Below are 420,261 nucleotides of genomic sequence, written 5' to 3'. Positions count from 1 at the left end.
CGACCACGTTGATAGGCCGGGTGTGGAAGAGCGGCAACGCTTGAAGCTTACCGGTACTAATAGTTCGATCGGCTTGATCGTTCTCATTCCTAATGCTCATCACCAGCGCTCACGCATGAGCGGCCCCTAAAGGGCCTATGCTCCGCGAGGGCGCCGGATGACCGGCGACGCGCAGTCGCGCTTGCGGGCAATAGCCCGTAACAAAACTGCAATCGCCACAAGCACAAAAACAGCTTCTCATACGTGCGTTTCGCCGACCTGGTGGTTATGGCGGAGCGGCTGCACCCGATCCCATTCCGAACTCGGCCGTGAAACGCTCCAGCGCCAATGGTACTTCGTCTCAAGACGCGGGAGAGTAGGTCGCTGCCAGGTCTGCCAAACGCACGTAACTTCTCTTTATTCTTGTCTTACTGAACCTTGCCTGATCGGTTCGGCCGCTTCAGCATTTCCTCATTAAATGGAAAACCAACGGTTCGCGCACCGCGCGAACGCTTGGCGAGGTGTTTTTCGCGGTCCCGCAGCTTCTCGTAGAACGAGCTCGAGCGTTTCCGAAGCGCCGAGCCTTCTCTTGCCATGTACGCTTCGGTTCAGGCGGTTTGTCGAGGACGATGCGGACCCCCTCGGCTCTTGCAGCACAACGATCGCCTCCACCTGCTTTTCACTTTCCAGCCGCCGGAACATTTCCGCCTTTCGCTGAATCGCGGCACTGCCCTAGCTCCTGTTTGTCGAGCAATCCCGGACGTAAAACCGCTGCGCACTTCTGCCGGAATTGCTCTAGAGTTCCTCGAACGGGATTCGCACAAAGAGCCGATCTTCTCGTACTGGACACTGGCGAAACGATGTATCAGAACTGATATATCTCAGGAAAACATGCAGGATAACGCGACAAGAACAGGGAAGCGCGAACGGGCCGGCAAGGACCATGACGTAAGCGTGGACCTCATCGCCGTTGTCGTGGCCGTGGCCGGCCAGGAGCCCCGTGTCCTAACCATCGGCGAGGCAAACGGCCTGCCTTCAGGCCCTTTTGAACTTGCACACCGATCGCTGCAGTTCGGTCTGAGAACATGGGTGGAGCAGCAGACCGGTCACCGGCTCGGATATATCGAACAGCTTTATACATTTGCCGACCGCGATCGGATCGGTGACGAACGCCAGGAGCGGGTGATCTCCATCAGCTATCTGGCCTTGGCGCGCATGGACCAGGTCGCAGGCTCTCCAGAACGTGCGTGGCGCAGTTGGTACGACTTCTTTCCGTGGGAGGATCGCCGGGCCGGTATCCCTCAGCTGGTGACCGAGATCCTCCAACCGCGACTTTTGGCGTGGGCCAGCGGGGCCGTCGACGCGGCTTTGCGCGGAGAACGGCGTCGCAGGGCAGCGATCGCCTTTGGCATCGACGAACACGATTGGAACGAGGAGTTCTGCCTGCAGCGCTACGAGCTTCTCTATGAAGCCGGGCTGGTGGAAGAGGCGATGCGTGGACGCGATGCGAACGGCGCGCTGATACCCGGTCCGGCGATGATCGCCGACCATCGCCGCATCCTGGCCACGGGAATTGCGCGGCTGCGTTCCAAGATCAAATACCGGCCGGTCGTCTTTGAACTGATGCCGCCGGTCTTCACGCTGCTGCAGCTGCAGCGAACGGTCGAGGCCCTGGCCGGTGTCACCGTCCACAAGCAGAATTTCCGAAGGCTGATCGAACAGCAGGATCTCGTTGAAGAGACCGGCCAGATGTCTTCCGACACCGGTGGACGACCGGCGAAGCTGTTCCGCTTTCGCCACGCCGTGCTCGACGAAAGGCCGTCGGCCGGCACCAAATAACAGATCCGCTCTTGACACCCCTTATGCTCATGGTAAGCATATGTCCTTATTATACTCCACATGAGCATAATAAGGATTGACATGACCGCCACCTCCTCTGCCGCAGCCGCATTGCACAGTCGTGTTGCGAGCTTCATCCCGGCCATCGAATGGCCGGTCTTCTCCGGCGATATCGATGCGATCCTGCGCCTCAAGCGCGAGCGCAATGCCGTCATCCTGGCGCATAATTACCAGACGCCGGAGATCTTCCACTGTGTGGCCGACATCGTCGGCGACAGCCTGGCGCTGGCGCGCAAGGCGATGGATGTCGAGGCCGATGTAATCGTCCTTGCCGGCGTGCACTTTATGGCCGAGACCGCCAAGCTGCTCAATCCGGCAAAGACCGTGCTGATCCCGGACATGGGCGCCGGCTGCTCGCTGGCCGATTCCATCACGCCGGACGATATCCGGCTGATGCGGCAGCGTCATCCGGGTATTCCCGTCGTCACCTATGTCAACACATCGGCAGCGGTGAAGGCCGAGTCCGACATCTGCTGCACTTCGGGCAACGCCAAGGCCGTCGTGGAATCACTCGGCGTGCCGTGCGTCATGATGCTGCCCGACGAATATCTGGCGCAGAACATCGCCAATCAGACCAATGTCGAGATCATTGCCTGGAAAGGCCACTGCGAGGTGCACGAGCGCTTCACGCCGGACGATATTCGCGAACTGCGCGCCGCCCATCCCGGCATTATCGTGCTTGCTCATCCCGAGTGCCCTCCGGAGGTCGTGGCCGAAGCGGATTTCGCCGGCTCGACCGCGGCGATGTCCGACTATGTCGGTCAGGAAAAACCCGCGCGCGTCGTGCTGATGACGGAGTGCTCGATGAGCGACAATGTCGCCATCGACCACCCCGAGGTCGAATTCATCCGTCCCTGCAATCTTTGTCCGCACATGAAGCGCATCACGCTTGCCAATATCCGCACGGCGCTGGAGGAGATGCGTCATCCGGTGACGATCGATCCGGCCGTTGCGGTCCGCGCCCGTCTCGCGGTGGAGCGGATGCTCGCAGTATGAATCCCGATCTCAATCACCTCGCCAACCGGCCCGTTGTCGTCGGTGCGGGCATCGCCGGTCTGATGACGGCACTGGAACTTGCGCCGCAGCCGGTCGTGCTGATGTCTGCCACCGCACTCGGCGCCGAGGCGTCGAGCGCTCTCGCGCAAGGTGGAATGGCGGCCGCGCTCGGCAGCGATGATTCCCCGGCGCTGCATTCGGCCGATACACGCAGGGCCGGCGACGGCATGTGCGATGTCTCCGTCGTGGAGCGCATCCTCGGAAAGGCTCCCAAAATCATTGAAAAGCTGGAACGGCTCGGTGTTGCCTTCGACCGCATGGTGGATGGGGGCCTGGCTCTCGGTCTCGAAGCCGCGCATAGCCGCCGACGCATCGTCCATGCCGGAGGCGACGCCACAGGCCGGGAACTCATTCGGGCGCTGGTTGCAGCCGTGCGTGCCGCGCCTTCCATTGCGGTGCTTGAAAATTTCGCAGCACGCAGGCTTGTCGTCGAGGACGGGACTGTCGCCGGGGTCGTGGCGGCCAGCGAAACCGGCGGCGTGGTGTTTGCAACCAATCGCATCGTGCTCGCCACCGGCGGCATCGGCGGCCTCTACCACGACACGACAAATCCTCTCGGCTGCTTTGGGCAAGGCCTGGCGCTTGCCGCCCGCGCGGGCGCTGAACTCGCCGACCTCGAATTCGTGCAGTTCCACCCTACGGCGTTCGATGGACCGGTGCGCCCGATGCGGCTCGTGAGCGAGGCGGTGCGCGGTGAAGGCGCCGTGCTGATCGATGAGAAAGGCGAGCGCTTCCTTGCAGACCTGCCCGGCGGCGAACTCGCTCCCCGCGATATCGTGGCGCGCGAAGTATCCCGGCATCTTGGCCGCGGGCACAGGGTCTTTCTCGATACGCGCGGTTGTCTCGGCACCCGCTTTGCGGAGCGGTTCCCAGCCATCGCCGCTTTCTGCCGCGAAGCCGGGATCGATCCGTCACGTGAGCCGATCCCGGTACGCCCCGCCGTCCATTACCACATGGGCGGCATAGCGGTGGATGACGAGGGCCGCAGTTCCGTGCCCGGCCTGTGGGCCTGTGGTGAAGTCGCGTCGACCGGGCTGCATGGCGCCAACCGGCTTGCCAGCAATTCGCTGACCGAGGCTGCGGTGTCCGCTGAATGGGTGGCGCACAGCATGGCTTCGGCAACGTCGTCGCGTATCGTCAAGACGTCTTCGACTGCGTTGCCGCCGCCGCCGGACCCTGGAGTCGTCCGCGACATCGTCTCGGACAGCCTTGGTGTCGTGCGAACCGCCGAAGGCCTGGGCAATGCGATCCTCCGTCTGGCGCCTCTGGCGATCGGCGGGAGCGCTTGCGCCGACCCGGCAGCGGTCGCGCTGATGATGACTGTCTCGGCGCTTCGGCGGGAGGAAAGCCGCGGCGCGCATTTTCGCAGCGATTTTCCTGATCAAGCTGCGACAGCCCGCCGCTCGCAGCTGACCCTCGAGAGGGCTCTGGCCGCAGCCGCCGAATTCGATCCTCTACCCTTGGCGCGGAGTGCCTGACCCATGTCGCTGTCCCCTTTGCCCCGACTCATGCTCGAGCCGGTGGTTCGAGCTGCCTTGCTGGAGGATCTCGGCCGTGCCGGCGATATCACCACTCAAGCGATCGTACCGTCGGACGCTTCCGGAAAAATGGTCCTGGCCGCGCGTCAGCAAGGCGTTGTCGCCGGCCTCGACCTGGCAGCCCTCGCCTTCACCTTGATCGATCCCGAAATCGTCGTGAAAGTCGAACGCGCGGATGGAAGCCGACTAGAAGCCGGCGACGTCATCGCAACCCTCGCCGGACCGGCGCGCGGACTTCTGACCGCCGAACGTGTGGCGCTCAACTTCCTGTCGCACCTCAGTGGCATCGCCTCCGCCACGGCCGGCATCGTCGATGCGGTGCGTGGCCACAAGGCAAAGATCGTGTGCACGCGCAAAACCACGCCCGGCCTGCGCGCATTGGAAAAATATGCCGTGCGGGCGGGCGGCGGCTCGAACCACCGCTTCGGCCTCGATGATGCGATGCTGATCAAGGACAACCATATCGCGATCGCGGGTGGTATCCGCCCGGCAATCGAGCGAGCCAGGGCCAATGCCGGCCATCTGGTCAAGATCGAAATCGAGGTGGACACGCTCGCGCAACTGCAGGAAGCGCTCGAGCTTGGCGCGGATGCAGTGCTGCTCGACAACATGGCTCCGGATATGCTGAGGCAGGCCGTACAGCTGGTCGGCGGACGGGCGGTCACCGAGGCTTCGGGCCGGGTCACTCCGGCGACCGCGCCGGCAATCGCCGCGGCCGGTGTCGACATGATCTCCGTGGGCTGGCTGACCCACAGTGCGCCGATCCTCGATATCGGGCTGGATTGTGAATAAGAAGCCGGCTTTCTAGAATTTTCGAGGATCTATCCCTTTGGTTTCAGGCCCGTAAGGACTCGGATAGATTTCGCCGATGCTCATAAGCTCGATTTCGCCGTCGAGTGTCGAACCGATGATCCGGACCTCCGGGTCGTCGCAGCAGAACTCCCAGATCACCTGCCGACACTCGGCGCAAGGCACGCCCGAGTAAGGCCCGTGGCACACGATCGCCTCGATCTGGCGTTCGCCGGCGGCGGCCATCATCATCGCCGCGTTGCGTTCGGCATGAACCGATTGCTGCAGGGTGACGATCTCGACATTGCACGCCGCAAATATCCTGCCTGTTTTGGTGCGGATGGCCGAGCCGACCTTGTGGTTCGAGTAAGGCGTATAGGCTTTTTCACGTGCTTCAGAGGCAGCGGTAACAAGATCCTGGTCAGCCTTCGAAAGTTCATCAAAACGGCATGCGATCATCTGTCTTCTCCTATGCTGTCCGCTGCTTTTTCGGGCGGGCCGCCAGGCCGGCGACAAAGGGGATGGCGGACAGGATAAAGCCCACGAGCGACGCCGGGACGCCACCGGGCTCGCCGGCGAGCACCAACACCGCGGTCGAACCGGCGCCGACGATGATCGTCGTCAGCATCGACCAGACCGGGATGCGCCAGTTGAAAGTGGCGGACAACACCGGCAGCAGCAGCCCCGGTACATAGACAGAGAAGCCGAGCATCAGGATGGTCACCACGCTTGGCACCGTCAAGGCGACGGCAAGGGCGATCAGACCGAGGAGAAGCAGGAGGATGCGGCTGGTCCACAGCCTCTCGCCATCGGACGCATCCGGGCGAAAGCGCGAGATCACGTCGCGCTGCAAGGTCGTCGCGGTGACCAGCAACGTCGTGCTCGCGGTCGACATCGCCACCGCCAGGAAAGCCGCGACCAGAAGGCCGATGAGCCCGGAGGGGAGCAGTTGCCGCATCAGGTCCGGCATGGCGTTCACCGGGTTGGCGTCAGCCGGCAGCAGCGCCTTGGCCGCGATGCCAAGAAACGTCAGGATGACGCCGAAGATCGCCATCAGCACGAAGCCGTTGATCAGTCCCCTGCGCGCGGTCTCGGGCGAGTTGGCGGCAAAGACGCGCTGGAAGCCGATGGTGTCGATGAAACCTGCCGGCAAAAGCAGGAACCACACGAAAAGCGTCGCGGGCGGCACGTTGCCGAACAGGTTGTAGAAATCAGGAATGTTGCGGGTCGCTTCGTAGACGCCTGAGACGCCGGGACCGAAGACGACGATCAGCGGCGCAACGACGCCGATGACGATCAGGAAGATGATGGCCTGCAGCACGTCGGTTGCCACCACGGCAAGGAAGCCGCCGAGCATGGTGTAGACGATGACCACAAGGTAGGCGACGATCGCGCCGGTGGTCGGGTCCATGCCGGAAAACAGCGTGAAAATCATGCTGATGCCGAACACCTGTGCCGCGGCCCAGGCGAGATAATTCCAGCTTGTCACCAGCGAGGCGGCGACGCGTACGGAGTTGGGATAGTCGCTCGCCACGATGTCAGGCGTCGTCACATGCATGCGCTGGCGCACGATCTTGGCAATGAAGATGCCCATCAACAGTAAGCCGATCGGGAAGGTGAACCACCACCACGTCCCTGAAATGCCGTAGCGAACCACCATTTCCGGCGTGCCGAAGAGGCCTGCCAGCCCGGTCCATGAGGCGAAAGCTGAAATGGTCAGCCATAGCGGCCCCATGCGGCGGCCGGCGACGATGTAGTCCTCCTCGGTCTTGATGGTGCGCGCATAAAACAGGCCGATGGCGGTGACGACCGCCAGATAGAGCACGACGATCGCTATATCGAAGCTTCCCATTTCCCACTCCCTGCTTCTCCGGCCGAGCATTCGGGCGGATGGCGGCGCTTCCCACGGCGCCGTTGGACCTCTGGCCACAAATGGCTTGACGGCCAGGCATCAAATTCGTCACATACAAAAATCTTTTTTGCAAGCGCTGAGATTTGGAGGCGAACGATGATGACGACAGGCAGCCAGGACATGACTCAGACAGACCTGCTCGAGCGCGGTCGTTTGCGAACCGAGTGGATACGCTCGCGCATGTCATTGCTTGCCGGTCTGCGATCCGAATTCGAGACGGTGCGACCGTTTGCGGGTCGGCGCATCGGCGTCTCGCTTCACATCGAGCCGAAGACAGCCGTGCTGCTCGAAGTGTTGCACACCGGAGGCGCCGAGATCGTCGGAACAGGCAATCACGGCTCGACCCAGGACGACATCGTTGCCTTCCTGAAAAGCCAGGGCATCGGCATCATCGGCCGTCGTGACGACACGCTGGCCGAACATCATGCCAATCTCGGACGGATACTTGATGCCGCACCCGACATACTGCTCGACAACGGCGCCGACCTTGCCGCCGGAGCGGTGGCCCGCGGGATGGCTGGTTCCATTCTCGGCGGCACCGAGGAAACGACGTCCGGCGGCGACCGCCTGCGCGGCGAACTCGGCGGCAAGATCCCGTTTCCTTCCATCGTCATCAACGACAGTCCGCTCAAGCAGATCGGCGAGAACAAGCACGCCGTAGGCCAGTCGGTGGTCGAGAGCTTCATGCGCATCACCAATCTGATGGTTCCGGGCAGACGCTTCTGCGTCATTGGATACGGCTGGTGCGGGCGCGGCATTGCGCAGTATCTGCGTGCCTTGGGCGGACGGGTCGCGGTCGTGGAGGTCGATGAGATCAAGGCACTCGAAGCCGCGCTCGACGGTTTTCGCGTCGCCGCGCTGGACACGCTGGCTCCCTGGGCCGAGGTCTTCATCACCGCGACCGGCCGCAATGGCGTTCTGCCGGCGCATGTCGCCGGCGCTATGAGGAACGGCGCTGTGCTTGCCAACTCCGGGCATTTCCCATGGGAGATCGACGTCGAAGGGTTGCGCGCGCAGGCGGTCAAGACCACCTCTCTCGACGAGGCGCTTGAACGCCTCGACTTTTCAGACGGGCATCACCTGATCCTTGTGGCCGACGGCCGTATGTTCAACCTGGCCGGCCGCGAACCGAAGGGCAATTCGATCGAGTCGATGGATCTCGGTTTCATGCTGCAGGCGCTTTCGCTCGAGCGCGTCGTCTCGGGGACCGGACTCGTTCCCGGCGCGCAGCCGGTGCCCGACGACATAAACCGGCGCATCGCGAAATTGATGGTCGAGGCGATGGGCTCGGCCGCATGATTGGATCGGTGCCTGTTTCGTGACGCCGCGCTCTATAGTGTGGGACGAAATCCTGATTCGGGCGTCGGCGAGGTAAGGACATGGCCAGGAAGGATAGCGTGGAGACGCCGGATTATTCGGTCCCCGCGCTGGAGAAAGCCTTCGATATCATCGAGTTGCTCGCCAACCAGAAGGACGGTCTGAGCCAGGGCCAGATATCCGAGGCCGTGGGCCGCTCGATCCACCAGATCTACCGCGTGCTGCAGGCATTGGAAGCGCGCGGCTACATCTATCGTGAGCGGCCGGGAGGCCTGTATTTCCTGTCGATGACGATGTTCGAGCTGGCACACCGGCACGAGCCGCTGCGTGGGCTCGTCCAGATCGCGCTGCCGCAGATGCGGCGCCTCTCCGATGAACTCCAGCAATCCTGCAATCTCGGCATTCATTCGGCGGGCCGCGTTCTCATCCTGGCGCAGGTCGAGAGTCCGGCACCGTTCGGCTTCCGCGTTCGCGTCGGGGCCGAATTTCCGTTGTTCGCCACCGCGACCGGCCGGGCGTTGATGGCATTTCAGCCGGAAGCGATCGCCGAGAAATGGCTCGATGGTGAACCGCATGAGCGCGCGGCCGCCAAAGCGACACTCGGGATTATCCGGGAGCGGGGCTTCGAAGAGCAGCCGGACGGGCTCCAGCCCGGGATCACCGATCTCGCCTTTCCCATTCTCGGGCGATATGGCGACTCCGTCGCGGCGCTGACCGTGCCCTATGTGGCAACAACCTACAGCTCCCTCGACCAGGCGACCGTGCGACGCCACGCGGCTTCTGCCGCGCGCGAGATCGGGACGTTGATCGCACCGCGCGGCGAGAACGAATGAACCCGGCATACCTTGCTTCGGGTGCGATCGCTTGACAGGCGGCAGGCCAAACCGAGCCAACCACCTGCGGCTGTTCAATATGCCCCTTCGAAACGCCGACGCTGACAAGCAGCCCGGACATAGTCGATCATCGTGGTGAAATCGAACACCGGAAGTCGGATCCTTTCCTGCAGTGCCTTGGCATAGGGAGGCAGGTTCGAGCATTCGAGCAGCACCGCGCCAATTGCCGGATTTTTCCGCACCAGTTCGCAGCCGGCCTCGACCAGCTCGTGCTCGACCAGCTCCGGGTCGATGGACCCTTCCTCCCTCAGGATGGCCGAACGGAATTCCGGCTGGTTCTCCATACCGCTGACGAAGATGGCCTTGTCCCTGGCCGGGAAGGCTTTCGTCAGCATCTCTTCCGTCAGGCTCTGGGCATTGGCGCAGACAATTCCAATCGCTTGCGATGGCGCCAAAATGGAGGAAATGAAGGGGAGTTGGAGCAGGCTGGACAACATGACCGGTATATTCACCGATTCCCGCACCATCTCCTGGAAGTGCAGCATGTAGCCGCAATCGCTGGTGATGGCTTTCACGCCTTGCGCTTCCAGAAAGCGCGCGGCCTCGATGATGTTCGACCTCAGCGTGAGGTCGCCCTCTTCGACCAGCCTCTGGATCGTGACCTCCGGAACCTTATGATACAGGACCGGATAGTCGTAGGTGTACGCGTTGCCGACGTCACCCGGCACGAACGGATTGAAGCAGTCGATCATCAGGATGCCGATATCGTGGCCGTAGCTGATGGCTCCTGGCCGTCCTGCAAGGCGGGTCATTTCCGGTCTTCCTTCTCGCTTCCCGCAATTCAGGCGGCGACCGTGACGGTCTGGTTCTGGATATGATGAGCCATCTTCTCGGCAATCATCATGGTCGACAGGTTGGTCGTTGCACAGGGGACGGAAGGCATCACGGAAGCATCGACCACGCGAAGGCCGTTTACCCCGTAGACCCTGCCTTCGCTGTCTACGACCGCCGCCGGATCGTTCGGCCTTCCCATCCTGCACGTACCGCATGCGTGCCAGTCGCCCTGTACGCCGGTGCGGATCCAATTCTCGAGGACACGTTCGTCGTTCAGAACCTTTTCGAGGGTAAAGCGGCTGTCGACAGCCTTGCCGAGAACAAAGCTGCGCGCCGCGCCGCCGAAATCGAGAAACGAGGCCGCCACGCGGGTCTTGAGGTCGTTCAGGCGGGTCTTGGCTGCCAGATTTCGGATCGAATCCGCATAGATGCCCGGCCAATGGCTGCGGACGAATTCGCTTGCCGGCGCCTTGCTCAGAATGTCGCTCACCCAGAGGGCGGTGGATTTCATCCGGTCGAGGTCGCGGGGGTCCGACAGGTAGTTGAACGCGACGAAAGGATGCTTGCCCGCACCGGGTTCCCGCAGCTGAAGGTAGCCTTTCGAAAAGGCCTTGTTCGGACCGAAATTGACCATGGCCAGACGCTTGCCCAGCTCGCTCCAAGCGAAGCGGCCGGAAACGGTGAGCTTCATGTCGGTCGAGGGGCAGCCGGCGTGGCCGGAACTCCAGCGCATGTGCATCAGCAGGTTGCTCTTGACGTAGTTCTCCATCATTCCCGTCGGGTGCAGATACACAGCGAAGCCGATCAGCGGGTGATCTTGCAGGTTGTGTCCGACGCCCGGGCGGTCCGCCAGCACCGGTATGCCCATGTCCTGCAAATGATGGCCAGGACCTATACCGGCCCTGAGCAGCATGGCCGGCGAATGGATCGCGCCCGCCGACAGGATGATCTCCTCGCCTTTGAATGTCTGCACCTGGCCATTGCGCCTTACCTTGACGCCTGTCGCGATCTTGCCCTCGAATTCGATGGCTTCGACGAAACTGTCACTCAGGATGGTCAGGTTCCTGCGCGAGCGTGTCGCCTCGTCGAGATAGCCGGCGGCGGACGAGACCCTGTGATCGTAGATGTTGTTGCGGGTGAACGGGAAACAGCTGTCCGTTGGCTCGGCATGGCAGTTGTCGACATAGGGAATGCCTCGCGCCGCGACCGAGTCGCGCATCGCCAGCGCGAACTTGCTCCAGTGCTTCGGGAAGGTTCGCCGGATCGGGATCGGCCCTGGTCGCTGGCCGTTGGTCTCTGGGAAATCGATGTCGTTCTCAAGCCTCTGGAAAAACGGCAGGCAGGCTTCATAGGACCAACCCTCGGCCCCGAGCTTTTCCCATTCGTCATAGTCGGAAGGGATACCGCGAATGGCGACCTGGCCGTTGACTGTGGAACCGCCGCCCATCACGCGCGCCTGCTCGTAACGACGCGGCTTCATCTCGGCCTGGACCTCTTTCGGCGAGCGGTTACCGACGGGATCGGCGAAGGCGGTCAATTCGGTCCAGTAGCGATTGGGCTGGAAATAATCCGGCAGGAAGGAATCGCCGTAGATCGAGCGTGGCACATCTTCCGGCGGGGTGTCGGGACCGGCCTCGATCAGGCAGACAGTATCCTTGCCGGACCGCGTCAGTCGATTTGCAAGAACGCAGCCCGCCGATCCGCCGCCAACAATGATGTATTTGTAGTTCATGCCGATTTTCCGTCAGATCTCTGAAGCACTCGGTGCGTGACCGGAACCGATCCATTTCGAAGGCTAGCCGCCGAAGAAATCGATCAGAATACAAATTTAACTTCGGAGTGTAGCGAAAAGCTTGGAACATCCCGTCCCGGGAGAACAGCGTCGGATCGCGATCCCAATGGAGTTTGGAATGGCGCTCTGGTAGGACTCCGTTCGAAAAGCGTCTACCCGTTCGGGCGTGCGACATGCCGATGCAGCCGGCCTGGCTCTCTTTGGAAGGACCTGGATGAAAGACGTCAGCCTAACCCTGGTTCAAACATTCCATCTGGTTGCCAAGGAAGGCTCCTATTCCGGAGCGGCTCGCAAGCTGAACATATCTTACCAGTCGGTCGCCAACCATATTCGCAGGTTTGAACAGATCCTTGGCGAAAAGCTCGTCATTTCCGAGCAAGGCGCGAAATCGACCATGCTGACGGCACGGGGCAAGACGCTCTACCATCTTCTGGTGCCCGAGCTGGACGCCATGCTCAGCCGCCTCAACACGCTGGTCGACAAGGAGCGACCGGTTATCCGGCTCGGTATGCCGCAGGCGATCTTCTATTATCTGCTGCCGCAGGTGATCAGCGATTTCAACGAAATCCATCCGGACGTCCAGATCGTCTGCTACGAGCGGGATGTGGCGCTTGTCGATCTGATCAAGATCGGCCAGGTCGATGCCTTCATCACCGAGAGACCCTATGTTGGCGACGAGGTCGTGCAGCATACACTCGGCGCCTACAAATTGTTCCTGGTCTACCCATCCGACTGGCCCGCGCCCTCCAGTTTGCCGTCGCTGGCCGACTGGGCGGACGGGCGGCCTTATGTGACGTTCGAACCCGGTCACATGCTGCGCAACATGGCGCTGGACCTGATGCGCCAGGACGGCAAGGCACCGCAGGTCGCGATCTCGGCCTCATCAAGCTCGAGCGTCAAGCGTTGCGTGGAAAAAGGCCTTGGCTTCACGATCCTGCCCGGATGGACGCTCGACGGCATTGGCGACAATCTTTCCACGGTCTTGCTGGACGAGTTGAAGGAAATCCCGGTCTATTTCGGAGAGTCGCGCTATCTAGCGAAGAACCCGTATATTTCGTTGCTACGCGATCTATGCGCCAAAAATTTCTCCCTGTACTTCACGCCCGGCAACACCGTGGTGGAGCAGTAAGCGCCGGGATTTTCATCCGTGACGGCGTGTCACCGGATCAGGCGTCAAGGCCGACCTGGGTGGCGAACTTCACCGCGAGATAGGCATCGACTCCCTCGGTGCCACCTTCGGAACCGAAGCCGCTGTCTTTGACCCCACCAAAGGGATGTTCGGGCAAACCAAGGCCATGGTGATTGATCGAGATCATGCCGGCCTCGATGCGATCGGTGATCTCGGCTGCGGTCCTGGCGGAAGAGGTATAGGCATAGGAAGCCAACCCGTAGGGCAGGCGATTTGCCTCCGCCAGTGCCTCGTCGAAATCGTCGAAGCGGTTGATCAGCGCCAACGGCCCGAATGGTTCGACATTCATGGCCATGGCATCGGTCGGGACGTCGGAGATCACGGTCGGTTCGAAGAAATTGCCCTGATTGCCGATGCGTGCGCCGCCATGGCGCAGATGCGCGCCCTTGGCGACAGAGTCCGCCACCATGGCTTCCATCGCCGCGATGCGGCGGCTGTTGGCGAGCGGCCCCATGACGGTGCCTTTATCCATGCCGTTGCCCACTTTCATCCCGGCCGTGTGACAGACGAAATGATCGGTGAACCGATCGAACAGCCTGCTGTGGACGAGAATGCGTGTCGGCGAGCCGCAGACCTGGCCGGCATTGCGGTATTTCTTGCTGCTGAGAATCGCGGCGGCGCGCTGCCAGTTGGCGTCTTCGAAGACGATCGCCGGGGCATGACCGCCCAGTTCCATCGTGATCTTGGTGAGATGTTGCCCGGCAAGCGATGCCAACTGGCGACCGACGGCCGTCGAGCCCGTGAAGGACAGTTTCTTCACGCGCGGATCGGCGATCAGCCGTTCCGAGATCTCGTTCGGCGCGCCAAAGAGAAGATTGAGCGCGCCAGCAGGCAAGCCTGCCTCGGCGAATGCTTCTGCCATGGCCGCGGGCGCGCTCGGCGTCTCTTCCGCCGCCTTCAGGATCACGGTGCAGCCGGCGGCAAGAGCGGCGGCAACCTTGTGCGCCGCCGTGTTGATCGGAAAGTTCCATGGGCTGAATGCCGCGACCACGCCGACCGGTTCCTTCAAGACCATCTGGCGCACGTCGTGCGCACGGCCCGGTATGATGCGGCCATAGGTGCGACGGCCCTCCTCGGCGCTCCAGTCGATGAGATCGGCGGTGACCGACACCTCCGACAACGCTTCGACGGTCGGCTTGCCCTGCTCGCGCGTGATCATGGCGGCGATATCCTGCGCCCTGTCGCGGATAATGTTGGCAGCCCGGCGCAGGATGGCGGAACGGTCATATGGGCTCGTCAGCCGCCACGTCCTGAAGGCCGTTGCTGCGGCATCGACGGCCCTGTCGATGTCGGCGATCTCGGCTTTGGCAACCTTACCGCAGGCTTCGCCGGTGGCCGGATCATGGACAGGACGCCACTGCCCTGCCTCCCCTTCCTGCCATTGGCCGTCGATCCACAGCATCGTCGTCATGCCTGCCTCCTGCGTGGTTTCAAAGAAGATCCCGGCCTATTTCGAGAAGCGCCTTTCGAGATAAAGCGTGAGATAGGCGAGCGGGATCAGAATGAGCGAAAAGAAGATCGCCAGCGTCGTATAGGCTTCGATCGGCCTGAACTCCTGGTCGGCAACATTCTTCGTGTTGAGGACAAGTTCGCTATAGGCGATCAGCGAGGCGATGGTGGTCAGCTTGATGATCTCCATCGCCTGATTGGCGAAGGGCGGGATCATCTTGCGAACTGCCTGGGGCAAGACCACCAGCCTCAAGGTCTGCCAGCGCGACAGGGCTAGCGACCGCGCCGCCTCGTACTGGCCCTTGGAGATGGAGGCGATGCCTCCCTTGAAGATGCCGGCGATATAGCTGGCGCTGTAGAGTGAAAATGCGATCACCGCCGCGATGAAGGGCGTCAACTGCATGCCGATCAGGACCGGCAGCGCATAGTAGATCCACAACAGTTGCACCATGGAGGGCGTGTTGCGAAAGATGCCGATAAAGCCCTGGGCCGGCAGCCGCACCACTTTCCGGTTCGAGGACAGGGCGATGCCGAGCAGCAGGCCCACCAATGTGCCGAGCACAAGACAGACCGCCGCCAGAATGAGTGTGCCTTCGAAACCTCTCAGCAGATAGGGAGCGTTCTTCCAGATGCTGGAGAAATCCCAGCCGAAATTGTTCATGCGTGGCCTCCCGAAACGGAAAGCCTTCTTTCCAGATAGGCGGCCAGCTGGTTCAGGGTGAAGATGACGACGAAGTAGATGCCGGCGATGATCGTATAGGTTTCAAGCGGACGGTAGGTGGTCGAGGAAATCAGCGACGCCTGATAGGCCAGTTCGCCGTATGCGATACCCGCCGCCAGCGCGGTGCCCTTGACGATCTCGCTGAGCACGTTGACCAACACCGGCACGATCGTGCGCAGGGCCTGCGGTGCGATAACCAGCCAGAACATCTGCCCCAGATGCAGACCAAGCGCCCGCGCCGCCTCCCACTGTCCGACAGCGACGGAGGAAATGCCGGCGCGAAAGACCTCGGCCAGATAGGCGGCATTCTGGAGACCAAGTGCCAGCGCCGCGGCCTGGAATGAGCTGAGACGAATGCCGGTCAGGATCGGGAAAGCGAAGTAAAACCAGATGATCAGGACCAGCAGCGCCGAGGTGCGGAAGAAATCGACAAAACCGCGTGCGATGAAATACGGAAAGCGGTATTTCGACAGCAGCACGATCGATAGAGCAAAGCCGAGCGGGACCGCGATCGCCACCGTGGTCGCCGTCAGCTTCAGGGTCGCGACAAGACCGCTGACCAGCATGTCACTGCTGCGCAGAACGACGCTGAAATCCCAAGTATAGTTCATGCTTTCTCAGATCATCCGTTCGCGCATCAGCGGTACGGTCTTGGAGGGATCGAGGCCTCTCCAACGGGCATAATCCTCATAGGCGTTCTGGATTTCACTGGAATGGTAGAGATAGGCGATCGCGGTGCTGAGATAGTCGCGCAGGCGCGGATTGGTCTCGTAGGGCAGGCCGCCGCCAGAGGGAATGGCGAACAGCGGCTTCGGGATGACGACGGTGCCCATCTTCAGCCTTTCGCGCAACAGATCCATCTCCGGCCCTGCCCCGGTGATGCCCTGGACACGGCCGCCCTGGAAGGCGGCATAGGTCTGCGAAGCTTCCTGAAAGCGGACGATATTGGCCTTGGGCAGCAGCTTGGAGATGAACTGGTCCATCGATGTGCCTAGCATGACCGCTACGGCGAAGTCGGGTTTATCGAGCTCGGACCACTTCGTAACCTTGATGTCATCTGTGACCAGAAGGTTGAAGGGGTTCCAGGCCATCTGAGTGGTCAGGAAGTCGATCGCAAGCGCGCGCAGCGGCGTACCGTCAAGGGATAGCATCACGTCGAATTGGCCTGCTTGCAGGCCAGCCACCGCCGTCGCCCAGGTGGTCTCGACGAGCTGGAGCTTTATGCCCATGGCATCCGCCAGCATCTTGGCTGTAGCGGGTCCGACGCCGCGCCAGATGACGCCGTTGGACTCCACGCCGCCCGGATCGGAGCTGCCGCTGGTATCCTTGAAATACCATGGCTCGCTGTTGGCGGCGCCGAAGCGGATGACGCCGGCCTTCATGATCCGGTCCCAAGCATCTCCGCCCGCCGCCGCATCCTGTGCCCGAGCAGGAGACACGGCGGAGGCCGCCATTGCTGCAGCAACACCCATGACAGGAAGACCAGTCAGAAGATTTCTTCTTGATTCATCCATCTTGATACTCCCATTTTTCTTGAATGAACTCGCCGGTTATCTTGTTTATTTAGTATGGACGACGTTGGCATCGTGACGATATTTTGGCGAGAGACTATACAAAATCGTATGTCCATCCTATCGGCATTCTTGGATCATCGATGCCGCCAGCGACACGGTCAGATACCTGCCACCAAACCACCGTCAACGAGCAGGTTCTGGCCGGTGACGTAGCCTGACTGGTCGGACAGGAAGAACTCGACGACGCCGGCCAGTTCATCGACCGTGCCGTAGCGGCCGGCGGGAATCTTGGCTAGCCAGTCCTGGTCGATGGGACGGTTGTCGATAAAGCCGGGCATGATCGAATTGACCCGCACACCGTCACCCGCATATTCGCGCGCCACCAGCCGGGTGTAGTTGGACAGAGCGGCGCGCAGCGCGCCGGAGACAGCGAATTTCCTGTTGGGTTGGACAGCCGCATGTGAGGATATCGTCACGATCGATCCGCCGCCCGATTTGCGGAACACGGGCAACAGCAGACCCAGCAGGACGGCAAGCGGCATGACGGTCAAATCAAGCCCGGTGTGCCATTCCTGTGACGTCAGGCCGAGCAGTTCGCCCTTTCTCGGATGGCCGGTACTGATCACCGCGCCGTCGATCATGCCGAATTCCTCGACAGCTGTGTCGACCAGATGGCGAAGATCGCTTGCGTTGGTGATGTCGCCACATACGGCGATCCCGTCCAATTCCCGGGCAAGCTCGATCACCTGATCGGAGCGGGCCAAAAGTGCCAGCCGCCAGCCTCTCTTTGCCAAATAACGCGCACATCCCGCGCCGAGCCCCGAACCGGCAGCGGTGATGATGGCCGTTTTTCTCGCCTTGTCGGTCATGACGCCCATCTCGCTAAAAGGCTGCTTGAACGAAGCGGCGCGGTTTCAGGCCGAGTGCGAACCATTCGATGAAGTTCACAACGTCGAAGACCGGAAGCCCGGTGGCCCGCGCGACGGCTGGCGAGTGCGGTGGCATATTGGTGCATTCGCAAACGATCGCGCCGACGTCTGGATTGTCGCCCACCAACTGGGATGCCGCGGCGATTACTTCCGCCTCCAGCACCTGGAGGTCGCCCTTGCCGTGGCGGTCGCCGTAATACCGGCGAAAGAGACTGTTGGCCGGCAGTCCCACCGTCGGCGTGTCTTCCGGCGCGCCGGCGGCGGCGAAATGGCGAGGTCCGAGCGAATCGGAAGAGTAGGTAAGCACCCCGACACGCTTTTCGGCGGGCAGGATCTGTTGGACAAGCGGTATCTGCAGCAGGCTGCTCGTCGCCACCGGAACCGGGAGCGCTGACGAGAGCTCTTCCTGAAAGACGGCCAGAAAACCGCAACTCGTGGCGATGCCGCACACACCGGTCTCGACAAGCTCGTTGGCGGCCGTGATGAATGGCTCAAGCAGGCCTTCTGCACCGCCTTCGACCACGCGTTCGGGCCGGGCATCCTTAACGATCTTGAATTGAACGGGTATCGACCAAGTCATGGCGTTGCCGACATCGCCTCTGAAGCGATGAAAATGCGTGTCGAGCATCAAGATGCCGATCGGGAGATCGGCGACGGTGCCGGCTGCACGGGCGGGCGTCGGGACGATGGGGCTCATGGCTCTTCTCTCAGTCCGGGGTTTCAAGGCGTCTTTGGAAAGGATCTTCTTCGATTTCCGCAGCGCAGAGAGCGGCTACCGAGACCGGACGGATGGGCCATCTCGGATAGCCTCGCCCCCGCCCTTCGAGGCTAACCGGATCGAACCCGGCTAGCCTGGCGACATTGGCGCGGCAGAAGCGACCTTGGCAGGAGCCCATGCAGAAGCGCCCAACCAGACGCGTTTCGAAGGCTGATCTGCCGGTCCCGAGCGCGTCCAGATCGGCTTTTCGCGAACCGTCGCAGCGGCAGAGAATTGTCCGATCCTCGATGGAAGCCGGTTCGGACCCCGTCAGCGTCCCAAGCAGGGCTTGCAGTTTCCGCGCCCGGACAACAGCACGCGGCTCCTTGGAGGCAGTCCTTTCGCCCTTCAGGACGGCATCGAGACGTTCGGCGGCGAAAGCGCCGTCGGCAATTGCCGCGTCGGCACCGAGGACTTCACGGCAGTCTCCCGCTTTCGCAATGGGAAAACCGTCGAGATCGGAGCCTCTCGGCAGGCCGACATCGTTCGGCCGCAGGCCGTTTCCGATGACGAGTGTATCCACCTCGTAGTCACGGATTTTTGCCTGCCCGCCGCGTACTTCGACCGCAAGTCGATTGCCCCGTGCTGTTGCCTTCAAAACCCTGACCCCGGTGCGGTAGCGGACACCGGAGAGAACCAACAAACGGGCGTAGGATAGGGTTTCGAATGCCGCCGCGGGGTTGGCCAGCAGTTGAAGCCCGGCCCACGGGCTGCGCCAGGGCGTGCCCTGCTCGAGCAGCGCGAGCGGAGGCCGGTTGGCTGCCGCAAGTTGAGCCGCAACCGCGAAGGACAGGGGTCCAGAGCCGGCAACCAGCGCGCGGCCGTCCATGAAACGACCTGTTTCCTTCAAAATCATCTGGGCGCCGCCGGCGGAGACGACCCCCGGCAGGTCCCATCCCTCGAAAGGTTCGATATGCTCCATCGCGCCGACGGCGAACAGCAAGGCTCTGGGCCTGACCAGCCGGACATGTCCTGTCGCGCGGTCATCGAGCAGCACCTGGCCGGTATCGTCGATGCCGATGAACACGGTTCGAAAGCAGATCCGCACGCTGGCGGCAACTGCTTCCAGCCGCCGAGTCAAACCCGCCCAGTTGTGTTCATGGCGACGGCTCAACAGAGAGATGCCTGGAGCGGCAGCTTGGCGATAAATTGCACCGCCCAGCCGGTCCCTTTGTTCGACAAGGGTGACGGAATGACCGCGCTCGGCCAGGGCCGCTGCCGCGGAGATGCCTGCCGGTCCACCGCCGACGATGAGGACAGACATCTCAGGCATCTTCTGTTTCCCTGAAGGGTCTCAGGCGCATGCCGGCGCAGGCGATCGTGATACAGGCTTCTAAAGGGGGGCCGTCCTGATCCGAGACGAGGCAGGACTGACAAGCGCCGATGCCGCAGAAATAGCGGGCCCGTGTGTGGCTCGAATACGCGCCGAAGTCGGTGACGCCGGCGAGCATCAGAGCCGAAGCAACTGTCTGGCCGCTGGAGAACGGGATTGCGCGGTCGCGCCAATAGAGCGTTCCGTTCACGCCGCCACTCCGCTCGGCGCCAGCCTTGTGGGGTCGAATGCGGCGATGTCCACCTCATGGTCCCTGCCAAGAAGCAGGTCGGCGACGATGCTACCGGTCAGGGGGCCGAGGCAGATGCCATCGCCCTCGAAACCGGTGGCAATCAAAAGATTGTCGACCTCCGGATGAAAGCCGACGATCGGAATTCCATCGTGTGAGGCGCTGCGCACGCCGGAGAAGGTACGGATAACCCGTCGTGTCATCAGCGGCGGATAGAGCTCGATCGCTTCCCGCAGGATTGCCGAGATGGCGCCGATATCGGTGCCGGTATCGACGCGATTGTCCTCACGTGTGCCTCCGATCAGGAACTGACCGGTCAGCAGAGGGTCGATGACCAGGCCAATGGGCGATGGTGGTGTCTTGGCGCCGCGTCGCTTGGCGGCGATGTATGTGGCGGCCATGACCTGGCCATTGAAGGCCGCTTCTCCCGGTCGAGCGCTGTCGGTGATGATGATCTGACCTTTGCGCGGAAAAATCGCCTTGCTGAAGCCGCACAAACGCCCGGACTCCAGGCCCGCCGCCACCACAACGAAGTCGGCGGCGATCTCGCCTTGAGACGTGACGATGCCGGTTACCTTGTTTTCGGCTCGCACCAGGCGCTGACACGCGCAGTTGCGCAGCACGTCGAGCTCGGCCAGACGCAGCAGGCGTTCGGTTATCTGGTAGCCGAGCGCATGGCCGTCGTTCTGCACGATGACACCGCCATGGACGCATTCTCCGAGATCGAGAATCTGCCCGACAAGTCCCGCACGGTCGGCGATTTCGATCGCTTCCCCCGCCGATCTCAAATCGGAAGCATGGAGTTCGAGCAGCGCCATCTCTTCGGCGGACCTGGCAATGAGGTAGGTCGGGCGGCGCTGATAGAGACCGGCCAGAACGCCCTCGTCGGAAAGACGCGCATAGAGGCCGCGCGCCTGCTGGGCAAAGGCCATCAACATGCCGGGTTGCTTGCTGGCAACAGAGATGGCTCCGTCGGACGAGCCGGTGGCGCCAGCCGATGGCGATGAAGAATCGATCAGGACGGCGCGGATGCCCGCGCGGGCCAGGAAATAGGCGACCGATACGCCGACAATTCCTGCGCCGATGACCACCACCTTGGGCGCTTGCGCCATTTCCGATTTCCGGGCCGATCCATTGAGGTGGCCGCAGTTTTTTTGAAATAGAATGGCAAGTCGATCCTAATGAAAGGGTCGTTCTTGTTCGATTTTTTTTAGGTTGGCTCGAACTCCGTGGAAAACCGGCGGGCAAGACGTGCCGCTACAAAAAAGAAACATTGAAGAGGCCGGATTATTGTATTTCAGCACCTTCGCGATGCTGAAATATTCTGCCCCGTTTCGACGTGAGCCGGCCAATCCCTCAAGGATACTCTGCAGCGATTGAGGTCCTAAAAGATTTTCCGGTCCGGATAGAGTTGTCTTGCTGACGGAGCGGATATGAAGCTGAAAGGCGGGTTCACCAACTACGGGGAAGTCATCGGTGTCATCATGCTGGACACGCGTTTTCCGCGTCCCGCAGGCGATATCGGCAACGCCCGATCCTACGATTTTCCAGTTCGTTACAAGACAGTACAGGGTGCGCTGCCGGTCAGGATCATGGGTGATGATCCCGATCCCGAATTGCTGGAACCGTTTATAGCCGCCGCACGGGAACTCGAGCGTGAGGGCGTCAAGGGGATCACGACGAGCTGCGGTTTCCTGGCGCCATTCCAGAGGAAACTGGCCGAGGCGGTCAACATACCGGTCTTTGCTTCCGCCCTTCTACAGGTTCCTGTTGCCAGCGCGCTCATCGGCAAGAACCGGACCGTCGGCGTGTTCACCGAGCGCAGGCAGCATATGAACGATCGCCACTTCCAGGGTGTCGGCTGGTCGCAGAAGAACCTCCGCATCCATGTCCAGGGCATGAAGCCCGATGCGAAGTTCCCGCAAGTCTATATCGGCAACCAGACGGAGCTGGATTTCGATGTGCTGCGAGCGGAGATGGAAGACATGACGCGCGACTTCCTGCGCGACTGCCCCGATGCCGGTGCCATCGTGCTGGAATGCACCAATATGTGCCCCTTCAGCACTTTCATCGCGAACATCTCCGGTCTGCCTGTGTTCGATATCAACACGATGATCAATCTCTTCATGAATGCGTCGCGGCCGCGTGTGTTCGAACAGGCTTGAACGAGGGGCCGACCAGCGGAAGGCAGGAGCAGGAACGATCATGAACGGTGCAACCGCCCTTGTCGAAATGCTCGTCGGCTACGGTGTGGAGGTGATCTTCGGCGTGCCCGGCGACACCAATGTCGCGCTTTATCAGGCGCTGAAGGCAAACGGTGGACGGCTGCGTCACGTAACCTGCCGCGACGAGCGCTCGGCTGTCTTCATGGCGGACTGCTATGCCCGTCTTATCGGCAAGCCGGGAGTGGCCGAAGTGCCAAGCGGTGCGGGCGCTATGTACGGCCTACCCGGCGTCGCGGAGGCGACGCAATCGTCGGTGCCGCTGATTCTGCTCGTCAACGACATACCGCAACCAGGCATGGGTCGTGGAACGCTGACCGAATTGCCGGTGGCAGAGCTGTTCAAGCCCATCGCCAAGGGAGCGGAGGCGTTGGGCAGCATCCAGAAGCTGCCCGAAGTGGTGCGGCGCGCCTTCCGGTTGGCGACGGGAGGCAGGCCTGGTGCGGTCGTCCTCTCGCTGCCAGAAGACATACTCTACGAGACCCTGCCGGACAGCGCCTCCCTGCATGTCGAGCAGCGCTGCCGGAGCGCCCCTTCCAGCCGGGTACATGCGGCTGCGAGTGACGTCGAGATGGCACTCGAGACACTGCATGGATCGAAGCGCCCGTTGATCGTCGCCGGTGGTGGCGTCAACCGATCGCAAGCGGGTGACATGCTGACCCGGCTGGCCGAAAAACTGATGATCCCGGTGGTGACCACCATCACCGGTCAAGGTGTCATCCCCGATGACCATCGGCTGGCCATCGGCATCATCGGCGACAATGGCTTTCATCCCCATGCGCTTTGGGCGCTTCGGCAGGCCGATCTTGCCATCTATGTCGGCTGCCGCATGGGTTCGGTCGCGACCATGAACTGGAAGTTGCCGACAGACAACTCAACGACCAGGATCATTCAAATCGACATCGATCCCGGCATCATCGCCAACACCTACGACGTTGACCTCGCGATGGTCGGCGACGCTCAGGCGGTCCTGTCCGATCTTTACGCGCGGGCACCTGTGGCTGTGCCCGACGCACGCGAGGAATGGATCGCCGAGATCAATGGTCGCCGCAAGGAATTCTGGCGAGGGACCGAACCCAGGCTGAAAAGCGTGCAAGCGCCGCTCCTGCCGGAGCGGGTCATCGACGCTTTGACTGGGCATCTCAGTGGGCCGTGCAACGTCATTTCCGACGCAGGCACGCCGACGCCCTATTCGACACGTTTCCTGCGTCTCGATCACCCGCGCTCGAAACTGGTGATCCCGCGCTTCTTTGGAGGGCTGGGCTACGCCATTCCGGCGGTCGTCGGCGCGCATTTTGCCTGTCCGGAAATGCGCTCGGTGGCGCTGTTCGGTGACGGTTCGCTCGGCATGTCGGCAGGCGAACTGGAGACGATTGCTCGCCTGAAGGTTCCGGCGGTGCTGATCCATTTCAACAACGCCTGCTTTGGCTGGATCAAGGCGTTGCAAAGAGTGCAGAGCGTTGGCCAGGACAATGAAGGGACCTTCGGCGTCGACTTTAGCAGCCTCGACATGAGCAAACTCGCCCAGGTCTATGGCATACGCAGCTTCCGGGTACAGACGTCGACAGAGCTGGAGCAGGCGCTTGCCGCTGCCTTCGCTTCGGACGAGCCGGTCTTCATCGATGTCGTGGTGGAATCGATCGCCGACCGACTGCCGCCTGTCTTTTCCTGGCTGGAGAAGAGCGGCGTTGATCCGGAAGACGTCGGGATCGGAGCAAGGCATCGCTCAAGTCCGACGCGCTCCGTCGAGACAAGCGAACAGGCTTCCAGACCCTGACTGTCGCAGAGAAATCAACTTGGAGGATCTCGCATGCCGAAGCTCAAGATTTCCGGCTCGTTCGTCGCCCTGGTCACGCCCTTCAACGAGAATGGCGCTGTCGATTTCGGCGCCTTCCGTTCATTGCTCGACTTCCAGCGCAGGCATGGCACGGCCGCTGTGCTGATCATGGGTTCGACCGGCGAAACATCGATGCTTTCGCCGGAGGAGAAGCGAGCCATCATTGTCGAGTGCTCGAAGATGAAGACTGCCGATATGGCGATCTTCTACGGCTGCACCGGCAACAACACCGACACAACCATCGCCAATGTGCGCTTCGCGAGGGACAATGGGGCCGACGGCGCGATCCTTGCCGCGCCGTCCTATATCTGCGCGCCGGAATCTGACATCGAAAGCTTCTTCCTCGAAGTCGCGGACGCAACCGACCTGCCGCTGGGAGTCTACAACAATCCGCCGCGCGTGAAGACCGACCTGCATTGGGAGCAGTTGCTGCGCATCTTCAAGCATCCGAACTATGTCATTCACAAAGAATCGACTGCTCGCGTCGGCCAGGTGGCGCAGGTGCTCGCCGGTCGGCCGGACGTTTCGGTGATGTGTTGCGACAGCCCCAATCTCGGCCTGGTTGTACCCACGATGAGCCTTGGCGGGCACGGCACGGCCAACATGACCGGCAATATCGCGCCGGCGGAACTGGCCGTGATCTCCAGGCCGTGGAACAGCCATGTCGAGGCCGGCGACTTCAAGGAAGCGTATCTGAACCTTCTGCCGCTGTTGCACTACACCTATTCGGCAATCAATCCGGTGGCGGTGAAATCGCTGATGAAGGCGCTGGGCATGCCGGTCGGTGCCCTGCGCAAGCCGCTGACGTCCCTGCAAGGGGAGGCGCTGGTCAAGGGCGTTCGCGTCATCGAGGCGCTCGGGCTCGACAGGAAATACGGCTTTTCGATCGACCGCGCGGCGCTGGCCGCCTGAGCGATATCCGATTGTCACCGATTTTCAGGCGGCGGGCTCATGAAGATAGTCGTGCTTGGTGCCGGTGTGGTTGGGGTCACGCTCGCGCACTTCCTCAGCGAGGACGGGCACGACGTCGAGGTCATCGACCGGCAGCCTGGCCCGGCGCTTGAGGCGAGTTTCGGCAACGCCGGCGGTGTCTGTCCAAGCTTCGCGGGGCCTTGGGCGGCGCCGGGCATGCCATTCAAAGTGCTGAAATGGATGCTGACGAGCAGTGGACCGTTGGTTTTCCGCCCACGGTTCAGCAGCCGGCAGTGGCGCTGGCTGCTGCAATTCGTGCTGAACTGTTCGCCACAGCGCTTCGCGGTCAACAAGCAACGCATGCAGCGCATCGCCCATTACAGCAAAGCCCGGCTTGTCAAACTTCGACAGGACACCGGCATCTCCTACGACGAGCGGACAGGCGGCGTGCTGCAGACTTTCGTCACCCAGCAGGAACTAGAGGGTGGAACGCGGTCGAGTGCTGTGCTGAGTGAACTGGGCATCGACCACCGCCTCGTCGACGCCCGGGAGGCCGCACGGATCGAGCCATGCCTCCTGCACGCGAGAAAGCCTTTTGCCGGCGGACTTTATCTTCCTGACGATGAGGTCGGCGACTGCCACCGCTTCACCAGCACGCTGGCTGGGCGATTGGCTGGACGCGGCGTGCTGTTCCGCTACGGCACGACCATCCGCAATATCAGCGTCTTCGGCGGCAAGGTCGAGAGCGTCGACACTTCGTCCGGCAGTTTCACTGCCGATGCCTATGTCGTGGCGCTGGGCGCGGAGGCGCCGTTGCTGCTTTCGCCGATCGGGGTCAGTCTGCCGGTGTACCCCCTGAAAGGCTATTCCCTGACCGCGCCAATCGTCCGGGACGAGATGGCGCCTGGCTGTGCGATCATGGACGAACACACCAAGATCATGGCAAGCCGGCTCGGCAACCGGCTGCGCGTGGCAGGTATGGCCGAACTGGGCGGCTACGACAGGGGCGTGCCGGCCGGCATGGCGCAGGTCATCCGGGAGATCAGCGAGACACTGTTTCCGTTCGCCGCCGACTATGAAGCGGCGACCTTCTGGTCCGGCCTGCGCCCGATGACACCCGACGGTCCGCCTTTTCTTGGCAGCACACCGATCGCCAATCTCTTCCTCAATGCGGGTCAGGGCTCGAACGGCTGGACGCAGGCCTGCGGTTGTGGGCGCATCGTGGCCGATATCATCGGTCGGCGCTCTCCGGAGATCGATATCTCGGGGCTGACACTGGAGACCAGATGAGCGATCCGCTGTTCCGACAGGTCCGCAGACCTATCGATCCGCCTGCGACATGCTCGCCACCAACTCCTCTGCGTCGGCGTCTGCATGGCGTATGGCCAATTGGAATGCCGTGTCCGCGTCTCCGCTGACGATCGCCGCGATCAGAGGTTCGTGCAGGCCGGGTATCTCGCGCGGATCGTGGTAGAACTGGTCGGTCAGCTGGAGGAACATGCGCGTCTGTCCTTCCAGCTTGTTGTAGATGTCCATCAGCCGACGATGCCCCGAGATATCGATGACGGTGCGATGGAATTCGAAATCGAGTTCCACGAGCTTCTTGCGATTTCCGGCATCCGCAGCGGCCTGCATGGCCTGGAGCAGCTTTTGCAGCGCCTTGCGGCCGTCGTCATTGATCCTCTTGGCGGCGAGCCGTGCACCGAGTGCCTCCAATGAATCGCGCAGCATCGAGATCTCGTAGATGTCGGCCTTCTCCACGGTGATGACGAAATTGCCTCGCCTCGGGCGATATTCGATCAATCCCTGAGCCTGGAGGTCCTTCAATGCGGCGCGAATGGTGCCCTGGCTGACATTGAAGCGCGCTGCAAGGTCGAGTTCTATAAGGCGCGTACCAGGCGCGAACTCTCCCTCGACGACAGCCGAGCGCAATGCCTCCCCGATTTCCCGCTCGAGGCTGGCATGGGTATTGCCAGATATTGCGCCTTCGCGCTTGATCATCGATGAAATTCCATGGTCCCGCGCCAGGGGCAACAGCCCGTAGCCATCAATCGGCACGGTAGCGGCAATCGTCCGCAGATCAAGCTCATCAGGTAAAAATATCATTTATCAATAATCGATATTGACACGACGGGTGCATTCCAAGATGCTTTTGCCATTGGGAGGCTTGGAATTGTCAATGTCGTCGGTCTTTTCGAGGGATTACGCCTCCGAGCTTCCCATGATGGCGCGCGGCAGCGGCGTCTATGTCTATGACGATACCGGCAAGGCTTATCTGGACGGCATGGGCAGCGCCGGAGTGGTCGGCATCGGTCATGGCCGGACCGAGATCTACGATGCGCTGGCGAAGGCCGGCGACACCGTGACATTCGCCTATACAGCCACCTTCTCGCATCCGTGGCAGGAAAAACTCGCCACCTCCATCCTCTCGGTCGCCCCCCAGGGCATCGACTCCGTCTATTTCGTCTCCGGGGGTTCCGAAGCCAACGAGACGGCGCTGAAGCTGGCGCGCCAGTATCACCTCGATCGCGGCGACGCGCAGCGCCACAAGATCATCTCGCGCTGGCAGAGCTATCATGGGGTCACCATTGCAACGCTGTCGCTATCTGGCCGCACCAGCTGGCGCACTCCTTACACGCCTTATCTACTTCCGGTGATCCACATCGCGCCGCCCTATGAGTATCGCTGCGCCTATTGCCGGGACAATGGTGGCTGCACCCTCGATTGCGCCGACGAGCTGGAAAAGGCGATCAATCTGGAAGGGCCGGAGACGGTCGCCGCATTCTTCGCCGAAACGATTGTCGGCACGACGGCAGCCGGGCTGGTGCCGCACAAAGACTACTACAAGCGCGTGCGCGAAATCTGTGATCGCTATGGCGTGCTCTTCATTGCCGACGAGGTACTCGCGGGCTATGGCCGCACCGGCAAGCCCTTCGCCATAAGCGATTGGGACGTGACCCCCGACATGATCACCTGCGGGAAGGCCATCGGCAGCGGCTATGCGCCGCTTGGCGCAGTCCTGGTCAACGAGCGGATCACGGATTTCTTCCGCAGCAATCGCAAGCGCTTCGTTCACGGCTTCACCTACAGTGGGCATCCGGCTTCGTGCTTCATTGGACAGCAGGTCTTCGACATCATGACCCGTGAGGGGCTGTTCGCTCGGCCGGGCGAGATCGGCAAATATCTTTCGAGCCGGCTGCAGGAGCTGCAGCAGCGGCATAGCTGTGTCGGAGACGTGCGGGGCAAGGGGCTGTACGCCGGTGTCGAATTCGTTGCCGACCGCTCGACGAGACAACCGTTCCCTGTCGAAAAAGCATTCACCTCGCGCCTTGTCGCGCTCATGCGCGAGCGTGGCGTCATCGTCGGTGGCGGCGTTCCGGGAGCCAATTTCGGCAAGGGGGGCGATCACATCCAGATCACTCCGCCCTACGTCGTCAGCGAAGAAGAGATCGACATCATCGTCGACACATTGGACGAGGTGATCACGGAGCTGACCTGACGGCAAAAAGAAACCTGTCTCGACGCGAGCACCGGCCGGGATCGGAATCCAAAGAACCATAAGAAAGGGGAACCTGACATGTTGAGATCGATCCTTGCGGCTGTGTTTGCGGCGGCGCTTACAACCGCGTCGGCGCAAGCGGGCGTCACGATCCGTATAGGAGGGGCCGGCTCGCCTGACAGCCCCGACACCAAGGCCATGGAAGTGTTCAAGGAGAAAATGGAGGCCGAGCTTGGGGGCGACGTTTCCATCCAGCTCTTCCCGTCCTCGCAGCTCGGAACGGTCGACGAGATGGTCGAGCAGATCAAGGGTGGCGTGCTCGAATGCATGTATGAAAGCGTGGGCGATCTCGGCTCGTTCCATCCCGCCGCGAATGTCGAAGGCGTCGCCTATCTCTATCACGACGAGGACCATTTCTTTCGCATCTGGCGCGGGCCGGTCGGCAAGGAAATCCTCGATACGATTGCCAAGGATGCCGGCTTTCGGGTGCTCGGGCCTGCCTTCCACGGCTTCCGCCAGTTTCTATTGACCAAGCCGGCCGAAAGCCTGGCCGACATACAAGGTCGAAAGATCCGCGCTCCCGGTATTCCGGCCTATATCGAATCGATCCAGGCGCTCGGCACGAATCCTGCGACGATACCGTTCGAGGAGGTCTATACCGCCATCCAGCAGGGTGTCGTCGACGGCGTCGAACAGCCGCTGGTCGCCATCAAGGACCAGCGTTTCTATGAGGTGGCCAAGCATCTGCTGATGACCAACCACATGGCCGAGACGATGGGGTTCATGTGCGGCGAGCCGTGGTACCAGGGCTTGGACAAGCGTGCGCAGGATGCTTTCGCCAAGAGCGCGGATGCCAGCGCAGATTGGTACCGTCAGTATACCGATGAATCGCAAGCCAAGGTGCTGGAGGATCTTGTTGGCCAGGGCGTGGTCGTGCACAAACCCGATCTCCAGGAATTCATGACCAAGGTTGCCGGTGCGAAATACGACGCCGCGCTGCAGCCCTATATTGAAAAAATTCGGGCCGTTAAGTGAAAGGCGGGCCTGCCGACCAACGCGGCGGCAGGCCGATTTCCAGAGGCAAACGGATGATCCAGTTGTTTGAACGCTTCGGCAACCTCTTGCGCCGCCTGCTGGACTTGGTGGTGGGGGCCGCGCTGTTTGCGATCGTCCTGCTTGTCTGCGTGCAGGTGTTCAGCCGCTACTTCCTCGGGGCACCAACTCCGGGGCTGGCGGAAATTTCCCGGATCCTCTTCATCTGGCTGACTTTTACCGGGTCGGCAGTCCTGATCAGCCGCCGCGAGCTGATCGTCATCGACCTTCTTCACGACCGGCTGGGGAAGCGCAGCATGGGCCGTCTCAACGTCGTGGTCGACATCGCCACGGCCGTGTTCCTGGTTGTCCTTGCCATTTACGCGCGCCAGTTGATGATCATCGTCGGTCAGAAGATCGCGCCTGCAACGGGCATCAGCTTCGACTGGTTCTACGGTGCCTTGCTGGCCTTCTGCTTCCTCGGCCTGCTTTTCATCCTCGAGCGCCTTGTGCGAACGGCTGTCGCTTGCGGATCTGCACCGGAAACCCGCAAAGGCGTGCCCAGTGAGGAGTCTGCCTCATGACGATGCTGCTCGTCCTATCGGCCACCTTTCTCGCCCTCGCTCTGCTGGCGATTCCGGTCGCAATCGCACTTGGCCTTTCCGCGCTTCTGGTCGTCATGATCTGGGGCATGCCCGGTTTCATCCTGGCGCAGAAGATGGTCAATGGCATCGATTCATTCCCGCTGCTCGCAGTGCCGTTCTTCATCCTCGCTGCATCGGTCATGAACAGCGGCGGCATCACCACGCGCGTGGTGGATCTGTTCACATCCTTGCTCGGCCGGGTCCGTGGCAGTTCCGGTGTCGTCAATGTCGGGACCAATGTTTTCCTCGCCGGCATTTCGGGCTCCTCGGTGGCCGATGCTTCCGCCAGCGGTGCACTGCTCATTCCCGAAATGCGCAAGGAAGGTTATTCCGGCGCATTCGCGGCTGCCCTGACGGCCGGAGCCGCCGTCATCGGGCCCATCATTCCGCCCAGCATTCCCCTCGTCATCTATGGCGTCATCGCACAGGTCTCGATCACGCGCCTCTTTGTCGGCGCCTATATTCCCGGCGTGCTGATTGCGGTGGCGCTGATCGTGTATGTGACGAATTATGCTCGCAGGCATGAGCTTCCGGCTCGTGGCCGACCTTCCTGGGGCGTGATCGGCCGCCAATTTCGCGGCAGCGCTTGGGCGCTCTCCATGCCGCTGCTGCTGGTGGTCGGCGCCAAGGGCGGCCTCTTCACCGTCACGGAACTGGGCGCGGTGCTGGTGCTCTATGCGATCTTCATCGGCTGGATCATCCACCATGAATTCCGCTGGAGGATGTTCCCGGCCATGTTGACGGATGCCGGCCTTCAGACAGCAAACATCATGCTGGTGGTGGCGGTATCATCCTTCATCGCCTACCTGGTCGTGGTTCACGGCATTCCGCGCGACATCCAGACCATCCTGCATCAAGCGAACCTTTCGCCGGTCGAGTTCATGCTTCTGGTCAATGTGGTCTTCCTGGTCGCCGGGATGTTCCTCGATTCCACGCCTGCGACCATCATCCTCGTGCCGATCTTCCTGCCCGCTGCAAAGAGCTTCGGCGTCGATCCGACGCATTTCGGGCTGGTGATCGTCCTGAATCTGATGATCGGCCTGATCCACCCGCCGCTGGGCCTGAATCTCCTGATCACCCAGTCCATTTCGAAGGTGCCAATGCGGGATGTCATCTGGGCCAGCTTGCCGATCGTGGGCATCGTGCTGGCGGTCCTGCTCGTCATCACCTTTGTGCCGCAGACGGTACTCTGGCTGCCAACCGTCATGGGGCTGTAGCAGCGGAAGCATCGCATTTTCGTTGGCAGGTCAAATATGTCGTTTCGCCCGGAGCCTCTTTGACAGCAGCTGGCCGCCTGAGATTCGCCGATAGCCGCTTTCCCAAAGCCCTCACGCCGGGAGCAGGCGATCAGACCTCATTGCCATGCTTGCGGATCGGCCGGTCGTCCATGATATATCATCCTGATATATCAGATGGCGATCAAAAGCTTGAAGGCTCGCAACTGCTGATCGCTAAGCTGCCTTGAGCCTATCTCCGGCGGGCGCCAGGCTGACCCAAGCCTTGATCGGCAGATGGTCAGAGGCCAGACGTGCCAAAGGTGTGTCGTGGGCGATGATGGGCGACAGGATTTCCTTGCGATTTGAAATCAAGCGGTCGAGAGCCAACAGTGGAAGTCGCGACGGGAAACTGGGAACCGCAGGAGGCAATTCCCCGAAGGCGGTTTCGAAGATGGTGAGGGCGGAGCGGCCGTTGAGACGCCACTCATTGAGATCACCCATGAGCAATGTCGGCGTCTCTTCGCGGTCATTCATGATATCCAGGATCGCGCGGACCTGCCGGGTCCGCGAGTGGCGAAGAAGGCCGAAATGCGCTGCAACGATCCGGATCGCGCCGCCCGCTTCCAATTCGATCTCCGCGATCACCGCCCCACGCGGCTCCAGTCCCGGAAGCTTGATCTGATGCACGTCGCGGACGCTGCCGCGCCTGAAAAGCACGACATTCCCGTGCCAGCCATGCGCCTTCGCCTGTCCCGAAACCGGTACAGCCGTGAGCCCGGCTTCGCGCTCCAGGCGAGCGAGGTCCAGCAAGCCGTTCCGGTCGCCGAAACGCTTGTCTGCCTCCTGGAGGGCGATGACATCGGCATCGATCTCGCGGATGACGCGTCCGGTACGTTCCGGGTCGAACCTTCCGTCGGTGCCTACGCATTTATGGACATTGTACGAGGCTACGAGCACACCCGGTTGTTCGATGCTCCCCGTCACCGGCTCCGCGTGATCCCGACGCATTCGAATGCGCTCCAGGATGTTTGCGGGAAGACCGCCACCCAGCCTATGCATGATGCTTCTCGTTTCCGTGCTCGTCAGTCCAGGCCAGAGTCACCTCCTCTAACTGGGTAGGGGCGAATATCCCTGCAACTGACGAAAACACCTGCAGGGCACCTTGTCAAAGATAGGGCGATCCAAGCCAAAGGACACGGTCGATCAAGCGTACAAGGAATGGACGTTTGCGCAACTCCGGCAGGGTCACTTCCACCGCCGAGTCGATCGCGGTCTCGATACGCGCTTCGATCTTTCCGGCAAAGCCGGGATCCAGAACTTCGAGGTCGATCTCGAAATTCAGTCGAAGGGACCGCGGATCGAGATTGGAGGAGCCGACGAAGGCCCAGGTGGAATCGACGACTAGCAGTTTCGAATGATCGAAAGAGCCTTGAGCGCGCCAGATCTTGCAGTAGCTTCTAAGAACCTGGTCGAATTGGGCGGTCATCGCCCGATCGACGAGAACAAGATTGTTGGCCGACGGCACCACGATATCGATATCGACCCCTCGCCGCGCGGCAGTGGTCAGTGCGCTGATCAATTCGCGATCAGGGAGGAAATAGGGTGACATGATGCGGATGGAATGGCGAGCGACCGAAAAGGCAGCCATCAGCATCTTGTGATTGGCTTCCAGGCTGGCGTCGGGCCCCGAAGGAAGCGCGCGCATCAGCATCGGCGAGCCGGGCTCTCCGGCTGCGTCAAATGCGATATGCCAGGCCTCGCCCTGGAGCCGCTCGCCGCTGGCGAAATACCAGTCCTCCGCGGCAACCGAGAAGATGTCGGCGACCACGGGGCCATCGATGCGGAAATGCGTGTCGTGCGCCATGGCAGCGCCAGCGAATTCGGCAGTGAAACCCTGCCTTATGTTCATTCCACCCATGAAGGCCACGGCGCCATCCGCAACCAGGATCTTCCGGTGCGTTCTCAGGTTGGCATAAGGCAGGCGAAGCCCCATGATGATGCTGCCGTTGAACACGTCGGTCGGGACACCGCCTTTTTGCAGATAACCGACGATGCTGGGAACCGAGTAGCGGGCACCGACGGCGTCGATCAACACCCGCACGGCAACACCGCGTCGTGCGGCTTCTATCAAGGCGTTCGCGATGCGCAGCCCGATCGGATCGCGATCGAAGATATAGGTTTCCAGGATGACACTGCGTTGCGCGTCGCCGATTGCCGCGATCATCGCAGCATAGGCCTCGTCACCAGTCTCGATCATGGTGACGGCATTCGCGGTCGTCAGAACGTGGTGCGTTATCCTGTCGCCGGCGGTCTTGAGGGCAACGAACCGCGGGCCGAACCGGGCATCGATGGAGCTGTCGGTTGCATCGAAGCGGGGATGCTCCAGCACCGCGCGCCCGGCCACGGCCCGCTCCGCTGCGAGTGAGACACTCCTGATACGGTTTATCCCGGCAATGGCATAAAGTGCTGCGCCGACGAAAGGCGACAGAATAATGACGCCAACCCAGCCGATCGCCGCCCGTACCTCATCCTTGGTCATCGCCGCATGCGCTGCCGCCACCGCCGCGATCACCGTCGAGACGACCGCGAGCATATGAGGCCAGTAGGTGGCGATCAGCGTCCACATGGGGGATATCTATGCAGTTATCCTGAACGCCGTCGATTGGCAGGGGTACGGTGCGACAAGCTTTTTCGCACATCTCTCAGGCAAAGGTGGTCGGAAGAGCAAAAAAAGCGCCCCTGAGGGCGATTTTTTCGCTGACGGCGCGAGCGTTGCTGCTACGCGGGCCTGCTAACTGACCCATATCGCGCGTCCCGCGGCGCATCATGGGCCAGACCGTCAGGCCAGCGCGTAGGTAACGAGCCACAATCCATTGAATACTACGTGCACAACAAGACCGGGCCAGATCGACGCCGTCTTGCGGAACAGGATAGCAGCCAGGATGCCGACCAGGAGCGCGTTGAGAAAAATGACGCTCGGTCCGTGCATAGCGGCAAAAATCAGGGCGCTGCCGACGACACCAACCCACACTCCATAGCGATTCAATGAATTGGCAATGACGCCGCGAAACACTGCTTCCTCGCCGAGTGGTGTAAGAACAGCACCGGTAAACAGCAAGATGAGCAGGGACCAAGCTCCGCCCGTGGCGCCAGCCTGGAAGTCGGCCTGGGTGTTCGCTTCGGTGACGAACAGGAAATAGACGCTCTCCATGACGTGACTGACACCATAAGCGGCTATCCCGATAGCGGCCCCACCCAACCGCCATCGCCATGGAATAGCGCGGAAGCCGAAGACGCCAAGATCGCGGATGCGCAGGGAGCACGCAGCGGCAAGAGCGGCAACGCCTGCGATACCGTTGCCGGCCATGCCGAAGTTGCCACGTAGGACGGCCTGCTCGTCGGGCATCCTCAGTATCACGACAGAGACTATCCCCAGAAACAGCACATAGGTGATCAGCGCGACCGCCACTTCCGGCCATCCAGGCCGCCTAAAGGGCGACCAGTTGATACGGGTTTTGATTCTGGTCATTCCGTGAAGTCGATCATCGTTTCAATAGTAGGTGGCGCCCCAAAACTGCTTTCACCGGCCGTAGACGGGTTGAATTACCGGAACATTACAGGTCCCGGCAGTCATGCACTTATGGCTGATCTTTGCGGAATCTGCCTGCGTGACCGCACAGCTTGCCGTAATCTCTGCGTAACTGTGGCCGGCCATAGGCCTTCTGACGGACCAGCGTTCCGACGGGTGAACGCATGCCGGAAGGTCAATGGACGAAGGACACGACAATGAAGAAAGCAATCGCAGGTGTGCTGGTTTGCCTCACGCTGACTGCGTGCAGCCAGACCGAAAAAGGGGCCGGCATCGGCGCGGCGAGCGGCGCAATCATCGGCGGGCTGGCGAGTGGGTCATGGGAAGGTGCGGCAGTGGGTGCGGCTGCCGGCGGTGTGGGTGGCGCGGTGGTCGGCAATATCAGCGAACGCAACGAGCGGAACCGGCGCGACCGATGGGATCGCAGCGATCGCTGCTATTATCGTGACCGGTACGGGCGCTGTCGCTGACGCAGCGCCGCAGAGCATAAGGGCCAGACGTGCTGGAACTCGTCTGGCCCTTTCGTTTTGAAAGTGAATTTCGCGCTCCGGCTGTACCCCTCAGGACGGTGAAGCGTTTTGTGCTGTGAGGGATACGCGCCCCTCGCGCCATCGAACGGCGAAAGTGCTGCCTGCGCCTGGCGACGATACGAGTTCGACGTAACCTCCATGACGGGTCACGATTTCGTCCACCATGCTCAGACCGAGGCCGGCACCGGCGCCATGCGGGCTCACCCGGTAAAATGGTTCGAAGATGCGTGCGTGTTTGTCGCCGGGAATGCCAGAGCCCTGATCCGACACCAGAACGCTTCCATCGTCCTCGACCTCCACGCAGATTTCACCCGCCTTTCCGCCATACTGGACGGCATTGCGCACCAGATTGGCGAAGGCGCGCTCCAGAGCTTCGGGATCGCCAATGACGAAAGCCTGATCCGCTTTGCTGTCGAACGAGATCTCGTAACCATCTGCGATGGCGAAAGGCGCGAGATCGGCTACCACTTTGGACGCCGTACCATTCAGATCCACCTGGATTTTACGGGACGGTTTCTGCCGATATGCCTCGATGTCGAGCAATTGATTGGCAATCGCCGTCAGCCGCTTGATACCACTCTGCAGAGAGGATTTTTCCGCGCCCGGCGGAATCGTATCGATGCGCACCTGAAGGATCGCGATCGGCGTGCGCAGCTCGTGCGCCGCGTTGACGAAGAAGCGTTCCGTCTTTTCGAATCCGCTGTCGAGACGCTGCAGCGCCATGTTGATGCCGTCGACGACACGCAGCACCTCGCCGGGCAACCCCCGCTCCTCCACGATACCACCACGGGCGTTGAAATCGATCTTGTCGAGCCGCGCGGTGAGATCGTTGAAGGAACGAAGCGCCCACCGGGTGACCAAAGGAACACCAATCAGGGTGATCGCGGCGAGGATAAGCGCAGGCACACCGATTGCGATGTTTCCGAGCATAACCGTCACTCCATACTGAGACATGGAGACCCCGCCTGCAAAAATGGTGGCCTCACCGGCTTCGGTGTCCAGGCGTTCAAGTCGCGCCACGCTTGCCGGATCGTTGACGTAGCCATGCAGTTCGGTGCTGCGGAAGGTACGTAGCACCTCCGCGCTTGCGGCCATGTCTGTGGGCATGTCGCCGTGTGACAGAATATCGCCGTTGGGCAGAGTCACGACGAACCACAGGCTCGGTGATTCCCTCATCATTTTTGTTAGGCTGGGCGTCGGAGAAAGGCCTGGTTTCCCATCCGCGCCAAGATGAACGGAATCGGCGACTTCCTGAGACAGCCAGATCGATGTGATCGCACCGTCGGTCTTGATGCTGGATGCGATGTACAAGACGAGCGCCAGGGAGGCGACGACGGCACATAGCTGAAGGGTGATAAAGCCGAGCGTGAAACGCCAGCGAAGGGACGTGCTCTTCATTTTATTCCGGTTCACGAAGGAAATAGCCAATGCCGCGAATGTTCTTGATGACGATGTTGGCCCCCGCCTCCCCAAGCTTGCGGCGTAGTCGCGACACGTTGGCTTCCAGGGAATTCGACTGGATCTCGTCGTCGAACGAATAAACATTGTCTTCGAGCAAGGACCGCAGGACGGTGTGCCCGCGATTGCGCAAAAGCGTTTCGAGGATCAGAAGCTCGCGCCTAGCCAGAACGAGCCTGACACCGGCTACATGGACGTCGCGCGAGGTCCGGTCATAGGCGACATTCCCCGCCACGAGCGTCGGCGCGCCGGATATTGGAGAACGCCTGAGAACTGCGCTCATTCTAGCAAGCAATTCATCGATTTCGAACGGCTTGGGCAGATAGTCGTCCGCACCCAGGTTGAGCCCCAAAATCCGGTCGGCGGTCGACCCCAAGGCCGAGACGATGATCGAGCGCGTGGGTTTGCCTGATGCCCGCATATCGGCGAGAAGGGCGCTGCCGTCCCCGTCCGGCAGCTGCCGATCCATCAGCAGAATGTCGTAGTCCGCCAAGGCGATCGCCTCGCGAGCCGTCGCCAGATCGGCGACAATGTCGAGGACGATGCCGTGTTGCGAGAGTGCTGCCCTGAGAGCGTCGGCCATTTCCGGATCGTCTTCGATGAGCAGGAGTTTCATAGTGATTGGGGCTGAGAGTTCTGCGGGTTGTTTGCACGGGCGGAATTACGCCAACGTTACGGCCTCGTGTTGTTTGCACCAAGAAGAGGTTCCGTTGAGAGACACGCCAGGTATCTCGCCTGCCCATGATGAATTTGTCTCCGGCGAGGTCAAAGGGTTTGGCCTTGCTGGAGAGTTGATGGGGCAGGAACTACGGCATGTTGCGCTGCAACAGACCCTCCCGTGCTTCCCTGTAGGGGAAAAGGAGGTCGGGGAAGCAAAAAGGCGCCCTAGGGCGCCTTTTTCACGTGCTTGGTTTTCCTGAGGAAAACTGGAGCGGGTGAAGCGATTCGAACGCTCGACCCCAACCTTGGCAAGGTTGTGCTCTACCCCTGAGCTACACCCGCTCACACGGCCTTGGGCCGCAAGCCGGGCCTATATGGCCGAAGACCGCGCCGAATGCAACAGGGAAAAATGCGCTTTTTTCATCGTTGGCAAAAGTGACCAAAACGCCTTGGCTTGCAGGCTCTCTCTGCTCTATGGGTCAAGAGGACACGCATTCATGTGGCCCATGAGAGGTCACGTCGGACGCAAGCGCGGCAACAGGATGGAGCTTCATGGCCAAGACAGAAGACGAGCTTTTCGCTTTCCTGGCTGGACTGGGCATCGAGATTTCGACGCGTCGACATGCGCCGCTCTTCACCGTCGCCGACTCGCAGGCGCTGCGCGGCGAAATCGACGGCGGGCACACGAAGAACCTGTTCCTCAAGGACAAGAAGGACAATTTCTTCCTGGTGACCGTGGATGAAGAAGCGGAAGTCGATCTCAAACAAATTCATCATCTGATCGGCGCCACCAGCCGGGTTTCATTTGGCAAGCCTGAGAAATTGTTGGAACTGCTCGGCGTCGTTCCGGGTGCCGTGACCGTTTTCGGGCTGATCAATGATAGCGACAACCGGGTCAAGATCGTGCTGGACGCGCCGTTGATGGAAAATGCGGTCATCAACGCCCATCCCTTGACCAATGAAGCGACCACGTCGATCGCTTCCCGCGACCTGATCAGATTCATCGAGGCAACCGGCCATGAGCCTGTTATCTTGAAAGTCTCGGCATGATCGCCACATTTGTGGCAAACCAGCCCCTGCAGAACAGGGTCGCCGTTTTTGCGTGGCGACCCGAAAGGACAAGATGATGAGTGACCAAAATCCGTTCGGCGGCACGGGCAACGCGTATACGACAACCGTGCAGTATGGCGGGCAAAATGGTGGAGCTGCACCGGCAAATGGCACGGCGGCCGGCTTGATCAAAGACGCGACCACGGCGACGTTCACCGCCGACGTCATCCAGGAATCGCGACGCCAGCCGGTATTGGTGGATTTCTGGGCGCCATGGTGCGGACCGTGCAAACAGCTGACGCCGCTGCTGGAAAAGGCAGTCAATGCCGCCGGCGGCACGGTGAAGCTCGTCAAGATGAACATCGATGAACATCCCTCGATCGCAGGGCAGCTCGGCATCCAGTCCATTCCGGCCGTGATCGCCTTCAAGGACGGGCAACCGGTCGACGGTTTCATGGGCGCCGTTCCCGAAAGCCAGATCCGCGAGTTCATCGAACGTGTGGGCGGCAAGGGTGGAGGCAAGCCGCAGCTCGCCGAGGCTCTGGCTGCCGCCAACGAGGCTCGCGAGGCAGGCGATGTCCAAACCGCTGCCGATATCTATCAGTCAATCCTGGAGCAGGCGCCGGATACGGTTGAGGCCATCGCTGGTCTTGCCGAAATCCTGTTCGATGGCGGCGATACCGCCGGCGCGGAAGCCGTGCTGGCACAAGTGCCTGAAGGCAAGGCCGATGCGCCCGCCGTCAGCGCCGTGCGGGCGCGGATAGCACTTGCCGCACAGGCGTCCGACCTTGGCAATCCCGCGGAGCTTGAGAAGCGTCTTGCCGAGAACCCGAAGGATCATCAGGCTCGTTTCGACCTTGCCATGATCCAGAACGCCATGGGTGAGCGTGAGAAGGCCGCCGACAACCTGCTGGCGATCGTCAAGGCCGATCGTGCCTGGAACGACGATGGCGCGCGCGCACAGCTGTTGCAGCTGTTCGAAGCCTGGGGGCTGACCGACGAGGTAACCTTGTCGGCGCGCCGCAAGCTGTCGTCGCTGCTGTTTTCTTAAGGGCTCCGAGGTCCAGATCGACCGGCGCGGGGTGGATCGCGGGGAGGATACCGGTTCGTCCTTCTCGCGGAAGAAATTTATGGGACGAGAAAAGGATGCGAGCGGGAAACGCCCGATATCGGCTCGAGACCGATCTGCCCAACACGATCGCGGTTTTTCCGTTGGGTGGAGCTCTGCTGCTGCCCGGCGGACGCCTGCCCTTGAATGTCTTCGAGCCACGCTATCTGCAGATGGTGGATGAGGCGCTGGGCGATTCACGGTTGATCGGCATGATCCAGCCAAGTCTGGATGGCGCACTTCGCGACGATGGCGAGCCGGAGTTGAGCGGCATAGGCTGTATCGGGCGCCTGACCTCGTTCATGGAGACGGGTGATGGGCGCTATGTCGTCTCTCTGCAGGGGATCTGCCGTTTCCGGGTGACGCAGGAGCTCGCTGTACGCACGCCGTTTCGTCAATGCCGCGTGGCGCCCTTTCTGGCGGACCTTCAAGAAGATCCATCGGCATCCGCCGTCGACCGTACCGCGTTGCTGAAGGCATTTCGTGCCTATCTTCAAGCCAACGACCTGGAAGCGGATTGGGAAAGCGTCAGCCGCGCCGACAATGCCATACTGGTCAATGCGTTGTCGATGATGGCGCCTTATGGGCCTGCAGAGAAACAAGCGCTGCTGGAGGCGCAGGATCTGAAGAGCCGGGCCGAGACGCTGATCGCGATCACCGAGATGACGCTGGCGCGTGAGAACGAGGATTTTGGCTCGGGCCTGCAATAAGATTTTGGAAGGCAGACAATGGGTGAGCGGGAAGGCAACAAGGTCGGTGTCGATCCGAAGCTTTTGGAGCTTCTGGCGTGCCCGCTGACCAAGGGACCGCTGACATGGGACGCCGAGCGCGGCGAACTGGTCTCGCGCCTTGCCAAACTAGCCTATCCGGTACGGGATGGAATCCCGATCATGCTGCCTTCCGAAGCGCGATCGATTGCGCCGGGTAAAGGCTGAGCATAGCCGACGCCCGCTGGCAGGGTGTCGGCAAGCCTTGATGATCAGTGGAAGTTGCGGCCTTTTGGCATGACGCGTTGCGCATCATCGGCAAGGGCGCGGAAATCCTGTTCCGATGGTTCCTGCCGCTTCTCGGGCCTGCCGGTATGATTTTGGCCAGCGGGTCCGGTCAGAGGTTTCCTCTCATCTGCCGATTTCGCAAAGCCAGGAGGAACTTGCTCCAGCAGCGACGACAGCCAGGGTGTCAAATCTTCGATCTTGTCGGCGACGATGTGGATGACACCTGACTCGCACTGCAGCTTGCCGGTGACCTGGACGAAACGGGCCCCCATGATCACCGGACGAAAACGCTGGAAGACCCGTTCCCAGAAAATGACATTGGCCACGGTCTTCTCATCTTCCAGAGTGAGAAAAATAGCTTTGCCGTTGCCGGGCCGCTGGCGCACCAGAACAAGGCCGGCAACAGTGACGCGCCTGCCGTCCGGCACGGAAGGCAAGAGGGCATTCGGCGTTACGCCATTGCGGGCCAGCCGTTCGCGCAGGAACGAGACCGGATGCGACTTGAGCGACAGGCCGAGCGAGCGGTAATCATGAATGACGTGCTCGCCCGGACGCATCATCGGCAGTTTCGTCGCCGGCTCCAGATCGGGAAGTCTGATGTCTGGCTGATCGAACAAGGGCAGTCGCTCCGCGGCCTTGCGACCGTCGAGCGCGCGCACCGCCCACAGGGCATCGCGCCGGCTGATACCGAGCGAGCGAAAGGCATCGGCTTCGGCCAGCTTCTCGATCTCGTCGGCGTCGAGGCCGGAGCGCAGCCAGACATCGCGCACGGATTCGTAACCGTCGCCGCGCCGGGCGACGAAGGTGCCCATTCTGTCTTCGGATATCCCCTTGATCTGACGAAAACCTAGCCGGACCGCATGATCGGTCAGAATGACACCCCTCATGTCGGCATGGCGTGCAACGATGCGCCCGGGGTCGAAAGAGGCCTTTTCGAGCGTGCAATCCCAAACGGAGGCATTGATGTCGACATCGCGGACCTCGACGCCGTGGTCGCGGGCATCCCGCACCAGCTGGGCAGGCTGGTAGAAACCCATCGGCTGCGAATTGAGGATCGCGGCGCAGAAAACGTCGGGATAGAAGGTCTTGAACCAGCAGGACGCATAGACGAGCAAGGCGAAGGATGCGGCATGGCTTTCCGGGAAGCCATATTCGCCGAAGCCTTCGATCTGCTTGAAGCAGCGCTCGGCAAATTCCTTGGGGTAACCGCGCTCGACCATGCCGTTGATCATACGGTCGCGGTAATTGCCGATGGTTCCGGTGCGCTTGAATGTCGCCATGGCGCGGCGCAGTTGGTCGGCTTCGCCCGGCGTGAAGCCTCCTGCGTCGATAGCGATCTTCATGGCCTGCTCTTGAAAGAGGGGTACACCGAGTGTTCGTTCCAGAATCTTCTCAAGTTCGACACTCGGATATTCGATCTTTTCCTTTCCCTGTCGGCGTCGGAGGTAGGGATGAACCATGTCACCCTGGATCGGACCAGGGCGCACAATGGCGACCTCGATGACGAGGTCGTAGAATTTTCTGGGCCGCAGACGCGGTAGCATCGACATCTGCGCGCGGGATTCGATCTGAAAAACACCGAGTGTGTCAGCCCGGCAGATCATATCATAAACGCGGGGGTCTTCTTCAGGGATCGTGGCCAAGGCGAGCTTGCGATCATATCGATCTCGAACGCCATAGTGATTTTCAACCAAGTCGAAAGCCCGCTTCAGGCACGACAACATGCCAAGCGCCAACACATCGACCTTCAGCAGGCCGACCGCATCGAGGTCGTCCTTGTCCCATTCGACCATCTTGCGCTCTTCCATCGCCGTCTTGACGATGGGGACGATCTCATCGAGTCGGTCCTTGGTGATGACGAAGCCGCCGACATGCTGGGTAAGATGGCGCGGGAAACCCATGATGTCATTGGCGAAGTCGAGGACATGCCTGGTCAACGGCTCTGTTCGATCGAGGCCGCCAGCTTGAGTTTCCCGTTCGCCGAGCTCAGAAGAATACCAGCCCCAGATCGAGCTCGACAAAGCGCTTCGGACGTCTTCGGACAGTCCCATCGCCTTGGCGACCTCGCGCAGGGCCGAGCGTCCGCGATAGCTGATTACGGCTGCGGCAAGCGCGGTGTGTTTTTCACTGTATTTCTTGTAAATGTAAGCAATGATCTTTTCCCGCTTTTCGTGTTCGAAATCGACATCGATGTCGGGTGGTTCGTCGCGTTCGGTCGAGATGAAACGTTCGAAAAGCACATCCATCAGGCCGGGGTTCACCTCGGTGATGTTGAGGCAATAGCAGATCACCGAATTGGCGGCCGAGCCGCGTCCCTGGCACAAAACGTCCACATCTTCCGAACGGGCGTAGCGGATGATGTCATGGACGGTGAGGAAATAACGCGCGTAATTCTTCTGCTCGACGATCGCCAGCTCATGGCGGATCAGCCTATCGACCTTCTCCGGAATGCCCTCGGGATATCGATTGTGCGCCCCCCGCCATGTCAGCCGTTCCAATTCCGTCTGCGGGTCGACGCCCTCTTCGGTGGTTTCGTCAGGATAGTTGTGTTTCAGCTCACTCAGCGAAAACTGCAGCGTTTCGGCGAAACGCCGCGTCTGCTCCAGCGCCTGCGGATATCTGCGGAAAAGCCGGGCCATTTCCGTAGCCGGTTTCATGTGGCGTTCGGCATTTACCGCCAGTTCGAAGCCGGCTTCGGCAACTGGGACATTGAGGCGGATCGCGGTGACCACATCCTGGAGCGGCCGGCGCTCAGGCGTGTGGTAGAGCACGTCATTGGTCGCCATCAGAGGCAGGTTGGCCGCTGCGGCCAGGGCGGCGGCCTGCTCCAGCCGGAAGCGGTCGTTGCCCTGGTAATCGGGAGCCGCCGCCAGCCAGAGATTGCCTTTGAAGCGATCCTTCAACTGCCGCAGCAAGGCCAATTGCGTTTCACCATTGCCCAGGAGATCAGACAGGACGGCGAGCGACAGGCGATCGCCCCATTGGAGCAGATCGGCCCGTTCGAGCAGCGTCGCGCCTTTTTCCGTCTCGGGGCGCAGATTGGCCTGGGTGAGCATGCGGCACAGATGCCCCCAGCCCTCACGATCCTGCGGATAGGCAAGGATGTCGGGAGTACCATCACTGAAAACCAGCCGGCAGCCGGGATGATAGTCTATGCCTTCGACCTTCGATTGCTGCCAGGCCCGCACGACACCGGCGACCGTGTTGCGGTCGGCCAGGCCGATTGCCGAAAAACCATAGAGCTTCGCGGCAACCATCAATTCCTCGGGGCGGGAGGCGCCGCGCAGGAAGGAAAAGTTCGACTGCACCCCGAATTCGGCATAGGGCGGGTGGGCAATCAGGCTCATGCAAACACTCCATGCATGAACCAGCGCGGGGGCGGTTTCGAAGCGTCGTAAAAGCCCTGGCGATAAAGCCAGTAGCGGCGGCCGTCGGTGTCTTCGATGCGAAAATAGTCGCGTGTCGGTTCTTCCTGGCGCCACCATTCCGCTGCGATGCGTTCCGGCCCTTCCACCTTGGCGACACGGTGGAGCGCTCGCCGCCAACGGAATTGCAGCGGAGGGCCATCCGGAATTTCCGAAGCAGGAACTTCGACGGGTTCAGGCACCTGAAACAGCCGGATCGGACGTTCCGGCTGGAAGGGCACGGCGGAGGGCAACTCTTTTGGTATGGCCGGCTTCCTGGGAGGTGAAACCCGCCGCGGCGTATCTTCCCAATAGGGGATGATTGCGACGGCGCGTTCCGGCAGATGGCTTTCAACAGCGACCGGCTTCAGCACGGCACCATCGCCCAAGCGCGCACGGATGCGATCGGCGAACAAAGCAAGGTTCTCCTCGCCATCCTCGACCTCATCGGCAAGGTCGGCCTGGTGCATGTCGAAAGGAGCGGTCGCCAGTATGGCGAGGCGAACCAGATCGAAGCCGTAGCCGGCGTCGAAATCCTCGGCGATCGCCGTCAGCTTCTCCTGGAACAATCTCAAGATGAGCCGAGGCTCGCGCATAGACCGCGACGTGCCGACGACAAGGCGACTGACCACGCCATCGACCCGGAAGAGCAGGAGGGCAACCGCCCTTGCCCCTTCGCCTCGCCGCTCGAGATCGGTCTTCAATGCCGTTGCAAGCAGAAACACCAAACGTTCGATGTCATCGATCAGGATGACGGGTTCAGCGAGGTGGCGCTCGACCGAAAGCGGGGCGACAGGCAATCGCGGCGAGACGGCTTCATCCTGCCGCCCGAGCGCCTGGTCGATGCGCAGCAGCAAGGCAACGCCGAAACGGCGCACCAATGGCGCGCGCGGTGCTGCCAGAACAGCGCCAACCGTGCGCAAGCCGACGCTCTCCAGACTGCTGCGTATTTCCGGTTCAAGGCGCAGTGCCGCAAGCGGCAGCGGGGCGAGAAGAGCTTCTTCCTCCCCTAATTCGACAATGCAGCGGTCGCGAAACCTGGCGGCAGCCCAGGCTGCCCCCGCGGTCGAGGCGATCCCGGCACGAACGTCGAATCCCTGGTGGAAGAAACGGGCCAGAATTTCGTCCAGCATGGCGTGTTCACCGCCGAACAGATGCGTGCAGCCGGTGATGTCGAGGAACAGACCGTCGATGCCATCGAGCGCAACCAGCGGCGTGTAGCGATCACACCAGTCGGCCAGGCTGTCGAGCAGACGCAAATCGGCCTGCGGATCGGCTTCGACAATATCGATCGACGGATGCATGGCGCGCGCATCGGCAATGCCCATGCCGGGTTTCAGGCGCAGCGCCTCTGCCCGTTCGTCAAGCGCGGCGATGCGCTGGGCGTTGCGGTCGCGATGGCTGATCACCAGCGGGCGATGGCCGGGGGGACGGGAACGCCAGGACCGGCCGTGACGCTGCCGCAGGATCCGTTCCGCTGGAAGATAGGGGAACCACAGCGACATGATCCTTTGCTCGCTTCTGAATGTCCCATGGCCGCTGGTGGATTGCGCCCGCGTGCCTTCGATCCAGGAATGTGCGTTCATCGGGGTTCCACTCCAGTGTGAATTGTCCAGGCTGTGTCGCGCGGCTCTTGCCGATGGTGACGGCGATGCCCGGGCGACCGATCGTGCCGTCCAGGGGGCCGGCCATGGTGTTGCGCGGCGTTGCCGGTGCCGGTGCGACGAGGAGACGGACGGGTGCCGCTGTCGGCTCGGCAAGCGCTGCCTGCCGCAGCAGGAAGACCGGCCGCCCCGCCATCTGTGCGCGACGATGCAGTCGGCGCGTGGCGGTCAGGTCGAGCCGTTCGGGATTGCCGCGCAGTTCCAGCACGACGGCGGAAAGCGCGGTCAAGCCTGCTCCCTCCTCGGCGATCCACAGGGCATCGGTGGTTTTCGGCGCTTCGGCGTAAAGCAGGCTTTCGGGCGCGATACCGAAACCGGCCTCGAGCCCGCGCGCGTAAGGAAAACCAGCTTCCCGAAAGATCTCGGTGGTGCCGACCCACAGAATGGGCGCCGGCGTTTCCGTTTTTTTCAGCAGCAGACAGGCGAGAGCCAGCGCAAAGCCAGCGACGGTGCCGGCATCGCGGGTCTCGGCACCGTGGAGTTCGGTCAGGGCAGCCTTGGGCAGTCCGCCATTCAAGGCAGCGTCGAAGTGATCCGCGCCGGTGGCGAGCAAGCCATGGCTTTCAGCCACGCCGCTGCGGCGCACCAGCATGCGGTCTGCGTCGGAGCCACTGCCAGCCGGCGCTTCGAGGCGTTCCGACAGCGTTCCTTCAATCTTCGCGATCTGGCGGCGCAAGGCAAAAACAGTGTCTCGCGCCACGGCGTCCATCGCCATGTCGGTCAGCGTCCAGTCAATTTGTTCCTGTTATGTTCTTATAGATTCCAGAGGGTGAGATGAGAGTCAAGCGGACTCATGGAGAATTTATTCCTCTCCTGTCAGGGCAAAATACCGTCGATCGGATCGTTATTTGCCGATCTTGCCGCAACAGCCTATATGCCGGGGTCAAAGGACAAAGAATGGCCCGCATCTACAAGACCCGCACCTGGCACAACGAGCTTTCTCCCTCCCTTGATGAGCTCGAGCTGCTGGCGCTGGAAGCCTACGCCCATCTGTCGGAGGAGTTCCGCAAGCTGACGGGCGAGATCGTCGTCCAGGTAGCCGAGTTTCCGACCGATGAGATCATGGACGATCTGTCGCTGGAAACGCCCTTCGACCTGCTCGGCCTGTTCGAGGGGCGCGGCATCGCCGAACGTTGGAATCCAGCGACCGGCGAGGGGCCGAACCGCATCACGCTCTACCGCCGCGCCATCCTCGACTACTGGGCCGAGAACGAAGAGACACTGGGCGACATCGTCACCCATGTGCTGATCCACGAGATCGGCCATCATTTCGGCCTCTCCGACGATGACATGGAGCGTATCGAGGCGTCGGCGGAATAGGCTCTTGCAAATAGGAATTGAGAGCAATTCCAGCAAAAGTGTGCAGCGGTTTTGCGTCCGGAATTGCGTAAAACAAAGAGTTAGAGCGTTTCCGCGATCCGGAGAAAAGCGGAAATGCTCTAGGACGACGGCTACTACCAGTCGCTCAATTTGGTTTCGCCGGGCACGTATTCCTGGCCGTCGACATCCTTCACCACGGCCTGGCCGCAGCGCATGACCTTTTCCTTTTTGTCATAGGCATAGGTCGGCGAGCCATAGAGGTGCCAGCCCTTGTTCAGCGCCGCTGTCACCTTGTGGCAGAAGGTGGCGTCATCGACGGCGGTGAGGAAGCGAAAGAGGCGCATGGTCCTGTCCTTAAAGCTGTTGCTCGATCATGCGCCGATGCTGGCGGCTTTCGCCAGCAATTTCTCAGCCTGGACCAGGTGGAGACGCTCCACCATCCTGCCTTCCAGCGCAATGACACCCTTGCCGACGTTTTCCGGCTTGGCAAAGGCGGTGACAATGGCCTTGGCCTCCGCCAAAGCCTGATCCGAAGGGGTGAAAGCAGCATTGGCAGCCTCGACCTGCGACGGATGGATCAGCGTCTTGCCGTCGAAACCCATGCCGGCGGAATCGGCGCATTCGCGGGCGAAACCGTCCAAGTTGCGGAAATCGTTGAAGACACCGTCGAGCAGGGCGATGCCGCCGGCACGCGCGGCCAACACCATCTGCATCAGCCACGGCACCAGATAGCGCCGGTCCGCAGTGGCCTGAACGCCGGTCTCCTTGATCAGGTCATTGGTGCCGGCAACCAGGCAGGCGAGCCGCGAAGCGGGGTCGCGGCCGAGTTCGGCGATGGCGGCGATGTTGATCAGCGCCTTGGGCGTCTCGATCATCGCCCACAGCTTCACTTCGTCGGGTGCGTCGGCCTCGTCGAGCGCGTCGCCGGCTTCCAGGATGTCGCGCGGCGTATCGATCTTGGGCAGCAGGATGCCGTCCGGCTGGCAAGCGAGCGCCGCGGTAAGATCCTCCGGGCCGCCTTCGCCTCCGAAGCGGTTGATGCGCACCACCATTTCGCAGCGCGGGCGATTGGCGAAGATCGCGCCGAGCCTGTCGCGCGCCGAGGCTTTTTCGCCGGAGGCGACGGCATCTTCCAGGTCGATGATGACAGCGTCGCAGGCAAGTGTCGCGATCTTGGCCAGCGCCCGCTCGTTGGCGGCAGGAATGTAGAGGACGGAACGGCGCGGGCGATAGGGATTTTCAGCCATCTGGTCTTCTTGCCCGCCAAAGCTGGCCCTTGCAAGGGCTTGCAGTGGGGTGGCTGAAGCTGGTTAGAGAGTGAATAGTGAAATAGTGAATAGCGAATAGTGCCGGTTAGGGCACCGTTTGGCCCTCTACCCACTACTCACTATTGACTACTCGCTCATCCAATCCGGAACGGACTTCATGGCGCAATACGACATCGTGATCATCGGCGGGGCCATTGTTGGCGCCTCGGTCGCCTACTATCTGCGCGAGGAAGGCTTCACTGGCTCCATCGCACTGGTCGAGCGCGATCCGCAATTCGCCCATGCTGCAACGACGCTGTCCTGTGCCTCCATCCGCCAGCAGTTCTCCATCCCGGAAAACATCCGTCTGTCGCAGTTCACGCTGAAATTGTTCCGGCGGCTGAAGGAAGAATTCGGCGAGGATGCCGATATCGGCTTCCGCGAAGGCGGCTATCTGATCCTGGCCGGCGAGAACGGCCTGCCGATCCTGAAGGCCAATCACGACGTGCAGGTGGCCGAGGGCGCCGATATCGTGCTGGAGGACGCCGAGGCGCTGACCCGCCGTTTCGCCTGGTTGTCGGCGGAAGGCATCACCGCCGGTGCCTATGGCCGCTCCGGCGAGGGCTGGTTCGATGCGCACGCCTATCTGCAGCTGTTTCGCAAGGCGTTGCGCACCAAGTCGGTCGACCTGATCACCGCTTCCGTCACCGCCATTGCCCGCCAGGGCGATCAGGTCCAGTCGGTGACGCTCGACAATGGCGAGACGCTGCAGGCGGGCATCGTCGTCAACGCCGCCGGCCCCAATGCCGGCAAGGTCTCGGCCATGGCTGGGCTCGAACTGCCGGTCGAGCCGCGCAAGCGCTCGGTGTTCGTGTTCGAGGCGCGCGAGCGCTACGAAGACCTGCCGCTGCTGGTTGACCCCAGCGGCATCTATGTGCGCCCGGAAGGCTCGGTCTACATCACCGGCGGTGCCGAGCCGGAGGAAGGTGAGCTTGCCGCCGACCCGACCGATTTCGAGCCGGACTGGTCGTTGTTCGAAGAAACGATCTGGCCGGTGCTCGCCACCCGCATTCCCGCCTTCGAGGCGATCAAGATGACACGCGCCTGGGCTGGCCACTATGACTACAACACGCTCGACCAGAACGCGGTGATCGGCCCGCATCCGCAGGTGAAGAATTTCATCTTCGCCAACGGCTTCTCGGGCCACGGCCTGCAGCAGGCGCCGGCGGTCGGCAAGGCACTGGCCGAGCTGATCATGCACGGCAGCTATCGCAGCATCGACTGCTCAGCCCTCGGTTATGCCCGCGTGGCGGAAGGCAGGCCGTTCCGCGAGCTCAACGTGATCTGACCGCCACAGGCGGGCCGAACTTCATCGCCAGTCCCTGGCTGCGATTGACTCTTGACGCAATCGGCGTAAAAGCCCGCTCCGAACAGGAACGTCTCCATGCGCGGCCTTATCATGGCTCTTTTCGCATTCGACTTCCCCGGCCATGGCAACATGGTTGCGGGCGGGCGGCAGCGTGCGCTCCTGTCCTCGACCAAAACTACGGCCAAAAAAACCACCGTCACCACGGTCTGATCTCCCTTGGCCTGCTCGCCCTCTCCCCGGGTCCGGCCCGAGGGAGGCGAGACCCGCAGTGGCCGGCGGGTTTCTCCAAGCAAAGCGAGCGGAGAGCGACAGGAGAATTTTTCGATGGGTTTCAAGGTTGCGGTAGTCGGCGCCACGGGCAATGTGGGTCGCGAAATGCTGAACATTCTGGAAGAACGCGGCTTTCCGGTCAGCGAAGTGGTGGCACTCGCTTCGCGGCGCAGCCAGGGCACCGAAGTGTCCTTCGGCGACAAGACGCTGAAGGTGAAGGCGCTGGAGGGCTACGACTTCTCCGACACCGACATCGCCGTCATGTCGGCCGGCGGCAACGTCTCGAAGGAATGGTCGCCCAAGATCGGCAAGCAAGGCTGCGTCGTCATCGATAATTCGTCGGCGTTCCGCTACGATCCGGAAGTGCCGCTGATCGTCCCGGAAGTGAACCCGGACGCGATCGAAGGCTTCTCCAAGAAGAACATCATCGCCAACCCGAACTGTTCGACCGCACAGCTGGTCGTTGCGCTGAAGCCGCTGCATGAGGCGGCGACCATCAAGCGCATCGTGGTGGCGACCTACCAGTCGGTGTCGGGTGCCGGCAAGGAAGGCATGGACGAGCTGTTCACGCAGACCCGCGCCGTCTTCGTCGCCGACCCGGTCGAGGCCAAGAAGTTCACCAAGCGCATCGCCTTCAACGTCATCCCGCATATCGACGTGTTCATGGAAGACGGCTCCACCAAGGAAGAGTGGAAGATGGTGGCCGAGACCAAGAAGATGCTCGACCCCAAGATCAAGCTGACGGCCACCTGCGTGCGCGTGCCTGTTTTCATCGGCCATTCGGAAGCGGTCAATGTCGAGTTCGAGAAGCCGATCACGGCTGACGAAGCGCGCGACATCCTGCGCGAGGCACCCGGTTGCCTGGTCATCGACAAGCGTGAGGACGGCGGCTACATCACGCCGATCGAATCCGCCGGCGAAGACGCCACCTACATCTCGCGCATCCGCGAGGACTCCACCCTCGACAACGCCCTCAACATGTGGATCGTCTCCGACAATCTGCGCAAGGGCGCTGCTCTCAATGCCGTGCAGATCGCCGAACTGCTCATCGAGCGCGGCCTGATCCAGCCGAAGAAGAAGGCGGCTTAGTTTCGTCCTCACGCTGTCGCCGCTTCGCGGCTCGCTCCGGACAGGGCGCGCCACGAGGCGCGACGCACGGTCGTACTTGCGGTCTTTGACCGTTGGTTGCGCTCACGGGCCGTATCGCCGCCCGCTGGGCGGCTGGCCCTCCGCGAGGGCGCCGGACGACCGGCGGCCCGCGGTCGCGGGCTTAAATCGGCGTTTCGCCCTCTCAAAGAACATCCTCTAAAAACAAAGGCCCCCGGCATATTTATGCCGGGGGCCTTTGCGTTCTAGATACTCTTGTCGAGCGCGATTAGTTCCAGTCGCGGATGTCGACGAAGTGGCCGGCGATCGCGGCGGCTGCGGCCATGGCCGGCGACACCAGGTGCGTGCGGCCCTTGAAGCCCTGACGGCCTTCGAAATTGCGGTTCGAAGTCGAGGCGCAGCGCTCATGCGGCTTGAGGCGGTCATCGTTCATGGCCAGGCACATCGAGCAGCCCGGCTCGCGCCAGTCGAAACCGGCCTCGATGAAGATCTTGTCCAGCCCTTCGGCCTCGGCCTGCTCCTTCACAAGGCCGGAACCCGGCACGATCATGGCGTTGACGGTCGCTGCGACTTTCTTGCCCTTGGCGACGGCTGCGACCGCGCGCAGATCCTCGATGCGGCCATTGGTGCAGGAGCCGATGAAGACACGATCGAGCTTGATGTCGGTGATCTTGGTGCCTGGTTCGAGACCCATATATTCGAGCGCACGCTTCTTGGAGTTGCGCTTGTTCTCGTCATCGATCTCGTCGGGGTTTGGCACGACGCCGAGCACCGAGGTCACGTCCTCGGGCGAGGAACCCCAGGTGACGATGGGCGGCAGCTTGCCGGCATCCAGCACCACGACCTTGTCGTAGTGGGCGCCCTCGTCCGAGTGCAGCGTCTTCCAGTAGTCCAGCGCCATGTCCCAGGCTTCGCCCTGCGGCGCGCGCGGCTTGTCCTTTACATAGGCGAAGGTGGTCTCGTCCGGCGCGATCAGGCCGGCACGGGCACCGCCCTCGATCGACATGTTGCAGATGGTCATACGGCCTTCCATCGACAGCGCGCGGATCGCCTCGCCCGCATATTCGATGACATAGCCGGTGCCGCCGGCGGTGCCGATCTCGCCGATGATGGCGAGGATGATGTCCTTGGCGGTGACGCCTTCCGGCAGCTGGCCGTCGACACGCACCAGCATGTTCTTGGCCTTCTTCTGGATCAGCGTCTGGGTGGCGAGCACGTGCTCGACTTCCGAGGTGCCGATGCCATGCGCCAAAGCACCGAAAGCGCCATGGGTGGAGGTGTGGCTGTCGCCGCAGACGATGGTCATGCCCGGCAGGGTGAAGCCCTGCTCGGGGCCGATGATGTGGACGATGCCCTGGCGGCGATCCTTCTCGGAATAATACTCGACACCAAAATCGGCAGCGTTCTTGGCCAGCGCCTCGACCTGGATGCGGCTTTCCTCGTTCTTGATGCCGTTCACGCGGTCCGGCGAGGTCGGCACGTTATGGTCGACAACGGCGAGCGTCTTTTCCGGATGGCGAACCTTGCGGCCGGCCATACGCAGGCCTTCGAAAGCCTGCGGGCTGGTCACTTCATGCACGAGGTGGCGGTCGATCCACAGCAGGCAGGTGCCATCGTCCTGGCGATCGACCACGTGTTCGTCGAAAATCTTGTCGTAGAGGGTGCGCGGTGCGCTCATGTGCGTAAATCCGTCGATATGAAGCAGGGAAGATGACGCGCCGGCTGAATATAGGCGCAGTCGGCCGTCAGCTAAGGCGATGAAATCACCTTAGTCGGCTGGTCAGCGCGCCGGAAATGCGGGCGAAAAAGCGCGCGGGCAGGCGTTTCTTGTCCTGCAGCACGAAGCCCTTGTAGGCCGGATCGCCGAAAAGCTCTTCCATCGCCTCGCTCATACCAATCTTTTGCAGGATCGGCAATTGGCGCCGGTTGGAGCGCCGCGCGTCCGTTCGGACGCGCAAAGGACGCTCTAACACTTTGAAGCTGCGCATCGTGCTTTCCGAAAATCGATTCCGATTTTCGGGCCGATGCGCAGGGCCGCAATTAAGCCTGAAATCTCGATTGCCTTGAGCGGCCAATGAGGAGCCGCCATGGTCGACCGCCGTACCGTCCTGACATCCCTGGCGCTGGCAGCCTGTCCGGTGTTGCTACCGCGTCCGGCGTTGGCCGCAGCTCAATCGCAACCGTGGACCACGCGGCTGGTCGATGCGGCGCTCGACCAGGTTGGCGTGACCGTCATCTACGACCCGGCCTATGTACGGCTCGCCTATCCCGGCGGTGATGTTCCCTCAGAACGTGGCGTGTGCACCGATGTGGTGGTGCGCGCTTATCGGAAGGCGTTCGACGTCGACCTGCAGCGGCTGGTCAACGAGGACATGCGTGCGGCGTTCTCCGCCTATCCAACGATATGGGGCCGGAAGCGGCCGGACCGGAACATCGATCACCGACGTGTTCCCAATCTGGAAACCTTCTTCAGGCGAAAGGGCGCGGCGCTCGATGTCGTCGACGATCCGGCAGCCTATCGGCCGGGTGATCTGGTGACCCAGCGGCTGCCCGGCAACCTGCCGCACATTGCCATCGTCACCGGCCGGATGACGCCTGACGGCCAGCGTCCGCTTGTGGTCCATAACATCGGTGCCGGCGCCAAGGTCGAGGACACGCTGTTCGCCTTCCGCGTGGTCGGCCACTTCCGTTTCTCGCCCGACGCCTAATTCATTCTGGCTGGCCCGTGTGGTGAGCGCTGCCGTTACAGGACCTCGAACACGAAAGTCTTCACCTGCGCGTCCGGCTCGGCGACGGCATAGCAGCGGAACCAAGGGCTTTCTTCGAGCGGCCGCCATTTGCCGGCCTGCTCCAACTCGGTGAAGACGTCCCGGAAGCCACCGGCTTCGAACACCTGGTCGCGCACGGTGAAGATGGCATGGCCGCCGCTTTTCGTAATGCGCACCAGTTCGTGCAGGCCGGAAGCCGGCGCGTGACCGATGGTGAAGACACCCGTAGAGAAAAAAGCGCGGAAATGCCCGTCCGGCCATGGCAGTGGACCACCGAGCATTGCCTTTTTCAGGTCGCCATAGGTCTGTCTGCCTGCGGCGACCTGCAGCATTTCGTCGGACAGGTCGAGCCCGGCAAGGTCGGAATAGCCAAGCGCCTTGATCTGCGGACCGGTTAGGCCGGTGCCGCAGCCGGCATCGAGCAATGGACCCTCGCCAGCCGCAACATAGCGCGTCACCCAGGCCGTAATCAGGAAGGGCAGCAGGTAGCCGAGCGAGGCAGTTTCACTGTCATAGCTTGCCGCCCAGGCGGCATAGGCCGCATCCAGGGCATCGGGCGAACCGGCGCCATAGACGGAATCCAGCGCCGCGTGTGCCTTGTCGGTGTCCATCGTCTCTCTCCCTGCGGCCATCCTTCTGGCCAGCGTGGAAGCGAACGGCATCGGCGTCAACCTAAGAGCGTTTCCGTTTTCACGGAAACGCGGAAACGCCCTGCAGGCTGTCCTACGCAAACCGCTACGCGCTTTTGCTGGAATTGCGCCAAGGACGTCAACCCAGGCGCTGGCTGCGCCGCATACGCTGCTCCAGGGCCCTGAGCGCCAAGGACAGGCTGACGGTGAGGGTCAGGTAGATGTAGGCGACAATGGAATAGGTTTCGAAGAAGCGAAACGAGCCGGAGGCATAGATCTTGCCCATCTGGGTGATGTCGGCGACTCCGAGCACCGAGACCAACGAGGAATCCTTGGTGATCGCGATGAAGTCGTTGCCGAGCGGCGGCAGGATGACCCTGATCGCCTGCGGCATGACGATCAGCCGGAAGCGCTGTCCACGATTCAGGCCGAGTGCCTTGGCAGCCTCGATCTGGCCGATGTCGACCGACTGGATGCCGGCGCGGAAAATCTCGGCGATGAAGGGCGAGTAGCCGAAGGCGAGTGCGATGATGGCGCGCCACAGCAGCGATACCTCGCGCACCAGCAGCGCATCCATGTAGCCGGCTTGTTGCAGAGGCAGGGTAATGAAATTCCAGCCCGCGACAAAGGCGGGTACGCCGGCAAAGGCGATCCAGAACAAAAGCACCAGCACCGGAATGCCGCGCATGATCTCGACGTAAAAGCGCGCAGCCTGCCGCAGCCAGATCGAGCCAGACAGCCCCATCAGCGCGATACCAAGGCCGATCGTCGCCGCCAGCAGAAACGCGACCAGCGCAACGAATATGGTGATACCGATCCCTTGCGCGACCGTGGCGAAGACCTGAGCGTAGATGTCGCTCGTGGCGATCGCAATCGCTGCAACCATCGCCATGGTGGCAGCTACCGCCAACCACCAGGGAAATTCCTTGGCCTGCTTGCCGGACGCGATCGGGGTCAATGTCGCGGCTCGCGAAAGGAGGAAGGAAGCGTCTCGAAGCGATCGAGAATAGCGACGACCTGGCGGCCGCCGTCGGACAGCGCATAGACGACGCCGCGCGGGAAGGTGGAGACCGCATGGCGGTTAATCAATCCACGCTGCATCAGGCCATCGAGCCGCTCCGACAGCACCTTTGCAGTGATGCCGGGCAGAAGGGCTATCAATTCGCCGTGCCGCCTGGCGCCCACGGACAAATGCCACAGCACCAGTGCGTTCCAGCGGTGACCGAGGAAGGCCAGCCAGTCCTCGACCGGGCACAGGTCCGGCCGGCGCGGCGCCGGCGTTTGTAAGCTGGCTTCGGCCATCGCCGGTTCGGTCATGTTGGGTTCCCGTTTGGATAGTTTTGAAACGACATGGTTCTGTTCTCCAAACAGGAGAAAGCCAATGTCAAGAAAAGTCTATCGACCAGCCGAGTTGAATGGAGCCTTCGCGGCCGCCCGCAACGCCGGAAATCTCGATGAGTTGCTTTCGCTCTATGAAGAGGACGCGCAGCTGCTGGTGGATGCGAGCGGGGCGAGCCTCACTGGCAAGGCCGCGATCGCGACAGAACTGAAGAGGCTCATCGAATTGCCCGGCACCATGGTGTCGAACAACACGTTCTGCGTCGAACATGGCGATCTGGCGCTGCTGCGCGCCGATTTCACGCTCACCGACGAAAAAGGCGCCGTCGTCTATTCCGGCTTTACCGCCGAAATCGTCCGCAGGCAGACGGATGGCATATGGCTCTATGTGATCGATCATGCCGGCGCCAGCCGTTATGGCGCCGGCTGATTTCAACCTAGCGCATCGGCCCGAAAATCGGAATCGATTTTCGGAAAGCACGATGCGCAGCTTCAAAGTTTTAGAGCGTCCTTTGCGCGTCCGAATGGACGCGCGGCGCTCTAAGTGGCTGATTACTGGCCAATCTTGTAGTCGAGGAACCACTTCTTGTTCAGCGTCTCGATTGTGCCGTCGGCCTTGAGGGCTGCGATGGCCTCGTTGACCGGCTTCACGATGTCCGAGCCCTTGGCGAAGATGAAGCCGAAATCCTCGGTGCCGAGGGGACCGCCGACAAGCTTCAGCTTGCCTTCGGAGGCGTCGACGTAGCCCTTGCCGGCAGTCGAATCGGTGAGCACAACATCGACGTCGCCTGATTTGAGTGCCTGCACGGTGGCGCCGAAGGTCTCGAACAGCTTGATGCGCGGGTTCTGCTCATTGCCGTCCAGCACGGAATAAACGGCGGTGTAGAAAGGCGAAGTGCCCGGCTGCGCGCCGATCAGACCGTCCTTGAGGGCCGCGAAGCTCTTGGCGTCGTTGAAGCGGCTTTCATCGCCGCGCACCAGCATGAACTGCTCGTTGCGCATGTATGGCTCGGAGAAATCGACCTTGGCCTTGCGCTCGTCATTGATGGTGATGCCGGTCATGCCGATGTCGTATTGCTTGTCGGCCACAGCCTGGATCATCGCATCCCAGGAAGTGTTCTGGTATTCGACCTTGAAGTTCAGCCGCTTGGCGATCTCGTTCATGAAATCATATTCCCAGCCGATCTGCTTGCCCGACTTAGGGTCGACGAACTGCAGCGGCGGGTAGGCGTTTTCCGTCACCACCACGACCTTCTTGCCGGCAAGGTCGGGCAAGGTCTGGGCCGCGGCCGCAATCGGCGCGAGAAGGCAGGCGGCAATCGCGGCCAGCACGAGTTTCGATCTGATCATGAGACTTCCCCCGAAGAACAAGGACCGCGCGGGAATTCCGTCGACGGTCGAAAAAGATCGCCGACATTAGCCTTCCAGCACGGCCTTGCAAGCCGCCACGCTGCAGCTGGAACGAAGAAACTGGAATTCGATACCGGGAAGAGGCCGGATTCGGAACGAATTATCTTTCGCTGCCTTGTTCGACCGCAGTTGCCTCGGTTTCCAAGGCGCGCAACTGACCAACGAGTCCGTTCAGCGTGTCGCGCAGCTTGGCCAACTCGACCGGTTCGAGCGGCAACTGGCAGCCAAGGGCCTCCTGGATACCGCCGGCTGCAGCGCGCAGCGCCTCACCCTCGGCGGTCGGCTGCACCAGCACGCGGCGCTCGTCGGCAGGGTCGCGACGGCGGCTGATGAGCCCGCCCGCCTCCATACGCTTCAGCAGCGGCGTCAGCGTGGCCGGGTCGAGGCCGAGCGTGTCACCCAGCTCGCCAACGGTGCGCGGCGCCTTTTCCCACAACGCCAGCATGGTGAGATATTGGGGATAGGTCAGCCCGAGCGGCGCCAGCAGCGGACGATAGAGCTTCGTCATCAGGCCGCTGGCAGAATAGAGCGCAAAGCAAAGCTGCCGGTCGAGCCGGGGCGTTTGCACCCGGCTCTCGGTGGTCTTTTCAATGTCAGTGCCTGAAAGAGTCATCCCGCCTTCACCGAAAGAGCGACGTCGACATTGCCCCTGAGTGCGTTGGAATAAGGACATACCTTGTGCGCAGCGGCAACCAGCGCCTCGGCTGCAGCCTGATCCAGGCCCTTGGTTTCGGCGGTGAGTGCAGCACCCAACCGGAAACCGCCCTCGCCGTTCGGAAGAAGATCGATCTTCGCCGTCACGGCTGCGTCCGCCAGCGGCAGCTTCTGCTTGCCTGCAATGAAGCGCATGGCGCTTTCGAAACACGCGGAATAGCCGGCCGCGAAGAGCTGTTCGGGGTTGGTGGCGCCACCCTTGCCGCCCAGTTCCTTCGGCATGGCGAGGTCGAGGCTGAGCAGGCCGTCGCTGGACTTCACATGGCCGGCACGGCCGCCAACTGCACGGGCTTCGGTGGAATACAGAGCAGACATCGTTTTCTCCATTAACTTGTACACAAATCATTAGTGTACAAATTAAAAGGAGTCAACACCCTCTGCCCAGCCTCGCCGTCGTCTCGGTGAAACCTTCGATTGTGGGCTGACGGTGGAAAACAAAAAAGGCGGCCGCAGCCGCCTTTTCCAAATCGGTATTATCCGAAAATCTTATTCGGCAGCTGCGGTTTCCGCAGCAGCGGCGGCCTCAGCGGCAGCCTTCTTCTCGGCGGCTTCCTGAGCAGCCTTCTCGGCAGCCAGCGCCTCGGCGGCAGCGATCTTCTCGGCTTCGATCCTGGCCTTCTCGGCGGCGAGCGCTTCGCGCTCCTCGTCGTTCAGCTTGCGGGCGCGCACGCCGGTGTTCTCGGAGATACGAGCCGACTTGCCGCGACGATCGCGCAGGTAATAGAGCTTGGCGCGACGGACCTTACCGCGGCGGACGATCTCGACCGCTTCGAGCATCGGCGAGTAGACCGGGAACACACGCTCCACGCCTTCGCCGTACGAGATCTTGCGGACGGTGAAATTTTCCTGGAAGCCGGAGCCGGAACGGGCGATCACGACGCCCTCATAGGCCTGCACGCGGGTGCGGGTGCCTTCGGTGACGCGCACCTGGACGCGCACGGTGTCGCCGGGCTGGAATTCAGGCAGCTTGCGCTTGGCTTCGATCTTGGCGGCCTGTTCGGCCTCGAGCTGACGGATCAGATCCATCTCAAAAATCCACTTCTTGTTCTTCCGACAGCCAGAGCGCCCTGCACTTGCCTTGCAGTCTCCCAAAAATCACACTCGGGGACCGCTCGGCTATGCCTTCCATCCGAGGATGTCCGGCAGGGGCGACTACACCGCCATTGTTGACGGGTCCGGACGATCTTGTCCGGTTCGGCGCGGCACATAGCGCTATTTCGCGCATTTGTCACCTGTCCAACGGTATTTTTTACCGTGGCCGGTTGGTCGGGCCGTCTCCAGATGCCAGATTGGCGCTCCAAGGGGAGTTGCCCATGACTGGACCTTATCCCATTCGCTTCGCCCGCACAGCCCTGCTCGACATCGCCTATGAGGACCATGGCGAGCCAAATGGCGATCCGATCATCCTCCTGCATGGCTTTCCTTACGATCCGCGCGGCTATGACGAGGTCTGGCCGCTGCTGACAGCACGGGGCCAACGCGTGATCGTGCCTTATCTGCGTGGATACGGCCCAACGCGGTTCCGCTCCGAAGCAACGATGCGCTCGGGCCAGCAGGCGGCGATCGCGCAGGACCTTGTCGATCTGATGGACGCGTTGTCGATCGAAAAGGCGGCACTTGCCGGCTATGACTGGGGTGGCCGCGCTGCCTGCATCGTTGCGGCACTCTGGCCGGAACGCGCGCGCTGCCTGGTGAGCGGCGACGGCTACAACATCCAGAACATCCCGGCTTCGGCTAACCCGGCTTCGCCCGAAGCCGAATACCGCTACTGGTACCAATATTATTTCCATTCCGCCCGCGGCGTGCGCGGGCTGACGGAAAACCGCGAGGAACTCGGCCGGTTGTTGTGGAAGCTGTGGTCGCCGACCTGGGGTTTCAGAGACGACGATTTCGCTCGCAGCGCGGGATCCTTCCATAATCCGGATTTCGTCGAGATCGTCATCCATTCCTATCGCCACCGCTATGGCTATGCGCCGGGCGATCCTGTGCTGCAGGCAGTCGAAGACCGGCTTGCCAGGCAGCCGCTGATTTCCGTGCCGACGATTTCCCTGTGCGGCGCCGACGATGGCGTAGGCCCGCCGGACAAGGAGGATGGCCACCAGTTTTCCGGGCCGTTCGAGCGCCGGATCCTGCCCGGCGTCGGGCACAACATTCCGCAAGAAGCGCCAAAGGCGACGGCGAAAGCCCTGCTGGAACTGATCGGCAAGGGCTGAGATCGCTTGCGCGAAGGCAGTGCGCGCCCTAAACCTCGCTAGAGCAATTCCAGCAAAAGTGTGCAACGGTTTTGCGTCCGGAATTGCGTAAAAACAAAAAGTTAGAGCGTTTCCGCGTCTCCAAGAAAGGGGAAGCGCTCTAGAAGCTGGAGCCTGCCGACGCCTTGACGTTCATCGACGCCGCCATCCTCTTTGTCGCCGGCCTGCTCTCCGGCATCGTCAACGCCGTCGCCGGTGGCGGCACCTTCCTCACTTTCGGGGCGATGAGCGTGCTGGGCATTCCGCCGATCTCGGCCAATGCCACATCCTCGATCACACAATTTCCGGGCTATATCACGTCGACGCTGGCCTATTGGAGCGACATCCGCGCCATCTGGCGCAGTGCCCTGCTGCTTTGCATCGTCTCGGCCATAGGCGCGCTGGGCGGTGCGCTCCTGCTGCTGGCGCTCGACAACCCGTCTTTTCGTGCCATGGTGCCCTGGCTGCTGATCGCAGCAACCGCGCTGTTCGCCGCCGGCCCGTGGCTGAAGCCGAAACCGAAACCCGGCCAGCCAGCCGCCGTCGGCACCGTGCCAGGTGCCGCGATGCAGTTCGCAACCGCCATTTATGGCGGATTCTTCGGTGCCGGCATGGGGGTGATGATGCTGGCGACGCTGGGCCTGACCCAGAGCGGCGACTACCATCGCCTCAATGCGCTGAAGAACATGTTCTCCATCGTCATTGCCGCCGTTGCCATCCTGATCTTCGTGTCCGGCGGCGTGGTGTCCTGGCCGCAGGCGATCGTGATGATCCCGGCTGTCGCGGTCGGCGGTTATGTCGGCGTGTGGATCGCCAAGCGCGTGCCACAGAACGCGGTGCGCGGCTTCGTCATCGCCGTGGGATTGTTCCTGGCGGCGTATTATTTCCTGAAAGCCTAGCCGCTAGGACTTACCCGCAAGCAGGTCCGGTCGTCGTTGCGCAGTCAGCTCTTCCGCCTGTTCTTGCCGCCATGCCGCGATCCTGGCATGGTTTCCTGAAATCAGTACCTCGGGGATAGGTCGTCCCTCGAAGTCCTGTGGCCGCGTGTAATGCGGATGCTCGAGCAGGCCGTTTTCGAAACTCTCCTCCTCGCCGGAACGCTCATTGCCCATGACGCCGGGCAGAAGCCGGACAACCGCGTCGAGCAGGACCAGCGCTGCCGGCTCGCCGCCGGACAGGATGAAATCGCCGATGGAGACCTCTTCCAGGTCGCGCGCCTCGATCACACGCTGGTCGACGCCCTCAAAGCGGCCGCACAGGATGACGACACCTGGTCCCGCCGCCAGTTCACGCACGCGCGCCTGCGTCAGCGGTTTTCCACGCGGACTCATCAGAAGTTTCGGGCGCGGATCGCCTTCGGGCGCGGCGTGATCGATGGCGCGCGCCAGCACGTCGGCGCGCATCACCATGCCGGCACCGCCACCGGCCGGCGTGTCATCGACGGTGCGGTGCTTGTCCAAAGCGAAGTCTCGGATCTGGATCGCCTGCAAGGACCAGTCGCCGCGCTCCATCGCGCGGCCGGCGAGCGAAACGCCGAGCGCGCCCGGAAACATCTCTGGATAGAGCGTGAGGACGGAAGCCGAAAAGCTCACCGGTTGCCCCCGGCGTCCTTCGGACCACGGGGCCGGCGCTTTGCATCGAAGCCGTCATTGTCGGGAGCTGTTTCGCCGTCGGGTTCCCCGTCTTCATCGTCAACCAGGCCGGCCGCCGCCGGGTCGATGCGCACAAAGCCGCCGGCGATCGAAACTTCGGGTACGGCGGCCTGAGTAAAGGGGATAAGCACGCCCTTGCGCGAGCCAAGCGTGATGTCGAGGATGTCACCGCCGCCGAAATTCTGCACCGACACGATCTTGCCGATGGTCGCGCCGGCATCGTCCTTCACCGCAAGGCCCATCAGGTCGGTATGGTAGAATTCGTCCTCGTCGCCATCGTCGGGCAGAGCCGAGCGGTCGACGAAGAGCTCGACATTGGTCAGCGCTTCGGCGGCGTTGCGGTCATTGACGCCTTTGAAACGCACCACGACGACGTTGCCGGCCGGACGGATGTCGATGATCTCGAAGGCACGGCCGTCCTTGCCATAAAGCGGGCCGTAATCGGCAAGCGCCAGCGGATCGCCGGTGAAGGTTTTCACGCGCAGCTCGCCCCTGATGCCATGGGCGGCGCCGATCACGGCCATCTGGACGGGGTTTTTCAGTTTGCTCATCGGGCGCGCTTCATCGCTTGGTAACCTGAAAAGTAAATGCTTACTTATTCAACGGGACCCGCTCTGCCAATGCAGGAATTCCTCATCGCCGCCAAGCCGGACCTCCAGGCCGCCCGTGAAAGCTGGCTGAAGGCGCTGGCCGGTGAGCGCAGGCTGTCGGCATTGACGGTGGAGGCCTATGAGCGTGACACGCGCCAGTTCCTGCAGTTCCTGACCGGCCATGTCGGTGGTCCGGCAGGCATCGCCGATATCGCAGCCTTGCGCCCTGCCGACCTACGCGGCTTTCTCGCCCAACGCCGCAACGAGGGTGCCGGTGCCCGTACGCTGGGGCGCGGGCTTGCCGGCGTGCGCTCGCTGCTGCGTTTCCTGGAAAAGCGAGGATTGGCGAATGCTGCCGGTGCGGCGGCACTGCGAGCGCCGAAACAGCCGAAATCGCTGCCAAAACCGCTGACGGCCGCGGATGCGAGGCGTGTCGTTTCGACAAGCGAGCAACTCGCGGAGGAACCCTGGATCGCGGCACGCAACGCCGCCGTCCTCACCTTGCTGTATGGTTCGGGCCTGCGTATTTCCGAAGCGCTCGGGTTGACTGGTGCTGACCTTGCGCATGCGTCCGAAACGGTCCTGCGTGTGACCGGCAAGGGCGGCAAGGTGAGGCTGGTGCCGGTGCTGCCAGTCGCCTTCCAGGCGATCGCCGAATATCGCCGGCTCTGCCCGTATCATCTCAGCGAGGATGGGCTGCTGTTTCGCGGTGCCCGTGGAGGCCCGCTCAACGCGGCGATCGTGCAGCGGGAGATGGTGAAATTGCGTTCGGCGCTGAACTTGCCCGAGACAGCGACGCCGCATGCGCTGCGCCACTCCTTCGCCACACATCTGCTGGGACGCGGTGGCGACTTGCGCACCATCCAGGAATTGCTCGGCCATGCCAGCCTGTCGACGACCCAGATCTATACCGGTGTCGACACCGCTCGCCTGCTCGACATCTACGAGGCGGCGCACCCCCGGGCATGAGCTCTGTCCACGATCGGGGCGGTGACAATTTTCATCGCCCGATTAACCGTTTCGCCGCCTTTGGCGCCTAGAACAGTCGCCATGAATCTTGCCCCGACCAAGGCCGACCGCATCGCGCTCCTGTCGCTGAAGCTGCTTGCAGCGGTCAATGTGGTTCTGTTCCTGTCGTTCGTGGCGATGGCGCTGCTGGCCTCAAGCCGTGCGCACGCCGCGACGGTGGCCTGCAGCGGGGCCGATATGGTTGCCGGGCTGCAGAAGAGCGACCCGGCTGCCTATGCCGCGATCGAGAAGGAAGCGGCGGTCGTACCCAACGGCAAGGGCCTGCTGTGGAAGCTGGAAAAGCCTGGCGAAAAGCCGTCCTGGCTGTTCGGCACCATGCATATGACGGACCCGCGGGTGGTGACCTTGCCGCAAGCCGCGCAGAAGGCCTTCGATGGTGCCGAGACTGTGATCATCGAAACCACCGACGTGCTCGACCAGAGCAAGATGATGGCGGCGCTGGCCCAGGAGCCGGAGCTGATGATGTTCACCGACGGCAAGACGCTGAGCGCGTTCCTGTCGCCGGATGACGTCAAAGCATTGGACAAGGGCCTGGATGCGCGCGGCATTCCCTCTGCTTCGGTCGCCAAGATGAAACCGTGGATGCTGTCGGCCATAGTTTCACTGCCGGCTTGCGAGATGGCTCGCAAGAGCGAGGGAAAGCCGGTGCTCGACGTCAACCTGGCCGAACAGGCAAAGGCGGCGGGAAAGGACCTGCAGGGGTTGGAGACTGCCGCGGAGCAGTTGCGGGCCATGGCCTCGCTGCCGATGGAACAGCACATCAAAGGACTGATCGAGACGCTGAAGCTGGGCGACAGGATCAACGATGTGTCGGAAACGATGATCGTGCTCTACAGGCGTGGCGATATCGGCATGATCTGGCCGCTGTTTCGGGTGACGCTGCCGGATGCGGCGAAGGACGAGGAAGGCTACGCGGCCTTCGAGGAGGCCATGATCACCAAGCGCAACAAGACTATGGCTGAACGCGCCTTGCCGATCCTGGCCAAGGGAAACGCCTTCGTGGCGGTCGGCGCGCTGCACCTGCCCGGTGTAGATGGGCTGGTCGAGGATTTCCGCAGAGCGGGCTACACCGTCACTGCCGTCAACTGACTGCTCTCACCCGCGACAGCATCGCCGGCACGATGACACGGTGGAATGGCATGACGATTGCCAGATAGGCGCGGCCGAGCAGGTTGTGCGTGGCAACGAATGTCGAAGCGCTGACCGACTGCCGGCCACTGCCGAGCTCATTCACTTCGACCAACAGCCTGAAATCGAGATGCCGGTCATCGAGCCCGAGAACCACGACAGAGGGGCTTTCGTCGATCAAGGGAAACAGTCCGATTCGCTTCTGCCCTGCCGGCATGTCGGCAGGCCCCGTCTTCAGGCCGAATGGACGAACCATGAGATTGCGCAATGCCATCAGCCAGCCGATCCAGGCAGGCCTGCGCAGCATCACGCGTTCCGCAGCGCAGCGCGCATCGAGATGCTGGCCATCGACCTCGATTGAATAGCAGTCGAAGAATTGGGCTGCAGGCAGGATATCGCGAGGCTTGGAGAGATCGTGCATATCAGTCATCTCCGGCCGCGCCGGGTTTCCAGCTGAAACGCGCGGCATTCAATTCTAGCGTCGCTGCAACCATAGAATCAGCTGACCAAATGTCGCTGTCGCGATACCGTGAATTGCATCGACTGCACAATTTTCGATAGTAAAAAGCCGGCTATCAATTTGAATATATCAATTTTGCCCTGTTTCAGGGCAAAAAAGCTGGGTGATTTGCCGATTTTAACGTCACTGTCGTTGTTTTGACGCCTTGCGGCTTCTAGATTCAAAACACAATCACGCGTTGCGCGTCGATTGGCGTTGATTGATAACTTTCTCCCAGGAGGACTTCCATGGCGGATTCATCCAACAGCTCTCCAAGCTCTGGTGGTGGCGGCAGCGGCTGGCTGATCGCTCTCGTTATCGTCGTTCTGGCCGTCGTCGCGTATTTCGTCTTCGGCCGTAGCGGTGGGGAGGCTCCGGCACCTGCCGAAGCTCCGGCGGCCAGCACGCCGGCTCCAGCGCCTGCGCCTTCCGCTGAACCGGCCAAGCCAGCAGAACCAGCGCCTGCCGAGCCCGCGAAGCCTGCAGAACCTGCTCCGGCTCCAGCAAATCCGGCTCCGGCCGCTCCGGCCCAATAACCGGGGATGTCATGAAACGAAAACGGCCCGCCTTCTGGCGGGCCGTTTTCGTTTGATCGGACGGCTGCGGCGCAGCCGCGCCACTCAAAGCAATTCCAGGAAAAGTGTGTAACGGTTTTCCGTCCGGAATTGCGTAAAAACAAAGAGTTAGAGTGTTTCCGCGTTTCCGTGGAAAACGGAAACGCTCTAGAGATGGATCGGCTTGAAGAAGGTGGCGAGTGCTGCTTCCTTGACCGCCTCCGACATGGTCGGATGCGCATGGCAGGTCCGGGCGAGATCTTCCGACGAACCGCCGAATTCCATCAGCACGGTCGCCTCGTGGATCATCTCGCCGGCACCGAAGCCCAGAATGTGCACGCCGAGCACGCGGTCACTCGCCTTGTCCGCCAGGATCTTCACGAAACCGTCGGTGTGCAGCATGGCACGCGCGCGGCCATTGGCCGTGAACGGGAACTTGCCGATCTTGTAGTCGATACCGGCCTTCTTCAGTTCTTCCTCGGTCTTGCCGACGGAGGCCACTTCAGGGCTTGTGTAGACAACGCTCGGAATGACGTCGTAGTTCACATGACCGGCCTGGCCGGCAATGGTCTCAGCCACGGCGACACCCTCGTCCTCGGCCTTGTGCGCCAGCATCGGACCGGCCACCACGTCGCCGATCGCATAGATGCCCGGCACATTGGTGCGCAGATGACCATCGGTCTTGACGCGGCCGCGCTCGTCCACTTCCACGCCGGCCTCCTTGAGGTCGAGCGCATCGGTGTAGGGACGGCGTCCCGTGGCGATCAGCACCGCATCGGCCTCGATGGTTTCGGCAGCGCCACCCTTGACCGGCTCGAAGGTCACCGTCGCGCCCTTCTTGGCCTTGGCGACGGCCGTCACCTTGGCACCGAGCTTGAAGTCGAAACCCTGCTTGGCCAGCATGCGCTGGAACTGCTTGGACACTTCGCCATCCATGCCGCCGAGGATGGTGTCGAGATATTCGACCACGGTGACCTTGGCGCCCAGGCGCCCCCAGACCGAACCGAGCTCCAGGCCGATGACACCGCCGCCGACCACGACAAGATGGCCAGGCACCTTCTCCAGCGACAGCGCGCCGGTGGAGGAGACGATGACCTTCTCGTCGATATCGACCTTCACGCCCGGAATGCCGGCGACGTCGGAGCCGGTGGCGATGACGATGTTCTTCGCCTCGATTTCCTGCACCTTGCCGTCTTCGCCGGTGACGGAGACCTTGCCGGCCGACACCACCTTGCCGGTGCCGCGGAAGGCATCGATCTTGTTCTTCTTGAACAGGAAGGCGACGCCGTTGACGTTGGAGGCGACGGTCGCGTCCTTGTGCGCCAGCATCTTCTTCAGATTGAGCTTCGGGGTGCCGACCTCGACGCCGAGCGTATCGAAGGAATGCTGCGCTTCTGCCAGCATTTCGGAAGCATGCAGCAGCGCCTTGGATGGGATGCAGCCGATGTTGAGGCAGGTGCCGCCGTAGGTCTCGCGCTTCTCGACCACGGCCGTCTTCAGGCCAAGCTGCGCGGCCTTGATGGCGCACACATAGCCTCCAGGGCCAGATCCGATAACGACGACATCATAAGCCATGATCTTATCCTTCCTGCCTGGCGGTCAGCGGCCGCCGCTTACGTTCACAATGGAGCCCGTCGTATATGATGCCGCGTCCGACAAAAGCCAGAGCACGGCATGGGCGACTTCTTCAGCCTTGCCTTCGCGCTTCATCGGCACGGTGTCGCGGATCGCCGCGACCCGTCCCGGCTGACCGCCGGAGGCATGGATTTCAGTATCGATGATGCCCGGCCGCACGGCATTGACGCGTACGCCTTCATTGGCCACTTCGCGGGCGAGGCCGATGGTGAAGGTGTCGATGGCGCCTTTGGAAGCGGCATAGTCGACATATTCGCCAGGTGAGCCGAGCATCGCCGCGGCCGAGGAGAGGTTGACGATCGAACCGCCTTTGCCGCCGCGCAGCGTCGACATGCGCTTGACCGCCTCGCGGGCGCAGAGGATCGACCCGATGACGTTGATGCGCATCATGCGCTCAAGGCGTTCGACGCTCATTTCGTCGACGCGCGCCTTGCGGTCGACCACGCCGGCGTTGTTGACGAAGGCGTCGAGCCTGCCGAAGGTCTTGTCGACGGCTTCGAACATCGCGGTCACGTCGGCTTCGTTGCCGACATCGCCCTTCACGGCAAAAGCCTTGCCGCCACCAGCTTTGATTTCGGCAACCAGTGCCTCGGCTGCGGTTTCATTGGAAGCGTAATTCACCGCCACGCGATAACCGGCCACGGTCGCCAGCCGGCACACCGCAGCGCCGATGCCGCGACTGCCGCCCGTGACAAGCAGGGTTCTTTCGGAAGCGGTCATTCCTGGCATCCTTTCATGGCAAAGACATCCCAGGGCAGTTTGGGCAGCTTGTCGTGAATCGCCGAACGGGCGAGCTGTCCCGCGAGATCGGGAAAGATCAACGTGCCGGGCGCGTCCTTGTGCTCGTTGGGCAGGAGATCGACCGCGCCAGCGGCATCCGCCGTGTAGATCACACCTTCCCAGACGGTGCAGGCCGCAAGTTCCTCGCCGGTGACATCGCCTTCCGGGCACTGGTGCATGAGTGTACCATGCGGGCGGGCGGCATCGCTGCTCCACAACACCACGCCGTCCAGCACGATATCGTTGCCCAGCACCATCTTGAAACTGTTGGTGGTCGTGGCTGAGCCCATGGATGGCCGGAAATCGATCTCGGCCACCTGCTCGCGCTCGCCATAGACGGCAAGCTCGATCGGACACGCCGCCAGCGCCGGAGAGGCGCCAAGCAGAGCCAGAGAAGGGATCAAGGCGGGCAGTCGCATGATGCTCAGTTCGCCTGCTGTGTTGCCAGACGCACGCCGAGGCCGATGAAGATCACGCCGGTGACGCGGTTGAACCAGCGGCCCCAGGCGACAAAGCGCTGCCTGACCGAGGCAACCGTGAAGAAGGTTGAAACGCCGACGAACCACAGGATCAGCGTTGCCGTCATCAGCAGGCCGTAGGCGGCCTGGATCGTGGCTGGCGTGTCATGGCTGACCAGGGCCGTGAACAGCGACAGGAAGAACAGCACCGGCTTGGGATTCAAGGCATTGGTGGCGAAGCCGATCAGGAAGCAGCGCAGGGCCGAAGGCGGCGCGGCCTGCGCGGGCTGTGCAGTCGCCTTTTGATCCGGCATCTCGAACGCGTCAGCGCGCAGCGATTTCCAGCCGAGATAGACCAGGTAGGCGGCACCCGCCCATTTCAGCAGGCCGAACAGGAACAGCGACTGGGCGACGATGATGCCGATGCCAAGGATCGTGTAGCCGATGTGAAACAGAAGCGAGGCACCGATGCCGAAGCTGGTGACGATGGCCGCGCGCCGGCCATGAACCAGACTTTGGCGCACCACCAGCAGGAAGTCGGCGCCGGGCGAAACCACCAGCACCGAAAAGACCGCCATCAGGCCGAGAAACTCATAGACGTAGTGCATCGGTCGGTGCCCTTGTTGCGATCGGCCTAGGCCATCAGCCTGACCACCATCAGCGCAAGGCCAAGGATGGAGACAAACCAGACGAGTGTACGCAGCACCGGAACACCGGCCGCGTAAAGGAATACATACACGATGCGCGCTGCAAACCAGAGCCACGCGCCGGTCGCGCCAAGGCCGCCGGTCTTGCCGGTGACGGCAAGGGCAAGGGCCAGGCCGACAAAGGCCGGATAGGTCTCCAGCAGGTTGCTCAGCGCACGCTTCAGCCGGCCGGGCAGAACATTGTTCGGTTCCTTCGGCTGATCGCGCGGACCAAGCAGATATTTCAGGCCGAGATCGCTCGACAGGTCGAGCGACAGGGCCTGAACCAGAATATGGACCAGCAGGAAGATAACGCTCAGGCCGAGTACTGTAATTTCAGCGGATGCGGCCGCGATTTCCACGTCAGTCTCCCTTGGCTACAGGCGCCCGCACAGCAGGTTCCTGTAGCCGTTGTAGCTTCTCCGCGCGGGATCGGAAATCAGATTACAGATCCAACACCAGGCGTTCCGGATCCTCCAGGCTTTCCTTGACGCGCACCAGGAAGGTCACGGCTTCCTTGCCGTCGACGATGCGGTGATCGTAGGAGAGCGCAAGATACATCATCGGGCGGATGACGATCTGACCGCCGACCACCATCGGACGCTCCTGGATCTTGTGCATGCCGAGGATGCCCGACTGCGGTGCGTTCAGGATCGGCGTCGACATCAGCGAGCCGTAAACGCCACCGTTGGAAATCGTGAAGGTGCCGCCCTGCATGTCGGCGACCGAAAGCTTGCCGTCGCGCGCGGCGATGCCGAGGCGGCCGATTTCCTTCTCGATCTCGGCGATCGACATGGCGTCCGCGTCACGCACCACCGGCACGACGAGGCCCTTGTCGGTGCCGACCGCCACGCCGATATGGGCGTAGTTCTTGTAGATGATGTCGGTGCCGTCGATCTCGGCGTTGACCGCCGGGATTTCCTTCAACGCATGGGTCACTGCCTTGGTGAAGAAGCCCATGAAGCCGAGCTTCACGCCATGCTTCTTCTCGAAGATGTCCTTGTACCTGGCGCGCAGGTCCATCACCGCCTTCATGTCCACCTCGTTGAAGGTGGTGAGCATGGCAGCGGTCGACTGCGCATCCTTCAGGCGCCGTGCGATGGTCTGGCGCAGCTTGGTCATGCGCACGCGTTCCTCGCGCACGGCATCGCCTTCCGCCGACGGCGCGCGCGCTGCGGCAGGCACCTTTGGTGTTTCCACGGGCTGGGACGGCGCGCCCTTGGCGATGGCGTCGAGCACGTCGCCCTTCAGCACCTGGCCGCGCTTGCCGGAACCCGACACCTGGTCGACGGCGATGTTGCTTTCGGCGAGCAGCTTGGCGGCGCTCGGCGCCGGCGGCATGGTGCGCGCTTCGATCGGGCCTTCGCCGGCAATCTTGTCGCTCTGCGCGGCGGCTTCCTTGACCGTCGAGGCGGCGGTTGGCGCGGAAGCCTGAGCGACCGCCTCCGGCTTGGTGGCAGGGGCAGCCGCGCCGGCGCCGATCGTGCCAAGCAGAGCGCCGACGCCGACCGTCTCGCCTTCCTTCACCGTGATCTCTGCCAGCGTGCCGGCCGCGGGAGCGGGCACTTCCACCGTCACCTTGTCGGTTTCCAGTTCAACCAGCGGCTCGTCGACGGCAATGGCATCGCCAACTTTCTTGAACCACTTGCCGATGGTCGCTTCGGTGACCGACTCGCCGAGTGTCGGGACTTTGATTTCGGTAGCCATGTGCCTGTCCGTTGTTGTCGGTTGGGTTCGGTTTCAGCCCGGCTCAGCCGCCGAGCGCGTCTTCGAGAAGAGCAGCCAATTGTGCCAGATGCTTCGACATCAGGCCGGTGGCCGGCGAAGCAGCAGCCGGGCGGCCAGTGTAGCGCACGCGCTGGTGCTTGGCGTCGATATGGGCGAGCACCCATTCCAGATACGGGTCGATGAACGACCAGGCGCCCATGTTCTTGGGCTCCTCCTGGCACCACACCATCTCCGCGTTGCGGAAGCGGGACAGTTCGGTGATCAGCGCCTTGGCCGGGAACGGATAGAGCTGTTCGACGCGCAGCAGGTAGATGTCGTCGATGCCGCGCTTTTCGCGTTCCTCATAAAGGTCGTAATAGACCTTGCCGGTGCACAGAACGACGCGGCGGATCTTCGAATCCTTGACCAGCTTGATCGCCTGGTTCTGCAACAGCTGGGCATCGTCCCACAGGAGACGGTGGAACGAGCTTTCGCCCGACAGTTCGGCGATGGTCGAGACCGCGCGCTTGTGGCGCAGCAGCGACTTCGGCGTCATCAGGATCAGCGGCTTGCGGAAATCGCGCTTCAGCTGCCGGCGCAGGATGTGGAAATAGTTGGCCGGCGTCGTGCAGTTGGCGACTTGCATGTTGTCTTCGGCGCAGAGCTGCAGGAAGCGCTCGAGGCGTGCCGAAGAGTGCTCCGGACCCTGTCCCTCATAGCCGTGCGGCAGCAGGCAGACGAGACCGGACATGCGCAACCACTTGCGCTCGCCCGACGAGATGAACTGGTCGAACACGACCTGGGCACCGTTGGCGAAGTCGCCGAACTGGGCCTCCCACAAGGTCAGCGCCTTCGGCTCGGCCAGCGAATAGCCGTATTCGAAACCAAGCACGGCCTCTTCCGAGAGCATCGAATTGATGACCTCGTAGCCCGCTTGTGCCGGCGACAGGTTGTTCAGCGGAATATAGCGGGTCTCGTCGCGCTGATCGTAGAGCACCGAGTGCCGCTGCGAGAAGGTGCCGCGCTCCGAGTCCTGGCCGGAAAGACGAATCGGGTTGCCGTCGAGCAGGATCGCGCCGAAGGCCAATGCCTCGGCAGTCGACCAGTCGATGCCTTCGCCAGTCTCGATGGCCTGCCGGCGGTTTTCGAGGAAGCGCGCGATGGTCTTGTGTGCTTCGAAGTCCTTCGGCACCTCGGTCAGCTTCTTGCCGATTTCCTTCAGCGTCTTGACCGGCACGGCGGTCTTGCCGCGACGCAGTTCATCCTGCTGGTCCGCCGAACGCAGGCCGGACCAGGCGCCGTCGAGCCAATCGGCCTTGTTCGGCTTGTAGGCCTGGCCGACTTCCCATTCGGTTTCCAGATGCGCTCGCCAGTCGGCCTTCATCTTGTCGAAGTCGGCCTGGGCCATATGGCCTTCGGTAATCAGGCGGTCGGCATAAAGCTGCACAGCAGTCTTCTGCGTGCGGATCTTGCGGTACATGAGAGGCTGCGTGAAGGCCGGCTCGTCACCTTCATTGTGGCCGAAGCGGCGGTAGCAGAACATGTCCACAACCACCGGCTTGTGGAACTTCATGCGGAACTCGGTCGCCACCTTCGCGGCGAACACCACCGCTTCCGGATCGTCGCCGTTGACGTGGAAGATCGGCGCCTCGATCATCTTCGCCACATCGGATGGATAGGGCGACGAGCGCGAGAAACGCGGGTTCGTGGTGAAACCGATCTGGTTGTTGATGATGAAATGCAGCGTGCCGGCAACGCGGTGACCGCGCAGACCCGACAGGCCGAGGATCTCGGCAATCACGCCCTGGCCGGCAAAGGCGGCATCGCCATGCAGCAAGAGCGGCATGACCTTCGCGCGTTCCGACAGCGGCACGATCTCGCCGCGTTCGCGGCCGGCAAACTGGTCCTGTTTGGCGCGGGCCTTGCCCATCACCACCGGGTCGACGATTTCCAGATGCGAAGGGTTGGCCGTCAGCGACAGGTGCACCTTGTTGCCGTCGAATTCGCGGTCCGAAGAAGCACCGAGGTGATACTTCACGTCGCCCGAGCCCTCGACGTCGTCGGGTGCGTAGGAGCCGCCCTTGAACTCGTGGAAGATGGCGCGGTGGGGCTTCGCCATCACCTGTGACAGCACGTTGAGGCGACCGCGGTGGGCCATGCCGAGCACGACCTCCTTGAGGCCAAGCGAGCCGCCGCGCTTGAGGATCTGTTCCAGCGCCGGGATCAGCGACTCGCCGCCGTCGAGGCCGAAACGCTTGGTGCCCTTGTATTTCACGTCGAGGAACTGCTCGAAGCCTTCGGCCTCGACCAGCTTCTGCAGGATGGCCTTCTTGCCCTCGGCAGTGAAGGAGATCTCCTTGTCGGCACCTTCGATGCGGGCCTGGATCCAGGCCTTTTCCTCAGGGTCGGAGATGTGCATGAACTCGACGCCCAGCGTCGAGCAATAGGTGCGCGTCAGGATCTCCAGCATCTGCCGGATGGTGCCGAACTCGAGGCCCAGCACGTTGTCGAGGAAGATCGGCCGATCGTAGTCGGCTTCCGTGAAGCCGTAGTTCTCAGGCGACAGCTCGTTGTAGTCCTCGAGCGGGTTGGCGATGCCGAGCGGGTCGAGATTCGCGTGCAGGTGGCCGCGCATGCGGAAGGCGCGGATCATCATGATGGCGCGTACGGAATCGCGGGTCTGCTGATGGACATCGGCCTCGGAGATGGCGACGCCATTGGTCGCGGCCTTCTCCTTGACCTTCTTCTCGATGGTCTTTTCGACAAGACCCCAATTGCCGTCGAGCGCGGAAACCAGTTCGCCGTTGGCGATCAGCGGCCAGGAAGGACGCGCCCAGGATGCACCCTTGGCGTTCTTCTGCACATCGGCAGCATCATCCTTCAACGCCGCGAAGAAATCCTGCCATTCCGGATCGACCGAGGCCGGATTGTCCTCATAGGCGGCATAAAGCGCGTCGATGTAGTCGGCGTTGCCGCCATAGAGGAACGAGGTGAGGGAAAATTGGTCGTTGGCCTGATCTTGTCGTGCCATCTGCCTTATCGGAGCTCAGCTCCGTCTCCTTTCAAGAGTGAGTGGTGAGTAGTGAATAGTGAGATGGATTTGCGGCTCGGCTTCCCTACTCACTATTCCCTATTCGCTACTCCCTAGCCTTTGATCGCTTCGACCAGCGTCGTGCCGAGACGCGCCGGCGACGGCGACACGCGAATGCCTGCCCCCTCCATCGCTGCGATCTTGTCTTCCGCGCCGCCCTTGCCGCCCGAGATCACCGCGCCGGCGTGACCCATGGTGCGTCCGGCCGGAGCCGTGCGGCCGGCGATGAAACCGGCCATCGGCTTCTTGCGGCCACGCTTGGCTTCGTCCTTGAGGAACTGCGCGGCATCTTCCTCGGCCGAACCGCCGATCTCGCCGATCATGATGATCGATTTGGTCTCGTCGTCGGCCAGGAACATCTCCAGCACGTCGATGAATTCGGTGCCCTTGACGGGATCGCCGCCGATGCCGACGGCAGTGGTCTGGCCGAGGCCAACATTGGAAGTCTGGAACACAGCCTCATACGTAAGCGTTCCCGAGCGCGAAACAACGCCCACAGAGCCCTTCTTGAAGATGTTGCCGGGCATGATGCCGATCTTGCACTGTTCCGGCGTCAGGACGCCGGGGCAGTTCGGGCCGAGCAGCCGCGACCTGGAGTTTTCCAGCCGGGCCTTGACCCGCACCATGTCCAGCACCGGGATACCTTCGGTGATGCAGACGATGAGGGGGATCTCGGCGTCGATCGCCTCGATGATCGCCTCGGCCGCGCCTGCCGGCGGCACATAGACAACGGAAGCAGTAGCGCCTGTTCTTTCCTTGCCTTCGGCTACCGAAGCGAAGATCGGCAGGTTTTCACCTTTGGCACCGGTCCAGGTCTCTCCGCCCTTCTTCGGGTGGATGCCGCCGACCATCTGCGTGCCGTAATAGGCCAGCGCCTGTTCGGTGTGGAAGGTGCCGGTCTTGCCGGTCAGGCCCTGAACCAGGATTTTGGTGTTCTTGTCGACGAGAATGGACATGCCCAACCTTTTTACGAGAGGGTGATGGAGGAAGGTGAAACGCGCCGGTAGACGCCATTCACCATGTCTTGCCAGACGTCACTGCCGGACGCCTTGAATTCCAGGCGCATACGGTAGCTGTCGGCGGTATCGAAATTGTAGGTCGCGCGCGCGGTTCCGCGCGGCGAGGTCTTTACCAGCGCCAGTTCGTTGCCGCTCCAGGTGCCGGTGGCCGGCGCTGCCGGCACGAAGCCCATGGTGTCGAACTGATGCATGGTGCAGGCACCGTTCGGCTGATCGAAACCAAAGACGTTGTGCGAAGCAAAAGACGACTTGCCGTCTCGATTTTGCCGATAGCGCTGCACCACGAACAGGCCGCCGAATTCGGGCTCGGCAACGATCTCCGCGGTTGCCTCGCCGGCCGGTGCCCATTGGGTGGCCGAGACCTCTTCCTCGCCGCGCCACGCGCCGACCAGCGCCTGCAGGCGCTGGTGGTCGGGTGAAAGCGTTGAAGAGGTACTGCTCATTGCCTTACAGCCGCTTCAGATCGGTAACGGTGAGGTCGCTCACGGCGTTGCCGGTGTTCAGCGTGGCTGCAGGTTCGAACATCAGCACCACCGGCTCGTGCGTGAGCGAGCGTGGGCGATGTTCCACGCCGCGCGGCACGACCAGAAAATCGCCCTCGTCGAGTTCGACGGCGCCATCACGGAAATCGAGCGCGATCTTGCCGCGCAGGACAAGAAAGGCCTCATCCTCTTTTTCATGCGCGTGCCAGTCGAACTCGGCGCCGAACTTGGCGACCTTGGCCTGACTGTCATTCACATCACCCGCGACATGCGGATCGAAGACCTTTTCGATCTTCTCGTCCGCCGCGGAAACGAGGTTTATCTTGCGGGGAGGCACGATTTCAGCCCTTCACCGCCGCCACGATCTTCTTGGCAGCGTCGTCGAGATCGTCGGCCGGGGTGACGTTGAGGCCGCTCTCGCGGATGATCTTCTTGCCGAGCTCGACATTGGTGCCTTCGAGGCGCACGACCAGCGGCACTTTCAGGCCCACTTCCTTGACGGCTGCGACGACGCCTTCGGCGATGATATCGCATTTCATGATGCCGCCGAAGATGTTGACGAGGATGCCTTCGACCGCCGGGTCCTTGGTGATGATCTTGAAGGCGGCCGTCACCTTCTCCTTCGAGGCGCCGCCGCCGACGTCGAGGAAGTTGGCGGGCTCGGCGCCGTAGAGCTTGATGATGTCCATCGTCGCCATGGCAAGGCCGGCGCCGTTGACCATGCAGCCGATATTGCCGTCGAGCGCGACATAGGCGAGATCGTATTTCGACGCCTCGATTTCCTTCTCGTCCTCTTCGGTCTCGTCCCGCAGTTCCATCATGTCGGCATGGCGGAACAGCGCATTGTTGTCGAACGAGACTTTGGCGTCGAGCACGCGCAGGCGGCCATCCTTCATGACGATGAGCGGGTTGACCTCGAGCAGGCTCATGTCCTTCTCGGTGAAAGCCTTGTAGAGCAGCGGGAACAGCGTTTCGCCATCCTTGGCCGCATCGCCCGAGAGCTTCAACGCTTCATTGAGCTTGGCGACGTCATCGCCGGTGACGCCCTTTGCGGGATCGATCGCCAGGGTGACGATCTTTTCCGGCGTGTCGTGCGCGACGGTCTCGATGTCCATGCCGCCCTCGGTCGAAACGACGAAGGCGACGCGGCCAACCGAGCGGTCGACCAGGATCGACAGGTAAAGTTCGCGATCGATATCGGCGCCGTCCTCGATATAGAGGCGGTTGACCTGCTTGCCAGCCGGGCCCGTCTGCTTGGTCACCAGCGTGTGGCCGAGCATTTCGTTGACGTTCGAGACCACTTCGGCGATCGACTTGGCCAGCCGCACGCCGCCCTTGGCATCGGCGGACAGTTCCTTGAACTTGCCCTTGCCGCGGCCGCCGGCATGGATCTGGCTCTTCACGACATAGAGCGGTCCGGGCAGGCGCTTGGCGGCCGCTTCCGCGTCACCTGCCTGGAACACCGGTACGCCTTCGGCGACCGGAGCCCCGAAACCCTTGAGAACCTGCTTGGCCTGATATTCGTGGATGTTCATTGGAACCGACCCCGCTTACTTCTGACCGAGTTGCGGCGCGATCGCCACGCAGGCCTCGCACAGGCCCTTCACGGCTTCGACCGACTTCTCGAACATCTTCTCTTCCGTCTTGTTGAAGTCGAGTTCGATGATGCGCTCCACACCGCCCGCACCGATCACCACCGGCACGCCGACATAGGTGTCCTTGAGCCCGTACTGGCCGTTGAGGTGGGCGGCGCAAGGCAGCACACGCTTCTTGTCCTTCAGATAGCTCTCGGCCATGGCAACCGCCGAGGCGGCCGGAGCGTAGTAGGCCGAGCCGGTCTTGAGCAGGCCAACGATCTCGCCGCCACCCTTACGGGTGCGTTCGACGATGGCGTCAAGCTTCTCCTGGCTGGTCCAGCCCATCTTGATGAGGTCCGGCAGCGGAATGCCGGCGACGGTGGAGTAGCGGGTCATCGGCACCATGTCGTCGCCGTGACCGCCGAGCGTCATGGCGCTGACGTCTTCGACCGAAACCTTGAATTCCTCGGCCAGGAAATAACGGAAACGGGCGGAGTCCAGCACGCCGGCCATGCCGACCACATGGCTCTTCGGCATGCCGGAGAACTTCTGCAGCGCCCAGACCATCGCGTCGAGCGGGTTGGTGATGCAGATGACGAAAGCGTTCGGGGCATATTTCTTGATGCCGGCGCCGACCTGCTCCATCACCTTAAGGTTGATGCCGAGCAGATCATCGCGGCTCATGCCGGGCTTGCGCGGCACGCCGGCCGTAACGATGCACACGTCAGCGCCTTCGATGCCGGCATAGTCGTTGACGCCGACATAGCGGGCGTCGAAGCCGTCGACCGGCGAGGATTCTGCGATATCCAGTCCCTTGCCCTGAGGAATGCCTTCCGCGATGTCGAACAGGACGACGTCGCCGAGTTCCTTCAGGCCGATCATGTGAGCGAGCGTGCCGCCAATCATGCCGGAGCCGATGAGCGCTATCTTGTTGCGTGCCATGTGAGGATCAATTCCCTTGTCTAAAGACGGCGCCATTGCGGCGTCGGAGGAGAGGCCGGTAGGATCGGGAAACCCGCGAGATTTCGCCGCACCCAATAGTCCCGTTGTCGAAAAAATTCAAACGATTATTTTGAGGCTAAATATTTCAATCGGTTAGATTGTTTTGGATTTACGTAAACGTCAAAATTCGAACCTGCTTATGAAGGAAACACCCGCGTGACGCCCATAGAGATCAGAAGATTGTTGCCGGGTGATGACGCCTTCCTCGAACGGGTTGCCGAAGAGGTCTTCGACGAGCCGATCGATCCGGCCAGGCTGGCCGCCTATCTGGCGGCACCGGGCCATCTGATGATCGTGGCCCTGGCGGATGGATTGGTCGTCGGCCAATGCGCTGCCGTGATCCATCGGCATCCTGACAAACCGACCGAACTTTACATCGACGAAGTCGGCGTTTCGCCCGCGTTTCAACGCCGGGGCATCGCGCGCAGGATGCTTATGGCGATGTTCGCGCTTGGCCGCGAACTCGGGTGCGAAGAGGCGTGGGTCGGGACCGAGCCGGGCAATATCGCTGCACGCGCGCTCTATGAGAACCTGCCGGAAAGCGGCGAACCGGCGGAGCAATTCGCGATGTATGTCTACAAACTCTAGCCGGCCACGACCTGCTTCGCCTGCTTTTCGGACCAAGCCTCCAGCCAATCCTTGCTCTGCATCTCGATGAGGCGGGAAACGGTGCGGTCGAATTCGAACGCTTCGGTTGTACCGGCACGGCCGGCGTAAAGTTTGTCCGCCGTCGTTTCGGCACTCACCACCACGCGCTTCTTCGTATCGTACAGCGTGTCCACCAGCAGGATGAAACGTTTCGCGGGATTGCGGCGCGTCTGGTCGAGCACCGGCACGTGATCGATGAAGATCGTGTCGAAGCGCCCGGCAATCGCCAGATAATCGCGTGCACCAAGCGGTGCGTCGCACAGGTCCGCGAAGGAGAAGCGCGCGCAGGAGCCGACCGCAAGGGGAACCGTCACATGTCGGCCCTTGAGCGGAATCTCCAGAGAAGAGGCGAAATGGCCGCGGGTGACGGCATGCCAGGCTTCGTCCATCCTGCGGTCGGCGTCCTCGTCCAGCGGGGACATGTAGACCGGCAGCCGGTTGAGTTTTTCCAGCCGGTAGTCGGTGTCGGAATCCAGGGTCACCACATCGGCATGGCGTTCCAGGATCGCAATGAAGGGCAGGAAAAGCTGGCGGTTGAGGCCGTCGCGGTAGAGATCGCGGGGCGCCACATTGGAGGTGGCCACCAGCACCACACCATTGGCGAACAGCGCGGAAAACAGCCGCGAGAGGATCATGGCGTCGGCAATATCGGTGACCGTGAATTCGTCGAAACACAGCACCCATGATTCTTCGGCCAGAGCCTTGGCGACCGGCGGGATCGGATCGTCTTCCTTGACTGTGCCTTCCTTGCGGGCCTGCCGGTGCTTCTGGATGCGGTCCTGCACGTCGGTCATGAAGTCGTTGAAATGGACACGTCGCTTGCGCCTGACCGGCACGAGTTCGAAGAAGAGGTCCATCAGCATGGTCTTACCGCGGCCGACGCCGCCATAGACATAGAGACCCTTCACGACGGCAGGGGTGCGGGGTCGCTTTGCAAACAACCAGCCCAGGGCGCTGGATTTCTGAGCCAGCCGCTTGTCGGCGATCTCATCGATGAGGCGGTCGAACCGCCCCACGATACGTTCCTGTATGGGATCGCGCGTAATAGCACCGGTCTCGACCAGATGATCGTAGCGCTGCCTGACGGTTACGTGGGTCTGGAGGCCGTCACGCACATGCATGATGTTCTGGTCACCGGATAGGGATAGGAGATGCCTATCCCCGGTCTTATCTGGAAAGCGAGATCGGCTGGCCGTTCGAGGTCTGGCCGTCGAATTTGGTCGGGCTCGAAGAATAGAGCCTGGCCAGCGTGCCGCCGTCCTGATCGTAAAGGGTCAGCTGCTTGCCTGCGACGTTCCACGACTTGACGTTGTCGATCGGCGGCGGGCAGCGCAGCGGACCGGCGCGGTAGCCCTGGCCGAACTTGGTCTGTGGCGTCGCCACCTTGCAGCCCTGGCCGGCGACCGAAGCGCTCCACACGCCGGCAATGGCCGAAGCGGTGAGATCGGGTGCGTTGGCTGGCGGGGTGGTGCCGCCGCCGGGCGGCAGCGAGGCGACCTGGCTATTGCCCGGCGCCGTCGGGAATTTGGAGGCGTCGGTCGGAGCCGGAGTGGCCGGGGGAGGCAGCTGGCTGGAAGAAACGGTGCCGGAAGGCTGCGGTTCGAGCGGAGCGGGCTGGGGCTCCTCCGAGCCAAAGCGCGTGCTGGTACAGCCGCTGGCAACAAGTGCGGCAAGCGATACGGCAACAAGACCGGATCTCGACAGGATCATGGCAACCTCCGCGGCCCGAAACGGGCGCCGTCCAAAGAAAATGCGCCTTCAACCAAAACGGCGAAGGCGGCAGAATTTCAACCCGATATGGTTAAAATAGGGTTTGTGTCGACGTCTGTTGCATTTTTATCGCAACCGGAAGCAGTGACGAAACCACGGATTGCAGCGCTTCCAACCCCTCACCCGCCCGCCATTTCTGGGAACCCGGCATTCGAAGCAGCGTTTGACCAAGGTCGGTTCATCGATTGCAAGGGTAACGAAATGATCAAATGGATTCTCATCCTGCTCATTGTCGCCGCTGCGGCGAGCTTGCTCGGCATGCCGGCATTGGCTGGTGCCGCGGCGACAGGCGCGCGCATCCTGATCGCCATCGTGCTGGTCCTGTTCCTGCTCATCCTTCTCGGCGTCTTTGCCGTCACTTGACGCAGCCGTTCCGCAGGCGGACTGGTAATTTCCGGCTGTTTCCGCCATATAGCGCCGAACAGACGTGTAATTCAGGACCACTATGGCTGGCGCGGCTCCCTTCGCCAAGATGAACGGCATCGGCAACGAGATCATCGTTGCCGACATGCGTGGTCGCGCCGATCGCGTGACGGCTGCAGCGGCGCTTGCCCTGAATGCCGACCCCGCGACGCGTTTCGACCAGATCATGGCGATCTACGATGCCAAGACTCCCGGCACGGCCTATTTCGTCGAAATCCTGAATTCGGATGGATCGTTGGCGCAGGCCTGCGGCAACGGCATGCGCTGTGTGGTGCAGGCGCTGGCTGCCGAAACCGGCGAGACGATGTTCACCTTCGAGACCGTCGCAGGCATACTCAACGCCAAGCAACATGCCGACGGGCTGATCTCGGTCGACATGGGCAAGCCGCGTTTCGGCTGGCAGGACATTCCGCTGGCGGAGGAATTTCGCGATACCCGCATGATCGAACTGCAGATCGGGCCGATCGATGCGCCGGTGCTGCATTCGCCCTCGGCCGTTTCGATGGGCAATCCGCATGCGATCTTCTGGGTCGATAACGACGTCTGGAGCTACGAACTCGAGCGTTTCGGCCCGATGCTGGAAAACCATCCGATGTTCCCGGAGCGTGCCAACATCAGCATTGCCCAGGTGACGTCTCCCGACAGCATGATCATTCGCACCTGGGAGCGCGGCGCGGGTCTGACCAAGGCCTGCGGCTCCGCCGCCTGCGCCGCGGCGGTTGCCGGGGCGCGCACCAAGCGCACCGGGCGCAGCATCAATCTCACCGCGCCGGGCGGCCAACTGCATGTCGAATGGCGCGACGATGACAATGTCGTCCTGACTGGGCCGGCCGAATGGGAATTCTCCGGTACTTTCGATCCGGCCAACGGCGCCTGGACGCGCGACACCGAGAGCGCCGCCTGATGCCTGCAACACCCGCCAAGGGGATCGAGGTCGTCACCTTCGGTTGCCGGCTCAATACCTATGAATCCGAAGTGATGCGCCGCGAAGCGGAGAGCGCCGGCCTTGGCGCCCTGAAGGGTGGCGCCATCATCTTCAACACATGCGCCGTCACCGGCGAAGCGGTGCGCCAGGCCAAGCAGTCGATTCGCAAAGCACGGCGCGAGAACCCTGAGGCCCGCATCATCGTTACCGGCTGCGCCGCCCAGACCAAGCCGCAGGATTTTTCGGCCATGGGCGAGGTCGATCTCGTGCTCGGCAACGAGGAGAAGCTCAAGGCGCATAACTACCGCGCCTTGCCGGACTTCGGCGTCAATGATTTCGAAAAGGCCCGCGTCAACGACATCATGTCGGTGAAGGAAACGGCCTCGCATATGGTCGATGCCATCGAGGGTCGCGCGCGCGCCTTCGTGCAGGTGCAGAATGGCTGCGATCACCGCTGCACCTTCTGCATCATCCCTTACGGACGCGGCAATTCGCGCTCGGTGCCGATGGGTGCCGTGGTGGAACAGATCAAGCGGCTGGCCGGCAACGGTTACGCTGAAATCGTGCTTTCCGGCGTCGACATGACCAGCTACGGCGCTGATCTGCCGGGCGCGCCGAGGTTGGGCAAGCTCGTGAAAACCATCCTGCGCCAGGTGCCGGAAGTGAAGCGGCTGCGCCTGTCGTCCATCGATTCCATCGAAGCGGACGACGATCTTCTGGAGGCTATCGCCACAGAAAGCCGGCTGATGCCGCACCTGCACCTGTCGTTGCAATCGGGCGACGACATGATCCTCAAGCGCATGAAGCGGCGCCACCTGCGCGACCAGTCGATCCAGTTCTGCGAGGATGTGCGAAAGCTGCGGCCAGGGATCGTCTTCGGCGCCGACATCATCGCCGGCTTCCCGACCGAAACGGACGAGATGTTCGAGAATTCGATCGCGATCGTCGAGGAATGCGGCCTGACCCATCTGCACGTCTTTCCGTTCAGCCCGCGCGAAGGCACGCCAGCGGCGCGGATGCCGCAGGTGCGGCGCGAGGTGGTGAAGGGCCGTGCGGCCCGGCTGCGTGCAGTGGGTGATGCGGCTTACGCCAGGCACCTGGCATCCCTGGGTGGTACCACGCAGTCGATCCTCATCGAGCGCGAAGGTCTCGGCCGCACCGAGGGCTTTACGTTGGCGGCGATTGCGGCCGGTCAGCCCGGCGAAATCATCGAGGCGGTGGTGACTGGCCATGACGGCGCCCGGCTCGACGCCGCGCCGTTGACTGCACGCGCAGCCTGAAACGAGCGGAACGCATGGCATTCGGGTTCATCAAGAAAGTCTTTTCCTTCGGCAGGAAGGAAGTGGTGGAGGAAAAGGTCGACGAGACCGCCCCGCTCCCGCCGCTCAATCTGGATGCGCTGGAAGCACTCAAGCCCGCCGCCGAACAGGAAGTCCCCGATTTCCTGAAACGCGAAGAGCAAGCCGAAGCCATACCGGCTCCGGAACCGGTCGCGCCTGAGCCAGAAAAAATCGAACCAGCGGCGTCTGAAGCCAAGGCGCCTGACGAAGAACCGATCGAGACTGCCGCCGAGCAGGAAGCCCCTGATTTCCTGAAGCGTGAAGAGCATGCTGAAGCCGTACCGGCTCCGGCACCGGTCACGCCCGAGCCTGAAGAGATCGAACCAGCGACGCCTGCAGCCAAGGCGCCTGTCGAAGAATCGATCGAGACTGCTGCTGAACCGCCGGCAGTTGTCGAGGCCGCGCCTGAGCCGGTCGAGGAAGAAGCGCCGACGGAATCCACGGCAGAACCTGAGCAGGAATCGGAGCTACCCGAGCCGGCAACGGAAGAGCCCGAAGAGGTTCCCGCCGCTCAAACCGAAGTTGAGCAGGCGGAGGCAGTAGCCGAGTCCGCTGCGCCTGTTGTGGAACCGGAACCTGTCGCCGAAATCGAGGCAAAGCCCGAACCGGAAGCGGATACCGCAGTCGAGCCAATTTCCGCAGCGCCGGAAAGCGAGCCGGAGGTCGAACGGGCCGAGCCGGAAAAGCAGCCCGAGACACAACAAGCTGAGGAAGAACCTGCGACGGCGGTCGAGCCTGAGAGTGTCGTCGAGGAGGTGCCGCAGGCGGAAACCGAGGCGGCGGTAGAAACGGCTGAGATCGAGCCGGCATCCGAAGCAGTTGCGCCCGAAGCGGTGGAAACACCCAAGGTCGAAGCGCCCGAGCCGCCGGTCTCCGTTGCGGAGCAGGCCGCAGCCCGTTCAACCGCCGGCAAGGTTACCGTCAGCAAGAAGGTCGAGCAGAAGGCTGAGCCCGCGAAGGCCCCGGAACCGGTGGCGAAGCGCTCGTGGTTCCAGCGCATGCGCGAGGGGCTGGCCCGTTCTTCGCGTGAGTTGAGCGGCAATATTGCCGGCGTCTTCACCAAGCGAAAGCTGGATGAGGAGACGCTGCAGGATCTGGAAGACGTGCTGATCCGCGCCGACCTTGGTGTAGAAACAGCGCTGCGGGTCACCGACTCGCTGGCCTCCAGCCGCTACGGTAAGGACGTTTCCGACACGGAAGTGCGCGCGGTGATGGCCGCCGAGGTGGAAAAGGTGCTGGGGCCGGTGGCAAAGCCCCTGGAACTCGACCTGTCGCACAAGCCGCATGTCATCCTCGTGGTCGGCGTTAACGGTACCGGCAAGACCACCACCATCGGCAAGCTGGCCGCCAAGCTCACCGATGGCGGACTTTCGGTGATGCTGGCCGCCGGCGATACCTTCCGTGCCGCGGCAATCGAACAGCTCAAGATCTGGGGGGAACGCACCAAATCGCCCGTCATTGCCACCAAGCTCGGCGCCGATGCGGCCGGCCTCGCTTACGATGCATTCGAGAAGGCCAAGGAGGCCGGTTCCGACGTCCTGATCATCGACACGGCCGGCCGCCTGCAGAACAAGGCCGAATTGATGGCGGAGCTGGAAAAGATCGTGCGCGTTCTGGGCAAGCTCGATCCGGAAGCGCCGCACACGGTGCTGCAGACGGTGGACGCGACCACAGGCCAGAACGCGCTCAACCAGGTCGAGATCTTCCGCAACATCGCCGGCGTCAACGGGCTGGTGATGACGAAGCTGGACGGCACGGCGCGCGGCGGTATTCTGGTCGCAATTGCCGCTAAACATAAACTGCCGGTCTACTTTATCGGTGTCGGCGAGCAGGTCGACGACCTTGAACCTTTTTCCGCCAGCGATTTCGCCAAAGCGATCGCCGGCGTTGGATAGATGATGAACGAACCCATTCTCGAACAAGACCCATCCGACCCGCGCAAGAAGGCCTTGAATCCCGGCCTGAAGTTTCTCCTGGAACTCGGCCCCGGTCTCGTTTTCTTTTTTGTGACGTTGCGCGGCGAGTGGCTGGCGCAGAAGTTCCCGGTGCTGGCAGAGCTCGGCGAGCCGATCCTGATCGCTACCGCCTTCTTCATGGCAGCGACCGCGATTTCGCTGACCGTTTCCTGGCTTTTGACACGCAGCTTGCCGATCATGCCGCTGGTATCGGCGGTCGTTGTTTTCGTGTTCGGTGCGCTGGCGATCTGGCTGCAGGACAAGACCTTCGCCTTCATGAAGCCGACCATCATCAATTCGCTGTTCGGGGCCGTCCTGCTGGGCGGGCTGTTGTTCGGCAAGTCGCTGCTCGCCTATGTCTTCGATACCGCTTTCAAGCTTGATGCCGAGGGGTGGCGCAAGCTCACTTTCCGATGGGGGCTGTTCTTCTTCTTCCTGGCCGTGGTCAACGAAGTGGTGTGGCGCAACTTCTCCGAGAACACCTGGCTCTATTTCAAGGTGTGGGGCATCATGCCGATCACGCTGGTTTTCACCTTCAGCCAGATGCCGTTGATCATGCGGCATTCTGTTGAAGAACAACCCGAAAAATAGCCCTTCAATCGATTAATTCGGCATTAACCGGCCATGCGCGAGGCGCAATGCTGCATTGCAGCATCTTGTTTTGCAATGCACACGAACTATGTCATGGTGGAATTGAAAAGGGAGGACTAACCGCCGCGTAACAGTGGCCACCAGCGAAGGAATTTCGCCATGATCCTCGACCTCGTTTCCCGTGCCCGTGACAGCATGGCCAAGCGCAAGCGCTACAACCAGCTCGTCAACGAAATCCAGGGCCTCACCGACCGCGACCTTGCCGACTTCAACGGCAATCGCGCCGAGATGCTCTACAACGTCCGCAGGCAGATCTACGGCTAAGCCCGTTCATCCCCGGTCTGGCTGAGAAAGTTCTCGACCGACCACCAGCGGAAATGTCTGGAACCCGAAAGCCGGCCGGCTTTCGGGTTCTTTGCATATCAGGACAAGTGTCGTGCGGCGGCCGGGTCGGTCTGCGCCCGCTTGAGCCAATAGCCGAAGATCGCAGCGGTAACGAAGGCGATGACCCCATAGATTGCTGCCGGCACGGCCATCGTCGCATTGTTAAGTAGAAGCGGGCTGAGCGCGATGGCGATCGCCAGCGTACCGTTGTGGATGCCGATCTCCATGCCGATGGCGGTCGCTTGCCGCCGGTCGATGCCGGTGGCGCGCGGCACGCAATAGCCGACCGCCAGGCTGACAAGGTTGAAGGCGAGCGCGGCCAGACCGACCACCGGACCCCAGGTAACGGCTGTTTCCCACTCCTGGACAAGCGCCACCAGAACCACCGCGAACAGGAACAGCATCGACAGGATCTTCACCGGCTGCGCCATGCGTGCGGCGAATTCCGGGAAGCGGCTGCGCAGCCACATGCCGATCAGGACCGGTCCGAGCACGATGACGAACACCTGGACGACCTTCGCGAACTGCAGCGGGATGGCCTGGTCGCCCGTCATGAAATGCGCGAGCGACCAGTTGACGATCAAGGGCAGCGTGGCGATCGACAGCGCCGAGTTGATCGCCGTCAGCGTGATGTTGAGTGCCACGTCGCCGCCGGCGAGATGGCTGTAGAGATTGGCCGATGTACCGCCGGGGCTGGCCGCCAGCAGCATCATGCCGACAGCCAAGGCGGGTTCCAGCTTGAACAGATAAACGAGAGCAAGGCAGGCCAGCGGAAGGATCAGCGTCTGGCAGAGCAGGGCTACGATCACAGCCTTTGGTTTCTGGAGAACGTTGCGGAAATCCTGGAGCGTCAGCGACAGGCCGAGGCCCAGCATGATGACGCCGAGCGCAAGCGGCAGAAAGATCGTCAGCGCGGAACTATCCTGCATCGAAGTCCCCTCCCCTTTTAAGCTGCGCGCGCCGTTGTGGCGCCCTCCCTTGCAGCCATTGCGGGAAAGGTAATCGAAAAGCTGGTCGCGGCCTATCAGGCAGGCAGCCAAGCAGGCTTACCATGCGTCAAGTTGGTGGATGGGCAGATGCGGGTGTAAAGCGCCTTCGCGCCGAGGCTTAGTCGGCCGCCAGCGCCTTTTCGATTTCGGGCAGAAGCAGTGCCTTGGCGGTCTGAGGGGTCAGCGGCCCGACATATTTGAAGGCGACCTTGCCATCCTTGTCGATCAGGAAGGTTTCAGGCACGCCATAGACACCCCAGTTGATCGCGGCGCGGCCGTTTTCATCGACGCCGATGACATTGAATGGATTGCCGAGTTCGCCGAAGAAGCGGCGGGCATTTTCCGGCTTGTCCTTGTAATTCAGTGCTGCCATCACGAAGCGCTTGTCCTGGGCGAGGCCCATCAGCACCGGATGCTCCTCGCGGCATGGCACACACCATGAGGCGAACACGTTGAGCAGCGTGACCTGGCCTTCGAACTCGGACGAATCCAGGCCTGGCAAGCTGCTTCCCTCCAGTGGCGGCAGGTTCGTCTCCGGCGCGTCCTGACCGATGAGCGCCGAAGGGATGGCGGAGATATCCCGCCCGGACAGCAACTGGGACAGGAACAGGCCAGCGAGTCCGAGGAAGATCGCCAGCGGCAACAGCAGAATCGGTTTGAAACGACGGCGCGCGGGCGCCTCTGTCTGGTCGCTCACAACAGCACCGCTTTCATGATCTGCCCGTCTTGTCCGAACGGCGGCGAACGCCGGCTGCTTCCAGTTCAGCGAGTTCCCGATTGCGGGCCCGCTGGTCGAGCAGGATCCAGCCGATCAGTCCGGCCAAAGCAATGACGGTGATGCCGTAGGCGGCGGTTACATAAAGAGCGTGTGCACTCATACGAGGCCTCGTGCGCAACGGCTGGCGCGCCAGCTTTCTTTGCCTTTGGCAATCATGCCTACCCTTAGCCCCCGCTCCCGGACAGCGCAATCTGCCGCCGCGCCGCACCCTGAAGGGTCGTCAATCGCCGCTGTGGCGCAATGCCAGGGCGGCCGCGACCGGTCCAACCACCGCCAGAAACAACGTCAGCGCGGCGAGAATGAGGAAAGGCTGAAAAAAAGGATCGGGGTCGTTGATGGCGCCGTAGCTGGCCGAGACGCCAAAGATCAGCACCGGAATGGTGATCGGCAGAACCAGTACCGAAATCAGCAGGCCGCCGCGCGGCAGTGCCACTGCCACCGCCGCCCCAGCCGCGCCAATGAAGGTGATGGCAGGGGTGCCGACCAGCAGGGTCAATGCGGTGGCGCCGATGCCGGTCGGGTTTATGTTCATGAACAGGCCGAGCAGGGGCGAGGCCACGACCAGCGGCAGCACGCTGACTGTCCAGTGCGCCAGGCATTTGACGAAGACGGTGAAGGCCAGCATGTGGCGATCGCGGTTGAGCACGAGCAGGTCGAGCGAGCCGTCCTCGCGTTCGGCCTGGAACAAGCGATCAAGGCCAAGCAAGGAGGCGAGCAGAGCGCCGATCCAAAGGATGGCCGGACCGATGCGGGCGAGCAGGTTGAGGTCTGGGCCGACGCCGAAGGGAATGGTGGCGATGACGGCGAGAAAGAAGATGACACCGGTCAGCGCACCGCCGCCGGCGCGGATGCCCAATCTGAGGTCGCGGAGATAGAGGGCGAGCATCAGGATTGCCTCCCCATCTCCAAGGTCTTTGCCCTTTCAAGTCCCAGAGGCAGGTGGGTCGCGGCCATGACGATACCGCCGGCCGCACAATGCGTGCCCATCAGGCCGGTGAACCGTTGTTCCGATGCCTTGTCCAGACCCGCGGTCGGTTCGTCCAGAAGCCAGAGCGGTCGATGCGAGACAAGCAGCTTGGCGATGGCGGCACGCCGGCGCTGGCCGGTGGAGAGATAACCGAAAGGCAAATGGCCGATACCGTCCAACCCGACCGCGTCGAGGGCTTCGCCGATGTCGAGCCGGCCCTTCCCGCAGAATTGCTGCCAGAAGACGAGATTCTCCGTCACCGTCAGCGCCGTTTTCATCGCGTTCTGGTGACCGAGATAGTGGCAGGCGGAAGCGATGCTTGGAAATGTCTCGTCTACCTCGGCGATCCGCACGCTGCCGCGGGCGGCTGGCAGGAAGCCGGCAACGACGCGCAGCAGTGTCGACTTGCCCGAACCGTTGGGGCCGGTGATTACAAGGCTCTCGCCGTCTTCGACGAAAAAGTCGATATCTTCGAAAACTGGCTCGCCGCCGCGCTCTCCGCTCAGATTTTCGGCGATCAGCCGCATCATTTCCCCTTCGTCGAAAGCCTGAACGGCAGCGCGTTGCGTCGCAACAAAAATGCCAATTCCGTGTCTAGAGCGTTTCCGCTCTTAGCGGAAACGCTGAAACGCTCTAACTCATTATTTTTACGCAATTCCGGACGCAAAACTGCTACGCACTTTTGCTGGAATTGCTCTAGACTATTCAACGATTTTCTCTATATGCACCCTTACCAACCCCAGCGGTCGGGGAAGGCAAACACATTTGCGCCGAACCAGCGCACGCGCCGCCTTGAACGGCTCGGGTTGCTTGGGAGCGGACAGCGGAAATGGCCGTACCCGCACCTTTGCGCGTGATGAGCATGCCCATCGGAGTCCGTTCCCTTTCAGGCTGAACAGACAAGGATGGATCGCTCGTGTCCAAATCAATCGACAGTTTCAATTGCCGCCGGACCCTGACCGCAGGTGGCGGAGAATATGTGTATTTCGACCTCACCGAAGCCGAGAAGAACGGCCTGGCCGGGGTCTCAAAGCTTCCCTATTCGATGAAGGTTCTGCTGGAGAACCTGCTTCGCAACGAAGACGGCCGCTCCGTCACCAAGGAAGCAATTCAGGCGGTTGCTGCCTGGCTGACGGACAAGGGAACCGCCGGCGTAGAGATTGCCTATCGTCCGGCGCGTGTGCTGATGCAGGATTTCACCGGAGTTCCGGCGGTGGTCGATCTGGCCGCCATGCGCGACGGCATCGCGGCTCTCGGCGGCGATCCGCAGAAGATCAATCCACTCGTGCCTGTAGACCTGGTCATCGATCACTCGGTCATCGTTGACGAGTTCGGAACGCCGATGGCGTTCGCCCGCAATGTCGAATTGGAATATGAGCGCAACGAAGAGCGCTACAAGTTCCTGAAATGGGGCCAGCAGGCGTTCCGCAACTTCCGCGTCGTGCCGCCCGGCACCGGCATCTGCCACCAGGTCAATCTCGAATATCTCGGCCAGGTCGTGTGGACCAACGATGAAGATGGCGAAACGGTCGCCTATCCGGACACTTGCGTCGGCACCGATTCACACACCACCATGATCAATGGTCTGGGCGTGCTGGGCTGGGGCGTCGGCGGCATCGAGGCCGAGGCCGCCATGCTTGGCCAGCCGGTCTCCATGCTTCTGCCCGAGGTTATCGGCTTCAAACTCACCGGCAAGCTGAAGGAAGGCGTGACCGCCACCGACCTGGTGCTCACCGTCACCCAGATGCTGCGCAAGAAGGGCGTTGTCGGCAAGTTCGTCGAGTTCTTCGGCCCCGGCCTTTCCAACATGACGCTGGCCGACCGCGCCACCATCGGCAACATGGCGCCCGAATATGGCGCGACCTGCGGCTTCTTCCCCGTCGATGGCGAGACCGTGCGGTATCTTACCATGTCCGGCCGTTCGGAAGATCGCATCGCGCTGGTCGAGGCCTATTCGAAGGCGCAAGGCATGTGGCGTCACGATGGTTCGGCCGACCCGGTCTTCACCGACATGCTCGAACTCGATCTCGGTTCCGTGGTGCCGTCGATGGCTGGCCCGAAGCGGCCTGAAGGCCGTGTCGCACTGGAAGACATCCCGGCCGGCTTCGCCAAGGCGATGGAGACCGAGTACAAGAAGGCCGCCGAAATCCACAAGCGCTACGCGGTCGAGGGTACCGATCACGATCTCGGCCATGGCGATGTCGTCATTGCCGCCATCACCTCCTGCACCAACACGTCCAACCCGTCGGTGCTGATCGGTGCCGGCCTGCTTGCCCGCAATGCCAACCGCCTGGGCCTCAAGCAGAAGCCGTGGGTGAAGACCTCGCTGGCGCCAGGTTCGCAGGTCGTCGCGGAATATCTGGAGAAGTCCGGCCTGCAGAAGGAGCTCGACCAGATCGGCTTCAACCTGGTCGGCTTCGGCTGCACCACCTGCATCGGCAACTCCGGCCCGCTGCCGGGCCCGATCTCCAAGACCATCAACGACAAGGGCCTGATCGCTGCCGCGGTCTTGTCCGGCAACCGCAACTTCGAGGGTCGCGTGTCACCGGATGTGCAGGCGAACTATCTCGCCTCGCCGCCGCTGGTGGTCGCTCATGCGCTCGCCGGCACCGTCACCAAGGACCTCACCAAGGAGCCGATCGGCGAAGACAAGAACGGCAAGCCGGTCTACCTCAAGGACATCTGGCCGACCTCGGCCGAGATCCAGGAATTCATCGAGAAGAACGTCACGCGCGAGCTGTTCGCCCGCAAATATGCCGACGTCTTCAAGGGTGACGAGAACTGGCAGAAGGTGCAGGCCCCAAGCGGCCAGACTTATGCCTGGGACGACAAGTCGACCTATGTGCAGAACCCGCCCTATTTCGCCGGCATGGGCAGCAAGCCGGGCCATATCAGCGACATCAAGGGCGCACGGGTGCTCGGTCTCTTCGGCGACAAGATCACCACCGACCACATCTCGCCGGCGGGCTCGATCAAGGCGGCTTCGCCCGCTGGCAAGTACCTCACCGACAATGGCGTCGGCGTCGCTGACTTCAACCAGTACGGCACGCGCCGCGGCAATCATGAGGTGATGATGCGCGGCACCTTCGCCAACATCCGCATCCGCAACCACATGCTGGGTGAGAATGGGCGCGAGGGCGGCTACACCATCCACTATCCGTCCAAGGAAGAGATGTCGATCTACGACGCGGCCATGGAATACCGCAAGGAAGGCGTGCCGCTGGTGATCTTCGCCGGTGTCGAATACGGCAACGGCTCGTCGCGCGACTGGGCGGCCAAGGGCACCAACCTGCTCGGCGTGCGTGCGGTGATCGCTCAGTCCTTCGAGCGTATCCATCGCTCGAACCTGGTCGGTATGGGCGTTATTCCCTTCACCTTCGAGGACGGCACGTCCTGGGCTTCGCTCAACCTGAAGGGCGACGAACTGGTCGAGATCGACGGGCTCGAGACCATCAAGCCGCGTCAGAAGATGGTCGCCAAGGTCACTTTCGCCGACGGCACCGTCAAGAACGTTCCTATCCTGTGCCGCATCGATACGCTCGATGAGCTCGACTACTACAAGAATGGCGGCATCCTGCAGTATGTCTTGAGGGATCTTGCTGCCTGATAGTGGTTGAAAGACCCAAGAATAGGCCGCCGGAACGAAAGTTCCGGCGGTTTTGTTTTGAGGAAAAGACTGTTTTGTTAAGCTGAGAATTTCACCGCAACGTGACTTCCCGTTGACCGCGGCTTCTGGCAGATATTTTAACAAACACGAACGAGCCGGCTTAGCCGGCGGGACCAAAAGTATGCCCTCTCGGAAATCACTGCTGCTGGCTGCTGCCGGGCTGGCGGTTTCGACGCTTGCAACCGCAGCCCAGGCGGCTGAGACGGCGCGACCGCTGGGGGTCGTCGAACTGTTCACCAGCCAGGGCAACAAATCCTGCCCGCCTGCCGATCGCTACCTGGCGGAGATCGCTGCCAAGGGCGATGTGATCGCGCTCGCCTATCATGTCGACTATTGGGACTATCTGGGCTGGCAGGACTCGCTTGCGCGCAAGGAAAACACCGAGCGCCAATACGGCTATATGCGTGCCTTCAAGGGCCGCTCGGTTTATACGCCGCAGGCTGTCATCAATGGCCGTGCCGACGTCAACGGGGCCAGCCGCGAGGCCATCAGCGGCGCGCTGACTCGGCTGAACAAGACCGGCGAAGGCATGCGCATCGACATCACGGTGACCGATACTGGTGATGGGGTCTCGATCGAAGCCGGCAATGTTCCGAGCGGTTCTGCAGGCATTCCGGTAAAGGCGCATGTCGTCATCGTCTATTTCAACCCACCGCAGGTGGTGAATGTGGGTAACGGTGAAAACAATGGCCGCAAGATGACCTATTGGAACGCCGTTTCCAACGTCCAGACTGCCGGCATGTGGTACGGCAAGGCGCAGCGATACGATCTGCCGGCCAGTGAGGTCGCCAAGGCGGCGGGCTCCGCGGTTCTGCTGCAGTCTGTTGGCCGCGATGGCGAGCTCGGCCCGATCATCGGTGCGTCTTTCATCCGCAGGCCGTCCGTCTGATCGTGTCGGCGGGTAGCTGCTGCGGCGTCACCAAGATCGCGGCGCCACCACCGCACCGTGACCGACGATCGCCACGCCACCGCCGACCTTTACCGAGGTGATATTGTCCGGCACCCCATGCGGCTCGACAACGAGCTCGCTGGGCCGTCCGGTAAAGCGCCCCTGGTTCAGCGTGAAGGCCTCTCCTGATTGCGCGCCACAGTAACGAAGACGGTAGGCGCCAATCGTTCCGGCAGCGCTTCCGGTGGCGATGTCCTCGATGATGCCGTCATTGTTCCAATGCCGTATTTCGTGTGCCTCTTCGTCGAAGAGCACGGCGAACTGGGCTCCCAAGGCTTCGAGAAGTCCGGTGATGTCAGCCTTGATCCTGGCGCGCGGCAGGACTTGCGAACGCACTGGCAGGATCAGATAGCGCAGACCTGTACTCATCACCGCCAGAGGCAATGTCGGATCGAGATCGGCACGGGTCAGATCGAAGGCGGCGGCTATGTCGTCATCCGCCGGCACCTCGCCGAGGAATTGAGCATGGCCCTGATCAAGCATGCCGAAATAACCCGAGTCGGTGCGACGCGTGACAACCGTAACGCTCTTGCCAGCGAGGTTGAACCTCCACTGCTGGTCTTCGTCACAATCCGCCGTTTCGTGCAGGGCGGCCGCCGCTCCGATGATGGGGTGGCCAGCAAAGGGCAGTTCCGCGAACAGATCGAAGACGCGTGCACGATGCGTCCGGGCGTCCGGCCCGGGCTCCAGGAAGATGGCCTCGAAGTGCCGGAGCTCGCGGGTGATTGCCAGCATCTGACTGGCGTCCAGACTGGCGCTGTCGAGGAATACAGGCAGGCTGTTGCCGGCATAGGCGCGCGGCGCGAACACGTCGACATGCAGATAGGACGGCATGGAAGCAGTACCTCGTTAGAGATCGCAGGCGAGATGGGCCGTGAAGCGGGCGATCGCCTCTTCGTTGCGCCGATAGAAGGTCCAGCCCTTCTTGCGTGTGGCAATCAGCAGGTCGCATTCGGTCAGAAGGGTCAGATGGCGCGAGGCGGTTGCGGCCGCGATGCCGAGTTTGTCGCGCAGAAAGTCGCCGCAGACGCCGTCGGCCACGAGGTCGCCGTCCTCCTGCGGGGGGAAGTTCGCAACGGGATCCTTGAGATAGTTCAGCGCAGCCAGCCGCACAGGACTTGCAAGCGCTTTCAAAGTGGCCAAACGGCGCTTCGGGTCAATATATGTTTCGCTATTTCGCATAAATACGAAATAATATGAAGGACTGCCGTGGTCAAGACGGTGCGAGAGTGTCGATGCTGGAAGCACACAAAGGTTTAAATCGGCTTGGTTGACCCGCAGGCAGCCAGCCAAACGCGTGGTCCGAAAACATAAAAACCGACGTCAGCTCAGGTCCGACGTCGGTCTAAAATGCTCAGATTGTCGCCGAGGTTGGTTCGATCCGACTCAGACCCGTGGGCGGGGGGCTTGGGGTTTACGAGTCAGTGCCGGACCGAACCGTCTCAGGCAACACCCGCAAGTTCGTCGGATATTGGGGCGACAACGCGGATAAAAGACGGCGAGAATGTGGCAGCGAATCACCAATTCCAACACATCGTTCGCAAACGTGAGTAGACGCGCGCTCCATTGGTGACGGCTGCTGACGCCACGACAGATTCGCAAGCGCCCTTGCAATTGCGATCCGAAAGCGCGACCCTGTTGCCAGCAAACGATTCAGCCTGAGGACAAAGGCATGATGGACCGTGGTGGCGGGACGGAGGATGGGGACGCATCCGCAATACTGATCCCGCTACATGAGGCGCGACGCGAGCGTCTCGATTTGCCCGTTGCCTTTGAGCGGCGGGAACTCGATCTCATTCTTCGCCTCTATGGACGCATGGTTGCCGCCAACGAATGGCGCGACTATGCCATCGATCACCTTACCGACCGCGCCGTGTTTTCTGTCTATCGCCGCGCTTCCGAAGTGCCGCTGTTCCAGATCGTCAAGGACCCGAAACTGGCGCGGCGGCAAGGCGCATTCGCCGTCATCGCCGCTGGCGGTCGCATCTTGAAGCGCGGCCATGAGCTTGCCCGCGTGCTCGGGATCTTCGACACCAGGCTGAAACTGGTGAAGGCTTAAAAGGCCATAGTTTTCAATTTGTTGATGGCATCTAGCCTTGCCGGAATTTCCGTTCGGGCCAAGAGACCGGATCGGGCGGAAGCGATGCGCCGCCGTTCAGTTCGAGCTGCATGAACACCGTGTCCAACCAGCGTTCATGCTTATAGCCTGAGCCGACAAGGCGGCCCGAATGGCTGAAGCCAAGCTTCTCGTGCAGTTTCACCGAGGCGCTTTCAGGGTGGCCGTCGCCGATCACCGCGACGATCTGCCGGAAGCCTAGCGCCCGCGTTGCCTCGATCAGGCGTTCCATCAATTGCCGGCCGACGCCCTGGCCTTTCGCTTCAGGCGCGACATAGACCGAATCCTCGACGATGAAACGGTAGGCCTGGCGTGGCCGAAAAGCGCCTGCATAGGCGTAGCCGAGAATGGCTCCGTCCGAATCAATGGCGACCAGATAGGGAAAACCGCCGGCCTGCAATGATTCGTAGCGCGCGCCCATCTCATCCCGGCTCGGCGGTTCGAGTTCGTAGGAGGCCGTGCCGTGGGTAACGGCGTCCGCATAGATTTCGGTTATCCGGTCGAGGTCGGTGGGTTCCGCATTGCGAATCGTAAGATTGCTCATTTTTTATGCACTCATGTTTGCTGCCTTTAATAACAGCAAAGCTGGACGCAAAAGAAAAGGGGCGGCCGTTGGGCCGCCCCTTCGATTTCGCTGGTCCAGGATACTGTCTAGCGACGGTCGCCCATGAACTGCAGCAGGAACATGAACATGTTGATGAAGTCGAGATAGAGCGACAACGCGCCCATGATGGCCTTGCGGCCGGCAACGATCGTGTCGTCGTTCTCGTAATACATCTCCTTGATCTTCTGGGTGTCGTAGGCGGTGAGGCCGGCGAACACCAGAACGCCGATCGCCGAGACGGCGAAGGACAGCGCGGACGACTGCAGGAAGATGTTGATGACCGAGGCGATGATCAGACCGAATACGCCCATGATCAGGAACGAGCCCATCGCCGTGAGGTCACGCTTGGTGGTGTAGCCATAGAGCGACAGCGCGCCGAAGGCGGCCGCGGTGGCAAAGAAAGTCTGCGAGATCGATGCCGTCGTGTAGACGAGGAAGATCGACGACAGCGACAGGCCAACCAGGCCGGCGTAGACCCAGAAGGTGGTCTGCGCGGCGGAAACGCTCATCGACTGCACGCGGAACGACAGGAAGAACACCGCGGCAAGCGGGGCAAGCATGACGACCCAGCGCAGCGGCGAGGCGAAGATGGCGTAACCGAACGACGTCAGCATATCGCCGTTCGGCAGCGTGGCGACGGCCGAAGCAGGGTCGGTCGTGGTGGCCAGCATGACGGTACCGACAGCGGCAAGACCTGTGATCAGCAGGCCAAGGCCCATAAGGTTGTAGACCTTGAGCATATAAGCGCGCAGGCCTTCGTCGATGCCGGCGTCGGCACGGCTTCCAACCGGCACGCTACGCGTTTGATAGTTGCGGAAGTCGGACATGGGATTCCTCTGTTGCTCTGCCCCGTCGGGTGTCAGGTTCCTCCAACGAAACCCAGGCGCCGCTGGCGGGGCTCCAGCATGCCTGCCCGAAATATGAGGGTTATTGTCGACAAGAACAAGACCGTAACGGCCTGCAACGCTTTGTGAATGGCCAAAAGGCCTTCGTTTTTAGCTAAAACAGGCCTTTTCTTACCGAGAATTAATCCAATCTTCGGCAGGGCGCTCCGCCACTAGAGCGTTTCCGTTTTTCTCGGAAACGCGAAAACGCTCCAAGCTCTTTGTTTTTACGCAATCCCGGACGGAAAACCGCTACGCACTTTTCCTGGAATTGCTCTAAAGGCTGCGCAGCACCGGCGCTGCCTTTTGTCCGAGGATTCGCCAAGTGCCGACGAGACCGATGCCGACGGTGACGATCAGGGAAAGCAAGATCGTACCGATGGCCACTTCGGGCAGGAACATCCAAGGCAGCGTCATGACATTCGAGATCACGAACCATGCCGCCATGCCGCCGGCAAAAAGGGCGAAGATGGCGGTCGCAAGACCGATCAGCATGTATTCCAGCGAAAAGGCGGCGATCAGCGTGCGCCGCGTGGCGCCCAGCGTCTTCAGCACCACGGCGTCGTGTACACGAGCCCGGTTGCCGGCGGCCAGCGCCCCCGCCAGCACCAGCACCGAGGCGACCAGCGCCACGCCGGCGGCCGCACGGATAGCCGTGCCGATCTGGCCGACGAGCTGGTTGACGACGTCGAGCGCGTCCTTGACCCGAACGGTGGTCACCGTCGGATAGGCGCGCGTCACCGCATTGAGCAGGCGGGCATCATCCGCAACGGTCGCCGATTTGTCCGACAGCGTGGCCAGCCAGGAATGAGGCGCGCCGGCGAAGGTGTTGGGCGAGAACACCATGACGAAATTGATGCCCATGCTTTCCCATTGCACGCGGCGGAAGCTGGCGATCCTGGCCGTGATGTTGCGGCCGAGCACGTTGACCGTCACGGTGTCATCGAGTTTCAGGCCAAGCGCCTTTGCCTCGTCGGCGGAGAAGGAAACCAACGGTTCGTCCTGATAGTCGGCCGGCCACCATGTGCCTTCAATCAGCGTGGCGTTTTCGGGTTTGACGGCGGCATAGGTGACGCCGCGGTCGCCTCTCAGAACCCAGGCGCCTTCCGGCTGTACCTTGACCTTGTCCACGGGAACGCCATTCAGGGCCATGAGCCGGCCGCGCAGCATCGGCACCTTGGCCAGCGCGCCTGCCGGGGCCTCCTTGCCGACCAGGGCGGCGAAGGCATCGACGTCGGCCGCCTGGATATCGACGAAGAAGAAATTGGGCGCGCGTTCGGGCAGGCTGCCACCGATCTGGCGCCGGAGGTTGCCGTCGATCAGTGCCAGCGTGACCAGCAGTGTCAGCCCCAGCCCCAATGACAGCACGACCGAAGGCGTGAGCGCACCTGGCCTATGGATGTTGCCGATGGCGAGCCGCAAGGCCGTGGAACGCACCCGCGGGCTTCTCCTTGCGAGGAGTTGGACGAGCGCGCTGACGACCCGCAGCACGAGGAACGACAACACCGTCGCGCCGACGAAGATCGCTGCTATGCGACGATCGTTCGCCATGAACACCGCGAGTGCTGCCAGTGCGACTGCAATGACAGATGCAGTTGCCACATAAGGCAAACGTGGCAATCCGGTACTTTCGAGGCCCATTTCGCGAAAGAGGGCAGTGGCTGGCACGTTGCGGGCACGCCCGAGCGGAAGGAGCGCGAAGACAAGCGTCACCATTACGCCGAAAAGCGCCGCAAGCGCCAGTGAAGCGGGATAGAAGCCGCCTTCCGCCGGTATCGGAATGACCGATTGCAATGCCGCGCTCGCCGCGAAGGGCATCGCCGCGCCGAGCACGAGACCGACTGTGATGCCGAGCCCTGAGATTATCAGAATCTGCACCAGGTAGACGGTGAAAACGAAACCGCCGGAAGCGCCGAGGCTCTTGAAGGTGGCGATCACCGAACGCTTGCCGTCCAGATAGGCACGCACGGCATTGGCGACGCCGACGCCGCCGACCACCAGCGCCGTCAGCCCAACCAGCGTCAGGAACTGCGAAAAGCGTTCAATATTCGATGCCAGGGCAGGTGCTGCGTTGGTGCGATTGCGGATGGACCAGCCCGCTTCCGGGAATTTCTCCGTTGCCTGCCGGCGGATGGTTTCGATATCGGCCTCGCTGGCATTCTGAGGCAAGCGCACCTTGTAGGCGTTCTCCACCAGACTGCCGGGCTGAACGAGCCCGGAAGCGGCGAGCCCTTCTCGCGAGATGAGCAGGCGGGGTGCGAAACCGAAGCCGTCCGATACCGCGTCCGGTTCACTGGTCAGCCTGGCGCGCAGCTCGAACGTCGTATTGCCGAGCTTGATGGAGTCGCCGAGCTGCAGATGCAGACGTTCGAACAACAGGTCAGGTGCCGCCGCTCCGAAAACACCGGCCACTTTCCCAAACAACTCTCCGCGCGCAAGACTGGGCTCGGTCTGCAATTCACCGTAGAGCGGATAGGCGCCGTCAACCGCCTTGGCCTCGACCAGCGCCTGGTCGGAGCCGTCCGGCAGGCGCGCCATCGAACGCATGCCGGAGCTTTCCGAGACCGCGCCCAACCCATTGAGGAAAGTGCGTTCTTCCGAGTTTGCCTCTCGCTGGTTGAGCTGGAAGCGGATGTCACCACCAAGCAATGTCTGGCCCTGCGCGGCGACGCCATCCGAAATCGAGCGCGCTACCGAATTGACGCCGCCGATCGCTGCCACACCAAGTGCGATGCAGGCGAGGAAGATAAGAAAACCTGAAAGGCCGCCACGCATCTCGCGCAATGAAAAACGAATCGCCAGAGCCAGGGTTCTGACTGGTGAAGCCGGTTGGGCGGTACCGCTATCCGTCATTCGCCGGTCCTTCAGGCCGGGATCTTCACTGGAGCGGCATCGGCTTCGATGCGGCCGGAGCGCATTGCCACCTGCCGCGTGCAACGAGCCGCCAGGGAAGGATCATGGGTGACCAGAACCAGCGTCATGGCGCGCTCGGTCGCTTTTGCGAAAAGCAGATCGGCTACCTGCTTGCCGGTGGCCTGGTCGAGATTGCCGGTGGGCTCGTCGGCAATCAGGATGCGCGGCGAGGGGGCGAGTGCCCTCGCGATCGCCACGCGTTGCTGCTCGCCCCCCGAAAGCTCGCCCGGATAATGGGTGATGCGATCGGCAAGGCCAACGGCCGCCAGTTCACGAGCGGCAACGCCGAACGGATCGGCGGCGCCAGCCAGTTCGAGCGGCACGGCAACGTTTTCAAGCGCTGTCATGTTGGGAATGAGATGAAACGACTGGAAGACGATGCCGACATTGCGGCCACGGAAGGCCGCGATCTGGTCCTCGTTCTTGCCGTTCAGCAATTCGCCCGCGATGCGCACCGTTCCCGCATCCACACGTTCCAGCCCGGCCAACACCATCAGGAGAGTAGACTTGCCCGAACCGGACGGCCCGACGATGCCTGTGGCTTCGCCAGGGGCGACATCGAGGCTGATTCCCTTGAGCACATGCACCGACGAAGCGCCCTCGCCCAGCGTCAACGACACGTCCCTCAGCTGGATGGCGGCATCAGTCACGAAATTGTCCTATATGGGAGGAATGTGGGCAGGACTGCCCCGGTGATATGGGTTCTGTCGCATGGCTTTCAAACATCTGACTGCTTTTGTCGCGCTTTTCCTTGCGTTCGTGCTGACTTCACCCGTTCGGGCCGAACAAGTCCAGATCGTCGGGTTCGGCGACAGCCTTATGGCGGGCTTCGGCCTTGCCCCCGGCGAAGCCTTCACCGAGCGGCTGCAGGCGGCGTTGCGGGCCAAGGGTTATGACGTCGTCGTCGCCAATGCCGGGGTTTCAGGCGATACCTCCAGTGGTGGCCGCGCTCGGCTCGATTGGTCGGTTCCCGATGGTACCAGGCTGGTCGTCCTCGAGCTCGGCGGCAACGACATGCTGCGCGGCATCGATCCGCAAATGATCGAGGACAATCTGGACAAGATGCTGGCACGATTGAAGGAGCGGAAGATTCCTGTCCTGCTTGCCGGCATGCTGGCCGCTCCCAATCTCGGTCATGCCTATGGTGAAGCGTTTGGTACACTCTATCCACGGCTGGCCGAAAAATACGGTGTGGCTTTCTATCCGTTCTTTCTGGACGGCGTCGCCGGCAACCCTGCCTTGCAGTTGGAGGACAAGATGCATCCCAATGCAAAGGGTATCGACGTGATCGTCGAGCGTATCCTTCCCGCTGTCGAAAAAGCGATCAAGGCACTGCCGGCAAAGTCCTGAGCCGGCTGCGGGATCGGCGGCTGGCGCCTGGGTATCGTGAAATAAACCCCTTGCTCCCGCCGCTTTTCAGTGATTCGCTGTGAATCGAGAGTTCGATTCGAGGACAGGAGGCTCCCTATGCCACGTCTTTTCACGGCCCTCGAAATTCCGCGCGATGCGGCGCTTTCGCTCTCCCTGCTCAGGGGCGGCCTACCCGGCGCCCGCTGGATCGATGTCGAAAACTACCATCTGACGTTGCGCTTCATCGGCGATGTCGAAGGTCACGTCGCCGACGAGGTTGCCAATGCGCTGGATCGCATCGACCGCTCCGCGTTTTCGTTGACCCTTTGCGGCGTTGGCGCCTTTGGTCAGAAGAAGCCACATGCGGTATGGGCCGGCGTCATCCCATCGCCGGACCTCAATCTGCTGCAGGCCGACATCGACCGCATTTGCAAACGGCTTGGCGTGCCGACCGATCCACGCAAGTTCACGCCGCATGTCACATTGGCGAGACTGCGCAATTCCAGCCCGCAGGAGGTTGCCGGCTATCTGTCCGCGCGCGGCAATTTCGCCGCCATGCCCTTCAGGGTCGGTCGTTTTGTGCTGATGTCGTCGCGCGATTCGGTTGGCGGCGGACCTTACATCGTCGAGGAAGCATGGCCGCTTTCGGATGCCGCGACGCGCCCATCCAATCGGGTGGCGATGGCCTCCGACGCCTCGCGGATTATGCGGTAGACCGAAGCGAAGCCTTCCGGCCCGCCATAATAGGGATCCGTCACCTCACGGCCGGGGTCGCCGGCGAATTCCAGGAAGAGCTGGATACGACCCTGCGCCGCCTCAGGTGCAATGGCCTTGAGATCGGCGACGTTCGACCGGTCCATGCCGAAGATCAGATCGAAGCGGGCGAAATCTTCCCGAGAAACCTTACGCGCCTTCTGCCCGGAAATGTCGATGCCATGGCGCGCGGCGATTTCGATGGAACGCGGATCCGGCGCCGAACCGGCGTGCCAGCCGCCGGTGCCAGCCGAATCGAGCAGGAAATTCCGTTCCATCCCGCGCGTGACCAAGACCTCCCTGAAGACACCTTCGGCCAGCGGCGAGCGGCAGATGTTGCCGAGACAGACAAAAAGGACCGATCTTGGGAGGGTCGATTTTTGGGGTTCCACGCGCATCCGACGCTACGTTATCCTGCCAGTTCTGATGCACATCGCGATTTCAGCTTCGCTTCTTGCGCGTCAGGTTTTGTTTTTGCGCATGTCGTCATCGCAAAACCGCTGGGCACTTTTGCGCGACATGCCTAACCGCGATAGCACGGAAGCAAGCCATGACGAGAGAAAAATTGGACGGACAGGCCATTGCGGCGCTTCTGGCCGGACTCGAGAACTGGACGCTCGCCCCTGACGGGAAGTCGATCCGCCGCAGATTCGAGTTCAAGAATTTTTCGGAGGCCTTCGCCTTCATGACGCGTTCGGCGCTGGCGGCCGAAAAAATGGATCATCATCCCGACTGGTCGAATGTCTACAAGACGGTCGATGTCACGCTGAACACCCATGACGTCGGGGGACTGACGGCGCTCGATTTCGAACTGGCCAAGAAGATGGACCGCTTCGCGGGTAACTGAGTCGATTGAATCGACTGAAACGGTTGCATCTTGTGAAGGATCGCGCCGGTCCCCACATTTCGTGGCGATGCGAGGGAACCACTGATGGTGCAAGGCAGCAACTACGAGTTCTTCGGGCCCGACGGCAAGGTCATCGGCGAGGACAATGTGCGTGCGAAATTCTGGCGGACCGCCAAGAAAGCGGCGCGGCAGGTTCCGTTCATGGAAGATCTCGTCGCGGCTTATTATTGCGCCCTGGACAAGGACACGCCTTTCAAGGTGAAGGCGATCCTGCTCGGCGCGCTCGCCTATTTCGTGCTACCGGTGGATGCCATTCCCGACATCGTCGCCGGCATCGGCTTTACCGATGACGTGGCGGTTCTGACCGCAGCGATCAGCGCCGTGCGCGCCCATATCACGCCCGCTCACAAGCTTGCGGCCCGCAAGGCGATCGCCGAACAGGACTGACGCCGCTTCGCGCATCTCCCGGCTGTTGCGGCTCCGGTCCGGCATTCCAGTCAAACTCTTGCCGCTTTCCTGCTCTCCAAGTCGGCGCCGGGACACCGTACCCTGTCCAAAAGACGGCCAAGGCACGGAATTGGCGGCGGTTTCCAAGGGCTGTGTTCTTTTCACGCGAAAGTTCACCCTTTGGTAACCCAGATTAAATCAAACTGAAGCGAACCGGCGGGCGGGGGTCCGCCTGGCCCCGCACCGTATGGAATACAGGGAATAAGATGCGCGGATTGATCCTCACAGCCACCAGCCTGGTCCTGCTTGCCGTTGCCTCGCCGGCATTGGCGCAGCAAGCGACCAAGATCGGCCAGCACAATGCCTGGGGCACCTACAGTTACAAGGCGCAGACCGGCAAGGTGTGCTACGTGTTGACCGTCCCGACCGACAAGCAGCCGCCGACGCTCGACCATGGCGACATGTTCTTCTTCGTCAGCCAGCGCCCGGGCCAGCAGGTTTCGTATGAGCCGCAGTTCATTGCTGGCTACAATTTCCAGCAGAATTCGAAGGCCGTCGTTACCATCGACAACAAGTCCTTCTCGATGTTCACGCGCGGCAAGTCGGCCTGGGTCGAAAACGCAGCCGAGGAACCGGTGCTGATTTCCGCGATGAAGACAGGCAAGGAGATGAAGGTCACCGCCAAATCCGGCCGCGGCAATCCCACGTCCTACACCTTCTCGCTGAAGGGCATTTCGGCGGCGCTGCAGTCGATCGCCAGCTGCAAATAGAACAAGACATCTCCCACATGTCGGAAACCGGCCGGGTCAAAAACCCGGCCCTTCTTTTTGGCGAAGGTTGTCGATGGAGCCGACAGCGATCTCGATGCGGCTGCCCAGCGGTCGCTAATCACGCCATCGTGACGCCATGCCGCAGCTGTGATATGTGGCCCCTGAACCCTATCTAGCCAGGATTGTTTCTGTTCAAGCCAGATCGCCATGACGCTTTCGCTCGATATCACTGATGGCAACACGCGCGCCGCGCTGGCCGCACGTACAGCCATGCCGCAAAAAGGCTCGCTGATCGGTCTCAGCCGCGCTGAAATGGCCGAGGCGCTGGTCGCCTCCGGCATCGTGCCGGAAAAGCAGGCCAAGATGCGCGTGCAGCAGCTCTGGCACTGGCTCTATGTGCGCGGCGTTTCCGAGTTCTCGCAGATGTTCAACATCTCGAAGGACCTGCGCACCGCACTGGAGCAGCATTTTACGATTGCCCGTCCCGAAATCGTCGAGGAGCAGATCTCGTCGGACGGCACGCGCAAGTGGCTGTTCCGCTTTCCGCCACGCGGCGCCGGCAGGCCGGTGGAGATCGAGACGGTCTATATCCCTGAAGAGGGGCGCGGCACGCTTTGCATCTCCTCCCAGGTTGGCTGCACTCTGACATGCTCCTTCTGCCACACCGGCACGCAGAAGCTGGTGCGCAATCTGACGGCGGAAGAGATCCTGGCGCAGCTGCTGACCGCGCGCGACCGGCTGGGCGATTTCCCGGACCGCGATACGCCGGCCGGCGCCATCGTGCCGGCCGAAGGCCGCAAGGTCTCCAACATCGTCATGATGGGCATGGGCGAGCCGCTCTATAATTTCGAGGCGGTGAAGCAGGCGCTGCTGATCGCTTCGGACGGTGACGGGTTGGCCTTGTCCAAGCGGCGCATCACGCTTTCCACCTCAGGCGTGGTGCCGGAAATCTTCCGCACCGGCGAAGAGATCGGCGTGATGCTGGCGATTTCGCTGCATGCGTCGAATGACGATCTGCGCGACCTTCTGGTGCCGATCAACAAGAAGTATCCGTTGAAGGACCTGATCGACGCCTGCCGCAAATATCCCGGCCTTTCCAATGCGCGCCGCATCACCTTCGAATATGTGATGCTCAAGGACGTCAACGACAGCCTGGAAGACGCCAAGGCGCTGGTGCAGCTGCTCAAGGGCATCCCGGCCAAGATCAATCTGATCCCGTTCAATCCCTGGCCCGGCACCAACTACCAGTGTTCGGACTGGGAGACGATCGAGAAGTTCGCCGATTTCATCAACAATGCCGGCTATGCCTCGCCGATCCGCACGCCGCGCGGCCGCGATATCCTCGCAGCCTGCGGCCAATTGAAGTCGGAATCGGAACGGCTGAAGAAATCCGAGCGTCTGGCGCTCGAGGCGATGATGATCGCGGGACACGGCGAGTGAACCGCTTCGCGGCCTATTTCGTCCGCTGCCTCGTCATTCTGTTCGGTTATGCAATCGCGGTGCTGGCGGCGAGTGCTTTCATCAATGTTCTGTTCCTTGGCGCGATCGGGTTCAGCGCGGAAGAAACCCGCTGGATGGCGGGCGGCCCGCTTGTCGTCACGATCCCGCTTCTGGCGATCTTCGTCGCCTATTTCGCTTTTGCACCTTCTGCGCTGCTCATCCTGGTGGCCGAGGTGATGGCCCGGCGCGACTGGCTGTTCTATGCGCTGGGCGGCGGCGTGATCGCGGGCATCGTCCTCGGCGTCGCCTGGCAATCCGGCGATCCCGATTTCGCGGTCACCGACACGCGTGTCATCCTGGGCATCGTCGGCGCCGGAATGGTCGGCGGTATCTTCTATTGGCTCTGTGCTGGCCGCTGGGCGGCCAGCTGGTGGTCGGAAGGCAATCCGCCTACTTCGCCTGGGCCGTCAGGATCTTGAGCGCGAAGGCCGAGAACACGCCGGCGAACAGATAGTCCACGGCTCGCGTCACGCGTGGGCTTGCCTTCATCGCCACCGAGAATTTTTCCGCCGCGAACACCATCGGCGCGGTGACCGGAATGGACAGCACCACGAACATCGCGCCCAGGAAGAACAGCTTGCCCGGTGCGTGAGGGTCATGCGCGGAAACGAATTGCGGCAGGAAGGTCATGAAGAACAGGATGATCTTGGGATTGAGCAGATTGACGCCCAATCCGGCTGCCCAGGCCCGGGTGAGCGAGACCTTTGGGCCGATCTTCTTCTCCGGCGAGAAAGCCGAGCCCTTGGTGATGGCCTGCCAGGCGAGGAAGACGAGGTAGCCTGCGCCGAAGATCTTCAGCACGAAGAACGCCATCGGCGAGGCAACGATGAGCGCCGAAATGCCGACCACCACCAGCGATGTGTGGATCAGCGTGCCGGAGAGCGCTCCCGCCATGGAGGCGAAGCCGGCTGCGCGCCCCTGGCTCAGGGTGCGGCTGACGAACAGCGTCATGTCAGGCCCAGGCGTGATCGCCAGGATGAAGGTGGCGATGGCGAACTGGATCAGTGTCGTCGTATCGGGAATGAAGGACATCGGTGGCCCCAAGCAAGGATGCCATCGCTATAACGCGGCACGCGCTCGCGCGCTAGCGGATCCATGCCCCACCTTTGGCGGACTGCTGGTCCCTTGCGCTGGCCAGAAGGTGCGTGATACCTCGCCACCCGGAAAATCCACGCGCAGGACCGGAGCGACATGTCCAAGCTCAAAGACGTCAAGAAGGTTGTGCTCGCCTATTCGGGCGGCCTCGATACCTCGATCATCCTCAAGTGGCTGCAAACCGAGCTCGGTGCGGAGGTCGTCACCTTCACCGCCGATCTCGGCCAGGGCGAAGAACTGGAGCCGGCGCGCCGCAAGGCCGAGATGCTCGGCATCAAGGAAATCTTCGTCGAGGACGTGCGCGAAGAATTCGTGCGCGACTTCGTCTTCCCGATGTTCCGCGCCAACGCGGTCTATGAAGGCGTCTATCTGCTCGGCACTTCGATCGCTCGTCCGCTCATCTCCAAGCATCTGATCGAGATCGCCGAAAAGACCGGCGCTGACGCGATTGCCCACGGCGCGACCGGCAAGGGCAACGACCAGGTGCGTTTCGAGCTTTCGGCCTATGCGCTGAACCCGGACATCAAGATCATCGCGCCGTGGCGCGACTGGTCCTTCAAGAGCCGCACGCACCTGCTCGAATTCGCCGAACAGCACCAGATCCCGGTCGCCAAGGACAAGAAGGGCGAAGCGCCGTTCTCGGTCGACGCGAACCTGCTGCACTCGTCTTCCGAGGGCAAGGTGCTGGAAGACCCGGCGGTCGAGGCGCCCGAATACGTTCACATGCGCACGATTTCGCCGGAAGCTGCGCCGGACAAGGCGACCGTCATCAAGATCGGCTTCGAGAAGGGCGACGCGGTCTCGATCGATGGCGAACGTCTGTCGCCGGCGACGCTGCTTGCCAAACTCAACAATTACGGCCGCGACAACGGTATCGGCCGTCTCGACCTCGTCGAGAATCGCTTCGTCGGCATGAAGAGCCGCGGCGTCTACGAAACGCCGGGCGGCACAATCCTGCTCGCTGCGCACCGTGCCATCGAATCGATCACGCTCGATCGTGGCGCCGCGCACCTCAAGGACGAGCTGATGCCGCGTTATGCCGAACTGATCTACTACGGCTTCTGGTTCTCACCCGAACGGCAGATGCTGCAGGCGGCGATCGACCTCAGTCAGAAGGACGTCGAAGGTGAAGTGACGCTGAAGCTCTACAAGGGCAATGTCATGGTCATCGGCCGCGAGAGCCCGAGGTCGCTCTATTCCGACAAGCTGGTGACCTTCGAGGACGACCAGGGCGCCTACGACCAGAAGGACGCCGCCGGCTTCATCAAGCTGAACGCGCTGCGCCTGCGCACACTCGCCGCTCGCAACAAACGCGGCTGACCGTGCGCGCGGTCGCCTTCACCGTCGTCGGTCTCATGGTTCCGACGACGGTATTGCCCGCCGCCGCGCAGGAGTTCGATCCGGCTGCACTGGATCTGCCTGCGCTGGTCGAATGCCGAGCCGACGTACCGACTTACAATGGTCTTGCCTTCTGGCTGACGGGCGAACCTGAGGCGGCTGGAGAGCTCGGCTGGCGCAAGGTCGATAGCGGCAATCCCTTCCTGTCTCAGTATGAACTGGAAAAGCCGCTGACGGTCTTCGGCACGGAAACGAAGGCCCTGGTCTTCACTTCAAGCGGTCCGATGGCGGTGCTCGAGGGCGTCACCGCCACCGATCTGGCAAGGAAGCTCGGCATCGAGCCGATGATTTCCACCGAGCAGAAATTCCTCGGCGAGAAGGTCATCCTGGAGAAGACCGAGACGTCCGAAGGCGTGACGCTTGCCACGCGCGTCAGTCTTAACGTTTCCACGGTCGAGTCGCATCCGGGCAAAGTGCTTGCGGGATGCTCCTACAAGATCGAGGTCAAGTAGCGAACGGGACGAAGGCGGCTATCGTCGGCGGACAAGCAGACAATTTCATGGGGCAGCCGCCTCGCGAGTATCGTGCTGGCTTGAACTTTCGGTCGCCTTCGATACGCTCTGGCCTTGTTCGGCTGGGGGGCCTTCCATGAAGAAAGAATTCTACGCATCGCTTGCGGCGGTCATGGTGCTGACCAGCGGTCAAACCGCCCAAGCCGGGAACAAGCCGGATATCAATGCCGGCATCGACAGGTGCATAAAGCACTATGCCACGATCCCTCTTTCCCTGAAGGAAGAGTTCAGGACCTTCATGGGTGTGTCGAAAGAGCGCGTGCCAGCGATTTTCTGCCAGCGCCTGGTCAAAGCTTTCGCAAGCGGACGAATTACCTATTCCGACATCAACCGTCTCCAGGAGAGCCGGTCCACTGAGATCTGGAAGGTCATAAAAGGGAAATAGGCGAGGACCGCCCGATGAGCGATCCTCGATGGCCGAGCTTCTGCTCGGCCGGTCCCGTCAATTGTTGTCGATAGCCGAAGCGATGCGGGCGATCGCTTGCTGATAGACGCTGGCGGAATTCCAACCGGCGATTGCGCCCATGTTTCCTTCCGCGCCTACGCCGGCCTGCCAGCCATGTCCCTTGAGAAAGTTGGCGGTTGAAGCAAGCGCGGTTTCCTTGTCACGCAGGTTTGCGCCGCCGACGCCATATTTCAGGACGTTGCCGGGCAGGAACTGGGTGTGGCCAATCTCGCCATGCATCGCGCCCACCGAGCTGGCGCTCAGCGCGCCGCGATCGACAAGCTTGAGCGCCGCAATGGCATGGGGGTAGAAGAACTGCGGACGGCGGCAGTCATAGGCGAGCGTCACGATGGCCGAGACCGTATTCTGCTTGCCCATGGCGGCGCCGAAGCCGGTTTCCATGCCCCAGATCGCAAGCAGCACGCCGGGCGACACGCCATAGGTGCTCTCGATCCTGTTGAAGAGCGCCGCGTTCGCCTTCTTCATCGACTTGCCACGCGAAATGATCGTCGAAGCGCCCCGGCGCCTCATGAAATCTTCCACCGACCCGCTGAAAGCCTTCTTGACGGCCCGGTCGGCCCTGATGGTTGCTGCGGCGTATGTTGCGCCATTCAGCGCTGCAAGCCCGCGACCCTTGACGCCGGCAGCCTGGGCCTCCTGCGCGAACTCCGCCTTCCATTCCTCGAATCCGGCGGAAGTCTTGCCGCATTCGGCCGCCTGGCTGGCGCCCGTCAGCAGCCAAAGCGCCGCCGCGGCTGCGAAAACCTTTCCCTTGGCACGCAATGCCATTCTCATCTCCTGGTTGCCTGAATCACCTCGCGAGGCGAATTTGCCAGCGAAACCCGTGCTTGTCACCGACGTTTGCCTGGCCGCCCGCCATGTTCCGGCTAAAGGGCAGAACCCGGCGCCAATCAAGCGTTTTTTGCAAATATCGGCCGGTCGGCCGGTCGATGTGCGAGAACCTGCGGCTCACCTGCAACGACAATGCGGAACAAAGCGTGAGCATTGGTCAAAACTTTAGCGGGAACGCATGGGAGAGGGAGGCGTTTGGGTCCCCGAGGGACACAACGAAGGAGCAAGACAATGAGAACATTGCTGTTGTCCGCGGTCGCGGGAACACTGGTTGCCATGTCAGGCTCGGCATGGGCGGATACGCTCGTATCGGCCGATAGGGACCTCAACATGCGAGCCGGTCCTGGCGCGCGGTACCCAGTCGTGGGTGTTTTGGCGGCAGGCCAGACCGCTGTGCTGGATGGATGCCTGCAAGGGTCGAAATGGTGCGCCGTCGGCAGTTCAGGCAACCGCGCCTGGGTCAACTCGGACTATGTCACCTCCGAATTCGCAGGCCAACGCGTGGTGCTGACCGAACGACCGGTGGATTCCGGTGTGACCGTCATCGAAACACCCGGTGCTCTCAGCGACGACGAGTTGTCCACCGGTTCGATTGTCCAGGACGATGAAGTGGACGCGCCAGTACCGCCGATGGAAGTGCGCAGCTATGTCAGGACAAACGCGATCGATCCGATCGATATCGAGGATGAGGTTCGAATAGGTGCCACGCTGCCCGATACGGTCGTGCTGCGTGAGGTTCCCGGTTACGACTATCGCTATGCCTATGTGAATGGCGAGCCGGTGATCGTCAGCCCGTCGTCCCGGCATATCGTCTATGTGGGCGATTGAGACCGGCTTCGGCAGCCACGCCTGCGAACTTTTAACCTAGCCTTTGCAACCTGATTGCGAGGGGCCCGGGCATCGCCTAGTCATGGCGATGCCCGATACAATTTGCGGGTAATCGAAAGAGCCCGCATGATCACTGAACCGACAGTCTTCCAGCGCTACCGTTCGAGCCCAAATGGCAAGACGACGCTGTTGCGTCTTATCCTCGGCACCGTGGTCATCGTGCTTGTCTGGACGCTGTCGACCTTTGCGGTGGTTCGGCTGGGTTGGGGACTGGTTGGGCTCGTGCCCGTGTCGCTGCGGCCAAGTGGCTATGGGATGGAGCCTTTCCTCGCCTCGCCCATAGGCGTGCTGACGGCGCTCGTCACATTCTGCGGCATATGGGTCGGCGCCTGGCTGGTGATGCGATGGATTCATGGCGAGCCGCTTTCATCCCTTTTCGGCAACAGCCATCGGATTTCCCGATCCGATTTCCTCAAGGGTTTTATTGCAGTCATCCTCACCTCGATTTTTTCGGAGGTGCTGTTGTATCTCATCGATCCCGTCGTCCAGCGTGGGACGATCGACTTCACCGCCTGGCTGCTGGCTTTGGCGCCGGTGGCGCTGCTGGGCTTCGTCCAGACATCCTCGGAAGAACTTCTGTTTCGCGGTTACCTGCCGCGCGGTCTGGCCAGTCGTTTCCGCAGCCCGTTGGTGTGGGCGCTGCTGCCGACACTGGTCTTCGCCATGCTGCACTGGAATGGAAGTTCCGCACCGGCGATGAACGCAGCGGCACTTGTTTCCGTCGGCGTCTTCGCGGCGGTCCTGATGGCGCTCGTCTATTCGACCGGGAATCTCGGCGCCGCCTTCGGCGCGCATCTCGGCAACAACCTGTTCGGTTTCCTGCTGATCTCGCACCAGGCCAATCTTTCCGGCTTCGCGCTGTTCGAGGCGCGGTCGCTGGAAGGTGCTGGCTGGGCGGGCATCGACGCGATTCTGATCGCGGGCATCGGCGTCGTGTCCAGCCTGCTGACCGCATTGCTCCTGTTGCATCCGCGTTCGTTGCTCAGGGTGTCGCCGGATCTCGGCTGAGCAGTCGAAAAGGCCGATTTCCGCCGTTTCTCTTGACTCTCGCCCATTTTTCCTGTCAAAGGCCGCCAACTTCCGCGACGATCATTCTCGCGAAAGCCGACCGGGGCGTGGCGAGCGCTGCAAGATGCGCGTCACATCGATCCCGGAGGCCAACACCCGGCAGCGCTGTGCGCCCCCGGGTGCTTTTTGGTTTTGGGCTTTGCTTGGATGATCGATACGGGCGTATTACCTCTCGGGTCTGACCATCCGGGATCGAAGGAAGAAGCATGTTCGAATCGCTACAAGAGCGACTTGGCTCAATTCTGAATGGCCTTACCGGCCGCGGCGCGCTGTCGGAAGCCGATGTTTCGGCCGCGCTGCGCGAAGTGCGTCGCGCGCTGCTCGAGGCCGACGTCGCACTGGAGGTCGTGCGCTCGTTCACCGACAAGGTGCGCGAGAAGGCAGTCGGTGCTGCGGTTCTGAAGGCGATCAAACCCGGCCAGATGGTCGTCAAGATCGTGCATGACGAACTGGTCGAGATGCTTGGTGCCGAGGGCGTTGCCATCGATCTCAACGCGCCGGCACCGGTCGTGATCATGATGGTCGGTCTGCAGGGCTCGGGTAAGACGACGACCAGTGCCAAGATCGCCAAGCGGATGACCGAGCGCCAGGGCAAGAAAGTGCTCATGGCTTCGCTCGATACGCGCCGTCCAGCCGCGCAGGAACAGCTGCGCCAGCTCGGCGAGCAGACCAAGGTGGCGACGCTGCCCATCATTGCCGGGCAGACGCCGGTCGACATCGCCAAGCGCGCCGTGCAGGCTGCCAAGCTCGGCGGCCATGATATCCTCATTCTCGACACCGCCGGCCGCACGCATATCGACGAGCCGCTGATGGTCGAGATGGCCGACATCAAGAAGGCTTCGTCCCCGCACGAAATCCTGCTGGTGGCCGACTCGCTGACCGGTCAGGATGCCGTCAACCTCGCCAAGAATTTCGACGACCGCGTCGGCATCACCGGTCTTGTCCTGACCCGCATGGATGGCGATGGCCGCGGTGGCGCGGCGCTGTCGATGCGCGCCGTCACCGGCAAGCCGATCAAGCTCATCGGCACCGGCGAGAAGATGGACGGGCTGGAAGAGTTCCACCCCAAGCGTATCGCCGACCGCATCCTCGGCATGGGCGATATCGTTTCGCTGGTCGAGAAGGCTGCCGAAACCATCGACGCGGAAAAGGCCGCGGCGATGGCCAAGAAGATGCAGTCCGGCAAGTTCGACCTGAACGACCTCGCCGACCAGCTTGGCCAGATGCAGAAAATGGGCGGCATGGGCGGCATCATGGGTCTGATGCCCGGCATGGGCAAGATGAAGGACCAGATGGCTGCTGCCGGCCTCGACGACAAGATGTTTGGCCGTCAGCTCGCGATCATCTCCTCGATGACCAAGGCCGAGCGTGCAAATCCGGACCTCCTGAAGCACAGCCGCAAGAAGCGTATCGCAGCGGGTTCCGGCACCGACGCCGCCGAGATCAACAAGCTCTTGAAGATGCATCGCGGCATGGCCGACATGATGAAGGCGATGGGCGGCAAGGGCAAAGGCGGTGGCATGATGCGCGGCCTGATGGGCGGGCTGGCTAACAAGATGGGCCTTGGCGGCATGATGCCCGGCATGGGCGGCATGCCCGATCTTTCCAAGATGGATCCCAAGCAGCTCGAAGCCCTGCAGAAGCAGGCTGAGGCTGCAGGGCTCGGCAAGGGGCTGCCGGGCGGAATGCCCGGAGGGCTTCCCGGCTTGGGTGGCGGCGGCCTGCCTGGTCTGCCAGGCGGCCTGAAGCTCCCTGGTCTCGGCGGCCCGGGTGGCTTGCCGGGGCTCGGCAAGAAGAAGTGAGGCGGCGATGAGCGACGAAAAAGCAATGGAAACCGCCCGAGGCCAACTCGCCGGCTATCGCGCTTCGATCGACAACATCGATGCCGCGCTCGTTCACATGCTGGCGGAGCGCTTTCGCTGCACCAAGGCGGTCGGTGTGCTGAAAGCCACGCATGGCTTGCCGCCTGCCGACCCGAAGCGTGAGACAGAGCAGATCGAGCGGCTGCGCCGGCTTGCCAAAGAAGCGCAACTCGATCCCGATTTCGCGGAAAAATTTCTGAACTTCGTCATCCGCGAAGTGATCCGCCATCACGAACAGATCGCCGCGGAAAACGGCGCAAGCAAAACCGGCTGAACCCGGCCGTAACCCGATCAACGAGAATCAGAGCTTTAGGAGAAAAAAATGGCACTGAAGATCAGACTGGCCCGCGCGGGCTCGAAGAAGCGTCCTTACTACCACATCGTCGTTGCCGACGCGCGCTCGCCGCGCGACGGCCGCTTCATTGAGGCTATCGGCGCCTGGAACCCGCTGCTGCCGAAGGATGGTGAGCGCATCAAGATCGATGCCGACCGCGCCAAGCATTGGCTGGGCAATGGCGCACAGCCGACCGACCGCGTGCTGCGCTTCTTCGACGAAGCCGGCATTGCCAAGCGCGAAGCCCGCAACAACCCGACCAAGGCCGAGCCGGGCAAGAAGGCACAGGAACGCGCCGCCCTGCTGAAGAAGGCCCAGGAAGATGCAGCCGCCGCTGTGGCTGCCGCTGCCGCGCCGACCGAAGCACCGGCCGAAGCCAGCGCCGAGTAAGATCTCCGCTACGGCGAAGAGACGGCGGGCCGAAAGGCCCGCCGTTTTGTGTTCAAGGGACAGGGTCGGCGAACGGTGTATCCGGTGTGCTGGCATAGAAGATCACCATCCGCGCAGGGGTATCGGCGCTGAGATTGCGGCCGATCATGGCGATGTGCGGCGGTTCGACGAAGACGTCGCCTGCCTTCAGGTCCACCGGTGCCCGGCCCTCGAGTTCAAGCGTGAACGTTCCTTCCAGCATGTAGACCGTCACGGGATGGCGGTGCCTATGATGAGGCGTGCGATCGCCTGGATCGAGCCTGGCCAGCAGGACCCGGATCTCCTGCGTCTCCTCCGTCGGCATGCCGGTCGCCGCCTCGCGGCACAAGACTGAGAGCTTGGCGGTGCCCGAGGGTTGTGCCGAGGTGGTGACGCCGACGGTCATGCCGGCGATGGCGTCACTGGTCGCCATGGTCTTGTGCATCGCTTCCTCCATCGTTCCTGGATGCAGGCTAATGCAGGGCCGGCCTTTGCGGCAGCCGCAAGCTTGCAGAGCCGTCGGGCAGAAGCGCATAACATCAGGATGTTCGACTGGAACGACTTGCGCTATCTGCTTGCTGTCGCACGCGAGGGCAGCACGCTGGCGGCCGCGCGAGTGCTGGGCGTCAACCAGTCCACCGTTCATCGGCGGCTTGTCGAACTGGAGCGACGCGTCGGTTTTGCGCTCGTGGTCCGCCATGCGACAGGTTACAGGCTTACCAGCCTTGGCGAAGCGCTGCTTCCGGCCGCTGAGCGCGTGGAGACGGAAATCTCGTTTCTCCAGAACCAGATCCGCGCCCATGGCGATGAACTTGTCGGGATCATTCGCTTGACCTGTCCCGAGCCGCTGGTATCGCGCCTCGTCGGATCGTCCTACCTCGATCTCTTCCACGAGGAATACCCGGGTCTGAAGATCGAATTCGTGATGAGCGACCGCTATCTCGACCTCGCAAAAGGCGAAGCGGATGTGGCGCTGCGTTCAGGGGAACCGGATGACGAAACGCTGATCGGCCGAAAGATCGCCGATTCGATATGGGCGGTTTACGCCAGCAAAAGCTATCTTCAGCATCACGGCCGGCCGGAACGGATCGACGATCTCGGCGATCACGCGCTCGTTGGCTTCGATGGAATGCTCATCAATCACCGGGCGGCGAAATGGCTGTCCGCCGTTGCACCCGGTGCCAGGATTACGGCGCGCAACAACAGCGTGCTCGGCGTGCTGCATGCCGTGAAATCGGGTGTCGGTATCGCGCCGCTGCCGACCACCATCGCGGACATGGAGGATGATCTGGTCCAGGTTCTCCCGCCGGTGCAAGACCTTGCGCGCGGCTGGTATCTCCTAACCCGGGCCGATCTGCGCCAGACGCCGCGCATCAGCAGTTTCTTCGATTTCACCTTCCGTCATCTGAACCTCATTCGGCCGATCCTGATGGGTTGAGCCTCTCCGAAGTATGACGGGTATATGACATCCGGCTTAAGCAAGAAGTAAGTAAGCGCCCGCTAACGTGCCTGCTATGGCGCGCGCTTCAAGGATGTTGTGCGGGCATGATGCCGTCACGCCGAGCCGGAACTTGTCCGGCATGTGCTGAAAATCGATGCGACTCCGCCTTGAAGCCCGGCGCATGCCGGGCCGTGGGGTGTTGCGGCAATGGCGGGCTGAATGATGTCGATTGCGGTACGGATCAAGGAACCGGATGAGCTTGCAAGGCAGCTAAAGCCGATCGAGCACAGTCCGGCAGGCCCGACGGATCGCGCCTTCCGGATCGACACGGAATTCGAAGATGTACGACTGATGTTGCGCCGCTGGCAGGCGGCTTGCATCGACGGCGTTTTGCCGCCTTACGAGGAACTTGCGCTGGGCAGCGTCGGTCGTTTTGCCGATGAACTGGCAGTGGTGCGGCTGGCGGAAGGCCGCGAGGGGTTCATCCTGCGCGCGGGATCACGCTTCCGTGGCCTGGCCGATATTGCGGAGGCCCCGGCCTCCCTTTCCACTCTGCCGTTTGCCGTTCGGCGTGCGGTGAACGACGCCATCGATCTCGCGCGCCTGGCCGCGCGCCCGTATCTGACGCTTTGCCGATCGATCATCGACGGCATGGTGTCGACCATGGAGGTTCTGGCGCTGCCGCTGTCCTGCCGCTGGCCGGGCGAGTACTTCCTGGTCTTCGCAAGGCCGCGCAAAAGCCAGGTCGATCTTGCCCGTCTGCTTATCAATTCGACCGACGAAGGCATCCTGGCGCTGAGCCCGCTGGAAGGTGTCGGCGCATCGCCGCGCGACTACCAGGTGCTCAGCATAAACAATGCCGCCGCGCGGATGCTCGGCGCGCCTGCCGAAGACATGCGGTTCCGCCTGTTGTCGGAGGTAAGTGCGGCGGAATGCCTGGCGCGCTTGCTCGACCGGCGTAACCGCGACCGCGCGCAAGGTGCTGCCGCGCCTTCGCTCGAACTCGAATACGATCTCGCCGGCGAAGTCATTTCCTTGCAGGTCGGTGTCGTCGAAACCGACGGTCTTCTTGCCGTGACGCTGACCGATGTGCGCGAAATCCGCAACCGCGAGGTGCTGTTCCGCTCGCTTTTCGACGACAATCCGGTGCCGATGTATGTGCGCCATATCGCAACCGGTGCCTTCCTCAACGTGAATGCCGCGGCACTTCACCTTTACGGACATGATCGCCCCGCGTTCCTCGCTTTGGACATTCGCAATCTCGAGCCGAATTCCGCTGCGCGTGTCGGTTCCTCCGGCGAGCGTTTCGCGCATCATCGAACGGCATCCGGAGCCGAGCTGGATGTCATCGAATACACGCGTGCGATAACGGTCGGCGGACAGGCGGCCACGCTGTCGACCATCGTTGACGTGACGGAGCGCAAGCGGGCGGAAGAGCGGATTTCTTTCCTCGCTCATCACGACCCGCTGACGGGTGTCGGCAACCGCACGACCTTTTCGCAGGAAATCGAGGAAGCCGTAGCCACGGCGGTTGCCGGTCACCAGCCATTCGCGCTCGTCCTGATCGACCTCGATGACTTCAAGGCCGTCAACGACACTCTGGGGCATGCCGCCGGGGATTCGCTGCTGATCGAAACCGCCGACCGGATCCGCCGGCTGCTGCGTCGGACGGATCTCGTCGCGCGTCTCGGTGGCGATGAATTCGCCGTGCTGCTGCGCGGCGCGCTGAGCCGGGACGACGTGCAACTGCTGGCCGGGCGGATCATCCAGGCCATTTCCCAGCCGCATGGCTATGAAGGACACAAGCTTTCCATCGGTGCCAGTCTCGGAGCCGCCATTGCGCCGGTCGATGCGCGCGATGCCGGCACGCTGCTGAAATGTGCCGACCTGGCGCTCTATCGCTCGAAGCGTGAAGGCAAAGGAACGTTCCATTTCTTCGAACCGGAGATGGATGCCGAAATGCGGGAGCGCAGGGAACTGGAGCTGGAACTCCGTTCTGCCGACTTCGACCGCGAGCTGGAATTGCACTACCAGCCGATCATTTCCCTGCGCAGCGGCGGCTTGCGGGGTTTCGAGGCGCTGGTGCGCTGGCGAAATCCACGGCGGGGAATGGTATCTCCAGCGGAATTCATCCCATTGGCCGAAGAGACCGGCATGATCGATGCCATCGGCCGCTGGGTGCTCGAGGAAGCCTGCCGGCGTGCGGCTTGTTGGCCGCAGGATCTCATCATCGCGGTGAATGCGTCCGCGGTTCAATTTCGCCAGGGCCGCTTCGCCGAGACGGTCGGCAAGGCGATCGCTGCATCCGGTCTCGACCCTTCGCGCCTGGAGATCGAAATCACTGAATCCGTGCTGCTGGCCGATACCGGCGCCAATCTCGCCTTGCTGCAACGGCTGAAAGATGTCGGCGTGCGTGTCGCGCTGGACGATTTCGGCACCGGGTATTCCAGCATGAGCTATCTCAGGCGCTTCCCGTTCAGCCGGCTGAAGATCGACCGCTCCTTCATCCGCGACATTGGCTCCAGTCGCGAGTCCATGGCGATCGTGCGGGCCATCATCGGGCTGGGCGCCAATCTTGGCATCGACACCACAGCCGAGGGGGTCGAGACAGGCGCGCAGCTTGAATTGCTCAAGCAAGAGCGCTGCGGCGAGATCCAGGGTTTCCTGTTCAGTCCGCCGGTCGACAGCGTTGGCGCCCTGCGCATCATCGACAGCTATCGCGGCGGCGAGAGCAAGGTCGCCTAGCACCTGAAAGAGGCGATCCCGCGCGGACCCCTACGAGTAGAAGAAGTTCTCGGCCTCCAGCATCGGCGGAGCCGGTTCGCCGAGCGCTTCGAACACCGACACTTCGCAGACCCGGCAAAGCGCGTCCAGCGCAAGGTCGTTGGCCTCCGTGCCGAACGGGTCTTCCAATTCTTCCGACAACGCGTCGAGCCCGAAAAAAGTATAGGCGATCAGCGCTGTGAACAGCGGCGTCACCCAGCCGGCGGTGGTGGCCAGGCCGAACGGCAAGAGCAGGCAGACGATGTAGGCTGTCCTGTGCAGGAGCAAGGTATAGGCGAAGGGCAGCGGCGTGCCGGCTATGCGTTCGCAACCGGCTTGCATGGCGGCAATCGCCGACAGACGCTCGTCGAGAATACGGTAGCCGATGCTGTCGATCGCGCCGCTTTCACGCAAGGCCGCCACCCGCCTGCCCATGCGCCGCACCAATTCGTCCGGCCGATTGGCGACGGCGGTGAGGCTGTCGGCAGCCTCGCCGATGAAAGGACGGGCGTCGGCGGCGCTATCGATCCGGCGCACCTGCCCGCGCAACAGGTGGCAGAAGGCCAGCACGTCCATCAGCAGTGAACGTTGTTCTTCCCGCGGTGAAATCAGGCCGGTGGTGGCACGGGCGAGATTGCGGACATCATAAACCAGCTGTCCCCACAGCTTGCGCGCTTCCCACCAGCGATCATAGGCGGCGTTGTTGCGGAAGCCGAGATAGATCGACAGCGTCACCCCAAGCAGGCCGAAAGGGGCGATGGTGAAGCCGCTGAGTTCAATGTCGAAATATTGCACCAGCGCCACCATGGCAGCCGCATAGGCGGCAAAGCCGATGATCTGCGGCAGAATCCGCGGCACGATCGAACCGCGCATGATGAAGAAGAGCTGCCAGAGCCCCGGTTTCGGCCGCACGATCATGAGAAGGCCCACCCTTGGAAAGCGTCCGTCTCAGCGGACTGGCTGGGCATAGAATGGGAAGCGACAACTGGCAACAGACGGCCGCGACACGATCCGTCGCGACCGCCGCTTCAGGTGCTGTTTTTGCAATCGCCGCGTCAGTAGCCGGGGCGGTCGCGATAGTCGGGATCGCCGTTGTAGTAGCGGCCGCCGCGATCCGGACAACGGTCAACGAAGACGCGTCCATAACGGTCACGGTAGCGGCATTTGCCACGTTCGCTGGCATTGCCGATCAAGGCGCCGGCCACGGTGCCGACAGCGCCGCCGATAACGGCGCCCTCGACCGGATTGCCCGCAACGGCAGCACCCACTGCCGCACCACCCAGTCCGCCGATCGCAGCGCCCTTTTCCGTCTGCGAGCAGGCGGCGAGGGGCAGCAATACCGCTGCCAGGATCAAGACGTTCTTCATGATCGTTCCTTTCGAGAGCGATATGCCGCCCGCCTGGCCCCAACGCTTCAGCACTCGATTCGATCCAAAGGATGGTACCCTTGGAGCGTTTCCGCCTTCGACGGAAACGCTCCAACTCTTTGTGTTGCGCAATTCCGGACGCAAAACCGCTGCACACTTTTGCTGAAATTGCTTTAGCCGGAGAACGGCAACAGTGCGCGCAGCCGTGGATTGCGCAGCCACAGCCCGCCCCACAGAAGCAGGCCGAGATAGATGCCGAAAAATGTATGCGAGAAAAGCGGATTGCCGATCCTGACCTGGGTGGCGATTGCGCCGCCGAAATAGGCCGTGAGCAGGATAGCGCCCAGAAAAGACGTGCGTGGCAGAGCGTAGAGCGCGGTGGAGATCAGGCCGATAATGCCGAGCAGGCGCGCCGTGCCGACATCAGTCGGCCAACCAAGCTCGGCCATCGTCTGAGTGACGATGTCTAGCGGCGGCAATTTGATGACGCCGTCGAAGATCATGAACAGGATGATCACGCCGCTCATGATGCGGCCAGTCCACAAGGCGCGAGCTGAGATGGTTTCGGCGCCGGGCGTGTTGATCTGCGAAATATCAGACATGGTTGTTCCCTCCGGTTGTTCGCAGCCTGGATTTGTCAGCGACTGGCTGCGAAGTTGTCTTCAAGACGAATGGAAAGGCATCCGCCCGACATCGGGCCGCAAATTTTGCCGACGAACCGCCTTGTGAGGAACCATGAGTGGTGAGACCGACTTGAAGATGCTGCTCGGTTCGATGCGGCCAGACCTGCAGCCGGACACCTATGTGTTCGTCACGCTTCCTCTCGATCAGAGCTTGCCGGACGGCGTCCCGCCGCTGATGGTGTTCGGTGAGAAAGAGGGCTGGACCTGCATCGTGGGCGAAGAGGCCGCTGGCCGAGCCGGGCTTTCGGGTACTTTCCCCTGCCGCATGATCACGCTTTCAATCCACTCGTCCCTGGAAGCCGTGGGCTTTCTTGCCGCGGTGCTGCCGCGTCTTGCTGCGGCCGGCATGGGCGTCAATCCGGTGTCAGGCTTCTACCACGACCATCTGTTCGTGCCGGCCGATCGTGCCGAGGACGCAATGCGGATCCTTGAGGAAGTGGCCTCGGCGCACAGGAGCTAACAGCGGGGTTGCCACTTAACGCGTTGTTTGTCCCTTCGCGCTATCATGCAAGAGGGACATTCGGGCGTGGCGGTGAGTCAGCACCTTTTCATTTCTCTTCTCAACCCGGTGCTGTCGATGGTCCTGTCGACGGCATTTTTCGTGTTGTGGTCCTTTCGACGCGAGAACCGCTACGTGCTGCAGCTGTGCGTCTGCTACCTCGCGGTGGCGATTGGCTTCACGTTGCAATCCTTCGATCTCGGCGCCGGTCTGGCCGTATCGAAAGTGACGTCCAATCTTTTGTTCTTCGGAGCTCTTCTGCTGCTCGTGGCGGCTGTCACGACCCGTCAGGGCGTGCGCATTCCCTGGGCGGCGTCGCTTGTCTGCGTAGTTGCGGGCATGGGCGGCTTTCTCTGGTTCTTCTTCGTGCATCCGTACTTTCCGGGGCGGGTGTTTTCCGTGAATTACGGATTGGGCGCTCTCTGCATCGTCGCCATGATGCGGCTGCGCCAATCCAGCCGCCGCTCGGTGATCGACCGCATGATCATCCTGGTCGCCGGCCTCAGGGCTGCGGACTTTTTCATTCGTCCGCTGCTGGTTGCGCTGCTGAGCGGGGCGGATGCCGCCCGCCCGCCATACATAACCTCGCCTTATTGGCTGACCACCAGCCTTTCGGTCATGGTCTTCTCATTGCTGATCGCGCTCACTTTGCTGACTGCCGTCGCGCTCGATACCATCAAGGAACTGCAGGCCGAGTCCGAGACCGACGCACTATCGAAATTGCTCAACCGTCGCGGCTTCGAACAAAAAGCCGCTTCAGTGCTGGAGCGCAGCGCGCAAACGGGTGCACCCGTGACATTGGTGATGGCTGATCTGGATCATTTCAAGTCGGTCAACGACCGTTTCGGGCATGCCGTCGGGGACCAGGTCATCGTCGATTTCGCCGCACGACTCCAGGCGGCAGGTTCGCGCGCGGTTGTCGGCCGTATCGGTGGCGAGGAATTCGCGGTGTTGATGCCGTCGACCGATCTTGTTGCCGGGCGTCTCTTCGCCGAAGCGGTGCGCGAAGCCTTTTGTTCCGAAACGATCGAAGGTGTGCCGCCTGGCGTCAAGCTGACCGCCAGTTTCGGCGTCGCCGGCCGCTTCGGGGGCGAGGCGCTCGCACCCCTGATGCTGCGTGCCGACGAGGCACTTTACAAGGCCAAGCAGAACGGACGTGACAGCGTCCGCATATCGTTCCAGAGGCAGCCGATGGCTGCATTCGTGGAAATCCCTGCTGCAAGCTGAGATCGGGACAGCTGCCGTTCGGTTAACCTGTTCTTCGTTTCGAAGCGATACGATCGTCTCTTGCTAAGATCATTAAGTCGGTGCGACCGAGGCTACGGATAGATTTGTCGCGATGAGCGGTGCGAACTTCATCCTGGCGATCAACCTTTTCGTCGCTGGCCTGCTGGCAGCGGCCTTCATGACCGTTGCCGCCTATGACACGCGCCGTGTCGCGGCACGCTGGCTGGCTCTGGGTTATGCCGTCGGCATGGCCTATTTTGTCGTCGAATTCTCCATCCCCGCCTTCAACTATGCGACGCCGCCGGTGGTGGCGGCCTTTGCGGTGTTTCTTGCGGCGACACTCATCTTCAACGTCGGGCTGGCCCATAAATACGGTCTAACGCCGCCCTGGCGGTTCATGGCCGCGTTTCTGGTGGCCACTTCGGTGATCGTCTATTTCGTGCAGGACCTGCCCAGGCACTCCTTTCCCCGCATGATGGCGTACCAGCTTCCCTATGCGGCAGCACAGCTCATCGGCCTCTGGATCGTCTGGTCGTCCCGGCAGCGGCGCGAGAATCTTGATGTCATCCTGATGGTGGTTCTCGCGGCGAGTGCGCTGCAATTTGCATCGAAGCCGCTGATCGCCCACGCGCTGGGCGGCTGGGGCGCCGATCCGCAGGCCTATCTGCAGACGAACTATGCGATGGTCTCCCAGTCATTGGGGACCGTATTTGCAATTGCCATCGCATTGCTGCTTCTGGTCATCCTGGTGCGCGACGTGCTCGCCGAAGCCACCTCGAAATCGGAAACCGATACCCTTTCGGGTCTGCTCAATCGTGGCGGCTTCAAGCGGCATGCCGAAATTGCGTTGCGCGAAGTCGGCCGTCAGGGCTTGCCGGTGTCGCTCGTCATTGCCGATCTCGATCACTTCAAACGGGTCAACGACAATTTCGGCCATGCCTGCGGCGACCGTGTCATCGAAACCTTCTCCGGTTTCCTGCGCGATGCGGCGGGCCCGAGCCACCTTGCCGCCCGCCTCGGCGGCGAGGAATTCGCCGTGATGCTGCCGGGCACCAATCTTGCTGCGGCGCGGCTGTTCGCGGAAGGCGCTCGCAGCGCCTTCGGCGCGCTGCCGATCAAGGGATTGCCGCTGTCCTATCGTTGCACGGCGAGTTTTGGTGTCGCAGAGCTGCGATCCGGGGAAACCCTCTCCGAATTGATGCGCAGGGCAGACGAGGCGCTCTATGGTGCGAAGAAGGGCGGCCGCGACCAGGTGCGTGTCGCTTCAGGGCCGATCGCCATCGTTGCGAAACCCAACGGCAAGCCGTTGGGCAATGGCTTCAACGGCAGGGACTGATCTCCGGCATTTCGCCGTCGGCAAGGCCATACATATAGGAGCGGCCTTTCACGAAAGCCGGCGGGCGATAGCAGTCGCGCTCGTCGGCATAGTCGCCGCTTCGCTCCAGATGGAGAACCCTGGGTTGGCCGGCACTTGTGTAGTCCGCCATCTTCCTGGCCATGGCACCTTCGCCGACCAAAATGCGCTTATAGCCGGAGGCGCTGTCGATCACGAGGTTGCCAAAGGAATCGGCGTAAGCATGGTCTTGCTCGCCTGACCATGCCAAGGCAGGAGCCGCGTGGCCGAACGCCAGGACGGCGAGGGCGACGCCGCTGACGGCATTGCGGGCAGAATTCCAAAACATGGCGCTCCTCCATCCAAAATGAGGGCTGCCTCCTCGAATCGCAGAATTAACCTTTTCTTAACCTTTGTTAAGGGGGTGGGTCGGTGGCAGAGGGCGACTTTGCTTAACATGGTTAACATCGCGGCTTGATCGGCCGGGACGATCGCGACTAGGTTGGCGCACTGGAGGATTCGCATGGCGCTACGCCGAATGTCCCGGGCGACGCCCACCTCGAAGCGTTTCCGCTTTTCGCGGAAACACGGAAACACTGAAACGCTGCGCACTTTTGCTGGAATTGCTCCCGTAGTGCTTTTGGCGCTTTCAGCCTGTGTTTCACAGGGCAAGCCTGGCCAGAACACCGCTGCTGCTGGCGCACCAGATTCGCAAACCGCGGCCACGTTGATCGAAAAGGACACGCCTCAACCGCGCACGGCAACTTACAATTGTGCCGACGGCGGCCGGATAACCGTCGAGAACATCGGCAACGCGATCCGCGTTGTCGGTTCGGATGGCGTCAACGAGGAAATGCCCGCCGCGCCGGCCGGCCAGAACAGCCGATTCGGCATTGACCATGACGCAATCGTGATCGACGGCCGAGAGGCGCTGGTCATGAAAGCCAACACCACTCCAGTCGCCTGCAAGCGCTGACCCTTTCGGGCAGCATCCGATAAGCCAGTCAGGTAGTGGCATTCGCAGTCGCGAGGAAGTTCAATCGTTTAAAGGCGACAGCATCGCTATTCGTCAGACTAAATGACTTTTCCGAAACGATTTTCTGGCTTTGACGCGGTGCAAAAAGCGTTTTAGAACGCCGCTGTCCATAGTCGCATTCCGAAGCGTCGGTGCCGCGTTTGCATCGCCGTGACGGGTGCCGAACGGGGAAGCCATGAGCCACTCACCAGCCACCCGCGACAGACCGCTTTCGCCGCATCTCACGATCTACCGGCCGGCGATCACCATGACGATGTCGATCGTGCACCGCATCACCGGCGGCGCACTGTATTTCGGCACGTTGCTGGTCGCCTGGTGGCTGACGGCGGCGGCCGGTCCGCAGTCCTATTTCGATTTCGTCAATGGCATCTTCGGCTCATGGTTCGGCCGGCTGGTGCTGTTCGGCTACACCTGGGCGTTGATGCACCACATGCTCGGCGGTATTCGCCATCTGGTGTGGGACACCGGCGCGGGGCTGGAAAAACACACCGCCTCGAAGATCGCCTGGGCGACGGTGGTCGGCTCGGTCATCCTGACGATCCTGATCTGGGTTGTCGGCTATATGGTTCGGGGAGGCTGAACGATGAGCGCAAACAAATCCGACATGCGTACGCCGCTCGGCAAGGTGCGCGGCCTCGGCTCCGCCCGCGAGGGCACCATGCATTTCTGGCGTCAACGGTTGACGGCGATCGCGAACATCCCGCTGCTGCTCTTCTTCGTTGGCTTCCTCATCGCGAACAACGGCGCACCTTACGAAGATGTTCGTGCCGCGCTGGCCAACCCGCTGGTGGCGCTGGTGATGGTCCTGGTGCTGATTTCCGGGCTCTATCACATGCGCCTCGGCATGCAGGTCATCATCGAGGATTATGTCCACGGCGAAGGCAACAAGCTCGCGCTTCTGATCCTCAACACCTTTTTCACGATAGCGGTTGGCGTGGTTTCGATCTTCGCCCTGCTCAAGCTGGCATTCGGAGGCTGACGCTTTGGCCAAGGACGCGAAAAGCGGCAGCACGGCTTCCGCCTATACTTACGTAGACCACAAGTTCGACGTGGTGATCGTCGGTGCCGGCGGCGCCGGCCTGCGCGCAACGCTCGGCATGGCCGAGCAGGGCCTGCGCACGGCCTGCATCACCAAGGTCTTCCCAACCCGCTCGCATACCGTGGCAGCGCAGGGCGGCATCGCCGCTTCGCTGCAGAACATGGGTCCCGACAGCTGGCAGTGGCACCTCTACGACACCGTCAAGGGTTCCGACTGGCTCGGCGACGTCGATGCCATGGAATACATGGTGCGCGAGGCTCCTGCCGCGGTCTACGAACTCGAGCACTACGGCGTGCCGTTCTCGCGCACTGAAGAGGGCAAGATCTATCAGCGTCCGTTCGGCGGCCACATGATGAATTACGGCGACGGTCCGCCCGTGCAGCGTACCTGCGCTGCGGCCGATCGCACCGGCCACGCCATCCTGCATACGCTCTACGGCCAGTCGCTGAAGAACAACGCGCAGTTCTTCATTGAATATTTTGCGCTCGACCTGATCATGGACGATGACGGCACCTGCACCGGTGTCGTTGCCTGGAATCTCGACGACGGCACCATCCATCGCTTCTCGGCCAAGATGGTCGTGCTGGCGACCGGTGGTTACGGCCGCGCCTACCTCTCGGCAACCTCGGCTCATACCTGTACCGGCGACGGCGGTGGCATGGCGGTACGCGCCGGCCTGCCGTTGCAGGACATGGAGTTCGTGCAGTTCCATCCGACCGGCATCTACGGCGCCGGCTGCCTGATCACCGAAGGCGCACGCGGCGAAGGTGGCTATCTGGTCAATTCGGAAGGCGAGCGCTTCATGGAGCGTTACGCGCCATCGGCCAAGGACCTTGCCTCGCGCGACGTCGTCTCGCGTTGCATGACGCTGGAAATCCGCGAGGGTCGCGGCGTCGGCAAGCAGAAGGACCACATCTTCCTGCATCTCGACCATCTCGACCCGGCCGTTCTTCACGAGCGCCTGCCCGGCATTTCGGAATCGGCGAAGATCTTTGCCGGCGTCGACGTGACGCGCGAGCCGATCCCCGTGCTGCCGACGGTGCACTACAATATGGGCGGCGTGCCGACCAACTACTGGGGCGAGGTGCTGAACCCGACCGCGAAGAGCCCGGATCGCGTATCGCCCGGTCTGATGGCGGTGGGTGAGGCCGGTTGCGCCTCGGTGCATGGCGCCAACCGCCTCGGTTCCAACTCCTTGATCGACCTGGTGGTGTTCGGCCGCGCTGCGGCAATCCGCGCCGGTCAGGTGGTGGATCGTACCTCCTCGGTGCCTGCGGCCAATCCGCGTTCGCTGGAAAAGATCATGGATCGCTTCGATCGGCTGCGCCACGCCAATGGTGGCACGCCGACGGCGGTGCTGCGCGACAAGATGCAGCGCGCCATGCAGGAAGATGCCGCCGTGTTCCGTACGCAGGAGTCGCTGGAGCAGGGCTGCAGGCGCGTCTCCGAGATCTGGAAAGAGAAGAAGGACGTCAAGGTCTTCGACCGTTCGATGATCTGGAACTCGGACCTGGTCGAGACGTTGGAGCTGGAAAACCTGATGGCGAACGCCATCGCCACAGTCTATGGCGCCGAGGCGCGCAAGGAGAGCCGTGGTGCCCACGCGCGCGAGGACTTCTCGGCGCGTGACGATGCCAACTGGCGCAAGCATACGCTGGCGAAGGTCAGCGAGGACGGCAAGGTGACGCTGACCTATCGCGGCGTGCACACCGAGACCACGCTGCCGATGGACAAGGGCGGAATCGATCCGGCCAAGATCGCGCCCAAGGCGCGGGTGTACTGACGATGGGTGCGGCGCTGGCCACGGCTGGCTATTCCGGTACGCCGCTTGCGGCGAAACTGGGGTTGAAGGACGGCATGCATGCCGCCTTCCTGGCCTTGCCGGAACAGTTGGCGGGGCTCAGCGAAGCAGTCCGCTTTGCCACGGTGGAGCATTTCACCGCCTGGGCAGACGTCGACGCCGATGCAAGCTGCGATGTGGTGCACGCTTTCACCGACCGACGCAACGAGGTCGAGGGTTCGCTCGGTCAGCTGCAGGCGGCGATCAAACGGGACGGTATGATCTGGGTGTCGTGGCCGAAAAAGGCATCCAAAGTGCCGACCGATGTGACCGAGGACGTGATACGCGCCGAAGCGCTCAAGCTCGACCTGGTCGACGTCAAGGTCGCGGCAATCGATGAAATCTGGTCCGGGCTGAAGCTCGTCATCCGAAAGGACCGCAGGTAATGGTCGAACTCGCACTGCCCAAGAATTCGCAGGTCAAGCCGGGCAAGACCTGGCCGAAGCCGGAAGGCGCCACGAACCTGCGCGAGTATCGCATCTACCGGTGGTCGCCGGATGACGATGAAAATCCGCGCATCGACACCTATTTCGTCGACATGGACGATTGCGGGCCGATGGTTCTGGATGCGCTGCTCTACATCAAGAACAAGATCGATCCGACGCTGACGCTGCGCCGTTCCTGCCGCGAAGGCATCTGCGGTTCCTGCGCCATGAACATCGACGGCTCCAACACCTTGGCCTGCACCAAGGGTTGCGACGACATTTCCGGCGCCGTGAAGGTCTATCCGCTGCCGCATATGCCGGTGGTGAAGGACCTGGTTCCGGATCTCACCAATTTCTATGCCCAGCATCGTTCGATCGAGCCCTGGCTGAAGACGGTCTCTCCGGAGCCGGCCAAGGAATGGCTGCAGAGCCATGAGGACCGCCAGAAGCTTGACGGCCTCTACGAGTGCATCCTGTGCGCCTGCTGCTCGACCTCATGCCCGAGCTACTGGTGGAACGGCGATCGCTACCTCGGCCCGGCCACGCTGCTTCAGGCCTACCGCTGGCTGATCGACTCCAGAGACGAAGCAACGGGCGAGCGCCTGGACAACCTCGAAGATCCGTTCCGGCTCTATCGCTGCCACACCATCATGAACTGCGCGCAGACCTGCCCGAAGGGTCTCAACCCTGCCAAGGCGATCGCCGAGATCAAGAAGATGATGGTGGAGCGCCGCGTCTGAGGCGACAGCGCATATGACAGCAGAAGATCTTCCCCATCTCACCCCAGCCGAGGCTCGTGTCCTCGGCTGCCTGATCGAGAAGAAGGAGCTCACGCCCGACGTCTATCCGATGACGTCGAACGCGCTGGTGGCTGCCGCCAACCAGAAGACCTCGCGCGATCCGGTGATGGCGTTGGAGATGGTCGAGATCATGCGCACCCTCAGCACCTTGCAAGCCAAGGGCCTGGTGCGCCAGCAATTCGCGTCGCGCGTCGAGCGCTACGAACATCTGATGGCGCAGAAATTCTCGCTGACCCGCAACCAGAGCGCGCTGATCGGCCTGCTTCTGCTGCGTGGCCCGCAGACCGTCTATGAATTGCAGGCTCGTGCCGAGCGCATGGCCAATTTCGCCGATGCGGATGCCGTGCGCGGCGAGCTCGACATGCTAATCGGTCGCAGGCCGCCTTTGGTCAAGGAAATCGGCCGTGCACCCGGCCAGCGCGAGGACCGTTTCGCGCATCTGCTTTCGGGCGACGTCGAAGTCAGCACGGTGGTCGCGACAAGTCGCGCGCCAAGCGTTGCGTCGTCCGCCGTCTCGGAGCTCGAGGAGCGCGTCCGGCTTCTGGAAGAGGAAGTGGCGGCCCTCAAGGCGCGGCTCGATGCCGTAGGCGCATAAGCGTGGCCGAGCCGCAGGCCGACGCTTCGACAAACCTACTCTTCAAGGTCGACATCGTCGTCATCGGTGCGGGGCAGGCCGGGCTGTCCTCGGCCTATCATCTCGGCAGGCTGGGCCTGGCTGTCGGGCGGCAATTCCTCGTGCTGGACAGCAACCCGACGCCCGGCGGCGCCTGGCAGCATCGTTGGCCCTCGCTGACGCTCAGCACCGTCAACCGGGTGCACGATCTGCCGGGTATGCAGTTCTCCGAAGCCGTTGACACCGGCGACGGAGCGGTCAAGGCTTCGGTCGCGGTGCCCGAATATTTCGCCAGCTACGAGCGCAAGTTCAACCTGCCGGTCTACCGGCCTGTCACGGCCAAGGTCGTCTGCGACCGGTCCGGACGGTTGCGGATCGAGACCAGCCGAGAGACGTTTTCGGCGCGGGGCATCATCAACGCAACGGGAACATGGGAAAATCCGGTCATTCCCGTCTATCCCGGTTCAGAATTGTTCGAAGGGCAGCAGCTGCACACGCACGACTATCGCGGCGCCGACGCCTTCGTGGGGAAGCATGTCGTCGTGGTTGGCGGCGGTATTTCAGCGTTGCAGCATCTCGACGAAATTTCGCAGGTGACCAGCACGAGCTGGGTCACCCGCCGCGAACCACAATTCCGGAAAGAGCCCTTCACGGTGGAGGATGGTCGCGCCGCTGTCGCGGCGGTCGAAGACCGGGTCCGGCGCGGGCTGGTTCCCGGTTCGGTGGTCTCGGTCACCGGAGTCTCGCTGACGCCGGCCTTGCGCGCCGCCCAGGATCGTGGCGTGCTGAGGCGTCTGCCGATGTTCAGCGAGATCACGAAAGATGGCGTTCGATGGCCCGATGGTTCCGAGCAGAGGGCAGATGTCATCCTATGGGCAACGGGTTTTCGCAGCTCGCTCGATCACCTCGCTCCACTGCAACTGCGTGAAGACAATGGCGGCATCATCATGGGAGGCCGGCTGGCAACGCAGGTCGAGAAGGATCCGCGTGTCCATCTGGTCGGCTATGGCCCTTCGGCCTCCACCATAGGCGCCAATCGCGCCGGAGGTGCCGCGGCGCGCGAGCTGGCAACCTACCTTGGTTTGATCTGACGGCGTCCTCGCCGTTCCCGCGATGCCGGGGCGCTGGCGAGATGTGTCAGCAACGATGGTGCCGTGCTCTTGAACCGGCCGTCGGCGTTTCCTCTATATGAGGCTTGGCAAATACACGCCGGCATGGCTGGCGATGGAGGGGTAAGTGCCGAGCCACTCGGAGAAGGCGACACGCCGCGAATGGATCGGGCTGGTGGCACTCGCGCTGCCTTGCCTGCTCTACACGATGGACCTGACGGTACTCAATCTGGCGGTGCCGCATCTGGTCGCCGATCTGAAGCCCAGTGCCGTGCAACTGCTCTGGATCGTCGATATCTACGGTTTTCTGATCGCCGGTTCGCTTATCACCATGGGCACGCTCGGCGACCGTATCGGCCGCCGCAAGGTGCTGCTAGCCGGTGCCGTTCTGTTCGGTATCGCTTCGGTGATCGCCGCATTTTCCACCTCGGCCGAAATGCTGATCGCTGCGCGAGCGCTTCTCGGCGTTGCCGGTGCCACCCTGGCCCCGTCGACGCTTTCGCTGATCCGCAACATGTTCCATGACGCAGGCGAGCGCACCTTTGCCATCTCGATCTGGGCAACCAGCTATTCGGTGGGCGCCGCCATCGGCCCGCTGCTCGGCGGCGTGCTGCTCGAATATTTCTGGTGGGGTTCGGTGTTCCTGCTGGCTGTCCCGGTGATGGTGCTGCTTCTCATCGTCGGGCCGATCCTTTTGCCCGAATATCGCGACCCCAGCGCCGGGCGGCTCGATGTCACCAGCGCCGTTCTTTCGCTGGTGGCGGTGCTGGCCATGGTCTACGGCCTGAAACAGATCGCTTCGGATGGTGTCGCCTGGCTCCCCGTCGCGACGATCCTTGCCGGTCTCGCCGTCGGTGCGGCGTTCGTGGTGCGGCAGCGGCGCCTGGCCGATCCCCTGCTCGATCTCAGCCTGTTCCGGTCACGTCCGTTCAGTGCGGCCCTTATCGTCAACGTCATCGCCTGTTTCGTCGCCTTCGGGCCTTTCGTCTTCATCGCGCAATACTTGCAGTTGGTCATCGGCCTGACGCCCTTGAAGGCGGGTCTCTGGACGCTGCCCTCATCGGTCGGCTTTGTGGTTTCCTCGATGATGACGTCCTGGGTCGTCGCGCACATTCCGGCACCGCGTGTCATTGCTGGCGGGTTGGCATTGGCAGCGCTTGCCTTCCTGCTGCTCACCCAGGTCGGCAATGGTCATCCGTTGGGAATGATCGTTGCGGCAACGATCGTCATGTCGCTGGGGCTCGGTCTCGTCTTCACGCTGACCACAGATCTGATCGTGGGTGCGGCGCCGCCAGAACGTGCCGGCGCTGCCGGTGCGCTTTCGGAAACGGGCGCCGAGTTTGGCGGTGTGCTGGGCATCGCTGTCCTGGGCAGCATCGGCATGGCGATCTATCGCGGCGCGATGGCGGGCGGTGTGCCAGCCGGCGTGCCGGAGGAAGCCGCTCACACGGCACGCGATACGCTGGGCGGAGCGGTCGCGGTTGCGCCGCAACTGCCAAACGGACTTGCCGACGCGCTGCTGGTGGTGGCGCGCGATGCCTTCACCAGCGGCTTCGAGCTGATCGCAACGATCTCGACGGTGCTGACCGTCGTTGCAGCAATCGTCATGCTGCTTATGTTCCGCAAGGACGGGCCGACCAAGCCATCCGACGAGCCGCAGTCGGCCGCCTTGCAAAAGGCCGCGTAGCCCAGCGCATCGTGCTTCAAAGTGTTAGGGCGTCCTTTTGCGCGTCCGAATGGACGCGCGGCGCTCTAAAGTGGCAACGCGGTCAAATGCCCCGTCCTGATCAAGCGAGCTTCGCGTCCAGGGCGATCTTGATGGCGCCAAGCGCGCGCGAAACCGGGCACTCGGCCTTGGCCTTGGCGGCGAGTTCCTGGAACTTGGCGTCGTCGATGCCGGGAACATCCCCCACCAGCGTGATGTTGCTCTCGGTGATGCCGGTGCCGGGGATGAGTTTCACCGCCGCCGTCGCCTCCAGCTTCGCGGCTGGTGTGCCGTTTTCAGCCAGAAAATGTGAAAGCTGCATGGCGTAGCAGCCGGCATGGGCGGCCGCGATCAGTTCTTCCGGATTGGTGCCGGATTTGCCGCTTTCGTCCTCGAAACGCATCTTGAACGAATAGGGCGTGCCCTTGAGTGCGCCGCTCTGGGTGTCGATCGTGCCGCCCCCTTCCTTCAGGTTGCCTTTCCAAACGGCTGTCGCGGTGCGATCCATGGTCTTTCTCCTGCTGGGATTGAGAGACAACTATAGCGCCGTCACCTGACAAGACCACAACATCATCGACGATGTTGAGCGGAGCTGAAAATCGCTGCGTGGAAATGTCGGCTTCGTTGAGGCTGGGCCGTCCTGCGGTCGACGCCATATCGGCGCGCATGAACACCGCAATAGGAGATGAACGATGAAATATCTCTGTCTGGTCTACCATGAGGAAGCAGTACTGCGGGCATTGTCTGCCGCGGACGCCAGGAAACTCGATGCCGACTCGCTTGCCTACGACAAGGTCCTGGAGAACAGCGGTCACCTGATTGCAGCCGAGGCTTTGCAGTCGGTGAAGACGGCGAAAGTGGTACGCAAGCGCAAGGGCAGGATATTGGTCACCGACGGCCCGTTTGCAGAAACCAAGGAGCAACTGCTCGGTTTCATCCTGATCGAGGCGGAGGATCTCGAAAAGGCGCTGGCGCTTGCTGCCGACATCCCGCTGGCAGAGATGGGCATGATCGAGGTGCGAGCGATCTACGACATTCCGCAACCGTAGCGCGGCAGCCGGTCAGTCCTGAACTGCAGGCGCCGGCGCCTGGCAGACATCGACCCATTCGGCGGAGACAAGCGCTGCCATGCGTTCGGGCGCAAGCCGCACGGCGGCGTTGGTGGCGCCGGCCGCAGGGACCACTTCGTCGAAGGCTTTCAGCGAAACATCGCAATAGACCGGCAATGGAGCGGGCAGGCCGAAGGGACACACACCGCCGATCGGATGGCTGGTCAAGGCAACGACCTCTTCAGCCTCCAGCATGCGCGCCTTGCCGCCGAAATGGTCCTTGAACTTGCGGTTGTCGAGCCGTGCCGTGCCGGCTGCGACCACCAGCATCGCCGTATCGCCGACCCTCAGGCAGATCGTCTTGGCGATCTGGTCGGGCGCCACGCCATGCGCTTCGGCGGCAAGCGCCACCGTTGCCGAACTGGTTTCGGTGACGATGACTTCAATGTCTGGGGCTTTGGCGGCGAAGAAGGCGCGGACGGATTCGAGGCTCATATCCGGACCATAGGGGTGGCTCGCTGGGCAGGCAACCGGCCGTGGTCTCCGGTCCGGTCCGCCAGTCTCGATATCGATTGGTCCTGGAGGGACCACGCACTCTGGACGACCCTAGATGGCCTCGCCCTTCAGCAGGCGGGGCGTCCCATTTGCCAGGCCCGATGCCTGGCGGATGAAGAAATCCTTCAGGCGGGGCATGCGTTCGACCAGACCGAGGCCGATATCGCGAACGGCACGCAGCGGCGCGATATCGTTGGAGAACAGCCGGTTCAACACATCGGTGGTGACGCCCATCTGCATCGTGTCGAAACGGCGCCATTGCTGGTAGCGTTCAAGCACATCGAGCGCGCCGATGTCCTGGCCGAGCCGATCTGCCTCGACGATCACCTCCGCCAGGGCGGCAACGTCCTTGAACCCGAGATTGAGACCTTGCCCGGCGATCGGGTGGATGCCATGGGCTGCATCGCCCGCCAGCGCAAGGCGCGGCGCCACGAAGGCGCGGGCAAGCGTCAGCCCCAGCGGCCATGCGCGCGGCTTGTCCATCGCGCGGATCTCGCCGAGCTTCAGGCCGAAGCGCTGCTCCAGCTCCATTTCGAAGACGAGGTCGTCGCCTTCGACGAGCTTGTTGGCATCCTCGGTGCGTTCCACCCAAACGATCGAGGAGCGATTGGTGCCATCCTTGTCGGGCTTCAGCGGCAAGGTGGCGAAAGGTCCAGCGGGCAGGAAATGCTCTTCGGCACGGCCATTATGCGGCCGTTCATGCGCCACGGTGCAGACGATGCCGGACTGGCCGTATTCCCATCGCACGGTCTTGATGCCGGCCATGTCGCGCAGTCTGGAATTGACACCGTCGCATGCGACCAGCAGGCGGGCGCGCAAGGTCGCGCCGTCCGCCAGATGAATGGTCATGCCGGTGGTGTTGGTGTCGAAGGACTGGACGGCCACGCCTTCGATCAGATCGACGTCCAGGCGCTCGGCCTGGCGGCGCAGCGCACCGTTGAGGTCACGGTTGGCAACCATGTGCGCGAAGGGTTCGCCGGGAGCGACTTCGCCATCGAAGGTCAGGAAGGTGGGGCGCACCGGATCGGCGGTGCGCGAATCGGTGATGATCATCTCGGTGATCGCCTGCGCCTGCGAGGCGATCTCCGCCCAGACACCAAGCTGGTCGAGCATGCGGCAGGCCGCTGCCGCGATAGCCGAGGCGCGGCCATCCTTCTGCCATACACCGGCGGGAGCGGCATCGACAACGGCGATACGCAAGCTGGGGCGCGCCTGCTTGAGCGAGACAGCGGTCGCGAGACCGACATAGCCGGCGCCGGCAATCAGCACGTCGAGCCGTGTGCTTTCCTGCGTTTCCCGCTCTTGTTTCGTCGCCATGCCAGCCACCTTTCCCGCCCGGTCCTCAGGATCCTGCTCCAGACCATGCCCGCTTTATGCCTTGACTGCCCGTCGCTGCTGTCCGAAACCGCACCGACAATTGCGAGGAACGGACGCATGACGCAAGCCATGAACGAGCTTCTTGGCATTCTCGACCTGGAGAAGCTGGAAGACAACCTGTTCCGAGGTCGCAGCCCCCAGACCGACTGGCAGCGCGTTTTCGGCGGCCAGACCATCGCGCAGGCACTGGTTGCCGCACAACGCACCGTGGAGCCGGATCGGCATGTACATTCGCTGCATGGCTATTTCATGCGGCCAGGCGACACCAAGTTGCCGATCATCTACGAGGTCGATCGTATCCGCGACGGTTCTTCCTTCACCACGCGTCGCGTGATGGCGGTCCAGCATGGCCACGCCATTTTTTCTCTCGAAGCTTCATTCCATCTCGATGAGGGCGGGCTCGAGCACCAAATTCCCATGCCGCTCGACGTTCCCGAACCCGACACGCTGCTGACGCAGCGCGACCTGCTGGAAAAATTCGGCGAAGCCGTGCCGGAAGGCATCAAACTCTACTGGCAGCGCGAGAGGCCGATCGAGATGCGGCCGATCATGCTCAAACATTATACGAGCCGGGAGCGGCTGGAGCCGAACCAGAACATCTGGATCCGCACCACGGGGCCGGTGCCGAACGACCGCGCGCTACGGGCCGCCGTTCTGGCTTATCTGTCGGACATGACGCTGCTCGACACCTCGACCTTCGCGCATGGCCGCGCGATCTTCGACCGCGATATCCAGGCGGCCAGCCTGGATCACTCGATGTGGTTCCATCGCAGCCATCCCTTCGACGACTGGATGCTCTACACGCAGGACAGTCCCTCCACGCAAGGCGCGCGCGGTTTCACACGCGGCTCGCTGTTTGCCCGCGACGGCACGCTCATCGCTTCTGTGGCGCAGGAAGGACTGATCCGTCTCAAACGATCGCCTGCGAAATAGGCAATCCTTTAATTTTGCCTATTCAATAGGCGTTTTGTGAACGCGCTTTGCGTGGCCGATTTGGCCAACACGTCTCTTATCCATTTATTTTCAGACGCTTAGAGATTCGTTTCGGCATTTGGCACGGAGCTTGAATTGGCATGGGCACTCGCCGGCCCGTGTTGAGGCCGGTGATGTCGCGTGGAACGCGGGGACCGTAACGAACAAAGGGCGAATCCTGATGAAGATCGTGATGGCCATCATCAAGCCGTTCAAACTCGATGAGGTGCGCGAAGCGCTCACCGCCGTCGGCATCCAGGGTCTGACCGTCACCGAAGTCAAAGGCTACGGGCGTCAGAAGGGGCATACCGAAATCTATCGTGGAGCGGAGTACGCCGTTTCCTTCCTTCCCAAGATCAAGATCGAAGTCGCTGTCGCAGCCGACCTCGTCGACAAGGCCGTCGAGGCGATCGCCAACGCGGCCAAGACCGGCCAGATTGGTGACGGCAAGGTCTTCGTCTTCGGCATCGACCAGGCCGTGCGCATCCGCACCGGCGAAACAGACACCGACGCGCTGTGAGCGGGTCACGCATCGTTATGGAGAGATCGATGAACAATCTTCCTGCCTTGAAAAGGGCGGTCGCGCCGCTGGCGGCTCTGGCTGGCCTGCTCGCAACGACTGTGGCCTATGCGCAAGAAGCGACACCGGCTGCAGCCCCAGCCCCCGTGCTCGACACTGGCAACACCGCCTGGATGCTGACCTCGACGGCATTGGTGCTGATGATGACCATTCCAGGGCTCGCCCTGTTCTATGCCGGCATGGTGCGCAAGAAGAACCTGCTCGCGACCGTCATGCAGAGCTTTGCCGTCTGCTGTCTGGTCACCGTGCTGTGGTTCGTAGCCGGCTATTCGCTGGCATTCTCGGACGGCGGTTCTCTCAATGCCTATGTCGGTGGCTTGTCCAAGGCGCTGCACCAGGGCATCACGGTCTCGTCCCTGTGGGCGCCGGGCGTGGCGAACATCCCGGAATTCGTTTTCTCGATGTTCCAGATGACCTTTGCCATCATCACGCCGGCGCTGATTGCCGGCGCCTTTGCCGAACGCATGAAATTCTCGGCGCTGCTGCTGTTCAGCGGGCTGTGGCTGCTGATCGTCTATGCACCGATCGCGCACTGGGTCTGGGGCGGCGGCTTCCTCGCCTCGGCCGGCGTGCTCGACTTCGCTGGCGGCACGGTGGTGCACATCAATGCCGGTGTCGCCGGCCTGGTCTGCGCGCTGGTGCTCGGCAAACGCGAAGGTTACGGCACCGTCAACATGGCGCCCTATAACCTCGTCTACGCGGTGATCGGTGCTTCGCTGCTGTGGGTCGGCTGGTTCGGCTTCAACGCCGGTTCCGAACTCGCCGCCGACGGTCTTGCCGGTGCCGCCATGATGAACACGCAGGTCGCGGCCGCCGCTGCCGGTCTCGCCTGGATGTTCACCGAATGGCTGATCGCCAAGAAGCCGTCGGTGCTCGGCATCATCTCGGGCGCCGTCGCCGGCCTTGTCGCCGTGACGCCGGCCTCCGGTTTCGTCAACCCGACGGGCGCCTTCGTCATCGGTATCGCCTCCGGCATCATCTGCTACTTCGCCGCCGTCAAGCTCAAGCATGCCTTCGGTTACGACGACTCGCTCGATGCCTTTGGCGTGCATGGCGTCGGCGGCATCGTCGGTGCGCTGCTCACCGGCGTCTTCGCCGATCCCGCCATCAATGCGCTCGGCAAGGACGCCACGGTGCTCAAGCAGCTCTACGGCATCGTCTTCACCATCATCTGGACCGCAGTCGCCAGCTTCGTGATCCTCTATGTGGTCAAGGCGCTGGTCGGCCTGCGTCCGAGCAAGCAGGAGGAAATCGAGGGGCTGGACGTCACCTTGCACGGCGAGGTGATCCAGTAGGTCGCATCTGTCTGCGGGATTACCCGTTTCGAAGGAAGATCCCGTCGTGAGCCGCTGCGAACGCGGTCACGCCACCTGGGCCCGGAGCGATCCGGGCCCCTTTTTTCAGATTGTCGATGTCTTCAAACATCACACGCCTTCCGCATAGTTAATGCCGCCTTAACCATCGCCTCGATAGTCTGGGTTTCGAATCTGCCGGACTGCGTCCCGCATCCGGCTCAGGCAATGACAGACGGGGAAATGCATGCGTTCAGGGGCATCGGCACCGCTCGCGCTGACCAGCACCGGGCACGGGTTCCAGGCGTTCCTGCGACGCCAGGCCGGCCGGCTTGTCGGCGGCGCGCTGTTCGTTTTCGTCGCTTTCGGCGTGGCTGCGCTGGCGACATGGAACGTCGCCGACCCGTCCTTCTCGCATGCCACCGACAATCCCGTGACCAACGCGATGGGATATCCGGGCGCGGTGTTCTCCGACCTCGCCACCCAGTTCCTTGGTCTCTCCGCCGTCGCCGCTCTGGTGCCCGCAGTGATCTGGGGCTTCCTGCTGTTTTCCGCCCGCGGTGTCGACAAGATGCCGCGCCGTGGTGTCTCGTGGGCTGGTTTCGCTCTGCTTGCGGCGGCGATGGCCGGCTGCGTCGTGCCGCCCAAGACCTGGCCGCTGCCAAGCGGTCTTGGCGGTGTCTTCGGCGATATGGTGCTGAAGGTGCCGGGCCTGTTCCTGGGTGGCTATCCGACCGGGCTTGCCGCCAGCATCATCGCCGTGCTGCTCGCCGCTCCCGCACTTTGGCTGTTCGCCCACGGCTCCGCCCTGATTTCCCGCACCAACGGCTTTGCCGTGATGGACGAACCCGAGCCGAAGCGTCGTGAAAAGGAAGAAGATCGCGACGCCATCCTGTTCGAGAACGAAGAGGACGATGACGACAATGGCGGGTTGCTGGCGCTCGGCGCCGTCACCCACTGGTGGCTGTCGTTCCGTGCGTGGCGGCATCGCCGCGCCGCCGCTCGCCGGCGCGAAGAGGAAGGCGAGTTCGATTTCGCCGAAATGCCGTCGCGCGAAAGCGCCTGGCGCCGCGCTGCCGAACGTGTGGAATCGGCCGAACTCGCCGAGGCTCGCATGAGCTCGAGCGGCCGTGCCCGCGTCGAACCCGAGTTCTTCGCGGCGATGGTCAAGGATCGCCATCCAACGGTTGATCCTGCCGACGCCCCCTTCGAGACGGACGATTTCGACGGTGGCGATTTCGGTGAAGCCGATTTCGAGCGCGACGAGGACGATTTTGATCAGCCCGTGGTGTCGCCGCGCACGCAGGCTGGCTCCAACACCCAGGTACGCAATTTCCGCTCCGATGCCGCCACACGCGTCGAAGCACCGGCGCCCCGGCCGACGCAAGGCGCGCGCGTCCAGCGCGAGGCGCAGACCTCGCTCATCGCTTCCAGCAGTTTCGAAATGCCGTCGCTGCATTTCCTGTCCGAACCGAAGAGCGTGGCCCGCGATCCGAGCCTGTCCAAGGACGCATTGGAACAGAACGCGCGTCTGCTGGAAGGCGTGCTGGAAGACTTCGGCGTCAAGGGCGAGATCATCCATGTCCGGCCTGGTCCGGTGGTCACGCTCTACGAGCTCGAGCCAGCGCCCGGCATCAAGTCGAGCCGCGTCATCGGCCTTGCCGACGACATCGCCCGTTCGATGAGCGCGATCGCCGCTCGTGTCGCGGTGGTGCCCGGCCGCAACGCCATCGGTATCGAACTGCCCAACGCCAAGCGCGAAATGGTCTATCTGCGCGAGATCCTGGCCAGTCGCGATTTCGAGGAAAGCAAGGCCAAGCTCGCGCTTGCGCTCGGCAAGACCATCAATGGCGAGCCGGTCATCGTCGACATCGCCAAGATGCCGCATGTGCTGGTGGCCGGTACCACGGGTTCCGGCAAGTCGGTGGCCATCAACACCATGATCCTGTCGCTGCTCTACCGGCTGAAACCGGAGGAGTGCCGCCTCATCATGATCGATCCGAAAATGCTGGAACTCTCCGTCTATGACGGCATCCCGCACCTGCTGACGCCTGTCGTCACCGATCCGAAGAAGGCCGTGGTCGCGCTGAAGTGGACGGTGCGCGAGATGGAGGATCGCTACCGCAAGATGTCCAAGGTCGGCGTGCGCAACATCGACGGTTTCAACCAGCGTATCGTGCAGGCCGACAAGAAGGGCGAGAAGATCTCGCGCACGGTGCAGACGGGTTTCGACCGTCAGACCGGCGAGGCGATCTACGAGACCGAGGATCTCGATCTCGAGCCGATGCCTTATATCGTCGTCATCATCGACGAGATGGCCGACCTGATGATGGTTGCCGGCAAGGATATCGAAGGCGCCGTCCAGCGCCTCGCCCAGATGGCCCGCGCTGCCGGCATCCACGTCATCATGGCGACGCAGCGTCCATCCGTCGACGTCATCACCGGCACGATCAAGGCCAATTTCCCGACCCGCATCTCCTTCCAGGTGACGTCGAAGATCGACTCGCGCACCATCCTTGGCGAACAGGGCGCGGAACAGCTGCTCGGCATGGGCGACATGCTCTATATGGCAGGTGGTGGCCGTATCCAGCGTGTACACGGCCCGTTCGTCGCCGACGATGAGGTCGAGAAGGTAGTCCAGCACCTGAAGCTGCAGGGCGTGCCTGAATATCTCGATGCGATCACCGAGGATGATGAGGAAGGCGATGACGAACCGTCGGGCCGCGGAGGTTCGGGTGGCGGCAATCTCGACGATTCCGACGATCCGTACGATCAGGCGGTCGCGGTGGTGCTGCGCGACGGCAAGGCATCGACCAGCTACATCCAGCGTCGTCTCGGCATCGGTTACAACCGTGCTGCATCGATCATCGAACGGATGGAGCAGGAGGGTATCGTCGGTGCAGCCAACCATGCCGGCAAGCGCGAAATCCTGGTACCGACGGAAGAAGACAAGTTCTGACAAGAGGACGGTCAAACTAAAGCCCAACTGAGGGTTCACCACCTGTCCGGAACAACGATACGAGAGTAAGCGGCATGGAAGACAACCTTTTCGCAGCAGCAACCGGCCTTGCCTTGACGCGGCGGCGGTTGCTCGGGTTTGGCTTGATGGTGGTGGGTGCCGCTGCTGCCAACACCGTGCCGGCCTTCATGCCCGTGGCCGCCGCCCAGGCCGCTGTCCCGCCTGCCGCCCAGAAGATCGCCGATCATTTCTCGGCGGTGAAGTCGATGACGGGTGAATTCGTGCAGTTCGGTCCGAAAGGCGAACAGACCGGCGGCAAGTTCTTCCTGGAACGTCCGGGCAAGATCCGCTTCAACTATGAAGGCGCGGCCAACTTCAAGGTGATCTCGGACGGCGAATCGGTCGTGCTTCTCAACAAGAAGTTGCAGACATCCGACCTCTACCCGCTTTCAAAGACGCCGCTGAAGCTCCTGCTCGAAGACAGGATCGACCTGTCCGGCGACCGCGTGAAGAATGTGAAGGAAGAGGAAGACCTCATCACCATCAAGCTGTCGGACAAGCAGGTGTTCGGCAATTCGACCATCACCATGATGTTCGATCCGAAGACCTACGACCTGCGCCAGTGGACGATCACCGATGCGCAGGGCAAGGACACCACGGTGATGATCTTCAACACCAGGGAAGGCGTTTCCTTCGCGCCCGATACGTTCAAGATCGACTATACGGCCAACCGCGAGCTCAATGCCAAGAAGGGTTTCCGTTGAGGCTTGGCCGCAGCGCGCCTGGTCCGACTGCCGTCATTTCCTAAACTCTTTGTGGAAATTCGGCGCACTGGATCCTTGTCCGGTGCGCCGTCTTGTTTTTCCGAACCCAGGCTGGCAGGTTCCGCGCAAATTTCATCGCATTGATGCCTTCGCTTGAGCCCGCCGGCTTGACGGGCACGGGTTCGGAACACGCATGGCTTTTACCCTGGCAACCTGGAACATCAACTCGGTCAGGCTACGCATGCCGCTGGTCGAACAGCTGATCGCGGAGCGCAATCCCGACATCATCTGCCTGCAGGAAACCAAATGCCCGGACGATCTGTTTCCGGCGAACGCTTTCCGCAAGCTGGGCTACGAGCACATCGCCATCCACGGCCAGAAGGGTTATCACGGCGTCGCCACGGTCGCGCGGCGGCCGATCGAAATCGTGGAAAGGCGCCGCTTCTGCGAGATCGAAGACAGCCGGCATATTTCGGTACGATTCGAGGCTGGCGGCAGGAAGATCGTGCTTCACAATTTCTATGTGCCGGCGGGCGGCGACGAACCCAATCCCCAGATCAACCCGAAGTTCCGGCACAAGCTCGATTTCGTGCAGGAGATGAACAGCGTTCGCGCCGACGAAAATGACGGCGCGGGATCGATCCTGGTCGGAGATCTCAACATCGCTCCGCTCGAACACGACGTCTGGTCGCACAAGCAACTGCTCAACGTCGTCAGCCATACGCCGGTCGAGACCGAGAGTTTCGAGGCAATGCGCAAGCAGGGCTCCTGGGCCGATCTGATGCGTTTGAATGTGCCCGTCGAACAGAAGATCTATACCTGGTGGAGCTATCGCGCCGCCGATTGGCAGGCGTCGGATCGCGGCCGCCGTCTCGACCATGTCTGGTCCTCGAACAACCTCGTGCCGGCTTTCACGGGATATGAGATCCTGCGCGTCGCCCGCGGATGGGAGCGCCCATCCGACCATGTACCGGTGATTGCCCGGTTCGATCTCTGAAAAAAATGCTAGGCGTTGGCCGCTTCCCATTCGGGGCGCAACAGCGACATTGCCAGTTCGTCGCGATATTCGCCGCCGAAATAGGCACTGCCGCGCGAAATGCCCTCTGCCTTGAAGCCGATCGCTTCGTACATGCGCCGGGCGCGCAGATTGTCCGGAAACAGGCCGATGACGAGGCGATGAACATCGGTCTCCCGGAAGGCGTGCGCGACGACGGCGGCAAGCAGGCGTCGTCCCTGGCCCTGACCGGGGCTGACGACGGCAACGCGGCGCACCAGCGTCGTGCGCTCGACCGCGTTCCAGAAACGCAGCATGGCGAACCCGACCGGTGCCGGGCCGTCATAGCCGATGAAATAGGCATGGCTGCCGTCGACAAAGGCATCGCGGTGCCGTTGCTCGTCCCAGCGTCCAACGAGCCGGTCGTACCCTTCCAGCCGTTCTGTAGCCATGATGAAAGGCAGATCGTCCAGACCGCCACGAACGAGATGAAAAGTCGTGCCCACAGGTGTTCCGCTAGCCGCCGAAGCGCGGCGCCAGCTGTTCGATCCGCTCGATCAGCGCTTGCAACTCTTCGACGATTCGCTGGTGCAGCTGCACCGCGAGGTCGGGATATTCCTCGAGAATACGCCGGAACATCTTGCGGTTGAGGCGCAGAACCTGCGAATCGATCGCCGCGGAGGCACTCGTCAGGCGTTTTGTGTCGGCGATCAATGCCAGCTCGCCCAGGATGGCACCGGGTCCCGCAGTGCTGATCACGACATGGTTGCTGTCGGCTTCGCGATAAAGGGCGATGCGGCCGCTGATCACGACATAGGCGGAATCGGCTTCGTCGTCCTCGCGATAGAGCTTCCTGTCCGCCGGCAGCGAGGTGGTCTCGGCACCGAAGGCGAGCAGACGCAACTGTTCCGGCGTGAAGCCCTCGAAGAGCCCCACGGCGGACAGGACACGGATGTCGTCATCCAGCGCCATCAGTTATGTCCCCGGACCGACAGGTCATTCCCTCCGTTGCGCGACCCCACCCAAAATCGCCATCCGGTCAACTACACTTAATTGACCAATAATATAGAGCCTTTAACAGAATCTGTTCGGACAGGGGAGCGGGTCAAGAAAAGGCAGCTTTGCTGCGTGCCGCCCCATAGTGAAACGGCCGGGAAATCCCGGCCATTGGCTAAACAGGGCATGAGCCTTGGGCAGGCGGTGGCGTGGTTCAGGGAACCAGCTTGTAGCCGCCGCTTTCGGTGACGAGGATCGCCGCGTTCGATGGATCGTGTTCGATCTTCTGGCGCAGGCGGTAGACGTGGGTTTCCAGCGTGTGGGTGGTGACGCCGGAGTTGTAGCCCCACACCTCCTCCAGGAGCACATCGCGGGTCACCACTTTCTGCTCGGCGCGGTAGAGATATTTGATGATGGAGGCTTCCTTTTCGGTCAGCCTCACCTTGCCGCCGCGCTGGTCGATGAGCAGCTTCTGGCTCGGTTTGAAGGTGTAGGGTCCGACCGTGAAAGTGGCGTCCTCGCTCTGCTCATGCTGGCGCAACTGCGCGCGGATGCGCGCAAGCAAAACGGCGAAGCGGAACGGCTTGGTCACATAGTCGTTGGCGCCGGCTTCCAATCCCAGGATCGTGTCGGAATCGGTGTCATGCCCGGTCAGCATGATGATCGGAGCCTTGTAGCCGCCCTTGCGCAGGATCTTCACGGCTTCCCGGCCGTCCATGTCCGGCAGGCCGACATCCATGATGAGCAGATCGATCATGCCGCCGCGTGCTGTCGCGACGCCTTTCGCCGCACTGGTCTCCTGCAGGACGTCGAATTCCTCATAGAGTGACAATTGCTCTGCCAGCGTGGTGCGGAGGTCTTCGTCGTCATCGACAACCAGGATGGTGCGTGAAGTCATGGATCAATCCGTTGTTTCAAAATCACAAAAAGATAGATGTGTCGTTGACCGGAATCCGTTTATGCGGATGCTGTCGCCTTAAACAGCCGATCACGGTAATTTGTTCCATGGTAACATCATATCCGAAAAACCGTGTGCGCAATGGGGCGGACCGGCCATTGCGCACAGGTCTTCGCACACTCGTCGTGCGGGCTCGCCCCGGCGATGGAACCAAGGGGCTGTTGCAGGCAGGAAAACTGGTGTTTTCCTGCGCATTGGGACGAGGCGGTATTTCGGCGAACAAACGCGAAGGCGACGGTGCGACGCCACTCGCGGCGATGCGCATCCTGTCCGGCTATTTCCGCAATGATCAGTTTGCCGGCGCGCGGCGTACGCGGCTTGCGATGGCACCCATCGGTCCGGATCTTGGTTGGTGCGAGGTTCCTGACGACCGCAACTACAACCGGCCGGTGAGGATTCCCTATGGCGCCAGTCACGAGCGCATGAAGCGAGACGACCGGCTTTATGATGCCTGTCTGGTGCTTGACTGGAACATCGCGCCGCGCCGTCGCGGACGCGGCAGCGCGATCTTCTTCCATCTGGCGCGGCCGGGCTTCACGCCGACGCAAGGCTGCGTGGCGGTCACCGCGCAAACCATGGCGCGGCTGTTGCCGCTGCTGTCTGATCGTACGGTGGTGAAGGTGATCCGCTGAGAGGTCGGCGCAGCGTCAGCGACGCTTCGGCCTTTGCGGTGCCTGCCAGCCGAGGTCGAGCAGGCCAAGGCGCTGCGGGGCCTCGGTGACCGTGCGGGCAACGTCTTCCCGACGCAGGCCGACGTCACGCAGGTAGGAGTCGGAGAGGGCCTCGGCGTTCTGCAGCGGAAGTGATGCAGCGATGCGCGCCTGCCTTAGCCAGTCCAACACGGGCTGGATGCGGCTTGGCCGCTCCGGAGGGCATTTCAGAACGATCGCGGACATAACGCACGTCTTTCATCAAGAGCGAAACTTTAAGCTTCGCTTGGCAATTTTCGACTGATCCCAGTATCTCTCATTGAAACGAAAGGGGGAAACGAGTAGTTCTTGGCAGATCATCAAGGGGCGCTTGAAGATAGCCATGTCCCGCCTGCTGCCTGGAACCCGTGCCTTGCGGACGCTGGAAGCGGCAGGACGCCATCTCAATTTCACCCGCGCGGCCGATGAACTCGGGCTGACACCGGCTGCCGTCAGCTATCAGATCAAGGAAATCGAGGATCAGCTCGGCCTGATCCTGTTTACGCGAACCAGCCGCAGCATCCGGCTGACGGAGGCCGGACTGGCGCTCGTGGATGCCGCGACGGACGCGCTGGAAACGCTCAACCGGGCGGTGGCCAAGGCTAAAAAGCTTTCCCGTGGAACGGAACAGTTGAAGGTGACAGCCAGCGCGGAATTTGCCACACGGTGGCTGTTGCGGCGTGTCGATGGTTTCCGCAAGCTATATCCCGACATCGATCTGCGCTTCGACATCACCTATGATGTGCGGGATTTCGATCGGGACGATGTCGATATCGGTATCCGCTTCGGCACCGGAAAATATCCGGGGCTTTGCTCGGCGCGGCTGTTCGAGAATGTCATCATTCCGGTTTGCAGCCCGGAACTGCTGCGGCAGGGGCCGCCACTCACCGAGCCGCGCGACCTGCTCAAACATACGCTCGTTCACATTGAATGGGTCCGCCAGGGTATCGTCTGGCCGAACTGGCGCATGTGGATGGCGGCGGCAGGCGTGGAGGATTTCGATGACAGCCGCACGGTGGTGATGACGACCTCCACCGATGCCATCGCCGCCGCTGCGGGTGGCAATGTCGTGGCGCTGGCCGACTTCGCCATGGTCGCCAACGATCTGTCCGAAGGCCGGCTGGTGCGACCCTTCGAACTCGGCATCAAGGTGCCGCCGGAATTCGCCTATTTCCTGGTCTATCCGGAAGCGTCGGCGCAGGATGCGCGCATTGTCGCCTTCAAGGACTGGATCCTGGCGGAGGCGCATGCGCCGCCGATCGATACGGCACGACGACCATGGGATGATTTCTAGAGCGGTAGATTGCCTAGATGAAACGCCAGACGGTGGTGCGTTTGACCTCGGCGTCCTCCAGCGCCCGCGTTACCGGCACTTCATAGGTCGCCAGTCGCTCCAGGCCGGCTTTCGGCAGGTAGGCGCGGCCGGGATCGCCGATCAGAATATCGGCGCCACGAGCCCTCAAAGCGGAGAACCACGGCAACAGCCGCTCGGCAAATGGCTTTTCGTAAAAGACATCGCCCGCAAGGACGAGATCCCATCCTGTGTCGGTTTCGACCAGATCCTGTCCGTTGAAGGTGACCGCGACTCTGTTTGCTTCGGCATTGAGCCGGATCGCCGTTTCGCAGAAGGGATCGATATCGGCTGCCTCGACAGACGCCGCACCGGCCTTCATCGCGGCGATGGCGACCAGGCCGGAGCCTGAGGCGAAATCCAGCACACGGCGGTTGCGCACGATTTCCGGATGGTCGAGCAGGTAGCGCGCCAATCCCTGTCCGCCGGCCCAGGCAAAGGCCCAGAAGGGCGGCGGCAAGCCGATTTCAGCCAATTCCTCCTCGGTACGCCGCCACAGATCATGCGCCTCATCGGCGAGGCGCAGGGTGATTTCGGGCACGTGCGGCGGCGTCATCGGCGCCGTGTTGTCGAGGATGAAGCGTTCGGCGGTTTGCGGCGTCAGCGTCACGGTGCGGGGTTGAGACCGCCCATGCGACAGACTTCCTTCCACTCCGCGGGAGTCACGGGCTGCACCGACAGGCGTCCGAGCCTGACCAGCGCCATTTCCGACAGCTTCGGGTTGTTTTTGATGTCCGCCAGTGTCGGCGGCGTGGGCACATCGCGAATCGCGCGGATATCGACGCATTCCCAGCGCGGATCGTCGGTTGTCGTGTCATGGTGCGCCAGTGCGCAGACCTCGGCGATGCCGACGATGTTGAGTCCTTCGTTGGAATGATAAAAGAAGCCGAGGTCGCCGATCTGCATCGCCTTCATGTTGTTGCGCGCCGCATAATTGCGCACGCCGTCCCATTGCGTGCCGGCTTTGCCCTTCTCCTTCAGCATGTCGAAGGAGAATTTGAACGGTTCGGATTTGAAGAGCCAATAATTCATCGTGGTCCCTCTGCTGCCCGCGGACTCAAGCTTCGGCCGGTTTGTTGAACACCCAATTCCACGGTCTGACTTCGACGCTCTCGAAAAGGCCTGCCTTGGCGTAGGGATCTGCCGCAGCCAGCGCCTCTGCGGCGGCGAGATCGGCGGCCTCGATGACGACAAGGCTACCATTCGGCTTGCCGTCGGCGTCGAGGAAGGGGCCGCCAAAGGCCAGCTTCTTGTCGGCATTCAGCCCGTTGAGGAAGTTGAGGTGATCCGGGCGTGTGTCGAGGCGCACCTGGAGGTGGCCGGGTTTATCCTTGCAGATCAGTGCAAACAGCATCGTGCTTCCTCAGTCGGTTTAGTCGTTTTCCGTTTTCAGGGGCCGCGTCATCAGCATGGAGACGGCTTCGCCGATGGTGATGGCGCCTTCCAGGATGGCAGCCACGGCCGAAATGATCGGCGCATCGATGCCCTGTTCGGCGGCGAGGCGGGCCGCAATCGCCGCTGTCGGCACCCCTTCGGCCAGAGGACGGCCGGCAAGCGATTCGCCTCGTCCCAGCGCCAATCCGTAAGCGAAATTACGCGATTGCGCCGAGGAGCAGGTCAACATCAGGTCGCCCAGGCCGGAAAGGCCCATCAGTGTCTCCGGCTTGGCCCCGAAGGCAGCACCAATGCGGCGCAATTCGACGAAGCCGCGCGTCACCATGGCGGCTTGCGCGCTGGCGCCGAGGCCTGCGCCGGTCACTGCGCCTGCGGCCAGGGCGAATACATTCTTCAGCGCGCCGCCAATCTCGACGCCAACAAGGTCGTCGCTGGAGTAGCAGCGCAGATTGCGGGCGGAAAACAGCGCCGCGAGTTCAACGGCCAGGGCTTCCTCGCGCGCTGCGACGACAACGGCGGTCGGCAGGCCTTTGGCGACATCCGTGGCAAAGCTTGGCCCCGACAGGGCGGCAATCGGATTGTCGGGCAGGATTTCGCCGGCAATGGTCGACAGCAGCGCGCCCGTGTCGCGCTCGATCCCCTTGGCGCACAAGACCACCGGAACGGTGGTGGCGAGGTGCGGTTTCGTTTCGGTGAGAACTTGACGCAGCGACTGCGCGGGCGTGACGACAAGGATGCAATCGGTGTCCTTCAGGGCCTCAGCCAGGGATGAACTCGCCGCAATGCCTTGGTCTATGGCGATACCGGGCAGATAACGCGGGTTTTCGCCCCGCCGGATCGCTGCAACCATTTCCGCGTCGCGTGCCCACAACGATACTTTGTGGCCGGCTCGCAGCATGGCCTGCGCCAGCGCGGTACCCCAGGCTCCGCCACCCAGGACGGCAATGCGGCGATCACTTGCCTGCACTTCGCTCATGCCTTGGCTCCTCGTCTTCCCGCGCCCACCACCGGCGTGGAGACAGTATCGAGCGGCCAGCGCGAACGGGGCACGAAATCGAAGGCGTTCTCGTCCTTCAGACCTGCTTGCAAGCGTTCGATGCCTGCCCAGGCGATCATCGCCGCATTGTCGGTGCACAGTTTCAGCGGCGGCGCGACGAAACGGAAGCCTGCCTTGTCGCAGAGCCCTTCCAGCGTCGTCTTGATCATCCGATTGGCCGCAACACCCCCGGCGACGACAAGTGCGGGCCGTTCTTCGTGCGGAAATTCTGCCCTGAAGCGGCTCAATGCGCGTGAAACACGGTCCGCGAGCGCATCGGCGACAGCTGTCTGAAACGAAGCGCAGATGTCGGCGACATCCTGTTCGGTCAACGGTGCGATCGCCTGGGCGGTCTGGCGCACGGCGGTCTTCAGTCCGGAAAAAGAGAAATCGGGCTGGGGCGAGCCCTTCATCGGCCGCGGGAAGGCAAAGCGGGCCGGGTCACCCTTCGCGGCAGCCTTCTCGACATTGGGGCCGCCTGGATAAGGCAGGCCGAGCATCTTGGCGGTCTTGTCGAATGCTTCGCCCAGCGCATCATCGATGGTGGTGGCCCAGCGCTGGTAGTCGCCGACGCCGGCGACACGCACGATCTGGGTGTGTCCGCCCGAAACCAGAAGCAGCAGGTAAGGAAAGGTCAGGCCATCGGTCAGCCGGGCGGTCAAAGCATGGCCTTCGAGGTGGTTGATGGCGAGCAGGGGCTTGCCGGCGGCAGCGGCGATGGCCTTTGCCGTCATCAGGCCGACGATCAGGCCGCCGACAAGGCCCGGGCCGGCGGTTGCGGCAATTGCGTCGATGTCATTCAGGCTCATGTCCGAGTCGGCGAGTGCCGCCTCGACAATGCCGTCCAGCGCCTCGACATGGGCGCGCGCGGCGATCTCGGGCACGACGCCACCAAATGCCGCATGTTCGGCGATCTGGCTGAGCACGACATTGGACAGGATTTTCGGCGCGGAAGCGCCGTCCAGCGCTACGATGCTGGCCGCCGTTTCGTCACAGCTCGTCTCTATGCCCAGAACGCGGATCAATTCGCCGCAAACCTCGATGATTGCCCATGCGCCACTTCCCCGTTAGGAGAGGGCTGGATATCCGGAGCTCAGGCTCCGAGCCGGGGTTATCACGGACCGCGCTTGATGCAAACAACCTTGAAGATTGGAACCCGAGGCAGCCTTCTGGCGCTGGCGCAGGCACATGAGACGCGCGACAGGCTGATGGCGGCACATGGCCTGCCGGAAGAAGCGTTCGACGTGGTCGTCATTTCGACCAGTGGCGATCGAATCCAGGATCGGCCGCTATCCGAAGCCGGAGGCAAGGGACTTTTCACCAAGGAGATCGAGGAAGCACTGCTTGACGGGCGCATCGATATCGCCGTGCACTCCTCGAAGGACATGCCGACGATGTTGCCGGAAGGGTTGGAATTATCCGCTTTCCTGCCACGCGAGGACGCTCGCGAAGCTTTCATCAGCCGCAAGGCAGCGCGCATAGCCGACCTGCCGGCAGGGGCAAAGGTCGGTTCCTCTTCCCTCAGGCGCCAGGCCTTGATCCGGCGTATGCGGCCCGATCTCGAAGTGGTGCTGTTTCGCGGCAATGTGCAGACACGGCTGCGCAAGCTGGATGAAGGGGTCGCCGACGCCACGATCTTGGCGCTGGCCGGGCTGAAACGGCTCGATCTGGAGCATATCGCCACTGATGTGATGTCGCTGGAGGCGTTTCCGCCGGCGCCGGGGCAAGGCGCGATCTGCATCGAAAGCCGCATCGGTGATGCGGAGACGGGTGTCTTGCTCGCCGCTATCCACGATGTCCCGACAGGGCAGGCCCTAGCCTGTGAGCGTGCTTTCCTCGCTGCGCTCGACGGCTCCTGCCGCACGCCGATCGCAGGCTACGCGACGGTCGCAGGCGAGGAGCTGTCTTTCTCCGGCATGATCCTCACACCCGATGGCAGCGATGTTCGCGAGGTGGCACGAAGGGGGCTCGGCAAGGATGCGGCGGCGATCGGCGCCGAGGCCGGGGCGGATATTCGGGCGCGTGCCGGCGCTCACTTCTTCGAGGGCTGGAACTGATGTCCCCCTGGCGAGACGGCGCTGAATGATGCGCGTGCTGGTGACGCGGCCGGAGCCGGCGGCCAGCCGCACGGCGGCGCGGCTCCGGGAGCTTGGCTTCGAACCGGTGGTTCTGCCGCTTTCCGAAACCCACGCGTTGCCTGTCACTGCTGACACCTGGTCCGAGGCTGCGGCAGCGCTTGTGGTGACAAGCGCCAACGCCATCCGTCATGCGTCAGCCGATGTTCTGCAGCGAGCCAAAGACCTGCCTTGCCATGTCGTTGGACCGAAGACGGCCGCCGCGGCACGCGCAGCCGGGCTTTCCGTCGCCGAAGTGGGGTCGGGCGATGCCGGGCAACTGGCTGGGCTGATCGCGCCTTCGCTCATCGGCAGGACGGTTGTCTATCTATGCGGCCGCATCCGCTCTCCCGATTTCGAGGCATTCCTTGCCGAACAAGAGGTCAAGGTACTGCCCGTCGAGACTTATGACACGCTGCCGGTCGATCATCCCGGCAAGGTGGCGGCGACACGTCTTGCCGGCCGGCCGGTGGATGCGGTGCTGCTTTATTCCGCCAAGGCGGCGCAGGCCTATTCCGCACTGGCGCAGCGGCCCGAACTGGCGCGCTATTTTGAAGAGACACGCATCCTGACGCTCTCGGTGCGGGTTGCCAAGGCAGCAAGCGCTGTTTTTCCTGGACGGCTGGCGGTCGCGGGGCGGCCGGACGAAGACGCGTTGCTGGCGCTGCTCAACGCGCTGGAATGAAGCTGCTTCATCATACCGCCCCTTTTCACAGCTTGGAGGTGTGGTAGACCGTTTTTAGCCTGCCGCCTGACGGTCCGAACCATTTGGGGAGCCGAAGCATGGTCAAGACGCCCAAGACGCGCCATTCCAGGAGCCGTCGCGAACCGGTGACGATCGATCTCGATCCCACCGACGTTTCGCGGGTGAGCGGTAAGGACCAGCCCGACACCAGCACACAGCCGGAAGAGGCTTTGGACGCGCGGGCGGAAATGCCGGAATCCGAAGAGCAAACAGAAGCGGCTGCCTCCGAGGCCAGCCAGGGCGCAGCGGCATCAAACGATACTGCTTCCCAATCCCGTGGTTTCGATTACGATTTCGGCGAAAACCATGCCCGGTCGGAAGCGGAAGCAACAGAACAGAAAACCGCGCCGGAAACGGCGAAGGCAGCTGACGACCGCAAGGCAAACGGGGGATTTGTGAACGATCAACCTGTCGAACCGAAACGCGGCAGCTTTGGCACTCTTGCTGCCGGTGTGATCGGTGGTGTCGTGGCCCTCGCGGGAATAGGCGTTCTGCAAACCGCCGGTCTGCTGGGTTCTTCCGATGCGGCGTCAAACAGCGAAATCGCAGCACTCAAAGGCGAGGTCGCAGCGCTCAGGTCGAACCCCAATCCAGATGCCTCGGCGCAGCTTGCGGCCGCTCTTGACCAGGTGAAGGCTGAAGTCGCCGCGCTGAAAGCGACACCGCCAGCCACGGGTGTCGACGAGGGGCAGATGAAGGCGCTTTCCGACAAGGTCGCTGAGTTCGACACTGCGCTCGCCGCCTTGCGCAGCGAAAATGGCGCGGCGGCCATCGACCTGGGACCGCTGAACAGCAAAGTGACGACGCTGGAGGCGCAGATGCAGTCTGCGGAACAGGCCGCAGCCACCCTGGACGGTCGCCTTGGCGCGGTCGAGCAACAGACCTCGCAACTTTCCGGCAAAGTGGATGCGCAGGCCTCGCAACCCAAGATCGCGCTGGCCATCGCGGCTTCGGCGCTCAAGGCCGCGCTCGATCGCGGCGCCCCTTTCACTGCGGAGCTCGAGACTTTCGCGGCAGTCCGGCCGGATGCGCCGCAGATCGCAACCTTGCGCGCCTATGCTGAAAAGGGCATCCCGACGCGTATCGACATCACCGCCGGCATTGGCGATGCCGCCAATGCGATGATTTCGGCGGCAACGCCGGTCGATCCCAACCAGGGCGTATTCCAGCGCCTGCTGACCAGCGCGGAATCACTTGTAAAGGTGCGGCCGATCGGTGCCGTCGAAGGCAAGGGGGCGCCGGAAACCGTGGCACGCATGGAGGTTGCGGTGAACCAGGGCGACTATGCCAAGGCGCTGTCCGAATACGACACACTGCCGGAAACCGCAAAGGCGGCCGGTGCGGACTTCGCCGGCAAGCTCAAGGCCCGGCAAGAGGCGGAAGCGGCTGTGAACGAGCTGGTGTCGGGCGCAATGAAGGGGTGATGAGATGATTCGCATCCTCTTCTATCTCGCCATTATCTTCGCGCTCGGATTGGGTTTTGCCTGGCTCGCCGACCGGCCTGGCGAAATGGTGGTCACCTTTTCCGGCTATCAGTACCAGGTCAGCCTGATGGTGGCTGCGGTGGCCGTCGTGGCGGTGATCGCGGCCGTGATGATAATCTGGTGGCTGCTCAAATCGATCTGGAACAGTCCCTATGCGATCGCCCGGCACTTCCGGGTGCGCCGTCGCGACCGCGGCTATCAAGCGCTGTCGACCGGCATGATCGCGGCCGGTGCCGGTGACGGTGCCCTGGCGCGTCGCAAGACCAAGGAAGCGGTCAAGCTGATCCGCTCCGATCAGGAGCCGTTGATCAATCTTCTCGATGCGCAGGCCTCTTTGCTGGAAGGCGACCACGACAGTGCCCGCCAGAAGTTCGAGGCGATGCTCGACGATCCCGAAATGCGACTGCTTGGCTTGCGCGGGCTTTATCTCGAAGCCGAGCGGCTGGGCGACCGCAACGCGGCCCGGCATTATGCCGGCCGCGCCGCTTCGGTGGCACCGCAACTGGCCTGGGCTGCCGAAGCGACCATGGAGGAATTGGCGGCGCGCGGGGACTGGGACGGTGCGCTGAGGCTGGCCGACGCGCAAAAGTCGAGCCAGCAGATCGAGCGTGATGCCGCAAACCGGCGTCGGGGCGTGCTTTTGACCGCCAAGGCCGAAGCCCTGATGGACAACGACCAGGCTGCCGCCAAAGCGGCCGCGTTGGAGGCGAACAAGCTGCTGCCGGAATTCACGCCGGCGGCGATCGTTGCGGCCAAGGTGCTGTTCAAGCAGAACGATCTGCGCAAGGGCTCAAAAGTCCTCGAAGCGGCATGGCGGGCGGAACCGCATCCCGATCTCGCCGATCTCTACATCCATGCCAGGCCGGCCGATGCCGTACTCGACCGCCTTGGCCGTGCCCGCAAGCTGCAGGAAATGAAGAAGAATCACGCCGAGTCCTCGCTTGCAGTGGCGCGTACGGCACTCGACGCGCAGGATTTTGCGCTCGCCCGACAGGAGGCCGAAGCAGCCATCCGCATGCAGCCCAGCGAAAGCGCCTATCTCCTGCTTGCCGATATCGAGGAAGCCGATGGCGGCAACCAGGGCAAGGTGCGGCAGCTGCTTTCGCAGGCAGTGCGCGCTCCTCACGATGCTGCGTGGGTAGCCGATGGCGTCGCCGCCGAACGTTGGGCGCCGATCTCGCCGGTGAGTGGGCGGCTCGACGCGTTCGAGTGGCGCGGGCCGGTGGAGCGTACGGGCAGGCTGATCGAGGCGGGCCGACCGGTTCCGGATGTGGTGCCACCATCCCTGGCCGGGCCCGAGCGCGATGATGACGTCGTTGTCGTGGACGCAGAAACGATGCCGGTTTCCAACGGCGCAACGACAACCGCCATGCCAAATCGCAGCCCCGCGCCTGATGCGGCGACAAGCGAAGAGCCGGTGTCGCATCAGCCCGACGATCCGGGAGTGACGCCCGAAGACGAGGCGGAGAAACCACGCCGTTTCCGTTTGTTTTGAACAGCTGTGACTTGATCGCGATCCGGAAAGGACCAAATTACCCTTATGTTTGACCGTGTTCTGTCTTTTCTGAAAGAATTGCCCGCCAATGGTGCGCGCACCCATGCCAAGGCGGATGACCCGCGCGTTGCGGCAGCGGCACTGCTTTATCATGTCATGAGCGCCGATGGCGTTCACCAGGATGTCGAATGGGAACGCTTCAAGGCCATTCTGGCCGAAAGCTACTCCATTCAGGGCCAGGAACTGGAAGCGCTGGCGCAAGCCGGCGAGAGGGCCGATGGCGAAGCCATCGATCTCTACGCCTTCACCAGCGTTCTCAAGCGCCATCTCGATCCCGATGCGCGCAAGGCCTTTATCGGGCTGATGTGGGAAATCGTCTACGCGGATGGCGAGCTGCACGAGCTCGAAGACAACACGGTCTGGCGCGTGGCGGAGCTGCTCGATGTCGAGCGTGTCGATCGGGTGGCGGCGCGGCGCAAGGCGGCAGCCGAGGTACCCGGAGCCAAGGGCAGCGCGAACGACGAATGAGCAGGGCCGGACGTTCGTGAAAGCCGACCAGCGGCCCCGGATCCTGATCGTCCTGCATCAGGAAAGCTCCAGCCCCGGCCGGGTCGGCCACATGCTGATCGAGGCGGGCTACGAGCTGGATATTCGCCGGCCGCCGCTCGGCGACGCATTGCCCGAAACGCTTCGCCATCATGCCGGCGCGGTTGTGTTCGGCGGTCCGATGAGCGCTAACGACCATCATGAGGAATTCGTCCGCCGCGAGACGGACTGGTTGGCTGTTCCACTGAAGGAAAAGAAGCCCCTGCTCGGCATCTGCCTGGGCGCGCAGATGCTGGTCAATCATCTCGGCGGCAAGGTCGACGGCCATCACGATGGGCTGGTCGAGATCGGCTGGTATCCGCTGCGCGCCACCGAGGAAGGCAAGAAGCTGATGCACTGGCCGGAAATGGTCTATCATTTCCACCGCGAAGGCTTTTCCCTGCCGAGGGATGCAACGCTGCTTGCCACTTCCGACACCTATCCCAACCAGGCCTTTCGATATGGCGACATGGCCTGGGGCATCCAGTTTCATGGCGAACTCACCCGCATGATGATGCAGCGCTGGGTGGTGCATGGCGCGCATCGCTTCGAATTGCCTGGTGCCCAACCCGGCCGCGATCATCTCGGTGGCCGGCTTATCTGGGACATGCATCTCAAGCGCTGGCTGGGCGAATTCCTGGAAACGATCTTCGGCCATCCTGCCGCGCACCGATAGGGCTGCGGTCAATCATTCCCGCTTATCGAGACGACGCACCTTGCGCAGCTCCGGGAAGATCGCTGCCCAGATGCCAGCCACCACGATGGCGCCGAGACCACCGACGACCACCGCCGGCACGGTGCCGATCAATGCCGCCATGGTGCCGGCGCGAAATTCGCCGACCTCGTTCGAAGCGCCGACGAAGACCTGATTGACGGCATTAACGCGGCCGCGAACCTCGTCAGGCGTCCACAGCTGGATCAGCGTCTCGCGGATATAGACGCTGACCATGTCGGTCGCACCGAGCAACGCCAGCGCGACGATCGAAAGCCAGGTGATGGTGGACAGACCAAACAGCGCGGTGACGGCGCCAAAGACGACAACGAAGAACAGCATGATCGCGCCGGCTTGGTCGCGCAGCGGATGGCCGGCCAGCCAGACCGCAACGCACAAGGCGCCGATACCGGGAGCCGAGCGCAGCATTCCGAGACCCCAGGGGCCGAGGTCGAGGATGTCGCGGGCATAGACGGGCAGCAGCGCCGTCGCGCCGGAGAGCAGCACTGCCACCAGGTCGAGCGAAATCGCACCCAGCACCACCTTCTCGCGCCAGATGTAGTGAAAGCCCGCAAACAGGCTCTCCAGGCTGGGTTTGTCGGTTTCACTGCGCTGTGCGGGCTTCGGGATGCCGAGGATCAGCAGAAGCGCGAACAGCATCAGCACGGCGGCCGTGCCATAGGCAGCTTCGGACGAAAGACCATAGAGCAGGCCACCGGCAACCGGACCGATGATGGTGGCGGTCTGCCAGGCCGACGAGTTCCAGGCAATCGCGTTGGCGAAATCGTGGGGCGGCACGAGGTTGGCGACCAGCGAGGCGGAGGCGGGGCCAAAGAAGGCGCGGGCAATGCCGAACAGGAGGAGCACGGCAAAGACGGGCACTGGCGAATAAAGTCCATGCCAGGACAGAAGCAGCAGCACCAGCGCGCAGGCCGCTTCCATCAGTGTTGCCAGGGCCATGATCCTGCGGCGGCCGAAGCGATCGGCAACGACGCCGGTAACCAGCACCAGAATGAGCGACGGCAGGAACTGCACGATGCCGACCAGACCAAGGTCGAACGGATTGCGGGTGAGGTCGTAGATCTGCCAGCCGACCGCCACGGACACGATCTGCGTGGCGAAAGTCATGAGGAAACGTGAGGCCCAATAATTGCGGAAGGCCGTGTGGCGGAACGCAGCATAACGCTGATCCGGAGACGGTCGAGGTTCGACAGGCATGGAATTCAGCCCTTGGCGGTTTATACAGGCCGGCCGGGCTCTTCCACCATGGGCGCTGTTCCGGAGGGCGAGCTATAACCCAGTTTGCCGTGTTACGCGCGCATAAAATTTCGCCGCGTGTCCGGCAGCGGTGAAAAGTCCGTCCTGCGAGTCGCGCAGCGCTGCTGAGATACAACAATCCCGACCATCTTGTTTCAGGCTAGATTCTCGGCTGCAGGCCCGAGACGATCAGGGCGTAATATTGCAGGGCGAAATCCGCGGCGCGGGTTTTGCCCTCGGGCCGGAACCAGCGCACCATCCAGTTCATCAGCGACAGCACCGCACGGGCAGCGGTGGCGACATCGTCGACGGCAAAAGCACCGCTGGCTTTGCCATCTGCGAGCAGCGTGCGCAGCAGCTTCTCGTAGCGATCGCGCAACGCCAGCTGTTGTTCCGTCCAGTGGTTCTTTTCGATGCCGCCGAAGCCATGCAGCATGACGACGAAAGCAGCGTGATTGGCCTCCAGGAACTCCGCCTGCGCACGCATGAAGGCCTTCAGCTTTTCCGGAGCGTCTTTCGCCGCGTTCACCTCACCGCTGACGGCGGCATATTGCCGTTCCAGAAGGTCGATCATCATCTCGTCGAAGATGTCTTTCTTGGTCGGGAAGTAGTGATAGACGGCTGCCTTGGTGACGCCCACCGCCTGCGCGACATCGTTCAGCGAAGCGCCTTCGAAGCCATGCGCGGCAAACAGCTTTGCTGCGGCATCCAGAATGGTGGCACGCGGTGCCGGCATGCTCGGTGGCCGGCCGACCGGAGCTTTCGCTGTCTTGACCTGATCGGACCGTTGACGAGGCATGGCCCAAGTTTTATTACCGGCCAGCCGGTTTGTAAATATGAACGGCACTGCCTGCGCAATTGGGAAGAGGTGCGATCATGGCTGAAGCAGCAGCATCCGAAAACAAGGTGAGTGTCGAACATCGCGGCGGCGTCGCGATCGTCACGATCGACAATCCGCCGGTGAACGCACTGTCGTTTTCGGTGCGAAAGCCGCTGCATGACGCGCTCGTCCGGCTACGCGACGATGCAGCCACGGCTGCCATCGTCGTGACCTGCGCCGGGCGCACCTTCATCGCCGGTGCCGACATCACCGAATTCGGCAAGCCGATGCAGGATCCAGACCTGCGCGCGCTGATCGCGCTTCTGGAATCGATCGAAAAGCCGACGGTCGCCGCCATCCATGGCACCGCTCTGGGCGGTGGATTGGAATTGGCGCTTGGTTGCCATTTCCGGGTCGCTGAGAAGGCGGCGAAGCTTGGCTTGCCCGAAGTGAAGCTCGGCCTGCTGCCGGGCGCCGGCGGCACGGTGCGTCTGCCGGCTCTGGTCGGTCCGCTGAAGGCACTGGATATGATCACATCCGGCACGCCGATCGTCGCCACCGAGGCGCTGGAAGCGGGCCTCGTCGATACGCTCGCCACCGACGGGCTGGTTGCCGATGCTGCTGCCTTTGCGGCAGTCAAAGCCGCGGAAGGTGGGCCATTCGCTCCGGTGCGGAGCCGGCGCGACCAGATCGAAGCCGCTGATCGCGAACAGCTGGAAGCCCGGATCAAGGCCGTTGTCGCCAAGGCCAAGGGTTTGCGGGCCCCGGTCGCCTGCACGGAGGCGGTGCGCAATGCCGTGCTTCTGCCCTTCGAGGAAGCCCTGGCCGCGGAACGTTCCCTGTTCGTCGAACTGATGGCATCGGACCAGTCCAAGGCGCAGCGGCATCTGTTCTTCGCCGAGCGCGAAGCCGCCAAGGTCGCAGGCGTCGACAAGTCTGTGAAGCCGCGATCCATCCGGAGGGTCGGCATCATCGGCGCCGGCACCATGGGCGGCGGCATAGCCATGGCCTTCGCCAATGGCGGCATTGCGGTCACGCTGGTCGAGGCGGCTGAAGAAGCGCTGCAGCGCGGGCTCGATCGCATCGAAAAGAACTATGCGATCTCGGTTTCACGAGGCTCGTTGAGCGACAGCGCCAAGACAGCGCGCATGGCGCTGCTTTCGGGCACCACGGACTATGCGGCGCTGGCCGACTGCGACCTCGTCATCGAGGCCGTGTTCGAGGATATGGCGGTCAAGAAAGAAGTGCTTGCCGCCATCGACAAGGTGGCGAAGCCCGGCACGATCATTGCCACCAACACCTCCTATCTCGATGTCAATGCACTGGCCGCCTCCGTCAGCCGACCGCAGGATTTCGTCGGCATGCACTTCTTTTCGCCGGCCAACATCATGAAGCTGCTGGAGATCGTGCGCGGCAAGGAAACGTCGCCGGATGTGCTGGTGAGCCTGCTGGCGCTCGCCCGCTCGATCGGCAAGGTACCCGTGGTGGTGGGTGTCTGTCATGGTTTCGTCGGCAACCGCATGCTGACGGCACGTGGCGCCGATGTCGAAGCTCTGCTTCTGGAAGGCGCCACCCCCGCAGACGTCGACAAGGCGTTCACCGATTTCGGCTGGCCGATGGGTCCTTTCCAGATGTGGGATCTCGCCGGGCTGGACATCAGCTGGCGTAACCGCAAGGCGCTGGGCAAGACCGCGCTGATCGCCGACTGGCTGTGCGAACAGGGCCGCTTCGGCCAGAAGACCGGCCGCGGCTTCTACCTCTATGCCGACGGCCGCACCGCTGCGCCCGACCCGGAACTGGCCAGCCATATTGCCGATGAAGCAAAGCGGCTCGGCATCGCACCGCGTGCCATCTCGGCCGAGGAGATCATCGAACGCACGCTCTACCCGCTGATCAATGAAGGTTCGCGCATCCTGGAGGAAGGCATCGCCGCGCGCGAATCCGATGTCGATCTGGTCTGGGTCAACGGCTATGGCTTCCCGCTCGGCAAGGGCGGGCCGATGTTCTGGGCGCGCCAGAAGGGGCTGGCAGGGATCGTCGATCGCCTGGCTCATTGGCATCAGAAGACGGGCAAGGATGTGTTCAAGCCGTCGGAACGGCTGAAGGCGATGGCGGCGGAAGCGTAAGAGGGAATTCCGTTGGTGGAGCTGAGGGGGATCGAACCCCTGACCTCGTCATTGCGAACGACGCGCTCTCCCAGCTGAGCTACAGCCCCGTCCAGCGGATGGCGCATTTATGAGGCGAGGCGCTCGGCTGTCAAGCGAGGTTTTGGTCGCCAAGCTGTCGTTGCCTCGAGTTTGGCGACGTCCGATCGTCAATGCCATTGCCGCGGTATCGAGGTGGTGGCGGCTCTTCTGCAGACTCAAAAATTCCGTGAAACCGCTGCAAGCCTGCCCGGCCCTTGCCGCATCCGTGCGCAATCGCTAAATGTCGGCAACACTCGGAGACCTGCATGACCGCCCTCATTCAAACCGTCATTCTGGCGCTGGATCTCTACTGGTGGATCATCATCGCCTCGGCAATCTTCTCCTGGCTCTATGCCTTCAACGTCGTCAACCCGCGCAACCAGGTCGTCGGCACGATCGGCAACGCGCTCTACCGGTTGACCGAGCCGGCGCTGCGGCCCATCCGTCGCATCCTTCCGGATCTTGGTGGCATCGACATTTCGCCGATCATTCTGCTGCTGATCCTGTTCTTCCTGCGCCAGTTCATCCTCACGACCATCTACCCGGCGCTCGTCTGAGTGCCGGCATGGGCGAAGTCTTTCGCCTGCGCGCCGACGGCATCGATCTGTTCGTACGGCTGACGCCGAAGGCGGCGTCCGATGCGCTGGACGGTGTCGAAACGACCGCCGACGGCCGCAGCCATCTCAAGGCACGCTTGCGCGCTGTTCCGGAAAAAGGCGCTGCCAATGTTGCGCTGGAAAAGCTTGTCGCCAAGGCTCTCGGCGCTCCGGCATCATCCGTGGCGGTGGTGGCCGGCGGCTCAGCGCGGTTGAAGACGCTGCGCGTCAGCGGCAATCCGGTCGAGCTCGCGCGGCGCGTGTCCAGCCTCGGTGCGGCATAGGCGCAGCCGGCATTTGGCGATATGGTGCCGACGTCCGTCAGTCGGAGATCGTCATGCGCAGCATTCTCACCATCCTCGTTTTTGCCGGTTTCTGCCAGTGCGCGTCAGCGGGCGAGGTCACCAGCGTCTATACCGACCTCGTCACGGAAAAGAATTGCCTGACCTATGCCGAGGCTGGCAAAGATGATGGCGACTGGGCTGAGCTCGCCTGCGCGGGTTACCTTGGCTATCCGGTGCTGCTTTCCTACGGCGATGCGCGAGAATCCGTCTTCTTCGGCTTTCCGCCGGAAGACATGACCACGACCTGGGAAAGCTTCTCCGGCTTCAACAGTTCAGGCACGAAGGTGGAGTGGCGGGTCGAGAAGACTGGCAACGTCTCCACTCCCTTTGCGGCTATCCACCGGCGCTCGGTCAGCATCAGTGGCGAAGATGCCGAAAAGCAGGCGGATGTTCTGGTGGTGGCGAAGGTTGCCCAGATGGAGGGCCGCCAAGGCTGCACGGTCGCACTCATTGCCGGCGCCAGCCCCAATGCCAATGAGGAAGCCCGTAAAATTGCCGATGAAAAGGCGCGTTCCTTCGCCTGCGGCAAGGACAAACGCATCACCGTGGGTGACGTGCCGGCCTTCGGCCGGGTCGACAATTGAAAGTGCCGGCTGACCTGGAAGCCGCCGGCACCTGAAAGCTCAAAGCGCTGCCTATTTCTTGGCGGCTTTAGCGCGTTCGATCGCTTCGACGATCATCTTCTTGGCGTAGGCGGCATCGTGCCAGCCGCCGATCTTCACCCACTTGCCGGGTTCGAGATCCTTGTAGTGCTCGAAGAAATGCTCGATCTGCTTGAGGGTGATCTCCGGCATATCGGTATAGTCGAACACCTTCTCGTAGCGCTTGGTGATGTGTGACGACGGCACCGCGATCACCTTCTCGTCCTGGCCGGCATTGTCTTCCATGATCAGAACGCCGATCGGGCGCACGTTGATGACGCAGCCCGGCACCAGTTCGCGCGTATTGCAGACCAGCACGTCGATCGGGTCGCCGTCACCGGACAGGGTGTGCGGGACGAAGCCGTAATTGCCGGGGTAGCGCATCGGCGTGTAGAGGAAACGGTCGACGAACAGCGTGCCGGCTTCCTTGTCCATCTCGTATTTGATCGGCTCGCCACCGACGGCCACTTCGATGATGACGTTGACGTCTTCCGGCGGATTCTTGCCGATGGATATCGCCTCGATACGCATGGATTACCCTCTCTTTGGCGCTGTCCTGATTGGGGATCTGTCGTCAGGTCTGCGCTGGATGGAATGGCTTGCCGACAACCATGAGCCTCCAAGGTGGCGCCTGGCCTCGCAATCGCGCACCGAATAACGGGCGAAACGGCTTTGTGCAATGCGGCAATGCGTGCGGGCGGCGATAAGCGGGAGAGCGTTCCCGTTTTTCACGGAAACGCGAAAACGCTCCAACTCTTTGTTTTTACGCAATCCCGGACGGAAACCTTTACACGCTTTTCCTGGGATTGCTCGGGCTCAATCCCAGACGAAAGCGACCTTCTTCAGCGCCTTCTGCTCGAAGATCTCGACGCCTTCGGCGACATCACGGCCACCCTCGCCGGTGTAGAAGGCAAGCGCGTTCTGGTTCTCTTCCAGCGCCCACACCACGAGGCCGTTGAGGCCATGATCGGCAAGTTTGCGGCGGGCGGCTGAAAACAGCCTGCGACCAAGGCCAATGCCCTGATATTCCGGGCGCAGGTAAAGCTCGTAGATTTCGCCCTGCTGGCGCAGCTCGCGGGCACGGTTGCGGCCGACCGTTGCATAGCCTGCGATCGTTCCGCCGATCTCCACCACCAGCACGGTGGCGGCTCGGCGAATGGCGTTCGCCCACCAGTCGGACCCACGACGGTTGATCATCGCCGTGAGCGTCTTGTGCGGGATGATACCGCTATAGGCGCCGCGCCATGCTTCCAGGTGCACGTCGGCAATCGCGACCGCGTCGCGCGGTTCTGCTTTGCGGATGTCGATGGTCAAGGTGTTCATGGTTTATTAACCATAGACCCCGTCGGCAGGCTTGCAAAGAGTCCGACTTGCTTTCGCACAAACGAAATACTGGGCTACTGCAGCGTGCTTTGCGCGTCTGGATAAACGCGTGGCGCTCTAAAGGCCGGGAGCGTCCTAGATCTCGACCAGATGATCGTCGAGTTCGTTGATATCGCCTGGTGCGATCGGGAAATGTTCAGCCAGTACCGCGCCGACTGTGGCGATGGCGTTGACGAAACCGTCGGCCAGGTGGTCGTCACTGGCGTGAGCGGTCAGATCGCGCACCACGCCGTCCCAGACATGCTGGCCGACTTTGGCATCGATGCCGCTATCGGCAACCACTTCGGCATAACGTTCGGCGATCGAGACGAAGATCAGCACGCCGGTCCGCTCGGCGGTGCGATGCACGTTGCGGGCAAGGAACTGCTTCACGGCATTGGCGTGCGCAGCCCTGTAGCGCTGCCTGCGCGGCACGAAATGGATGCGCAGGCGCGGTATCAGCCACAGAAGGATGTACAGGCTGACGGCGGCCACCGCCTGCACGATGAGAAAATGCGGCAGGCGTACTGTCACCCATAGCGCTTCCAGCACATAGGCGAAGGCGATGCTGACAGCGAACAGGGCAAGCGTTGCCGTGAAGGCGGCCTGGAAGAAATAGCCGTCGCTCGAGCGCGCCACCACGCAGTAGATTTCGCCGCCGGTCTTCTGCTCTGCCGTGCGGATCGCCTCCGCGATGCGCTCATGGTCGGCATGGGTGAGGGAACTTGTTGCCATCGTCACCAGCTCCCCGAAGATCCGCCGCCGCCGGACGACCCGCCGCCACCGGAAAATCCGCCACCACCCGAGGACCATCCGCCACCGCCGCCGGACCAGCCTCCGCCACCCGATGACCAACCGCCGCCGCTGTTGCCGGACGAACGCCTGTTGGTGTCGAAGGTCATACCCAGCCAGCGGTAGCGGCCGGGGCCGATCTTGGTGCCGAAGACCGGCGGCAGGATCGCCATGGCGAGGCCGCCGAAGAACAGTACCGCCCAGATGGTGATGAACAGCGCGAACATGACCTGTTCGGCGTCGTATTCGCTGAAACTGTCCTGCTGGTGGCGCTTGCCGCGCGCCTCGAGTTCTTCCGGATTGCCTTCCAGAACCATGATCATGTCATCGACGGCCTTGGTGATGCCGCCGGCGAAATCGCCGCCGCGAAAAGCCGGAACCATGTCGTTTTCGATGATGAGCTTGGTGTGCAGGTCCGTCAGCGTGCCTTCCAGCCCGTAACCGACCTCGATGCGCATCTTGCGGTCGCTCTTGGCGACGAGCAGCAGGACGCCGTTGTTGTCGCTGGCCTGACCGAGCTTCCAGGCGCGGAACAGCCGGTTGGCATAAGGCTCGATCTCCTCGCCACCGAGGCTATCGACGGTGGCGACGACGATCTGGTCGGAGCCCTTCTTTTCGAAGTCGGCCAGCTTCTGTTCCAGCGCTGCCTTCGCAGCCGGGTCGATCATGCCGGCATTGTCGACGACGCGTCCGGTCAGCGTCGGCAAATCGTCGGCCAGCGCCATGCCGGCAAGCAGCATGGCAAAGATGGCTGCCAGCAGGGCCTTCAACGCGATAGCCCGCGGCGCTGCCTGGATATCATGCACAGGCAAGCGGCGGGACGGCGGGAAGGAGCGCAAGGTTCAGTCGGTCCAAATGAGGAAGGGTGGCGTTCAGCCACCCTGTCCCGTGGTGGTCTTGTTGGTACCGAAATCGACTTTCGGCGTCTGCATCTTGTCTTCGGCGATGGTGAAGTTCTGGAAAGGCTCGTTGGAGCGGAACCAGAGGGTCGCCCACAGCACCGACGGGAAGGTCCTGAGCGTCAGATTGTAGTCCTTCACCGCCTGGATGTAGTCGCGGCGGGCAACGGCGATGCGGTTTTCGGTGCCTTCAAGCTGAGCCTGCAAGGCGATGAAATTCTGGTTGGCCTTCAGGTCAGGATAGTTTTCGGTGATGGCGAGCAGCCGCGACAGTGCGCTGGTCAGACCCGACTGGCTGTCCTGGAACTTCTTGAAGGCCTCTGGATCCTGGAGGGTTTCGGGCGTCACCGTCACCTGTGTGGCTTTGGCGCGTGCCTCGACAACAGCATCCAACGTGTCCTTCTCGTGCGCGGCGTAGCCTTTGACCGTCTCAACGAGGTTCGGAATCAGGTCGGCACGGCGCTGATACTGGTTCAGTACTTCGCTCCAGGCGGCCTTGGCGTTTTCTTCCGCCGTTGGAATGGTGTTGTAGCCACAGGCGGACAGGAGCGGCAGCAAAAGAGCCATCAAGAGGAAAGCTGGCAGGCTGCGGGGAAGCGAAGACAGGCGCTGGGCGTACATGAGCGGTCCCTCGTTTGCTCGAATAATGAAGCAATACCATAAAGATCGCCGGAGAAAACGCCTCTTGGTAAGTGGCGGCGAGGCGCCTTGGCGCAGCTTCGCCGTCAACGAGGCCCTGTAACCACGACGAGGATCGGTTTAGGATCGTAAAAAAAGGGATCGTTGATGGCAGGTCATGCCGACAGGGACAGCGAGCACGAATCGCGCCGTATCCTCGACCGGATCGCGCGCGAGACCGAGCCCGGCGGCCTGCCGTCCGACAGGCATGGAGATGACCGCAATGATTTCGATCCGATCGAATATTGGGGCACGCGCATCGGCCGCGTGCTAGGCCTCATCCTGGCGATCGCGATGATGATCGCCGTCGGTTATTACATCGCCCGCCATCTATAGGACCATCATGAATACCAGCCAGGCCGAGGCGCCCCGCGCCGTCATCGTCGTGTCCAGTCACGTCGCGCGTGGTTCCGTGGGTAACCGCGCCGCCGTTTTTGCGCTGGAGACCCTGGGCTTCCCTGTGTGGGCAGTGCCTACCATCATCTTGCCCTGGCATCCCGGCCATGGCCGGGCAACCAGGATCGTTCCGCCTGCGGAACAGTTTGCGGCGTTGATGGCAGACCTGGCGAGCGCACCATGGCTCGGCGAAGTCGGTGCTGTCCTTTCGGGATATCTCGGCGAGGCAAGCCAAGCCGACGCGATTGCCGATCTGGTCAATGCGGTGAAAGCCAGGAACCCGGGCGCGCTTTATGTTTGCGATCCGGTGATGGGCGATTCCGGCGGACTCTACGTGCCTGAGGCTACAGCCAAGGCCTTGCGCGACCGGCTGATGCCATTGGCCGATATCGCCACACCGAACCGCTATGAACTCGCCTGGATGGCAGGGGCCGAGCTGCCGGATCTGAAATCGACCACCGCCGCCGCGCTGGATGCCGGTCCGGCAACCATGCTGGTAACGTCCGCGCCCGCCATGATGTCTGGCAGTACCGGCAATCTCCTGCTCGACGCCAGCCAGGTGCTGCTGGCCGAGCACCGCCTGATCGATCGGCCGCCGAATGGTCTCGGCGACCTCACGGGAGCCGTCTATCTGGCCCGTACGCTTTCCGGCCAACCGCCGGCCAAGGCGCTGCAGTCGACGACAGCAGCGGTCTATGAAATCCTCGCGCGCACCGCCAAGCGTGGCGGCGATGAATTGCAGCTGGAAACCGACGCGCAGAGCCTGTCGCAGCCGATGGCCATGGTGCAGATGCGCCATCTCACCCATCCGGGTCGAGGTCGCACCGCGTGACGGGCAGCGCGGCTAGCGCATCGGCCCGAAAATCCCTGGCCGGGGTCGATGGCTGCAAGGCTGGCTGGATCGCGGTACGACAGGATCCAGGCGGGTTTCCGACTGTCGGCATCTATCCAGGTTTTGGAGATCTCCTTGCGGCCTTGCCGCTGGACGCGATCGTGGCGGTCGACATGCCGATCGGCTTGCCCGAGGTTTCGGGCAAAGGCGGGCGTGGACCCGAGGCATTGGTGCGCCCCCTGCTTGGCGAGCGGCAATCCAGTGTTTTCGCGATTCCTTCCCGTGCGGCCGTCTATGCCGACACGGCGCCGTTCAGCACGATTGAGGCCTGGTATGATGCACATCGGCGCGCGAGCGCCGTGGCGGCAACCACATCCGACCCACCACGCGGCGTTTCCATCCAGGCCTTCGGCATTTTTGCCAAGATCCGCGAGATCGATGGGCTCCTGACAGAGCGCCCGGAACTGCGAACACGTGTGTTCGAATCGCATCCGGAAGTGGCGTTCTGGCGGCTCAATGAAGGCCGCGCGATGAGTTTGCCCAAGAAGATCAAGGGCGCGGTCAATCCGGCCGGCATGGAAGAGCGGCGCGCTTTGCTCGTCCGCCATGGCTATGAGCACACGTTTCTCGATCAGATGCCGCCGAAGGGCGCCGCCGCAGACGATTTCCTCGACGCGGCCGTCATGCTTCTGATCGCTGGCCGCATCGCGCGGGGCGAGGCTGTATCCTATCCCAATCCGCCATTCGTCGACGGCAGAGGGCTCTCTGTCGCAATCCATGTTTGAACGGCATCGCGCGGTCGGCTATGCGCAATGCATGGCTCGCGCGACCAAGCCATGACGATTTCGCATTGATTGCAGCACCGATTTGCCGTTAGTGCCATGCGCAGTGGAAAACTGCCGTCCAGCCTGGAAAGGTCCTCACCGCCAGATGCCGCATCTCCCCGATCATCTCATTGCCGGTTATCGCAATTTCATCAACGGCCGCTACGTGGCTGAGGCTGATCACTACAAGTCGCTGGCGCGTGAAGGTCAGGCGCCTGAGACCATGATCGTGGCCTGTAGCGATTCGCGGGCGGCACCCGAAGTGATCTTCAACGCCGGCCCCGGCGAGCTGTTCGTGCTGCGCAATGTCGCCAATCTCGTGCCGCCCTATGCGCCGGATGGAGAATATCATTCGACCTCGGCCGCGCTCGAATTCGCGGTGCAGAGCCTGAAGGTCAAGAACATCGTCGTCATGGGCCACGGCCGCTGTGGCGGTATCCGCGCCGCGCTCGACACAACCTCGGCGCCGCTGTCACCGGGCGACTTCATCGGCAAGTGGATGAGTCTGATCGCGCCCGCCGCAGAAACCGTTTCGGCCTCGACCATGATGACGGCCGGCGAACGGCAGACGGCGCTGGAGCGTATCTCGATCCGCTACTCGATCGCCAATCTGCGCACCTTTCCTTGCGTCAAGATCCTTGAAGGCAAGGGCAGACTTGCCTTGCATGGCGCCTGGTTCGACATCTCGACAGGCGAGTTGTGGGCGATGAACACCGAAACCGGCGATTTCGAGCGGCCGGATATCAGCTGAAGACAACAACCTTCACTTCTCGTCCGTACAGGCCTAGGTTGTATGGAGGAGGTGTCGCGTTGTGCCCGTTGTCGGCTGGTCGAAACTCTGTGCGGTCGTTCTATTCGCTCTGATTCCGCTTTCAGCGCGCGCCGACGATCGCGCCGTGATCGGCCGCTGGTATTCCGCACTGCTGGGTGCGGACCGCGGCAGCCTTGCCGATATGCTTGCCGATGATGCCCGCATCCGGTTGCAGGATGTCGATACCGAGCAGAACAAACAGCAGTTCCTCGCTTCGATGGATGAGTGGCAGGGCGCCGTAGCGGGTGCAAACATCCGGCACCGCATCGAGAATGCAGACAATGGACTGGTCACGGTGGTCGTCTGCTACGACTTTCCTGGTAACGATCTTCTGACACGAGAGGTTTTCGCACTGACGGACGAACATATCACTGCATCCTCGCAAGCGACCATCGCGGAAAATTGCGACAGCTACTAGAAAAGCTGCGCCTGGCGTTTGCCCGCTGGCTGCCGATGACCGGCCGGCGATACCCGCCGTTGCACCGGCGGTCCCATCAGCCTACATCGGGGAAGCATTGCCGTTCCGTCTTCAAGCTCAGCGAAAGCCCCGCCATGTCCGTATCCGATCTCGCCGCCCATCCTTTGACCAACTGGCAAGGTCCACTCGGTCTTCCTGATTTCACGAAGATCGGGGATGGGGATTTCGGATCGGTGTTCGATGCTGCGCTCAAGGCGCACGAGGCGGAAATCGAGGCCATAACCGCCGGAACGGAACAGGCTTCCATCGAAAACACGCTGCAAGCGCTGGAGCTTGCCGGTGAAGCGCTGGATCGTGTCTCTTCGATCTTCTGGTGCCGGGCCGGTGCCCATACCAATGATGCGATCCAGGCCCTGGAGCGCGAAGTCGCACCGAAAATGTCGCGGCATTTCTCCGCGATATCGATGAACGAAAAGCTGTTTGCCCGTATCGACGATCTCTACCAGAAGCGCGACAGCCTGAAGCTCGATGCAGAGACGTTGCGTGTGCTGGAGCGCACCTGGAAAGGTTTCGTCAGGTCCGGCGCCAGGCTCGATACGGACGGCAAGAAGCGGCTTGCCGCGATCAACGAGCAATTGTCCTCGCTCGGCACCACCTTCGGCCAGAATGTGCTGGCCGACGAGCGCGAGTGGGCATTGTTCCTCGACGAGGGCGACCTTGCCGGCCTTCCGGATTTCCTGAAAAGCGCGATGGCGGAAGCCGCCGAGACGCGCGGCCAGAAGGGCCGTTATGCCGTGACGCTGTCGCGGTCGATCTACGAGCCTTTCACCACCTTCTCCGAGCGTCGCGACCTGCGCGAAGCGGCATGGCGCGCCTTCACCCGGCGTGGCCAGAATGGCGGCGCCAGCGACAACACCGCCGTGGTGCGCGACATGCTCAGGCTGCGTGCCGAGAAGGCAAAGCTCCTGGGTTATGATTCCTTTGCCGCGCTGAAGCTCGACGACACCATGGCCAAGACGCCGAAGGCCGTGCACGACCTGCTCGACCCGGTCTGGGAAAAAGCACTCGAGAAGGCAGCCGCGGACCAGAAGGAACTGGAACGGCTGGCGACCGCCGCCGGCAGCAACGAGCAATTCGCGGCCTGGGACTGGCGCTTCTACCAGGAGAAGCTGCGGGCTGAAAAATTCGCTTTCGACGAGGCCGAGTTGAAACCCTATCTGCAGCTCGACCACGTCATCGCTGCCTGTTTCGACGTGGCAATGAGGCTGTTCGGTCTCACCTTCGAGGAGAAGAAAGGCATCGCCGGCTGGCACCCGGATACGCGGGTGTTCGCGGTGAAGAATGCCGACGGATCGGATCGCGCTCTGTTCCTGGCCGACTATTTCGCCAGATCGTCCAAACGTTCCGGTGCCTGGATGAGTGCGCTGCAATCGGGCTACAGCCTGGGCAAGGGCTCGAAGCCGATCATCTACAACATCATGAATTTCGCCAAGCCGCCGGCCGGCGAGGCGGCGCTGCTCTCGGTGGACGAGGCCAAGACGCTGTTCCATGAATTCGGCCACGCCCTGCACGGCATGCTGACCGATGTCACCTGGCCGTCGGTCTCGGGCACCTCGGTCAGCCGCGACTTCGTCGAACTGCCCTCGCAGCTCTACGAACATTGGCTGACAGTGCCGGCCGTGCTGGAAAAACACGCGCTGCATGTGAAGACTGGCAAGCCGATGCCAAAGGACCTACTCGACAAGATGCTGGCGGCGCGCACCTTCGGCGCGGGCTTCGCCACGATCGAATTCACCGCTTCGGCGCTGGTCGACATGGCCTATCACGCACGCCCGGATGCGCCTGCGGAACCGCTTGCCTTCGAGACGGAGACGCTCGAGAAACTCGCGATGCCGGATACGATCGCCATGCGCCATCGCACCCCCCATTTCAGCCATGTCTTCGCCGGCGACGGTTATTCCGCCGGCTACTATTCCTACATGTGGTCGGAGGTACTCGACGCCGATGCCTTCTCCGCCTTCGAGGAAACCGGCGATCCGTTCAATCCGGCGCTGGCGAAGAAGCTGCGCGAAAACATCTACGCAGCCGGCGGCTCGAAAGATCCAGAGGAGCTCTACATCGCTTTCCGCGGCAAGATGCCAACGGCGGACGCCATGATGGCGAAGCGCGGGCTGGTCTAAAACGTGGTTCTTACTCTCTCCGCCGAGGGGAGGGTAAATCCCTAACTTTTCAAACTGGCGCCGATCAGCAGGTCGGCCTGTTTGGCAACCGACTGCGAGGGACCGCCCGGGCCGAAGATCTGGCTTGAGATATAGGCGCCCTCCATGAGGAGCAGCAGGCCGTCGCCCAGCGTGCCTGGGTCGGCTGCGCCCATCTCCTTCGCCATGGCGCGCAGGCGGCGGCGCAGCTCGCGCTTGTTCTCCTCGCTCACCACGCGTGCTGGATGGCCGGGTTCGGGATATTCGACGGCCGCATTGGTCATGCCGCAGCCGCGGTAACCCGGCTTCTGCGAGCGCTTGCCGACACGGGTGAGGAAAGCGATGATCTGCGCGCGCGCATCGCCGGGATGCGCCGCCACCGCCTCGTCGAACCGCGCCCAGAAGTCGATGTCGTATTTGCGCAGATAGGATGCAGCCAGCTCGTCCTTTGACGAGAAAGAGCGGTAGAGGCTCGGCTTGGTGACGCCTGCCTTCTTTACGATTTCGTCGACACCGATCGCCCGGATGCCTTCGCGATAGAAAAGCTCATGCGCGACGCCGAGGATCTTCTCGGCCGCCGGGGGCAGGGTGGCTTCTCGCGAAACGCTGGCTTCAATATTTTTGTCAGCAGGCATGATGCATTCCAATTGACATGTTACTAACCGGTACGTACACATTCGGCAACTGTAACGTACCGGTCAGTAACATGATAGTCCAGTCCCGTCCGTTTGGCCAGCGCTACGCCTTCGTCGTCGTTGCGGTCATCTTTCTTTCCCTGCTCATCGCCGCCGGCCTGCGTTCTGCGCCCTCGGTGATGATGCTGCCGTTGGAAAATGACTTCGGCTGGCGCCGCGACGTGGTGTCGCTGGCGGCCGCCATCGGCATCTTCCTCTATGGATTGACCGGACCTTTCGCCGCGGCGCTGATGGAGCGTATCGGGCTGCGCAAGACGGTGATCGGCTCGCTGGTGGTGATGTCGGCGTCCACCGGGCTATCGTTGTTCATGACGCAATCCTGGCAACTGGTCGCCACCTGGGGCGTTTTCTCGGGCGTCGGTTCGGGTGCGGTGGCCACCGTGCTCGGCGCCACCATCGTCAACCGCTGGTTCAAGACCAACCGTGGCCTGATCATGGGCCTGATGTCGGCGTCCAGCGCCACCGGCCTGCTGATCTTCCTGCCGTTCCTAGCATGGCTCGCGCAGTCGGGCGGCTGGAAACCGGTCGCGCTTATCATCGCCATTGCCACGGCGGCACTTGTGCCGCTGGTCTGGCTTTTGGTGCCGGAGCGGCCGGCGTCGATCGGCCAGGTGCGTTTCGGCGCCGAGCCGGACGATGTGCCGCCGACGCCACCGGCCGCAGCCGGCAACTTCATCTCCCATACGCTGGGCACACTGCGTGACGCCGCCAGGACGCGCGTGTTCTGGTACCTCTTCGCCACCTTCTTCATCTGCGGCTTCACCACCAACGGCCTGGTCGGAACGCATCTGATCGCCTTCTGCGCCGATATGGGCATCAACGAGATCCAGGCGGCCGGCCTGCTTTCGCTGATGGGTATCTTCGACCTCATCGGCACGACCCTGTCAGGCTGGCTGACCGACCGCTTCGACCCGCGCAAGCTTCTCGGCGTCTACTACGCCATCCGGGGCCTGTCGCTGATCTACCTGCCTTATTCCGGTTTCTCGGCGACAGCGCTGATCGTCTTTGCGATCTTCTATGGGCTGGACTGGATTGCCACCGTGCCGCCGACGCTGCGTCTGTCCAACGAAGCCTTCGGCGACGCCAGGGGACCGCTGGTCTTCGGTTGGATCGTTGCCGGGCATCAGGTCGGCGCGGCAGCGGCAGCCTTCTTCGGTGGTGTCATGCGCGAATTCCAGGGCAGCTATGAGCTTGCCTTCGTCATCGCGGGCATGACCGGCATCATCGCCGCCTGTCTGTCGCTGCTCATCAACACAAACCGCCCGATGCTGGAACCGAAAGGCCAACCCGCCTGATCCGCTGGGAACCTGTGGACAGTCAAGAAAGTTTCACGTCTCCGAAATGTGGTTGAAACAATGGCCGAAGACCTTGGCGGCTCCATCCGTTGCCAAGGAGCCAGCCATGAGCAAGCCAGCCAGCATCAGCCGCCGTGTCTTCCTCGCCTCGACAGGGGCGGCCAGCCTGGTCGGGCTGTCCGGTCTGGCCATGCCCTACTATTCGCGTGCGAACACGCGCCCGGTGTTCACGCATGGCGTCCAGTCGGGGGATATCGACGCGGTGTCGGGCATGATCTGGACGCGTGCCGACAGGCCGGCGCGCGTGCAGTTCGAGGTGGCGACCACGGAAAACTTCGCCAATGCCGAACGCCTGGCGCCGCTGAACGCACTGCCCGACAGCGACTACGCGGTGAAGCGCCTGCTCACGGATCTGGCGTCCGATCAGGACATCTTCTACCGCATGACGCTCGCGGACCTGAACGACGTGAATGCCGTGTCCGAGCCGATCGTCGGCCGTTTCCGCACCGCGCCGACCTCGCGCCGTTCCGTACGCTTCGCATGGTCGGGCGACACCGCCGGCCAGGGCTGGGGTATCGACGAGGTCGGCATGAAGACCTACGCGACCATCGCCAAGCACATCCCCGACTTCTTCCTGCATTCGGGCGACACGATCTACGCAGACGGCGCCATGAAGGACGAAGTCGATCTCAAGGATGGCAGCAAGTGGAAGAACGTCGTGCTCATCAACGAGAAGCGCAAGGTTGCCGAGACGCTCGACGAATATCGCGGCCAGTGGAAATACAATCTGCTCGACAAGAACCTGCTCGCGATGAACGCGGTCCTGCCAACCTTCTTCCAGTGGGATGATCATGAGGTGGTCAACAACTGGTCGAGCTCGAAGGACCTGACCGCCGACGACCGTTACAAGGAAAAATCGATCGCCGTGCTGGCGGCACGGGCCGGCCGTGCCTTCCATGAGATGACGCCGATCCGCTTCACGCCGGCCGAACCCGGCCGCGTCTATCGCAAGATCGCCTATGGCCCGCTGGTCGATGTCTTCTTCCTGGACATGCGTTCCTATCGCGGCGCCAACGGCCCGAACCTGCAGTCCGAGCTCAATGCGGACTCCCGCATGCTGGGCGAACAGCAGACCCGCTGGCTGAAGCGCGAGCTCGCCAATTCAAAGGCGACCTGGAAGGTGATCGCCGCCGACATGCCGATCGGGCTGGTGGTATGGGACGATGGCGCCAACAGACGAGGCTCGGAAGCGGTCGCCAATGGCGACAACGGTCCGGCCAAGGGGCGCGAACTGGAATTCGCCGATCTGCTGCGCTTCATCAAGAACGCCGGAATCACCAATACGGTGTGGCTGACAGCGGACGTGCACTATACCGCCGCCCACCACTACAGCCCGGATCGCGCCCAGTTCCAGGATTTCGAGCCGTTCTGGGAATTCATTTCCGGACCGATCCATTCCGGCACCTTCGGCCCGAACGACCTCGACATGACCTTTGGCCCTGAAGTGAAGTTCATCAAAGCGCCCAGCGCCGAGCAGGGCCAGAACCTGGCGCCTTCGGTTGGCCTGCAATTCTTCGGGCTGGTCGATATCGACGGCAACACCGAGCAACTGACAGTCCGGCTGATGGATCGCGACGATAATGAGCTCTACAAGACGACGCTCGATCCGGTGCGGGCGGCGTAACGCATGTCGCGCAAAAGTGCGCGACGGTTTTGCGATAACGACACGCGTTAGGTGAGGGGCTTAATGTTCGAAGCAGGCGGCGGGCACGTTCGGCCAGGCTGCCTTGTCGCAGCCGGCATCGGCCTGGCGCTGCTTGAAGGCGGCGCTCACAGGACCGGTAACGATCGGGTCGACACCGTCGGGAGCATCGGGAAACAGCTTCTCCGCCTGCGTGGACACCACGGCCAGCGGCTTGTCGGCGGGCGTTGCGGCCGACCAGGCGCCGCCCAGCGCCAGCAAGGCGACCAGCGTGGCCGACAGGGAAATCATCACGAACCGGTTCAGACTGCGTATCATGGACGCCCGAATGCTCCACAGCGGAAAAGGTTCCGCGCTTGGTTAATGAAATTCTACGCTCCTGCCACTTAACAAAAGGTGACCAGCCAATTGCCGCAACGCCGCCCCCTTTCGCAAATGCGAAAAACCCTGTATGAGCCGCGCAACTGAAAAAGGCGGCGTCTCGATTTGACTATCCGGGCGTGCTGCCTGAACAACCTCCGAGACCCAGCATGAACATCCGCAATATCGCGATCATCGCGCACGTCGACCATGGCAAGACCACGCTGGTCGACCAACTCCTCAAGCAGTCCGGCTCGTTCCGCGAGAACCAGCGCGTCGCCGAACGCGCGATGGATTCGAACGACCTCGAAAAGGAACGTGGCATCACCATCCTGGCCAAGGCGACTTCGGTCGACTGGAAGGACACCCGCATCAACATCGTCGACACCCCCGGCCACGCCGACTTCGGCGGTGAAGTCGAGCGCATCCTGTCGATGGTCGACAGCGCGATCGTTCTGGTCGATGCCGCCGAAGGCCCGATGCCGCAGACCAAGTTCGTGGTCGGCAAGGCACTGAAGGTCGGCTTGAAGCCGATCGTCGTGATCAACAAGATCGACCGTCCCGACGGCCGCCACCAGGAAGTCATCAACGAAGTGTTCGACCTGTTCGCTGCACTCGATGCTACCGACGAACAGCTTGATTTCCCGATCCTGTACGGTTCGGGCCGCGACGGCTGGGTTTCCGAGAATCCGGAAGGTCCGAAGGACCAGGGCCTGGCGCCGCTGTTCGATCTGGTGCTCAAGCATGTTCCGGAGCCGACGGTTCACCCGGGCCCGTTCCGCATGATCGGCACCATCCTGGAAGCCAATCCTTTCCTTGGGCGCATCATCACCGGCCGTATCCATTCCGGCACGTTGAAGCCGAACCAGGCGGTCAAGGTTCTGCACCATGACGGCTCGCTGCTGGAGAACGGCCGCGTGTCGAAGATCCTGGCGTTTCGTGGTCTCGAACGCCAGCCCATCGAGGAAGCGCAGGCGGGAGACATCGTCGCCATCGCCGGCCTGTCGAAGGGCACTGTCGCCGACACGTTCTGCGATCCTGCCGTCACCGAGCCGCTGCATGCGCAGCCGATCGATCCGCCGACCGTCACCATGTCCTTCATCGTCAACGATTCGCCGCTGGCGGGCACCGAAGGCGACAAGGTCACCAGCCGCGTCATCCGCGACCGCCTGATGAAGGAAGCCGAGGGCAACGTCGCGCTGAGGATCGAAGAATCGGCCGACAAGGATTCGTTCTTCGTGTCGGGCCGCGGCGAACTTCAGCTCGCCGTGCTGATCGAGACGATGCGCCGCGAAGGTTTCGAACTTGCCGTCTCGCGTCCGCGCGTCGTCATGCAGAAGGACGAGAGCGGCCAACTGCTCGAGCCGATCGAAGAAGTCGTGATCGACGTCGATGAAGAGCACGCCGGCGTCGTCGTGCAGAAGATGTCGGAACGCAAGGCCGAGATGGTCGAGCTGCGTCCCTCGGGCGGCAACCGCCAGCGCCTGGTGTTCCACGCGCCGACGCGCGGCCTGATCGGCTACCAGTCGGAACTGTTGACCGACACGCGCGGTACGGCGGTCATGAACCGCCTGTTCCACTCCTACCAGGGCTACAAGGGCGAGCTGCCCGGCCGCACCAACGGCGTGCTGATCTCCAACGAACAGGGCGAATCCGTCGCTTACGCGATGTGGAACCTGGAAGATCGCGGTCCGATGGTCATCGACGCCGGCGTTAAGGTCTACCAGGGCATGATCATCGGCATCCACTCCAGGGACAACGACCTCGAAGTGAACGTGCTGAAGGGCAAGAAGCTCACCAACATCCGCGCCGCCGGCAAGGATGAGGCAGTCAAGCTCACCCCGCCGATCCGCATGACGCTGGAACGCGCGCTGGCCTGGATCCAGGACGACGAGCTGGTCGAAGTGACGCCGAAGACGATCCGCCTGCGCAAGCTCTATCTCGACCCGAACGAGCGCAAGCGCTTCGAGAAGTCGAAGGTCAGCGCGGCCTGATGGTTCAAAGGGCGGGGATTTCCCCGCCCTTTCTTTTAGCAATGTCGCCCCAAAGTGTCACAGCTGACGGTCGTGCCATCCGCGCGTCGCGCCTTTAGTCGTTGCGAAGCCGGGAGTTGAATTTGGCGTTCGTCCACCCCAAAGTGACAGGTACTTGCTTGGGGGATGTAATGGGCGGCAGGCTCAGGTTGCTCACGACCTGTTTCAGTATCGTTGAAGCAAGGATTTGCGTATCCAAGCTCGATGCATATGGTGTCTATGCGCTGGCGCCGCTTCAGTTCGTGACGGTGCACCCTCATTTGATGATCATGCATGGCGGGGTGCCTGTGTGGGTTCTCGAACAGGACCTTGAAACTGCTCAAGCATTACTTGCGGCGATTGAAGATGACGATGCGACGGATGCACCCCGCCGCCGTGTCCTGGAAGGCATAAGCGGGGCGCTTCTCGTCTGGTTCTACGGGGTTCCGCCAGGACCATCCCCCGCATTCGGGCGCAGTCAGCTTTGGTTTTCAGGACCGGCGGTAATTGTGACCGTCTTGCTTCTTATTCTGATATCCGATCCAGTGATGTTGGCTCTCATGGCGTTTCTCGCCGGTACCGGTTGACAATCAATCGACGGCCAGTTCAGATTCTCTAGCACAATGCACAATTGGGTCTCGTGTGGCGTTCAGCAGGATTGTTTCACCGCATTCCTGCGACAGCTCGATACCTACTCGGGTGCCATTGACAGCCAGCCTGTTGAGCCTTGTTGTCGTTTGGAGCTGATCTTTCTTAGCTATCGTGGCGATCCGGGCTCGTGGCAGGCCGAGCTCCATCGACAGGAGACGATCGAGGCGGATGGAAACGGGGCTTGGCAGGCGGAGAAAGATTTCCAGCCGTTTCGGCCGATCTGGCCGTTCTCCCAAAACCTCCCTGCGCGCGACGCCGCCTGCGAATTCCTCGACGCGGTGCGCTACCCAGCGCAGGGCCGCGACATCGAAGGCGAAACGGCTGATTAGCGCTGGATCGTTGGCTTCCAGGCCAGAAAGCAGATCGGGGTCGATATCCCGAGTGCTGCGACGCTCAAAAAGCGTGTGGTTCCAGGTGTCGTCGCAAGTGGTGCACTTATAGACGAGCCAGGCATCGAGCCGCCTGCCATTGGCGTTCAGCCGGAACTTGCCGCTGCATTCGAAGGCGCGCTGCGTGCCGCAACGCGAACAGGAGCGCCAGGGGCGAGGAAAACGGTTTGCAATGAGAATCCATCGGACGCGGAGCGTGCACGACATGCCGGTTGGTCCTTCCCGTCGGGAAGTCCGTCCAAGCGGCGATAAACGAGATGCCTCTTCTGGAGGCACGGATTGGCGTTCGTGTGGAGGTCAGGCAGTTTGCCTTCGAGACGGGGCGCCGAAGCGCTGGCCAAACCGGTCTCGAACCGCCACAGGAACGAACGCAATATTGAAAGCGGCAACGCTTGCACGCTGCCATGCGAGTTCTGGGAGAGCTGACGAGACCGGCGGTTACGATGGCAAAGTCGGGAGCCTGAGGCTGATGATGATGCGGCCTTCTAACGAGCGGCGCCGATGAGATCAAGCTGTGCCTCTCGCACTTTTTAAAAGCGGATGATGAGAGATCAGCCACCGGATTGCATCGGGCGACATTCGGCCTATGCTTCGGCGCCTGCCCGATGGAGCGCGCGATGACGTTCACTTCCCTTCTCATTTTCGCCGGCGCGCTGTTCGTTGCCGCCGGTTCACCCGGTCCTTCGATCGCCGCGCTGGTGGCGCGGGTGATTTCGAAGGGATTCCGCGACGTGCTGCCCTTCCTGCTCGCCATGTGGATCGGCGAGGCGATCTGGCTGTCCTTTGCCGTGTTCGGGCTGGCGGTGGTGGCGCAGACCTTCCATCTCGCCTTTGTCGTCATCAAATGGCTGGGCGTCGCCTATCTCGCCTACCTCGCCTGGAAGATGTGGACGGCGCCGGTCGAAGCCGCGAAGGGCTCGTTGCCGAAGGAGGATTCGCCGGTGAAGCTCTTTCTTGCCGGCATGGCGGTGACACTCGGCAACCCCAAGATCATGATGTTCTATCTGGCGCTTCTGCCGACCATCATCGATCTCGCCTCGGTTACCATGCTCGGCTGGATGGAGCTGACGGCGACGATGGCCGTGGTTCTGATCGTCATCGACTTCGCCTGGATCCTGGCCGCGGCGCAGGCGCGCAAGCTGCTGAAAAGTCCAAGGGCCATGCGCATCGCCAATCGGGTCAGTGCAACCACCATGGCCGGCGCCGCGGCTGCGATCGCGGCGCGTTCGTGAGATTCGGCTAGCCGGCCGGCACTTCAGCCGGCCGCGGTTGATGTCCCGGCTGCCGCCTATTTGGGCATTACGCCGGCAGTCGGAGTGGCTGCGCTTTCGGGCGCCTTCGGGCCTGCCGGATAGAAGTTCGAGGCCGGGGTTTCCTGCATGAATTCGTAAAGCACGATGCCGAGCGGCCGTTTCGGCCTCTCGGCTGGCGATTGGCGCCATGGCACCACCTTGCGCAGCGCTGCAAGGGCCGCCGTCGGCGCCTCGCCGAATTTGCGGTCCGGTTTCTGCGCCTTGCGCACGTCCATCCAATAGCTTGCCGTCAGAAGATCCTGCGCAAGCAGATGAAAGGAAAGGTCGACGGCCTGACGCGCGCGCTGCGTTTTGATGCGTGTCGCAGCCTCCAGGTCCTCGACCGTGGCGACGATCGCCTGGCCGGCCGGCGAGACCGGCGTGCCGAGGCCGGCAAGCTCCTGCCATAGATCGGTCGGCAGATAACCATCGAAGGTCGGGATTTCCTTGCGCTCCTCGGCGCTGAGCACGTCCGCCGGCTTGATCACGGTGAAGAACGGATTGCGGAACCGCTCGATGCGCTGGGCGACCGCCACACCCAGATTGGTCAGGGCGTTGGTGAAGGCCTCGACCTGGTTCGCCATAGGGTAGGGATCCCAGTTGGCATTGGAGAAGATGTAGCCGGATTTGCCATTGCTCAATTTCCCGCCCTTGACGTAGTACTTCATGAATTGCGGCGTGGCGAGTTCCCATGAGCTTTCCGGTGTCAACCCGGGCAACACCGCCGGGTTGTGGTCCGAGGAATTGATCGAAAGCAGCACGCTGTCGCGCAGCTCCGCCCAGGCCTGCCAGGCGGAGCCTTGCCGCTGGCTCGAGGCGCGCATGCTTTCGGGGTCTTGGATGATGCGAGCCGGATCGTCGTCGAAGAGGTAGCTGCCCTTGATCATGTCCATGACACGCGCGGCATCCCAGGTCAGCCAGGGGTAGGGCCGCATCGATTGTACCGGCGCTGAAATCGGCGTGACGCTGGAGTTCATGCCGTTGAGGCCCATGGCGTAGCTCAGATCGGTCCAGTCGAGCAGCCGGCGGCCGTCCTCGACCAGCAGCACGGTCTGCGCCTGGGCATAGGCATTGGTGCTGACCAGGGCCGCCTGATCGGCGCCGAACGGTTCGAGCGGCTTCAGCCCCGCTTCATCCAGCGCCTGCGCGGCCGGCATGCGAACGCCACGGTAGTAGGCGTCGCCTTCGCCGACCATCGCGGCGGCGATATTGCCCAGCGTCGACAAATCGCCTTCACCCAGCGTGCCGCGCGACTGCACGACCGGGGTAATGCGCTTGTTCAGCATGTCGACCAGCATATGGGTGAGTTGCGGGCTCGCCGCTTCATAAGACATTGTGTTGGCGCGGATCGCCATGATGGCGCGAACCAGCGCCTCCTCGGCGATCTCGGGCCCATAGCCGCGTGTGACGCCGCCCTTGAAGCGGGCGAGTTGCTGATCCTTCAGCAGTTTGGTGTTTTCCGGCGAGGTCGGGTCGCCGGAAAAGATCACCGTTTCGCGCTGGTCGCCGGCACCACGGTTGAACCAGTAGATCGTCACGCCCTCGGCGGCGCCCTCCAGAAGCAGGCCATAGGCGTCGGCCGAGCGCTGCAACGCTTCGGGACTGAGCTCGACCTTGGCGCCGTTGCGGGCGATGTCGATGACCTGTTCAATGGTGAGATCCCGTCCGGTGAGCGTCACCGTCCTGCCGGCTTCGGTCTCGGTGATGGGTTGGTAGGTCTGCGGCGCTTCGAAAGCGTCCGACGCAGAAGGTGTCGCCAGGAGCGCGAGACTTATCGCAAGCGCATGGAGGACATATGATCTTGGTCTTTGAACGGTTCTCCGGTCCAGCATGGAAACTCCCATTTATTCAGATTCAGGAACTTTTTACCCCGCCGAAATTTTGTTTCCTGAAACGGTAATGGGATGACGCCCCCTGTCAACGATTGTCGGCGTCAGGACCGATAGCGAAACCTCTGTGGTCCTACCTTGCCATTGCGTGGTATTCGGCGTTCGGACGCATGTCGATGGCGGCGGCGACGCGGTTCGACATGTTGAAGAAGGCGGCGGTCGAGGCGATGTCCCAGATGTCGCGATCGGTGAAACCTGCCTTGCGCAGCGCCTCGCGATCGGCTTCGACGATCTTTGCCGGCTGTTCGGTCAGCTTCACCGCGAATTCCAGCATGGCGTGCTGTTTTTGTGAAAGGTCAGCGGCGCGGAAGTTCATCACCATCATCTCGCCGAGTGCCGGATCGCCGGACAACTGGCGTACGGCTGCGCCGTGCGCGGTCAGGCAATAATAGCAATGGTTGATGGAGGAGACCGCGACAGCGATCATCTCGCGTTCGAGCTTGGAAAGCCCGGAATCGCCAAGCATCAAATCATTGTATGTGTCGGTGAAGGCACGCAGCTTCTTTTCATCGAAAGCGTAGGCCTTGAGCACGTTCGGCACGAGACCGAGCTTTTCCTCGCATTTGGCAAAATAGGCCCTGGTGGCGTCGCTCAGTTCCGGCTGGGGCAAGTCCAGTGCGGTGATTTTCTCGCTCATTGCGGTGTCCTTTCGCCAGCCTCTGCAAATTTCTTATGCAGGCAGCATTTTTCTTAGGCAGCCGTCAAACCTTTGTCGCCAAAAGGCGATCATCTGCTACGATAGTCGCAATGCAGCCTATGGCGGAGGAAAATCGCATCATGGCCAGCCTGAAGTCCGCAACCAAGCCCAAGAAACCGGTGGTGAAGGGAGGTGGCGGAAAGGAAGGTCAAAAGCCAGGGCGGCTTGCGGATTATCTGCTGGCGAGGGCTCCGTCCGAAGATGTCGCCGCCTATGACGTGGCTGATCTCGCGCGCGCTGCCGAACTGGCTGAGAGTGCGGTTTCCCGGCACAAGAAGGGCGAAAGCATCGTTGCCATCGAAACGGCACCCGGCATATCGCGCCAGGGGCGGCCGGTGACGGTGATCACCGTCGTCAACGACAACATGCCTTTCCTGTTCGATTCGATCCTCGGCGAGATCACCGAGGTTGCGGGCGAGCCGACCCTGGTCACCCATCCTGTCATCGCGGTCAGGCATTCGAAGACCGGGGTTGCCGAAATCGTCGGCGACGGCGGCCTGGTCAAGGAAGATGGCGGCCTCGACAAGGTCAGCGTCGTCCATGTCCATATCGGCCGGCTTTCGGAGGAAACCGGGGCGGCGCTGAGTGCGCGGCTGACCAAGACGCTGGCGCAGGTGCGCGCCGCCGTTACCGACTGGAAGCCAATGCTGGCACGGCTCGACCAGGCGATCTCGGAATTCCGCTACGCGCCGGTGCCTCTGGACAAGAAACATGTGGCCGAGGGTATCGCTTTCCTCGAATGGCTGCGCGATGACAATTTCACCTTCCTCGGCATGCGCGAGTTCAAATATTCCGGCGGCGAGAAGAGCGGCAGTCTGGAACGCGACGATAAGCCGGGGTTGGGCATCCTCGCCGATCCGGATGTGCTGGTGCTTCGGCGTGGCACCGAGGCGGTAACGACGACACCTGAAATTCGCGCCTTCCTGCATGGGCCGGAACCGCTGATCGTCACCAAGGCCAACGCCAAGTCGGTGGTGCACCGGCGCATCTATCTCGACTATGTCGGCATCAAGACCTACGACAAGAACGGCAAGCTGGCAGGCGAACTGCGCATCGTCGGCCTGTTCACTTCGACCGCCTACACGCGTTCGGTGATGAAGATCCCCTATCTGCGATCCAAGGCGGAAACGGTGATCGCCAAATCAGGCTTCAATCCGGACGACCATTCCGGCAAGGCGCTGATCAACGTTCTCGAGAGCTATCCACGCGACGAACTGTTTCAGGTTCCGGTGCCGACTCTGCGCAAGCATGCCGAGGCTATCCTCGGCCTGATCGAGCGGCCGCGTGTACGCGCGCTGGTGCGCGCCGACCAGTTCGACCGCTTCGTCTCCATCCTCGTCTTCGTGCCGCGCGATCGCTACGACAGCGTCGTGCGCGAGAAGATGGGCGTCTATCTGAAGACCGTCTTTGATGGTCGTTTGTCGGCTTACTATCCGGCCTTTCCGGAAGGTGGCCTGGCCCGCGTACACTTCATCATCGGCCGTTCCGGCGGCAAGACGCCCAAGGTGGAGCAGGAAACCATCGAGGCGGCAATCCGCGATATCGTGCGCACCTGGGAAGATGTGTTGGCCGAGGCAGCCGAAGCCGGCGGCAACGACCCTGCGCTGAAGGCGGTCGCCGCGCGTTTCCCCGAAAGTTATCGCGACTCGTTCTCGCCGGCAGTGGCGCTGGTCGATGCCGAGCGTATCGCCAGGATCTCGGCGGAGAATCCGATCGACATCGACTACTACCGCGACGCGGGCCAGACGCCGGAGCAGGCTTCGCTGAAGATTTATCATCACGGCAGCCCGGTGGCGCTGTCGCGGCGTGTGCCGCTCCTGGAAAACACCGGTTTCCGGGTGATCAGCGAGCGCACCTTCGAGATAGACAAGGAGGAGGGCAACCGCGTCTTCATCCACGACATGGAACTGGAGAACGCCTACGGCCAGCCCATCGACCTTGCCGATGAAGGCACGCTGTTCGAGGATGTGTTCCTGGCGGTGTGGCGCGGCGATGTCGACAATGACGGCTACAACAGCCTTGCCCAGACCGCAGGCTTGAAAGCAACCGAGATCCTGGTGCTGCGCGCCTATGGCCGCTACCTGCAGCAGGCCGGCATTCCGCAGAGCCAGGACTTCATAGCGGCGACGCTCAATCGCTATCCTGATATCGCGCGCGGCCTCTATGCGTTTTTCGTTGCCCGACATGGAAAGGATGCGGCGGGAGAGGGCGTGACCACAGCCAGGCATCTCAAGGCGAAGATCAAGGATGCGCTGGAAGATGTTCCCAGCATCGACGACGACACCATCATCCGTCGTTACCTCAACCTGATCGAAGCGACGCTCAGGACCAATCATTTCGTGGACGGCAAGAAGGAGCGCGGCCAGTCGCTGGCGATCAAGCTCGATTCGCGTGCCGTCGACGGGCTGCCGGAGCCACGGCCGTGGCGCGAGATCTTCGTCTACGGGTCCGAGGTGGAAGGCGTGCATCTGCGTTTTGGCGCGGTGGCGCGCGGCGGCTTGCGCTGGTCCGATCGGGCCCAGGACTACCGCACGGAAGTGCTGGGTCTGGTCAAGGCGCAGCAGGTGAAGAATGCCGTCATCGTGCCGGTGGGCGCCAAGGGCGGCTTCTATCCGAAGCGGCTGCCGCCGGCCAGCCAGCGCGACTTGTGGTTCGAGGCAGGCCGGCAAGCTTATATCAACTTCGTTTCCAGCCTGCTGTCGATCACCGACAATATCGGCATCGACCATGTCGTGCCGCCGGCCGGCGTGGTGCGCCACGACGCCGACGATCCCTATTTCGTCGTCGCAGCCGACAAGGGCACGGCGACCTTCTCCGACACCGCCAACACGATCTCGGAAAAACACGGCTTCTGGCTGGATGACGCCTTCGCTTCGGGTGGTTCCGCCGGCTACGATCACAAGAAGATGGGCATCACCGCCAAGGGTGCCTGGGAAGCGGTGAAGCGGCATTTCCGCGAGATGAATCGCGACATCCAGGCGACGTCCTTCACCGTGGTCGGTGTAGGGGACATGTCCGGCGACGTGTTCGGCAACGGCATGCTCCTGTCGGAACATACGAAGCTGATCGCGGCCTTTGACCATCGCGATATCTTCATCGATCCAGAGCCGGACGTGGCGGCTTCCTTCGCCGAGCGCAAGCGCATGTTCAACCTGCCGCGTTCGAGCTGGCAGGACTACGACAAATCGAAGCTGTCGAAGAACGGCGTCATCGTATCGCGCAGCCAGAAGTCGATCACATTGCCGGCGGAAGCCGCAGCTGCGATCGGTCTTGCAAAGACGACAGCGACGCCGGCCGAGATCATGACGGCCATTCTCAAGGCTCCGGTGGATCTCCTGTGGTTCGGCGGCATCGGCACCTATGTGAAGGCGGTCTCGGAGACCAACCAGGATGCGGGCGACCGCGCCAACGATCCGATCCGCGTCAACGCCATGGACGTACGCGCCAAGGTGATCGGCGAGGGCGCCAATCTCGGCGTCACCCAGCGTGGCCGTATCGAGTTCGGCCTGGCCGGCGGGCGTAACAATTCGGACGCCATCGACAATTCCGGCGGCGTCAACTGTTCCGACGTCGAGGTCAACATCAAGATCGCATTGGCGTCGGCGATGCGCAAAGGTTCGCTGGCTCGGCCGGCGCGTAACAAGCTGCTGGCCGAGATGACCGACGAGGTCGGCAATCTGGTGCTCTCCAACAATTACGAGCAGACGCTGGCGCTGTCGCTCGCCCGCAAGCGCGGGCTGGCAGACATCGCGCATCAGGGTCGTTTCATGGCGGCGCTCGAGGCGCGTGGCCTGCTTGATCGCGCGGTGGAGACGCTGCCGTCGCCGGCGGCATTGGCCGAGCGGGAGGCGCGCGGCGAGCCGTTGACCCGGGCGGAGCTCGGCGTTCTGCTCGCTTATGCCAAGATCGTGCTGTTCTCCGATATCGTCGCCTCGGATGTGCCGGACGACGCGCATTTCAACACCGATCTGATTGGTTACTTCCCGGAACGGATGGTCAAGAAATTCAATGAGGAGATCCACGGTCACCGGCTGCGGCGCGAGATCATTGCCCGTGTTGTCGCCAACGATCTGGTCAATCGTGGCGGACCGTCCTTCACCAACCGTCTGATGGAGGCTACCGGCCGCAGTGCCGCTGACGTGGTGCGCACCTTCGCGGTGATCCGCGACGGTTTCGGCCTGCCGGGGCTCTACAACGAGATCAACGCGCTCGACACCAAGATCGATGGGCAGGTGCAGATCGAGCTCTACCAGATCGTCAGCCGGCTTATCTTCGTCACGGCGGGCTGGTATCTGAAGAACGACGGAGGTGCCGCGCCGCTCAGCCAGCGCATCACCGAACTGCTGGAGGCGCGCAAGGCGCTTGAGCCGAAACTGGTGTCGCTGCTGTCGGATTTCTCTCGCGAGCGGCTGGCGGAAAAGCGGCATGGTCTGTTCAAGGCTGGGGCCCCCGACAAACTGGCGGAGCGACTGGCGCTGGCCGATGTCGCGGAGCTGATCCCGGACATCGCGCTTACATCCCGTCTTGCCGGTTCGGACATCGTCGCGGCTGCGAAGGCCTTCTTCGCGGTGAGCGAGGCCTTCCGCATTCCGCGCATCGAGGAAGCCGCGCGGTCGGTGACGCCACCCGACTATTACGACCAGTTGGCCCTGTCCCGCGCCACCGACACCATCGGTGCGGCACGGCGGGGCATCGCGGTGGCGGCCCTCACCCAGCACGGCAAGGCGGCCGATCCGGTTGCAGCCTGGCTGGAAGCCGGTGGCGAACGCATAGCCCGTGTGCGCGAACGGCTGCAGGCGCTGACGGAAGGCGGCGAGATCACCGTGTCGCGGCTTTCGGTGGCGTCCGGCTTGATGAGCGATCTGATCGGGGCTTGAGGCCCCGACTTAGGGTAGGTCCTAAGCCACCAGCCGCGTCCGCGAGAGGCCCTCGCGGATATGGCGTGCCAGCTCGAGCGTCGCGGGCGCCGCATCGCCTGCCGGCAAATGCAGGTTGATCGCGAAAGACGGCAGCGGCGGCAGGCCAGCCTCGGCGGGCAGGATGTCCAGATGTGGCGGCACTGTGAAGGCAAGCCAGGCCGTCACGGCAAGGTCCGTTGCCACCGTGGCGGTGGTGGCATCGATGCTGCCGTTCTCGAATACGGTGCGCCAGTCGCGACTCTGACCTTGCAGGGCTGCCAGGACAGCGGGTCTGAAAGCGCAGGTTTCGGCCACCATCGAAACCGGAAGCGGTGTTTTCAAATGCGCGACACCGCCCCTGGCGCCGACCCAGACCAGCCGGTCGATGGCGAGGCATTCGCCTTCAGTGACGCCGAGTGGTGTCTCGACCAAAGCCAGATCGATTTCGCCTCTGGCCAGCGCCTGCGTGAGATCGGGCGAGGCAGCGCAGAGCAACGAGATCTCGACCTGCGGAAAGGCGCCGGCAAAGCCTTTCAGGATGGGTGCGATCAATGGGCCTGCAAGGTCGAAGGGCACACCGAGCCGAACCGGTCCGTCGACCCGACGTGTTGTCATATCGGCCCAGATCTCGTCGTTGAGCCCAAGCAGATGGCGCGCCTTTCCCTGCAGGCGTTCGCCAGCGGGCGTCAGTTTGAGGCCGCGTCGGTCGCGCGAAAAGAGTTCTCGGCCGAAAGCCTGTTCCAGCCTGGCGATCTGCTGGCTGACGGCGCTTTGCGTGAGGTGCAGCGCGTTGCCAGCGGCAGTCATGTTGCGGCGCTCGGCGACGGCGAGAAAAGTCCTGATCAAGGCAATGTCGAGGTTACGGGCCATCTCTGCATTATGACTTCTAATGCTAATCATAATCAACATGCGTTTCCCTAATGTCTGGGCAGCGGATAGCAATGAAGCCGCTGCTGTCGTCCGGAGAAGGGCATGTCGCCAGAAACCGTCTCGCCGCTGGTCCTCTTTGCGCTGGTTTCGTCGGTCACGCCGGGCGGGGCGACGACATTGGCCACCGCTTCGGGCGCTCATTTCGGCTTTCGTCGCTCGATCCCGTTGATGGGTGGCATCGCCGCGGGGCTGGCCAGCATGGCCGCCGCCGCCGCTGCTGGGCTCGCCGGTGTCCTGGAAGCGATGCCGTCACTGCAGCTTGTCATGAAAGGGGCCGGCTCGGCCTATCTGTTGTGGCTTGCCTGGAAGGTCGGCCGTGCCGGCCCGCCACGCCTCGATGCCGAGTTGGCGCAGCCTACCAGTTTCGTGGGTGGGGTTTGGCTGTTGTGGGTCAACCCTAAGGCCTGGGCGATGACATTGGGGGCGGCTGCCTCCTTCGCTGCACTGGCCAGTGGTCCGGCACAGCTCAGTGTCCTGCTGGCATTTGCCTTTGGCTTCGCTGCCACCGTCTCGGTGTCGCTCTGGTGCACCGCCGGGACGGTGATGGCGCGGCTTATACGGACCGAAGCGCAATGGCGTGCCGTCAACATGATGCTCGGCGTGTCGCTCGCGCTCTCGATCGTGCCGATGTGGTTGTGATGCCGATCGTGTCGACGGACAACGAAATCGGCTTCATCGGCCTCGGCGTGATGGGACAACCCATGGCGCTCAACATGGCGCGGGCTGGGACTCCCCTGCTCGTGTGGAACCGATCATCCATGCGCAGCGAACCGTTGCGCGACGCTGGTGCAAGGGTGGCTGTAAGCTCCGGCGAGGTCTTCGCCAAGACACGCATCGTCATTCTGATGCTGGCCACCGAGCAGGCGATCGATGCGGTGCTCGCGCGTGATACGGCCGATTTCGCCACTTGTGTGACGGGCCATATCATCGTGCACATGGGCACGACCTCCGCGGTTTATTCGCACGGCCTGGAGGCCGACATCCGCGCCGCCGGCGGCCACTATGTCGAGGCACCGGTTTCGGGTTCGCGCAAGCCGGCGGAAGCAGGGCAGCTGGTGGCGATGCTTGCCGGCGAGACCGAGGCGGTGGAGGCGGTGCAACCGCTGCTCCTGCCGATGTGCCGCGATACGGTTCCATGCGGGGCGGTGCCCAACGCTCTTCTGATGAAACTCGCCGTCAACATCTTCCTGATCACCATGGTGACGGGCCTGGCCGAGTCGGTGCATTTCGCGCAACGGCATGGGCTGGACCTTGCGCGGCTGACCGCCGTGCTGGATGCAGGGCCGATGGCGAGCGATGTCTCGCGCATCAAGGCGGCAAAGCTTGTCGCTGGCGAGTTCTCCGTACAGGCAGCAATCACCGACGTCTTCAAGAACAACCGGCTGATTGCCGACGCGGCGCGGGCAGCGAAGGTTGCCTTGCCTCTGCTCGATATCTGCCATGCGCTGTATGGCGAGACCGAAGCGCTTGGGTTCGGTCAATCCGACATGGCTGCCGTCATCCGCGCGATCGAGGCACGCACCGCGATGGTGCGGGCTATATGACCGGCACCCGGATTTCGAACCCGCCCGCACCGGTGACCGGATCGAAATCCTCGCCGTAGCGCTCGATCAGGTCGGGCATATCGCCCGGCGTCAACCCTGCTTTCGGCAAAGCCGTGGAGAAGATGGCGTGGATGGTGGCCGAAATGGTGGTGATGTGATCGTCCTGGCGGAAGATCGCCCAACGCTGTGCGGGCAGCCGGATTCCAGTCAAGGCGCCATCCAGTTCGGCAAAATCGCGAACTTCAACGCCAGCTAAATAAAAATAGGTGTCGCCGGCGCCTGTTCCGGTTACCAGACCGTAGGCAGCGGTGCTTTTCCGGCCAGGGATCGCGCCGAGATGTGGCGTGAATTCCTGCCAGAGCGCCGGGATGCCGGCAAAGTCGTCGCAGGCAAAGCGACGGCCGATGCCTGCGATCAGCAGCGGACCGGAGGCCTCGACGCGAGGTGATGGTAGCTGCATGGAGACTTTCGGATCTTCGCGCAGCGGTTCGACCAAAGCGAGGCCGTCGAGATGGCCGCGCCCTCGGATTTCGGCGGGGGTCTGACCGAACTGATCACGAAAGGCGCGCGAGAAGGCTTCGTGCGACCCATAACCCGCGTCGATGGCGACGGCGAGGATATCCGGCGCGCCCGATGCCAATGCGCGCGCTGCCTCGGTCAGCCGCCGTCCGCGCAGGTAACCGGTCACGGAATTGCCGGTCGCATAGGAAAACAGGCGCGACATCTGGAACCGCGAGAGGTCGCAGACCCTCGCGACATCATCGAGCGTGATGTTGCCGGCGAAGTGGCTCTCGATAAACCAGATGGCCTTTTCGACCGGTGTCGGCATGGCGACGATTCGCGTTTCAGACTGTGAAGACATCTTCCCGGCGCTGGCGCAAAGCGTTGAAGACCAAATGCGGCAGAGCAAGCCTAGCATCATTGGCAAAACGCCGCTGCATTGCATCGAAATTCATGTCCGGATCGGCAGTCAGCGCGGCGACTTCGTCGAAGAAGGCAATCTCGCCGGTTGAAAGCCTGGTGTCGACGGCCGGCTGCGCGCCCCAGACATCCCAAGGCAGGATTTCGCATCCGTTCAGGGTAGCGAGATCGCGGACCAGGCTGCCGGCGACGAACCACAAGCCGCGCATCTGCGAAAACTCGATCCCGAAGAGTCCGGAATCCAGGTCTCCATTGCGACAGCTGCGCCATGCGTCTGGTGATGTGAGGAACTGATCGCGCGGTACGTCGAGTGGATCTAGGCGGATCGACAGGTTGCGGGTAAAGACAGCGTCGATCTGGCTGTCGAGCAGGACCCAGCGATGTTCATCCGCCTGCCAGTATTCGCAGACCCAGTGGTCCTCATACTTGCCTGGATTGAAATAGGCGCCGAAGCCGCCTCGACCACGGGCGGGGATGTCATGGTGGCGGAAGATGGCGACGGCAAGCAGCATGAAATGCCGGCAGATGCCGACAAGACGGTGTTCAGGCAGCCGCGCCACGGAGAGCGGCCGGCTGTCGAGTGCCAGCAACGTGTCGATGATCTTCTCGACGGGACGGATATGGCTTTCGGCGCGGCGTTCTTCGCCAATGGGACAACCGTAGAATGGCTCGGCGACATACTCGTAGATCAGCAGGCCCTGGATGGCGCGAGCGATGCCAGCCGGATCCGACGGCAAGGCGTCGAACTGGGCCGCATGACGGCCTGGCGTGCTGAAGGCGGACTGCCGGGCATAAAAGTCGAGAACGGAATCAGGGGCGGAATTGGATGAACGAGGGGCCTGGGCTGAGGCGGTCATGATCGTCTCCCGTGATCGAGGGGTCATCTCGATGTTCTGCCGCAGGATTTCACACTCCGCTTGATCGTGTTTGCAGCCACGTCATCGATATCCCTCGCGCTGGGTCGCGGCATCGGACCGGTATCGGGTCTTTGCAGTGTCGCGAAAAACGTGCAGACATGGGCCGCCGCGAACGGGACGAAAGCGGCGGAGGACAAATGACCGACGTGACCATGCAGCGCGCTTCCAGGCGCGGCATCTGGGGCTGGATGTTCTTCGACTGGGCAGCCCAGCCCTTCTTCACAGTCGTCACCACCTTCATCTTCGGTCCCTATTTCGTCTCGCGCCTGTCGGCGGACCCAGCCATGGGCCAGGCCGTATGGGGCTATGGACTGGCCGCGGCAGGGCTTGTGATCGCGGTGCTCTCCCCGATCCTCGGTTCGATCGCTGACCAGACTGGTCCGCGCAAGCCGTGGATCGCCTTCTTCGCGACAATCAAGATCATCAGCCTGTCGCTTCTGTGGTTCGCCGCACCAGGGTCGAACCTTTTCCTGGTCGTGCTGTTCTTCTCGCTGGCCTCGGTGGCGGCGGAATTCTCGACGGTCTTCAACGATTCGATGATGCCGCGCCTGGTGCCCAAGGCCGAGATCGGCAAGGTCTCCAACATCGCCTGGGGGCTCGGCTATCTCGGCGGCATGGTGGCGCTGATCTTCGTCGTGGCGTTGATGGCCGGCTCACCGGAAACCGGGAAGACGATTGCCGGTCTCGATCCGATCTTCGGTCTCGATCCCAAGCTCGGCGAGGACGCGCGCGCCACCGGGCCGCTCTCGGCGCTGTGGTACTTCATCTTCATCCTGCCGATGTTCTTTTTCACGCCGGACGCGATAAAGGGCATCCCGGTCGGACCGGCGGTCAGGCAGGGCCTGGCTGAGCTGAAATCGACGCTTGCCGAGGTGCGCAAGCGTGTCGGCATCTTCCGCTTCCTCGTTGCCCGCATGATCTACCAGGACGGCGTCAATGCGCTGCTTTCCCTCGGCGGTGCCTTTGCCGCGGCGATGTTCGGCTGGTCGATCACCGAGATCGGCGTGTTCGGCATCATCCTCAACGTCGTCGCCATTCTGGGCTGCTGGGTCGCCGCGCGGCTCGACACCGGGCTCGGATCGAAGGTCGTCGTGATGATCTCGCTGGTTCTGCTGACCATCGCCACCGTCGGCATCATTTCGACCGGACCGGGCTATACGCTGTTCGGCTGGCTGCAGCTTCCCGGCGTCGATACGGGCGGCTTGTTCGGCACGCCCGCCGAGAAGGCCTATATCGTCTACGGCCTGCTGATCGGCCTGGCGTTCGGACCGGTGCAGGCGTCGTCGCGCTCCTATATGGCGCGTAGCGTCACGGCGGAGGAATCCGGCCGCTATTTCGGCATCTATGCGCTGGCCGGGCGGGCGACCAGCTTCCTGGCGCCGTTTCTGATTGCCACTGTCACAGCGACAACCGGATCGCCGCGCCTTGGCATGGCGATGATCATCCTGTTCCTGCTTGGCGGCATGGCGATCCTCGCCGGAACGCCCTATCCGGCGGACAAGGCGAAGCGATAAGGCAACAGCTTCCTCGCGTCGCTTCGCGACACCTTCCCCCCGTCACGGGAGAAGGAAGGTGCCTAGTGCCTGAAATGCCTTGTTCCGGTGAACACCATCGCGATGCCGTGCTCGTCGGCTGCCTTGATGACATCATCGTCACGCATTGAGCCGCCGGGCTGGATGACCGCCGTGGCGCCCGCTTCGACGGCAGCAAGCAGGCCGTCGGCGAAGGGGAAGAAAGCATCCGAAGCGACCACCGAGCCCCTGGTCAACGGCTCGGCGTGGCCAGCTGCTTCAGCAGCATCGAGCGCCTTGCGCGCGGCGATGCGCGAGGAGTCGACACGGCTCATCTGACCGGCGCCGATGCCAACCGTGGCGCGGTCCCTGGCATAGACGATGGCATTGGACTTCACATGCTTGGCGACGCGGAACGCGAATTTCAGGTCGGCCATCTCGGCCTCGCTCGGCGCGCGCCTGGTGACGACCTTGAGATCGAGATCGTCGACCACGGCATTGTCGCGATTCTGCACCAGCAACCCACCTGCCACCGATTTCAGGGCCATGCCTGCCTGACGGGGATCAGGCAGGCCATTCGTCACCAGCAGGCGCAGGTTCTTCTTGGCGGCGACAATGGCTGCTGCCTCTTGGGAAGCCTCGGGCGCGATGATCACTTCGGTGAAGGTCTTGACGATTTCTTCCGCCGCTTCGGCATCGAGCAGGCGGTTCAGCGCAACGATACCGCCGAAGGCCGAGACAGGGTCGCAGGCCAGTGCCTTGAGGTAGGCTTCCCTCAGCGAGGTGGCTTCGGCGACGCCGCAGGGATTGGCATGCTTGATTATGGCGACCGCTGCCGTGCGGACGGGATCGAATTCGCCGGCCAGTTCGAAGGCGGCGTCCGTATCGTTGATGTTGTTGTAGGACAGCTGTTTGCCCTGCAACTGGCGCGCGGTGGCAACGCCGGGACGGCCGTCGCCGTTGACGTAGAAGCCGGCCGACTGGTGCGGGTTCTCGCCATAACGCATCACGCTTTGCAGGCGTCCGCCGAAGGCGCGCCAGGTCGGCTGCTCGACTTTCAGTTCCTCGGCGAACCAGCCCGAGATGGCCGCATCATAGGCAGCAGTGCGGGCAAACGCCTTGGCCGCCAGTTGCTTGCGGAACTCGAGCGGCAGCGCGCCGCCATTGGCGTCGAGCGTTTGCAGGACAGAGGCATAATCTTGCGGCTCGGTGACGATGGCGACATAGGCATGGTTCTTGGCCGAGGCACGCACCATGGCCGGTCCGCCGATGTCGATGTTTTCCACGATCGCCGCATAACCGGCGCCGGAGGCGCGCACTTCTTCGAACGGGTAGAGATTGACGACGACGAGATCGATCGGCTGGATGGCGTGGTCGCGCATGGCGGCGGCATGTTCGGGATCGTCGCGCACACCGAGCAGTGCGCCGTGCACCGAGGGATGCAGCGTCTTGACGCGGCCGTCCATGATCTCGGGAAAGCCGGTCAGTTCGGAGACATCGCGCACCGCTATGCCGGCAGCGGCGATCGACTTGGCGGTGCCGCCGGTCGAAACCAGTTCGACGCCAGCCTTGGCAAGCGCCGCCGCGAAGTCGATCAGGCCGGTCTTGTCGGAAACGGAAAGCAGCGCGCGGCGGACGGGAACGAGATCCGGCGCGGGAATGTTCTTGGCGGCGACGGCCATGGCGGCAGCCTTTCTGCGGGCTGAGGAAGATGGCCCGGCCCTAGCACAAGGAGGCTCAAAATCAAGCGCAGTCAGGGCCGGAACATGTACCGGGCCACAAACTCAGGCCGGCAGTGCGTCCGTCTTGTCACGCCAGAAGGATAAGCGCTCCTTCAGCGCCGCGCCTTCGGGCTGGATGTCTTCTTCGAAGCGCTCGACTATTCTGATGGCGATGCGGTCCTGGCCGTGCCGGTTAAAGGCCGCCTGCAATTCGGTCGAGCGGTGATTGCCCAGCCTGAGCGTGAACCAGAGCCGGTTCGGCATCGCGTCCAGATCCGGCGAATGGCCGATCCAGCGCTGACCTGTTTCAGCGCAGGTCAGCGCGTAGATGCCTGCCGGGGCATCGCGTTTCTTGTAGGCTGCGATGGCGGCCCTTTTGTCGATGTTGCTCATGATCAAAACCTTTCCGGGCTGGATGTAGGAGCAATGTCCGGCCCTGTCAATTATACCCGGGTAATATTGACGAGAAGGTCTGAACAGGTGCATAAGGCCGAGCCAAGGAGAGTTTTGATGCCTTTGTCTTTGATTGCGGCCTGTACCGCGTTCCAGGGTGACCGCCGCATAACCAGTGGACCGCTGGTTGAAGTGGCGCTCGCCGTGAAGGCGCAGGGTGGTGAGGATGTCGCCGCGCTGGTCTTCGACGATGCCACGGGGGCCGTCGTCGATCTCGATCTGCGCGGTTCGGATGCGGAGATCATTTCACGGCTTGCCGCGCGGTTTCCACCGGTCCCATCTACCGAACCCGTCGCCGAGGATCGATCTGCGGCGGAAGGGTCGGACGCTGTGGCCCGCGGCCGTGGCCGACCAAAACTCGGAGTGGTCGCGCGCGAAGTCACGCTGCTGCCGCGGCAATGGGAATGGCTGGCGGCTCAGCCGGGCGGTGCCTCGCAAGCGCTACGCCGGCTGGTCGATACGGCACGTCGCTCCGATGGCGACGAGAGCGCCCGGCGTATGCGACGAGAGGCAGCCTATCGCTTCCTTTCAGCCATGGCCGGAAACCTGCCCGGTTTCGAGGAGGCGTCGCGCGCCCTGTTTGCCGGCGATTTGGAGAGGTTCACGCGGGAAATGGCAAAATGGCCGGCGGATGTCCGAACGCACGCTCAGAAGCTTGCGGGATTCGCGCCCGACGAATGAGAGAGAGCAATTCTAGGAAAAGTGTGTAACGGTTTTCCGTCCGGAATTGCGTAAAAACAAAGAGTTAGAACGTTTCCGCAAAAAACGAAAACGCTCTGGGATCAAGCCTTCGGTGCAAAGCCGGCCTGACCGGTGCGTACCAACTGCCAATGTACTTCCGGCAGGGCCGTTGCCTGGAAATGCAGCACGATCTGCCGGCTGCGGCGCGGCCCCACTATGCCGGCGAAGAAGATCGATTCCTCGACCTCCGGCTGCACTTGCGGAGAGGTGAACACCCAGATGTCGCCGCCTTCCGCGGCTAGGACCAGTCGGTCCTGCTCGTCGCGGAACAGGCTGGCGTCAGGATGGATGTGGAAGCGGACCGCGACGAGGTGCTGCCCATCGCTGCGGACCGCACCGTTGCCAGCTTGCAGGAAACGGTCACGGCCAGTCAGAACATTGCCATTCGCCGACAGCACCAACTCGCGTTCGTGCAGGATTCCGAAGCGTTGGGCGTAACCGTCATGACGCGCGAGGAAGCCCTGGCGGCCGCCGTCGTCGAGACGTTCGCTCGACACATTGCGCGGACCGCCGAGCAGAGGCGAACCCGGCAGACCACCGACGCGCATCGACAGGGCGAAACGCGCGGATGACGTATCGTTGACCGTCGCGGTGGAATGCGCGGCAGTGGCGCGGGCCAGTGGGCGAAATTCAGCGGCACCGTAAGTGTCGACGCCGGCATTGACGATGTAGTGCTGGCGGCCGGACGACAGTTCGAACGACAGGCAGCCGGCATGGGCCGAACTGGAAACATCGATCGGCGGCGGTGCACCGGTGTCGGCAATCACCGTCACGTCGCCCATGGCCAATCGCTCATAGCCGGAATAGGGCGCATGCAGCAGCGGAGCGCCGGCGGTGTCGTCATGGCGCAGGATCGCCGCGATGCGATCCTGAATGGTGGCGCCCATGCCGTTGAAGCGGGCAAGGCTGCCGTCCTGGTGGCGGAAGAAGCGCAGCGCCGGCAGCATGCGGTCGATGGCGCCGATCAATCCTGCCGGCGGCGTCTCGGCCTGATTGGCGTAGGTCTGGCGCAGCGGCAGAAGATCGGCCAGGATTTCCAGCACCGTCAGCGGATTGCGTGAGATATGGCCGCCATCGGGAAGGATCTGGCGGTCGAGTTCTTCGCCGAGATTGCGTGTTGCCGAACGCAATGCCGAGGCCGGCGCGGGTAGGGACAACGCGGCAAAAGCAAGAGCGACGCGGGCGCGGAGCCTGTCCTTGCCGTCCGGCATCTCGCGCGCCAGCGATCGCAGATAGCGGATCTGCACCGCAAGCGATTTCAGGAAGGCGCGATAGAACGGGAATTCGGCACCTTGCAGGACGACGGATGAATGCTGCTGCCAGGCGATGATGCGCTTGGCGGTGGTGCCCGGCTCCCAGGCCGGGCCGGCAATGCGATTGCCGTGCTGGACGATCCAGTCGGAAACCAGCGCGCGTGCGTTGGCGGCGGCAAGATCGGTTCCAGCGGCACGCATGTGGCGCAGCCAGCGGAAGCCGTGCAGCGAGCGCACCCAGCCATCATGGGCGACATCGAGCTGGAACGGCGACAGGCCGCCGGTCTCGACCAGATGGCCGGACAGCGGAAAGCGTCCATAATAGATCTCGTGCGCGATCTGCGGATCGGCCAGCCTGAGATCAGGCGGCGCGATCAGGACGCGTTCGGGCGTGCGGCCCGAATAGCGCCAGCGATAGATAGGCCCGGCGCGCAGGCGCCGGCGTGCCTTACGCCAAAACTCTTTCGCGACGAGCGCCCACAGACGCGTCGTTTCGTCGGCAGCGAGTGCCAAAAAACCTCCTCGATTTGTCCCGTCCGCCCGGCTGAATTATAGGATTCAACAATATCCTTGAAAGCGAATTCCGCCGAAAGCTCACAGATCAGGGCCGCGCCAGACCTTTTTTGGAGGGTTTCGGGTATTTTGCCGCGACAGGAAAGGCCGGAATGGTGGATTTCAGCCTGTCCTGCGCAGCCGTGCGGCAAAAAAGCCGTCGAGGCCGGATAACGCCGGATTGGCTAGATCGAAGCCGGCGGGTGTGGTGCGCAATGTGCCCTGTAGCGTCACAAAGGGCGCGATGCCGGGGATTTCGTCCGGCCGAATCGGATCATCGATGATGTCCTTCGCTTCGGTCAGGAACGTGTGGTGCAGATCCTCACCCTCGAGCGGATCGAGCGAGCAGTTGGAAAAGACAATTCGGCCACCCGGCTTCACCAGCGTGACGGCACGCTGGAGCAGTCGGCGCTGCAAATTGGCGAGCTTGCCGATGTCGGCCGGCGTCTTGGTCCACGGCACGTCGGGGTGGCGTCGCACCGTGCCGGTGGAGGAGCAGGGCGCGTCCAGCAACACGGCGTCGAAAAGCTCAGCCGGGGTGTAATCGAACAGGTCGGACTGGACGACCTCGGCGTTCATGCCGAGCCGGTCCAGATTTTGCCGGAGCCGCGTCAGCCGGCTTTTCGAGGTGTCGACCGCCGTTACTTTCGCACCGGCCAGGACCAGCTGTGCGGTCTTGCCGCCAGGGGCGGCGCAAAGATCGGCGACACGTTTGCCGGTGATATCGCCGAAAAGCCCGGCCGGCAGGGCGGCAGCGGCATCCTGCACCCACCAGGCGCCCTCGGCAAACCCTGGCAATTCAATAACAGCAGCGGGCAGTTTCTCCACGCGCACCGTGCCTGTCGGCAGGACGATGCCGCCGAATCGCTCTGCCCAGAGCGCTGGATCGGCCTTCACCGTGAAATCGACCGGCGCCTCGATCCGATGCGCGGCGAGGATCGCATGGGCTGTCTCGGAGCCGTAGGCTTTGCGCAATCGGTCGCCGAACCACGCCGGCGCATCATCGGTCGTCGCGAGTGCCCGCGTCAGCTCCACATCCTTGGCCCGAGCCAGCGCACGCAGCACGCCGTTGACGAGACCGGAAAAACGCGCGGTGCGTGGATCGGCCTTGGCATGGGTAACGGCGAGGTCGACGGCGGCGCTATCGGGAACGTCCAGGAAGAGTACCTGCGCTGCGGCGACATGCAGGATGTGCGAAAGCGTGGTGGCGTTGGCCGGCAACGGCTTTTCCAACCGGCGTGAGAGCAGGCCGGCGATGGTCATGCGGTGGCGCAGTGCCGTCACCAGAATGGCACGAACGAGCGCACGGTCGCGACCGTCGAGTGCCCGGTATTGCGGGTGGCCATGCTCGTTGTCGGTCAGTCCGTCCAGTGGCGTATGCGCATCGACCACGGCTGCCAGCAGTCGCGCTGCCGCCTGGCGCGCGGCAAGGCCGGGCGCTTGCGGCGCGCTGTCGGAACGATGAGAGGTTGGCTTGCGGGCAACCCTGCCGCCCTGTCTCACGACCAGGGGCCTTCGGACGATTTGCGGCCCCAAGGATTGGATTTCGGCGCTTCCGGCTGCTCCTGCCCATCCGGTTCGGAACCGCCCCACGGGCCGGCTGGATCGGTCTGGCCATGGCGTGGCGAAGGTGCGGCTTCGGGATATGCGGTTTCGCCAGCGTCGCGAGTCTGGCCCATTTGCGTGGCGAGGGCCTGCAGAGCGGCGATACGGTTTTCCGTATTCGGGTGGGTGGAGAAGAGATTGTCCATGCGCTCGCCGGAAAGCGGGTTGATGATGAAAAGATGCGCGGTGGCAGGGTTGCGCTCGGCATCGTCGTTGCGGATGCGTTCGGCGCCGCGCGCGATCTTGTCAAGGGCCGATGCCAGCCACAGCGGATGGCCGCAGATCTCGGCGCCGCGCCGGTCAGCTTCGTATTCGCGCGTCCGGCTCACCGCCATCTGCACGATCATCGCCGCGAAAGGCGCGACGATCATCGCCACCAGCACGCCGATGAAGCCGAGCGGATTGTTGTTCTCGCGGTTGCCGCCGAAGAAGAAGGCGAAGTTGCCGAGCATGGAAATGGCGCCGGCAAAGGTCGCCACAATGGTCATGATGAGGGTGTCGCGGTGCTGCACATGGGCAAGCTCGTGCGCCATGACGGCGGCGACCTCTTCATGCGAAAGACGCTGCAGCAAGCCGGTGGAGGCCGCAACAGCGGCGTTTTCGGGGTTGCGGCCAGTGGCAAAGGCGTTGGGCTGGTCGGTGTCGATCAGATAGACGCGCGGCATCGGCAGGCCGGCATTGGCAGCCAGGCTTTTCACGATGGCGTAGAATTCCGGCGCGCTGCGCTCGTCGACCTCGGCGGCGTGGTTCATCGACAGCACCATCTTGTCGGCATTCCAGTAGCTGAACAGATTGGTGCCGGCTGCGATGACCAGCGCGATCATCATGCCGCCGGAGCCACCGATCAGGTAGCCGACACCCATGAACAGCGCCGTCATGGCGGCCAGAAGCATGGCTGTGCGCATCGTGTTCAAATGTTTCTCCATCGTCGGGCAAGGGTCGATCCCTCGCCTTGGTTCCGTTGGAGCATTTCTGGCGAGAAAAGCCGCCTCCAATGCTCCATCTTCTTAATTCGCCGCAATTCCGGACGCAAAACCGCAACGCACTTTTGCTGGAATTGCTCTATATGATGGTTAGAAACCCAAGCCGTTTCAATCCATTGGAAGAAAAGCATGCCGGACGAAAACCGCAAGCCGCATCAGATGCCGGGCGAAGCAGGCAAGGATAAGGCGCTGTCGCCGGAGGCCAAGCGCGCACTGGCGGAGGCAGAAGCGCGGCGTGAAGGCTATAAACGCGCCGAGGCCGCATTGCCCAAGGAGATCGGGGGTCGTGGCGGCAACGATCCCAATCGTTATGGCGATTGGGAGGTGAAGGGCCTGACCAGCGACTTCTGAACTGTCGAGGATGCGATGGCTGGCCATATTGCAACCATGAAGTGGTGAAAAATCCCGCAAAGGGGCGCGCGGGCTGGAAGATCTGAACAGGGAGAGCCTGATGCCATCCGTCCGTTCCACAGGGAAGATTTTGCGTGTTGCCGCTGCCGCCCTGCTAGGCGCAGCGCTTGCGGGCTCGCCTGCTTTCGCAGCCAATGGCAATGGCGGCGGCAAGGGTGGTGGAAATGGCGGAGGCCATGGCGGGGGTAAAGGCAATTCCAGCCACAGCGCTTCGGTGGGCGGCGGCCACAAGACGACGAAGGCGAACAGCCACAAGACCGCCAAGACGTCTTCCGGCCAAAAGGTAGCGAAGGCGTCGATTTCTCATAGCCAGAAACCGACGAAGACCGTACCGGCCAACGAACTCGGGTCGTTGAACGGTTTCCTGCACGCTTCGCCGAAGGCCTATGCCAATGCCGCGCCGAACTCGGCGATCGGCAAGGTGCGCACCTATGCCGGGCTGTTGCAGGGCTATCTTTCGCCGCAGCCAGGCGCTACGCAGCCCACGCTGGCCGAGGTTGCAGCCTCTCTGGATGTCGCGGCGAACAAGCCGCTCTCAACCAGCAGCATCGAGGCGGTGAATGCCAGGCTGCAGGCAAATGACCCGGCGCTCGCACAATCGATCGACAATTATTCCGGTGGCGCTCCGGCATTGGCCGAAGCGATCGACAACGCGCTCTAGCCATCTGTCGGCTGCCAACGAAACGGTGTGCTGGCTTGTCGGCTGTACACCGCTTCCTTGCGCTTTGCCGGTCTAGGCAGGCTGTCGGTTCCAGGCCAAATCTGGCATGGAAATATGTCTTCAAACGGAACAATTCTCCCTCGGGTTGAATCCCGTCGGAATTGACAGGGTTAGCGCCCGGTAAATGGTAGCCGGCGCCAGCTTGAAATTTTACTCAGCATTTACCTTCGTTACGATTAGGCGCGTCGGAAAGCCCGGCTTTTACCAAGCAATCACCATTATCGGCACAGATGCCACGCCATCCGGCGGGAATCCTGCATTGCGGACATCGGTCCGGCAGGACGGAGAAGGGCGATGGCATTGGATAAATTCTTGGGGCTGGCCGGCCGTTTCGGCCGTGACCGTCATGGCAACTTCATGGTCATGGCCGGCGTCATCATGGGGTTGCTGGCGTTGGCCGTGGGCTTCGCTGTCGATGTGGGGCAAATGATGAATGCCCGCTCGGCGCTGAGCAACGCCATCGATGCCGCGGTGACCTCGACGGCGCGGGATCTGACCACAGGGACGGCGACCGAGGACGAGGCGAAAAAGATCATCAAGGTTTATCTGGACGCCAACAGTACCGGCGGAATTTTGACCAGCAACCAGATCGTGATCGACAAAGTGAACTTGGACCGTTCCAAGTTCACGCTTCAGGTCGAAGCCCATGTCGACGTGCCACTCTATTTCCCCTTGTTCGGATTGGAGAAGACGCGGCGGGTGTCGCAAACAGGCGCTGCCGTTTTTTCATTCAGGCAGATCGAGGTCGCGATGGTGCTCGACCTCACTGGGTCGATGGCCCAGGGAACAAAGATGGCGGACCTCAAGGCCGCTGCAAAGGTGGCGATCGATAAGATCTTTGAGAATCAGAGTCCTACCCGGCCACGGGTGCGTGTGGCGCTGATTCCTTACGCAAATGCGGTGAATGTCGGCAGCGGCCTGGCGGCAAGCTCCGTCTTCATTGAAAACACGGCGAGCGACCGAAAGCAGGCACCGGGCAATACCATGCAGCGACCTGCGGCGAATACAAGCAACAGCACGAACAATCCATACAATTGCGCTACCGAGCGTAAGGGCAAAGACCAATATACCATGGACTATACCGATGATGGTCCCGAACGCAGTATGGTCAATCGGGACAAGATCTTGCCGGGTTATGCTGGCGGAGACCTTGGACGAGGCAGCGAAACTTTGATCTGTCCAACGGCGGAAATAATGCCGCTCACGTCGAACGCCGAGGCTCTGAAGGCAAGAATTGCCTCATTTGTAAAAGATGACAAAGGGGGCGGCACGGCCGGCCATATCGGTGTGCAGTGGGGTTGGTACATGCTATCGCCGAATTGGGCAGGGGTGCTCGCCGAATCGCAGCAGCCTATGGGCTATGACAATACCAAGATAGGCAAATACGCGATCCTGATGACGGACGGTCTATTCAACCAGTCCTTTTTCGATGCTGCTGATTCTTTCGGGGTGTACGATCCGGACGGCAAAGCCACGACGCGCAACGCGTCCGTCAAGCTTTGCCAAGGCATGCGTGCCAAGGGGATCGAAATCTACACAATCGGCTTCGATCTCTACAATCGCTTCGTTACCGCCAGTGCCAGGGCCAAGGCTATTGATCTATTGCAGAAATGCGCCAGCCCCGACAGCGGTGGTACAAAGCACTTCTTTGATGCCTCCACTGGACCGGAGCTGGAGGCGGCTTTCAAAAATATCGCCGACAACATGAACAGGCTGGCTCTGACGAAATAGCCTGTCCGCCAACGTCCTCACAAACGGAAAAGGCCGCCACATCTTGCGATGGGCGGCCTTCCGTGGCTTTCGTCCAGGCGCGGCCCGTGGCCACGATCCCTTCGGATCGTGCGCCGCGCGTCTCGCGCTTCAGCGGAGAGGCTGCTCCCCGTGAAGGCGATCCGCCGGGATCACGCTCTGGAAAACGAAATCACTCGACATTGGATCACCTCCTTTCAGTTCGTTGAACACGCGCACAAAGTGGGGTGTTTTGGCGCCAAGCGCAAGTGCAAGACCGCAACAGTTTCACGCCGCCGGAATTCCGGGGTTCGCCAGATACAGAATGTCGTAGGCGGAGCCTCGCTCGGGCGTGCTTGCCGCCTCGGCAGAAAGCCGGAAACGCGACAGGCGCCAGTTGGCCAGGTCGATCGCCGTCACCGCCGCATAGGTGCCGGCCTGGCTGACGATCGAGGTGTTACGTTCGCTTTCGCTGCGTTTCAGCGCCGAGAAATCGGTCACCGGATCGATCAGGACGTCTTCTCGATAGACGGCACGTGCGCCGGTGGCCGATCCGAGATGGATATCGAGCGGCAGCCATGTCTCGATGGCCGGGCGGCCGAAGCCGTCGATCACCTTCTGGAAACGCTCGCCAGTGATGAAGTCGCTGGCTGCCTCGTCCTCCAGCCACAGATAAAGCGAGGAATAGGCGTTGTTGATCGCGCCGTTCTCGCCGCGCCGCTGCGCGATGAAGGTCTTGAAGCCGAGGCCGAGCGTGTCGTCCCAATCCGGACCCAGGCTGGCGGCCCGCCTGGCGAGCTTGTCCATCTCGTAGTCGGCGGGAAGACGATGGATGTACTGCATCATCAACATGGCTTTGCTCCTGTTTGCATGGAGCTTGTCATGAGAGAATGATTATGAAAACATATTATCGGATATATCTATCATAAGTTTTGAACATGAGTGATCAAGCACGGGTGCTCGATATCGATACCGTTCAGGCTTTCAGGCTGGTGGCGGATCTTGGCAGCTTCACCCGTGCCGCTGAGGTGCTGGATACGTCGCAAGCGACCATCAGCCTGAAACTCAAGCGGCTGGAAACCCGGCTCGGTCATCGGCTTCTGGAGCGGACACCGCGCCATGTCAGCCTGACTGCTCAGGGGGAGCGTTTCCTGCCGGCGGCGCGCAATCTGCTCGATGCGCATGAGCGCGCGCTGTCGGGTATTCAGGCTGTGGCACCCAGCCGGCTGACGCTCGGCATCAGCGATCATGTCGCGGGACCGGAATTGCCGCTGCTGCTTGCAAGGCTGAACGCCTATGACCCGTCGCTGGTGGTAGAGGTGCGTATCGCCTCTTCGCGTGACGTGGTTGCCCGCTACGCTCATGGCGAATTGGATGCGGTGATCGCGCGTCGCGGCGACGACAATGCCGATGGCGAGATCCTGTTTCGCGAACCATTTCGCTGGTTCGCGTCGCCGTCATTCCAGTACCGATCGGGCGAGCCGCTCCGGCTGGCCGCATTGGCCGCGCCGTGCGGAATCCGGGCGCTCGCCATCGACGCGCTGGACGAAGCGGGTCTGCCGTGGAGGGAAGCTTTCGTCGGCGGGGGCGTTCTGGCGCTCGGCGCGGCGGTCAGCGCCGGCCTGGCTGTGGCGGCGCTCGCGCAAAGGGTTGCGCCGGCCGGCGCTGTCGATGTCGGCGAGAGCTTCGGCCTGCCCTCGTTGGGGGCGCAGGATATCGTCCTGATGGCGCGACCGGGGCGGCGTGACGTGCGCGAGGTGGTGAAGGTTCTTGCCGCCGCCTTCAGGAGCGCAGCCGGGCGATGATGAGTTTCTTGCGAAATTAACGCCAGCCGGCAGCGTTCATCTGGCAGCCATGTTGATCGAGTATCACGTCGTGCTGACGGAGAAACGGAAATGAGCCACCCTGCCGTGCGCGACATCGACAAGATCTATCCGAGGCAGGAATTCGTCGCCAAGCTGCGCCGGCTGGCCGACGCGCTGGAAGCCGGGAAAAGGTTCGAGATCAGCATCGATGGCGAAAAAATCCGCGTTCCGGCCGGCGCGGTGGCCAGCATCGAGCACGAACGCGGCGAGGGCGAGGAAGAGATCGAATTCCAGCTCAGGTGGAACCGTGAAATCGCCGGAGACGAAAGCGCCTCCGGCGATTGATCGATCCCTATAGAAGCGGACCTAGGCCTTCTTGTTCTGCCGGTTGCTGACGAGATCGTCGACGACGGCAGGGTCGGCGAGGGTCGAGGTATCGCCGAGCGCGCCAAAATCGTCCTCGGCGATCTTGCGCAGGATGCGGCGCATGATCTTGCCCGAGCGCGTCTTGGGCAGACCCGGCGCGAACTGGATCTTGTCGGGCGAGGCGATCGCGCCGATCTCCTTGCGCACATGCGCGATCAGTTCCTTGCGCAGGTCTTCGGTCGGCACCACGCCCGCCATCAGCGTGACATAGGAGTAGATGCCCTGGCCCTTGATGTCGTGCGGATAGCCGACGACGGCGGCTTCCGACACCTTGTCGTGGGCGACGAGCGCGGACTCCACCTCCGCTGTCCCCATGCGGTGACCCGATACGTTGATGACGTCGTCGACGCGGCCGGTGATCCAGTAATAGCCGTCCTCGTCGCGGCGACAGCCGTCACCGGTGAAGTATTTGCCCTTGTAGGTCGAGAAGTAGGTCTGCACGAAGCGCTCGTGGTCGCCATAAACGGTGCGCATCTGGCCGGGCCAGGAGTCGGTGATGCACAGATTGCCGTCGGCAGCGCCTTCCAGCACCTTGCCGTCATTGTCGACCAGTTGCGGCATGATGCCGAAGAACGGTCTCGTCGCCGAGCCGGCCTTGAGGTCGGTGGCGCCGGGCAGCGGCGTGATCAGGATGCCGCCGGTCTCGGTCTGCCACCAGGTGTCGACGATCGGCACCTTCTTTTCGCCGACGACGTTGAAGTACCATTCCCAGGCTTCCGGATTGATCGGCTCGCCGACCGAGCCCAGCACGCGCAGGCTCTTGCGCGAGGTCTTCTTCACCGGCGCTTCGCCGGCGCCCATCAGCGCGCGAATGGCGGTGGGGGCGGTGTAGAAGATGTTGACCTGGTGCTTGTCGACGACCTCCCAGAAGCGTGACACCGACGGATAGTTGGGCACGCCCTCGAACATCAGCGTGGTGGCGCCGTTGGCGAGCGGGCCATAGAGGATGTAGCTGTGGCCTGTCACCCAGCCGACATCGGCCGTGCACCAGTAGATGTCGCCGTCATGGTAGTCGAAAACGTATTGGTGGGTGATCGACGCATAGACGAGATAGCCGGCGGTGGTGTGCAGAACGCCCTTCGGTTTGCCGGTCGAGCCCGAGGTGTAGAGGATGAACAGCGGATCTTCCGCCTTCATCTTCTCGGGCTTGCATTCGGCCTTAACCGTCCTGACCTCGTCGTGATACCAGAGGTCGCGGCCTTCCACCCAGCCGATCTTGCCGCCGGTGCGGCGCACCACGACAACCGACTTCACCGCCATCTTCTGCTTGGCGGCGATCTCGATCGCCTTGTCGGTGTTCTCCTTCAGCGGAATGCTCTTGCCGCCGCGCAGGCCCTCGTCGGCGGTGATGACGAAGGTCGATGCGGCATCGACGATGCGGCCGGCCAGCGCATCCGGCGAAAAACCGCCGAACACGACGGAATGGACAGCGCCGATACGGGTACAGGCCAGCATCGCATAGGCCGCCTCCGGGATCATCGGCATGTAGATGGTGACACGGTCGCCTTTCTTGACGCCGTGCTTCTTCATCACATTGGCGAGCCGGCAGACATGCTCGTGAAGCTCGTTATAGGTGATTTTCTTGTCGTCGTAGGGATTGTCGCCTTCCCAGATGATCGCGACCTGGTCGCCGCGCTTCTTCAGATGCCGGTCGATGCAGTTCACCGAGACGTTCAACTGCCCGTCCTCGAACCATTTGATCGATACCTTGCCGTCGAAGGAGGTGTTCTTGACCTTGGAATAGGGCTTGAACCAGTCGAGGCGCTTGCCGTGCTTGCCCCAGAACTTGTCCGGGTTTTTGACGCTCTCCGCGTACCATTTCACATACGTATCATTGTCGATCAGCGCATGCTTCTTCCACGCTGGCTGTACGCGGTGGACCTTCGCCTCGGTCATGTCTTGGTCTTCCTCCTGAGATCGGCCGCCGGACGGCGGCGTTGCGACCGGTGGGCCGCGAAAATCGCGGGCATTATTATCAGTTCGGACGTTACGGCAATATTAGACATTGGGTTTGTCCGTTCGTAACAGAAAATTGCTCGCGGTAGTCCGCTGTCAGGTCGAACCGAAAGCCCGGCTCACGCGTTTAAAGGCATGGTTAAGGTTCGAGGCGCACAGTTTTCACGGGAGGACCAGCAGGGGGGTGTTGAAGCCCATCACACCCGAGATCAACTTGCGAGGGCTGTCATGCGCGACCATTCCGAACTGGAACTGCTCCTCAAGGGGTACGGGCTGACCACGGCCCGCATCCTCTATCACTATCCGGATCATCCGCATCTGCTGCAGACTTATGTCTGGCAGGACTACGACATCGCTCCGAAATTCCCGATACTGGGCGCTTTCATCACGTTCTGGCGCGAGAAGCTCGAAGGGCCGCTGCATTCCGTGTGCTTCACGCATCAGAAACTGATCGCGGCCAATGAATGGCGCAAGGTCGACGGCGAGATTCTGCTGCACTGACCAGTCTCCCGAGCGACTAACCCAACAGCCGTGCCAGGATCGCGAAGGCGAGCATGCCGAAGGCGACCGCGGCGATCGGCAGCAGGATTTCAAGTGTCGCGTCGGCGCCTGACATCCGCCCGCGATCGATGCCGATCTCCTCGCTTTTCCAATCCTTGAAGCGAGGTACTTTTCGACCTTTGTCTTGTCCGGTCCGCTGACGATAGGCATGGCGCGTGTGCCAGGCGGACAGCGGCAGGATGACGCTGACGGCAATGAAGCCGGTCATGATCATCAACAGATAATCGGTATAGCCACTTCCAGCAAAGCCGATCCAGGCCGACACCACGTAGAGCGCGGCAAGGCCGATCAGTGCGTAATAGACATTTGGGTGCAGACGGTCCGGCGAGCGGACGGGGATCTTGGTCATGATGGCCTCCTTCGCTTGGCAAAGGAACGGCCCTTCTGGGTCGCTCAGTCCTGATCACAATATGGGGTGCATCCGCACGCTTTCCACCAACGATCTTCCCTGGAGCGTTTCCGTTTTTCACGGAAACGCGGAAACGCTCTAAGTTTTAGTTTTGACGCAATTCCGGACGGAAAACCGCTGCGCACTTTTCCTGGAATTGCTGTAGCGGAAATCCTCGCTTGACAAGACGCCGGCGATTGATTGTCATGCGGTCAATTGGTCAGTCCAATTGACCGCATGACTCGACCACAAGGGAGGAGGTGGGCGTTGTGCCCATCGAGACAATCGTGCCGCGTCGGCTCTACCGTCAGGTAGCCGACCAGCTCAGGCAACTTTTCGACAGCGGCGAATACGTCGTGGGCGATCGGTTGCCGCCGGAGCGCGAACTGGCGGAGCGGATGGGTATTTCACGCCCGACGATCCGGGAGGCCCTGATCGCATTGGAGGTCGAGGGAAGGGTACGCATTCGGGTCGGCTCGGGGATATATGTCGTCAAGCCGCCACCCGTTCCTCCGGTTCCTACCACCGGCGAAGGACCTTTCGAGTTGTTGCGTGCGCGGGAATTCCTCGAGAGCGCGATCGCCGAAGAGGCTGCCCGGCTGGCGAAGCCCGCCGATGTCGCCGTTCTCGATGAAATCCTGGAGAAGATGGCTAGCAAGGCCAATCCCGACCATGTGACGATCGCCCTCGATCGCGCGTTCCACACCGCCATCGCAACAATTCCTGGAAATGCAGTGCTGACGCGGGTCGTTGGGGAACTGTTCGACCAGCGCCTGACGCCGTTCTTCGAGCGACTGTCGAGCTATTTCGAGGATCCGACAACCTGGCAGGCGGCGGTGGAGGAGCACCGCCATATCCGTGACGCAATCGCCGCGGGCGACATGGTTCGCGCCAAAGCCGCGATGCGGAACCATCTGGGCAAATCCCAGGAGCGTTTCTCGAGAAGTTTCAACAAATCCAAATCCAGAACGACGTCGGAAGGCACGTTCTCCAGACACAGTGCATGAGGATCAGCCAACAGACCAGCAACTCCCGGGAGGAAAGAATGCCATATCGTTTGACGACACTATTTGCCGCCGCGGCCGTGCTTGCTCTTTCGGCATCGGCTGCCTTTGCACAGACAGTACTCAAATGGGCTCATGTCTACGAGACATCCGAACCGTTCCACACCGAGGCGGTGTGGGCCGCCGAGGAAATCGCCAAGCGTACCGACGGCCGCTACAAGATCGATGTCTTTCCCGCTTCCCAGCTCGGCAAGGAGGCCGACATCAACCAGGGGCTGACGCTGGGCACGGTCGACATCATCATATCCGGTTCCAGCTTTGCTGCGCGTGAATACCCTCCAATCGGCGTCACCTACTTCCCCTTCATCTTCCGCGATGCCGACCACCTGCTCAAATACACAAAGAGCGATACCTACAAGGCGCTGACCAAGGGCTATGAGGAGAAGTCCGGTCACCACATCGCCGCGACGACCTACTACGGCACACGGCACACGACTTCGAATCGTCCGATCGCCAAATGCGCCGACATGCAGGGGTTGAAGATACGTGTGCCCGATGTGCCGGCTTATCTCGCCATGCCGCGCGCCTGCGGCGCCAACACCGCACCGATCGCCTTCGCCGAAGTCTATCTTGCGCTGCAGAACGGCACGGTCGAGGCGCAGGAAAATCCGCTCACCACGATCGAGGCCAAGAAATTCTTCGAGGTGCAGAAGAACATCGTCCTGACGGGACATATCGTCGACCATCTGAACACGATTGTTTCGCAGTCTCGCTGGGCATCGTTGTCCGACGAGGACAAGGCGATCTTCACCGAGGTGATGCAGGAAGCCGCCGCGCGCGCTACCGCCAAGATCGTGGCCCGCGAGAAAGAGCTGGTGCAGGTGTTCAAGGATCGCGGCCTCTCGGTGACGGAGGTCGACCGTGCCGACTTCGAGAAGAACGTCATGGAAAAAGTCACCTTCGAGGAGTTCGGCTACAACAAGGCCGACTGGGAAGCGATCCGCGCCATCAAGTAGGTGTCATCCTCCGCCGCCCGGCGTGAGCCGGGCGGTTTCCATCCCTTACACGAGAGTGTTTCCGTTTTCATGGAAACGCGGAAGTGCTCTAACTCTTTGTTTTTACGCAATTCCGGACGGAAACCATACACACTTTTCCTGGAATTGCCCTAAGCTTCGGAGCGGCGCCGATGGCCCAGGAACATCACACGCAGATTACAACCGAGGAGATCGCTCAGGCCTTCGAGGAGGAGGCGGCGCCGGTCGACCTGTCGGATCGTGGTATCGAGGACTGGGTCACCCTTGCGGTGTTCTGGGGAATGGTGGCTTGCGTCTTCCTCCAGTTCTTCACCCGCTACGCGCTGAACAACAGCCTGGCATGGACCGAGGAGATCGCGATCAACGCCCTGGTGGTCGTGGTGTTCATGGGGGCAGCCATGTGCGTGCGCCTGTCGCGCCATATCCATGTCGACGTGCTCTACCATTACCTGCCGCAACGCATCGGACGCATGCTGGCGATTTCCGTCGACGTGATCCGCGTGGCGTTCTTCACCTATGCCGCCTGGCTGATGTGGCGCTACGTGGCCATCGTCGCCCGTGAGCGCATGGTCACGGTCGACCTGCCGCGCCGCTGGTTCTTCTACCTCGTGCTGGCCGGTTTCGTTCTCATGTTGCTGCGCTCGATCCAGGTTTTCATAGGCAACTATCGCCGCGGCTATTCGGTGCTCGAACGGCCGGATGCGTTCGAAACAACGGGGATCTGAGCCATGTTGCTGTTGGTCGGAGGTTTCCTGCTGCTCATGCTGATCGGCGTACCCGTTGCCGTCTCCATGGCGGTGGCGTCGGTGCTCTATCTCATCCTCTATGGCGTCGCGCCGGACATCATCGCGGCACAGCGCATGATCGCGGGCGTCGAGAGCTTTCCGCTGCTTGCCGTGCCGTTCTTTATCCTCGCCGGCAATCTGATGAACATCGCCGGTGTCACGGGCCGGATCTATTCCTTCGCGCTGGCCCTCGTCGGCTGGATGAAGGGTGGGCTGGCGCAGGTCAACATCGTCGGTTCCGTGATTTTCTCCGGCATGTCGGGCACAGCCTTGGCCGACGCCGCCGGCATCGGCACGATCGAGATCAAGGCAATGAAGGACCATGGCTATCCAGTCGAGGCCGCCGTCGGCGTCACCGCCGCGTCCGCCACGCTCGGGCCGATCTTTCCGCCGTCGCTGCCCTTTGTGATCTACGGGATGATGGCGAATGTTTCGATCGGCGCGCTTTTCATGGCGGGCGTATTGCCGGGCGTCGTCATGACGCTGCTGATGATGATCACCGTCGCGATCTTCGCCTACAGACGCGGCTGGGGTTCCGACACGGCATTTTCCGTCCGCAAGCTCATGGAGGCGAGCGTTGAGGTCGTGGTCGTGCTGGCCTTCCCGGTCATGGTCTATCTTCTGGTGCTCGCCGGCCTGTCGGTCAACCTGGCGGTCGGCATCGCTCTGGTCTTGCTCGTTGCTGTAGACTGGTATTTCGATTTCTCGGCGGTGATGGCGCTGATGACGCCGGTCATCCTCATCGGGGGCATGACCATGGGCTGGTTCACGCCGACCGAGGCGGCGATGGCGGCCGTCATCTGGTCGTTGTTTCTCGGGTTGGTCCGTTACCGCACCATGACATTGTCCCTGCTTGCCAAAGCGAGCCTGGACACCATCGAGACCACCGCGTCGGTGCTTTTCATCGTGACGGCTGCTTCGATCTTCGCATGGCTGCTGACGGTCAGTCAGGCCGCGCAGTTGTTCTCCGGCTTCATCTTCGGCCTGACCGAGAACAAGTGGGTGTTCCTGATCCTGGTCAACATATTGATGCTCGTGGTCGGCTGCTTCCTCGATACGATCGCCGCGATCACCATCCTGGTGCCGATCCTTCTGCCCGTGGCGGTGGTCTACGGGATCGACCCGGTGCATTTCGGCCTGATCATGACACTCAACCTGATGATAGGCCTGTTGCACCCGCCGCTCGGCATGGTGCTGTTCGTGCTGTCGCGGGTCGCCAAACTGTCGGTGGAACGGACCACCATGGCGATCTTGCCCTGGCTGGTGCCGTTGGTCATCGCACTGCTCCTGATCACCTTCATTCCCCAAATCTCGCTGTGGCTGCCGACGCAGATGGAGTTGATACGATGAACTTCGCACACGCAGCGACGCTGTTCGGCCCGGAGGATCTCCGGGTCGTGGAACGCGACCTCGGCGCGCTGCCGCCGGGGATGGTGCGGGTCCGTTTCCGCGCCGGCGGCATCTGCGGTTCGGACATGCACTATTTCCGCCACGCCCGCACCGGCGATTTCATCGTTACGTCGCCGCTCGTCCTGGGTCACGAGGTGGCTGGCGAGGTGGTCGAGATCAACGGCAAGGCCGACGGTCTCGCCATCGGTGATCACGTCGCCGTCAACCCGTCGCGCTGGTGCGGAACATGTGTGCGCTGCCGCGAGGGCCGGCCCAACCTCTGTGAGAATATCTACTTCATGGGCTCGGCTTCGAAGACCCCACATATGCAGGGCGGATTCTCCACCCTGTTCGATGCCACGCCTGCCCAATGCGTGAAGGTGCCGGAGAATCTGCCTTTTGCGGCTGCTGCCTTGGCCGAGCCGCTCGCCGTTGCGTTGCACGCCGTGGTGCGCGCCGGAGATGTAAAGGGGCGGCATGTCGCGCTGTTCGGAGCCGGGCCAATCGGGCTGCTCTCCATGTTGGCCGCTCGGCTTGCCGGCGCGGGCCGCACCACCATGGTCGACATCGCGACCCAGCCACTGGCCTTTGCCAAGACGTTGGGGGCCGACCGCGTGGTGGACATCGGCGCGGACGAAGCCCGTCTCGGCGAAGCCTCGGCCGCAGATCCGATCGATGTCGCGCTGGAGGTTTCGGGTACCGCCGCCGGGCTGGCATCGGCGATCCGCACGGTGCGGCGCGGCGGGACGGTGGTTCTGGTCGGAAATCTTCCGGGCGGCGAGATCGCAGTGCCGGCCAATGCCATCATGGCCAAGGAACTCGATGTCAGAGGCACCTTCCGCTTTGGCCAAGAGTTCCGCCAGGCGGTCGAACTGATCATCTCCGGCGCCGTGGATGTGCAGCGGCTGATCACGGCGACGCGCCCGCTGGCTGAAGCACCGGATGCTTTCCGTCTCGCGCTCGACCGCGGTCGCAGTATCAAGGTCATTCTCACCGGCGATTGACAACGGCATCGGCGGCTCTATCACAGGCTTAGTAGGAGCTTGCGACGACCAATCGAATCCGCTTGCTGGCCGATTGGTCTTTCGGCCGAGGCGGCCTTTGTTGCACGCTTCGAATCAACCTTTTTTGAGGAAGTGCTATGAAAACCAAGATGCTTGCGGGCGTTGCCCTTGCCACTTTGATGGCTTTCGCATCGACGGCCCGGGCCGACATCGTCATCGGGCTTGTCGCACCGCTGACCGGTCCGGTCGCCGCCTATGGTGACCAGGTCAAGAATGGTGCCGAAGCCGCCGTGGAAGTCATCAACAAGGATGGTGGCATCAAGGGCGAAAAAGTCGTGCTGAAGCTCGCCGACGATGCCGGCGATCCGAAACAGGGCGTTTCCGCCGCCAACCAACTGGTCGGCGAAGGCGTGAAGTTCGTCGTCGGTCCGGTCACCTCGGGCGTCGCCATGGCGGCCTCGGACGTGTTCGCCGAGAACGGCGTGCTGATGGTGACGCCGACCGCGACCGCGCCGGACCTGACCAACCGTGGCCTCACCAACATCCTGCGCACCTGCGGCCGTGACGACCAGCAGGCGGAAGTGGCGGCTGCCTATGTGGTGAAGAACCTGAAAGACAAGAAGGTTGCCATCGTCGACGACAAGGGCACTTACGGCAAGGGTCTGGCCGACTCCTTCAAGAAGGCGATCAATGCCGGCGGCATCAAGGAAGTCAGCCACAACTCGCTGACCCCGGGCGAAAAGGACCTTTCGGCTCTGGTTACGCGCCTGAAGTCGGACGGCGCTGAAGTGATCTATTTCGGCGGCTACCACCCCGAGGGCGGCCTGCTTGCCCGTCAGCTGGCTGACGCCGGCGTCAAGGCGCTGATCATCGGCGGCGAAGGCCTGTCCAACACCGAGTATTGGGCAATCGGCAACCAGGCTGCTGCCGGCACGCTGTTCACCAACGCAACCGATGCGTTGAAGAACCCGGACTCGGCTCAGGCCGTCGAGGCGCTGAAGGCCAAGAACATCCCGGCGGAAGCCTTCACGCTCAACGCCTATGCCGCCGTCCAGGTGCTGAAAGCCGGCATCGAGAAGGCCGGCAAGGACGATCCGGCGGCTGTCGGCACCGCGCTCAAGGGTGGTGAAGCCATCCCGACTGCCATCGGAAAGCTGACCTACGGCGAGACGGGCGACCTGACCAGCCCGAGCTTCTCGCTGTTCAAGTGGGAAGACGGCAAGATCGTCGCTGCTGAGTAAGTTCGACGAATTGATAAAAAGAAGGCCGGGACGTTCCCGGCCTTCTTTTTTTGACCTGAGTGGAGCGCGTTATCGGTGGCCGAAAATGGCCGAGCCGACCCGCACCGAGCTGGCGCCGAAGGCCACCGCCAGTTCGTAATCGCCGGACATGCCCATCGACAGTTTCTCGACACCGGCCTCGCGGGCGAGTTTTTCCAGCAGCGCGAAGTGTGGCCCGGGGTTCTCCTCCGCCGGCGGGATGCACATCAGCCCCTCGATGGCGAGATCGTGCACGTCGCGGCAGCGTGCGACGAAGGCCACGGCATCCTTCGGTTCGATGCCCGCCTTCTGGGGTTCCGAGCCGGTGTTCACCTGCACATAGAGCTTTGGCGCCTTGCCTTGCCTGGCAATTTCTTTTGCCAGTTCCGACGCGATCTTCTCGCGGTCGACCGTTTCGATGACGTCGAACAGCGCGACGGCTTCCTTTGCCTTGTTGGACTGCAGCGGACCGATCAGGTGCAGCTCGATGCCGGGAAATTCCTGGCGCAGCGCGGGCCACTTGCCTTGCGCTTCCTGCACGCGGTTTTCGCCGAAGACGCGCTGGCCGGCGGCAACCACCGGGCGGATGGCGTCGGCCTCGAAGGTCTTGGAAACCGCAACCAGGGTCACGGCTCCCGCTGTCCGGTCCGCTTCGCGCTCGGCGGCTGCGATTCTCGCCTTGACCTTTTCGAGTTGCTGAACCGCGTCACTCATGTGCCAACCTGTCCTGATCCTGCTGTTTTTGCCGGGCCCTGCTGCCCATATGGTTGACGGGTCCCTGAAAGCATGGTGAAGACCCGGACCATGTCCTTGAACCGCCAATCAACCGGCGGTTTCCCGCATGCTTTGTAAGTGAAAAACCGGCCATGGCAACCGAACGATACAATCCCCGCGCAGCAGAGCCCAGGTGGCAGAAGGCATGGGACGAGGCTAAGCTCTTCGAGACGAAGAACGACGATCCACGACCGAAATACTACGTGCTCGAGATGTTCCCCTATCCTTCGGGGCGTATCCATATGGGCCACGTGCGCAACTACACGATGGGCGATGTCGTGGCGCGCTGGCGCCGTGCCATGGGCTACAACGTGCTGCATCCGATGGGCTGGGACGCCTTCGGCCTGCCGGCGGAGAACGCGGCGCGCGACAACAAGGTCAATCCGCGCGACTGGACCTACAAGAACATCGAGACGATGAAGGGCCAGCTGAAGACCATGGGCCTGTCGCTCGACTGGGCACGTGAGATCGCGACCTGCGACCCGAGCTATTACAAACACCAGCAGAAGATCTTCCTGGATTTCTGGAAGTCCGGACTGGTCGAACGCAAATCAGCCAAGGTCAACTGGGATCCGGTCGACATGACCGTGCTGGCCAACGAACAGGTCATCGACGGGCGCGGCTGGCGCTCCGGTGCGCCGGTGGAGCAGCGCGACCTGACGCAATGGTTCTTCAAGATCACCTCGATGAGCCAGGATCTGCTGGACAGCCTGGACACGCTGGACAAGTGGCCGGAAAAGGTCCGCATCATGCAGGCCAACTGGATCGGCCGTTCCGAGGGCCTGCTGGTCCGCTGGGCGCTGGCCAATCCGCCAGCCGGCGAAAGCGAGCTGGAAGTCTACACGACGCGCCCGGACACGATCTTCGGCGCTTCCTTTATGGCGATCGCCGCGGATCACCCGCTGGCCAAGAAGGTCGCCGCAGACAATCCTGAACTGGCTGCCTTCATCGAGGACGTGCGCCACATGGGTACGTCGGCGGCGACGCTGGAGACGGCCGAGAAGAAGGGCTTCGATACCGGCCTGCGCGTCGTTCATCCGTTCGACGAGAACTGGACGCTGCCGGTCTATGTCGCCAATTTCGTGCTGATGGATTACGGCACGGGCGCGATCTTCGGCTGCCCCGGCCACGATCAGCGCGACCTCGACTTCGCCAACAAATACGGCCTGCCGGTCACTCCCGTCGTGCTGCCGGATGGTGGGGATGCCAAGAGCTTCCATATTACGGAAGAGGCCTTTGTCGACGATGGCGCGATGATCAATTCACGCTTCCTCGACGGCATGCGCTTCAGGGAGGCCTTCGACGAGGTGGCGACCAGATTGTCCGGTGTGACGATCGGCAACCGGCCGCAGGCCGAGCGCAAGGTGCAGTTCCGCCTGCGTGACTGGCTGATCTCGCGCCAACGCTATTGGGGCTGCCCGATCCCGGTCATTCATTGCGAGTCCTGCGGCGCCGTGCCGGTGCCGGCAAAGGACTTGCCGGTCGAACTGCCGACCGACGTCACGTTCGACAAGCCGGGCAACCCGCTCGACCATCATCCGAGCTGGAAGCATGTCGGGTGCCCGCAATGCGGCAAGCCGGCCCGGCGTGACACCGACACGATGGATACCTTCGTCGATTCGTCCTGGTATTTCGCGCGCTTCACCGATCCGTGGAACGACAAGGCGCCGACCACGCTTGAGTACGCCGACGGCAAGAACGGCTGGCTGCCGGTCAGGCAGTATATCGGCGGTATCGAGCATGCGATCCTGCACCTGCTCTATTCGCGTTTCTTCACGCGTGCCATGCAGGTCACCGGCCACCTCAATGAGGTGAAGGAGCCGTTCGAAGGCATGTTCACCCAGGGTATGGTGGTGCACGAGACCTATCGTGCCGGCACCGGCCCGAATGCGTATTGGGTGCAGCCGGTGGACGTGAACATCGTGGATGTCGACGGCAAGCGCAGCGCTACGCTGATTGCAGACGGCAGCCCGGTCGAGATCGGCGCGATCGAAAAAATGTCGAAGTCGAAAAAGAACGTCGTCGATCCGGATGACATTCTGGCGAGCTACGGCGCCGACACGGCACGCTGGTTCATGCTGTCGGATTCGCCGCCGGAGCGCGACGTGATCTGGACCGAGGCTGGTGTGGAAGGCGCGCACCGTTTCGTGCAGCGCATCTGGCGGCTGGTTTCCGAGACGGCGCCTGCTCTGACGGGCGTTGCGGCTTCGGCTGCAAGCGATGGTGCCGCCGCGGCGATTTCGAAGGCTGTTCACAAGACGGTGAAGGCCGTCGGTGAAGACATCGAACGGCTGTCCTTCAACAAGGCGGTCGCCCGTCTCTACGAATTGCTCAACACGATCCAGCCGGCGGCAACTGCGCTTGTCGACGGCAAGGGCGATCAGGCTGGCGCCGCCGCGTTGCGCGAGGCGATCGAGGCGCTTGTCGTGATGATCGCGCCGATGATGCCGCATCTGGCCGAAGAGTGCTGGTCGGTACTGGGCGGCGAGGGGTTTGTGGCGAATCAGCCCTGGCCGCGCTTCGATCCTGCGCTGGTGGTCGACAACGATGTCGTCTATCCGATACAGATCAACGGCAAGAAGCGTGGCGATTTGACAATCGCCCGCGACGCAGACCAAGCTCAGGTCGAACAGGCCGTCATGGCCCTGGACTTCGTACAGAAGGCGCTCGAGGGCAAGGCGCCGCGCAAGGTGATCGTCGTGCCCCAGAGGATCGTCAATGTCGTTGCCTGACAATCGGAAGACAGCGGCTCTGTCCGTGCGCCGTACGGTGCTTTTTGGCCTGTTCGCAGGCATGGCGTTGGTTTCGGCCTGCCAGGTCCGTCCGCTCTACTCGAGCCAGCCGCTTTCGGCCAGTTCGACGGTGAGCGCGCGCGAGGAACTCGCCTCGATCGCAGTGAAGCCGGTTTCGTCGCGTTATGCCCAGCAGGTGCGCAACAACCTGATCTTTGCGTTGACGGGAGGGGGCGAGCGTCCGACCGCGCCCGTCTATTCGCTGACGCTCAATGTCACGGAATCGGTGATCTCCACGGCAACGATCCAAGTTGCCAAGGACCAGGACCAGCCGACCGCAGGTACCGTAATCATGACGGCAGCCTACACGCTGACCGACGCGAAGACCGGCAAGGCGGTCTCCAACGGGCAACGCTCGATCTCCTCGTCCTTTGACAAGCCAGGCCAGGAATTCGCGTCTTATCGTGCGCAGCTCGATGCCGAGAATCGTGCGGCGCGCGAATTGGCTGAACTGCTGCATCTGGCGCTGGCGCAGGATCTCGCCAAACCCGGCGCCAGGTAGCCGGCGTCAGCGGCGCGCTGACAGGCAATGAAACCATGCGTCTGACCGGGCTTGTCGCTGAAGGGTACCGATCACTCAAATCGATCCGGCTCGAACTCGGCCAGATCGGGCTGTTCGTTGGTGAGAATGGCGTCGGAAAATCCAATCTTTACCGAGCACTCCAACTGATCAAGGCAGCGGGCGAGGGTACCCTCGCCCGCGCCATTGCCGGCGAAGGCGGCATGCAGTCGGCGCTATGGTCCGGCGCGCGCCGCCTGGGGCAGCCAGCGCGTGTCGTCCTGCAGGCGGATGTCGAGGATGATGAGACGGCGGCGCGATTTTCCTATCGGGTGGAGATTGGCCTGCCGCCACCCGCCTCGGCGGGATTTGCCTTCGAACCCCACGTCAAGGAAGAGGCCCTGACGGTCGAGGCTGGACGCCGCCCGGTGGAGATGATGAGCCGCAAGGGACCTGCTGCCCATGGCCGTGACGGCGATGGCCGGCGTGTCGAACACCCTGCAGGGCTGCTCAATTCGGAGACAGCGCTGGCGGTGCTTGGTGCCTCGGGCCGCTATCCGGAAGTGGGGGATCTGCGGGCCGCCGTCTCGAGCTGGCGTTTCTATCACGGTTTTCGCACCGACGCCGATTCGCCCGTCAGGAAGCCGTCGCTCGCAATCACCTCGACGCTGCTGGACGAGGACGGCGGCAATCTTGCCGCCGTGTTCGCAACGCTCGCTCATATCAGGCAGGATACGGTCGATCTCGACCGCGCGCTGGCCGATGCCCTGGGAGCGAAACTCGAAGTGCCGGAGCCGGGCGAGGCCGCCACATTCGGATTGCGGCTGCCGGATTTTCCGCAGCGGCTGTTCCGGCCGCAGGAACTCTCGGATGGGCAGATACGCTTCCTGGCGCCGGCCGGAGCGCTGATGTCCTATCGCTTGCCGGGGCTGATAGCCCTCAACGAGCCGGAAGCCAGCCTGCACCCGCGCATGCTGCCGGCGTTGGCCGACATGATCGCAAAGGCCGCGGAGCGAACGCAGCTCTGGGTGGTCACGCATTCACGCGAATTGGCGGATCTGATCGCCGACCGCACCGGCGCGCGAGCGCTTACCGTGGTGCGGCCGGACGGAGCGACGACAATTAAAGGCCTCAGGCTTACCGGCCAGATGCCGGAGCAGGACTGAGAGCTCGGCTTCAAGTCCTACCGGGTGACCGGAAGACTGCTGCGTGGCTTGATCAGGCTCCAGCCCAGCGTCATGCCGGCCGCGGCGACCATGATAGCAACGGCGCCCACCAGTTGCAGCGGATGCAGGCGCTGCCCGAAGACCACGAAGTCGGCAATGATGGCGACGACCGGATAAATGAAAGACAGCGCGCCGACGAGATTGGTCGGCAGTTTCTGGATCGCACCATAAAGCAGGATGTACATCAAGCCGGTGTGGACGATGCCGACTGCGGCTAGCAAGGCCCATGTGCGGGCGTCCGCCGGCAAGTTCGTCAGGTTGGCGAAGGGTATCAGCATCAGGATGCCGACCGTGACCTGGATGAGCGCAATCAGATGCGGCGGCACGCCTTTGAGCTTCTTGGCGACTATCGCGGCAATCGCGTAGAAGAACGCCGCGCCGAGCGCCAGCAGGATGCCGACGAGATAGTTCGACCCGGTATGCGCGGCGTCCGGCTTGGCCTGCACGATCAGCAGCATGCCGGCAAAGGCAATCGCCAGCCACATGAGTTTGGCGAGCGTCAGGCGTTCGCTGAACAACAGCGCGCCCAGTGCCACCAGCATGAAGGGCTGGGTATTGTAGACGGCCGTGGCGATCGAGATCGAGGCTCGCGGGAAGGCGGCGAAGAGCAACAGCCAGTTTGAGACGATGGCGATGCCCCCGATGATCGCATAAGCGATCTGCTGGCGCGAAATCACGTCGCGCCTGAACAGGCCGAGAGCGCCGCAGACGATCAGCAGCGTGACAGCGCCGAAGGCGCAGCGCCAGAAGACCACATCCATCACCGGCTGTCCGGACAAGACGACAAATACGCCGATCGTTCCCGAGATCACCATTGCTGCGGTCATTTCGACCGTCCCACGCGTGTTGTCCGACATGATGCGACCTTCCTTTTGTTCCGATCGTTTGTACGCTCCCAAAAGTCTGGAATATATGCATCATGGAAGGTGTTTGCTGGATCGATCCTAATCTTGTAAGGTTTCTTATGTTTGAAACCTAAGGATGAACGATGTTGGACGATCTCGACCGGCGTATCGTCGAAATCCTCGTCGACGATGCGCGTATCTCGCTGAAGGAGCTGGCGGCTCGTGTGAACCTGTCGTCGCCGAGCACGTCGGAGCGATTGCGGCGGCTGGAGGAGCGCGGCGTGATCCGTGCGTTCACGGTGGATGTCGATCCTGCGGCGCTCGGCTATACGCTGCAGGCGATCGTGCGCATCAAGCCGCTGCCGGGCAGGCTGCACCAGGTGCAGAAACTGGTCGAGGAAATCCCTGAATTCACCGAATGCGACAAGGTCACCGGCGACGATTGTTTCATCGGGCGGCTGCATATCCGCTCGATCAGCGATCTTGACCGCATCCTCGACAAGATCACCGACAAGGCCGAGACCAGCAGCGCCATCGTCAAGGCCCAGCCGGTGAAGCGCCGGCTGCCGCCATTCGCTTGAACCGTGCCGGACAAAAAAGAACCGGCGCCGTCACAGCACCGGTTCTTTTCAACCGAAAGCTGAAATCAGCCGATCTTCTGGCCGGTCTTGGCCCAGTCGGCGAGGAACTGCTCGAGGCCCTTGTCGGTGAGCGGGTGCTTGACCAGCGCCTTGAGCGTCGCCGGCGGGATGGTGGCGACGTCGGCGCCGATCAGCGCGGCGCGCTTGACGTGATCCGGCGTGCGGATCGAGGCGGCGAGGATTTCAGTGTCGAAGCCGTAATTGTCATAGACCTGGCGGATCTCGGCGATCACTTCCATGCCGTCGAAGCCCATGTCGTCGAGGCGACCGATGAAGGGCGAGATGAAGGTGGCGCCGGCCTTGGCCGCGAGCAGCGCCTGGTTGGCTGAGAAACAGAGCGTGACGTTGACCATGCGGCCTTCGGCGCGGATGGCACGGCAGGCCTTGAGACCGTCGAGCGTGAGGGGCACTTTGATGCAGACATTGTCGGCGATCTTGGCCAGCGCCTTGGCTTCCTTCATCATGCCATCAAAATCGGTGGCGGTGACCTCGGCCGAGACCGGGCCTTCGACGATGTCACAGATCTGCTTTGTGACTTCATCGATCTTGCCGCCGGATTTGAGAATCAGCGACGGGTTGGTGGTGACGCCGTCGAGCAGACCGAGTTCGTTGAGTTCCTGGATTTCCTTCACATCAGCGGTGTCGACGAAGAATTTCATGGTGGTCTCCTTGGGAGGGAATGAGGCTGTTTGCCGGGGGCTCGGCGTCGCCCTTTGCTCTAGACCAAAGTCGGGGCAAGGTCACGCGTCATGAAAGAAGATTCGCCCTTCAAGAGCGCCGCGCCGGTTCTGGTGCCAATGCCGGCCGAACGAGCCTACACCTACGCAGTGCCGGAACGCATGCGTGTGGTGCCGGGTTCCATCGTGCGCGTGCCCCTCGGGCCCAGGTTGGTGGCGGGCGTCGTGTGGGATGGCGCAGTCGAACATGTCGAGGCCAGGAAGCTGAGACCCATCGACCACGTCTTCGACTGTCCGCCGATCGATCACGCCATGCGCCGTTTCGTCGACTGGATCGCGCAATACACGCTGACCCCACCCGGCCTCGTCGCGCGCATGCTGCTGCGTGCGCCCGAGGCTTTCGACCCGGAACCGTGGATCGAAGGCCTGCAGCGCACCGCCATGATCCCCGACCGGATGACCGGCGCCAGGTCGCGCGTGCTGGAAACCGCCGATGGTGGCTTGGCCTGGACGCGCTCGGGTCTGGCGCACGCGGCAGGCGTCTCCTCGACCGTCATCGATGGATTGAAGACACAGGGCGTGTTCGAGACGGTGATGATCCCGCCCCGCCCCGTCGTGGCCGCGCCCGATCCGACCTATGCGCGGCCCGAATTGACACAGGACCAGGCGGCGGCGGCCGAGACTCTACGAGCCGGTGCCTCCGCCGGGACTTTCGGGGTCACGTTGCTCGACGGCGTCACCGGATCGGGCAAGACGGAAGTTTATTTCGAAGCGGTGGCGGCGGCGCTCGGCCGAGGCAAGCAGGTGCTGATCCTGTTGCCGGAAATAGCGCTCACCCACGCTTTCCTCGAACGGTTCCAGTCGCGTTTCGGCGCCAAGCCGGCGGAATGGCATTCCGACCTCGCACCGAAGATGCGGGAGCGCGTGTGGCGGCAGGTGGCGGAAGGCACCGTGCGGGTGGTGGCAGGCGCGCGATCGGCGCTGTTCCTGCCATTCAAGGAGCTCGGCCTTATCGTCGTCGACGAGGAGCACGACCCTGCCTACAAGCAGGAGGACCGTGTCTTCTACAATGCCCGCGATATGGCGGTGGTGCGCGGCCACATCGGTTCCTTCCCGATTGTGCTCGCTTCGGCCACCCCCTCTGTCGAAAGCCAGGTCAATGCCAATCAGGGGCGCTATGCCCGCGTCGATCTGCCCGCACGTTTCGCCGAAGCCGCATTGCCGACCTTGCGCTCGATCGACATGCGGCGTGCGCCGCCAGCGCGTGGCAGCTTCCTATCGCCGCTGCTTGTCGAGGAGATGACCAAGACCCTCGCAAGGGAGGAGCAGTCGCTGCTGTTCCTCAACCGGCGCGGCTATGCGCCGCTGACACTATGCCGGTCCTGCGGCCATCGTTTCGGCTGCCCGGTCTGCTCGGCATGGCTGGTTGAGCACCGCTTTCGCGGGCAACTCGTCTGCCACCATTGCGGCCACAATGAGAGGCGACCCGATGCCTGCCCTGAATGTGGCACGCTCGATCACCTGGTGGCGTGCGGGCCGGGCGTGGAACGCATCGCAGAGGAGGTGGTCGCCACTTTCCCGGATGCGCGCACCATCGTGCTCTCCTCCGACCTCGTCGGCGGGGTACGGCGACTCAGGCTGGAACTGGAGGCCATCGCCAAGGGTGAGGCCGATATCGTCATCGGCACGCAACTCGTCGCCAAGGGCCACAATTTTCCGAACATGACGCTGGTCGGCATCGTCGATGCGGACCTCGGTCTTGCCAATGGCGATCCGCGCGCGGCGGAGCGCACTTTCCAGCTTCTGTCGCAGGTGACGGGCCGCGCCGGACGCACAGGCAAGAAAAGCCTTGGTTTGCTGCAGACCTACCAGCCAGATCATCCGGTCATGCGGGCGATCGTATCGGGGGATGCTGCGGCCTTCTATGCGCGCGAGATCGCCGAGCGCGAGCGTGCGGCACTGCCGCCGTTCGGACGGCTCGCCGGCATCATCGTCAGCGCCATGACGCGCCAGGAGGCGGAAGCGCATGCGCGGGCCTTGCGTCGTGCGGCGCCAGAGGCATCGGACATTTTCGTGCTGGGGCCTGCGGAAGCGCCATTGGCGCTGCTTGGCGGCCGCCACCGTTTCCGCCTGTTGATCCACGGCGAGCGCCGCTCCGACATGCAGGGCTTCGTGCGGGGTATGCTGGCGGATGGACCGAAGCTGCGCGGATCGGTGCGGGTGAGCGTCGATATCGATCCGCAGAGCTTCCTGTGAGGTTCGACATCAGCAAGGCCGTCCTTCGATAGCCAGAAATGGCGCATGCTGCGCCTTGTCGATCGCCTCCACCTGCCAGCCTGCCGCGTCGAGATTGGTGTGGAGCTTGACAGCGATCGTTTCGATCTGGCTTGCCGATGGAGGCTCATAAGCAAGCACAAGTCTGCCATCTGGCTTGAGCAGACCGCGAATGGTTGCAAGTGCTGCGCTGGCGTCGATCCAGAACAGGTTCACATTGACGGCGAAGACGATGTCGAAGCGGTCGGTGCCGGCATCGAAATTGTCGATGGCGGCCTGAACCAGGCGCAGTTTGCCGATGCGCTCATCAATCGCGTTGAGCGTGCGTGCGGCCGTGATCGCCGTGGTAGAGCGGTCGATGCCGACCAGCCTGCCGGTTGTCAGTTTTGACAGCACGAGCGCGGCGGCGATGCCGCGTCCCCCACCGATTTCGAGCATGGTCTCGCTACCCGCGATGCCGAGCCGGTCGATCGTCCAGGTAAGCCGTTCAGGGATATTCATCTCTTTGGCGGCACTTTCATTTCAGAGTTTGGGCACTTCAGAGTTCGGGCACTTCAGAGTTTGGGTCGCATTTGAGGATGGCGACAGAGTGCTGGCAAGGGTTGTCAGGATAAGCGAAGGAAAGTTTCCTTCGGCGGAAACTTTTGATTGCCAATCGCCCTCGCCATCAATAGTTTCCATTTACGGAAACTATTGGAAAGCTCTTCATGTCGCTGACTCTCTACCTGCACCCACTCGCAGCCTTCTGTCACAAGGTGCTGATTGCCTTCTATGAGAACGGCGTGGACTTTCGCGCCGAAACCGTCGACCTCATGGATCCCGGTTCGGCGGCGGACCATCTGGCGCGATGGCCGGTGGGCAAGATTCCGGTTCTGCATGATGCAGCCCGCAACCGTGTGGTGCCGGAAACCAGCATCATCATCGAATATGTGCAGCAGCATTATCCGGGCCCGCGGCCGATGCTGCCGAAGGAACCGGAAGCCCGGCTTGATGCCCGTTTGTGGGAACGCTTTTTCGATCTCTATGTCAGCGAACCGATGCAGAAGATCGTTACCGACCGGCTGCGGCCGGAGGGTGGCAACGATCCGATCGGCGTCTCCCATGCCCGCAAAACGCTGGATACGGCCTATGCCATGATCGACGGCCAGCTGGCGGGCAGGGAGTGGGCTATCGGCAACGACTTCACCATCGCCGACTGCGCTGCGGCGCCCTGCCTTTTCTTTTCGTCGATCGTGCATCCGTTCGGTGCCGATCAGAACAATCTCCGCGCCTATCTCGAACGCCTGCTGGCCCGGCCAACGGTCAAGAGAACACTTGAAGAAGCGCGGCCATTCTTCTCAATGTTCCCCTATCGAGAAGCCATGCCGGAGCGGTTCGCAAGCGGCGCAGCTTTTGTCTGAGGTTTCATCCATGCAGCAAGTCCAGCCTCTCGACCGCATCTTCCTGGCGCTGGCCGATCCCGGCCGGCGCGGCATGATCGAACAGCTGGCGCGCGGCCCGGCAACGGTGAAAGAGCTGGCGCGTCCAGCCAATATGCGGCTGCCATCGGCGGTGAAACATCTGAGGGTGCTGGAAGAAGGCGGCATCGTGGTTTCGCGCAAGGCCGGCCGCACCCGCACCTACGCCATGCGGCGCGATGCATTTTCGCCGGTGAACGATTGGGTGAGCGCACGAGAGACTGCGCTCGACGCCGCGTTCGATCGCCTCGCCCAAGCGATCGCCGATATGCCCGAAGAGGAATAGTCATGACCGTCGAACACAAAACCTTTGTCGTCGAGCGCGAACTGGCCGCCAGTCCGAAACACGCTTTCCGCTTCTTTTCGGAGCCGGCGCTCAAGGAGCGCTGGACCTCCTGTCATCCGGACTGGATGGTGCTGGAGGAGCAGTTCGATTTTCGCGTCGGCGGCGTCGAGGCCAAGCGCTGGCGCACTGATACAGGGCATGAGCAGACCTTTTTTGCCCGCTATCTCGATATCATGCCGGCACGGCGCATCATCTATGCCTTCGACATGGGCTTTGCCGGCGAGCGGCTCTCAGCTTCGCTGGCGACCGTCGAGCTTTTTGCCGTGGCGGCCCGAACTCGCATGGTCTTCACCGAGCAAATCGCCTGGCTTGGCGATGCCGGCTCACTGCAGTTGCGTGTTGCCGGTACGGGCGATGGGTTGGACCTGCTCGCGGACATCATCGAGATGGATGCGGCTGGTGCGCACTAAATCTTTGGTTCTATTTGATATATCAATTGGTATATCAGATGCCCGTCGCTTCGGCCGCGTATCGGCCTGCTGAAAATCGGTTTCAATATTCGCGCTACGGTTCCATGGTCATCGCCAGGATGAGGCCGCCGATAACGGCAAAGTTGATGATGAAGGCAGAACGCAGGCCTTGTCTTTGCGGACCGGAGTAGCGCCAGAAATTGAGCGCCAGCGCGCTCGCGGCAATGGTGAAGCTGACCAAGGCAGCCGCGGCATAGGGCCTGTAAAAGCCGAGGACCACGCACAGGCCGGCTGCGACCTCGAGCAGGGAGCCGGCCGCAAGCAGCGGTATGGGCGCCGGGAAACCTTGTTCACCGAGCTGTGCCGTGATGGAGCGGAAGCGCAGGAAATGTTCCAGCCCTGCCCAGACAAAGACACCACCGAGCAGGATGAAGCCGAGGTGCTGAATGAAGGGGGGCATAGTAGACCTCATCATCGTGTGAACCTGTCACACCATGCGCCTCGCATCACACCGCAATCTTGAACGAAACGGCCAAACTGCGGCCGGTTACCCTTCCGCCGCGCCGGCCGTGATGCCAGTCAGCCAGCGCCGGACGATCTTCTGCTCGGCCTCGGAATATCCCGCGGCGAGATCGGATTCGAGCAAGCGGACACGTCCGCGTGCCTCTGCATAGAGCGCCTTGCCCTTTTCGCTCAGCTCCAGCTGGCGAATGCGCTCGTTGGTGGCATGTCGGCGTTTCACGATCGTGCCGGCCTTCTCGAGATTGGTCACGATGACGCTGAGCGTCTGCGGCGTCAGCAATGCAGCGCGCGCCAGGTCGGCGTTGGAAAGGCCCGGATAGGCGCTCAGCATCGCCATCACCGCGAATTGCGGCTGAGTGATGCCGAGGTCGGCAAGTGTCGCTTCCATGCGATAGCGATAGGCGCCTGCCGCCTGGCGCAGCAGATACCCGAAATAGCCGTCCTCGCCACGCCTGCCTTCGCCGGCACGCGGTATCGGCTGTGTGGAATCCGGTCTGGTTATGGCGCGTCTCCTGTCAATTGGCGTGGCCATCGTGTTCGTCCGGCAAAAACACCGTCAACGGGCCGCAATTCTCGTCGGCAACGAACATGGCAAGCAAGGATGCCGGCTCGGTCTTGCTGGCGTTTTCTGCAAACAGATGGATTGCGCCTGTCGGTTCGAACCAGCTCTGGCCTTCGGTGTAGGTCATCGGCGGCTCGCCGGCGAGCTGGGATTTCAACGTGCCCTTCAACACAAAGGCGGTGACATTGCCAGGGTGGCGATGGCGCGGCGTGTAGGCGTCAGGCGGAAAGTTCACGATTGCCGTGGTTACGGCCTTGCCGGGAATGTCGGGCAGGGGGGTGCAGGAAATCGGTTTGATTTCGGTCACAGGCCTGCCTGAAGCAGCAGGTTTGCTGCCCTCCGCCATGTGCATGGTGGCTGGCTGCGGGTCCACCTTCGCCATGTAGAGCCCGGCGAAAATTGCGCCTGCCGCCACAACGGCCGCCAATGCGATGGCGGATCGCCACTTCGACAGGCCGGGTGGAGTTTGGTCGTTGAAGGCTTGACTGCTCATGTCGTGGATCTCCTGAAATCGGCGTCCCAACCAAGGTCGGCGATGGCTCTTCCGGTCGAGACCTGGTCGTTTGGCTCCGCGATGTTGTAGATGCCGGCGCCGCGATCGACAGCGAGCAAAGCAGCGTAGGCTGCCGCATCGATATGCACGGAAGCGCCGGGTTTCGCTGCGTTAAATGCAGTGCCCGGACCATAGAACTGTCCGTAGCGCAGGATGACGGCGTCCATCGGCGTCTCGAGAACCTGGTGTTCGAGTGCGATGACCCCGTTGACGCTGATGGCGCGGGCGCCTTCTGCGGCGGAATCCAGCGGGTCCTGTTCGTCATGTGGCAGCGGGCCAGGGGCATAGGCCCAGGCGATGCTCTGCGCGATCAGTCGCGTGGCGCCGGCCCGCTTTGCAGCCTCGATCAGATTGCGGGTGCCTTCGTTACGGATGCGGGCGTTGCGCGCAATCGCTTCGCCCATCAGGGCCGGATCGAGGTCCTTCGGCAGATCCGTCAACTGGTGGATGGCGACCTCCGGCCTGATTTCGTGCGCGGCTGTCGACAATGCTCTGGCATCGAACACATCGACGATCACGGCATTGGCGCCTGCCGCCTCCAGCTCTGCCGCCTTCGCGGCCGAGCGGGTTGTCCCCCACACCAGATGACCTGCTTCCACGAGAATCGGTACGAGGCGTCGCCCAACCGCTCCCGTGGCACCTGCAAGAAGAATTCTTCGACCCACAACGATCTCCTATGTTGTCAGCACTCTGATATCAGTACACTGATAACAAGTCAAGCAGCAGGGCGCGGTGTGCGTCCATGGCTCGTGGCTGCGCGCTTGACTTCCCGAAACGATGATCTTCAATGCGGTCACGTTTCGAGGGGATCGCAGAAAATGGAATTTTCATTTCCTTGGCCGACCACCCAGGGCGAGTGGCTTGCGTGGTCGAGTGCGGCGATTACGCTGCTGCTCGGGCTGGCACTGTTTTTCGCGCCGGGTCTCTGCTTCAGGCTGTTGCGCCTGCAACCCAAGCCGGAAAAGCCGGAGGCGATTGCCGAGGGGCGAGCCCGCATGGCTGGTTTCTATCTCGGTGTCGGGCTCTGCACGATTCTGCTGGCACAGCCGTTGCTCTATATGGCGCTCGGCTTCTCCTGGCTTTTCACCGCCTTCGGCCGAATCCTTGCCATGATGTCCGATGGCGCCAACACGCCCTACAATTGGGGAGCGGTTGTGGTGGAGCTCGTGCTGGCTGCATTGCCGCTTGCCTTCGCCTTCGGCTTTTTAGCCTGAATCGCATTGAATCGGCCGCCAAGCATTGAACTCGACCGCCGGATGCGACAAAAGTGCCTTGAAAGCGTGCCCGTGGACGCATTGCGGTCCTGAAAAGCCTGTGCTAGACGGCAACCGACTTTCGACCGGGGGACAGCGGAAGCCGCGTCCCTTGGCTTGAAAAAATGCAGTAAGGTCAAAGATTTAGCCAGAGTTTTTGCTCGCGCCAAGGATCTGCGGCCTCTCAGACAAGAGAAAAGACGGTCCGTGGCCCAAACGTCCTCGCCAATCTCCGCTGTCGCAGAGCGCTATGCGTCATCGCTTTTCGAGCTGGCGCTCGAGGCGAAATCCGTCGCCAAGGTCGAAGCCGACCTCAGCAGCTTCGAAACTCTGCTCGCCGGCAGCGCCGATCTGAAGCGCCTGATCGAAAGCCCGGTGTTCACCACCGAAGATCAGGTTCGCGCCATTTCCGCTATCGTTGACAAGGCCAAGATCGGCGGGCTCGCCGGGAACTTCCTGCGTGTCGTGGCTGGCAATCGCCGCCTGTTCGCCGTGCCCGGCATGATCAAGGCTTTCCGCCGCATCGCCGCAGAGCATCGCGGTGAGACTGCCGCCGAGGTGACGTCGGCACATACGCTGACGTCGGCCCAGGAAGCCGAACTGAAGACCGCTCTGAAGGCCGTCGCCGGCAAGGACGTTGCGATCACCGTCACGGTTGATCCTTCGCTGCTCGGCGGCATGATCGTGAAGATGGGCTCGCGCCAGATCGACACGTCGCTCAAAACCAAACTCAATTCGCTCAAGCTTGCACTGAAAGAGGTCGGCTGATGGACATCCGCGCCGCGGAAATTTCCGCAATTCTGAAAGACCAGATCAAGAATTTCGGCAAGGAGGCTGAAGTCTCCGAGGTCGGTCAGGTTCTGTCGGTGGGTGACGGTATCGCCCGCGTCTACGGTCTCGACAATGTCCAGGCCGGCGAGATGGTCGAGTTCCCTGGCGGCATCCGCGGCATGGCGCTGAACCTCGAAGCCGACAATGTCGGCGTCGTCATCTTCGGTGCCGACCGCGACATCAAGGAAGGCGACACCGTCAAGCGCACCGGCGCCATCGTCGACGTTCCGGTCGGTCCGGGCCTGCTCGGCCGCGTCGTCGACGCCCTCGGCAATCCGATCGATGGCAAAGGCCCCATCAAGGCCACCGAACGTCGCCGCGTCGACGTCAAGGCTCCCGGCATCATCCCCCGCAAGTCGGTGCATGAGCCGATGTCGACCGGCCTCAAGGCCATCGACGCCCTGATCCCGGTTGGTCGCGGCCAGCGCGAGCTGGTCATCGGCGACCGTCAGACCGGCAAGACCGCCATCATCCTGGACACCATGCTGAACCAGAAGTCGGTGCATGAAACCGGCCCGGATTCGGAAAAGCTTTTCTGCGTCTACGTCGCCGTCGGCCAGAAGCGTTCGACCGTCGCGCAGTTCGTGAAGGTTCTGGAAGAGCGCGGTGCGCTCGACTACTCCATCATCATCGCCGCCACCGCTTCGGATCCGGCGCCGATGCAGTTCCTGGCGCCGTTCACCGGCTGCACCATGGGCGAATACTTCCGCGACAATGGCAAGCATGCGCTGATCTCTTATGACGATCTGTCCAAGCAGGCTGTCGCCTACCGTCAGATGTCGCTGCTGCTGCGCCGCCCGCCGGGCCGTGAAGCCTATCCGGGCGACGTGTTCTACCTGCACTCCCGTCTGCTCGAGCGCGCTGCGAAGCTCAACGACGACAACGGCAACGGTTCGCTGACCGCGCTGCCGGTCATCGAGACGCAGGCAAACGACGTGTCTGCATACATTCCGACCAACGTGATCTCGATCACCGACGGCCAGATCTTCCTGGAAACCAACCTGTTCTTCCAGGGTATCCGCCCGGCCGTGAACGTCGGTCTGTCGGTGTCGCGCGTCGGTTCGTCGGCACAGGTCAAGGCGATGAAACAGGTCGCCGGTTCGATCAAGGGTGAGCTCGCGCAGTACCGCGAAATGGCGGCATTCGCGCAGTTCGGCTCGGACCTCGACGCTGCTACGCAGCGCCTGCTGAACCGTGGTTCGCGCCTGACCGAGCTCCTGAAGCAGCCGCAGTTCTCGCCGCTCAAGACCGAAGAGCAGGTCGCGGTGATCTTCGCCGGCGTGAACGGCTACCTCGACAAGCTGGCGCTGAACCAGGTCGGCAAGTTCGAGCAGGGTCTGCTCTCGCATATGCGCAACGCCGGTAAGGCGGTTCTCGATGCGATCCGCAAGGAGAAGGCGCTGTCCGACGATCTGCGCGGCAAGCTCAAGGCCGAGATCGACAACTTCGCCAAGACCTTCGCGTAAGCGGCGGAAGACGGGACCAGGTTTGAAGCATGCCTTCACTAAAAGACCTTCGTAACCGCATCGCCTCGGTCAAGGCGACGCAGAAGATCACCAAGGCGATGCAGATGGTCGCCGCGGCGAAGCTGCGTCGTGCCCAGGAGGCTGCGGAAGCGGCGCGTCCCTATTCCGAACGGATGGGCGCGGTGCTGGCCAACATCACCCAGGCGGTCGGTGGCGGCGGAGACGCTCCGGCGCTGATGACCGGCACCGGCAAGGACGATGTGCACCTGCTCGTCGTCTGCACGGCCGAACGCGGCCTGTGCGGCGGTTTCAACTCGCAGATCGCACGTCTGGCCCGCGACCACATCCGCAAGCTCCTCTCTGCCGGTAAGCAGGTGAAGATCATCTGCGTCGGCAAGAAGGGTTACGACATCCTGCGTCGCGACTATGCCTCGCTGATCCTCGACCGCGTCGACCTGCGCGAAGTGCGTACGCTGAGCTTCGTCAACGCAGACGCGATCGCCAAGAAGGTGATCGGCCTGTTCAACGACGGCCAGTTCGACGTCTGCACGCTGTTCTATTCGAATTTCAAATCGGTGATCAGCCAGATCCCGACCGCGCAGCAGATCATTCCTGCCGCGGCTGTCGAAGCATCGGGCGAAGCCGCCAATGGCGCCGCCGTCTACGAATACGAGCCGGAGCCGGGCGAAATCCTCTCCGACCTCATCCCGCGCAACATCGCGGTGCAGATCTTCCGCGCGCTGCTTGAAAACGCAGCCGGCGAGATGGGTGCCAAGATGAGCGCGATGGACAGTGCGACGCGCAATGCCGGCGATATGATCAACAGACTGTCGATCACCTACAACCGCCAGCGCCAGGCGCAGATCACCAAGGAACTGATCGAAATCATTTCGGGCGCCGAGGCGCTCTAAGCGTGAACCGCGAAGGCAGGCGGCCTTCGCACGGAGCACGCGGTAACCAAACGGACGAAAAAGGGTAAACACGATGGCGAAAGCAGCGACCCCGAAGAAGGAAGCACCGGCCAAGGCCGCGGCTGCTTCCAAGGCGCCGGCGGCGGCGAAGGCCGCTCCGGCAAAGAAGGCGGCTGCTCCCGCCAAGGCAGCGGCTCCGGCTAAGGCCGCGGCCCCAGCCAAGGCAGCTCCAGCCAAGGCGGCTGTAGCAGCGAAGGCTCCAGCCAAGACCGCTGCGGTCAAGGCCACAGGCGCAGCCGGCAAGGTCCGCCAGGTCATCGGCGCCGTTGTCGACGTGCAATTCGACAATCACCTGCCGGCGATCCTGAACGCGCTGGAAACCGAGAACGTCGGCAACCGCCTGGTTCTCGAAGTCGCCCAGCATCTCGGCGAAAACACTGTGCGCTGCATCGCCATGGACTCCACCGAGGGTCTGGTGCGCGGCCAGTCGGTCTTCGACACCGGCGCTCCGATCTCGGTCCCGGTCGGCCCTGGCATGCTCGGCCGTATCATCAACGTCATCGGCGAGCCGGTTGACGAAGCCGGCCCTGTCAAGGGTGCCGAAATCCGCGCCATCCACCAGCCGGCCCCGGCCTATGTCGATCAGTCGACGGAAGCGCAGATCCTCGTCACCGGCATCAAGGTTCTCGACCTGCTCGCACCTTACGCCCGCGGCGGCAAGATCGGCCTGTTCGGTGGCGCCGGCGTCGGCAAGACCGTTCTCATCCAGGAACTGATCAACAACGTCGCCAAGGCGCACGGCGGTTACTCGGTGTTCGCCGGTGTTGGCGAGCGCACCCGCGAGGGCAACGACCTCTATCACGAGTTCATCGAGTCCGGCGTCAACAAGAAGGGCGGCGGTGAAGGTTCGAAGGCTGCGCTGGTGTACGGCCAGATGAATGAGCCGCCGGGAGCCCGCGCCCGCGTCGCTCTGACCGGTCTGACGGTTGCCGAATATTTCCGCGACCAGGGCCAGGACGTGCTGTTCTTCGTCGACAACATCTTCCGCTTCACCCAGGCGGGTTCGGAAGTGTCGGCGCTGCTCGGCCGCATTCCTTCGGCCGTGGGTTATCAGCCGACGCTCGCCACCGACATGGGCGCGCTGCAGGAACGCATCACCACCACGACCAAGGGTTCGATCACTTCGGTGCAGGCCATCTACGTGCCTGCTGACGACTTGACTGACCCGGCGCCGGCCACCTCCTTCGCGCACTTGGATGCGACGACGGTGTTGAACCGCGCCATCTCGGAAAAGGGCATCTATCCGGCGGTCGATCCGCTGGACTCGACCTCGCGCATGCTCGATCCGCTGATCGTCGGTGACGAACACTACCAGGTCGCCCGCCAGGTGCAGTCGATCCTCCAGCGCTACAAGTCGCTGCAGGACATCATCGCCATCCTGGGCATGGACGAACTGTCGGAAGAGGACAAGCAGACGGTGGCCCGCGCACGCAAGATCGAGCGCTTCCTGTCGCAGCCGTTCTTCGTCGCGGAAGTGTTTACCGGTGCGCCGGGCAAGCTGGTCGACCTCGCCGACACCATCAAGGGCTTCAAGGGCCTTTGTGACGGCGACTACGATCATCTGCCGGAAGCGGCCTTCTACATGGTCGGCAACATTGACGAGGCGGTCGAGAAGGCCCAGCGTCTGGCAGCGGAAGCGGCTTGATCGCAGAAAAGCAATCGCGCGGACGACGTCGTCCGCGCGCTTCGTTCCGAGCGTTTGTGAGACGACATGGCTAAAGCTTTCAAATTCGAACTGGTCTCGCCCGAGCGCCTGCTTGTCTCGGAAGAGGTCGAGTCCGTCGTCATTCCGGGCGCGGAAGGCGAGATGACTGTCATGGCGGAGCATGCTCCGGTGATGACCACCATCAAACCGGGTGTCGTTACGGTGAAGCCGGCTTCCGGTAACACCCAGCGCTTCGTGGTGTTCGGCGGTTTCGCCGACATCCTGCCTTCGGGCTGCACGCTGTTGGCGGAATCCGCGGTCGCCGTCGAGGACATCGACCGCGCCGAGATCGCCCGCCGCATCCAGGAGGCGCGCGAGGATATCGCCGATGCGAAGGACGATGCATCCCGCACGAAGGCAGAGCAGTTCCTGCACCAGCTCACCACGCTGGAAGGCGCGATCCTGCCGGCGTAGTTCCGAAGGCATATCAAATCGAAAAGCGGAGCAAATGCTCCGCTTTTTTATTTGAGCACGACAGATTTCGACCGGCCGCTCAAAATCGTCAAACTCCGTCCAGCACGATGATGGTCGGCTGACTGGGTAGAGTTTTCTGGGACAGTTCGAGCGAAGGACCGTCCCTGACCTCGACTGCGAATTTATCCCGCAGCCTGTTCGTGAATTCGTCGATCGGCGTGGAATGTCGGTGCATCGGCAGGACGATGGAAGAGCGCAGTCTCGTGATGATCTCGCTGAGAACCGGCAGAGACAGCGTCAGACCACCGTCGATTGGAACCATCACCACATCGAGGCGACCCACTGCACCATATTGGGCATCGTTCAGACGCGTGTGCAGGTGGCCGAGATGGCCGATGCACAGCCCGGCCGTCTCGAAGATGAAGATCGAATTGCCGTCGCGCTCGAGTTCACCGCCCCAGCTGCGGATGTCGGTCGGCACGTTGCGAATGTAGACGTCATCGATGGTCAAGGCATGGCTGGCCGGGCCGCCTGAAGGATTCCAGCCGCGCAGGACATGAGCGATGCCGGGGGGAGGCGTATCGGTGAAATGGGTGCGATGAGCCTTGTTCATGGTCACCACGTCGGGCAGCGGATCATTGCCATAAATGCCGCTGTAGTCGGTGGCGATGCGCACGCCAGCCGAGCTCTCGATGAGGTAGGTTGAGTGGCCGGCATAGGTAATGGTGACATCGCCGTCCGTTGTCCCGGTCTGCGCGGTCACAATGCTGGCATAGACGACATTTGGCAGAGCCTCGGCTATGGCCAGGCATCGACTGGGAGACCTGCCTTGCGCAAGAGCCGTCAGCGGCAGGCAAAAGAACGACAGAAAAAAGATCACTGCGCGAGCCACACCTTCCTCCAGCGGTACGACGAGCCCTGTCGCCAGTATGCTGGCCGGCCGCCGTCGGTAGGGATCACGTTTTCGCGAGGGAGATTGGTGAGGTTTAGGAACATCACAGGCAGAAGCGAAGTGAGTTGCCGGTAAGTCCTCAAGGTGCGTGCGAGATCAGTCAGCACGATCGCCTCGGGGAAGCTTTTTTGCCGCACGGGCTGCAAGACGCAGTGGTCAAGGCAACTGCCTTTCCCTAAGGTGCGGTCAACCGGAGACGGTTTCCATCGGCGGCACGACCCGTGCGCGATCTCAGGGCGAAGGATGCGGACTGAACAGCGGAGCTCGCCGCGGCGTTCTCTTGCGGATCGGGGGTGTCCGCTGCCGGGTACCAGCGCAGAGGCAGCGGGCGCGGAATGCGCCGGCACGGAGGAGGAAGACGAAACGATGGGTTCACTCGACGGCAGGTCCGTGGTGGTCACAGCGGCGGCGCAAGGCATCGGGCGGGCAAGCGCACTGGCATTTGCGGAGGCTGGCGCGAGCGTCGTGGCCACCGATATCAATGAGCCGTTGCTCTCAGAATTGGCCAAGACCAAAGGCATCAAAGTCCGCAAGCTGGACGTGCTTGACGATGCGGCGGTCAAGCAGGCCTTTGCCGAGATCGGCCGCGTCGACGTGCTCTTCAACTGTGCCGGCTTCGTTCATTCCGGATCGGTGCTGGAGATGAAGGACGGCGATCTCGATTTCGCTTTCGACCTCAACGTCAAAGCCATGGTGCGCACCATCCAGGCCGTGCTGCCCGGCATGCTGGAACGCGGTGACGGTGCGATCATCAACATGTCGTCGGTGGCCTCCAGCATCAAGGGGGTGCCCAACCGCTTCGCCTATGGGTTGACCAAGGCTGCCGTGATCGGACTGACCAAGTCGGTTGCGGCGGACTTCATCACCAAGGGCATCCGCTGCAACGCCATCTGCCCCGGTACGGTCGAGAGCCCATCCCTGGAAGGCCGGATGCGTGCGCAAGGCGATTACGAAGCGGCACGCGCGGCCTTCCTTGCGCGTCAACCCACGGGACGGCTCGGAACACCGGAAGAGATCGCGGCGCTCGCCGTCCATCTGGCTGGCGCCACCTACACCACCGGACAAGCCTACGCCATCGACGGCGGCTGGTCGCTTTAACTGTTGGAATGAACTGGAGGACTGCATGAAACTTGTTCGCTATGGCGCCGCCGGCGCCGAGAAGCCTGGCCTCGTCGATGCGGACGGCGTTATTCGTGATTTGAGCAGCCATGTCGCCGACATCGGCGGCAAGGCACTGGACCCGGCGTCGCTCGCGACCCTTGCCAGGCTCGATCCGAAGTCGCTGCCGGCGGTTTCCGGCAAGCCGCGCTTCGGCGCCTGCGTGGCCGGTACCGGCAAATTCATCTGCATCGGCCTCAACTATGCCGATCATGCTGCCGAATCCGGCCTGCAGGTGCCACCGGAACCGGTGGTCTTCATGAAGGCGACGTCCGCCATTGTCGGCCCGGATGACGACGTCTTGATCCCGCGCGGCTCGCAGAAGACCGACTGGGAGGTCGAACTCGGCGTCGTCATCGGCAAGACCGCGAAATATGTCTCGGAAGCCGAAGCGCTGGATTATGTGGCCGGCTACTGCGTCGCCCACGATGTCTCGGAGCGAGCGTTCCAGACCGAGCGCTCCGGCCAATGGACCAAGGGCAAGAGCTGCGACACCTTCGGCCCCATCGGCCCGTGGCTGGTGACCAAGGACGAGGTCAAGGATCCGCAGGATCTCAAGATGTGGCTCACCGTGAACGGCGAGACGATGCAGAACGGTTCGACCAGGACGATGGTCTACGGCGTCGCCTTCCTGGTCTCGTATCTGTCGCAGTTCATGAGCCTGCAGCCGGGCGACATCATCTCCACCGGCACGCCGCCCGGCGTCGGCATGGGCATGAAGCCGCCGCGCTATCTCAAATCAGGCGATGTCGTCGAACTCGGCATCGAAGGGCTCGGCAGCCAGCGCCAGACGTTCAAGGCAGATGTCTGAAGACAGAATGCCGATAGCCGACACTCCGTCCTTTAGGGCGGAGTGTCGAACTAAGGTTTGAGATTACCGATTTTGGCATCAGCCCGATACGACAGCGGCTGATGTCCGGCTTTCCGCTGATCAAAGGGCGCAACTGCGGCGCGCACGAAGTCGCCCAGCCTCTCCGCGGCAAGTGAGGGCGGCCGCGTATTCGGCGTCAGCAGCCAGACATCCATGGTGATCTCAGGCAACAGTTTCCTGCGGACGATCTGGTCCGAGTAATCGAGGCCCACGAAGGGCGGTGCGATCGAAACGCCGGCACCGTTTGCGACAAAACCACATGCCGTCTCCGAAAGCGGCACCTCGATGCGGTTGCGCTTCTGAACACCCCTCATCTGGAAGGCCCGGTCGATACTCATCAGCGAGCAGTCGTCCCGCGCGAGCGAGATGAAGGGTTCGTTGCGCAGTTCCTCGATCTCGATGACCTGCTTCTCAGCCAGAGGATGCTGGACGGGAAGAATGCACACCATGGCGAAGCGCATGATGATCTCGGCGTCGACATGCGGGTGGTCGAACGGCAGCACGCTGAGCCCTATGTCGATTTGTTGGGCGGCGACCAGTTCGGTGACGCGCGGCGAGGAGCGGCTTTGCAGGGTGAAGTGAAGGTCCGGCTGGCCGGCCAGGAAGGGGGCCAGCGCATGGGCCAGATAGCGCGTTGCAAGCGCGGCTGGCGCTGCCACGCTCACCTCACCCCATTCGCGTTTCCGCACCGCGTCGGCCAGTCGGGCGATGCGCTGGGTGCCGGAAAACATGCGCTCAACCTCGCCGGCGAGCAGTCGTGCTTCAAGCGTCGGCGTCAGTCCCGCACCACTGCGTACGAACAGCTGGAAGCCGCAGGTATCGGCAAAGGCGCGCAGAAGCTTGCTGACTGCTGGTTGCGATATCCCCAGTTTCTCGCCCGCACGCGTGACCGAGCCGGTTTCCATCGTGGCGTGGAAGGCTTCGAGCTGACGAATGTTCATCGTGGCTGCCTCGCCTATCATGAGATTCAGTTATAACGTGGAGAGAACAAGTAATTTGACTTTCATGTTGTCAAGCCTTTCCCTGAGATAAATTTTGTTGCCGTCCCGCCCGACCTGAAGCGGAGGGACGGCATGGAGCAGTGAGGGGTGTCCACATGAAATCAATCGCCAGCCTCGGAATTGTGGCGCTTTTGGCGACGGCTCCGGTCCACGCGGCCGACCTTTCGGTCTGCATCGAGGGTTCGCCCGAGACCTTCAATCCCGAACTTTCCAGCAACGGCACCACTCTGTTCGTTCTCGGCCAGATCTACGACAATCTGATATCGGTGAAGGCGGGTTCCTCGGAGATCGTGCCGGCATTGGCGGAGAGCTGGGCGATCTCGGAAGACGGCAAGACCTATACGTTCAAGCTGCGACAGGGCGTGAAGTGGCAGTCCAATGACAGTTTCAAGCCGACGCGCGACTTCAACGCAGATGATGTCGTGTTCACCTTCGAGCGGATGCTGGATCCGAAGCATCCCTATGCCGAAGTCAATGGTGGCAACTACATCACCTTCACCACCAAGCTCGCGGACGTGTTGGAGAGTGTAAAGAAGGTCGACGACCACACAGTGGCCTTCAAGCTGAAGACACCACTGGCGCCGTTCCTCGGCATCATGGCGCACCAGTCGCTCGCCATAACCTCGGCCGAATATGCCGACGTTCTTCAAAAGGCCGGTACGCCCGAGCTTCTCGACCGCCAGCCAATCGGCACAGGGCCATTCGCCCTGCAGGATTATCAACCCGATTCCGCTGTGCGTCTCGTCCCCTTTGCCGAAACCTGGGGCGCGGCCATCGGCGATGAAGCCAGAACGCCGAAGGTGGATTCGGTTGTCATGGCAATCAGCCCCGATGCTTCAGTGCGCCTGCAGCGCGCCATGGCAGATGAGTGCCAGATCGCGCTCTATCCCAACCTCGCCGACCGGGACAGGATCCAGAACAGCGGCAACCTCGAGTTGGTTCGCACGCCGGTGGCCTCTACCGGCTTCATCACTTTCAATTTCAAGGAAGAGATCTTCCGCAACAAGAAGGTGCGCGAGGCGCTGGCCAGTGCCATCAACATCAGGCCATTGGTCGATGTCGTCTATGACGGCACCGGCAAGGCGACGGGTTCGCTCGTGCCGCCGGCGCTATGGGGGCACGACGAGCAGATCGGCCCCTACGACTACGACCCCCAAAAGGCCAAGGCATTGCTGAAGGAAGCCGGCTATCCGGACGGCTTCTCCACCGAGCTTTGGGCCGTCCCCGTTTCGCGCCCTTACATGCCGCATGGCAACCGCGCGGCCGAGATGATCCAGGCTGACTGGGCCGCAATCGGCGTCAAGGCTGAGATCGTCACCTATGAATGGAGCGAATATATCGCTCGATCCCGCGCCGGAGAGGCGAAAGTCGGCATGTTCGGCGGCATCTACGACTTCCCCGATCCGAGCCAGATCCCCAACAATTATTTCAGTTGCGATTCCGCCGGCAAGCCAAGCCCGTCCAACATCGGGTCCTGGTGCAATGGCGAGTTTATCGACCTCATGAACAAGGCCGGCGCCATCACCGATCAGGCCGAACGCGAAAAACTCTACAAGCAGGCACAGCAGGTCTTCCATGAGGAGGTACCAGCCGTGATCCTCGGTGGCGCAGACACGATCACCGCGGTCAACAAGAAGGTGAAGGGCTACAGGGAAGCGATCTTCGGGACAAGCCGGCTTTCGGGTGTCACCATCGCGGAATGATCCTGGCCCGGGCGAAACTGAAACGATCGGAATGAAAGCAAACTCATGCGTGTCTTGATTATCGGAGCTGGCATCCTTGGAGCCAGTGCCGCCTACCACCTCGCCCGGAAAGGCGTCGACGTCCAGATTGTCGACGAAGAACACCAGGGCAAAGCCACTCTTGCCGGCGCCGGCATCGTCTCTCCTTGGGCGACCGCCGTCGAGCAGCCGGAGTGGTACGGGCTCTATGCGGCTGGCGCGCGTTACTATGCCGAACTGATCTCGGGCCTGACAGCGCGCGGCGAAACAAGCCTGGGTTATGGCAAGGTCGGTGCGCTGGTGGTGGCTGAGGAAAAGAACACGCTCGACGAGGCTGAAGCGCGCATCCATCGACGGATCAAGGACGCTCCAGAGGCCGGGGACGTGCGCCGAATCTCGCCTGCCGAGGCGCGCGAACTGTTCCCACCGCTGCGCGAAGGCATGGAGGCCATCTATATTCCCGGCGGCGCGCGCGTCGATGCGCGCCTGCTTTCCGCGGCCATGGTTCGTGCCGCCGTCGCCAAGGGCGCGAAAACGCGCAACGATCACGTCACTTTACGGCTCGAAGACGGCAAAGCCGTCTGCATGGACAGCAATGGCCAACGGATCGAGGCCGACGAAATCATCGTCACGGCTGGAGCCTGGGCGGCGCAGATACTGAACCCGTTGGGCCTTTCCCATCCGGTGTCGCCGCAGAAAGGTCAGATCATCCATCTGCGCCTGCCAGGCGTCGCCACCGGCAGATGGCCGTGTTTGCTGCCCATGAGCAGCCATTACATGCTGGCCTTCGACGACTCCCGGGTTGTTATCGGCGCGACACGGGAGGACGGTGCCGGCTTTGACCATCGCGTCACGGCCGCAGGCGAGCTCGAAGTGCTGAGTGCCGGCCTTGCGCTGGCGCCAGGCCTAGCCAGCGCCACTCACATCGAGACGCGCATCGGTTTTCGGCCGGCAAGCCACGACATCAAGCCGATCCTTGGTCGCGTGCCGGGTATTGGAGGCCTCACCATCGGCAACGGCCTCGGCGCGTCCGGCCTCACCATCGGGCCATTCGCCGGCAGGTGCCTGGCCGAACTGGTGGCCGATGGCGTAGCGCCCATGGCGCTCGATGCCTTCTCGCCCGAAGGCCTGGCCTAGAACACGGCGCTTCACAGCGTAGATGCCGGGCCGGATCGTTGATGCGATCTGGCCTCAGGCCGGCTGTCGCACAATTCACAAGCAAGGGACTAAAAAATGATCAAACGTCACCGCAAGCACCGGATCATGCATGGCGCGGTCGAGCACAATGGTGTGCTCTATGTGGGCGGTCATGCTGCCGACGATATCTCGCTTGGCATGAAGGAGCAGACCCGGCAGGTCTGCGCCAAGCTTGACAGATTGCTGGCCGAACTCGGCTCCGACAAGACCTGCATCCTTTCGGCCCGCATCTATCTGAGCGACATGACGCGCAAGGAAGAAATGAACGAGGCATGGTTGGAATGGATCGAGGGTGATGATTTGCCCTCGCGCGCCACGATCGGCGGCGTCGATCTGGGCGACCCGAAGCGGTTGATCGAGGTGGTGATCATCGCTGCCAAGGCATGACCGAATTTCCATAAACCGCAGAAAGGCCAGTCATGGACAAGCAAGCTCGGCGCATCGACGATCGCTATGCGACCGACGAAAAATACACGACGTTGCGTGGCATCCACCGGGAAGCAGAGCGCCGGCTGTCGGAGATTGACTGGAACTATCTGTGGTGTGGGACCGGCGACGAGGTCACGCTGCGCGAAAACACGGCCGCCTTCGATCGCCACCGTTTCGTGGCCCCGCTGTTCGCCGGGATCAGCAACCCGGACACCGCGACCCGCGTGCTGGGCTTCGACCTCAGCTTTCCCGCGTTCATCGCACCTTTCGGTGGTGGCGAGGCGGTATTCCATCCACAGGGGCATCTGGCTATCGGCCGGGCCGCCGAAGCAGCAGGCATTCAGCAGATGGTGCCGGTGGCGGCAGCCCATTCCCTGGAGGAGGTCGCCGCGGCATCGTCAGTGGCCTCCGTCTTTCAGATGACCTTTGTGGGTGACGAAGGCTTGGTGATGGCCATGATGGAACGCGCCAAGGAAGCCGGTTACAGGTACATCTGCGTCACCTATTCGCCGATCCGGCAATGGCGCGAACGCATGATGGAGGACCGCTTCGCCATTCGCGGCGATAACGGACCGGCGAATTTCGGGCCAGGCAAGTCTGACCCGGCAGCGCTTGCCGAACTGCTGGACTTCACCCAACCACGCTGGAACTGGCAACAAGCCGCCCGCGTCATCTCTCGCGCGCCATTGCCCTGCATCATCAAGGGCGTAAACAGTGCGCGTGACGCCAAGGCCGCGCTTGATGCCGGTGCGGTTGGCCTCTACGTGTCCAACTACGGGGGCCGCACTATCGACCGCGAACCTGCTGCTCTCGACATGCTGCCTGAAGTGCGCGAAGCCGCAGGACCGGACATGCCGATCATCTTCGATTCCGGCATTCGCCGTGGCAGCGACATCGCGACCGCTATTGCTCTCGGGGCAGATACGGTAGCGCTTGGCAGGTTGATCGCGCTCGGCCTGGCGGCCGATGGTGAGTATGGTGTGCGCCGCACGCTCGAGTTGCTCAAGCGCGAGTTCTGGACCACCCTCGGCCATCTCGGCTGCTCTTCGGTCGACGAGCTGAACAGCGACGTTTTATGGCACAGCAAATAGCTGCAGCCTCGTCTCCCTCCTAGATCAGGCGCGAGCGCGTCGGCGCTCGCTCGCCTTTTCATCTTCTTCTGTGGCCTCGGCCCTCCGCCATGGCGGTACGCTGTGGCCGGCGTTGAGCAGGAAAAGCAGCGGCGGCGAGCGACGTATCGTCTGAAGGCCGATAACCGCGCAAAGTACTGCCAGGAGCGGTAGCGTGAAGAAGGTGATCGGGAAGAGGTCCGATCCATAATTGCCGAAGAACCGCCGGAAGACGATGCCGGCGAAGTTGAACAGGATCGCGTGGCTGCAGAACAGGACGAAAGCATACGGCTCCAGCCGTATGAAGATCGCTGCAAATCCCGAATGCCGGATCAACCCGGTCAGCACCCAGAAACCACCGGCCATGGTGACACGCAGCAACGTGTCGAGCGTCACCCGCAATTGATCGTCCATCTCGCCAAGCAGGACACGCTGGAAACGGATGGTGATGAAAATAGCGACCATCGCGACGAGGCCAGCGGTCAATGCCAGCGACAAGCGGTCGATCGTGATCGTGCTGGTTCCTGCAATGCGCAACCACATGCCGAGAGCGAAAAACAAAAGAAGCTGCGGTCGCTGAAGCAGATATAGGTCGTCGCCGAACAGCGTGTAGACGGCCAGCAATACGATGGTGGGCAGCGCGAAACGCTTCAGCGCGTGGTAGAGCAGCGGGGACAGCAGACAGCAGACGAAAAGGTCGCGCAAAAACCACAAGGGTACGTCGAGCGGCCAATCGGTGACGGCAAACAGGGCGTTCGCCCAACCGAGTAACGTCGGATCCGGCATGTCTCGCCACTTGTCCGTCATCAGCCCGTACGCAACAAGCAGCACCAGCATGACCAGGTTCCAGGCCACGAGTGGTACGATCAGCGTCTTGAACTTGGATCGCGCCAGCGATAGCGGATCGGCCTTGAGCAGGCTGGCGACGATGAAATAGCCTGAAACCACGCTGAGCAGGGAAACCGAGCTCAAACCCAGAATCCGTGTGAAAAGGAAATAGATGAAATCGAAGACGGCAGTGTCCCGGTCATAGACATTCTCGGCGATGCCGGGCTGCACGTGAACGAACATCATGAGAAAGATGCACAGGACGCGCGCAATTCTGACACGGTCGGACACTAACGGCGAAACGGGAGGGATGGGCGAGGGCCGGGACGCAGTATTTTTCAAAATTCGTCTCCTCGACGTGATCGGCTCCGATTGACGGAGCGGCGAGCGGTGCGGTCTCTCAGGAGGCGAAGCACAGAGACGCATCGATGTGCGGGCGTTGTATAAGGCCCGGGCGTAGGAATAAGGGATTCGGACCGTTTGACGGCTTCACAAAGTACAACCCCGGGTAACAAGATGATCCGGCGGCCACACCGGGCCATTGCCAACACCCGGGCGATCATGAAAAACGCCAGATGATCAAGCGTGTCGGACGTATTCTTGGCCTGAGAACAGGTGGCGTCCGGGCGCGGTTGCCGCGCCTGCGTCTCGATATGGCCGGCACAGTTGTCTATGCGATCGGCGACGTCCATGGTTGTCTGGATGAGCTTCTGGCACTGGAAGACGCGATTGTTCGAGACGCGGCGGCGCTGCCGGGCCGCAAGCTCATCATCATGCTGGGCGACTATGTCGATCGTGGTCCCGCGTCGGCGCAGGTGCTCGATCATCTCGCAGCGCATCCTCCAATCGGCGTGGAACGCATCTGCCTGGCCGGCAATCATGAGCTTGCCATGCTCGACTATCTGGAGGGGAGGTCCAGTCTTGGTGCCTGGCTGCGTATGGGAGCGGAAAGCACGCTGCAATCGTACGGCATCGATCATCGGCGACTGATCGAGATCTTTCGCGATGAGGCCCAGGTGGACGATGCGATCCGCAGATCGATACCGCCGGCTCACTTTGCCTTGCTGCGCTCGATGCCGGTGCTGGTCGAAACGGCCCGGTATATTTTTGTCCATGCCGGTGTGCGGCCGGACATTCCGTTGGACAAGCAGACGGACGAGGATCTCGTCTTCATCCGTTCGGCCTTCTTCGAGCGCGCGCACCTGCTTTCGCGTTACGTGGTCCACGGCCATACGCCGGTCGAGGAAGCCGGCCGCGAGGGCATGCGCGTCAATCTCGACACCGGCGCCTTCTTCAGCGGCAGGCTGACGGCGCTGCGCATCTGGCAGGACAAGGGGCGCTACCTCAGCAACTTGCCCCAGTGAACGCGACCGGCTGGCCGGATATGCCGTGCCTCCCGTCACTGGATCAAGCCGGCTCCGTGCGGTTCGGCTCCTGCTCGGTCACCGTCTGCTCGACATAGTAAGATGCGTAGCGGTCGAGATACTGCTCGGCCGCGCCGAACATGCCGTAGCTCGCCAGCTTCTTCATGTCGGTGCGGTTCAGCACCACACCAAGCGTCTTTGCCGCGATCTGGCGGTCGGCCTGCAGAGCAGAGCGCACGAGGAGGCGTGGCGTAGCGCCCCATTCGGCCACCAGCACGAAACCATCAGCCAGCGGAGCGAAAGCCTTGGCATCGACCACCGGCCCGAGCGGCGGCAGATCGACCACGACATAATCGAAGGACTTGCGGGCCTCCTCCAGCAGCGCTGCCATGGCCGGACCCGAGATGAGCTCGCTGGTGTGCGACAGGCGCCGGCGCACCACCGCGGGAAGAATGACGAGCTTGGTCTTGCGGTCGACAAGGCAGGCGCTTTGCCAGCGCTGTTCGCCGACCAACGCTTCGACCAGGCCCTTATCGGGTGTCAGCGACAGGCCGCGGCTGAGTCCCGGGTTGCGCAAGTCGGCATCGATCAGCAGGGTGCGCGCACCATTGGCGGCGAGCAGCCCGGCGAAATTGGCGGCGGTGGTCGTCTTGCCCTCGCGCGGCAGTACCGAGACGAAGCCGATCACCTTGCCGCTGGTACGGTGCAGGACGACGTCGCTGGCCAGTTTGACGTTGCGCAGTGTCTCCGCGAAAGACGAGGCAGGCTGGTTGATCGCCACCCTGAGAATCCGCGGTGTGACGGTTTCCGGGCCGGGTGGGTTCGAAGCGGGCGCATCGGCGGCCGGCTGCGTCCGCGGCCGTGCGTCGGCGAAGCGTCCGCCGATCAACGGGAGGTAGCCGAGGAAATTCAGGTCGAGAGCGTCGCGCACGTCGTCGCCAGTGCGGAAGAAGCGCTCACGGAACTCCTGGACAGCACCCGCTGCCGCGCCGGCGAACAGGCCGAGCACCAGGGAAAGGCCGAGCGCCATGGTCTTGCGTGGGCTGGAAGCGGCGGTCGGATTGCCGGCAGTCGAGATGACACGGGCCTCCGCGATGGGGAAGGAGCGCTGCTGCGCGGCTTGCTCGTAGCGAGCAAGGAAGGCCTGATAGAGCGTGTTGAGCGCCTGCGATTTCTGCTCGAGATCGCGCAGTTTTACCTGTGCCTGGCCGGTCTGCGAATTCTGGCCGGCCAAGTCACCGACATTGCCACGCAGCGAATCCTCACGCGATTTCGCAACCTGGTATTCGTTGCGATAGCTTTCGGTGAGCCGCTGCAGCTCGGCATAGATCTGATTGGTGAGGTTGACCTGCTCGGCGCGTAGCGCCACCGCTTGCGCGTGGTCTTGGCCGAAACGGTTGGAGATATCCTGCTCTCGCTTGCTGACGCTGAGGTAGCGCGCCTTCATGTCGTTGATGGCGGCACTATTCGTGCCACTGGCGCCCTTTTCCTGCGGGATGGTGGCGTTCTTGACGGCGTTCTCCGGTCCGCTATCCACGATCGCCTTGAACTGGTTGTAGCGGGCCAGGGCATTGGCGGTATCCGCCTGCGCCAGGATGACCTGCTTGTTGAGATCGGACAGCTGCTGTTCCGACATCAGCTCTCCGCGCGCCGCGGTCAATCCGTTGGCTGCTCGGAACTGCTCGACCTCGAGAGCCGCCTTCTGCGAATTCTCGCGCAGTTCGTCCAGACGACCCTGCAGCCACACCGTGGCCCGCTGGGTGGCGTCGAAATTGGCATCGAGATGATCCGAGAGATAAGCATTGGCATAGGCGCGCGCGATCGCGCCGGCCAGCTTGGGATCCGGCGCGGTGAAGGACAGATCGATGACGAAGCTGCGGCCGACGCGTTCGGCGTGAACTCCATCCTGAAGAATGCTGATGGCCCGGCCAACCTTCGCGTCCTGTACCGAGCCGGGCTCGTCTTCGGATCGCGACGAGAAGAAGCCGGCCACGCTCTTGACCGTGGCTTTCAGCGCGCTGAGCGGCGAGCGTGGCGGGTTGAGGAAAGCTTCGTTGTCCTGCAGTTTTTCCGCCAGCACGACGGCACGGGCGAGGCGGCTGGATTTGAGGATCTCGACTTCTGACGACACCATGGCATCGGCCTGCGGGCCAGCCGGAGGTGTCGGCTTGTCCTCGGCGAAGCGGGTCAGGCTGTCGTCCAGGAGAATGCGCGTTCCCGACGTGTATTGCGGCGGCGTTGCCAGTATGTAGACCACCCCCAATACCAGGCCTACCAATCCGAACAGAGCGACCAGCCGGGCCTGCCGGCGTGCCGCCGCCAGGAGGGCGTCGAGGTCAATGAAGTCCGATGAATCTTCCGAGGACATGGGCTTCAACGGATAACTTCCCTGGTTCATGGTTGCTCCGGCGCTCCGTCGCGAATGAAAAAGTCGGCCACGGCCAAATAGCCGTGGCGCACAGTAGAGTTTGTTTCGATCTTTCGATCAGGCAGCGCGGCTGCGGCGTGCCTGCGAAGCGATCATCTCCTCGATCGGTTCGAACACCAGGTCGCAAATGTCCTTGCGCGCGAGCGCGAAGGCGACGTTGGCCTGGATGAAACCGTCCTTCGAGCCGCAGTCGAACATGCGGCCCTCGAACGGGGAGGCGTAGAATTTCTGGCTCTCCGACAGGCGCACCATGGCATCCGTGAGCTGGATTTCGTTGCCGGCACCACGTTCCTGGGTGCTGAGGATGTCGAAGATCTCCGGCTGCAGCACATAGCGGCCGTTGATGTAGTGGTTGGATGGTGCCGCTTCCGGTGCAGGCTTTTCCACCATTTCGGTGATCGTGAAGCCTGTGCCGACGCTGGCGCCCTTGCCGACGATGCCGTAGCTGCCGGTTTCGAGCGGATCGCACTGCTCGACAGCAACGACGTTGCCGCCGGTTTCGCGATAGAGGTCCATGGCGCCGGCAAGACAGCCGCGGTCGCCGAACGAGACCATGTCGGGCAGCAGCAGCGCGAAGGGTTCGTCACCGACGATGTCCCGGGCGCACCACACAGCGTGGCCGAGACCATGCGGCGCCTGCTGGCGGGTGAACGAGATGGTGCCCGGCTGCGGTTGCAAGCGGCTGAGCGAGGCAAGTTGTTCGTTCTTGCCGGAGCGCGTCAGCGTCTCCACCAGTTCCGGCTGGATGTCGAAATAGTCCTCGATCACATGCTTGTTGCGGCCGGTGACGAAGACGATGTGTTCGATACCTGCTTCCAGGGCCTCGTCCACCGCATATTGCACGACGGGGCGGTCAACCACCGTCAGCATTTCCTTCGGCATCGCTTTTGTGGCCGGCAGGAACCGCGTGCCCAAACCGGCAACCGGTATCACCGCTTTTCTCACCTTTTTCATCACGTCATCCCTGTTTGCAATCGAGCCCCTCTGCCCAATTCAAAAGTCGTTTTCAGCCGGCTTCCGATGGTGTCCGGCCAGGTTGAAAGGTCGCTGCCAGCCGGCGCATCCGGGCGGCGATCGGCATGCCCAGATGCCGAAGTGCCGCCGGATCGCGCAGTGCGGTGACTACGGCATGGAAAGGCGCGCGCGCCTTCAGGTAGTGAACCAGCTTGAGGAAGGAAGCCGCCTGCCTGAGGCTGCGGGTGCGGCGCATCTGCGCAGCTGCGGAACGCGGATCCAGCACATGCTGTTCCAGGAAAGTTGCATCGGCCTTCAGCATTGCCTCGACATGGTGCAGTTCCAGCACACGCGAAATTGAGCCTTGGCGAATGTGGTAGGCGTAGCCGACGGTCGGCTCGACGACGCAACGGCCACCTTTGGCCATGGTGGAAGCCAGGAAGATGTAATCTTCGCCGATACGCAGCGTCTCGTCGTAGCGCAGCCCGTGCTGCTCCAGAAACCGTCGTTCGAAGATCGGCTTCATGTAGCCGAAGGAGAAGGTGCCTTCGAACATGATGTTGGCTGCAATGAAATCGGCGAGCATGAGTTCCGGATGGGCTTCAAGCAGCTTCGCTTCGAACATCGTTTCGCGGGTGCCTGCGGCGTCGCGAACCACTTCGAGATTGTCGACAGCAATCTGCGCACCTTGAGTTTCGGCTCTTGCGATCATGCATTTCAGGCGCTCGGGATGAACGGTGTCGTCGGAATCGAGCACCGCGATCCAGCGGCCGCGCGCTGCTTCCAGACCGGCATTGCGGGCGCCGCCGGGACCACGGTTCTGGTCCAGCGCGATCACCTTGACCTGTTCCGGCGGGAAAGCGCAGGCAATCTCAACCGTGCGATCGCTGGAGCGATCGTCCACGACGATGATTTCGATCGAAACGCCGCGCTGCGCAAGCGCGCTCTCGATGGCGCGTGCGATCGAGGTCTCTGCATTGTAGGCGGCGATGACGAAGGTGACGTCAGGCTGCATGGGCGCGCCCTCCGGCCGTTTCGTCGCCATAGAGGCGGATTTCGCGGATACCGAGCAGGCCGCTGATGGCGCCGACATGCATGATGCCGCGAAGCGCTTGGCGATTGCGCTTGTGTGGGACCGCGACAAGTGCGGCCGCACCGGCAAAACAATAGGCAGCCTTGGCCGCCGCCAGCCCGATCTGCACCGACCTTCGGCCGGCCTGCCGGTTGGTGAGCAGCCTGCCGTGGGTCTGGCCGGAGCGGAAGCGGCGCTTGGCCAGCCATTGAAGCCGAGCGCGGTTTTCGGTCACCGGCTCGAGCACGATGGCGTCCGGTGCGCAGGCAATCTGTCCGCCATCCGCGTGTAGCTGCGAGAAATATTCGGTGTCTTCGCCGCCGGTCTTGCCGAGTGCAAGGTTGAAGCGCCGGCCGTCCACGTGCGGCGAGGCCCGGCGCAAAAGCACATTGCCGCTGTAGCCGGTGCGGATTTGTCCGTCGACCCAGACCGGGCTGGTCGAATGGAAATCGCCGCGGCGCATCCAGCCGGGAGCGGTCGGGGCATAGAGGGACTGCACGGGGCCAAGCACGGCATCGGCACCGGTGGCCTCAGCCGTCTCGATCAGTGCTGCCAGCCATTTCGCTGTCACGGTGGAATCGTCATCGACGAAGGCAAGGAAATCGCCGCTGGCGGCATCCAGGCAAGCGTTGCGTGCCAGCGAGATGTTGGACGAGGGGCAATGAATGTAGGTCAACTCGAAAGGCAGGGACGGTGCGAGTGACGCAACCAGCTCCCGTGCGCTGGGTGCAGCATCGTTGTCGGCAACCACGATGCGCGCCTTGATGTTGGCCGGCAGTTCGAGCGCAGCGAGTGAACGCAAGGTTTCCGCGAGATAGGGCCTGCGGTAGGTGCACACGCACACGTCGATCTGGGTCATCGGCGAGGGGGACTGATTGCGCTGGGTCATGACGCAGTTGCTCCGCGTTTCCATGAACCGAGAACCTGCAGCCAGAAACCCATCGACCAGGCCAGATGCATGATCATGGCCGCGAGGCTGGCAAGCAGCCCATAGGGATTGCGCTGTCCGATCGCCATCCAGGCGCCGTAGCCGAGACAGGCAGCGATCCATAGGCCGGCGGGGACCAGGGCCGACAGGCTGAGGAATGCCAGCGAAGCGCCCACGACAACGGGGAAGACCAGAAGCGGGATCGCCTGCCGCAGCTTCGGCCAGGTGCGGTGTTTCAGGATATTGCGCGCCCGGCCGCGGCCGTAGCCGAGATACTGGCGAAACAGCGCGGGTGCCGAGGTGCGCGGATAATAGGTCATGAACGTCTTGTCGGTCATCCAGATGCGATAGCCGGCAGCACGGAGCCGGTAATCCAGCTCGGCATCCTCGTTGTGGCTGAAGCTTTCGTCGTAGCCACCAACGGCACGGAAAGCCTCGACGCGCATGAGTGCGTGGTGGCCATGATCGGTCCAATGACCCGGCGCCCCCTCGCGATGAGGCGAGCCGCCGTTGCCCAGTTTCGAATTCTGCGCGACCGCGGTCGCCTTCTGGAACAGGCCGAACCCCTGGGTCGCCATCGAGACAACGACCGAATCGGCACCTGTGGCCGAAGCCTCCTCGATCAGGCGGTCGCAATAATCTGCCGGGTAGCCGCCATGGGCGTCGATGCGGATGAGAATGTCGACTTCGTCGCCATAGGCGGCGACTGCCTGGTTGACGGCAGCGCTCTGCAGGCGTCGTGGATTGTCGAGCAGGATGACACGCGGATTCTGGTCCGCGATATCGCGAACGATGTCACGTGTGCCATCGGTGCTGCCGCCATCGGCGACGACAATACGCAGATTGTTCCGTTCAGCAGGCTCTGACAGTTCGGTCAGCAGGGCGCCGATATGCCTGGCTTCGTTCAGGCAAGGGATCACCACCATACAGCGGCCGACTGTTCCGCCGGCGGCCCGTGTCTCTCCGCTTGCCGGGGTTGCCGGCATTTTGGTGTCGAGGACGTTCATGCCGCGACCTCCAGCAACACATCCTGTTGTTCCTTGCCGGCAAGGCGGCCCAATCGTGCGACCAGGGAGCGGCAGTCATCGGGCACGCAGATCCAGGTGCCGAGATCCTGAGCCGTGATCTTGCCGCGGCGCCCGAGATAGGCGTCGGTGTCGATGTCACCCAGCAGCGAGGACAGGTTTTCGACCGAGGGCTCGTCGAGCAACAGGCCGATATGGCGATCAGCGAGGAAACGCGCAGTCTCCGTTCCCTTCATGGCAATCGGCACGGCGCCAAAACGGCAGCCCTCATAGAGCCTGTTTGGCAGCAGCCAGCTCGAATTCAGGCCTTCTTCGAAGAAATCGATCGCCCAGCAGAAATGCACTTCGCCATAGATGGCGGCGAGATCTTCCGGATTGCGATAGGCACCCTGGAACGAAAGATAGGGCTCAGTGCGCACAAAACCGTCGAAATCCTTGAATTCGACGCGGGCGGGGCGACCGCGCAGCACGACCTCGAAGCGCCCCTGCATCCGGCGCGTGAAGGCGGCCAGCAATTCGAGCGATTTGGCACAGCGCAATGCGCCGAACCAGCCGATTTTCCAGGGTTCGCCCTTCGCCGGCGGGGCCGGTAGCTTTGCCTGCTGAGCCGGCTTGCCGCTCAAGTCGAGGATCTTGTTCTGCAGCAGCACGGCCGGCACACGGGTCTGGCCGAACGCTTCGAAATAATCGCGGACGAAGGCCGGAGAACTGGTGAGCAGCAGCTGCGCTTCACGGCTGAAGAGCCGCTCGGCACCGCGCAGCGTACGACCGATGGCGCCTGCGTCCAGGAGGAAACGATGGATGTCCAGGCATTCGTAGACGATCGGTGCGGAACTACCAAAAATGCTGCGCGCCCGGTTGGCCAGGGCCAGCATTTCGAGATTGCGACCGATGATGACATCCGGTTTCGGGATGCCGGCAAGCCTGGCACCAAGAGATAAGGCGGCTTTCGCGACAGCGGCGACACGCTGCGCGAAAGCGCGATCGGCGGTGATGCCAAGATCGATCGGCAACAGGTCATCGAAATCCGGCACTGTTTCGGCGCGCCGGAAACCCGCAAGCGTCACGGTGGCGCCGCCGGTCTGGAGCATCGTCACGCGCCGGCGTACCGCCGGGTCACAAAGATCATGGACCAGGTAGAGGACATTCAGCATGGCCGAACCGTCAGCTTTGTTGTCGCTGCGCCACGAGGCGCGGATGAAGGACCGCGCTCATTGCGTGCTCTTGTTCAACTTGCAAACGATCGATTCCGGAAACTGGCAGGCGTCGCCTGGCGCGGTATAGGCAACACGATCCACTTCGGCCGTGATCTGCTTCTCTGGGCTGGCGAAGACGCCCATCCAGGATTTCAGCGTGTCGCTGCCCCAAAGGCTGAGGTAAATCTTGGACGGATGGCTGGGCAGCTTGGCGGGGTCGGTGGCTTCTTCCACCAATTTGCCGTCTACGTACCAGGCGATGCGATCCTTCTGCCACACGAAGGCGTAATCATGGAATTCCTTGTCCGCCCCGCCCGGCACGTCGACCAGCTTGGCCGAGCCGACGCTCTTGCCGTTGACATATTGGTTGACCTGGACCTTCGAAGGGTCCTTGCCCAGCACTTCGAAATCGATCTCGTCATGCGGCTGTTTGTGAACCGGGCCGATGAAGGAGAAGAAGCCGGTGTTGAGGCCGGAGCCCGCCGCAGCCTTCATACGCACTTCGAAGGTGCCATAGCCGAATCGCTTGAAGGTCTGCACTTCGCCGCAGACATTGTTGCGGCCCTTGCTGGGTTCGGCCTGGAAGCCGAGCTTCAAGGTGCCTTCCGAGACGTTGATCTGTTTGGCCGACCAGGTGCAGTTCTGGTGATCGCCGTTCGACCAGCCATCGGAAACGTACCAGCGCTTCTTGTCGAGCTTGTCGAAGCTCTCGACGAAAGACTTGCCTGTCGCCTTTGGTTCTTTTTGCTCTTCGGCGCGCACCGCCATGGTACCCGCCACGGGCACGGACAACATCACACAACACATCAGGGCGGCTCGCGCCGGTATTCTCAAACTTGCAGCCATACCGCTTGCTACTTTCGTTTTGGGCCGCCCGCTTGCGCTGCGGGCCCGCGTCAATTTCGGGCGAATGTTGCAATGCACATAAGATGAATTAGCGGATCACAATGTGACGCGGGCGCATATTCGTGCCGGCGGTGCGGTAACTTTTTGTGATCGTCGGTTAAGCCAGGCGTCGTCCCTTATCTGTCGCGGAAGCTGCGACCTCTTCGTTTTCTAAGGGAAACAGCTCAGCCTGCGCGCGCAATCCGGTAACAAAATCGATCTGTTTCTCCAGCGCGGTGATGCGTTCCATGTAGCGGATCATCATCTCAGTGAGGTCATTGATCGCTGGCGACATGGAGGTGGCTTCGTCATCTTCGAGAGCTTGTTGCGAAAAAGCAGCTTGGAACGCGACGCTTTCGTGGCGATTCCGCAAGCCGTCCCTCTCTCTCTCGATTTCCTTGCGCAATCCATCGACGAGCGCGAGCAGACGAGCGGCACGTGCCGCGTCGGTTTCGCGGTCTCGTCGAGGACTTCTTACGCGAAACTGTTTTTGCCCCTGGAATTTGAATAAGGCCATGGCCGGTCCTTCTCTTGCCGTTCGTAACCTTACCCACCCGTGACGACCATCTTACTCTGCGGCAGCCAGTCCCGTCGAGGCATGCCATCGCCAGGCCGAACGCACGATCGATTCGAGATCGTGTTTCGGGGTCCAGCCCAGAACGGCTCTTGCCTTGGTGTTGTCGGCGACCAGAACCGGAGCATCGCCTTCGCGGCGTCCCTCCCGGCGAATCGGGAACGGCTTGCCGGACTCGCGCGCGATCGCCGTCAGAAGCTCCTGCACGGTGGTTCCGGTGCCGGTGCCGAGATTGAGGGCAACGCTCTCCCCGCCGCCAAGCAGATACTGGACCGCGCGCCCATGTGCATCGGCGAGATCGGAGACATGAATGAAGTCGCGCACGCAGGTGCCGTCGCGCGTGTCATAATCGGTGCCAAACACGTTGAAACCATCGCGGCGGCCGAGCGCCGCGTCGATGGCAAGCGGCACGGCGTGCGTTTCGGGGGAATGCCGTTCACCGATTCGCCCTTCGGGATCGGCTCCTGCGGCATTGAAGTAGCGCAGGACCACCGAGCGGAAGCCCTGGTGACGATCCAGATCGGACAGCATCTGCTCGACGATCAGCTTGGAGCGGCCATAAGGATTGATCGGGTTCTGCGGATGTGTCTCTCGCATGGGTACGTCGACTGGCAGGCCGTAGGTGGCGCAGGTCGATGAAAAGACCAGCTTGTCTATGCCCGCCTGCTGGGCGGCAAGGAGCAGGGAAAGGGTACCGGCGACATTGTTGTCATAGAAGGCAGCCGGCGCTTTCACCGATTCGCCGACTTCGATAAGAGCCGCGAAATGGACGATTGCAGCGGGGCGATAGGCCTCGATCACCGCGGCGAGTTTCTCGCGGTCGCGGATATCGCCGCGTTCCAACGGTCCCCATTTCACGAATTCGGCATGGCCGTTGCTCAGATTGTCATAGACCACCGGCGTGAAGCCGCGTTCGGCCAGATCCAGGCAGGTGTGGGATCCGATGTATCCGGCGCCGCCGACGACGAGAATATTGGTCACGGGAATCAATCCTTTTCGATTGGTGCGATCGGTTTGCGAGACGTCACTGCGGAGGCGACAAATTTCAGCCCGAATGTGCTGATTTTGGAAGACGCGCTCCGGCCGACATCTTTTGTCACGCTTTTCGGGTTAGAAGCAGCCGGCATGGACGAACACCGTTTGTTTTGTACGAGCGGGCCGTACGTCAGCGAGCTCTGGACGGGGGCACCGACCGGAATCATCGGAACCACTTGCGCGGGTTCCTAAACTCCCGAAGGCGCGAAAAAATGACGAAATGCACTGCCATCATTCCCTACTACCAGAGAGAGCCTGGAATCCTGGCCCGCGCGCTGAGATCCGTGTTCGCGCAAACGCACCCGGATTTCGATGTGATCGTCGTGGACGACGCCTCTCCGCTGCCGGCCGAAAACGATCTCGATGATTTTACGCCGGCAGAGCGGGCACGAATAACCGTTGTAAAACAACCGAATGCAGGGCCGGGCGGGGCACGCAACACGGGTCTGGATCACATCGGCGCCGACAGTACCTATGCCGCCTTCCTCGATTCCGACGATGAGTGGACCCCGGACCACCTGAAGAATGCCGTGGCTGGTCTGTCACTTTTTGATGCAGATTGTTACTGGGCTTCGATCAGGGGCGGCGATGCCTTCTATTACCACTTCGGTGTGGCCGACCTCGCCGAGGTGACAGAAGTGGTGCGTCTTTCCGACGAGCCGCCGCTTGTCGAGGTTCCAGCGCTCGGCGCAACCATGCTGAAGAACTGGAGCTTCATGCACCTGTCATGCATGGTGATCGGGCAGCCGCTGTTCCGGAAGGTTCGTTTCGATGCGTCGTTGCGGCTGGCCGCCGAAGACGTGCTCTTCTTCTACGACTGCGTAAGGAGTGCCCGTCGCACGGTCCTTTCCGAAGGCTTCGGGGCAGTACGCGGCGAAGGCATCAACATCTTCCACGGCCTGGATAGTGATTCGCCGCAGTTCCTGAAGCAGCAATTCAACACCTGGGTGGCGCTCGACCAGTTGGAGAACCGCTTTCAGCATGTTGCCGAAGATCGTGCGTCCATCGAAAGCTACAAGCAGACGGCACGCAACCAGGCTCTCTGGGGGCAGGCGCGGCTGGTGAAGGCGCGCAAGACGCCGCAATTCAAGCAGCTGGCCGCCTGGGCCTGGCGGGATCCGAAACTTCTGCGCAGCGCCGTCAATCTCGCCGTTTCCAAGATTGCGAAATAGGACCTTTGTAATGCAGCCTTTTTATTGGGAATCCGCGCACGGCAATTTTGGCGACGATCTCAACCTGTGGCTTTGGGACTTCCTTCTGCCAGGTTTCCGCGACGTGCACCCTGATGTGCTTCTCGTCGGCGTCGGCACCGTGCTCAACCAGGCATTGCTGCCGGCCGATGTGAAGAAACTCGTCATCGGCAGCGGCTTCGGCTACGGCTCGCTGCCGGATCTGTCCGACAGGCAAGAATGGGATACCCGCGCGGTGCGCGGACCGCTGACGGCGCAAAAGCTTGGATTGGCGCCGGAGCTGGGCATCATCGATCCTGCCGTCATGGTGGCCGAGATGCCGGAGTTCCGAAATTTGCCAAAGACCGGTGGTGCGATCTTCGTTCCCCATTGGGAATCGACGGTGGGCGGCATATGGCCGATGGTCTGCCAGGCGGCCGGACTGGGCTATGTCGATCCTTGCGGGGAAGCCAGATCGGTCATCCGGACGATCGCCCAGTCCGAACTGGTGGTCGCCGAATCGATGCATGCCGCGATCCTTGCCGACGCTTTCCGGGTGCCATGGGTCGCGGTGACGACCTCTCGTTCCATCAACTCCTTCAAGTGGCGCGATTGGGCCACCTCGCTCGGTGTCGAATACAGGCCGCGCCAGATCCCGATCTCGTCGCGCGCCGAAGCGGTCACCAAGGGTGCTCGGTTCTGGGGTTTCGATGTCAAGACGCCGGCGGTAAGCGCAAGCGACACCGGCCGGCCTGACCATGGCGAGGCCATGGTGATGACGCGAAACGATCCGCCGCCATCGATGCTGCGATCCGTGGCCAAGCAGGTGCTGGCCGCACCGTCGACGCTGGCATTGCGACAGGCGCGCAAGGCACGGCCGCAACTCAGCAGCGATGCGGTGCTGTCGGAGAAGAAAGACCGCTTCCGCGAAGTGCTTACCGAGGTAAGGCGGGATTATCTCTGAACGCCGATGCGCGCCGGCAGCAGATAACGCTGCGGTGCCGGCTCGTCGCTGGCGGGCTTCCGTCGCGCCCGCAGCGCTTCCAGCTTGTCGCCGAATATGCCGCCAACGATCGCCGGCAGCGCGGTTGGGCGCAACAGAGCTTGGATGCCTGCCCGGACCAGGCCACGGGAAGCCTTGATGTCGAGGAAATGGCGTAGCTCGTAGCGGCCACGGACATGATGTTCGTGGCGGCTCAGCACATTCCTTGCCACCGCCGGCAGCGGATGGGACAGCATGGCCAAATCGGCCTCATAGAGCCGCTTCAGGTCTTCCGTCCTGTGTTTGCCGCTCAGCGAATCGGCGCGCACGACAGCGCCGTAGCCGCAGCCGTGAACGATCTTGTAGCGGGCGCCCTTCAGCAACGCGCGGGCATAAAGATCATAGTCTTCGCCCAGCCGCAGGCGCTCGTCGTAACGCAGACCATTCTCGTCCAGGAAGGCCCGGCGCATGATGGGTTTGAGAAAGCCGATTTCGCCCCGCGAAGCACCGCGCTTCGAAATGTTGCCCTCGACAAATCCTTCCAGGTCGAGGAAGCGGGGAGCCGGCTCGAAATGTGGCACCTGTGGCTCGGTGCTGTGCGCGCCGCGACTGTCGATAAAAACGATGTTGTCCGCGATGAAATCCCAGTCGTCGCCGTCGATCAGCGCGTCGAAACGCCCTTCCAGGAAAAAGTCGTCGGCATCCAATATGGCGATCAACGGCGCCTTGGAATGTTCAATGGCCCGGTTGCGGGCGTAAGCCGGTCCATGGTTGCGGTCGAGGCGAAGGATATGCAGGCGGCCGGTGGCATCGTCTGCCTCCAGGCTTGCCTGGGCGGTTGCATCCTGCGAGCCATCGTCGACAACGACGACCTCACAAACCCGGTTCTCGCGCAGTGCTGAAGCGACGGCGCGTCCGATCGTCGCTTCGGCGTTCTTGGCTGCGATGATGACGCAGACCATGGCGGATGAGGTCATCTCCACACTCCAGTTGGGGCCGCTTGCTTGCGGCTGGAGCGGTTCACCATTTCACGGAAACGGCGACCCGCTCTATCTCCTTGTTTGACGCAATTCCGGCCGGAAAACCGCTAAACGCCTTTCCTGGAATTGCTCCAATTTGTCCATGCCCGATTTGTGACGCACAGCCACGACCTTGTCCCGTGGCCGCCTGTTGGCAGAAACGCAAGGCGATTTGATGACAGCTTGTGCCCGGGAACTTTCAGGAGGCATTAAGGCAGGGGCGAACGTCCTACGCCCGGTAGCTGGGCGGTTTCGCCTTTCGGCCGAATATCCGTGGCGGAAGCGGCAGCGTTCTCGTTGCGAGCAAGGATCTCACCACGTTTCTTCGTCTCGCCAGACCGCCAGACCATGAACAGAATGGCGATGAAATATCCGACCTGAATGACAACCGCGCAAATCAGCGTCTGGATGAAAGTTGTCCAAGCCGACTGTGTAATGGCATAGCTTGCCAGGGCGAATGCAACCAGCACACCAACAAAACCACGGAGGAATAACAGAAAGGACATCTTACCCTTTCCTGTCGCTCAGACCTGGTGTCGTATTGGTACGCTTGGGCAAAACCTCTCTCCCGCCATGACGGGCGCTGGTCTTACACCACAGCCGATAAAATCAAGACTCGCTTTCTTCCAAGCTTGAAGCCCTGATTTCCAATTTGCCCGCACGCCCACAAATATAGGAATTTCGGCAACACTAGGCAACACGTCGCCGTATCACTTCCCTACTCGGAATTTACCTTGTTCCGCCTGGAGATATTATTGCAACACGTTCGCGCTTGCGGTTGTGCGCGCAAAGCTTGAAGTGATGATGCCCGCGTTATTTTAGCGCTATTGGTTATCATCGCGACGTTTTCATGGAGAAATAAAATACAATTTGATAAATACCGAAAAGTCCTGTGATCTTTATAGATTAATATTGAAAACACAAAGGAAATCAAACACAAGAACGAGACTTCATGGGGCATTCGAGCAGAGCTGAACCCGCAATGTTTCGAATTGTTACAAAATATGACTGCCGTCTCGTTATTGCGACCGATTTTCATCATAGAGGTGACATATCCAGCCCTCTATTGTTCACATGCTGCAATGCAGCATCGTTGACCTGACCATTTTTTGCGGAGCAACAAAATGAGAGACGCCGCCAGATTGGCCAACGGATTGTCATGCCAGCCGGACGAGGGGACACCCCCCGCGATCGGCGGCGCAATCAAGCGCGGGTTCGACATTTTAGGTGCACTGGCTGGCATTGCCCTGCTCAGCCCTTTGCTGCTGATGCTGGCGGCCCTCGTCAAAACCACGGACGGCGGAAGCATCCTCTATGGCCACCGACGAATCGGCCGCAACGGGACGGTGTTCCGATGCTGGAAGTTCCGCACAATGGTGGAAAATGGCGATGAGGTTCTGACCGAACATCTGGCCAGCAATCCACAGGACCGCGAGGAATGGAATGCCACCCGCAAGCTGCAGAACGATCCCCGCGTAACCCGCGTCGGTGCCGTACTGCGCAAGCTCTCGCTCGATGAGCTGCCGCAGATCATCAACATCCTGCGCGGTGAAATGAGCTTTGTCGGCCCGCGTCCCGTGGTGAAGGACGAGCTCGAACTCTACGGCAACGCGGCGGAATACTATCTGCAGTCGCGTCCGGGCCTCACCGGCCTGTGGCAGGTCAGCGGCCGCAATGACGTTTCTTATGGCGCCCGCGTCGCCTTCGACCAGCATTACGTGGAGAACTGGTCGTTCGTCTTCGACCTGAAGATTCTCGTCCGGACGGTTCCGGCAGTGTTCTCGTCGCGCGGCAGTTATTAATATAGTGTTGCGACGGGTAGGGCTGAATTTGCCCGACGTTTCCATGAGGAACGTCTAATAAGAAAGGACAACCTTCTTTGAGATACATTCGAGCAGCTTTATCTATACGGCTGTTTGCGCGCGCTCTTGTCAGCATCAGCCTCGTGTTGATGGCGACATTTGCTTCTGTGGCCGCCGACAACTATCGGCTCGACGCCATGGACAAGCTGCGCATCCGGGTTGCCGAATGGCAGAGTGCCGAGGGCGCGGTCCGCGACTGGGCGACCATCAGCGGCGATTACAGCGTGAACCCTTCAGGAGGGGTTTCGCTTCCCTTCGTCGGCGAGCTCGACGTCAAAGGCAAAACGACGACCGAGGTGGCGACAGCCATTGCGGCAGGTCTGCAACAGAAACTTGGCCTGCCCGACCGGCCGGAAGCATCGGTCGAAATTGCTGAATATCGTCCGGTCTTCCTCGCCGGTGATGTCCAGACACCCGGTAAATATCCCTATGCGCCGGGGCTCACGGTATTGAAGGCGATGAGCCTCGCGGGCGGCCTGCGCCGCTCCGACAATGGCGGGCAGGGCGGCGTGCGCGATTTCATTCAGGCGCAAGGTAATTACGATGTTCTGGTCGCGCAGCGGAATGGTCTGCTGGCGCGCCGTGCGCGCTTGATCGCCGAGGGCGAAAACAAGGACCAGATCGACTTTCCACCGGAGCTCAACAAAACCGACGTCGGCCGCAAACTGATGAGCGACGAGACTGCACTGAAGGAGGCCCGCGAAAAGCGCCTGCGCCTGCAACTCACAGCGCTGGACGATCTGAAGAGGCTGCTCCAGTCCGAGATCGAATCGCTGGCAAAGAAGATCGTTACGCAGAACCGTCAGGTCGAGCTGTCGAAGGAAGAATTGAAAGGCATCAGCGGCCTCGCCGAGAAGGGCCTCGTCGTCAACCAACGCATCCTGAACCTCGAGCGGACCAGTGCCGAGCTGGAGGGCCAGGTGCTCGATCTGGAAACCGCCAGCCTGCGCGCCAAGCAGGACATCTCCAAGGCAACGCAGGATGCGACCAAACTGCAAAATGACCGCGATACCGAGGTCGCGCAAAGCCGCCAGCAGACCGAGGCCGATCTTGAGGAGATGAATTTCAAGATGGGCATGTATTCGGGTCTCATGACCGAGGCGATGTCGAGGGCACCGGATGCCGCGCGCACCGCGGCCAACGGCGCCGAGCCTGTCATCCATTACGCGATTGTGAGAACGGGCGAGGATGGCCAGGCGAATGAAACCGCGGCCGACGAGAATACGCAGATACTGCCCGGTGACGTGGTCAAGATCGAGATCGCCGGCCCTCACGTGACGTCCAACTGAGGCCGTTGCAAGGGCGGAATATGGGTCGGATCTCTGGACCGGCGTCGCCAGCGGGCGGCGCCGTCAATTCCAGGCACGCCCGTAGCGGAGCGATATCATGAAGATCGCCAAAGCATTGCTTGTGAATCCGGACCGCAATTTCTGGTACGGCGCCGGCGCGGTTGCCGTGTCGATCTTCGTGTTCGCCTATTCGACACGCTTCGGACAGGTTTCCATTCTCGCCTACTATGCCTGCTGGCTGCCGCTGGTGTTCGTCGATTATAAAAAGGCACTGGGCGACTATCGCCGTTTTTTCTGGATCATCGCCTTCGCTGTTCTGGCGTGCCTGTCGGTGTTCTGGTCGGCAGCGCCCGGCGTGACTGCGCGTGCAGGCGTGCAACTGCTATCCCATGTCATCTGTGCGTTGATCGCTGCGCGCACAGTTTCGGTTCGCACGCTCAATATCGGTGCGCTGGGCGGCATCCTGATGGTGGTGCTCTTTTCGATTGCCTTTGGCCAGTACAATCTGGATCCGATCGACGGCACCTACAGTTTTGTCGGCGCGTTTTCGTCGAAGAACCAGCTCGGCCTTTTCTCGTCACTCGGCATCTACTTCGCCTTTACGGCAGTCGCGGTCCAGCACGAGCGTGGTCTCTGGCGGTTGCTGGCGATCTTCTGCGGCCTGTTGTGCGCCTACACCTTGCTCGCCGCCCAGTCGGCAACCTCGGTGCTCGCGATAGGGGCGACGCTCGCCATGCTGATCTCCCTGAAGCTTGCGATGATGTTTTCACCGTCCGCCCGCAAGGGTGGGCTGGTCGCCGGCATGGCTGTCGGCCTGCTCCTCACTTTTGTTGCGCTCAACATGGGTGCGGCCGATGCGGTGCTTGGCGCCTTCGGCAAGGATTCGACCCTGACGGGGCGGACCTATCTCTGGCAGCAGGGCTGGGAAGCTGCCATGCAGTCCCCCTGGTTCGGCGTCGGCTACCAGGCCTATTGGGTGCAAGGCTTCTCGGAAGCCGAGCGACTGTGGGACGAATTCTATATCGGTTCCCGAGCCGGCTTCCATTTCCATAACACTTATATCGAAGTGCTGGTGGAACTCGGACTTGCGGGCATCCTCGCGATCGCGGTGCTGTTGGTGCGCGTTCCCTTCGGCCTGCTGCTTCGCCTGATCGATGCGCGACGGGATCCGGCCTCCTTCACCTTGCTCGGCATTGCCGTGATGTTCCTGATCCGATCCTTCGTGGAGGTGGATGTCATCAATCCTTATGTCGTCGGTTCCTTCCTGGTCTACTACGCGGCGGGACAGCTGGTGCTGCCGCGACGGACCACGTCCACCGCGACGGCGCCATACCTGCTGCGGCAGAGCGCGGCATGACCAAGCTCTACGGCATTCAATATCTGCGGGCCGTCGCGGCGCTGGGCGTGGTCGTCTTCCATGCCGCGGAGCGCAATGGCGGCCATTTCGTCATCGGCGCCGCAGGCGTCGACGTCTTCTTCGTCGTCTCGGGCTTCATCATGTGGGTGCTGGCCGAGACGCGGCAGCCCTCGCCGGTGGCGTTCCTGAAGGAACGGGTCGAACGCATCGTGCCGCTCTACTGGATCGCGACGGCGGTTATGGTGGCGGGAGGTCTGGCTGGCTTGTTTCCCAACATGAAGCTCACCGCCTTCCACATTTTTGGCTCGTTCGGCTTCATTCCGCACGTCTCGCCCAGCGACGGCGGCACCTGGCCGGTGCTGGTGCAAGGCTGGACCTTGAACTACGAGATGTTTTTCTACGTGCTGTTTGCGGCGGTCCTGTTCCTGCCGGCGGCGAGGCGTTTTCCGGTGCTCGCGCTCGTCTTCGGTGCGCTGGTTTGCCTCGGCCTGGCCCTGCAGCCGGATGGCCCCGTGCTGCGCACCTATACAAGTCCGCTGATGGCGGAATTCCTGATCGGGGCGGCGATCGGAAAATTGTGGCTGGCACATCGAATGCCGCCAGCCGCGCTGGGAGCTCCCCTGATCGTCGCGTCGATAGCAGGTTTCGCGCTGGTTGGGTTCGGTCACCTTCCTTACGGGCCGGCTACACTGGCACCCTTGTCAGGCATGCTTCTGGTCGGTGTGTTGTGCGTCGAAAAGGCCGGGCGCGTGCGGCACATGCGTGCGCCGACTTATCTCGGCGATGCCTCCTACTCGATCTATCTCTGGCACACGATCGCGATCTCTGTCGTCGTCAAGGCGAGCGGGATCCTGGGTTTGCCGGCATTGCCTGCATTCATCCTGTCGATCATCGCTGGAACCATAGCGGGACTTTTCTGCCACGAATTGCTGGAGAAGCCGATCGCGGCCTGGTTCAAGGCGCGACGCCGGCACCGAAAGGTCCAGTACGCGGCGTAGACCTTAGTGATTGGAATGGATCGCGAGGATTGATTTCTTCGCGTCCGCTGCAGCGTGGACCGCTGCGACGATTTTTCTGCTACCGACACCAGCGATGGACGGTCAGCGCAATGGCCTTGGTGCAGTCGATCAGGTCGCGCACCGAGACACGCTCGTTTGGCTGATGTGACTGCGCCGGATCGCCGGGACCGAAATTGACGGTCGGCGTGTGGCCAAGCCCGGTCGGCAGGCCGATATCGCTGTGCGCGCCGAAGCCTGACAGTTTTGGTGACAGCCCTGCGATTCCGACTGCGCCCTGGAAAGTCTGCACGAAGGGATGGTCGGCCGGCACCTCCGCGCAGTCCGCGTCGAGGATCCATTCCACCCGCGCCGGATGCGCGCGCAGGTACGGGTCGGCCTGGCAGACATTGGCAACATGCTCCTCGATCTCGCGCTTCACCTTGCCGCCCAGGGCGAACTCGTCCTTCTCGTGCGGCAGGTATTGGGCATCGATGATGATCTCGGCGCGGCCGGCGGTGGAGGAAGGGTGTTCGCCGGCGTTGATCTGCGTCACCATGATCTGGTTCGGCATATCCATGAGCGGATGCGTCTTCTTGGGGTCGAACATCCAGCGGCGGTTGAGGATGTCGATGCCGTCGAGCATCTGTCGGCACAACTGCACCGCGTCGACGGGTCCGCTCGAATACCACGCATTGGGCGTTAGCTCGGCGTGGCCGCCGATGCCGTCGAGGACGATGCGTCCCCATAGGATGCCATGGCACAACGGCGCGATGCGGTTGGCCGTTGGCTCGGTCATGATGCCGGCATCGGCCCGGAAACCGCGATCGACCATGGCGAGCGAGCCCATGCCACCGATCTCCTCATCGACCACGGTGGTGAAGACGACATCGCCGGAAAGCGGGATATCGAGTTCCTTCAGGATCTCGACCGCCATCAGCATGCAGGCGACGCCGCCTTTCATGTCGACGGTGCCGCGGCCATGCAGGAAGCCGTCCTTCAGCACGGGTTCGAACGGATCGGTCTGCCAGTGCTCGCGCGCACCCGGCGGCACGACATCGATATGACCGGTCAGCATGATCGACTTGCCGCCGCCGGTGCCTTTCAGCGTTCCGCCGAGATTGGGGCGACCTTCGAAGGTGCGGCCCTTATTGGCGCCGGGACGTCCCTTGTATTTCTCATAGAGAGCCGGGCCGTCCGGATCCCACAGATCCGTGGTGAAGCCAAGCTTCTCCAGCCGTTGCTGCAGATAGAGCTGGCAGTCGCGTTCGCCAGGGCCTGCCTTGGTGGGGTCGGACATGACGATCGAGGGGAAGGAAACCAACGCGCTCAGCGTCTCGACGATGCGGTCGCTGCGCGCTTCCACCTGATCTGCAATTCTTTCTTCGATGGACGCCATCAATCATCTCCAGCGTTGTGAAAGGCGGTCGGCGAGAAGCACGAAGATCAGCAGCGCGCCGACGATGCCGACCTGCCAGACCGTGTTGACGTTGAGCTGCAGCAGCCCGGTTTTGAGAGTGACCAGCAGGACCACGGCGGCGAGAACGCCGCCGACGCCGCCCCGGCCACCGAAGATCGCGATGCCGCCGAGCATGGCCGCGGTCAGCGATTCCAGCTCGAGGTTCTGGCCGATATTGGGCCGTCCGCTGCCGAACCACGCCAGCGACACCAGCCCGGCAACGCCGGCGAGCATTCCGCTCAGTCCGTAGAGGATGAGACGCGTGCGATCGACCGGAATGCCGACGAGCCGCGCGGACCGTTCGTTGAAGCCCATGGCATAGATCCAGCGGCCCCAGGCGGTGAAGACGAGTACGATACCGGCCAGCACGAAGGCAGGCAGAGCCGCCGAGACGAATGGCAGCGGCACGCCGCCCAAGGTGCCGCGCCCCCACGGCAACAGCCATTGCGGCACGCCTGGCTGGGGAGCGCCTCCGGTAAGCGCCAACGCCAGGCCGGAATAGGCGAAGAAGGTTCCCAAGGTGGCGATCAGCGGTAGGATGGCGAGCCGCGTGACCAGCAGGCCGTTGAAAAGGCCAAGCAGCAGCCCCGCAACGATGCAGGCGACCGGCAGGAGCAAGGGCGGCATTCCCGCCTTGAGCGCCAGCATGGCGAGGATCGCCGAAAGGGACACACTGCCGCCGACCGAAAGGTCGATGCCGGCACCACCCGCAAGGATGACCAGCGCCTGGCCGAGCGCGGCAAGCGCCAGGATCGTCGAGAACTGGAGGACGGTGGTGACGGTAGCCGCGCTCAGGGCCGTAGGCTTGAGCACGAACAATCCGACAAGGACCACCACCCACAATGCGGCCAGGATCGCCAGCACCAGCGCCGGCCCGTGAAGACTGCGCAATCGGCTCATCTGCTGGCCCATCCCAGTTTCGAGAAAGACAAACGACCGGCCAGGACTTCGAGGCTGAGCACGGCGATCAGCAAACCGCCGGTGACGACCGTCTGCCAGAGCGACGGGACCCCGATCAGCAGGAGACCGTTCTGCAGGATGCGCAACAAAAGCACACCGAGCACGGTTCCGATGAGGGAGCAGCGTCCGCCTAGGATGCTGGTCCCGCCCAGCACCACCGCTGCGATCGCGTCTAGCGCCAGCGTGCTGCCGGTGCTCATCTCGACGTTTCTATAGGTCGCGACATAGAAGGACGCCGCAAGCCCGGCCAGCATGCCGCTGATGACAAAGGCCGCAAAGCGCACCTTGATCACGGAGATGCCGGAGAGCCTCGCCTTATCCTCGGAATTGCCGATGGCAAGCAGATGCAGACCGAAGGGCGTGCGCCGCAATGCCAGCCACACGGCAAGGTAAGCCAAGGCGATCATCCAGAACGAGAGCGGCACGCCGGCGAGGCCGGCGCCGAGCATTTCGGTGAGACCTGTCGGCAGGCCGGAAAGCCACTGTCCGCCCAGCACGACGAATATCGCCGTGCGATAGATCCCGAGCAGGCCGAGCGTGCCGACAATGGCCGGGATACGGCCGAGCACCACCACCGCCGCCGTCACGAGGCCGAGCAGTGCGCCTGTCAGAGGCCCGATCACGGCGGCAAGGGCCGGATCGAGGTCGGCACCCAAGGCACGGCCGACCGCGATGGCCGACAGGCCCATGACGACACCGATCGAAACGTCGATGCCGCCCATGGCAAGCAGCAGCGTCATGCCGAGACCGATCAGCAGCAGCTCGACGCTGTTGCGCATGATGGTCGCGGCATTCTCCGGCGTGGCGAACACCGGCGACACTGACGCAAAGGCGATGGTTATGACCACGCATGCCGCGAGCAGGATAAGCTCGCGGCCCGTCAGCATGGACATGGCCCGGTTCAGACGGCGCATGGGTTCTCCCGCGTCAGAAGTCGAACTTGTCGACATTCTCGGCCGTGAAGATCGCCGGCGGGCCAAGCAGCAGGATGCCCTTTTCGGCATCATAGGTGACCGGTTCGGCAAAACCGGGCACGGTGTTCGAGGCCTCGAACTTCTTGCCGTCGATCAGCTGCTTGCCAGCCCATACGGTGAGATAGCCGAGCTGCGAGGGATCCCACAGCACGCTGAAGCCGAAGGCACCGCTCTTGATGTAGGAACGCGCGGTGTTGGGGCTGCAGTAGCCAGTGCCAACCACCTTGCCGATCTTGCCGGCGGTCTCAATGGCCTGCGCCACACCGGGACAGGTGCTGGACGCCACCGCGATCAGGCCCTTCAGGTCGGGATTGGCGGCAATCAGGTCGCTCGATATCTGTGCGGCGCGCTGGGCTGTTCCGCCGGCGAATTGCGGTTCGAGCAGGACCAGCTTGGGATATTTTTCCGCCGCCCGCTTCTTCATGAACCCGATCCAGGCGTTCAGGTTGGTTGCGGTCGCCTCGCCCGAAACGATGCCGACCTTGGCATCGTCACCAACCCGCTTGACCAGTTCGTCGACGATGGCATAGCCGAGCCCTTCATCGGTAGCCTGCGCCACATAGACGGCGCGGCCGCTGTCGGGTGCATCGCTGTCGCTGGTGAACAGCTTGATGCCCTTTGCTTCGGCCGCCTGGACGACCGGCGCGATGCTCGACGCATCGAGCACGCTGACGGAAATGGCGTTGACGCCTTCGTCGATCAGGTTCTGTACGATCTGCAACTGGTCGATCGGATTGGCGTCGACCGGGCCGGTGTAGACGAAGTCCACGCCAAGCTCGGCACCCGCCTTCTTGCCGCCGGCCTCCATCGCATTGAAATAGGGGATGCCTATGAGCTGCGGGACGAAGGCCACTTTCGGCTTGTCCTGCGCCATGGCAGCCGTGGCAACGGCAAGGATCGCCGAAGCGGCCAGGGCCCGTGCGAGATGTTTCAGCATGGTGTTCCTCTCTGGGTTGGACGTGCTGCTATTGTGCTTTTTCCAGCGCCCGCACGTCAGGGTGAGCGCCTGTTATCAGAGCGACGATTTCCTCGGGCTCGGTCTCGGCGCGCAGCCGCTCGGCCACCTTGCGCCCGCGCCGGAACACGACCATGCGATCGGCAACCTCGAAGACATCGGAAATGTTGTGGCTGATCAGCACGACCGCGCAGCCGCGCTCCGCCAGCTTGCGGATCAGGGCAAGCACCTTGCGGGTTTCGGCGACGGCAAGGGCGGCCGTCGGCTCGTCCATGATGACCAGTTTGGCATTCAGGTTGAGAGCCCGGCAGATGGCGACCGACTGGCGCTGGCCGCCGGAAAGGCTACCCACGGGCGCTTCCGGGTCCGAGATATGCGCGTCGAGCTCTTTCAGAAGCTCCGCCACCCGCTGCTTCATCTCCTTGCGTCGCAGGAACGGGACCCCAAGCACCGATTGCTTCAGCTCACGGCCGAGATAGACATTCTCCGAAATCGACAGGTTTTCCGAGAGGGCCAATTCCTGGAAAATCGTGGCGATGCCGGAGGCAGCCGCGTCCTTCGGGGAGGCGAAGGACACCGGCTGCCCCGCGACGAGGATCTGGCCTTCGCTTGGAGGGTGCGCTCCGGCCAGAACCTTGATGAAGGTGGATTTGCCGGCGCCGTTGTCGCCCAAAAGGGCGAGAACCTCTCCGGCGCGGATTTCCAGATCGACATTCGAAAGGGCCGTCAGACCGCCGAACCGTTTGGCGATACCTTTGGCAACCAGGAATGCTTCGGACATGTCTTCTCCTCCCACGTCCCGATCGGCCCTGTCAGAGCCGAGTCAGCCAGCCGAGCGCATTGCGCCACAAGGCGGTGTAGCCCGGCCAGTCCGAGAAGGATGCCGGAAGCCAGTGCGGGCTGACATCGGACATCCAGGCCAGCGTCCGGCCGTTTCCGAACGTTCCGGTGACCAGAAGCGGATGACCGCCCTGGTCCTCGGGCAGGCTGGCCAGAACCTCGATGCCCGCTTCCGGCTTCAGGCGCACCTCGTTGGCGCCGAGCAAAAGTGGCCATTTGCCATCCAATCCCTTCAGGATCGGATGGTTGCTGTTGGTGTCGACGACGGCGCTGAAACCCTCGGGCACTTCGATGCGGTCGTCGTAGGGCAGGCATTCCACCGGCAGGACATCCTCGACCGGAGTGCGGCGCCAACGCGCCCGTCCGTCGATGCCCTGGAACGAGAAATAACCGCCGATCATCGCGAGGCCGCCGCCCTGTGCGGTCCATTCCTTCAGAAGCTTGAGCCTGTTGGGCACCGTCTTGCCGTGCAGCCAGACATCGGGATGCAGAAGCAGCGACGAGGCGCCGATGTCGGAAAGCAGGATCGCGTCATAGGCGTTCAGCCCGTCGAGGTCGAAAGGCAGTTTCTCGACGGCCTCGTGCGCCGGCATGTGGGTGAGGTCGAATGCGCTGCCCTGGAGCGCTTTGATCAGCGGCTCAGCGCCGGAATGAAAGGTGACGCTGCCGAACTGGTCGAAACCTTTGAAATGGGTTGCCGAGCTCAACCAGGTCTCGCCGACGAGCAGCACTTTCTTCTTCGTGTTGGACAAGGCTTCGATCTCCCATCAATTCCATTCGCCCCATGCGGCAGCGAAATCTGAACAGGCAGACGGGTAAAGTCTTCCTGAACCGTTTCAGGTTTGTAGCCTGCAGCAACAATCGCTGTGTTGCAATAGCCTTGGTTCAAAAATTTTCCGAGATTGACAAATTGAACTGAACCGGTTCAAGTTTGATATCGGTATGAGGAGCCGAAAGCGTATGACCGACGAGGCAGCCGGATATCCACTCGCCCTTGGAAATCTCCTTCAAAAGCGCGTAGTTGACTTGGCCGGCGCGATCTTGCGCCGAGACATGGTTCGAGGCCCGCAGCAGACATGAGTGGATCGAGATCTTCGGGCAACGGCCGGCCCACCATTCGCGATGTGGCCCGCGAGGCGGGCGTTTCGATCGGCACGGTCAGCGCCGTCATCAACGAGCGTGGCCAGGTCGCGGAAGAAACCCGGCGCCATGTCCAGCGCTTCATCGCCGAGCTCGGTTTTGAGCCGAACAACACCGCCCGCAGCCTCAAGCGCCGGCGCATCTCCTCGATCGGCTTTGTCGTGCCCGATCTCGACAACCCTTTCTTCGCCGCGGTGGCGGAGGGCGTCCAGCGCGGCATAGGCGACAACGACATCCTGTTGATGCTGTGCATCACCTGGTCGCAGACCGAGCGCGAGGAGTATTTCGCGCGCATCCTGCGCACGCAGCGGCTGGACGGCGTCATCTATCTGACCGGCACCGGTTTTCCCAGTTCCTCGCTTCTGGAGCTCGCCCGAGCCGGATCGGTCGTCTTTGTCGATGAAGTGCTGCCCGGCATCGACGTGCCTTTCGTGTCGAGCAGCAATCTGGCCGGCGCACGCGCCATCGCCAGGCATGTCATCGATCAGGGTCACAGGCGGATCGCCATCGTCGGTGGCCCGCCGCGGCTGTGGACGAGCGAGCAGAGACTGGCGGGGTTTCGCGAGTCGCTGGCGGCGGCAGGCATCGATACCGACGCGGCCCCTTACGTTGCAGGCGATTACAGCGAGCGCTCCGGTTATCTCGCGGCGGCCAGGTTTTTGGCCGGCGCGCGCCAGGAATGGCCCACCGCCATCCTGTGCGCCAACGACCTGATGGCGATCGGTGTGATGCGCTACTGCCGCGAGCACGAGATCGCCATTCCGGCAGAACTCAGCATCACTGGCTTCGACGATATCGCCGCCGCCGAATTGCTGCAGCCTTCCCTGACCACGGTGGCGCAACCGGGCCTGGATATGGGACGCGCGGCTGCCGAGTTGCTGCTCTACCGGACCGGTGTCAGGCCGGAGCCTCCGGCAACCACACATTTCCAGACCTCGGTGCGCATCCGCAATTCGGTGGCTCGACCTGCAGCTTGATAGTTTGCTCCGTGGCCTCGACCAGCGCTAGTCGATCGTCATCTTGTCGACCTCCGCATTTCCCGCGAGGATGCGCAGATACATTGGAAACATCTCCCGGCGGGCCTGCTGGTCTTCCCTGATGCCCAGCGTGTAGTAGCCGACCTGATGATAGTAGGTGATCCGGGCGCGAACTTTCGCTTCGTATGCCGGGTAGCCCATTTCGACGAAGACCTGTTCGAAAAGGCTCATCCGAAAGTCATCGATTGCGGTCAGTTTCTTGGCCACAGCCCGCGCACTGCGGGCCCAATCGCGCATCGCAGAATCGAAGTGCCAGTCGAAGTCCTTTTCCTCCAGCCACAACTTGGCCATTTCCAGATATTTTTCGGCCGCGTCGAGGTCCGGACGCCGGACGATTTCCTCGAACGGCTTGGTGTTCTGCGACTCCCAGAGCTCGATGAGCGCGGACAACACTTCGGCTCTGTTCTGGAAGTGCCAATAGAAGCTGCCGCGCGTTATCTTGAGGCGGTTGGCGATGAGATCGATCTTGACGGCGTGAACGCCCCCCTTGATGAGCGCCTCGCGCGCCGCATAGACCCAATCCATCCGCCCCAGGCGTTCCGCACGGTCTTTCTTGGGCAATGCAGCCTTGGAACGCCTGCGGCTTCGTGGTGACGCTGCGGTCATGATGTCATCTCCAGAAGAGTGACACGCTGCTAAACCATCAGCCTGAAAATCGGAACCGATTTTCGAGCTTTCCATCCCGACAGGTCGATGCGCGCGCTCGGGACAACCCGGCTGAGCGCCGTTGACAGTACAATACAGCACTGTATGGTTTTGCACATATCGAGGTGACGGCACATAGGTGGTTGTTTGCACATTTCCCGATCCGCAGACTGGAGCCTGGCCAGGCCCCGCCATCCCTGCATGACTGGAGTTGCCAGTTCATGACCCGCCGCTATTCCGCCCTTTCCTTGCTCAAGGAAGGGCTTGCCGGACAGAAGGGCTGGGAGCCCGCCTGGCGTTCGCCACAGCCCAGCAAAACCTATGACGTGATCATCGTCGGTGGTGGTGGCCATGGGCTGGCGACCGCCTATTACCTGGCGAAGAACCACGGCATCACCGATGTGGCGGTGCTCGAGAAAGGCTGGATCGGTGGCGGTAACACCGGCCGCAACACCACCGTGGTCCGCTCCAACTACTATTATCCGGAAAGCGTCGCACTGTACGGCCTGGCGCACCGGCTCTACGAAAACCTGTCGCACGAGCTGAACTACAACGTCATGTTTTCGCAGCGCGGCATGGTCACGCTTTGCCATAGCGCGGCTGAGATGGAGATCGCCGCGCGTATCGCCAACGCCATGCAGATCAACGGCACCGATGCCGAATTGCTTTCTGCGGAAGACGTGCGCCGTGTCCTGCCGATCTACAACTTCGCGCCGGAGGCTCGTTTTCCCGTCTTCGGCGGCATCCAACAGAAACGTGCCGGCACCGCTCGTCACGACGCGGTTGCCTGGGGCTATGCACGAGCGGCAAGCCGCCTGGGTGTCGACATCATACAGAATTGCGAGATCACCAATTTCGTCGTCGAAGGCGGGCGCTGTCGCGGTGTCGAAACAACGCGCGGCACCATCCGTTCTGATCGCGTCGGTATGGCGGTGGCGGGTCATTCCTCGGTGCTCGCTGCCAAGGCCGGTTTCCGTCTGCCGATCAATTCCTATGCCCTGCAGGCCTGTGTTTCGGAACCGGTCAAGCCGATCCTCGATACGGTGGTGCTTTCGCCCGGCACTGGTGTCTATGCCAGCCAGTCGGACAAGGGCGAGCTGGTCATCGGCGGGGGGCTGGACCGCGTGCCTTCCTATGGTCAGCGCGGCAATCTGCCGACGCTGGAGGGCGTGATCGCCGGTTTCCTGGAAATGTTCCCGGTCTTCGGCCAGCTCCGCCTGATGCGGCAATGGGCCGGTATCGTCGATGTCGTGCCGGATTCGTCGCCCATTATCGGCGAGTCTCCCTTGTCCGGCTTGTTCCTGAATTGCGGCTGGGGCACTGGCGGCTTCAAGGCCATTCCTGCCGGCGGCACGCTGCTTGCCCATCTGCTGGCGAGCGGCAAGCACCACGACATCAGCCGCCCGTTCGATCTCGATCGCTTCTCGAGCGGCCGGCTGCTGGACGAAGCGGCCGGCTCCGGCATCGCGCATTAGGATCCGACATCATGCAGCTTTTCACCTGTCCGTTCTGCGGACCGCGCCCCGAGACCGAATTCCACTATGGCGGCGAGCACGGCAACCTGCGGCCTGACGGCGCCGACGTAGGCGCCGAGCGTTGGGCCGACTATCTTTATATGCGCTCCAATCCCAAGGGCGCGACGCGCGAGATCTGGGTTCACATGACTTGTGGCGAGTTCTTCGCGATGGAGCGCGACACCGTCACTCACAAGCTTGCGTCATCCAGTGCGTCGGGTCTTGCGGAGCAGGGCGAATGAGTGCGCTTCGCCTTGCCTCCGGTGGCAGCGCCATTGATCGCTCGCGACCGCTTTCGTTCAGCTTCGACGGACGCACGATCCAGGCCTATGCCGGCGATACCATCGCTTCCGCGCTGCTGGCTGCGGATGTCGCGGTCGTCGGCCGCAGCTTCAAATACCATCGCCCGCGCGGCATCTGGGGCGCCGGCGTCGAGGAGCCGAACGCGCTGATCGACGTCGTCGGAAACCAGCACCGCGCGCCCAACACACGCGCCACCACCGAACCGGCCAGCGATGGGTTGATCACCCGTAGCGTCAACGCCTCGCCGAACGCGGCAGCCGACCGCAACGCCTTCCTCGACCGTTTCGCCCGCTTCATCCCGGCCGCCTTCTACTACAAGACCTTCATGTGGCCAGACTGGCACCTGTTCGAGCCACGTGTCCGCGCCATGGCCGGGCTGGGCAGAGTGGACCCGGACTGGAAGCCGATCGACTCAGCCGACCAGATCAATAGACACTGCGATGTGTTGGTTGTCGGCGCCGGTCCGGCGGGACTTGCGGCCGCGCGGTCGGCGGCCGGCTCCGGCAAATCCGTCATCCTTGTCGACGACCAGCCTCTCCCCGGCGGTTCGCTGCTGCATCGCGAAGCCGAAATCGACGGACAGCCGGCCGCGGCCTGGATCGACGCCACCATTGCCGAACTCAGCCAAGACGGTCATCCGGTGCTGACCTCGACCACTGCCTTCGGCATCTACGATCACAGTCTGGTCGGGCTGAATCAGCGCCACCATGACGGCCGACCCGACACGCTGTGGCGGGTCCGGCCGGGCCAGATCGTGCTCGCCACCGGCGCCATCGAGCGGCCGCTGCCTTTTGCCAACAACGATTTGCCGGGCATCTTGTCGGCGGACGCGGCGCTCATCTATCTGCGTCGCTACGGCGTGCTGGCCGGCCGCCGCGTCGTCGTCGTCACCAACAATGACAGCGCCTATGAAGTCGCAGCCGCTGTTGCCTCGGCCGGTGCTGAAGTGACGCTCGTCGATGCGCGCACGGATAGCCGGATCGCTGTTCCGGCGAGCATAAGGAAGCTCGGTGGGCGCACGGTCGCCGCAGCGCACGGCCACATGCGCGTGGAAGCCGTCATGCTGGATGAAGGCACCGCGTTACCCTCCGACTGCGTCTTGGTTTCAGGTGGCTGGACGCCGACGGTCCACCTTTTCTGCCAGGCCCGCGGCAAGCTTGCCTGGGACGAGAACCGCGCCGCATTCCTGCCCGGCGACCCGGTCGAGGGCATCACGGTCGCCGGCGCGGCAGCCGGCGCCGTCGCATTGTCGGAGGTGTTCGCCGGTGCGGCCAAGGCGGCAGCCGGCCAGGCAGGGACATCAACGCCCCGCAGCACCGGCACCGAGGCCACTGGCGCCATCATGCCGATCTGGCCGAAAGCCGGTGCGAAAAGCCGCGTCTGGATCGACTACCAGAATGACGTGACGACCAAGGATGTGGAGCTTGCCGCGCGCGAGAACTTCGTTTCGGTCGAGCACCTCAAGCGCTACACCACGCTTGGCATGGCTACCGATCAAGGCAAGACCTCCAACCTGGCCGGTCTTGCGCTGATGGCCGACATCACCGGTCGCACCGTTCCCGAAGTCGGCACCACCACCTATCGTCCGCCATTCACGCCGGTTCCCCTGACCAGTTTCGCCGGCGCGCTCGGCGGCGAATTGATGTCGCCTGTGCGCCGGCTGCCGCTGGAAAATGTCCATCGCGCCAGCGGCGCGGTGTTCCAGGAATATGGCGGCTGGCTACGGCCCGCACACTATGGCGGGGTGGATGCAGATGCCGACGCCGTGATCCAGGACGAGGCGCGCCGCGCGCGCCGGTCAGTCGCGTTGTTCGACGGTTCGACGCTCGGCAAGATCGAAGTGATGGGGCGACAAGCAGCCGAGTTCGTCGACTTCGTCTATTACAACACCATGTCGACGCTGAAGCCCGGCCGCTGCCGCTACGGCTTCATGCTGTCGGAGAACGGCGTCGTCTTCGACGACGGCATCCTCGTCCGTCTCGACGAACACCGCTTCATCGTCTCCTGTTCCTCCTCGCATGTCGCGGCTGTGCATGCGCGGCTGGAGGAATGGCGTCAGGACCGGTTTGGCCGCGATGCCGTCTATATCCACAACGCCACCGCCGACATGGCGACGCTGACCGTATCGGGACCGAAGTCCAAGGCGCTGGTCGCAGCGCTCGAGCTCGGTGTTTCGCTCGACGATGGCGAGCTGCCGCATATGGCAGTCGCCGCAGGCAGGTTCGGCGGCGATGCGGTGCGCGTCGCACGCGTGAGCTTTACCGGCGACCGCAGCTACGAGATCTCGATCCGGGCCGACCGGGCCGACGCACTGTGGGCCGCCATGCGGGAAGCAGGCAAGGCGTTCGATGCCGTCACCATGGGCCTCGAAGCGATGACGTTGCTGCGTGCCGAGAAGGGCTACATCGTCATCGGCAAGGACACCGACGGCACCACGATGCCGCACGATCTCGGCGTCGACGGCCCGCGTCAGAAGCGCGGCACCGACTATGTTGGGCGTCGCTCGCTGTTCACCGAGGTCGCGACGGCGGAGCGCCGCCTCCAGTTCGTCGGTCTGAAAGTGGCCGACGGCGAGGCATCGCTTGCCACCGGCGCCCATGCCATCGCAAGGGCGGAAGGAACCGTGCGCAGCCAGGGCTTCGTCACCTCCAGCTACCAGAGCCCTACCTTGCAGCGGCCGATCGCGTTGGCGCTGATCGAATGTGGCGCCTCGCGCCATGGCGAGACGATAGACCTGCAGCATCTCGGCATGTTGCGGCGCGCGACGATCACCGGTCCGTGCGCCTTCGATCCGACGGGAGAACGGCTCAATGCGTGACCTTGCCCAGAAATGGACGCCAATGCCGGACTGGCATGAAGCCGTCATCGAAGTGCCTGGCCTGACCGTCCGCACGCGCATTGGGCTGAACCAATATCTGGTCAGCGGCGACCTGGATGCCTGGAGCAGCGTTTCGGGTCTGCCCGCGCATGGAGCAGGGGCCTTCGGCAAGGCGGAAGGGGAGCGCTATTCAGTGCAGGCCGCGCGCGACCGGCTGCTGGTGGTTTCCACCGCACAACTCGACATGGAAAACGGCTGGCACGAACAGGGTTTCGGCGTGACGGCAATCAGCGCGGGCTTGCACGTCTTCGAAGCTGAAGGTCCGGCAGTGGCGGATCTGATCGCACGCGCGACGCCGCTCGATCCTCGCGCGGCGAGCGCCTCGGCGGCCATGTCCTTCGGCGGCGTCAGCGCGGTCTTATACCATCATGAAGCCGCGCTGCGCATCCATGTCGACCGCAGCCTGGCGACCTATCTTTGGACGTGGATGGAAACGGCAGCAGCAGCGATCGAGGCGACCGGCAAGGATCGCTGAACGCGCCTTGTTGCTCTTTGTGACGCCACGAGACCGTCGGCTTGTCTGGTTCAAGCGCCCCTGGGATCCATACCACGATGGAGGACGCATCTTGCAGTGTATGATCCATCTGGGCCAAATGTCCGGTCATGGTTCGTCGCTATTACAACCTCCCTTCGCTGATCGCGCTCGCGGCTTTTGAAGCGGCCGCGCGCCATCTCAGCCTCACCAAGGCGGCTGAGGAACTCAACGTCACGACCGGCGCCGTCTCCAAGCAGATCCGCATGCTGGAGGATGAACTTGGCAATCCGCTGTTCCTGCGTCGGCACCGCGCGCTCGAGCTGACCCGTGAGGGAGAAACGCTGGCGACTGCTCTCAACGAGGGGTTCGAGCGGATTTCTTCCACCTTTCGTCAGGTCAAGAGCTCGGGTGGGCAATCCAGTGTCACCATCGGCTGTACCATGGCGATGGCGCATCTGTGGCTGATGCCGCGCATGAGCGCCTTCTGGGGCGGCCATCACGATATCGCCGTGGACCATGTGATCTCCGATCATCCGCGCGGTCTCGACCGTCCCGACATCGATCTCAGGCTTCGTTATGGCAGCGGCGAGTGGCCGGACGAACTGTCGGCCAAGCTCTATGACGATCGCATCTTCCCGGTCGCCAGCCCGGACTTCGCTCGCCAGCATGCCGTCAAGACGCTCGACGACCTGGCCGAGCTCCAGCTGCTGTCCGTGGAAGGCATGGACTGGAGCTGGACCACCTGGGCGGACTTCTTTCGCGAGCTCGGCTCACCGAACCGGCGTCTCAACGTGCGGCGTTTCAACAGCCACGTGATCGCGCTGCAGGCCGCCCGCAGTGGGCAGGGGGCGGTGCTGGGCTGGTCAAGCCTGGTGACGCCACTCATCGAAAGCGGCGATCTGGTGCAACTCGGCTCCGCTGAGGTGGCAGCGCCGCATTCCTACTTCGTCACCTGGAGTGCACGCCGGCCGCTCAGCCGTCCGGCAGAGCTGTTGCGGGACTGGCTGCTTACGCTTGATGGTTGAGTTGAATTCAAGCGAACAGGGTTCCTTATTCGCTTGAACAACCAGGTTGCAACGCGTTTCCTTTGCCAAAGGGAGAACGTCAGGCATGAATGTTGCGACTGTTGCAGAGGTCGGCCAGGGTGGGGAAACGCCGGCTCCACACCGCCGTGGCGGCGGGCGGGTCGGGCGCAAGGCGCTGAGAAGCGCCGCCCTCCCGGCACTGCCTACGCTGGTTCGCCAGATCCCCGCTTATGAGATCGTCCCCGACGAGGCTGTCGAGCTGATTCACCAGGAATCGCTTTCCATCCTCGAAGAGATCGGATGCGAATTCCGGGACGACGAGGCGATCGCGCTGTGGCGGCAGGCCGGAGCCGATGTTTCCGGCACGCGGGTCCGGCTTGACCGCGCGCTCTTGATGGATCTGGTGTCGAAGGTTCCCGCCGAATTCACGCTGAACGCGCGCAACCCCGAGCGCACGGTGCGCGTCGGCGGCAAGAATTCCATCTTCGTGCCCATGTATGGCGCGCCTTATGTGCGCGATCTCGACAACAACCGGCGTTACGGCACGCTTGCCGACCTGCAGAATTTCCACAAGCTCGCCTACATGGCGCCGGCGCTGCATTCGTCGAGTTCGATCATCTGCGAGCCGATGGAGATCCCGGTGCCGAAGCGGCATCTCCACATCATCCACTCGGCCCTGAAGCACTCCGACAAGCCGTTCATGGGCATCGTGACGTCGAAGGATCGCGCCGAGGACACGATGGCCATGGCCGGCATCGTGTTCGGCGAAGACTATGTCCGCGACAATCCGGTGCTGGTGTCGATCACCAACTGCAACTCGCCGCTGGTGTGGGACGCAACCATGCTCGATGCGATGAAGGTCTATGCCCGGCACAACCAGCCGCTGATCCTGGCCCCCTTCGCTTTGTGCGGCGCTTCGACATCGGCCTCGTCCGTGGGTGCCGTGGCGCAGGTCAATGCCGAGGCGCTGGCGGGCGTCGCCTTCACACAGCTGCTGCGTCCCGGTTCGCCGCAGATCTATGGGCAATTCATGGTCGCGGTGGATATGAAAACCGGTGCTCCCATGGGCGGCACGCCGGAAGCCGCCCAGATGATGTACCTGATGGGTGCGCTCGCCCGGAAATACCGGTTGCCCTGGCGCACATCCGGTTTCCATGTCGGCTCCAAGCTGAACGATGCCCAGGCGGGCTATGAAGCAAACATGCTGATGCATGCCGCGATCCTGGCCGGCGCCAACTATATCTGGCACTCCGCCGGCTGGCTGGAGGCCGGGCTGACCTGCGGCTATTCGAAGTTCGCTACCGACTGCGAGCAGCTCGTCGGCTGGTACAAATATGCCGGCGGGGTGCCGTTCGAGGATTTCAAGGACGCGATGGCGGCGGTCCGCGAAGTCGGGCCGGCCGGCCATTTCCTCGGCACCCAGCACACGCTCGATCATTTCGAGACGGCCTTCTTCAGCCCCAGCATCATGGATTTCAATTCCTACGAGCAATGGAAGGCCGAAGGGGCAAAGGACCATGATGCGCGCGGCCTCGAGAAGGCACGCAACATGCTGGCCGATTACGAGGAGCCGAAACTCGACGAAGGCATCGCCGAGGCGCTTCAGGACTTCATCGCGCGGCGCGAGGAAAGGCTTCCGGATACCGTCAATTGAAACAGATGATCTCAGCGTCACGAATCGGCATGATCTGGCCGCAGTTTCCTTTCAGGTTCAGGCAGGCCGCCACATGACGTCGTTGACAAACGATCCTCTTCTTCAGCCTTACCGTCTGAAGCACCTTGTGCTGAAGAACCGGGTGATGTCGACCAGCCACGAGCCGGCCTATTCGGAAGACGGGATGCCGAAGCAGCGCTACCGGCTCTATCATGCCGAGAAGGCCAAGGGCGGCATGGCGCTGACGATGACGGCGGGTTCGGCCATCGTGTCGCGCGACAGTCCGGCTGCCTTCGGCAATCTACACCTTTACGACGATGCCATCGTGCCCTGGCTGGCTGAGCTTTCCGATGCCTGCCACGAGCACGATTGCAAGGTGATGATCCAGATCACCCATCTCGGCCGCCGCACCGGTTGGAACAAGGCCGACTGGCTGCCGGTGCTCTCGGCCTCGCCGGTGCGAGAGCCGGCCCACCGCGCCTTCCCGAAGACGGCGGAAGACTGGGACATCGAGCGCATCGTGGAGGATTATGCGGCGGCCGCCCAGCGCTGCCGGGCCGCTGGCCTCGACGGCATCGAGTTCGAGGCCTATGGCCATCTCATCGACGGCTTCTGGTCGCCGGCCACCAACCATCGCGACGACGACTTCGGCGGCTCGCTGGAGAACCGGCTGCGCTTCACCGATATGGTGCTGGACGCGGTGCGGACGGCTGTGGGCCAAGACTTTATCGTCGGCGTCCGCATGGTGGCGGACGAGGATTTCGCCGCCGGCCTCTCGAAGCAGGAGGGCGTCGAGATCGCATGCCGGCTGGCGAATTCGGGCAAGGTCGACTTCCTCAACATCATCCGCGGCTCGATCGAGACCGATGCCGCGCTTGCCAAGGTCATCCCGGTAACGGGGATGCGCTCTTCGCCACATCTCGACTTCGCCGGTGAGGTGCGGGCGGCAACGAAATTCCCGACCTTCCATGCCGCGCGCATCCAGGACGTGGCGACCGCGCGCCATGCGATCGCCAGCGGCAAGCTCGACATGGTCGGCATGACGCGCGCCCACATCGCCGACCCGCACATCATGCGAAAGGTCATGGAGGGCCGTGAGCATGAGATCCGCCCTTGCGTGGGCGCCACCTACTGCCTGGACCGAATCTACGAAGGCGGCGAGGCATTGTGCATCCACAACGCGGCGACGGGGCGGGAGGCGACGATCCCGCATATCATCGCCAGGACGGATGGAGCGCTCGAACGCATCGTGGTGGTCGGCGCCGGTCCGGCGGGACTGGAGGCCGCACGTGTGGCGGCTGAACGCGGCCACAAGGTGACGGTGTTGGAAGCGGCCTCGCAGGCCGGTGGGCAAATCCGGCTCGCCGCACAGAACCCACGCCGCAAGGAACTGATCGGCATCATCGACTGGCGGCTTGCTGAACTCGAGCGGCTCGGCGTCGATATCCGCTACGATGTCTGGGCCGAAAGCGAGGATGTGCTGGCGCTGGAGCCGGACGTGGTCGTCATCGCCACCGGCGGCATTCCGCAGAACCCGCCGCTGGAAGCGGGCGAGGATCTGGTCACCTCGAGCTGGGACATCGTCTCCGGCGCCGTGAAGGCGGCTGAAAACGTGCTGCTCTACGACGACAATGGCGGCCACCAGGGCATGACCGCTGCGGAACTCATCGCCAATCAAGGCGCGAATCTCGAGCTGGTCTCGCCGGAGCGCTTCTTCGCGCCGGAAATGGGCGGGCTGAATCATGTGCCTTATATGGGGGCCTTCCATCGAAAGGGCGTGACGATCACCATCAACACGCGCCTGCGCGCGGTCAAACGCGACGGCAACCAGCTGGTGGCGACGCTGGGCTCGGATTTTGCCGACGGGTGGCAGGCGACGAGGCTGGTGGATCAGATCGTGGTCGAGCATGGCACGGCGCCGCTCGACGAGCTTTACCTGACGCTGAAGCCACTTTCGACCAATAGAGGAGCGGTCGACTACGAGCGGCTGGTCAAAGGCGGCGACATCTTTCCGCACCGCAACCCGGCGGGCGGCTTCGTCCTCTACCGCATCGGCGATGCTGTCGCCTCGAGGAACATTCATGCCGCCGTCTATGACGCCGTGAGGTTCACGCTGAGAACATGAGGCGCTGCACGAAGGTCCGCGCCGCGCCAGCAAAATACAGGGAACACTAGTCCAGAAAATACAAACCAGGAAAACAAGAAAGGGAGGAGAAAAAATGGGGTTCTTCAGAAACAATGGCGATCGTGTGCCCCCGGCCGTCGAGGAGATGGCCAGGGAGGTCCTGGAAGGCCGCGTCGACCGGCGCGAGTTCCTGACGCTGGCAAGCGCGCTCGGCGCATCGACGGCGCTCGCCTATGGCATGGTCGGCCTGGCTGTTCCTGCTCCGGCCTTTGCCGAGGAGCCAAAGAAGGGCGGCACGCTTCGCGTATCGATGCCGGTCAAGGCGCAGAAGGATCCCCGCACCTATGACTGGGTGGAGCTTGCGAATGTTTCCCGCAGCTGGCTCGAGCCGCTTGTGCGCTACACCCGCGAGTTCACCTTCGAGCCGGTGCTGCTCGAAAGCTGGGACGTCAACGACGACGCGACCGAATATGTCCTGCATGTGCGCAAGGGCGTGACCTGGAACAACGGCGATGCCTTCACAGCCGACGACGTCGCCTACAACCTGACCCGCTGGTGCGAAAAGGCCGCCGCCGGCAATTCCATGGCCGGGCGCATGGGCGCACTGATCGACGAGAAGACCGGAAAGGCGACGGAAGGTGCGATCACCAAGGTCGACGACCATACGGTGAAGCTGAAGCTCAAGGAGCCGGATATCGCGCTCGTCCCGAACTTCACCGACTATCCGGCGCTCATCGTCCATCGCAACTTCGACGCGGATGGCGCCGATCCGGTCAAGAAGCCGATCGGTACCGGCCCCTTCGAACTGGTGTCCTATGCCGTCGGCCAGAAGGCCGTGGTCAAGCGACGCGAGAACGGCAAGTGGTGGGGTGGCGAGGCCCCGCTCGACGGCGTCGAATTCACCGACTACGGAACCGATTTCAACGCTTCGGTGAATGCGTTCGAGTCGGGCGAGATCGACCTCAACCTGGAGACGCCGGCCGATTTCATCGACATCCTCGACAAGATGGATCTCGTCAAGTCGGAGGTGGCGACCGCCACGACGCTGGTGGCGCGAACCAACGTCACACACAAGCCCTACGACGACCAGCGGGTGCGCAACGCGTTGCAGATGGCTGTCGACAACAATGTCGTGCTGCAGCTCGGCTACAGCGGGCGCGGAACGGTCGGCGAGAACCATCATGTCAGCCCGATCCAGCCCGAATACTACGCGTTGCCCAAGAAGGAGCGCGACGCTGCCGGCGCCAAGAAGCTGATGGCCGACGCCGGCCAGGCCGACTTCGAGCATGAGCTGATAACGATCGAGGACGATTGGCAGAAGAACACCGGCGACGCGATCGCGGCACAGCTGCGCGAAGCCGGCATCAAGGTCAAGCGCACCGTGCTGCCGGGTTCGACCTTCTGGAACGACTGGACGAAGTACCCCTATTCCATGACGATCTGGTACATGCGCCCGCTCGCCGTCCAGGTGCTGGCACTCGGCTATCGCACCGGCGAAGCCTGGAACGAATCCGGCTATTCCAACCCCGATTTCGACGCCAAGCTCAAAACGGCGCTTTCCATCAATGATGTCGAAAAGCGGCGCGAGGTGATGAAGGATCTCGAGACGATCCTTCAGGATTCAGGCGTCATCATCCAGCCCTACTGGCAGAAGCTTTATTGCCATATGAGCAAGCGGGTGAAGAATTACGGCATCCACCAGACCTTCGAGATGGATCTGCAGAACGTCTGGCTGGAAGAGGCCTGATCTCAATGCTCCAAGGAAAAGCCGGCGCAACGCGCCGGCTTTTTGCTTGTCCGCTTGTCGGATAGAATTTCAGATCCCTATCGACCCCTCGGGAGCATTCGCTGTAAGGCAATCGATCAGGTCCCTCTGCTCGGCAAAGGCCGGACGGCTGCGTGCCCAGCTTATCCAATAACCGGCCTCCATGCGCAGCGTGCGATCCGTCAGTCGCTTCAGCCTGCCGGAAGCAATCACGTCCGCGCACAATGCGAGTGAGCCCAGCAAAACGCCGGCGCCCGCTTCAGCCGCCCTCAACGATTGCACGAAAGTGTCGAACCGCAGCAAGGGTGTTGGCCCGGGCGGCTCGCCCATCGCATTCGACCAATCACGCCAACCGACCCTCGGTCCCGAGGTGGCGATACGCGGCCGATCTTGCCAGTTCGGGTCATCATCAAGCAGAGATGGCGACGCCAGTGGCGTCAGCTCTTCGGTGAAAAGCTGGATCGCTTCTCGGCCCGCCCAATTGCCGGTGCCGAAACGGATCTCGAAGTCGACTTCCAGGCGCTCATAGTCCGGCAGGTTCTGGATCGTCTCGAATGAAAGCTGCACATGCGGCAGGCGGCGCGCGACGTCACCCAGGTGGGGCACGATCCAGAGCTCGATCACCGAACTGGAGGCCGCGATGCTGATCTTGCGCCGCGGCTGCTCGAAGAGGTTGGCAGCGCTGTGCAGCAGTTCCGCCAGCGCCGCCTGCACGTGAGGCAGCCAGGCCTCTCCTTGCGTCGAAAGAACAACGCCGCGCGCCTGCCGGGTGAAAAGCTGGGTACCCAGATGAAGCTCCAGGTTCTTGATGCGCTGGCTGACCGCGGCCTGCGTCAGGCCCAGTTCATTGGCGGCCGCCGTGAAACTGCCGAGCCGCGCGGCCGCCTCGAAGACGCGGATCCATTCCAGCGGTGGCAGGGTCTGTGGGTTCCGAGGCATAATCAATTTGGGGTCATATCATCAGATATCGTTGTTTGTGCTTATGTGAAGCACAGTGTCAAGCTGCGGCCATTCCATCACGACGCGCTGAGGAGCAACCCATGGCAGGCAACACCCAGATCGAGATATTGGGCGAAGGCGAGGCGCTTGCGCTCGATCTTCCAGGCAAAGGCAGGCGTCGCTTCCACGCCATCTGGCTGCGCGACAATGCCTGGGACGAAACAACCCGCGCGCCGGGGAACGGCCAACGGTTGATAACGCTTGGCGATATCCCCGCCGATACGTCGATTGCCTCGGCGCGCGCCGAGGGCAGGCAGCTGTATGTAACGTTTCAGCCTGAAGACAGAACCATTCCCTACGATCTCCATTGGCTTGCCGACCACAGCTATGACAGCGAGGCGAACCGCGTCGCCGGGTGGACCGGGCCGGATATCGAAACCTGGGACGCGACATTGGGCGCTGCGATCCCGATCGGCGATTTCAGCGCGGTCAGCCAGGATCAGCAAGCGCTCGCCGCCTGGCTTGCCGGGGTGCGGCGCTACGGTTTCGGCAAACTTGTCGGGGGCCCGGTCGAAAGCGGGGCCTTGTTCAAGGTGGCATCGCTGTTCGGCTATGTTCGCGAGACGAACTACGGTCGCCATTTCGAGGTGCGGACAGAGGTCAACCCGTCCAACCTCGCTTATACCGGGCTTGGGCTTCAGGCGCACACCGACAATCCCTATCGCGATCCCGTGCCGACCTTGCAGATCCTCTACTGCCTGGAAAATTCGGCCGAGGGTGGCGAGAACATGGTCGTGGACGGATTCCGCGCCTGCGAAAGGCTGCGCGCGGAAAACCCGCGCGATTTCGACCTTCTGGCAGGCCATTGCGCCCGGTTCGAATATGCCGGCAGCGCCGGCGTGTGTCTGCGTTCGCGAAGGCCGATGATCGAGCTTGCGCCGGACGGTGAACTGGTCGGCATTCGCTTCAACAATCGTTCGGCGGCCGCCATCACCGAAGTCCCATATGATGACATGGCCGACTACTACGCGGCCTATCGCCGGCTTGGCGAACTCATAGACGACACGTCGATGGAAGTGACCTTCAAGCTGTCGCCGGGTGAATCCTTCATTGTCGACAACACACGCGTGCTGCATGCCCGAAAGGGCTATTCGGGCGGCGGCTCGCGGTGGCTTCAGGGCTGCTACGCCGACAAGGACGGCCTGCTCTCCACGCTCGCGGCGATCGAACGCCAGGACCGGGAGGCGGCATGATGGGCAAGCCCAACCCCGACACGTTGACCCCGGATACGATTGTCCCTTTCCTGGCCGATATCTTCGATCGTCGCGGCGGGGAAGAATATCTCGGCGAACCGGTGACGATGGCCGAACATATGCTGCAGGGCGCCTATCTGGCCGAGCAGCAGGGAGAGCCGGAAATCATCATCGTCGCTGCGCTGCTGCACGACATCGGCCACTTCACCAGCGAGTTCGGCACCTTCTCGATGGACGACACGCATGACAAACATCACGAGGAAGCCGGTGCCGAGGTGTTGCAGCGTTTCTTCCCGGATCTGGTGATCGACTGCGTTCGCTTCCATGTCGCCGCCAAGCGCTATATCTGCGCGACGGACCCATCGTATTTCGGGCAATTGTCGGCGGCTTCGATCCACTCCCTGAACCTGCAGGGCGGGCCGATGAGCTTGGAGGAGATCGCCATCTTCGAGAAGAATCCCAATGTTCGGGAAATCGTGCGGGTTCGCCATCTCGACGACGCGGGAAAGATCGCCGGCCTGGCGACCCCGGGCTTCGCGCATTACGCGCCCATGGTGCAGCGAGTGGTCGACGAGCACTGCCGAGCGGCGGTCTGATTTCGCATGACTAGAAGTTGGAAAGCAGATCCTTGAGCAGGTTGGTTTTCGGCATCTTCTCCAGCGGAAGTCCGGCGTCCTCGAACCATGTCTTGTCGGCTTCCGGATGCGGGCCGCTCAGCACGACCGTTCCTTTTTTGAAAGAGTAGCGCGCTGCCGCGATGTCTCCGTTTTCATAAGCCGCGATCTGCCGGAAGCCCTTATCCCTGCCGGCCTGCGGCAGATAGGGGCCGTCCTGGAAGTAGGCCATGTCCTGGCGTCCCGCCCAGCTGACGCGAACGGCTGCATCTTCGATTGTCTTGACCGGGAAGCCGGGACGCCCGACCTCCGAATCCAGGTCATGCGGGATAAGGCCGAAGTTCGCTCGGTCGGCAAGATAGGCGCCCATGCAGAGGCCCAGGAAGCCGCCACCTTGTGCGACGAAGTCGTGAATGGCGCTGACACGGGCTTTGCCGAGACTGCGCAATGCGCCCGGAATGTCCTGGCCGCCACCCGGCTGTACGTAAATGTCGAAGTGCGACAGCGTCTCTCGCGAGATATCGGTTTTCTCGCCCTTGCCGACAAATTCAACCCGATAGGCGGGATCGAGCTTCTCGATCGACGTTCTGGCCGTTTCGGAACAGCCCTCGCAAGAGGCCGGCCCACGGTACACCGCCACCCTGATGATGTCGGTTTTTGCCTGGGCCGGCATCGCCCCGAGCAGGATCGTCGCGGCCGCCAGCAACGTTGCGAGTTTCATGATGCGCGATACTTTCGAATGGATTGACGAGCCTGTTTTCGAGACCTGTTCTCGGCGGTGTTTCAGGCCAAGTTTGGGCGGCAGGTTGGCAGGCTTGCGGTTTCATTACCCCGTCGCGTCCGCTGTCCATCGGATGTGATCGGGTGAAAAAATGGATGCGTTACAACTTTTTCTTTCGACGCATGCCTCGTGGGAAGGTCCCTCGAAAGGCCTAGGAAAGATACGGCTTTGCGGTTCGCATGAGGTCTTTCTCCGCGCCGCATCGTCCTTTTTCAGTTACCGGAATACTATCTAGGGTTGTGTCTTGGGTATCTGGAGGGTGGACAGTCTCCCTCAGAGCGCTTATATGGCGACCTTGGATTTGGAATATCATTTCCGTTTCCCGGAAGGCTTCTCGGCGATTATTTTTGCCAGCCAATCAGAACGCTCGATATATTGTTCGCAGAAAAGGAAAGCTTATCTGCTGATGCAGCAGATTTTCGACTTGCAATATGGCAACATCTTCTTCTTACACTTCATTAAGTAATGAAAAAATAAAATCGGATGCCTCAAACGGCATCAAGGTAAGTCTCAAGAACGTTTACAAGGTTTTCGGAGAAGACGCCGGTCGCGCGCTGGAAATGGCGCGTTCGGGCACCAGCAAATCCGAAATTCACGCGTCCACCGGTTGTACGATTGGCGTCGATGACGCGAGCTTCGACATCATGGCCGGCGAGACCTTTGTCATCATGGGCCTGTCGGGCTCCGGCAAGTCGACGTTGCTTCGCCTTCTCAACCGCTTGATCGAGCCGACCGCCGGTGCTGTCGAGATCGACGGTCGCGACATCACGAAAATGTCGAAGCGCGAGCTGATCGAGCTGCGCCGGCGCGACATGAGCATGGTGTTTCAGTCGTTTGCCCTGCTCCCCAACCGCAATGTGCTCAACAACGCCGCCTTCGGATTGGAAATCGCTGGCATGGGCGAGGCCGAGCGCACCGAGAAAGCGCTTGCCGCGCTCGATGCGGTCGGACTGAAGCCTTATGCGAAAAGCAGGCCGGACGAGCTCTCGGGCGGCATGAAACAGCGCGTCGGCCTGGCGCGGGCCCTGGCCAGCGAGCCGACCATCCTGCTCATGGACGAAGCCTTTTCCGCGCTCGATCCGTTGATCCGCACCGAGATGCAGGATGAACTGATGCGCCTCCAGGCGGAGCAGAATCGCACGGTCATTTTCGTCAGCCACGACCTCGACGAGGCTATGCGCATCGGCGACCGCATCTGCATCATGCAGCATGGCAAGGTCGTGCAGGTCGGCACGCCGGACGAGATCGTCTCCCGGCCGGCCAACGACTATGTACGGTCCTTCTTCCGCAATGTGGATGTCTCGCAGGTGTTCAAGGCCGGCGACATCGCCCGCAAGACGCAGCTGACCATCATCGATCGGCAGGGCGTCTCCGTGGCAGCGGCGCTGGAGCAGATGGAACAGTCGGGGCGCGACGTTGCCATCGTTGTCGGCCGCGACAGGAAGTTCCACGGCATGGTCAGCCAGGATGCGCTGATCGACAAGATCAAGACCAAGGTCGCGGAACCCTATCGCAACGCCTTCCTCCAGGACGTGGAGCCCATACCTGCCGGCGAACCCCTGTCCAACGTGCTGGGTCGCGTGGCGGAAAGCCGCTGGCCCGTTCCAGTGGTCGACGAGCATGGCCGCTATGTCGGCTCCATCAGCAAGTCGGCGCTTCTGGAAACGCTCGACCGGGCTGGTTGAGCCGAAGGGAAGAAACATGGATTTTGATTTCAGTGTCGGCCATGGCGCCGACGTCACCGTCAACTACATTCTCGATAACTTCACCCCTGCGCTGGACGCGATCGCCACGGCGATCGGCTTCGTTACCGACGGCATCCAGGGCGCGCTGGTGGGTATCCCGCCGGCGGCGGGTATCGCCGTACTGACGCTCTTGTCGCTTTGGCGGGTGGGATGGAAGTTTGCCGTCTTCGCATTGCTGGCGCTCGCCCTGGTCAATCACATGGGCCTGTGGCAGGGCACCATGGAGACGTTGTCGCTGGTGCTTTCAGCCACCATCATCGCAGTCGTCGTCGGAATCCCGGCCGGCATCGCCATGGCGCGATCCGACAGGGTGGCAGGCCTGCTGCGGCCTGTGCTCGACCTGATGCAGACGATGCCGGCCTTCGTCTACCTGATCCCGGCTGCGATGTTCTTCGGTCTGGGTGCCGTGCCCGGCACCATCGCCACGGTCATCTTCGCCATGCCCCCTGTGGTGCGCCTGACCAATCTCGGCATCCGGCAGGTGCATGCCGAGTTCATCGAGGCGGGACTGGCCTTCGGCTGCACGTCCTCGCAGCTGCTGTTCAAGGTGCAGTTGCCGAATGCCATGCCCTCGATCATGGCCGGCGTGAACCAGACGATCATGCTGTCGCTTTCGATGGTCGTCATCGCCTCGATGATCGGCGCAGGCGGGCTCGGCAACCATGTGCTGACGGGCATCCAGCGTCTCGACGTGGGCGCCGGCTTCGAAGGCGGGCTGGCTGTCGTCATCCTGGCCGTGGTGCTCGACCGGATCACCCAGAGCTTCGGCAAGGGCAGCTCGGGCTTTCTGAGATTCCTTGTCTTCCGCAAGGCCGAGAGAGGCCAGCAAGCGACTTCGCCGGACCACGTTCCAGCTGATGACGAGCAGCGCTCCGCCGCCGCTTGAACTTCTAAAATACGAAGGAGAAAACATGTTCAGAACACTGACACGTATAGGGCTCGCCGCGCTCGTTGCCGGCACCATGACCACCGCAGCCTTCGCACAGGACGGCAAGCCCGTGAAGCTGGGCTGGGCTGCCTGGTCGGACGCTGAATTCGTCACCAAGCTCGCCGCCAAGCTCATCCAGGACAAGCTCGGCCAGAAAGTCGAACTCGTGCAGACGGATGTCGCTCCGCTCTACCAGGGTGTCAGCCGCGGCGACATCGACGCCATGATGATGGCCTGGCTGCCGGAAACCCATGCCGATTACTTCAAGCGCGTGGAATCCAAGGTGGAGACGCTCGGCACCATCTATGACGGTGCAAAACTGGGCTGGGTGGTTCCGCAATATATCCCCGAAAGCGAGATCAGCTCGATCGAGGACCTGAAGAAGGACGAGGTGAAGGAGAAGCTCGGTGGCGAGGTGCAAGGTATCGATCCCGGTGCCGGCCTGACGCGGCTTTCCGAGCAGGCGGTCAAGGACTATGGCCTGGACTACAAGCTGAAGATCTCCAGCGAGGCCGGCATGCTGACCACGGTCGACCGCGACATGCGTTCCGAGAAGTGGTTCGTCGCCACGGCCTGGAGCCCGCACTGGATGTTCGGCAAATACAAGCTGCGCTACATCGAAGATCCCAAGGGTTCGCTCGGCAAGGCCGAACATATCGACATCCTCGCCCGCAAGGGGTTCAAGGAGGACAACCCCAAGGTCGCGGAACTGCTTTCGCGCATGAACCTGCCGATCCCCGAACTCGAGGCGGCGATGTTCGATGCCCAGGAAACCTCCTACGAAAAGGCGGTCGACAAATACATCGCCGATCACCCCGACCAGGTGAAGAAGTGGGTTGAAGGATGAGGTCGCAGGCTTTCTGGTGATCCAGAAATGACCGCGACTGCTTCTCCGACGGCGGCGCTCGCCGCCGTCACCGTTGCCCGAGAGCTGAAGCTGGCCTGTGGGCAGCCTTTCTCAAAAGGAGACTGGAAATCGTGATCCATCATCATACAATCGACCCTTCCGCCGACACGCTGGGCGGACGGATATCGCTCGCGCGCGAGTTCGCGGGGCTTTCCGTCGCACAGGCCGCGCAGGCGCTTGGCGTCCTGACCTCGAGCTGGAGCGCGTGGGAACGCGATCGCGCCGAATTGCGGGCCAACCGATTGACCACGATGGCCGGAATTCTGGGCGTCAGCCCGATCTGGCTTCTCACCGGCATCGGAAGCGAGCCACGGGAACATGTTCACGACTCCGCGCAACTGCTGCGGGAGCTCCAGAATACGTCCGAGAGCATCGCCACGCTGAACAAGCGCGTGCAGCAGCTCATAGTCGGCTTCGAGGGGCTCAAGACGGCGGAGGATGGATCAGCCGTCGCATGACGAAGGCTCGTCGTGCCGCCGACCCGCATGGGTCCGTTTTCAAGAGACTACGATCAGGCTCCAGCGGATTCTCAGCCCGAGCGTAGAGCCGTTCCGCGCGCTCTAAATCAGATCAGTTGATTTGCCTCATTTCTGATTGCATAATGCAATCGGATGTGGGGCAACGCTGCGTGGGAAGGAAGTGGCATGGCCAAGCTCGTGTTCGGAATGAACCAGTCGCTGGACGGCTACGTCGACCACATGGCGTTTGGGCCAAGTCCCGCGCTTTTCCGCCACTTCATCGAGGAGGCTCAGGAGCAGGCTGGCAGTATCTACGGTCGCCGCATGTATGAGATCATGCGTTACTGGGACGACGACCATCCTGAGTGGGATACGGACCGACAGGCTTACGCCGCGGCGTGGCGGAACCAGCCGAAATGGGTCGTCTCGCGCTCGTTGAAATCGGTCGGTCCCAACGCCAGGCTGGTTGGGGATGATCTTGAAGGCGCGATCCGGCAGATCAAGGCCGAGCATGACGGGGAGATCGAAGTCGCCGGCCCGGACCTGGCGCGAAGCCTCACCGAACTTGACCTGATCGACGAATATCGAATCTATCTGCACCCTGTCGTGCTTGGTCACGGCACGCCATATTTCGCCGGGCCCCGGCCGCCGCTGCGCCTCATCGCGCATGATCGGATTGGCGAGGATGTGATCCGGTTGACCTACGTTCCTGCCTGATCTCGCGACTCGCCGGCGAGGCGCCGTGTCATTGCATCGAGCGACGGCCACGGTGGACCCTGGCGTAGGGTGCGGATGAGTTGTCCAGCCCAGTGCCGGCCGTTTGGAAACTGGTCGCCCGCGTCCCACCGCCACGCTGCGACCATCACGAGTACGAGGGCGCGGCATGCGCTCAGCAACGCCTGATCGACGTCCGGATAATGCTCGATGACCGCATCGGGCACATGAGCCAGGTCGAACTCCACCGGTCCACGGCAACATGTCTCAAGGTCGATGAACAGCGGCCCGAACCTGGTGCTCAGCACGTTGCCCGGGTGTGGTTCGCCGTGCAGCAATTGCTCCGCGGCGGCGCAATCGATGATCGTTCGTATGAGGCTCTTCAGCATGCTGCGGAGAAGCTCCCGGTCGACATCGGCCAGTTCAGGCGTCAGGTGACGATTCGCCAGAAGTCGCTCTGCTTCCGCGACCCGATCCGTGAAGTGTGGCGTGGCAATCTCGATCTGTCGCATGCCGATGTGCAGGCGCCGTAGCGAACGCGCATACTCGACCGGTGCGATATCTGGCATCACAGACGCGTGGTAGGTCCAAAATGTAACCGCGAAACCATCGCGCTCGTAGACGTGCGGCGGAACGCGAGGTTCGAGCGCGGCTGCAGGGCTCCCGGTCTCGGCGAGCAGCCCGGCAAGCTCGACCTCGAACTGCAGCACCTGATCCGCCAAGGGTGCGACACGGGCAAGGGTGTCACAGGGCAGAAGGCGCAAGGTGAGCTTGTTCGAGTTCTGGAGAACAACTGCATCATCGACCGTCAGGCCCAACGCCGAAGCGGTCGATCTGGCCGCAGCCACGGCATGCGAAACGTCAGTCGCTTGCAAGAAACGGCTCCGTCTTCATCTGCTCAAGGCGCACTTAATTTGGAGAACTCGCCATCGAGCCCGGATAATGAGAGACCAAAAAGAAGAGGTTGGATGGCGGAGAAGGAGGGAAACTCTCTCCCGCACCTACGGACCTCATGTATCCCTTGACTTCTGGCCATTCTAAGAGCTTCCGTGGGGCACTTTGGTGGGGCACCGAGGGGCGATGGGGTCTAAAGCAGCACAGTATCTCGAATGGCATGGCCAGCAATACCGGGTTCGGGTGAAGGTTCCCGCTGCCCTTCGCTCTTTGCTTGGCAAGGGCAAGCTCACGCACCCGCTCCATACGGTCAATCTCAAGGAAGCTAATGAGCGCAAGTGGCCCATCGTTGCCCAACTCAAGGCCCGCATAGCGGCAGCCGAAAAGGCATTGTCTAACAGCGACCCGGACACCGCCGCAGCACTAGCCCTTCGTCTAACCAAAGACGACGAGAACACGCGCTATGCTATCGAAGTGGCCGCCGAACAGATGGAGAAGCGGGCAGGCACGAAGCGAGCGCAAGAGTTCGCCGCGTTGGCAACCGGCAGGTTCACTCCGCTGGATCATCATGCAGATGCCTTCGTGGCACATCAAGGCTACCGCCAGAAGACGGCGGGAGATTTCCGGCGCGTGCTTGGGTGGCTCGGAGATTGGCTCAAAGGCTCTGACCAGCCGCTTGCCCTGGAGCATATAAGCCGGCATGTCGCGGGGCGCTTCATATCGGAGAGCCTTGTGGTTGGCCGTAGCCCAGACAAGGCATCCGCCTATCTGACTTTCCTACGGCAATACTGGCGATGGTTGCGGGAGAAAGGCCACGTGGCCACCGATGGCAACCCGTGGGCGGACCAGACCCTCCCGGCCACCCCACGTGCCCCGCGCACAGCCGAAGAGGACAGAGGCAAGCGGCCTTTCACAGACGATGAGGTGAAGACCCTCTTGGCTGGCGACGGCGGTTCACTCCTCAACGACCTCATGCCTGTCGCCGCTCTAAGTGGGATGCGCCTGGAAGAGATTTGCCAGCTTCAAGTTGCCGACTGTCGGAATGGGGTCTTCAATGTTTGGGCGGGCAAGACGGACAGCGCTAAGCGAACCGTGCCGATCCACTCGGGGCTAGCTGCACTGGTGGAGAAGAGGACTAAGGGCAAAGCGCCTTCTGAATATCTGTTCGATGAGCTTCCCCCCGTGCCTCCCTCGCGGGAAACTCGCTCCGATCCTGCCGCCAAGCAGTTTACTCGGTATCGGCGCAAGCAGGGAGTGGATGAGCGACCCAACGATAAGGCGAAGAGCAACGTGGATTTCCATTCGTTTCGCAGGTGGTTCATCCGCAAGGTGCGGGAGGCGAAGCTTGGCGGAGCCACGGGGTTTGACGAATGGACGCTGGCGTGGGTGGTCGGCCATACGGATAGCGACCGACCAAAGTCTCTAGACCTTAGCCAGCGAGGATACGCGGGGCCGGATGCGGAGAAGGCGAAGAAAGACTTGGTGGAGGCCGTGAGGCTGCCAGACTAAAACCGTTACACTTTGTTAAAGCCTGTCCCTTCTCCGGGGAAGTCCTTCGGGGGTTCTCCAAGATGATCGACAGCATGGCAGAGCTTGCCCACCTCGGGATATGCAGATTCTACTAATCGGCGGTCAGTTTGCTGGAACAGTGGATGATTTATCGCAGTTACGATCATCGTAGACACGCGGCCGTTGGGGGTGTGACCCAAGGAAAAAGTCCCATTCGTGAAAAAGAGGAATGATTGCGGCCAAGGGTGCCGGGGGTCTTGGCGGGCCTCCATTTCCGTCAACATGGCCCCAACCTCCCTATGCCATGCCACCTGAAAAAGCTCACCAGTATCATGCGGAAGGTTCACATCTACGAAGGTGATACGCTCGTGGTCCGCCGACTTGGTCAACGCCTTTTTCAGAAGCCGAGAAAGACCTGCTTGCTTGTTGTCATGGTTTGCCCGATGTCGACTTTTTGCCTCTACGGAGAATAACTTCCCGGTCTTTTTGCTGGTGGCCGTGAATTCACAATGGGTTCTGGTGGGATCATCCTCTCGCTCGAATTCGATGCTGAATCCGGCCCGCAAAAAGGAGGCCGTGACAAAGACCTCATATCGAGCGCCTTGATAGAGCAAAGGTTTCTTAAGGCGCTCGATGAGTGTTGTCTGGATGCCAACGTTGTCAGCGACCGTGAACAAGTCCCAGCTTAGATGAATGAACGCATCCAACTCACAGTTCATGCCTATGAGCTTTGATGCACCGGCTTCCTCTGTTGTGACCATGCGGGCAGCTACGAGTTGCTTAGCTAGCGGATGCTGCGGGGCCTGTTTGTCGGGTTCGGCATCCACCACAGCCCGGCCGATAATGCCTAGCCCGTAGGAAAGCAGAAACTCTCTGAAATTCCATTGCAAAGGGACCCTGTAGATTGCCGGCCCCGCCACCACCATGCGCTTGCCGTCGAAGTCTAGTTGGAGAGGTGAACGCGAGTAACCGAATCGGTTCAGCTGCTGTTGGAACAGCCGAAAATGCTTCTCAATGTCGGCCTGTTGTTGCTGCGACTCGTTCATATCGGCAGTATATCCTGCACACGGTTACTATGCACACTTTGACAGAGCCTTAGTTAGCTTACCTGGGGGATCGGGATCGGACATGTCCATTGACTGGCTCAAACAGGCCGTGAGCGCCGAAAACATTCAATTGGCATCTGTAGTCATTACAGCCTTCGCAACGGCTGTCCTCGGGGTGGTAACCTGGGTTCTGGCAAAGGAAACGAAAGTCCTATCTCGGGCAACGGCACAAGCTCACGTCACGGCGACGTTGGAGCCAAATCTGTGGGCAGTGAACCACGTTGACCTCATCGTGGAAAATTCTGGCAACGCCGTCGCCTATGCTATTGATGTTCAATTTGACCCTCCCCTCCCTTCTGGGAAGAGTGGAAGCAGCCATCGGTCGGCTTTTGAAACCCCCTTGCAACACGTTAGCTTGCTACGGCCAGGGCAAAGCATACGGAGCAATCTCTGTGAATTCGCACTGGTCAGCCGGAAGGACTTCAGCGTTTCAACCAGTTGGAAGCCGCACCCCAACGCCAAAGACCGAGAGAAACTTTCATACAGGCTTTCAATGAATGACTACCATGATGTGTCCTATTTGGGAGCCCGCAGCCCGTGGATACAGATCGCAGAGCAGATCAAGGGGATACGGGAGGACTGGAAACCTGTCGCGCGTGGGAGCCGGCGAATCCAGGCAGATACTCATTCGGGGAAGGAGCGTGCGGTCGAAGAAAAGGCCAGTAACGCGCTTTTTGAGCAGATGCGTGAAGAGCTAACCAAGCCTAAGGCGGGGCCGGTGAATGACCCTGCCAAAAAGGGGCGTAAGGCTAGGCCAGAATAGAATTTAAAGTCGCCCATGTGAGAGGTCATATCGTGAGGGCTCTGGCGACCTTTCCCCCCGTGGCACCCATAGGTCGATAAATTTGCCACCGTTTACAGCCCTTGGTTTTGCGCTCCTCCCCGCTCAGCACCATGCCTGAAATGGTAGCCATAGGGAATCCAGGCGAAGCATTCTAAATCCCGACAGCCTGTCTCAATAGAGCAAGCCCATGTGAGACCTTGTGCAAGGGCCCTCAGAGAGTCTCACATAAATGGTCTCTTGACAGATTAAGGAGGAGTCTCGCAAAATTGTCTCACATGGTTCGCGTTGTGTGCACCGTGTTCAACCAGGAGACAACACCATGCACCTGAGATTGGTAACCGGTGAGAGCCGGCGCACCTTTGACTTCTCGAAGGCAGACTTTGATGTGCCGATACCGGCATACACTTTGGAGGATGTCCCGACGCCTGAAACGCCAGTCGGATTAGAAGACCTACGCACCCGGCTGTCTGCTTGGGAGACAGACCCCGCCGCCGAGGGAAATCTCTGGTGTGTCGCTTTCGCTGATTTAGCCCCGCCGACTGCCGGGAACGTGGTCCCTCTCGTGACCGAGCACTATGTCCGCGACCGGGTGGGTCGTGAGTTCGCACTGTGGCAGGCCGCAAGGGAAACCCGCCATGACTTGGCGCTGTCGCTGCGCATTGGGCGTTTGCGGGGGCCGTCTTTTCGGGTCGATGGCATAGCTGCTGCCCTTGTGCGCTTGGCTCGCGCCGATGGGGGCCGCTAATGACCCGCGCTGCTCCATTGGAAGAACTGTTTGACTACTTTACGGATTGGGAGGGCGGGGTTTTCCTATCACTTCCGCCGCACGATTTCTGGTGTGCCACCTATGCCCGGCTTGAAGGTGACAGAAAGGCGCGGCCAGCGGCTGCAACTAGAAGGAGGGCGATGAGCGGTATCAGACGGACCTTTAGGGCGTGGCAGGAATGCGAACCATCGCGGGCGGCGTACCATGTGGTCATCAGCGAGACCCTCATCCATGGACAACACAAAACGCGGGCACTACCGGGCGTGTCTCTCGTGCTAGAGCGCCGCAAGTAGGCTTTAGGAAACCTGCGGGGGTTGGCGTAGGGCTGGCCTCCGCAAGACATTTTTCGCTTAGCTGGAGATACCGCCGCCATGGCACAGACGCTTGTGGGCTATGCCCGAACCTCAACAGCCGACCAGAAGGCCGGCCTTGCGGCGCAACTCCGCGACCTTAAGGCAGCCGGCTGCGAGGAGGTTTTTCAGGAGGAGTTGTCGTCGGTAACGGCCTCCCGACCGCAGCTAGCAGCCGCCCTTAAGTACGTTCGCAAAGGGGACACGCTGGTCGTCACCAAGCTGGACCGTCTAGCGCGTTCGGTTGCGGACTTGGTGGACATCCAAAAGCAACTCGCGGGGAAGGGTGTGGGGCTACGTATTCTCGCGATGAGCCTGGACACAGATACGCCAACCGGCAAACTGATGGTGAACCTGCTGGGGTCCATCGCGGAATTTGAACGCGAACTGATGCTTGAGCGGCAACGCGAGGGCATCGCTAAGGCCAAGGCAGAGGGCAAGTACGCTGGGCGGCAACCGACAGCTAGGCGTAAAGCCGCCGATGTGATGCGACTCCGCGCGGAGGGGAAGTCTGTCGGGGATATCGTAAAGGCGCTGGAGATAAGCCGCGCCTCCGTGTTCCGCATTCTATCGGAAACCAGCGAGGTCAACGATGGCTGAGAAAGCGCCAATCGAGCAACTCGTAGCCGCCGCCATCAACCGCATACTCGGAAAGGTGGAGCCATCGGCTAGGCTCCGCGTGCTTGCAGATGTTGCCGCTGAAATTTCAAGTGATGGGGGAGGGCTGGAACCCCCGCATTGGGAACCTTTGGCCTTCATATCGGGTGATTTCACCGAGAATGTCCGACAGGTTTCAATTACGGGACCAGACCCGGTGGAGAGCGCCAAGCTACGTGTGCTCGTGAAACAGCAGGAAGAGGGTTTGGGGTCCATTGTTTGGGTTATGCGCTTTGTGGACCGCCGACAAACGGCCATGGCGGTAAAGTTCTATTCCGATACGGGGGCAGCCCTCTGGACGTGTCTGGAGAAGGAAGTGTTTAAGCCTTTGAACCTTCCCATAGGTCAAGTGGACAAGCGGGCGATATGTGGCTTGGCCTCTCCGGTTTGCCGCCCCACTTAGTCCCTGTGTTGTCCTCGGTGTTGCTCGGGATGCGTAAGGGGTTCGGCCCGAGGATAGCCATGGGTTTCATCAAGAGAAGGGCACCGGAAAGCCACGTGGTTACATCACGAATACTGCCCGTTATGATCTATGGTTTACTCAGGAGTTTATCAATAGTTTCTGCATGGGGCATGTATTGTTGGATATTGATCACAAAATTTCTATCGGTAGTGTATTTTTATTGCATTTCGTGCGGTTCTGTACTATGGGTTATCCGCTGCTTCGGCGTCTTCGACCCCGATAGAAGAACTACAGAAACAACCCTATGGAGAATAATTGAAACAGACCCGAGGCCGTCGCTTCAAGGCGACCGCCCTTGTAACCCCGACGCGCATCAGGACCGAACCCGAAGAGGTCTTTGCGCTTGAGAACTGCCCACATTGGGTGCGTTCTATTGAACTGATAGTCACCGATGCCGATGGCGGGATGCCGACAGAAGCCGTTGCTACGGTTGGTCGCAAGCATCCAAAAATTATCACGGCAAATCTGTTTGCGCTCGCGGTGCTGTTCGAGATGACGCGCTACGGCGGCATTTCGGTAGTCACCAACTCCAATCACGCAAAAAGACCCAGCATCTATGCCAAGATGTCATTCCCGATGGCATCCGATCACTTGGTTAGTATTCGCCGCATTCTCTTCGATGCGGAGGCGGGTCAAGTCACCAAGCCGGTATGGCGGGAGCACGACTACAGTCCAGAAAGCACGCGAACGGAGCCGGATGCACATCCAAAGCGCCGCTCTCGCGCGACGGCCATGCAGCATGTCGAAGAGGCCGCGCAGGTGGAGTGTCGCGACCCTGAGCTATTCCTCGCTAACCTGCGTGCTCTGTTCACAGAAGTGGACCGTTTGAGGGACGGCGGCGCCCAGTAGATAGTCGCCCAGCAGAGGCTTGTCCGCCAACTTGTCAGAATGAATCAGAGCGCCGGGCATTGGGGTCACCCATGGCGCACCACTGATGTTTCATTGGCCCCTTTCCAATCAGCAAAGATAGGATATGGCAAGACAGCCATTAGACACGAGGCTCGCCCCCGAGCTTCTCCAGCCTCAAGCCGCCCCTGTAGCCTCCTTTGAGAACCCCGGTCCGTCCCCTCTGCGGGAGTTCGCGGATGCCTGGGCAAGATCGACAGGCCCTTACAGCAGTTCCTTGATGGCCGCGCCGAGAAGCAGGCCGAAGAGGATCGCATCAGGGGTGAGGCGGCTTTCTATTCGGGGTGAGGTTCCGGCCTCAAGCGGGCCGTAGCGAAATGGATGGCTAGCAGGGTCTACCAGATGGCACCGGACGGCGCGGCTGATGTGAGGGGCACCAAGCTTTGGTTGCTACATCCCGTCATCGAAACTATCGGACACGGGCGTTGGCTCTTCTGAGGCGGGACCCGTTGGTCCGCGATGCCTTCCGAGCGGAGGCGCTGAAGGTGCGACAACAATGGCGGGAGAATCGCGCTGCGAATGCTGGCTCCCGGGCTGCCCTTCAAAAGCTTGGCAACGCCTTTTCGGAGCCAATCTCGAAGGACGATAAGCGACCAGAACAAGAAAGCGCACAGGTGCCCAAAATGGTAGCATCTGTGCGCTGCTCAATTAGCCTTCGTACAGCAGGGGCTCCGTTGCGCTCACTCAGCGCCGAATGCAAAGTTATCTGTCATACAGCAGAGGGGCGCCGTACTGCTTACAGTCAGCAAGCAAAAGTTAGACCCCATATAGCAGAAGGGCCGCCGCATTGCTTACAAATAGTAGGCAAAAAGTCACCCTCCATATAGCAGGGGGACCCCTCCCGGCTGCCTTATAGTCATGCTGCACAGGCAATAGACCCCGCCACCATTATCTCCCTCTAAGGGGGGCATCATGTTTGAGAGGGAGGCTTTCCCTTTAGTCTGGCTTAGAGGTCACCTACTTGGCCCCACGCCCATAGTGCACAACCCCCTTGAGGCAGACGCGGAGTTGGCTAGGTGGTTGCCCTACAGGGGCACCACAAAGGGACCCCGGGGAGAGGGGGGAGTTGTCAAGACTAGCTCTTGGGCAAAGGCATGGGGTTAGCATGAGGTCGCCTCAGGGATAACATCATTGGTGCTGAATTAGGTGATAGGGGTCTGCGGAGCCCTCACCTGTGTTGAGCAATAGGTGACCCAGAGTTGACCCACTTGGCACCCTCACTCAACTAAGCTGGCCTTAGAGCTAGGCCCCCATGCAAACTTGATCGCGCCTTGACGCAACCCTTGCGGGCTTTCAGGTTGGACGAGGAGAAGGGGGGAGGGACATGTCCCAGAGGATGATTATAGGGAACACAGAAAGAGAGGTTGACTATACAAAGCCTGAGTTACTGCAATTTTTGCCAAATGACAGGCCGTTTGTGCACGTCGCGACCTATCTTACTGCTCTGCATGGGTTTGCCGCGCTAGCGGAAGTATATCAGATAGATACGGACAAGGGGATATTTCCATGGGCGCAAGATGACGTGTGCCTATTCGACAGCCCTATCGCATTAAAAAGATTAGTTTGGTCACCTCACGGCGTTGTTAATGCAATGGTGCGTAATGCGTGGCCGTATAAGATTGATTTTACGAGCTATCCTGCTAAGCCATTACAGAGGGGTGCCAGCCAATTGGGGGTCTTGGGCCCATTCATATCGGGAATAGGCCAAGCATTGCTAACCAACTATTATGAAGGACAGCGCGATTATCTTAAGCAGAAATATGGGCCTCAGAAATCATGGCCGAGCGTGTGGCAATTTGCACGTGTTATCCGAAATGCAATGTCACATGGAGGAGCAATCGACATCCGCGATGGCGTCACTGTCGAGTGGCGGAGCGTAACGTACGCACCATCCGACAACGGCAAGGTGATTATCAATCATGACATACTTCCCGGCGATCTACTCATTTTAGCCAAGGACATGGAGGCCGCACTTTGTCTGCCCTAACGCCTAGATTTATTAATCTTGGGGCACCGACTTGGGGCACCGACCATCAGACTCTTTGCGAGAGATGCAGAAAAAACAACTAGTTATGGCTGGTGAAAAATAATGGCGGAGAAGGAGGGATTCGAACCCCCGATACCCTTGCGAGTATGCCGCATTTCGAGTGCGGTGCTTTCAACCACTCAGCCACTTCTCCGCAGCGTGGTCGGCCTTGCCGGCGCGGCGCACTAGATAACGGCTGCTTGGCCGGGACACAAGGCCCTAAATGGCCTGATTTCGGCCCTTTTCGGCAAAGCGGGCCGGGCTTTGCCTTGACTCACCGCGAAGCTGCGGCTATGGACGGCCCGCATTCGGCGTGGGGGATTCTCCGCGCCGCTTGTTTTTTGAACCCGCAGACTGACAAAAAGACGGCCGAACCGCCCCGACAAGGACAAGCGGTTCAAAAAGGCCGACCGAACAGCGAAAGGCAAAAAATGTTCGCAGTCATCAAAACGGGCGGCAAGCAGTATCGCGTTGCCGCCAACGATGTGCTCAAGATCGAGAAGCTCGAGGCCAAGGTCGGCGACGTCGTCGAAATCGGCCAGGTTCTGGCGCATGGCGAAGGCGAGAATGTCGTGATCGGCGCTCCGTTCGTCGACGGCGCGGTGGTTACCGCCGAAGTCGTCGAGCAGGGCAAGAACCGCACCGTCATCGCTTTCAAGAAGCGTCGTCGGCAGAATTCGCGCCGCAAGATCGGCCACCGCCAGCTTCAGACCACCGTGCGCATCTCCGAGATTCTGGTCGCTGGTGCCAAGCCTTCCAAGAAGGCGGCTGCCAAGGCTGAAGTGAAGGCGGAAACCGCTGCAGAGGCCAAGGCCGAAGCCGCTCCGAAGAAGGAGAAGGCTGCGCCGAAGAAGGCCAAGGCCGAGGACGCCGCTGAGTAAGACTTCTGGGGCGACCATGTCGCCCGAGCAGGCTTGAAACGGAACGCGAACGCGTTCATAAGGGTTTTGAGGCGCCCCCGCGGCGCAAAGGAGCAATGAAATGGCACACAAGAAAGCTGGCGGTTCGTCGCGCAACGGTCGCGATTCGGAATCCAAGCGCCTTGGCGTGAAGAAGTTCGGCAGCGAAGCCGTGATCGCAGGCAACATCATTATTCGTCAACGTGGCACCAAGTGGCATGCCGGCACCAATGTCGGCATGGGCAAGGACCATACCCTGTTTGCGCTGGAAGCCGGCGTCGTAGCCTTCAACAAAAAAGCCAATGGCCGAACCTACGTGTCGGTAAACCCGACTCTTAAGGCCGCGGAGTAGCCGGTTCCGCACCACGACACCGGCACCCCATCTCGGGAACCGGTGTCTGGCCAAGCCAGGAAATGGATCAGGGGAGATGGGTGACCATCTCCCCTTTTTCTCGTGCCTGGAGGACTTTCCAAATGGTTGCCGAAGCGGACTACACGGACGACGGAGGCTTCACGATCGATAACCCGGTGCTGCGCACCGAGCGCCTGGTGATGCGCGCGCCTTGCGAGGCGGATATCGATCAACTGGTGGCGCTTGCCGACAACCGCCATGTCGCCGAGATGCTCGCCCGCATGCCGCATCCTTACGGCATCGAGGAGGCCCGCGCCTTCCTGGCCATGGCGCGCGCGCCGCGCGGTGGTATCGTCTACGCGCTGACGCTTGCCGAGAACGGGGCCTTCATCGGCTGCGCCGGCTTGAACAGCACCGACCGCGGCCTGGAACTCGGCTACTGGATCGGCGAGCCGCACTGGAAGCGCGGCTACGCCACCGAGGCAGCGCATGCCCTGGTCGATCTCGCCTTCACCCGCACGACGATCCAGGTCCTGCATGCCTCGACCCGGGTGATCAATCCGGCCTCGCGCCGGGTCATTCACAAGTGCGGCTTCCAGTATGCCGGGCAGGGCATGCTGAATTCCATGGTCTCCGGCCAGGTGCCGGTCGAGCGCTACCGGCTCGACCGCAGGACCTGGGCGAGTCTGAGAAGCTGGGTGCGGCTGTAAACCGGTCGGCTGGTGGCATTCGGAGAATGTCGTCAGCGCCGGACGGCAATAGGCAAGACGATGACCGACATAACCTTACCCACCATCGTGTCGATGGCGGAGGCTCATATCGAGGGCTTCCATCATGCGCTCGATACGGTGGCCCGCGAACGCAAATATCTCGCCTTCCTGGAAGCGCCGCCGCTGCCGGGCACGCGCGACTTCGTGCGCGGCATGATCGAGAAGCGCAACCCGCAGTTCGTGGCTGTGGTGCAGGACGAGGTCGTCGGCTGGTGCGATATTTCGCGTCACGAAAGGCCCGTTCATGCGCATAGAGGGACGCTCGGCATGGGAATCATTCCGGCCTATCGCGGTCATGGGCTTGGGCAGCAATTGATCGAAACGACACTTGAGGAAGCGCGCCGGCAGGGCATCGTACGCGTCGAGTTGTCCGCTTATGCCGACAACGCGCGTGCCATCGCCCTCTATCGCAAGGTCGGGTTCGTCCAGGAGGGCGTGGAACGCGATGCGGCCTGCATCGACGGCCGCTATCGCGATATGGTCATCATGGCGACCATCGACAAGGCAAACAGAGATGCCTGGCAAACGTCGGCCTAGCTCCTCAGCCGAGTTCAAGCCAGACGGGCAAATGATCGGAGCCGTCGGCTTTGCGGTCGACCCAGAGGCGTTTCAGCGCGCCGGCCAGCGAGGCGCTGGTGAAGATGTAGTCGATGCGCTTGTGACGGCTTTCGTCCTCGGGGCGGTCGGGGTCGACCCAGGTGACGAGGTCCGGTTCCCCGGCGCCCAGCCGCACGGCGGCGTCGACCGCAAGATCGGCACTGAGATGCAGGCCGAATTCATGATCGGGCAGGCCGGCGAATTCGACATATTCGGGCGAACCGGCCAGCATGTTGAAGTCGCCCATCACGACGAAAGCCTCGGGACATGGCGGTTCCGGCAGGCCGATCTCGCCAAGGCCGCTCAGGCCGCCGCCTTCGAGCGCGTAGTTGAGCACACGGTCACGCAGGTAGCGGATCTGCCTGGCGCGTTCGACCGGATTGCGATGGTCGAGATGGGCCGAATAGAAGCGCACGAAGCCGAGCGGTGTCTCAACGAGGGCTTCGATGGCGCCACGCTGGAAATTCATGGTGCCGACGGAGCGGCTTCGCGGCAGAAGCAGATTGCGCGACAGATGGATCGGTGTCTTCGACAACACCATGTTGCCGAGCTGGAAGGTGATGGTGCGAGCGCGGCCGTCAATGACGGACGAACCGATATTCGCCTCGAAATTCGAGCCATAGACGGCAAAATAATCAGGCAACGCTTCGCTGATCGCGGCAACCATGTCGTGTCCGCCGTTGCGCGGGTTGTTGCGCGAGACTTCCTGCAGGGCGATGACATCGGCGCCACGCACGGCATCGGCGATGCGGGCGAGGTTGTAGCCGCCGTCGAGGCCAATGCCGTACTGGATGTTGTAAGTGACGATCCTCAAACGAACTCTCCCGCCTCCGGCCGCAAAATCGGCCATGCCCGCTCTCGCTCTAGCGCTTTCCATAGTTTAGAGCAGACGGGTTCGTGAAACTCCATAGCAACAGAAATCGCGTCGTCCGATGAAATTCCTCGATCAAGCCAAGGTCTATATCCGCTCCGGCGATGGCGGAGCCGGTGCCGTCTCGTTCCGGCGCGAGAAGTTCATCGAATTCGGCGGACCGGATGGCGGCGACGGCGGTCGCGGCGGCGATGTCTGGGTTGAGGTCGTCAACGGGCTGAACACGCTGATCGACTATCGCTATCAGCAGCATTTCCGCGCCAAGACCGGCGTGCATGGCATGGGTCGCAACCGCACCGGCGCCAAAGGCGCCGACGTGACGCTGAAAGTGCCGGCCGGCACGCAGATCTATGCCGAGGACAATGAGACGCTGATCTGCGATCTGACCGAAGAGGGACAGCGTTTCCGCCTGGCTGCCGGCGGCAATGGCGGTTTCGGCAACCAGCATTTCAAGACCTCGACCAATCAGGCGCCGCGGCGCGCCAATCCCGGCCTGCCGGGCGAAGAGCTGACGATCTGGCTGCGGCTCAAGCTGATCGCCGATGCCGGGCTGGTCGGCCTGCCGAATGCCGGCAAATCAACCTTCCTGGCGGCGGTGACGGCCGCAAAGCCGAAGATCGCCGATTATCCATTCACCACGCTCCACCCGGGCCTTGGCGTCGCGCGCATCGACGCGCGTGAATTCGTGCTGGCCGACATTCCCGGCCTGATCGAGGGTGCGCATGAAGGGGTCGGCATCGGCGACCGTTTCCTCGGCCATGTCGAGCGCACGCGCGTGCTGCTGCATCTGGTTTCCGCGCAGGAGGAAAACCCGGGCAAGGCCTACAAGACCGTGCGCAAGGAACTGGAGGCCTACGGTAACGGGCTGGAGGACAAGGTCGAGATCGTCGCGCTCTCCCAGGCCGACACGCTGGATGAGGATGCACGCAAGAAGAAGCTGGCTTCGCTGAAACGCGCCGCCGGCCGCGCACCGCTGCTGGTTTCGGCGGTCACCGGCGAAGGTGTCGAGGCGGTGCTGCGCGCGCTGATGGCCGTGGTGGCCGAAGCGCGCGATGCTGTGCCGGCAAGGGTCGAGACGCGCTGGGAACAGTAGGAAATGTCCGTGCAGTCTCTGAGGAAATACCGCCGTATCACGGTCAAGATCGGTTCGGCGCTGCTGGTCGACCGCACGACCGGGTTGAAACGCGAATGGCTGGCGTCGCTGGCGCAGGATGTCGGCACGCTGGCTGCCGGCGGCGCGGAAGTCCTTGTGGTATCGTCGGGCGCCATCGCACTCGGACGTACGATACTAGGGCTTGGCAAGCGGGCCTTGAAACTGGAAGAAAGCCAGGCGGCTGCCGCTGTCGGGCAGATCGCATTGGCCGGCGCATGGTCGGATGCCTTGGGCGGTCATGGTTTGAAATCCGGCCAGATCCTGCTCACTTTGGGCGATACGGAAGAGCGCCGGCGCTATCTCAACGCGCGCGCCACCATCTCGACATTGCTCAAGATGAAGGCCGTGCCCGTCATCAACGAGAACGACACGGTGGCGACCTCCGAAATCCGCTATGGCGACAACGACCGCCTGGCCGCGCGCGTCGCCACGATGATGGGCGCGGACCTTCTGGTGCTGCTTTCCGACATTGACGGGCTTTACACGGCGCCGCCGGCGCGCGACCCGAATGCCCAGTTCATTCCGGTTGTCGAGCGCATCACGCCTGATATCGAGGCGATGGCGGGTGCCGCGGCTTCAGAATTGTCGCGCGGCGGCATGCGCACCAAGCTCGATGCCGGCAAGATCGCCAACGCGGCGGGTACCGCCATGGTGATCACCGCGGGCACGCGCCTGTCGCCGCTGATGGCGATCGAACGCGGCGAGCGCGCCACCTTCTTCAAGCCGAGCCCGACGCCGGTGAAAGGCTACAAGACCTGGATCGCCGGCCAGCTGGAACCGGCGGGGCGATTGACCGTCGATGCAGGCGCCATCGGTGCGCTGATGTCGGGCAAATCGTTGCTTCCGGCGGGCGTGAAACTGGTGAGCGGCAATTTCGCACGCGGCGATACCGTGGCTATCCTGTCGCCCGAAGGCCGCGAGATTGCGCGTGGGCTGGTTGCCTACGATGCAGCCGATGCCGTAAGAATCGCCGGTCTCAAGACGGCCGAGATCGAAACGGTGCTCGGCTATGAGGCGCGTTCGGCAATGATCCATCGCGACGATCTGGTGGTCAGCCATGCTGGTGTGCAAGGTGGGGCCGGCGCGCAAGGTGGAGAATGAGCATGCTGACGCTGCATGAAGGGAAGACGGCCGATACCACTCGGCTCATGGCAGAAATCGGCCGCAAGGCGCGGGCTGCCATGCGGCCGCTCGCCATCGCTTCGACCGCCACCAAGGATGTCGCTCTCTCCGCCATGGCTGATGCCATCCTGCGCAACGAAAAGGCAATCCTGGAAGCCAATGCCATCGATGTGGCGAATGGCGAGGAAGCAGGCCTTTCGCCGTCCTTCATGGATCGCCTGAAGCTCAATCCGGCGCGTATTGGCGCGATGAGCGACGGCATTCGCGAGATTGCGGCGCTAGAGGACCCTGTCGGCGACACGATCACCGAGTGGGACCGTCCGAACGGCCTGCATATCGAGCGCGTGCGCACGCCGCTCGGCGTCATCGGCGTCATCTATGAAAGCCGCCCGAACGTGACGGCGGATGCCGGGGCACTGTGCCTGAAGGCCGGCAATGCCGTGGTCCTGCGTGGCGGATCCGATTCGATCAATTCGTCCGCCGCCATCCATACCTGCCTGGTCGAAGGGCTGAAGGCAGCGGGATTGCCTGAAGACGCGATCCAGCTGGTGCCGACCACCGATCGCGCCGCTGTCGGCGAGATGCTGAAGGGCCTGTCCGGCAATCTGGACGTCATCATCCCGCGTGGCGGGCGCAGCCTTGTCGAACGCGTGCAGAACGAGGCGCGTGTTCCGGTGTTCGCGCATCTGGAAGGCATCTGCCACCTCTACATCGACAAGTCGGCCGATCTCGACATGGCCGTGAAGATCGCGGTCAATGCCAAGATGCGGCGCACCGGCATCTGCGGCGCGGCCGAAACGCTACTGGTCGACCGGGCCGCAGCGTCCACGCATCTCGTTCCGGTACTGGAAGCCTTGCGCGCCGCCGGCTGCGAAATCCATGCCGATGCCGACGTGCTGAAGGCTTTCTCCAATGCCACGCCGGCAACGGATGCCGACTGGGTGACGGAATATCTCGATGCCATCATCGCGGTGAAGCTGGTCGACGGGGTCGGCAGCGCCATCGACCATATCGAGACGTTCTCGTCGCATCACACCGAGGCGATCGTCGCCGAGGATGCCGCCGCCGTGGAGCGTTTCTTCAACGAGATCGACTCCGCCATCCTGCTGCACAACGCCTCGACGCAATTCGCCGATGGCGGCGAGTTCGGCATGGGCGCGGAGATCGGCATCGCCACCGGCAAGATGCACGCGCGTGGCCCGGTCGGCGTGGAACAGCTTACCTCGTTCAAATATCGCGTGCGCGGCAACGGACAGGTGCGGTCGTAGCACCTTCGGTCGCGTTTTCGATGTAAGGCGGTTGGGGACCAGAATTTGAGATCCGACGGACCCCCGACTGATATTGGCCCACAGGTTGACAAGCTGCGGCCGCCGGCGGGAATCGCCTCGCATTATCTGCGCATGCCCTATGTGGAAAAAGGCATGCAGGTCGGCCTGTTCGGCGGCTCGTTCAACCCACCGCATGCCGGCCATGCTCTCGTTGCCGAAATCGCGTTGAGGCGGCTTGCTCTCGATCAGCTCTGGTGGATCGTCACGCCGGGAAACCCGCTGAAGAGCACGCGTGAACTCGCACCGCTCGCCGAGCGCATCCGATTGTCGGAAAAGGTCACCAAGAATCCGCGGATCAAGGTGACGGCTTTCGAAGCAAGCCACCACATACGCTACACCGCCGACACCCTGGCGCTGGTGCGCGCCAAGAACCCCGGAGTCGATTTCGTGTGGATCATGGGGGCGGATTCGCTGCGCGACTTCCACCGATGGCAGCGCTGGCGCCAGATCGCCATGACCTTCCCGATCGCCGTCATCGACCGGCCGGGAGCAACCCTGTCCTTTCTGTCGTCCGTCGTGGCCAAGACGTTCGACTATGCCCGGATCGACGAAGGCGATGCTCCCATTCTGGCGCATATGCGGGCGCCGGCCTGGACCTTCATCCACGGTCCGCGCTCGCTTCTGTCATCGACCGCGATCCGGCAAGCGGCGAAGAAATAGCAGTTTTGCAAGATGGATCAGCGGTTTGACGGTTCGTTTATGACAAGCGTGGGTTAGAGCGTTTCCGGTTTCACGGAAACGCGAAAACGCTCTAACTCTTTGTTTTTTGCGTAATTCCGGGCGCAAAACCGCTTCGCACTTTTGCTGGAATAACTCCAGCTTGTCTTGAAACTGCAATGCGACTCTGCCTATCTATTAGGGGTCACCTGATTTGGTTGGTGACTTCGTTGTTCTTGTCGCGAAAGGAAAGACACTGAGAACAGCACTGCGGAAGAAGGCCGACATCGTGCCTTCGGCGGCCGGGATAGGCGGCATCGACGCCTCGGCCCGCGCCATCAAGACAGTCCTTGCCAGTCTGGAAGACTCCAAGGCCGAAAACATCGTCTCCATCGACATTCAGGGAAAATCGAGCCTCGGCGACTACATGGTTGTCGCGTCCGGCCGATCGAACCGTCATGTCACGGCGGTTGCCGATCATCTCCTCAAAGCGCTCAAGGATGCCGGTTACGGCGATGCGCGCGTCGAGGGGCTGGCCAGCGCCGACTGGGTGTTGATCGATTCCGGCGATATCATCGTGCACGTCTTCCGACCCGAGGTCCGTGACTTCTACAATCTTGAAAAGATGTGGCAGGCACCCGACCTTGAAGAAGAGACCCTCCACTGAACCGTAAGGTTCCGCGGAGCAATTCCAGGAAAAGTGCGTAGCGGTTTTCCGTGCGGAATTGCGTGGAAACTAAGAGTTAGAGCGTTTCCGCGTCTCCGTGAAAAAACGGAAACGCTCTAGAGGCAGGGATGAAGATCATCGTACATGCCGTGGGTCGGATGAAAGCCGGCCCCGAAAGGGATTTGGCAGCTCGCTACTTCGACCGTTTCGCCAAGAGCGGTCCCGCGATCGGTCTTGAATTCTCCGGTGTCACGGAAGTCGCCGAAAGCCGCGGCCAGACCGCCAGCGAACGTCGACGCGAAGAGGGTCAGAGACTGCAGACCCAGCTACAGCCGGGTGGTGCACTGATTCTGCTCGACGAACGGGGACGGCATTTTTCCTCCGAAGAATTCGCCGGTCGTATCGGACTGTTCCGCGATGGCGGCCGCAAGGCCGTGATCCTAGCGATCGGCGGCGCCGACGGCCACGATCAATCGTTGCGCGATCAGGCCGATCTGGTCGTGTCGCTGGGGGCGATGACCTGGCCGCATCAACTGGTGCGGGTCATGCTGGGCGAGCAGCTTTACCGGGCGGCGACGATCCTTGCCGGCCATCCTTATCACCGATCATAGCTGTCCACCTGACCGATTTTCGCCCCAATGCGGTTCGAGAAGCCCTGCGGAGGGACGGTGCGAACACTTATGGTTGATGGTTCGTTAATGAAGCCGGAAATACAGTCGGGCTTCCATGTTTGAGCGTATGAGATCGAAAAACGGCGTTGTGTGCGGCTGCTTGATTGCTGCCGCGTTCGTTGCGTCGTTTTCGGCAAAGGCCGAAGATGGGCCGGATACCGCGCCCGATGCCGATCAGAACCGGGCCGAATATGAACGCGTGGCCAAGGAGATCACGCTTTCGGCCGAGCGCCTGAGCAAGCTTGCCGCCGACATCGCCACAGTGAAGAAGGATTCGGCGTCGATCACGGCCGCACTTATCCAATCGGCCAAGACCGAGCAGAAGCTCGGGCAGGATATCGAAGACATCAGCGGCAAGGTCGGCGGCCTGAAGGAGCAGGAGAAAAAGCTGCGCGAATCGCTCGCGGCCCGCCGTGACGTCTTGGCCGAAGTGCTGGGTGCATTGCAACGCATGGGCCTCAATCCGCCTCCGGCCATTCTGGTCAAGCCGGAAGACGCGTTGTCTTCGGTGCGCAGTGCGATCCTTCTTGGTGCAGTGGTGCCGGAATTGCGCCACCGGGCCGACATCGTGGTGACCGAGCTGAAAGAACTGTCGCGGGTGACGACCTCGATCGAGGCGGAGCGTACTCGACTGGCCGCCGCCGTCACCGATCAGGTGGCTGAGAAGCAGCGGCTCAACCTCTTGCTGCAGGCGAAGGAAAAACTGCAGTCCGAAACTGAAACGGCCCTGGTCGACGAGCAAAAGAAGGCTCGCGACCTCGCGGCGAAGGCCTCCAGCCTGAAAGACCTGATCGCCTCCCTCGATGCCGAGGCTGAAAAGACACGCAAAGCGGCCGAAAAGGCCAGGCAGAACGAGGCCGCCCAGGCGGATGCCGATGCGAAGGCAGCCGCAACCGCCGTTCCGGAAGCGAACCGCCTCGCCTCGTCCGTGCCGTTCTCAGCCATGCAGGGGCAGGTGTCGTTGCCGGTGACCGGCAAGATCCGGCGTCGTTTCGGCGCCGACGACGGGACCGGCGGTGCCATGCTGGGCGACATGGTTGCGACACAATCGGGCGCCATCGTGACGGCGCCGGCGGATGGGAGTGTCCTCTATGCAGGACCTTTTCGTTCCTATGGACAACTCTTGATCCTGAACGCCGGCGACGGCTATCATGTCGTTCTGGCGGGAATGAGCAAATTGAATGTAGCGGCAGGCCAGGCCGTGCTCGCGGGCGAGCCGATCGGAACCATGGGCGAGGCCCGCGTAGCGAGCACATCGGCAACGCAGAATGGAAATACCACGCTGGAGCTCTACATCGAGTTCCGCAAGGATGGAAAACCCGTCGATCCTAACCCATGGTGGGCGGAGCGATTTTCTGGAAGGACGTAAGATGATGCGGAAATTGTCGCTCTTGTTTGCCGGCGCGCTGATGGGTGCGTCTGCCATGAGCCTGGTTTATGGGGTTCCAAGCTCGGCGGCGAACGCGGCAGGCTCCGACACCTATAAGCAGCTTGCCATCTTCGGCGACATCTTCGAGCGCGTGCGCGCTCAATATGTGACGCCGCCGGATGACAAGTCGCTGGTGGAAAACGCCATCAATGGCATGCTCTCGTCGCTCGACCCGCATTCGTCCTACATGAATTCCGAACAGGCGCAGGACATGCGCGTTCAGACCAAGGGCGAGTTTGGCGGCCTCGGCATCGAGGTCACGATGGAGAACGACCTCGTCAAGGTCATCACACCGATCGACGATACGCCTGCGGCCAAGGCCGGCGTTCTGGCTGGCGACTACATCGCCAAGATCGACGGTGAGGAAGTTCGTGGCCTGACGCTCAACGATGCGGTCGACAAGATGCGCGGCGCGGTCAATACGCCGATCAAGCTGACCATCCTGCGCCAGGGTGCCGACAAGCCCATCGATGTGACGGTGGTGCGCGACATCATCAAGGTCAAGGCCGTGAAATACCGGGTCGAGAACGACATCGGCTACATGAAGATCACCTCCTTCACCGAAAAGACCTATGACGATCTCCAGAACGCCATCGCAGAGGTCAAGAAGCAGGTGCCGAAGGACAAGCTGAAGGGCTACGTGCTCGACCTGCGGCTCAATCCGGGCGGCTTGCTCGACCAGGCCGTGTCGGTTTCCGATGCTTTCCTGAAGCGGGGCGAGATCGTTTCGACGCGCGGACGCGATCCCAAGGACGTGACACGCTTCGACGCCAAGACCAAGACGACCGACGAGATCGACGGCAAGCCGCTGGTGGTGCTCATCAATGGCGGTTCGGCCAGTGCCTCCGAAATCGTGGCGGGCGCCCTGCAGGACATGAAGCGCGCCACGGTCGTCGGCACGCAGTCCTTCGGCAAGGGCTCGGTGCAGACCATCATCCCGCTCGGCGAGAATGGCGCGCTTCGCTTGACGACGGCGCTCTACTACACGCCGTCCGGCAAATCGATCCAGGGCAAGGGCATTTCGCCCGACATCAAGGTCGATCAGCCGGTTCCGGCGGAACTGCAGGGTCGCGACCTGACCCGCGGCGAGTCGGATCTGAAGGGCCATATCAAGGGCGTGGAAGAGAGCACGCAGGGCTCCGGCTCGGCCGCCTATGTGCCGCCGGATCCGAAGAACGACCTGCAGCTGATCTTTGCCGAACAGCTGCTGCGCGGCGAGAAGACCGACCCGGCCTTCCCGCCGAACCCCGACAAGGCGGTGATGAACCAGTAAAGCTGGCGGCGGGTTCTCTCAAAGGACACTGGCCGCCTGAACGCAGCAATGCGATGCTGCCGGAACCGCAAGGTTCCGGCAGTTTTGATTCGGGGACTTGCCGGGAGCAATTCCAGGAAAAGTGTGTCGCGGTTTTCCGTCCGGGATTGCGTCAAAACAAAGAGATAGAGCGGGTCGCCATTTCGTTGAAAATGGTGAACCGCACTAACGCGCCGCGCAGGCGGCAGGGGTTGGCGGCTTGGCTGATTTCACCAAAGAGATCGAACGCCCGCTTGGGCAATCTGTCCGGGCGTCCGCGTCGCGTTCGGCACGACGGTTCGGCCGCGGCCAGATGGTGGCTGCTTTGGGCGTTTTGGCGATTGTCGGCGCTTCTGCGCTGATTGCCTTCGGCGAAAAACCGTTTCGCAAGCCCGAGGTTGTCGCGACTCCGGTGCCTCAGGAAACGAAGCCGGTTGAAACGGCGACTCAGATACCTGCTGCGTCCGAAGTATCGCCAAAATCCGCACCGCAGCCGAAGAAGAGCAGCGGACCGCAGATCATTCACGTTCAGCCCACCGACTCGGGCGGTCAAGCCGGCATCGTCATTCAGGACGCTTCCGCGGTCGGCCAGAACCTGTCGGTGGCGCATCTGCCCGACAAGGCCTTGATTGAAGACGGCGAAGGCGGTCCTCTGCCGATCCGCTCGGCGGATGGGCGGCGACCCTTCGATGTCTATGCTCGTCCCTGGTCCGGCGCGCGTGGGGCTCGCGTTGCCATCGTCATCGGTGGACTCGCCGTGTCGCAGACCGGCACACAATCGGCGATCGCCAAGCTGCCGGGTGAGGTGACGCTCGCCTTTGCCTCGCAAGGCAACAGCATCGGCCGTTGGATGCAGGAAGCGCGCCGGCGCGGCCATGAGATCGTCATGCAATTGCCGCTGGAACCGTTCGATTATCCCAACGTGAATCCGGGTCGCAACACGCTGACGGTCGATGCCGGTGAAGAAGAAAACCTGAAGAATTTGCGCTGGGTGCTGTCACGCACCACGAACTATACGGCGGTGATGAACTATATGGGCGCTCGCTTCTCCACCGATCCAGAGGCGTTCGGGCCGGTGATGGCGGAACTTGCCAAGCGCGGCATCGGTTATCTCGACGACGGTTCCTCGGCGCGCAGCGTCGCGCCCGATCTGGCAAAGAAAGACGGCGTGCCGCTGGCGATCGCCGATACCGCGATCGATGGCGTGCAGGAGCGTGGCGCCATCTTGAAGAAACTCGATGAGCTGGAGGCCACTGCGCGCGCCAAGGGATATGCCCTCGGTACGGGGTCCGCTTTCAATGTCACCGTCGATGCCGTTGTGTCCTGGGTGAACGAAGCCAAGAAGCGCGGCATCGAGATCGTGCCGGTCTCGGCAGTGGCGACTGATCCCGAACGGAAGTGAGCATGGCAAAGAAAAAACTGGTCGATCCCGAAACGTTGCCCTATCGCCCTTGTGTCGGCGTCATGGTGCTGAGCGGCAAAGGCCTGGTCTGGGTGGGTCACCGCATCGCCGAACCGGACAGCGAGTTTGCTGGCACGACGCAGCTCTGGCAGATGCCGCAAGGCGGCATCGACAAGGGCGAGGAGCCGCTCGTTGCAGCCAAGCGCGAAATCTATGAAGAGACCGGGATGAGAAGCCTCGATCTTCTTGCCGAGGCTCCGAACTGGATCAACTACGACCTGCCGCGCGATCTGGTCGGGATCGCCTTCAAGGGGCGCTATCGCGGCCAGACGCAGAGGTGGTTCGCGTTCCGTTTCCATGGCGATGAAAGTGAAATCAAGATCAATCCGCCACCGGGCGGGCATGACGCGGAATTCGACGACTGGGGGTGGAAGCCGATGAGCGATCTGCCCAATCTCATCGTGCCGTTCAAACGCAAGGTCTACGAAGAGGTCGTTGCAGCCTTCCGGCATCTGGTGGCATAACCGTTGCGGGAACCAATCGTATTGCCGCACGGGGTCGAAGATGGTCGATCCCGTCAGGATTTCCGGAGCTAGAGCAATTCCAGGAAAAGTGTGCAGCGGTTTTCCGTCCGGAATTGCGTAAAAACAAGGAGATAGAGCGTTTCGCCGTTTCCATGAAACGGTGAAACGCTTTAGACCACCCGAATTGACCAGAACGACGCCTCATACGCCTGCCCAGCCCGATGAAGCGGCAGCCGGCGCCATCCTCACCATCGATCTTGGTGCCATTCGCGAAAACTACCGTCGCCTGAAAGCACGTCTTGATGGTGTCGCCTGCGCCGGCGTTGTCAAAGCCGACGGTTATGGGCTTGGCGCAGCGCAAGTGGCAAATGCCTTGCGAAAGGAGGGCTGCGAAACTTTTTTCGTTGCCCACCTCTGGGAGGGCATCTTGCTGCGTGACGCGCTAGGTGCTGCGCCAACCATTTTTGTTCTGCACGGCCTGCTGCCCGGATCGGAAGCGCAAGGAGAAGCTGCCGCACTCACGCCGGTCATCAACAGCACCGGGCAACTTGTCGCCTGGCGCGGTCTCGCGCGTCAACTTGGCAAGAAGCTGCCGGCGGCGATCCAGGTCGACAGCGGCATGTCGCGCATCGGCATGGCGCCGGTCGAGGTGAAAGCATTGGCGGCCGACCCATCCGGTTTCGACGGCATCGAGCTCAAGCTGGTGATGAGCCATCTCGCTTGCGCTGACGAACCGGAGCATGGCGCCAACGAGGCCGAGCGGCTGGAATTCGAACGGTTGCGCAAGATGCTGCCACCGGCACCGCTTTCCTTCGCCAATTCATCCGGCATCTTCCTCGGCAAGCCCTATCATCACGACCTGGCAAGGCCGGGGGCGGCGCTTTACGGCATCAACCCGACACCGGGTCACAAGAACCCGATGCAGTCGGTGGTCAAGCTGGAAGCCAAGGTGATCCAGACCCGGCAGATCAATGCCGGCGCAGGGGTCGGTTACGGTCACACTTTTCACGCTGCAGGTCCCCTTCGGACGGCGACGATCGCCCTGGGTTATGCCGACGGCTGGCATCGCCGCACCTCGGCGGCCGCCTTTTTCGACGGTGCCGAATTGCCGTTCATCGGCAGGGTATCGATGGATTCGATCATCCTCGACATTTCTGCGCTGCCTGAAGGACGCCTCAAGGAGGGCGATCTTGTCGAACTCATCGGTCCGTCACATCCGCTCGACACCGTGGCGGATGTCGCGGGCACGATCGGTTACGAGGTTCTGACCAGCCTTGGCCATCGTTTCCACCGGCGCTACCTGGGCGGTTGAGCGACCTTGCCATGCTTGACAAGCCGTGTCGGGTCGGCAAGGCTCGCCGCATGAGCACTTTTGCCCATAACCGGACCTGTTTCAGGATCTGCCCCATCGCGGGAGCGTAGCCCCGGCGCGGATGCCTTTGTGCGTCCGTTCGTACCGGGGCTTTTTTCAAGAACAGACATGAATTTCGAGCCGACGGCGACTTAGAGCGCCGCGCGTCGGATCGATTCAAGGCCGCCATGCGTGCGGCCGGCTGCGCATCGTTTCGATGCGCCATCAACATGAAAGGTTTCACCATGCAAAGATCAATCAAGGTTCGTCCGCCCGATACCATATTGGTGACTGCCAGTGACCACGGCCGCTTGACCGGCCTGGCGCGGGCCTCTCTCGACCGCTTGCCCGATACTGCCGAAGAGCTGCTTTCCGAGATGGATCGCGCGACCGTGGCCGCTCCCGGCACTTTGCCGGACACCATCGTGCGCATGGGGTCCACGGTCATCGCGCGGAACGGTGACGGCGCCGAACAGCGGATGATGCTGGTGTATCCGGCCGAGGCAGACATCGCCGCGCAACGGATTTCCGTGCTTACGCCGCTGGGCACGGCCCTGATCGGCGCCGAGGTTGGCCACTGCGTTCGATGGACGACGCGCGACGGCCGCGAGATGGTGCTCGACATTGTCGCTGTCGAACCACCGCATGCGGATCGAGGAGAGGCACGGGCATGAACAGGACATGCCGCCTTACCACCAAGGATTTCGCAATCCTGGAAACGATGCTGGAACGCCGGCGTGCGCTGGGCGATCCGCTCGCCCCGCTGCTGGAAAAGAAACTCGCCAATGCCAGCGTGGTGCTGATCGATTCCGTCGATCCCGATATCGTGACCATCAACAGCCGCGTCACGTTCCGCATCGGTGCCAATCCGGCGGAAACGCGAACCGTAATCCAGAACGAGGTACGCGGCGTTGTTGGCGGCAGCCTGCCGGTGACAACGCCGTGGGGGCTTTCGCTGCTTGGCATGGCGGAGGGCGACGCAGGTCTCGTCGAACGGTCGGGTGGCGAGACCGAGTCGATCCGGGTGGTGAAAGTGCTGTTCCAGCCGGAAGCGGCGCGCCGTGCCAGTATCGCCCGGCAAGTGCGGCCTGCGCTCCGACTGGTCTACAGTGCCAATAGCATTGTGCCACCACTTGGCGTGGAGACGAAAATCCGGCAGACAGGGGCCGATGACGACCCAGGCGGCCCAACGGCGGCGTGATCGGGTGGTTGGAGCGCCGCTCGTTCGATGCGGGAAGGGCGCTCTGGTTTTGAAGTTGCGTTCGAAAAGTCTGCAGCTTTTCGGGATCGTGCTCTAGGAGCGGGACTTATGAGAATTCTGGTGCTCGGCAGCGGCGTGATCGGGGTGACCGCCGCCTACTATCTGGCGGAAGCCGGCCATGAGGTGACCGTGGTGGACCGCCAGGCCGGTCCGGCACTGGAAACCAGCTTCGGCAATGCCGGCGAGGTTTCGCCGGGCTATTCCTCGCCCTGGGCGGGCCCCGGCGTTCCGGTCAAGGCGATCAAGTGGCTCTTGATGCATTTCGGGCCGCTGGTCATCCGCCCCAAGGTCGATCCGGCCATGGTGTCCTGGGTGCTGAAGATGCTGCGCAACTGCACCGAGGCGCGTTACGCGGTGAACAAGGCGCGGATGGTGCCGATCGCAGAATACAGCCGCGATTGCCTGAAGGCTTTGCGCGCCGAAATCGGCATCCAGTATGACGATCGCGCCAAAGGAACCTTGCAACTTTTCCGTAACCAGAAGCAGCTCGACGGAACCGCCGGTGACATCGAGGTGCTGAAGCAATTCGGCGTGCCCTACGAAGTGCTCGATCCGTCCGGCTGCATCGGCGTGGAGCCGGCGCTTGCCAACGTCAAGGGCAAGTTCGTCGGCGGCCTTCGCCTGCCGGGCGACGAAACAGGCGACTGCAAGATGTTCACCGAGCGGCTGGCGGAACACGCAGCCAGGCGTGGCGTGACCTTCCGCTTCAACACCTCGATCAAGGGCATTGCCACCGAAGGCGGCCGCATCGCCGGTGTCGACACCAGCGAAGGGTTGCTGACGGCGGACGCCTATGTCTGCGCACTCGGCAGCTATTCGCCCGTCATGCTGAAGCCGCTCGGGCTTTCGATCCCGGTCTATCCGATCAAGGGTTATTCGATCACCGTGCCTATCACCGAAGCGGCCGGCGCACCGGAATCGACCGTCATGGACGAAACCTACAAGGTGGCGATCACGCGTCTCGGCGATCGTATCCGCGTCGGCGGCACGGCCGAGATTTCCGGCTACGATCTGGCCCTGCGTCCCGCACGGCGTGCGACGCTCGAACATTCCGTCACCGATCTGTTCCCGCGCGGCGGCGACGTCTCGAAGGCCAGCTTCTGGTGTGGGCTCAGGCCGATGACACCAGACGGCCCGCCGATCATCGGCAAGACGCGCTACGACAATCTTTTCCTGTCCACCGGCCACGGCACTCTGGGCTGGACGATGGCTTGCGGTTCGGGACGGGTGCTGGCCGACATCGTGTCGGGCAAGAAGCCGGACATCGACGTCAGCGAACTTGGCATATCCCGCTATGCCTGAGGCAATGCGCCGACGGTGTTCTGGCGCATTGATCTGGCGACGCTGAAGGTCACTTCTTCAGCGAACGCGGCTGGTCTTCCGACTGGTACATCGAGATCTGGTGGCCGTCCGGATCGGCGACTTCCGCCGACCATCCTCCGGGGGCATGGCTGACCGGCGTGACGATGGTCACGCCCTTTTCCGCCAGACCGGCGACGACGTCATCGATGCCGCCTTCGGCGATCTCGAAGACGATGATGGGCGAATTGCCCGGCCGCGATTCCTGCTGGAAGAAGATCAGTTCGATGCCGTTGATGGTCTGCGCCATCAGCCATTCGTGGCCGTCGCCAGCATCGCCCATGTTCTGGACTTCAAGGCCAAGAACATCGCGATAGAAGGCTTCGGTGCGGCTGACGTCGGAAACGAAATAGCAGATGGTGCCAAGCTTTCTGTTGCGAAACACGGGATGTCTACTCCTGAATTGAGGGTCTGCGTTCGCTCTGTTGCCGTGCCGCCTGGATTCGTGAGGGGATGCTCACCAAAAAAAGATGGCCGTCGGGATCATGGCTGGCGAGAAGCACCCCGTCGCGTCGCGCCGGTCCGAGCAAAGCGCGGCGGATGCTGCCGAAATGCAGCGTGCCGCCGAGGCCGGGGATTTCCTCGAGCCGGTTTCCGCCGGCGTCGCGCCAACGTCGCCTGATCTCGGCGATGCGTTGCCGCAGGGCAGGATCCGACAGGCGCAGCAGCCACATGATTTCTTGGCGCGTGTGGCCGGTCAGCGCCAGAAGCGCGGTGGTTCTGAGTGCCGCGGGCAGCGCAGCGACAAAAGCCCTGGGCATATCCTCGCGCACGACGGACGTCGCCGGCTCGGCTTGCCAACGCGTTTCGCGCTGTCTCCGTCTGATGGCGGTGCGGGCTTCGAATGCCGCCCGCTTGCGGATGGCGCCTTGCAGCCATCGGCGGTTGTCGGGACAGGAAAGATCCGAACGGCCGGCCTCGATCGCCGAGAGCAGCACCGCCTGCAGGAGATCTTCCGCCTCGTCGGATCGTCTCGACGCGCGTTGGGCCTGGCGCAGCAGTTCCACATAGGGCCGTGACAACAAGGTTCTCTCCCGAGATCTCGGTCGGCTCAAAGAAACAGGGCGCGGTCCTTTTCGACAAGCCCTGCAATGAAGGACGCGACGACCTGGATGCGCCGCAGCTGGCGCACGCTCTCATGATAGACCAGCCAATAGGCGCGGCGGATGGGTGGAGCTGCTTCCACCGGCACCAGTTCCGGCATCGAGCGGGCGACAAAGGTATGCAGGATGCCGACACCAGCGCCGGAGCGCACGGCCTCGGCCTGACCCATGGCGGAGGATATGGCGAAGGTGGAATGCCAGTCGTGGCTGAATTCGGCGGCATAGTCGAGCGACTGGCTGACGATCAGGTCCGGGACGTAGCCGATCAGAGGGTGATCCTTCAGCTCTTCCCGGCTCCGAGGCAGGCCATTTTTTTCAGCATAGATGCGCGAGGCGTAGAGGCCGAGCGTATAATCGACCAGCTTGCCGGCGACGAGCCGGCCTTCCGTCGGTCGTTCCACCGTGATCGCAATATCGGCCTCGCGGCGGGACAGGGAAAAGGAACGGGGCACCGGCACCAGCTGCACCGTGAGTTCCCGGTGCAGGGCCGTCAGTGCGCCGAGCCGCGGCGCGAGGTAGGCGACGCCGAAGCCATCCGGCGCGCCGATGCGCACTGTGCCGGAAATATCGTCACCTTCGCCGGCCACCGTCGAGCGGGCGGCGATCATCTCGGCCTCCATGCGCTCGGCAATGTCGAGAAACCGTTCGCCCGCGGGCGTCAGTTCGGAACCGGTGGTAAGCCGGCGAAACAGTTTGGTGCGCAAGGCCTCCTCAAGGGTAGCTATGCGCCGGGAGACCGTGGCGTGGTTCAGTTCCAGACGCTTGGCCGCGCCCAGGATCTGGCCGGAGCGGGCAACGGCGAGGAAAATACGCACGTCATCCCAGTTCATGATATCTCCATGGCGGCCGCGACTCCCTGGTGGCGAGGAAAGAAAAGTCGGCGGTATCTTTGCGCCGTTTAATGCTTGTGTCCAGGCCGATATACAATTCCTGCACAACGGCTGCGATTTCCCTCGCGTTGCGTTCGTGTGCTTAAAGGCGGACAATGGCCTCATCAAAATCCAGGGAGAGAACCATGATCGACTACGGTCATTTCATCGGTGGCAAGCGCGTCGCCGGCACCAGCGGGCGCAAACAGGATGTGATGCAGCCGATGGACGGCTCGGTGCGCGGAACCGTGGCGCTGGCCTCGAAATCGGAACTTCGCGCGGCTGTCGAGAATGCGAAGGCGGCGCAGGTGAAATGGGCTGCCGTCAACCCGCAGCGCCGCGTGCGCGTGCTGATGAAGTTCCTGGAACTCGCCAACCGCGAATATGACGCGCTTGCCGACATTCTCGCCCGTGAGCACGGCAAGACCATTGCCGACGCCAAAGGCGATATCCAGCGTGGTCTGGAAGTGGTCGAGGTCTGCATCGGCGCCCCGCACATGATGAAGGGCGAATTCACCGACGGCGCCGGTCCCGGCATCGACGTCTACTCGATGCGCCAGCCGCTCGGCGTGGTCGCCGGCATCACCCCGTTCAACTTCCCGGCCATGATCCCGCTGTGGAAGATCGCGCCGGCGATCGCTTGCGGCAATGCCTTCATTTTGAAGCCATCCGAGCGTGATCCGGGCGTGCCGCTGCGCATCGCGGAACTGTTCATCGAGGCAGGCCTGCCGGAAGGCGTTCTCAATGTCGTCAACGGCGACAAGGAAGTGGTCGACGCGATCCTCGACGACCCGGACATCAAGGCCATCGGCTTCGTCGGCTCGACGCCGATCGCGCAGTACATCTATTCGCGCGGCTGTGCCGCCGGAAAGCGGGTGCAGTGCTTCGGTGGCGCCAAGAACCACATGATCATCATGCCCGACGCCGACATGGACCAGACCGTCGACGCCCTGATCGGCGCAGGCTACGGTTCGGCCGGCGAGCGCTGCATGGCGATCTCGGTTGCGGTTCCTGTCGGCAACGACACGGCCAACCGGCTGATGGAAAAGCTGATCCCGCGCGTCGAGAGCCTGAAGGTCGGCCCGTCGACCGACTCCGCCGCCGATTTCGGTCCGGTCGTGACCAGCCAGGCGCTGGAACGCATCAAGGGTTATGTCGACCTCGGCGTGAAGGAAGGCGCCAAGCTCGTTGTCGATGGCCGTGGCTTCAAGATGCAGGGTTATGAGAACGGCTATTACATGGGCGGCTGCCTGTTCGACGAAGTGACGCCGGATATGACGATCTACAAGGAAGAGATTTTCGGCCCGGTGCTTTCGGTGGTGCGCGCGCCGCGCTACGAGGATGCCATCAAGCTAGCCAACGACCACGAGATGGGCAATGGCGTCGCCATCTTCACCCGTGACGGCGATGCCGCGCGTGATTTCGCCAGCCGCGTGCAGGTCGGCATGGTCGGCGTGAACGTGCCGATCCCGGTTCCGATCGCCTATTACACCTTCGGCGGCTGGAAGGCGTCGTCCTTCGGCGATCTCAACCAGCACGGCCCGGATGCATTCCGCTTCTACACCAAGACCAAGACGGTCACTTCGCGCTGGCCGTCCGGCGTCAAGGACGGTGCGGAATTCGTCATCCCGACGATGAACTAGCCGTTCCTCAAACGTTGTAAGCTGAAACGGGCGCCTCAGGCGCCCGTTTTCATATCTGGCCGGCCCCCTGGCCACCTTCGCGATTGCGAGGTTCAGTCACGACCGCTTGTTTTCGTCCGAACCACCACCATATCGATTCGTAGAGCCCCGCGATAAGTCGGGGCCGGACGGGAAACCAGAAGGAGCGACGCGATGAGGTCGCCGCGCCCAGCCTGGAGCGTACCGGTATATTGAGGCTGCCCATGTGCCTCCCGTTGCCGACACGCGAGGGCAAGGAGGTGCCAAATGGCACACTATTTCACCTACCGCTCGATCAAGCTGAGTGCCATCAGCATGCTGATGGCGCTTATGCCGCTACAGGCTGAGGCGCAGGTCAGTTGCGGTGATCGCGACGTCATCGTCGCCAGGCTTGACCAGCTCTTCCAGGAACACCGGATCGGCTACGGTCTTGTCGGACAGGCGGCGGTTGTCGAGATCTATGTTTCCGCAGCCGGTACATGGACGGTGCTGATGACCGATGTCGGCGGCCAAACCTGCATCATGGGTGCCGGCGACAGCTGGGAGAACACGTTGATGGCCCACGCCAAGGAACGTGACAGCTGAGTGGATTTTTCAGCGCATCGCAGCGGCCTGGGCGTGCAGGCGCAACAGTGCCATCAGCCGATCGGCTTCCGCAGCCGCTGCATCTTCATCGCGCTCCAGAATCGCGCGGATCAGTGTGACGTGGTTCCCGGCTGCTTCGGCGAGCCCTGTGCCGCTTTGGAAGCGAAACCAGAAACGCCGGCTGTGGGTCTGCAGCGGTGCGACGAGCCGGGCGGCGAATTGATTGTCCGCGGCGAGCGCCATTGCCTCATCGAGCGATTTGTCCGCTTCGAGGTATCCGATGATGTCATTGGTTATGACGGCATCGTGGATTGCGAGTGCCGTGGCCTGCAGGCGACCGGCGACTTCATGGGTGGCGAAACGGGCGGCCGAGCGAGCGAGAATGATTTCGATGCCGCGACGCGCGTCGAGCACCCTCAACCAGTCACCAGCGTGGAGGGGAGCGATTTCGAGGCCGGCACGCGGGCGGACCGTGACGAGCCCTTCCCAGGCGAGCCGCTGAACCGCTTCCCGGACAGGAGTGCGACCGAGCGACAATTTTTCGATCAGGGCCCTTTCGGTGGTCACACTGCCGGGAGCGAGTTCGAGCGTGACGATCATTTTTTCGAGCGCGCGATATGCTTTGGCGCTGACCGATTCAGCGCTTTCGCCGCGTTCCGCTTCAAGTTCTGCTGTGTTCAAGGCCGCTTCGTCCGATTGATATATTTTTGATATATCAGCCGGAAAAGCCAATTGACAGAAGGAATTCATAAGAGATATATCAGTGATATATCAGTGATATATCAGGCTAAGAGGCTTGATGTGGATCGCAGCTTTCGCCTGGGGCCCGGCTTCGTGCACCCGGGAATCCGGGCGTCGGCAAGCTGAGCCGCACATACTTTCTGGACGAGCGCTCCAACGATCCGGGGTGCATGCGTGCTCCCTGCGGCGCCGCAATCTCGGCCCGCATGGCGCAGCTCACCGCGAAAGAGGGCGACGATTTCATGCACGAACCAGTCATCGGCTCGCTATTCAGGGCGGGCGGTGGAGAAAGCGGTTTCGGTAGCTGGCAAGCCTGCTATCGTGCCTTCAACAGGGGGCTGGGCACACATGAGGGGACTGGATACGATCTTCATCGACGATCGCGATCCGTTCGCGCACGGTTTCATCGTCAACCAAGGTATCTAAAATGTGTTTGTCGACGAATAAGGGGAAAAAGTGACAGGTCGAAAACGCGCAAGAATCCGTCTTTTCAACCGATCTTGATGACTGAATCTTCGAAAACGGGTGCAAACTAATTCGGAATCGTCAAAGACATTGCTTTGTGCCAATGATACGGTCCGCCATAGTCCACGAACCGGGCAACGATAATAAGGCAGTCGCGAGGCGTGCTGGAGACACGCGCCAGACGATAAAAAAGGCCGTTGCAATCCAGGTTTGAGACCTTACGACTAGGGGAAATACGAGAGAGACGCACCAGGGCAGGTGACGTTTCAGGGGAGCCTCGGGAATATGCAATATTTCGTTCAGCAGCTTGTGAACGGGCTGACGCTCGGGTCCATCTATGGACTGATCGCGATCGGCTACACGATGGTCTACGGCATCATCGGCATGATCAACTTCGCCCATGGCGACATCTTCATGGTCGGAGCGTTCACTGCGTTGATCGTCTTCCTGATCCTGGCCGCGGCCTTCGGCTCCGTGCCGGTCGTCGTCGCCCTCCTGGTGATGATGATCGTGGCGATGCTGCTTACCAGCCTCTACAACTGGACGATCGAAAAAGTCGCCTATCGTCCTCTGCGTGGCTCCTTCCGTCTCGCTCCGCTGATCACCGCCATCGGCATGTCGATCGCCCTGTCCAATTTCGTGCAGGTCACCCAGGGTCCGCGCAACAAGCCGATCCCACCGATGGTCAGCCAGGTCTATAACATTGGCGGCATTTCCGTTTCGCTGAAGCAGATCATCATCGTGGCGGTCACGGCGGTATTGCTCGCGGTGTTCTGGTATCTGGTCAACAGGACGGCGCTTGGCCGCGCCCAGCGCGCCTGCGAGCAGGATCGCAAGATGGCCGCGCTGCTTGGCATCGATGTCGACCGCACCATCTCCATCACCTTCATCATGGGCGCAGCGCTTGCTGCAGTCGCCGGCACGCTGTTCCTGATGTATTACGGCGTCGTTTCTTTCTCGGACGGTTTCGTGCCCGGCGTGAAAGCCTTCACCGCGGCGGTTCTCGGCGGCATCGGCTCGCTGCCGGGTGCGGTATTGGGTGGTCTGCTTATCGGTTTCATCGAGAGCATGTGGTCGGCCTACTTCTCCATCGACTACAAGGACGTTGCCGCCTTCTCGATCCTGGCGATCGTGCTGATCTTCCTGCCTTCCGGCATCCTCGGCCGGCCAGAAGTCGAAAAGGTCTGATCTCATGGCCGTGACCGTTTCCAACAACACGGGCGAGACCGTCGCCAATCCGATGGCTCGCGCCTTCCGCGAGGCGATCTATGCCGGCCTTGTCGCGTTAGGGCTGTTCGTCCTGTTCATCGGTCTGAGGACGGACCAGAACATTCGCAACGAACTGGTGCTGATCCAGCGCTGGGGACTGCTGGCGACTGTGGTGATCATCACTGCCGTCGGACGGTTCCTCTACGTGGCCTTCGTCATACCCGCGATCGAACGCGCCAAGGCGGAAAAAGCCAGCGCGCCTGCCGCGGTGGCCGAACCAGGGTTCATTCGCCGCAATTTCAACTCGCTCGGCATTGCCGTGCTGGTGCTCTATCCAATCGTGGTGGTGTCGCTGGTCGGCTTCCAGAGTTCGCTGAAATGGGTCGATAATTTCGGCATCCAGATCCTGATCTATGTGATGTTGGCCTGGGGCCTGAACATCGTCGTCGGTCTGGCAGGTCTGCTCGACCTCGGCTATGTCGCATTCTACGCGGTAGGCGCCTACGCCTACGCGCTGCTCGGCACGCATTACGGTCTGTCCTTCTGGATCCTGTTGCCTGCCGCCGGCATCATGGCCGCCTTCTGGGGTGTACTGCTCGGCTTCCCGGTGCTGCGCCTGCGCGGTGACTATCTTGCGATCGTCACGCTTGCTTTCGGTGAGATCATCCGCCTGGTGCTGATCAACTGGCGCGAGGTCACCAACGGCGCCGCTGGTATCTCCGGCATTCCCAAGGTTTCGTTCTTCGGCCTGATGTCGTTCAACGTGTCGGATCCGAATTACATCTCCAAGGTGTTGGGCATCGCCCAGTCGGGCGCCTACTACAAGATCTTCCTCTACTATCTGGCGTTGGCTCTGGCGCTGCTGACCGCCTTCGTCACCATCCGGTTGCGCCGCATGCCTGTGGGGCGAGCCTGGGAGGCACTGCGCGAGGACGAGATCGCCTGCCGTTCGCTCGGCATCAACACCACCACCACCAAGCTCACCGCTTTTGCCACTGGCGCGATGTTCGGCGGTTTCGCCGGCTCCTTCTTCGCGGCACGGCAAGGTTTCGTGTCGCCGGAATCCTTCGTCTTCATCGAATCGGCAATCATCCTGGCGATCGTGGTGCTGGGCGGCATGGGCTCGCTCGGCGGTATCGCGGTCGCCGCGGTGGTGATGATCGGCGGCACCGAAATCCTGCGCGAGCTGGACTTCCTGAAGGTCGTATTCGGACCGGACTTCACGCCTGAACTCTACCGCATGCTCCTCTTCGGCATGGCCATGGTCATCGTCATGTTGTGGAAGCCTCGCGGCTTCGTCGGCAGTCGAGAACCGACTGCGTTCCTCAGGGAACGAAAAGCGGTTTCAAGCTCCTTCACCAAGGAAGGACACGGCTGATGGATGCGATTGCTCCCATGAACAAGACGCTTCTTCAGGTCGAGCACCTGTCGATGAAATTCGGCGGCCTTGTCGCCATCGGTGACCTGTCCTTCGAGGTCAGGCGCGGCGAGATCACCGCGCTGATCGGTCCGAACGGCGCCGGCAAGACAACGGTGTTCAACTGTATCACTGGTTTCTACAAGCCGACCGAGGGCATGATCCGCTTCACCGGCCAGGGTGGTTCGGAATTCCTTCTGGAGCGGATGCCAGACTTCCAGATCACCGCGAAGGCAAAGGTCGCCAGAACCTTCCAGAACATCCGCCTGTTCTCGGGCATGACCGTGCTCGAAAACCTGCTCGTCGCCCAGCACAACAAGCTGATGCAGGCTTCGGGCTACACGATTGTCGGCCTGCTGGGTCTCGGCAGTTACCGCCGGGTGTCGGGCGAATCTGTGGAGCTTGCCAAGCACTGGCTGGAAAAGGCCGATCTCATCGACCGCGCCGACGATCCGGCCGGTGATCTGCCCTATGGCGCACAACGCCGGCTGGAAATCGCGCGTGCCATGTGCACCGGCCCTGAACTGCTCTGTCTCGACGAGCCTGCCGCCGGTCTCAATCCGAAGGAATCGCTGGCGCTCAACGATCTGCTGATCGACATCAAGAACAGCACCGGCACCTCGATCCTGCTCATCGAGCACGATATGTCGGTGGTGATGCAGATCTCCGATCATATCGTCGTGCTGGAATATGGCCGCAAGATTTCCGATGGCGATCCGGCTTTTGTGCGCTCCGATCCCAAGGTGATTGCCGCCTATCTCGGCGTCGATGATGAAGAGGTCGAGACCGTGCTCACCGATGTCGGCGACGAAAACATCATCGAGCAGCTCGAAGCTCATCCGGATGTCGCGCATGGACCGAGCACCTCGGCATCGATGCTGGCGGGACCGATAAGCGATACCATCGACCACGTCGAAGGCGAGCGGGTTACCGTCGCCAAGGGCGCGTCGAAGGCTGCCCTGGTGGAGGCGCGGACAAATGCCGCCTCGGCAACCCCTGCCGGATTGGTCGGCGGCAAAGCGTCCAGAGGCAAAGCGGCGAAGGCTGCAAGCGGTGCAAAAGCAGGTGGTTCGGCAGCCAAGGCGGCTGCTACTGCGAAACCGTCCGCTGGCATTTCCAACCGTCTTTCCGCGCCGCGTGGCGGCAAGGCCGATAACCTGACCCGCATCAAGGGCATCGGCTCCGTCAACGAAAAGAAGCTGAACGGCCACGGCATCTATCATTTCGACCAGATCGCCAGCTGGAAGAAGGCCGATGTCGTTGCGGCCGAAGCCTATCTCGCCTTTGATGGGCGCATTGCCCGCGAAGACTGGATCGGCCAGGCGAAGCTGCTTGCCAAGGGCAAGGACACGGAATTCTCGCGTCGGGTCGACGCGGGCGATGTACCAACCAGCCATGCGTCGGCAAAGTCCGCGGCGGCCAAGCGCGGAGGGCGTAAATAATGGCCGGTGCACCGCTGCTCGATATCAAGGGCGTCCATACCTATTACGGCAACATCCGGGCGCTGAACGGCGTCAATGTCAGCGTCAACGAGGGCGAGATCGTCGCCTTGATCGGTGCCAACGGTGCCGGCAAATCGACACTGATGATGACTGTCTTCGGCGCGCCACGGGCGCGTACGGGAACGATCACTTTCGCCGGCACCGACATCACGCAGATGCCGACGCATGAAATCGCCAGGCTGCGCATCGCCCAGTCGCCGGAAGGGCGTCGCATCTTCCCGCGTATGACGGTGATGGAAAACCTGCAGATGGGGGCCAGTCTCGACAACCTCAAATACTACAGCGAGGATGTCGAGAAGGTCTTCACCCTGTTCCCGCGCCTCAAGGAGCGCATCAGCCAGCGTGGCGGCACGCTTTCTGGCGGCGAGCAGCAGATGCTGTCGATCGGGCGTGCGCTGATGGCGCGGCCGAAACTGCTTTTGCTGGACGAGCCGTCGCTTGGTCTTGCGCCGCTGATCGTCAAGCAGATCTTCGACGCCATTCGCGAGCTCAATCGTACGCAGGGACTGACAGTGTTCCTGGTCGAGCAGAACGCCTTCGGCGCGTTGAAGCTCGCCACGCGCGGCTATGTCATGGTGAACGGCAACGTCACCATGAGCGGCACCGGCAAAGACCTGCTCGCCAATCCGGAAGTCCGCGCCGCCTATCTCGAGGGCGGGCATCACTGAACCAGGGGGTCTTCATCATGCAAGGCATCATCTATGAAGAAGCCTCGATCTGGCAGTTCTTCTTCGTCACCTGCCTGTTGGGCGGATGGGCGGCCTGGATGACAGGCAGGGCCTGTGCGCAGACATGGCGCACGCGGCCGATGCTGTTCGTCTACATCCTGGGCTTGGGGCTCGGCGTGCGGTTCATCCATCACGCTCTTTTCGAAGGCACGATGTTCACGCTCCAGTACTACATCGTCGATACGATCGTTCTGATGGTGCTGGCTTTTCTCGGCTACCAGTATACGCGGACGAACCAAATGGTAACGCAGTATAGCTGGCTGTACGAAAAGGTTTCGCCGCTCAGCTGGAAGGCGAAAGCCTGATGTTTTTGACTCACGCCGCTTCGACCAAGAATCGGCGTGACAAGGCCTCAAAATGAGGCAAAGTACGTTTTCTGCGATTGGGGTGGGCATCGCGTGAAGACTCTATCCTCGCCCGCCCGGTAAATGGGAGCGTTTCAATGAAAAAATCACTTTTGTCCGCCGTGGCCCTGACCGCGCTGGTTGCGTTCAGCGGCAACGCGTGGGCTGACCTTCAGGTTGCCGTTGGTGCCCCGATCACTGGCCCCAATGCTGCCTTCGGCGCGCAGTTGCAGAAGGGCGCCGAAATGGCCATTGCCGAGATCAATGCGGCCGGTGGCATCAATGGCGAGCAGGTCAAGCTGTCGGTCGGCGACGACGTGTCCGATCCGAAGCAGGGTATTTCGGTTGCCAACAAATTCGTCGCCGATGGTGTCAAGTTCGTGGTCGGCCACTTCAACTCGGGCGTGTCGATCCCGGCCTCGGAAGTCTATGCCGAGAACGGCATCGTCGAAGTGACGCCTGCGGCCACCAACCCGGTCTTCACCGAACGCGGCCTGTGGAACGTGTTCCGCACCTGCGGCCGTGACGACCAGCAGGGCGGCATTGCCGGTGCCTACATCGCCAAGAACTTCAAGGATGCCAAGATCGCGGTCATCCATGACAAGACCCCTTACGGCCAGGGCCTCGCTGACGAAACCAAGAAGGCGATGAATGCCGCTGGCGTCAAGGAAGTCATGTATGAAGGCGTCAATGTCGGCGACAAGGACTTCTCGGCCCTGATCGCCAAGATGAAGGAAGCTGGCGTCACCCTGATCTATTGGGGCGGCCTGCACACCGAGGCTGGTCTGATCATTCGCCAGTCGACCGACCAGGGCCTCAAAGCGCCATTGATGTCGGGCGACGGCATCGTCTCGAACGAACTTGCTTCGATCGCCGGCGATGCAGTGGCAGGCACGCTGAACACGTTCGGAGCCGATCCGCGTCTCAATCCGGACAACAACGATCTGGTCGCGAAGTTCCGCGCCCAGGGCTTCGAGCCCGAAGCCTACACGCTGTATTCCTACGCAGCGGTGCAGGTGATCGCTCAGGCTGCTGCCGCCGCCAAGTCGAACGATCCCCAGGAAGTCGCCAAGGCGATGCACGAGAAGGGTCCGTTCAAGACCGTTCTCGGCGAACTCGCCTATGACGAAAAGGGCGATCCCAAGCTTCCGGGCTACGTCATGTACATCTGGAAGAAGGGTGATGACGGCAAGTACACCTACGTGCCGAAGGTCGACTGATCTTTTGTTCAGTTCCTGATGGAATGCCCGGCGCAACGCGCCGGGCATTTTCTTTTGCCGGATGCGTTTTATTAAGAAAACGGCTCGGTCGGCGGCCTTTTACGAAGGCAATTGTTTGCGTTTCTTGACCTGCATGACGCAACGGAATTCCCGCGGCTTTTCCGTTTTCCGATGTCTGCGCTGCCTGATCCGCATTCATCTCCAAAGGGTGCTTATTTTAGTTGCACTGCAGCATTTTCCCGCTAATCATGCGCCCGCCTTTCTTTCCCCTCACCGGCTGGAGCAATCACTTGGCAATCACGAAGATCCTTGTCGCCAACCGTTCCGAGATCGCCATCCGCGTCTTCCGCGCGGCCAACGAACTGGGGCTCAAAACGGTGGCGATCTGGGCGGAGGAGGACAAGTACTCGCTGCATCGCTTCAAAGCCGACGAAAGTTATCAGGTCGGCCGCGGCCCCTGGCTTGCCAAGGACATGGGACCGATCGAAGCCTATCTTTCGATCGACGAGGTGATCCGCGTCGCCAAGCTCTCGGGCGCCGATGCCATCCATCCGGGTTACGGCCTTTTGTCGGAAAGCCCGGAATTCGCCGAAGCCTGCGTTGCAAACGGCATCACCTTCATCGGCCCGAAGCCGGAGACCATGCGCCGGCTCGGCAATAAGGTGGCGGCGCGCAACCTCGCCATCGAAGTCGGCGTTCCTGTCGTGCCGGCCACCGATCCGCTGCCGGACGATGCCGGGGACATCAAGAAACTGGCCAAGGCGATCGGCTATCCGGTCATGCTCAAGGCTTCGTGGGGCGGCGGCGGGCGCGGCATGCGCGCGATCCGCAGCGAAGCCGACCTCATCCGCGAGGTCACCGAAGGCAAGCGCGAGGCCAAGGCTGCTTTCGGCAAGGATGAGGTCTATCTCGAAAAGCTGGTCGAGCGGGCCCGCCATGTCGAGGTTCAGATCCTCGGCGACACGCATGGCAACGCCGTGCATCTGTTCGAGCGTGACTGTTCGATCCAGCGCCGCAACCAGAAGGTCGTCGAGCGCGCACCGGCCCCCTATCTCAGCAACGAGCTGCGCCAGGAGCTCTGCGGCTATGCGCTGAAGATCGCCAACGAGACCAGCTATATCGGCGCCGGCACCGTCGAATTCCTGCAGGATGCCGATACCGGCAAATTCTACTTCATCGAGGTCAATCCCCGTATCCAGGTGGAGCACACGGTCACCGAGCAGGTGACCGGCATCGATATCGTCAAGGCGCAGATCCATATCCTCGACGGCTTCGCCATCGGCACGCCGGAATCGGGTGTGCCGGAGCAGAAGGACATCCGGCTGAACGGCCATGCCCTGCAGTGCCGCATCACCACCGAGGATCCGGAGCAGAACTTCATTCCCGACTACGGCCGCATCACCGCCTATCGCGGCGCCACCGGCTTCGGCATCCGCCTCGATGGCGGCACGGCCTATTCGGGCGCGGTCATCACCCGCTACTACGATCCGCTGCTCGAGAAGGTGACGGCCTGGGCGCCGACGCCGGATGAAGCGATCTCACGCATGAACCGTGCATTGCGCGAGTTCCGTATTCGCGGCGTGGCGACCAATCTCACCTTCCTCGAAGCGATCATCAATCACCCGAGCTTCGCCGACAATTCCTACACGACGAAGTTCATCGACTCGACGCCGGAACTGTTCGCGCAGGTCAAGCGCCAGGACCGTGCCACCAAGCTGCTCAACTATCTGGCCGACGTCAGCGTCAACGGTCACCCCGAGACGCGTGGTCGACCAAAGCCCAATCCGGATGCAGCAGCACCGATCATCCCGTGGTTCACCGCGCCGATCCCCGACGGTACCAAGCAACAGCTCGACAAGCTTGGTCCGGAAGGCTTCGCCAAGTGGATGCGCGCGCAAAAGCAGGTGCTGGTCACCGACACGACCATGCGCGACGGTCACCAGTCGCTGCTTGCAACGCGCGTGCGCACGCATGACATCGCTCGTATCGCCGGCACCTATGGACGTGCCTTGCCGCAGCTTCTGTCGCTCGAATGCTGGGGCGGCGCCACCTTCGACGTCGCCATGCGCTTCCTGACCGAAGATCCGTGGGAGAGGCTCTCACTGGTGCGCGAACGGGCGCCGAACATCCTCCTGCAGATGCTGCTGCGCGGCGCCAACGGCGTCGGCTACACCAATTACCCCGACAATGTTGTGCAGCATTTCGTCAAGCAGGCGGCGGAAGGCGGCATCGACCTGTTCCGGGTCTTCGATTGCCTGAACTGGGTCGAGAACATGCGCGTCGCCATGGATGCGGTCGGCGCCGAAGGCAAGCTGATCGAAGCGGCGATGTGCTACACTGGCGACATCCTCGATCCGAACAGGGCCAAATACAGCCTGACCTACTATGTCGGATTGGCCAAGGAACTGGAAGCCGCCGGCGCCCACATCATCGCCGTCAAGGACATGGCCGGCCTGCTCAAGCCGGCAGCCGCACGCGTTCTGTTCAAGGCGCTGCGCGAGGCAACCGACCTGCCGATCCATTTCCATACGCATGACACCTCCGGCCTGTCGGCCGCGACCGTGCTGGCGGCGGTGGAAAGCGGGGTCGATGCCATCGACGCGGCCATGGATGCCTTCTCCGGCAATACCTCGCAACCTTGTCTCGGTTCTGTCGTCGAGGCGTTGAAGGGTACTGATCGCGATCCAGGCCTCGACCCGAAATGGATCCGCAAGATCTCGTTCTACTGGGAAGCGGTGCGCAACCAGTATGCCGCCTTCGAAAGCGATCTCAAGGGGCCGGCATCGGAAGTCTATCTGCACGAAATGCCCGGCGGGCAGTTCACCAACCTCAAGGAGCAGGCCCGCTCGCTCGGACTGGAAACACGCTGGCACGAGGTGGCGCAGGCCTATCACGACGTCAACCTGATGTTCGGCGATATCGTCAAGGTGACGCCATCCTCCAAGGTCGTTGGCGACATGGCGCTGATGATGGTCAGCCAGGACCTGACGGTGGCCGATGTCGAGAACCCGGGTAAGGATATCGCCTTCCCGGATTCCGTCGTTTCCATGCTGCGTGGCGATCTCGGCCAGTCGCCGGGCGGCTGGCCGGAGGCTCTGCAGAAGAAGGCGCTGAAGGGCGACAAGCCGATCACAGTGCGCCCCGGCTCGCTTCTCAAGCCGGCGGACCTGAAGAAGAACCGAAAGGAGATCGAGGAAAAGCTCGGCCGCAAGCTGCCCGAGAACGAATTCGCCTCGTGGCTGATGTATCCGAAGGTGTTCTCCGATTTCGCCGCCGCGCAGGAAACCTATGGTCCGGTCAGCGTTTTGCCCACGCCGACCTACTTCTACGGCATGAAGCCGGAGGACGAGGTTTTCGTCGACATCGAGAAGGGCAAGACACTGGTCATCCGCTGCCTCGCCGTCGGCGATACCGACGAAAAAGGCATGGTCACCGTCTTCTTCGAACTCAACGGGCAACCGCGCCGCGTCAAGGTGCCGGACCGGGCGCATGGCGCTTCGAACGGCAAGGCCAGGCCGAAGGCTGAAGCAGGCAACGACGCGCATCTCGGCGCGCCGATGCCCGGCGTCGTATCGGGCGTGTCGGTTTCCGCCGGACAGAGCGTCAAGGCTGGCGACGTGCTTCTGTCCATCGAGGCGATGAAGATGGAAACGGCACTGCATGCCGAGCGTGACGGCGTCATTGCCGAGGTGCTGGTGAAAGCAGGCGATCAGATCGACGCCAAGGATCTCCTGGTGGTGTTCGGCTGACGCAACATCAAGACATTGCTGACAATCAGGCCTTGACCTGCCATGCCCGGTCGGGCATCGAACCGGCCGGAAAACCGGCCGCCGCTTGCCCGAGTCGTGGCCGCTGAAGAAGAAATGGAGACCACTATGGCCGACGAAATCACCGAGACCAGCCAGACTGTAGCCGCCGGCCAGTTGCGGGCGCTCATCGAGCGCATCGAGCGTCTCGAGGAAGAAAAGAAGACGATCGCCGACGACATTAAGGACGTCTATGCGGAAGCCAAAGGCACCGGTTTCGACACCAAGGCGATCCGTGCCATCGTGCGCCTGCGCAAGCAGGACCAGGCAGAGCGCCAGGAAGCGGAATCGATCCTCGACCTCTACAAGGCCGCGCTCGGCATGGTGTGATCCGCCTTTAACGGTTACGATATCTGGGCCCCTTTCGGGTCCCACGTCGCCCCGCAGGCTCACCGCCTTGCGGGGCTTTCTTTGCAGAAATTGGTGACCCTCGTCCCCTCAACCGTCCAAGGCTTGCGAGGCGGGGCTCGGTCTGTTTCCCTGCTTGAGGCGGGTGTTGCTCCGATTCGTGGCTCGTGCCCCAAAGTCTCGGACCGACAAGGTGAACATTTGGAAGGAAGACAGCAATGAACGCCAGGCCGGGAATCACCGAGATGAAACCCAGGATCACCGTGGTCGGGGTGGGCGGCGGCGGGGGCAATGCCGTCAACAACATGATCGCCACCGGATTGCAGGGCGCGGAGTTCCTGGTCGCCAACACGGATGCGCAGGCGCTTGCCATGTCAAAGGCACCGCGGCTGATCCAGTTGGGTGCGGCCATTACCGAAGGGCTGGGGGCGGGTTCGGTGCCGGAAGTGGGTGACGCAGCGGCGCAAGAGTCGATCAGCGAGATCATGGATCACCTGGCGGGAACACATATGTGCTTCGTGACCGCCGGTATGGGAGGCGGAACGGGAACGGGTGCCGCCCCCGTCATCGCACATGCGGCACGGCAGGCCGGCATCCTGACGGTTGCCGTCGTCACCAAGCCGTTTGCCTTCGAAGGAAAGCGCCGCATGGCGGCGGCGGAGGAGGGCATCGAGCGGCTTCGCGAATGCGCCGACACGGTCATCGTCATCCCGAACCAGAACCTCTTCAGGATTGCCGATGCCAGGACGACCTTCGAGGATGCCTTCGTCATGGCCGATCGCGTCCTTTATGCCGGCGTCGGTTGCATCACCGACCTCATCATGAAGGAAGGGCTGATCAATCTCGATTTCGCCGATGTGCGCGCGGTGATGCGCGGTATGGGCCGGGCAATGATGGGTACGGGCGAGGCTTCAGGCGAGGGGCGGGCAAAGGCGGCGGCCGAAGCGGCAATCGCGAACCCGCTTCTCGACGAGGCATCGATGGGGGGTGCAAGAGGCGTGCTGGTGTCGATCTCCGGCGGGCCAGACATGACGCTGTTCGAGGTCGATGAGGCAGCAACCCGTATCCGCGAGGAAGTCGATGCCGATGCCGACATCATAGTCGGCGCCATATTCGATCAGGCGCTGGAAGGAAAATTCAGGGTATCCGTCGTCGCAACAGGCCTGCGGCAGAAGGCGCAGGTACTCGAATTCGAGCAGAGAACGGCTTGAAGACCGGCTTTCCGGCAGGTCTTCATAGACGGCAAGGCGTCCGGGGGACGGCTACGGTCCCCTGGAGCAGAGCGCAACGTCCTCCATTGGGTCAGGTAGCAGGCCTAAACGGCTTGGCCAGAGATGCCGGGAAGTGCAGCGAGAGCGTCTGGCGGTTCTGCGATATGATGACCAGCACGATGATCGTCGCCAGGTAAGGCAAGGCGGAAAGCAGTTCCGATGGGACGGCCAGGCCCAGTGCCTGCCCCTGCAGTTGCAGAATGGTCATGCCGCCGAACAGCCAGGCGCCGAGCAAGATGCGCAGAGGCCGCCACGTGGCAAAGACCACCAGCGCAAGTGAAATCCAGCCTTTGCCGGCGGTCATGTTCTCCACCCACAGCGGCGTATACGCCACCGACAGATAGGCGCCGGCGAGACCGGCCATCAGCCCGCCAAAGAGCACCGCGAGATAGCGGATGCGGATCACGGGATAGCCGATTGCATGGGACGTCTCGGGTGACTCGCCGATCGTGCGAAGGATCAGTCCGCTTTTCGTCCGGTACAGGAACCAGCTGATGACGAAGAACATCAGGATGGCGAAATAGACCATCGGGTCGAAGCGAAAGAACATCGGTCCGATAACAGGAATGTCGGACAATAGCGGGATGTGGATGCGCTTGAGTGCGTCGATTGGCGCCGAGCCGAAGCCGCGACCGAGGAAAGCCGAGACACCCGACCCGAAGATGGCAAGCGCGAGGCCCGCGGCATATTGGTTGGTCAAAAACGTGAGTGCCAGCACGCCAAACAACAGCGAGGCGGCCGCGCCGGCGAATGCGCCAGCGAGAATCGCAACCGGCATGGGCAGCCCAGCGATGACAGCCCAGAAAGCGGCTGCTGCTCCCACCAGCATCATTCCTTCGATGCCGAGGTTGAGGACGCCGGATTTCTCGACGACGAGCTCGCCGAGCGCCGCGAAGATCAGCGGCGTGGCGGCTATGGCCGTGCCGGTGAAGATGGCGATGAAAAGGTCCATCAGGCGTGCTCCGGGACGCGGCGAAGCCGGTAGAAGATGAAGAAATCGGTGGCCAGCAGGAAGAACAGAAGAATGCCCTGGAAGATGCGGGTCAGCGACGACGACAAACCAAGGTTCATCTGCACGGTCTCGCCACCGAGGAACAAGAGCGACATCAAGAGCCCGCCGAGGACGATACCGAAGGCGTTCAGCCGACCGATGAAAGCGACAATGATGGCGGCGAAACCATAGCCCGGCGAAATCTGGGGTGACAGTTGTCCGAGTGGCCCGGCAACTTCGGCCATGCCTGCGATGCCCGCGGCAGCGCCGCCCGCGAGCAGGCCGGTCCACACCGCGGAGGATTCGCGGAAGCCCGCGTAGCGAGCCGCATGCGGGGCCGCACCGCTGACCTTCATCTTGTAGCCGAGGAAACTGCGATCGGCGAAAAGCCACATCAGCACGACCGCGACGACGGTGATGAACACCGACGAGTTGACACGATAGGCATAGTCAAAGGGTTCGAACATGGCTGCCGCCGGCAGCAGCGCTGTCTGCGGGTAGTTGAAGCCTGCTGGGTCGCGCCATGGCCCATGCACGAGCCACGAGAGAAACAGCGTGGCGATGTAGGTCATCATCAAGGTGACAAGGATTTCGTTCGTGTTCAGCCTGGCGCGAAGAAATGCCGGAATCGCAGCCCAGGCCATGCCCGCAGCTGCGCCTGCGACAAACATCAACGGCAGCAGGATCGGGCTTTCGGGATTGGGGTAGAACAGCCCGACACCGCAGGCTGCGATAGCACCGATAATCAACTGGCCTTCGGCACCTATGTTCCAGACATTGGCGCGGAAGCCCACGGCCAAGCCGCAAGCGATCAGGATCAGCGGCGACGCTTTCAGCAACAGCTCCGACAAGCCGTTCAAAGAACTGATTGGGGTGATGAAGAAAGCCTGCAAGGTGGATAGCGGATCATAACCCAGACCGGCAAACATCGCCGACCCCACAGCGATCGTAAGTGCTGTGGCGATTATTGGAGCGGCTATGCGCATGGAAGCGGACGGCTCGGGCCGCTGTTCAATTCTGTACAGCAACTTCGCTTCTCTCCTCGATATCATTGCCGCGGTCGGCCCCTGTCATGAGGAGGCCAACTTCTTCACGGTTGGTTTTTGTTCTGATGAGCGGTGGCGAGACCTGGCCCTGACAGATGACGAGCAGCCGGTCGCAGATCTCAAACAATTCGTCGAGTTCCTCCGAGACCACCAGCACGGCGGAACCTGCGCGGCTCAGATCCAGGATGTTCTGCCGGATGAAGGCTGCCGCACCCACGTCAACGCCCCACGTTGGTTGGGAGACGAGGAACAGCTTCGGTTTCAGCGCGATCTCGCGGCCGACGATGAATTTTTGAAGATTGCCGCCGGACAGGCTCTGGGCACTTGAGGAGGGGCCATTGGCCTTGACCTTGAAGCGGTCAATGATGTCTCGCGCAAAACCGGCCGCTTTGCCGCGATCGACCATACCGTGCCGCACCAGACCGCCGCGGCGATTGGCGGTCAAAACCGCATTTTCCCACAATGTGTGGGGCGGCACCGCACCTCGACCGAGACGCTCCTCCGGTACAAACGCCATGCCGAGCCCGCGCCGCTCGCTGGCGTTGAGATGGCCAGCCGCCTTGCCGTCAATGCGCACCACGGATGCATCGGCGTGCCGGCGCTCGCCGCTGATCAGTGCGATCAGATCCGCCTGGCCGTTGCCGGAAACGCCGGCCAATCCAACAATCTCACCGCCATGGACCTCAAACGAAACATTCTTGAGCGCGACTCCATATTTGTCGCGGGCCGGCGATGTGAGGCCCCGCACTTCGAGCACGGGCCTGGCGCTCGGCACCGAGGGGACCACACGCATTTCAGGCAGTTTCGAGCCAACCATCATACGGGCGAGTTCCAGCGACGTCGTTTCCTTGGGCTTCGCCGAGCCCGTCACCTTTCCGTTTCGCAGCACGGTGGCGGAGTCGCATAGCTCCTGCACTTCATCGAGCTTGTGGCTGATGTAGACGATCGAACAGCCCTCGGCGGCGAGTTGACGCAAGGTTTCGAACAATTTCCCAACCGCTTGCGGTGCCAGCACCGATGTCGGCTCGTCGAGGATCAGGAGCTTCGGGGCCTGCAACAGGCAGCGCACGATCTCGACACGCTGGCGCTCGCCGACCGACAGGTCGAGCACGCGGCGATGAGGATCGATCGGCATTCCATATCGGTTCGAGAGGTGGGTGATCTGGCGGGCAAGCGTCTTGAGATCGAAGGTACTTGAGACGGACAGGGCGATGTTCTCGACCACCGTGACGGATTCAAACAGCGCAAAGTGCTGGTAGACCATCTCGATGCCCAGCGCCCGCGAACTCGCCGGATTGTGCGCTTCTATCCGCTTGCCGTCGCACCAGATTTCGCCGGAGTCGGCCTGGGCCACGCCATAGATGATTTTCATCAAGGTGGACTTGCCGGCACCGTTTTCGCCGAGCACGGCATGGATTTTCCCTGGCATGATCGACATCGAGATGTCGTCATTTGCAACGATGCCGGGGTAGCTCTTGGTGATGTTGCGCAATTCAAGGCGCGGGATCATAGCCGGTCCTGCCATTGGGGTTGGACGGAAGAGCACAGTCATACCTACCGGCGCATCTGCTCTCCGGTAGGTATGATCTGAAAGGAAGACGGTCAGCCGAGCTTGCCGATCATTCCTTTGACGAACCAGTTCATGCTGCGGATGTCCTTGTCTTCCAGCACCGAGCCGGCGGCGACCTTCACGTTGCCGTCCTGATCCTTCAGCTCGCCCGCATAGGGGTGGACCTTGCCGGAACCCACGTCCGTTTCGAGTTGCTTGAGCTTGGCGACGACGTCGGCTGGAATCCCCTCATTGTAAGGTGCCATCTTGACGATACCGGCAGCGAGACCATCCCAGCGCGCCTCGGGTTTCCAATTGCCCTCGGCAACGCCTTTGGCTGCCCGCAAATAGTCGGCCGACCAGTCGAGCGTGAAAGCGGTCAGTTGCTTGCCGGAACCGAACTTCGCCATGTCGCTTGCGTAGCCGATCGACCAGGCGCCGCCTTCGCCTGCCACCTGCACGCCAGTGGCGGTATCAGTCATCGAGCAGATGACGTCGCAGCCTTGCGACAGCAGCGTGTTGGCCGCTTCCTTTTCCTTGCCCGGATCGAACCAGGAATTGAGGAAGATGGCATTGCAGGTGATGTCCGGCTTGACGCTCTGGGCACCAAGCAGCAAGGCGTTCGCCGGACCGACGATGTCGGGAATCGGGAAGCCGCCGATGAAGCCGATCTTGTTCGACTTGCTCATATGCGCGCCGGCCGCGCCGGCCACATAGCAACCCTCGTAATACTTCGCCTCGAAGGTGCCTAGGTTGGCGAGATGAACGATGCCGGAGCAATGTTCGAAGGCGGTTTTCGGGAACCGTGGCGCGACCTTCTGCATCGGCGTGCCGTGCGAAAAGGACGTACCGAAGATCAGTTGGTTGCCCGAGGCTGCCAATTCGCGGAACACGCGTTCCGCGTCCTGCGGCATGAAGATATTGTCGATGACGGTGATGGCGACCTTGTCGCCGAATTCCTGTTTGATGGCCTCGACACCAAGGCTGTGTTGCTTGGTCCAGCCGATTTCGGCGACGGGGGAAACGTAGACGACGCCGATCTTGAGCGGGTCCTGGGCACGCGCGGCGCCGGATATGCCGCCAGTGGTCAGCGCAGCTCCCGCCGCGCCCGTATACTGCAAGAATTTTCGTCTGCTGAGATTGAGCATTCTGATGTAACCCTCTGTTGGTTTGTCCGGCTTGTCCGCCGGTTCTATTCGTCGGTGTGAACGTGGGCGTGTGCCCGCGTTTTGCTCTCCTTTTTCTCTTTTCTCGGCGCGGGCTTCGGCTGTTCGCCCGCCTTCGTGTTCAAGTAAGGTTCGAGCGCCTCGCGAGGGGTCAGTTCAGGAAAGACCTGTCTGTCCATGATGTAGCCGCGCACGACACTCCTGTGATGCGCGTCGATCAATTCCATGGCTTGCTTCAGCCGTCCTTTCTCGAGCAGCTCGATCACCCGCGCATGGTCGTCGAGCAGGTTGCAGTAGTCGAAATCGGCGGTGATGAGCGATCTGAGCAGAGTGGTGCGCCGCACCAGCTGGGCATGGATTTCCTGCATCACCTTGTTGCGGCTGAGACGCACGAATACGGTGTGGAATTCCTGCCCCAGTACGTCGGCCAGCGCGTCATTGCCGACTGCGACCGCCTGACGCTGACGCTCCACATGCTGGCGCAATTCCGCCCACCCGGCAGGACCGAGGCGGTCGCTGAGCTGCGCTGCGACGCCCTGTTCCACCAGGGTCAGCGCGTCGTAGATTTCCATTGCGTCCTGCATGCTCGGGTGAGCGACGAAGGCGCCCCGGTTGCGTTCGATCTGAGCGAGGCCGTCGTCGGCGAGACGTATGAGGGATTGGCGAATGACGATGCGGCTGACGTCGAAAATCTCGGAAAGCTCACGCTCGCCAAGTTTGCAGCCCGGGACAAGCCGGTGATCGAGGATCGCCCGGGTCAATGTGTCAGCAATCGCCTGCGAGCGGCTGCTCATGACAACTTCCTCCCCCGTCAGTGCCTTTGGCTTGCTGACGGTCAGCTCTCGTGTTCGCGAGGCCGACGGCACCGCATATCCCGAGTTACGAATTCCATATCGGTATTCAATCAAGTTCCCCTGTCAACCAAAATTCTTGGATTGATATGCAGATTCTTATTGATTGATATCCAATCCTGTGTTTCCAATTATGTCATAACAGAGCTAGGTTCATGGGGAAGTGCTAGCCAGGGAGGGTGCGATGAGCAAAGCAACCCTTTGTAGCGACAGAGTTCTTCTTAACGATTGGCATGTGGTGGCGGACCTGACGAATCTGTCGTCGGATGAGCCATTCCACACCCGGCTTCTCGGAGCCGACCTCACCATTCACAGCCGAGGACGCTACGACAAGGAAGTGGTCCGCAACGATACCGGCACATTGGTCAAATCGACCAAGCGTTACGGATATCTTTGGGCTTGCCTGGGCAAGCCCGAGCGCGACATTGTCTTCGTACCGGAGGCCGAAGAGGGGGATCGACATCTCGTCACCGGCGGCTCCATCGCGGTTCGGGTCTCGGGTCTGCGGGCGGTCGAGAATTTCCTCGACATGGGGCATTTTCCCTTCGTTCACACAGGCTGGCTTGGTGACGAGCCGCACACGGAAGTCGCGCCCTACAAGGTCGAATTGACGGCTGCCGACGAACTGGTTGCGACCGAATGCCAGTTCTATCAGCCGGTTGCCTCGCCGACGGCCAAGGAAGGTTTCATCGTAGACTATGTCTACAAGGTGATCCGGCCCTATACGGTGGCGCTCTACAAGAGCAATCCGGTGCAGAAGCATCGCCTGGATGTCATCACCCTGTTCGTGCAGCCGGTCGACGAGGACAACTGCGTCGCTCATCCCTTCCTCTGCTATCTCAAGGAAGGCATCGACGAGGCCGGGATCCGTGGCTTCATGCAGCTGATCTTCGCCCAGGACAAGCCGATCCTCGAAAACCAGGTGCCAAAACGGCTGCCACTCGATCCGCGAGCGGAAACGCCGATCCGTGCCGACGCCGTTGCCGTGCTCTATCGGCGTTGGCTGCGCGACAAATCAGTTACCTATGGCGCGATACCGGCGCGGATGTGAGCTTCGATGAGGGATTCTTTCATGGCCAAAACGCGATGCACGGACCAGGTGATCCTCAACCTATGGCACCCGCTGGCTGCGTTGTCGGAGGTGAAGCCAAACGTGGTTGTCGATACCATATTGCTCGAGGAACGCCTCAGTTATGCCGTTGATGGAAAGGGCAATGCCGCCGTCTGGCGCGATCGCGCGGATCTCATCGAGGGGAGCACGGTGGACGTCGCGACCGTTGCCGACCAACTGCCGGTCAAGCACGCCTATGGCTATATCTGGACTTCGCTCGGCGATCCACAGGCAGATTTGTTCCCGATTCCAGAGTTCGACGAAGCAGATCGCCGCAAGCTCAATGCCGCGACAATTGGTGTGAATGTGTCGGCACCGCGGGCAATCGAGAACTTTCTCGACATGGGGCATTTTCCCTATGTCCATACCGACATTCTGGGTGCGGAGCCGCACACGGAGGTGAAGGAGTACGATGTCGAGATTTCGGTCGACCGCGACGAAATCCTCGCCACCCGTTGCCGGTTCTTTCAACCGATGGCAGCGGCGACGGCCTCAGGTGGCGCCGACGTCGACTACGTCTATCGGGTGCCGCACCCGTTTTGCTCGGTGCTCTACAAATCCAGCCCGCTCGACGAGAGCCGGCGTGATGTGATCGCGGTGTTCCTGCAGCCCATCGATCAGGAACATGTGCGCGCGCATATGATGTTGTGCCTGCTCGATGAAGACAATGAGGACAAGGTCATCAAGCGCTTCCAGCAGACGATCTTCGGCCAGGACAAGCCGATCCTGGAGAACCAGTTCCCGAAGCGGCTGCCGCTCGATCCGCGCGCCGAAACGCCCATTCGTGCCGACAAGTCGGCCATCGCCTATCGCCGCTGGCTCAGTCAGAAGGGTGTGACCTACGGGGTCATCCCTGCCGCTACCTGAGCGTGAGCCGCGCAAGACCATTTCTGGAGACAATAATGCTCGATACCGCCAAGACCAGATGGCATCCCATTGCCGCGTCCTATGACCTGCCTTTTCGCCATGTCTTCCACGGCCAGCTCCTGGGCCGCGAATTCGCCGTCTGGCGTGCTGACGACGGCTATATCAACGTTTGGGAAAACCGTTGTCTGCACCGTGGCGTTCGCCTGTCCATCGGCATCAACGACGGTCGCGAGCTGAAGTGCCAGTATCATGGCTGGCGTTACTCGAACCGCACGGCAGGTTGCACCTACATTCCCGCTCACCCGGCGGATGCACCTGCCCGCACCATCACCAATCGGACCTTCGCGGCGGTGGAGCGCTATGGCCTGGTCTGGTCGGCCGAGGAACCGCAAGGAGAGGTACCCGAGTTGCCGGGCTTTGCCGAAGGTGAGTTGCTCACCTTGCGCGGCATTGCGGTCAACGCGCCGGCTGACGCGGTTGCGGCCAGGCTCCGGGGCTATCGCTTTCAGCCGACCGGCCAGATCGATGGCGGCGATGCCAAGGTCACCGTCGAGGCGGCGAACGATTTTTCCGTAGCGCTTCGCGCTGTCGAGGGCAGCTCGACAACGCTCGCCGTGTTCTTCGTCCAGCCGGTGGACTCCAACCGCTCGGTGATCCGGGGCGTGCTCGAGGGTAAGGCTGAAGGCGCCGTTCGGATGGCTGTCCTGCACCATCATAATGACCGGCTGTCCAAGTTGCGCGACGCCGCCGAGCGCGAGGCGGCGGCGGCCCCGGCACCCGCGCCGCTTGAGCCGGTTATCGAGCGCGTTTCCTCCGAACTTGCCGAGATGCCGGAAGAGACCAAGCATGGCCGCAAGGCGACGATCCGTGTCGAGGTGGCAAGGAAATGGCAGGCGGCGGACGGCATTGCCGGCTTCGAACTGCGTCCTATCAGGGGGCTGTTGCCGACATTCCAGCCGGGTGCCCACATCGACGTCCACATGCCGAACGGACTGATCCGGCAGTACTCGATCACGAACGGTCCCGGTGAGAGCGAGAGCTACGTCATCGGGGTGAAGCTCGAGAACGAGTCCAAGGGCGGTTCGATCTGCATGCATGAAACTCTGCGCCAGGGCGACGTGCTGGCGATCTCGGAGCCGCGCAACAATTTCCCTCTGCGGCGAGACGCGGTGAAGACGATCTTCATCGCCGGCGGCATCGGTATCACACCGCTGCTCGCGATGGCGCAGGCGCTTCACAACCAGAATCTCTCCTTCGACCTTCACTATTTCGCGCAGAACGAAGCGCAGCTGGCGTTCCCCGAAAAGACATCGGGTCTGGGCGGATCGCTCAAGCCGCATCTTGGCCTGACACCGGAGGCGACCGGTGCCAAGCTGCGTGAGATCCTGGCAAACTATCAGCCCGGCAGGCATCTCTATCTGTGCGGACCCGGGCCGATGCTTGAGGCGGCGCGCAGCGTCGCAGCCGAAGCCGGCTGGCCGGAAGCGGCCGTGCACTTCGAATACTTCAAGAACACCAACAAAATCGATGATAGCTCGAGCTTCGAGGTCGCCTTGGCGCGCTCCTGCGTCACGCTCAAGGTGCCCGCCGGCCGCACCATCCTCGATGTCATGCGCGAAGCTGGTGTCGACATGCCGTCTTCCTGCGAGCAGGGGGCCTGCGGTACCTGCCTGGCAACCGTCATCGAAGGCGAGCCGGATCATCAGGATGTTTATCTCAACGAGGCCGAGCGCAAGTCCGGCACCAAGATCATGACCTGCGTCTCACGCGCCAAATCGGCGCGGCTCGTTCTCGATCTATAGGAAGCAAGCCGATGATCACGCTCTACGACTACGAACTGTCGGGCAATTGCTACAAACTCAGGCTGCTGATGAGCATGCTGGGTGTCGACTACAAGACCGTACCGATCGACTTCTATCCCGGCCGCGAACACAAGTCGGAATGGTTCCTCAAGATCAATCCGCTTGGCCAGTTGCCGGTAATCGATGACGACGGTCTGGTGCTGCGCGATGCTCAGGCGATCCTGGTCTATCTTGCGTCGAAATATGACCCGTCTGGTACCTGGTATCCGCGCGACGATGCGGCTTTGCTTGGCGAGATCAGCCAGTGGCTTGCTTTCGCCGATGGTATCACCGGCACGGCCTCGGCGGCGCGACTGCACGACGCACTGTTCTATGACTTCGATGTCGAGGCCGCGCGTGTCGGTGCTCACCGCTTGTTCCGCATTCTCGACGAACACCTGTGGTTCGGCGAACAGGAGGGACGGATCTGGCTCTGTTCGGCTGCGCATCCGACCATCGCCGACATTGCCTGCTTTCCCTACATCATGCTCTCGGAAGAGGGCGGCATACCGAGGCAGGATTATCCCGCAATCCGCCGTTGGTGCGATCGCGTCAAACGCCTGAAGGGCTTCATGGTCATGTCCGGCGTGTTCCCGGCCGGACCGGCCAAGGCGGCATAAACAACGAGGCAATCTGGCCAGGCTGTGGTCCGGCCTGCGAAACATTTTGGAGTAGGACGATATGAAAACCCGCGCCGCAGTAGCTGTTGGAGCCGGCAAGCCGCTTGAGATCATGGATGTGGATCTCGAAGGCCCCCGCGAGGGCGAGGTGCTGGTTGAGGTGAAGGCGACCGGCATCTGCCACACCGACGAGTTCACGCTGTCGGGCGCCGATCCGGAAGGCATCTTCCCGGCGATCCTCGGCCATGAAGGCGCCGGCGTCGTCGTCGATGTCGGCAAGGGAGTGACGAGCCTGAAGAAGGGCGACCATGTCATCCCGCTCTATACGCCCGAATGCCGCTCGTGCCCGTCATGCCTGTCGCGCAAGACCAACCTGTGCACGGCGATCCGCGCCACCCAGGGTCAGGGCCTGATGCCGGACGGCAGCTCGCGCTTCTCGATCGGTGGGGAAAAGATATTCCACTATATGGGCTGCTCGACCTTCTCGAACTTCACGGTGCTGCCCGAGATCGCGCTGGCCAAGGTCAACCCGGACGCACCCTTCGACAAGATCTGCTACATCGGCTGCGGCGTCACCACGGGCATCGGCGCCGTCATCAACACCGCCAAGGTGGAGGAGGGCGCGACCGCGGTGGTGTTCGGGCTCGGCGGCATTGGCCTCAACGTCATCCAGGGGCTGAGGCTTGCCGGTGCCGACATGATCATCGGTGTCGATCTCAACAACGACAAGAAGGCCTGGGGCGAGCGCTTCGGCATGACGCATTTCGTCAACCCGAAGGAGGTCGATGGCGACATCGTGCCTTACCTGGTCAACCTGACCAAGCGTGGCGCCGACCAGATCGGCGGTGCCGACTACACCTTCGACTGCACGGGCAACACCAAGGTGATGCGCCAGGCGCTGGAGGCGGCACATCGCGGCTGGGGCAAGTCGGTCGTCATCGGTGTTGCCGGTGCCGGCCAGGAGATCTCGACGCGTCCGTTCCAACTGGTGACGGGCCGTAGCTGGATGGGCACGGCCTTCGGCGGCGCGCGCGGCCGCACCGATGTGCCGAAGATCGTCGACTGGTACATGGACGGCAAGATCGAGATCGATCCGATGATCACCCACACGCTGAAGCTGGACGAGATCAACAAGGGCTTCGATCTCATGCATGAGGGCAAGAGCATCCGAAGCGTGGTGGTCTACTAGGATACGCTTGGCTTTTTCGCTGGCCTCCGGCCTCCCGGTTGCTCAGCGTGTTCCCAAAGCCTGGCGTTGGCCGGCGGTGCGATAAGGAGGACTCTCTGGTCCCGATCGCACCGCCGGCATTTCTTCATGCACAGGCTTGCTGTTGGTCGCAGCAAGCTGAAGCGAGAACCGGGGCAAGGCGGAACGAAACGCCAGTCTCTTCATAAATAGGTCATTGATCCTTAGCCAAAACAGTCTACTCACTCGTCAAAACAAGGACTGCGAATGAGTTCCGGACTGCTGGCCCTGCTCGATGATGTAGCCTCGATCGCGAAGGTCGCCGCAGCCTCGATCGATGACGTGGCCGCCCAGGCCGCAAAAGCAGGAGCAAAAGCTGCGGGAGTGGTCATCGATGATGCGGCGGTAACGCCGCGTTACGTTGTCGGCTTCACAGCGCAGCGGGAGCTGCCGATCATCGCAAAGATCACGGTCGGCTCCCTGAAAAACAAACTCATCTTCCTGCTCCCGGCAGCTTTGCTGCTGGGATGGCTGGCCCCTTGGGCGATTACACCACTCCTGATGGTCGGCGGCATCTATCTTTGCTTCGAAGGCGCTGAAAAGGTGCTCGAGGTTTTCTTCCCTCATGCCGAAGAGGACAGCGACCCGGATGCCGGCGTCCTGGCGGAGCCTGCCAAATTCGAAAACGAAAAAGTCCAAGGCGCCATTCGAACGGACTTCATTTTGTCCGCTGAAATCATGGCGATCACGCTGGCTGCAATACCGTCCACGAATGTCCTGACACAGGCAGCCATCCTCGCCATGGTCGGCATTGGCATCACGCTGGGGGTGTATGGTGTCGTCGCCATCATCGTGAAGGCCGATGATTTCGGGCTGGCCCTGGCCAGGACCAAAGGAAGTTTTCTTGGACTGGGTGCGGCGTCACGCGCATTCGGAAGAGGAGTGGTGACGGGAATGCCTTACTTCCTGAACGCGTTGGCCGCGGTCGGCACCGCCGCCATGATCTGGGTCGGTGGCGGCATTCTCGTGCACGGCCTCGAGACATTCGGATACGGTGAACCGGCACATCTCATCGAGGCTGCTGCGGAAAAAGCCGCGCATTCGGTTCCGGTGGCTGGCGAACTTGTCGCTTTTCTGGTGTCGGCGGCAGCCGCCGGGCTGATCGGCCTGGCGGTTGGCCTGCTTGCAATCCCCGTCGTCCAAAAGGTGGCTGGGAAGTCTCACGCGGCTTCGTGAGTAACGTCTCCCCGATCGGGCTGCATTTTGTCTGCAAAAAACTTGCATCCAGATCGCGCGTTTTTTCATTTGAGAACGTCACGACCGACATGGATAGTGCGAGCCATCTGTAACCTGGGAGTACTGCAATGTGGCCGGACCGGCGGATCGTCGATCTCTTTGGCATTGATTTGCCGATAATTCAGGCTCCAATGGCTGGCCCTGTGTTCGCCGACATGGTGGTCGCTGTCGCCGAGGCAGGAGGTCTGGGTTCGCTCCCTTGTGCGACCATGGATGCGGAGCAGGTGCGTTCCGAGCTCGGAACGATCCGGGGCCGAACGAACCGACCCATCAATGTCAATTTCTTCTGCCATGCCGTGCCTTCGGTGGATGCCGAGCGCGAGGCCAACTGGCGCAGACAACTCAGACCCTACTATGTGGAATTCGGTCTCGACCCGGATGGTCCGGTTCCTGTTTCCAATCGTACTCCGTTCGATGAGCAGCTTTGTACCCTGGTCGAGGAATTCAGGCCTGAGGTGATAAGTTTCCACTTCGGCCTGCCCGACCGCCATCTGCTCGACCGGGTTCGGGCAACTGGTGCGAAAATCCTGTCATCGGCCACGACGGTGGACGAAGCCCGCTGGCTCGAAGACCGTGGTTGCGACGCCATCATCGCGCAGGGATTTGAGGCCGGGGGCCATCGAGGCAATTTCCTGACAGAGGATATCGCTACACAAGTCGGCACATTCGCCCTGGTGCCGCAAGTCGTCGATGCGGTGAAGGTTCCAGTCATTGCGGCTGGCGGAATTGCTGATGCCCGAGGCATCGTGGCGGCTTTCGCACTCGGTGCTTCTGCGGTTCAGATCGGCACCGCCTATCTGTTCACGCCACAGGCGCGCATTTCCAAACCACACCATGAAGCGCTGCGCAGCCCGATGGCCGAACAGACGGTTCTGACCAATGTGTTCACGGGCAGGCCTGCGCGCGGCATGATCAATCGTGTGATGCGCGAGGTGGGACCGATGAGCGAGAAAGCACCAGCCTTTCCCCTCGCGGGTGGAGCCCTTGCTCCGCTGCGTGCGGCAAGTGAAAAAGCAGGTTCGGGCGACTTCATGTCGCTCTGGTCGGGTCAGGCTGCCAGTCTGTGCAGGGAGATTCCAGCGGGCGAGCTGACCCGCAAGCTTGCCTCCGAAGCGCTGGCCCGCCTCGCCGCGCTTGGTGAAGTGGACCAGCCGGCAGGCCTGTCGCGATGAGGCGCAACCCAATTCTTGCGTGCCCGAAAGCAAGGCAGGAGCCGACAACCGGTGCCAACTGCGGCGGGGGCTGATGTTTCCATGACGCCTCGAGCTCGTTCCCTGCGGTCCAGGAGAAACGTTGGAGCTGCCGTCCATGCGCCTGCAAGCGTTCCGGTGGTCGGTTGGGACGAGCTCTCCAAAGAAGAGCAGTTGGCGTTGAAGCGAATGAACCGTGGCCCGCATGCGGCCCTTAGCCGGGAAATAATCGAACGGTTGCTGCATCTGGGGCTCGTGCAAGAGCGCGGACAAGGAGTCGGGATAAGTCGCGCGGGGCGCGAGCTTGTCATCAACGCGTTGCTGGAAGCCCGGCGAGGTGACGACGAGCCGTCATAGCCATCTCCGATGCCATCAGTGCGCCACCTTCTTCAGTCCCGACAATGCCTGACGGACATCTTCTCGAGTTTCGGCAGCATCGGGATAAACAGCGTAGGCCGGATATGTGAACTGCGGCGCATGCTTCACCAGTTCCAGCTGACCGGCCTCCAGGTGGGGTTTGACCGCGCCTAGCCGGAAATAGCCCATGCCGCCAGCGCGCAGGATGTAGCTCAGTCCCAGCGGACCGAGCCCCACGAGCAGCCCGGGTTCGCCGAAGGCAGCTGCTCCGATCCCATGTTGCGCGGCAAATTGCGGACCCCAGTCGACGTGCACATAGTCGCTTTCGGCATCGGTCTCTTCGAGCCTGGTCCTCACCAGAACAAGCTGTTCTTCCTCGATCAGCTCCACCGTGAACCCGGGCAGGATCTTCGGCGCATAGAGGATCGCAATGTCCAGAACGCCTGTCCGCAATTGTTCGACCAGTTGATCCGGCACACCGACATTCGCATGAATGGCGATTGTCGGCTGGTTCTTCTTCATCCAGACCAACCAGTCCAGAAGCAGCGGATTCCACAGGCTCAGTTCGCCGCCAAGGGCGACGACACTGGAGCGACCGGCAGGAACCGACAGCTGCTGACGCGCGCGTTCCCATATCTGGACAAAGGATTGGGCAAAACGTTCGAACTCCCGTCCAGCAGCCGTCAGGGCCGCGCCGTTACGATTGCGCACGAAGAGCTTTCGGCCGAGCTCCTCTTCCAGGGTACGGATGCGTGCACTCACCGTGGTCTGGGTCACATGAAGGCGGTCGGCTGCCTTGAAGAAGCTGCCGGTATGAACAATTTCCAAAAACGTCCGCGCGCGGTCTATGTCCATGTCCAAGCCTTAGTGCAATTTTTTTGCAGTTATAGCGCATTTAATTCCGTTTGCATCGATCCTTCTTGCGGCGCAATTTTGGAAGACAGACCACAATGGAACGCGCGCAATGCAAGACGATATCCATGAGGAGCCCGCTCAGTACGCATCCCCTCCATGCTTCATGCACGAACTGTCGCCGGAGTTCCGTTTAGACCTCGTCCGCCCCGACGCTTGGAGTGATGTGTTGCGGTGGCGCAAAGCGGAGCGCAAGCGATTGATCGACCAGCGTCTGTCGATGTCGCCCGACGAGCGGCAAGCAAGGTCCGATCGCATTGCCTCGATGCTTGATCTGACGATCGGCAAGTTTGGCGGTCGCATCGTCGGCACCTATTGGCCGTTTCGTGGAGAACCGGATTTACGCAACTGGGGTATCCGGGTCATTGAACGTGGCGGGCGGCTAGCTCTTCCCGTCGTGATCCAGCAGGGCTGGCCTGTCGAATATCGGATCTGGTCACCGGGAGATCCGCTGGAACGCGGTGTCGCGGGAATCCTTGTTCCTCCGCGAGGACCTGCCGTGCAGCCCGATGTCGTGGTCGCGCCGGTCGTCGGTTTTGACAAGGAACATTATCGGCTTGGCTATGGCGGCGGGTTCTTCGATCGGACCCTGGCTGTCATGCGGCGCAAACCATTGGCAATCGGCGTCGGCTACACCAGCGCCAATGTCCCGACCATCTATCCGCAGTCTCACGATATTCCGATGGATGTCGTCGTTACGGACTAGGCGTCAGGGGCCCCGCAACGCGCAAGAAAATGATCAGAACGAAGACCAGCTAGGACCGCCACCAGAGGCTCGCATTGTTTGCCTCTCGACAAGGACAAATGCCTCCCCGGCCAAATGGAGGCCGCCATGAATGAAGTCAGCACCCTCGCGACCAACTTTCCCGCGATCATCATACTCTCGACATGGCTGGTGATCCTGTCGGTGTTGGTTGGCTATTCGACGTCGAGCGATGCTGATGAGATCACCCCGCTGTCTCGCAACACCATCAGCAGCGACAAACGCTCCGTAGAGGATGAGCAGAACTGGACCTTGCTGCGGGAAGTCGACCCGGAGTTCAGCCCGTCCTGGTTCCTGATCGGGGCGCAAAGCGCTTACGAAAAGATCGTGGAAGCTTACGCTCGCGGAGACATGGAAACCCTCCGCCCGCTGCTGTCCGCACAAGTGCTCGACACATTCGCGACGGTGATTGCCGAGCGCAACGAAAGGCAAGGGACTGCTGAGCTCGTTGTTCTTGGGATCGACCTCGCAGAGATCGAGCGCGTCGCCCTGCTTCAGGACGCAGTCGAAGTGGAGGTCATGTTCCACGCCCAACTGATCGAGGCGACTGGTTCTTCCGCAGATGACGTTGTGCTGGGTGGGCCGACCCGTCCCATACTGGTCGCGGATCGCTGGACATTCTCGCGTCCCATTCCCTCACGCGACCCTTCATGGACGCTGGTCGCGACGCAGGAAGGAATACAAGGCGGGGGCGAGTGTCGGTAAGGCTCCGGCCGGGGAGGCGCTCGAACAAGCCGCTACTGCGTTCTCTTTCGATCAACTGACAGCGAACATGTCTATGGCTATTTCGCGAACCGCCTCCGCCAGCTTTCGCGCATTGTCAGATCTCCAGTGAATAAAATAGTTCAGCGGAGGAACTTCCAGTTCCGGGGGTATTGGCAGGCGCTTCAATTGGTCGGATTGGATGTAGCTTTCCACGAAAGGAGCAGCCAACAGCGCGATACCGAGGCCCGCAATTGTCAGCGCAGCGGCTGCCTCGGGACTGTTGGTATTGACAATTCTGGTAAAATTTACGCCCTTTTCAATCGCCCACGCGCTCAGGACTCCGGACGTTCCGGCGCGGTCCGACATGGAAATCAAAGGGTATTTCGGGAAGTCTGATACGTCGAACGGACCATCATGGCTGACGAGCGACGGTGAACAAACCCAAACCAGTTCCATGGCGGTGATCGACCTGGAGACAATGCAGGAATCGATCGATGGGCCCGGAGCAAGGGCAAAGTCGAGTTCGCCCTTGGATACCGAATGCAGCAATTCCTGGGTCAATGCGACCTGAGGTTCGATTTTCACCTCAGGATACGTGTCCCGGATCCGCACGACGAGCTCCGGCAACCGTTTGATTGCCATGATCTGAGTGACGCCGAAGCGGCAGACACCTTTGACCGTTGTGCCGCTTCTTGCCGAAAGCAGGATCGCATCACGCAGATTGAGCATTTCCGAGGCGTTTTCGAGAACGCGTGTACCCAGTTCCGTGATGCGCGCGCGCGGACCCGACCGATCAAACAGGGGTTCGCCAATCTGTTCCTCGAGTTCCAGGATTCGTTTGGATAGCGCCGATTGCGTCATGAACAGGCGCTCGGCCGCCAACACGAAACTGCCAAGGGTCGCAGCCCAGTAGAGAGCCTCAAGCTGCTTCAGCGTTATCACTGGCTTTGCCCCGATCTTAAAAGAACGCCAGTCATCCAGTAGGATTTCCAGCCAAGCTACAAACGCATGACGAACGGCGACGGATATTCGTCATTCAAGTCGATCCACACGCTCTTGACCTGGAGGTATTGCTTGATCGCATCGGCACCGCCTTCGCGCCCTAGGCCGGATCGTTTGTAGCCCCCGAAAGGGGACATCGGTGCGGATGTGCGATAGGTATTGATCCAGACCGAGCCGGCCTGCAACTGTTCGGCCATCCGATGGGCGCGTTTCAGGTCCCTGGTCCAGACGCCGGCTGCCAAACCGTAGTCCGTGCTGTTTGCCAGCGAAACAGCTTCTTCGTCAGTGTCGAAGGGCATGATTGCCAGCACCGGCCCAAAGACTTCCTCGCGCGCCAGGCGCATCTGCGGCGTGACGTCGGTGAAAATAGTCGGCTCGACGAACCATCCCGTCCCGCATTCCGGGCGCTCGGCACGGCCGCCGCCCAACACACATCTGGCGCCCTCAGCCTTCGCGTCCTCGATGTGGCGCAGAATCTTGCCCAACTGGACCGGCGTCGTAACTGGCCCGACCTGCGTATCGGTCGAAAGTGGATCGCCCATGCGGGCGGTGCGGGCGATGGCGAGCAACCGCTCGATGAACTCATCGGCGATCTCACGCTGAACCAGGAGCCTCGATCCGGCAACGCAAGTCTGGCCGGTGGCGGCGAATATGCCGCCGATGACGCCCTTTGCAGCGTTGTCGAGATTGGCATCGGCAAAGACGATGTTCGCACTCTTGCCGCCGAGCTCCAGCGTTGCAGGAATAAGCCGGCGCCCCGCGGCTTCCGCGATGGCGATACCCGCGGTCTCGCCGCCGGTGAAGGCAACCTTGCGCACCAAGGGGTGGCGCACAAGCTCCGCTCCGACTGTCGGACCGGTCCCCGTGACCACGTTGACGACACCTGCCGGGAAGCCGGCGGCCTTCACCAGTTCCATAAAGGGGGTGATCGACGTGGAGGTAAATTCTGACGGCTTGACGACGACGGTATTGCCCGCAGCCAGAGCCGGGGCCAGCTTCCATGCCAGCAAAAGAAGCGGCGAATTCCAGGGAACAATCGCCGCGACCACACCGAGCGGCTCATAGCGGGTAAAGTTGACGGTGTTCTTCTTGTCGCTCGGCAAATGCGCGCCCTCGACCTTGTTGGCGAGGCCGCCATAGTAGCGATACCACTGCGGCATGTAGGCGATCTGCGCCCGCATCTCCGAGATCAGTTTACCATTGTCGCGCACTTCGGCGACGGCAAGCTCTTCGACATGCGCGGCGATAAGATCGGCGAGACGCAGCAAAAGCTCGCCCCGTTGGGAAGCGGTCAAGCCTTTCCATTCCGGTGCGTTAAACGCACGATGCGCCGAGCGCACGGCACGATCGACATCCTCTTCATTGGCGGCTGCCACTTCGGCAAATGGTCGGCCGGTGAAGGGGTTGTCCGTGGTGAACCATTCCCCGCTCGCCGACTCGACGAACTCATTGTCGATAAACATGCGGAAACGACTGGATGCGCTCATCTTGAACCTTCGGACAATTTGAGAAATCGCTTGAACACTATTCATGGCGGCAAGCGACGAAAGCGATTTTTCGAAAAGGCCTAAAGTCCAAAAGGAAATATCACAAGCACAAATGTCACGAAATTTTGGCAACATGGAAATCGAAAAAATTCGCTAGCACCATTCCCGCAACGCTCATACGAGTTCTATCGACAGGCAGCGGTCGCTCTGTCTCGAACCGCCAGAAGAGAATGGGCGCTCTGGCTGAACGTCGTGAAAAACGTGCTCGCGCGGGCGGAAAGCAAGCGGCACTCCCAGCGAAATGGCCCTCGCGTACCGAGACGTCAAAAGGCTTGTCATGCAGCGAACGCACAACAGATCCGAAGCCAGCAGGTTGGATTCAGAACGGCATCTGCATCCCTACACCCATCCCCGCAAGATCGAAGCGGACGGTCCCGTCGTCATCCGTGGCGGGGACGGCATCTGGGTCGTCGACGAGGACGGGAACCGCTACATGGAGGGGTTGGCGGGACTATGGTGCGCCTCGCTCGGCTTTTCGGAGCGCCGGCTCGCGGACGCGGCTTACCGTCAGATGCTGGAATTGCCGTTCTACCATTCCTTCGCGGGCCGTGTGCCGGAGGTCACTGCGCGTCTGGCCGCCAAACTCATGGATTGGTCTCCGCTGCCGTTTGCGCGCGTCCTGTTTGCGAACTCCGGTTCGGAATCGAATGACGCTGCCTTCAAGCTGGTTCACTACTACAACAACGCCAAGGGCCGACCGCGGAAGAAGAAGATCATCGCCCGGGACCGCTCCTATCACGGTTCGACGGCGGTCGCTTCGGCGATGTCGGGCCTTTCGGCAGCACGCAAGGTGTTCGATCTGGATATTCCCGGCATCGTCCGCATTAGTTGCCCGCACTACTACGCACATGGCCTGCCGGGCGAAACGATTGAACAATTCTCGGATCGACTGGTCGAGGAACTTGAGCAAACCATTCTGCGCGAAGGACCGGAGACGGTTGCCGCGTTCATCGCCGAGCCGGTGATCGGCGGCGGCGGCGTCGTCATACCGCCACCCGGCTACTATGACGGCATCCAAGCCATCCTGCGCAAATACGATATCCTGTTCATTGCCGACGAGGTGATCTCCGGCTTTGGCCGACTCGGCGAAGCCTTCGGCTCGACCGTCTTCGGCCTGAAGCCGGACATGATCACCGTGGCGAAGATGCTTTCGGCCGCCTATGCCCCGATCTCGGCACTTTACCTGTCGGAGGACATCTACGAGACGATCAAGCAGGGCAGCGACACCGTGGGCGTGTTCGGCCACGGCTTCACCTATAGCGGCCATCCAGTTGCCGCCGCAGTGGCCCTGGAGACATTGCGCATCTACGAGGACGACGGAATCCTCGACCATGTTCGACGCGTCGCTCCACGATTTCAGGATGGCTTGCAGGCGCTGCGCGATCATCCGCTTGTCGGGGACGTTCGTGGCATGGGCTTGATTGGCGCGATCGAACTCGCCGAACAGCCCGCCCTGCGCAAGCCATTTGCGCCGGAAAAGGGCGTCGGCGCCTATTTCCTCGGTCGCGCCCTTGCCAACGGCCTGATCCTGCGGGCCGTGCCAGGCGACATCATCACCTTCGCGCCGCCGCTGATCATCAATGAAGCCGAGATCGATGATCTGATGAGCCGGGTGCGGTTGTCGCTCGATGAAACATCGACCTGGCTGCGGCAGCAAGCCTGACCAATGCATTCCCTCCCCGTGCGAGACGGACGACCGTGAGCTTCATCGAATTCGACCACATTCGAAAGACCTACGCGAACAATACGCTGGCGGCGGTCGAGAACCTGAACCTCGGCATCGCCAAGGGGGAGTTCATGACGTTTCTGGGGCCCTCGGGCTCCGGCAAGACGACGACGCTGATGATGCTGGCAGGATTCGAAAAGCCGACCTCCGGTTCCATCCACCTTGAGGGCACGCCCATCGACGCGCTGCCGCCATACGAGCGCAACATGGGCGTCGTCTTCCAGAGCTACTCGCTGTTTCCGCATATGTCGGTGGCTCAGAACATCGCTTTCCCGCTTGAAATGCGGAAGGTGCCGAAGCCGCAAATCCAGGACCGTGTCGCTGCAGCCCTGGAAAAGGTTCGCCTCGGCCGCCATGCCGACCGCCGTCCTTCCCAGCTCTCCGGCGGCGAACAGCAGCGCGTGGCGCTGGCCCGTGCATTGGTGTTCGACCCCAAGCTGGTGCTGATGGATGAGCCGCTGTCGGCGCTCGACAAGAACCTGCGCGAAGAACTTCAGCTCGAGATCCGCCGGCTGCATCGCGAGTTGGGTGTGACCATGGTGTTCGTGACGCATGATCAGTCGGAAGCGATGAACCTCTCCGATCGCGTCTGTGTGTTCAACCACGGGCGCGTCGAACAGCTTGATACGCCGCAACAACTCTACGATCGGCCGGCCAACGTCTTCGTCGCCGGCTTCATCGGCGACAACAACATGCTTGTCGGCGATGTCGACAGGGTGGATGCATCGGACGAGTACGCGCGCCTCACCACCCTGAACGGCACCACTTGCCGTGGCCGGCTGAGGACGACAGGAACCTATCCGCAAAGCTCGACGCTCTGCATCCGGCCCGAGCGCATCGACGTCGCCGCTGCCAAAGGCTCGCTTGAAACAGACAACAAGATCGGCGCCCGCCTGGTCGACCTCATTCATCAGGGCGATCACTGGCGGTTGATCGCGGCGCTGGAAACAAACGGGGAAGGTGAGGCCCTGCAGTGGATGGCGAAGGTCAATCCGAATCGGCTGCCTGCCGGCCTTTCCATCGGCCAACCCATCCAGATCGGATTCAACAGCCGAGACAGCTGGGTCATCTAGCAGGTCGAAAAACAAAAAAGGGGAATGATATGACAATAAAAGCAATGCATCTGCCACTGAACCTGCTTGTCGGGGCTGTCCTGTCCTTACCACTCAGCGGTTTGGCCACCGCCGCACTAGCCCGCGATCTGACCGTCGTCTCATGGGGTGGTCCTTACCAGGACGCCCAGCGCAAATTCATGTTCGGTCCGTTTATCGAAGAGAGCGGCATCAAGCTGACCGACACCTATTGGGAAGGCGGCGTCGGCGCGTTACGCACCAAGGTGCGTGGCGGCAACAATGACTGGGATGTCGTCCAGGTCGAATCCGAGGAACTCGGCATCGGTTGCGACGAGGGCCTTTTCGAACATTTCGATGTCGGCCGCAGCGGCGGTCCGGATCGCTTTCTGCCCGGCATGGTGAACGACTGCGGCGTTGCAGCGGTGATCTACAATCTGGTGCTTGCCTATGACAACGCCAAGCAGGGCACAAAGCCTGAAAACTGGGCGGCATTCTTCGACACCAAGGCGTTCCCAGGCAAGCGGGCGGTTCGCAATGGACCCAAGTGGAATCTGGAGATCGCACTGCTGGCCGACGGTGTACCGTCGGATCAGGTCTACAAGGTGCTGTCGACTCCCGAGGGTGTGGATCGTGCATTTGCCATGTACGACAAGATCAAGGACAGCCTGATTTTCTGGAAGACCGGTGCGCAGCCAGTGCAGATGCTGGCGTCCGGCGACGTGGCGATGACGACGGCGTTCAATTCGCGCATCACCGCCTCGAACGAGCAGAACGGCTCCGATTTCGGCATCGTCTGGCGGGACTCCATCTACACCAAGGACAGCTGGGTGATCATGAAAGGCACGCCGAAGCTCGACGAGTCCTACAAGTTCCTGGAGTTCGCGACCCGCGCGGCGCCGCAGGCAGCGCTGCCGGAATTCAATCGCTCCGGTCCGAGCAACAAGGACGCACCGGGCCTGATCGATGCGAAATATCTCCACGACCTGCCGTCGAATCCGGACAACTTCAAGGTTGCCGTGCCTGAGGATCCATCGTTCTGGATCGATAATTTCGACGATCTCAACGATCGCTGGAACCGCTGGGCCGGCACCAACTGAGACAGGCGGATCAAGGATTGCGAGCCATGAACCTGTCGCGCACGACATTGCTGGTTATCCCGGTCGTGGGGTTCCTGCTGATATTTTTCTTCGTGCCGATGATCTGGTTCGCAAGCCTGGCGGTGCGCGAGGTTGAAGTGCCTCGAGCCTTGCCGCAGACGATCGCTTCGCTGCGGGACTGGAAGCCGGGGCAAACGCCGCCCGCAACCATTTTTGACGCGCTGGCCAGCGACCTGAAAACAGCACGGAGCTCGGGCACGCTGGCAGAAGCCGCCCACAGGATCAACTACGAAGTGCCCGGGGTGCGCAGCCTGCTGTTGCGCGCCGGCCGCACTGTCGCCAGGGCGCCGGCGGAAACAACGTTCGACGCAGCCTATTTCACCGGCATCGATCCCTTGCTGACGAGCGATGCCTTCCTGTCGGTCGTGAAACGCGCCGGCGTCGGCATTTCCGACTACTACATTCTTTCATCTCTCGATCTGCAACGCACAACCGACGGCGCCATCGCTCAGGCGCCCGTTGAAAATCGGCTCTACCTCGATGTTCTGGCGCGGACGATCAAGATCGCCGCAACGGTGACGCTGTGCTGCCTGCTGATGGGTTTTCCAGTGGCGGTGCTGTTGACGACCGTTTCCGAAAAAGCAGCCGACTGGTTGATGATCCTCGTGCTGCTGCCATTCTGGACGTCGCTTCTGGTGCGCACCACTGCCTGGGTCGTGCTGCTGCAGCGCGAGGGATTGATCAACAGCCTTCTGATGAGGATCGGCGTGATCAGCGAACCCCTGGCGATGATCTACAATCGCACCGGCGTGATCATCGCCATGACGCATGTGCTGCTGCCCTTCATGATCCTGCCGCTCTACGGCGCGGTTCGAGCCATCCCGCCGGGCTACATGCGCGCCGCCGCCAGCCTCGGCGCAAGACCGCTGACGGCTTTCATCCGGGTCTACCTGCCGCTGGCGGCGCCAGGCATTGCCGCCGGCTCGCTGATGGTCTTCATCCTGTCGCTTGGCTACTATATCACGCCGTCGCTTGTCGGTGGCGCCTCGGACCAGATGCTGTCCTATTTCGTCGCCACCTACACCACCGGAACCGGCAATTGGGGCCTGGCCTCTGCCCTCGGTCTGCTGCTGCTGGCTTCGACCTTTCTGCTCTATCTGGTCGCCCACCGGCTTTCCGGCGGTCGCGCCATTTCGTTGAGCTGAGGTAAGCGATGCAACCGTGGAAAATCGTCTACCGGATCGCTTGCGGCGCAGTGCTGGTATTCCTGCTGCTGCCGATCCTGGCCGTTATCCCGCTTTCGTTTTCGAGTTCAGGCTTCCTGTCCTATCCGCTGCCCGGCTTGTCGTTGCGCTGGTACGAAACCGTTCTGACTTCGGGCAGGTGGTTGGATGCCTTCATCAACTCGCTCAAGATCGGCCTCAGTGCGACGGCGCTGGCGTTGCTGCTGGGCACGATGGCTTCCTTCGGGCTGGCGCGGCGGCGCGGCTTCGTCGTCGGTGCCATCAAACTGCTTGCCCTGACGCCGATGATCGTGCCGATCGTGATGATCGCGGTTGCCCTCTATTTCTTCCTGGCGCCGCTGCAACTGACCAATTCCTTTGCCGGCATGGTCATCGCGCACACGGTCATCGCCATACCGTTCGTGGTCATCCCCGTTCTGGCCGCTGTCGAGCAACTCGATCCGAACCTGGCACGCGCCGCGGCGGCCTGCGGCGCGCGCCCGCTCACGGCATTTTTTCGCGTCACACTGCCCTCGATCCTGCCGGCCGTCGCCTCGGGCGCCCTCTTCGCCTTTGCCGCCTCGTTCGACGACGTGGTGATCGCCTTGTTCATTGCCGGACCCGATCAACGCACGCTGCCACGCGAAATGTTTTCCAGTCTGCGCGAGACCATCACCCCGGAACTGACCGCGGTGGCAACCATCATGATGGTCTTCTCGACATTCCTCTTCATGCTGATGCGCTACATGCAGCGCCGCCGCCGGCGGCTCATCAACGTCGCTGCCCAGGGCTTCGTCAGTGCATGATCGAACACGGATCCCGAATGATGCTTCTGCACGACAAGATCGCTTTGGTAACAGGTGCCGCGACGGGCAATGGAGCTGCGATCGCGGCTGGGCTTGCCGCGCAAGGCGCGCGCGTGGTGCTCACCGATATCGACGGCGAGGGTGTTGAGGCACGGCGTGACGAACTCGTCGCGAAAGGTTTCGATTGCCACGCCTTTGTTCTCGACGTCACCGATGCGCACCAGAATGGCGCCGTCCAGAGACTGGTGCAGGACAGGATCGGGAGCATCGACATCCTCGTCAACAATGCCGGCATCCGGCCCCGTCATGCCTTCGACAGCGGGGAGCGCGACAGGCTGTGGCGCAAGGCGATGGACGTCAATCTCGATGGCGTCAGGCTGACCACGCTGACCTGGCTGGAGTCGCTGAAAATGACGAAAGGCTCGGTCATCAACATCACGTCGATCGCAGCCTTCAATGCCTCCCCGCACTCGATGGCATATTCCACTTCGAAAGCGGCGGCGCAGATGCTGAGCAAAGTGCTGGCTTATGAACTCGCCGCCGACGGCATCCGCGTCAATGTCATCGCGCCCGGCGTTATCGAGACGGAAATGACGCGCTCTTCGCGCGAGGATCCGCTGCGCCGCGAGCGGCTGCTGGCCCGCATTCCGATGGCACGTTTCGGCCGGCCCGATGAATTGGTCGGGGCAGTGATTTTCCTCGCGTCGGATCTTTCCACCTATGTGACCGGATCAACGATTTCGGTAGATGGTGGATACTTGGCGATATAGCCATCAACAGTGGTTTGGTTCCATCAAATGATGTCGTCGGCGCGAGATCAGGTCCTGGCCTCGCGGATCAGCCACGAGACGAACGCGGCAACGGCAGGTCTCTCGGTGGCCTGGGGCAGGGTGACCGCATAATAGGCGAACTCCGTCGGCCAGGGACAGTCGAGTGCAACCGCCAGCCGCCCGGCAGCAACTTCCTCGCGGGCGTAGATGTCTCGAACCAGGGCAATTCCTTGCCCCGCCTCGGCGGCCCGCACGAGCAGGAAATCTTCGTCGAAGGCCTGCCCGCGTTCAATCCTGGGGTCGTCCTCAACCTCGAAGGCCTTCAGCCAGAGACGCCAATCCGAACGGTCGGAATCCTGGAGCAGGGGATAGGCGAGGCAGTCGACAGGCCTGGTGATGCCTGGGCCCTCGGCGAGCAAGCGCGGGCTGGCAACCGGGATCAACTCCGGCGCCATCAAGGGAATGACCTCAAGGCCGGGATAGTCTCCGAGCCCATGGCGTATGGCAACGTCCACCCGACGCTTGTGCAGATCGACCAGCGTCGATGAAGCCTCCACGCGGACCTCGACTTCCGGATGAAGGCTGGTGAAACGGCCAAGCCGCGGCACGAGCCAAGAGGCGGCAAAGGAAGGGACGGTGCAGATCGTCACGGATTGGACAGTCCCGTCCGCTTCCAGTTTATCCAGCCCGTTTTCGATCTGGTCGAAAGCCCGCAGCATGACCGGATGCACTTTCGCTCCAGCCTCGGTCAATTCGACCCCGTAGCGTGTGCGCGAGAACAGCGAAGTGCCGACGCGCTCTTCCAGAAGACGCAACTGCTGGCTGACCGCGCCGGAAGTCACTCCCATGGCTTCGGCCGCGCGTTTTACGCTGCCGTACCGTCCGGCTTCTGCGAATGCCCGCAAGGCAAGAAGGGGAAGTACGCGGCCCATCGATCGTTCACTCTTAGAATTTAATCAACCTAAAAATGAATCCGGCTGAGTCAAGGCATAAAAAGTTGATCCAGAAGGGCATATGAATGAATTTGTATTTAGACAGACTAAACAATTGATGAGAAACCATCGTTTCTCCTGGTCGTGTCGACCCATTAGATATTGCTGCGAAAGACAACCGTAAATTCGGCTGGACAGGCTTCGGCAGCATGCTGCCTCAGCGGTCTGCCGGTGCGGCATAACTTGCGCAGAGGAGTTTGCCTGTGAACATCGCCACTTCAAAAATAGATCGCGCGACGGCGCCAACCGGTGCCTCGTTCGAGGCCTTCGCTGATCATCCGGGCTATCGGCGCATGTTCGCGCCGGATCGTTTGACCATCGGCATCTTCCTGCCGTTGCGCTTCTTCCAGGGAGACATGACGGTGCTGCAGGGGCAGGCAGAGCTCGTCGCGGAAATCGACCGCCTGGGCTTTTCAGCCATCTGGGTTCGCGATGTGCCGCTGTTCGATCCTGCATTCGGCGACGCCGGCCAATTGTTCGATCCTTTCACCTACCTGTCCTACCTTGCCGCCCGAACGCAGAAGGTTGCCCTGGCTACCGGCAGTGCGATCTTCACGCTGCGCCATCCGATCGACCTGGCGAAGGCAGCCACGACCATCGATCATCTTTCGGGCGGACGTCTGGTCCTCGGCATCGCCTCGGGCGACCGGCCGGTCGAATTCCCTGCTTATGGCATCGACATGGAAAGCCGCGGCGAGCGGTTTGCGGAGACGGTCGCGTATTTCCGGCAGCTTGTCGCGGCCGGTCGGCCTGAGATCGTTTCGAGCCTGGGCACGATGCGCGGCGTGGATTTCTATCCGAAGCCGGTTTTCGGGCGAATTCCGCTGATCGTCACCGGCGCCAGCCGCCAGGAGCGGTCCTGGGTAGCGGAAAATGCCGACGGCTGGCTGACCTATCCCCAGGCCGCCCACACGCCGGAAGGGCCACAGCGACTGGCCAATATCATTCGCGACTGGCGCGCGAAGATACCGGGCGGCGGCTTCAGGCCGCATATGACCAATGAATGGCTCGATCTGGTGGAGGATCCGGATTTTCCGCGCACGCCGCTCAGGGGCGGTTTCGTGCTGCAGACCGGTCGCAAGGGGCTGATCGATCTGCTGAACGAATGGCATGCTGCCGGTGTCAACCACGCCGCGCTCGGCATCCAATTTGCAAGTCGTCCAGCAGGCGAAATCATACAGGAACTCGCGGAAGAGGTCCTGCCCTTGTTCCCGTCGCTGGAGGGGCCGCAGCCGCTCTCGACCCAATGGTGAACCGCGCCTGGACAGAGCCATCGGTCGACGCCCTCAAGGATCTTTTTGCTCACATACCGACGTCGGTCGCGGTGGTCACCGTCGGTGGCCGCGCAGGGGCTTATGGGCTGACGGTGGGCACGTTAAACACCCTGTCGCTCGAGCCGCCATTGGTGATGTTCGCGGTCAACGCTGCATCGCGTCTGTTGCCACGGCTACACACCGGCGCTGCGATTGGCATCAATCTTCTTGCCGCCGGCCAAACCGACATTGCCCGGCAGTTCGCAACCGCGGCAATCGACCGTTTCGACGGCATTCGATGGTGTGAGGAATATGCCTTGCCGCGCATCGACGACACCATGGCCTGGATACCGGCGCGCGTCCAACAGCGCGTGCCGTTAGGCGACCATAGGCTGATCACGGCCTCGGTTGCATCCGGGGAAATCAATCAATCCCTGCCGCTCCTGCATTGGCGCAGGGCGTTTCATGCGCCGTCGCCCGTCGCTGCGCCCGATGGTCAGCCACGACCGGATGCGTGACCAGCAATGACACCCACCAAAGAAAAGACCATGCCCGTCATTTACCCCGCCCTCGTCATTCGCTCAGCGGAGCCTGTCGATGCACTCGCATGGCGCGAACTCTATCGCCAATACGGCGAATTCTATCGAACACCCGTCGATGACGATGTTCTGGATCGCGTCTGGAACTGGCTGCTCGATACGGGCCATTCCTTGAACGCGATCCTGGCGATCGCACCCGACAACACGATGGTCGGCTTTGCCCATTACCGCGCATTTCCCGAAACGCTTCTCGGTCGTGACGCCGGTTTTCTGGATGATCTGTTCGTGCTGCCGGCGCAGCGCGGCAAAGGTGTCGGCCGCAGCCTGATCCTTGGCGTCGCCAAGATCGCCAAGACGCAAGGATGGCCGTTCGTGCGGTGGATCACCGCGGACGATAACGCTTCCGCCAGACGGCTTTACGATGAACTGGCCGCCAAAACGCGCTGGGTCACATACGATATGAAGCCGACGGAGTAGCGGAAAGGCTGTAAGGACGTTTCCTGGGGTATGCTCGTCATCCCGGGAATCAAAGAACAGATCGGCCTAGTGAGCCAATTCGATGAGTGAATTCGATTTCGGTGCCCGCAGCGCCAGGGAGTTCCGGCATCGGAACTTCTGGACGCTGTTCGAGGAGCGACATCCTGCGGAGCGTTCCCGCAGGGTCAGGCACGGGCCCTGGTTTTGGCAGCGCGGCCTGCCGGCATTCAATCTCGTCATCACCATGTATGTGGCGCCCGAGCAGAGCGTCGTAGGCGTCTTCTTCGGCCGCAACGCACGGCTGGGCGCGGTCGATACAAAGGGCCGGCTGCAGCCGTTCAGGGCTGCGATCGAAAGCAGGCTGAAACTGAAGCCGGGACAGAGCGAGCCGGAGTTCGGCGTCAATGCGATCTGGCGGGTCAACTGTTTCGCCGATGACAACTGGCCCGCGATGGCAGACTGGCTGGTCACCGAGGCCGGCCGTTTCGAGCAAGCGGTGAGCGAAGTGCTCGGCCCGGAGGGAAAGATCGAGCCGTCTTGAGATGGCCCATCTCCTCACGGCGACTTTTGGGATGCTTCTATCCGGCCGGTCCCAGGTTAAAAAGCCCCGTCGGCTGAAAGGATTGTTGCAAGAAATCAGCGAAGGTACGCACGGCGGGTCGCATCGTCTGTCGCCGCAGCCGCAACGTCACCATGTGGACCGGCGCCAGACGCTCGGCGATCGGTATCGCCACGATCCTGCGTCCGTCATAGCTCACATCCGTGCTCGGCAATGCGTTGTGGATGGTGTAGCCGCAGCCATGGCCAACAAGACCGCGGATCAGTTCCGGCGATCGCGAACGGTGCGCGATGTGGGGCGCAACACCGCAAGCCATGAACAAGTTGAAGAAATAGTCGCGGGAAAAGGGCAGGTCGAGCAGGATGAACGGTTCGTGTCCGATCTCCTTGAGGCTGATCCTGTCGCGTCCGGCAAGCGCGTGGTCCGAGGCAACCAGTATGTAGGGCGGCAACTCCGCCAATCGTTCGGCAACCACTTCCTCCGGAACCGCATAGGCATAGGTTATGGCCAATTCCAGCCTGCCGCTGGTGATTCCCTCGATGATGTCCTGCTGATTGCCTTCCTCGTGGTTGACCGTGATGCCGGGAACGCGCCGCGCGAATTCCGCCAGCAAGCCGGGCATGAAGCGGATCGCCAAAGTCACGAAGCTGCCCACCGTGATCTGGCCCGATACATTCGACGACAGAGCCTCTGCGTTCCGCGAAAAGTCGCGGGCGTGATTCAGGAGATGGCGGGCGTCATTGACGAAACGCTGTCCGGCGACTGTCGTCGTCATGCCGCGGGCGTGATGGCGGACGAAAAGTTGCAGGCCGAGCGTGGCCTCGATCTGCGCAATGGCAGCGGAAATGGACGGTTGCGACACGTTCAGTTGTTTGGCGCTGCCGCTGACGCTGCCTGTGTCTGCCGTGGCGACGATATAGGCGAGGGCTCGCATCGATAGGTGCATATAGGGATATCCTATCTAATTTGCCAGGTAATATTACTTTATTGATATCCTGTCTTGGCCCACTATCAAGTCAACAGAGCGGTTCGCCTGTCGGAGCAGCCGCCAAAACGCCAAACGCCGGGGAGACGAATGGCGATGACCTTTCAAAGACAACAGCCTGGGATTCTGGGGCAAAAGCCTTCGTTTCGGTTCGACGGCGATGGAACCCTGGCGCGGATAGGCCTCATCTACATGGCCTCCAGCGTCGTCATGGAATCCGAAATGTGGGCGATGGCAGCCGAAGGCATTTCCATTCACACCACGCGCATCAAGCTGCCGAAAGTCACCGTCGAGGGGATCGAGCAGATGATGAATGCTCCGCAACTCGAGGAGGCGGCAAGACTTCTCGGTTCGGCGCCGATCGATGTGTTGTGTTTTGGCGGCACCAGCGCTTCGTTCCTGCACGGTACGGCCTACGATGTCGCCTTGACCGAGAAGCTCAGGAATTGGGCACCGGGCAAGAAGATCAACACCGCCTCGACAGCGACGCTCGCAGCACTTGCCGCTGTGGAGGCGGGGCCTGTCGCGCTCGCCACGCCCTATGTGGACGGGGTGCACCAGCGTGCCATCCGCTTCCTGGAAGAGAACGGCCACAAGGTGGTGCGTCATCGCAATCTCGGGATCGACAAGGACACCGAGCTTGCCGAAGTGCAGCTGGAAGAACTCTATGACCTGGTGTGTTCGGTCGATCACCCCGACGCCACGGCGATCTTCATCAGCTGCACGAATTTCCGCAGCGTCGGCGCCATCGAGGCGTTGGAAGTCGCTTTGGGCAAACCCGTCATTTCCGCGATACAGGCGTCCTTCTGGCATTGCCTGAAGATCGCCGAAGTGAGGGGCGCAAAGCCCGGCTATGGCCGCCTGCTGCACGACGTGGTTGCCGAGCGGGTGCATCCATGACCCAGCAATCCCTCGCACAGTCCATGCCCGAGGCCGGCGACTATGGCGCCGTCCTGTTCTACAGCGAATTCGACGATCCCAAGGCATGGGGCGATGCCCTGAAATCAAATCTCCCGGGACTGGATTTCCGTGTCTATCCGGATGTCGGCAATCCTGACGACATCCGCCACGTGCTCGCCTGGAAAGCGTTCCCCGGATTCTTCGAGCCGTTTCGCAACATCGCCCAGGTGGTCAACCTGGGTGCCGGTATCGATGCCCTTGTCGGTCGCACCGATCTGCCTGACGTGCCGATTTCACGGCTCTCCGACCCTGGCATGATCGCGCTGATGAGAAGCTACGTGCTTTTTTCGGTCATCCGCTATGCGCGCGATATTCCTGCCTTCGAACAGGCGCAGCGCCGGCATGAGTGGCACTACATCCATCCGCGTCCGCTCGATACCATCAAGGTGGGTATTCTCGGACTGGGTCATCTCGGCTCCGCCGTGGCCAGTGGCCTCGCCGATGTCGGTTTCGACGTCAGCGGCTGGGACGTCGCGCCCAAATCGATAACGGGTGTGCGTTGCTTCGGGCTCGATCAGAAGCAGGATTTCCTGGGCGAGCTGGAGATCCTGGTCAACATGATGCCGCTGACGCCGGCGACCGCCGGCATGATCAATGCGGATCTGTTCAGTGCGCTGCCGCAGGGGGCCAAGTTCGTGAACGCGTCGCGCGGTCACGTCGTCGACGAACCGGCTCTGATCGAAGCACTGCGTTCCGGGCAGATCGGCGGCGCTACGCTCGACGTCTTCCATGTCGAGCCGCTGCCTGAGGATCATCCGTTCTGGAGCATGGAGAACGTGCTCATAACGCCGCATCTCGCCAGCATCACGGTGCCGGAAGCGGCAGCCCGCGACGTCGCTGAAAGCATACGGCGCGTGAGTGCCGGTGGAGAGCCGCTGCATCGGGTCGATCCGCGGCGCGGTTATTAGACTGGTGCCATAGAGCCGGCGAAGACCGGCGATGGCTCAGCATCGTATTTCCGCCTTCCCGGGAGAAGGCGGAGCGAGGGCAGGAAGGGCTCTCGCGTCCAGGCATGGCAAAGCGTGATGGACATTGTCCCGGATGAGGGAACAAAAACAAGGAAGAAAGACAATGATCAGTTCAGTTCGTGCCTTCGGGCTCGCGGCCGCCATGCTTCTGGCTGCCGGCGGCTACGCCTCTTCTGCGGAAAAATTGATCCTCGGCAACGAGGGCAGCTATCCTCCTTTCAGCATGGTCGACGCCAGCGGCAAGCTGACCGGCTTCGAACCAGAGCTGGCGCGCGAGATGTGCAAGCGCATGGAGACCGAGTGCGAACTCGTCGTTCTGGATTTCAAGGGGCTCATCCCGGCGCTGCTTCAGAACAAGCTCGACGCGGTCGCGACCCAGACCAAGCCTCTGCCTGAGCGCAAGGCCAAGGTTCTCTTCGGGCGGCCGATCCTGTTCAATCCGGACAGCTATGTGGTCAAGGAAGACACCAATTATACCTTCACGAAGGAAGGCTTGAAGGGTGTGAAGATCGGTCTGCAGCGCGGGTCGGCGCAGGCCAAATATATCGCCGAACATTTCGGCGATGCCGTGGAAACCGTCTTCTACGACAATCCCGACCAGATCCGCCTCGACCTTGCCAGCGGTCGCCTCGACATGAGCCTCGGTCCGAAGATCAGCTGGACACTCGAATTCCTGAACAAGCCGGCGGGCAAGGGGTGGAAATTCGCCGGTGGCGATTTGTGGACCGGCGGCGGAGAGCAGGGATCGAGCTGGATTGCCCGCAAGGACAGCCAGGAACTCCTGGACCGCATGAACAAGACCGTCGATTCCATCGTGGCCGACTGCACGTTCACGAAGCTGCGCAAGCAGTTCATGGAAGTGGTGCTGCTTCCAGAGGAAAAAGCCTGCATGTGACGCATGGCGTATGGGCGCAAAGCCGTTTCCGGCTGGGCGCGCCCATCAGTCCAATCGGGGAGGATGGCAACCATGGCTGAGATGGGTTTTGTGCAGCAATTGGGCATTGGCGCCCTGATGACCATCAAGGTCGCGGTCCTCTCCTATCTGTTGGCGCTCACCATCGGGACGGCGTTCGCACTCGTCACGCTCAAACGCCGCCTGGTGGTCGGCGCTATCTGGCAAGTTTATGCATCGATCTTTACCGGGGTGCCGTCGCTGCTTGTGGCATTCCTGTTCTTCTATGCAGGCTCCGGCATCGTCGCCAGTCTGGCCTCGCTGGTCGGCCTCACGGTTACGGTCGACATTTCGCCATTTGCCGCGGCCGTGGCCGCGCTCGGCATGGTCTATGGCGCCTATCTGGCCGACCTGATCCGCTCTGCGATCCAGAACGTACCGCCAGGGCAGTTCGAGGCGGCAAAGGTCCTTCTCGTACCGCAACCGGCCACATGGCTGCTGGTGATACTCCCGCAGGTGTTGAGGCTGGCACTTCCCGGCATGACCAACATGTGGATCGTCGTGCTGAAGGATACGGCGCTGATCTCGCTGATCGGGCTGAAGGAGATCATGGCCTACGCCAAGCTGGCGTCCGGCGTCACCAAGGAGCCATTCATCTACTATGTGCTGGCCTCCGTCTTCTTCCTCGGCATGACCTGGCTGACCTATTTCGTGTCACGCCGCATCGAGAGCTGGTCCGAGCGTGGTTACAAGCCAGTCGTGAAACGGGAGCCGGCCCATGCATTATGATCCGGTCCTTGCCTGGGAAAGCATGCCGACGCTGCTTGCGGGTACGGCGACGACCTTTGCGGTGCTGTTGCCTGTGCTCGTCCTGGGACTGCTGCTCGCCTTGCCTGTCGCATTGATGCGTCTGGAGAGAGGGGGCAAGGCGGTGTTTGCCGCCAGCTACATCGCATTCTTCCGTGGCGTGCCCAGCCTTGTCCTGCTTTATCTGGTCTATAGCGGGCTGCCCCAACTCTCGGTCGTGCGTGACACGTTCCTATGGACCGTGTTCTCCAACGCCTATTTCTGCGCCTGGGTGGGGCTGACGCTCACCCATTCGGGCTATATGGCCGAGATCATTCGTGGCGGCCTTGCCGCCGTGCCTCCGGGCGTCGTCGAGGCGGCGACGGCACTTGGCCTGAGCCCGAGGCAGGCCCTTTTCAGGCTTCGTCTGCCCATGGCTGCCCGCTATGTGCTGAAGGCCTACCAGAATGAACTGCTGATCATGGTCAAGAGCACATCCGCGGTGAGCGCCATCACCCTGGTCGACCTCACGGCCGCAGCCAATACGGTGTTCGACTATACCTACGACCCGTTCACACCTCTGGTGACGGCTGCCGCGATCTACTGGTGCATCGTCAATATCATGCGCATCGGCTTCACCATGGCCGACCGCAAGCTGAACCGTCATCTCGCAAGAGGCTAAGCTCCAGCGGCATGACCCCGAAAGGATTGATCCCATGAATGCGGTTACGCAGATCGCAGTGCCTTCACCGGTCCGCCGGGAAACGCCGGCGGCAGTCGCGATCTCCATCCGGAAGCTCAACAAATTCTATGGCGGCTTTCAGGCCCTGCGCGATATCGATCTGGAGGTCGGGCAAGGGGAGATCGTCGTTTTGTGTGGCCCATCCGGATCCGGCAAATCCAGCCTGATCCGTTGCATCAATCACCTGGAGCAACACAACTCCGGCACCATTCGTGTCAACGGCACGGAACTGACGCACAAGGCAAGCGACGTCGCCCAGGTTCGACGGCAGCTCGGAATGGTCTTCCAGGGCTTCAACCTGTTCCCGCACATGACTGTGCTGGCCAATTGCACCTTCGCGCTACGCCTTGCCTTGCGTCTACCGACTGCCGAGGCGAACGACATCGCTCGTGAATATCTCGCGAGAGTGAATGTGCAGGACCAAGCGGCCAAGTACCCTTCCGAACTGTCAGGCGGCCAGCAGCAGCGGGTGGCGATCGCCCGCGCATTGTGCCTCAAGCCCTCGATCATGCTCTTTGATGAGCCGACCTCGGCGCTCGATCCGGAATCGGTCGGCTCGGTGCTGCGCATCATGGAAGATCTCGCGGCCACCGGCATCACCATGGTGTGCGTGACGCATGAGATGGGCTTTGCCCGCCGTGTCGCTGACCGCTGCGTCTTCATGGAGAAAGGCGAGATCGTCGAAGAAGGAACAAGCGATCGCTTCTTCGGCGCACCGTCCACCGTGCGTCTCAAGGCCTTCCTCCAGCAGGTTTTGTAACGACAGAGCTCTGGTTCCTGGAAGCCGTTCTGAAACTTCCACATGGGCAAAAAAATAGCCGCTTCCTTGCGAGGAGCATTGCTCCAGCCAAGAAGCGGCCAGTCACGGCGGCACCAGCAGTGCGCGCCGCTCGCCTATGCCGGTTAAGCCAGAACGGCCTCCGGCGTTTTGCCCACGAGCGCGAAATAGCTCGCACGATCGGTTGCCCCTTCGGTGTTGAAAAACAGCAGGCGCGATTGGGATGTGATGCCGAGCACTTCCATCTCTTCCGCGCTCCTTGCCGTGTGCAGGAATGCGGCGAGCCCTGCGCCACCGCTTTCACCGGCAACGATCGCCGGATCGCTGTCGACGGGTTGCGCCAGCCGCTGCATGGCGTTCACGGCATCGACCTCATCGATCGTGATGACCGCATCGGCCTTGCGCGACAGGATCGACCAGGCTTTGAGCGATGGCTCATAGCATTCCAGCATCGCCATGATGGTCGGCTCGCCATGCTCGACCTTCCTGAGTGCTCCAGCCTGCATGCTCTCGAAGATGCAAGCCGCACGCGTCGGTTCCACCACGATCAGCTTTGGCCGTTGCGCTCCATAAACAATATCGAAGTGACCCGCGACCGCAGCTGCCAGCCCGCCTACGCCGGCCTGCACGAAAATATGGGTCGGCGGCTGTGGCAGCTCCCGCAGCACCTCCTTCAGCATGGCTGTATAGCCCTGCATGACAAGGCCTGGGATGCGCTCATAGCCGGGCCATGACGTGTCCGACAAAACGGTCCAGCCGTTCTCCGTGCAGACGCGCTCGGCTTCCTTGACCGAGTCGTCATAGGTGCCTTCGACGCGGATGATATCGGCCCCGAACTGCGCAATCGCGGCAACGCGTTCGTCGCTGACCCCCGAATGCACGAAGATGACCGAACGCGCTCCGACCATCTTGGCGCCGGCTGCAACCGATTTTCCGTGATTGCCGTCGGTGGCACAGCCGAACGTCAGCGTCTTGGCGATGTCACGCACGGCATCGTTTTCGAGATCGACGACGTCTAGTTCTCGCTGCAGCTTGCGGGACGCTTCCTCGAGAACAAGCCGCACCACGGCATAGGATCCTCCGAGCGCCTTGAAACTGCCGAGACCGAGGCGTTGGCTCTCGTCCTTCACGTGCACCGAAGCAATGCCGAAGCGTTTTGCCAGTCCCGGCAGCGAACGCAGTGGCGTCGCCTTGTGGTTTGGACGATGAGTAAGGAAGCGCTCGGTCAAGTCTGCCGCCTGTGTGCCAAGCAACTCAGCGTCCGCGCTATCAAGCGCCTTGTTGTGATCGGGATGCGTATTCAGGATGAGCATGATGCACGTCTCGTGTTGGGTGTGCCTGCGGTACGGTCGAGGCTATTGCGCGGGCAGTGCCTTGCCCGATGACAGTTCGTTGAAAGTCGAGAAGAATTGCCCCGCGAGCTTCTTCGAGGTCGAAACGATCAACCGGCTGCCGAGTTGCGCGATCTTGCCGCCCACATCGGCGCTTGCCTTGTAGGTGAGGATCGTCGTGTCGGGCCCCTCTTCGGCGAGTTGGATGTCGGCCCCGCCCTTGGCGAAACCGGCAATGCCTCCCTTGCCTTCGCCGGCTATGGTGTAGGAAGTGGGGGGATTGATGTTGGACAGCGTCACTTCACCGGCGAAGCTGGCCTTGATTGGTCCGATCTTGAGAACCACGGTTGCTTTCATGCGACCGTCCGGCGTCTTCTCCAGAGCCTCGCAGCCCGGGATCGATGCCCGAAGGATATCGGGATCGTTAAGGTTCTCCCATACTTTGGCAATCGGCGCGGCGATCCGCTCCTCGCCCTCGATGACTAGAGACATAAGAATTCCTCCGCAGATGAAATGAGAGCGGGCGCAGGCGATCCTGTCGTCGGCGCTTCGCCGTTTTGGACTGATCCTACAGGGGGTGATGGATGCAGATGTTCTTGGTCTGCTGATAGGCAGCCAGTGCTTCCAATCCCTTTTCGCGGCCGTAGCCGGAGAGCTTGTAGCCCCCGAAGGGGAACTCGACATCCAGGCCCACCCCGAAGGAGTTGATCCAGACCTGGCCGACGCGGAGCTTGGCACCGATGCCGAGCGCCTTGTCGATGTTGCTGGTGTGGATGCCGGCGACCAGCCCGAACGGGGAATCGTTGGCGCCGTCCACGGCCTCATGGACGCTGTCGAAGGGAATGACGGTGAGGATCGGCCCGAAGATTTCCTCGCGCGCGATCCTCGCCGCGTTGGTCGCGCCGACGACAAGGCCAGGGCGTACGAAAGCGCCTTTGGCGAGTTCCGGGCTGGAGGGAAGGTCAGCACCAAGCAGAAGCTCACCTTCGGCCTTCGCCACCTCGTAGTAGCGCTCGACATCGCCGCGGTGCGCGGGGCTGATCAGCGGCCCCATGTCGGGATCGTCGATGCCGGCGCCGAGCTTCATGCCGCTGATGCGCTTGTGCAACCGCTCGACCACGGTGTCGTGGATCGACCTTTCCACGAACAAACGCGTGCCGGCGTTGCAGACCTGGCCGCAATGCGTGAGGAAGCCTCCGGCAATGATCGGCAGCGCGCGGTCGAGATCGGCGTCGGCAAGCAGGATCTGCGGCGATTTCCCACCGAGTTCCATGTTGCAGGGCACGGCATGCGAAGCGGCCGCCACCAGAACGCGTTCACCCGTCGGCACCGAACCGGTGAAGGTGATCTGATCGACGCCGCTGTGCCGGGCGAGCAGATCGCCGGCCAATGAGCCGCGTCCGTTGACGAGATTGACCAGTCCCTCGGGTAGCCCTGCCTCACGGCAGATCTTGACGAATTCATAGGCGGTGACAGGCGTGTCGGCGGCCGGCTTGATGATGACCGCACAGCCTGCCGCCAGTGCCGGCGCGACGCCGCGGGCGATGAGCTGGAACGGATAGTTCCACGGTATGATGTGAAGGCTGACACCGATCGGCTCCTTGACCGTCCAGTCCGACCAGTCGGGACCAAGCGGGATCGAGGCGCCATGCAGCTTGTCGGCGGCGCCGCCGTAGAACTCGAAGAAGCGGGCCGAGCAATCCACCTCCCAATAGGAATCGCGTAGCGGCTTGCCGCTATCCTGGCTTTCCTTTCGTGCGATCTCGTCGCGGCGCTGGAGCATGAGTTCGCCGATGCGGTGCAGGATACGGCCGCGCTCGAATGGCCGCATGCGCCGCCAGGGCCCGTTGTCGAATGCATTGCGTGCTGCCGCGACTGCCAGATCGACTTCTGCGGCACCCGCTCGTGCGAAGGTGGCGACGAGGGTGCCCGTGGCGGGGTCGCGGGTTTCCCCAATGCCATCGGAGCCTTCGTCCAACACTTTGCTGCCGACAACGATGGGAATGTGAGGGGTTGCGGTCATGGGATCTCCAGCGGGTGCATTTGGGTGTCGCTGATCGAGTTGTATGCAAACTAAAAAAGATTGTCTACATGAATTGACAGAATGTTTACACGCTGGTAGCCAAAATGCATTCGAAAGAACATAATGAGCGAGGGCATATGCAGCTTGGTCTGGAGCGGAAACGAGCGCTGGTGACGGCCGCTTCCCGAGGATTGGGCCGCGCTTCCGCGCTTGCCCTGGCTGCGGAAGGCGCCAGTGTGGCGGTTGGCGGTCGCAATCAGGCTGCGATGACCGAGCTCGTGTGCGAGCTCAAGGATGCCGGTGCGGCTTCGGCGATTGCCGTTCAGATGGACCTGGCCGACCGTGCGACGTTGAAGCCCGCAGTGGACGAAGTGGTCGCCGAATTCGGCGGGCTGGACATTTTCGTGGGCAACACCGGCGGCCCCGCCGCCGGCCCGTTCCTCAGCGTCTCACGCGAGGGCTGGGAGCACGCGCTCAACGAAAGCCTGCTGCCGATGGTCGATCTGTGCCATGCGGTCCTGCCGCACATGCAGGCGAACAGATGGGGCCGCATCATCTTCGTCACCACCGTCGGCGTGAAGATCGTGCAGCCGAACATGGTTCTGTCAGACTCCGTGCGGCTGGCAGTGGTCGGCCTCGCCAAGTCGCTGTCGATCGAGTTCGCCCATGAGGGCATCATGGTCAACTGCCTGTGTCCCGGTCCCTTCGCCACCGACCGCATGGAATATCTGGTCCAGTCGAGCATGGACCGCGACGGGTTGAGCCGTGCGGACGCCGAGGCGCTGTGGCTGCAGGAAGTCCCGGTCGGCAAGTTCGGCGATCCCAATGATTTCGGCGCCATCGTCGCCACGCTCGCGTCCGAGCGCGGCGGTTTCATCACCGGCACCGCGATCGCACTTGATGGAGGAAAGTCCCGTGCTTACTAAAACCCAGTCTGACAAGGCGCAGACCATGGATGGCGGTGCGGCCATCGTCGCCTGGCTGAAGTCGGCCGGCGTGAAGAACATCTTCTCGGTCTCGGGCGGGCCGATCAACTCCATCTATCGCGCCTGCGCGCACCAAGGCCTGCCGCTGATCCACACGCGCCACGAGGCGGCGGCCTGTTTCATGGCCGAGGCGCAATCGCGCGTGACGGGCAAGGCCGGCGTGGCGGTCGTCACGCTCGGCCCCGGCGTCACCAATGCCGTCACACCGGGCATGGTCGCCATGCTTGCCGGCACGCCGATGATCATCGTCGGCGCCCAGGCGTCGACGAAATCGGCAGAGCGTGGCGCGGGCATGGCCTACGATGTGCTGCCGATCATGAAAGGCGTCACCAAATGGGCGGCGCGCTGCACCGATCCCAACCGGCTGCAGGAATATCTCGACATCGCCTGGCGCAAGATGTGGGCTGGCCGGCCCGGTCCCGTGTTCCTGGAGGTGCCGACCGACATCCTGTCGTCGCCGCTCCGCGAGGCCCCCGCTACCCAGCATCCGCCGATGCCCGGCCTGCCGGGGATCGCTGCCGGCGACGCCGAAGCCGCGCGCGCCTTGCTTTCCGGCGCCAAGAAGCCGCTGCTGATCCTCGGCGACGAACTGTTCTGGAGCCGCTCCTCCCGCATCACCGAGGCGGTGGAAAAGCATGGTCTTGCCTTTTCGACCCTGCGCCTGGCGCGCGGCATCGTCGATGAGCGCCATCCACGCTGGATGGGGCCTGCCTACGCACCTTGCAACGCGACGCTGCGCACAGCGATGAAGGACGCGGATTGCATTGTGCTCCTTGGCCATCATTTCGAGTTCGATCTCGAATTTGGCGATACTGTCGGCCCGCAGGCGCGGATCATCCAGGTCTGCTCTGACCAGGAACTGCTGCATCGCAATCGCCGCGCCGATCTCGCCATCGCGGCATCGCCCGCCGATTTCATCGACCTCCTCGCCGATATGCCTGAGCTCGGTTCCGATAAGGCATGGAGCGACGGCCTGGTCACGGCATGGCGCGAGGAACATGCCGCTCAGCTCGGCGAGGGCGATGCTGCGGGCATGCATCCGCTCGCCGCCGTCGATGCCGTGAGTTCAACCGCGCCGGAGAACACGATCTATGTGACGTCCCACGGCAATGTCGATTTCTGGGCCGATGCGCGGTTGCGCGTTCCGGCGCCCGGCCGCTACCTGCGCGCCGGCCAGTCAGGCGCGCTGGGCGCCGAGGTTCCTTATGGTGCCGGTGCCAGCTTCGCCGATCCGGATGCGCCGGTCGTGGTCTTTGTCGGTGACGGTGGCGTCGGTTTCCATGTCGCCGAGCTCGATACGGCGGAGCGTTACGGCCGTGCCTTCATCATCGTGGTGCTGGATGACGAATGCTGGGGCGCCATCGCGTTGCCGCAGGAGCAGAGCTTCGGCGAGACCTATGAGATGGGCCTGCCGCGCCGCGACTGGAGCAAGGTCGCGGAAGGTCTGGGCGGACGCGGATATTTCGCGCGCGACGTCAAGGCCCTATCGGAGGCCGTGGCGGACGCCATCGCCAGCGGCAAGCCGGCCATCATCCAGGTGCCGGTGCGCAGCGTCATCAGCCCCTATATGGCTTACATTTCATAGAAGCCAGGAAACCAAAAGGTATCGACATGAACATCTGGAAAAATGGTGCTGCTGCCGGCGTGACGCCGCCGAACCACTTTGGCGGGCTGACTGTGCTGGACGTCGTGCCCTTCAAGGGCAGCAACTTCTCTGTGCAGGTCTCGAGGGCCCCGAAGGGCGGCGGTGGCGAAATGCACCATCATGACGACTGGTCGCAGCTTTTCTACCTGGTTCGCGGCGAGCTGACGTTCGACACAGGCAAGGAGCGCTTCACCTTGAAAGAGGGTGAGTCCGTTCTCTTCGAGCCGGGTGATCTGCATTACACGATCAACGAGGCCGATCAGGAAGCTTCCTATCTCGTGATCACGGTGCAGCAGTAGCGGTTGTATACAATCGCTTCCGGGGTGCTTGCATAGTGTCAGGCGAGAATGCATCTAGGAAGGGCGAGAATCTGGGAGCAAACGTTGAGCGAAGTCATCGATGGGGCCAAGGAAGCCAGGCCGTCCGCGGACAGTCTGGTTCGTATACTGGAAGACGATATCCTCAACGCCGTGCTGCGGCCGGGGGAACGTCTCGACGAGCAGTCACTGGCGCGCCGCTTCGAAGTATCCCGCACGCCGATCCGTGAGGCGCTACGCCATCTGGCCTCCAGTGGCCTGGTGGACATCAAGAAGAATCAGGGTGCGACCGTCAAGCGACTGACGACGGGCGAGCTCATCGAGATGTTCCAGGTCATGGCCGAATATGAGGGCCTGTCGGCGCGGCTGTCGGCCCGCCGCATGACGAAGGAAGACGTCGTGGAGATGCGCAAGCATCATGAGCAATGTGCGGCGATGGCCGAAAGGGAGGATTACGGTGGTTTTTATGAAACCAACAATATCTTCCACGACTCGATCTTCCGCGGCTCGCGCAACGTCTTCCTGCAGATGGAAAGCCGCAAGCTGCGCAATCGTCTCAACGTCTATCGCCGCCACATCACCACGCCGCGCAGCATGACGAAGTCGGTCTATGAGCACGGCCGCATCGTCGAGGCCATCACGGCAGGCGATGCAGCACAGGCGCATGATCTGATGCGCGAGCATGTCGACCTGCTGGCGGGTGCCGCCGCGGACGTCCTGCTCGCGCTGGAAGCCGAAGGCATCGAATAGAACCACTCGACCTGACGGCGAGTTTGCCCGCGGCGCCCGGCCGCCGCGGGGTGGGGAGATTTTGACCAAAGACCGGATGACGGTGAACCGTCGAGGAGGAAGCGATGAGTGACCTTTTTGCCAGGCAGGTGGTGGATGGCGCGGTGCACGCCAGAGCCGTGACAGCATTCGCCAGAACGGGGATAAGGCTGCCGAAGCTTGCGGAGCTGGCATCGCCGTCCACGATCGACGCGGCAACCCGCAAGGCCTTGCCTGTCATAGATCCCGACACAGCCGATTCACTCAATCTGTTTCGCGTTCATTGGTACAATGGACCGGATCGCCGCCAAGCGGTCGAGACGCCGCAACATCTGGTCTTGCCATCGGCGTTGACCGGTGTGCCCGCCAGGATCGTCGTTGCGACGGGAGACCGTTTCCCGATGATTGCCGCGCACAAGGTGCTGGCGGCTTATGGCTGCCTGGTGCCTCGGCTGGTGACGGGACAATTCGACCTCGACAACCAGCGCGCCGTCTGGCCGTCCACCGGCAATTACTGCCGCGGCGGCGTCGCCATATCGACGATCCTCGGCGCCCGCAGTGTCGCCGTGTTGCCGGAAGGCATGAGCCCGGAACGCTTCAGCTGGCTTGAAAAGTGGATGGCCGATCCGGCCGACATCATGCGCACACCAGGCAGCGAAAGCAATCTCAAGGAGATCTACGACGCCTGCCACGAACTGGCGAAGGACAAGCGCAATGTCATCCTCAACCAGTTCAGCGAATACGGCAACTATGTCGCCCACCGGGCCGTGACCGGTCCCGCGCTGGAGCACGTCTTTGCTGCCGTAAATAAGGCCAGTGGAAACAGGCTCAAGGCCCGTGCCTTCGTGGCTGCCTCCGGTTCGTCGGGAACGCTGGCCGCTGGCGACCATCTGAAGGAAAGCCTCGGCTGCCAGATCGCAGTGGTGGAGGCAACCGAGTGCCCGACATTGCTCAACAACGGTTATGGCGAGCACAACATCCAGGGCATCGGCGACAAGCACGTGCCGCTGATCCACAATGTCTTCAACACCGACTATGTCGTCGGCGTCTCGGAGCGATCTCCCGACAGTCTGAATCTCCTGTTCAATCTTCCGGCCGGTCGGGATTACCTGCGTGGGCGCAAGGGGTTGTCGGATACAGAATTGGAAAGCTTTGGCCATCTCGGCCTGTCGTCGATCGCCAATATCGTCGCGGCGATCAAGCTGGCGAAATATCTCGACCTCGGTGAAGACGACGTCATCCTGACCGTCGCGACCGATGGCGCCGCCATGTATGAATCCCAACTGGACAAGGTGTTGAACGCGTCCTTCGACGGCGTGTTCGATCAACTCTCGGCAGCCGAAGTGTTTGGCGAGCATCTCGCCGGCGCGCGCACCGACGCGCTTCTTGAACTCACACGCACCGAACGCGAGCGTATCTTCAATCTGGGTTACTACACCTGGGTCGAGCAGCAGGGCGTTTCGCTCGAGGATTTCGCGCGCCGCCGCGACCAGTCGTTCTGGGATGGCCTGATGGCGATGGTGCCGGTGTGGGATGGGTTGATCGAGGAATTCAACGTCGCGGTGCAATCTGCCCGCAACTAGCCTTTGACGACAAGGTGAAAGATGAAAGGCCGGCGAAGCTTCGCCGGCCTTTTCGATGTTTCGATCAGACGAGGCTCAGACAGCTTCGCGGATATGCTGCGAAAGATTCCACAGGGCATTGGTGTTCAGGGGCGTGCTGGTGACGCCGACGCCCAGCGCGTTGGCGACGGCATTGGCGATGGCGGCTGCCGGACCGATGGCACCGCCTTCGCCCAGTCCCTTGGCACCGAGTGGCGTCAGCGGGGTCGGGGTTTCGATGTGATGGACTTCGATGTCCGGTATCTCCGGCGCCAGCGGCATCAGATAGTCGGCGAAATTGGTGGTCAGCGGCTGGCATTCGGCGTCATAGATGAAGTGCTCGAACATGGCCGAGCCGATACCCTGCACCACGCCGCCTCTTACCTGGCCGTCGACCACCAAAGGATTGAGGATGGTGCCGCAATCCTCGACCACGACGAAGCGGCGCAGCTTCATCTTGCCGGTGGTGACGTCGATCTCGACCACCGCTGCATGCACGGCATTTGAATAGCTGCCGTCGCGCGGACCGTCGAGACTCGCGTGCGCTTCCAGGCCGGGCGTCATGCCCTCGGGAAGCTGGTCGACATTGCGCAAGGCTGCACGCGCGAGCTTGCGGATCTCGATGTGGTTTCCGGGATTGCCGCGTACCGACGCCTTGCCGTTTGCCAATTCGATCTGGTCGGCTTTGACCTGCAGCAGGTGCGCGGCGATGGCGCGCAGCTTGTCGGCAAGCTTGGTTGCGGCGATGTGCACCGCACCTCCGCCGAGCGGACCGCCTCGGCTGCCCCAGGTGCCGACCGAATAGGGCGTCGTCAGGGTGTCGCCGTGGCGGACATAGATGTTTTCCGGCAGGATGCCGAGCGCATCGGCCGCCACCTGCGCCATCGTGGTCTCCAGGCCCTGGCCGTGATTCTGCAGGCCAAGGTCGATGGTCACTTCGCCATCCGGCGACATCTCCACGCGGGCTGCGATATAGCCGGTTTCGATGGGCACGCGGCGGCGGGTGAAATCAGGCGTGCCATGGGCGGTCTGCTCGATGAAACAGGCGAAGCCGACGCCGATACGCGTCGTTGCGGAGACGCGCGAAGCCGAAGCGTCCGCGATGTCATTTGCGAGCAACTCGCGCATCTGCTCCAGCGACTGCGCGTAGGAGCCTTCGTCATAGGTGAAGCCGAGGACGTTCTTGTAAGGGAACTCCCGGACGATGTTCTTCAACCGGAGCTCGAACGGATCCATGCCGAGTTCGATGGCGATGTCGTCCATCAGCCGTTCCTGCGAGAACACGGCGGAAGGGCGCGCGACACCGCGATAGGTGCCGATGGGACATTTGTTGGTCGCCACGGCGCGGAACGTCGCCTCATAGGCCTGGAGGTCGTAGGGGCCGGGCAGCACCTTGCCGACCATGCCCGGCTCGCCGGCCGCGGTGAATGGAAAGGTCGAATAAGCGCCGTTGTCGACGGTGATGTCGGCTTTCAGGCCAAGCAACCGCCCGTCCGCCGCCACATAGGCTTCCAGCGTGTGCTCGTGGTCGCGGGCATGAAGCGAGGCGATCAGGTGCTCACGGCGGTCCTCGATCCATTTCACCGGGCGTCCGGTCTTCATGGCGAGCCAAGCCACCAGAACTTCATCGCCGAAAACCTGGCCCTTGATGCCGAAGCCGCCGCCGACATCCGGTGCCACGACGCGGATGCGCGATTCCGGAAGGTTCAGCTCTTCGGCGATGTAGGTGCGCACCAGATGCGGCATCTGCGTCGACGACCATACCGTCAAAAGGCGATCGGCGGGGTTGTAATGGGCTACGACACCGCGGCATTCCATCGGCACCCCGGCCTGGCGCTGCGTGCGATAGGTACGCTTGACGACATGCGCGGCAGCCGCCTTGGCAGCATCAAGATCGCCGCCCTTCATCTGGCGTTGGACGATGACATTGCTCGTCCATCCATCGAACAGCGGCGGCAGCGACGCGTCACGCGCTTGCTTCATGGTGCCAACGACGGGCAGGGAGTCGTATTCGACCATCACGTGCTCGGCAGCGTCCTCGGCCTTATAGGCGTCTTCGGCCAGCACGACGGCGACAGGTTCGCCGACGAAGCGCACCTTTTTTTCAGCGAGCAATGGCTGCTCGGAATATTGCATCTCAGGATAGTCCTGATGTGCCTTCATCGACAGGCCGGCGGTATGTTCGCCGGTGAAAACCCAGGTCGGATAGCCGATATCGGCAAGAGCCGAGGAATCGACCCCGACGATGCGCGCATGCGCGATATCGGCGCGCACGAAAGTGAGATGCAGCATGTTGGGCAGGCGGATGTCGTCGATATAACGCGCAAGGCCCGACAGCAGCCTGATGTCCTCGAAACGCTGGATGCGTGCCCCGATATGTCTGGGCTGTTCGGCTTTCATGTCAGGCGTTCTCCCCAAGGCCGCTTTCGATCGCTTTGCGCACGGCGGCCACGATGCCGTGATAGCCGGTGCAGCGGCAGATGTTCCCGCTCATCGCTTCGCGGATCTCGTCATTCTCGGGCATCCGCCTGCTGGCGATCATCTCGTCGACAAATGGCACCAGCGTCATGATGAAACCCGGCGTGCAGTAGCCGCATTGCAGCCCGTGTTCGCTCTTGAAGGCCTGTTGCAACAGATGGTCGGCTGACGGACCGCCCATGGCCTCCACGGTCTTGATGGAAGAGCCGTCGCACTGCACGGCGAAGGTCAGGCAGGACAGCCTGGGTGTTTCGTCCAGGTGCACCGTGCAGCAGCCGCAGGCACCGTGAGCGCAACCGATATGCACGCCCGACAGGTCGAATTCCTGCCGCAGCACATCCGCCAGCAGACGGCGAGGTTCGACATCGAGCGCCTTGGTGACGCCATTCACTTCCAGCGTAATCTCGGTCATTTCTTTCCCAGCGCTCTGGTGCAGGCGGTCGTTATGGCGCGCTGCGTGAGTTGCGCGATCAGGCCGCGGCGGTAATCGGCGGAAGCGATGTGGTCGTCCACCGGGTCAATGGATTCGGCAAAGAGCTGGCCTGCTTCCTTGGCCTTCGGATCGATGAGTGGTTGGCCGGCCAGGAAATCTTCGATTTCGGGTGCTCGTATCGGAAAGAGGTCGGCGCCGCTGCAAACCATTGCGGCTTTCGTGACGGCAGAACCGTCGTGTTCCAGCGTGATTCCCACTGAAGCCGTTGCGAAGTCGCCGCTGCGCTCGCCGAGTTCGATGAAGCTGCCGGTCGAGGTCTCCAGTGGTAGCGGCAGCTCGACGGCCACCACCATCTCACCCGGTTCCAGCGCTGTCACATAAGCACTCAGGAAGAATTCCGTTGCCGGGATGCGGCGCTCGCCCGCGGTCGAGCGGACGACGATATCGGCGTCGTGGAGAACCGCCACGGCAGGCAGTTCTGCCGTCGGGTCGGCATGCGAGATGCTGCCGCCGATCGAACCGTTGCGGCGAATGGTGGGGTGACCGATGTAGTGGACGGCATCCAGAAAGGCGGGGAAGTGCCTGGCGATCAGCGGATTGCCGAAATAGGCCTCATGGCGGGTGAGCGCGCCGATGCGCAGTGTCTTGCCGAGGACTTCAATCCCGGCGATCGGCAATTTGTTGATGTCGACGAGATGACCCGGCCTTGCCAGTCGGAAGTTCATCATCGGCACCAGGCTCTGGCCGCCGGCGATCGGCCGCCCGTCGTCGCCAAACTGGCTCAGCAGTTCGAGCGCGTGCTCGAGCGACGTCGCGCGATGGTATTCAAATGACGCTGGCCTCATGGGCTCCCCCTTAACAACCACCGAGAATCCTGAAGGAGTACAGGTTCAGATCTCTCCAACTGGCACCTCCAAACCTCTCACGCAAGCTAGTTGCCACTCACGTTGTATGCAATAGAAAAAAAATTGTAGACAAAGAGACGACGCTCGCATTAGGCTTCGGGATGTCAGCGAACAATCGCGGGCGGAGGATTGAAGAATTTGCGTGGCCGATGGAACACGGCCGCCACGGGAGGAGATTGGAATGCGAGCTTTTGCACGAAGTTGCGGCTTGGCTTTGGGCCTCATGATGTTCGTGGGCGGCATCGCGCATGCCCAGGACGCCGTTACCCTGAAGATGGTGGGTGCCTGGTCGCCCGGCTTCTCGCCCACCGCCGAGGTAGGCAAGAACTTCATGGAGAACGTGAATCGCCTTGGCGAAGGTAAAGTCACGATAACCTATATCGGTTCAGACGACGTCTTGCCGCCATTCGATCAGCCCGAGGCCCTGGTCAACGGGGTATTCGACGTTTGGTACGGCGCCCCCAATTACTGGGCCGGCGTGGTGCCGGGCGGTGATATTACAGAACTGTCGCCGTTGACGATCCCCGATGGCGGCCCTGGTTCAGCGCTCTACGACTACATGGTCAAGCTCTACGCGGCGAAGGGCGTGCGTTACATCGGCCATGCCGCCGGCGATCCAGGCGAGGGCGCTCATTACGTTTCCACGAATTTCCCCGCCAAGTCGGTAGACGATCTCAAGGGCAAGAAGCTGCGCGTGGCTCCGTTGACCCGCCACTTCGTGCAAGCGGTTGGCGCTGAGTCCATCACATTGCCGCCGGGGGAAATCTTCCTGGCGATGGACCGCGGCACCGTCGATGGCTTCAGCTGGCCGGTGGCCGATGCCTTCACACGTTACAACTGGCAGACCGTCACCAAATACATGATCAATCAGCCCATGTATCGCAGCGGCGGCAGCGTTGCCATGAACCTCGACAAGTGGGACAGCCTGTCACCGGAAGTGCAGGACATCCTGCTCAAGGCGATCGCCGAAACGCAGAAATTCGCGCTCGACTGGTTCGACAAGAACCAGAAAGAGCAGCAGGCCATCATGGTCAAGGATGGCATGAAGGTCCTGGATATCTCGCCCGAAGAATCTCAGCGCTGGACGAAGGTCGCCAACGACTCCCTCTGGGCCTACTACGAGTCGATCCTCGGCGCGGAACGGGTGGCTGAAGTCAAAGCCTTGTTTGCCGCCAAATAACAGCGCGGTTGACGGCGTCGATCGCGCCCGCCACCTGGTCGGGCGTGGTCAATCGAGGTCATGCGAGAGCCGCCAACCTCATGAAGCCAAATCGTCTCAAACACAAACAGTCAGGACACCCTCGTGAACAAGCTCGAGCGCGCGTTCGATTTCATACTTAACTTCTTTGCCGTCATCTCGGCATTGTTGCTGATCGCCATGATGCTTTTGACCGTAATGAAGGTGGTGCTTCGGGCGCTGTTTCACCACGGTATACTGGGCATCGACCAGATCACCGGAACGATGATGGTCTACATCACGTTCCTTGCAGCCGCATGGGTGCTCCGCCGCGACGGTCACGTGACGGTCGATATCGTAGTCGCCAACCTGCGCCCCCAAACCCAACGTGTCGCGATGTTCCTCGGGTCGCTTGTCGGTGCCGCCGTATGCCTTGTGCTGACTTGGTTTGCGACCAAAGCGGTGCTGCTCTCATTGCATCGTGGAATCCTCATTGCGGCGGAGATCGAGATCCCGCGGGCTGTCAATCTCGTCGTGATCCCCATTGGCTGTTTCCTGCTTGGCATCGAGTTCCTGCGACGGGCGGTGCGCTCCTATCGCGGCGAAGCCCTGATCTCCGAAACACCTCGCCAGGAGGCTTGAAGACTATGGAATGGTGGCAATTTCTCCTGGCGTTTTTCCTTGGCCTCGGCCTGTTCATGGTCATTGGCGTTCCGGTCGCGATCGCCTTTCTGCTCGTCAATCTGGCGGGCGTCTACTACCTGTGGGGCGGCGTCTCTGGCTTCAACCAGCTCGTCCTCAGCATCGACAGTTCGATCTCCACATTCGTCCTCGTACCCGTGCCCATGTTCATCCTGATGGGCTCGATCATGTTCCATTCCGGCATCGCGCAACGAATGATCGAGGTGCTCGATCAATGGTTGGGCTTCGTCGCCGGCCGCCTTTCCGTCCTGGCGATCGGGGCTGGTGCCGTGCTGGGCACGCTTACAGGCATGGCCATGGGGTCCGTCGCCATGCTGGGCTCTACGCTGACGCCCGAAATGGAAAAGCGCGGCTATGCAAAGGCGATGTCGATCGGCCCCATCCTGGCCAGCGGCGGCCTCGCCATTCTGATACCGCCGTCGACGCTGGCGATCGTGCTGGCGAGCCTAGGCGGGTTCTCGGTCGCGAAGATCCTCATCGGCATCATCGTGCCCGGTATCCTGCTGGCGATCCTCTGCATCGGTTACATCATCATCCGGGCGACGCTTCGCCCCGATGAGGCGCCGGCCTACGAGGCGCCTCGCGTGCCGATTGGCCAACGTCTGCATGACGCCACACTCTATCTCGTCCCGCCGGTCTGCATCGTGGTGATGATCATCGGCCTGATATTCTTCGGCACGGCAACGCCGACCGAGGCTGCTGCGATCGGCACCTTCCTCACCTTCGTCCTGGCGCTGCTCTATCGGAAACTGAACTGGGAGGTTCTGGTCAAGGGCGTGGGCTCTGCAACCATGCTGTCCGTGATGATCCTGATAATCCTCACGGGATCCGCCGCGTTCAGCCAGTTGCTGTCCTTTTCCGGGGCAACCAGCGCGATCACCAGTCTGGCCAACGACCTGCCGGTGCCGCCGCTGCTGGTGCTCATCATGATGCAGCTGATCGTCATGTTCCTGGGCATGTTCATCGAGCAGACCTCGATCGTGCTGGTAACGATTCCGATCTTCCTGCCGATTGTTCATCAGATGGGCTGGGATCCGATCTGGTTCGGCATCATCATGATGGTGAACCTGGAGATGGCGACGATCACGCCGCCCTTCGGTCTCTCGCTGTTTGTCATGAAGGGCATCGCCCCGCGCAACACGACGATGGGCGACATCTACCGCGCGGCCATCCCATTCATCCTGATCAACATCCTTCTCATGGCAATCATGATCGCGATGCCCGACTTGGTCCTTTGGCTGCCAAGCAAGATGAATTGACGGCGCTTCGTACCAGCGCCCAAGAACATTGGAGTTCAAAATGACCAGCAAACGCCAGACCGTCCTCGATACCATCGACAAGAACCGGGACAAGGCCATCCAGTTCCTGCAGAAGATGGTGTCGATTCCGAGCGTGACCGGCGACGAGGCCGCGATCCAGGCCTTCGTGTCGGACTACATGAACAAGATCGGCCTCGACGTCGACATGTGGGAGACGGATTGGGAAGAGCTGAAGAAGCATCCCGGATACCGACCGGTGGATCGGGGCTATGAAGGGCGTCCCAACATCGTGGGCACGCGCAAGGGTGCGGGCGGAGGCCGGTCGCTGCTGCTCAACGGACATACCGACGTGATCCCCGTCGGCAATGGCGAGGGGTGGAGCGACAATCCTTGGTCGGCCGCGATCAAGGACGGCCGCATCTACGGCCGCGGCTCCTGCGACATGAAGAGCGGTGTCGCCAGTCATATCCTTGCCGTCGAGTTCCTCAAGGAGGCCGGCGTCGAGCTGAAAGGCGACGTCTATATCAACGTCGTCATCGACGAAGAGGTGAGCGGCCATGGCACGCTGGACACGGTGATCCGCGGCTACAAGGCCGATGCGGGCATCTCCGGTGAAACCAGCGATCTGGCGGTCCAGCCGGCCTGTATCGGGCGAATCTGGTTTCAGATCGACGTGCAGGGCAAACCTGCAGGCATCCAGCAGCGCTACCTCGGCATCAGCGCCATCGATCTCGGCAACAAGATCGTCAAGGCCGTCCAGGAACTGGAAGACCACCGTGTCGCCACCGTCCGCCATCCGCTTTACCCGAATGCGCTGGACTCCCTGCCTTGCATCATCGGCAGCTTCCAGGCCGGTAACTACCCGAGCGCCTTCCCGGCCAGTGCCGTATTGAAAGGCAGCATCGGCACGGTTCCCGGCGAGGACCATGAGGGCGTCAAACAGAGCCTCGTCGACAAGATCGCAGAGGTTGCGGCGCAGGACGAATGGATGCGCGACCACCCTCCGGTGGTGCGTTTCGTGGGCTATGACGCGCAGGCGTCGGAAATCCCGCGTGACCATCCGATCGTCGAGCTGCTGTCGGAAACCTACCGATCGGTAGCTGGCAAAGATCCCGTCATCAGCGGACGTCAAGGCGCAGCCGATACCCGCTTCCTCAACGAGTATGGAGCGACGCCCACCGTGATCTTCGGCCCCGGCTCGACCGCGGTGATGCACGCAAACGACGAGTACGTCTCCATCGACGACTACATGACCGCGATCAAGGTGATGGCGTTGTGCATCATGGATTGGTGCGGCGCTCAGGAGTGACGGCCGAGGATGGTGGTGGCGGCAGCCGGTTGGCTCGTCCGCAACCACCGCACGACGAGAGTTCTCCACCCTCTCCCGGCTATTCGGCTTTCACGAAACGCGGGTCGAAGGTCTGGGCGAAGGCGATGTTCGCGTCGGCAAGCTCCGGATCGAGCGTCTTGAGCATCTCCAGGAGACTTTTGAATCCTTCTTCAGCGATCAGGCCCTTTTCGGAGTACATGGCACGCGATTTTTCAAAAGCGGTCTTGTACAGATCGCGGTCGCCCAGCAGGAATTCCTCCGGTACGGCATCGGCAACGTCATCGGCCGACGCCTTGTGAATCCATGCGAGCGATTTGGTGAAAGCATTGACGACACGCTGGGTGGTGATCGGATTGGCGTCGATGAAGCTTTGCTGCAGATAGACAGTTGCGGCTGGATTCGTGCCGCCGAAAAGCTGACGCGTGCCCTCCTCGGTCCGCGTGTCCAACAGCAGCGTGATGTCGCCGTCGACCTCCAATCGGGTGATGACCGGGTCGAGGTGGACAAGAGCGGCGATTTCACCTTTCTTGACGGCGGCAACAGCGCTCGCACCACCGCCGACCCCGATGATCGAAGCGGCATCGGCCGATTGGCCGTTCTTGATCAACGCATATTGAAGCAGCAGTGCGGTGGAGGAACCGGGTGCCGTGACACCGACATTTTGGCCCTTCAAGTCGGCAATCGTCTTGATCTCGTTTGCCAGGTCCTTGCGTACGCCGATGCAGATGCCAGGAAAGCGGCCGAGTTCGCAGACAGCCTTGATGTCCTGTCCTTTGTTCTGCATTCGGATCGTGTGTTCGTAGGCGCCGGTCACGATGTCCACGGACCCGCCGACCAAGGCCTGCAATGACTTTGCGCCGCCGCCGAAATCGTTGATCGTCGCCTTGATGCCCTCTTCTTCGAAGAACCCTTTACGCTCTGCGATCGTCAGCGGCAGATAATAAAAAAGCGGTTTCCCACCGACGCCGAACATGAGTTCGGCTTTCTCAGGCGCAGCTGACGGGTCCTGTGCATGGGCCGGCAGGCGGGACACAACACTGGCAAGGCCAAAAGCAGCCGCTCCTTCCAACAGATTTCTGCGGGTGATCCTCATGGTCTTCCTCCTTGATAATTTCGGCGGTCAGATGGTGTTCTGCCCGGTCGCCTTCGGCCGCCAGACGAGCAAGCGTTCCTCAATGATTGTCACCCCCCAATCGATCAGCAGCACGAAAGCGGTGAGCACTAGCATGCCTGCAAAAACGCCAGTCACATCAAACACGCCCTCGGCCTGGTGGATGAGATAACCGAGGCCTGCCGATGAACCGAGATATTCGCCGACCACCGCGCCGACGACCGCGAAGCCCACGGCGGTGTGCAGGCTTGAGAACATCCACGACAATGCGGAGGGCAGATAGACGTTACGCAGCAACTGACGTTCGTTCATGCCGAGCATCCGGGCATTGGCAAGCACGTTCTGATTGACCTCCTTCACGCCCTGATAAACGTTGAAGAAAACGATGAAAAAAACCAGCGATACGCCAAGTGCCACTTTCGACCAGATGCCAAGGCCAAGCCACAGCGCGAAAATAGGCGCCAGGACCACGCGTGGCAGCGAGTTGGCGGCCTTGACATAAGGATCGAAGATGGCGGCGAGCACGGGTTTGCGGGCGAACCAGAAACCGATCAGCACGCCAGCGACCGCGCCGATGGCGAAAGCCAGAATGGCTTCCAGCAGCGTAATGCCGAGATGATACCAGATGGTCCCTTCAGCGAACCATTTGTAGGTTCGCAATGCCACGTCGCCAGGGGTTGCGAAAAAGAATTTGGCTTTGGAGGGATTGCCGAACAGGTGCGTGGCCGTGAAGAGATGCCAGGCAACGATGACAACGGCAGCGACACTGAGCTGCGCCAGAAAAAGTACCGGTTTCCTCATTGGCGATCTCCACTCGTCTGTCTGTAGCCCTTGAGAACCTCTTCCTTCAGCGCACCCCATATTTCGCGGTGAATATGATGGAACTGGTTATCGAGGCGGATCTCTGAGATTTCGCGCGGCCGGGCGAGCGGAATACGGTATTCGGCCATGATGCGCGCGCGGGGACCGGCAGACATGATCACGACCCGGTCCGCAAGCGCGATGGCTTCCTCCAGGTCGTGCGTAACGAATATGACCGCCTTCTTGTCTTGGGACCATAGATCGAGAAGGAGATCGCCCATGATGACTCGCGTCTGCGCGTCGAGCGGACCGAACGGCTCATCCATCAAGAGGTATTTCGGATTGCGGATCAGCACCTGCGCGAGGCCGACGCGCTTGCGCTGACCGCCGGAAAGCATATGCGGATAACGATCGCCGAAATTCCCCAATCCGACTTTCTCCAACCATCCTCGTGCCTGCTCGCGAGCCTGCCTTTTGGGCACTCCGGTAATCTCCAGGCCGATCGCGACATTCTCGATCACCGTTTTCCACGGCATGAGAGCATCCTGTTGAAAGAGGTAACCTGCCTTGCGGTTGAGACCCTGCAAGCGCTGGCCGCCAATTTCCACGGTGCCGCTGGCGGGAACGAGAAGACCGGCCACGGCATTGAGCAAGGTCGATTTTCCGCAACCCGTCGGGCCGACGATGGCAACGAATTCGTTCTCGGCGATTTTGAGATTGCTTTCCGCGACAGCGTCAAATCGACCGCCGTTGGCAAGCTTGAATGAGATCTGGATGTCCTTGAGTTCGATCACCGTTCCGCGGGATTGGTTCGGCTGAGCGATTTCTAGACGGGTGTTACTCATTGTCTTTTTCGCTCCAGGCATCGTGATTTCGCTTCGCGGCACGGTTCATGTTCACATCTCAAGAATTTGCTTCGGGATGTCCTCGGTGTTGGGACTCGCCATGTCGGGGGTAAGGAGGTGGCGGAATTCACTTATGCCCCGGGGTCTGCGTCGAAGACAGGCACGCAGGGCAATCTAGGCGATGGCTGTCAGATAACGCTCCACGGAAAAGCGCATCGCTTCCTTGGCGCCACCGAGCACGTTGCTCCCCCACCAGGCACCGTAGATGTGGTCATAGTCGAACGGTTCGACCGCTGATGCAATGCGTCTAACGGTTCGTGCGTTGAGTGGAATCTGGTTCGGATAGCTGTACATGAAGGAGAGGTGCCGTCGCGTCGGCACCACCTGCAGGATATCGCCGGAGAGGATGGCGTTGCCGCCGCTGCGCTTCCAGTGCAGCACCTGTCCGCCGGCGAAATGACCACCGCAGCGGATCAGGGTAAGCGACGGGTTGAGGGCCAGCGTTTCGCCTTCCCAGAAGGCAACGGACGGATGCGGTCGCATCACCCATTGGCGGTCGTCGGCATGGATGTGGATCGGTACGCCGCCGAAGGCTTCGCTCCACTCGATCATCGATGAATAGTAATGGCAATGCGAAATGGCGATCGCCTGCAGGCCGCCTCGGCGCTTGATTTCGGCCACCGCATCGTCGCTGACCAGGCTGATGCAGTCCCACAGCACGTTGCCATCGGGTGTTTCGGCCAACAGCGCACGCTGGCCGATGGCAAAGCGTGGCTCGATGCCGAAGGCGAGCACGCCGGTTTCGTCTTTCATTACCAGTCTATGGGTCTTGGCCAGGTCGTCGAAGGTCGTCCAGGCCTGACCTTCCCAGCGCACATATTGGCGCTCATCCTCGCAGATCGGGCAATGATCCGGCGGCAGTTCGCTCTCGGCAAACTGCACGCCGCACTGCAGGCACATGAAGTGCGCCATTCTTCTCCTCCGGCTTTCCACCCCCAAAAGGGACATAGGTCAGCCGGAGGCGATACGGAAGGGCCGGAATGTGTGCGGTTGCTCTCAGGCCGGTTCGAAGTTCAGGGCCACGCCGTTGATGCAATAGCGCAGGCCGGTCGGCGGCGGGCCGTCCTCGAAGACATGGCCGAGATGGCTGCCGCAGGTGGCACAATGCACCTCGGTGCGCACCATGCCGTAGCTGCGGTCCACAGTGGTCTCGACCGAACCTTCGACCGGATCGTTGAAGCTCGGCCAGCCGGTGCCGCTCTCGAACTTCAGCTTGGCTTCGAAAAGCGGGCTGTCGCAGCCGACACATTTGAACGTGCCGGCGCGCTTTTCATAAAGAAGGGCGCAGCTTCCCGGCCGCTCCGTGCCGTGATGGCGCATCACCTGATATTGCTCGGGTGTCAGCAATGCGCGCCACTCAGCGTCGGTGCGGGTGACGGGGAAGGTATGGGTGTCCATGAATGATCTCCTTGCCTTTGCGGCTTGTTGTTCGTTGCAGGGGATGTTCGTCCAAACATAGGCATTCGTTACGCGCCTGCCCAGCCGTTCCCGCGCGGGATTGTTGGGTCAGCTCTTGCTGCTCGTTTCTTCCTGTTCTTGTCTCAGCGTGGCGATGAAACGTTTGGTGCGTTGGTGCTGCGGGTTGCCGAACACAGTTTCGACCGGACCTTTCTCGACAACGATGCCCGCTTCCAAGAAAACCACCTCACGTGCCACCTTGGAGGCGAGCCGCAGATCATGCGTGGCCATCACCATGGTAGTGCCTTCGGCGGCGAGCTGGCCAAGCACGTCCACAACTTCCTGTGCGAGTTCGGGATCGAGCGCAGAGGTCGGTTCATCGCACAAAAGCACGCGGGGCGACGGCGCAAGCGCACGGGCGATGGCGACGCGCTGTTGCTGCCCACCGGACAGGGTCGCCGGCCAGGCATCCGCCTTGTGTGCCATGCCGACCTTTTCAAGCAGCGAGAGCGCACGCTCGCGCGCCTTGTCCGCTGGCCATTTCAAGACTGTCACTAGCCCTTCCATGACGTTCTCGATGGCGGTGCGGTGCGGAAACAGCTGGAAGTTCTGGAACACCATGCCGGTCTGCCGTCGCAGTCTCAGCACATCGCTGGACGAGACCTTGCCGCCGGGCTGGAAGGTCAATGTTTCCTCGCCGATCCTCACGGTGCCGACGGTCGGGATTTCCAGAAGATTGATACAACGCAGCAATGTCGACTTGCCGCCGCCCGACGGGCCGACAAGCGCGGTGACGCTGCCCTCCTTCATGGCGACGTTGATGTCCTTCAAGACGACATTGTCGCCGAAGCGCTTTTCCAGGTTGGAGAGTTCGATCACGAGCGTGCCTCCAGGAAACCGCCATAGCGGCTGAGCCGGGCTTCGAGCCGTACCTGCAATGCCGACAGGATCGAGCTCATCGCCAGATAGATCAGTGCGGCTTCGACATAGAGGATCAGCGGCTCATAGGTCACGGCGACGATACGCTGCGCCGACTGGAAGAGTTCCGGCAAGGTGATCGCAGCTGCAAGCGAGGTGTCCTTGACCAGCGAAATGAAGGTATTGGACAGCGGCGGCACCGCGACCCTGCCAGCTTGCGGCAGAATGGTGCGGCGCATCGTCTGGCTCCAGGTCATGCCGATCGAATAGGCCGCTTCCCACTGCCCTTTCGGGACGGAGCCGATGACCGCACGAATGATCTCCGACGAATAGGCACCGATGTTGAGCGTGAAGCCGATCAGCGCGGCGGGGAAAGCGTCGAGCACGATGCCGATGCTGGGCAATCCGTAGAAGATCAGGAACAGCTGAACCAGAAGCGGGGTGCCACGGATGATCCACACATAGAAGCGAACGATCGCTGACAGCGGCCAGGGCCCGAACAAACGCAGCAGCGCCGCGCCGAGCCCTACGGCCAGCCCAAAGGCGAACGAGAGAAGGGTGAGCGGTATGGTGAAAATCAATCCGGCCCACAAAAGGGGACCGAGCGAATCCAGCATCAATTGCAGCCAAGGTGGCACGAACTGTTCTCCCTCCGGACTTGTTCTATAACGTCATCATAGTCGGTCGCAGAAAACACAAAAGCGGCGCGCCGCCAACGGCACGCCGCCTTGTTTGAGTGAGCCGGGTAAAATTCCCGGCCCGCAGCAGGCCTATTGGGAAACGTCCTGGCCGAAATAGGTCTCGGATATCTTCTTGTAGGTGCCATCGGCCTTGATCTCGGCCAGCGCCTTGTTGATCGCCGCGACCAGCTCGGGATCGCCCTTGCGTACGATGACGCCGGAATAATCGGCATTGGCTTCCTGCGCCACGATCTTCACCTTGGCATCCGGTTTGTGCTTCTTGAAATCGTAGAAGGAAAGGCTGTCGTTGATGGTACCATCGACGCGGCCGTTGAGCACGAGCTGGATCGACTGGTCGAAACCGTCGGTGCCGACCAGTTCAGCGCCGTTCTTTTCGGCGATCTTGCCGAAGTTTGACGTGAGCGACTGCGCTGACTTCTTGCCCTTGAGATCGGCGAAGTCCTTGATGTCGGCATTGTCATCACGAACGATGAGGACGGCCTTTGAAGCGATATAAGGGTCGGAGAAGTCGTACTTTGCCTTGCGCGCCTCGGTGATGCCGACTTGATTGATGACGGCATCGTAACGCTTTGCATCGATACCGGCGATCAGACCGTCCCATTTGCCTTCGAGGAACTCGGCCTTGACGCCAAGCCGCTTCGCGATCTCGCGGCCGATCTCGACATCGAAGCCGACCAGCGCACCGGATGTGTCGTGATAGGTGAACGGAGCATAGGTGCCTTCAGTGCCGATCTTGAAGACACCTGCCTGCTTGATCTGATCGAAGTCAGCACCGGCATGACCAGCGGTAACGGCCAGAACCTGCAGGGTTCCGGCCAGGAGCAGCGATTTCAGCCATTTCATCTTTTTGTGATCCCGTAATGTCGGCGGACAGCAAATGTCGACCTTTGGAGAGGTGCTGGAATGTGACAGAAGCTTGCCTTGCTAATAAGGAATCGAATTTCAAAATAGTTCAAACTGAGGAATTTTGTTCTATTTTAAGGCTGTTGCTTCCGGGCGGATGGATCGCACTGTTTCACTCCAGTGAGGAAGGCCGGGAACCATTGCCCGCATGGCACGTTGGTGGACGCCTTGGGACGCAGACCTGCCGGTCGGTCCGTCCGGGCTCAACGGGCAGACGGGAAAGTCGCGATGATTCAAGATAGTGCAGGGCGTATCATGGTCCGTGCGGCGATGGCCGCCCCCTATCTGGAACGCGACCAGGAACATGATTTGGCGCAACGCTGGAAGGATGGCCATGATCAGCATGCCCTGAACCAGATTGTCATCGCCCACATGCGGCTGGTCATCGCGATGGCCGCGAAGTTCCGGTATTTCGGTCTGCCGGTTTCCGACCTGATCCAGGAAGGGCATATCGGCCTTCTCGAAGCCGCCGCCCGCTTCGATCCAGAGCGTGAAGTCCGCTTCTCCACCTATGCAAGCTGGTGGGTACGAGCCTCCATGCAGGACTATATCCTGCGCAACTGGTCGATCGTGCGCGGTGGCACCAGCTCTGCGCAAAAAGCACTCTTCTTCAATCTGAGGCGCCTGCGCGCCCGTCTCGGTACGGGTACGGAGGCTTTGTCCAATCAGGCACTCTACCGCGAGGTTTCGACAGCACTTGGTGTTTCCGAAACCGATGTTGCCATCATGGATGCAAGACTGTCGGCACCCGACAGTTCGCTCAACGCGCCGCTGACCGAGGATGGGGCAGGGGCCGAGCGTGGGGATTTCCTGGTTTCGGATGGGCCGCTGCCAGACGAGATCGCCGGCGATACGATCGATGTCGAGCGTCGCTCGGGTTGGCTGAAACAGGCGTTGGCGGCTTTGAACGAGCGCGAATTGCGGATCATCGAGGAACGGCGCCTGGGCGACGAGAGCGCTACCCTGGAAGAACTCGGCGAGACGCTCGGTATCTCCAAGGAGCGTGTCCGGCAGATCGAGGTGCGTGCACTGGAAAAGCTGAAATTGGCGCTGGTGAAGCAGAACCCGGAGTTTCTTGCCGCCTGATCGACCGGGTTTTGCCGATTGGTTCAAACCACCCGTGCGATGGCCATGGCAATGACCGTAATGGCAAGCAGGCCTGCGGCCAGACGTTCGCCGCGGACAGCCTGCTGCAAGGTGCCGGCCACGGCCTCTTGCGCCATGGCGCGGCGTGACCGCCCAACCGATATGCCTTGAACGCCAGCGGCGGCGATCGCCGCTATTGCCCCCACAGCCAGAACCTGCTCCTGCGTGCCGAAATAGCCGGTGCCATGGAAGAGATACCAGAGGACGGCACCCGACAGGACGGCCACGGTGGCGGCCCCCATCTGCGGCCCGAATAGCGACATCGCCAATCGGCCGTCGCCTGTGCGCGCCAGCACGAAAGTCGAGCCGGCCCAGAACACGCCTGACATGACATGCAAAGCCAGTGCGAGCATGAAGACGATTTGCATTTCGCGGACCTCCATGAAGCCAGGGTAAAGAAAGAGTAGATATCTAACTGTTAGATGTCAATCTATTAGACGCCAAGCATTTCCATGCTAGTGTCCGGCCATGTTCGAACCTTCCGCCAAACCAATCGGGCTTGACCTTGCCCAAACCGCGAAAATCATCCGGCGTGCTCTGGACGATGCGATGATCGCCGGCGGTGGATCCTTGCCGGTGTGGTCCGTGCTGATTTCGGTGAAGTCGCAGCAATTCGGCCATCAGCGCCAGCTTGCGGAATCGGTCGGCATCCAGGGTGCGACGCTGACCCATCATCTCAATGCGATGGAGGCGGACGGCCTGCTGACCCGCCGCCGCGATCCAGCCAATCGTCGCAAGCATCTGGTCGAATTGACGCCAAGCGGCGAGACGCTGTTCCTGCGTCTGCGCGAAACGGCGATCGCCTTCGACCGGCAATTGCGGGCTGGCATAGGTCAGGACGAACTTGAACTGGCTCGATCCATGTTCGCGCGCCTGCGTGCGAATGTCAGCGGAGAAAATGCCGAAACCAGGGAAAGTGCCGAAGCCGGGCTGTAGGCCGTGTGGATCCAGGCGACTATCTGTCGGTAACGATCTTGACCCTGTCGCCGGCCGAAACCGTCGCGCCCGGACCCATCGCGTTGAGCACGCGGAACAGGTCGAGCTTCCGGTCGACGCCGACCATCTGTGCCGACAAGGTGCCGATCGTCTCGCCTGGCCGCACGGTAGCGACGCGGATACGCAGCGGCTTCAGTGCTGCCTTCTCGGCAGGGCTCAGAACGCGGAAGGTGCTGCTCACCGAACGCGCGACAGGTTCGAGCGACGTCCCGGCAGCAGGGGCGGCCGTGAGCAGCCGATAGACCTGGGCGCCGGCGCGGATGACCACGATATCGAACTGCCAGCCGTCGGCGCGGGCCTTGGCGACGGCGGCTTCGTTGCCGTTGATGGTCTCCTGGCGGACGCTGGCGTCATCCAGGCCGGCAACCCAGCCGCTGCGGACATAGTCCGGCAGCGTGACATCCTTGTCGATCGTCACTCCGTCGAAACGCACCGCCATGTCACCGGGACCGGTGGCGGTTACGGCAGCTGCCGAATTGTCGATGACGAAGCCGTCCGGCACCGCGAAGGAGACGCCCAGCTTGGGATGCAGGAACGTGTTGCCGCGCACATAGCCTTCCTCGGGCGTGTCGCCGTAAAGAAGGCCGTCAATGCCGGCGAGATAGGAATCGCGGTCGCGCGAGCCAAAGCCCGGCTGGCCGAACATGCGCGCATGGCGCTGCGCCAGGTCGATGCGCTGCGGCGTGTTGGGATGGGTGGCGAGGAAGTCGAGGCTGGCGTCGGTCGCGCCGCTGACCGAGCGGAAGCCGGCGTAGGAGGCCATCGACTGCAGGAAGCGTCCCGCCGCGTAGGGATCGTAACCGGCCTCGCCGACCGACTTGATGCCGATGGCGTCGGCCTCGAGTTCCTGGTTGCGCGAAAACTGCGCGAGCCTCAGCTTGCCGCGGATGAGCGCTGCCTTGGCGCTCGGGTTGTCACCCAGCACGTCCGAGACCACCTTGGTGGCAAGGCCTTCCTCGGCCTCCAATTGCTGGCGCTGAAGACCGTGATTGGCGGTAACGTGCCCCATTTCATGCGCGATCACGGCGGCGATTTCGGATGAATCGTTGGCGAGCGCCAAGAGGCCGCGGGTGATGTAGAGATAACCGCCCGGAAGCGCGAAGGCGTTGACGTTGGGCGAGTTGAGGATGGTGATGCGATAGGTCTGCGTCGGATTGGCCGACACCACGGTCAGCCGGCCGACGATCTTGGCGACCATGCGCTCCAGCTTCGGATCGGAATATTCGCCGCCATAGGTCGCGAGGATGCGCGGGTGTTGCGCCTTGGCGAGATCGGCAAGGCGGCTGTTGGCCTGTGCATTGTCGACGGTGACGGGTCTGTTCGACGGCTGGAAGCCGGATTCTTCGACCGAATTCGGCATCACGGATTGGCAGGATGCGAGCGCGAGAACGACCCCTGCCAGCGCGAGCACGCGCGCTGGGGCTTTCTTGCAGCTCATGTCCAGGCCGGTCGACAGGTCGGCTTCCTTTCGTCTCGACGGGGCAATCGGCGATTGTGCCAGACCATCTGGTGCGGACCTAGCCACACGCGAAGCAGATTGGCAAGCAAGGACGATGATGCCCCCAAACCGGTTTGACCGCAAATTATGTCGGCTTCCAGGCAAGACAAATGCCTGAGTCGCGAAATCCGTTCCAGATTTCGACCGGTCAGGACCAGTTGAAATATACCGGTGGCAGCGCTTTTTCTTGGCGTTCGACTATTCTCCGTTCATGGCTCCGGCGTAACGCCGGAAAGCTGCGGGGCCGTTCGCGGAAAAGAAATCGTGGGCCCTGCCGGTTGCAGCGACAGTGCCGTTTTCCAGGAAAACGACGTGAGCAGCGACGCGGCGCGCGTCTTCCGGCTGATGCGTGACGAAAAGCGTGGTCATCTTCCGCTCCGCCTGGACGGCGGCAACGAGATCCAGCATGTCCTCCCGCAAGGCCGGTCCAAGCGAGGCAAAGGGTTCATCAAGCAGAAGAACCGGCCGGTCACGAACCAGGGCGCGAGCAAGCGCAACGCGCTGGCGTTCGCCGCCGGAAAGCTCCCGCGGCAGGCGTTTCTCCTTTCCTGTCAGGCCGGTGCGCGCGAGCGCGTCGGCTATTGCCATGCGGTCCGTGGCCGTAAGCGCAAGCGAAGGCGATATGCCGAGGCCGACATTGCGGAAAACGTCGAGATGGGCAAACAGGTTGTTTTCCTGAAAGACCATGGAAACCGGCCGTTCGGATGGCGACGCGGCGCTGAAATCCAGGCCATTGATCAGGACATGCCCGGAAAGAGGAATTTCGAACCCCGCCACGAGGTTGAGCAAGGTCGATTTGCCCGACCCGCTCGGACCCATCACGGCGGTGATTTCGCCGGCGGGAAATTCGGCATCGAAGGCGAGGCTGGTTTGGCCATAACTGAAAGTCGTCTTGTCGAGACGCAGCGACGCACCCTGTCGAGCCGGCATATCGGCAGTCATGAAGAGCGTTCCTTTCCGAGCCGGTCGGCAAGCAGGATCAGCGCAAAGCACACCAGCCCCAGAAACAGGGCAAGCCCCGCGGCGTCGGCGGTACGATAACTGCCCATGCGGGCAAGCAGAAGGTAGGGCAACGTCTGCAGGGAATCCGAACCAAAAAGAGCGATCACGCCGAGATCGCCGAGCGACAGGGCCATGGCAAAGGCAAAGGCTGTGGCCAGCGGACGTCGCAGCACCGGCCAGTCGATCAGCTTCAGCCGAGCCCAGCCGGTGATACCAAGTTGAGCACAGAGCCGCTCATGCCGTTCGCTGGCCGCATCATAGGCCGGGCGGACGGCGCGCAGCGCGAACGGCATCGCCATGATGGCATTCACTGCAACGACCATGACGGGAGCAATCGCAAAGGCGCTGCCGATGTGACGCAACAACAAAAACCAGCCGGCGCCGATGACGATCGGCGGCACGACCAGCACGAAGCCTGCACCTGTATCGGTGGTATATTCCAGCAACGATCGCCCCCCATTCCCGCCACGCTGGGTGGCCAGGCCACGCCGTGCCATCGTCAGTGACAAGGAAAGAGCGGTCGCGAGCAAAGCCGACAGGAAGGCGAGTGCCGCGCTGGTCGCGGTAGCCAGATGCACGGCGCGTTCGCCGGCGAGGCGGGCAAGGTCGGATTGTAGCCCGGCGGCTATGGTTGCGACCATCGGCCCAGCAACGAACAGCAGCGCCAGCAAGATGAGCAGGACATTCAACGCGGCTTCACCGTTGCCGATCGAAAGGTAGCGGCGTGGCGCCACCGAAAGACTGGCTTCGGCCGTGGTGTTGGCGCCAAGGCGGGACAGCAGGGCCACAACCGCGAAAGTCAGCAGGATCTGCAGCAGCGTCAGCGCTACGGCGCGCGCCGGATCGAAGTCGAAGCGCAGTGCCTGATAGATGGCTACTTCCAGCGTCGTTGCGCGCGGTCCGCCGCCGAGGATCAGTACGATGGTGAAAGAGGTGATGCACAACATGAAAACGAGGCCGGCGACACCGGGAAGCGCCTGCCTCAGCGCCGGCCATTCAATGAAGCGGAAAGCGGGGCGCGCGCTCATGCCGAGCTGGCTGGCCAGCCGCCACTGATCAGCCGGAACAGTTTGCAGCGCTTCCAGGAAAAGGCGGACACAGAGTGGCAGGTTGAAGAAGACGTGGGCGACAAGAATGCCGGAAAGGCCATAGATGCCGGGCCAATCTTGCCCGCCGATTTTCGTCAGCATTTCCGCGAAATAGCCGGCGCGACCGTAGAGAGCGAGAACGCCGAGCGCAGCCACGATGGCAGGGAGCGCCAGAGGCACAGCGAAGAGTTGCAGAATGAAACTGCGGCCGAAAAAACTGGGGTGACGCGACAATGCCCGCGCGACGAACAATGCCGGCAGGACCGACAAGAATGTCGACAGCAGGGCTTGCCACAAGGTGAAGCGAACGACCCGGAACAGATAGGAATCGAAGGCGGCCACGGCGCCTGAAAAATCGCCGGCGCTTTCGATGACAAGGCCAAGGAAAGCGCCGCCTATCAGAACGGCAACAAAGACCAGTGCGGCTGTGCCCGCAGCAACGCGCTCGTCGCGCAACGCAGCGGGATGCGCCGCCTGACGAGTCAAGGGAATCGCCGTCGCTTCTACTTGCTCATCACCGTCAGCCATTCATCCACCCAGGCCTTGCGGTTTTTCGCAACTTCTTCCGGGCTGAAAGTCAGGGCCTTGGCCGGCTTCACCAGCTTCTCGAAGGCGGGATCAAGCGGCTTGTCCATCTTGCCGGCAGGGAACATCCAGTTGGTCTCCGGAACGACATCCTGGAATTTCGGACTGGTCATGAAGGCCATGAATTTCTCGGACAGCGGATTCTTGGCGCCGGTTGTGGTGACACCGGCCACCTCGACCTGGAGGTAATGACCTTCGGAGAAGGAAGCGGCCTGGTAGCGATCGGTCTTTTCGGCGACCATATGATAAGCAGGCGAGGTGGTATAGGACAGCACCATCGGCGCTTCACCCTTGGTGAACAGGCCATAGGCCTCGCTCCAACCCGGCGTGACGGTTAGCACGCGGTCCTTCAGCTTAGCCCAGGCTTCCGGCGCCTTGTCGCCATAGACCGAGCGCACCCAGAGCAACAGGCCGAGGCCCGGCGTGGAGGTGCGCGGGTCTTGGATGGCGATCTTCTGCGAGGCATCACCCTCGACGAGATCCTTGAGGCTGGCCGGCGGCGTCTTCAATTTCTCGGTGTCATAGACGACAGCGAAATAACCGTAGTCATAGGGCACGAAAGTGTCGTCGTTCCAGCCGCCGGGCACGTCGAGTGCCGCTGTCGTGCCATGCGGCGCGAAGAGGCCGGTTGCCTTGGCATCCGCGGTCAGGTTGGTATCGAGGCCAAGCACGATATCGGCTTTCGTGGCGGCGCCCTCGAGCTTGACCCGGTTGAGCAGGGCGACGCCGTCGGCGACGGATACGAAGTCGACCTCGCAGTTGCACTCTTCTTCGAACGCCTTCTTCACCTGCGGGCCGGGGCCCCACTCGGCGGTGAAGCTTTCGTAGGTATAGACGGTAAGCTTGTCTTTCGCTGTTGCCGGCAGCGTGGCGGCAACAAGAGCGAGTGCCGAAACCAGGACAGACAGAGTTTTGCGCATCGGCGCCTCCTTCACTTCGTGACAAGGGAACTGGCGCTTTGGCTAAGCGTCTAATCCCTCCGCCGGTACAAACCGGATCAGGTTCAGCGGGTTGGCTTTTCGCCTCTCAGCCGGTTCGCGAAGCCGCGATCGGGCACCCCGTTAGAGCGGCTTGAGACATAGAGCGGGCCGTTGTGGCGTGCAAGTCTTAGTTTGCCGGGTCAGGTGGAACCGAGGCGGCAATTCGCACGCACTTCCGTTTCCGCATGGGGGCTGGTAAGGGCGACGCCCATGAGCATATTTACTCTTCTGCTTGGCGGTGAGGTCATCCACACGCCGCGGCTCGAGGCCCAGGTCGCCGGCACGCGCGTCATTGCCGCCGATTCCGGCATTCGGCATGCGGATATGCTGGGCCTTCTGCCGGAGCTGTGGGTGGGCGATTTCGATTCCGCGCCGGCCAGCCTGCCGCCGCATCTGGCGAAGGTGCCACAGGAGCGGTTCCCCGCCGAGAAGGATTCCACGGACGGAGAACTTGCGGTTTCGATTGCGCTTAAGCACGGCGCGACGAAACTGAACCTGGTTGGCGCCTTTGGTGGCGCCCGGGCCGATCATGCTTTCCTGCACCTGGCTTTGGCACTCAGCCTGGCCGAAAAGGGTACGGATGTGCTTCTGACCAGCGGTGCACAGGAAGGCATTCCGGTATTGCCTGGCCACAGTGAGGCCTTCGACTATGCCGAAGGGACGCTGTTTTCCGTGCTCGGCTTCTCGAAACTCACCGGGCTTTCCATCAAAGGCGCCAAATGGCCGCTGAATGCAGTGGAAATGCCCTTCGGTTCGTCTCTCACCATCTCCAATGCCGTGAGGGGCAAGCTTGAAATCACGCTCGGCAGCGGCCGTGCGCTTCTGCTCGCCCATCCTTACCCACTCCCTGAAAGCTGATATGGCGCCGCCACTTCTCAATTTGACCGATATCAAGCTGACCTTCGGCGGCACGCCCTTGCTGGACGGGGCGGAGCTCGTAGCCGCTCCCGGCGACAAGATCGCGTTGGTCGGCCGCAATGGTTCCGGCAAGTCGACATTGCTCAAGATCGCTGCCGGCATGATCGAGCCGCAGGATGGCGAGGTGTTTCGCCAGCCGACGGCAACCGTCCGCTACCTGCCGCAGATCCCTGATATGGACGGTTTTGCGAGCGTGCGTGCCTATGTCGAGGCGGGACTGGGGCCGGCCGACGACCCGTATCGCGCGACCTATCTGATGGAGCATCTGGGTCTTACTGGCGAAGAGCGCCCCGCCGATCTTTCCGGAGGCGAGGCGCGCCGTGCCGCATTGGCCCGTGTCATGGCACCGGAGCCCGACATTCTGCTGCTCGACGAGCCAACGAACCATCTCGACCTCGCCGTCATCGAATGGCTGGAAGAAGAGCTGGCGCGCACCTCCTCGGCCTTGATCGTCATTTCCCACGACCGTCGTTTCCTGCAGCGCATCTCGCGCGCCACCGTATGGCTCGATCGCGGCCAGACTCGCCGGCTCGACAAGAGCTTCGCCCATTTCGAGGAATGGCGTGACCAGGTTCTGGAGGAAGAAGAACGCGACCAGCACAAGCTCGGCCGGCAGATCGTGCGCGAGGAGCACTGGCTGCGCTACGGCGTGACCGCGCGGCGCAAGCGCAACATGCGCCGGCTTGGCGAATTGCAGACGATGCGCCAGCGCTTCCGCAGTCATCGCGGCGCCGAGGGCACTGCGACGCTGGTGGCAAGCGACGCCGCCGAATCCGGCAAGCTGGTGATCGAAGCCAAGAACATCGAGAAGAGCTTCGGCGATCTCACCGTGGTGAAGGATTTTTCGACCCGCATCCAGCGCGGCGATCGCGTCGGTCTGGTCGGTCCCAACGGTGCCGGCAAGACGACGCTGCTGAAGATGCTGACTGGGGAGTTGAAGCCGGATGCGGGTTCGGTGCGGCTGGGCGTCAACCTCGAGATCGCCGCACTCGACCAGAAGCGCGAGGCGGCCGACCCGGATGAAACGCTGGCCCACTACCTGACGGACGGGCGCGGCGAGAACCTCGTCATCAATGGCGAGCAGCGTCATGTCGTGTCCTACATGAAGGATTTCCTGTTCAAGCCGGAGCAGGCACGCACGCCGGTGCGCGAGCTTTCCGGCGGCGAGCGGGCACGATTGCTGCTTGCCCGTGTCCTGGCGCGGCCGGCAAACCTTCTGGTACTGGACGAGCCGACAAACGATCTCGACATGGAGACGCTGGAGCTGCTGCAGGAACTGGTGGCCGGTTTCGCCGGCACGGTCATCCTGGTCAGCCACGATCGCGATTTCCTCGATCGCACGGTCACCAGTGTGATCGCGCCTGACGGAGCTGGCCGTTGGGTGGAATATGCCGGAGGCTACTCCGACATGCTGGCGCAGCGCGGCGGCACGAAGCTCGAGGACCGCAAAGCCCGCAACGGGCAGTCCGCTGAGCCGAAAGCTGAAAAGCCGCGTTCGGAGGCGCCGAAAGAGTCGGCAAGGAAGCTCTCCTTCAAGCAGAAATTCGCCTTGGAAAATCTGCCGAAGAAGATCGAGGCGGTGACGGCATCGATCGCCAGACTGGAGAACAACATCGCCGATCCGGCCTTCTATGAGCGGGACGCGGTTGGTTTCCAGAAGACGATCGCGGCGCTCGACAAGGAACGAGCGACGCTTGCCACTCTCGAGGAAGAGTGGCTGGAACTGGAAATGCTGCGCGAGGAACTGGAAGGCTGAGGCGCTGCTTCGGCCGCTGCACTCTTATTCCGGCAATCGGCAAATCTGGCATTGATCTTGGCGGGGCGGATCGTGCTACCGTTGGCGGGCATTGATTGGCCGACGGAGGAGGAATTCATGGCAGAACCGACCGGGTGGCGTCACATGTCGAGCGCGCCGAAGGACGGCAGCCGTGTCCTGGTCACGGTGAGGTCATCCGAGCAGGGACCTGCGGAAGTCGACGTCGCCTATTGGGCGCGGGCCGACCAGTTCGGCATGGAAGGATGGCGTGCGAACGATTCCTACCCCGGCCATATGATCGAATATGCCGATCCCGAACTGAAATGCTGGATGCCGTTGCCGAGCGCCAATGCGAACGCGAGCGCCCTGGCCGACATGCCGACACCTTGGGAAGGCAGCGAAGAGGAACTGTACGGTTCGGGCATCTAACCCGGCCGAACATGTGCTTCCGGCGCCTTGCTCTCACTGCCAGGCTATCGGTTATGCTTAACGGACGGTTCTGAGTCCGACCCCGGACGTAACCACATTGTTCGATATATTATGAAGTACTTTCATAATGACATATGGTTGGTGTAGCGTCCGCCCGCGTTAATAAAGACCAGTTTGCATCAAGGCATTGCGGCATGCGTATTCTTGGGACTGGGTTGGGTTACTTCACGCGGGGAGACAGCTTTCTCCTCCTTTGCGGCCGCATCGTTTCGGTGCGCTCGCTCTCGGCATTGCTGATCGGCATATTCGCTTTCGGGACGATAGCGACTTCCGCGGCATTCGGGGACGAGTGCTCATCGCTGGCGCGCCAGATACGCAGCAGCGGCGGCGGTGGCGTCAGCCCGCAACAGGCGCAGTTGCGACGACAACTCGTGGCCATCCAGGCGCTGGAGCGGCGGCGACAATGTTCGGGCAAGAGTTCTGGCGGCTTCTTCGATCCTTGTGGCGATCTGGAGCGCATGCGCGCGGACGTCATGAGGCAGATGGCGGCAAGCAGCGGCGGACGCGACACGTCGGTTCTGCGGGCCCGTTATGTTGCACTCGGCTGTGCACCGGAGCGGCGCGAGAGACAGGCCGCGCGCGCCTCTTCTTCAGGGTCCACGTCTTCAGCATCGACGTGGGTTGGCAGCACTTCGATGCTTTATTGCGTGCGCCCCTCCGACGGCTATTTCTTTCCGGCGCCGAAATCGCAATTCGCCAGGGACGGAGATTTGAAAGAGACCACCGACCAATGCCGTTTTATTTGCGACGATCCGGCCATGGAGGTGTTCGCCCTGACCGATCCCAGCCTGGAAACGGAGGAAATGATCTCGGTCGCCGAACGCAGACCTTACAAGGAGTTGCCGACGGCGTTTCGTTACCGCGACGATTCGGCCTTCAAGAGCTGTGATCTGCGCCGTTACTATAGCCGGGTCAATGAAATGCGCGCGCGGACGGTAACGCCCGGCAACATGAAAAACGCCGTGATCCCGCTTCCGACTGACAAGCCGGAGCAGGACCTGGTGGGATCGACGACTGCCGATCCAACAAACGTTGATGCGCCCGCACCGATGGCATTGATGGAAGAGCCTGCATCGGATCGGGCCGTGCGCATTGTCGGGCCGGCCTTCCTGCCGGATCCTTGAAGAACGCCTCGCTACGAACCGCAGCCTCGTTCCTGTCGTCGCCCGATACGCAAGGCATTCCGCTGCCGGCGTCGTCATACGGCGAATGCGCCGTTCGACATGTGATGGCGCGCATACTTGATGTCGCCGCTATTTCGTCCCAAATCGGTGACCATGAACAGCGAGGCACGGGAGCATGATGGCGGTCTGCTGTGGGGCTTGACCCCATCGCTGATCCTTCATGCGCTCGTCATCGCGCTTCTGCTCTACGGCTCGTCTAGGCATCCTCAGCAGCAGCCGGACGATGGACCGATCAATGTCGTGATGGTGCCGCCGCCCGAACAAATGAAGCCGAAACCGGTTCCGGCAGCATCGCCAAAGGATGCCGAGATCGAAAAGCCGCTGGATCAGACGGTTGAGAAGCCGCTTTCGCCAAGAACGCGTCCGCCTATCGAGGAGCTGAAACCCGTTTTCCAGTACGGCGCCAAGGACACTGGTCCACAGAAATCCATGGACGGAAACAGTGCGCAAGAAAGCTCTGCGTCGCCGGCTAAGAATGATAATCCGAAGCAGCCTGGCGCTATGAAAGAAAGCGAGCCTAAACCCGAAGCCACGCCAGATCTCCCGAAACAGGCAGACGCGGAAGGCGACCGCGAAGCTCCACAGGATTCGGCTAAGAATGCGAGCTCACCGAAGCCTGACGAGCAAGAGGCCAAGCCAACCGGTGCCGATACGCAGGAACCCGTGGCGGGTGACGCCGCCGAAATCGAGCTTCCCATGGCGGCCGCAGCGCCGCAGCCCAGGCCCGCAAAGACGCCGAATCCGGCAAGCGCCGGCGCCAGAAGATCAAGTTCCACGGATGTGGCTGCTGCCTTGCCGCAGGGATATTCCAATCTTCCGGGTGTCCGTAGGCTCAATTCGCAAAGTGCGACCGGCGCCGCGCTGGCCGAGACCTCGATGGACGGATTGACGCGCGATCAACGGGTTGGCAAACTTTGCGCGAGCGCATTGCAGCGGCAGCTTCGGGACGAAGGTTACTTCGCCGAATTGCTCCCATACCGTCTCCTCAAGGCAGGCAATGTGCTGGATGCTCCTGACGCAACCTTTCGCACCCGAACGGCCTGGTACAGAGTAAGCTTTCGATGTGAGGTTGATGCCAACGCGACACGGGTATTGTCTTTTGTTTCCCGTACCGGAGCTCTTGTCCCGCAGGCTGAATGGGCAGCCCTCGATCGGTCTGCCCGTGTATTGCCTGGAACCTGACTGAAACCATCGTGGTTGGTATAGCAGCGGCAGTTAACCGGACGTCTTCGCCTGCCACGCCTTGAGCGCTTCGTCAAAGACCTTGTCGCCGGGAAGGCCCTTTTCCATGGTGATCAGCGCACGCCGTCCCGATTTGTAGACAACGGGAATGTCGATCCATTCCTGGTTGCGCAACAAGGTCAGGTTGGCGTCCTGGTCGGCTTTGGTGTCGTTCAGCGCAACGAGGAAATAGCCGTCGGCGATCTTGGCGGGCACGCCGATCAGCGGGCTGCCGGCTTCCTGCTCGGACGTTTTCATGGCGATGCGCAGCACGTTGTCGATGCCGCCGCCTTCGAAGCCCTGCGGGGTGAGGAAAATCATCTCGATGATGTGGCTGGCCGGCAAGGTCTGATCGGCATTGCGGCGGATGGTCATGCGCAACTGCACGTCCTTGGCCGGCACCGTCACCTCGGCGCGGATCGCCGGTTCGGGCGGAGCATCGCCGCCCGGCGATTCCTGAACCACGGACCAGACGATGTTGCCGGGCTGAGCCGATCCTTCAGCCGAGGAGGTGCGCTCTTCGTAGTAGATCGCCTTCTGGCCGACCGGAATGGCTGGCTGCGTGGCGGTCGCGCCTGGCGTCGCCGGTGTCGTCTGGCCCGCTGCCGCAGGATCCGTCGGTGCCGGGGCTCCAGGCGTGGTCGGTTGGCCTTCAGCGGGCGTCGTCGGTGGCGGAGTGGTCAAGGCGACGATCGACGTGCCTTCGCCGACGCTTGTCGCGCCACCAGCGCGACCAGGATCCGTCTCCTTGCCATCGGGCAGCAGCCGCTGCGTGAGTTTCTGCGGTTCACCATTTTCCGCCGCCGGAGCAGGGGAATTCGCCGCCGCGTTCGGCTGGGCTGGTGTCGGTTCAGCGGGCTTTTCCGGTGTCGCTGGCTGCGCGGGCTGGTTGTCAGCGGTCTCGGTCTTGTTCGAGCCGAACATGTCCTTGAACGCGTCCCTGTTCAGCCACACGCCGTAGCCGCCACCGGCCAGGACTGCGAGGGCGACAACGGCGGCGATGACGCGGCCTAGACCGCGTTTGTTCTCCGGCTCGTCGATGTCGTCGAAATGCTCGTCGGCGACATCGTCATCGACAGGCTGCTGCTTCGAGAAAATCGTGTCGTGGACATCGGGTAGCCGTTTGTCGGCCTCGAAGGCTTGCGCCAGCGGCCGATCGGAAGAAGACGTCGTGGCCTTGTCGGAATCGAAAGCGGGCTTGGTCTCGGTTTTCGGCTTTGACCATCCCGACTCAAGCGTGGGTTTCGAACCGGATAGCACGGAGGTCGGCTTGGCGGCTGGTGCAGACTGTGGTTCCGACCGGCGCGGTTCCGGCTGTGGCTTTTGCCAGGAAGGTTGCGCCTGGGCGGAGCGCTCCTCGACGCGGGAAGAAGCAGGAGTCTGCGCTTGTGGTGCAGGTGCCGCAGGCTCGGTCTTCGTCGCTGGCCGCACATGGGTCTGCTGCGTGCGGTTGCGGTCGATCGAGGAGAAAATGTTCTCGAGTTCCGCCAGCGGGTCGAGCGGGGGTTGTGCGCTCTTGGTGTAGTCCTTTTCGACAGAGGCAATGGCATCTTCCAGCGCCTTGCGCTGACGATCGGCAACCGCGGCGGGCGGTGGCGGACTGATGGCCGCCAGTTTACTCTCGATGGTGGCGCGTGCCTTGTCATAGACTTTGGCGCGCACGTCCGGCGTCGTCTCGCCGAGCCCGTCGAGCGTCTTCTTCAGAACCGCAACGAAATCTGCCATGCTTCAATCGAACCTGTCGTTCGCTTCCAGGGCGGACTCAGCAAATCAGCAGGCCCGCCAGGCTTTTGACAATTAATCTTGAAACGGATCAGTCACAAGTATGGTGTCGTCCCGTTCCGGACTTGTGGAAAGAAGCGCCACGGGGGCACCGATCAATTCCTCAATGTAACGCACATATTTGACCGCCTGAGCCGGCAATTCGGCCCAGCTTCTTGCCCCAGCGGTCGTCTGCGACCAGCCTTCGAGGGTTTCGTAAATCGGCTTAACCGCAGCTTGTGCCCGCATTGAGGCAGGCAGATAGTCGATCTGCTGGCCGTCGAGCTCATAGCCGACGCAGATCTTGATTTCCTTCAGCCCATCCAGAACGTCGAGCTTGGTCAACGCAATACCGGTGATGCCGGAAGTCTTGACCGTCTGGCGTACCAGCACGGCGTCGAACCAGCCGCAGCGGCGGGGGCGGCCGGTGTTGACGCCAACCTCGCGGCCGACCTTGGCCAGATGACGACCGATCTCGTCATCCAGCTCGCAAGGGAAGGGGCCTTCGCCAACGCGGGTCGTGTAAGCCTTGGTGATGCCCAGGACATAGCCGATAGCGGTTGGACCGAGGCCCGAGCCGGCTGCGGCCTGCCCAGCGACGGTGTTGGACGAGGTAACGAAGGGATAGGTGCCGTGGTCGTTGTCCAGCAGCGCGCCCTGCGCGCCCTCGAACAGGATACGAGCGCCAGTCCGGCGCTTTTCATCGAGCACACGCCAGACCTGATCCATGAAGGGCAGGATCTGGTCTGCGACGGAGGTCAATTCGGCATGGATCGTCTCGGGCGCGATCTCGTTCAACCCCATGCCGCGCCGGAGCGCGTTGTGATGGGTCAGAAGCCGCTCGATCTTGGGCATCAGCGTCTCAGGGTCTGCCAGATCGACCAGTCGGATCGAACGGCGCCCCACCTTGTCCTCATAGGCCGGTCCAATGCCGCGGCGGGTGGTGCCGATCTTGAGACCGGAATTCGCATCTTCGCGGATGGCATCGAGTTCACGGTGCAGCGACAGGATCAGCGGGGCGTTGTCGGCGATACGCAGGATTTCCGGGGTGATCGTCACCCCCTGGTCGCGCAATTTTTCCAGCTCCGCGATGAAGTGGTGCGGGTCGACCACGACGCCGTTGCCGATGACCGAGAGTTTGCCCTGTACGAGGCCTGAGGGCAGCAGGGCAAGTTTGTAGCTGACACCATCGATGACCAGTGTGTGGCCAGCATTATGGCCGCCATGGAAGCGCACGACCACATCGGCGCGGTCGGCCAGCCAGTCCACGATCTTGCCTTTGCCTTCGTCGCCCCATTGCGAGCCGACGACCACCACATTGGCCATATCACTATCCCTTGCTCAACACCAAAAGCGGGCCTCAAAGCCCGCCACGACAGGCCCATATAGCCTCAAGCCCTTCGTTGCGCGACCCTTTCTTTGCCGTGAAGGCCATCTCTTTGTTTTGGCGTGTGATCTTGACCCGGAAAAGTCTCCAACTTCTTGCTTCGCGGACCTTCGGTTCGGGATCATGCGCTCGGCACAGGATTTTGGCCTTCTGCATCATTTACTTGGCTGCCGCAGCACCATAGGCCGGTGCCATCGTGTCCCCAGACGATCCGGCGGAGTCTGCCACATGCATCGCAAAGCCTACGCTCTGCTTCTTCTCACCACGCTGCTGTGGGGTGGCAACGCCGTGGCTGGAAAACTTGCGGTCGGCCATGTCTCGCCGATGACGCTGGTGTTCTTCCGTTGGGTCATGGCCGTCGTCATCCTGCTGCCGATTGGCGGCCGCGCCTTCGTGGAGGACTGGCCGACCATCCGGCGGCATCTGTTCCTGCTTGTCGTTCTCGGCGCTTGCGGTTTCTCGCTCTTCAATGTGATTTTCTATGCGGCGCTGAACTATACGACGGCGATCAACGTTTCGATCGAGCAGGCCAGCATGCCGATCCTGATCATTGTCGCGAATTTCCTGTTCTTCCGTCTCAGGATAGGCTGGCCACAGGCGCTCGGTGTCATGCTCACCATTGTCGGCGTCATTCTCACCGCCAGCCATGGTGATCCGGCCCAGCTCCTGAAGCTCAACCTGAATTTCGGCGACGCGATCATGCTGATCGCCGTCGTGCTCTACAGCGGCTATTCGGTTGGGCTGCGGCTCAAACCTGTCTTGCAGTGGCAGAGCCTCATGTTGGCCCTGTCGATCGCCGCACTCCTGGTCTCGGTGCCGTTCTTCGTCTGGGAAGTCGCCAGCGGCTCGGCCATCCTCCCCGATCGGGAAGGGTGGGCAATTACGCTTTATACGGCACTCGGCGCCTCGGTCATCTCACAGGTCACCTATATTCGTGGCATCGAATTGATCGGTGCCAACCGCGCCGGATTGTTCATCAACCTTGTGCCGATTTTCGGCACCCTGCTGTCCATTCTGATCCTGGGCGAGGAATTCCACCTCTACCACGCGATCGCGTTGGCATCGGTCTTCGGCGGTATCTGGCTGGCTGAGCATGGCAGCCGTCGAACCATAGCCGGACAGGAAGTCTGATTGGACTCCGAAAAAAGGCGCGGCCGAGCCGCGCCTTTTTCAATTTCGCAGGCGATCGGTGATCAGGCCGGCCCAACATCGAACTGCAGGCGCTTGGCCGAATCGATCGACTCGTGCGCGCGCAGTTTGGCCAGCACCGCCTCGGGGAACGGAGCATCTAGATAGAGCAGCGCGATTGCGTCGCCGCCCGGCCGGTTGCGGCCGAGCTGGAAGTTCGCGATGTTGACGCCACTTTCGCCGCAGACCGTGCCGAGCAGGCCGATGATGCCGGGTGCATCGGCATTGGTGGTATACAGCATGTGCTGGCCGACTTCGGCGTCGAGGTTGATGCCCTTGATCTGAATGAAGCGCGGCTTGCCATCCGAGAAACAGGTGCCGGCGATCGAGCGCGTCATATGCTCCGTCTTGACGGTCAGCTTGATATACCCGTCGAACACGCCCGATTTGTCGCGCTTGACCTCGGCGACGATGATGCCGCGCTCCTTCACCATGATCGGTGCCGACACCATGTTGACGTCGGCCACCTGGGGCCGGATCAGGCCGGCGAGAGCTGCGCTGATCAGCGCCTTGGTGTTCATCTGCGCGGTCGAGCCGTCGAACAGGATCTCGACCTCCTTGATCGGGTCTTCGGTGACCTGGCCGACGAAGGCGCCGAGCACCTCGGCCAGCTTGACGAAAGGTTTCAGCCGCGGGGCTTCCTCCGCTGTGATCGAAGGCATGTTGATGGCGTTGGTGACGGCACCCTTGACCAGATAGTCGGCCATTTGCTCGGCGACCTGGAGTGCGACGTTCTCCTGTGCTTCCGAAGTGGAGGCGCCGAGATGCGGCGTACAGACGACATTGTCCATGTTGAACAGTTCGTTCTGTTCGGCGGGCTCGACTTCGAACACGTCGATGCCGGCACCGGCCACCTTGCCGCTCTTCAAGCCCGCGATCAGGTCCTGCTCGACCACCAGGCCGCCGCGCGCGCAGTTGATGATGCGCACACCATTCTTCATCTTGGCGATCGCCTCGGCGTTGATGATGTTGCGGGTCTTGTCGGTCAGCGGTGTGTGCAGGGTGATGAAGTCTGCGCGGGCAAACAGCTCCTCCAGCTCGACTTTCTCGACACCTAGTTCCTCGGCACGTTGTTCGGACAGGAACGGGTCGAACGCGACGACATGCATCTTCAGGCCGACGGCCCGGGTGGCGACGATCGAGCCGATATTGCCGCAGCCGATCAGGCCGAGCGTCTTGCTGGTGATCTCGACGCCCATGAAGCGGTTCTTTTCCCACTTGCCGGCGTGCGTCGAGGTGTTGGCTTCGGGAATCTGGCGCGCGACCGCGAACATCAGCGCAATGGCGTGTTCCGCCGTGGTGATCGAATTGCCGAATGGCGTGTTCATGACGATGATACCGCGCCGCGACGCGGCGGGAATATCGACATTGTCGACGCCTATGCCGGCGCGGCCGACGACCTTCAGCCTGGTCGCGGCCGCGATCAGCTTCTCGGTGACCTTCGTGGCCGAGCGGATGGCGAGACCATCATACTGGCTAATGACTTCGAGCAGCTTTTCCTTGTCCTTGCCGAGATCGGGCAGATAGTCGACTTCGACACCGCGATCCTTGAAGATCTGGACGGCGGTGGTGGAGAGTTTGTCTGAAACGAGTACGCGGGGCGCCATTGCTGCCTCCTTGAAGTGTGAATTGGATCGTCAGGGGAAGGGCGGCCCCCTTGTTGGAGCGTGATCTTTTCCGAAAACCGGTTTCCACTTTTCGGGATCACGTTCTGGGGCCGCCGCAAATCTGCGTCAGGCCGCGGCCTTGAGCGCCGCCTTCTGGTTCGCAAAGGCCCAGTCGAGCCAAGCTGTCAGCGAAACCAGATCGGCTGTCTCGACCGTGGCGCCGGCCCAAATGCGAAGTCCGGGAGGGGCGTCGCGATAGTGGCCGATGTCGAAGGCGACACCTTCCTTGTCGAGCACCGAGACGATGCCCTTGGCGAAGGCCGCCTGGCCGTCGGCGTCGAGCGCTGTGACATCCGGATCGACGATCGAAAGACAGATCGAGGTGTTCGAGCGCGTCTCCGGAACCACAGCCAGGTTGCTCAGCCAGGCCGATTTCTGCACGAAAGCATCAAGTGCCGCGAAATTGGCATCCGCGCGGGCAATCAAGGCATCGAGTCCGCCCAGCCCCTTCGCCCAGTTCAAGGCGTCGAGATAATCTTCCACGCACAGCATCGACGGCGTGTTGATCGTCTCGCCCTTGAAGATGCCTTCGATCAGCTTGCCGCCCGAGGTCAGGCGGAAGATCTTCGGCAGCGGCCAGGCCGGCTTGCAGGTCTCAAGCCGCTCGACAGCGCGCGGCGACAGGATCAGCATGCCGTGCGCGCCTTCGCCACCCAGCGCCTTCTGCCAGGAGAAGGTGACGACGTCGAGCTTGGCGAAATCGAGCCGCTGGGCGAAGGCGGCCGACGTTGCGTCGCAGATGGTCAGGCCCTTGCGATCGGCCGGAATGAAGTCCCCGTTGGGCACGCGCACGCCGGAGGTCGTGCCATTCCAGGTGAAGACGACGTCGCGGTCGAAATCGATCTTGGTCAGGTCGGGCAGTTCGCCATAGGGCGCCTCGAACTTGCGCGCATCTTCGAGCCTGAGTTGCTTGACCACGTCGGTGATCCAGCCGGCGCCGAAGCTCTCCCAGGCAACCATGTCGACGCCGCGTTCGCCGAGCAGCGACCAGAGCGCCATTTCGACAGCGCCGGTGTCGGAGGCGGGGACTATACCGATACGGTAGTCGGCCGGGACTTGCAGGATTTCGCGGGTAAGGTCGATGGCGTCGGCCAGCTTGACTTTGCCGATCTTGGCGCGGTGCGAGCGGCCCAAAGCAGCATTCTTCAGCGCCTCGACCGACCAGCCGGGGCGTTTTGCGCAGGGACCTGAGGAAAAATTGGGATTTGCCGGACGCACGTCCGGCTTGGGGAGAGTCGTCATCGTGGTCTATCCTTCCAGATAGTAAGCCCCTCGGTGGGGAGGGGTGGCCCACGGACGGCGATAGGACTTCAATCTGCCGGCGTCAAGAACAAAGTTTTTGTCGTTTGCGGGATACCGGTTTCGTGACCGTGAAGTGAGCAACACCGATAACAAAAAGGCAGGCTTTTGGCCTGCCTTTTTTGCTTTGGATTTGAAGAGGCTGCTACCAGAGGTCGTAGCGGAAGCCAACCTTGACCTGATGGTAGTCGAGGCCTTTGCGGACGTTGAACTGGCCGTCATCGTAGGCGACATACTTGCCGCCGGGTATCGCAAAATATTCGTAACCGACATCCAGGGAGACGTTTTTGCTGACCTGGTAGGCGACACCCGCGCCCAGCGAATACGCCAGGTTGAACTTGGATTGCGAATCGTTCTGCCCATCGTAGCCGACCGGATCGTCACAGGCGAAGCCGCCGGCGCCGCTGGTGTTGGTGGGGATTTCCCTGCAATCCTTCTTACCCACGGATTTCGCATATCGCGTGTAAGCGAGACCCAGGCCGCCGCCAATATAAGGGGTCAGTCCGACATAGGTGCCGAGATCGACATAGGCGTTGGCCATGACGGTATAGGCCTTGTTCGTGCCAAAATTGCCGACATTGCAATCCTGCGTAGCGGCAACAGGCTGCAACACGATGGGATCCGTACCGACAACCACGTTGGTATGGCCGCGGCAGGCATCCGGCATAAGAACCGTGTCGCTGAATTTGTTGCTCGGCAGGATGCCGAAATTCAACTCCGCTCGGAGATAGTCGTTCAGGTGGTAGCCAGCGCCGATGCTGCCGGTGAACTCGTTCGATTTGTAGTCATAGTTCGAGGTTGAAGTGAAATCTTCCCGCTTCTTGAAAGGATGGGAAAACGCATAGCCGATGTCGCCGCGCAGATACCATCCCGAGCCGACCTCGACCGGTTGGTATTCCGGTGCCTGGTCGACATAGATCGGTGGATCGTAGTCGGCAGCAAGCGCCGATGCCTGCGGCAGCAGCACGGTAGCAGCCAGCGCCAGCGCGATGCGCAATTCGAATTGCATGGATCCAAGCTCCCAAACCCGCGCCGATCGCCCACGCGATCACGCCCCATCTGAGAGCATTCTTAACTATAGTGGTTAAGTCACCGTTAAGGATAACGAACCGTTACCCCTTTGATTTTGTTGGGATGGATACGCTGCCCGAAACTTGTCGCCTCAGCGTTCGGTCAGCTTCAATTCGATGCGACGGTTCTTGGATCGCGCATCGTCGGTATCCGTGGCGTCCAGCGGCTGGTATTCGCCGAAACCCGCTGCAACCAGCCGGTTGGCCGGAACGCCATTGGATATCAGGAATTTGACCACTGAGGTCGCGCGCGCGGATGACAATTCCCAATTGTCCTTGAAGCGCCCGGTGCCTGAAAGCGGGCGGTTGTCGGTGTGTCCGTCCACGCGAAGCACCCAGTTGATCTCCGGCGGAATCTCCTTCTGCAGTTCGATGACCGCATCGGCCAGCTTCTTCATCTCGACCTTGCCGGCATCGTTGATCTCTTCCGATCCGAGAGGGAACAATACTTCGGACTGGAAGACGAAACGGTCGCCGACAATGCGGATGTTCTCGCGGTCGGAAAGGATCTCGCGCAGGCGGCCGAAGAAATCCGAGCGGTAGCGGTTCAGTTCCTGCACGCGCTGGGCAAGCGCGACGTTCAGGCGCCGGCCGAGATCGGCGATCTTGGTGTTGGACTCGCGATCGCGCGCCTCGGACGCATTCAGCGCGTCCTCGAGGGCTGCAATCTGCTTGCGTAGCGCTGCGATCTGCTGGTTGAGCAGTTCGACCTGGCTCAACGCGCGCTGGCTGACCTGGCGCTCGGTGTCGAGTTCCCCTTCCAATTGGGTGGCACGCTGGCTGGCGGCATTGCCTGCGCCGGAGCCTGCATCCAGCAACTGCTGCAGACGGCTCCTTTCTGCTTCCGCGGCGGAGAGCGAAGCCTGCAGATTGGCAAGCGAATCCTGGGCGTCCTGGCTGTTGCTTTTTTCCAGAGCCAGAAGCTGCGTCAGTTCGTTGATCTGCGCGTTGAGCCGGCTGAGCACCACATCTTTTCCGGAAATCTCACGGCTGAGGAGGAACTGCGCCAGCACGAACACGGAAAGCAGGAACATGATGGCGAGCAGCAATGTCGAAAGCGCATCGACAAAGCCCGGCCAGTAGTCGATGTGGCGATAGCTGCGTCGCCCTCTCGCGAGCGCCATTTAGTTGGGCTCCCGGCTCTTCAGGGCCTCGGCAATCTTGTCCAGCGTGGCGCGCATGGCCTTCTGCTCGTCCGATTGCGCTTCCACCCAGTCGCGCATGATCTGCTGTTCGGAGCGCATGTTCTTCACCAGGCCGGAAATACCGTCGGCGAGGTTGGCCATGGCGGTGGCAACGCGCGGATTGGAGCCGTCGCTCTCGCTCATGTGGCGCAGGCGTTCCGAAAGGGCTCGCAATTCGTCGGACGATTCCGAACGCGACGTATCGGATGCGCCGATATCCGAAGAAAGGTCGGTGACCGTGGACAGCCAATTCTCGAGTTCCGTGTAGAAGCGGTTCTGCGCCCGACCGGCCTGCAGGTCGAGGAAGCCAAGCACAAGCGACCCCGAGAGGCCGAACAGCGAGGACGAAAAAGCGGTGCCCATGCCTGAAAGGGGAGCCGACAGGCCCTGTTTCAGCGCATCGAGCACAGCCGCCGCGTCACCCGATCCGGGGTCGAGCGACTGGATCGTGTCGCTGATCGAGCCGATCGTATGCAGCAGGCCCCAGAAGGTGCCGAGCAGGCCGAGGAAGACCAGAAGCCCGACGAGATAGCGCGAGGTGTCGCGGCTTTCATCCAGGCGCGTGCCGATGGAATCCAGCATGGTGCGCATCGCGCTGGTCGAAAAGGCGAGCGAGGAGGAGCGCCCGATCATTGCCTTCATCGGTGCAAGCAGCACCGGTTCGGTCGTTTCGGAACCGGCCCGGAACGAATTCACCCAGCGCACTTCGCGGAACAACCTGCCGACCTGGACAAAGGCCAGCAGGATACCGACCACGAGCACACCGACGATCAAGCCGTTGAGGCCGGGGTTGGTCACGAAGGCCGTCGATATCTGGCGCGACAACACGATGGCGATGAAGGCGACGATGGCCAGAAACACCACCATTGTCATCACGAACACTTGCGGGCTGGAAAGCTTGTGCGGATCGTAGCTCAGCACATCCGAACCTCGGCCCGCTGTAATTGATTTCAGAAAGGTCATTCCGGCCCCGTTTGCGATGTCGTCGCCGAGTAGGATTTGCCGCGACTCTAAACGGAAATGTGACGAAATTGGAAGGTGCTGAAATAGGGGCTCACAGCCGGTTGATGACCAGACTGTCCAGCATGGCCGCGAAATGCAGTCCTGCGCCTGTGACAACGAAGCCGTGCCACAGCACGTTGTGGAAGCGCAAACCCTTCCAGACAAAGAAGATGACGCCCAGCGAATAGACAATGCCGCCGGCGAGCAGCAGGCCGATGGCCGTTCCCGGGAGCGTCCCGACGAGCGGTT

Annotated in this window: 415 protein-coding genes, 3 tRNA genes, 2 rRNA genes, 2 pseudogenes and 1 riboswitch (1 of these 423 only partly in view); of the genes and pseudogenes, 240 read left to right on the top strand and 182 right to left on the bottom strand. The window is 61.9% G+C overall.

The genetic code is table 11. From position 1 onward, the window contains the following. The 6 genes from ACFWXH_RS20960 to nadC all read left to right on the top strand — a co-directional run. Positions 1–81 (top strand): 23S ribosomal RNA (locus tag ACFWXH_RS20960); the annotation flags it as partial. 176 nt (positions 82–257) lie between these two features. Further along, positions 258–372 (top strand): 5S ribosomal RNA (gene rrf / locus ACFWXH_RS20955). Positions 373–870: 498 nt separating this feature from the next. After that, entirely contained in the window at positions 871–1,818 is a 948-nt protein-coding gene (locus ACFWXH_RS20950) for a hypothetical protein (RefSeq protein WP_379123311.1), read from the top strand. An 81-nt stretch (positions 1,819–1,899) separates the two neighbouring features. Continuing rightward, positions 1,900–2,874: a quinolinate synthase NadA gene (gene nadA / locus ACFWXH_RS20945; RefSeq protein WP_379123278.1), complete on the top strand. Its 975-nt coding sequence runs from the start codon at positions 1,900–1,902 to the stop codon at positions 2,872–2,874. Further along, positions 2,871–4,412, top strand: a complete 1,542-nt coding sequence (locus tag ACFWXH_RS20940) for an L-aspartate oxidase (protein WP_379123277.1) — start codon at positions 2,871–2,873, stop codon at positions 4,410–4,412. The genes nadA and ACFWXH_RS20940 overlap by 4 nt, the downstream gene beginning before the upstream one ends. Before the next feature lie 3 nt (positions 4,413–4,415). Beyond that, on the top strand, positions 4,416–5,264 hold the full coding sequence (gene nadC, locus ACFWXH_RS20935; protein WP_379123276.1) for a carboxylating nicotinate-nucleotide diphosphorylase: 849 nt from the start codon (positions 4,416–4,418) through the stop codon (positions 5,262–5,264). A gap of 12 nt (positions 5,265–5,276) precedes the next feature. On the opposite strand, the gene ACFWXH_RS20930 is transcribed toward nadC, so the two are convergent. Both ACFWXH_RS20930 and ACFWXH_RS20925 read right to left on the bottom strand, forming a co-directional pair. Then, a complete protein-coding gene (locus ACFWXH_RS20930; RefSeq protein WP_379123275.1) occupies positions 5,277–5,720 on the bottom strand; it encodes a cytidine deaminase in 444 nt (147 codons plus the stop codon). A 10-nt stretch (positions 5,721–5,730) separates the two neighbouring features. Next, positions 5,731–7,113 (bottom strand): sodium:solute symporter, encoded by a 1,383-nt coding sequence (locus ACFWXH_RS20925; protein ID WP_379123274.1) that lies wholly within the window; start codon positions 7,111–7,113, stop codon positions 5,731–5,733. 156 nt (positions 7,114–7,269) lie between these two features. Between ACFWXH_RS20925 and ACFWXH_RS20920 the strand changes: the two genes are divergently transcribed. Both ACFWXH_RS20920 and ACFWXH_RS20915 read left to right on the top strand, forming a co-directional pair. After that, a complete protein-coding gene (locus tag ACFWXH_RS20920; RefSeq protein ID WP_379123273.1) occupies positions 7,270–8,472 on the top strand; it encodes an adenosylhomocysteinase in 1,203 nt (400 codons plus the stop codon). 80 nt (positions 8,473–8,552) lie between these two features. After that, on the top strand, positions 8,553–9,323 hold the full coding sequence (locus ACFWXH_RS20915) for an IclR family transcriptional regulator (protein WP_379123272.1): 771 nt from the start codon (positions 8,553–8,555) through the stop codon (positions 9,321–9,323). Positions 9,324–9,397: 74 nt separating this feature from the next. On the opposite strand, the gene ACFWXH_RS20910 is transcribed toward ACFWXH_RS20915, so the two are convergent. Both ACFWXH_RS20910 and ACFWXH_RS20905 read right to left on the bottom strand, forming a co-directional pair. Then, the gene (locus tag ACFWXH_RS20910; protein ID WP_379123271.1) at positions 9,398–10,135 is read right to left on the bottom strand and encodes an aspartate/glutamate racemase family protein; all 738 of its coding nucleotides are present in this window, start codon (positions 10,133–10,135) and stop codon (positions 9,398–9,400) included. A 29-nt stretch (positions 10,136–10,164) separates the two neighbouring features. Continuing rightward, positions 10,165–11,889, bottom strand: a complete 1,725-nt coding sequence (locus tag ACFWXH_RS20905; RefSeq protein WP_379123270.1) for a GMC family oxidoreductase — start codon at positions 11,887–11,889, stop codon at positions 10,165–10,167. Between the two features lie 274 nt (positions 11,890–12,163). Between ACFWXH_RS20905 and ACFWXH_RS20900 the strand changes: the two genes are divergently transcribed. Continuing rightward, positions 12,164–13,078 carry a LysR family transcriptional regulator gene (locus ACFWXH_RS20900; RefSeq protein ID WP_379123269.1) on the top strand — a complete coding sequence of 305 codons (915 nt, stop codon included), beginning with the start codon at positions 12,164–12,166 and terminating at the stop codon, positions 13,076–13,078. A 37-nt stretch (positions 13,079–13,115) separates the two neighbouring features. Here the strand turns inward: ACFWXH_RS20900 and ACFWXH_RS20895 are convergent, their stop codons facing one another. The 9 genes from ACFWXH_RS20895 to ACFWXH_RS20855 all read right to left on the bottom strand — a co-directional run bounded on the left by ACFWXH_RS20895 (position 13,116) and on the right by ACFWXH_RS20855 (position 21,182). Next, positions 13,116–14,549, bottom strand: coding sequence for an NAD-dependent succinate-semialdehyde dehydrogenase (locus tag ACFWXH_RS20895; RefSeq protein ID WP_379123268.1), 1,434 nt, complete (start codon positions 14,547–14,549; stop codon positions 13,116–13,118). Between the two features lie 36 nt (positions 14,550–14,585). Next, entirely contained in the window at positions 14,586–15,248 is a 663-nt protein-coding gene (locus tag ACFWXH_RS20890) for an amino acid ABC transporter permease (protein WP_379123267.1), read from the bottom strand. After that, on the bottom strand, positions 15,245–15,919 hold the full coding sequence (locus ACFWXH_RS20885) for an amino acid ABC transporter permease (RefSeq protein WP_054310474.1): 675 nt from the start codon (positions 15,917–15,919) through the stop codon (positions 15,245–15,247). Before ACFWXH_RS20885 ends, ACFWXH_RS20890 begins: the two co-directional genes overlap by 4 nt. A 6-nt stretch (positions 15,920–15,925) precedes the next feature. After that, entirely contained in the window at positions 15,926–16,690 is a 765-nt protein-coding gene (locus ACFWXH_RS20880; RefSeq protein ID WP_054310473.1) for a transporter substrate-binding domain-containing protein, read from the bottom strand. A gap of 290 nt (positions 16,691–16,980) precedes the next feature. Beyond that, entirely contained in the window at positions 16,981–17,691 is a 711-nt protein-coding gene (locus tag ACFWXH_RS20875; protein WP_379123266.1) for an SDR family oxidoreductase, read from the bottom strand. Between the two features lie 13 nt (positions 17,692–17,704). Further along, a complete protein-coding gene (locus ACFWXH_RS20870; protein WP_379123265.1) occupies positions 17,705–18,448 on the bottom strand; it encodes an aspartate/glutamate racemase family protein in 744 nt (247 codons plus the stop codon). 10 nt (positions 18,449–18,458) lie between these two features. Beyond that, positions 18,459–19,772 carry an FAD-dependent oxidoreductase gene (locus ACFWXH_RS20865; protein ID WP_379123264.1) on the bottom strand — a complete coding sequence of 438 codons (1,314 nt, stop codon included), beginning with the start codon at positions 19,770–19,772 and terminating at the stop codon, positions 18,459–18,461. Between the two features lies 1 nt (position 19,773). Continuing rightward, complete coding sequence (locus ACFWXH_RS20860) at positions 19,774–20,031, bottom strand: 2Fe-2S iron-sulfur cluster-binding protein (protein WP_379123263.1); 258 nt, start codon at positions 20,029–20,031, stop codon at positions 19,774–19,776. Beyond that, positions 20,028–21,182 carry an NAD(P)/FAD-dependent oxidoreductase gene (locus ACFWXH_RS20855; protein WP_379123262.1) on the bottom strand — a complete coding sequence of 385 codons (1,155 nt, stop codon included), beginning with the start codon at positions 21,180–21,182 and terminating at the stop codon, positions 20,028–20,030. The genes ACFWXH_RS20860 and ACFWXH_RS20855 overlap by 4 nt, the downstream gene beginning before the upstream one ends. Positions 21,183–21,503: 321 nt before the next feature. On the opposite strand from ACFWXH_RS20855, the gene ACFWXH_RS20850 reads away from it, so the two are divergent. The 4 genes from ACFWXH_RS20850 to ACFWXH_RS20835 are packed head-to-tail and all read left to right on the top strand — an operon-like array spanning position 21,504 to position 26,331. After that, positions 21,504–22,235 carry an aspartate/glutamate racemase family protein gene (locus ACFWXH_RS20850; RefSeq protein WP_379123261.1) on the top strand — a complete coding sequence of 244 codons (732 nt, stop codon included), beginning with the start codon at positions 21,504–21,506 and terminating at the stop codon, positions 22,233–22,235. Positions 22,236–22,275: 40 nt separating this feature from the next. Next, complete coding sequence (locus tag ACFWXH_RS20845; protein WP_379123260.1) at positions 22,276–24,069, top strand: thiamine pyrophosphate-binding protein; 1,794 nt, start codon at positions 22,276–22,278, stop codon at positions 24,067–24,069. A gap of 33 nt (positions 24,070–24,102) precedes the next feature. Next, positions 24,103–25,041 carry a 4-hydroxy-tetrahydrodipicolinate synthase family protein gene (locus ACFWXH_RS20840; protein ID WP_379123259.1) on the top strand — a complete coding sequence of 313 codons (939 nt, stop codon included), beginning with the start codon at positions 24,103–24,105 and terminating at the stop codon, positions 25,039–25,041. Positions 25,042–25,080: 39 nt separating this feature from the next. Further along, entirely contained in the window at positions 25,081–26,331 is a 1,251-nt protein-coding gene (locus ACFWXH_RS20835) for a D-amino acid dehydrogenase (protein ID WP_379123258.1), read from the top strand. A gap of 30 nt (positions 26,332–26,361) precedes the next feature. Here ACFWXH_RS20835 and ACFWXH_RS20830 read toward each other — a convergent pair whose 3' ends face one another. After that, positions 26,362–27,042 (bottom strand): GntR family transcriptional regulator, encoded by a 681-nt coding sequence (locus ACFWXH_RS20830; RefSeq protein WP_379123257.1) that lies wholly within the window; start codon positions 27,040–27,042, stop codon positions 26,362–26,364. Positions 27,043–27,220: 178 nt separating this feature from the next. Here ACFWXH_RS20830 and ACFWXH_RS20825 point away from each other — a divergent pair, with 178 nt between their 5' ends. The 4 genes from ACFWXH_RS20825 (at position 27,221) to ACFWXH_RS20810 (ending at position 31,433) form a co-directional block, all read left to right on the top strand. Beyond that, positions 27,221–28,540, top strand: coding sequence for an aspartate aminotransferase family protein (locus ACFWXH_RS20825; protein ID WP_379123256.1), 1,320 nt, complete (start codon positions 27,221–27,223; stop codon positions 28,538–28,540). Between the two features lie 78 nt (positions 28,541–28,618). Further along, positions 28,619–29,575: a TRAP transporter substrate-binding protein gene (locus ACFWXH_RS20820; protein ID WP_379123255.1), complete on the top strand. Its 957-nt coding sequence runs from the start codon at positions 28,619–28,621 to the stop codon at positions 29,573–29,575. 53 nt (positions 29,576–29,628) lie between these two features. Next, the gene (locus tag ACFWXH_RS20815) at positions 29,629–30,156 is read left to right on the top strand and encodes a TRAP transporter small permease (protein WP_379123254.1); all 528 of its coding nucleotides are present in this window, start codon (positions 29,629–29,631) and stop codon (positions 30,154–30,156) included. Next, a complete protein-coding gene (locus ACFWXH_RS20810) occupies positions 30,153–31,433 on the top strand; it encodes a TRAP transporter large permease (RefSeq protein WP_379123253.1) in 1,281 nt (426 codons plus the stop codon). The genes ACFWXH_RS20815 and ACFWXH_RS20810 overlap by 4 nt, the downstream gene beginning before the upstream one ends. Positions 31,434–31,667: 234 nt before the next feature. Here ACFWXH_RS20810 and ACFWXH_RS20805 read toward each other — a convergent pair whose 3' ends face one another. From ACFWXH_RS20805 to ACFWXH_RS20795, 3 genes are all read right to left on the bottom strand, one after another. After that, positions 31,668–32,492, bottom strand: a complete 825-nt coding sequence (locus ACFWXH_RS20805) for an endonuclease/exonuclease/phosphatase family protein (RefSeq protein WP_379123252.1) — start codon at positions 32,490–32,492, stop codon at positions 31,668–31,670. Positions 32,493–32,598: 106 nt separating this feature from the next. Continuing rightward, on the bottom strand, positions 32,599–34,059 hold the full coding sequence (locus tag ACFWXH_RS20800; RefSeq protein ID WP_379123251.1) for a phosphatidylserine/phosphatidylglycerophosphate/cardiolipin synthase family protein: 1,461 nt from the start codon (positions 34,057–34,059) through the stop codon (positions 32,599–32,601). Positions 34,060–34,272: 213 nt separating this feature from the next. Then, positions 34,273–34,902 (bottom strand): CPBP family intramembrane glutamic endopeptidase, encoded by a 630-nt coding sequence (locus tag ACFWXH_RS20795; protein WP_379123250.1) that lies wholly within the window; start codon positions 34,900–34,902, stop codon positions 34,273–34,275. Between the two features lie 317 nt (positions 34,903–35,219). On the opposite strand from ACFWXH_RS20795, the gene ACFWXH_RS20790 reads away from it, so the two are divergent. Beyond that, positions 35,220–35,492 carry a YMGG-like glycine zipper-containing protein gene (locus ACFWXH_RS20790; protein ID WP_379123249.1) on the top strand — a complete coding sequence of 91 codons (273 nt, stop codon included), beginning with the start codon at positions 35,220–35,222 and terminating at the stop codon, positions 35,490–35,492. A 90-nt stretch (positions 35,493–35,582) separates the two neighbouring features. Here the strand turns inward: ACFWXH_RS20790 and ACFWXH_RS20785 are convergent, their stop codons facing one another. The 3 genes from ACFWXH_RS20785 to ACFWXH_RS20775 form a co-directional block, all read right to left on the bottom strand. Beyond that, positions 35,583–36,980, bottom strand: a complete 1,398-nt coding sequence (locus ACFWXH_RS20785) for a sensor histidine kinase (protein WP_379123248.1) — start codon at positions 36,978–36,980, stop codon at positions 35,583–35,585. After that, positions 36,952–37,626 (bottom strand): response regulator transcription factor, encoded by a 675-nt coding sequence (locus ACFWXH_RS20780; RefSeq protein ID WP_379123247.1) that lies wholly within the window; start codon positions 37,624–37,626, stop codon positions 36,952–36,954. The genes ACFWXH_RS20785 and ACFWXH_RS20780 overlap by 29 nt, the downstream gene beginning before the upstream one ends. Before the next feature lie 311 nt (positions 37,627–37,937). Continuing rightward, a tRNA-Gly gene (locus tag ACFWXH_RS20775) sits at positions 37,938–38,012 on the bottom strand. Positions 38,013–38,222: 210 nt separating this feature from the next. Between ACFWXH_RS20775 and ACFWXH_RS20770 the strand changes: the two genes are divergently transcribed. The 4 genes from ACFWXH_RS20770 to ACFWXH_RS20755 all read left to right on the top strand — a co-directional run bounded on the left by ACFWXH_RS20770 (position 38,223) and on the right by ACFWXH_RS20755 (position 40,763). After that, on the top strand, positions 38,223–38,720 hold the full coding sequence (locus tag ACFWXH_RS20770; RefSeq protein WP_054310452.1) for a prolyl-tRNA synthetase associated domain-containing protein: 498 nt from the start codon (positions 38,223–38,225) through the stop codon (positions 38,718–38,720). 76 nt (positions 38,721–38,796) lie between these two features. Further along, the gene (gene trxA / locus ACFWXH_RS20765; protein ID WP_054310451.1) at positions 38,797–39,771 is read left to right on the top strand and encodes a thioredoxin; all 975 of its coding nucleotides are present in this window, start codon (positions 38,797–38,799) and stop codon (positions 39,769–39,771) included. Between the two features lie 95 nt (positions 39,772–39,866). Continuing rightward, positions 39,867–40,538, top strand: a complete 672-nt coding sequence (locus tag ACFWXH_RS20760; protein WP_054310450.1) for an LON peptidase substrate-binding domain-containing protein — start codon at positions 39,867–39,869, stop codon at positions 40,536–40,538. Between the two features lie 18 nt (positions 40,539–40,556). Further along, positions 40,557–40,763 (top strand): Trm112 family protein, encoded by a 207-nt coding sequence (locus ACFWXH_RS20755; RefSeq protein ID WP_379123246.1) that lies wholly within the window; start codon positions 40,557–40,559, stop codon positions 40,761–40,763. A 44-nt stretch (positions 40,764–40,807) separates the two neighbouring features. Here the strand turns inward: ACFWXH_RS20755 and ACFWXH_RS20750 are convergent, their stop codons facing one another. Genes ACFWXH_RS20750 through ACFWXH_RS20740 form a run of 3 tightly spaced genes read right to left on the bottom strand, consistent with a single transcriptional unit; the run spans position 40,808 to position 46,606 of the window. Next, a complete protein-coding gene (locus ACFWXH_RS20750; protein ID WP_379123245.1) occupies positions 40,808–44,170 on the bottom strand; it encodes an error-prone DNA polymerase in 3,363 nt (1,120 codons plus the stop codon). After that, the gene (locus tag ACFWXH_RS20745) at positions 44,167–45,636 is read right to left on the bottom strand and encodes a DNA polymerase Y family protein (RefSeq protein WP_379123310.1); all 1,470 of its coding nucleotides are present in this window, start codon (positions 45,634–45,636) and stop codon (positions 44,167–44,169) included. Before ACFWXH_RS20745 ends, ACFWXH_RS20750 begins: the two co-directional genes overlap by 4 nt. Beyond that, entirely contained in the window at positions 45,590–46,606 is a 1,017-nt protein-coding gene (locus ACFWXH_RS20740; protein WP_379123244.1) for an ImuA family protein, read from the bottom strand. Before ACFWXH_RS20740 ends, ACFWXH_RS20745 begins: the two co-directional genes overlap by 47 nt. A gap of 182 nt (positions 46,607–46,788) precedes the next feature. Between ACFWXH_RS20740 and ACFWXH_RS20735 the strand changes: the two genes are divergently transcribed. Beyond that, the gene (locus ACFWXH_RS20735; protein WP_054310445.1) at positions 46,789–47,211 is read left to right on the top strand and encodes a metallopeptidase family protein; all 423 of its coding nucleotides are present in this window, start codon (positions 46,789–46,791) and stop codon (positions 47,209–47,211) included. Positions 47,212–47,345: 134 nt separating this feature from the next. Here the strand turns inward: ACFWXH_RS20735 and ACFWXH_RS20730 are convergent, their stop codons facing one another. Together ACFWXH_RS20730 and ACFWXH_RS20725 are read right to left on the bottom strand one after the other, a co-directional pair. Then, on the bottom strand, positions 47,346–47,555 hold the full coding sequence (locus tag ACFWXH_RS20730) for a DUF1737 domain-containing protein (protein WP_054310444.1): 210 nt from the start codon (positions 47,553–47,555) through the stop codon (positions 47,346–47,348). Positions 47,556–47,582: 27 nt separating this feature from the next. After that, the gene (locus tag ACFWXH_RS20725; protein ID WP_379123243.1) at positions 47,583–48,458 is read right to left on the bottom strand and encodes an HpcH/HpaI aldolase/citrate lyase family protein; all 876 of its coding nucleotides are present in this window, start codon (positions 48,456–48,458) and stop codon (positions 47,583–47,585) included. 178 nt (positions 48,459–48,636) lie between these two features. Here ACFWXH_RS20725 and ACFWXH_RS20720 point away from each other — a divergent pair, with 178 nt between their 5' ends. The 3 genes from ACFWXH_RS20720 (at position 48,637) to ACFWXH_RS20710 (ending at position 51,186) form a co-directional block, all read left to right on the top strand. Then, positions 48,637–49,806 (top strand): NAD(P)/FAD-dependent oxidoreductase, encoded by a 1,170-nt coding sequence (locus ACFWXH_RS20720; protein WP_379123242.1) that lies wholly within the window; start codon positions 48,637–48,639, stop codon positions 49,804–49,806. A 96-nt stretch (positions 49,807–49,902) separates the two neighbouring features. Then, entirely contained in the window at positions 49,903–50,037 is a 135-nt protein-coding gene (locus tag ACFWXH_RS20715) for a hypothetical protein (protein WP_280138609.1), read from the top strand. A 114-nt stretch (positions 50,038–50,151) separates the two neighbouring features. Further along, entirely contained in the window at positions 50,152–51,186 is a 1,035-nt protein-coding gene (locus ACFWXH_RS20710) for an aspartate-semialdehyde dehydrogenase (RefSeq protein WP_379123241.1), read from the top strand. Positions 51,187–51,472: 286 nt separating this feature from the next. On the opposite strand, the gene leuC is transcribed toward ACFWXH_RS20710, so the two are convergent. Together leuC and ACFWXH_RS20700 are read right to left on the bottom strand one after the other, a co-directional pair. Further along, positions 51,473–52,882 (bottom strand): 3-isopropylmalate dehydratase large subunit, encoded by a 1,410-nt coding sequence (leuC, locus tag ACFWXH_RS20705; RefSeq protein WP_054310440.1) that lies wholly within the window; start codon positions 52,880–52,882, stop codon positions 51,473–51,475. An 85-nt stretch (positions 52,883–52,967) separates the two neighbouring features. After that, complete coding sequence (locus ACFWXH_RS20700) at positions 52,968–53,192, bottom strand: hypothetical protein (protein ID WP_379123312.1); 225 nt, start codon at positions 53,190–53,192, stop codon at positions 52,968–52,970. Positions 53,193–53,291: 99 nt separating this feature from the next. On the opposite strand from ACFWXH_RS20700, the gene ACFWXH_RS20695 reads away from it, so the two are divergent. Next, complete coding sequence (locus ACFWXH_RS20695) at positions 53,292–53,912, top strand: DUF1287 domain-containing protein (RefSeq protein ID WP_379123240.1); 621 nt, start codon at positions 53,292–53,294, stop codon at positions 53,910–53,912. 35 nt (positions 53,913–53,947) lie between these two features. Here the strand turns inward: ACFWXH_RS20695 and ACFWXH_RS20690 are convergent, their stop codons facing one another. From ACFWXH_RS20690 to ACFWXH_RS20680, 3 genes are all read right to left on the bottom strand, one after another. Then, a complete protein-coding gene (locus ACFWXH_RS20690; RefSeq protein ID WP_054310437.1) occupies positions 53,948–54,583 on the bottom strand; it encodes a class I SAM-dependent methyltransferase in 636 nt (211 codons plus the stop codon). 157 nt (positions 54,584–54,740) lie between these two features. Beyond that, positions 54,741–55,493, bottom strand: coding sequence for an amino acid ABC transporter permease (locus ACFWXH_RS20685; RefSeq protein ID WP_082407354.1), 753 nt, complete (start codon positions 55,491–55,493; stop codon positions 54,741–54,743). 62 nt (positions 55,494–55,555) lie between these two features. Beyond that, complete coding sequence (locus ACFWXH_RS20680) at positions 55,556–55,918, bottom strand: helix-turn-helix domain-containing protein (protein WP_054310435.1); 363 nt, start codon at positions 55,916–55,918, stop codon at positions 55,556–55,558. A 64-nt stretch (positions 55,919–55,982) separates the two neighbouring features. On the opposite strand from ACFWXH_RS20680, the gene ACFWXH_RS20675 reads away from it, so the two are divergent. Beyond that, entirely contained in the window at positions 55,983–56,369 is a 387-nt protein-coding gene (locus tag ACFWXH_RS20675) for a YybH family protein (RefSeq protein WP_379123239.1), read from the top strand. A 122-nt stretch (positions 56,370–56,491) separates the two neighbouring features. Here ACFWXH_RS20675 and ACFWXH_RS20670 read toward each other — a convergent pair whose 3' ends face one another. From ACFWXH_RS20670 to rplS, 4 genes are all read right to left on the bottom strand, one after another. After that, entirely contained in the window at positions 56,492–57,289 is a 798-nt protein-coding gene (locus ACFWXH_RS20670) for a transporter substrate-binding domain-containing protein (protein ID WP_379123238.1), read from the bottom strand. Positions 57,290–57,449: 160 nt separating this feature from the next. Further along, positions 57,450–57,962 carry a MarR family winged helix-turn-helix transcriptional regulator gene (locus tag ACFWXH_RS20665; RefSeq protein ID WP_379123237.1) on the bottom strand — a complete coding sequence of 171 codons (513 nt, stop codon included), beginning with the start codon at positions 57,960–57,962 and terminating at the stop codon, positions 57,450–57,452. Next, positions 57,959–58,378 carry an organic hydroperoxide resistance protein gene (locus ACFWXH_RS20660; protein WP_054310431.1) on the bottom strand — a complete coding sequence of 140 codons (420 nt, stop codon included), beginning with the start codon at positions 58,376–58,378 and terminating at the stop codon, positions 57,959–57,961. The genes ACFWXH_RS20665 and ACFWXH_RS20660 overlap by 4 nt, the downstream gene beginning before the upstream one ends. A gap of 171 nt (positions 58,379–58,549) precedes the next feature. Beyond that, positions 58,550–59,089 carry a 50S ribosomal protein L19 gene (gene rplS, locus ACFWXH_RS20655; RefSeq protein WP_054310430.1) on the bottom strand — a complete coding sequence of 180 codons (540 nt, stop codon included), beginning with the start codon at positions 59,087–59,089 and terminating at the stop codon, positions 58,550–58,552. Positions 59,090–59,376: 287 nt separating this feature from the next. Between rplS and ACFWXH_RS20650 the strand changes: the two genes are divergently transcribed. Further along, the gene (locus ACFWXH_RS20650) at positions 59,377–60,276 is read left to right on the top strand and encodes an alpha/beta fold hydrolase (RefSeq protein ID WP_379123236.1); all 900 of its coding nucleotides are present in this window, start codon (positions 59,377–59,379) and stop codon (positions 60,274–60,276) included. A 164-nt stretch (positions 60,277–60,440) separates the two neighbouring features. Then, entirely contained in the window at positions 60,441–61,193 is a 753-nt protein-coding gene (locus ACFWXH_RS20645; protein ID WP_054310428.1) for a sulfite exporter TauE/SafE family protein, read from the top strand. A 3-nt stretch (positions 61,194–61,196) separates the two neighbouring features. On the opposite strand, the gene trmD is transcribed toward ACFWXH_RS20645, so the two are convergent. Together trmD and rimM are read right to left on the bottom strand one after the other, a co-directional pair. Continuing rightward, positions 61,197–61,886: a tRNA (guanosine(37)-N1)-methyltransferase TrmD gene (trmD, locus tag ACFWXH_RS20640; RefSeq protein WP_379123235.1), complete on the bottom strand. Its 690-nt coding sequence runs from the start codon at positions 61,884–61,886 to the stop codon at positions 61,197–61,199. Then, positions 61,883–62,497 (bottom strand): ribosome maturation factor RimM, encoded by a 615-nt coding sequence (rimM, locus tag ACFWXH_RS20635; protein WP_379123234.1) that lies wholly within the window; start codon positions 62,495–62,497, stop codon positions 61,883–61,885. The genes trmD and rimM overlap by 4 nt, the downstream gene beginning before the upstream one ends. A gap of 69 nt (positions 62,498–62,566) precedes the next feature. Here rimM and ACFWXH_RS20630 point away from each other — a divergent pair, with 69 nt between their 5' ends. Further along, the gene (locus ACFWXH_RS20630; RefSeq protein ID WP_379123233.1) at positions 62,567–63,505 is read left to right on the top strand and encodes a tyrosine recombinase XerC; all 939 of its coding nucleotides are present in this window, start codon (positions 62,567–62,569) and stop codon (positions 63,503–63,505) included. Positions 63,506–63,586: 81 nt separating this feature from the next. Further along, a complete protein-coding gene (locus ACFWXH_RS20625; protein WP_379123232.1) occupies positions 63,587–64,654 on the top strand; it encodes a TraB/GumN family protein in 1,068 nt (355 codons plus the stop codon). Here the strand turns inward: ACFWXH_RS20625 and ACFWXH_RS20620 are convergent. After that, positions 64,647–65,114, bottom strand: coding sequence for a DUF2867 domain-containing protein (locus tag ACFWXH_RS20620; RefSeq protein WP_379123231.1), 468 nt, complete (start codon positions 65,112–65,114; stop codon positions 64,647–64,649). The genes ACFWXH_RS20625 and ACFWXH_RS20620 overlap by 8 nt on opposite strands. Positions 65,115–65,440: 326 nt before the next feature. Here ACFWXH_RS20620 and ACFWXH_RS20615 point away from each other — a divergent pair, with 326 nt between their 5' ends. Then, positions 65,441–65,728: a hypothetical protein gene (locus tag ACFWXH_RS20615; protein ID WP_054310422.1), complete on the top strand. Its 288-nt coding sequence runs from the start codon at positions 65,441–65,443 to the stop codon at positions 65,726–65,728. A gap of 186 nt (positions 65,729–65,914) precedes the next feature. Here the strand turns inward: ACFWXH_RS20615 and lpdA are convergent, their stop codons facing one another. From lpdA to mdh, 12 genes are all read right to left on the bottom strand, one after another. Then, a complete protein-coding gene (gene lpdA / locus ACFWXH_RS20610) occupies positions 65,915–67,321 on the bottom strand; it encodes a dihydrolipoyl dehydrogenase (protein WP_379123230.1) in 1,407 nt (468 codons plus the stop codon). A gap of 24 nt (positions 67,322–67,345) precedes the next feature. After that, a complete protein-coding gene (locus ACFWXH_RS20605) occupies positions 67,346–68,101 on the bottom strand; it encodes an SDR family oxidoreductase (RefSeq protein WP_379123229.1) in 756 nt (251 codons plus the stop codon). After that, the gene (locus tag ACFWXH_RS20600) at positions 68,098–68,580 is read right to left on the bottom strand and encodes a hypothetical protein (RefSeq protein ID WP_379123228.1); all 483 of its coding nucleotides are present in this window, start codon (positions 68,578–68,580) and stop codon (positions 68,098–68,100) included. Before ACFWXH_RS20600 ends, ACFWXH_RS20605 begins: the two co-directional genes overlap by 4 nt. 5 nt (positions 68,581–68,585) lie before the next feature. Then, complete coding sequence (locus ACFWXH_RS20595; RefSeq protein ID WP_379123227.1) at positions 68,586–69,227, bottom strand: LysE family translocator; 642 nt, start codon at positions 69,225–69,227, stop codon at positions 68,586–68,588. Between the two features lie 26 nt (positions 69,228–69,253). Further along, on the bottom strand, positions 69,254–69,667 hold the full coding sequence (locus ACFWXH_RS20590; RefSeq protein WP_379123226.1) for an MAPEG family protein: 414 nt from the start codon (positions 69,665–69,667) through the stop codon (positions 69,254–69,256). Between the two features lie 82 nt (positions 69,668–69,749). Beyond that, complete coding sequence (gene odhB, locus ACFWXH_RS20585) at positions 69,750–71,012, bottom strand: 2-oxoglutarate dehydrogenase complex dihydrolipoyllysine-residue succinyltransferase (RefSeq protein WP_379123225.1); 1,263 nt, start codon at positions 71,010–71,012, stop codon at positions 69,750–69,752. A gap of 43 nt (positions 71,013–71,055) precedes the next feature. Then, positions 71,056–74,043 (bottom strand): 2-oxoglutarate dehydrogenase E1 component, encoded by a 2,988-nt coding sequence (locus ACFWXH_RS20580; RefSeq protein WP_379123224.1) that lies wholly within the window; start codon positions 74,041–74,043, stop codon positions 71,056–71,058. Positions 74,044–74,156: 113 nt separating this feature from the next. Next, a complete protein-coding gene (sucD, locus tag ACFWXH_RS20575) occupies positions 74,157–75,059 on the bottom strand; it encodes a succinate--CoA ligase subunit alpha (protein ID WP_379123223.1) in 903 nt (300 codons plus the stop codon). A gap of 11 nt (positions 75,060–75,070) precedes the next feature. Beyond that, a complete protein-coding gene (locus ACFWXH_RS20570; RefSeq protein ID WP_379123222.1) occupies positions 75,071–75,565 on the bottom strand; it encodes a DUF1579 family protein in 495 nt (164 codons plus the stop codon). Positions 75,566–75,569: 4 nt separating this feature from the next. Then, positions 75,570–75,941 (bottom strand): cupin domain-containing protein, encoded by a 372-nt coding sequence (locus ACFWXH_RS20565; RefSeq protein WP_054310411.1) that lies wholly within the window; start codon positions 75,939–75,941, stop codon positions 75,570–75,572. Positions 75,942–75,945: 4 nt separating this feature from the next. Beyond that, on the bottom strand, positions 75,946–77,139 hold the full coding sequence (gene sucC / locus ACFWXH_RS20560; protein ID WP_379123221.1) for an ADP-forming succinate--CoA ligase subunit beta: 1,194 nt from the start codon (positions 77,137–77,139) through the stop codon (positions 75,946–75,948). A gap of 15 nt (positions 77,140–77,154) precedes the next feature. After that, positions 77,155–78,123, bottom strand: a complete 969-nt coding sequence (gene mdh, locus ACFWXH_RS20555; protein WP_379123220.1) for a malate dehydrogenase — start codon at positions 78,121–78,123, stop codon at positions 77,155–77,157. Positions 78,124–78,339: 216 nt separating this feature from the next. Between mdh and ACFWXH_RS20550 the strand changes: the two genes are divergently transcribed. Then, positions 78,340–78,771, top strand: a complete 432-nt coding sequence (locus tag ACFWXH_RS20550; protein WP_379123219.1) for a GNAT family N-acetyltransferase — start codon at positions 78,340–78,342, stop codon at positions 78,769–78,771. Here the strand turns inward: ACFWXH_RS20550 and zapE are convergent. Beyond that, on the bottom strand, positions 78,768–79,952 hold the full coding sequence (gene zapE / locus ACFWXH_RS20545) for a cell division protein ZapE (RefSeq protein ID WP_379123218.1): 1,185 nt from the start codon (positions 79,950–79,952) through the stop codon (positions 78,768–78,770). The genes ACFWXH_RS20550 and zapE overlap by 4 nt on opposite strands. A 46-nt stretch (positions 79,953–79,998) precedes the next feature. Then, the gene (locus ACFWXH_RS20540; protein ID WP_379123217.1) at positions 79,999–80,541 is read right to left on the bottom strand and encodes an AprI/Inh family metalloprotease inhibitor; all 543 of its coding nucleotides are present in this window, start codon (positions 80,539–80,541) and stop codon (positions 79,999–80,001) included. Between the two features lie 261 nt (positions 80,542–80,802). On the opposite strand from ACFWXH_RS20540, the gene ACFWXH_RS20535 reads away from it, so the two are divergent. The 6 genes from ACFWXH_RS20535 (at position 80,803) to ACFWXH_RS20510 (ending at position 86,159) form a co-directional block, all read left to right on the top strand. Continuing rightward, on the top strand, positions 80,803–80,964 hold the full coding sequence (locus ACFWXH_RS20535) for a DUF1328 domain-containing protein (RefSeq protein WP_379123216.1): 162 nt from the start codon (positions 80,803–80,805) through the stop codon (positions 80,962–80,964). 82 nt (positions 80,965–81,046) lie between these two features. Further along, the gene (gene dapF, locus ACFWXH_RS20530; RefSeq protein WP_379123215.1) at positions 81,047–81,928 is read left to right on the top strand and encodes a diaminopimelate epimerase; all 882 of its coding nucleotides are present in this window, start codon (positions 81,047–81,049) and stop codon (positions 81,926–81,928) included. Beyond that, positions 81,928–83,229 carry a tRNA (N(6)-L-threonylcarbamoyladenosine(37)-C(2))-methylthiotransferase MtaB gene (gene mtaB / locus ACFWXH_RS20525; protein ID WP_379123214.1) on the top strand — a complete coding sequence of 434 codons (1,302 nt, stop codon included), beginning with the start codon at positions 81,928–81,930 and terminating at the stop codon, positions 83,227–83,229. Before dapF ends, mtaB begins: the two co-directional genes overlap by 1 nt. Positions 83,230–83,243: 14 nt before the next feature. Then, positions 83,244–85,184, top strand: a complete 1,941-nt coding sequence (ftsY, locus tag ACFWXH_RS20520) for a signal recognition particle-docking protein FtsY (protein ID WP_379123213.1) — start codon at positions 83,244–83,246, stop codon at positions 85,182–85,184. A 3-nt stretch (positions 85,185–85,187) separates the two neighbouring features. Beyond that, positions 85,188–85,835, top strand: a complete 648-nt coding sequence (locus ACFWXH_RS20515; protein ID WP_054310503.1) for a septation protein A — start codon at positions 85,188–85,190, stop codon at positions 85,833–85,835. 159 nt (positions 85,836–85,994) lie between these two features. Continuing rightward, positions 85,995–86,159: a hypothetical protein gene (locus ACFWXH_RS20510; RefSeq protein WP_162839663.1), complete on the top strand. Its 165-nt coding sequence runs from the start codon at positions 85,995–85,997 to the stop codon at positions 86,157–86,159. A gap of 98 nt (positions 86,160–86,257) precedes the next feature. On the opposite strand, the gene ACFWXH_RS20505 is transcribed toward ACFWXH_RS20510, so the two are convergent. The 5 genes from ACFWXH_RS20505 to ccmA all read right to left on the bottom strand — a co-directional run bounded on the left by ACFWXH_RS20505 (position 86,258) and on the right by ccmA (position 89,480). After that, entirely contained in the window at positions 86,258–87,148 is an 891-nt protein-coding gene (locus tag ACFWXH_RS20505; protein ID WP_379123212.1) for a bile acid:sodium symporter family protein, read from the bottom strand. A 178-nt stretch (positions 87,149–87,326) separates the two neighbouring features. Beyond that, on the bottom strand, positions 87,327–87,905 hold the full coding sequence (locus ACFWXH_RS20500; RefSeq protein WP_054310402.1) for a DsbE family thiol:disulfide interchange protein: 579 nt from the start codon (positions 87,903–87,905) through the stop codon (positions 87,327–87,329). A gap of 13 nt (positions 87,906–87,918) precedes the next feature. Further along, complete coding sequence (gene ccmD, locus ACFWXH_RS20495; protein ID WP_054310401.1) at positions 87,919–88,086, bottom strand: heme exporter protein CcmD; 168 nt, start codon at positions 88,084–88,086, stop codon at positions 87,919–87,921. 120 nt (positions 88,087–88,206) lie between these two features. Further along, positions 88,207–88,872, bottom strand: a complete 666-nt coding sequence (ccmB, locus tag ACFWXH_RS20490) for a heme exporter protein CcmB (RefSeq protein WP_379123211.1) — start codon at positions 88,870–88,872, stop codon at positions 88,207–88,209. Next, positions 88,872–89,480 carry a heme ABC exporter ATP-binding protein CcmA gene (gene ccmA, locus ACFWXH_RS20485; protein WP_379123308.1) on the bottom strand — a complete coding sequence of 203 codons (609 nt, stop codon included), beginning with the start codon at positions 89,478–89,480 and terminating at the stop codon, positions 88,872–88,874. The genes ccmB and ccmA overlap by 1 nt, the downstream gene beginning before the upstream one ends. A 389-nt stretch (positions 89,481–89,869) precedes the next feature. Here ccmA and acnA point away from each other — a divergent pair, with 389 nt between their 5' ends. After that, positions 89,870–92,560, top strand: a complete 2,691-nt coding sequence (gene acnA, locus ACFWXH_RS20480) for an aconitate hydratase AcnA (protein WP_379123210.1) — start codon at positions 89,870–89,872, stop codon at positions 92,558–92,560. A 181-nt stretch (positions 92,561–92,741) separates the two neighbouring features. Next, entirely contained in the window at positions 92,742–93,509 is a 768-nt protein-coding gene (locus ACFWXH_RS20475; protein WP_054310398.1) for a thioredoxin family protein, read from the top strand. A gap of 27 nt (positions 93,510–93,536) precedes the next feature. On the opposite strand, the gene ACFWXH_RS20470 is transcribed toward ACFWXH_RS20475, so the two are convergent. Together ACFWXH_RS20470 and ACFWXH_RS20465 are read right to left on the bottom strand one after the other, a co-directional pair. Continuing rightward, positions 93,537–94,403 (bottom strand): PhzF family phenazine biosynthesis protein, encoded by an 867-nt coding sequence (locus ACFWXH_RS20470; protein WP_379123209.1) that lies wholly within the window; start codon positions 94,401–94,403, stop codon positions 93,537–93,539. A gap of 15 nt (positions 94,404–94,418) precedes the next feature. Then, complete coding sequence (locus ACFWXH_RS20465; protein ID WP_379123208.1) at positions 94,419–94,712, bottom strand: ArsR/SmtB family transcription factor; 294 nt, start codon at positions 94,710–94,712, stop codon at positions 94,419–94,421. 529 nt (positions 94,713–95,241) lie between these two features. Between ACFWXH_RS20465 and ACFWXH_RS20460 the strand changes: the two genes are divergently transcribed. Continuing rightward, a complete protein-coding gene (locus ACFWXH_RS20460; RefSeq protein ID WP_054310396.1) occupies positions 95,242–95,628 on the top strand; it encodes a DUF2794 domain-containing protein in 387 nt (128 codons plus the stop codon). A gap of 31 nt (positions 95,629–95,659) precedes the next feature. On the opposite strand, the gene ACFWXH_RS20455 is transcribed toward ACFWXH_RS20460, so the two are convergent. The 4 genes from ACFWXH_RS20455 to ACFWXH_RS20440 form a co-directional block, all read right to left on the bottom strand. Beyond that, positions 95,660–96,229, bottom strand: a complete 570-nt coding sequence (locus ACFWXH_RS20455) for a GNAT family N-acetyltransferase (protein WP_379123207.1) — start codon at positions 96,227–96,229, stop codon at positions 95,660–95,662. A gap of 107 nt (positions 96,230–96,336) precedes the next feature. Further along, a complete protein-coding gene (locus tag ACFWXH_RS20450; RefSeq protein ID WP_379123206.1) occupies positions 96,337–97,116 on the bottom strand; it encodes a Bax inhibitor-1/YccA family protein in 780 nt (259 codons plus the stop codon). 333 nt (positions 97,117–97,449) lie between these two features. After that, on the bottom strand, positions 97,450–100,026 hold the full coding sequence (locus ACFWXH_RS20445) for an ABC transporter permease (protein WP_379123205.1): 2,577 nt from the start codon (positions 100,024–100,026) through the stop codon (positions 97,450–97,452). Between the two features lie 11 nt (positions 100,027–100,037). Then, a complete protein-coding gene (locus ACFWXH_RS20440) occupies positions 100,038–100,736 on the bottom strand; it encodes an ABC transporter ATP-binding protein (protein ID WP_379123204.1) in 699 nt (232 codons plus the stop codon). Between the two features lie 61 nt (positions 100,737–100,797). Here ACFWXH_RS20440 and ACFWXH_RS20435 point away from each other — a divergent pair, with 61 nt between their 5' ends. Both ACFWXH_RS20435 and thpR read left to right on the top strand, forming a co-directional pair. Next, positions 100,798–101,436, top strand: coding sequence for an arylesterase (locus tag ACFWXH_RS20435; protein ID WP_379123203.1), 639 nt, complete (start codon positions 100,798–100,800; stop codon positions 101,434–101,436). Between the two features lie 117 nt (positions 101,437–101,553). After that, positions 101,554–102,150: an RNA 2',3'-cyclic phosphodiesterase gene (thpR, locus tag ACFWXH_RS20430; protein WP_054310390.1), complete on the top strand. Its 597-nt coding sequence runs from the start codon at positions 101,554–101,556 to the stop codon at positions 102,148–102,150. Here the strand turns inward: thpR and ACFWXH_RS20425 are convergent. Next, the gene (locus ACFWXH_RS20425; protein WP_379123202.1) at positions 102,054–102,587 is read right to left on the bottom strand and encodes a low molecular weight protein-tyrosine-phosphatase; all 534 of its coding nucleotides are present in this window, start codon (positions 102,585–102,587) and stop codon (positions 102,054–102,056) included. The two genes, thpR and ACFWXH_RS20425, sit on opposite strands and share 97 nt — an antisense overlap. Positions 102,588–102,739: 152 nt before the next feature. Between ACFWXH_RS20425 and ACFWXH_RS20420 the strand changes: the two genes are divergently transcribed. From ACFWXH_RS20420 to ACFWXH_RS20400, 5 genes are all read left to right on the top strand, one after another. Further along, a complete protein-coding gene (locus ACFWXH_RS20420; RefSeq protein ID WP_379123201.1) occupies positions 102,740–103,036 on the top strand; it encodes a 4a-hydroxytetrahydrobiopterin dehydratase in 297 nt (98 codons plus the stop codon). Positions 103,037–103,120: 84 nt separating this feature from the next. Then, positions 103,121–103,483, top strand: coding sequence for a YkvA family protein (locus ACFWXH_RS20415; protein WP_379123200.1), 363 nt, complete (start codon positions 103,121–103,123; stop codon positions 103,481–103,483). Positions 103,484–103,749: 266 nt separating this feature from the next. Then, on the top strand, positions 103,750–104,253 hold the full coding sequence (locus ACFWXH_RS20410) for an invasion associated locus B family protein (protein WP_054310386.1): 504 nt from the start codon (positions 103,750–103,752) through the stop codon (positions 104,251–104,253). A gap of 207 nt (positions 104,254–104,460) precedes the next feature. After that, on the top strand, positions 104,461–105,693 hold the full coding sequence (gene rlmN / locus ACFWXH_RS20405; protein ID WP_054310385.1) for a 23S rRNA (adenine(2503)-C(2))-methyltransferase RlmN: 1,233 nt from the start codon (positions 104,461–104,463) through the stop codon (positions 105,691–105,693). Continuing rightward, the gene (locus tag ACFWXH_RS20400) at positions 105,690–106,172 is read left to right on the top strand and encodes a hypothetical protein (RefSeq protein ID WP_054310384.1); all 483 of its coding nucleotides are present in this window, start codon (positions 105,690–105,692) and stop codon (positions 106,170–106,172) included. Before rlmN ends, ACFWXH_RS20400 begins: the two co-directional genes overlap by 4 nt. On the opposite strand, the gene ACFWXH_RS20395 is transcribed toward ACFWXH_RS20400, so the two are convergent. Continuing rightward, a complete protein-coding gene (locus ACFWXH_RS20395) occupies positions 106,144–106,785 on the bottom strand; it encodes a LysE family translocator (RefSeq protein ID WP_054310383.1) in 642 nt (213 codons plus the stop codon). The genes ACFWXH_RS20400 and ACFWXH_RS20395 overlap by 29 nt on opposite strands. A 159-nt stretch (positions 106,786–106,944) precedes the next feature. Between ACFWXH_RS20395 and ACFWXH_RS20390 the strand changes: the two genes are divergently transcribed. From ACFWXH_RS20390 to ACFWXH_RS20380, 3 genes are all read left to right on the top strand, one after another. Continuing rightward, entirely contained in the window at positions 106,945–108,168 is a 1,224-nt protein-coding gene (locus ACFWXH_RS20390; RefSeq protein ID WP_054310382.1) for an argininosuccinate synthase, read from the top strand. Positions 108,169–108,170: 2 nt separating this feature from the next. Continuing rightward, positions 108,171–108,698: a hypothetical protein gene (locus ACFWXH_RS20385; protein ID WP_379123199.1), complete on the top strand. Its 528-nt coding sequence runs from the start codon at positions 108,171–108,173 to the stop codon at positions 108,696–108,698. 136 nt (positions 108,699–108,834) lie between these two features. After that, positions 108,835–109,143, top strand: a complete 309-nt coding sequence (locus ACFWXH_RS20380; RefSeq protein WP_379123198.1) for a hypothetical protein — start codon at positions 108,835–108,837, stop codon at positions 109,141–109,143. A 57-nt stretch (positions 109,144–109,200) separates the two neighbouring features. Here ACFWXH_RS20380 and ACFWXH_RS20375 read toward each other — a convergent pair whose 3' ends face one another. Beyond that, complete coding sequence (locus tag ACFWXH_RS20375) at positions 109,201–109,992, bottom strand: lytic transglycosylase domain-containing protein (protein ID WP_054310380.1); 792 nt, start codon at positions 109,990–109,992, stop codon at positions 109,201–109,203. Between the two features lie 294 nt (positions 109,993–110,286). Between ACFWXH_RS20375 and ACFWXH_RS20370 the strand changes: the two genes are divergently transcribed. The 5 genes from ACFWXH_RS20370 (at position 110,287) to rpsP (ending at position 114,597) form a co-directional block, all read left to right on the top strand. After that, positions 110,287–110,883: a DUF1236 domain-containing protein gene (locus tag ACFWXH_RS20370; protein ID WP_054310379.1), complete on the top strand. Its 597-nt coding sequence runs from the start codon at positions 110,287–110,289 to the stop codon at positions 110,881–110,883. Positions 110,884–111,009: 126 nt separating this feature from the next. Then, on the top strand, positions 111,010–111,951 hold the full coding sequence (locus ACFWXH_RS20365; protein WP_379123197.1) for a CPBP family intramembrane glutamic endopeptidase: 942 nt from the start codon (positions 111,010–111,012) through the stop codon (positions 111,949–111,951). Positions 111,952–112,217: 266 nt separating this feature from the next. Then, a complete protein-coding gene (gene ffh, locus ACFWXH_RS20360; protein WP_379123196.1) occupies positions 112,218–113,813 on the top strand; it encodes a signal recognition particle protein in 1,596 nt (531 codons plus the stop codon). Positions 113,814–113,820: 7 nt separating this feature from the next. Further along, on the top strand, positions 113,821–114,147 hold the full coding sequence (locus ACFWXH_RS20355) for a chorismate mutase (RefSeq protein ID WP_054310376.1): 327 nt from the start codon (positions 113,821–113,823) through the stop codon (positions 114,145–114,147). A 48-nt stretch (positions 114,148–114,195) separates the two neighbouring features. Further along, positions 114,196–114,597 carry a 30S ribosomal protein S16 gene (rpsP, locus tag ACFWXH_RS20350; RefSeq protein WP_054310375.1) on the top strand — a complete coding sequence of 134 codons (402 nt, stop codon included), beginning with the start codon at positions 114,196–114,198 and terminating at the stop codon, positions 114,595–114,597. Between the two features lie 52 nt (positions 114,598–114,649). Here the strand turns inward: rpsP and ACFWXH_RS20345 are convergent, their stop codons facing one another. Then, positions 114,650–115,060: a cupin domain-containing protein gene (locus tag ACFWXH_RS20345; RefSeq protein ID WP_379123195.1), complete on the bottom strand. Its 411-nt coding sequence runs from the start codon at positions 115,058–115,060 to the stop codon at positions 114,650–114,652. Positions 115,061–115,159: 99 nt separating this feature from the next. Here ACFWXH_RS20345 and ACFWXH_RS20340 point away from each other — a divergent pair, with 99 nt between their 5' ends. Together ACFWXH_RS20340 and ACFWXH_RS20335 are read left to right on the top strand one after the other, a co-directional pair. Continuing rightward, positions 115,160–116,053 (top strand): LysR family transcriptional regulator, encoded by an 894-nt coding sequence (locus ACFWXH_RS20340; RefSeq protein WP_379123194.1) that lies wholly within the window; start codon positions 115,160–115,162, stop codon positions 116,051–116,053. A 222-nt stretch (positions 116,054–116,275) separates the two neighbouring features. Continuing rightward, positions 116,276–118,801, top strand: a complete 2,526-nt coding sequence (locus ACFWXH_RS20335) for a putative bifunctional diguanylate cyclase/phosphodiesterase (protein WP_379123193.1) — start codon at positions 116,276–116,278, stop codon at positions 118,799–118,801. A 30-nt stretch (positions 118,802–118,831) separates the two neighbouring features. On the opposite strand, the gene ACFWXH_RS20330 is transcribed toward ACFWXH_RS20335, so the two are convergent. From ACFWXH_RS20330 to ACFWXH_RS20320, 3 genes are all read right to left on the bottom strand, one after another. Then, positions 118,832–119,737 carry a bestrophin family protein gene (locus ACFWXH_RS20330; RefSeq protein ID WP_054310370.1) on the bottom strand — a complete coding sequence of 302 codons (906 nt, stop codon included), beginning with the start codon at positions 119,735–119,737 and terminating at the stop codon, positions 118,832–118,834. A gap of 137 nt (positions 119,738–119,874) precedes the next feature. Continuing rightward, positions 119,875–120,186, bottom strand: coding sequence for a YMGG-like glycine zipper-containing protein (locus tag ACFWXH_RS20325; protein WP_152979822.1), 312 nt, complete (start codon positions 120,184–120,186; stop codon positions 119,875–119,877). Positions 120,187–120,359: 173 nt separating this feature from the next. After that, on the bottom strand, positions 120,360–120,788 hold the full coding sequence (locus ACFWXH_RS20320; protein WP_379123192.1) for a DoxX family protein: 429 nt from the start codon (positions 120,786–120,788) through the stop codon (positions 120,360–120,362). 133 nt (positions 120,789–120,921) lie between these two features. On the opposite strand from ACFWXH_RS20320, the gene ACFWXH_RS20315 reads away from it, so the two are divergent. The 3 genes from ACFWXH_RS20315 to ACFWXH_RS20305 all read left to right on the top strand — a co-directional run bounded on the left by ACFWXH_RS20315 (position 120,922) and on the right by ACFWXH_RS20305 (position 123,931). Then, positions 120,922–121,329, top strand: coding sequence for an ACT domain-containing protein (locus tag ACFWXH_RS20315; RefSeq protein WP_054310368.1), 408 nt, complete (start codon positions 120,922–120,924; stop codon positions 121,327–121,329). Between the two features lie 66 nt (positions 121,330–121,395). Then, a complete protein-coding gene (locus tag ACFWXH_RS20310) occupies positions 121,396–122,595 on the top strand; it encodes a GGDEF domain-containing protein (RefSeq protein WP_379123191.1) in 1,200 nt (399 codons plus the stop codon). A gap of 112 nt (positions 122,596–122,707) precedes the next feature. Next, a complete protein-coding gene (locus ACFWXH_RS20305) occupies positions 122,708–123,931 on the top strand; it encodes a diguanylate cyclase (RefSeq protein WP_054310366.1) in 1,224 nt (407 codons plus the stop codon). Here ACFWXH_RS20305 and ACFWXH_RS20300 read toward each other — a convergent pair. Then, a complete protein-coding gene (locus ACFWXH_RS20300) occupies positions 123,915–124,277 on the bottom strand; it encodes a hypothetical protein (protein WP_054310365.1) in 363 nt (120 codons plus the stop codon). The genes ACFWXH_RS20305 and ACFWXH_RS20300 overlap by 17 nt on opposite strands. A 174-nt stretch (positions 124,278–124,451) precedes the next feature. On the opposite strand from ACFWXH_RS20300, the gene ACFWXH_RS20295 reads away from it, so the two are divergent. From ACFWXH_RS20295 to ACFWXH_RS20255, 9 genes are all read left to right on the top strand, one after another. After that, a complete protein-coding gene (locus ACFWXH_RS20295; protein ID WP_379123189.1) occupies positions 124,452–124,904 on the top strand; it encodes a hypothetical protein in 453 nt (150 codons plus the stop codon). 235 nt (positions 124,905–125,139) lie between these two features. After that, positions 125,140–125,544, top strand: a complete 405-nt coding sequence (gene sdhC, locus ACFWXH_RS20290; RefSeq protein ID WP_379123187.1) for a succinate dehydrogenase, cytochrome b556 subunit — start codon at positions 125,140–125,142, stop codon at positions 125,542–125,544. A gap of 3 nt (positions 125,545–125,547) precedes the next feature. Further along, a complete protein-coding gene (sdhD, locus tag ACFWXH_RS20285) occupies positions 125,548–125,943 on the top strand; it encodes a succinate dehydrogenase, hydrophobic membrane anchor protein (protein WP_379123185.1) in 396 nt (131 codons plus the stop codon). Positions 125,944–125,947: 4 nt separating this feature from the next. Beyond that, positions 125,948–127,786, top strand: coding sequence for a succinate dehydrogenase flavoprotein subunit (sdhA, locus tag ACFWXH_RS20280; protein WP_054310362.1), 1,839 nt, complete (start codon positions 125,948–125,950; stop codon positions 127,784–127,786). 2 nt (positions 127,787–127,788) lie between these two features. After that, positions 127,789–128,229 carry a DUF3052 family protein gene (locus ACFWXH_RS20275; protein WP_054310361.1) on the top strand — a complete coding sequence of 147 codons (441 nt, stop codon included), beginning with the start codon at positions 127,789–127,791 and terminating at the stop codon, positions 128,227–128,229. Continuing rightward, a complete protein-coding gene (locus ACFWXH_RS20270) occupies positions 128,229–129,008 on the top strand; it encodes a succinate dehydrogenase iron-sulfur subunit (RefSeq protein WP_379065363.1) in 780 nt (259 codons plus the stop codon). The genes ACFWXH_RS20275 and ACFWXH_RS20270 overlap by 1 nt, the downstream gene beginning before the upstream one ends. Before the next feature lie 13 nt (positions 129,009–129,021). Beyond that, positions 129,022–129,663 (top strand): YceH family protein, encoded by a 642-nt coding sequence (locus tag ACFWXH_RS20265; protein WP_379123183.1) that lies wholly within the window; start codon positions 129,022–129,024, stop codon positions 129,661–129,663. A gap of 2 nt (positions 129,664–129,665) precedes the next feature. Then, the gene (locus tag ACFWXH_RS20260) at positions 129,666–130,772 is read left to right on the top strand and encodes an NAD(P)-binding domain-containing protein (RefSeq protein WP_379123181.1); all 1,107 of its coding nucleotides are present in this window, start codon (positions 129,666–129,668) and stop codon (positions 130,770–130,772) included. Positions 130,773–130,917: 145 nt separating this feature from the next. Next, positions 130,918–132,477 carry an MFS transporter gene (locus tag ACFWXH_RS20255; RefSeq protein ID WP_379123179.1) on the top strand — a complete coding sequence of 520 codons (1,560 nt, stop codon included), beginning with the start codon at positions 130,918–130,920 and terminating at the stop codon, positions 132,475–132,477. Positions 132,478–132,577: 100 nt separating this feature from the next. Here ACFWXH_RS20255 and ACFWXH_RS20250 read toward each other — a convergent pair whose 3' ends face one another. Then, positions 132,578–133,003 (bottom strand): OsmC family protein, encoded by a 426-nt coding sequence (locus ACFWXH_RS20250; protein ID WP_379123177.1) that lies wholly within the window; start codon positions 133,001–133,003, stop codon positions 132,578–132,580. Positions 133,004–133,187: 184 nt separating this feature from the next. On the opposite strand from ACFWXH_RS20250, the gene ACFWXH_RS20245 reads away from it, so the two are divergent. After that, a complete protein-coding gene (locus tag ACFWXH_RS20245; RefSeq protein WP_379123175.1) occupies positions 133,188–133,544 on the top strand; it encodes a YciI family protein in 357 nt (118 codons plus the stop codon). Between the two features lie 12 nt (positions 133,545–133,556). On the opposite strand, the gene ACFWXH_RS20240 is transcribed toward ACFWXH_RS20245, so the two are convergent. Then, on the bottom strand, positions 133,557–134,039 hold the full coding sequence (locus ACFWXH_RS20240) for a YbaK/EbsC family protein (protein WP_379123173.1): 483 nt from the start codon (positions 134,037–134,039) through the stop codon (positions 133,557–133,559). Between the two features lie 111 nt (positions 134,040–134,150). Beyond that, positions 134,151–135,416, bottom strand: a complete 1,266-nt coding sequence (locus ACFWXH_RS20235; protein WP_379123171.1) for a ubiquinone biosynthesis hydroxylase — start codon at positions 135,414–135,416, stop codon at positions 134,151–134,153. A 117-nt stretch (positions 135,417–135,533) separates the two neighbouring features. Between ACFWXH_RS20235 and tesB the strand changes: the two genes are divergently transcribed. The 6 genes from tesB to ACFWXH_RS20205 all read left to right on the top strand — a co-directional run bounded on the left by tesB (position 135,534) and on the right by ACFWXH_RS20205 (position 143,040). Continuing rightward, the gene (gene tesB, locus ACFWXH_RS20230; protein WP_379123169.1) at positions 135,534–136,409 is read left to right on the top strand and encodes an acyl-CoA thioesterase II; all 876 of its coding nucleotides are present in this window, start codon (positions 135,534–135,536) and stop codon (positions 136,407–136,409) included. A gap of 220 nt (positions 136,410–136,629) precedes the next feature. Beyond that, complete coding sequence (locus tag ACFWXH_RS20225) at positions 136,630–136,968, top strand: P-II family nitrogen regulator (RefSeq protein ID WP_054310351.1); 339 nt, start codon at positions 136,630–136,632, stop codon at positions 136,966–136,968. Between the two features lie 29 nt (positions 136,969–136,997). After that, entirely contained in the window at positions 136,998–138,323 is a 1,326-nt protein-coding gene (locus ACFWXH_RS20220) for an ammonium transporter (RefSeq protein ID WP_379123167.1), read from the top strand. A gap of 244 nt (positions 138,324–138,567) precedes the next feature. Continuing rightward, positions 138,568–141,279: a DNA translocase FtsK gene (locus ACFWXH_RS20215; protein WP_379123165.1), complete on the top strand. Its 2,712-nt coding sequence runs from the start codon at positions 138,568–138,570 to the stop codon at positions 141,277–141,279. A 74-nt stretch (positions 141,280–141,353) separates the two neighbouring features. Next, positions 141,354–142,043: an outer-membrane lipoprotein carrier protein LolA gene (locus tag ACFWXH_RS20210; protein ID WP_379123164.1), complete on the top strand. Its 690-nt coding sequence runs from the start codon at positions 141,354–141,356 to the stop codon at positions 142,041–142,043. Between the two features lie 193 nt (positions 142,044–142,236). Further along, a complete protein-coding gene (locus ACFWXH_RS20205; protein ID WP_379123162.1) occupies positions 142,237–143,040 on the top strand; it encodes an exodeoxyribonuclease III in 804 nt (267 codons plus the stop codon). 8 nt (positions 143,041–143,048) lie between these two features. Here ACFWXH_RS20205 and ACFWXH_RS20200 read toward each other — a convergent pair whose 3' ends face one another. The 3 genes from ACFWXH_RS20200 to ACFWXH_RS20190 all read right to left on the bottom strand — a co-directional run bounded on the left by ACFWXH_RS20200 (position 143,049) and on the right by ACFWXH_RS20190 (position 144,931). Then, the gene (locus tag ACFWXH_RS20200) at positions 143,049–143,543 is read right to left on the bottom strand and encodes a GNAT family N-acetyltransferase (RefSeq protein WP_379123160.1); all 495 of its coding nucleotides are present in this window, start codon (positions 143,541–143,543) and stop codon (positions 143,049–143,051) included. Positions 143,544–143,553: 10 nt separating this feature from the next. Then, positions 143,554–144,009 (bottom strand): cyclic nucleotide-binding domain-containing protein, encoded by a 456-nt coding sequence (locus ACFWXH_RS20195; protein ID WP_054310345.1) that lies wholly within the window; start codon positions 144,007–144,009, stop codon positions 143,554–143,556. Between the two features lie 238 nt (positions 144,010–144,247). Continuing rightward, positions 144,248–144,931, bottom strand: coding sequence for a response regulator transcription factor (locus ACFWXH_RS20190; protein ID WP_054310344.1), 684 nt, complete (start codon positions 144,929–144,931; stop codon positions 144,248–144,250). Positions 144,932–145,038: 107 nt separating this feature from the next. On the opposite strand from ACFWXH_RS20190, the gene ACFWXH_RS20185 reads away from it, so the two are divergent. After that, a complete protein-coding gene (locus ACFWXH_RS20185) occupies positions 145,039–145,623 on the top strand; it encodes a L,D-transpeptidase (protein ID WP_082407337.1) in 585 nt (194 codons plus the stop codon). Between the two features lie 15 nt (positions 145,624–145,638). On the opposite strand, the gene ACFWXH_RS20180 is transcribed toward ACFWXH_RS20185, so the two are convergent. Then, positions 145,639–145,887, bottom strand: a complete 249-nt coding sequence (locus ACFWXH_RS20180; protein ID WP_379123158.1) for a hypothetical protein — start codon at positions 145,885–145,887, stop codon at positions 145,639–145,641. A gap of 136 nt (positions 145,888–146,023) precedes the next feature. Between ACFWXH_RS20180 and ACFWXH_RS20175 the strand changes: the two genes are divergently transcribed. Beyond that, a complete protein-coding gene (locus ACFWXH_RS20175) occupies positions 146,024–146,974 on the top strand; it encodes a LysR substrate-binding domain-containing protein (protein ID WP_379123156.1) in 951 nt (316 codons plus the stop codon). Positions 146,975–146,987: 13 nt separating this feature from the next. Here ACFWXH_RS20175 and ACFWXH_RS20170 read toward each other — a convergent pair whose 3' ends face one another. Genes ACFWXH_RS20170 through tsaD form a run of 5 tightly spaced genes read right to left on the bottom strand, consistent with a single transcriptional unit; the run spans position 146,988 to position 150,484 of the window. Beyond that, positions 146,988–147,683, bottom strand: coding sequence for a class I SAM-dependent methyltransferase (locus ACFWXH_RS20170; protein WP_379123154.1), 696 nt, complete (start codon positions 147,681–147,683; stop codon positions 146,988–146,990). Then, entirely contained in the window at positions 147,638–148,063 is a 426-nt protein-coding gene (locus ACFWXH_RS20165; protein WP_379123153.1) for an EVE domain-containing protein, read from the bottom strand. The genes ACFWXH_RS20170 and ACFWXH_RS20165 overlap by 46 nt, the downstream gene beginning before the upstream one ends. Positions 148,064–148,088: 25 nt before the next feature. Next, positions 148,089–148,385 carry a YciI-like protein gene (locus tag ACFWXH_RS20160; protein WP_379123151.1) on the bottom strand — a complete coding sequence of 99 codons (297 nt, stop codon included), beginning with the start codon at positions 148,383–148,385 and terminating at the stop codon, positions 148,089–148,091. A gap of 18 nt (positions 148,386–148,403) precedes the next feature. Next, a complete protein-coding gene (locus tag ACFWXH_RS20155) occupies positions 148,404–149,402 on the bottom strand; it encodes an NAD(P)H-dependent glycerol-3-phosphate dehydrogenase (protein ID WP_379123149.1) in 999 nt (332 codons plus the stop codon). Continuing rightward, positions 149,399–150,484 carry a tRNA (adenosine(37)-N6)-threonylcarbamoyltransferase complex transferase subunit TsaD gene (gene tsaD / locus ACFWXH_RS20150; protein WP_379123307.1) on the bottom strand — a complete coding sequence of 362 codons (1,086 nt, stop codon included), beginning with the start codon at positions 150,482–150,484 and terminating at the stop codon, positions 149,399–149,401. The genes ACFWXH_RS20155 and tsaD overlap by 4 nt, the downstream gene beginning before the upstream one ends. A gap of 108 nt (positions 150,485–150,592) precedes the next feature. Here tsaD and hemC point away from each other — a divergent pair, with 108 nt between their 5' ends. The 6 genes from hemC to ACFWXH_RS20120 all read left to right on the top strand — a co-directional run bounded on the left by hemC (position 150,593) and on the right by ACFWXH_RS20120 (position 156,561). Next, positions 150,593–151,519 carry a hydroxymethylbilane synthase gene (gene hemC / locus ACFWXH_RS20145; protein WP_379123147.1) on the top strand — a complete coding sequence of 309 codons (927 nt, stop codon included), beginning with the start codon at positions 150,593–150,595 and terminating at the stop codon, positions 151,517–151,519. A gap of 25 nt (positions 151,520–151,544) precedes the next feature. Further along, entirely contained in the window at positions 151,545–152,261 is a 717-nt protein-coding gene (locus ACFWXH_RS20140; RefSeq protein ID WP_379123145.1) for a uroporphyrinogen-III synthase, read from the top strand. Between the two features lie 98 nt (positions 152,262–152,359). Further along, the gene (locus ACFWXH_RS20135) at positions 152,360–153,745 is read left to right on the top strand and encodes a COG4223 family protein (RefSeq protein ID WP_379123143.1); all 1,386 of its coding nucleotides are present in this window, start codon (positions 152,360–152,362) and stop codon (positions 153,743–153,745) included. Between the two features lie 4 nt (positions 153,746–153,749). Further along, positions 153,750–155,300 carry a heme biosynthesis protein HemY gene (locus tag ACFWXH_RS20130; protein ID WP_379123141.1) on the top strand — a complete coding sequence of 517 codons (1,551 nt, stop codon included), beginning with the start codon at positions 153,750–153,752 and terminating at the stop codon, positions 155,298–155,300. A 45-nt stretch (positions 155,301–155,345) separates the two neighbouring features. After that, positions 155,346–155,828: a TerB family tellurite resistance protein gene (locus ACFWXH_RS20125; RefSeq protein WP_054310333.1), complete on the top strand. Its 483-nt coding sequence runs from the start codon at positions 155,346–155,348 to the stop codon at positions 155,826–155,828. Positions 155,829–155,844: 16 nt separating this feature from the next. Then, complete coding sequence (locus ACFWXH_RS20120) at positions 155,845–156,561, top strand: glutamine amidotransferase (RefSeq protein WP_379123139.1); 717 nt, start codon at positions 155,845–155,847, stop codon at positions 156,559–156,561. A gap of 12 nt (positions 156,562–156,573) precedes the next feature. Here the strand turns inward: ACFWXH_RS20120 and ACFWXH_RS20115 are convergent, their stop codons facing one another. After that, the gene (locus ACFWXH_RS20115; protein ID WP_379123137.1) at positions 156,574–157,815 is read right to left on the bottom strand and encodes an MFS transporter; all 1,242 of its coding nucleotides are present in this window, start codon (positions 157,813–157,815) and stop codon (positions 156,574–156,576) included. A gap of 199 nt (positions 157,816–158,014) precedes the next feature. Further along, positions 158,015–158,590 carry a TetR/AcrR family transcriptional regulator gene (locus ACFWXH_RS20110; protein WP_379123135.1) on the bottom strand — a complete coding sequence of 192 codons (576 nt, stop codon included), beginning with the start codon at positions 158,588–158,590 and terminating at the stop codon, positions 158,015–158,017. A gap of 140 nt (positions 158,591–158,730) precedes the next feature. Between ACFWXH_RS20110 and ACFWXH_RS20105 the strand changes: the two genes are divergently transcribed. Continuing rightward, the gene (locus tag ACFWXH_RS20105) at positions 158,731–160,800 is read left to right on the top strand and encodes a 3-hydroxyacyl-CoA dehydrogenase NAD-binding domain-containing protein (RefSeq protein WP_379123133.1); all 2,070 of its coding nucleotides are present in this window, start codon (positions 158,731–158,733) and stop codon (positions 160,798–160,800) included. A 13-nt stretch (positions 160,801–160,813) separates the two neighbouring features. On the opposite strand, the gene ACFWXH_RS20100 is transcribed toward ACFWXH_RS20105, so the two are convergent. Continuing rightward, positions 160,814–160,889 (bottom strand) — tRNA-Ala (locus tag ACFWXH_RS20100). Between the two features lie 237 nt (positions 160,890–161,126). Here ACFWXH_RS20100 and ACFWXH_RS20095 point away from each other — a divergent pair. The 3 genes from ACFWXH_RS20095 to ACFWXH_RS20085 are packed head-to-tail and all read left to right on the top strand — an operon-like array spanning position 161,127 to position 162,384. Continuing rightward, entirely contained in the window at positions 161,127–161,417 is a 291-nt protein-coding gene (locus ACFWXH_RS20095) for a YggT family protein (RefSeq protein ID WP_054310328.1), read from the top strand. Positions 161,418–161,425: 8 nt separating this feature from the next. Continuing rightward, positions 161,426–161,740: a DUF167 family protein gene (locus tag ACFWXH_RS20090; protein WP_379123131.1), complete on the top strand. Its 315-nt coding sequence runs from the start codon at positions 161,426–161,428 to the stop codon at positions 161,738–161,740. A gap of 53 nt (positions 161,741–161,793) precedes the next feature. Next, positions 161,794–162,384 carry a hypothetical protein gene (locus ACFWXH_RS20085; protein WP_379123129.1) on the top strand — a complete coding sequence of 197 codons (591 nt, stop codon included), beginning with the start codon at positions 161,794–161,796 and terminating at the stop codon, positions 162,382–162,384. A gap of 51 nt (positions 162,385–162,435) precedes the next feature. Here the strand turns inward: ACFWXH_RS20085 and ppa are convergent, their stop codons facing one another. The 5 genes from ppa to ACFWXH_RS20060 all read right to left on the bottom strand — a co-directional run bounded on the left by ppa (position 162,436) and on the right by ACFWXH_RS20060 (position 166,115). Beyond that, complete coding sequence (ppa, locus tag ACFWXH_RS20080; RefSeq protein WP_054310325.1) at positions 162,436–162,972, bottom strand: inorganic diphosphatase; 537 nt, start codon at positions 162,970–162,972, stop codon at positions 162,436–162,438. A 285-nt stretch (positions 162,973–163,257) separates the two neighbouring features. Further along, a complete protein-coding gene (locus tag ACFWXH_RS20075; RefSeq protein ID WP_379123127.1) occupies positions 163,258–163,764 on the bottom strand; it encodes a GNAT family N-acetyltransferase in 507 nt (168 codons plus the stop codon). A gap of 135 nt (positions 163,765–163,899) precedes the next feature. Beyond that, entirely contained in the window at positions 163,900–164,538 is a 639-nt protein-coding gene (locus tag ACFWXH_RS20070; protein ID WP_379123125.1) for a TPM domain-containing protein, read from the bottom strand. A 2-nt stretch (positions 164,539–164,540) separates the two neighbouring features. Next, positions 164,541–165,335, bottom strand: coding sequence for a TPM domain-containing protein (locus ACFWXH_RS20065; RefSeq protein WP_379123305.1), 795 nt, complete (start codon positions 165,333–165,335; stop codon positions 164,541–164,543). Between the two features lie 132 nt (positions 165,336–165,467). Next, the gene (locus ACFWXH_RS20060) at positions 165,468–166,115 is read right to left on the bottom strand and encodes a LemA family protein (protein ID WP_054310322.1); all 648 of its coding nucleotides are present in this window, start codon (positions 166,113–166,115) and stop codon (positions 165,468–165,470) included. Between the two features lie 165 nt (positions 166,116–166,280). Between ACFWXH_RS20060 and ACFWXH_RS20055 the strand changes: the two genes are divergently transcribed. The 6 genes from ACFWXH_RS20055 (at position 166,281) to ACFWXH_RS20030 (ending at position 171,633) form a co-directional block, all read left to right on the top strand. Further along, positions 166,281–166,508: a hypothetical protein gene (locus tag ACFWXH_RS20055; RefSeq protein WP_054310321.1), complete on the top strand. Its 228-nt coding sequence runs from the start codon at positions 166,281–166,283 to the stop codon at positions 166,506–166,508. A 7-nt stretch (positions 166,509–166,515) separates the two neighbouring features. Next, a complete protein-coding gene (gene pdxY / locus ACFWXH_RS20050; protein ID WP_379123123.1) occupies positions 166,516–167,400 on the top strand; it encodes a pyridoxal kinase PdxY in 885 nt (294 codons plus the stop codon). Further along, a complete protein-coding gene (locus ACFWXH_RS20045) occupies positions 167,397–168,185 on the top strand; it encodes a DUF429 domain-containing protein (protein ID WP_379123121.1) in 789 nt (262 codons plus the stop codon). The genes pdxY and ACFWXH_RS20045 overlap by 4 nt, the downstream gene beginning before the upstream one ends. 145 nt (positions 168,186–168,330) lie before the next feature. Next, a complete protein-coding gene (locus tag ACFWXH_RS20040; RefSeq protein ID WP_379123119.1) occupies positions 168,331–168,975 on the top strand; it encodes a carbonic anhydrase in 645 nt (214 codons plus the stop codon). A 61-nt stretch (positions 168,976–169,036) separates the two neighbouring features. Beyond that, on the top strand, positions 169,037–169,453 hold the full coding sequence (locus ACFWXH_RS20035) for a nuclear transport factor 2 family protein (protein WP_379123117.1): 417 nt from the start codon (positions 169,037–169,039) through the stop codon (positions 169,451–169,453). A gap of 134 nt (positions 169,454–169,587) precedes the next feature. Beyond that, entirely contained in the window at positions 169,588–171,633 is a 2,046-nt protein-coding gene (locus ACFWXH_RS20030) for a M3 family metallopeptidase (protein WP_379123115.1), read from the top strand. A 41-nt stretch (positions 171,634–171,674) separates the two neighbouring features. Here the strand turns inward: ACFWXH_RS20030 and ACFWXH_RS20025 are convergent, their stop codons facing one another. Then, positions 171,675–172,286 (bottom strand): TetR/AcrR family transcriptional regulator, encoded by a 612-nt coding sequence (locus tag ACFWXH_RS20025; RefSeq protein WP_379123114.1) that lies wholly within the window; start codon positions 172,284–172,286, stop codon positions 171,675–171,677. Between the two features lie 71 nt (positions 172,287–172,357). On the opposite strand from ACFWXH_RS20025, the gene ACFWXH_RS20020 reads away from it, so the two are divergent. Both ACFWXH_RS20020 and ACFWXH_RS20015 read left to right on the top strand, forming a co-directional pair. After that, entirely contained in the window at positions 172,358–173,641 is a 1,284-nt protein-coding gene (locus tag ACFWXH_RS20020; RefSeq protein ID WP_379123112.1) for an MFS transporter, read from the top strand. 106 nt (positions 173,642–173,747) lie between these two features. Next, complete coding sequence (locus ACFWXH_RS20015) at positions 173,748–175,325, top strand: alkaline phosphatase D family protein (protein ID WP_379123110.1); 1,578 nt, start codon at positions 173,748–173,750, stop codon at positions 175,323–175,325. 60 nt (positions 175,326–175,385) lie between these two features. Here the strand turns inward: ACFWXH_RS20015 and ACFWXH_RS20010 are convergent, their stop codons facing one another. Then, positions 175,386–175,661, bottom strand: coding sequence for a hypothetical protein (locus ACFWXH_RS20010; protein ID WP_379123108.1), 276 nt, complete (start codon positions 175,659–175,661; stop codon positions 175,386–175,388). 212 nt (positions 175,662–175,873) lie between these two features. Here ACFWXH_RS20010 and typA point away from each other — a divergent pair, with 212 nt between their 5' ends. Together typA and ACFWXH_RS20000 are read left to right on the top strand one after the other, a co-directional pair. Next, positions 175,874–177,697, top strand: a complete 1,824-nt coding sequence (typA, locus tag ACFWXH_RS20005; RefSeq protein ID WP_054310311.1) for a translational GTPase TypA — start codon at positions 175,874–175,876, stop codon at positions 177,695–177,697. Positions 177,698–177,867: 170 nt separating this feature from the next. Further along, positions 177,868–178,302, top strand: a complete 435-nt coding sequence (locus ACFWXH_RS20000) for a hypothetical protein (protein WP_379123106.1) — start codon at positions 177,868–177,870, stop codon at positions 178,300–178,302. Between the two features lie 3 nt (positions 178,303–178,305). Here the strand turns inward: ACFWXH_RS20000 and ACFWXH_RS19995 are convergent, their stop codons facing one another. Continuing rightward, complete coding sequence (locus tag ACFWXH_RS19995) at positions 178,306–178,962, bottom strand: DUF1062 domain-containing protein (protein WP_379123104.1); 657 nt, start codon at positions 178,960–178,962, stop codon at positions 178,306–178,308. A gap of 410 nt (positions 178,963–179,372) precedes the next feature. Between ACFWXH_RS19995 and ACFWXH_RS19990 the strand changes: the two genes are divergently transcribed. Next, positions 179,373–179,987, top strand: coding sequence for a LysE family translocator (locus ACFWXH_RS19990; RefSeq protein WP_054310309.1), 615 nt, complete (start codon positions 179,373–179,375; stop codon positions 179,985–179,987). A 56-nt stretch (positions 179,988–180,043) separates the two neighbouring features. Here the strand turns inward: ACFWXH_RS19990 and ACFWXH_RS19985 are convergent, their stop codons facing one another. Together ACFWXH_RS19985 and ACFWXH_RS19980 are read right to left on the bottom strand one after the other, a co-directional pair. Next, complete coding sequence (locus ACFWXH_RS19985) at positions 180,044–181,879, bottom strand: aromatic amino acid ammonia-lyase (protein ID WP_379123102.1); 1,836 nt, start codon at positions 181,877–181,879, stop codon at positions 180,044–180,046. Between the two features lie 130 nt (positions 181,880–182,009). Beyond that, positions 182,010–182,573 (bottom strand): peroxidase-related enzyme, encoded by a 564-nt coding sequence (locus ACFWXH_RS19980; RefSeq protein WP_379123101.1) that lies wholly within the window; start codon positions 182,571–182,573, stop codon positions 182,010–182,012. 140 nt (positions 182,574–182,713) lie between these two features. On the opposite strand from ACFWXH_RS19980, the gene ACFWXH_RS19975 reads away from it, so the two are divergent. Next, a complete protein-coding gene (locus ACFWXH_RS19975) occupies positions 182,714–187,510 on the top strand; it encodes an NAD-glutamate dehydrogenase (protein WP_379123099.1) in 4,797 nt (1,598 codons plus the stop codon). Between the two features lie 21 nt (positions 187,511–187,531). Here the strand turns inward: ACFWXH_RS19975 and ACFWXH_RS19970 are convergent, their stop codons facing one another. Beyond that, entirely contained in the window at positions 187,532–188,401 is an 870-nt protein-coding gene (locus ACFWXH_RS19970; RefSeq protein ID WP_379123097.1) for a LysR family transcriptional regulator, read from the bottom strand. A 102-nt stretch (positions 188,402–188,503) separates the two neighbouring features. Between ACFWXH_RS19970 and ACFWXH_RS19965 the strand changes: the two genes are divergently transcribed. Both ACFWXH_RS19965 and ACFWXH_RS19960 read left to right on the top strand, forming a co-directional pair. Continuing rightward, positions 188,504–189,100, top strand: a complete 597-nt coding sequence (locus tag ACFWXH_RS19965) for a LysE family translocator (RefSeq protein WP_379123095.1) — start codon at positions 188,504–188,506, stop codon at positions 189,098–189,100. Beyond that, positions 189,100–190,005: an NAD(P)-dependent oxidoreductase gene (locus ACFWXH_RS19960; protein WP_379123093.1), complete on the top strand. Its 906-nt coding sequence runs from the start codon at positions 189,100–189,102 to the stop codon at positions 190,003–190,005. The genes ACFWXH_RS19965 and ACFWXH_RS19960 overlap by 1 nt, the downstream gene beginning before the upstream one ends. Here the strand turns inward: ACFWXH_RS19960 and ACFWXH_RS19955 are convergent. Together ACFWXH_RS19955 and ACFWXH_RS19950 are read right to left on the bottom strand one after the other, a co-directional pair. Beyond that, positions 189,998–190,834 (bottom strand): helix-turn-helix domain-containing protein, encoded by an 837-nt coding sequence (locus ACFWXH_RS19955; protein WP_379123092.1) that lies wholly within the window; start codon positions 190,832–190,834, stop codon positions 189,998–190,000. The genes ACFWXH_RS19960 and ACFWXH_RS19955 overlap by 8 nt on opposite strands. 16 nt (positions 190,835–190,850) lie before the next feature. Beyond that, positions 190,851–191,783, bottom strand: coding sequence for a transglutaminase-like domain-containing protein (locus tag ACFWXH_RS19950; protein WP_379123090.1), 933 nt, complete (start codon positions 191,781–191,783; stop codon positions 190,851–190,853). Positions 191,784–191,980: 197 nt separating this feature from the next. Here ACFWXH_RS19950 and ACFWXH_RS19945 point away from each other — a divergent pair, with 197 nt between their 5' ends. Then, a complete protein-coding gene (locus tag ACFWXH_RS19945) occupies positions 191,981–193,357 on the top strand; it encodes an MFS transporter (RefSeq protein WP_379123088.1) in 1,377 nt (458 codons plus the stop codon). 62 nt (positions 193,358–193,419) lie between these two features. Here the strand turns inward: ACFWXH_RS19945 and purH are convergent, their stop codons facing one another. Both purH and ACFWXH_RS19935 read right to left on the bottom strand, forming a co-directional pair. Next, on the bottom strand, positions 193,420–195,036 hold the full coding sequence (gene purH, locus ACFWXH_RS19940; RefSeq protein WP_379123086.1) for a bifunctional phosphoribosylaminoimidazolecarboxamide formyltransferase/IMP cyclohydrolase: 1,617 nt from the start codon (positions 195,034–195,036) through the stop codon (positions 193,420–193,422). Between the two features lie 102 nt (positions 195,037–195,138). Beyond that, complete coding sequence (locus ACFWXH_RS19935) at positions 195,139–195,468, bottom strand: GIY-YIG nuclease family protein (RefSeq protein ID WP_379123084.1); 330 nt, start codon at positions 195,466–195,468, stop codon at positions 195,139–195,141. A gap of 117 nt (positions 195,469–195,585) precedes the next feature. Here ACFWXH_RS19935 and ACFWXH_RS19930 point away from each other — a divergent pair, with 117 nt between their 5' ends. Next, positions 195,586–196,209 (top strand): DUF2239 family protein, encoded by a 624-nt coding sequence (locus ACFWXH_RS19930; RefSeq protein WP_379123082.1) that lies wholly within the window; start codon positions 195,586–195,588, stop codon positions 196,207–196,209. Between the two features lie 101 nt (positions 196,210–196,310). Here ACFWXH_RS19930 and ACFWXH_RS19925 read toward each other — a convergent pair whose 3' ends face one another. The 3 genes from ACFWXH_RS19925 to htpX all read right to left on the bottom strand — a co-directional run bounded on the left by ACFWXH_RS19925 (position 196,311) and on the right by htpX (position 200,593). Next, a complete protein-coding gene (locus ACFWXH_RS19925; protein ID WP_379123080.1) occupies positions 196,311–198,035 on the bottom strand; it encodes a heparinase II/III family protein in 1,725 nt (574 codons plus the stop codon). Positions 198,036–198,197: 162 nt separating this feature from the next. Continuing rightward, complete coding sequence (locus ACFWXH_RS19920) at positions 198,198–199,583, bottom strand: RsmB/NOP family class I SAM-dependent RNA methyltransferase (RefSeq protein WP_379123304.1); 1,386 nt, start codon at positions 199,581–199,583, stop codon at positions 198,198–198,200. Continuing rightward, positions 199,574–200,593, bottom strand: a complete 1,020-nt coding sequence (gene htpX / locus ACFWXH_RS19915; protein WP_379123078.1) for a zinc metalloprotease HtpX — start codon at positions 200,591–200,593, stop codon at positions 199,574–199,576. Before htpX ends, ACFWXH_RS19920 begins: the two co-directional genes overlap by 10 nt. 198 nt (positions 200,594–200,791) lie before the next feature. Between htpX and ACFWXH_RS19910 the strand changes: the two genes are divergently transcribed. The 3 genes from ACFWXH_RS19910 (at position 200,792) to ACFWXH_RS19900 (ending at position 203,525) form a co-directional block, all read left to right on the top strand. After that, entirely contained in the window at positions 200,792–201,013 is a 222-nt protein-coding gene (locus tag ACFWXH_RS19910; RefSeq protein ID WP_054310491.1) for a DUF1674 domain-containing protein, read from the top strand. 100 nt (positions 201,014–201,113) lie between these two features. Then, positions 201,114–201,734, top strand: coding sequence for a hypothetical protein (locus tag ACFWXH_RS19905; protein WP_379123076.1), 621 nt, complete (start codon positions 201,114–201,116; stop codon positions 201,732–201,734). Between the two features lie 354 nt (positions 201,735–202,088). Further along, positions 202,089–203,525 (top strand): pilus assembly protein TadG-related protein, encoded by a 1,437-nt coding sequence (locus ACFWXH_RS19900; RefSeq protein ID WP_379123074.1) that lies wholly within the window; start codon positions 202,089–202,091, stop codon positions 203,523–203,525. A 285-nt stretch (positions 203,526–203,810) separates the two neighbouring features. Here the strand turns inward: ACFWXH_RS19900 and ACFWXH_RS19895 are convergent, their stop codons facing one another. Continuing rightward, positions 203,811–204,374 (bottom strand): DUF4865 family protein, encoded by a 564-nt coding sequence (locus ACFWXH_RS19895; protein WP_379123072.1) that lies wholly within the window; start codon positions 204,372–204,374, stop codon positions 203,811–203,813. Between the two features lie 86 nt (positions 204,375–204,460). Here ACFWXH_RS19895 and ACFWXH_RS19890 point away from each other — a divergent pair, with 86 nt between their 5' ends. After that, on the top strand, positions 204,461–205,327 hold the full coding sequence (locus tag ACFWXH_RS19890; RefSeq protein ID WP_379123070.1) for a LysR family transcriptional regulator: 867 nt from the start codon (positions 204,461–204,463) through the stop codon (positions 205,325–205,327). A 90-nt stretch (positions 205,328–205,417) separates the two neighbouring features. Beyond that, complete coding sequence (locus ACFWXH_RS19885; RefSeq protein WP_379123068.1) at positions 205,418–205,672, top strand: amphi-Trp domain-containing protein; 255 nt, start codon at positions 205,418–205,420, stop codon at positions 205,670–205,672. A 21-nt stretch (positions 205,673–205,693) separates the two neighbouring features. On the opposite strand, the gene acs is transcribed toward ACFWXH_RS19885, so the two are convergent. Next, complete coding sequence (gene acs, locus ACFWXH_RS19880) at positions 205,694–207,649, bottom strand: acetate--CoA ligase (RefSeq protein WP_379123066.1); 1,956 nt, start codon at positions 207,647–207,649, stop codon at positions 205,694–205,696. A gap of 288 nt (positions 207,650–207,937) precedes the next feature. Between acs and ACFWXH_RS19875 the strand changes: the two genes are divergently transcribed. Further along, a complete protein-coding gene (locus ACFWXH_RS19875) occupies positions 207,938–208,210 on the top strand; it encodes an usg protein (RefSeq protein ID WP_054310291.1) in 273 nt (90 codons plus the stop codon). A gap of 16 nt (positions 208,211–208,226) precedes the next feature. Here ACFWXH_RS19875 and ACFWXH_RS19870 read toward each other — a convergent pair whose 3' ends face one another. Next, the gene (locus ACFWXH_RS19870) at positions 208,227–208,619 is read right to left on the bottom strand and encodes a hypothetical protein (RefSeq protein WP_054310290.1); all 393 of its coding nucleotides are present in this window, start codon (positions 208,617–208,619) and stop codon (positions 208,227–208,229) included. Positions 208,620–208,927: 308 nt separating this feature from the next. Between ACFWXH_RS19870 and ACFWXH_RS19865 the strand changes: the two genes are divergently transcribed. The 6 genes from ACFWXH_RS19865 to ACFWXH_RS19840 all read left to right on the top strand — a co-directional run bounded on the left by ACFWXH_RS19865 (position 208,928) and on the right by ACFWXH_RS19840 (position 215,115). Beyond that, the gene (locus ACFWXH_RS19865; protein WP_379123064.1) at positions 208,928–209,665 is read left to right on the top strand and encodes a FadR/GntR family transcriptional regulator; all 738 of its coding nucleotides are present in this window, start codon (positions 208,928–208,930) and stop codon (positions 209,663–209,665) included. A 38-nt stretch (positions 209,666–209,703) separates the two neighbouring features. After that, on the top strand, positions 209,704–210,678 hold the full coding sequence (locus ACFWXH_RS19860) for a sialic acid TRAP transporter substrate-binding protein SiaP (protein WP_379123062.1): 975 nt from the start codon (positions 209,704–209,706) through the stop codon (positions 210,676–210,678). Between the two features lie 170 nt (positions 210,679–210,848). Next, positions 210,849–211,421: a TRAP transporter small permease gene (locus ACFWXH_RS19855; RefSeq protein ID WP_054310288.1), complete on the top strand. Its 573-nt coding sequence runs from the start codon at positions 210,849–210,851 to the stop codon at positions 211,419–211,421. Between the two features lie 3 nt (positions 211,422–211,424). After that, positions 211,425–212,831, top strand: a complete 1,407-nt coding sequence (locus tag ACFWXH_RS19850; RefSeq protein ID WP_379123060.1) for a TRAP transporter large permease — start codon at positions 211,425–211,427, stop codon at positions 212,829–212,831. Next, positions 212,828–213,874 carry an L-idonate 5-dehydrogenase gene (locus ACFWXH_RS19845; RefSeq protein WP_379123058.1) on the top strand — a complete coding sequence of 349 codons (1,047 nt, stop codon included), beginning with the start codon at positions 212,828–212,830 and terminating at the stop codon, positions 213,872–213,874. The genes ACFWXH_RS19850 and ACFWXH_RS19845 overlap by 4 nt, the downstream gene beginning before the upstream one ends. A gap of 137 nt (positions 213,875–214,011) precedes the next feature. Continuing rightward, entirely contained in the window at positions 214,012–215,115 is a 1,104-nt protein-coding gene (locus ACFWXH_RS19840) for a branched-chain amino acid ABC transporter substrate-binding protein (protein ID WP_379123056.1), read from the top strand. 69 nt (positions 215,116–215,184) lie between these two features. On the opposite strand, the gene ACFWXH_RS19835 is transcribed toward ACFWXH_RS19840, so the two are convergent. Next, on the bottom strand, positions 215,185–215,847 hold the full coding sequence (locus tag ACFWXH_RS19835) for a YggS family pyridoxal phosphate-dependent enzyme (RefSeq protein WP_379123054.1): 663 nt from the start codon (positions 215,845–215,847) through the stop codon (positions 215,185–215,187). A gap of 152 nt (positions 215,848–215,999) precedes the next feature. Between ACFWXH_RS19835 and leuS the strand changes: the two genes are divergently transcribed. The 3 genes from leuS to ACFWXH_RS19820 are packed head-to-tail and all read left to right on the top strand — an operon-like array spanning position 216,000 to position 220,364. Then, entirely contained in the window at positions 216,000–218,639 is a 2,640-nt protein-coding gene (gene leuS, locus ACFWXH_RS19830; RefSeq protein ID WP_379123052.1) for a leucine--tRNA ligase, read from the top strand. Beyond that, the gene (gene lptE / locus ACFWXH_RS19825; RefSeq protein WP_379123050.1) at positions 218,626–219,201 is read left to right on the top strand and encodes an LPS assembly lipoprotein LptE; all 576 of its coding nucleotides are present in this window, start codon (positions 218,626–218,628) and stop codon (positions 219,199–219,201) included. The genes leuS and lptE overlap by 14 nt, the downstream gene beginning before the upstream one ends. 35 nt (positions 219,202–219,236) lie before the next feature. Next, on the top strand, positions 219,237–220,364 hold the full coding sequence (locus tag ACFWXH_RS19820) for an AAA family ATPase (RefSeq protein WP_379123048.1): 1,128 nt from the start codon (positions 219,237–219,239) through the stop codon (positions 220,362–220,364). 17 nt (positions 220,365–220,381) lie between these two features. Here ACFWXH_RS19820 and ACFWXH_RS19815 read toward each other — a convergent pair whose 3' ends face one another. Further along, complete coding sequence (locus ACFWXH_RS19815; protein ID WP_379123047.1) at positions 220,382–221,281, bottom strand: DMT family transporter; 900 nt, start codon at positions 221,279–221,281, stop codon at positions 220,382–220,384. Positions 221,282–221,412: 131 nt separating this feature from the next. Between ACFWXH_RS19815 and ACFWXH_RS19810 the strand changes: the two genes are divergently transcribed. Beyond that, positions 221,413–221,850 (top strand): Lrp/AsnC family transcriptional regulator, encoded by a 438-nt coding sequence (locus ACFWXH_RS19810; RefSeq protein WP_054310279.1) that lies wholly within the window; start codon positions 221,413–221,415, stop codon positions 221,848–221,850. Between the two features lie 65 nt (positions 221,851–221,915). On the opposite strand, the gene fsa is transcribed toward ACFWXH_RS19810, so the two are convergent. After that, positions 221,916–222,569, bottom strand: a complete 654-nt coding sequence (gene fsa / locus ACFWXH_RS19805; protein ID WP_054310278.1) for a fructose-6-phosphate aldolase — start codon at positions 222,567–222,569, stop codon at positions 221,916–221,918. Positions 222,570–222,659: 90 nt separating this feature from the next. On the opposite strand from fsa, the gene ACFWXH_RS19800 reads away from it, so the two are divergent. Beyond that, a complete protein-coding gene (locus tag ACFWXH_RS19800; RefSeq protein WP_379123044.1) occupies positions 222,660–224,843 on the top strand; it encodes a primosomal protein N' in 2,184 nt (727 codons plus the stop codon). Between the two features lie 9 nt (positions 224,844–224,852). Here ACFWXH_RS19800 and ACFWXH_RS19795 read toward each other — a convergent pair whose 3' ends face one another. After that, on the bottom strand, positions 224,853–225,362 hold the full coding sequence (locus ACFWXH_RS19795; RefSeq protein WP_379123042.1) for a class I SAM-dependent methyltransferase: 510 nt from the start codon (positions 225,360–225,362) through the stop codon (positions 224,853–224,855). A 206-nt stretch (positions 225,363–225,568) separates the two neighbouring features. On the opposite strand from ACFWXH_RS19795, the gene ACFWXH_RS19790 reads away from it, so the two are divergent. Genes ACFWXH_RS19790 through ACFWXH_RS19780 form a run of 3 tightly spaced genes read left to right on the top strand, consistent with a single transcriptional unit; the run spans position 225,569 to position 227,074 of the window. Continuing rightward, a complete protein-coding gene (locus ACFWXH_RS19790) occupies positions 225,569–226,261 on the top strand; it encodes a glutathione S-transferase family protein (protein ID WP_379123041.1) in 693 nt (230 codons plus the stop codon). 10 nt (positions 226,262–226,271) lie between these two features. Then, complete coding sequence (locus ACFWXH_RS19785) at positions 226,272–226,604, top strand: ArsR/SmtB family transcription factor (protein WP_379123039.1); 333 nt, start codon at positions 226,272–226,274, stop codon at positions 226,602–226,604. 2 nt (positions 226,605–226,606) lie between these two features. Continuing rightward, complete coding sequence (locus ACFWXH_RS19780) at positions 226,607–227,074, top strand: SRPBCC family protein (protein WP_379123037.1); 468 nt, start codon at positions 226,607–226,609, stop codon at positions 227,072–227,074. 94 nt (positions 227,075–227,168) lie between these two features. Here the strand turns inward: ACFWXH_RS19780 and ACFWXH_RS19775 are convergent, their stop codons facing one another. From ACFWXH_RS19775 to ACFWXH_RS19760, 4 genes are all read right to left on the bottom strand, one after another. Continuing rightward, on the bottom strand, positions 227,169–227,534 hold the full coding sequence (locus tag ACFWXH_RS19775) for a DoxX family protein (protein ID WP_379123035.1): 366 nt from the start codon (positions 227,532–227,534) through the stop codon (positions 227,169–227,171). Positions 227,535–227,621: 87 nt separating this feature from the next. Further along, positions 227,622–228,128: a MarR family winged helix-turn-helix transcriptional regulator gene (locus tag ACFWXH_RS19770; RefSeq protein WP_379123033.1), complete on the bottom strand. Its 507-nt coding sequence runs from the start codon at positions 228,126–228,128 to the stop codon at positions 227,622–227,624. After that, positions 228,112–228,651 (bottom strand): cupin domain-containing protein, encoded by a 540-nt coding sequence (locus ACFWXH_RS19765; protein ID WP_379123031.1) that lies wholly within the window; start codon positions 228,649–228,651, stop codon positions 228,112–228,114. Before ACFWXH_RS19765 ends, ACFWXH_RS19770 begins: the two co-directional genes overlap by 17 nt. After that, a complete protein-coding gene (locus ACFWXH_RS19760) occupies positions 228,648–229,376 on the bottom strand; it encodes an NAD-dependent epimerase/dehydratase family protein (protein WP_379123029.1) in 729 nt (242 codons plus the stop codon). The genes ACFWXH_RS19765 and ACFWXH_RS19760 overlap by 4 nt, the downstream gene beginning before the upstream one ends. Positions 229,377–229,529: 153 nt before the next feature. Here ACFWXH_RS19760 and ACFWXH_RS19755 point away from each other — a divergent pair, with 153 nt between their 5' ends. The 6 genes from ACFWXH_RS19755 (at position 229,530) to ACFWXH_RS19730 (ending at position 235,351) form a co-directional block, all read left to right on the top strand. Further along, complete coding sequence (locus tag ACFWXH_RS19755; protein WP_379123027.1) at positions 229,530–229,925, top strand: DUF4345 family protein; 396 nt, start codon at positions 229,530–229,532, stop codon at positions 229,923–229,925. A gap of 246 nt (positions 229,926–230,171) precedes the next feature. Further along, complete coding sequence (locus tag ACFWXH_RS19750; RefSeq protein WP_379123025.1) at positions 230,172–230,732, top strand: F0F1 ATP synthase subunit delta; 561 nt, start codon at positions 230,172–230,174, stop codon at positions 230,730–230,732. Continuing rightward, the gene (gene atpA / locus ACFWXH_RS19745; RefSeq protein WP_054310265.1) at positions 230,732–232,261 is read left to right on the top strand and encodes a F0F1 ATP synthase subunit alpha; all 1,530 of its coding nucleotides are present in this window, start codon (positions 230,732–230,734) and stop codon (positions 232,259–232,261) included. The genes ACFWXH_RS19750 and atpA overlap by 1 nt, the downstream gene beginning before the upstream one ends. Positions 232,262–232,290: 29 nt before the next feature. Next, the gene (locus ACFWXH_RS19740) at positions 232,291–233,172 is read left to right on the top strand and encodes a F0F1 ATP synthase subunit gamma (protein ID WP_054310264.1); all 882 of its coding nucleotides are present in this window, start codon (positions 232,291–232,293) and stop codon (positions 233,170–233,172) included. A gap of 73 nt (positions 233,173–233,245) precedes the next feature. Further along, a complete protein-coding gene (atpD, locus tag ACFWXH_RS19735) occupies positions 233,246–234,877 on the top strand; it encodes a F0F1 ATP synthase subunit beta (RefSeq protein ID WP_054310263.1) in 1,632 nt (543 codons plus the stop codon). A gap of 66 nt (positions 234,878–234,943) precedes the next feature. After that, positions 234,944–235,351 (top strand): F0F1 ATP synthase subunit epsilon, encoded by a 408-nt coding sequence (locus tag ACFWXH_RS19730; RefSeq protein ID WP_054310262.1) that lies wholly within the window; start codon positions 234,944–234,946, stop codon positions 235,349–235,351. 88 nt (positions 235,352–235,439) lie between these two features. Here ACFWXH_RS19730 and ACFWXH_RS19725 read toward each other — a convergent pair whose 3' ends face one another. Beyond that, positions 235,440–236,243: an MBL fold metallo-hydrolase gene (locus tag ACFWXH_RS19725; RefSeq protein ID WP_379123022.1), complete on the bottom strand. Its 804-nt coding sequence runs from the start codon at positions 236,241–236,243 to the stop codon at positions 235,440–235,442. A 426-nt stretch (positions 236,244–236,669) separates the two neighbouring features. Here ACFWXH_RS19725 and ACFWXH_RS19720 point away from each other — a divergent pair, with 426 nt between their 5' ends. Together ACFWXH_RS19720 and ACFWXH_RS19715 are read left to right on the top strand one after the other, a co-directional pair. Continuing rightward, positions 236,670–237,401 carry an SDR family oxidoreductase gene (locus tag ACFWXH_RS19720; protein ID WP_379123021.1) on the top strand — a complete coding sequence of 244 codons (732 nt, stop codon included), beginning with the start codon at positions 236,670–236,672 and terminating at the stop codon, positions 237,399–237,401. 25 nt (positions 237,402–237,426) lie between these two features. Continuing rightward, on the top strand, positions 237,427–238,272 hold the full coding sequence (locus ACFWXH_RS19715) for a fumarylacetoacetate hydrolase family protein (protein ID WP_379123019.1): 846 nt from the start codon (positions 237,427–237,429) through the stop codon (positions 238,270–238,272). A 50-nt stretch (positions 238,273–238,322) separates the two neighbouring features. Here the strand turns inward: ACFWXH_RS19715 and ACFWXH_RS19710 are convergent, their stop codons facing one another. Beyond that, positions 238,323–239,273, bottom strand: a complete 951-nt coding sequence (locus ACFWXH_RS19710) for a LysR substrate-binding domain-containing protein (RefSeq protein ID WP_379123017.1) — start codon at positions 239,271–239,273, stop codon at positions 238,323–238,325. A 155-nt stretch (positions 239,274–239,428) separates the two neighbouring features. Here ACFWXH_RS19710 and ACFWXH_RS19705 point away from each other — a divergent pair, with 155 nt between their 5' ends. The 4 genes from ACFWXH_RS19705 to ACFWXH_RS19690 all read left to right on the top strand — a co-directional run bounded on the left by ACFWXH_RS19705 (position 239,429) and on the right by ACFWXH_RS19690 (position 243,771). Further along, on the top strand, positions 239,429–241,036 hold the full coding sequence (locus ACFWXH_RS19705; RefSeq protein ID WP_379123015.1) for an ABC transporter substrate-binding protein: 1,608 nt from the start codon (positions 239,429–239,431) through the stop codon (positions 241,034–241,036). 45 nt (positions 241,037–241,081) lie between these two features. Beyond that, positions 241,082–242,191 carry an NAD(P)/FAD-dependent oxidoreductase gene (locus ACFWXH_RS19700; RefSeq protein ID WP_379123013.1) on the top strand — a complete coding sequence of 370 codons (1,110 nt, stop codon included), beginning with the start codon at positions 241,082–241,084 and terminating at the stop codon, positions 242,189–242,191. Between the two features lie 96 nt (positions 242,192–242,287). Further along, positions 242,288–242,638, top strand: a complete 351-nt coding sequence (locus ACFWXH_RS19695) for a RidA family protein (protein WP_379123011.1) — start codon at positions 242,288–242,290, stop codon at positions 242,636–242,638. A 32-nt stretch (positions 242,639–242,670) separates the two neighbouring features. Next, positions 242,671–243,771, top strand: coding sequence for an alpha-hydroxy-acid oxidizing protein (locus tag ACFWXH_RS19690; RefSeq protein WP_379123009.1), 1,101 nt, complete (start codon positions 242,671–242,673; stop codon positions 243,769–243,771). Positions 243,772–243,795: 24 nt separating this feature from the next. Here ACFWXH_RS19690 and ACFWXH_RS19685 read toward each other — a convergent pair whose 3' ends face one another. After that, positions 243,796–244,908: an acyltransferase gene (locus ACFWXH_RS19685; protein WP_379123303.1), complete on the bottom strand. Its 1,113-nt coding sequence runs from the start codon at positions 244,906–244,908 to the stop codon at positions 243,796–243,798. A gap of 284 nt (positions 244,909–245,192) precedes the next feature. Between ACFWXH_RS19685 and ACFWXH_RS19680 the strand changes: the two genes are divergently transcribed. Further along, positions 245,193–245,981, top strand: a complete 789-nt coding sequence (locus ACFWXH_RS19680) for a metallophosphoesterase family protein (protein WP_379123007.1) — start codon at positions 245,193–245,195, stop codon at positions 245,979–245,981. Positions 245,982–246,024: 43 nt separating this feature from the next. Here the strand turns inward: ACFWXH_RS19680 and ACFWXH_RS19675 are convergent, their stop codons facing one another. The 9 genes from ACFWXH_RS19675 to galE form a co-directional block, all read right to left on the bottom strand. Continuing rightward, positions 246,025–248,379 carry a polysaccharide biosynthesis tyrosine autokinase gene (locus ACFWXH_RS19675; protein ID WP_379123005.1) on the bottom strand — a complete coding sequence of 785 codons (2,355 nt, stop codon included), beginning with the start codon at positions 248,377–248,379 and terminating at the stop codon, positions 246,025–246,027. Between the two features lie 87 nt (positions 248,380–248,466). Then, on the bottom strand, positions 248,467–249,363 hold the full coding sequence (locus tag ACFWXH_RS19670; RefSeq protein ID WP_054309831.1) for a UTP--glucose-1-phosphate uridylyltransferase: 897 nt from the start codon (positions 249,361–249,363) through the stop codon (positions 248,467–248,469). Positions 249,364–249,415: 52 nt separating this feature from the next. Continuing rightward, entirely contained in the window at positions 249,416–250,378 is a 963-nt protein-coding gene (locus tag ACFWXH_RS19665) for a glycosyltransferase family 2 protein (RefSeq protein WP_379123003.1), read from the bottom strand. Continuing rightward, entirely contained in the window at positions 250,368–251,324 is a 957-nt protein-coding gene (locus ACFWXH_RS19660) for a glycosyltransferase (protein WP_379123001.1), read from the bottom strand. Before ACFWXH_RS19660 ends, ACFWXH_RS19665 begins: the two co-directional genes overlap by 11 nt. Beyond that, complete coding sequence (locus tag ACFWXH_RS19655) at positions 251,321–252,349, bottom strand: glycosyltransferase family 2 protein (RefSeq protein WP_379123302.1); 1,029 nt, start codon at positions 252,347–252,349, stop codon at positions 251,321–251,323. Before ACFWXH_RS19655 ends, ACFWXH_RS19660 begins: the two co-directional genes overlap by 4 nt. Before the next feature lie 17 nt (positions 252,350–252,366). After that, positions 252,367–253,542, bottom strand: a complete 1,176-nt coding sequence (locus ACFWXH_RS19650) for a glycosyl transferase family 1 (RefSeq protein ID WP_379122999.1) — start codon at positions 253,540–253,542, stop codon at positions 252,367–252,369. A gap of 57 nt (positions 253,543–253,599) precedes the next feature. Further along, complete coding sequence (locus ACFWXH_RS19645; RefSeq protein WP_379122997.1) at positions 253,600–254,379, bottom strand: glycoside hydrolase family 16 protein; 780 nt, start codon at positions 254,377–254,379, stop codon at positions 253,600–253,602. A gap of 208 nt (positions 254,380–254,587) precedes the next feature. Further along, positions 254,588–254,986 (bottom strand): hypothetical protein, encoded by a 399-nt coding sequence (locus ACFWXH_RS19640; protein ID WP_379122995.1) that lies wholly within the window; start codon positions 254,984–254,986, stop codon positions 254,588–254,590. Between the two features lie 51 nt (positions 254,987–255,037). Further along, the gene (gene galE, locus ACFWXH_RS19635) at positions 255,038–256,030 is read right to left on the bottom strand and encodes a UDP-glucose 4-epimerase GalE (protein WP_379123301.1); all 993 of its coding nucleotides are present in this window, start codon (positions 256,028–256,030) and stop codon (positions 255,038–255,040) included. A gap of 260 nt (positions 256,031–256,290) precedes the next feature. On the opposite strand from galE, the gene ACFWXH_RS19630 reads away from it, so the two are divergent. Further along, positions 256,291–257,250 carry a glycosyltransferase family 2 protein gene (locus tag ACFWXH_RS19630; protein WP_379123300.1) on the top strand — a complete coding sequence of 320 codons (960 nt, stop codon included), beginning with the start codon at positions 256,291–256,293 and terminating at the stop codon, positions 257,248–257,250. A 10-nt stretch (positions 257,251–257,260) separates the two neighbouring features. Continuing rightward, positions 257,261–258,211, top strand: a complete 951-nt coding sequence (locus ACFWXH_RS19625; RefSeq protein ID WP_379122993.1) for a polysaccharide pyruvyl transferase family protein — start codon at positions 257,261–257,263, stop codon at positions 258,209–258,211. Here the strand turns inward: ACFWXH_RS19625 and ACFWXH_RS19620 are convergent. After that, positions 258,202–259,206: a glycosyltransferase family 2 protein gene (locus ACFWXH_RS19620; protein ID WP_379122991.1), complete on the bottom strand. Its 1,005-nt coding sequence runs from the start codon at positions 259,204–259,206 to the stop codon at positions 258,202–258,204. The genes ACFWXH_RS19625 and ACFWXH_RS19620 overlap by 10 nt on opposite strands. A 251-nt stretch (positions 259,207–259,457) precedes the next feature. Next, positions 259,458–259,754, bottom strand: a complete 297-nt coding sequence (locus tag ACFWXH_RS19615) for an exopolysaccharide production repressor protein (protein WP_379122989.1) — start codon at positions 259,752–259,754, stop codon at positions 259,458–259,460. Positions 259,755–260,372: 618 nt separating this feature from the next. Between ACFWXH_RS19615 and ACFWXH_RS19610 the strand changes: the two genes are divergently transcribed. From ACFWXH_RS19610 to ACFWXH_RS19595, 4 genes are all read left to right on the top strand, one after another. Beyond that, positions 260,373–261,050: a sugar transferase gene (locus ACFWXH_RS19610; protein ID WP_379122987.1), complete on the top strand. Its 678-nt coding sequence runs from the start codon at positions 260,373–260,375 to the stop codon at positions 261,048–261,050. Between the two features lie 149 nt (positions 261,051–261,199). Beyond that, entirely contained in the window at positions 261,200–262,399 is a 1,200-nt protein-coding gene (locus ACFWXH_RS19605) for a polysaccharide biosynthesis/export family protein (RefSeq protein WP_379122985.1), read from the top strand. Between the two features lie 97 nt (positions 262,400–262,496). Next, entirely contained in the window at positions 262,497–263,756 is a 1,260-nt protein-coding gene (locus ACFWXH_RS19600; RefSeq protein ID WP_054309820.1) for an O-antigen ligase, read from the top strand. After that, complete coding sequence (locus ACFWXH_RS19595; protein WP_379122983.1) at positions 263,753–264,754, top strand: acyltransferase family protein; 1,002 nt, start codon at positions 263,753–263,755, stop codon at positions 264,752–264,754. Before ACFWXH_RS19600 ends, ACFWXH_RS19595 begins: the two co-directional genes overlap by 4 nt. Before the next feature lie 79 nt (positions 264,755–264,833). Here ACFWXH_RS19595 and ACFWXH_RS19590 read toward each other — a convergent pair whose 3' ends face one another. From ACFWXH_RS19590 to ACFWXH_RS19565, 6 genes are read right to left on the bottom strand one after another with little or no spacing between them, the layout of a single operon-like run. Then, positions 264,834–266,150, bottom strand: coding sequence for a M20 family metallopeptidase (locus ACFWXH_RS19590; RefSeq protein ID WP_379122981.1), 1,317 nt, complete (start codon positions 266,148–266,150; stop codon positions 264,834–264,836). Positions 266,151–266,153: 3 nt separating this feature from the next. Then, entirely contained in the window at positions 266,154–267,110 is a 957-nt protein-coding gene (locus ACFWXH_RS19585) for an ABC transporter permease (protein WP_379122979.1), read from the bottom strand. Continuing rightward, entirely contained in the window at positions 267,107–268,084 is a 978-nt protein-coding gene (locus ACFWXH_RS19580; RefSeq protein WP_379122977.1) for an ABC transporter permease, read from the bottom strand. Before ACFWXH_RS19580 ends, ACFWXH_RS19585 begins: the two co-directional genes overlap by 4 nt. Before the next feature lie 13 nt (positions 268,085–268,097). Next, positions 268,098–269,081, bottom strand: coding sequence for an autoinducer 2 ABC transporter substrate-binding protein (locus tag ACFWXH_RS19575; protein WP_054309817.1), 984 nt, complete (start codon positions 269,079–269,081; stop codon positions 268,098–268,100). A gap of 28 nt (positions 269,082–269,109) precedes the next feature. Next, the gene (locus ACFWXH_RS19570) at positions 269,110–269,880 is read right to left on the bottom strand and encodes an ATP-binding cassette domain-containing protein (protein ID WP_379122975.1); all 771 of its coding nucleotides are present in this window, start codon (positions 269,878–269,880) and stop codon (positions 269,110–269,112) included. Between the two features lie 31 nt (positions 269,881–269,911). Beyond that, entirely contained in the window at positions 269,912–270,691 is a 780-nt protein-coding gene (locus ACFWXH_RS19565) for a glutamine amidotransferase (protein WP_379122973.1), read from the bottom strand. Between the two features lie 324 nt (positions 270,692–271,015). Between ACFWXH_RS19565 and ACFWXH_RS19560 the strand changes: the two genes are divergently transcribed. Further along, positions 271,016–272,056: a LacI family DNA-binding transcriptional regulator gene (locus ACFWXH_RS19560; protein ID WP_379122971.1), complete on the top strand. Its 1,041-nt coding sequence runs from the start codon at positions 271,016–271,018 to the stop codon at positions 272,054–272,056. Between the two features lie 27 nt (positions 272,057–272,083). On the opposite strand, the gene ACFWXH_RS19555 is transcribed toward ACFWXH_RS19560, so the two are convergent. Then, entirely contained in the window at positions 272,084–272,914 is an 831-nt protein-coding gene (locus ACFWXH_RS19555; RefSeq protein WP_379122969.1) for a TetR/AcrR family transcriptional regulator, read from the bottom strand. Positions 272,915–272,982: 68 nt separating this feature from the next. Between ACFWXH_RS19555 and ACFWXH_RS19550 the strand changes: the two genes are divergently transcribed. From ACFWXH_RS19550 to ACFWXH_RS19515, 8 genes are all read left to right on the top strand, one after another. Beyond that, entirely contained in the window at positions 272,983–274,236 is a 1,254-nt protein-coding gene (locus ACFWXH_RS19550) for a sarcosine oxidase subunit beta family protein (RefSeq protein WP_379122967.1), read from the top strand. An 11-nt stretch (positions 274,237–274,247) separates the two neighbouring features. Then, positions 274,248–274,517: a sarcosine oxidase subunit delta gene (locus ACFWXH_RS19545; RefSeq protein ID WP_054309812.1), complete on the top strand. Its 270-nt coding sequence runs from the start codon at positions 274,248–274,250 to the stop codon at positions 274,515–274,517. After that, positions 274,514–277,396, top strand: coding sequence for a sarcosine oxidase subunit alpha family protein (locus ACFWXH_RS19540; RefSeq protein WP_379122965.1), 2,883 nt, complete (start codon positions 274,514–274,516; stop codon positions 277,394–277,396). Before ACFWXH_RS19545 ends, ACFWXH_RS19540 begins: the two co-directional genes overlap by 4 nt. Beyond that, positions 277,389–277,931: a hypothetical protein gene (locus tag ACFWXH_RS19535; protein ID WP_379122963.1), complete on the top strand. Its 543-nt coding sequence runs from the start codon at positions 277,389–277,391 to the stop codon at positions 277,929–277,931. The genes ACFWXH_RS19540 and ACFWXH_RS19535 overlap by 8 nt, the downstream gene beginning before the upstream one ends. Positions 277,932–278,059: 128 nt before the next feature. Continuing rightward, positions 278,060–278,956 (top strand): LysR substrate-binding domain-containing protein, encoded by an 897-nt coding sequence (locus ACFWXH_RS19530; protein WP_379122961.1) that lies wholly within the window; start codon positions 278,060–278,062, stop codon positions 278,954–278,956. An 85-nt stretch (positions 278,957–279,041) separates the two neighbouring features. Further along, entirely contained in the window at positions 279,042–280,610 is a 1,569-nt protein-coding gene (locus tag ACFWXH_RS19525) for a trimethylamine methyltransferase family protein (RefSeq protein WP_054309809.1), read from the top strand. 73 nt (positions 280,611–280,683) lie between these two features. Then, positions 280,684–282,735, top strand: coding sequence for an FAD-dependent oxidoreductase (locus ACFWXH_RS19520; RefSeq protein ID WP_379122959.1), 2,052 nt, complete (start codon positions 280,684–280,686; stop codon positions 282,733–282,735). Between the two features lie 94 nt (positions 282,736–282,829). After that, positions 282,830–284,482 carry an ABC transporter substrate-binding protein gene (locus ACFWXH_RS19515; RefSeq protein ID WP_379122957.1) on the top strand — a complete coding sequence of 551 codons (1,653 nt, stop codon included), beginning with the start codon at positions 282,830–282,832 and terminating at the stop codon, positions 284,480–284,482. 69 nt (positions 284,483–284,551) lie between these two features. Here ACFWXH_RS19515 and ACFWXH_RS19510 read toward each other — a convergent pair whose 3' ends face one another. Next, a complete protein-coding gene (locus ACFWXH_RS19510; RefSeq protein ID WP_379122955.1) occupies positions 284,552–285,439 on the bottom strand; it encodes a LysR family transcriptional regulator in 888 nt (295 codons plus the stop codon). Positions 285,440–285,540: 101 nt separating this feature from the next. On the opposite strand from ACFWXH_RS19510, the gene ACFWXH_RS19505 reads away from it, so the two are divergent. Next, positions 285,541–286,692, top strand: coding sequence for a TauD/TfdA family dioxygenase (locus ACFWXH_RS19505; protein ID WP_379122953.1), 1,152 nt, complete (start codon positions 285,541–285,543; stop codon positions 286,690–286,692). Further along, positions 286,689–287,288 (top strand): HD domain-containing protein, encoded by a 600-nt coding sequence (locus tag ACFWXH_RS19500; RefSeq protein ID WP_379122951.1) that lies wholly within the window; start codon positions 286,689–286,691, stop codon positions 287,286–287,288. Before ACFWXH_RS19505 ends, ACFWXH_RS19500 begins: the two co-directional genes overlap by 4 nt. A 10-nt stretch (positions 287,289–287,298) precedes the next feature. Here the strand turns inward: ACFWXH_RS19500 and ACFWXH_RS19495 are convergent, their stop codons facing one another. Then, the gene (locus tag ACFWXH_RS19495) at positions 287,299–288,027 is read right to left on the bottom strand and encodes a BPL-N domain-containing protein (RefSeq protein ID WP_379122949.1); all 729 of its coding nucleotides are present in this window, start codon (positions 288,025–288,027) and stop codon (positions 287,299–287,301) included. 533 nt (positions 288,028–288,560) lie between these two features. Here ACFWXH_RS19495 and proV point away from each other — a divergent pair. From proV to ACFWXH_RS19470, 5 genes are all read left to right on the top strand, one after another. Next, on the top strand, positions 288,561–289,772 hold the full coding sequence (proV, locus tag ACFWXH_RS19490) for a glycine betaine/L-proline ABC transporter ATP-binding protein ProV (protein ID WP_379123299.1): 1,212 nt from the start codon (positions 288,561–288,563) through the stop codon (positions 289,770–289,772). Between the two features lie 16 nt (positions 289,773–289,788). Continuing rightward, entirely contained in the window at positions 289,789–290,718 is a 930-nt protein-coding gene (locus tag ACFWXH_RS19485; RefSeq protein WP_054309802.1) for a proline/glycine betaine ABC transporter permease, read from the top strand. Between the two features lie 25 nt (positions 290,719–290,743). Further along, positions 290,744–291,607, top strand: coding sequence for a glycine betaine ABC transporter substrate-binding protein (locus ACFWXH_RS19480; protein WP_379122947.1), 864 nt, complete (start codon positions 290,744–290,746; stop codon positions 291,605–291,607). A gap of 131 nt (positions 291,608–291,738) precedes the next feature. Further along, complete coding sequence (locus tag ACFWXH_RS19475) at positions 291,739–292,125, top strand: helix-turn-helix domain-containing protein (protein ID WP_379122945.1); 387 nt, start codon at positions 291,739–291,741, stop codon at positions 292,123–292,125. Between the two features lie 186 nt (positions 292,126–292,311). Then, positions 292,312–292,842 (top strand): dihydrofolate reductase family protein, encoded by a 531-nt coding sequence (locus ACFWXH_RS19470; RefSeq protein WP_379122943.1) that lies wholly within the window; start codon positions 292,312–292,314, stop codon positions 292,840–292,842. Here the strand turns inward: ACFWXH_RS19470 and ACFWXH_RS19465 are convergent. After that, a complete protein-coding gene (locus ACFWXH_RS19465; RefSeq protein ID WP_379122941.1) occupies positions 292,827–293,714 on the bottom strand; it encodes a phosphotransferase family protein in 888 nt (295 codons plus the stop codon). The two genes, ACFWXH_RS19470 and ACFWXH_RS19465, sit on opposite strands and share 16 nt — an antisense overlap. 205 nt (positions 293,715–293,919) lie before the next feature. On the opposite strand from ACFWXH_RS19465, the gene ACFWXH_RS19460 reads away from it, so the two are divergent. Then, positions 293,920–295,242, top strand: a complete 1,323-nt coding sequence (locus tag ACFWXH_RS19460; RefSeq protein WP_379122939.1) for a tyrosine-type recombinase/integrase — start codon at positions 293,920–293,922, stop codon at positions 295,240–295,242. 5 nt (positions 295,243–295,247) lie between these two features. Here ACFWXH_RS19460 and ACFWXH_RS19455 read toward each other — a convergent pair whose 3' ends face one another. Continuing rightward, entirely contained in the window at positions 295,248–296,288 is a 1,041-nt protein-coding gene (locus ACFWXH_RS19455) for a hypothetical protein (protein ID WP_379122937.1), read from the bottom strand. A gap of 82 nt (positions 296,289–296,370) precedes the next feature. On the opposite strand from ACFWXH_RS19455, the gene ACFWXH_RS19450 reads away from it, so the two are divergent. The 5 genes from ACFWXH_RS19450 to ACFWXH_RS19430 all read left to right on the top strand — a co-directional run bounded on the left by ACFWXH_RS19450 (position 296,371) and on the right by ACFWXH_RS19430 (position 302,261). Continuing rightward, the gene (locus ACFWXH_RS19450) at positions 296,371–297,111 is read left to right on the top strand and encodes a hypothetical protein (RefSeq protein WP_379122935.1); all 741 of its coding nucleotides are present in this window, start codon (positions 296,371–296,373) and stop codon (positions 297,109–297,111) included. 1,158 nt (positions 297,112–298,269) lie between these two features. Then, positions 298,270–298,848 carry a recombinase family protein gene (locus tag ACFWXH_RS19445; RefSeq protein WP_379122933.1) on the top strand — a complete coding sequence of 193 codons (579 nt, stop codon included), beginning with the start codon at positions 298,270–298,272 and terminating at the stop codon, positions 298,846–298,848. Then, positions 298,841–299,308: a hypothetical protein gene (locus ACFWXH_RS19440; RefSeq protein ID WP_379122931.1), complete on the top strand. Its 468-nt coding sequence runs from the start codon at positions 298,841–298,843 to the stop codon at positions 299,306–299,308. Before ACFWXH_RS19445 ends, ACFWXH_RS19440 begins: the two co-directional genes overlap by 8 nt. Positions 299,309–299,623: 315 nt before the next feature. Beyond that, positions 299,624–300,217 carry a hypothetical protein gene (locus tag ACFWXH_RS19435; protein WP_379122929.1) on the top strand — a complete coding sequence of 198 codons (594 nt, stop codon included), beginning with the start codon at positions 299,624–299,626 and terminating at the stop codon, positions 300,215–300,217. Between the two features lie 1,381 nt (positions 300,218–301,598). Next, a complete protein-coding gene (locus ACFWXH_RS19430) occupies positions 301,599–302,261 on the top strand; it encodes a hypothetical protein (protein ID WP_379122927.1) in 663 nt (220 codons plus the stop codon). 103 nt (positions 302,262–302,364) lie between these two features. Here the strand turns inward: ACFWXH_RS19430 and ACFWXH_RS19425 are convergent. Beyond that, positions 302,365–302,454, bottom strand: a tRNA-Ser gene (locus ACFWXH_RS19425). Between the two features lie 277 nt (positions 302,455–302,731). Between ACFWXH_RS19425 and rplU the strand changes: the two are divergent. The 4 genes and pseudogenes from rplU to ACFWXH_RS19405 form a co-directional block, all read left to right on the top strand. Next, positions 302,732–303,175, top strand: a pseudogene (gene rplU / locus ACFWXH_RS19420) (50S ribosomal protein L21); the annotation flags it as partial. A gap of 106 nt (positions 303,176–303,281) precedes the next feature. Beyond that, positions 303,282–303,551 (top strand): 50S ribosomal protein L27, encoded by a 270-nt coding sequence (gene rpmA, locus ACFWXH_RS19415; protein WP_054309796.1) that lies wholly within the window; start codon positions 303,282–303,284, stop codon positions 303,549–303,551. 122 nt (positions 303,552–303,673) lie between these two features. After that, positions 303,674–304,261, top strand: a complete 588-nt coding sequence (locus ACFWXH_RS19410) for a GNAT family N-acetyltransferase (protein WP_054309795.1) — start codon at positions 303,674–303,676, stop codon at positions 304,259–304,261. Between the two features lie 60 nt (positions 304,262–304,321). Beyond that, positions 304,322–304,858, top strand: a complete 537-nt coding sequence (locus ACFWXH_RS19405; protein ID WP_379122924.1) for a GNAT family N-acetyltransferase — start codon at positions 304,322–304,324, stop codon at positions 304,856–304,858. A gap of 4 nt (positions 304,859–304,862) precedes the next feature. On the opposite strand, the gene ACFWXH_RS19400 is transcribed toward ACFWXH_RS19405, so the two are convergent. Continuing rightward, positions 304,863–305,732, bottom strand: a complete 870-nt coding sequence (locus tag ACFWXH_RS19400) for an endonuclease/exonuclease/phosphatase family protein (RefSeq protein WP_379122922.1) — start codon at positions 305,730–305,732, stop codon at positions 304,863–304,865. A gap of 118 nt (positions 305,733–305,850) precedes the next feature. Here ACFWXH_RS19400 and obgE point away from each other — a divergent pair, with 118 nt between their 5' ends. The 14 genes from obgE (at position 305,851) to ACFWXH_RS19330 (ending at position 319,947) form a co-directional block, all read left to right on the top strand. Beyond that, positions 305,851–306,882, top strand: a complete 1,032-nt coding sequence (obgE, locus tag ACFWXH_RS19395) for a GTPase ObgE (protein WP_054309793.1) — start codon at positions 305,851–305,853, stop codon at positions 306,880–306,882. A 9-nt stretch (positions 306,883–306,891) separates the two neighbouring features. Then, complete coding sequence (proB, locus tag ACFWXH_RS19390; protein WP_379122920.1) at positions 306,892–308,043, top strand: glutamate 5-kinase; 1,152 nt, start codon at positions 306,892–306,894, stop codon at positions 308,041–308,043. Between the two features lie 2 nt (positions 308,044–308,045). Continuing rightward, a complete protein-coding gene (locus tag ACFWXH_RS19385) occupies positions 308,046–309,332 on the top strand; it encodes a glutamate-5-semialdehyde dehydrogenase (RefSeq protein ID WP_379122918.1) in 1,287 nt (428 codons plus the stop codon). A gap of 132 nt (positions 309,333–309,464) precedes the next feature. After that, positions 309,465–310,052 carry a nicotinate-nucleotide adenylyltransferase gene (locus tag ACFWXH_RS19380; protein WP_054309790.1) on the top strand — a complete coding sequence of 196 codons (588 nt, stop codon included), beginning with the start codon at positions 309,465–309,467 and terminating at the stop codon, positions 310,050–310,052. Between the two features lie 286 nt (positions 310,053–310,338). Continuing rightward, positions 310,339–310,716 carry a ribosome silencing factor gene (gene rsfS, locus ACFWXH_RS19375; protein WP_054309842.1) on the top strand — a complete coding sequence of 126 codons (378 nt, stop codon included), beginning with the start codon at positions 310,339–310,341 and terminating at the stop codon, positions 310,714–310,716. A gap of 128 nt (positions 310,717–310,844) precedes the next feature. After that, positions 310,845–311,327 (top strand): 23S rRNA (pseudouridine(1915)-N(3))-methyltransferase RlmH, encoded by a 483-nt coding sequence (gene rlmH, locus ACFWXH_RS19370; RefSeq protein ID WP_054309789.1) that lies wholly within the window; start codon positions 310,845–310,847, stop codon positions 311,325–311,327. 127 nt (positions 311,328–311,454) lie between these two features. Next, positions 311,455–312,756, top strand: a complete 1,302-nt coding sequence (locus tag ACFWXH_RS19365; RefSeq protein WP_379122916.1) for a murein hydrolase activator EnvC family protein — start codon at positions 311,455–311,457, stop codon at positions 312,754–312,756. 1 nt (position 312,757) lies between these two features. Beyond that, the gene (locus ACFWXH_RS19360; RefSeq protein ID WP_054309787.1) at positions 312,758–314,089 is read left to right on the top strand and encodes a S41 family peptidase; all 1,332 of its coding nucleotides are present in this window, start codon (positions 312,758–312,760) and stop codon (positions 314,087–314,089) included. Positions 314,090–314,327: 238 nt separating this feature from the next. Next, positions 314,328–315,509 carry a divergent polysaccharide deacetylase family protein gene (locus ACFWXH_RS19355; protein WP_379122914.1) on the top strand — a complete coding sequence of 394 codons (1,182 nt, stop codon included), beginning with the start codon at positions 314,328–314,330 and terminating at the stop codon, positions 315,507–315,509. Between the two features lie 2 nt (positions 315,510–315,511). Next, positions 315,512–316,033, top strand: a complete 522-nt coding sequence (locus ACFWXH_RS19350; protein WP_379122912.1) for an RNA pyrophosphohydrolase — start codon at positions 315,512–315,514, stop codon at positions 316,031–316,033. A gap of 184 nt (positions 316,034–316,217) precedes the next feature. Then, entirely contained in the window at positions 316,218–317,345 is a 1,128-nt protein-coding gene (gene alr, locus ACFWXH_RS19345) for an alanine racemase (protein WP_379122910.1), read from the top strand. Positions 317,346–317,629: 284 nt separating this feature from the next. Next, positions 317,630–318,058, top strand: coding sequence for a nucleoside diphosphate kinase regulator (gene rnk, locus ACFWXH_RS19340; protein WP_054309841.1), 429 nt, complete (start codon positions 317,630–317,632; stop codon positions 318,056–318,058). Then, positions 318,055–318,585 (top strand): nucleoside-diphosphate kinase, encoded by a 531-nt coding sequence (locus ACFWXH_RS19335; protein ID WP_379122908.1) that lies wholly within the window; start codon positions 318,055–318,057, stop codon positions 318,583–318,585. Before rnk ends, ACFWXH_RS19335 begins: the two co-directional genes overlap by 4 nt. Before the next feature lie 108 nt (positions 318,586–318,693). After that, complete coding sequence (locus tag ACFWXH_RS19330; protein WP_379122906.1) at positions 318,694–319,947, top strand: D-amino acid dehydrogenase; 1,254 nt, start codon at positions 318,694–318,696, stop codon at positions 319,945–319,947. Between the two features lie 49 nt (positions 319,948–319,996). Here the strand turns inward: ACFWXH_RS19330 and ACFWXH_RS19325 are convergent, their stop codons facing one another. Genes ACFWXH_RS19325 through ACFWXH_RS19315 form a run of 3 tightly spaced genes read right to left on the bottom strand, consistent with a single transcriptional unit; the run spans position 319,997 to position 321,937 of the window. Further along, complete coding sequence (locus ACFWXH_RS19325; RefSeq protein ID WP_379122904.1) at positions 319,997–320,389, bottom strand: VOC family protein; 393 nt, start codon at positions 320,387–320,389, stop codon at positions 319,997–319,999. Between the two features lie 7 nt (positions 320,390–320,396). Then, positions 320,397–321,026, bottom strand: coding sequence for a transcriptional regulator (locus ACFWXH_RS19320; protein WP_379122902.1), 630 nt, complete (start codon positions 321,024–321,026; stop codon positions 320,397–320,399). A 29-nt stretch (positions 321,027–321,055) separates the two neighbouring features. After that, positions 321,056–321,937: a LysR family transcriptional regulator gene (locus ACFWXH_RS19315; protein ID WP_379122900.1), complete on the bottom strand. Its 882-nt coding sequence runs from the start codon at positions 321,935–321,937 to the stop codon at positions 321,056–321,058. A gap of 185 nt (positions 321,938–322,122) precedes the next feature. Between ACFWXH_RS19315 and ACFWXH_RS19310 the strand changes: the two genes are divergently transcribed. Both ACFWXH_RS19310 and ACFWXH_RS19305 read left to right on the top strand, forming a co-directional pair. Then, positions 322,123–323,619, top strand: a complete 1,497-nt coding sequence (locus ACFWXH_RS19310) for a CoA-acylating methylmalonate-semialdehyde dehydrogenase (RefSeq protein WP_054309778.1) — start codon at positions 322,123–322,125, stop codon at positions 323,617–323,619. A 285-nt stretch (positions 323,620–323,904) separates the two neighbouring features. Beyond that, positions 323,905–324,222, top strand: a complete 318-nt coding sequence (locus ACFWXH_RS19305; protein WP_379122898.1) for a hypothetical protein — start codon at positions 323,905–323,907, stop codon at positions 324,220–324,222. A gap of 9 nt (positions 324,223–324,231) precedes the next feature. Here the strand turns inward: ACFWXH_RS19305 and ACFWXH_RS19300 are convergent, their stop codons facing one another. After that, the gene (locus ACFWXH_RS19300) at positions 324,232–324,903 is read right to left on the bottom strand and encodes a GntR family transcriptional regulator (RefSeq protein ID WP_379122896.1); all 672 of its coding nucleotides are present in this window, start codon (positions 324,901–324,903) and stop codon (positions 324,232–324,234) included. A gap of 233 nt (positions 324,904–325,136) precedes the next feature. On the opposite strand from ACFWXH_RS19300, the pseudogene ACFWXH_RS19295 reads away from it, so the two are divergent. The 10 genes and pseudogenes from ACFWXH_RS19295 to ftsZ form a co-directional block, all read left to right on the top strand. Next, a pseudogene (locus ACFWXH_RS19295) lies at positions 325,137–325,389 on the top strand (proline racemase family protein); the annotation flags it as partial. Positions 325,390–325,713: 324 nt separating this feature from the next. Beyond that, a complete protein-coding gene (locus ACFWXH_RS19290) occupies positions 325,714–326,616 on the top strand; it encodes a branched-chain amino acid ABC transporter permease (RefSeq protein WP_054309777.1) in 903 nt (300 codons plus the stop codon). A gap of 4 nt (positions 326,617–326,620) precedes the next feature. After that, a complete protein-coding gene (gene livM / locus ACFWXH_RS19285; RefSeq protein ID WP_379122894.1) occupies positions 326,621–328,015 on the top strand; it encodes a high-affinity branched-chain amino acid ABC transporter permease LivM in 1,395 nt (464 codons plus the stop codon). Continuing rightward, positions 328,015–329,496 (top strand): ATP-binding cassette domain-containing protein, encoded by a 1,482-nt coding sequence (locus ACFWXH_RS19280; protein ID WP_379122892.1) that lies wholly within the window; start codon positions 328,015–328,017, stop codon positions 329,494–329,496. Before livM ends, ACFWXH_RS19280 begins: the two co-directional genes overlap by 1 nt. Further along, positions 329,496–330,224 carry an ABC transporter ATP-binding protein gene (locus ACFWXH_RS19275; RefSeq protein WP_379122890.1) on the top strand — a complete coding sequence of 243 codons (729 nt, stop codon included), beginning with the start codon at positions 329,496–329,498 and terminating at the stop codon, positions 330,222–330,224. Before ACFWXH_RS19280 ends, ACFWXH_RS19275 begins: the two co-directional genes overlap by 1 nt. A 17-nt stretch (positions 330,225–330,241) precedes the next feature. Continuing rightward, a complete protein-coding gene (locus ACFWXH_RS19270; protein WP_054309773.1) occupies positions 330,242–330,589 on the top strand; it encodes a DUF6867 family protein in 348 nt (115 codons plus the stop codon). Between the two features lie 137 nt (positions 330,590–330,726). Continuing rightward, a complete protein-coding gene (locus ACFWXH_RS19265; RefSeq protein ID WP_054309772.1) occupies positions 330,727–331,848 on the top strand; it encodes a branched-chain amino acid ABC transporter substrate-binding protein in 1,122 nt (373 codons plus the stop codon). Between the two features lie 290 nt (positions 331,849–332,138). Beyond that, complete coding sequence (gene pyc / locus ACFWXH_RS19260) at positions 332,139–335,597, top strand: pyruvate carboxylase (RefSeq protein WP_379122887.1); 3,459 nt, start codon at positions 332,139–332,141, stop codon at positions 335,595–335,597. 126 nt (positions 335,598–335,723) lie between these two features. After that, on the top strand, positions 335,724–335,984 hold the full coding sequence (locus ACFWXH_RS19255; RefSeq protein WP_054309770.1) for a DUF2312 domain-containing protein: 261 nt from the start codon (positions 335,724–335,726) through the stop codon (positions 335,982–335,984). Between the two features lie 236 nt (positions 335,985–336,220). Continuing rightward, positions 336,221–337,213, top strand: a complete 993-nt coding sequence (gene ftsZ / locus ACFWXH_RS19250) for a cell division protein FtsZ (RefSeq protein ID WP_054309769.1) — start codon at positions 336,221–336,223, stop codon at positions 337,211–337,213. Between the two features lie 91 nt (positions 337,214–337,304). Here the strand turns inward: ftsZ and ACFWXH_RS19245 are convergent, their stop codons facing one another. The 5 genes from ACFWXH_RS19245 to ACFWXH_RS19225 all read right to left on the bottom strand — a co-directional run bounded on the left by ACFWXH_RS19245 (position 337,305) and on the right by ACFWXH_RS19225 (position 342,819). Further along, positions 337,305–338,225 carry an ABC transporter permease gene (locus ACFWXH_RS19245; protein ID WP_379122885.1) on the bottom strand — a complete coding sequence of 307 codons (921 nt, stop codon included), beginning with the start codon at positions 338,223–338,225 and terminating at the stop codon, positions 337,305–337,307. After that, positions 338,225–339,292 carry an ABC transporter permease gene (locus ACFWXH_RS19240; protein ID WP_379122884.1) on the bottom strand — a complete coding sequence of 356 codons (1,068 nt, stop codon included), beginning with the start codon at positions 339,290–339,292 and terminating at the stop codon, positions 338,225–338,227. The genes ACFWXH_RS19245 and ACFWXH_RS19240 overlap by 1 nt, the downstream gene beginning before the upstream one ends. Continuing rightward, a complete protein-coding gene (locus tag ACFWXH_RS19235; protein ID WP_379122883.1) occupies positions 339,276–340,820 on the bottom strand; it encodes an ABC transporter ATP-binding protein in 1,545 nt (514 codons plus the stop codon). The genes ACFWXH_RS19240 and ACFWXH_RS19235 overlap by 17 nt, the downstream gene beginning before the upstream one ends. A 92-nt stretch (positions 340,821–340,912) precedes the next feature. Beyond that, on the bottom strand, positions 340,913–342,007 hold the full coding sequence (locus ACFWXH_RS19230) for a BMP family ABC transporter substrate-binding protein (protein ID WP_379122881.1): 1,095 nt from the start codon (positions 342,005–342,007) through the stop codon (positions 340,913–340,915). 44 nt (positions 342,008–342,051) lie between these two features. Next, positions 342,052–342,819, bottom strand: a complete 768-nt coding sequence (locus tag ACFWXH_RS19225) for a GntR family transcriptional regulator (RefSeq protein WP_379122879.1) — start codon at positions 342,817–342,819, stop codon at positions 342,052–342,054. A gap of 241 nt (positions 342,820–343,060) precedes the next feature. Between ACFWXH_RS19225 and ACFWXH_RS19220 the strand changes: the two genes are divergently transcribed. The 7 genes from ACFWXH_RS19220 to ACFWXH_RS19190 all read left to right on the top strand — a co-directional run bounded on the left by ACFWXH_RS19220 (position 343,061) and on the right by ACFWXH_RS19190 (position 350,969). Then, positions 343,061–343,927, top strand: a complete 867-nt coding sequence (locus ACFWXH_RS19220) for an aromatic ring-hydroxylating dioxygenase subunit alpha (protein ID WP_379122877.1) — start codon at positions 343,061–343,063, stop codon at positions 343,925–343,927. A gap of 21 nt (positions 343,928–343,948) precedes the next feature. Beyond that, the gene (locus ACFWXH_RS19215; protein WP_379122875.1) at positions 343,949–344,854 is read left to right on the top strand and encodes an aromatic ring-hydroxylating dioxygenase subunit alpha; all 906 of its coding nucleotides are present in this window, start codon (positions 343,949–343,951) and stop codon (positions 344,852–344,854) included. Between the two features lie 35 nt (positions 344,855–344,889). Next, positions 344,890–346,656: a Rieske 2Fe-2S domain-containing protein gene (locus ACFWXH_RS19210; RefSeq protein WP_379122873.1), complete on the top strand. Its 1,767-nt coding sequence runs from the start codon at positions 344,890–344,892 to the stop codon at positions 346,654–346,656. 11 nt (positions 346,657–346,667) lie between these two features. Continuing rightward, on the top strand, positions 346,668–347,315 hold the full coding sequence (locus tag ACFWXH_RS19205) for a glutathione S-transferase family protein (RefSeq protein ID WP_379122871.1): 648 nt from the start codon (positions 346,668–346,670) through the stop codon (positions 347,313–347,315). Positions 347,316–347,376: 61 nt separating this feature from the next. Further along, positions 347,377–348,504, top strand: a complete 1,128-nt coding sequence (locus tag ACFWXH_RS19200) for an S-(hydroxymethyl)glutathione dehydrogenase/class III alcohol dehydrogenase (protein WP_379122869.1) — start codon at positions 347,377–347,379, stop codon at positions 348,502–348,504. Positions 348,505–348,768: 264 nt separating this feature from the next. Beyond that, complete coding sequence (locus ACFWXH_RS19195) at positions 348,769–349,737, top strand: DUF808 domain-containing protein (protein WP_379122867.1); 969 nt, start codon at positions 348,769–348,771, stop codon at positions 349,735–349,737. 128 nt (positions 349,738–349,865) lie between these two features. After that, positions 349,866–350,969 (top strand): NAD(P)H-dependent flavin oxidoreductase, encoded by a 1,104-nt coding sequence (locus tag ACFWXH_RS19190; RefSeq protein WP_379122865.1) that lies wholly within the window; start codon positions 349,866–349,868, stop codon positions 350,967–350,969. A 390-nt stretch (positions 350,970–351,359) separates the two neighbouring features. On the opposite strand, the gene ACFWXH_RS19185 is transcribed toward ACFWXH_RS19190, so the two are convergent. Beyond that, entirely contained in the window at positions 351,360–352,199 is an 840-nt protein-coding gene (locus ACFWXH_RS19185; protein ID WP_379122863.1) for a LysR family transcriptional regulator, read from the bottom strand. 109 nt (positions 352,200–352,308) lie between these two features. Here ACFWXH_RS19185 and ACFWXH_RS19180 point away from each other — a divergent pair, with 109 nt between their 5' ends. Together ACFWXH_RS19180 and ACFWXH_RS19175 are read left to right on the top strand one after the other, a co-directional pair. Continuing rightward, positions 352,309–352,962: a 5-formyltetrahydrofolate cyclo-ligase gene (locus ACFWXH_RS19180; RefSeq protein WP_379122861.1), complete on the top strand. Its 654-nt coding sequence runs from the start codon at positions 352,309–352,311 to the stop codon at positions 352,960–352,962. A gap of 126 nt (positions 352,963–353,088) precedes the next feature. Further along, positions 353,089–353,724 carry a Tim44/TimA family putative adaptor protein gene (locus tag ACFWXH_RS19175; protein ID WP_379122859.1) on the top strand — a complete coding sequence of 212 codons (636 nt, stop codon included), beginning with the start codon at positions 353,089–353,091 and terminating at the stop codon, positions 353,722–353,724. A 51-nt stretch (positions 353,725–353,775) separates the two neighbouring features. Here the strand turns inward: ACFWXH_RS19175 and ACFWXH_RS19170 are convergent, their stop codons facing one another. Then, on the bottom strand, positions 353,776–354,666 hold the full coding sequence (locus ACFWXH_RS19170; RefSeq protein WP_379122857.1) for a LysR family transcriptional regulator: 891 nt from the start codon (positions 354,664–354,666) through the stop codon (positions 353,776–353,778). A gap of 56 nt (positions 354,667–354,722) precedes the next feature. After that, positions 354,723–356,213: an aldehyde dehydrogenase gene (locus tag ACFWXH_RS19165; RefSeq protein ID WP_379122855.1), complete on the bottom strand. Its 1,491-nt coding sequence runs from the start codon at positions 356,211–356,213 to the stop codon at positions 354,723–354,725. A gap of 337 nt (positions 356,214–356,550) precedes the next feature. Here ACFWXH_RS19165 and ACFWXH_RS19160 point away from each other — a divergent pair, with 337 nt between their 5' ends. Genes ACFWXH_RS19160 through ACFWXH_RS19135 form a run of 6 tightly spaced genes read left to right on the top strand, consistent with a single transcriptional unit; the run spans position 356,551 to position 362,968 of the window. Then, positions 356,551–357,936, top strand: coding sequence for an aminotransferase (locus ACFWXH_RS19160; protein ID WP_379122853.1), 1,386 nt, complete (start codon positions 356,551–356,553; stop codon positions 357,934–357,936). Between the two features lie 35 nt (positions 357,937–357,971). Further along, positions 357,972–359,072, top strand: coding sequence for an ABC transporter ATP-binding protein (locus ACFWXH_RS19155; protein WP_379122851.1), 1,101 nt, complete (start codon positions 357,972–357,974; stop codon positions 359,070–359,072). A 29-nt stretch (positions 359,073–359,101) separates the two neighbouring features. Beyond that, on the top strand, positions 359,102–360,169 hold the full coding sequence (locus tag ACFWXH_RS19150) for an ABC transporter substrate-binding protein (RefSeq protein ID WP_379122849.1): 1,068 nt from the start codon (positions 359,102–359,104) through the stop codon (positions 360,167–360,169). A gap of 26 nt (positions 360,170–360,195) precedes the next feature. Next, the gene (locus tag ACFWXH_RS19145; RefSeq protein WP_379122847.1) at positions 360,196–361,374 is read left to right on the top strand and encodes an ABC transporter permease; all 1,179 of its coding nucleotides are present in this window, start codon (positions 360,196–360,198) and stop codon (positions 361,372–361,374) included. 8 nt (positions 361,375–361,382) lie between these two features. Further along, positions 361,383–362,198, top strand: coding sequence for an ABC transporter permease (locus tag ACFWXH_RS19140; RefSeq protein ID WP_152980038.1), 816 nt, complete (start codon positions 361,383–361,385; stop codon positions 362,196–362,198). Between the two features lie 17 nt (positions 362,199–362,215). Beyond that, positions 362,216–362,968, top strand: a complete 753-nt coding sequence (locus ACFWXH_RS19135; RefSeq protein ID WP_379122844.1) for an SDR family NAD(P)-dependent oxidoreductase — start codon at positions 362,216–362,218, stop codon at positions 362,966–362,968. 47 nt (positions 362,969–363,015) lie between these two features. On the opposite strand, the gene ACFWXH_RS19130 is transcribed toward ACFWXH_RS19135, so the two are convergent. Then, positions 363,016–363,900: a LysR substrate-binding domain-containing protein gene (locus ACFWXH_RS19130; protein WP_379122842.1), complete on the bottom strand. Its 885-nt coding sequence runs from the start codon at positions 363,898–363,900 to the stop codon at positions 363,016–363,018. A gap of 263 nt (positions 363,901–364,163) precedes the next feature. On the opposite strand from ACFWXH_RS19130, the gene ACFWXH_RS19125 reads away from it, so the two are divergent. From ACFWXH_RS19125 to ACFWXH_RS19110, 4 genes are all read left to right on the top strand, one after another. Then, the gene (locus ACFWXH_RS19125; RefSeq protein ID WP_379122841.1) at positions 364,164–365,213 is read left to right on the top strand and encodes an LLM class oxidoreductase; all 1,050 of its coding nucleotides are present in this window, start codon (positions 364,164–364,166) and stop codon (positions 365,211–365,213) included. Beyond that, on the top strand, positions 365,210–365,731 hold the full coding sequence (locus ACFWXH_RS19120) for a flavin reductase family protein (RefSeq protein WP_379122839.1): 522 nt from the start codon (positions 365,210–365,212) through the stop codon (positions 365,729–365,731). The genes ACFWXH_RS19125 and ACFWXH_RS19120 overlap by 4 nt, the downstream gene beginning before the upstream one ends. A 6-nt stretch (positions 365,732–365,737) precedes the next feature. Next, a complete protein-coding gene (locus ACFWXH_RS19115; protein WP_379122837.1) occupies positions 365,738–366,229 on the top strand; it encodes a GNAT family N-acetyltransferase in 492 nt (163 codons plus the stop codon). Positions 366,230–366,311: 82 nt separating this feature from the next. Further along, complete coding sequence (locus ACFWXH_RS19110) at positions 366,312–366,770, top strand: hypothetical protein (RefSeq protein WP_379122835.1); 459 nt, start codon at positions 366,312–366,314, stop codon at positions 366,768–366,770. 37 nt (positions 366,771–366,807) lie between these two features. Here the strand turns inward: ACFWXH_RS19110 and ACFWXH_RS19105 are convergent, their stop codons facing one another. Continuing rightward, positions 366,808–367,734: a LysR family transcriptional regulator gene (locus ACFWXH_RS19105; RefSeq protein ID WP_379122833.1), complete on the bottom strand. Its 927-nt coding sequence runs from the start codon at positions 367,732–367,734 to the stop codon at positions 366,808–366,810. 135 nt (positions 367,735–367,869) lie between these two features. On the opposite strand from ACFWXH_RS19105, the gene ACFWXH_RS19100 reads away from it, so the two are divergent. The 6 genes from ACFWXH_RS19100 to ACFWXH_RS19075 all read left to right on the top strand — a co-directional run bounded on the left by ACFWXH_RS19100 (position 367,870) and on the right by ACFWXH_RS19075 (position 372,881). Then, the gene (locus tag ACFWXH_RS19100) at positions 367,870–368,673 is read left to right on the top strand and encodes an Asp/Glu racemase (protein WP_379122831.1); all 804 of its coding nucleotides are present in this window, start codon (positions 367,870–367,872) and stop codon (positions 368,671–368,673) included. Beyond that, positions 368,670–369,641: a 2-hydroxyacid dehydrogenase gene (locus tag ACFWXH_RS19095; protein WP_379122829.1), complete on the top strand. Its 972-nt coding sequence runs from the start codon at positions 368,670–368,672 to the stop codon at positions 369,639–369,641. The genes ACFWXH_RS19100 and ACFWXH_RS19095 overlap by 4 nt, the downstream gene beginning before the upstream one ends. Positions 369,642–369,804: 163 nt before the next feature. Further along, the gene (locus tag ACFWXH_RS19090) at positions 369,805–370,596 is read left to right on the top strand and encodes a transporter substrate-binding domain-containing protein (protein ID WP_379122827.1); all 792 of its coding nucleotides are present in this window, start codon (positions 369,805–369,807) and stop codon (positions 370,594–370,596) included. Positions 370,597–370,668: 72 nt separating this feature from the next. Beyond that, positions 370,669–371,382, top strand: coding sequence for an ABC transporter permease (locus tag ACFWXH_RS19085; RefSeq protein WP_379122825.1), 714 nt, complete (start codon positions 370,669–370,671; stop codon positions 371,380–371,382). Continuing rightward, a complete protein-coding gene (locus tag ACFWXH_RS19080) occupies positions 371,372–372,061 on the top strand; it encodes an ABC transporter permease subunit (RefSeq protein ID WP_054313916.1) in 690 nt (229 codons plus the stop codon). Before ACFWXH_RS19085 ends, ACFWXH_RS19080 begins: the two co-directional genes overlap by 11 nt. A gap of 34 nt (positions 372,062–372,095) precedes the next feature. After that, complete coding sequence (locus ACFWXH_RS19075) at positions 372,096–372,881, top strand: amino acid ABC transporter ATP-binding protein (protein WP_379122823.1); 786 nt, start codon at positions 372,096–372,098, stop codon at positions 372,879–372,881. Positions 372,882–373,024: 143 nt separating this feature from the next. On the opposite strand, the gene ACFWXH_RS19070 is transcribed toward ACFWXH_RS19075, so the two are convergent. From ACFWXH_RS19070 to ACFWXH_RS19060, 3 genes are all read right to left on the bottom strand, one after another. Continuing rightward, on the bottom strand, positions 373,025–374,212 hold the full coding sequence (locus ACFWXH_RS19070) for a diaminopropionate ammonia-lyase (RefSeq protein ID WP_379122821.1): 1,188 nt from the start codon (positions 374,210–374,212) through the stop codon (positions 373,025–373,027). A gap of 42 nt (positions 374,213–374,254) precedes the next feature. Further along, entirely contained in the window at positions 374,255–374,722 is a 468-nt protein-coding gene (locus ACFWXH_RS19065; protein WP_379122819.1) for a CoxG family protein, read from the bottom strand. Between the two features lie 76 nt (positions 374,723–374,798). Then, positions 374,799–376,253 (bottom strand): aldehyde dehydrogenase family protein, encoded by a 1,455-nt coding sequence (locus ACFWXH_RS19060; protein ID WP_379122817.1) that lies wholly within the window; start codon positions 376,251–376,253, stop codon positions 374,799–374,801. 137 nt (positions 376,254–376,390) lie between these two features. Between ACFWXH_RS19060 and ACFWXH_RS19055 the strand changes: the two genes are divergently transcribed. The 5 genes from ACFWXH_RS19055 to ACFWXH_RS19035 all read left to right on the top strand — a co-directional run bounded on the left by ACFWXH_RS19055 (position 376,391) and on the right by ACFWXH_RS19035 (position 381,552). Continuing rightward, a complete protein-coding gene (locus tag ACFWXH_RS19055) occupies positions 376,391–377,179 on the top strand; it encodes an SDR family oxidoreductase (RefSeq protein WP_379122815.1) in 789 nt (262 codons plus the stop codon). Beyond that, positions 377,169–378,824: a thiamine pyrophosphate-binding protein gene (locus ACFWXH_RS19050; RefSeq protein ID WP_379122813.1), complete on the top strand. Its 1,656-nt coding sequence runs from the start codon at positions 377,169–377,171 to the stop codon at positions 378,822–378,824. Before ACFWXH_RS19055 ends, ACFWXH_RS19050 begins: the two co-directional genes overlap by 11 nt. Before the next feature lie 26 nt (positions 378,825–378,850). Continuing rightward, the gene (locus ACFWXH_RS19045) at positions 378,851–379,183 is read left to right on the top strand and encodes a cupin domain-containing protein (RefSeq protein ID WP_379122811.1); all 333 of its coding nucleotides are present in this window, start codon (positions 378,851–378,853) and stop codon (positions 379,181–379,183) included. An 84-nt stretch (positions 379,184–379,267) separates the two neighbouring features. Then, the gene (locus tag ACFWXH_RS19040) at positions 379,268–379,951 is read left to right on the top strand and encodes a GntR family transcriptional regulator (RefSeq protein ID WP_379122809.1); all 684 of its coding nucleotides are present in this window, start codon (positions 379,268–379,270) and stop codon (positions 379,949–379,951) included. 104 nt (positions 379,952–380,055) lie between these two features. After that, a complete protein-coding gene (locus ACFWXH_RS19035) occupies positions 380,056–381,552 on the top strand; it encodes a pyridoxal-phosphate dependent enzyme (RefSeq protein WP_379122807.1) in 1,497 nt (498 codons plus the stop codon). A 75-nt stretch (positions 381,553–381,627) separates the two neighbouring features. On the opposite strand, the gene ACFWXH_RS19030 is transcribed toward ACFWXH_RS19035, so the two are convergent. The 3 genes from ACFWXH_RS19030 to ACFWXH_RS19020 are packed head-to-tail and all read right to left on the bottom strand — an operon-like array spanning position 381,628 to position 385,326. Then, entirely contained in the window at positions 381,628–383,970 is a 2,343-nt protein-coding gene (locus tag ACFWXH_RS19030) for a xanthine dehydrogenase family protein molybdopterin-binding subunit (protein ID WP_379122805.1), read from the bottom strand. Between the two features lies 1 nt (position 383,971). Continuing rightward, the gene (locus ACFWXH_RS19025) at positions 383,972–384,460 is read right to left on the bottom strand and encodes a (2Fe-2S)-binding protein (RefSeq protein WP_379122803.1); all 489 of its coding nucleotides are present in this window, start codon (positions 384,458–384,460) and stop codon (positions 383,972–383,974) included. Next, positions 384,457–385,326, bottom strand: coding sequence for an FAD binding domain-containing protein (locus ACFWXH_RS19020; RefSeq protein ID WP_379122801.1), 870 nt, complete (start codon positions 385,324–385,326; stop codon positions 384,457–384,459). Before ACFWXH_RS19020 ends, ACFWXH_RS19025 begins: the two co-directional genes overlap by 4 nt. Before the next feature lie 241 nt (positions 385,327–385,567). Here ACFWXH_RS19020 and ACFWXH_RS19015 point away from each other — a divergent pair, with 241 nt between their 5' ends. From ACFWXH_RS19015 to ACFWXH_RS19000, 4 genes are all read left to right on the top strand, one after another. Next, the gene (locus tag ACFWXH_RS19015) at positions 385,568–386,566 is read left to right on the top strand and encodes a TRAP transporter substrate-binding protein (RefSeq protein ID WP_379122799.1); all 999 of its coding nucleotides are present in this window, start codon (positions 385,568–385,570) and stop codon (positions 386,564–386,566) included. 123 nt (positions 386,567–386,689) lie between these two features. Further along, positions 386,690–387,205 carry a TRAP transporter small permease gene (locus tag ACFWXH_RS19010; RefSeq protein WP_379122797.1) on the top strand — a complete coding sequence of 172 codons (516 nt, stop codon included), beginning with the start codon at positions 386,690–386,692 and terminating at the stop codon, positions 387,203–387,205. Positions 387,206–387,210: 5 nt separating this feature from the next. Further along, entirely contained in the window at positions 387,211–388,524 is a 1,314-nt protein-coding gene (locus ACFWXH_RS19005; RefSeq protein ID WP_054313902.1) for a TRAP transporter large permease subunit, read from the top strand. Positions 388,525–388,564: 40 nt separating this feature from the next. After that, positions 388,565–389,833: an ArgE/DapE family deacylase gene (locus ACFWXH_RS19000; RefSeq protein ID WP_379122795.1), complete on the top strand. Its 1,269-nt coding sequence runs from the start codon at positions 388,565–388,567 to the stop codon at positions 389,831–389,833. 79 nt (positions 389,834–389,912) lie between these two features. On the opposite strand, the gene ACFWXH_RS18995 is transcribed toward ACFWXH_RS19000, so the two are convergent. The 8 genes from ACFWXH_RS18995 to ACFWXH_RS18960 all read right to left on the bottom strand — a co-directional run bounded on the left by ACFWXH_RS18995 (position 389,913) and on the right by ACFWXH_RS18960 (position 396,531). Next, positions 389,913–390,947: an ABC transporter substrate-binding protein gene (locus ACFWXH_RS18995; RefSeq protein WP_379122793.1), complete on the bottom strand. Its 1,035-nt coding sequence runs from the start codon at positions 390,945–390,947 to the stop codon at positions 389,913–389,915. Between the two features lie 27 nt (positions 390,948–390,974). Next, positions 390,975–391,766 (bottom strand): ABC transporter permease, encoded by a 792-nt coding sequence (locus ACFWXH_RS18990; protein WP_379122791.1) that lies wholly within the window; start codon positions 391,764–391,766, stop codon positions 390,975–390,977. Beyond that, positions 391,763–392,611 (bottom strand): ABC transporter ATP-binding protein, encoded by an 849-nt coding sequence (locus ACFWXH_RS18985; RefSeq protein WP_379123298.1) that lies wholly within the window; start codon positions 392,609–392,611, stop codon positions 391,763–391,765. The genes ACFWXH_RS18990 and ACFWXH_RS18985 overlap by 4 nt, the downstream gene beginning before the upstream one ends. Positions 392,612–392,785: 174 nt before the next feature. Then, positions 392,786–393,583, bottom strand: coding sequence for an MBL fold metallo-hydrolase (locus ACFWXH_RS18980; protein ID WP_379122789.1), 798 nt, complete (start codon positions 393,581–393,583; stop codon positions 392,786–392,788). 84 nt (positions 393,584–393,667) lie between these two features. Next, positions 393,668–394,069 (bottom strand): peptide-methionine (R)-S-oxide reductase MsrB, encoded by a 402-nt coding sequence (gene msrB / locus ACFWXH_RS18975; protein WP_054313896.1) that lies wholly within the window; start codon positions 394,067–394,069, stop codon positions 393,668–393,670. Between the two features lie 108 nt (positions 394,070–394,177). Next, positions 394,178–394,948, bottom strand: coding sequence for an amino acid ABC transporter ATP-binding protein (locus tag ACFWXH_RS18970; protein WP_379122787.1), 771 nt, complete (start codon positions 394,946–394,948; stop codon positions 394,178–394,180). Further along, positions 394,945–395,625 carry an ABC transporter permease subunit gene (locus ACFWXH_RS18965; RefSeq protein WP_379122785.1) on the bottom strand — a complete coding sequence of 227 codons (681 nt, stop codon included), beginning with the start codon at positions 395,623–395,625 and terminating at the stop codon, positions 394,945–394,947. Before ACFWXH_RS18965 ends, ACFWXH_RS18970 begins: the two co-directional genes overlap by 4 nt. 132 nt (positions 395,626–395,757) lie before the next feature. After that, a complete protein-coding gene (locus tag ACFWXH_RS18960; protein WP_379122783.1) occupies positions 395,758–396,531 on the bottom strand; it encodes an amino acid ABC transporter substrate-binding protein in 774 nt (257 codons plus the stop codon). 288 nt (positions 396,532–396,819) lie between these two features. Between ACFWXH_RS18960 and ACFWXH_RS18955 the strand changes: the two genes are divergently transcribed. After that, positions 396,820–397,677, top strand: a complete 858-nt coding sequence (locus ACFWXH_RS18955) for an RNA polymerase factor sigma-32 (RefSeq protein ID WP_379122781.1) — start codon at positions 396,820–396,822, stop codon at positions 397,675–397,677. 23 nt (positions 397,678–397,700) lie between these two features. Here ACFWXH_RS18955 and ACFWXH_RS18950 read toward each other — a convergent pair whose 3' ends face one another. Further along, on the bottom strand, positions 397,701–398,105 hold the full coding sequence (locus ACFWXH_RS18950) for a hypothetical protein (RefSeq protein ID WP_379122779.1): 405 nt from the start codon (positions 398,103–398,105) through the stop codon (positions 397,701–397,703). A 100-nt stretch (positions 398,106–398,205) separates the two neighbouring features. Between ACFWXH_RS18950 and ACFWXH_RS18945 the strand changes: the two genes are divergently transcribed. After that, positions 398,206–398,673 carry a MarR family winged helix-turn-helix transcriptional regulator gene (locus tag ACFWXH_RS18945; RefSeq protein ID WP_379122777.1) on the top strand — a complete coding sequence of 156 codons (468 nt, stop codon included), beginning with the start codon at positions 398,206–398,208 and terminating at the stop codon, positions 398,671–398,673. Positions 398,674–398,692: 19 nt separating this feature from the next. On the opposite strand, the gene ACFWXH_RS18940 is transcribed toward ACFWXH_RS18945, so the two are convergent. From ACFWXH_RS18940 to thiB, 4 genes are all read right to left on the bottom strand, one after another. Continuing rightward, positions 398,693–400,171, bottom strand: coding sequence for a M48 family metalloprotease (locus ACFWXH_RS18940; protein WP_379122775.1), 1,479 nt, complete (start codon positions 400,169–400,171; stop codon positions 398,693–398,695). A 258-nt stretch (positions 400,172–400,429) separates the two neighbouring features. Continuing rightward, the gene (gene thiQ / locus ACFWXH_RS18935; protein ID WP_379122773.1) at positions 400,430–401,173 is read right to left on the bottom strand and encodes a thiamine ABC transporter ATP-binding protein; all 744 of its coding nucleotides are present in this window, start codon (positions 401,171–401,173) and stop codon (positions 400,430–400,432) included. After that, positions 401,170–402,849, bottom strand: a complete 1,680-nt coding sequence (gene thiP / locus ACFWXH_RS18930) for a thiamine/thiamine pyrophosphate ABC transporter permease (RefSeq protein WP_379122771.1) — start codon at positions 402,847–402,849, stop codon at positions 401,170–401,172. Before thiP ends, thiQ begins: the two co-directional genes overlap by 4 nt. Beyond that, the gene (gene thiB / locus ACFWXH_RS18925) at positions 402,825–403,826 is read right to left on the bottom strand and encodes a thiamine ABC transporter substrate binding subunit (protein WP_379122769.1); all 1,002 of its coding nucleotides are present in this window, start codon (positions 403,824–403,826) and stop codon (positions 402,825–402,827) included. The genes thiP and thiB overlap by 25 nt, the downstream gene beginning before the upstream one ends. A gap of 37 nt (positions 403,827–403,863) precedes the next feature. Then, positions 403,864–403,977, bottom strand: a riboswitch (TPP riboswitch). A 119-nt stretch (positions 403,978–404,096) separates the two neighbouring features. On the opposite strand from thiB, the gene ACFWXH_RS18920 reads away from it, so the two are divergent. From ACFWXH_RS18920 to ACFWXH_RS18900, 5 genes are all read left to right on the top strand, one after another. Next, the gene (locus ACFWXH_RS18920) at positions 404,097–404,744 is read left to right on the top strand and encodes a thiamine diphosphokinase (RefSeq protein ID WP_379122767.1); all 648 of its coding nucleotides are present in this window, start codon (positions 404,097–404,099) and stop codon (positions 404,742–404,744) included. A 1-nt stretch (position 404,745) separates the two neighbouring features. After that, positions 404,746–406,560 carry an ABC-F family ATP-binding cassette domain-containing protein gene (locus ACFWXH_RS18915; protein WP_379122765.1) on the top strand — a complete coding sequence of 605 codons (1,815 nt, stop codon included), beginning with the start codon at positions 404,746–404,748 and terminating at the stop codon, positions 406,558–406,560. A 117-nt stretch (positions 406,561–406,677) separates the two neighbouring features. Continuing rightward, positions 406,678–406,989, top strand: a complete 312-nt coding sequence (locus ACFWXH_RS18910; protein WP_379122763.1) for a hypothetical protein — start codon at positions 406,678–406,680, stop codon at positions 406,987–406,989. 194 nt (positions 406,990–407,183) lie between these two features. Further along, a complete protein-coding gene (locus ACFWXH_RS18905; RefSeq protein ID WP_379122761.1) occupies positions 407,184–408,173 on the top strand; it encodes a DUF2865 domain-containing protein in 990 nt (329 codons plus the stop codon). A 153-nt stretch (positions 408,174–408,326) separates the two neighbouring features. Then, positions 408,327–409,415, top strand: a complete 1,089-nt coding sequence (locus ACFWXH_RS18900) for a DUF930 domain-containing protein (protein WP_379122759.1) — start codon at positions 408,327–408,329, stop codon at positions 409,413–409,415. 33 nt (positions 409,416–409,448) lie between these two features. On the opposite strand, the gene ACFWXH_RS18895 is transcribed toward ACFWXH_RS18900, so the two are convergent. Together ACFWXH_RS18895 and ACFWXH_RS18890 are read right to left on the bottom strand one after the other, a co-directional pair. Next, positions 409,449–411,179 carry a hypothetical protein gene (locus ACFWXH_RS18895; protein WP_379122757.1) on the bottom strand — a complete coding sequence of 577 codons (1,731 nt, stop codon included), beginning with the start codon at positions 411,177–411,179 and terminating at the stop codon, positions 409,449–409,451. A 72-nt stretch (positions 411,180–411,251) separates the two neighbouring features. After that, the gene (locus ACFWXH_RS18890) at positions 411,252–412,541 is read right to left on the bottom strand and encodes an adenylosuccinate synthase (RefSeq protein WP_379122755.1); all 1,290 of its coding nucleotides are present in this window, start codon (positions 412,539–412,541) and stop codon (positions 411,252–411,254) included. 289 nt (positions 412,542–412,830) lie between these two features. On the opposite strand from ACFWXH_RS18890, the gene ACFWXH_RS18885 reads away from it, so the two are divergent. Beyond that, entirely contained in the window at positions 412,831–413,733 is a 903-nt protein-coding gene (locus ACFWXH_RS18885; RefSeq protein ID WP_379122753.1) for a DMT family transporter, read from the top strand. A gap of 62 nt (positions 413,734–413,795) precedes the next feature. On the opposite strand, the gene serA is transcribed toward ACFWXH_RS18885, so the two are convergent. The 6 genes from serA to ACFWXH_RS18855 all read right to left on the bottom strand — a co-directional run. Beyond that, positions 413,796–415,397 (bottom strand): phosphoglycerate dehydrogenase, encoded by a 1,602-nt coding sequence (serA, locus tag ACFWXH_RS18880; protein ID WP_379122751.1) that lies wholly within the window; start codon positions 415,395–415,397, stop codon positions 413,796–413,798. Between the two features lie 126 nt (positions 415,398–415,523). Next, positions 415,524–416,699, bottom strand: a complete 1,176-nt coding sequence (locus tag ACFWXH_RS18875) for a phosphoserine transaminase (protein WP_379122749.1) — start codon at positions 416,697–416,699, stop codon at positions 415,524–415,526. A 202-nt stretch (positions 416,700–416,901) separates the two neighbouring features. Beyond that, positions 416,902–417,765 carry an outer membrane protein gene (locus ACFWXH_RS18870; RefSeq protein WP_379122747.1) on the bottom strand — a complete coding sequence of 288 codons (864 nt, stop codon included), beginning with the start codon at positions 417,763–417,765 and terminating at the stop codon, positions 416,902–416,904. 153 nt (positions 417,766–417,918) lie between these two features. After that, on the bottom strand, positions 417,919–418,950 hold the full coding sequence (locus tag ACFWXH_RS18865) for a peptidoglycan -binding protein (protein ID WP_379122745.1): 1,032 nt from the start codon (positions 418,948–418,950) through the stop codon (positions 417,919–417,921). Further along, positions 418,951–419,973, bottom strand: a complete 1,023-nt coding sequence (locus ACFWXH_RS18860) for a MotA/TolQ/ExbB proton channel family protein (RefSeq protein WP_379122743.1) — start codon at positions 419,971–419,973, stop codon at positions 418,951–418,953. 91 nt (positions 419,974–420,064) lie between these two features. Then, positions 420,065–420,261 carry the final stretch of a hemolysin III family protein gene (locus ACFWXH_RS18855; protein WP_379122741.1) on the bottom strand. It continues 496 nt past the right edge of the window, so only the last 197 of its 693 coding nucleotides appear in the window; its start codon lies off the right edge, out of view; its stop codon occupies positions 420,065–420,067.

Source organism: Mesorhizobium sp. NPDC059054, assembly GCF_042739215.1.
Classification (GTDB): Bacteria; Pseudomonadota; Alphaproteobacteria; order Rhizobiales; family Rhizobiaceae; genus Mesorhizobium.
Note: the sequence above shows the minus strand (reverse complement) of the source record. Positions and strands in the feature narration are given on the sequence as shown.

Coding starts and splice junctions, on each gene's coding strand:
- ACFWXH_RS20605 (WP_379123229.1), bottom strand. CDS start 68,101: ATGACCGCTTCCGAAAGAACCCTGCTTGTCACGGGCGGCAGTCGCGGC.
- ACFWXH_RS19440 (WP_379122931.1), top strand. CDS start 298,841: ATGGCTGAGAAAGCGCCAATCGAGCAACTCGTAGCCGCCGCCATCAAC.
- ACFWXH_RS19105 (WP_379122833.1), bottom strand. CDS start 367,734: ATGCACCTATCGATGCGAGCCCTCGCCTATATCGTCGCCACGGCAGAC.
- ACFWXH_RS18870 (WP_379122747.1), bottom strand. CDS start 417,765: ATGCAATTCGAATTGCGCATCGCGCTGGCGCTGGCTGCTACCGTGCTG.
- ACFWXH_RS19710 (WP_379123017.1), bottom strand. CDS start 239,273: ATGAACATTCGTCAGCTCGAAGCCTTCCACGCCACGATGGAAACCGGC.
- ACFWXH_RS19580 (WP_379122977.1), bottom strand. CDS start 268,084: ATGCGCCGTCTGAACCGGGCCATGTCCATGCTGACGGGCCGCGAGCTT.
- ACFWXH_RS19430 (WP_379122927.1), top strand. CDS start 301,599: ATGTCCCAGAGGATGATTATAGGGAACACAGAAAGAGAGGTTGACTAT.
- ACFWXH_RS19520 (WP_379122959.1), top strand. CDS start 280,684: ATGACGTCGTTGACAAACGATCCTCTTCTTCAGCCTTACCGTCTGAAG.
- ACFWXH_RS20930 (WP_379123275.1), bottom strand. CDS start 5,720: ATGATCGCATGCCGTTTTGATGAACTTTCGAAGGCTGACCAGGATCTT.
- ACFWXH_RS19800 (WP_379123044.1), top strand. CDS start 222,660: ATGAAAGAAGATTCGCCCTTCAAGAGCGCCGCGCCGGTTCTGGTGCCA.
- ACFWXH_RS18895 (WP_379122757.1), bottom strand. CDS start 411,179: ATGGCAGATTTCGTTGCGGTTCTGAAGAAGACGCTCGACGGGCTCGGC.
- ACFWXH_RS19150 (WP_379122849.1), top strand. CDS start 359,102: ATGACAATAAAAGCAATGCATCTGCCACTGAACCTGCTTGTCGGGGCT.
- ACFWXH_RS19675 (WP_379123005.1), bottom strand. CDS start 248,379: ATGAACCAGGGAAGTTATCCGTTGAAGCCCATGTCCTCGGAAGATTCA.
- rlmH (WP_054309789.1), top strand. CDS start 310,845: ATGAAGATCATCGTACATGCCGTGGGTCGGATGAAAGCCGGCCCCGAA.
- ACFWXH_RS20755 (WP_379123246.1), top strand. CDS start 40,557: ATGGGTGAGCGGGAAGGCAACAAGGTCGGTGTCGATCCGAAGCTTTTG.
- mtaB (WP_379123214.1), top strand. CDS start 81,928: ATGCCTGCAACACCCGCCAAGGGGATCGAGGTCGTCACCTTCGGTTGC.
- ACFWXH_RS18950 (WP_379122779.1), bottom strand. CDS start 398,105: ATGCAAATCGTCTTCATGCTCGCACTGGCTTTGCATGTCATGTCAGGC.
- ACFWXH_RS18945 (WP_379122777.1), top strand. CDS start 398,206: ATGTTCGAACCTTCCGCCAAACCAATCGGGCTTGACCTTGCCCAAACC.
- ACFWXH_RS20880 (WP_054310473.1), bottom strand. CDS start 16,690: ATGAAGGCCGGCGTCATCCGCTTCGGCGCCGCCAACAGCGAGCCATGG.
- ACFWXH_RS19130 (WP_379122842.1), bottom strand. CDS start 363,900: ATGGGCCGCGTACTTCCCCTTCTTGCCTTGCGGGCATTCGCAGAAGCC.
- livM (WP_379122894.1), top strand. CDS start 326,621: ATGGCCGTGACCGTTTCCAACAACACGGGCGAGACCGTCGCCAATCCG.
- ACFWXH_RS19660 (WP_379123001.1), bottom strand. CDS start 251,324: ATGACCCAGCGCAATCAGTCCCCCTCGCCGATGACCCAGATCGACGTG.
- ACFWXH_RS20660 (WP_054310431.1), bottom strand. CDS start 58,378: ATGTCTGCTCTGTATTCCACCGAAGCCCGTGCAGTTGGCGGCCGTGCC.
- ACFWXH_RS19230 (WP_379122881.1), bottom strand. CDS start 342,007: ATGCTCAATCTCAGCAGACGAAAATTCTTGCAGTATACGGGCGCGGCG.
- ACFWXH_RS20695 (WP_379123240.1), top strand. CDS start 53,292: ATGGTCGACCGCCGTACCGTCCTGACATCCCTGGCGCTGGCAGCCTGT.
- ACFWXH_RS20815 (WP_379123254.1), top strand. CDS start 29,629: ATGATCCAGTTGTTTGAACGCTTCGGCAACCTCTTGCGCCGCCTGCTG.
- ACFWXH_RS20090 (WP_379123131.1), top strand. CDS start 161,426: ATGGGCGAAGTCTTTCGCCTGCGCGCCGACGGCATCGATCTGTTCGTA.
- ACFWXH_RS18860 (WP_379122743.1), bottom strand. CDS start 419,973: ATGACCTTTCTGAAATCAATTACAGCGGGCCGAGGTTCGGATGTGCTG.
- ACFWXH_RS20625 (WP_379123232.1), top strand. CDS start 63,587: ATGAATCTTGCCCCGACCAAGGCCGACCGCATCGCGCTCCTGTCGCTG.
- ACFWXH_RS18885 (WP_379122753.1), top strand. CDS start 412,831: ATGCATCGCAAAGCCTACGCTCTGCTTCTTCTCACCACGCTGCTGTGG.
- ACFWXH_RS19545 (WP_054309812.1), top strand. CDS start 274,248: ATGCAGCTTTTCACCTGTCCGTTCTGCGGACCGCGCCCCGAGACCGAA.
- ACFWXH_RS19025 (WP_379122803.1), bottom strand. CDS start 384,460: ATGACCGAGATTACGCTGGAAGTGAATGGCGTCACCAAGGCGCTCGAT.
- ACFWXH_RS19570 (WP_379122975.1), bottom strand. CDS start 269,880: ATGTCCGAAGCATTCCTGGTTGCCAAAGGTATCGCCAAACGGTTCGGC.
- leuS (WP_379123052.1), top strand. CDS start 216,000: ATGGCAACCGAACGATACAATCCCCGCGCAGCAGAGCCCAGGTGGCAG.
- ACFWXH_RS19650 (WP_379122999.1), bottom strand. CDS start 253,542: ATGCTGAATGTCCTCTACCTGGTCCATGATCTTTGTGACCCGGCGGTA.
- ACFWXH_RS19765 (WP_379123031.1), bottom strand. CDS start 228,651: ATGAGCAGTCAAGCCTTCAACGACCAAACTCCACCCGGCCTGTCGAAG.
- ACFWXH_RS20415 (WP_379123200.1), top strand. CDS start 103,121: ATGGTGCAAGGCAGCAACTACGAGTTCTTCGGGCCCGACGGCAAGGTC.
- ACFWXH_RS19110 (WP_379122835.1), top strand. CDS start 366,312: ATGAGTGAATTCGATTTCGGTGCCCGCAGCGCCAGGGAGTTCCGGCAT.
- ACFWXH_RS20725 (WP_379123243.1), bottom strand. CDS start 48,458: ATGGCTGAAAATCCCTATCGCCCGCGCCGTTCCGTCCTCTACATTCCT.
- ACFWXH_RS19380 (WP_054309790.1), top strand. CDS start 309,465: ATGCCCTATGTGGAAAAAGGCATGCAGGTCGGCCTGTTCGGCGGCTCG.
- ACFWXH_RS18910 (WP_379122763.1), top strand. CDS start 406,678: ATGGCAGAACCGACCGGGTGGCGTCACATGTCGAGCGCGCCGAAGGAC.
- ACFWXH_RS20125 (WP_054310333.1), top strand. CDS start 155,346: ATGTTTGACCGTGTTCTGTCTTTTCTGAAAGAATTGCCCGCCAATGGT.
- ACFWXH_RS19035 (WP_379122807.1), top strand. CDS start 380,056: ATGAGTGACCTTTTTGCCAGGCAGGTGGTGGATGGCGCGGTGCACGCC.
- ACFWXH_RS19590 (WP_379122981.1), bottom strand. CDS start 266,150: ATGGCGTCCATCGAAGAAAGAATTGCAGATCAGGTGGAAGCGCGCAGC.
- ACFWXH_RS19945 (WP_379123088.1), top strand. CDS start 191,981: ATGACCGACGTGACCATGCAGCGCGCTTCCAGGCGCGGCATCTGGGGC.
- ACFWXH_RS20020 (WP_379123112.1), top strand. CDS start 172,358: ATGATAGTCCAGTCCCGTCCGTTTGGCCAGCGCTACGCCTTCGTCGTC.
- ACFWXH_RS19715 (WP_379123019.1), top strand. CDS start 237,427: ATGAAACTTGTTCGCTATGGCGCCGCCGGCGCCGAGAAGCCTGGCCTC.
- ACFWXH_RS20225 (WP_054310351.1), top strand. CDS start 136,630: ATGAAGATCGTGATGGCCATCATCAAGCCGTTCAAACTCGATGAGGTG.
- ACFWXH_RS19445 (WP_379122933.1), top strand. CDS start 298,270: ATGGCACAGACGCTTGTGGGCTATGCCCGAACCTCAACAGCCGACCAG.
- ACFWXH_RS19405 (WP_379122924.1), top strand. CDS start 304,322: ATGACCGACATAACCTTACCCACCATCGTGTCGATGGCGGAGGCTCAT.
- ACFWXH_RS20770 (WP_054310452.1), top strand. CDS start 38,223: ATGGCCAAGACAGAAGACGAGCTTTTCGCTTTCCTGGCTGGACTGGGC.
- thiP (WP_379122771.1), bottom strand. CDS start 402,849: ATGGCTGACGGTGATGAGCAAGTAGAAGCGACGGCGATTCCCTTGACT.
- ACFWXH_RS20885 (WP_054310474.1), bottom strand. CDS start 15,919: ATGAACTATACTTGGGATTTCAGCGTCGTTCTGCGCAGCAGTGACATG.
- ACFWXH_RS19680 (WP_379123007.1), top strand. CDS start 245,193: ATGATCAAGCGTGTCGGACGTATTCTTGGCCTGAGAACAGGTGGCGTC.
- ACFWXH_RS20715 (WP_280138609.1), top strand. CDS start 49,903: ATGCGCGGCCTTATCATGGCTCTTTTCGCATTCGACTTCCCCGGCCAT.
- ACFWXH_RS20155 (WP_379123149.1), bottom strand. CDS start 149,402: ATGAGCGAAGTGCAGGCAAGTGATCGCCGCATTGCCGTCCTGGGTGGC.
- ACFWXH_RS20205 (WP_379123162.1), top strand. CDS start 142,237: ATGGCTTTTACCCTGGCAACCTGGAACATCAACTCGGTCAGGCTACGC.
- ACFWXH_RS20570 (WP_379123222.1), bottom strand. CDS start 75,565: ATGAGCAGTACCTCTTCAACGCTTTCACCCGACCACCAGCGCCTGCAG.
- ACFWXH_RS20395 (WP_054310383.1), bottom strand. CDS start 106,785: ATGTCCTTCATTCCCGATACGACGACACTGATCCAGTTCGCCATCGCC.
- ACFWXH_RS19850 (WP_379123060.1), top strand. CDS start 211,425: ATGTTGCTGTTGGTCGGAGGTTTCCTGCTGCTCATGCTGATCGGCGTA.
- ACFWXH_RS19560 (WP_379122971.1), top strand. CDS start 271,016: ATGAGTGGATCGAGATCTTCGGGCAACGGCCGGCCCACCATTCGCGAT.
- ACFWXH_RS19535 (WP_379122963.1), top strand. CDS start 277,389: ATGCGTGACCTTGCCCAGAAATGGACGCCAATGCCGGACTGGCATGAA.
- ACFWXH_RS19755 (WP_379123027.1), top strand. CDS start 229,530: ATGGAATTTTCATTTCCTTGGCCGACCACCCAGGGCGAGTGGCTTGCG.
- msrB (WP_054313896.1), bottom strand. CDS start 394,069: ATGGACACCCATACCTTCCCCGTCACCCGCACCGACGCTGAGTGGCGC.
- ACFWXH_RS19935 (WP_379123084.1), bottom strand. CDS start 195,468: ATGAGCAACATCGACAAAAGGGCCGCCATCGCAGCCTACAAGAAACGC.
- ACFWXH_RS19385 (WP_379122918.1), top strand. CDS start 308,046: ATGCTGACGCTGCATGAAGGGAAGACGGCCGATACCACTCGGCTCATG.
- ACFWXH_RS20670 (WP_379123238.1), bottom strand. CDS start 57,289: ATGATCAGATCGAAACTCGTGCTGGCCGCGATTGCCGCCTGCCTTCTC.
- ACFWXH_RS20220 (WP_379123167.1), top strand. CDS start 136,998: ATGAACAATCTTCCTGCCTTGAAAAGGGCGGTCGCGCCGCTGGCGGCT.
- ACFWXH_RS19315 (WP_379122900.1), bottom strand. CDS start 321,937: ATGAACTGGGATGACGTGCGTATTTTCCTCGCCGTTGCCCGCTCCGGC.
- ACFWXH_RS19575 (WP_054309817.1), bottom strand. CDS start 269,081: ATGCTGAAACATCTCGCACGGGCCCTGGCCGCTTCGGCGATCCTTGCC.
- ACFWXH_RS20380 (WP_379123198.1), top strand. CDS start 108,835: ATGAAGAAAGAATTCTACGCATCGCTTGCGGCGGTCATGGTGCTGACC.
- ACFWXH_RS19995 (WP_379123104.1), bottom strand. CDS start 178,962: ATGTCGTGCACGCTCCGCGTCCGATGGATTCTCATTGCAAACCGTTTT.
- hemC (WP_379123147.1), top strand. CDS start 150,593: ATGCAAACAACCTTGAAGATTGGAACCCGAGGCAGCCTTCTGGCGCTG.
- ACFWXH_RS20410 (WP_054310386.1), top strand. CDS start 103,750: ATGCGCGGATTGATCCTCACAGCCACCAGCCTGGTCCTGCTTGCCGTT.
- ACFWXH_RS20915 (WP_379123272.1), top strand. CDS start 8,553: ATGGCCAGGAAGGATAGCGTGGAGACGCCGGATTATTCGGTCCCCGCG.
- trxA (WP_054310451.1), top strand. CDS start 38,797: ATGAGTGACCAAAATCCGTTCGGCGGCACGGGCAACGCGTATACGACA.
- ACFWXH_RS20620 (WP_379123231.1), bottom strand. CDS start 65,114: ATGCACGATCTCTCCAAGCCTCGCGATATCCTGCCTGCAGCCCAATTC.
- ACFWXH_RS19905 (WP_379123076.1), top strand. CDS start 201,114: ATGCCATCCGTCCGTTCCACAGGGAAGATTTTGCGTGTTGCCGCTGCC.
- ACFWXH_RS19115 (WP_379122837.1), top strand. CDS start 365,738: ATGACACCCACCAAAGAAAAGACCATGCCCGTCATTTACCCCGCCCTC.
- ACFWXH_RS20185 (WP_082407337.1), top strand. CDS start 145,039: ATGGTAACATCATATCCGAAAAACCGTGTGCGCAATGGGGCGGACCGG.
- nadA (WP_379123278.1), top strand. CDS start 1,900: ATGACCGCCACCTCCTCTGCCGCAGCCGCATTGCACAGTCGTGTTGCG.
- ACFWXH_RS20900 (WP_379123269.1), top strand. CDS start 12,164: ATGAAAGACGTCAGCCTAACCCTGGTTCAAACATTCCATCTGGTTGCC.
- ACFWXH_RS20315 (WP_054310368.1), top strand. CDS start 120,922: ATGAGTGGTGAGACCGACTTGAAGATGCTGCTCGGTTCGATGCGGCCA.
- ACFWXH_RS19095 (WP_379122829.1), top strand. CDS start 368,670: ATGACCCAGCAATCCCTCGCACAGTCCATGCCCGAGGCCGGCGACTAT.
- ACFWXH_RS20760 (WP_054310450.1), top strand. CDS start 39,867: ATGCGAGCGGGAAACGCCCGATATCGGCTCGAGACCGATCTGCCCAAC.
- ACFWXH_RS19185 (WP_379122863.1), bottom strand. CDS start 352,199: ATGGACATAGACCGCGCGCGGACGTTTTTGGAAATTGTTCATACCGGC.
- ACFWXH_RS19875 (WP_054310291.1), top strand. CDS start 207,938: ATGCGCGACCATTCCGAACTGGAACTGCTCCTCAAGGGGTACGGGCTG.
- ACFWXH_RS20805 (WP_379123252.1), bottom strand. CDS start 32,492: ATGCATAGGCTGGGTGGCGGTCTTCCCGCAAACATCCTGGAGCGCATT.
- ACFWXH_RS20135 (WP_379123143.1), top strand. CDS start 152,360: ATGGTCAAGACGCCCAAGACGCGCCATTCCAGGAGCCGTCGCGAACCG.
- ACFWXH_RS20840 (WP_379123259.1), top strand. CDS start 24,103: ATGCCGAAGCTCAAGATTTCCGGCTCGTTCGTCGCCCTGGTCACGCCC.
- ACFWXH_RS19275 (WP_379122890.1), top strand. CDS start 329,496: ATGGCCGGTGCACCGCTGCTCGATATCAAGGGCGTCCATACCTATTAC.
- ACFWXH_RS19175 (WP_379122859.1), top strand. CDS start 353,089: ATGAATGAAGTCAGCACCCTCGCGACCAACTTTCCCGCGATCATCATA.
- ACFWXH_RS20845 (WP_379123260.1), top strand. CDS start 22,276: ATGAACGGTGCAACCGCCCTTGTCGAAATGCTCGTCGGCTACGGTGTG.
- ACFWXH_RS19855 (WP_054310288.1), top strand. CDS start 210,849: ATGGCCCAGGAACATCACACGCAGATTACAACCGAGGAGATCGCTCAG.
- sdhC (WP_379123187.1), top strand. CDS start 125,140: ATGAGCCACTCACCAGCCACCCGCGACAGACCGCTTTCGCCGCATCTC.
- ACFWXH_RS18900 (WP_379122759.1), top strand. CDS start 408,327: ATGAACAGCGAGGCACGGGAGCATGATGGCGGTCTGCTGTGGGGCTTG.
- mdh (WP_379123220.1), bottom strand. CDS start 78,123: ATGGCACGCAACAAGATAGCGCTCATCGGCTCCGGCATGATTGGCGGC.
- ACFWXH_RS19810 (WP_054310279.1), top strand. CDS start 221,413: ATGTTGGACGATCTCGACCGGCGTATCGTCGAAATCCTCGTCGACGAT.
- ACFWXH_RS20895 (WP_379123268.1), bottom strand. CDS start 14,549: ATGACGACGATGCTGTGGATCGACGGCCAATGGCAGGAAGGGGAGGCA.
- nadC (WP_379123276.1), top strand. CDS start 4,416: ATGTCGCTGTCCCCTTTGCCCCGACTCATGCTCGAGCCGGTGGTTCGA.
- ACFWXH_RS18980 (WP_379122789.1), bottom strand. CDS start 393,583: ATGGCGCACTTCATGTGCCTGCAGTGCGGCGTGCAGTTTGCCGAGAGC.
- ACFWXH_RS20700 (WP_379123312.1), bottom strand. CDS start 53,192: ATGCGCAGCTTCAAAGTGTTAGAGCGTCCTTTGCGCGTCCGAACGGAC.
- ACFWXH_RS20190 (WP_054310344.1), bottom strand. CDS start 144,931: ATGACTTCACGCACCATCCTGGTTGTCGATGACGACGAAGACCTCCGC.
- ACFWXH_RS19220 (WP_379122877.1), top strand. CDS start 343,061: ATGAGCAAAGCAACCCTTTGTAGCGACAGAGTTCTTCTTAACGATTGG.
- fsa (WP_054310278.1), bottom strand. CDS start 222,569: ATGAAATTCTTCGTCGACACCGCTGATGTGAAGGAAATCCAGGAACTC.
- ACFWXH_RS19455 (WP_379122937.1), bottom strand. CDS start 296,288: ATGAACGAGTCGCAGCAACAACAGGCCGACATTGAGAAGCATTTTCGG.
- ACFWXH_RS20940 (WP_379123277.1), top strand. CDS start 2,871: ATGAATCCCGATCTCAATCACCTCGCCAACCGGCCCGTTGTCGTCGGT.
- sucC (WP_379123221.1), bottom strand. CDS start 77,139: ATGAACATCCACGAATATCAGGCCAAGCAGGTTCTCAAGGGTTTCGGG.
- ACFWXH_RS19820 (WP_379123048.1), top strand. CDS start 219,237: ATGCGTCTGACCGGGCTTGTCGCTGAAGGGTACCGATCACTCAAATCG.
- ACFWXH_RS19470 (WP_379122943.1), top strand. CDS start 292,312: ATGGCCAAGCTCGTGTTCGGAATGAACCAGTCGCTGGACGGCTACGTC.
- ACFWXH_RS20850 (WP_379123261.1), top strand. CDS start 21,504: ATGAAGCTGAAAGGCGGGTTCACCAACTACGGGGAAGTCATCGGTGTC.
- ACFWXH_RS20515 (WP_054310503.1), top strand. CDS start 85,188: ATGAACGAACCCATTCTCGAACAAGACCCATCCGACCCGCGCAAGAAG.
- ACFWXH_RS20680 (WP_054310435.1), bottom strand. CDS start 55,918: ATGACCGAACCGGCGATGGCCGAAGCCAGCTTACAAACGCCGGCGCCG.
- ACFWXH_RS19200 (WP_379122869.1), top strand. CDS start 347,377: ATGAAAACCCGCGCCGCAGTAGCTGTTGGAGCCGGCAAGCCGCTTGAG.
- ACFWXH_RS19595 (WP_379122983.1), top strand. CDS start 263,753: ATGACCAAGCTCTACGGCATTCAATATCTGCGGGCCGTCGCGGCGCTG.
- rnk (WP_054309841.1), top strand. CDS start 317,630: ATGCAAAGATCAATCAAGGTTCGTCCGCCCGATACCATATTGGTGACT.
- dapF (WP_379123215.1), top strand. CDS start 81,047: ATGGCTGGCGCGGCTCCCTTCGCCAAGATGAACGGCATCGGCAACGAG.
- ACFWXH_RS19605 (WP_379122985.1), top strand. CDS start 261,200: ATGGCGACATTTGCTTCTGTGGCCGCCGACAACTATCGGCTCGACGCC.
- ACFWXH_RS20865 (WP_379123264.1), bottom strand. CDS start 19,772: ATGTCTGTCCTCATCGTCGGCGGTGGACCGGCAGGCATCTCCGCGGCA.
- ACFWXH_RS19480 (WP_379122947.1), top strand. CDS start 290,744: ATGTTCAGAACACTGACACGTATAGGGCTCGCCGCGCTCGTTGCCGGC.
- ACFWXH_RS18985 (WP_379123298.1), bottom strand. CDS start 392,611: ATGAGTAACACCCGTCTAGAAATCGCTCAGCCGAACCAATCCCGCGGA.
- ACFWXH_RS19305 (WP_379122898.1), top strand. CDS start 323,905: ATGGCACACTATTTCACCTACCGCTCGATCAAGCTGAGTGCCATCAGC.
- ACFWXH_RS20735 (WP_054310445.1), top strand. CDS start 46,789: ATGGCCCGCATCTACAAGACCCGCACCTGGCACAACGAGCTTTCTCCC.
- ftsZ (WP_054309769.1), top strand. CDS start 336,221: ATGAACGCCAGGCCGGGAATCACCGAGATGAAACCCAGGATCACCGTG.
- ACFWXH_RS19070 (WP_379122821.1), bottom strand. CDS start 374,212: ATGCTCATCCTGAATACGCATCCCGATCACAACAAGGCGCTTGATAGC.
- ACFWXH_RS19610 (WP_379122987.1), top strand. CDS start 260,373: ATGAGAGACGCCGCCAGATTGGCCAACGGATTGTCATGCCAGCCGGAC.
- ACFWXH_RS19190 (WP_379122865.1), top strand. CDS start 349,866: ATGTGGCCGGACCGGCGGATCGTCGATCTCTTTGGCATTGATTTGCCG.
- ACFWXH_RS19955 (WP_379123092.1), bottom strand. CDS start 190,834: ATGCCGACACCGGTCGAAAAGGCCATCTGGTTTATCGAGAGCCACTTC.
- ACFWXH_RS19505 (WP_379122953.1), top strand. CDS start 285,541: ATGGCAGGCAACACCCAGATCGAGATATTGGGCGAAGGCGAGGCGCTT.
- ACFWXH_RS20750 (WP_379123245.1), bottom strand. CDS start 44,170: ATGAGCCTGATTGCCCACCCGCCCTATGCCGAATTCGGGGTGCAGTCG.
- ACFWXH_RS20825 (WP_379123256.1), top strand. CDS start 27,221: ATGTCGTCGGTCTTTTCGAGGGATTACGCCTCCGAGCTTCCCATGATG.
- ACFWXH_RS19785 (WP_379123039.1), top strand. CDS start 226,272: ATGCAGCAAGTCCAGCCTCTCGACCGCATCTTCCTGGCGCTGGCCGAT.
- ACFWXH_RS20140 (WP_379123145.1), top strand. CDS start 151,545: ATGATGCGCGTGCTGGTGACGCGGCCGGAGCCGGCGGCCAGCCGCACG.
- ACFWXH_RS19970 (WP_379123097.1), bottom strand. CDS start 188,401: ATGGCCCGTAACCTCGACATTGCCTTGATCAGGACTTTTCTCGCCGTC.
- ACFWXH_RS19060 (WP_379122817.1), bottom strand. CDS start 376,253: ATGACCGCAACCCCTCACATTCCCATCGTTGTCGGCAGCAAAGTGTTG.
- ACFWXH_RS20890 (WP_379123267.1), bottom strand. CDS start 15,248: ATGAACAATTTCGGCTGGGATTTCTCCAGCATCTGGAAGAACGCTCCC.
- ACFWXH_RS20245 (WP_379123175.1), top strand. CDS start 133,188: ATGAAATATCTCTGTCTGGTCTACCATGAGGAAGCAGTACTGCGGGCA.
- ACFWXH_RS19280 (WP_379122892.1), top strand. CDS start 328,015: ATGGATGCGATTGCTCCCATGAACAAGACGCTTCTTCAGGTCGAGCAC.
- ACFWXH_RS18955 (WP_379122781.1), top strand. CDS start 396,820: ATGATTCAAGATAGTGCAGGGCGTATCATGGTCCGTGCGGCGATGGCC.
- ACFWXH_RS19495 (WP_379122949.1), bottom strand. CDS start 288,027: ATGAAACTCGCAACGTTGCTGGCGGCCGCGACGATCCTGCTCGGGGCG.
- ACFWXH_RS19620 (WP_379122991.1), bottom strand. CDS start 259,206: ATGACCTCATCCGCCATGGTCTGCGTCATCATCGCAGCCAAGAACGCC.
- ACFWXH_RS20355 (WP_054310376.1), top strand. CDS start 113,821: ATGAGCGACGAAAAAGCAATGGAAACCGCCCGAGGCCAACTCGCCGGC.
- ACFWXH_RS19235 (WP_379122883.1), bottom strand. CDS start 340,820: ATGATCCCGCGCCTTGAATTGCGCAACATCACCAAGAGCTACCCCGGC.
- ACFWXH_RS19665 (WP_379123003.1), bottom strand. CDS start 250,378: ATGCAGCCTGACGTCACCTTCGTCATCGCCGCCTACAATGCAGAGACC.
- ACFWXH_RS19600 (WP_054309820.1), top strand. CDS start 262,497: ATGAAGATCGCCAAAGCATTGCTTGTGAATCCGGACCGCAATTTCTGG.
- ACFWXH_RS20950 (WP_379123311.1), top strand. CDS start 871: ATGCAGGATAACGCGACAAGAACAGGGAAGCGCGAACGGGCCGGCAAG.
- ACFWXH_RS20295 (WP_379123189.1), top strand. CDS start 124,452: ATGGCGCTACGCCGAATGTCCCGGGCGACGCCCACCTCGAAGCGTTTC.
- ACFWXH_RS20015 (WP_379123110.1), top strand. CDS start 173,748: ATGAGCAAGCCAGCCAGCATCAGCCGCCGTGTCTTCCTCGCCTCGACA.
- ACFWXH_RS20875 (WP_379123266.1), bottom strand. CDS start 17,691: ATGACCGACAAGGCGAGAAAAACGGCCATCATCACCGCTGCCGGTTCG.
- ACFWXH_RS20160 (WP_379123151.1), bottom strand. CDS start 148,385: ATGCTGTTTGCACTGATCTGCAAGGATAAACCCGGCCACCTCCAGGTG.
- ACFWXH_RS20345 (WP_379123195.1), bottom strand. CDS start 115,060: ATGCACAAGACCATGGCGACCAGTGACGCCATCGCCGGCATGACCGTC.
- ACFWXH_RS20055 (WP_054310321.1), top strand. CDS start 166,281: ATGGCAGGTCATGCCGACAGGGACAGCGAGCACGAATCGCGCCGTATC.
- ACFWXH_RS20820 (WP_379123255.1), top strand. CDS start 28,619: ATGTTGAGATCGATCCTTGCGGCTGTGTTTGCGGCGGCGCTTACAACC.
- ACFWXH_RS20250 (WP_379123177.1), bottom strand. CDS start 133,003: ATGGATCGCACCGCGACAGCCGTTTGGAAAGGCAACCTGAAGGAAGGG.
- ACFWXH_RS20780 (WP_379123247.1), bottom strand. CDS start 37,626: ATGAAACTCCTGCTCATCGAAGACGATCCGGAAATGGCCGACGCTCTC.
- ACFWXH_RS19720 (WP_379123021.1), top strand. CDS start 236,670: ATGGGTTCACTCGACGGCAGGTCCGTGGTGGTCACAGCGGCGGCGCAA.
- ffh (WP_379123196.1), top strand. CDS start 112,218: ATGTTCGAATCGCTACAAGAGCGACTTGGCTCAATTCTGAATGGCCTT.
- ACFWXH_RS20175 (WP_379123156.1), top strand. CDS start 146,024: ATGTCCCGCCTGCTGCCTGGAACCCGTGCCTTGCGGACGCTGGAAGCG.
- purH (WP_379123086.1), bottom strand. CDS start 195,036: ATGGCCGTCGCCGCCAAGAACATTCCCGCGCCGGATCTCGTTCCCGTC.
- ftsY (WP_379123213.1), top strand. CDS start 83,244: ATGGCATTCGGGTTCATCAAGAAAGTCTTTTCCTTCGGCAGGAAGGAA.
- typA (WP_054310311.1), top strand. CDS start 175,874: ATGAACATCCGCAATATCGCGATCATCGCGCACGTCGACCATGGCAAG.
- ACFWXH_RS19730 (WP_054310262.1), top strand. CDS start 234,944: ATGGCTAAAGCTTTCAAATTCGAACTGGTCTCGCCCGAGCGCCTGCTT.
- ACFWXH_RS20475 (WP_054310398.1), top strand. CDS start 92,742: ATGCCCTCTCGGAAATCACTGCTGCTGGCTGCTGCCGGGCTGGCGGTT.
- ACFWXH_RS19245 (WP_379122885.1), bottom strand. CDS start 338,225: ATGGACCTTTTCATCGCCATCTTCACCGGCACGGCCATAGCCGCCACG.
- ACFWXH_RS19655 (WP_379123302.1), bottom strand. CDS start 252,349: ATGCCGGCAACCCCGGCAAGCGGAGAGACACGGGCCGCCGGCGGAACA.
- thiB (WP_379122769.1), bottom strand. CDS start 403,826: ATGCGCAAAACTCTGTCTGTCCTGGTTTCGGCACTCGCTCTTGTTGCC.
- ACFWXH_RS19450 (WP_379122935.1), top strand. CDS start 296,371: ATGTCCATTGACTGGCTCAAACAGGCCGTGAGCGCCGAAAACATTCAA.
- ACFWXH_RS19410 (WP_054309795.1), top strand. CDS start 303,674: ATGGTTGCCGAAGCGGACTACACGGACGACGGAGGCTTCACGATCGAT.
- ACFWXH_RS19195 (WP_379122867.1), top strand. CDS start 348,769: ATGAGTTCCGGACTGCTGGCCCTGCTCGATGATGTAGCCTCGATCGCG.
- ACFWXH_RS19160 (WP_379122853.1), top strand. CDS start 356,551: ATGCAGCGAACGCACAACAGATCCGAAGCCAGCAGGTTGGATTCAGAA.
- lpdA (WP_379123230.1), bottom strand. CDS start 67,321: ATGGCTTATGATGTCGTCGTTATCGGATCTGGCCCTGGAGGCTATGTG.
- ACFWXH_RS19630 (WP_379123300.1), top strand. CDS start 256,291: ATGACGAAATGCACTGCCATCATTCCCTACTACCAGAGAGAGCCTGGA.
- ACFWXH_RS19525 (WP_054309809.1), top strand. CDS start 279,042: ATGAATGTTGCGACTGTTGCAGAGGTCGGCCAGGGTGGGGAAACGCCG.
- ACFWXH_RS19135 (WP_379122844.1), top strand. CDS start 362,216: ATGATGCTTCTGCACGACAAGATCGCTTTGGTAACAGGTGCCGCGACG.
- ACFWXH_RS20730 (WP_054310444.1), bottom strand. CDS start 47,555: ATGCGCCTCTTTCGCTTCCTCACCGCCGTCGATGACGCCACCTTCTGC.
- ACFWXH_RS19780 (WP_379123037.1), top strand. CDS start 226,607: ATGACCGTCGAACACAAAACCTTTGTCGTCGAGCGCGAACTGGCCGCC.
- ACFWXH_RS20390 (WP_054310382.1), top strand. CDS start 106,945: ATGTCCAAGCTCAAAGACGTCAAGAAGGTTGTGCTCGCCTATTCGGGC.
- thpR (WP_054310390.1), top strand. CDS start 101,554: ATGCCACGTCTTTTCACGGCCCTCGAAATTCCGCGCGATGCGGCGCTT.
- sdhD (WP_379123185.1), top strand. CDS start 125,548: ATGAGCGCAAACAAATCCGACATGCGTACGCCGCTCGGCAAGGTGCGC.
- ACFWXH_RS20130 (WP_379123141.1), top strand. CDS start 153,750: ATGATTCGCATCCTCTTCTATCTCGCCATTATCTTCGCGCTCGGATTG.
- ACFWXH_RS20215 (WP_379123165.1), top strand. CDS start 138,568: ATGCGTTCAGGGGCATCGGCACCGCTCGCGCTGACCAGCACCGGGCAC.
- ACFWXH_RS20600 (WP_379123228.1), bottom strand. CDS start 68,580: ATGCGACTGCCCGCCTTGATCCCTTCTCTGGCTCTGCTTGGCGCCTCT.
- ACFWXH_RS18995 (WP_379122793.1), bottom strand. CDS start 390,947: ATGAGGATCACCCGCAGAAATCTGTTGGAAGGAGCGGCTGCTTTTGGC.
- ACFWXH_RS20085 (WP_379123129.1), top strand. CDS start 161,794: ATGCGCAGCATTCTCACCATCCTCGTTTTTGCCGGTTTCTGCCAGTGC.
- ACFWXH_RS20265 (WP_379123183.1), top strand. CDS start 129,022: ATGACAGCAGAAGATCTTCCCCATCTCACCCCAGCCGAGGCTCGTGTC.
- ACFWXH_RS19030 (WP_379122805.1), bottom strand. CDS start 383,970: ATGAAAGCCGAACAGCCCAGACATATCGGGGCACGCATCCAGCGTTTC.
- ACFWXH_RS20335 (WP_379123193.1), top strand. CDS start 116,276: ATGATGTCGATTGCGGTACGGATCAAGGAACCGGATGAGCTTGCAAGG.
- ACFWXH_RS20910 (WP_379123271.1), bottom strand. CDS start 10,135: ATGACCCGCCTTGCAGGACGGCCAGGAGCCATCAGCTACGGCCACGAT.
- ACFWXH_RS19815 (WP_379123047.1), bottom strand. CDS start 221,281: ATGTCGGACAACACGCGTGGGACGGTCGAAATGACCGCAGCAATGGTG.
- ACFWXH_RS19000 (WP_379122795.1), top strand. CDS start 388,565: ATGACCAGCAAACGCCAGACCGTCCTCGATACCATCGACAAGAACCGG.
- ACFWXH_RS19460 (WP_379122939.1), top strand. CDS start 293,920: ATGGGGTCTAAAGCAGCACAGTATCTCGAATGGCATGGCCAGCAATAC.
- ccmD (WP_054310401.1), bottom strand. CDS start 88,086: ATGAGTGCACACGCTCTTTATGTAACCGCCGCCTACGGCATCACCGTC.
- ACFWXH_RS20595 (WP_379123227.1), bottom strand. CDS start 69,227: ATGCACTACGTCTATGAGTTTCTCGGCCTGATGGCGGTCTTTTCGGTG.
- ACFWXH_RS20540 (WP_379123217.1), bottom strand. CDS start 80,541: ATGATCCTGTCGAGATCCGGTCTTGTTGCCGTATCGCTTGCCGCACTT.
- ACFWXH_RS19100 (WP_379122831.1), top strand. CDS start 367,870: ATGACCTTTCAAAGACAACAGCCTGGGATTCTGGGGCAAAAGCCTTCG.
- ACFWXH_RS19210 (WP_379122873.1), top strand. CDS start 344,890: ATGCTCGATACCGCCAAGACCAGATGGCATCCCATTGCCGCGTCCTAT.
- ACFWXH_RS20320 (WP_379123192.1), bottom strand. CDS start 120,788: ATGTCTGATATTTCGCAGATCAACACGCCCGGCGCCGAAACCATCTCA.
- atpA (WP_054310265.1), top strand. CDS start 230,732: ATGGACATCCGCGCCGCGGAAATTTCCGCAATTCTGAAAGACCAGATC.
- ACFWXH_RS19885 (WP_379123068.1), top strand. CDS start 205,418: ATGAGCCACCCTGCCGTGCGCGACATCGACAAGATCTATCCGAGGCAG.
- ACFWXH_RS19930 (WP_379123082.1), top strand. CDS start 195,586: ATGCCTTTGTCTTTGATTGCGGCCTGTACCGCGTTCCAGGGTGACCGC.
- ACFWXH_RS19180 (WP_379122861.1), top strand. CDS start 352,309: ATGCAAGACGATATCCATGAGGAGCCCGCTCAGTACGCATCCCCTCCA.
- ACFWXH_RS19775 (WP_379123035.1), bottom strand. CDS start 227,534: ATGCCCCCCTTCATTCAGCACCTCGGCTTCATCCTGCTCGGTGGTGTC.
- ACFWXH_RS19045 (WP_379122811.1), top strand. CDS start 378,851: ATGAACATCTGGAAAAATGGTGCTGCTGCCGGCGTGACGCCGCCGAAC.
- sucD (WP_379123223.1), bottom strand. CDS start 75,059: ATGTCCATTCTCGTCGACAAGAACACCAAAATCCTGGTTCAGGGCCTG.
- ACFWXH_RS18960 (WP_379122783.1), bottom strand. CDS start 396,531: ATGAAATGGCTGAAATCGCTGCTCCTGGCCGGAACCCTGCAGGTTCTG.
- ppa (WP_054310325.1), bottom strand. CDS start 162,972: ATGCGTATCGAGGCGATATCCATCGGCAAGAATCCGCCGGAAGACGTC.
- ACFWXH_RS20685 (WP_082407354.1), bottom strand. CDS start 55,493: ATGGCGATGGTTGCAGCGATTGCGATCGCCACGAGCGACATCTACGCT.
- ACFWXH_RS20025 (WP_379123114.1), bottom strand. CDS start 172,286: ATGCCTGCTGACAAAAATATTGAAGCCAGCGTTTCGCGAGAAGCCACC.
- ACFWXH_RS19075 (WP_379122823.1), top strand. CDS start 372,096: ATGAATGCGGTTACGCAGATCGCAGTGCCTTCACCGGTCCGCCGGGAA.
- ACFWXH_RS20855 (WP_379123262.1), bottom strand. CDS start 21,182: ATGGCGCAAGCGCCCAAGGTGGTGGTCATCGGCGCAGGAATTGTCGGC.
- rplS (WP_054310430.1), bottom strand. CDS start 59,089: ATGGATCTGATCCGTCAGCTCGAGGCCGAACAGGCCGCCAAGATCGAA.
- ACFWXH_RS19985 (WP_379123102.1), bottom strand. CDS start 181,879: ATGCTGGACCGGAGAACCGTTCAAAGACCAAGATCATATGTCCTCCAT.
- ACFWXH_RS20095 (WP_054310328.1), top strand. CDS start 161,127: ATGACCGCCCTCATTCAAACCGTCATTCTGGCGCTGGATCTCTACTGG.
- ACFWXH_RS19485 (WP_054309802.1), top strand. CDS start 289,789: ATGGATTTTGATTTCAGTGTCGGCCATGGCGCCGACGTCACCGTCAAC.
- ACFWXH_RS19080 (WP_054313916.1), top strand. CDS start 371,372: ATGCATTATGATCCGGTCCTTGCCTGGGAAAGCATGCCGACGCTGCTT.
- ACFWXH_RS20165 (WP_379123153.1), bottom strand. CDS start 148,063: ATGAATTATTGGCTCTTCAAATCCGAACCGTTCAAATTCTCCTTCGAC.
- ACFWXH_RS20300 (WP_054310365.1), bottom strand. CDS start 124,277: ATGTTTTGGAATTCTGCCCGCAATGCCGTCAGCGGCGTCGCCCTCGCC.
- ACFWXH_RS19055 (WP_379122815.1), top strand. CDS start 376,391: ATGCAGCTTGGTCTGGAGCGGAAACGAGCGCTGGTGACGGCCGCTTCC.
- ACFWXH_RS20675 (WP_379123239.1), top strand. CDS start 55,983: ATGTCAAGAAAAGTCTATCGACCAGCCGAGTTGAATGGAGCCTTCGCG.
- ACFWXH_RS20710 (WP_379123241.1), top strand. CDS start 50,152: ATGGGTTTCAAGGTTGCGGTAGTCGGCGCCACGGGCAATGTGGGTCGC.
- ACFWXH_RS19585 (WP_379122979.1), bottom strand. CDS start 267,110: ATGAGCCGATTGCGCAGTCTTCACGGGCCGGCGCTGGTGCTGGCGATC.
- ACFWXH_RS20275 (WP_054310361.1), top strand. CDS start 127,789: ATGGGTGCGGCGCTGGCCACGGCTGGCTATTCCGGTACGCCGCTTGCG.
- ACFWXH_RS20925 (WP_379123274.1), bottom strand. CDS start 7,113: ATGGGAAGCTTCGATATAGCGATCGTCGTGCTCTATCTGGCGGTCGTC.
- ACFWXH_RS18990 (WP_379122791.1), bottom strand. CDS start 391,766: ATGAGGAAACCGGTACTTTTTCTGGCGCAGCTCAGTGTCGCTGCCGTT.
- ACFWXH_RS19740 (WP_054310264.1), top strand. CDS start 232,291: ATGCCTTCACTAAAAGACCTTCGTAACCGCATCGCCTCGGTCAAGGCG.
- ACFWXH_RS20800 (WP_379123251.1), bottom strand. CDS start 34,059: ATGTGGACGCTGATCGCCACCTACTGGCCTCATATGCTCGCGGTCGTC.
- ACFWXH_RS19890 (WP_379123070.1), top strand. CDS start 204,461: ATGAGTGATCAAGCACGGGTGCTCGATATCGATACCGTTCAGGCTTTC.
- ACFWXH_RS20615 (WP_054310422.1), top strand. CDS start 65,441: ATGGCGGATTCATCCAACAGCTCTCCAAGCTCTGGTGGTGGCGGCAGC.
- ACFWXH_RS19695 (WP_379123011.1), top strand. CDS start 242,288: ATGATCAAACGTCACCGCAAGCACCGGATCATGCATGGCGCGGTCGAG.
- ACFWXH_RS18915 (WP_379122765.1), top strand. CDS start 404,746: ATGGCGCCGCCACTTCTCAATTTGACCGATATCAAGCTGACCTTCGGC.
- ACFWXH_RS20115 (WP_379123137.1), bottom strand. CDS start 157,815: ATGCCTGTCGAACCTCGACCGTCTCCGGATCAGCGTTATGCTGCGTTC.
- ACFWXH_RS20240 (WP_379123173.1), bottom strand. CDS start 134,039: ATGAGCCTCGAATCCGTCCGCGCCTTCTTCGCCGCCAAAGCCCCAGAC.
- ACFWXH_RS20650 (WP_379123236.1), top strand. CDS start 59,377: ATGACTGGACCTTATCCCATTCGCTTCGCCCGCACAGCCCTGCTCGAC.
- ACFWXH_RS19965 (WP_379123095.1), top strand. CDS start 188,504: ATGTCGCCAGAAACCGTCTCGCCGCTGGTCCTCTTTGCGCTGGTTTCG.
- lptE (WP_379123050.1), top strand. CDS start 218,626: ATGTCGTTGCCTGACAATCGGAAGACAGCGGCTCTGTCCGTGCGCCGT.
- ACFWXH_RS19350 (WP_379122912.1), top strand. CDS start 315,512: ATGGCAAAGAAAAAACTGGTCGATCCCGAAACGTTGCCCTATCGCCCT.
- ACFWXH_RS20370 (WP_054310379.1), top strand. CDS start 110,287: ATGAGAACATTGCTGTTGTCCGCGGTCGCGGGAACACTGGTTGCCATG.
- ACFWXH_RS19310 (WP_054309778.1), top strand. CDS start 322,123: ATGATCGACTACGGTCATTTCATCGGTGGCAAGCGCGTCGCCGGCACC.
- ACFWXH_RS20835 (WP_379123258.1), top strand. CDS start 25,081: ATGAAGATAGTCGTGCTTGGTGCCGGTGTGGTTGGGGTCACGCTCGCG.
- ACFWXH_RS20065 (WP_379123305.1), bottom strand. CDS start 165,335: ATGCTGCTTGCCGGCATGGCGCTGGCCGACGATTTGCCGACGCTGACC.
- ACFWXH_RS19960 (WP_379123093.1), top strand. CDS start 189,100: ATGCCGATCGTGTCGACGGACAACGAAATCGGCTTCATCGGCCTCGGC.
- ACFWXH_RS19090 (WP_379122827.1), top strand. CDS start 369,805: ATGATCAGTTCAGTTCGTGCCTTCGGGCTCGCGGCCGCCATGCTTCTG.
- ACFWXH_RS19980 (WP_379123101.1), bottom strand. CDS start 182,573: ATGAGCGAGAAAATCACCGCACTGGACTTGCCCCAGCCGGAACTGAGC.
- ACFWXH_RS20445 (WP_379123205.1), bottom strand. CDS start 100,026: ATGACGGATAGCGGTACCGCCCAACCGGCTTCACCAGTCAGAACCCTG.
- ACFWXH_RS19225 (WP_379122879.1), bottom strand. CDS start 342,819: ATGAGCAGCCGCTCGCAGGCGATTGCTGACACATTGACCCGGGCGATC.
- rimM (WP_379123234.1), bottom strand. CDS start 62,497: ATGAGCAAACTGAAAAACCCCGTCCAGATGGCCGTGATCGGCGCCGCC.
- ACFWXH_RS19065 (WP_379122819.1), bottom strand. CDS start 374,722: ATGTCTCTAGTCATCGAGGGCGAGGAGCGGATCGCCGCGCCGATTGCC.
- ACFWXH_RS19140 (WP_152980038.1), top strand. CDS start 361,383: ATGCAACCGTGGAAAATCGTCTACCGGATCGCTTGCGGCGCAGTGCTG.
- obgE (WP_054309793.1), top strand. CDS start 305,851: ATGAAATTCCTCGATCAAGCCAAGGTCTATATCCGCTCCGGCGATGGC.
- ACFWXH_RS20105 (WP_379123133.1), top strand. CDS start 158,731: ATGGCTGAAGCAGCAGCATCCGAAAACAAGGTGAGTGTCGAACATCGC.
- ACFWXH_RS20000 (WP_379123106.1), top strand. CDS start 177,868: ATGGGCGGCAGGCTCAGGTTGCTCACGACCTGTTTCAGTATCGTTGAA.
- ACFWXH_RS20010 (WP_379123108.1), bottom strand. CDS start 175,661: ATGATACGCAGTCTGAACCGGTTCGTGATGATTTCCCTGTCGGCCACG.
- ACFWXH_RS19550 (WP_379122967.1), top strand. CDS start 272,983: ATGACCCGCCGCTATTCCGCCCTTTCCTTGCTCAAGGAAGGGCTTGCC.
- tesB (WP_379123169.1), top strand. CDS start 135,534: ATGACGCAAGCCATGAACGAGCTTCTTGGCATTCTCGACCTGGAGAAG.
- ACFWXH_RS20435 (WP_379123203.1), top strand. CDS start 100,798: ATGGCTTTCAAACATCTGACTGCTTTTGTCGCGCTTTTCCTTGCGTTC.
- ACFWXH_RS19770 (WP_379123033.1), bottom strand. CDS start 228,128: ATGGCCACGCCAATTGACAGGAGACGCGCCATAACCAGACCGGATTCC.
- ACFWXH_RS20180 (WP_379123158.1), bottom strand. CDS start 145,887: ATGTCCGCGATCGTTCTGAAATGCCCTCCGGAGCGGCCAAGCCGCATC.
- ACFWXH_RS18865 (WP_379122745.1), bottom strand. CDS start 418,950: ATGGCGCTCGCGAGAGGGCGACGCAGCTATCGCCACATCGACTACTGG.
- ACFWXH_RS20340 (WP_379123194.1), top strand. CDS start 115,160: ATGTTCGACTGGAACGACTTGCGCTATCTGCTTGCTGTCGCACGCGAG.
- rlmN (WP_054310385.1), top strand. CDS start 104,461: ATGACGCTTTCGCTCGATATCACTGATGGCAACACGCGCGCCGCGCTG.
- ACFWXH_RS20810 (WP_379123253.1), top strand. CDS start 30,153: ATGACGATGCTGCTCGTCCTATCGGCCACCTTTCTCGCCCTCGCTCTG.
- ACFWXH_RS20030 (WP_379123115.1), top strand. CDS start 169,588: ATGTCCGTATCCGATCTCGCCGCCCATCCTTTGACCAACTGGCAAGGT.
- ACFWXH_RS19290 (WP_054309777.1), top strand. CDS start 325,714: ATGCAATATTTCGTTCAGCAGCTTGTGAACGGGCTGACGCTCGGGTCC.
- ACFWXH_RS19205 (WP_379122871.1), top strand. CDS start 346,668: ATGATCACGCTCTACGACTACGAACTGTCGGGCAATTGCTACAAACTC.
- atpD (WP_054310263.1), top strand. CDS start 233,246: ATGGCGAAAGCAGCGACCCCGAAGAAGGAAGCACCGGCCAAGGCCGCG.
- ACFWXH_RS19645 (WP_379122997.1), bottom strand. CDS start 254,379: ATGTTGTCCGTGCCCGTGGCGGGTACCATGGCGGTGCGCGCCGAAGAG.
- ACFWXH_RS19215 (WP_379122875.1), top strand. CDS start 343,949: ATGGCCAAAACGCGATGCACGGACCAGGTGATCCTCAACCTATGGCAC.
- ACFWXH_RS19705 (WP_379123015.1), top strand. CDS start 239,429: ATGAAATCAATCGCCAGCCTCGGAATTGTGGCGCTTTTGGCGACGGCT.
- ACFWXH_RS19615 (WP_379122989.1), bottom strand. CDS start 259,754: ATGTCCTTTCTGTTATTCCTCCGTGGTTTTGTTGGTGTGCTGGTTGCA.
- ACFWXH_RS19255 (WP_054309770.1), top strand. CDS start 335,724: ATGGCCGACGAAATCACCGAGACCAGCCAGACTGTAGCCGCCGGCCAG.
- ACFWXH_RS19625 (WP_379122993.1), top strand. CDS start 257,261: ATGCAGCCTTTTTATTGGGAATCCGCGCACGGCAATTTTGGCGACGAT.
- ACFWXH_RS20720 (WP_379123242.1), top strand. CDS start 48,637: ATGGCGCAATACGACATCGTGATCATCGGCGGGGCCATTGTTGGCGCC.
- ACFWXH_RS20375 (WP_054310380.1), bottom strand. CDS start 109,992: ATGGCATTGCGTGCCAAGGGAAAGGTTTTCGCAGCCGCGGCGGCGCTT.
- ACFWXH_RS20470 (WP_379123209.1), bottom strand. CDS start 94,403: ATGCCGTCCTATCTGCATGTCGACGTGTTCGCGCCGCGCGCCTATGCC.
- ACFWXH_RS20920 (WP_379123273.1), top strand. CDS start 7,270: ATGATGACGACAGGCAGCCAGGACATGACTCAGACAGACCTGCTCGAG.
- leuC (WP_054310440.1), bottom strand. CDS start 52,882: ATGAGCGCACCGCGCACCCTCTACGACAAGATTTTCGACGAACACGTG.
- ACFWXH_RS20040 (WP_379123119.1), top strand. CDS start 168,331: ATGCCGCATCTCCCCGATCATCTCATTGCCGGTTATCGCAATTTCATC.
- ACFWXH_RS20270 (WP_379065363.1), top strand. CDS start 128,229: ATGGTCGAACTCGCACTGCCCAAGAATTCGCAGGTCAAGCCGGGCAAG.
- ACFWXH_RS20630 (WP_379123233.1), top strand. CDS start 62,567: ATGCAGGAATTCCTCATCGCCGCCAAGCCGGACCTCCAGGCCGCCCGT.
- ACFWXH_RS19975 (WP_379123099.1), top strand. CDS start 182,714: ATGGCCAGCCTGAAGTCCGCAACCAAGCCCAAGAAACCGGTGGTGAAG.
- ACFWXH_RS20060 (WP_054310322.1), bottom strand. CDS start 166,115: ATGTACGCCCAGCGCCTGTCTTCGCTTCCCCGCAGCCTGCCAGCTTTC.
- ACFWXH_RS20365 (WP_379123197.1), top strand. CDS start 111,010: ATGATCACTGAACCGACAGTCTTCCAGCGCTACCGTTCGAGCCCAAAT.
- ACFWXH_RS20195 (WP_054310345.1), bottom strand. CDS start 144,009: ATGGCGCTGGATGACGACATCCGTGTCCTGTCCGCCGTGGGGCTCTTC.
- ACFWXH_RS19860 (WP_379123062.1), top strand. CDS start 209,704: ATGCCATATCGTTTGACGACACTATTTGCCGCCGCGGCCGTGCTTGCT.
- ACFWXH_RS20505 (WP_379123212.1), bottom strand. CDS start 87,148: ATGCAGGATAGTTCCGCGCTGACGATCTTTCTGCCGCTTGCGCTCGGC.
- ccmA (WP_379123308.1), bottom strand. CDS start 89,480: ATGCGGCTGATCGCCGAAAATCTGAGCGGAGAGCGCGGCGGCGAGCCA.
- ACFWXH_RS20510 (WP_162839663.1), top strand. CDS start 85,995: ATGATCCTCGACCTCGTTTCCCGTGCCCGTGACAGCATGGCCAAGCGC.
- ACFWXH_RS19900 (WP_379123074.1), top strand. CDS start 202,089: ATGGCATTGGATAAATTCTTGGGGCTGGCCGGCCGTTTCGGCCGTGAC.
- ACFWXH_RS19145 (WP_379122847.1), top strand. CDS start 360,196: ATGAACCTGTCGCGCACGACATTGCTGGTTATCCCGGTCGTGGGGTTC.
- ACFWXH_RS20830 (WP_379123257.1), bottom strand. CDS start 27,042: ATGATCAAGCGCGAAGGCGCAATATCTGGCAATACCCATGCCAGCCTC.
- ACFWXH_RS20535 (WP_379123216.1), top strand. CDS start 80,803: ATGATCAAATGGATTCTCATCCTGCTCATTGTCGCCGCTGCGGCGAGC.
- ACFWXH_RS19515 (WP_379122957.1), top strand. CDS start 282,830: ATGGGGTTCTTCAGAAACAATGGCGATCGTGTGCCCCCGGCCGTCGAG.
- ACFWXH_RS19950 (WP_379123090.1), bottom strand. CDS start 191,783: ATGACCGCCTCAGCCCAGGCCCCTCGTTCATCCAATTCCGCCCCTGAT.
- ACFWXH_RS20690 (WP_054310437.1), bottom strand. CDS start 54,583: ATGGACACCGACAAGGCACACGCGGCGCTGGATTCCGTCTATGGCGCC.
- ACFWXH_RS19020 (WP_379122801.1), bottom strand. CDS start 385,326: ATGAGGCCAGCGTCATTTGAATACCATCGCGCGACGTCGCTCGAGCAC.
- ACFWXH_RS20425 (WP_379123202.1), bottom strand. CDS start 102,587: ATGCGCGTGGAACCCCAAAAATCGACCCTCCCAAGATCGGTCCTTTTT.
- ACFWXH_RS19835 (WP_379123054.1), bottom strand. CDS start 215,847: ATGAGTGACGCGGTTCAGCAACTCGAAAAGGTCAAGGCGAGAATCGCA.
- ACFWXH_RS20305 (WP_054310366.1), top strand. CDS start 122,708: ATGAGCGGTGCGAACTTCATCCTGGCGATCAACCTTTTCGTCGCTGGC.
- ACFWXH_RS19840 (WP_379123056.1), top strand. CDS start 214,012: ATGAAAACCAAGATGCTTGCGGGCGTTGCCCTTGCCACTTTGATGGCT.
- ACFWXH_RS19540 (WP_379122965.1), top strand. CDS start 274,514: ATGAGTGCGCTTCGCCTTGCCTCCGGTGGCAGCGCCATTGATCGCTCG.
- ACFWXH_RS19910 (WP_054310491.1), top strand. CDS start 200,792: ATGCCGGACGAAAACCGCAAGCCGCATCAGATGCCGGGCGAAGCAGGC.
- rpsP (WP_054310375.1), top strand. CDS start 114,196: ATGGCACTGAAGATCAGACTGGCCCGCGCGGGCTCGAAGAAGCGTCCT.
- ACFWXH_RS19510 (WP_379122955.1), bottom strand. CDS start 285,439: ATGCCTCGGAACCCACAGACCCTGCCACCGCTGGAATGGATCCGCGTC.
- ACFWXH_RS20235 (WP_379123171.1), bottom strand. CDS start 135,416: ATGGCGACGAAACAAGAGCGGGAAACGCAGGAAAGCACACGGCTCGAC.
- thiQ (WP_379122773.1), bottom strand. CDS start 401,173: ATGACTGCCGATATGCCGGCTCGACAGGGTGCGTCGCTGCGTCTCGAC.
- ACFWXH_RS19360 (WP_054309787.1), top strand. CDS start 312,758: ATGATGCGGAAATTGTCGCTCTTGTTTGCCGGCGCGCTGATGGGTGCG.
- ACFWXH_RS20070 (WP_379123125.1), bottom strand. CDS start 164,538: ATGGCAACAAGTTCCCTCACCCATGCCGACCATGAGCGCATCGCGGAG.
- ACFWXH_RS20450 (WP_379123206.1), bottom strand. CDS start 97,116: ATGTCCGACTTCCGCAACTATCAAACGCGTAGCGTGCCGGTTGGAAGC.
- ACFWXH_RS18940 (WP_379122775.1), bottom strand. CDS start 400,171: ATGAGCTGCAAGAAAGCCCCAGCGCGCGTGCTCGCGCTGGCAGGGGTC.
- ACFWXH_RS18890 (WP_379122755.1), bottom strand. CDS start 412,541: ATGGCCAATGTGGTGGTCGTCGGCTCGCAATGGGGCGACGAAGGCAAA.
- ACFWXH_RS20665 (WP_379123237.1), bottom strand. CDS start 57,962: ATGACTCTTTCAGGCACTGACATTGAAAAGACCACCGAGAGCCGGGTG.
- ACFWXH_RS20455 (WP_379123207.1), bottom strand. CDS start 96,229: ATGAGCAATCTTACGATTCGCAATGCGGAACCCACCGACCTCGACCGG.
- ACFWXH_RS19870 (WP_054310290.1), bottom strand. CDS start 208,619: ATGACCAAGATCCCCGTCCGCTCGCCGGACCGTCTGCACCCAAATGTC.
- ACFWXH_RS20790 (WP_379123249.1), top strand. CDS start 35,220: ATGAAGAAAGCAATCGCAGGTGTGCTGGTTTGCCTCACGCTGACTGCG.
- ACFWXH_RS19690 (WP_379123009.1), top strand. CDS start 242,671: ATGGACAAGCAAGCTCGGCGCATCGACGATCGCTATGCGACCGACGAA.
- acs (WP_379123066.1), bottom strand. CDS start 207,649: ATGACCGAGGCGAAGGTCCACCGCGTACAGCCAGCGTGGAAGAAGCAT.
- ACFWXH_RS20580 (WP_379123224.1), bottom strand. CDS start 74,043: ATGGCACGACAAGATCAGGCCAACGACCAATTTTCCCTCACCTCGTTC.
- ACFWXH_RS19700 (WP_379123013.1), top strand. CDS start 241,082: ATGCGTGTCTTGATTATCGGAGCTGGCATCCTTGGAGCCAGTGCCGCC.
- ACFWXH_RS20210 (WP_379123164.1), top strand. CDS start 141,354: ATGGAAGACAACCTTTTCGCAGCAGCAACCGGCCTTGCCTTGACGCGG.
- ACFWXH_RS19265 (WP_054309772.1), top strand. CDS start 330,727: ATGAAAAAATCACTTTTGTCCGCCGTGGCCCTGACCGCGCTGGTTGCG.
- ACFWXH_RS20460 (WP_054310396.1), top strand. CDS start 95,242: ATGATGGACCGTGGTGGCGGGACGGAGGATGGGGACGCATCCGCAATA.
- ACFWXH_RS20325 (WP_152979822.1), bottom strand. CDS start 120,186: ATGAAGAACGTCTTGATCCTGGCAGCGGTATTGCTGCCCCTCGCCGCC.
- ACFWXH_RS19330 (WP_379122906.1), top strand. CDS start 318,694: ATGAGAATTCTGGTGCTCGGCAGCGGCGTGATCGGGGTGACCGCCGCC.
- ACFWXH_RS19085 (WP_379122825.1), top strand. CDS start 370,669: ATGGCTGAGATGGGTTTTGTGCAGCAATTGGGCATTGGCGCCCTGATG.
- ACFWXH_RS19530 (WP_379122961.1), top strand. CDS start 278,060: ATGGTTCGTCGCTATTACAACCTCCCTTCGCTGATCGCGCTCGCGGCT.
- ACFWXH_RS18905 (WP_379122761.1), top strand. CDS start 407,184: ATGCGTATTCTTGGGACTGGGTTGGGTTACTTCACGCGGGGAGACAGC.
- ACFWXH_RS19670 (WP_054309831.1), bottom strand. CDS start 249,363: ATGAAAAAGGTGAGAAAAGCGGTGATACCGGTTGCCGGTTTGGGCACG.
- ACFWXH_RS20740 (WP_379123244.1), bottom strand. CDS start 46,606: ATGGCGATGGACGCCGTGGCGCGAGACACTGTTTTTGCCTTGCGCCGC.
- ACFWXH_RS20075 (WP_379123127.1), bottom strand. CDS start 163,764: ATGAACACCTTGACCATCGACATCCGCAAAGCAGAACCGCGCGACGCG.
- ACFWXH_RS19895 (WP_379123072.1), bottom strand. CDS start 204,374: ATGTTGATGATGCAGTACATCCATCGTCTTCCCGCCGACTACGAGATG.
- pdxY (WP_379123123.1), top strand. CDS start 166,516: ATGAATACCAGCCAGGCCGAGGCGCCCCGCGCCGTCATCGTCGTGTCC.
- ACFWXH_RS20110 (WP_379123135.1), bottom strand. CDS start 158,590: ATGCCGGCACCGCGTGCCACCATTCTGGATGCCGCAGCAAAGCTGTTT.
- ACFWXH_RS19015 (WP_379122799.1), top strand. CDS start 385,568: ATGCGAGCTTTTGCACGAAGTTGCGGCTTGGCTTTGGGCCTCATGATG.
- rpmA (WP_054309796.1), top strand. CDS start 303,282: ATGGCACACAAGAAAGCTGGCGGTTCGTCGCGCAACGGTCGCGATTCG.
- ACFWXH_RS19845 (WP_379123058.1), top strand. CDS start 212,828: ATGAACTTCGCACACGCAGCGACGCTGTTCGGCCCGGAGGATCTCCGG.
- ACFWXH_RS19795 (WP_379123042.1), bottom strand. CDS start 225,362: ATGAATATCCCTGAACGGCTTACCTGGACGATCGACCGGCTCGGCATC.
- ACFWXH_RS18875 (WP_379122749.1), bottom strand. CDS start 416,699: ATGACGACTCTCCCCAAGCCGGACGTGCGTCCGGCAAATCCCAATTTT.
- ACFWXH_RS19790 (WP_379123041.1), top strand. CDS start 225,569: ATGTCGCTGACTCTCTACCTGCACCCACTCGCAGCCTTCTGTCACAAG.
- ACFWXH_RS19005 (WP_054313902.1), top strand. CDS start 387,211: ATGGAATGGTGGCAATTTCTCCTGGCGTTTTTCCTTGGCCTCGGCCTG.
- ACFWXH_RS19270 (WP_054309773.1), top strand. CDS start 330,242: ATGCAAGGCATCATCTATGAAGAAGCCTCGATCTGGCAGTTCTTCTTC.
- zapE (WP_379123218.1), bottom strand. CDS start 79,952: ATGCATGTGCGTGACGGCCTCCAGACCCACGTAACCGTCAGGCAGCGC.
- ACFWXH_RS20420 (WP_379123201.1), top strand. CDS start 102,740: ATGACGAGAGAAAAATTGGACGGACAGGCCATTGCGGCGCTTCTGGCC.
- ACFWXH_RS18920 (WP_379122767.1), top strand. CDS start 404,097: ATGAGCATATTTACTCTTCTGCTTGGCGGTGAGGTCATCCACACGCCG.
- ACFWXH_RS20330 (WP_054310370.1), bottom strand. CDS start 119,737: ATGATCGTGCGGCCGAAACCGGGGCTCTGGCAGCTCTTCTTCATCATG.
- ccmB (WP_379123211.1), bottom strand. CDS start 88,872: ATGCTCGCCCTCTATCTCCGCGACCTCAGATTGGGCATCCGCGCCGGC.
- ACFWXH_RS20905 (WP_379123270.1), bottom strand. CDS start 11,889: ATGAACTACAAATACATCATTGTTGGCGGCGGATCGGCGGGCTGCGTT.
- ACFWXH_RS19335 (WP_379122908.1), top strand. CDS start 318,055: ATGAACAGGACATGCCGCCTTACCACCAAGGATTTCGCAATCCTGGAA.
- odhB (WP_379123225.1), bottom strand. CDS start 71,012: ATGGCTACCGAAATCAAAGTCCCGACACTCGGCGAGTCGGTCACCGAA.
- ACFWXH_RS20870 (WP_379123265.1), bottom strand. CDS start 18,448: ATGAGCCCCATCGTCCCGACGCCCGCCCGTGCAGCCGGCACCGTCGCC.
- ACFWXH_RS19165 (WP_379122855.1), bottom strand. CDS start 356,213: ATGAGCGCATCCAGTCGTTTCCGCATGTTTATCGACAATGAGTTCGTC.
- ACFWXH_RS19640 (WP_379122995.1), bottom strand. CDS start 254,986: ATGGCCTTATTCAAATTCCAGGGGCAAAAACAGTTTCGCGTAAGAAGT.
- ACFWXH_RS19365 (WP_379122916.1), top strand. CDS start 311,455: ATGAGATCGAAAAACGGCGTTGTGTGCGGCTGCTTGATTGCTGCCGCG.
- ACFWXH_RS19500 (WP_379122951.1), top strand. CDS start 286,689: ATGATGGGCAAGCCCAACCCCGACACGTTGACCCCGGATACGATTGTC.
- serA (WP_379122751.1), bottom strand. CDS start 415,397: ATGGCGCCCCGCGTACTCGTTTCAGACAAACTCTCCACCACCGCCGTC.
- ACFWXH_RS19990 (WP_054310309.1), top strand. CDS start 179,373: ATGACGTTCACTTCCCTTCTCATTTTCGCCGGCGCGCTGTTCGTTGCC.